Origin of the sequence: Pollutimonas nitritireducens (assembly GCF_002849615.1) — a bacterium.
Taxonomy (GTDB): Bacteria; Pseudomonadota; Gammaproteobacteria; order Burkholderiales; family Burkholderiaceae_B; genus Pollutimonas; species Pollutimonas nitritireducens.
The window spans coordinates 1-353,467 of sequence record NZ_PDNV01000006.1 but is presented as its reverse complement, the minus strand read 5'-3'; the positions used below and the strand labels follow the sequence as shown (position 1 = coordinate 353,467).

Annotated in this window: 332 protein-coding genes, 3 tRNA genes and 5 pseudogenes; 180 read left to right on the top strand and 160 right to left on the bottom strand. The window is 56.9% G+C overall.

Going from position 1 to position 353,467, the window contains the following annotated elements:
* Nucleotides 1-157 precede the first annotated feature (157 nt).
* Entirely contained in the window at nucleotides 158-511 is a 354-nt protein-coding gene (locus CR155_RS11440; protein ID WP_102070140.1) for an AtuA-related protein, read from the bottom strand.
* A 2-nt stretch (nucleotides 512-513) separates the two neighbouring features.
* Nucleotides 514-1,869 carry an acyclic terpene utilization AtuA family protein gene (locus tag CR155_RS11435; RefSeq protein ID WP_102070139.1) on the bottom strand — a complete coding sequence of 452 codons (1,356 nt, stop codon included), beginning with the start codon at nucleotides 1,867-1,869 and terminating at the stop codon, nucleotides 514-516.
* Between the two features lie 116 nt (nucleotides 1,870-1,985).
* Between CR155_RS11435 and CR155_RS11430 the strand changes: the two genes are divergently transcribed.
* The 17 genes from CR155_RS11430 (at nucleotide 1,986) to pssA (ending at nucleotide 18,959) form a co-directional block, all read left to right on the top strand.
* Nucleotides 1,986-2,873: a LysR family transcriptional regulator gene (locus CR155_RS11430; protein WP_102070138.1), complete on the top strand. Its 888-nt coding sequence runs from the start codon at nucleotides 1,986-1,988 to the stop codon at nucleotides 2,871-2,873.
* A gap of 87 nt (nucleotides 2,874-2,960) precedes the next feature.
* Nucleotides 2,961-3,728, top strand: a complete 768-nt coding sequence (locus CR155_RS11425; protein ID WP_102070137.1) for an SDR family NAD(P)-dependent oxidoreductase — start codon at nucleotides 2,961-2,963, stop codon at nucleotides 3,726-3,728.
* A 15-nt stretch (nucleotides 3,729-3,743) separates the two neighbouring features.
* Entirely contained in the window at nucleotides 3,744-4,940 is a 1,197-nt protein-coding gene (locus CR155_RS11420) for an acyl-CoA dehydrogenase family protein (RefSeq protein WP_102070136.1), read from the top strand.
* A gap of 1 nt (nucleotide 4,941) precedes the next feature.
* Nucleotides 4,942-5,970, top strand: a complete 1,029-nt coding sequence (locus CR155_RS11415; RefSeq protein ID WP_102070135.1) for a phosphotransferase family protein — start codon at nucleotides 4,942-4,944, stop codon at nucleotides 5,968-5,970.
* On the top strand, nucleotides 5,963-6,337 hold the full coding sequence (locus CR155_RS11410; RefSeq protein ID WP_102070134.1) for a DUF6285 domain-containing protein: 375 nt from the start codon (nucleotides 5,963-5,965) through the stop codon (nucleotides 6,335-6,337). Before CR155_RS11415 ends, CR155_RS11410 begins: the two co-directional genes overlap by 8 nt.
* On the top strand, nucleotides 6,334-7,965 hold the full coding sequence (locus tag CR155_RS11405) for an AMP-binding protein (protein ID WP_102070133.1): 1,632 nt from the start codon (nucleotides 6,334-6,336) through the stop codon (nucleotides 7,963-7,965). The genes CR155_RS11410 and CR155_RS11405 overlap by 4 nt, the downstream gene beginning before the upstream one ends.
* A 105-nt stretch (nucleotides 7,966-8,070) precedes the next feature.
* On the top strand, nucleotides 8,071-9,291 hold the full coding sequence (locus CR155_RS11400; protein ID WP_102070132.1) for an ABC transporter substrate-binding protein: 1,221 nt from the start codon (nucleotides 8,071-8,073) through the stop codon (nucleotides 9,289-9,291).
* A gap of 81 nt (nucleotides 9,292-9,372) precedes the next feature.
* Nucleotides 9,373-10,245 (top strand): branched-chain amino acid ABC transporter permease, encoded by an 873-nt coding sequence (locus CR155_RS11395; protein ID WP_102070131.1) that lies wholly within the window; start codon nucleotides 9,373-9,375, stop codon nucleotides 10,243-10,245.
* The gene (locus CR155_RS11390) at nucleotides 10,242-11,186 is read left to right on the top strand and encodes a branched-chain amino acid ABC transporter permease (protein ID WP_102070130.1); all 945 of its coding nucleotides are present in this window, start codon (nucleotides 10,242-10,244) and stop codon (nucleotides 11,184-11,186) included. The genes CR155_RS11395 and CR155_RS11390 overlap by 4 nt, the downstream gene beginning before the upstream one ends.
* Nucleotides 11,183-11,953 carry an ABC transporter ATP-binding protein gene (locus tag CR155_RS11385; protein WP_102070129.1) on the top strand — a complete coding sequence of 257 codons (771 nt, stop codon included), beginning with the start codon at nucleotides 11,183-11,185 and terminating at the stop codon, nucleotides 11,951-11,953. Before CR155_RS11390 ends, CR155_RS11385 begins: the two co-directional genes overlap by 4 nt.
* Entirely contained in the window at nucleotides 11,950-12,654 is a 705-nt protein-coding gene (locus CR155_RS11380; RefSeq protein ID WP_102070128.1) for an ABC transporter ATP-binding protein, read from the top strand. The genes CR155_RS11385 and CR155_RS11380 overlap by 4 nt, the downstream gene beginning before the upstream one ends.
* A 25-nt stretch (nucleotides 12,655-12,679) precedes the next feature.
* Nucleotides 12,680-13,372, top strand: coding sequence for a TetR/AcrR family transcriptional regulator (locus tag CR155_RS11375; protein ID WP_102070127.1), 693 nt, complete (start codon nucleotides 12,680-12,682; stop codon nucleotides 13,370-13,372).
* A 347-nt stretch (nucleotides 13,373-13,719) separates the two neighbouring features.
* A complete protein-coding gene (locus CR155_RS11370) occupies nucleotides 13,720-15,441 on the top strand; it encodes an acetolactate synthase 3 catalytic subunit (protein WP_102070126.1) in 1,722 nt (573 codons plus the stop codon).
* Nucleotides 15,442-15,451: 10 nt separating this feature from the next.
* The gene (gene ilvN, locus CR155_RS11365; protein WP_102070125.1) at nucleotides 15,452-15,943 is read left to right on the top strand and encodes an acetolactate synthase small subunit; all 492 of its coding nucleotides are present in this window, start codon (nucleotides 15,452-15,454) and stop codon (nucleotides 15,941-15,943) included.
* A gap of 37 nt (nucleotides 15,944-15,980) precedes the next feature.
* Nucleotides 15,981-16,997 carry a ketol-acid reductoisomerase gene (gene ilvC / locus CR155_RS11360; protein WP_102070124.1) on the top strand — a complete coding sequence of 339 codons (1,017 nt, stop codon included), beginning with the start codon at nucleotides 15,981-15,983 and terminating at the stop codon, nucleotides 16,995-16,997.
* Nucleotides 16,998-17,377: 380 nt separating this feature from the next.
* Nucleotides 17,378-18,049, top strand: coding sequence for a phosphatidylserine decarboxylase (locus CR155_RS11355; protein ID WP_102070182.1), 672 nt, complete (start codon nucleotides 17,378-17,380; stop codon nucleotides 18,047-18,049).
* Between the two features lie 4 nt (nucleotides 18,050-18,053).
* Nucleotides 18,054-18,959, top strand: coding sequence for a CDP-diacylglycerol--serine O-phosphatidyltransferase (gene pssA / locus CR155_RS11350; protein WP_102070123.1), 906 nt, complete (start codon nucleotides 18,054-18,056; stop codon nucleotides 18,957-18,959).
* Nucleotides 18,960-18,990: 31 nt separating this feature from the next.
* Here pssA and CR155_RS11345 read toward each other — a convergent pair whose 3' ends face one another.
* Entirely contained in the window at nucleotides 18,991-19,515 is a 525-nt protein-coding gene (locus tag CR155_RS11345) for a hypothetical protein (protein ID WP_439650436.1), read from the bottom strand.
* A 239-nt stretch (nucleotides 19,516-19,754) separates the two neighbouring features.
* Here CR155_RS11345 and rpsO point away from each other — a divergent pair, with 239 nt between their 5' ends.
* Both rpsO and pnp read left to right on the top strand, forming a co-directional pair.
* Nucleotides 19,755-20,024 carry a 30S ribosomal protein S15 gene (rpsO, locus tag CR155_RS11340; RefSeq protein WP_102070122.1) on the top strand — a complete coding sequence of 90 codons (270 nt, stop codon included), beginning with the start codon at nucleotides 19,755-19,757 and terminating at the stop codon, nucleotides 20,022-20,024.
* Between the two features lie 91 nt (nucleotides 20,025-20,115).
* Complete coding sequence (gene pnp, locus CR155_RS11335; protein WP_102070121.1) at nucleotides 20,116-22,293, top strand: polyribonucleotide nucleotidyltransferase; 2,178 nt, start codon at nucleotides 20,116-20,118, stop codon at nucleotides 22,291-22,293.
* A gap of 191 nt (nucleotides 22,294-22,484) precedes the next feature.
* On the opposite strand, the gene CR155_RS11330 is transcribed toward pnp, so the two are convergent.
* Nucleotides 22,485-22,570 (bottom strand) — tRNA-Leu (locus tag CR155_RS11330).
* Between the two features lie 73 nt (nucleotides 22,571-22,643).
* Nucleotides 22,644-22,733, bottom strand: a tRNA-Ser gene (locus CR155_RS11325).
* 236 nt (nucleotides 22,734-22,969) lie between these two features.
* On the opposite strand from CR155_RS11325, the gene CR155_RS11320 reads away from it, so the two are divergent.
* The 6 genes from CR155_RS11320 to CR155_RS11295 all read left to right on the top strand — a co-directional run bounded on the left by CR155_RS11320 (nucleotide 22,970) and on the right by CR155_RS11295 (nucleotide 27,278).
* Entirely contained in the window at nucleotides 22,970-23,290 is a 321-nt protein-coding gene (locus CR155_RS11320; protein ID WP_158238261.1) for a DUF1330 domain-containing protein, read from the top strand.
* Nucleotides 23,291-23,333: 43 nt separating this feature from the next.
* Nucleotides 23,334-24,311 carry an NAD(P)H-quinone oxidoreductase gene (locus CR155_RS11315; protein WP_102070119.1) on the top strand — a complete coding sequence of 326 codons (978 nt, stop codon included), beginning with the start codon at nucleotides 23,334-23,336 and terminating at the stop codon, nucleotides 24,309-24,311.
* 83 nt (nucleotides 24,312-24,394) lie between these two features.
* Entirely contained in the window at nucleotides 24,395-25,144 is a 750-nt protein-coding gene (tpiA, locus tag CR155_RS11310; protein ID WP_102070118.1) for a triose-phosphate isomerase, read from the top strand.
* A gap of 17 nt (nucleotides 25,145-25,161) precedes the next feature.
* On the top strand, nucleotides 25,162-25,662 hold the full coding sequence (secG, locus tag CR155_RS11305) for a preprotein translocase subunit SecG (protein WP_102070117.1): 501 nt from the start codon (nucleotides 25,162-25,164) through the stop codon (nucleotides 25,660-25,662).
* Nucleotides 25,663-25,740: 78 nt separating this feature from the next.
* A tRNA-Leu gene (locus CR155_RS11300) sits at nucleotides 25,741-25,825 on the top strand.
* 187 nt (nucleotides 25,826-26,012) lie between these two features.
* Nucleotides 26,013-27,278 (top strand): tyrosine-type recombinase/integrase, encoded by a 1,266-nt coding sequence (locus CR155_RS11295; protein ID WP_102070116.1) that lies wholly within the window; start codon nucleotides 26,013-26,015, stop codon nucleotides 27,276-27,278.
* Nucleotides 27,279-28,244: 966 nt separating this feature from the next.
* Here the strand turns inward: CR155_RS11295 and CR155_RS11285 are convergent.
* From CR155_RS11285 to CR155_RS11270, 4 genes and pseudogenes are all read right to left on the bottom strand, one after another.
* Nucleotides 28,245-28,607 (bottom strand): helix-turn-helix domain-containing protein, encoded by a 363-nt coding sequence (locus CR155_RS11285; RefSeq protein WP_102070115.1) that lies wholly within the window; start codon nucleotides 28,605-28,607, stop codon nucleotides 28,245-28,247.
* A 168-nt stretch (nucleotides 28,608-28,775) separates the two neighbouring features.
* Nucleotides 28,776-28,982: pseudogene (locus CR155_RS11280) on the bottom strand (ATP-binding protein); the annotation flags it as partial.
* Between the two features lie 104 nt (nucleotides 28,983-29,086).
* Nucleotides 29,087-31,009 carry a recombinase family protein gene (locus CR155_RS11275; protein WP_233214176.1) on the bottom strand — a complete coding sequence of 641 codons (1,923 nt, stop codon included), beginning with the start codon at nucleotides 31,007-31,009 and terminating at the stop codon, nucleotides 29,087-29,089.
* Nucleotides 30,996-31,199: a hypothetical protein gene (locus CR155_RS11270; protein WP_102070114.1), complete on the bottom strand. Its 204-nt coding sequence runs from the start codon at nucleotides 31,197-31,199 to the stop codon at nucleotides 30,996-30,998. Before CR155_RS11270 ends, CR155_RS11275 begins: the two co-directional genes overlap by 14 nt.
* A 479-nt stretch (nucleotides 31,200-31,678) precedes the next feature.
* On the opposite strand from CR155_RS11270, the gene CR155_RS11265 reads away from it, so the two are divergent.
* From CR155_RS11265 to CR155_RS11240, 6 genes and pseudogenes are all read left to right on the top strand, one after another.
* Nucleotides 31,679-32,923, top strand: a complete 1,245-nt coding sequence (locus CR155_RS11265) for a tyrosine-type recombinase/integrase (protein ID WP_102070113.1) — start codon at nucleotides 31,679-31,681, stop codon at nucleotides 32,921-32,923.
* Nucleotides 32,920-33,864: a tyrosine-type recombinase/integrase gene (locus CR155_RS11260; RefSeq protein ID WP_102070112.1), complete on the top strand. Its 945-nt coding sequence runs from the start codon at nucleotides 32,920-32,922 to the stop codon at nucleotides 33,862-33,864. Before CR155_RS11265 ends, CR155_RS11260 begins: the two co-directional genes overlap by 4 nt.
* Nucleotides 33,861-34,871: a site-specific integrase gene (locus tag CR155_RS11255; RefSeq protein ID WP_102070111.1), complete on the top strand. Its 1,011-nt coding sequence runs from the start codon at nucleotides 33,861-33,863 to the stop codon at nucleotides 34,869-34,871. Before CR155_RS11260 ends, CR155_RS11255 begins: the two co-directional genes overlap by 4 nt.
* A gap of 101 nt (nucleotides 34,872-34,972) precedes the next feature.
* A pseudogene (locus tag CR155_RS11250) lies at nucleotides 34,973-35,170 on the top strand (transposase domain-containing protein); the annotation flags it as partial.
* Between the two features lie 100 nt (nucleotides 35,171-35,270).
* Nucleotides 35,271-35,477, top strand: a complete 207-nt coding sequence (locus CR155_RS11245; protein WP_233214174.1) for a hypothetical protein — start codon at nucleotides 35,271-35,273, stop codon at nucleotides 35,475-35,477.
* 57 nt (nucleotides 35,478-35,534) lie between these two features.
* The gene (locus tag CR155_RS11240) at nucleotides 35,535-35,954 is read left to right on the top strand and encodes a CBS domain-containing protein (RefSeq protein WP_102070110.1); all 420 of its coding nucleotides are present in this window, start codon (nucleotides 35,535-35,537) and stop codon (nucleotides 35,952-35,954) included.
* Between the two features lie 511 nt (nucleotides 35,955-36,465).
* Here CR155_RS11240 and CR155_RS11235 read toward each other — a convergent pair.
* The 4 genes from CR155_RS11235 to CR155_RS11220 form a co-directional block, all read right to left on the bottom strand.
* Nucleotides 36,466-37,275: an enoyl-CoA hydratase/isomerase family protein gene (locus tag CR155_RS11235; protein WP_102070109.1), complete on the bottom strand. Its 810-nt coding sequence runs from the start codon at nucleotides 37,273-37,275 to the stop codon at nucleotides 36,466-36,468.
* A 105-nt stretch (nucleotides 37,276-37,380) separates the two neighbouring features.
* A complete protein-coding gene (locus tag CR155_RS11230) occupies nucleotides 37,381-38,310 on the bottom strand; it encodes an electron transfer flavoprotein subunit alpha/FixB family protein (protein WP_102070108.1) in 930 nt (309 codons plus the stop codon).
* Nucleotides 38,311-38,312: 2 nt separating this feature from the next.
* Complete coding sequence (locus CR155_RS11225) at nucleotides 38,313-39,062, bottom strand: electron transfer flavoprotein subunit beta/FixA family protein (protein WP_102070107.1); 750 nt, start codon at nucleotides 39,060-39,062, stop codon at nucleotides 38,313-38,315.
* Nucleotides 39,063-39,143: 81 nt separating this feature from the next.
* Nucleotides 39,144-40,295 carry an acyl-CoA dehydrogenase family protein gene (locus CR155_RS11220; protein WP_102070106.1) on the bottom strand — a complete coding sequence of 384 codons (1,152 nt, stop codon included), beginning with the start codon at nucleotides 40,293-40,295 and terminating at the stop codon, nucleotides 39,144-39,146.
* 247 nt (nucleotides 40,296-40,542) lie between these two features.
* Between CR155_RS11220 and CR155_RS11215 the strand changes: the two genes are divergently transcribed.
* The 7 genes from CR155_RS11215 to CR155_RS11185 all read left to right on the top strand — a co-directional run bounded on the left by CR155_RS11215 (nucleotide 40,543) and on the right by CR155_RS11185 (nucleotide 48,329).
* Complete coding sequence (locus tag CR155_RS11215; RefSeq protein ID WP_102070105.1) at nucleotides 40,543-41,424, top strand: MaoC/PaaZ C-terminal domain-containing protein; 882 nt, start codon at nucleotides 40,543-40,545, stop codon at nucleotides 41,422-41,424.
* A gap of 20 nt (nucleotides 41,425-41,444) precedes the next feature.
* Nucleotides 41,445-42,194 carry an SDR family NAD(P)-dependent oxidoreductase gene (locus CR155_RS11210; protein WP_102070104.1) on the top strand — a complete coding sequence of 250 codons (750 nt, stop codon included), beginning with the start codon at nucleotides 41,445-41,447 and terminating at the stop codon, nucleotides 42,192-42,194.
* A 71-nt stretch (nucleotides 42,195-42,265) separates the two neighbouring features.
* Nucleotides 42,266-43,471, top strand: a complete 1,206-nt coding sequence (locus CR155_RS11205; RefSeq protein ID WP_102070103.1) for an acetyl-CoA C-acetyltransferase — start codon at nucleotides 42,266-42,268, stop codon at nucleotides 43,469-43,471.
* A 396-nt stretch (nucleotides 43,472-43,867) separates the two neighbouring features.
* On the top strand, nucleotides 43,868-44,656 hold the full coding sequence (locus CR155_RS11200) for an IclR family transcriptional regulator (RefSeq protein WP_102070102.1): 789 nt from the start codon (nucleotides 43,868-43,870) through the stop codon (nucleotides 44,654-44,656).
* The gene (locus CR155_RS11195; protein ID WP_102070101.1) at nucleotides 44,653-45,447 is read left to right on the top strand and encodes an IclR family transcriptional regulator; all 795 of its coding nucleotides are present in this window, start codon (nucleotides 44,653-44,655) and stop codon (nucleotides 45,445-45,447) included. Before CR155_RS11200 ends, CR155_RS11195 begins: the two co-directional genes overlap by 4 nt.
* Before the next feature lie 140 nt (nucleotides 45,448-45,587).
* Complete coding sequence (locus CR155_RS11190) at nucleotides 45,588-46,868, top strand: acetyl-CoA hydrolase/transferase family protein (protein WP_102070100.1); 1,281 nt, start codon at nucleotides 45,588-45,590, stop codon at nucleotides 46,866-46,868.
* A 396-nt stretch (nucleotides 46,869-47,264) separates the two neighbouring features.
* Nucleotides 47,265-48,329, top strand: a complete 1,065-nt coding sequence (locus tag CR155_RS11185; protein ID WP_102070099.1) for a Bug family tripartite tricarboxylate transporter substrate binding protein — start codon at nucleotides 47,265-47,267, stop codon at nucleotides 48,327-48,329.
* 628 nt (nucleotides 48,330-48,957) lie between these two features.
* On the opposite strand, the gene CR155_RS11175 is transcribed toward CR155_RS11185, so the two are convergent.
* The 12 genes from CR155_RS11175 to CR155_RS11110 all read right to left on the bottom strand — a co-directional run bounded on the left by CR155_RS11175 (nucleotide 48,958) and on the right by CR155_RS11110 (nucleotide 62,148).
* Entirely contained in the window at nucleotides 48,958-50,136 is a 1,179-nt protein-coding gene (locus CR155_RS11175) for a thiolase C-terminal domain-containing protein (RefSeq protein ID WP_102070098.1), read from the bottom strand.
* Between the two features lie 10 nt (nucleotides 50,137-50,146).
* Nucleotides 50,147-50,557: a Zn-ribbon domain-containing OB-fold protein gene (locus CR155_RS11170; protein WP_233214171.1), complete on the bottom strand. Its 411-nt coding sequence runs from the start codon at nucleotides 50,555-50,557 to the stop codon at nucleotides 50,147-50,149.
* Between the two features lie 808 nt (nucleotides 50,558-51,365).
* Nucleotides 51,366-52,631, bottom strand: a complete 1,266-nt coding sequence (locus tag CR155_RS11160; protein ID WP_102070095.1) for a CaiB/BaiF CoA transferase family protein — start codon at nucleotides 52,629-52,631, stop codon at nucleotides 51,366-51,368.
* A 1,068-nt stretch (nucleotides 52,632-53,699) separates the two neighbouring features.
* Nucleotides 53,700-54,257, bottom strand: coding sequence for a DUF2889 domain-containing protein (locus CR155_RS11150; protein ID WP_102070094.1), 558 nt, complete (start codon nucleotides 54,255-54,257; stop codon nucleotides 53,700-53,702).
* Between the two features lie 75 nt (nucleotides 54,258-54,332).
* A complete protein-coding gene (locus tag CR155_RS11145) occupies nucleotides 54,333-55,307 on the bottom strand; it encodes a Bug family tripartite tricarboxylate transporter substrate binding protein (protein WP_102070093.1) in 975 nt (324 codons plus the stop codon).
* A gap of 84 nt (nucleotides 55,308-55,391) precedes the next feature.
* Nucleotides 55,392-56,489, bottom strand: coding sequence for a nitronate monooxygenase (locus CR155_RS11140; RefSeq protein WP_233214169.1), 1,098 nt, complete (start codon nucleotides 56,487-56,489; stop codon nucleotides 55,392-55,394).
* A 218-nt stretch (nucleotides 56,490-56,707) separates the two neighbouring features.
* Nucleotides 56,708-57,193 carry a MaoC/PaaZ C-terminal domain-containing protein gene (locus CR155_RS11135; protein ID WP_233214162.1) on the bottom strand — a complete coding sequence of 162 codons (486 nt, stop codon included), beginning with the start codon at nucleotides 57,191-57,193 and terminating at the stop codon, nucleotides 56,708-56,710.
* A 304-nt stretch (nucleotides 57,194-57,497) separates the two neighbouring features.
* Nucleotides 57,498-58,298 (bottom strand): SDR family oxidoreductase, encoded by an 801-nt coding sequence (locus CR155_RS11130; RefSeq protein ID WP_102070091.1) that lies wholly within the window; start codon nucleotides 58,296-58,298, stop codon nucleotides 57,498-57,500.
* Nucleotides 58,299-58,397: 99 nt separating this feature from the next.
* On the bottom strand, nucleotides 58,398-59,243 hold the full coding sequence (locus CR155_RS11125; protein ID WP_102070090.1) for an enoyl-CoA hydratase/isomerase family protein: 846 nt from the start codon (nucleotides 59,241-59,243) through the stop codon (nucleotides 58,398-58,400).
* Nucleotides 59,240-59,431, bottom strand: coding sequence for a hypothetical protein (locus CR155_RS11120; protein WP_102070089.1), 192 nt, complete (start codon nucleotides 59,429-59,431; stop codon nucleotides 59,240-59,242). Before CR155_RS11120 ends, CR155_RS11125 begins: the two co-directional genes overlap by 4 nt.
* Nucleotides 59,424-60,413 (bottom strand): Bug family tripartite tricarboxylate transporter substrate binding protein, encoded by a 990-nt coding sequence (locus CR155_RS11115; RefSeq protein WP_158238260.1) that lies wholly within the window; start codon nucleotides 60,411-60,413, stop codon nucleotides 59,424-59,426. The genes CR155_RS11120 and CR155_RS11115 overlap by 8 nt, the downstream gene beginning before the upstream one ends.
* Nucleotides 60,414-60,960: 547 nt before the next feature.
* Nucleotides 60,961-62,148, bottom strand: coding sequence for a CaiB/BaiF CoA transferase family protein (locus CR155_RS11110; RefSeq protein ID WP_102070087.1), 1,188 nt, complete (start codon nucleotides 62,146-62,148; stop codon nucleotides 60,961-60,963).
* Between the two features lie 642 nt (nucleotides 62,149-62,790).
* Between CR155_RS11110 and CR155_RS11105 the strand changes: the two genes are divergently transcribed.
* From CR155_RS11105 to CR155_RS11065, 9 genes are all read left to right on the top strand, one after another.
* Nucleotides 62,791-64,119, top strand: a complete 1,329-nt coding sequence (locus CR155_RS11105; protein WP_102070086.1) for an IS5 family transposase — start codon at nucleotides 62,791-62,793, stop codon at nucleotides 64,117-64,119.
* A gap of 202 nt (nucleotides 64,120-64,321) precedes the next feature.
* Nucleotides 64,322-64,963, top strand: coding sequence for a DUF4286 family protein (locus CR155_RS11100; protein ID WP_233214160.1), 642 nt, complete (start codon nucleotides 64,322-64,324; stop codon nucleotides 64,961-64,963).
* Between the two features lie 84 nt (nucleotides 64,964-65,047).
* Complete coding sequence (locus tag CR155_RS11095) at nucleotides 65,048-66,709, top strand: AMP-binding protein (protein ID WP_102070085.1); 1,662 nt, start codon at nucleotides 65,048-65,050, stop codon at nucleotides 66,707-66,709.
* A 2-nt stretch (nucleotides 66,710-66,711) separates the two neighbouring features.
* Nucleotides 66,712-67,488, top strand: a complete 777-nt coding sequence (locus tag CR155_RS11090; RefSeq protein WP_233214158.1) for an SDR family NAD(P)-dependent oxidoreductase — start codon at nucleotides 66,712-66,714, stop codon at nucleotides 67,486-67,488.
* 34 nt (nucleotides 67,489-67,522) lie between these two features.
* Complete coding sequence (locus tag CR155_RS11085) at nucleotides 67,523-68,656, top strand: acyl-CoA dehydrogenase family protein (protein ID WP_102070177.1); 1,134 nt, start codon at nucleotides 67,523-67,525, stop codon at nucleotides 68,654-68,656.
* Nucleotides 68,657-68,707: 51 nt separating this feature from the next.
* The gene (locus CR155_RS11080) at nucleotides 68,708-69,475 is read left to right on the top strand and encodes an SDR family NAD(P)-dependent oxidoreductase (RefSeq protein ID WP_102070083.1); all 768 of its coding nucleotides are present in this window, start codon (nucleotides 68,708-68,710) and stop codon (nucleotides 69,473-69,475) included.
* A gap of 5 nt (nucleotides 69,476-69,480) precedes the next feature.
* Nucleotides 69,481-70,275, top strand: coding sequence for a maleate cis-trans isomerase family protein (locus CR155_RS11075; protein WP_233214156.1), 795 nt, complete (start codon nucleotides 69,481-69,483; stop codon nucleotides 70,273-70,275).
* A 38-nt stretch (nucleotides 70,276-70,313) separates the two neighbouring features.
* The gene (locus CR155_RS11070; protein ID WP_102070081.1) at nucleotides 70,314-71,513 is read left to right on the top strand and encodes a thiolase family protein; all 1,200 of its coding nucleotides are present in this window, start codon (nucleotides 70,314-70,316) and stop codon (nucleotides 71,511-71,513) included.
* Nucleotides 71,510-71,950 (top strand): zinc ribbon domain-containing protein, encoded by a 441-nt coding sequence (locus tag CR155_RS11065; protein ID WP_102070080.1) that lies wholly within the window; start codon nucleotides 71,510-71,512, stop codon nucleotides 71,948-71,950. Before CR155_RS11070 ends, CR155_RS11065 begins: the two co-directional genes overlap by 4 nt.
* A gap of 80 nt (nucleotides 71,951-72,030) precedes the next feature.
* On the opposite strand, the gene CR155_RS11060 is transcribed toward CR155_RS11065, so the two are convergent.
* Nucleotides 72,031-72,774 (bottom strand): TetR/AcrR family transcriptional regulator, encoded by a 744-nt coding sequence (locus CR155_RS11060; RefSeq protein WP_102070079.1) that lies wholly within the window; start codon nucleotides 72,772-72,774, stop codon nucleotides 72,031-72,033.
* A gap of 243 nt (nucleotides 72,775-73,017) precedes the next feature.
* Between CR155_RS11060 and CR155_RS11055 the strand changes: the two genes are divergently transcribed.
* The 12 genes from CR155_RS11055 to CR155_RS11000 all read left to right on the top strand — a co-directional run bounded on the left by CR155_RS11055 (nucleotide 73,018) and on the right by CR155_RS11000 (nucleotide 84,334).
* Nucleotides 73,018-74,307, top strand: coding sequence for an ABC transporter substrate-binding protein (locus tag CR155_RS11055; protein ID WP_102070078.1), 1,290 nt, complete (start codon nucleotides 73,018-73,020; stop codon nucleotides 74,305-74,307).
* The gene (locus CR155_RS11050; protein WP_233214154.1) at nucleotides 74,274-75,194 is read left to right on the top strand and encodes a branched-chain amino acid ABC transporter permease; all 921 of its coding nucleotides are present in this window, start codon (nucleotides 74,274-74,276) and stop codon (nucleotides 75,192-75,194) included. Before CR155_RS11055 ends, CR155_RS11050 begins: the two co-directional genes overlap by 34 nt.
* Before the next feature lie 15 nt (nucleotides 75,195-75,209).
* Nucleotides 75,210-76,247, top strand: a complete 1,038-nt coding sequence (locus tag CR155_RS11045; RefSeq protein WP_102070077.1) for a branched-chain amino acid ABC transporter permease — start codon at nucleotides 75,210-75,212, stop codon at nucleotides 76,245-76,247.
* A 1-nt stretch (nucleotide 76,248) separates the two neighbouring features.
* Nucleotides 76,249-76,962 (top strand): ABC transporter ATP-binding protein, encoded by a 714-nt coding sequence (locus tag CR155_RS11040; protein WP_102070076.1) that lies wholly within the window; start codon nucleotides 76,249-76,251, stop codon nucleotides 76,960-76,962.
* A complete protein-coding gene (locus tag CR155_RS11035; RefSeq protein ID WP_102070075.1) occupies nucleotides 76,955-77,689 on the top strand; it encodes an ABC transporter ATP-binding protein in 735 nt (244 codons plus the stop codon). Before CR155_RS11040 ends, CR155_RS11035 begins: the two co-directional genes overlap by 8 nt.
* A gap of 2 nt (nucleotides 77,690-77,691) precedes the next feature.
* The gene (locus CR155_RS11030) at nucleotides 77,692-78,516 is read left to right on the top strand and encodes an alpha/beta fold hydrolase (RefSeq protein WP_102070074.1); all 825 of its coding nucleotides are present in this window, start codon (nucleotides 77,692-77,694) and stop codon (nucleotides 78,514-78,516) included.
* The gene (locus CR155_RS11025) at nucleotides 78,516-78,758 is read left to right on the top strand and encodes a hypothetical protein (protein WP_102070073.1); all 243 of its coding nucleotides are present in this window, start codon (nucleotides 78,516-78,518) and stop codon (nucleotides 78,756-78,758) included. Before CR155_RS11030 ends, CR155_RS11025 begins: the two co-directional genes overlap by 1 nt.
* Entirely contained in the window at nucleotides 78,755-80,179 is a 1,425-nt protein-coding gene (locus CR155_RS11020) for an FAD-dependent oxidoreductase (protein ID WP_102070072.1), read from the top strand. Before CR155_RS11025 ends, CR155_RS11020 begins: the two co-directional genes overlap by 4 nt.
* A 377-nt stretch (nucleotides 80,180-80,556) precedes the next feature.
* A complete protein-coding gene (locus CR155_RS21380; protein WP_102070071.1) occupies nucleotides 80,557-80,895 on the top strand; it encodes a tripartite tricarboxylate transporter substrate-binding protein in 339 nt (112 codons plus the stop codon).
* A gap of 130 nt (nucleotides 80,896-81,025) precedes the next feature.
* Entirely contained in the window at nucleotides 81,026-81,799 is a 774-nt protein-coding gene (locus CR155_RS11010) for an enoyl-CoA hydratase/isomerase family protein (protein ID WP_102070070.1), read from the top strand.
* 308 nt (nucleotides 81,800-82,107) lie between these two features.
* A complete protein-coding gene (locus CR155_RS11005; protein WP_233214152.1) occupies nucleotides 82,108-83,310 on the top strand; it encodes a CaiB/BaiF CoA transferase family protein in 1,203 nt (400 codons plus the stop codon).
* Nucleotides 83,311-83,341: 31 nt separating this feature from the next.
* Complete coding sequence (locus CR155_RS11000; protein WP_158238258.1) at nucleotides 83,342-84,334, top strand: Bug family tripartite tricarboxylate transporter substrate binding protein; 993 nt, start codon at nucleotides 83,342-83,344, stop codon at nucleotides 84,332-84,334.
* 36 nt (nucleotides 84,335-84,370) lie between these two features.
* Here the strand turns inward: CR155_RS11000 and CR155_RS20675 are convergent, their stop codons facing one another.
* Both CR155_RS20675 and CR155_RS10995 read right to left on the bottom strand, forming a co-directional pair.
* Nucleotides 84,371-84,712: a hypothetical protein gene (locus CR155_RS20675; RefSeq protein WP_143705196.1), complete on the bottom strand. Its 342-nt coding sequence runs from the start codon at nucleotides 84,710-84,712 to the stop codon at nucleotides 84,371-84,373.
* Between the two features lie 50 nt (nucleotides 84,713-84,762).
* Nucleotides 84,763-85,332, bottom strand: a pseudogene (locus CR155_RS10995) (DDE-type integrase/transposase/recombinase); the annotation flags it as partial.
* 441 nt (nucleotides 85,333-85,773) lie between these two features.
* On the opposite strand from CR155_RS10995, the pseudogene CR155_RS10985 reads away from it, so the two are divergent.
* The 3 genes and pseudogenes from CR155_RS10985 (at nucleotide 85,774) to ssb (ending at nucleotide 88,219) form a co-directional block, all read left to right on the top strand.
* Nucleotides 85,774-86,306, top strand: a pseudogene (locus tag CR155_RS10985) (JAB domain-containing protein).
* Between the two features lie 559 nt (nucleotides 86,307-86,865).
* Nucleotides 86,866-87,666, top strand: a complete 801-nt coding sequence (locus CR155_RS10980; RefSeq protein WP_102070066.1) for a DUF3560 domain-containing protein — start codon at nucleotides 86,866-86,868, stop codon at nucleotides 87,664-87,666.
* Nucleotides 87,667-87,739: 73 nt separating this feature from the next.
* Entirely contained in the window at nucleotides 87,740-88,219 is a 480-nt protein-coding gene (ssb, locus tag CR155_RS10975) for a single-stranded DNA-binding protein (RefSeq protein WP_102070065.1), read from the top strand.
* A 1,247-nt stretch (nucleotides 88,220-89,466) separates the two neighbouring features.
* On the opposite strand, the gene mobF is transcribed toward ssb, so the two are convergent.
* Nucleotides 89,467-92,364, bottom strand: a complete 2,898-nt coding sequence (gene mobF, locus CR155_RS10965; RefSeq protein ID WP_102070064.1) for a MobF family relaxase — start codon at nucleotides 92,362-92,364, stop codon at nucleotides 89,467-89,469.
* A gap of 296 nt (nucleotides 92,365-92,660) precedes the next feature.
* On the opposite strand from mobF, the gene CR155_RS10960 reads away from it, so the two are divergent.
* Entirely contained in the window at nucleotides 92,661-94,652 is a 1,992-nt protein-coding gene (locus CR155_RS10960) for an ATP-binding protein (protein ID WP_102070063.1), read from the top strand.
* 115 nt (nucleotides 94,653-94,767) lie between these two features.
* Here the strand turns inward: CR155_RS10960 and CR155_RS10955 are convergent, their stop codons facing one another.
* From CR155_RS10955 to CR155_RS10890, 14 genes are all read right to left on the bottom strand, one after another.
* Nucleotides 94,768-96,414: a type IV secretion system DNA-binding domain-containing protein gene (locus CR155_RS10955; RefSeq protein WP_102070062.1), complete on the bottom strand. Its 1,647-nt coding sequence runs from the start codon at nucleotides 96,412-96,414 to the stop codon at nucleotides 94,768-94,770.
* A 12-nt stretch (nucleotides 96,415-96,426) separates the two neighbouring features.
* Entirely contained in the window at nucleotides 96,427-96,861 is a 435-nt protein-coding gene (locus CR155_RS10950; RefSeq protein WP_102070061.1) for a hypothetical protein, read from the bottom strand.
* Nucleotides 96,862-96,872: 11 nt separating this feature from the next.
* Nucleotides 96,873-97,580 (bottom strand): StbB family protein, encoded by a 708-nt coding sequence (gene stbB, locus CR155_RS10945; RefSeq protein WP_102070060.1) that lies wholly within the window; start codon nucleotides 97,578-97,580, stop codon nucleotides 96,873-96,875.
* Nucleotides 97,577-98,014: a hypothetical protein gene (locus CR155_RS10940; protein WP_102070059.1), complete on the bottom strand. Its 438-nt coding sequence runs from the start codon at nucleotides 98,012-98,014 to the stop codon at nucleotides 97,577-97,579. Before CR155_RS10940 ends, stbB begins: the two co-directional genes overlap by 4 nt.
* A 34-nt stretch (nucleotides 98,015-98,048) precedes the next feature.
* Nucleotides 98,049-98,507, bottom strand: coding sequence for a hypothetical protein (locus CR155_RS10935; protein ID WP_102070058.1), 459 nt, complete (start codon nucleotides 98,505-98,507; stop codon nucleotides 98,049-98,051).
* Nucleotides 98,508-98,959: 452 nt separating this feature from the next.
* Complete coding sequence (locus tag CR155_RS10930) at nucleotides 98,960-99,877, bottom strand: TrfA (protein WP_102070057.1); 918 nt, start codon at nucleotides 99,875-99,877, stop codon at nucleotides 98,960-98,962.
* A gap of 145 nt (nucleotides 99,878-100,022) precedes the next feature.
* Nucleotides 100,023-101,042 carry a P-type DNA transfer ATPase VirB11 gene (virB11, locus tag CR155_RS10925; protein ID WP_102070056.1) on the bottom strand — a complete coding sequence of 340 codons (1,020 nt, stop codon included), beginning with the start codon at nucleotides 101,040-101,042 and terminating at the stop codon, nucleotides 100,023-100,025.
* On the bottom strand, nucleotides 101,020-102,153 hold the full coding sequence (gene virB10, locus CR155_RS10920; protein ID WP_102070055.1) for a type IV secretion system protein VirB10: 1,134 nt from the start codon (nucleotides 102,151-102,153) through the stop codon (nucleotides 101,020-101,022). The genes virB11 and virB10 overlap by 23 nt, the downstream gene beginning before the upstream one ends.
* 11 nt (nucleotides 102,154-102,164) lie before the next feature.
* On the bottom strand, nucleotides 102,165-103,037 hold the full coding sequence (locus CR155_RS10915; RefSeq protein ID WP_102070054.1) for a TrbG/VirB9 family P-type conjugative transfer protein: 873 nt from the start codon (nucleotides 103,035-103,037) through the stop codon (nucleotides 102,165-102,167).
* A gap of 27 nt (nucleotides 103,038-103,064) precedes the next feature.
* The gene (locus CR155_RS10910) at nucleotides 103,065-103,751 is read right to left on the bottom strand and encodes a VirB8 family type IV secretion system protein (protein ID WP_102070053.1); all 687 of its coding nucleotides are present in this window, start codon (nucleotides 103,749-103,751) and stop codon (nucleotides 103,065-103,067) included.
* A gap of 3 nt (nucleotides 103,752-103,754) precedes the next feature.
* Nucleotides 103,755-103,892 carry a conjugal transfer protein gene (locus tag CR155_RS10905; protein WP_102070052.1) on the bottom strand — a complete coding sequence of 46 codons (138 nt, stop codon included), beginning with the start codon at nucleotides 103,890-103,892 and terminating at the stop codon, nucleotides 103,755-103,757.
* 88 nt (nucleotides 103,893-103,980) lie between these two features.
* Complete coding sequence (locus CR155_RS10900; RefSeq protein ID WP_102070051.1) at nucleotides 103,981-104,931, bottom strand: TrbL/VirB6 family protein; 951 nt, start codon at nucleotides 104,929-104,931, stop codon at nucleotides 103,981-103,983.
* Between the two features lie 11 nt (nucleotides 104,932-104,942).
* Complete coding sequence (locus CR155_RS10895) at nucleotides 104,943-105,647, bottom strand: TrbJ/VirB5 family protein (protein ID WP_102070050.1); 705 nt, start codon at nucleotides 105,645-105,647, stop codon at nucleotides 104,943-104,945.
* A 79-nt stretch (nucleotides 105,648-105,726) separates the two neighbouring features.
* Entirely contained in the window at nucleotides 105,727-106,104 is a 378-nt protein-coding gene (locus CR155_RS10890) for a hypothetical protein (RefSeq protein ID WP_102070049.1), read from the bottom strand.
* On the opposite strand from CR155_RS10890, the gene CR155_RS10885 reads away from it, so the two are divergent.
* Nucleotides 106,090-106,293, top strand: coding sequence for a hypothetical protein (locus CR155_RS10885; RefSeq protein ID WP_102070048.1), 204 nt, complete (start codon nucleotides 106,090-106,092; stop codon nucleotides 106,291-106,293). The genes CR155_RS10890 and CR155_RS10885 overlap by 15 nt on opposite strands.
* Nucleotides 106,294-106,299: 6 nt before the next feature.
* Here the strand turns inward: CR155_RS10885 and CR155_RS10880 are convergent, their stop codons facing one another.
* From CR155_RS10880 to CR155_RS10835, 10 genes are all read right to left on the bottom strand, one after another.
* Complete coding sequence (locus CR155_RS10880; protein WP_102070047.1) at nucleotides 106,300-106,851, bottom strand: hypothetical protein; 552 nt, start codon at nucleotides 106,849-106,851, stop codon at nucleotides 106,300-106,302.
* Between the two features lie 11 nt (nucleotides 106,852-106,862).
* The gene (locus tag CR155_RS10875) at nucleotides 106,863-109,307 is read right to left on the bottom strand and encodes a VirB4 family type IV secretion/conjugal transfer ATPase (RefSeq protein WP_102070046.1); all 2,445 of its coding nucleotides are present in this window, start codon (nucleotides 109,305-109,307) and stop codon (nucleotides 106,863-106,865) included.
* Between the two features lie 11 nt (nucleotides 109,308-109,318).
* Nucleotides 109,319-109,639 carry a VirB3 family type IV secretion system protein gene (locus CR155_RS10870; protein ID WP_102070045.1) on the bottom strand — a complete coding sequence of 107 codons (321 nt, stop codon included), beginning with the start codon at nucleotides 109,637-109,639 and terminating at the stop codon, nucleotides 109,319-109,321.
* 3 nt (nucleotides 109,640-109,642) lie between these two features.
* On the bottom strand, nucleotides 109,643-109,963 hold the full coding sequence (locus CR155_RS10865) for a TrbC/VirB2 family protein (protein WP_102070044.1): 321 nt from the start codon (nucleotides 109,961-109,963) through the stop codon (nucleotides 109,643-109,645).
* Between the two features lie 90 nt (nucleotides 109,964-110,053).
* Nucleotides 110,054-110,719: a lytic transglycosylase domain-containing protein gene (locus CR155_RS10860; protein ID WP_102070043.1), complete on the bottom strand. Its 666-nt coding sequence runs from the start codon at nucleotides 110,717-110,719 to the stop codon at nucleotides 110,054-110,056.
* A 10-nt stretch (nucleotides 110,720-110,729) separates the two neighbouring features.
* Nucleotides 110,730-111,404 (bottom strand): TrbM/KikA/MpfK family conjugal transfer protein, encoded by a 675-nt coding sequence (locus CR155_RS10855; protein WP_102070042.1) that lies wholly within the window; start codon nucleotides 111,402-111,404, stop codon nucleotides 110,730-110,732.
* A gap of 49 nt (nucleotides 111,405-111,453) precedes the next feature.
* On the bottom strand, nucleotides 111,454-111,747 hold the full coding sequence (locus CR155_RS10850) for a plasmid mobilization protein (protein WP_102070041.1): 294 nt from the start codon (nucleotides 111,745-111,747) through the stop codon (nucleotides 111,454-111,456).
* Between the two features lie 297 nt (nucleotides 111,748-112,044).
* Entirely contained in the window at nucleotides 112,045-113,481 is a 1,437-nt protein-coding gene (locus CR155_RS10845; protein WP_102070040.1) for a sensor histidine kinase, read from the bottom strand.
* Nucleotides 113,478-114,143, bottom strand: coding sequence for a response regulator transcription factor (locus CR155_RS10840; protein ID WP_102070039.1), 666 nt, complete (start codon nucleotides 114,141-114,143; stop codon nucleotides 113,478-113,480). The genes CR155_RS10845 and CR155_RS10840 overlap by 4 nt, the downstream gene beginning before the upstream one ends.
* Nucleotides 114,143-114,526 (bottom strand): PepSY domain-containing protein, encoded by a 384-nt coding sequence (locus CR155_RS10835; protein WP_233214149.1) that lies wholly within the window; start codon nucleotides 114,524-114,526, stop codon nucleotides 114,143-114,145. The genes CR155_RS10840 and CR155_RS10835 overlap by 1 nt, the downstream gene beginning before the upstream one ends.
* A gap of 204 nt (nucleotides 114,527-114,730) precedes the next feature.
* Here CR155_RS10835 and CR155_RS10830 point away from each other — a divergent pair, with 204 nt between their 5' ends.
* Nucleotides 114,731-115,132 (top strand): PepSY domain-containing protein, encoded by a 402-nt coding sequence (locus CR155_RS10830; protein ID WP_102070038.1) that lies wholly within the window; start codon nucleotides 114,731-114,733, stop codon nucleotides 115,130-115,132.
* 126 nt (nucleotides 115,133-115,258) lie between these two features.
* Nucleotides 115,259-116,584, top strand: coding sequence for a ferredoxin reductase family protein (locus CR155_RS10825; RefSeq protein ID WP_102070037.1), 1,326 nt, complete (start codon nucleotides 115,259-115,261; stop codon nucleotides 116,582-116,584).
* A 48-nt stretch (nucleotides 116,585-116,632) separates the two neighbouring features.
* Here the strand turns inward: CR155_RS10825 and pqqE are convergent, their stop codons facing one another.
* From pqqE to pqqA, 5 genes are all read right to left on the bottom strand, one after another.
* On the bottom strand, nucleotides 116,633-117,799 hold the full coding sequence (gene pqqE, locus CR155_RS10820) for a pyrroloquinoline quinone biosynthesis protein PqqE (protein ID WP_102070173.1): 1,167 nt from the start codon (nucleotides 117,797-117,799) through the stop codon (nucleotides 116,633-116,635).
* Nucleotides 117,800-117,810: 11 nt separating this feature from the next.
* Nucleotides 117,811-118,074, bottom strand: coding sequence for a pyrroloquinoline quinone biosynthesis peptide chaperone PqqD (gene pqqD, locus CR155_RS10815; protein ID WP_102070036.1), 264 nt, complete (start codon nucleotides 118,072-118,074; stop codon nucleotides 117,811-117,813).
* Nucleotides 118,075-118,088: 14 nt separating this feature from the next.
* Nucleotides 118,089-118,805: a pyrroloquinoline-quinone synthase PqqC gene (gene pqqC / locus CR155_RS10810; RefSeq protein WP_199171733.1), complete on the bottom strand. Its 717-nt coding sequence runs from the start codon at nucleotides 118,803-118,805 to the stop codon at nucleotides 118,089-118,091.
* Nucleotides 118,802-119,722: a pyrroloquinoline quinone biosynthesis protein PqqB gene (pqqB, locus tag CR155_RS10805; RefSeq protein WP_102070035.1), complete on the bottom strand. Its 921-nt coding sequence runs from the start codon at nucleotides 119,720-119,722 to the stop codon at nucleotides 118,802-118,804. The genes pqqC and pqqB overlap by 4 nt, the downstream gene beginning before the upstream one ends.
* A gap of 70 nt (nucleotides 119,723-119,792) precedes the next feature.
* Nucleotides 119,793-119,867 carry a pyrroloquinoline quinone precursor peptide PqqA gene (gene pqqA / locus CR155_RS10800; protein WP_102070171.1) on the bottom strand — a complete coding sequence of 25 codons (75 nt, stop codon included), beginning with the start codon at nucleotides 119,865-119,867 and terminating at the stop codon, nucleotides 119,793-119,795.
* A 271-nt stretch (nucleotides 119,868-120,138) separates the two neighbouring features.
* On the opposite strand from pqqA, the gene CR155_RS20775 reads away from it, so the two are divergent.
* The 3 genes from CR155_RS20775 to CR155_RS10790 are packed head-to-tail and all read left to right on the top strand — an operon-like array spanning nucleotide 120,139 to nucleotide 122,634.
* Nucleotides 120,139-121,056, top strand: a complete 918-nt coding sequence (locus CR155_RS20775) for an alpha/beta fold hydrolase (protein WP_158238256.1) — start codon at nucleotides 120,139-120,141, stop codon at nucleotides 121,054-121,056.
* 51 nt (nucleotides 121,057-121,107) lie between these two features.
* Entirely contained in the window at nucleotides 121,108-121,653 is a 546-nt protein-coding gene (locus CR155_RS10795) for a cytochrome b (protein WP_233214147.1), read from the top strand.
* 36 nt (nucleotides 121,654-121,689) lie between these two features.
* Complete coding sequence (locus CR155_RS10790) at nucleotides 121,690-122,634, top strand: beta-propeller fold lactonase family protein (protein ID WP_233214145.1); 945 nt, start codon at nucleotides 121,690-121,692, stop codon at nucleotides 122,632-122,634.
* A 96-nt stretch (nucleotides 122,635-122,730) separates the two neighbouring features.
* On the opposite strand, the gene CR155_RS10785 is transcribed toward CR155_RS10790, so the two are convergent.
* From CR155_RS10785 to thdT, 6 genes are all read right to left on the bottom strand, one after another.
* Nucleotides 122,731-124,698 (bottom strand): sigma-54-dependent Fis family transcriptional regulator, encoded by a 1,968-nt coding sequence (locus CR155_RS10785; RefSeq protein WP_102070032.1) that lies wholly within the window; start codon nucleotides 124,696-124,698, stop codon nucleotides 122,731-122,733.
* A 172-nt stretch (nucleotides 124,699-124,870) separates the two neighbouring features.
* On the bottom strand, nucleotides 124,871-125,905 hold the full coding sequence (locus tag CR155_RS10780; RefSeq protein WP_102070031.1) for an ATP-grasp domain-containing protein: 1,035 nt from the start codon (nucleotides 125,903-125,905) through the stop codon (nucleotides 124,871-124,873).
* A gap of 60 nt (nucleotides 125,906-125,965) precedes the next feature.
* A complete protein-coding gene (locus tag CR155_RS10775) occupies nucleotides 125,966-126,661 on the bottom strand; it encodes a hypothetical protein (protein ID WP_102070030.1) in 696 nt (231 codons plus the stop codon).
* 53 nt (nucleotides 126,662-126,714) lie between these two features.
* Nucleotides 126,715-127,614: a quinoprotein dehydrogenase-associated putative ABC transporter substrate-binding protein gene (locus CR155_RS10770; protein WP_102070029.1), complete on the bottom strand. Its 900-nt coding sequence runs from the start codon at nucleotides 127,612-127,614 to the stop codon at nucleotides 126,715-126,717.
* Nucleotides 127,615-127,668: 54 nt separating this feature from the next.
* Nucleotides 127,669-128,136 (bottom strand): c-type cytochrome, encoded by a 468-nt coding sequence (locus CR155_RS10765; protein ID WP_233214143.1) that lies wholly within the window; start codon nucleotides 128,134-128,136, stop codon nucleotides 127,669-127,671.
* A 118-nt stretch (nucleotides 128,137-128,254) separates the two neighbouring features.
* A complete protein-coding gene (gene thdT, locus CR155_RS10760; RefSeq protein ID WP_102070028.1) occupies nucleotides 128,255-130,093 on the bottom strand; it encodes a thiol dehydrotransferase in 1,839 nt (612 codons plus the stop codon).
* 83 nt (nucleotides 130,094-130,176) lie between these two features.
* Between thdT and CR155_RS20770 the strand changes: the two genes are divergently transcribed.
* The 3 genes from CR155_RS20770 to CR155_RS10750 all read left to right on the top strand — a co-directional run bounded on the left by CR155_RS20770 (nucleotide 130,177) and on the right by CR155_RS10750 (nucleotide 132,323).
* Nucleotides 130,177-130,317 carry a hypothetical protein gene (locus CR155_RS20770; RefSeq protein ID WP_158238255.1) on the top strand — a complete coding sequence of 47 codons (141 nt, stop codon included), beginning with the start codon at nucleotides 130,177-130,179 and terminating at the stop codon, nucleotides 130,315-130,317.
* A gap of 126 nt (nucleotides 130,318-130,443) precedes the next feature.
* Nucleotides 130,444-131,445: a quinoprotein relay system zinc metallohydrolase 2 gene (locus tag CR155_RS10755; RefSeq protein WP_199171732.1), complete on the top strand. Its 1,002-nt coding sequence runs from the start codon at nucleotides 130,444-130,446 to the stop codon at nucleotides 131,443-131,445.
* Nucleotides 131,446-131,501: 56 nt separating this feature from the next.
* On the top strand, nucleotides 131,502-132,323 hold the full coding sequence (locus CR155_RS10750) for a quinoprotein dehydrogenase-associated SoxYZ-like carrier (RefSeq protein ID WP_199171731.1): 822 nt from the start codon (nucleotides 131,502-131,504) through the stop codon (nucleotides 132,321-132,323).
* A 13-nt stretch (nucleotides 132,324-132,336) separates the two neighbouring features.
* Here the strand turns inward: CR155_RS10750 and CR155_RS10745 are convergent, their stop codons facing one another.
* Both CR155_RS10745 and CR155_RS10740 read right to left on the bottom strand, forming a co-directional pair.
* Nucleotides 132,337-132,891, bottom strand: coding sequence for a DUF3280 domain-containing protein (locus CR155_RS10745; protein WP_102070026.1), 555 nt, complete (start codon nucleotides 132,889-132,891; stop codon nucleotides 132,337-132,339).
* Nucleotides 132,872-133,186 (bottom strand): hypothetical protein, encoded by a 315-nt coding sequence (locus tag CR155_RS10740; RefSeq protein WP_102070168.1) that lies wholly within the window; start codon nucleotides 133,184-133,186, stop codon nucleotides 132,872-132,874. The genes CR155_RS10745 and CR155_RS10740 overlap by 20 nt, the downstream gene beginning before the upstream one ends.
* A gap of 74 nt (nucleotides 133,187-133,260) precedes the next feature.
* Here CR155_RS10740 and CR155_RS10735 point away from each other — a divergent pair, with 74 nt between their 5' ends.
* The 4 genes from CR155_RS10735 (at nucleotide 133,261) to fghA (ending at nucleotide 137,158) form a co-directional block, all read left to right on the top strand.
* Nucleotides 133,261-134,307, top strand: coding sequence for an MBL fold metallo-hydrolase (locus CR155_RS10735; RefSeq protein WP_158238254.1), 1,047 nt, complete (start codon nucleotides 133,261-133,263; stop codon nucleotides 134,305-134,307).
* Nucleotides 134,308-134,495: 188 nt separating this feature from the next.
* Complete coding sequence (gfa, locus tag CR155_RS10730) at nucleotides 134,496-135,053, top strand: S-(hydroxymethyl)glutathione synthase (protein ID WP_102070024.1); 558 nt, start codon at nucleotides 134,496-134,498, stop codon at nucleotides 135,051-135,053.
* A gap of 71 nt (nucleotides 135,054-135,124) precedes the next feature.
* A complete protein-coding gene (locus CR155_RS10725) occupies nucleotides 135,125-136,234 on the top strand; it encodes an S-(hydroxymethyl)glutathione dehydrogenase/class III alcohol dehydrogenase (protein ID WP_102070167.1) in 1,110 nt (369 codons plus the stop codon).
* A 90-nt stretch (nucleotides 136,235-136,324) separates the two neighbouring features.
* Nucleotides 136,325-137,158: an S-formylglutathione hydrolase gene (gene fghA / locus CR155_RS10720; protein WP_199171730.1), complete on the top strand. Its 834-nt coding sequence runs from the start codon at nucleotides 136,325-136,327 to the stop codon at nucleotides 137,156-137,158.
* A gap of 20 nt (nucleotides 137,159-137,178) precedes the next feature.
* Here fghA and CR155_RS10715 read toward each other — a convergent pair whose 3' ends face one another.
* The 5 genes from CR155_RS10715 to CR155_RS10695 are packed head-to-tail and all read right to left on the bottom strand — an operon-like array spanning nucleotide 137,179 to nucleotide 142,056.
* Nucleotides 137,179-138,072, bottom strand: coding sequence for a phosphoribulokinase (locus tag CR155_RS10715; protein WP_102070022.1), 894 nt, complete (start codon nucleotides 138,070-138,072; stop codon nucleotides 137,179-137,181).
* Between the two features lie 53 nt (nucleotides 138,073-138,125).
* Entirely contained in the window at nucleotides 138,126-139,208 is a 1,083-nt protein-coding gene (locus CR155_RS10710) for a class 1 fructose-bisphosphatase (RefSeq protein ID WP_102070021.1), read from the bottom strand.
* Between the two features lie 22 nt (nucleotides 139,209-139,230).
* Nucleotides 139,231-140,145: a CbbX protein gene (gene cbbX, locus CR155_RS10705; protein ID WP_102070020.1), complete on the bottom strand. Its 915-nt coding sequence runs from the start codon at nucleotides 140,143-140,145 to the stop codon at nucleotides 139,231-139,233.
* Nucleotides 140,118-140,537, bottom strand: a complete 420-nt coding sequence (locus CR155_RS10700; RefSeq protein WP_102070019.1) for a ribulose bisphosphate carboxylase small subunit — start codon at nucleotides 140,535-140,537, stop codon at nucleotides 140,118-140,120. Before CR155_RS10700 ends, cbbX begins: the two co-directional genes overlap by 28 nt.
* 55 nt (nucleotides 140,538-140,592) lie before the next feature.
* Complete coding sequence (locus CR155_RS10695) at nucleotides 140,593-142,056, bottom strand: form I ribulose bisphosphate carboxylase large subunit (protein WP_102070018.1); 1,464 nt, start codon at nucleotides 142,054-142,056, stop codon at nucleotides 140,593-140,595.
* Between the two features lie 138 nt (nucleotides 142,057-142,194).
* On the opposite strand from CR155_RS10695, the gene CR155_RS10690 reads away from it, so the two are divergent.
* Entirely contained in the window at nucleotides 142,195-143,106 is a 912-nt protein-coding gene (locus CR155_RS10690; RefSeq protein ID WP_102070017.1) for a LysR family transcriptional regulator, read from the top strand.
* 17 nt (nucleotides 143,107-143,123) lie between these two features.
* Here the strand turns inward: CR155_RS10690 and ligD are convergent, their stop codons facing one another.
* Together ligD and ku are read right to left on the bottom strand one after the other, a co-directional pair.
* Nucleotides 143,124-145,604 carry a DNA ligase D gene (gene ligD / locus CR155_RS10685; RefSeq protein WP_102070016.1) on the bottom strand — a complete coding sequence of 827 codons (2,481 nt, stop codon included), beginning with the start codon at nucleotides 145,602-145,604 and terminating at the stop codon, nucleotides 143,124-143,126.
* A gap of 3 nt (nucleotides 145,605-145,607) precedes the next feature.
* Nucleotides 145,608-146,639, bottom strand: a complete 1,032-nt coding sequence (ku, locus tag CR155_RS10680) for a non-homologous end joining protein Ku (RefSeq protein ID WP_102070015.1) — start codon at nucleotides 146,637-146,639, stop codon at nucleotides 145,608-145,610.
* Between the two features lie 203 nt (nucleotides 146,640-146,842).
* Here ku and CR155_RS10675 point away from each other — a divergent pair, with 203 nt between their 5' ends.
* The 21 genes and pseudogenes from CR155_RS10675 to CR155_RS21370 all read left to right on the top strand — a co-directional run bounded on the left by CR155_RS10675 (nucleotide 146,843) and on the right by CR155_RS21370 (nucleotide 169,157).
* Nucleotides 146,843-148,138 (top strand): imelysin family protein, encoded by a 1,296-nt coding sequence (locus CR155_RS10675; protein WP_102070014.1) that lies wholly within the window; start codon nucleotides 146,843-146,845, stop codon nucleotides 148,136-148,138.
* 36 nt (nucleotides 148,139-148,174) lie between these two features.
* Nucleotides 148,175-149,656, top strand: a complete 1,482-nt coding sequence (locus CR155_RS10670) for a di-heme oxidoreductase family protein (protein WP_102070166.1) — start codon at nucleotides 148,175-148,177, stop codon at nucleotides 149,654-149,656.
* Nucleotides 149,657-149,661: 5 nt separating this feature from the next.
* Complete coding sequence (locus tag CR155_RS10665; RefSeq protein ID WP_102070013.1) at nucleotides 149,662-150,795, top strand: imelysin family protein; 1,134 nt, start codon at nucleotides 149,662-149,664, stop codon at nucleotides 150,793-150,795.
* Nucleotides 150,785-151,936, top strand: coding sequence for a DUF1513 domain-containing protein (locus CR155_RS10660; RefSeq protein ID WP_199171729.1), 1,152 nt, complete (start codon nucleotides 150,785-150,787; stop codon nucleotides 151,934-151,936). Before CR155_RS10665 ends, CR155_RS10660 begins: the two co-directional genes overlap by 11 nt.
* Nucleotides 151,937-152,342: 406 nt before the next feature.
* Nucleotides 152,343-153,500 carry a porin gene (locus CR155_RS10655; protein ID WP_102070011.1) on the top strand — a complete coding sequence of 386 codons (1,158 nt, stop codon included), beginning with the start codon at nucleotides 152,343-152,345 and terminating at the stop codon, nucleotides 153,498-153,500.
* A 392-nt stretch (nucleotides 153,501-153,892) separates the two neighbouring features.
* Nucleotides 153,893-154,252, top strand: a complete 360-nt coding sequence (locus CR155_RS10650; protein ID WP_102070010.1) for an NADH-quinone oxidoreductase subunit A — start codon at nucleotides 153,893-153,895, stop codon at nucleotides 154,250-154,252.
* A 39-nt stretch (nucleotides 154,253-154,291) separates the two neighbouring features.
* Entirely contained in the window at nucleotides 154,292-154,768 is a 477-nt protein-coding gene (locus CR155_RS10645; protein ID WP_102070009.1) for a NuoB/complex I 20 kDa subunit family protein, read from the top strand.
* Nucleotides 154,769-154,809: 41 nt separating this feature from the next.
* Entirely contained in the window at nucleotides 154,810-155,421 is a 612-nt protein-coding gene (locus tag CR155_RS10640; protein WP_102070008.1) for an NADH-quinone oxidoreductase subunit C, read from the top strand.
* 3 nt (nucleotides 155,422-155,424) lie between these two features.
* Complete coding sequence (locus CR155_RS10635) at nucleotides 155,425-156,681, top strand: NADH-quinone oxidoreductase subunit D (protein WP_102070007.1); 1,257 nt, start codon at nucleotides 155,425-155,427, stop codon at nucleotides 156,679-156,681.
* Nucleotides 156,682-156,716: 35 nt separating this feature from the next.
* Nucleotides 156,717-157,211: an NADH-quinone oxidoreductase subunit NuoE gene (nuoE, locus tag CR155_RS10630; RefSeq protein WP_102070006.1), complete on the top strand. Its 495-nt coding sequence runs from the start codon at nucleotides 156,717-156,719 to the stop codon at nucleotides 157,209-157,211.
* Nucleotides 157,208-158,575: an NADH-quinone oxidoreductase subunit NuoF gene (gene nuoF, locus CR155_RS10625; RefSeq protein ID WP_102070005.1), complete on the top strand. Its 1,368-nt coding sequence runs from the start codon at nucleotides 157,208-157,210 to the stop codon at nucleotides 158,573-158,575. The genes nuoE and nuoF overlap by 4 nt, the downstream gene beginning before the upstream one ends.
* A 15-nt stretch (nucleotides 158,576-158,590) precedes the next feature.
* Nucleotides 158,591-160,918, top strand: a complete 2,328-nt coding sequence (nuoG, locus tag CR155_RS10620; RefSeq protein WP_102070004.1) for an NADH-quinone oxidoreductase subunit NuoG — start codon at nucleotides 158,591-158,593, stop codon at nucleotides 160,916-160,918.
* Nucleotides 160,918-161,991 carry an NADH-quinone oxidoreductase subunit NuoH gene (gene nuoH, locus CR155_RS10615; protein WP_102070003.1) on the top strand — a complete coding sequence of 358 codons (1,074 nt, stop codon included), beginning with the start codon at nucleotides 160,918-160,920 and terminating at the stop codon, nucleotides 161,989-161,991. Before nuoG ends, nuoH begins: the two co-directional genes overlap by 1 nt.
* A 17-nt stretch (nucleotides 161,992-162,008) precedes the next feature.
* Nucleotides 162,009-162,497 (top strand): NADH-quinone oxidoreductase subunit NuoI, encoded by a 489-nt coding sequence (gene nuoI / locus CR155_RS10610; protein WP_102070002.1) that lies wholly within the window; start codon nucleotides 162,009-162,011, stop codon nucleotides 162,495-162,497.
* Between the two features lie 18 nt (nucleotides 162,498-162,515).
* Nucleotides 162,516-163,157, top strand: coding sequence for an NADH-quinone oxidoreductase subunit J (locus CR155_RS10605; RefSeq protein ID WP_102070001.1), 642 nt, complete (start codon nucleotides 162,516-162,518; stop codon nucleotides 163,155-163,157).
* Nucleotides 163,154-163,462, top strand: a complete 309-nt coding sequence (gene nuoK / locus CR155_RS10600) for an NADH-quinone oxidoreductase subunit NuoK (RefSeq protein WP_102070000.1) — start codon at nucleotides 163,154-163,156, stop codon at nucleotides 163,460-163,462. The genes CR155_RS10605 and nuoK overlap by 4 nt, the downstream gene beginning before the upstream one ends.
* Before the next feature lie 16 nt (nucleotides 163,463-163,478).
* Nucleotides 163,479-165,479, top strand: a complete 2,001-nt coding sequence (gene nuoL / locus CR155_RS10595; RefSeq protein ID WP_102069999.1) for an NADH-quinone oxidoreductase subunit L — start codon at nucleotides 163,479-163,481, stop codon at nucleotides 165,477-165,479.
* Nucleotides 165,476-166,978 (top strand): NADH-quinone oxidoreductase subunit M, encoded by a 1,503-nt coding sequence (locus CR155_RS10590; RefSeq protein WP_199171738.1) that lies wholly within the window; start codon nucleotides 165,476-165,478, stop codon nucleotides 166,976-166,978. Before nuoL ends, CR155_RS10590 begins: the two co-directional genes overlap by 4 nt.
* Nucleotides 166,979-166,987: 9 nt before the next feature.
* Entirely contained in the window at nucleotides 166,988-168,475 is a 1,488-nt protein-coding gene (gene nuoN / locus CR155_RS10585) for an NADH-quinone oxidoreductase subunit NuoN (RefSeq protein WP_199171737.1), read from the top strand.
* Nucleotides 168,476-168,602: 127 nt separating this feature from the next.
* Nucleotides 168,603-168,767: pseudogene (locus CR155_RS21375) on the top strand (DUF2818 family protein); the annotation flags it as partial.
* Nucleotides 168,768-168,821: 54 nt separating this feature from the next.
* Nucleotides 168,822-169,157 (top strand): DUF2818 family protein, encoded by a 336-nt coding sequence (locus CR155_RS21370; RefSeq protein WP_369406180.1) that lies wholly within the window; start codon nucleotides 168,822-168,824, stop codon nucleotides 169,155-169,157.
* A gap of 15 nt (nucleotides 169,158-169,172) precedes the next feature.
* Here the strand turns inward: CR155_RS21370 and CR155_RS10575 are convergent, their stop codons facing one another.
* The gene (locus tag CR155_RS10575) at nucleotides 169,173-171,590 is read right to left on the bottom strand and encodes a DUF3772 domain-containing protein (protein WP_102069995.1); all 2,418 of its coding nucleotides are present in this window, start codon (nucleotides 171,588-171,590) and stop codon (nucleotides 169,173-169,175) included.
* 205 nt (nucleotides 171,591-171,795) lie between these two features.
* Between CR155_RS10575 and serB the strand changes: the two genes are divergently transcribed.
* On the top strand, nucleotides 171,796-172,647 hold the full coding sequence (gene serB / locus CR155_RS10570; protein WP_102069994.1) for a phosphoserine phosphatase SerB: 852 nt from the start codon (nucleotides 171,796-171,798) through the stop codon (nucleotides 172,645-172,647).
* A gap of 64 nt (nucleotides 172,648-172,711) precedes the next feature.
* On the opposite strand, the gene mfd is transcribed toward serB, so the two are convergent.
* Complete coding sequence (gene mfd / locus CR155_RS10565) at nucleotides 172,712-176,170, bottom strand: transcription-repair coupling factor (RefSeq protein ID WP_102070165.1); 3,459 nt, start codon at nucleotides 176,168-176,170, stop codon at nucleotides 172,712-172,714.
* A gap of 29 nt (nucleotides 176,171-176,199) precedes the next feature.
* Here mfd and CR155_RS10560 point away from each other — a divergent pair, with 29 nt between their 5' ends.
* Both CR155_RS10560 and ispF read left to right on the top strand, forming a co-directional pair.
* Nucleotides 176,200-176,994, top strand: a complete 795-nt coding sequence (locus tag CR155_RS10560) for an IspD/TarI family cytidylyltransferase (RefSeq protein ID WP_102069993.1) — start codon at nucleotides 176,200-176,202, stop codon at nucleotides 176,992-176,994.
* Between the two features lie 40 nt (nucleotides 176,995-177,034).
* Nucleotides 177,035-177,520, top strand: coding sequence for a 2-C-methyl-D-erythritol 2,4-cyclodiphosphate synthase (gene ispF, locus CR155_RS10555; RefSeq protein ID WP_102069992.1), 486 nt, complete (start codon nucleotides 177,035-177,037; stop codon nucleotides 177,518-177,520).
* Nucleotides 177,521-177,550: 30 nt separating this feature from the next.
* Here ispF and CR155_RS10550 read toward each other — a convergent pair whose 3' ends face one another.
* From CR155_RS10550 to ompR, 4 genes are all read right to left on the bottom strand, one after another.
* Complete coding sequence (locus CR155_RS10550; RefSeq protein ID WP_102069991.1) at nucleotides 177,551-178,066, bottom strand: carboxymuconolactone decarboxylase family protein; 516 nt, start codon at nucleotides 178,064-178,066, stop codon at nucleotides 177,551-177,553.
* A gap of 5 nt (nucleotides 178,067-178,071) precedes the next feature.
* Nucleotides 178,072-178,620 (bottom strand): peroxiredoxin, encoded by a 549-nt coding sequence (locus CR155_RS10545; RefSeq protein ID WP_102069990.1) that lies wholly within the window; start codon nucleotides 178,618-178,620, stop codon nucleotides 178,072-178,074.
* A 71-nt stretch (nucleotides 178,621-178,691) separates the two neighbouring features.
* Entirely contained in the window at nucleotides 178,692-180,104 is a 1,413-nt protein-coding gene (locus CR155_RS10540; protein ID WP_233214140.1) for a sensor histidine kinase family protein, read from the bottom strand.
* Nucleotides 180,105-180,122: 18 nt separating this feature from the next.
* A complete protein-coding gene (gene ompR, locus CR155_RS10535; protein ID WP_073106027.1) occupies nucleotides 180,123-180,857 on the bottom strand; it encodes an osmolarity response regulator transcription factor OmpR in 735 nt (244 codons plus the stop codon).
* A gap of 257 nt (nucleotides 180,858-181,114) precedes the next feature.
* On the opposite strand from ompR, the gene tsaB reads away from it, so the two are divergent.
* Nucleotides 181,115-182,359, top strand: a complete 1,245-nt coding sequence (gene tsaB / locus CR155_RS10530) for a tRNA (adenosine(37)-N6)-threonylcarbamoyltransferase complex dimerization subunit type 1 TsaB (RefSeq protein WP_102069989.1) — start codon at nucleotides 181,115-181,117, stop codon at nucleotides 182,357-182,359.
* The gene (locus CR155_RS10525; protein WP_233214131.1) at nucleotides 182,356-183,219 is read left to right on the top strand and encodes a uracil-DNA glycosylase; all 864 of its coding nucleotides are present in this window, start codon (nucleotides 182,356-182,358) and stop codon (nucleotides 183,217-183,219) included. Before tsaB ends, CR155_RS10525 begins: the two co-directional genes overlap by 4 nt.
* On the opposite strand, the gene lplT is transcribed toward CR155_RS10525, so the two are convergent.
* Nucleotides 183,216-184,523 (bottom strand): lysophospholipid transporter LplT, encoded by a 1,308-nt coding sequence (gene lplT, locus CR155_RS10520; RefSeq protein ID WP_102069988.1) that lies wholly within the window; start codon nucleotides 184,521-184,523, stop codon nucleotides 183,216-183,218. The two genes, CR155_RS10525 and lplT, sit on opposite strands and share 4 nt — an antisense overlap.
* Before the next feature lie 254 nt (nucleotides 184,524-184,777).
* Between lplT and smc the strand changes: the two genes are divergently transcribed.
* Genes smc through ligA form a run of 3 tightly spaced genes read left to right on the top strand, consistent with a single transcriptional unit; the run spans nucleotide 184,778 to nucleotide 191,463 of the window.
* On the top strand, nucleotides 184,778-188,302 hold the full coding sequence (smc, locus tag CR155_RS10515) for a chromosome segregation protein SMC (RefSeq protein ID WP_102069987.1): 3,525 nt from the start codon (nucleotides 184,778-184,780) through the stop codon (nucleotides 188,300-188,302).
* Nucleotides 188,303-188,353: 51 nt separating this feature from the next.
* Nucleotides 188,354-189,379, top strand: a complete 1,026-nt coding sequence (locus tag CR155_RS10510) for a cell division protein ZipA C-terminal FtsZ-binding domain-containing protein (protein WP_102069986.1) — start codon at nucleotides 188,354-188,356, stop codon at nucleotides 189,377-189,379.
* The gene (ligA, locus tag CR155_RS10505) at nucleotides 189,376-191,463 is read left to right on the top strand and encodes an NAD-dependent DNA ligase LigA (RefSeq protein ID WP_233214128.1); all 2,088 of its coding nucleotides are present in this window, start codon (nucleotides 189,376-189,378) and stop codon (nucleotides 191,461-191,463) included. The genes CR155_RS10510 and ligA overlap by 4 nt, the downstream gene beginning before the upstream one ends.
* A 110-nt stretch (nucleotides 191,464-191,573) precedes the next feature.
* Here ligA and CR155_RS10500 read toward each other — a convergent pair whose 3' ends face one another.
* Genes CR155_RS10500 through msrB form a run of 4 tightly spaced genes read right to left on the bottom strand, consistent with a single transcriptional unit; the run spans nucleotide 191,574 to nucleotide 193,603 of the window.
* Nucleotides 191,574-192,350: a peptidylprolyl isomerase gene (locus tag CR155_RS10500; protein WP_102069985.1), complete on the bottom strand. Its 777-nt coding sequence runs from the start codon at nucleotides 192,348-192,350 to the stop codon at nucleotides 191,574-191,576.
* A gap of 10 nt (nucleotides 192,351-192,360) precedes the next feature.
* Nucleotides 192,361-192,624, bottom strand: coding sequence for a BolA family protein (locus CR155_RS10495; RefSeq protein ID WP_102069984.1), 264 nt, complete (start codon nucleotides 192,622-192,624; stop codon nucleotides 192,361-192,363).
* Entirely contained in the window at nucleotides 192,624-193,211 is a 588-nt protein-coding gene (locus CR155_RS10490) for a septation protein A (RefSeq protein WP_102069983.1), read from the bottom strand. The genes CR155_RS10495 and CR155_RS10490 overlap by 1 nt, the downstream gene beginning before the upstream one ends.
* A complete protein-coding gene (msrB, locus tag CR155_RS10485) occupies nucleotides 193,208-193,603 on the bottom strand; it encodes a peptide-methionine (R)-S-oxide reductase MsrB (protein WP_102069982.1) in 396 nt (131 codons plus the stop codon). Before msrB ends, CR155_RS10490 begins: the two co-directional genes overlap by 4 nt.
* Before the next feature lie 310 nt (nucleotides 193,604-193,913).
* Between msrB and CR155_RS10480 the strand changes: the two genes are divergently transcribed.
* From CR155_RS10480 to CR155_RS10465, 4 genes are all read left to right on the top strand, one after another.
* Nucleotides 193,914-195,083, top strand: coding sequence for an ABC transporter substrate-binding protein (locus CR155_RS10480; protein ID WP_102069981.1), 1,170 nt, complete (start codon nucleotides 193,914-193,916; stop codon nucleotides 195,081-195,083).
* A gap of 165 nt (nucleotides 195,084-195,248) precedes the next feature.
* Nucleotides 195,249-196,286: a branched-chain amino acid ABC transporter permease gene (locus CR155_RS10475; RefSeq protein ID WP_102070161.1), complete on the top strand. Its 1,038-nt coding sequence runs from the start codon at nucleotides 195,249-195,251 to the stop codon at nucleotides 196,284-196,286.
* Between the two features lie 3 nt (nucleotides 196,287-196,289).
* Nucleotides 196,290-198,125, top strand: a complete 1,836-nt coding sequence (locus CR155_RS10470) for a branched-chain amino acid ABC transporter ATP-binding protein/permease (protein ID WP_102069980.1) — start codon at nucleotides 196,290-196,292, stop codon at nucleotides 198,123-198,125.
* Nucleotides 198,122-198,916 carry an ABC transporter ATP-binding protein gene (locus CR155_RS10465; RefSeq protein ID WP_102069979.1) on the top strand — a complete coding sequence of 265 codons (795 nt, stop codon included), beginning with the start codon at nucleotides 198,122-198,124 and terminating at the stop codon, nucleotides 198,914-198,916. The genes CR155_RS10470 and CR155_RS10465 overlap by 4 nt, the downstream gene beginning before the upstream one ends.
* Nucleotides 198,917-198,989: 73 nt before the next feature.
* Here CR155_RS10465 and CR155_RS10460 read toward each other — a convergent pair whose 3' ends face one another.
* From CR155_RS10460 to fdxA, 9 genes are all read right to left on the bottom strand, one after another.
* Complete coding sequence (locus CR155_RS10460; protein WP_102069978.1) at nucleotides 198,990-199,961, bottom strand: branched-chain amino acid ABC transporter permease; 972 nt, start codon at nucleotides 199,959-199,961, stop codon at nucleotides 198,990-198,992.
* Entirely contained in the window at nucleotides 199,958-200,845 is an 888-nt protein-coding gene (locus tag CR155_RS10455) for a branched-chain amino acid ABC transporter permease (protein WP_102070160.1), read from the bottom strand. Before CR155_RS10455 ends, CR155_RS10460 begins: the two co-directional genes overlap by 4 nt.
* A 97-nt stretch (nucleotides 200,846-200,942) precedes the next feature.
* Entirely contained in the window at nucleotides 200,943-202,154 is a 1,212-nt protein-coding gene (locus CR155_RS10450; RefSeq protein ID WP_102069977.1) for an ABC transporter substrate-binding protein, read from the bottom strand.
* A 49-nt stretch (nucleotides 202,155-202,203) separates the two neighbouring features.
* On the bottom strand, nucleotides 202,204-202,917 hold the full coding sequence (locus CR155_RS10445; protein ID WP_102069976.1) for an ABC transporter ATP-binding protein: 714 nt from the start codon (nucleotides 202,915-202,917) through the stop codon (nucleotides 202,204-202,206).
* Complete coding sequence (locus CR155_RS10440; protein WP_102069975.1) at nucleotides 202,914-203,687, bottom strand: ABC transporter ATP-binding protein; 774 nt, start codon at nucleotides 203,685-203,687, stop codon at nucleotides 202,914-202,916. Before CR155_RS10440 ends, CR155_RS10445 begins: the two co-directional genes overlap by 4 nt.
* A 103-nt stretch (nucleotides 203,688-203,790) precedes the next feature.
* The gene (gene nth / locus CR155_RS10435) at nucleotides 203,791-204,429 is read right to left on the bottom strand and encodes an endonuclease III (RefSeq protein WP_102069974.1); all 639 of its coding nucleotides are present in this window, start codon (nucleotides 204,427-204,429) and stop codon (nucleotides 203,791-203,793) included.
* A complete protein-coding gene (locus tag CR155_RS10430; RefSeq protein WP_102069973.1) occupies nucleotides 204,422-205,054 on the bottom strand; it encodes an electron transport complex subunit RsxB in 633 nt (210 codons plus the stop codon). The genes nth and CR155_RS10430 overlap by 8 nt, the downstream gene beginning before the upstream one ends.
* A gap of 56 nt (nucleotides 205,055-205,110) precedes the next feature.
* Nucleotides 205,111-206,340, bottom strand: coding sequence for a polyhydroxyalkanoate depolymerase (locus CR155_RS10425; protein ID WP_102069972.1), 1,230 nt, complete (start codon nucleotides 206,338-206,340; stop codon nucleotides 205,111-205,113).
* Nucleotides 206,341-206,659: 319 nt separating this feature from the next.
* Nucleotides 206,660-206,983 (bottom strand): ferredoxin FdxA, encoded by a 324-nt coding sequence (gene fdxA, locus CR155_RS10420; protein ID WP_102069971.1) that lies wholly within the window; start codon nucleotides 206,981-206,983, stop codon nucleotides 206,660-206,662.
* Nucleotides 206,984-207,141: 158 nt separating this feature from the next.
* Here fdxA and pncB point away from each other — a divergent pair, with 158 nt between their 5' ends.
* Complete coding sequence (gene pncB / locus CR155_RS10415; protein WP_102069970.1) at nucleotides 207,142-208,317, top strand: nicotinate phosphoribosyltransferase; 1,176 nt, start codon at nucleotides 207,142-207,144, stop codon at nucleotides 208,315-208,317.
* A 68-nt stretch (nucleotides 208,318-208,385) separates the two neighbouring features.
* Nucleotides 208,386-208,739, top strand: a complete 354-nt coding sequence (locus CR155_RS10410) for a RidA family protein (protein WP_102069969.1) — start codon at nucleotides 208,386-208,388, stop codon at nucleotides 208,737-208,739.
* Nucleotides 208,740-208,754: 15 nt separating this feature from the next.
* Here CR155_RS10410 and CR155_RS10405 read toward each other — a convergent pair whose 3' ends face one another.
* Nucleotides 208,755-209,270 (bottom strand): flavodoxin family protein, encoded by a 516-nt coding sequence (locus CR155_RS10405; protein ID WP_102069968.1) that lies wholly within the window; start codon nucleotides 209,268-209,270, stop codon nucleotides 208,755-208,757.
* Nucleotides 209,271-209,357: 87 nt separating this feature from the next.
* Here CR155_RS10405 and CR155_RS10400 point away from each other — a divergent pair, with 87 nt between their 5' ends.
* The 4 genes from CR155_RS10400 to accD all read left to right on the top strand — a co-directional run bounded on the left by CR155_RS10400 (nucleotide 209,358) and on the right by accD (nucleotide 214,796).
* On the top strand, nucleotides 209,358-211,643 hold the full coding sequence (locus CR155_RS10400; RefSeq protein ID WP_102069967.1) for a RelA/SpoT family protein: 2,286 nt from the start codon (nucleotides 209,358-209,360) through the stop codon (nucleotides 211,641-211,643).
* 106 nt (nucleotides 211,644-211,749) lie between these two features.
* On the top strand, nucleotides 211,750-212,949 hold the full coding sequence (gene trpB / locus CR155_RS10395) for a tryptophan synthase subunit beta (protein ID WP_102069966.1): 1,200 nt from the start codon (nucleotides 211,750-211,752) through the stop codon (nucleotides 212,947-212,949).
* Nucleotides 212,950-212,969: 20 nt separating this feature from the next.
* Nucleotides 212,970-213,818 (top strand): tryptophan synthase subunit alpha, encoded by an 849-nt coding sequence (gene trpA, locus CR155_RS10390; RefSeq protein WP_102070159.1) that lies wholly within the window; start codon nucleotides 212,970-212,972, stop codon nucleotides 213,816-213,818.
* A gap of 99 nt (nucleotides 213,819-213,917) precedes the next feature.
* The gene (gene accD, locus CR155_RS10385; protein ID WP_102069965.1) at nucleotides 213,918-214,796 is read left to right on the top strand and encodes an acetyl-CoA carboxylase, carboxyltransferase subunit beta; all 879 of its coding nucleotides are present in this window, start codon (nucleotides 213,918-213,920) and stop codon (nucleotides 214,794-214,796) included.
* Nucleotides 214,797-214,908: 112 nt separating this feature from the next.
* Here the strand turns inward: accD and CR155_RS10380 are convergent, their stop codons facing one another.
* The gene (locus tag CR155_RS10380) at nucleotides 214,909-218,016 is read right to left on the bottom strand and encodes a ribonuclease E/G (protein ID WP_102069964.1); all 3,108 of its coding nucleotides are present in this window, start codon (nucleotides 218,014-218,016) and stop codon (nucleotides 214,909-214,911) included.
* Nucleotides 218,017-218,516: 500 nt separating this feature from the next.
* Here CR155_RS10380 and CR155_RS10375 point away from each other — a divergent pair, with 500 nt between their 5' ends.
* The 4 genes from CR155_RS10375 to msrQ all read left to right on the top strand — a co-directional run bounded on the left by CR155_RS10375 (nucleotide 218,517) and on the right by msrQ (nucleotide 221,902).
* The gene (locus CR155_RS10375; protein ID WP_233214127.1) at nucleotides 218,517-219,470 is read left to right on the top strand and encodes an RluA family pseudouridine synthase; all 954 of its coding nucleotides are present in this window, start codon (nucleotides 218,517-218,519) and stop codon (nucleotides 219,468-219,470) included.
* Nucleotides 219,467-220,147, top strand: a complete 681-nt coding sequence (locus tag CR155_RS10370; RefSeq protein ID WP_102069962.1) for an HAD-IA family hydrolase — start codon at nucleotides 219,467-219,469, stop codon at nucleotides 220,145-220,147. The genes CR155_RS10375 and CR155_RS10370 overlap by 4 nt, the downstream gene beginning before the upstream one ends.
* Nucleotides 220,148-220,289: 142 nt before the next feature.
* On the top strand, nucleotides 220,290-221,249 hold the full coding sequence (msrP, locus tag CR155_RS10365) for a protein-methionine-sulfoxide reductase catalytic subunit MsrP (protein ID WP_102069961.1): 960 nt from the start codon (nucleotides 220,290-220,292) through the stop codon (nucleotides 221,247-221,249).
* 11 nt (nucleotides 221,250-221,260) lie between these two features.
* Nucleotides 221,261-221,902, top strand: a complete 642-nt coding sequence (gene msrQ / locus CR155_RS10360) for a protein-methionine-sulfoxide reductase heme-binding subunit MsrQ (protein ID WP_102069960.1) — start codon at nucleotides 221,261-221,263, stop codon at nucleotides 221,900-221,902.
* Nucleotides 221,903-221,920: 18 nt separating this feature from the next.
* On the opposite strand, the gene CR155_RS10355 is transcribed toward msrQ, so the two are convergent.
* From CR155_RS10355 to CR155_RS10345, 3 genes are all read right to left on the bottom strand, one after another.
* On the bottom strand, nucleotides 221,921-222,700 hold the full coding sequence (locus CR155_RS10355; RefSeq protein ID WP_102069959.1) for an N-acetylmuramoyl-L-alanine amidase: 780 nt from the start codon (nucleotides 222,698-222,700) through the stop codon (nucleotides 221,921-221,923).
* A 10-nt stretch (nucleotides 222,701-222,710) separates the two neighbouring features.
* Nucleotides 222,711-223,385 (bottom strand): SAM-dependent methyltransferase, encoded by a 675-nt coding sequence (locus CR155_RS10350; RefSeq protein ID WP_102069958.1) that lies wholly within the window; start codon nucleotides 223,383-223,385, stop codon nucleotides 222,711-222,713.
* A gap of 67 nt (nucleotides 223,386-223,452) precedes the next feature.
* The gene (locus CR155_RS10345) at nucleotides 223,453-224,046 is read right to left on the bottom strand and encodes a Maf family nucleotide pyrophosphatase (protein WP_102069957.1); all 594 of its coding nucleotides are present in this window, start codon (nucleotides 224,044-224,046) and stop codon (nucleotides 223,453-223,455) included.
* 245 nt (nucleotides 224,047-224,291) lie between these two features.
* Between CR155_RS10345 and CR155_RS10340 the strand changes: the two genes are divergently transcribed.
* The 20 genes from CR155_RS10340 (at nucleotide 224,292) to rarD (ending at nucleotide 241,463) form a co-directional block, all read left to right on the top strand.
* The gene (locus CR155_RS10340) at nucleotides 224,292-224,810 is read left to right on the top strand and encodes a YceD family protein (RefSeq protein WP_102069956.1); all 519 of its coding nucleotides are present in this window, start codon (nucleotides 224,292-224,294) and stop codon (nucleotides 224,808-224,810) included.
* 63 nt (nucleotides 224,811-224,873) lie between these two features.
* A complete protein-coding gene (rpmF, locus tag CR155_RS10335) occupies nucleotides 224,874-225,056 on the top strand; it encodes a 50S ribosomal protein L32 (RefSeq protein WP_102069955.1) in 183 nt (60 codons plus the stop codon).
* 38 nt (nucleotides 225,057-225,094) lie between these two features.
* Complete coding sequence (plsX, locus tag CR155_RS10330) at nucleotides 225,095-226,177, top strand: phosphate acyltransferase PlsX (RefSeq protein WP_102069954.1); 1,083 nt, start codon at nucleotides 225,095-225,097, stop codon at nucleotides 226,175-226,177.
* 21 nt (nucleotides 226,178-226,198) lie between these two features.
* Entirely contained in the window at nucleotides 226,199-227,173 is a 975-nt protein-coding gene (locus tag CR155_RS10325; protein ID WP_102069953.1) for a beta-ketoacyl-ACP synthase III, read from the top strand.
* A 55-nt stretch (nucleotides 227,174-227,228) separates the two neighbouring features.
* A complete protein-coding gene (fabD, locus tag CR155_RS10320; protein WP_102069952.1) occupies nucleotides 227,229-228,161 on the top strand; it encodes an ACP S-malonyltransferase in 933 nt (310 codons plus the stop codon).
* A gap of 5 nt (nucleotides 228,162-228,166) precedes the next feature.
* Nucleotides 228,167-228,910, top strand: a complete 744-nt coding sequence (gene fabG, locus CR155_RS10315; protein ID WP_102070158.1) for a 3-oxoacyl-ACP reductase FabG — start codon at nucleotides 228,167-228,169, stop codon at nucleotides 228,908-228,910.
* 187 nt (nucleotides 228,911-229,097) lie between these two features.
* Nucleotides 229,098-229,337 carry an acyl carrier protein gene (gene acpP, locus CR155_RS10310; protein ID WP_013742768.1) on the top strand — a complete coding sequence of 80 codons (240 nt, stop codon included), beginning with the start codon at nucleotides 229,098-229,100 and terminating at the stop codon, nucleotides 229,335-229,337.
* A 150-nt stretch (nucleotides 229,338-229,487) separates the two neighbouring features.
* Nucleotides 229,488-230,717 carry a beta-ketoacyl-ACP synthase II gene (gene fabF, locus CR155_RS10305; protein ID WP_102069951.1) on the top strand — a complete coding sequence of 410 codons (1,230 nt, stop codon included), beginning with the start codon at nucleotides 229,488-229,490 and terminating at the stop codon, nucleotides 230,715-230,717.
* Between the two features lie 19 nt (nucleotides 230,718-230,736).
* Nucleotides 230,737-231,201 carry a hypothetical protein gene (locus tag CR155_RS10300; RefSeq protein ID WP_143705195.1) on the top strand — a complete coding sequence of 155 codons (465 nt, stop codon included), beginning with the start codon at nucleotides 230,737-230,739 and terminating at the stop codon, nucleotides 231,199-231,201.
* A complete protein-coding gene (gene rpoE / locus CR155_RS10295; protein WP_102069949.1) occupies nucleotides 231,198-231,797 on the top strand; it encodes an RNA polymerase sigma factor RpoE in 600 nt (199 codons plus the stop codon). The genes CR155_RS10300 and rpoE overlap by 4 nt, the downstream gene beginning before the upstream one ends.
* Before the next feature lie 12 nt (nucleotides 231,798-231,809).
* Nucleotides 231,810-232,313 (top strand): sigma-E factor negative regulatory protein, encoded by a 504-nt coding sequence (locus CR155_RS10290; protein ID WP_102069948.1) that lies wholly within the window; start codon nucleotides 231,810-231,812, stop codon nucleotides 232,311-232,313.
* Nucleotides 232,313-233,371: a MucB/RseB C-terminal domain-containing protein gene (locus CR155_RS10285; RefSeq protein WP_102069947.1), complete on the top strand. Its 1,059-nt coding sequence runs from the start codon at nucleotides 232,313-232,315 to the stop codon at nucleotides 233,369-233,371. The genes CR155_RS10290 and CR155_RS10285 overlap by 1 nt, the downstream gene beginning before the upstream one ends.
* A gap of 27 nt (nucleotides 233,372-233,398) precedes the next feature.
* Nucleotides 233,399-234,889, top strand: coding sequence for a Do family serine endopeptidase (locus CR155_RS10280; RefSeq protein ID WP_102069946.1), 1,491 nt, complete (start codon nucleotides 233,399-233,401; stop codon nucleotides 234,887-234,889).
* A 117-nt stretch (nucleotides 234,890-235,006) separates the two neighbouring features.
* Complete coding sequence (gene lepA, locus CR155_RS10275) at nucleotides 235,007-236,800, top strand: translation elongation factor 4 (protein ID WP_102069945.1); 1,794 nt, start codon at nucleotides 235,007-235,009, stop codon at nucleotides 236,798-236,800.
* Nucleotides 236,801-236,826: 26 nt separating this feature from the next.
* Nucleotides 236,827-237,714 carry a signal peptidase I gene (gene lepB, locus CR155_RS10270; protein ID WP_102069944.1) on the top strand — a complete coding sequence of 296 codons (888 nt, stop codon included), beginning with the start codon at nucleotides 236,827-236,829 and terminating at the stop codon, nucleotides 237,712-237,714.
* A complete protein-coding gene (gene rnc / locus CR155_RS10265; RefSeq protein WP_102069943.1) occupies nucleotides 237,714-238,472 on the top strand; it encodes a ribonuclease III in 759 nt (252 codons plus the stop codon). Before lepB ends, rnc begins: the two co-directional genes overlap by 1 nt.
* Entirely contained in the window at nucleotides 238,469-239,359 is an 891-nt protein-coding gene (era, locus tag CR155_RS10260) for a GTPase Era (protein ID WP_102069942.1), read from the top strand. The genes rnc and era overlap by 4 nt, the downstream gene beginning before the upstream one ends.
* Nucleotides 239,352-239,957, top strand: coding sequence for a DNA repair protein RecO (recO, locus tag CR155_RS10255; RefSeq protein ID WP_102069941.1), 606 nt, complete (start codon nucleotides 239,352-239,354; stop codon nucleotides 239,955-239,957). Before era ends, recO begins: the two co-directional genes overlap by 8 nt.
* A gap of 1 nt (nucleotide 239,958) precedes the next feature.
* Nucleotides 239,959-240,579 (top strand): PIN domain-containing protein, encoded by a 621-nt coding sequence (locus CR155_RS10250; protein ID WP_102069940.1) that lies wholly within the window; start codon nucleotides 239,959-239,961, stop codon nucleotides 240,577-240,579.
* The gene (gene rarD / locus CR155_RS10245) at nucleotides 240,567-241,463 is read left to right on the top strand and encodes an EamA family transporter RarD (protein ID WP_369406178.1); all 897 of its coding nucleotides are present in this window, start codon (nucleotides 240,567-240,569) and stop codon (nucleotides 241,461-241,463) included. Before CR155_RS10250 ends, rarD begins: the two co-directional genes overlap by 13 nt.
* A 72-nt stretch (nucleotides 241,464-241,535) precedes the next feature.
* Here rarD and CR155_RS10240 read toward each other — a convergent pair whose 3' ends face one another.
* The 3 genes from CR155_RS10240 to CR155_RS10230 all read right to left on the bottom strand — a co-directional run bounded on the left by CR155_RS10240 (nucleotide 241,536) and on the right by CR155_RS10230 (nucleotide 244,316).
* On the bottom strand, nucleotides 241,536-242,243 hold the full coding sequence (locus CR155_RS10240) for a Bax inhibitor-1/YccA family protein (RefSeq protein WP_102069939.1): 708 nt from the start codon (nucleotides 242,241-242,243) through the stop codon (nucleotides 241,536-241,538).
* Between the two features lie 113 nt (nucleotides 242,244-242,356).
* Nucleotides 242,357-242,803, bottom strand: a complete 447-nt coding sequence (locus CR155_RS10235; protein WP_102069938.1) for a DNA polymerase III subunit chi — start codon at nucleotides 242,801-242,803, stop codon at nucleotides 242,357-242,359.
* Nucleotides 242,804-242,807: 4 nt separating this feature from the next.
* On the bottom strand, nucleotides 242,808-244,316 hold the full coding sequence (locus tag CR155_RS10230; RefSeq protein ID WP_102069937.1) for a leucyl aminopeptidase: 1,509 nt from the start codon (nucleotides 244,314-244,316) through the stop codon (nucleotides 242,808-242,810).
* Between the two features lie 55 nt (nucleotides 244,317-244,371).
* Here CR155_RS10230 and lptF point away from each other — a divergent pair, with 55 nt between their 5' ends.
* Entirely contained in the window at nucleotides 244,372-245,499 is a 1,128-nt protein-coding gene (gene lptF / locus CR155_RS10225; protein ID WP_102069936.1) for an LPS export ABC transporter permease LptF, read from the top strand.
* Nucleotides 245,500-245,530: 31 nt separating this feature from the next.
* Here the strand turns inward: lptF and CR155_RS10220 are convergent, their stop codons facing one another.
* A complete protein-coding gene (locus CR155_RS10220) occupies nucleotides 245,531-246,475 on the bottom strand; it encodes a LysR family transcriptional regulator (protein WP_233214126.1) in 945 nt (314 codons plus the stop codon).
* Nucleotides 246,476-246,630: 155 nt separating this feature from the next.
* Here CR155_RS10220 and CR155_RS10215 point away from each other — a divergent pair, with 155 nt between their 5' ends.
* The 4 genes from CR155_RS10215 to CR155_RS10200 all read left to right on the top strand — a co-directional run bounded on the left by CR155_RS10215 (nucleotide 246,631) and on the right by CR155_RS10200 (nucleotide 250,876).
* Nucleotides 246,631-247,842: an ABC transporter substrate-binding protein gene (locus CR155_RS10215; RefSeq protein ID WP_102069935.1), complete on the top strand. Its 1,212-nt coding sequence runs from the start codon at nucleotides 246,631-246,633 to the stop codon at nucleotides 247,840-247,842.
* 37 nt (nucleotides 247,843-247,879) lie between these two features.
* Nucleotides 247,880-249,373: a CoA-acylating methylmalonate-semialdehyde dehydrogenase gene (locus CR155_RS10210; protein WP_102069934.1), complete on the top strand. Its 1,494-nt coding sequence runs from the start codon at nucleotides 247,880-247,882 to the stop codon at nucleotides 249,371-249,373.
* A gap of 72 nt (nucleotides 249,374-249,445) precedes the next feature.
* Nucleotides 249,446-250,396 carry a CysB family HTH-type transcriptional regulator gene (locus CR155_RS10205; RefSeq protein WP_102069933.1) on the top strand — a complete coding sequence of 317 codons (951 nt, stop codon included), beginning with the start codon at nucleotides 249,446-249,448 and terminating at the stop codon, nucleotides 250,394-250,396.
* 126 nt (nucleotides 250,397-250,522) lie between these two features.
* Nucleotides 250,523-250,876: a DUF2325 domain-containing protein gene (locus tag CR155_RS10200; RefSeq protein WP_102069932.1), complete on the top strand. Its 354-nt coding sequence runs from the start codon at nucleotides 250,523-250,525 to the stop codon at nucleotides 250,874-250,876.
* 97 nt (nucleotides 250,877-250,973) lie between these two features.
* Here the strand turns inward: CR155_RS10200 and CR155_RS10195 are convergent, their stop codons facing one another.
* The gene (locus tag CR155_RS10195; protein ID WP_439650434.1) at nucleotides 250,974-251,708 is read right to left on the bottom strand and encodes a C40 family peptidase; all 735 of its coding nucleotides are present in this window, start codon (nucleotides 251,706-251,708) and stop codon (nucleotides 250,974-250,976) included.
* A gap of 214 nt (nucleotides 251,709-251,922) precedes the next feature.
* Between CR155_RS10195 and CR155_RS10190 the strand changes: the two genes are divergently transcribed.
* The 4 genes from CR155_RS10190 to CR155_RS10175 all read left to right on the top strand — a co-directional run bounded on the left by CR155_RS10190 (nucleotide 251,923) and on the right by CR155_RS10175 (nucleotide 256,675).
* A complete protein-coding gene (locus CR155_RS10190; RefSeq protein ID WP_102070155.1) occupies nucleotides 251,923-252,330 on the top strand; it encodes a GlcG/HbpS family heme-binding protein in 408 nt (135 codons plus the stop codon).
* Nucleotides 252,327-253,673, top strand: coding sequence for an MFS transporter (locus tag CR155_RS10185; RefSeq protein ID WP_102069930.1), 1,347 nt, complete (start codon nucleotides 252,327-252,329; stop codon nucleotides 253,671-253,673). The genes CR155_RS10190 and CR155_RS10185 overlap by 4 nt, the downstream gene beginning before the upstream one ends.
* Before the next feature lie 102 nt (nucleotides 253,674-253,775).
* Nucleotides 253,776-255,755: an acetate--CoA ligase gene (gene acs / locus CR155_RS10180; RefSeq protein ID WP_102069929.1), complete on the top strand. Its 1,980-nt coding sequence runs from the start codon at nucleotides 253,776-253,778 to the stop codon at nucleotides 255,753-255,755.
* An 11-nt stretch (nucleotides 255,756-255,766) separates the two neighbouring features.
* The gene (locus CR155_RS10175; RefSeq protein ID WP_102070154.1) at nucleotides 255,767-256,675 is read left to right on the top strand and encodes a DMT family transporter; all 909 of its coding nucleotides are present in this window, start codon (nucleotides 255,767-255,769) and stop codon (nucleotides 256,673-256,675) included.
* A 9-nt stretch (nucleotides 256,676-256,684) separates the two neighbouring features.
* Here CR155_RS10175 and CR155_RS10170 read toward each other — a convergent pair whose 3' ends face one another.
* Nucleotides 256,685-258,331 carry an electron transfer flavoprotein-ubiquinone oxidoreductase gene (locus CR155_RS10170; RefSeq protein ID WP_199171727.1) on the bottom strand — a complete coding sequence of 549 codons (1,647 nt, stop codon included), beginning with the start codon at nucleotides 258,329-258,331 and terminating at the stop codon, nucleotides 256,685-256,687.
* 227 nt (nucleotides 258,332-258,558) lie between these two features.
* On the opposite strand from CR155_RS10170, the gene CR155_RS10165 reads away from it, so the two are divergent.
* From CR155_RS10165 to ftsB, 9 genes are all read left to right on the top strand, one after another.
* Nucleotides 258,559-258,999 (top strand): acyl-CoA thioesterase, encoded by a 441-nt coding sequence (locus CR155_RS10165; RefSeq protein WP_102069928.1) that lies wholly within the window; start codon nucleotides 258,559-258,561, stop codon nucleotides 258,997-258,999.
* A 72-nt stretch (nucleotides 259,000-259,071) separates the two neighbouring features.
* Nucleotides 259,072-259,779: a CoA transferase subunit A gene (locus CR155_RS10160; RefSeq protein WP_102069927.1), complete on the top strand. Its 708-nt coding sequence runs from the start codon at nucleotides 259,072-259,074 to the stop codon at nucleotides 259,777-259,779.
* Nucleotides 259,780-259,781: 2 nt separating this feature from the next.
* Nucleotides 259,782-260,435 (top strand): CoA transferase subunit B, encoded by a 654-nt coding sequence (locus CR155_RS10155; protein WP_102069926.1) that lies wholly within the window; start codon nucleotides 259,782-259,784, stop codon nucleotides 260,433-260,435.
* Nucleotides 260,436-260,477: 42 nt separating this feature from the next.
* Nucleotides 260,478-262,271: an aminopeptidase P family protein gene (locus CR155_RS10150; RefSeq protein WP_102069925.1), complete on the top strand. Its 1,794-nt coding sequence runs from the start codon at nucleotides 260,478-260,480 to the stop codon at nucleotides 262,269-262,271.
* Between the two features lie 100 nt (nucleotides 262,272-262,371).
* Nucleotides 262,372-264,051: a CTP synthase gene (pyrG, locus tag CR155_RS10145; protein ID WP_102069924.1), complete on the top strand. Its 1,680-nt coding sequence runs from the start codon at nucleotides 262,372-262,374 to the stop codon at nucleotides 264,049-264,051.
* Between the two features lie 132 nt (nucleotides 264,052-264,183).
* Nucleotides 264,184-265,800 carry an MFS transporter gene (locus CR155_RS10140; RefSeq protein ID WP_233214125.1) on the top strand — a complete coding sequence of 539 codons (1,617 nt, stop codon included), beginning with the start codon at nucleotides 264,184-264,186 and terminating at the stop codon, nucleotides 265,798-265,800.
* On the top strand, nucleotides 265,797-266,246 hold the full coding sequence (locus CR155_RS10135) for a MarR family winged helix-turn-helix transcriptional regulator (RefSeq protein WP_102069923.1): 450 nt from the start codon (nucleotides 265,797-265,799) through the stop codon (nucleotides 266,244-266,246). The genes CR155_RS10140 and CR155_RS10135 overlap by 4 nt, the downstream gene beginning before the upstream one ends.
* A 211-nt stretch (nucleotides 266,247-266,457) precedes the next feature.
* Nucleotides 266,458-267,744, top strand: a complete 1,287-nt coding sequence (gene eno, locus CR155_RS10130; protein WP_102069922.1) for a phosphopyruvate hydratase — start codon at nucleotides 266,458-266,460, stop codon at nucleotides 267,742-267,744.
* Between the two features lie 47 nt (nucleotides 267,745-267,791).
* Complete coding sequence (gene ftsB, locus CR155_RS10125; protein ID WP_102069921.1) at nucleotides 267,792-268,118, top strand: cell division protein FtsB; 327 nt, start codon at nucleotides 267,792-267,794, stop codon at nucleotides 268,116-268,118.
* Here ftsB and CR155_RS10120 read toward each other — a convergent pair.
* From CR155_RS10120 to CR155_RS10055, 14 genes are all read right to left on the bottom strand, one after another.
* Nucleotides 268,115-269,257, bottom strand: coding sequence for a TadE/TadG family type IV pilus assembly protein (locus CR155_RS10120; RefSeq protein ID WP_102069920.1), 1,143 nt, complete (start codon nucleotides 269,255-269,257; stop codon nucleotides 268,115-268,117). The genes ftsB and CR155_RS10120 overlap by 4 nt on opposite strands.
* Nucleotides 269,258-269,336: 79 nt before the next feature.
* Nucleotides 269,337-270,272: an Hsp33 family molecular chaperone HslO gene (gene hslO, locus CR155_RS10115; RefSeq protein WP_102069919.1), complete on the bottom strand. Its 936-nt coding sequence runs from the start codon at nucleotides 270,270-270,272 to the stop codon at nucleotides 269,337-269,339.
* A 54-nt stretch (nucleotides 270,273-270,326) separates the two neighbouring features.
* Complete coding sequence (locus CR155_RS10110) at nucleotides 270,327-272,000, bottom strand: acetate--CoA ligase (RefSeq protein ID WP_102069918.1); 1,674 nt, start codon at nucleotides 271,998-272,000, stop codon at nucleotides 270,327-270,329.
* A gap of 114 nt (nucleotides 272,001-272,114) precedes the next feature.
* Entirely contained in the window at nucleotides 272,115-272,645 is a 531-nt protein-coding gene (locus CR155_RS10105) for an RDD family protein (protein ID WP_102069917.1), read from the bottom strand.
* Between the two features lie 129 nt (nucleotides 272,646-272,774).
* Nucleotides 272,775-272,960 carry a hypothetical protein gene (locus CR155_RS10100; RefSeq protein WP_102069916.1) on the bottom strand — a complete coding sequence of 62 codons (186 nt, stop codon included), beginning with the start codon at nucleotides 272,958-272,960 and terminating at the stop codon, nucleotides 272,775-272,777.
* Nucleotides 272,961-273,066: 106 nt separating this feature from the next.
* A complete protein-coding gene (locus tag CR155_RS10095; protein ID WP_102069915.1) occupies nucleotides 273,067-274,614 on the bottom strand; it encodes a THUMP domain-containing protein in 1,548 nt (515 codons plus the stop codon).
* Between the two features lie 12 nt (nucleotides 274,615-274,626).
* Nucleotides 274,627-275,043, bottom strand: coding sequence for a CopD family protein (locus tag CR155_RS10090; protein ID WP_102069914.1), 417 nt, complete (start codon nucleotides 275,041-275,043; stop codon nucleotides 274,627-274,629).
* Between the two features lie 10 nt (nucleotides 275,044-275,053).
* Nucleotides 275,054-276,352, bottom strand: coding sequence for a glutamate-5-semialdehyde dehydrogenase (locus CR155_RS10085; RefSeq protein ID WP_439650432.1), 1,299 nt, complete (start codon nucleotides 276,350-276,352; stop codon nucleotides 275,054-275,056).
* 57 nt (nucleotides 276,353-276,409) lie between these two features.
* Nucleotides 276,410-277,471, bottom strand: coding sequence for a DNA polymerase III subunit delta (gene holA, locus CR155_RS10080; RefSeq protein WP_102069913.1), 1,062 nt, complete (start codon nucleotides 277,469-277,471; stop codon nucleotides 276,410-276,412).
* An 11-nt stretch (nucleotides 277,472-277,482) separates the two neighbouring features.
* A complete protein-coding gene (locus CR155_RS10075) occupies nucleotides 277,483-278,157 on the bottom strand; it encodes an LPS-assembly lipoprotein LptE (RefSeq protein ID WP_102070150.1) in 675 nt (224 codons plus the stop codon).
* Nucleotides 278,158-278,165: 8 nt separating this feature from the next.
* A complete protein-coding gene (gene leuS / locus CR155_RS10070) occupies nucleotides 278,166-280,820 on the bottom strand; it encodes a leucine--tRNA ligase (protein ID WP_102069912.1) in 2,655 nt (884 codons plus the stop codon).
* 204 nt (nucleotides 280,821-281,024) lie between these two features.
* Nucleotides 281,025-281,192: a 50S ribosomal protein L33 gene (gene rpmG / locus CR155_RS10065; RefSeq protein ID WP_102069911.1), complete on the bottom strand. Its 168-nt coding sequence runs from the start codon at nucleotides 281,190-281,192 to the stop codon at nucleotides 281,025-281,027.
* Between the two features lie 31 nt (nucleotides 281,193-281,223).
* The gene (gene rpmB / locus CR155_RS10060) at nucleotides 281,224-281,460 is read right to left on the bottom strand and encodes a 50S ribosomal protein L28 (RefSeq protein ID WP_073108873.1); all 237 of its coding nucleotides are present in this window, start codon (nucleotides 281,458-281,460) and stop codon (nucleotides 281,224-281,226) included.
* A gap of 112 nt (nucleotides 281,461-281,572) precedes the next feature.
* Complete coding sequence (locus CR155_RS10055; protein ID WP_233214121.1) at nucleotides 281,573-282,769, bottom strand: Bcr/CflA family multidrug efflux MFS transporter; 1,197 nt, start codon at nucleotides 282,767-282,769, stop codon at nucleotides 281,573-281,575.
* A gap of 176 nt (nucleotides 282,770-282,945) precedes the next feature.
* On the opposite strand from CR155_RS10055, the gene CR155_RS10050 reads away from it, so the two are divergent.
* Nucleotides 282,946-284,139, top strand: a complete 1,194-nt coding sequence (locus CR155_RS10050; protein WP_439650437.1) for a class I SAM-dependent methyltransferase — start codon at nucleotides 282,946-282,948, stop codon at nucleotides 284,137-284,139.
* On the opposite strand, the gene CR155_RS10045 is transcribed toward CR155_RS10050, so the two are convergent.
* The 14 genes from CR155_RS10045 to radC all read right to left on the bottom strand — a co-directional run bounded on the left by CR155_RS10045 (nucleotide 284,136) and on the right by radC (nucleotide 298,385).
* Nucleotides 284,136-285,545: an MATE family efflux transporter gene (locus tag CR155_RS10045; RefSeq protein ID WP_102069909.1), complete on the bottom strand. Its 1,410-nt coding sequence runs from the start codon at nucleotides 285,543-285,545 to the stop codon at nucleotides 284,136-284,138. The two genes, CR155_RS10050 and CR155_RS10045, sit on opposite strands and share 4 nt — an antisense overlap.
* Nucleotides 285,542-287,302, bottom strand: coding sequence for a glycosyltransferase family protein (locus CR155_RS10040; protein ID WP_102069908.1), 1,761 nt, complete (start codon nucleotides 287,300-287,302; stop codon nucleotides 285,542-285,544). The genes CR155_RS10045 and CR155_RS10040 overlap by 4 nt, the downstream gene beginning before the upstream one ends.
* A 93-nt stretch (nucleotides 287,303-287,395) precedes the next feature.
* The gene (locus CR155_RS10035; RefSeq protein ID WP_073108198.1) at nucleotides 287,396-287,665 is read right to left on the bottom strand and encodes a type B 50S ribosomal protein L31; all 270 of its coding nucleotides are present in this window, start codon (nucleotides 287,663-287,665) and stop codon (nucleotides 287,396-287,398) included.
* Nucleotides 287,666-287,815: 150 nt separating this feature from the next.
* On the bottom strand, nucleotides 287,816-288,673 hold the full coding sequence (kynA, locus tag CR155_RS10030) for a tryptophan 2,3-dioxygenase (RefSeq protein WP_102069907.1): 858 nt from the start codon (nucleotides 288,671-288,673) through the stop codon (nucleotides 287,816-287,818).
* The gene (gene kynB / locus CR155_RS10025) at nucleotides 288,670-289,326 is read right to left on the bottom strand and encodes an arylformamidase (protein ID WP_102069906.1); all 657 of its coding nucleotides are present in this window, start codon (nucleotides 289,324-289,326) and stop codon (nucleotides 288,670-288,672) included. Before kynB ends, kynA begins: the two co-directional genes overlap by 4 nt.
* Nucleotides 289,327-289,501: 175 nt before the next feature.
* The gene (locus CR155_RS10020) at nucleotides 289,502-290,797 is read right to left on the bottom strand and encodes an ABC transporter substrate-binding protein (protein ID WP_439650431.1); all 1,296 of its coding nucleotides are present in this window, start codon (nucleotides 290,795-290,797) and stop codon (nucleotides 289,502-289,504) included.
* A gap of 25 nt (nucleotides 290,798-290,822) precedes the next feature.
* Nucleotides 290,823-291,947: a zinc-dependent alcohol dehydrogenase family protein gene (locus CR155_RS10015; RefSeq protein ID WP_102069904.1), complete on the bottom strand. Its 1,125-nt coding sequence runs from the start codon at nucleotides 291,945-291,947 to the stop codon at nucleotides 290,823-290,825.
* Between the two features lie 24 nt (nucleotides 291,948-291,971).
* Nucleotides 291,972-292,724 (bottom strand): SDR family oxidoreductase, encoded by a 753-nt coding sequence (locus tag CR155_RS10010; protein ID WP_102069903.1) that lies wholly within the window; start codon nucleotides 292,722-292,724, stop codon nucleotides 291,972-291,974.
* A gap of 16 nt (nucleotides 292,725-292,740) precedes the next feature.
* Entirely contained in the window at nucleotides 292,741-294,177 is a 1,437-nt protein-coding gene (locus tag CR155_RS10005) for an aldehyde dehydrogenase family protein (RefSeq protein ID WP_102069902.1), read from the bottom strand.
* 16 nt (nucleotides 294,178-294,193) lie between these two features.
* Nucleotides 294,194-294,859: an ABC transporter ATP-binding protein gene (locus CR155_RS10000; protein ID WP_102069901.1), complete on the bottom strand. Its 666-nt coding sequence runs from the start codon at nucleotides 294,857-294,859 to the stop codon at nucleotides 294,194-294,196.
* A 3-nt stretch (nucleotides 294,860-294,862) separates the two neighbouring features.
* The gene (locus CR155_RS09995) at nucleotides 294,863-295,603 is read right to left on the bottom strand and encodes an ABC transporter ATP-binding protein (RefSeq protein WP_102069900.1); all 741 of its coding nucleotides are present in this window, start codon (nucleotides 295,601-295,603) and stop codon (nucleotides 294,863-294,865) included.
* An 18-nt stretch (nucleotides 295,604-295,621) separates the two neighbouring features.
* Nucleotides 295,622-296,545: a branched-chain amino acid ABC transporter permease gene (locus CR155_RS09990; RefSeq protein ID WP_102069899.1), complete on the bottom strand. Its 924-nt coding sequence runs from the start codon at nucleotides 296,543-296,545 to the stop codon at nucleotides 295,622-295,624.
* The gene (locus tag CR155_RS09985; RefSeq protein ID WP_102069898.1) at nucleotides 296,545-297,450 is read right to left on the bottom strand and encodes a branched-chain amino acid ABC transporter permease; all 906 of its coding nucleotides are present in this window, start codon (nucleotides 297,448-297,450) and stop codon (nucleotides 296,545-296,547) included. The genes CR155_RS09990 and CR155_RS09985 overlap by 1 nt, the downstream gene beginning before the upstream one ends.
* A 257-nt stretch (nucleotides 297,451-297,707) precedes the next feature.
* The gene (gene radC / locus CR155_RS09980) at nucleotides 297,708-298,385 is read right to left on the bottom strand and encodes a RadC family protein (RefSeq protein ID WP_102069897.1); all 678 of its coding nucleotides are present in this window, start codon (nucleotides 298,383-298,385) and stop codon (nucleotides 297,708-297,710) included.
* Between the two features lie 206 nt (nucleotides 298,386-298,591).
* Between radC and CR155_RS09975 the strand changes: the two genes are divergently transcribed.
* The 8 genes from CR155_RS09975 (at nucleotide 298,592) to CR155_RS09940 (ending at nucleotide 308,035) form a co-directional block, all read left to right on the top strand.
* On the top strand, nucleotides 298,592-299,656 hold the full coding sequence (locus tag CR155_RS09975) for a serine hydrolase domain-containing protein (protein WP_233214118.1): 1,065 nt from the start codon (nucleotides 298,592-298,594) through the stop codon (nucleotides 299,654-299,656).
* An 87-nt stretch (nucleotides 299,657-299,743) separates the two neighbouring features.
* Complete coding sequence (locus CR155_RS09970) at nucleotides 299,744-300,220, top strand: FKBP-type peptidyl-prolyl cis-trans isomerase (RefSeq protein WP_102069896.1); 477 nt, start codon at nucleotides 299,744-299,746, stop codon at nucleotides 300,218-300,220.
* A complete protein-coding gene (gene ispH, locus CR155_RS09965) occupies nucleotides 300,220-301,188 on the top strand; it encodes a 4-hydroxy-3-methylbut-2-enyl diphosphate reductase (RefSeq protein ID WP_102069895.1) in 969 nt (322 codons plus the stop codon). The genes CR155_RS09970 and ispH overlap by 1 nt, the downstream gene beginning before the upstream one ends.
* Nucleotides 301,188-301,835, top strand: coding sequence for a maleylacetoacetate isomerase (maiA, locus tag CR155_RS09960; RefSeq protein ID WP_102069894.1), 648 nt, complete (start codon nucleotides 301,188-301,190; stop codon nucleotides 301,833-301,835). Before ispH ends, maiA begins: the two co-directional genes overlap by 1 nt.
* A gap of 126 nt (nucleotides 301,836-301,961) precedes the next feature.
* Nucleotides 301,962-303,401, top strand: coding sequence for a YdgA family protein (locus CR155_RS09955; protein WP_102069893.1), 1,440 nt, complete (start codon nucleotides 301,962-301,964; stop codon nucleotides 303,399-303,401).
* 111 nt (nucleotides 303,402-303,512) lie between these two features.
* Nucleotides 303,513-305,591: a methyl-accepting chemotaxis protein gene (locus tag CR155_RS21270; RefSeq protein WP_304528516.1), complete on the top strand. Its 2,079-nt coding sequence runs from the start codon at nucleotides 303,513-303,515 to the stop codon at nucleotides 305,589-305,591.
* 159 nt (nucleotides 305,592-305,750) lie between these two features.
* Nucleotides 305,751-307,082 carry an APC family permease gene (locus CR155_RS09945; RefSeq protein ID WP_102069892.1) on the top strand — a complete coding sequence of 444 codons (1,332 nt, stop codon included), beginning with the start codon at nucleotides 305,751-305,753 and terminating at the stop codon, nucleotides 307,080-307,082.
* Between the two features lie 17 nt (nucleotides 307,083-307,099).
* Nucleotides 307,100-308,035: an SAM-dependent methyltransferase gene (locus CR155_RS09940; protein WP_102069891.1), complete on the top strand. Its 936-nt coding sequence runs from the start codon at nucleotides 307,100-307,102 to the stop codon at nucleotides 308,033-308,035.
* Here CR155_RS09940 and CR155_RS09935 read toward each other — a convergent pair whose 3' ends face one another.
* Nucleotides 308,036-308,419: a DUF4168 domain-containing protein gene (locus CR155_RS09935; protein ID WP_102069890.1), complete on the bottom strand. Its 384-nt coding sequence runs from the start codon at nucleotides 308,417-308,419 to the stop codon at nucleotides 308,036-308,038.
* A gap of 232 nt (nucleotides 308,420-308,651) precedes the next feature.
* On the opposite strand from CR155_RS09935, the gene CR155_RS20890 reads away from it, so the two are divergent.
* On the top strand, nucleotides 308,652-308,789 hold the full coding sequence (locus CR155_RS20890; protein ID WP_199171726.1) for a hypothetical protein: 138 nt from the start codon (nucleotides 308,652-308,654) through the stop codon (nucleotides 308,787-308,789).
* A 121-nt stretch (nucleotides 308,790-308,910) separates the two neighbouring features.
* Nucleotides 308,911-310,080 carry an aminotransferase class V-fold PLP-dependent enzyme gene (locus tag CR155_RS09930; protein ID WP_102069889.1) on the top strand — a complete coding sequence of 390 codons (1,170 nt, stop codon included), beginning with the start codon at nucleotides 308,911-308,913 and terminating at the stop codon, nucleotides 310,078-310,080.
* A 24-nt stretch (nucleotides 310,081-310,104) separates the two neighbouring features.
* On the opposite strand, the gene ycaO is transcribed toward CR155_RS09930, so the two are convergent.
* The 15 genes from ycaO to urtA all read right to left on the bottom strand — a co-directional run bounded on the left by ycaO (nucleotide 310,105) and on the right by urtA (nucleotide 323,987).
* The gene (gene ycaO / locus CR155_RS09925) at nucleotides 310,105-311,817 is read right to left on the bottom strand and encodes a 30S ribosomal protein S12 methylthiotransferase accessory factor YcaO (RefSeq protein WP_102069888.1); all 1,713 of its coding nucleotides are present in this window, start codon (nucleotides 311,815-311,817) and stop codon (nucleotides 310,105-310,107) included.
* A 61-nt stretch (nucleotides 311,818-311,878) separates the two neighbouring features.
* A complete protein-coding gene (locus CR155_RS09920; protein WP_102069887.1) occupies nucleotides 311,879-312,409 on the bottom strand; it encodes a hypothetical protein in 531 nt (176 codons plus the stop codon).
* A 117-nt stretch (nucleotides 312,410-312,526) separates the two neighbouring features.
* Nucleotides 312,527-313,189: an urease accessory protein UreG gene (ureG, locus tag CR155_RS09915; protein ID WP_102069886.1), complete on the bottom strand. Its 663-nt coding sequence runs from the start codon at nucleotides 313,187-313,189 to the stop codon at nucleotides 312,527-312,529.
* 15 nt (nucleotides 313,190-313,204) lie between these two features.
* Complete coding sequence (locus CR155_RS09910) at nucleotides 313,205-313,921, bottom strand: urease accessory protein UreF (RefSeq protein ID WP_102069885.1); 717 nt, start codon at nucleotides 313,919-313,921, stop codon at nucleotides 313,205-313,207.
* On the bottom strand, nucleotides 313,902-314,465 hold the full coding sequence (gene ureE / locus CR155_RS09905) for an urease accessory protein UreE (protein WP_102069884.1): 564 nt from the start codon (nucleotides 314,463-314,465) through the stop codon (nucleotides 313,902-313,904). Before ureE ends, CR155_RS09910 begins: the two co-directional genes overlap by 20 nt.
* Before the next feature lie 2 nt (nucleotides 314,466-314,467).
* Complete coding sequence (ureC, locus tag CR155_RS09900) at nucleotides 314,468-316,183, bottom strand: urease subunit alpha (protein WP_102069883.1); 1,716 nt, start codon at nucleotides 316,181-316,183, stop codon at nucleotides 314,468-314,470.
* Nucleotides 316,183-316,488 (bottom strand): urease subunit beta, encoded by a 306-nt coding sequence (locus CR155_RS09895; protein ID WP_102069882.1) that lies wholly within the window; start codon nucleotides 316,486-316,488, stop codon nucleotides 316,183-316,185. Before CR155_RS09895 ends, ureC begins: the two co-directional genes overlap by 1 nt.
* Before the next feature lie 43 nt (nucleotides 316,489-316,531).
* Nucleotides 316,532-317,152: a HupE/UreJ family protein gene (locus CR155_RS09890; RefSeq protein WP_102069881.1), complete on the bottom strand. Its 621-nt coding sequence runs from the start codon at nucleotides 317,150-317,152 to the stop codon at nucleotides 316,532-316,534.
* A gap of 49 nt (nucleotides 317,153-317,201) precedes the next feature.
* Nucleotides 317,202-317,504, bottom strand: coding sequence for an urease subunit gamma (locus tag CR155_RS09885; RefSeq protein ID WP_102069880.1), 303 nt, complete (start codon nucleotides 317,502-317,504; stop codon nucleotides 317,202-317,204).
* 20 nt (nucleotides 317,505-317,524) lie between these two features.
* On the bottom strand, nucleotides 317,525-318,394 hold the full coding sequence (locus tag CR155_RS09880; RefSeq protein ID WP_102070146.1) for an urease accessory protein UreD: 870 nt from the start codon (nucleotides 318,392-318,394) through the stop codon (nucleotides 317,525-317,527).
* A 5-nt stretch (nucleotides 318,395-318,399) separates the two neighbouring features.
* Nucleotides 318,400-319,098: an urea ABC transporter ATP-binding subunit UrtE gene (gene urtE, locus CR155_RS09875; RefSeq protein ID WP_102069879.1), complete on the bottom strand. Its 699-nt coding sequence runs from the start codon at nucleotides 319,096-319,098 to the stop codon at nucleotides 318,400-318,402.
* 1 nt (nucleotide 319,099) lies between these two features.
* Nucleotides 319,100-319,912, bottom strand: coding sequence for an urea ABC transporter ATP-binding protein UrtD (urtD, locus tag CR155_RS09870; RefSeq protein ID WP_233214180.1), 813 nt, complete (start codon nucleotides 319,910-319,912; stop codon nucleotides 319,100-319,102).
* 41 nt (nucleotides 319,913-319,953) lie between these two features.
* A complete protein-coding gene (gene urtC, locus CR155_RS09865) occupies nucleotides 319,954-321,087 on the bottom strand; it encodes an urea ABC transporter permease subunit UrtC (protein WP_102069878.1) in 1,134 nt (377 codons plus the stop codon).
* The gene (gene urtB / locus CR155_RS09860; protein WP_102070144.1) at nucleotides 321,084-322,721 is read right to left on the bottom strand and encodes an urea ABC transporter permease subunit UrtB; all 1,638 of its coding nucleotides are present in this window, start codon (nucleotides 322,719-322,721) and stop codon (nucleotides 321,084-321,086) included. The genes urtC and urtB overlap by 4 nt, the downstream gene beginning before the upstream one ends.
* Nucleotides 322,722-322,736: 15 nt before the next feature.
* Complete coding sequence (gene urtA / locus CR155_RS09855; protein ID WP_102069877.1) at nucleotides 322,737-323,987, bottom strand: urea ABC transporter substrate-binding protein; 1,251 nt, start codon at nucleotides 323,985-323,987, stop codon at nucleotides 322,737-322,739.
* 113 nt (nucleotides 323,988-324,100) lie between these two features.
* Here urtA and CR155_RS09850 point away from each other — a divergent pair, with 113 nt between their 5' ends.
* Nucleotides 324,101-324,394: a hypothetical protein gene (locus tag CR155_RS09850; protein WP_102069876.1), complete on the top strand. Its 294-nt coding sequence runs from the start codon at nucleotides 324,101-324,103 to the stop codon at nucleotides 324,392-324,394.
* Nucleotides 324,387-332,903, top strand: a complete 8,517-nt coding sequence (locus CR155_RS09845) for a GH36-type glycosyl hydrolase domain-containing protein (protein WP_102069875.1) — start codon at nucleotides 324,387-324,389, stop codon at nucleotides 332,901-332,903. Before CR155_RS09850 ends, CR155_RS09845 begins: the two co-directional genes overlap by 8 nt.
* On the opposite strand, the gene CR155_RS09840 is transcribed toward CR155_RS09845, so the two are convergent.
* Nucleotides 332,900-334,453 carry a phospholipase D family protein gene (locus CR155_RS09840; RefSeq protein ID WP_102069874.1) on the bottom strand — a complete coding sequence of 518 codons (1,554 nt, stop codon included), beginning with the start codon at nucleotides 334,451-334,453 and terminating at the stop codon, nucleotides 332,900-332,902. The two genes, CR155_RS09845 and CR155_RS09840, sit on opposite strands and share 4 nt — an antisense overlap.
* Nucleotides 334,454-334,492: 39 nt before the next feature.
* Between CR155_RS09840 and CR155_RS09835 the strand changes: the two genes are divergently transcribed.
* The gene (locus CR155_RS09835; protein WP_102069873.1) at nucleotides 334,493-335,206 is read left to right on the top strand and encodes an alpha/beta fold hydrolase; all 714 of its coding nucleotides are present in this window, start codon (nucleotides 334,493-334,495) and stop codon (nucleotides 335,204-335,206) included.
* Nucleotides 335,207-335,219: 13 nt separating this feature from the next.
* On the opposite strand, the gene CR155_RS09830 is transcribed toward CR155_RS09835, so the two are convergent.
* The 3 genes from CR155_RS09830 to CR155_RS09820 all read right to left on the bottom strand — a co-directional run bounded on the left by CR155_RS09830 (nucleotide 335,220) and on the right by CR155_RS09820 (nucleotide 338,790).
* Nucleotides 335,220-336,278: an alcohol dehydrogenase gene (locus CR155_RS09830; protein ID WP_102069872.1), complete on the bottom strand. Its 1,059-nt coding sequence runs from the start codon at nucleotides 336,276-336,278 to the stop codon at nucleotides 335,220-335,222.
* A gap of 16 nt (nucleotides 336,279-336,294) precedes the next feature.
* The gene (locus CR155_RS09825) at nucleotides 336,295-337,506 is read right to left on the bottom strand and encodes an ABC transporter substrate-binding protein (RefSeq protein WP_102069871.1); all 1,212 of its coding nucleotides are present in this window, start codon (nucleotides 337,504-337,506) and stop codon (nucleotides 336,295-336,297) included.
* A gap of 63 nt (nucleotides 337,507-337,569) precedes the next feature.
* Nucleotides 337,570-338,790, bottom strand: a complete 1,221-nt coding sequence (locus CR155_RS09820) for a CaiB/BaiF CoA transferase family protein (RefSeq protein ID WP_102069870.1) — start codon at nucleotides 338,788-338,790, stop codon at nucleotides 337,570-337,572.
* A 73-nt stretch (nucleotides 338,791-338,863) separates the two neighbouring features.
* Between CR155_RS09820 and CR155_RS09815 the strand changes: the two genes are divergently transcribed.
* Entirely contained in the window at nucleotides 338,864-339,763 is a 900-nt protein-coding gene (locus CR155_RS09815) for a LysR family transcriptional regulator (RefSeq protein WP_102069869.1), read from the top strand.
* 15 nt (nucleotides 339,764-339,778) lie between these two features.
* Here CR155_RS09815 and CR155_RS09810 read toward each other — a convergent pair whose 3' ends face one another.
* Nucleotides 339,779-340,579, bottom strand: a complete 801-nt coding sequence (locus CR155_RS09810; protein ID WP_102069868.1) for a crotonase/enoyl-CoA hydratase family protein — start codon at nucleotides 340,577-340,579, stop codon at nucleotides 339,779-339,781.
* Nucleotides 340,580-340,833: 254 nt separating this feature from the next.
* Between CR155_RS09810 and CR155_RS09805 the strand changes: the two genes are divergently transcribed.
* Together CR155_RS09805 and CR155_RS09800 are read left to right on the top strand one after the other, a co-directional pair.
* Nucleotides 340,834-341,985: an acyl-CoA dehydrogenase family protein gene (locus CR155_RS09805; RefSeq protein ID WP_102069867.1), complete on the top strand. Its 1,152-nt coding sequence runs from the start codon at nucleotides 340,834-340,836 to the stop codon at nucleotides 341,983-341,985.
* Between the two features lie 5 nt (nucleotides 341,986-341,990).
* Nucleotides 341,991-343,016, top strand: coding sequence for an acyl-CoA dehydrogenase family protein (locus CR155_RS09800; protein ID WP_233214117.1), 1,026 nt, complete (start codon nucleotides 341,991-341,993; stop codon nucleotides 343,014-343,016).
* 12 nt (nucleotides 343,017-343,028) lie between these two features.
* Here CR155_RS09800 and CR155_RS09795 read toward each other — a convergent pair whose 3' ends face one another.
* The 5 genes from CR155_RS09795 to CR155_RS09775 form a co-directional block, all read right to left on the bottom strand.
* Nucleotides 343,029-343,274 carry a hypothetical protein gene (locus tag CR155_RS09795; protein WP_102069865.1) on the bottom strand — a complete coding sequence of 82 codons (246 nt, stop codon included), beginning with the start codon at nucleotides 343,272-343,274 and terminating at the stop codon, nucleotides 343,029-343,031.
* Between the two features lie 191 nt (nucleotides 343,275-343,465).
* Nucleotides 343,466-344,986 carry a SulP family inorganic anion transporter gene (locus CR155_RS09790; protein ID WP_233214115.1) on the bottom strand — a complete coding sequence of 507 codons (1,521 nt, stop codon included), beginning with the start codon at nucleotides 344,984-344,986 and terminating at the stop codon, nucleotides 343,466-343,468.
* A 299-nt stretch (nucleotides 344,987-345,285) separates the two neighbouring features.
* Nucleotides 345,286-346,011 (bottom strand): SDR family NAD(P)-dependent oxidoreductase, encoded by a 726-nt coding sequence (locus CR155_RS09785; RefSeq protein WP_102070143.1) that lies wholly within the window; start codon nucleotides 346,009-346,011, stop codon nucleotides 345,286-345,288.
* Between the two features lie 4 nt (nucleotides 346,012-346,015).
* The gene (locus tag CR155_RS09780) at nucleotides 346,016-346,528 is read right to left on the bottom strand and encodes a 2,4'-dihydroxyacetophenone dioxygenase family protein (RefSeq protein ID WP_102069863.1); all 513 of its coding nucleotides are present in this window, start codon (nucleotides 346,526-346,528) and stop codon (nucleotides 346,016-346,018) included.
* A gap of 206 nt (nucleotides 346,529-346,734) precedes the next feature.
* Nucleotides 346,735-347,229, bottom strand: a complete 495-nt coding sequence (locus tag CR155_RS09775; protein WP_102069862.1) for a magnesium transporter CorA family protein — start codon at nucleotides 347,227-347,229, stop codon at nucleotides 346,735-346,737.
* A 205-nt stretch (nucleotides 347,230-347,434) separates the two neighbouring features.
* Here CR155_RS09775 and CR155_RS09770 point away from each other — a divergent pair, with 205 nt between their 5' ends.
* A complete protein-coding gene (locus CR155_RS09770; protein ID WP_102070142.1) occupies nucleotides 347,435-348,160 on the top strand; it encodes an RNA pseudouridine synthase in 726 nt (241 codons plus the stop codon).
* Here the strand turns inward: CR155_RS09770 and CR155_RS09765 are convergent.
* Entirely contained in the window at nucleotides 348,157-348,837 is a 681-nt protein-coding gene (locus tag CR155_RS09765; RefSeq protein WP_102069861.1) for a thiopurine S-methyltransferase, read from the bottom strand. The two genes, CR155_RS09770 and CR155_RS09765, sit on opposite strands and share 4 nt — an antisense overlap.
* Before the next feature lie 151 nt (nucleotides 348,838-348,988).
* Here CR155_RS09765 and CR155_RS09760 point away from each other — a divergent pair, with 151 nt between their 5' ends.
* From CR155_RS09760 to CR155_RS09745, 4 genes are all read left to right on the top strand, one after another.
* Nucleotides 348,989-349,261 (top strand): hypothetical protein, encoded by a 273-nt coding sequence (locus tag CR155_RS09760; protein WP_102069860.1) that lies wholly within the window; start codon nucleotides 348,989-348,991, stop codon nucleotides 349,259-349,261.
* Between the two features lie 277 nt (nucleotides 349,262-349,538).
* Nucleotides 349,539-349,772 carry a hypothetical protein gene (locus CR155_RS09755; protein WP_102069859.1) on the top strand — a complete coding sequence of 78 codons (234 nt, stop codon included), beginning with the start codon at nucleotides 349,539-349,541 and terminating at the stop codon, nucleotides 349,770-349,772.
* A 133-nt stretch (nucleotides 349,773-349,905) separates the two neighbouring features.
* The gene (locus CR155_RS09750; protein ID WP_233214113.1) at nucleotides 349,906-350,223 is read left to right on the top strand and encodes a MatE family transporter; all 318 of its coding nucleotides are present in this window, start codon (nucleotides 349,906-349,908) and stop codon (nucleotides 350,221-350,223) included.
* 82 nt (nucleotides 350,224-350,305) lie between these two features.
* Entirely contained in the window at nucleotides 350,306-352,126 is a 1,821-nt protein-coding gene (locus CR155_RS09745; protein WP_102069858.1) for a sensor domain-containing diguanylate cyclase, read from the top strand.
* A 71-nt stretch (nucleotides 352,127-352,197) separates the two neighbouring features.
* On the opposite strand, the gene CR155_RS09740 is transcribed toward CR155_RS09745, so the two are convergent.
* Nucleotides 352,198-352,953, bottom strand: a complete 756-nt coding sequence (locus CR155_RS09740; RefSeq protein ID WP_102069857.1) for a TerC family protein — start codon at nucleotides 352,951-352,953, stop codon at nucleotides 352,198-352,200.
* Nucleotides 352,954-353,467 lie beyond the last annotated feature (514 nt).

Below are 353,467 nucleotides of genomic sequence, written 5' to 3'. Positions count from 1 at the left end.
TCTCTAAGTGGTTGATTACAAACTCCACTTTGGCACATTGATGCCGTTGATGCGAGGCCCTCTTTACGTCTGCTTTCCTTCTTAGGCCTCGTCACTCACTTGAGGTGGGAGGCGTCCATACCATCTCCTTGTGTCGTTTTTTTTAAGGAATGAAGGCTCAAAGCAGGTGCTGGCCGTGCAGCTTGTCCCGCAATGACTCCGGTACATCGATTTCGAACCCAAGAATGGCGGCTGACAGCGCTTTGCCATAATTGTCCAGGCAAAGGCTGCGCGAAACACCTCCGCCCAGCGCGCCATGTGCAACAAAATTCATGGCGTGTATGTTGTCGACCTCGTAGCGCAATACTTGACCCTTGATCACGCCGCGATAGAAATCTTTAAAGCGATCCGCGGTAAGCTGGGTTTTGAGCAAATCGTAGAATTCTGGTTCGTAGGCGAATACTGAAATGTTGGACGTGTTGCCTTTGTCGCCGGAACGCGTATGGGCCAGGTGCTGCAGTAGTATTCGCATGATCAGCTCTCAAAGTAAGTCACGGTGGCGGGAACGTGTTCCCGCGCCACCAATGAGGACCAAACGCCGATAATTTCGCGCGTGCGGTCCTGATGCGGCACCCGCTTGCCGGTATGCGCGATGCCCGAAACGGCCATGCCGTCGACCTCGCGCCCGATCTTTACAGCCTCTTCACGGGTACGTGTGCGCGCCGCCACTCGAACTGCAATCTCATAAGGTTCTGGAGCGTCAGCGGGGGTCGCTTCGCCATGGATCGCATTAATGCCCAAGAAGTCGATGCGTAACTCCTCAGCATCGAGCTTTACGATCTTGAAGCGCTCTTCCAGAATGCGCTTAGCCAATGTGGCGCGCCGCAGGGCCCCCGGTCCTGCATAGAAGAACATGTCCTCGCCGATGTATCCCTCGGTGCAACCTATTGATACCTTGAGAGTCGGTGTGCGCGGTTTGCCGCTGATGTTGCTGACTCGCACTCGGTCAGGACCGACCTGCTCGAGAGTCACAGTTGTGAAGTCGACCACTACGTCGGGGGTGAGGTAATTGCCGGGGTCATGCACTTCGTACAAGAGCTGCTCCTTGACTGTCTGTATCGTAATGGCACCGCCTGTACCCTCAACCTTGGTAAGAACTGCGCTGCCGTCGGATTCGACTTCGGCGATGGGAAAGCCGAAATTCCACGGTTCGGGCACATCTTTGAATCCCGGATCGGGAAAATAGCCGCCAGTCACCTGCGCGCCGCATTCCAGCAAATGCCCTATACCGTTGCCCGGACCCAGGCGCGCATGATCCAAGGGGTCCCATCCGAACTCATACATCATGGGCGCCATGAAAATCGAGGGATCGGCCACCCGGCCTGTTATAACGATTTGGGCTCCGTTATGCAGCGCATCCACAATGGGTTCAGCACCCAGATACGCCTCTGCGGAGATCAAGTTTGGCGCCAGCGTACTGGTGGCTTCGTCGTTCTCGAGAATACGGTCGGTAAGTTCAAGCACCCGTTCGGTAATCAGGCTGCCGGTAACCGCCGCGACCTTGACGCCTGTTATGCCAAGCTCGCGAAGGAGTTCGACGACACGCTCGGCGGCAGCCTTCGGATTGATCCAACCCTGATTGGATACGATGCGCGTACCCTGACGCATACAAGCCGGTAGAACGGCACGCATGCGCTCCTCGAGATAGGTGTCATAACCGGGAAAGCTCGGGTCGCGTCGACTACGAACCTGAGCAGCGGAAACGGTGGCCTCAGCCATGGTTTCGAAGCAGAGGTAGTCGAGCTTGCCTTGTTCTGCATTAAGGGCTGCGGGTTCGACTCGGTCTCCCCACCATGCCGCCCCGGATCCGATCCGGATCGTTTTGCTCATACCTTGATCTCCTTGTCTTTCCATAAATGATTATGGAAAGTCTATAGACGCCCGCGTGGTACAACCACCACCAGTCAGGAATAGGCCCTATGAATTCAATTCACAAGTAGACAGGTATGGATAAATTTTCCGAGATACAGGTTTTTCTTAGTGTGGTTGAAGAGCGCAGTTTCTCTGCTGCAGGCAGAAAGCTGCTCCGTTCGCCCTCGGCGGTCAGCAAAATCATCGCGCGGCTGGAGCAGCGCCTGGCGGTGAGATTGTTCGACCGTATTGCCGGAACCATACGACTGACGCAAGAAGGGCATAACTTCCGTCTGCATAGCCAAATGGTCGTCGATGCCATGGCGCAGGCTGAAAACGCGGTGACGCCCAGCGAGACGGAAATGACGGGTGTCTTGCATATACACACCAGCCTGACCTTCGCGAAATATCAGTTGGCACCTTTGCTTCCCTTGTTGCTGGAACGGCACCCGGGCTTGCGTCTTGAATTCATTATCGGAACCGACCGGGGTGATTTTCTGAAGAAAAACATAGACGTGGCCATACACAGCGGTAGCCCGCCCGAGCTTTCCCTGGTGGGTAAGCCGCTATTCCTGAGACGATGGATCATCGCTGCGGCGCCGTCTTATCTTAAACAATATGGGGCTCCTGCCGTTCCGGATGAACTGCATGGCCATCGTTGCCTGAATTTCACAGTGCGTACGCATTGGAACGCCTGGGCATCCAACGATGGCGGTACTGCCACGACGATCAATGTGCATGGAGCGATGGGCGCCGATCAAGGAGAACTTTTGCGCACGTTTGCCTTGGAGGGCCTGGGTATTGTCCGTTTGGCCGAATTTCATATCTCGAAGGATATCGCCGAAGGAAGGCTTATTCGTTTACTGACCGATTATGAGCCCAAGACGCAAGACATGATGTACGTTTTGTACCCGCACGGCAGGGCGCAGGCTCCCCGGGTGAAGGCTTTCCTGCAATTTCTCGGCGAACATTTTTCCGTTTAAGGTGGATTCAAGGAAAATCGATCGATCGTTCTATAAAACATTGACTTTATCGAGCGATCGTTCTATGATTTTTTCGAGGAGACGGCTATGCACAATCAATTCGACTTGACCGGGAAGGTAGCGTTGGTGACAGGTGCTTCGGGCGGCCTGGGTCGGCATTTCGCCCAGACGTTGGGACTCGCCGGAGCCAAAGTCGTCGTGGCCGGGCGGCGCGCCGAATCCCTGAACGCGTTGGTGGTCGACTTGCAGCAACAAGGAGTCAAGGCTCACGCCGTGGTGGGTGATGTGACCGATGAGTCCGCCATCAGGGCCTGTTTCGACGAAGCGCAAGCGCTGTATGGCCTGGTAAACGTAGTGGTGTGCACGGCAGGCGGCACGGTCCAGAAAAGTTCGCTTTCAATGTCGGCACAAGACTGGGACCAGGTCCTCGACGTCAACTTGAAAGGATGCTGGCTGGTGGCCAATGAGGCGGCACGCCGACTGGTCAAGGCGCAACGTCCTGGTTCAATCATTACTATTTCTTCCATCCTGGGCTATCGCGTTGCAGGCAATGTACTTCCCTATACCGTGTCCAAAGCCGGCCTGGAACAAATGACCCGTGCGTTGGCGTTCGAGTGGGCGCGATACGGCATTCGGGTCAACGCCATGGCGCCCGGCTATATCGAAACAGACCTGAACCGGGAATTCTTCGCATCCGAGGCAGGCCAGGCGATGATCAAGCGTATTCCGCAACGGCGCCTCGGCCAGGTATCCGATCTCGATGGCGCGTTGCTGCTGTTGGCCTCGGACGCGTCTCTATACATGACTGGCAGTTCCATCGTGGTCGATGGAGGCCATTTGCAATCCACTCTTTGAAGAAGGCGCACCCTCATGGACTTCACGTTATCGCCGCAGGTAGACGAATTCCGTCAACAGATCCGCACATTTGTTGATCGGGAGTTGATCCCGCTGGAAAGCGATCCGGCTTCATTCGACGAGCATGAAAACATCGCAGAATCAGTATTGCAGCGTATGCGCGCCAAAGCAAAACAGCACAGTCTCTGGAGCCTGCAGATGCCAAAAAAGCGTGGTGGCCAGGGCTTGTCCATGTCTGAAATGGCGGCGTGCTACGAGGAGATGAATCGATCCATCTTTGGCCCGGTGGTTTTCAATTCTGCGGCACCCGATGACGGCAATATGATGGTGCTCAACAAGGTGGCAACCGAAAGCCAGAAAGAACGCTGGCTGCAGCCCATCATCAATGGCGACGTCCGTTCTTCGTTCGTCATGACCGAACCCGCACCTGGTTCCGGCTCCGACCCCGGCATGATGCTGACTACCGCAACACGCAAGGGCAATGACTGGATCATCAACGGTACCAAGCATTTCATCACTGGCGCCGGGGTAGCTTCGCACTTCATTCTTATTGCGCGCACGTCTGACGACGTACGCAAGGGTTTGTCGGCCTTCCTCTTTCATAAAGACGATCCAGGTTGGGAAATCGTGCGCCGCATACCTATAATGGGCCCGGAGGAGCATGGGGGCCATTGCGAACTGCGTTTCACCGATATGGTCATCCCAGATGAAAACCGGCTCATGGAGGTCGGCGATGGACTTAAGCTCACCCAGATCCGACTGGGGCCAGCCCGATTGACTCACTGCATGCGTTGGCTGGGCCTATCCAAGCGGTCGCTGGAAATTGCTTCGGCTTATGTATCAGAGCGTGAATCGTTCGGAATTCGCCTCGCCGACAGAGAGGGGGTACAGTGGCTATTGGGTGAGGCGGCAATGGGAATACAAATCGGACGCCTGCTTACCATGCATGCTGCCTGGAAGCTCGATCAGGGCGACTTTGCCCGTAAAGAGGTTTCGATGGCCAAAGTGGCGGTGTCCAATACACTGCAGCAGGCGGTCGATACGGGGATCCAGCTTTGCGGCGCGCGTGGGTACTCGAAAGATACTCCTCTGGAATGGATATATCGCTATGCGCGCCAGGCGCGTTTGGTCGATGGTGCGTCCGAAGTCCATAAAATGGTGCTGTCGAAATATTTGCTCAAAGAGAGCAACGACTTCTGGTCCTGGGGCTGACATGGACCTGGATGACATAAGCCGTGCTTTGGCGCTGTATGTCAGGGATCGGAATAGTGCCCAAGATGCCAGAGTCATCAAATTCTGCCGCTTATCCGGCGGTGCGATTCAAAGCAATTATGGGCTTAGCGTGCACTGCACCGGCGGCCAGCGTCCTGGTCGACTCGACCTCGTTGTGCGCAGCGATTCGCCATCGACCATTGATGCGAGCCTCAGCCGGGAGCTGGAGTTTCATATCCTGAATGTGGCCTGGGAGGCTGGTGTGACGGTGCCGCAGCCTTTATGGCTATGCACCGACACAGAAATAATTGGAAATGTGTTTTGCGTGATGGCTCGTGTTGAAGGCACGGCTGCGGGACATAAGCTGGTGCGCGGCGGACTCACATCCGAGCAAGCGCAAAGCCTCACTCATCAGTTGGGCATCGAGCTCGCTCGACTGCATCGGATACGTCCACCGATTGCGCGCCTTGATGCATTACCGGTACCGCAGTCATCTCCGGCCACAGCGCGTATCCGGCAATACCGCGTAGCGCTCGACGCAATATCCGAGCCGCATCCGGTACTCGAATGGTCGTTGAATTGGCTCCAGGACAATGTCCCCCTGGACACCGATGTGGTGCTGTGCCATGGCGACTTCCGTACGGGCAATTACATGGTCGACCAGGGACGCCTGACAGGAATCCTGGACTGGGAATTTGCGGCGTGGAGCGATCCATATGAAGACCTGGGCTGGTTGTGCTCACGAAGCTGGCGTTTTGGCGCCAGCCATAAAGAGGTGGGCGGTGTCGGCGATAAGAAGGATTTGTTCGCGGCCTATTCCGGCACCTCTGGTCACCCCGTTGATCCAGCAAGGGTCTTCTATTGGGAGATCATGGCAATGACACGATGGGCCATCATTGCCCTGCAACAGGCACAACGTCACCTTTCAGGGGAACAGTCTTCGCTCGAGCTTGCGCTGACCGGGCGCCTGCTTCCGGAAATCGAATTCGATATCCTGACGCAGCTTGCGCAAGGGAGCCCACATGAATAATCGTCCAAATGGAGCCGAGCTACTGACAGTGGCAAGGCGTACCCTGCTCGACCAGCTATTGCCCTTGCTGCCAGTAAGTAAGTCCTACGAGGCATTGATGATTGCCAACGCCATGGCGATTGCTGCGCGTGAGCTCGACGTAAAAGGGGAGGATGAATGTGAAAAACAGATTCTCGCGTTCTACCGTCAGATTGCGTTGGAGGGGACGCACGAAGCCACCGAGCAAGCACTTGCTGAATTGATCCGAAAACGGGCCATCGATCCGTCCCGGTCTGGGCTATTGCGCTCATTGCTTTTGAACATTACCCGGTGCAAGCTCGCCATCACCAACCCGAAGCTACTGAATAAACAGGGGAATAGTGCATGAGCAACCCGTATGAACATGGATTGGACAAACAACCGGCAAATTATTCCAGCCTGACGCCTGTCAGTTTCCTCGAACGATCGGCCCATGTTTATCCCGACAAGGTGGCGGTCATAGACGACGACATGATCCTGACCTACCAGCATTTTTATCGCCGCTGCCGCAGGATGGCTTCGGCGCTGACCAAGATTGGGATCAAGGCCGATGATACCGTCACAGTCTTGTGTTTCAACTCGCATGAGCTGCTGGAGAGCCACTATTCCATTCCCATGGTCGGCGCGGTGCTGAATGCTGTGAACACTCGTGTCGATGCGGCGACGCTCGCCTTTATCATCCAACACGGTGAGTCCCGGGTGTTGCTCTATGACACGGAATTCGAACCCTTGATCCGCCAGGCGCTCGCCATCATCGAGTCGCCCCCTTTATTGGTGGCTATTGTGCGGGATGGCGGCGCTCGGCAGGCGCCCGAAGTTCTCCTGTACGAGGACATGGTTGCCGCCGGAGATCCTGATTTCCACTGGGATAAGGTCGACGACGAGTGGAATGCCATCACGCTTAACTACACATCCGGTACCACTGGCAACCCCAAGGGAGCCGTCTACCATCACCGTGGCGCTTATCTGGCGGCAATGAGCAACGCCATGGCGTTCAACCTGAGCGCCGGCGCGGTGTATTTATGGACCTTGCCGATGTTTCATTGCAATGGGTGGTGCTACACCTGGGCAGTGACGGCTGTTGGCGGTACGCATGTCTGTCTGCGCAAGGTCCAGGCGGACGCAGTCATCGGCCGAATTCGCAAGCATGGCGTCACCCATATGTGCGGCGCACCCATTGTGTTGAACCTGTTATTGAACGACTTCCACACCGGTGGCCAGGTGTTGCACCAGCCTGTGCAATTCGGCTTGGGCGGCGCCGCTCCGCCCAGCCCCGTTATTGGCCGGGCACGACAGGTGGGTTTTCATATCACGCATTTATACGGTTTGACCGAGTCTTATGGGCCGTCGGCGCTCTGTGTCTGGCATGATGAATGGAACACTCTCCCGCCGGACGAACTTGCCCGAAAAATGGCCAGACAGGGGGTGGGTCTATTGGCCATCGATGCACTGAGCGTGGCCCGGCTGGACGATGGCACCCCGGCGCCGGCGGATGGACAGACACTGGGTGAATTGCTCCTCCGTGGCAATACCTTGATGAAAGGCTATTTGAAGAATGCGTCGGGTACACAGGAGGCGTTCCAGGGCGGCTGGTTCCACACGGGCGATATTGCCGTAATGCATCCGGATGGTTATGTCGAAATCAAGGATCGCGCCAAGGACATCATCATTTCAGGCGGCGAGAATATTTCAAGCCAGGAAATCGAAGAGGTCCTGTACAGCCACCCCAGAGTATTCGAAGCGGCGGTCGTGGCGATGGCTGACGAGAAATGGGGCGAGGTGCCTTGCGCCTTTGTTGCCCTGAAAGACGAGGCCCAGCCAAACGACGAAATGGAATTCATCGCATTTTGCAGGGCGCGCATGGCTTCATTCAAGGCTCCCAAGCATGTTGTTTTCGGGGAGCTGCCCAAGACGTCCACGGGAAAAATACGAAAGAACATTCTCAGGGACACGCTCGCGGCCAAAGTCCCACGTTAAACGGAATAGAACCATCAAGGAGATGCTCGATCACCAGTGCAGGTAGTAGTACAGCAGTAAAGAATTGGAAATGTACTAAATAATTATTCCTCAAGGAGACAATACATGTTCAAGATTCTTGCGACCCGTTCCCTTTTATCTGTGGTGCTTGCCGGCTCGATGAGTCTGGGTGCCGTCCATGCAGCCGAAGATCCCATCAAGATAGGCGCCATCTACATTATGTCCGGTAGTGCGGCTACTTATGGGAAGTTTGCGCAGCAAGGTATTCAGTTGGCCATGGACGAAATCAACGCCTCGGGCGGCGTCCTCGGGCGTCAGCTGGCATTACAGCTCGAAGATGGCCAAGGCAAGGCTGCCGTGGCCATCCAGGCAGCCCGTAAGCTGGTCTACCAGGACAAGGCCGACGTGCTGATGGGGCTGGATAGCTCTGGCGTGGCGCAGGGTCTGGTCCCCGTACTACCCGAGCTCGGCAAGCCCTTCATCATTACCCACGCCGCCACGCCCGATGTGACCGGTAAATTGTGCAATGCCTTTACTTACCGGATTAGTGTCAATGTGCACCAGAACATGCAGGGCGCTGCCGCAGTCGCGGCCAAGACCGGGGCCAAGAAATGGACCACCATAGGGCCGGATTACGCGTTCGGGCATCAGTCCTGGGAATTCTTTGGCAAGTATCTGAAAGAAAAATCCCCGGATGTCGTCCTGATGCCGGAAACGGCGTTTCCCCGTTTCGGGGCCGAGGACTTCACGCCATTTATCAATGGTGTCATGGAATCCAAGCCCGATGGCGTGGTGATCTCGCTCTGGGGTGGCGACCTGGTCAACTTCGTACGTCAGGCCAATAATCGTGGCTTCTTCAAGCAAGGGTTTGAGGTGTTGTTCACGGTGGGCGCCGCCACCGAGGTGCTTGCTGCGCTGGGCGATCAAATGCCCGAAGGGGTATGGCTGGGTACGCGTTACTGGTACGGTTCCCATGATAATGATCTCAATAAAAAATTCGTTGCCTCGTACCAGAAGAACTATGGCACCCCCCCCAGCTATAACGCGGAGGGCGCCTATGTTGCCGTGTACGCCTTCAAGGCGGCGATCGAAAAAGCTGGCAGCACCGACGGCAAAGCGGTGGCTCAAGCGCTATCGGGCTTGAGCATTCCGGCCCCCACTGGCACCGTGACCTTCCGCAAAGGCGATAACCAGGCGCTTATCGGCCCCACTTGGGGACGTGCGGCCGCCATGAACACACAAGACAAAATCCGCTCCCTGGCCGATGCGCAATTTTTCGACGGTGAAAAAATCACGCCGCCGGTCGATCCAGCCTGCAAGCTGTAGCAGATTCAGGAATTGCCAAGTGCATCAATTCCGCCCGGCGCTTCGGCACCGGGCGGTGTGTGTAAATAAGGGGGAAATACCATGAGCAGTTTAGGCATGGCTTTGCTCAACAGCCTTGATATCGGCCTGCTGCTGTTTGTCATCGCGGTTGGATTGAATATTGTCTTTGGAGTGTTGAATGTCATCAACTTTGCCCATGGCGCGTTGTATATGCTGGGCGCGTATCTTGCCTATACCTGCATGACGCTGTTGGGCATGTCATTCTGGCTTACGTTGTTGGTTGCTCCCTTGTGTGTCGCTGCATTGGCAGTGCTCATCGACCGGATCATGTTGCGTTTCATTTACCAGCGCGAAATTTCCGACAGCCTGCTGCTCACCTTTGCCTTGCTGTTGATACTGAACGAATCGGTGCGCCTGGTGTGGGGCACCGGTATACACGTGATCGATCCACCCCCATTGCTGCAGGGCACGGCCGCACTTCCCGGGGGAGTCACCTACCCGATTTACAGCCTGTTCGTCGTGGCGGTAGGACTAATTTTCGTTTGCGCGCTATGGTTCTTGTTCAATCGCACCCGGGTCGGCAAGATCATGCGCGCGGCGGCGCTCGACCGCGACATGGCACAGGTGCTCTGCATCAACACCAAGCTTGTCATCACAGGGGTGTTTGCCTTTGGCGCCTGGCTGGCAGCGGTGGGTGGCGTCGTTGCGGCACCCATGCGTGCCATTGATCCGGGGATGGGCGACAAGATCATCATCGAGAGCTTTATTGTCGTGGTCATCGGTGGCCTTGGCAGTTTCCCGGGCACGCTGCTGGGCGCGATCATCCTGGGCCTGATCTATGGCTTCGGCGGCCGTTTCTTTCCCGACGTCAACCTGATCCTGCCTTTCGTGGGTATGGCTATTGTACTGTTGCTTAAGCCGCATGGACTGATGGGCAAAGGGGCGTCCACATGAGGAACCGACCGCTACCCTTCGTCCTGGCATTGCTGTTGCTCGTGTTGGCCGCCTTGCCCTGGATTACGCCTTACTTCTATATTTTTATTGTTACCGAGATCCTGATACTGGGCCTGTTCGCCGCTAGCTTCAACTTGATCTTCGGTTATACGGGCATGCTCAGTTTCGGGCATGCCGCCTTTTTTGGTGTCGGTTCCTATGCCACGGCCCTGCTATTGCAAGGAGCACAATGGCCGCTGTTGGCCTGCTTGCTGGTGGCCATAATGGCCGGTGCCGTCCTGGCCCTGATCATCGGCTTTTTCAGCGTCCGGCTTAATGAAGTCTATTTTTCCATGTTAACCCTCGCCTTTGGCATGATGGTATTTGCCGTAGTGCATCAGTGGCGGTCGGTGACCAATGGCAGCGATGGAATAGCGGGATTCCGCGTAAACTCGCTGGGGCTGGGTTTCGATCTTGCGCTGGCCAATCCCAGCGTGTACTACCATGTCGTTCTGGTCATTGTGGTGCTCGCCACCGCATTCCTGTACTTGATCTGCCGCTCATCCTTCGGTCTTATTCTGCGAGCCATTCGACAAAATCCGGAGCGTGTGGCATTTTGCGGACTCAACGTCAAGAGCTATCGCCTGGCGGCGTTCACGATTTCTGGCGCGTTTGCAGGCCTGGCTGGCGGACTGATGGCGCCATTCCTACGAATTGCCAGTCCTGAACTTGTGCATTGGTCCATGTCGGCTGAGCCCGTGCTCATGTCCATACTGGGCGGAACCGGTTATTTCCTCGGGCCGTACTTTGGCGCCGCCATGTTCGTGTTGCTGGAAACCTGGATTACCAGCATGACCCATGCATGGATGCTGGTGCTGGGTATTATCCTGGCACTGATGGTGATGTTTTTCAGAAGAGGGGTGCTGGGCACATTTCTCGACTGGCTGCAGGAGCGAAAATGACTCAACCTATCCTGCAAGTCAGCCATCTAACCAAACGTTTCGGTGGCGTGGCAGCCGTACTCGACGTATCGGTGGATGTTCTGCCCCACGAAACCCTGGCCATCATCGGCCCAAATGGCGCCGGTAAGACTACGTTTTACAACATGTTGTCGGGCCGCATGACGCCCAGTTCGGGCAAAGTAACATTTGAAGCCCAGGACATCACCGGCTTGCCTCCCCACCGTATCAGTCGCATGGGCGTATCGCGTTCTTTTCAGATCAATAATATCTTCAACGAAATGACCGTACGCGAGAACATCGAGGTTGCGCTCACGGCCTACCACGGCGACAGCCGGCGCTGGTACAACATTGCATCACGCAATCGGCCCATCCAACAAGAGGCAGATATGTTGCTGGAACGTCTTTCACTCACGGACTTGGCTGTGAGGCGTGCCGGCGTCATCAGCTATGGCGACAAGCGACTGGTGGAAATTGCAATGGTGCTGGCAACTCGGCCGCATTTGGTGTTGTTGGATGAGCCCACTGCCGGAATGACGCCCGATGAAACGCATCGGGTTACGGCTTTGGTCAAGTCATTGGCGGCCACCGGAGATTACACATTTCTCATCACCGAGCACGATATGGGGGTGGTGTTCGACGTGGCGGATCGGGTTCTGGTCATGCACCGCGGCCAGTCGCTGGTCCTGGGTACGCCTCAGGAAGTCAAGATGCATCCGGAAGTCAGGCGGGCCTACCTGGGTGACGCAGAAGAGGAAATCGCACCATGATTCTTGAAGTCGACAACATTCATACCTACTATGGTGAAAGCCACGCCCTACAGGGTATTTCATTAAATCTTGAAGAGGGTGAAACGGTCTGCCTGCTGGGCCGCAACGGCGCCGGCAAAAGCACCACCTTGCGCAGCATCATCGGCTTGTCGGCGCCGCGCAGGGGCCGGGTAACGTTCAAGGGCCGCGACATCACGGGTCAGCCGGCTTACCGGAATGCCCGCGCGGGCATAGGGCTGGTTCCGGAAGACCGTCGAATTTTTCCTGGCCTCAGCGTCCGCGAAAACCTGGAAATTGCCGAGTACAGCAGACCGGGTGTCACGCGCCAGTGGACCATCGAGCGCATTTTCGACGAATATCCCATGCTCGGCGAACTTGCCGGTCAGGACGGTAGCACCTTGTCAGGCGGCCAGCAGCAGATGCTGGCCGTGGCGAGGTCCTTGATGAGCGAACCCTTGCTGCTTTTGCTGGATGAGCCCAATGAAGGTCTGGCCCCTGTCATCGTCAAGCAAATCGGCGCACTGATAGACCAGTTATCCAGGACCACCACAATTCTGTTCACCGATCAAAGCGTACACTTTGCCCTCAAGCATGCACAGCGAGCTTATATTCTCGAAAAGGGCATGATTGTCCATGAGGCCAGCAGCCAGGCGCTGATCAACGATATCGAGACGCAGCATCGCTACTTGTCGGTGGCGTGAACGACCTATGGGGGTGGAGTAGTACATGATTGCTGATTTTGAATCGTTCAAGATCGAGCTTAGCTTGTCTAAAGTCGAAATTTGCCGCGAGCTGTATCACAAGAACAGAGAGCTGATCCGCATAAAGAAAGAGCATGTCGCCGTAAGCAATCTGGTGCGGATCATTGATTCCACCCTGCGGCTGACGGGCAGGAAGGGCTTCCATGCGATGTCCCTGCGCGACCTGTGCGCGGATTCTGGCTTCAGCATAGGCGGGCTGTATGCGTATATTAAAAGCAAAGACGACCTGATCTATTTGATTCAGAGCCATGGGTTTCTGCTGACCCGACGCACCATGCTTGCCTATACACAAGAGGTCACTTCACCGCGGGACAAATTGCTTGCCGCGGTGAAGGCGCATGTGTACCTTAGCGAGTTGATGCAGCCATGGTTTTATTTTTCTTTCATGGAAACCAAGAGCCTCCCTGAAAAGCACAAGAAAGAAGCCATATCCGTCGAGCTTGAAGTAGAGGACATTATTTTCGGAATTATTCAAGAAGGCATCAAAGCCGATGTCTTTCGCAGTGTAAACGCCAAGCTATTGGCGTCTCTGTGCAAAGCCATGATGCAGGACTGGTATCTGAAACGGCGCAAATACAACAACCAGGGCACGGATGTCACCCAATATGCCGAATTTGTCGGCGATATATTGGAAAACTATCTCACTCGGCCTGCATGATTTGCCTCGGCTGCGCCAACGCGGTAAAGTGGCACGTTGATCTGCCTTGCTATCCGTGGCAGATCACAAAAGGCTACGTTGTTCCGGGTTATCCGCCCGGTTTTTTGCGCCTGTAATACTTTGCTGTTGGCCGCGCCACAAGCGTGTGTTGCCAAAGCTTCCGTTCTACCTCCCGCGTTCACAGAACGCTCGTGCTGCGTTTCGACGAGTTCAAGTCGGTTCGGCAAGGTGTCTGGGTGGCATGGCTCCGTGAGCCATAAAGCGCCAGGTCATGTTGCTGTAAACGATACAGGCTCGGGTCTTATGGCCAGTCGGAATTCCAGTACCGGTTACGAAAGGAATACATAATGGAACTCAATGGCGCCGATATCGTCGTGCGTTGCCTTGCCGAACAGGGCGTTGACCACGTGTTTGGTTATCCCGGCGGCGCGGTACTGTACATCTACGACGCAATCTACAAGCAAGAAAATTTCAAGCACATTCTCGTCCGTCACGAGCAAGCCGCCGTGCACGCGGCCGATGCCTATTCGCGCTCGTCGGACAAGATCGGTGTGGCGCTGGTCACCAGTGGCCCCGGACTGACCAATGCGGTAACGGGCATCGCCACCGCATACATGGACTCCATTCCCATGGTGATCATCAGCGGTCAGGTACCCAGCCATGCCATCGGCGAGGATGCTTTCCAGGAATGCGATACGGTTGGCATCACCCGGCCTTGCGTCAAGCACAACTTCCTGGTGCGCGACGTCAAGGATCTGGCTGAAACCATGCGTCGCGCCTTCTACATCGCCAAGACCGGTCGTCCCGGACCCGTGCTGGTGGATATCCCCAAAGACATCACCATTGCCACCTGCAAGTACGCGCCGCCACGCGGTGAAGTAAAAATGCGTTCGTACGCACCGGTGGTGAAGGGACATCAGGGTCAGATCAAGAAAGCTGTACAAATGCTTTTGACAGCTGAACGCCCCATGATCTACTCCGGCGGTGGCGTGGTGTTGTCAGATGCCGCGACTGAACTGCGCCAATTGGTGCAGTTAACAGGCGCGCCTTGCACCAATACGCTCATGGGTTTGGGGGCATATCCGGCCAGCGACGATAAATTCGTTGGAATGCCGGGCATGCACGGTACCTACGAAGCCAATATGGCCATGCAGCACTGTGATGTGCTGATAGCCGTGGGCGCTCGTTTCGACGACCGGGTAATCGGCAATCCCAAGCATTTTTCGCAGAACCCCCGGAAGATCGTGCATATCGATATCGATCCTTCATCCATTTCCAAGCGCGTGCGTGTCGATGTGCCGATAGTCGGCAACGTCAAGGATGTATTGCAGGAACTCAATGCACTGTATGTCCAGGCGGCTGCCGAGACGACGCCCAACAAGGCGGGCGTGGCCAAGTGGTGGCAACAGATCAACGAATGGCGCGGCAAGCAGTGCCTCGTCTATCAGAATTCCGACACACTCATCAAGCCGCAGTATGTGGTCGAAAAGCTGTGGGAAGTCACTCACGGCGATGCATTCGTTACGTCGGACGTCGGCCAGCACCAAATGTGGGCTGCCCAGTATTATCGCTTCGACCAGCCGAGACGCTGGATCAATTCGGGCGGTCTGGGCACCATGGGCGTAGGCCTGCCATATGCCATGGGCGTGCAGATGGCCAATCCAGATAGCCAGATCGCCGTGATCACGGGAGAGGCGTCGATACAGATGAACATCCAGGAGCTTTCCACCTGCAAGCAATACCACCTCACACCCAAGGTACTTTGCCTGAACAACCGGTACCTGGGCATGGTGCGCCAGTGGCAGCAGATTGAATACGGTTCGCGCTACTCTGAGTCCTACGTAGATGCCTTGCCTGACTTCGTGAAGCTTGTCGAAAGCTATGGTCACGTGGGTATGCGGATCGACAAGCCAGCCGACGTCGAGCCGGCCATCCGCGAGGCGTTCACCCAGTACAAAGACAGGCTCGTGTTCATGGACTTCATCACGGACCAGACTGAAAACGTGTGGCCCATGGTAAAAGCCGGCCGCGGCCTGACCGAAATGTTGCTCGGTTCTGAAGACTTATAAGGAAAGAAACATGAAACACGTAATTTCTATCCTTCTGGAAAATGAACCGGGAGCATTGTCACGGGTCGTGGGGCTTTTCTCGGCGCGTGGCTACAACATTGAAACGCTGACCGTGGCCCCTACCGAAGACTCGACACTGTCGCGCATGACCATCGTCACCGCCGGTTCCGACGAAGTCATCGAGCAGATCACCAAGCACTTGAACCGCCTGGTGGATGTAGTCAAGGTCGTGGACTTGTCCGAAGGACCGCACATCGAACGCGAGCTTATGCTCATCAAGGTGCGTGCCGTAGGCAAAGAGCGCGAAGAAATGAAACGCATGGCCGATATCTTTCGCGGCCGCATCATCGATGTGACCGATAAGGTCTACACCATCGAGCTTACCGGCGATCAAGGTAAGATCGAGGCTTTTATCGGGGCCCTGGACCGCAGCGCCATACTGGAAACCGTGCGTACCGGCGTATCCGGCATCGGCCGCGGAGAACGGGTCCTGAAGCTTTAAATCAAACAACAATTCCTCAAGTATTGGAGCACCTTAAATGAAAGTTTTTTACGATAAAGATAGTGACCTGTCCCTCATCAAAGGCAAGACCGTTGCCATCATCGGTTATGGTTCCCAGGGCCACGCGCATGCACTGAACCTACATGAGTCCGGTGTCAATGTAATCGTCGGGCTTCGCAAGGGCGGTGCTTCCTGGAGCAAGGCCGAGAATGCGGGCTTGAAGGTGCAGGAAGTCGCCGAGGCGGTGAAGGCGGCCGATTTGGTCATGATCCTGCTTCCCGATGAAAATATTGCCGAAGTCTATCGTTCGCAGGTTGCGGAAAATATCAAGGCAGGCGCCGCACTGGCATTTGCCCACGGCTTCAACGTGCATTATGGCCAGGTCCAGCCGCGCAGCGATATCGACGTCATCATGATCGCCCCCAAGGCTCCAGGCCATACTGTTCGCGGCACCTATAGCCAGGGTGGTGGCGTGCCATCGTTGATCGCCGTCCATCAAGACACCACAGGATCGGCCCGCGATGTTGCCTTGTCCTATGCTTGCGCCATTGGCAGTGGCCGCGCCGGCATCATCGAGACCAATTTCCGCGAAGAAACCGAAACCGATTTGTTCGGTGAGCAAGCCGTCCTGTGCGGCGGTGCGGTCGAGCTCATCAAGGCAGGATTCGAAACCCTGACTGAAGCCGGCTACGCGCCTGAGATGGCCTATTTCGAGTGCCTGCACGAACTCAAGCTTATTGTCGACCTGATCTACGAGGGCGGCATCGCCAACATGAACTACTCCATCTCGAACAATGCCGAATATGGTGAGTACGAGACCGGTCCAAAGATTGTCACCGAAGAAACCAGGAAAGCCATGCGTCAATGCCTGGCCGACATCCAGAATGGTGTGTACGCCAAGAATTTCATTCTGGAAAATGCTGCAGGCGCTCCTACACTCACTTCGCGCCGCCGCATCAATGCTGAATCTCAGATTGAACAGGTCGGCGGAAAATTGCGCGCCATGATGCCCTGGATTGCTGCAAACAAGCTGGTCGATCAGACCAAAAACTAATCACGACTCACATCGTGCGCTGTTCAGAAAACGCCCGCAAGGGCGTTTTTTTCAAATGAACACCGCGGTCGTTTAACGCGACGCGGCCGCGACTGACCAATTATTGTCGTCTTCAGTTGAAAGCTGGGAAGACTTCCCCACGCGCGGCGAGACGAGTGTGAGTTTCAATGCGCGGAACAATGATCGGCGAGAACACCCCAGCTAGGCGAATTTCGTGTCAGCGTGGGCGTAACGCTTGGCTATCAATGCTGGACGGCACGCCACTTGCTTGTTCCTGGACAGCATGCCTCGTTCCATATTCCAGGCCAAGGCAACATTGATCGCTTCCAATCGAAATGCGGCATACCTGGGGACGCATTTCGGTTATTCTCCCACTTACGATGAATAAACCACCTTACCCCCATCCTATTATTGCGCGTGAAGGCTGGCCTTTCCTGGCCGGTATCGTGCTGGTGTCGATTCTTGTCAGCTTCTGGTCGGGCGCTGCCTCGATTCCGTTCTGGATAGTATCGATTTTTGTGTTGCAGTTTTTTCGCGACCCGGCTCGCATCGCCCCCGAGGGCGAACTCAATGTACTCTCGCCCGCAGATGGCCGTGTTGTAGCGGTCGAAGAAATCCGCGACCCATACGCCGAACGCGATGCCATCAAGATCAGCGTATTCATGAACGTGTTCAATGTCCACTCCAACCGCTCGCCGGTGAAAGGCAGCGTCACTTCCGTCAACTATTTTGCTGGCCAGTTTTTTAATGCGTCGCTGGACAAAGCTTCTCTTGAAAACGAACGCAATGCCACTGTATTGCTTACCCCTCACGGCCATGTCGTGACTGCTGTCCAGGTGGCTGGCCTGGTAGCCAAACGCATACTTTGTTATATCAAGCCGGGCGACCAGCTTTATGCTGGGCAACGCTACGGTTTCATCCGTTTCGGATCACGGGTCGATGTCTATTTACCGCTGGGGTCGCGACCTCGCGTTGCAATAGGCGACAAGGTGCAAGCCACCAGCACCGTACTGGCTGAGTTGCCCGATCGTCCCGTTGACACACAAGGTTAAGCCTATGACCAATCTATCGCCGGACGAGACCCGTCGTCGTCGCAGCATTTATCTGCTCCCCAACGCATTCACCACGGCGAATCTTTTCGCCGGGTTCTATGCCGTCGTCCAGGCCATGAACGGCAAGTTCGAAATGGCCGCCATTGCCATCTTCCTGGCCATGGTGTTTGACGGCATGGATGGGCGGGTGGCCCGCCTGACCAATACGCAGTCCGCCTTTGGCGAGCAATACGATTCCTTGTCTGACATGACCTCCTTTGGCATAGCGCCCGCGCTGGTGATGTACGAATGGTCCCTGCAAGGCCTGGGTCGCTGGGGCTGGCTGGCCGCGTTCATCTACGTCGTGGGCGCGGCCCTGCGCTTGGCACGTTTCAATACGAATATTGGTGTCGTTGACAAGCGCTTCTTTCAAGGCCTGCCAAGTCCCGCCGCAGCGGCGTTGGTGGCCGGTTTCCTGTGGCTGGCCGTCGACAACAAACTCGCCCTCGAAACCGCCACGATCGCATGGATGTCTTTTGGATTTACCGTCTATGCCGGCATTGCGATGGTTACCAATGCACCGTTTTACAGTGGCAAGAGCTTTGCACTCGGCCGTAGTGTGCCGTTCTGGGTATTGCTCGTCCTGGTCGGGGTTTTCGTGTTTGTGTCCAGCGACCCGCCTATCGTCCTGTTCAGCCTATTTGTCGTCTATGGCCTATCGGGTTGGGTAATCATGGGGTGGCGCTGGCGGCGAGCCCGTGAACTGACGCGCATGCGGCACGCGAACGTTGATGATCACGACCTTGCCGTGCCGCCCTCTGCGTTCAGTGCAACACATACTTTCGATTCTCGGCAAAGCCCTTCGTTGAAACAGCCCGATCAAGCGCCCGACAGCACACCGAAGCCACCTGACAGGCACGACCCCTTCTGATTCCAGGCACGGCGACTCAAGCGATTCGTCGTCAGTCGAACCAGAAATTTTCCCGTTCGTATAAGGGATCGGGGCCGGGGTGAAAGCGCGTGACCCTGGCTCCGTCGCTGCCAAAATAGACGTACATCAGCGAGTTCCAGGCGCCCGCCTGCCTGTAGCGGTAGCTCCAGATGATGGACGTGGAAGAGGGCAGGCCGACGCTATCGATCTCGGCGGGTGGCCCGAATTCGCATCGCACCTGCTCCGGTGTCCATGTGCCTGAAGCGAGCACGCGGAAATGTTCATCGTTCAGCAATTGCTCAACGCGGTCGGTGTTGCCGGCGGGATCCACGTTGGTGCCCCAGGCATATTGACCCATGGGTTGCATGGTCCAGATCAGTCGTTTGCGACCATTCGCAGCAGGACAGGAAAAGTTGGGTTCGCCGTATTCCGATACCACCTGATGCAAAGGCGCGCCAGCGGGCAGGTCGGCCATGCTGGTGCACGCCGCGAGCAATACTGTCGTCAAGGCGTACGTGGCGGACTTGCCCATCCGCATATATTTAATCGCATTCATGCCGGGACTCCGCTAGGGTTCGTTGCGCTTATTTTACGGCCATCCATGACTAATTGATAAGCCGCTGTCGCACTGCAGGGGAGGTCGGCCACGCGTCGGCTTGCAATCCGCTATAATGCTTGCTTCCCGGATTGCCATGTGGGTTGTTGCTACGAATGCATCCGGGCTACTACTGTTATTTTTTTAATCACTGCACGTCAGAGCACCTCGGCTCTGTCGCTCGTTCAAGAGGCTAAATAATGTCTGTTGCTGACATCAAAAAATCCGACATCGTCACACAATATCAACGTGCCCAAGGCGATACCGGTTCGCCGGAAGTCCAGGTCGCGCTGCTTACTGCGCGCATCAACGAACTCACCGGCCACTTCAAGGCACACATGAAAGACCACCACTCGCGTCGTGGTCTGTTGCGCATGGTTAGCCGTCGCCGGAAATTGCTAGATTACCTCAAGGGCCGCAATCCCGATTCGTATCGTTCGCTTATCGAAAAGCTCGGTCTGCGTAAGTGATACTCGGGGCTGGCTCCCCATGATGCAACCGTGCACATTGCGATACGAATCGTGGTGTGCACGGTTTTTTCTATTGTAAGGATATTCCCCAATGTTTAATAAAGTGAGCAAGTCGTTTCAGTACGGTCAGCACACGGTGGTCCTCGAAACTGGCGAGATTGCTCGTCAGGCCTCCGGCTCCGTACTGGTTTCGATTGACGACACCGTGGTCCTGGCCACTGTAGTTGCTTCCAAGACTGCCAAGCCCGGCCAGGATTTTTTCCCGCTGACGGTGGACTATGTCGAGAAGACATACGCCGCAGGCCGTATTCCAGGCGGATTCTTCAAGCGCGAAGGTCGTCCTTCCGAAAAGGAAATCCTTACTTCCCGCCTGATCGACCGCCCGTTGCGCCCCTTGTTCCCTGAGGGCTTCTACAATGAAGTGCAGGTGATCATTCATACCGTGTCGGTCAATCCTGAAGTCGATCCCGATATGGCAGCCATGATTGGTGCATCCGCCGCGCTGGCCATATCTGGTATCCCTTTCGATGGTCCTATTGGTGGCGCCCGCGTTGGCTATATCAACGGACAGTACGTACTCAACCCCACCACCAGTCAGCTCAAAGACTCTTCCATGGATCTGGTCGTTGCCGGCACTGAAGCCGCGGTCCTGATGGTCGAATCGGAAGCCAGGCAATTGTCTGAAGAAGTGATGCTGGGCGGCGTCATGTTCGGTCACGAGCAGATGCAGGCCTGCATAAATGCCATTCACGATCTGGTTTCCGAAGCCGGCAAACCGGAATGGGACTGGCAACCTGCTCCAAAAAATGAAGCACTGGTTACTGCCGTGACCGCGGCAGCCCAGGAAGACCTGCAAGCCGCCTATCAAATTCGCGAGAAGCAGGCGCGTACCGCTCAGTTGCGTACCGTCTATGCCAACGTAAAGGCCAAGCTCCAGGAACACGCGGCCGCCAAGGGTGACCCCGCTCCCGACAACGTCGTCGTGGAGAACATGCTGTTCGATCTCGAATCCACCATCGTGCGCAGCCAGGTATTGAATGGCGAGCCGCGTATCGATGGCCGCGATACCCGCACGGTCCGCCCGATCAGCATCCGTCTGGGCGTATTGCCACGCGCCCACGGTAGTGCATTGTTCACCCGTGGCGAAACGCAGGCGCTGGTCGTTGCCACCTTGGGCACGCGTCAAGACGAACAAATCATCGATTCGATCATGGGCGAGTCGCGCGATCGCTTCATGCTGCATTACAACTTCCCGCCTTTCGCCACCGGCGAAACAGGCCGTTTCGGTTCGCCCAAGCGTCGCGAAATCGGTCATGGGCGGCTCGCCAAGCGCTCCTTGGTCTCATCGCTGCCAGAACCTCAAGACTTCCAGTACACAATACGCGTCGTGTCTGAAATCACCGAGTCCAATGGGTCCTCTTCCATGGCATCGGTGTGTGGCGGTTCCCTTGCGATGATGGACGCGGGCGTGCCCGTCAAGGATCACGTTGCCGGCGTAGCGATGGGCCTTATCAAGGACGGCGGGAAGTTTGCCGTGCTTACCGACATTCTTGGCGATGAAGATCACCTTGGCGACATGGATTTCAAGGTGGCCGGTACTGTCCAGGGCATTACCGCACTGCAAATGGATATCAAGATCCAGGGCATCACCAAGGAAATCATGCAGGTCGCTTTGGCGCAAGCCAAGGAAGGCCGCCTGCATATCCTCGGCGAAATGACTGCTGCGATTGACGGTTCACGCACCGAGCTTTCGGAATTTGCCCCACGCATGCTCAGCGTGAAGATCAATCCTGAAAAAATTCGCGACGTGATCGGCAAGGGCGGCGCCACTATCCGCGCACTGACCGAGGAAACTGGAACTCAGATCGATATCGGTGACGACGGCACAATCACGATTTCCAGCGCCGACCTGGATAAAGCCCGTGAAGCCGAGCGTCGAATCAGGGAATTGACAGCCGATGTGGAAGTGGGCCAGGAATACGAAGGCCCGGTGCTGCGCTTGCTGGACTTCGGTGCCATTGTTCAGGTTCTGCCTGGCCGCGATGGTTTGCTGCACATCTCCGAAATCGCCAACTATCGCATTGCCAATATTAACGACGTCCTCAAGGTGGGTCAGTTGGTGCGCATCAAGGTCATCGAAGCCGACGACAAGGGTCGCCTGCGTTTGTCGATGAAAGCAATTGGCGGCATTGAAGCCCAGGGCGGCCCGCAACAGGCTCCCGTGGCAGTGTCCGTACCGGCGCCTGTCACCGCGCCCGAGGCTGAATAGCAAGGACAGGTATGGAAGTTTCCCGCAGGTCGGGAGGCTTCCAGCCGTTGCTGTTTCGCAGACCGAAGGGGCATATGCTCCTGCGGTCTTGGCACCTGAAGAAGAACCACTGCATAAATGGCCCTCGACGCTTGCTGTAAACGTGTCGGGGGCTTTTTAACAGCGGTGGCAAGCGTAGGAAATTGAGTTCTTGGTGCACCCAGCCGGAATCGAACCGGCACGACCAGTGGTCGAGAGATTTTAAGTCTCTTGCGTCTACCAATTCCGCCATGGGTGCAAGAACACAAATCAGCATGTCGTGGTGATCATGCCTGCTTCGTTGCGCATTGGAAAAGCGATGCGCGAAGAAGTGGCGGAAGGTCAGGGATTCGAACCCTGGAGGAACTTGCGCCCCTGCCGGTTTTCAAGACCGGTGCATTCGACCACTCTGCCAACCTTCCGTTGCGCTGAATTGTACCTTATCTCGACTGGCGCATTTTTGGCCCGCAGGACAGCGACCACAGCTGTTTTCCAGGTGCTTGTCGGCGGCAATTTTTGGAGTTTGGACTACGCGATCTTTTACTTGTGGAATTAATCTGATGTAATGGTCGTGGCGGCTCCGGATGTCGTCTTACGGATGCGTCAATTTTTCTGGTTGCCGGTTTCTCATAACATAATCGCAAATAAAGGGGGAAGTATGACTGCATACGTCATAGCAACGATGGTGATTCATGATCCGCAAACTTATCTGCAATACACCGAGCTTACCCCGCCGCTGGTAGCGAGGCATGGAGGAAAATTTCTCACACGCGGCGATAAAGTAGATACGTATGAAGGCGACACCTTCACCGAGCGCATGGTGCTGCTCGAGTTCCCCGATCGGGACAAAGTTTATGCCTGGCTGAAAGACCCCGAGTACGTCGCGGCGTCGGAATTCCGCAAGGCCGCCTCGGTTTGTCGCATCCTGATCCAGGAAGGGGCGTCCAATACGGGCGACCCTGATCCCAAGGTTGGTTAGACAAGCGATAATAGAATTTTGCGTAACATCCAAGGGAGTCAGTATGAAGGCAGTTGAAATTTCGCAACCAGGTGGTCCTGAAGTCCTGGTGCTGGTTGATCGTCCCATACCCGAGCCGAAAGCGGGCGAAGTGCTTATCAAGGTCTCGGCCGCGGGTATTAACCGACCAGATGTTTTTCAACGCAAGGGCAACTATCCCGCGCCCCCCGGAGCCTCGGATTTACCCGGACTCGAGGTCGTGGGAGAGATCGTGGGTGGCGATGCCGCCGCCGGAGGGCTGTCCATAGGCGATAAAGTGTGCGCCTTGCTGGCCGGCGGTGGCTATGCGGAATACTGCGTCGCACCGGCGCAGCAATGCCTGCCTGTGCCCAAGGGCTTGTCGGATGTCGAGGCGGCCGGTTTACCGGAAACCTATTACACCGTCTGGAGCAATGTTTTCGATCGCGGCCGGCTTTCGATCGGCGAGTCCTTGCTGGTGCACGGTGGCGCCAGCGGTATCGGTACGACTGCAATCCAGCTGGCCAGGGCCATGGGTCATGAGGTCTATGCAACCGTGGGGAGCGATGAACGCGTCCGCGCCGTCGAAGACCTTGGCGCCACGCTGGGTATCAATTACCGTACTCAGGACTATGTGGAAGAAGTCAAGAAAGCCACTGGTGGCAAAGGCGTGGACGTCGTGCTGGATATGGTGGCTGGCGAGTACATCAACCGCAATTTAAATTGCCTTGCGGACGACGGACGTGTTGTGATCATTGCATTGCTGGGTGGTGCCAAAGCAACGATAGACTGCAACCAAGTCCTGCGTCGTCGTCTGACCATTACGGGTTCCACGCTGCGGCCAAGGCCAGTGGCATTCAAGGCTGAAATCGCCCGGGCTCTCAAGCAACATGTCTGGCCCTTACTCGAGGCCGGCAAGATCCGTCCTATCGTGCATGCAACTTTTCCCTTGGCCCAGGCGTGCGATGCGCACGCCATGATGGAAGCCGGAGAGCAGATCGGAAAGATCGTCCTGACGGTTTAGTAAGGTACAGGTCATCGTAACGTGCGGATTTCTGGCTTACAGGCTACAATGCTGGGTTATTCAATTTTTTCATCCTGGGCTTAATGAATACTGCTCTGATTCGTAAGCGCCTTGTAATAGGCAACTGGAAAATGCACGGCGCTCGTCCCACCAATGCTACGCTCCTTACGGGATTGTGCGCGGGGGTGGGTGTCGCTCATAATTGCGAAATGGTCGTGTGCGCTCCCTTTCCCTATTTGGGACAGGTAAGCGGCTGCCTGCACGGTAGCGGCATTGGTTGGGGCTCGCAAGATATCAGCAAGCACCAGCAAGGCGCTTATACAGGTGAAGTCTCTGCAAGCATGCTCTCTGATTTTGGTTGCCAGTGGGCGCTGGTTGGGCATTCTGAACGACGTTCGTTTCACTGCGAAACTGATCAACTGGTTGCGGAAAAGGCGGCGGCGGCACTAGGCGCGGGTATAACGCCGGTGGTGTGCGTAGGCGAAACGCAGGCCGAGCAAGAGGCGGGACTTACCCAGGAAGTAATCCGCCGCCAATTGCAGCCTGTCCTGGCACTAGGCGCCGAATCGGTCGCCAAGCTGGTGATTGCCTATGAGCCAGTCTGGGCCATCGGTACTGGCCTTACAGCCACGCCGCAGCAAGCGCAGGACGTGCACGCCTTCATTCGCGCGCAGTTGACCGAACTGAATGTTCCTCAAGTTCGAATTTTGTATGGCGGCAGCGTCAAAGCGTCCAATGCCAGCAGTTTGTTTGCCATGTCTGATATCGACGGCGCCCTCGTAGGTGGCGCGTCGCTGGTGGCAGAAGAATTTTTACGTATAGCGGCCTCATAGGCCTCGGAGTTTTTTTCATGCAATGGTTGTCACCTGTTCTTCTGGCGATCCAGGTCGTATCTTCGTTGAGTATTATTTTGCTGGTCTTGCTGCAGCAGGGCAAGGGCGCCGACATGGGTTCATCCTTTGGTGGCGGTTCCGCAGGCAGTCTGTTCGGTGCCACGGGCGCCGCGAATTTTCTGTCGCGAGCCACCAAATGGGCCGCAGTCATCTTTTTCGTATCGACGGGTGGTCTGGCCTATATGGCTCACCATCCTGGTGGCAAATCGCCACTTGACGCCGGCGTGATGCAAGGGTTCCAGTCGCCTGTTCCTTCCAGCGGCTCAGCTGTTCCTGTTGCACCGGGTGCGGCAGTGCCCGCAGCGCCGGCTGCCGTGCCGTCCAAGCCCGCCGCACCTGCTCCCGCACAGCCGACGCTGGCGTCAGAGATCACGCCTTCAAAAGAACCCGCTCCGGCACCACAGCCGGCACCTGCACAAGAGCCAGCAACTCCAGTCGAATCAAGCAAGAGCAACTAGTATTTGTGGTGAATTTCGCGGTATGCGAAGATCAAAAAAGGCGAATCGAAATCCGTGCTAGAATACCGCTCTTTACCGGCCGACGTGGTGGAATTGGTAGACACGCTATCTTGAGGGGGTAGTGGCGAAAGCTGTGCGAGTTCGAGTCTCGCCGTCGGCACCAAGACATAAAATCAGAGCGTTTCATAACGACTGATGAAGTACCCGAAACCCGCACGAACATTAGTGTTCTGCGGGTTTTTTGCTTTTCAGAGCGTCTCATAGGGTTTCGGTAAATTCCAACCCTTTGGGTATGCGTTTGGGTATGTTAAAACCTACATACCCAAATCATGCCCACTCGAAGACCCGACATGCCCAAACTAGCTCAGCAACTATCAGAATTGGCGATCAGCAAGGCCAAACCGCGAAAGGCCGCTTATTCTTTGTCTTCCGGCCAGGGTTTGTCCCTGGTGGTACAGCCAACTGGCTTGAAGCAATGGGTAGTCAGATTCCGTACTCCTGCGGGAGTGCGGGGTAATCGAATCATTGGTGTGTACCCGGAAATGGGCATTGCAATGGCACACAGGGCGACTGCGGATTTGCACCAGCGTGTTCGTATGGGAGAGCAACCCGAAGGCGTGAGAGAGCATAGTATGGCGGCTCGGGAGAACAGGGTGCAGGCGGAAAAGCAGGCTGAACTCAGCGCAGCAGACGCCCGATCTCATTCGTTTACCGTTCTGTCCGATGCTTGGTTGGAAGATCGAAAACTAGGTTGGGCACCTGCGACTTATAGTAAATCTACTTTCATCGTTCAAAAACGTCTGCAGCCGTTGTTGGGTAGTGCCGACATGCGAACACTAGCCAGTAAGGATGTTGTGCCCGTTCTCGTCAGCCTGGCGACGGCAACACCGTCTATTGCAATCAAGGCTCGCCAATGCCTGAACGGCATTATCGACTATTGCATCGTGCGGGGTATTCGCGGTGACGACCAGCTCTTGAGACTTCAGCGCGCCTTGCCCAGACACCGAGGTAGCCATATTCCGGCCATTACGAAAATACAGGGTGTTGGACGGCTTATTCGGACAGTCCTGGGGTACGAGGGCAGGGTGGTGCGTGGAGGCCTGCTGTTGGCCGCGTATACCGCTTGCCGGCCAGGCGTAGTGGCGTCGGCCCGATGGGTTGAAATGGACTTGGAGCGAGCCGAGTGGTGTATTCCCGCTAACAAAATGAAAACTCGTATCGAGCACGTGGTTAGCTTGCCGAAGCAGTCTATGGAAATGTTGACGGAGATGCGCCAGTATGGCGGCGGCGAGTATGTCTTTCCTGGTGTTGGAAAGCGGGGTAATCCGCACTTGCACCGGGATGCATTGAGCAAAGCGCTCCGCGACATGGGGTTTCAGGGGCAGCATGCGACCCATGGCTTCAGGGCAATGTTGCGCACAGTGGCACGCGAGCGTCTGAAAATTGATATTGATGTATTGGAGGCCCAGTTGGCACATGCCAAAGCAGATGTGATTCAAGCTGCCTACGACCGGGCCCGGTTCGAAGATGAAAGGCGTGTTGTTATGCAGGTTTGGGCAGATTTTCTGCATGAGCAGGCTGACTCTGCCACGGTTCTGCAAATGAAACGCGCATAGGATCACAGGCTCAGCAGGCTCGAGCCATATTGCGTTCGATGAGGGCATGAACACTTGCAGCAGTGATGCCACTTGATCGTTTCCCGATCTTGATTAGTACCAGTTGGCCTTCGTTCACGAGTCGATAGATCGTGGACCTAGAAACTCCAAGCTTGGCTTCGGCAGTATGTATTCGGTAAAGAAGTGCTTGGTCGGACGGCTGCGAGACTTCGTTTCTGCCTGCTGAGTGGTCAGAAGGCTGTTGCTGGGACTGTTGCTGCATTGTTTCCTCCGTTAAACCTTGGGAAGCACCCTGGATGGTATGACCCAAGCTGCTTTCCAAAGCAGGCGCAGCCAGCGCCTTCGTGACTAGCTCTCCAAGATGCCGCGATGGGGGCCAGGTGCTTGGATCATTTTCGGTAGAGCCCGCCGCTGGTCCACTAAGGTGGTTCGTCGGGATGCTGAAAACTGCGGTCTTTGCCGCTGTCATCAATGGATTATGCGCCATCCATCGAATGTGGTCTGCCTTTGGCAGTACCGGCGTCCGTTGTCACGGATCGTCATCTGTTTCCCCGGGTTAATGCCAGTCGCTACCGGCCCAAGAGAGAAATGATTTTTCACCTGCTTTACTCCTACCCAGGTGCTTGTCGCCCCGCATAATGCTGACGACACGGGTAGCCGCGCACTCGCACCGCCCGTTGTCGGGCAGGGCGCGGTATTTATCGGTATTGTGTTGTTAAAGAGCAGATTTGTTGTAATCATTACGTATCTACTGAGGAGAGTCAATACATAAGTACTAATAAAAGCTCATATAGAGGAGTAAAAACATGATGGAAGCTGAACGCATGGATCGAGTCGAGACGAAAAGAAGCGCCCTGATCCACTATGGACTATGGAATTCAGGGCGCCGCGGGTATTTCTGTTGTTTTTATGTAGTGTCTTAGACGGTGCTGGTGGCTGTAATCCTGCAGACTAGCCGTTTGATGCTTAGTCGTGGCTTTTGGTGTTCTTGGCTTGCTGGCCGATCTTCATCTTTATGTAGTCACCGATATCTTCCAACACCGGGGCAGGCAACTCAACCACGGTATACCTGGGAGTTTCTGGCCATGGCCATTCGACCTCGAACATTTCTCCTTTCCCAGTAACAAGCCATTCCGCACGGACGTGAAGGGCTGCTGCGATCCAAACGAGATGGCGTGAGGACTCGTTGCGGCCATTTTCAATATGGGCAATAGCGCTTTGGCTCAGGGAAGGGTCAAGCAGGTTGGCTAGCGCTTCTTGAGACAGTCCGCGTTTTTTACGTGCGGTAAGTAAGCGTTCGCCAATGCTGTTTACAGGGCTCGGCGTCATGGAATTCTTCAATTGATGGATACGTCATGTGTAGATTGTAAGTATATATGTAACGGTTAAACATTACTTATCTAATCGAGGTCGCGGCGAAAGGTCAACAGATAAATAATTATAATGCGCCGTTGTGGCGTTTAATGATACGGTGTGATCGTAAATAATTGGCAAGCACAGCCATTTGCCGAACACCCCGCTGCCGTGGCGGATGCGAAGTTCTTCCTGCAAGCGAGGCACACGTTGGTAGAGCGCCGAGTGCCCACGCCGGCAGGCATACTGCGCCAGGGCACACGCCAACCACGATTTACCGGCTCCGGTAGGGTCGGTGATCAGGGCGCTGTGGCCGGCGGTTACCCAGTCGCCCAGGGCGAGGCTCATCAACTTCGTTGCGACACGGGCGTTGTTTGCGCGTCAACGCGGTCGTAACCGCGTCACTGCACAAGTCGTTCGCGCGAATCTGCCACGGCGCATCCGGCATCACCTGCTCAGCAGGCAGGATCCGCGCCTTGATAAGGCGACGGATTGCATGGCTGGGTGACACCCAATTGCTTTGCTGCCTCGAACATCGTCAACCATTCTCCATCCTTCTGGGCTGATCGGTAGGCGTGGATGTCGCGCACCCGCCGTATGAAGCTAACACGGTGTGCAGTCCAAGTCTTGCTCTGGCCGGTTCGCATTCCCATCTGATTTAGTGAGGCAGCGATGTCCTGATCTGACCAACGGGTCGCCATGCTTCGAATGATCGTGAGTGCTTCGTCAGACGTACTGCATGCATGCTCTCCCGATCTGGGCTTGCGCACGCACAACTGTGAGTGTTGGCCGCCTTGCCAGTGGATCGTCAAGCTAACTACACGTGCCGATTCATCGACATCGGCAACAATATCGACGATCAGTGCACGAACCAATTGTTGGCGCACGCGCATGATAACGCCCGGCGCATTCCAGGCCGCAGAGAGGTCTTCGGCGAACGCCGAAAAGTCAGGTGTGGGGAAATCCGTAGCCGGTGTATCTACCGCTTTCAGTCGGGTCTGGCAAGACTGTACACGACGTAATGCAGCCTCCCAGTTGTTCTCCAGTTGCGCGGCAATCAGACGGTTATCTGGGTCGCAGGCAGCGTAGCGCCGCTCGGCCAGCGTGGCGTCATACTGCGCTTGCTGTAGTTCGAGCTCCACGATCCGTCGCTGCTCGTTTAGGGTGCCCATATGCATTTGTTCGGCTTGCCGGGCTGCTTCGATTGCCATTGGTTCGACGACACGCAACAGCTCCTTCCCGATAGCGGCGTCGATGCGGGAGCCACCGAGGCTCATGCATTTCGGTGGCATGTCAAAGCGGGCACAGCGGTAGACGGGTTGCGGTATGCGCCCAGTATAGGCCACGGACAGACGGCGTCCACAGTGTGCACAGGAAAGGATACCGGCGAGCAATGCCCGGCCGCCGCGGCCGGACTTTACGTCACCGGCCTTGCCGTAAGCATTGGCCACGAGCTGCTTCTGGTTGCGCTCGAAACCCGTCCAGTCGATGTAGGCCTCATGATGATCCCTGAGTAGGACATCCCATTCGTCAAACGGCTTGGGATGCTTGTAGCTCTTGCGCGCGCGCCCATCGACTATCGTCATCTGCTTGCCGCTTTTGCCATATGCGTAGGCTCCGGCATAGAACGGATTCTTGAGCACCGAGATTACGTTCCGGTAACGCACGGGTACCCAGTCGAAGTGGGCCAGCGTCCTGCCGTCAGAAGGCCGCGGGAAGTGGACCTGTTCTGCGCGCAGGGACAGCAAAACCTGCCGGGCGCTACCAAGTTCGCGGAAACGCGAGAAGATCAGGCGGATGACCTCCTGTAATCGCAGGTTCGGATCGAGACCTAGGCCAACTTCGCGATGCCAGGTGTAGCCGATCGGTACGCTGATACGCAGGTCGCCACGGTGAGCCTTCTCACGCTTAGCATCAAGCATGCACGTACGAAGTACATTGAGTTCAAACTCACTGATACTTCCCGTCATGCCGAGCAACAACCGGTCGTTTGCCCGGCAGGGATCGTAAGCACCGTCGAGGTCGATGACCCTCGCTTCGACAAGCCCGCAGAGTTCAAGCAGATGGTGCCAGTCGCGCCCATTGCGTGCAAGGCGCGATGCGTCCACACACAGCACAGCTCCGACCTCGCCTGCGCACAACAAGGCGACCAGACGCTCGAAGCCCGGTCTGGCCACCGCGCCGCTTGCCGAGCGCCCAAGGTCGTCGTCAATAACTACAACGTCGCGGAATCCGCGAAGCTTTGCTTCATTCACGAGGTCGTATTGACGACGCTTGCTTTCGAGGTTCGTCTGGACCTGAGTCTGCGTCGACTGCCGGACGTAAACCACCGCCCTGCGTTTAAGAATATCTGCTGGTAAACGATTAGCGTTCGTCATCGCCACGCCCCTTTGCCGAGACGATGCCGGCAGCCTGCATCAGCAGACTCGCCAGTTGCGTGATCGCCCTTGTGCGCTGTGCCGCGCTCATTCCCCGAAGCTCGATGGCGTCGAACGTCATGTTCATCTGGTATGGTTTCGATGGCGGCGACTGCAGGCTTGCTGGAACGGCGTTTGGGACCTTGTCCATTGCGTTTCTCCCGGACGATGGTCGAATCATCCTGCCAGTGTCCTCGCAAATGTCGATCAATGAGCAACTGATGCAGATTGCGTAGTGCCGTCACAGTGACTCTCGGGTCACCGAGCGCCATGGATGAGCACGTGGGCGCATCCAGCATCCACCCGGCAATCGTCTTGACAGTGCCACAGCCCGCATCGATATGGACTACCCAGCTCTTCCTTCGCGCTGTTCAATATCTTTTACCTTGACTCGGTGCCCATACAGCGGGTGCCATCGATAATGGACTACAACTTCTTGCCCAATATGGGCAGAATGAACGGGACATTGCCATTGACCGCAGTTATGTTCAGCCTGCGATTATGTTGAGCCTCAATCAACAGCACGCGTATCTTACACACCGACAGGCTTAGGGCTCAACGAGAACCTATTCTCACTTCGCATAATCGGTGTTCTTCTGTGGGTTCCTACACTCGCATCAGGAGACCACCATGCCCATCGATCTTTGTTTGGCACGCCTTGTCCGTCGAGACTGGCTGATCGACGGACCATTGAGCGGATACTTAACCTCTTATATCGAATCATTGAAGACTCGGCGTTACGCACAAGGCACGATTGGCGCCTATCTACGCTGTCTTGCACATTTCAGCTTTTGGATGACAGCAGAAGGGCTGACTATCGCGAACATCGACCTGCCCCTGATCGAGCGGTTTATTCGACATCACCTTCCGGCCTGCACCTGTCCTGCACCGTGTCGATCCGATATCAATGAAGTACGGGCCGCTCTACATCACTTACAGACCCTGCTGCCCGTGGTGAATGATGAGACCGCATCTCCGTTGACTTTGGAAATCGAGCGATTCAACGGCTATCTGCGAGATATCTGTGGCCTGGCGCCATTGACTTGCTCCTATCGGATCCAGCATGTAAAGGCGTTTCTCGTTGGGCGGTTCGGGAATGACGCTCCAGAGATTGGATTGCTGGTCTCCGATGACATCGATGCATTCTTGAATGAATTGGCATCCACTTGGAGTCCGACCTCCCGCAAGCTAATCTGCACCAGCTTACGCAGCTATTTGCGTTTTCATGCCATGTTGGGCGACGACACACGGATTTTGTCCGCCGCCTTGCCGACCATTGCAAACTGGCGGCGGCGACACCCACCGGAGGTGCTCTCCGAAGTACAGCTTGAGCAGTTCCTGCGAGCCTTCGATCAGACCCATCCGGTCGAGTTGCGCGACTACGTCATCGCCCGCTTCTTGCTGGATTTGGGCCTGCGCGCAGACGAGGTCGCACACCTGACGCTGGACTGTGTAGATTGGCGAAACGGGATCGTGTCGCTTTGTCACACCAAGAGCCAGCGTGTGCAACAGTTGCCACTGCCGACACAGACCGGCGAAGCGCTGGGACGTTACCTGAGGCTAGGACGTCCGCAGACAACCAACCGCGCTCTGTTCTCGCGCCACCGTGCCCCATTCGGAGTTGCACTCAGTGTGGACGCCATCCGCAACACGATGAATCGTGCGTTTGTCCGCAGCGGCCTTGCGGACCGGTTCTGTAATACCCATGTGCTTCGACGTTCAATGGCCACCAGACTACAGAAGAGCGGTGTGTCGATCAAGGAGATCGCCGACATGCTTAGACATCGGGATCTAAACACGGCACGGGCCTATGCTCGAGTCGACCTGGAACATCTGCGGGCTGTCGCCATACCTTGGCCGGGGAGCAAGTCATGAATGCCAGCACTACCTGGGCGGCTCAAGTTCAAGCGTACCTTATCTATCGGCGTAGATTAGGTTTCGATCTCCTTATTGATGAAGGCCAGCTCAATTCGTTTGCGCGCTTTGCCGACCAATGCGGAGCAGCGTGGCTTACGTTAGAACTGGCTACTGACTGGGCGCGTGCCTCACGCCATCCCCGCCGGATCAGTTGGGCGCGTCGCATTGAGGTGCTGCGTGGCTTTGCCGCTTTCTGCCCGCGCACTGAACCTCGAACTGTCGTACCCCCGCGCAATCTCTTCGGTTCGGCCCACCGGCGCCTTGTCCCGCATATTTACACGGATGAAGAACTGAGAACCCTCCTAGAGGCAGCCAGGCGCATGGAACCCCCGGGACGTTTGCGTCCTGCTACTTGCCAAACCCTCTTTGGTCTGCTTGCGGCATCTGGCTTGCGCATCTCCGAAGCGATCAGACTAACCCAGGCCGACGTAGATCTTGATGCTGGTGTGCTCGATGTCCGAGACACCAAGTGTCACCAGCATCGCTTCGTTCCCCTGCACCCAAGCGTCCCTCCATACCTACAGGCGTATGCGAAGCTACGGGATCAGCTTGTTCGCCATCCCTGCTGCGATCATTTCTTTCTTCGAGATGACGGCCGACCGATCAATCAGCGCGGGATGCTGTACGCACTGCACTCACTTTGCAGCCAGCTCAACCTGTCAGTACGGGGAGACCATTCACGTCATCGACTTCACGACCTGCGCCATACCTTCATTGTGCACAGCGCACTGCGTCTGTATGAACGGGATGGCAATATTGAGCAAGGTCAATCAGCGCTATCGATCTACGTGGGCCATGCCAAGGTGGTCGATACCTATTGGTACCTTACTGGCATTCCGGAACTGATGGCCATCGCCGCAGAGCGTTTCCGTCGCTATGCTCAGGGAGCACCAACATGAACTCACTCCTTACCGATCCGGCCGAGTTCGCCTCTTTGCTTCAACGCTTCTTCGCCGAGAGACTACTCCAACAGCAGGCGGTTAGCCCCCGAACCGTGGCCGCATATAGAGATGCCTTCCGGCTGCTACTGGAGTACGCTGATAGCAGGCTTGGCAAGCCACCCGTAAAACTCACTCTGGAGGATTTTGATGCAAAGCTGATTCTCGATTTCCTGGCGCATCTTGAAGGCGAGCGCCATAACGCCGTACGCAGCCGCAATGCGCGACTTGCTGCCGTACGGGCCTTCGCCCGGTACGTCGCAGTGCAGTGTCCGCCTGCGCTGCTGCTCGCCCAGCAGATCCTAGCCATTCCGATGAAACGCTTCAATAAACCTCTGCTAGGATTCCTCTCGCGAGAGGAGGTCCGTGCGATCTTAGCTGCTCCTGACGACACGACTTGGTGCGGCCGCCGCGACCAAGTGCTGCTCAGGCTGCTTTACAACACCGGTGCCAGGGTCTCCGAGTTGATCGGCATCTGCGTTGATGATCTGGAGCTGTACGTCACGCCTTCGGTTCGCTTGCACGGCAAGGGGCGTAAGCAGCGCACCGTTCCGCTCTGGAAGGAAACTGTCGGGGAAATTCGTCGCTGGATTGATGTTTCTGGCCTACAGAACAACCAGCCACTGCTACCCAACCGTTGGGGAAAGCCAATGACCCGTTCAAACGTCGCTGAGCGGCTCGAACGAGCCGTGAGCATCGCAATATCGCAGTGCCCCTCTCTTGAGGGACGGACCGTCTCTCCCCATACGTTGCGTCATACGACTGCCATGCATCTGTTGCAGGCTGGCGTTGACATCACCGTCATCGCCCTGTGGCTTGGGCACGAGAGTCCGGTAACAACCCATGGCTACATTGAAGCGGACCTCGCCATGAAGGAGCGAGCATTGGCCGCAATTGCACCCTCAGGAACACACCATAGCCGCTACCGACCTCCGGATGAACTCCTGAACTTCTTGCAGACGCTTTGATTATGCGCAGTTGGGAAGCGCGGCCTGTGGCCTGGCCTCAGCTACGACTCAACATAATTGCAGGCTGAACATAAGCGCGGTTATGCCCAATTGAACATAATCGCAACAACTGGCTGTTCGCCGGTTCCTTGCGTGCCGGGCAACGGGCCGCCGCCGTCATGAGCTTGATCCAGTCGGCCAAGCTCAACGGCCATGATCCGTATGCCTACTTGAAAGACGTACTCACGCGCCTGCCGACGCAACCGGCCAGCCGGATCGACGAGCTGCTCCCGCATAACTGGCAACCGACTGCGTGCTGACGAAAACGCCCGCTTCATTATGCGGGCGTGTCAACGTGGGATAGCCGAACGCTTACGACTTGCCGGCCTCAACGCACGCTGAACAACCAAGGAGACCTCCATGGGGAAATGCGATTCTTGCGGCAATAGCTATGACAAATCGTTTAAAGTCACCATTTCAGGCAAGACCTACACGTTCCATAGCTTTGAATGCGCGATTCGGGCCGTCCGCTGTGTCACCACTGCGGTGTACCGATTATTGGGCATGGGCTGGAAAAAAACTGAAGAATGTTTTGTTGTGGTCATTGCGTCGCTGGTGAAGGCGTAACACAGCTGCGTGATCGTTCTGACTAAGCCGTCCGGTTCAAACAATGAGGAGTTAACCATGCAACAGCTTAAAGATGTAATGACTCAAAACGTAAAGATTTTGAGTCCCGACGCGACCATCAAGGATGCCGCGAGGCAGATGCGCGATGGTGATTTTGGACTTATGCCGGTGGGTGAAAATGATCGCTTGGTGGGCACGTTGTCGGATCGCGACATCGTGGTTCGGGCAGTGGCCGACGGGAGAGACGCCAATACGAAAGTGCGCGACCTTATGTCGACCGACGTGAAATGGGCTTTCGAGGACGATTCGGTGGAGCAGGCCCATCAAATCATGAGCGACAACCAGATCAGGCGTTTGCCTATCGTCAACGCGGAGAAGCGCTTGGTGAGCATCGTCGCCTTGGGAGACCTCGCCGTAGACGGTACCGATACGCAGGCTGCGGGCGAAGCGTTATCAGAAATTTCAAAACCTGGGTAACGCATCTCCGCTGGAGGCGGACAGACCCGCCTCCATGTCACAACTTAATTCACGCACAGTGCTATTCGGCGGAAACTCCGGCCTTGCAGTCCTACCTATGCCGGCCGCTATGTGAAACGAAGGACTACGCGGCCTCTCGTGTCACCAGGGCGACACTAAGGCGGTCAATGCCAGTGGGCAATGGCCATTCGACAGGGCGGTTCTCGCCCTGCCCAGCGGTCTTAAACTAAGCCGCTCACCTTGGCTCTCTGTAGAGGACTTCACCGCCGAACGCTTCGACGGCGGCCTGGACGGCCTTGACGTACGCGGAATACACACCACCCATGCTGATAATAGCTCCGATGCGAACGGGCCTATGTACTACGCTCGGATAAGGCCGTCGCACCTAACGCGCTGAGGCTGAAAGTTGTCAGATTTTCTCATGATTCACTGGGTGGGAAGGCGTTCATTTCATTCTCCTTCTGGTGCTGTGATTTCTGCGTCGGGTAAGCTATTCTGAAACAGCCAATAATCAGAACGGGCAGTCTTGGTCGAAGTTGGGGCTACGCTTCTCAAGAAACGCATCAATCCCCTCGATGCCCTCAGGGCCTGCAAAACCGGTAAACTCGAATGCCAGTGAAGCATCGAAAATGGGTTGGGCCTGTTTTATCCAGTGGTTCAGCATCATTTTGGTCCATCGCTGGGCGGCTGGCGCACCCTCGGCCAAGCGGTTGGCAATCTCTACTGCCCGAGCCTCGACTTCATCGTCCGGCAACGCGAGCGAAACGAGATTCATGCGTTCGGCTTCTTCGCCCGTGAAATTTTCGGCTGTCAGCAGATAATACTTTGCCTTCGCCATGCCGCACAAAATCGGCCAGATAATGGCTGCGTGGTCGCCTGCGGCTACGCCGATCTTGAGGTGCCCGTCGGAGAACTTGGCATCCATCGCGACGATGGATACATCTGCCAGCAGTACGGTAGCGAGGCCCGCGCCTACCGCCCACCCTCTGGCGGCCGTCACGATGGGCTTGCGACAATCCAGCATATTGGTGACGAGATCGCGCGACTCTTTCATGGCGCGCATCCGCGCTGCATAGTCATCGCATATGGTGCGCTCGTGCTTCAAGTCGCCGCCCGCAGAAAACGTTCGTCCCTCGCCGGTGAAAATGACAACGTTTACGCTGTCATCGGCGTCTACATCGCGCCAGATTTGCGAAACTTCGCGGTGCATCGTCGCATCCATGGCGCCCATTTTGAGGGGCGAGCGCATTGTGATGCGCAGCACGCGAGGGCTAGGGCGGTCAAAGGTAAGTCTTTCGTAACGTGCGTAGCGGTCGATCATGGTGTCCTTCTGTAAAAAATATGCGCGAGGGCTGCGCGGCTCCTGGATGGGAGACATTGAAAAGAGGTGGTTAAAGTCTTCTAGGTACCGTCAAGGGTACAGGGCTTAAAGCTGGCTGGCCAGTTCGGGCACCGCCGTGAACAGGTCGGCCACCAGGCCATAATCAGCCACACCAAATATAGGGGCTTCGGTGTCCTTATTGATGGCCACGATGGCCTTAGAATCCTTCATGCCTGCCAGATGCTGGATTGCACCCGAAATGCCGATAGCAACATACAACTGCGGCGCAACGATCTTACCCGTTTGGCCAACCTGCCAGTCATTGGGCGCATAGCCGGCGTCTACCGCAGCGCGCGAAGCGCCCAGGGCAGCGCCTAGCTTGTCAGCCAGGGGTTCAAGAAGCTTGAAGTTCTCGGCGCTGCCTATGCCGCGGCCTCCGGATACTACCACCGCCGCGCCGGCCAGCTCGGGGCGGTCACTCTTGGCGACCTCGCGCCCGACAAAGGAGGACAGACCTGAATCGGCGACAGCCGTAATGGACTCTACGGCTGCGCTACCACCTTCAGCTGCTACGGCGTCAAAACCGGTCGTGCGTACAGTGATGACCTTGATTGCGTCCGCTGACTGCACCGTAGCGATCGCATTGCCCGCATAGATCGGCCGGTGGAAGATATCGGGCGACTCAACACCGATGATGTCGGAGATTTGTGCAACATCGAGCTTGGCCGCCACGCGCGGCGCAACATTCTTACCCGAGGCCGTGGCCGGAAAAAGAATGTGGCTGTAAGCGTTGGCGATCTGCAACACTTGCGCGCTCACGTTTTCAGCCAAGCTATCTGCCATCTGCAATGCATCGGCAAGCAGCACCTTGGCCACGCCAGCGGCCTTTGCAGCCTGCTCGGCCACGGCGTGGGCGCTGCTGCCAGCGACCAGCACGTGGATTTCGCCGCCGATCTTTTGGGCCGCAGCGATCGTATTGAGCGTAGCGGCCTTCAGGTTGGCATTATCATGTTCAGCGATTACAAGTATCGTCATTTCTAAATCACCTTGGCTTCATTCTTAAGTTTGTCGACCAGCGTTGCAACATCCGGCACAAAAATGCCCGCCGAGCGTGCCGGGGGTTCTGAAACGTTCAGCGTCTTTAGGCGCGGCGCGACGTCAACGCCCAGGTCCTCAGGCGTCAAGGTGTCCAGCTGCTTTTTCTTGGCTTTCATGATGTTGGGCAGTGTCACGTAGCGCGGCTCGTTCAGGCGCAGGTCGGTGGTGACTATGGCCGGCAGCGTCAGCGACAGGGTTTCCAGGCCGCCGTCCACTTCACGCGTCACCTTAGCCTTGCCGTCTTCCAGTTCGACTTTGCTGGCAAATGTAGCCTGTGGCCAGCCGAGCAAGGCGGCAAGCATCTGGCCGGTTTGATTGGCGTCGTCGTCGATGGCCTGTTTGCCAAGGATAACGAGCTGAGGTTGCTCCTTATCGACCAGCGCCTTAAGCAGCTTCGCTACTGCCAGCGGCTGAAGATCGGCATCGGTTTGGACCAGGGCGGCACGGTCAGCGCCGATCGCCATGGCTGTGCGCAATGTTTCCTGGCATTGCGCCACGCCGCAAGAAACCGCGATGACTTCAGCGGCGACACCTTTCTCTTTCAGTCGCGTTGCTTCTTCCACTGCGATTTCATCGAAGGGATTCATGGACATTTTGACATTGGCGATATCCACGCCGCTTTGGTCGGATTTCACGCGCACTTTGACGTTGTAGTCTACGACGCGCTTGACGGGCACAAGAATCTTCATCTACTGTTGTCCTCCCGTATGGGGGTAAACGTCGTTAGACGTTAGATATTGGAAAAATGGAACTCTGACTAGCCCTTAGAGTTACTGAAGCTCCCTGAGCATGTTCCGGGCAATCACCAGTTGTTGGATTTGCGTCGTTCCTTCGTAGATGCGAAACAGGCGTACATCCCGGTAGAAGCGTTCAATACCGTATTCGCTCATGTAACCAGCACCACCAAAAATCTGCACGGCGCGATCAGCGACCCTACCGCACATCTCCGACGCGAATAATTTGGCGCATGATGCTTCGGTGCTGACAGGCAGTCCGTCGTCTCGGCGCCGCGCGGCGTCCACCACCATGCTGCGGGCGGCGTAGATTTCCGCCTTGCTGTCGGCGAGCATGGCCTGGACGAGTTGGAATTCTCCAATCGCCTGGTCGAATTGACGCCGCTGTGAGGCATAGCGAAGGGCATCGGATAACATGCGCTCTGCGACTGCCACACAAATTGATGCGATATGGATGCGGCCTTTGTCCAGCACCTTCATCGCCGTTTTGAATCCACGACCTTCCACGCCGCCGATCAGGTTCTCTGCGGGCACCCGACAATTCTCAAAGATGACGTCGCAAGTATGCGAGCCCCGTTGGCCCATCTTCTTGTCGCGCTTGCCCAATGTAATTCCCGGGGTATTGGTCTCGACAATGAAGGCTGAGATGCCAGCTGCTCCCTTCTTGCCTGGATCGGTCCTGGCCATCAAGGTAAAAATGCCTGCCTGTGGCGCATTCGTGATAAATCGCTTTGTTCCGTTGACCACGTAATGATCGCCGTCCAGGATCGCCGTTGTTTTGAGGGAAGCGGCATCGGAGCCGGAGCCCGGTTCGGTGAGGGCAAAAGAGGCGATCACCTCGCCTGTTGCCATGCGCGGCAAATACTTGTCTTTTTGCTGTTGAGTGCCGTCGAACAGAATGCCCTGAGAGCCTATTCCCACGGTGGTTCCCAGCAATGATCTAAATGCCGGCGATGCCCGTCCAAGTTCGAACATGGACAGCACTTCTTCTTCCATGGTCAGTTGCAGACCGCCGTACTCCTCGGGGATGGTCAAGCCGAATAGTCCCATCGTCTTCATATCCTGAACGATATCGACAGGGATTTCATCGGTCTCGGCAACGATCTCTTCGTTGGGAATGAGCCGTTCCCGCACGAAGCGGGAGATGTTGCTAAGGAGTATGTTGAGGGTTTCTTGGTCTCGAATCATGATGACTCAGTTCAAATTTTTAATGCCTCATACTGCGGCCCGACTGCGAGTCCGTCAAGACAGGAATTCTTTTGTCCCGTGCATTGGAATACCCGTAAAGGGGTTTCCGGCTTCATAGATGCTAAGCGATACTGGTTCCGCGTCAAGAAGCGATTCCAATGTACGGAACTGGTTAGTTTGGGCAATTGACTGGCTAAGTCTAAATAGCCAATAATTCAACTAACCTACACGGAAACGACTCGATCAGATGGCCACAAATCTTAAACCTCAACAATTGCTGACACGGCAGTTCCCCGCGATCGACCATGATTATGCACTGCGAGATACAGCGTTATATGCGTTGGCGCTTGGTCTGGGGGATGATCCCGTCGACGATAAGCAACTGCGCTACGTTTATGAAGGCATTGACGGAGGGGCGCTGTGTACGATCCCCACGATGGCGAATGTTCTGGCGTATCCGGGATTCTGGGCGCGCGAGCCCGACACCGGCATAGACTGGAAACGCTTAGTTCATGCCGAGCAGGAAATCATCTTGCACGCACCGATTCCTGCCAGCGGTTCAGTGGTGGGGCGTAATCGGGTGTCAGCTATATGGGACAAGGGCGAGGGAAAGGGGGCCTTGCTGCAGCAGCAACGGCAAATTTACGATGCATCCGACGACAGGCTGCTAGCTACCGTTATCCAATTGAGCCTCTTGCGCGGCGACGGCAACTTTGGGCCTGGCGGCAGTGAGGGCGCTCCCCCGGCCCCTCATCAAATTCCGGAACGTGTCCCCGATGCGGTTTGTGATCTGCCAACTTTGTCGCAAACAGCACTGATCTACCGGCTCTGTGGCGACATGAATCCACTACATGCCGATCCCGGTGTTGCGAAAGCTGCGGGGTTTGACCGGCCCATTCTGCATGGCATGGCTACCATGGGAATTGCGGCCCATGCCGTGATGAGGCGGCTGCTGGATTATGACGCCGGGCGAATCGCAAGGATGAGAGTGCGCTTCACGGCCGCCGCTTACCCAGGAGACACGCTTCGTACTGAAATCTGGGCGGAAGGCAATTGCCTTACGCTTCGAACCATAGCGCTCGAACGGCAGGTAGTCGTTCTGAACAATTGTCTTATCGAACTCGGTTGACTTTAAAATACGGAAAAAAAATGGATCTAGGACTTAAAGGAAAAGTAGCTATCGTAACCGGTTCGGCGCGTGGTCTTGGTGCGGCGACGGCCCGTCGGCTAGCGCGGGAAGGCGCAAGCGTGGTTATTACAGACATCACCGAAGGCTCTGCGCAGGAGGTGGCGGCGTCGTTGCGAGACGAGGGCCTGAGCGCTCACTGCGTTGCGGGCGATATAACGCGGGCGCAGGATGTAGAGCGCTTGGTGGAAGAAACCGTGAGCACATTCGGAAACGTTCATATTCTTGTCAACAACGCCGGCTTCCCGCGTGATAAATACTTGGTCAAGATGTCGGAAGACGACTGGGATCAAGTTATGAACGTCATGCTAAAGGGCGCGTTCCTCGCGACACGGGCGGTGATGCCATCAATGATAGAACAGGGTTGGGGACGCATCATTAATATAAGTTCACGTGCCCATTTCGGCAACCCTACGCAGGCAAACTACTCCGCGGCAAAGGCGGGACTGATTGGCATGGCAAAGGCGCTATCACTTGAAGAGGGCCGCTACGGCATTACGGCCAACTGCGTCGCGCCCGGCTTCATGGATACCGAGATGGTGCAGGCCCTGCCCACATACGAAACCATCAAGGAACGGGCAATACAGTCTCAGCCGGTCAAACGGGCCGGCCATCCGGACGATGTGGCCAACGCGGTTGCGTTTCTGGCCAGCGAGTGCGCCGCCTTCATTAGCGGTGAAGTACTGCACGTGACAGGGGGCCGCTACGGTTAACTTGGGCAGCGCCACAAGCTGACCCTTTTGTAAACACATGAACGCGGCGCGAGGCCGCCAAGGAAGTTTTGATGAAGCGAGCCGCTATTGTCTCTCCGCTGCGAACGCCCGTAGGCAAGTTCGGAGGAGGGCTGAAGAGTATGCCTGTTGAGGAATTAGGCGCTATTGTCGCGCGTGCCGTTGTCGAGCGCGCCGGCCTGGATCCTGCGCGCATTGACGACGTGATATTTGCGCAGAGCTACATGAATGGAGAGACACCCTGCACGGGTCGCTGGGTGGCTTTGCAGGCCGGTTTTCCGATAGAAGTCCCTGGCATGCAGCTAGACCGCCGGTGTGGCGGCGGATTGCAGGCCGTGGCCACTGCGGCGATGATGGTACAGACCGGCGCGGCGGATGTTGTCATGGCAGGCGGGGTGGAAAGCATGAGTAATGTCGAGTACTACACTACCGGGATGCGGTGGGGTACGCGCGCGGGCTCGGCAAATCTGTATGATCGGCTGGATAGGGGTAGGGAGCGCTCGCAGCCGGAAGCTCGCTTTGGCAGTATCAGCGGCATGATCGAAACAGCGGAAAACTTGGCGCGAGACTACGACATCACACGCGAGGACTCTGATGCTTTCGCGGTGCGCAGTCATATACGCGCTGCAGCTGGCTGGAAGAAGGGCTTGTTTTCCGATGAGATAGTGGCCGTCAAGGTTCCACAGCGCCGGGGAGACCCCGTCGTTGTTGACTGTGACGAAGGCGTACGCGGAGATGCCACTATCGAGGGTTTTGCCGGCTTCAATTCAATAGTCCGCGATGGTGTCGTGACAGCGGCTAATGCATGCCAGCAGAACGATGCCGCCTCTGCATGTCTGGTGGTTGCCGAAGACAAGCTGCATGAACTCGGGCTGGAGCCTTCTGCATGGCTGGTCGGGTGGGCCGCGGCAGGATGCGAGCCCTCGCATATGGGGATAGGCCCGGTTCCGGCGGTTCAGAAACTGCTGGCTCGTACAGGCCTGAAGTTTGACCAGATGGATTTGATCGAGTTGAATGAGGCTTTTGCCTGCCAGGCGCTTGCGTGCGTTAAGGGCTGGGGCAGTTCTATGGACGAGCTTGAAGACCGCCTCAATGTCAATGGCTCTGGGATATCCTTAGGACATCCCGTGGGCGCCACAGGAGTGCGGATTATGACGACATTGTTGCACGAGCTCAAACGCCGCAGAGCGCGCTATGGGCTCGAAACAATGTGCATTGGCGGAGGGCAGGGGATCGCCGCGATTTTCGAACGAGTCTAGACCTCCACCGCCGCGATGCGCCAGCCGGCTGATCCATCCTTGCATTAAGCCAGGTAGGACGGCCGGTTCTCGTCCGCAATGAGACACGTTGTGACGTGCGATTACGGTGGCAGAGACTAACACGCCGGATAACCCGGGGCGCCGTCGCAGCAAAATATCCGACACAGAGCTGGCGAGAAAAAACCTGTGCTTGGCTTGGGCCATACAGATGCGAACCGCCGTCATTGCCGTGCGCGCCATGCAGCACGTGGACAAAGAATCAGCGCGATCCTGTCATCGCGGAACAGCCCTCATTTTATCGGCGAATTGGTTGGCGGGCGGTTAGACTTGGGCTATAGCAGCCTCGGTAGCCGGGCACTTCCGTGCGCACGCGGCGGCACATCACTAGAGTGGATCATGTTAACAACTAGCTCGCCTAAGTCAAGTTCGTCGCGAGGCGTCGTGGTGCCTTTTGCCCGTGCCCTCGAGCTTTTGGCAGCGTTCACACCTGACAAGAAGTGGCTGGGCAATAGCGATCTGGCCATGCGGACCAAGTTGCCAGCCTCTACGGTTACCCGGATTGTGCAGACACTGGTGACGCTAGGTTACCTGCGCCATGATGCAAAGAACCGCAAGTATCGGCTGGCTCCGTCTGCCCTGACGCTCGGGTATGGTGCAACTGCCAATTCTGAAGTACAGCAAGTGGCCTACGTATGCATGCAATCATTCGCGGAACGTCATAAAGTACATGTGAGTTTAAGCTCGCGTGAGCGGCTTGACATGATCGTACTTGAGAATTATAGAAGTGTAGAGTCAACGCTTACATTCAACCTGCACGTCGGCGTTAGGCTCAGTATTGCGTCTTCTCCCGTGGGGTGGGCGCTGTTGGCTGGATTGCCGGAACTTGAGCGCTATTACCTTTTGGAAAATATCGAACGGCGAATGCCGCTGGACTGGCCGCGGCTGCGCCGCAGGGCTCTCGAAGGGCTTGCACAAGTAAGCCAGATGGGATTTTGTACCTCGCTCGGCGAATGGGATAGTGAGATTGGTATTGTCGCCGCGCCGATGCTGGTGAAAGATTACGCCCCGTTGGTATTGACGTGCATAGGATCCAGCCAGACGATGACGCGCTCAAGGGTGGAGCGGGAGATTGGCCCGCAACTAGTCGCGATGGCTGCGTCCATCCGTCAAAAGGTGTCTCAATGATGATCAACAAGGCGGACCCCGTTAGGGAAACGGTCCTGACTGTGCGGCGTGGTATGCAAGTGTTGCGCGCGTTTCGCTCCGATCGCGCACCGCTCTCAAATGCCGAACTCGTGCGGCGCACGGGGCTGCCGAAGTCGACCATTTCGCGCCTGACCACCACGCTGCTTAATCAGGGGTTCCTCAGGCACGTTCCTGGCGGGCGGGAGTTTGAACTAGGCCCCGCGCCAGCGGGTATCGGACACGCGTATATTGCGGGGAACGAGCTGTTGCAGATTGCCAGCCCTTTTCTGCAAAAGCTCGCTGATGAGCTCGATGTCTCAGTAGCCCTCAGTATCCGCGACGAGCTTGAGATGCTTTACGTTGGCTACCAGGCAAGCCACAAAGTAGGGACCCTACGGCTGGGCGTGGGGTCGCTTTTGCCGCTAGGCAGCACGTCGATAGGTCGGGCCTATATGTGGGGTCTACCGGTACATGAGCGCGAGCATCTGCTTGAACTGTTGCGCCGTAACGCGGGATCTACCGCTGATTCGTTGATGTGTGAAATTGAGGCCAGCTTCGTCGAGTTGGAGCAGACCGGCATATGTTCCGTGCTTGCCGGCTTCCAGCGCGATGCGTATGGCATCGCGCTGCCTGTAGTTATTGGCCGAAAAGGCATTGTTATGAGCATGAGTTGCGGCAGAGCCCGCATTCAGCCAGACCTTGCCGCGGAAAGAAAGTTGATTACGCCTAAGCTGGTCAAAGCTGCGGAACAGTTTCAAGATCTGCTGGCGGATTTCAATGGCGAGTTGTGAGTGCAACATAGGAAGATACACCATGAGCAAGGACATAACCAAAGATCGGATCCCGAAGCACGGAACGAGGTCAAGGAAAAATTGACGGGCCCTCGGCAAGCACGCATGCTGACTATCATCACTTTGGGACTGCTCGCAATATGTGTCCAGCATCAACGCCTAACCTAGCGCAGTACATTCGGCCCGGCGATACAATCACATTCGGGCAAGCGGACGCCCAGCCTCTGACTCTGCTTCGCGCACTCGCTGCCCAGCGTCACGCCATTGGCAGAGTTCGTCTTTTTCTTGGGATGGGACAGGGCCTCCAAGATATTCTGCGGCCCGAGTATGCCGATACGTTCGACTACCTTGCCTATTGTGGCACCGGCTCAAACCGCGAACTGTCCAAGGCAGGCGTGTTGGACATCATTACGGAGAACTATTCCGCGATACCCTCGCTACTCGAGAACGGCTCGCTGCGAGCCGATATTGTCATGCTCCAGTTATCCCTCCCCGATAAGCAGGGGCGATATAGCCTCGGCATGGCACGCGAGTATCTTGTGTCGGCGCTCCACAACGCTCGCGCTATTCTCGCCGAGGTAAACCCGTCAACGCCATGGACTTATGGTGGCCCCTATTTGCACGAACACGAGATAGATCTCCTAATTGAAAGTGAAACCGAGGACTGCAGCACTAACCTTGAAATCGATGAACCTGGGCCTATAGCTATAGCGATCGGGCGTAACGTAGCATCTATCGTGCAAGATTGCGCAACACTGCAAACTGGCATCGGATCCATGCCAGACGCCATTCTGGCCGCACTGGTCAATCATCGAGACCTCGGCCTGCACTCGGGTAGTCTCGGGGAAGGTATCATCAGGATTGCCGAGTGCGGCGCATTAACGAATGCACGAAAAGGAGTGGACGTAGGCTTGACGATCGGCGGCATACTGATGGGCGGTCCACGGCTAAGGCGCTTTGCGCATCGCAATCCGCAATTAGAATTGCGCAGTACGGCTTACACACACAACGCCGACGTGCTTGCGAGGCTTAATCGCTTTACCGCCGTCAATTCGGCAATAGAAGTAGATCTCACCGGACAGGTCAATGCAGAAACAGCAGGCGGCAATTACCTAGGCGCTGTGGGCGGCGTGGTAGATTTTCTGCGGGGTGCCAATGCAAGTAAAGGCGGCGTGCCCATCATTGCGCTGCCGTCAATGGCTTATGACAAGAGCCGTATTGTCACATCATTGAATGGGCCGGTTACGGTGCCCCGCAACTGCCCCTGTGTAATCGTGACCGAGCATGGCATTGCCGACCTTAGGGGCTTGACGCTTTCGCAGCGTATCGACCGCATGATAAGCATCGCCCATCCCGCGCAACGGGATGACCTTGAAAGCGCGATAAGTGCGCAATCCCCTCAAGGTTGGAAAACCCGATGAATTAACTGGGGCGCATTCATACTCGACTCGCCACGGCTGGTTATAGCTGGCCCCCACGCTACGGCGGTTCACCTACACAACCCCGCAGTCGCGAAATTGCGTAATATCACTTTGCCGTGCTTGATGCAGTGCAGGTTTTCCCCATAACATTGCCGCCGCCTATGCATTGACAGCAAGTAAGCAGTCCACAACAATGAATGAACGTCCATTTAATATAATCACACACTATGATGAGCGTGTGATACTGAGTCCAAGGATCATGATGAACGACGTGGTATCACTGCACTAGGTAGGTCTCGAGGAAAGCGAGCGATCGCGGCGTAATGCGATGAAATTGGTGTGTGAGCACAAAATGCCGTAGATGAAATACATGTTTGAGCCGTAGAAGGCAGCCAAATGAAATACCGCAACTATCGAACGCGATTTTGCACTTCGACATTCGCATTCATCGTGCGCGAACTTATCAACGACAAACGGGAGACAAATATGCAGCAAACTGGAAAATTTTTATTAGCGGCTTTAGCATTGAACCTGTGCTTGCATGGGGGTGTTGCGCGCGCGGAGAGTTACCCATCTAGAACGATCACGACTGTCAGTGGTTATGCCGTGGGGGGGCTTAGCGATACCATGACTCGCTTGATAAATGAAAAAATAAGCGCGGAACTGGGCCAAAGTGTCGTGATTGAAGTCAAGCCCGGCGCAGCGACTTCAATTGCGTCAGTTCATGTGATACGAGCGAAGCCAGACGGTTACACAATGCTTATGGGCACGAGCAGTCTTGTCATCAATCCAATTCTCCAGCCCAACCTTGAGCCGCGTGAACCTTTGAAGGTATTAGAACCAGTAGGCACTGCGTATTTCACACCGTTTGCGCTTCTTGTTCGCGACGGCCTTCCTGTTAGCTCCCTGGAGCAATTTGTCGAGTATGCGAAGGAAAATCCAGCAAAATTGACGGTGGGTATCTCCGGCATTGGTGCTGTCAATCATTTGCTGCTCGAACTCTTCAAGCGAGAAGCGAATATTAACGTCGTTCAGGTGGCCTACAAAGGCGCCTCGCCGACGCTCGTTGACCTACAAGGTGGGCACATTGACGCGACGTTTGCCACACCGGCTGACGCCGCTGCGGTTGTCAGCTCGGGAAAGGGGCGCATTCTTGCCGTGACGTCCGAGAACCCCCTCGATATGCTTCCGGGCGTGCCGGCTCTGGCGGAGACTTATCCCGGAGTGGTTGGTGTATTTTGGCAAGGCGTATTCGCACCTAAAGGAACGGATCCAGCAGTCCTTCGACGGTTCGGGGATGCATTATATAAGGCGACGACGGATCCTGAGCTGCGCGCTGCGGTGGCTCAGCGCGGTGTGGTCCTGCAGCCGGGCAATGCGGAAGCGCTGCGCACGCTGCTTCACACGGAAACTGAGAGATGGGGACGCATTATTCGGGACGGGCAGATCACCCTCGAGTAATTGCGAAACACTAGATGTATTTTCCCTATCGTGTTCTATCACATGTTCATGGTGCTTGCGATAGAGAAACAATGTCGGTGCGCAAAGTAATAATGAGCGAAGATGGCAGGTCCCCAAGCGCTTGCTTGATGGCTGGCGGGCGAGTACTTGATGGTCGACGGCTGTTAATGGCCAATTAAAAGGGTCAAAAGTAATGGCCATTGACAACGGCTAGGGCGGCTACAACGAAATTGGCCGCTGATCGGTCACGCTGCTCGGGTGCTAGGCACACGTGCGACGCAAGTACGCTGATGCTCAGCGAGTCAAAGGCAAGGGCGCGTGGACAAGAGCCATTTGGCGCAAGCGCACTACTATCGGGCCGCGATGGCGGGCATCAGGTCACGCCTTCTCACCGCCGCCGGTTTGATGCTGTAACTGGCCACCGCACGCAAGCAAGAATGATTCGCTGCGTTGGGCGAAACGGTTCGCATAGTCGAGGTGATGCCGGCTTCGGGCCTATTCAAAAACCGGGAAACGTTGCAGAAAAATGAGCGTTAGTTATCTCGAATCCTGCAGTTTCTCACTAAGGGAATTGCCCCGAAGCACGTATAAAAACGCGCTTTCGGGTTAACAACATCGACTAGCGTAGTTAGATCCGCTGGTTGGCGAAGATCATGGTGCAGTGGGAAGACAGGATACCGCCTTCGTTATGCACTAAAGCGATCTCCGCACTCTCGACCTGACGTTCGCCCAGCCCGCCACGAAGCTGTCGCACGGCCTCGACAATACCGAATAGGCCACCTGCTGCACCTGCGTGCGCATGAGACAGCATGCCGCCGTGAGTATTCACAGGCAGGCTGCCACCGAGGCGCGTGTGTCCGTCAGCAAAAAAGGCTCCGCCTTCACCCAACCCGCAGAACCCAAGCTCCTCAAGCTCAATCACCGGCACAATGGTGAAGCAATCATAAAGTTCCGCAACATCGATATCCTTAGGAGTTACACCAGCCATGTCGTACGCGACGCGGCCGGATTCGGTTGCCCCGAACTCTGACAGACTGGGCGCGCACATAAGGTGCTCATGCGTGTGATATTCTCCAATGCCCGCAAGAAAGACAGGCTTTGCCTTCAAATCCATTGCCCGTTCAGCAGAGGTCACTATAAAAGCGCCGCCGGCGTCAGAAATAAGGCAGCAGTCGAGCATGGTCAAGGGATCTGCGATCGGCTTGGACGACAGCACCTGCTCAACGGTCAACGGCGTACGCATGTGCGCGTTGGGGTGCCTGCAGGCGTGCTCGCGCGTGCCGACCGCTACGTGTGCAAGTTGCTCGCGGGTCGTTCCATAAGTATGCATATGCCTTTGGGCGACCATGGCGTAGAAACCGGGAATGGACGGCCCATACGGTTGCTCAAAGTATGGATGGCCGACTGCAAGCAGCGAGGCGACTGCCGCGTCACGTGAGATTCCCGTTGCACGGTTCTCCCCAGCGCATACGAGAACAATTTCAGCCTGCCCGGAGACAATCGCTTCCGCAGCGTGTTTCAGCATGATGCCCGGGCTTGCCCCGCCGACAACCATCGACGCAGTAAATCGAGGTTTCAATCCCAGATACTCGCACATCACCGATCCCAACATGAAGTAAGGCTCGGTAAAAGAGTAGGCGGTCAGCAGTCCATCGATGTCAGATGGGCGTAATCCTGCTTCCGCGATAGCACGGCGGGCCGCCTGAGCATTAAGCCCGAGGCCGGACATATTCGGGACCTTTCCGATATCCGACTCACCGACCCCGACGATCGCAACTTTGTTTTTCAATGACTTTACGCTTTTCATCTTCAACCTCTTAACGGACCGCAAGCTGGAATTGCGGAACCACAGTCTCGTCGCCACGCTCTTCGAAAGTAACTCTTACTTCATCACCGATTCGCACGGAAAGCGCATTGTCGCCGACGATATTCGTCAACATGCGAACGCCCTCTTCCAGCTCGATCAGTGCGACAACATACGGAACAAGCGAAACAAAGGCCGGAAGCGGCGCGCGCCGGATGATGGTATAGCTGTATACGCTTCCGGCTCCGGAAGCTTCTACCCACTCAAGCGAATCAGACCAGCATGTCGGACAGATATACCTGGGCATGAAGTGAAGCGTATTGCAGTCCTTGCAACGACGGATTAGGAGTTGTCGCCTTTTAGCGCCGTCCCAGTAGGGCGCAGAATCAGCGTTGGATATAGCCATGGGAAGTGGGTTGTCCACGATTCCTCCAAGTGGTATCAGTGAAATGCCGGTTAAGCTGGGCAAACGACCGCGTGCCAAGCATGCCGGCATCGCTTCGGGCCGAAAGCTAGGACTGGCAGCTTATCGGCCGGCAGCCCAGCGTGTCAACATCGGTTCTACATAGTTCCGTACATTGGCATTCTCGTACGGGTCGGGAGGAATCTGCGCAGGTCAAGCGGCTTACTTTAATTTCAGCCGGCGACCATGCTGCTTTGACCGACTGCTCTGGGCTATCGCTCCGCGGTCAATTTTGCATTCTTCCGGTTCTCGTTTCGTGCGGTTTAGCACGACGACATCGGCGTCAAAATTGGCAAGCGGTATCCTACAGAACGGGCCAGTACTTGGCGTGCGACATTGCCAGTATGCTGCAGACGCCGAAGTTGGTCAGATCTATTCACCAGTGAATCTCCACTTTTTTATTCCAATTCTTGTAGCCCGCATCGGATCATTCCAGGGCCTGTTGAGTTCTGTCTCCAGCGTTCAACACTGGGTGCCGGCGTATTAGCAGGGAAGAACAGAATTCGGCTTCCGGATAGCCGATTCCGCAAGAGTCGGAATCTCGGGCAATAACGGACAGCGATTGGCATCCAGCTCCCGAATCTTTCTGCTCCGCATAATTTCTGCAAGCATCGGGAGGATCCTGTTATCAGTCATTATCTCTTCGTCAGGAAGTCCGAACCCAGTGTTGCTGATCGTTATCATTTCATGTCTCCATAGGTGCAATTCGCGATTTTTGATGAATTTCACGGCACGCGGTATGTGGCGGGCGAGCCTCGTAGGCGAAAGGTCAAACATTAGCTTGCATAGGTAATGCACCAATGACTCCGGCGCGCCTTAAATCCTGAAGACGCTTCTCGTCGTATCCGAGTAACTCCCGCAGCACGTCGTCCGTGTGTGCCCCCAAAGCTGGAGCGCATACGGGATCCGCTAGAGGCGTAGCTGACAATGTTATTGGCAGAGCCACGTTTGGGACTGCACCGCCGGTGTCACTGGAAACCTTGCTGATTAGATCGAGAGCTGATACCTCCGGCGATAGTAAGGCTTGTTCCACAGTGCGAATCGCACCAGCAGGAACACCCGAGCTATGCATGAGATCAAGCCACTCTGAACGTGAACGGCTCTTGAGTACTGTGGCTATCAGCGACAGAAGTGTCTCCCGGTTCTCCCGGCGCAAGGTGTTGGAGCTATACCGTGGATCTGTCGCGAGATCGGGCATTTGTAGCACTTTGGTCATTAAACATTGGTATGTTTTGTCGTTCGCGCATGCAAGATAGATTGGTTCATCCGCCGTGTGAAAGAGGCCAACCGGGCAAGCGGTTGGCTGAGCATTTCCGAACCGATCGGGATTATCTCCGGTCGCCAGAAAAGCCGACGAGAAGTTACCGAGCAGATTAATGCCCGTACCGATCATGGTCGTTTCGACGTACTGTCCTTTGCCCGTGTGGTGGCGGGCAATCACTGCGGCAAGAATGGCGCTGCACGCCATGAGAGCGGTTGTTACGTCCACTACTGAGGGTCCAGCGCGTAACGGCTCCTGGTCGGGCAAGCCGTTCATGGACATGAAGCCGCTTTCAGCTTGAACAATAGGGTCGAAGCCCGTTTTGTGGGCATAGGGGCCTTCTCGGCCGTAAGCAGATATAGAGCAGTAAATAATCGCGTCCTTATATTGCAGCGACTCATAATCCAACCCAAGTCGCTTCATCACTCCGGTCGAAAAGTTTTCGATAACAATGTCTGCAGTGTTAATTAGACCAAGGGCGATATCGCGGCCTTGTGAAGACTTCAAGTTCAAGGCGAGGCTTCGCTTATTCCGATTCGCCCACAGGTAAGGCACTCCCTCTCCTTCGAGGAGCGGTGGATAGTTGCGAAAGGCATCGCCCCCATCACCATTCTCGATCTTAATTACCTCAGCACCGAAGTCCGCTAGCATCATGGCGCAGTAGGGGCCCGCAATGAAATGTGAAAAATCAATGACTCGCAGCCCTTGCAGGGGCAGGGGCGCATTAGCAGGTCGTAATCGAGGTGAAGGTAATTCGGTATGGCAGAATTTCATAACACATTTCTTCAAGAAAATAGGGGAGGGGACGATCTGATGCTCCGCTCTCGCATAAAAGCGACGCGAGGATGACACATGTTACGTTGTGCCGAATCAGTATGCTTCCCCGGGAGTTGCATATGGCAAGGGAGTCTCGAATCCATCCATGCGAGCCGTCGGCCTGCTTGTCGTTCCAGGTGATTCAATATGACGAAGTGACTATACCTCGAAATAAATGGATGATCATTCGATTTTGATGTTATCTACCAGCATGACCAAAGTCAAGTGTTTTGCAGATCTGGCGGTGTACAGGAGAAATAGCCAGCGTGGCATTGTCGATTCAGTTTTTTTGTGTTCTTACCTAAGATTTAATGATAGTAATGAGATCTGAATCAGTTAAAATTGATTGGATAACCATTCGTTTCAGGCGTCGCGCGGCGGAGCACGAAGAGAACATGGCGTTTCTAGTCATATGAGAGCCTGACGAGCGCTATTGCATTACACCCGTGGTTGACCGTAGGAGCACGCCCATCGATCGGGGGGCGATAGAGTACCGTATCAGGTTCTCACTGGACTCCCTCAGCCCCATGGAGTCGGCGGCACATGGGAATTGCAACATAGAACCAGTCCAGGACAACGTCCGCACCTCCCTTCGTCGGAAGTTCTGACCCATCTGGGCAATGATGGTGGCTTTCTTGCTACCGCATACCGACAATGTTCACTCAGGAGCAAGCATTGGAGATCAAGGTAATGGCACGTCGAGGTCTCGGCATTCGGTAGAGAGCGAAGGTGGCTTGTCCCGCAACACCATCAGGCGATATCTGCACAAGGCCGATGCGCAGCAGTACAAGGCGCGGGACGCAAGAATAACGAAGTCAGATCCGTTCTAGGGCTATCTGCATGGAAGGATCGAAGCGGCTCGGCCTCACTGGATTCTGGCAGCTGTGTTGTTGCGAGAGATTCAGGAATGCGGTTATCCGGGTGGCCTCACCCAGCTTAAGGAATTTTTGGACGGCTACAAGCATCGGGAGGCTGAGGCCGATCGTTCGTTTTGAGACGATACCGGGTAAGCAGATGCAGGGTGATTTAACCCATATCCGTCGTCGCCGCGTTCTGCTCTTCATCCGCGCTTTTGAGCTTACGGGATATGATGCCGCCCGCGCGATGAGCGTAGCAAGTATCGGCGAGTTGCGTTGTCTGAGCAGCTGCACTGCTCGTCGCACGGCGATGCGTAAAAGCAGTTTGATAGGCTGTTGTGGCCATGTGCTTAAGCAGTTCTGTGAGATGGGTGCAACCGCATGCGATTGGTATGCGTTCGCCGACCGCACGAAAAAAACCTGGGCCGATTTGAAGCCCTTCCAACTTTTCGTATACGGCAGCGGCTCGCGGACATTCGGGAGACGGGGCGGCCGTGGTGACAGCCGAGACTTTTCGTATGACGAGGTCTTGCCCCAGCACCATGATAATCAGCATGTCGTGCATCAACTCGCCCGCGCTTAGGCTCTTAAGCAACAAGTGCGTTCCTTCACCGCTGATATCCTGCAAGGAGGCCTCGATTTCAAAGTCGCCGTCATCACGAAGAAATCCCTGGCATGTGACATTGCGAGTATGCAGCAGACGCCGAGGTTCGTCAGATCTATTCATAAGTGAATCTCCACTTTTTTATTCCAATGCTTGTAGCCCGCGTCCGATCATTCCAGGGCCTCTCGCTATACTTGATTACTCAACCTTGGCGCCGGTGCTTAGCACCAGTTCCCGCGCCTTGATGCGCTCGGCCTTTACATAGGCCGCGAACTCCCCGCCCGATTGGAACGGTTCGCCACCGATCCGTAGCGCAGCCTCAGCATACGATGGCTCCTGCACGATACTGTCGAGTTCTGTCCTCCAGCGGTCGACAATGGGTGCCGGCGTGTTAGCAGGGAAGAACAATCCAAACCAAGTGGTGAATTCGGCTTCCGGATAGCCCGATTCCGCCAGAGTCGGAACATCGGGCAATAACGGAAAGCGATTGGCCCCTGCCACTGCAAGCGCACGGAGCTTGCCCGAATGTATCAGTTGCAACGCACCCACCGGGTAATCGAAAGCGAAGTCTACCCGTCCGCCCACCAAGTCGGTGATTACAAACGAACTGCCCTTATAGGGGACATGCATGGTTTCAGTTCCCGCGACCTTATTGAAAAGAGCTAGAGCAAGGTGCGTTCCGGTTCCCATTCCGGCGGAAGCAGATGCTATTTTGTTAGGATTCTTTTTCGCGTAATCGACAAGTTCCTTGACGCTCGTATATGGAGTGGAAGGATTGGCTACAAGAACACTGGGCAGCGAGAGCACGCCTCGAACGGGTACAAAGTCCTTCGCCGGATCGAAACGAAGGTCTTTGTAGAGATACTGGTTGAATGCATGAGTTCCCTGAGTACCCAGCATAATGGTATAGCCGTCAGGGTTGGACCGTGCCACGTACTCCGAGGCGATATTGCCCCCGGCGCCCGGTTTGTTATTGACGACCACAGGTTTGCCGAGTCGCTCCGACATACGATTCGCCACGAGCCGAGCAGCCTGATCGGTGGCGCCGCCGGGAGGACCAATTACGACCATAGTGATTTCGCGAGTCGGGTACGTTTCGGCTTGCGCAGAGAATGCGACTGTTGATGCGGCCAAGGCCATAACCGCACGGAGTGAAAAGTTACCAAGTGTCATATTGTTTCCTCAGTTTCTTTGATTTTTATGGTTGTAGCGCTTGGGCAGTTGCGGATTCAACCAGATCTTCGCAAAGCATTGATATTACGATTCAAGCAACCTCGTCATGCCCTCAACGGCATCGATAAATTCGCTGATCATCTCTGCATAGACCTGCTTGACAGTCAGCTCGTGCCGAAACTGCCCCACCACTTGACCTACGGGCGTGGATATTAAGGTTTTGGACCGAGCCCGTTCAATACGCTTTGTCGCCGGCCGTGACAGCAAATGCTGCAATGGACGCATCAACGGCTTCGGAGCACCTTCAGCTTCCCAGGCATCGCTCCACCCGCTTTTCAGTACTCGTGCGGGCTTACCCGTGTAGGCACGGGTGCGCAACGTATCTTGAGATTTCGCAGCCAGCAGCTTAGCCTTCACCTCAGGCAACAAATCGCTTTCAACGGTGGGCAACCAGACGGAACCACACCAAACTCCTTGAGCCCCCATCGCCATGGCCGCTGCCATCTGACGTCCGGATGCGATCCCCCCGGCCGCCAAAACCGGGAAATCACCCATTGCCTGGACCACCGACGGAGTCAACACCATTGTGCCGATCTCCCCGGTGTGGCCTCCCGCCTCATAACCCTGCGCGACGACGAAATCGACTCCGGCGTCGCGCTGGCGCTGTGCATGCTCCACCGCTCCAACCATCCCACCCACTTTGATTCCAGCACGATGCGCCCTTTCGACAGCCTCTCGTGGGGGCGCTCCGACAGCACTCACCAGGAGTTTCACCCCAGCAAATTTGAATGCGACCTCAAGCATTGATGCCGCTTCCACAGGTGTCCCCCGACCTCTGCTGAGCCGCTCGCGCACCATATCTTCTTCTTCGTCCTCAGGTAGGTGCGCAACGCTATGCTTATTCAAGAGATCCTCGACGAAATCCCGGTGTGTAGCAGGAATGACTTCCTCAAGCGAGGCGTCCTTCCAGGCAGACATATCCTGATATGTGGTCGGAAATATCACATCGATACCATACGGCCGCCCATCGATATTCTCTTCGATCCATTTCAACTCGAGTTCGAATTGCTCCGGCGTAAACATTTCTGCGCCGAACACCCCAATACCGCCGGCCTTGGATGCCGCCACCACCACATCACGGCAATGGGAGAACGCAAAGACCGGAATTTCAATACCGAGCATTTCGCAAATCTTGGTTCGCATATCTTGATCTCTGTAAAAAACGGCAAAAAATAAAAGACTTATTGCTATGCAGGAGTGATTTGTACCCTTGCATGTTAAAAGGCAATACGGTGGCCTTGCATTAACAAGGGACCGGGTCCTCCTTGAAGTCGACGTGACCAAGCCGACCGCCTACCGCTCAGCGGTCGCACTCAAGTGCATCACAGCGCAATCGTGTTTTATGCAGTTGGCCTACGGCGATACAGCAGGGTCGCCTTCATTTGCTGAACGATCGACCCGTCCTGTTTGATGCATTCCCGTTCGAAGCTGATTACACCGCGGTCGGGCTTACTCGATTCCTTCTTCTCTACAACGCGAGCCCGCAAACGGATTGTGTCGCCATGCTTAACCGGTGCCAGCATCTTCCAGCCATCGATCTGTAGCAGCGCCAACAGCGTGCCATCATTAATACCGCTGGCATATTGCAGGCCGCCCATAATCCCATAAACCAGTGGACCGTGTGCAATGGGTTCGCCAAATTGGGTTTGACGGCAGTATTCGAAATTTGTATGGACCTCATTGAAATCGCCGGTCAGACAGGCGAAGTTAACGATGTCCGTCGAAGTGATTGTTCGGGCGGGTGTGAGAAATTCTTGGCCAATCTCGAAATCTTCGAAGTAATGGCCGCGCCTGGATTCTTGAGTCAAAATCGTTTCTCCATTCAAATTAAATTAGTCTGTCGCGTAAAAAATTGAGCCCTACTCGGTCCTGTTTCCGAGAGCCAGATTGCTTGGGGCCACACGATACGTCAACCAGAACCCTGTGAGCGTTCCGTACTTCAAACAGCCTGCCATCGTCAGTGCTGGCGCTAACAGATCGGGCAGCTCATGCATTATTCGTCGGAGAGCCCGAACGTGTTGTGTGACATGGCGAGCTCACGGATGAAGGCCTGAGGCTCGATGGGGTTTGGTCAAGCCGACCGATGGGTCGCACAGACACTTCCGATGCGGTGGCTTGTTCAAAGATTTTTTAAGCTTTTGCGCCTAGCGTGCTGGGGGCGATCTGCTTGAGCCACCTCCCACCATCGACGATCAGGTTTTCGCCAGTGATATATTCACCAAGGCCCGACGCCAAAAATACAGCGGCATTGGCGATATCGATCGTTTTGCCGAAGCGGCCTAGCGCCGTTTTTTGCGCCTCCATTTCGCCGCGGCCAACATCGATATACATGCGCTTCACTCCTTCGGTATCGCCGATCGGTCCAGGCGAGATAGTGTTCACGCGAATGTTGTCAGCGCCCCATTCCACAGCGAGCGTCCTGGAAAGCGAGAGAATTCCCCCTTTTGCCGCCGATGCATGCGCCGCTTGCGGCCACCCAGTCACGCCGAGCATCGTGATGATGCTGATGATGGAACCGCCGAAGGGGGATTTCTGTAGATGAGGATACGCCGCATGACAGCCGTAAAACGTACCGTTCAGGTCGATATCAATGACGGTGCGCCAACCATTGGGCGAAAGTTCCGAGGTAGGGCAGATGAAGTTGCCCGCCGCGTTGTTGACCATGATGTCTAACTGCCCGAAACGGGATACCGTCGCTTCCACGGCCGCCTTGACCTCGTCGTAGTTCCGCACATCGCACTTCATGCTTGCGACAGAGCCGCCGCTTTTCTTCAGGTGTTCAATGGCCGACTCCAGGCGCTCTTCATTGCGGCCGACAATCATGACGTTCGCTCCAAGCTGTGCATAGGCGGTGGCAATGCCTAGTCCCAGCCCGCTCCCACCGCCCGTAACCAGAGCGCTCCGACCTTTCAGGGTGTCATTGGTAAACATGCTTCGTATCCTTTCTTGAGTGCTATTTGGACATGACGGTCCTGGCCGCCACACAGCATATACGGGGCTGCGCAGTCGCTGAACCGCCTCATTCATCCATTACGATTCGGTTCGAGAGGCGTCGCCCCCCAATGCTGCTTTGGCTGATGCACGGGCGAATTCCGGGATACGCCGCTCGAGTATGGCGCTGATGCCTTCGTGGAACTCTGGACTGGATTGGGCAAGAACCTGACCATAGCCCTCTAGATCCAACATAGTTGCCAGACTGGTTTCAAAGCTGCGCGCCATCATTTTCTTGGCGAGGCCCATGACTTCGGCAGGCCCCTCGGCCAGACGCATCGCTTCGGCGAGGCCAGCCTCCTCCACCTCGTCGTCGGGAACAACTTTGGCGAACAACCCGAGTTCCAGGGCCTCCTGCGCCGACAGGGTGCCGCCGCTGTAGATGAAGTTCTTTGCGCGTGCCATGCCGATCAATCGCGGCAGGTGGTACATCGCGGCGACATCGGGAATCACACCGACGCGGAAGAAGCCCGCGACCAGCTTGGCACTCTCGCCCCCGATGATGATGTCGCCGGTCAATGCCAAACCCATGCCGCCACCTACAGCCGCTCCGCGCATGCCTACAACGACCGGCTTGTCCAGATTAATCAGTGGTGCAAGCCACCGGCTGAGGCTGCGGAAACGCCTGTGGACCGTCCAAGGATCGCATTGCTTGGTCAGCATCTTAAGATCGCCCCCCGAGCAGAAGGTGGGCCCGTCTGCAGTTAGAAACACGGCTCTCACCGTTGTATCGCGCTCGGCGATCTCGATCGCGCGTCCCAGTTGCTCGCGAAGTTCGATTGAAATGGCGTTCCGGGTGTCAGGGCTGGAAAGGCGGATAGTCAGAACAGAGCCGTGTCTCGACAGCTTGACGAGGTCCGGTTCGTCTCCATCGTGAAGTTTCATTTTTCACTCCAAAATTCATCGTTAAGAGCTCCGGCCTTGCGACCTGAGGCTTCATCAATCTCGCGGCCTACATGCCGCTCGGCATGGAACAATGGACGTTCCATGTCCGGCTCCTTCACCACGATGCAAAATGCCTCCGGCATCGCATCGGGATTACCTCGCTTGACCTCACCGAGCGATTCAATCAAGCCTGATGTTGGCATCCTTGACGAGGTTCTGAACCCGGACCTGCTCCGAATGGACAAAGGCCGTGAGCTGTTCCGGCGTGCTGGACTGGGGATCCACACCCAATTGTTTGTAGACGTTCTTGAGCTCGTCGGTTTGTGTGACGACCTGAAGCTCACGTCCAAGTTTCTCGACAACATCGGAGGGTGTACCGGCTGGCGCCCAGATACCCCACCATAGGGCAGCGTTGAAGCCTGGAAAGCCCTGCTCCGCTATTGTCGGTACGTCAGGCTTTATCGCCGACCGGTTCAACGTGGCAACGCCCAGGTAGCGGAGTTTTCCGCTCTGCACGTTGGGTATCGACGAGTTCCAGCCATCAAGCAGCATGTCGATTCGTCCGGAGATCAAGTCCGGTGTTGCCGCCGCCTGGCCCTTGTAGGGCACATGGACAATGTCCAGCCCCGCCTCGTGCTTAAGCATCTCCATGCCGATATGGGTCGTGGCGCCGTAACCTCCCGACCCATACGTCAGCTTCCCGGGATTCGCCTTGGCAAACACGACCATTTCCTGCAGATTCTTGAAGGGAGAGCCTGCTGGAACCACTAGGGCGAGTGGCATGTCGGCCACCCGGCCTATGGCGCTGAGCTTGGACAGTGGATCGCCCTGGGGCTTAACGATGAGCGGTCCCGGGTTACTGAGCAGAAGCGTGTAACCGTCCGGTGGGGCATTGACTACCGAACCCACCGCGATTGTTCCGCCGGCGCCAGGCTTGTGCTCGAGCACTATCGTCTGGCCCAAGCGTTCGCCCAGCATCCGCGTGATGGTACGGGCCATAGGGTCGACGGAGCCCCCGGCCGCGAAGCCCATGACCAGGCGCAGCGGCTTATCGGGATACGATGGCTGGGCACCTGCCACCGCAGAGGCAGCGGCCAACGTTGCAGCAACAGCTGCCATTGCCAGTGGTCGGCCCAGGGTCGTTTCAAGAACATTTTGCAGCAATCTCATGTGTCGCATATGGAGGCCTCCCGTGTAGCAATCGAGTTTTTAGGATGTGTGGCTCGGCAAGCGGGTTGTAGTCTTATATCCCGCCTGCTCATTGCTGGCCTTTATGGGTCCCTGCAGCGGTCGGAACTCGTATGCTACGCGGACTCGGCTCCGTGCCAGTCCCATACAGCGTTCCAACTCGACCCAGCCGGCACCAACCGCGCTTGCCATCACTTCTCGACTCGATTTGCATATCCTTTCCGGCATCCTCTCCTTTCTATAAAGTGGATAAATGTGTATTGGGTGAAACCGGCTTAGCGGTTCCATCCCCCCTGACACTCACGCCCATGGGCCACCAGTGCCCAGGTCGTGTGTGCTATCTTGTTGGCCAGCGTAGGCCCCACAACATTCGTGGGTCGGCTGGCGGCTCGATAACCGTCGCCACACCGCGCCTTAGATCTTCAAATGTAGAATCGCCGTTTGCACGCCAGGCAGTCGGGGCATCTGGAGGTCTCCTTACTTCCAGTCAAGTGCCTCGTTTTTTCGACACATGAGCGTGGATGGGGCGTCAGACTGTGGCGCCGGAGTTCACGAGTCCATTTACTTCTTCCTGACTCAGGCCAGCCTCTACAAGGACGTCTCGGCTGTGCTCGCCAAGCCGGGGAGCTGGGCGGCGCACCTCGCTCGGGGTACGGCCGAAGTTCACTGGCGGCTTTACTTGCGTGATGACGCCAAGATGCGGATGCTCAGCCTTGAAGAACATTCCAACCTCATTCAAATGGGGATCGTCGAGCAGGTCCTCGAGGCTGTTCACTCGTGCAACGGGAATGCTCAGTGGCCGACATTGGTCAAGCCACCATTCAGTCGAATGCCCCGCAATGAGGCCGCCTAGGTCCTTGTAAAGGCTATCGAAGTTGACACTGCGTGCCGTTGCGGTTGTATAACGTGGATCAGTGGCTAGCTCGGGCCGCCCGGCCAGTTCGAAGAAGTCAACCCAGTTGCGATCTGTGTACGGTAGCAGGCAGATGTACCCATCCGTAGTACGGTGCGGCTTGCGCAATTGCGTCAAGACGCGCGGATAGCCAAGCGATCCATGTTCGGGATCGTAAGTACGTTGCCACAGATGCTCGACCATTATGAAAGATACAAGCGACTCAAACATCGGCACTTCGAGTTCCTGCCCTTCCCCGGTTCGGGCGCGGTGAACCAGGGCTCCCATGACGGCATAGGCGATCGTCAAACCCGAGACTTTGTCCCCTATGATAGTGGGGGTATATCGAGGCTCTCCAGCCAATTCGGTATTGAGCGCAGCCAGACCGGACATGCCCTGGATCATGTCGTCATACGCTGGCTCATTGCTGTATGGGCCCGCCTTGCCGTAGCCATAAGCGTTGCAGTAGACGATATCGGGCCGTACTTCGCTTATCGCTTCGTAGCCCAGGCCCAGGCGATTGATGGCGTCAGCACGCATCGAATGCACAAAAACGTCGGCGCTGCGTACGATGCGCAGCAACGCTTCGCGTGCAGCAGGCTGTTGCAGATCCAGCATCACACTTCTTTTGTTGCGATTTAGGGTTACGTGAATCGGCCCCATTAGAGGATGCTCAGTCGCACCCATATGACGCATGATATCGCCATATGGACTCTCGACTTTGATGACCTCCGCCCCCATGTCACCGAAAATTTGGGTCGCATAAGGACCCATGACTACCGAGGTTAGATCGACAACCTTAATTCCTGATAATGAGCCAGACATATGCTTCACGCCAACAGTGGTCTAAAACTGTGATGATACTTATGAATGAACGTCCAGTCAATGGCCGAAGCGAGACTTATTATATCTGTAGCCACGGCATTTCATCGTTAAGGCTGCAACAATCGGCCCGATGCGTCGACAATGTTGGAAGCTAATCGGAAAGCACGAGCACTGTGTGGATCAATATCTGGGCAGCCTCTAGTGCTTAAGGCGCTGCATCCGACCAAGCTCGCTTAATGGGTTTTCGGCTGAATAGGGTAGCCGCTACCGGTGCCGGTGTTGCGAAGTCAGTTCGCATGGCAATCGTCCTGCAGGTCGAAGAAGTGGATAAGACGGCGGAGTTTCCGTCTGACCTTTGGAAAAAGTTCGGAGACCTACCAGGCTTGGCCTGAGGGAGCCGATACGAAGGAATTATTTTTCGACGATTGCGTGTACCGCTCGTCACCAATTTAGACGGTGAAAACTCGGGCGAAACCAATTCTGTGGGCTATTATTTTAGGCGGCGTAACCTTGTTTAGTCGGCCCTGAACAATTACTTCAAGCCAGTATCCATGCGGATCTAGGGGTAATTTCCGCTATGAGAATTTGCAGGATTTGAGATAATAGAGGCTCGTTTTCCTGCAAATATCTCCGGGTTTTTCTATGGGTCCGACGCCTTTAACGCCGCAAAGCGGCCAGTTGTTTGGTTATCCGCTACGCGAACACCTCAAGCTGAACCACCCTTTGATTCAATTGGCCGACCTGATCGATTGGGATCGCATCACGGCGGTGTGCATCCAGGGCTTTACCTCCCCGCGTGGACGCCCAGCCACTTCCCCGCGCTTGATTGCCGGCTTGCTGTACTTGCAACACGCCTTTGATCTGTCGAATGAGGATGTGGTGTGGGGCTGGGTGGAGAACCCGTATTGGCAGGTGTTCATCGGAGAGACGTACCTGCAAACCGAGGCGCCGATTGATCCGTCAAGTCTGACGCGTTGGCGTCAACGCTTGGGTGAGGCCGGCCTGGAAGAACTCTTGGCGGCGACGATTGCGGCGGGTCAGCGTAGCGGTGCACTGCGTCAGAGCAGCCTAAAAAACGTCATCGTGGACACTACTGTCATGCCCAAAGCGGTGGCGCATCCGACCGATTCCCGCTTGCTTGAGCGCAGCCGCGAGCACCTGGTCAAGGCGGCCAGCGACTGCGGTATCCAACTGCGCCAGAACTACAACCGCGAGGCGCCGCGCCTGGCGCTACAGGTTGGCCGTTATGCCCACGCTCGCCAATTCAAACGCATGAATAAAGCCTTGCGTACCCTGCGCTCCCGGGTGGGGCGCGTCTGGCGCGATATCGATCGGCAAAAGGATGCCGTGACTGGCCTCGCGCGCGCCAAACTGGAGGACCTGTTGGCCCGTACGCAACGGATTCTGGCGCAACGCACCAAAGACAAGAACAAGCTGTATGCGCTGCACGCACCGGAAGTTGAATGTATCAGCAAGGGCAAAGCCCGCACGCCTTACGAGTTTGGCGTCAAGGTGTCCATCACTACGACCTTGAAAGAAGGCTTTGTGCTGGGCGCGCGCTCCATGCCTGGCAACCCCTACGATGGCCACACCTTGCCCGAGGCGCTGGAGCAGGCGGCAATCCTGGCCGATGCATCGATTCATACGGCTATTGTTGACAAGGGCTATCGCGGCGTGGAGGTGCCGGACATTCGAATCCTGCGCTCCGGCCAGCGCCGAGGGATGACTAAAGGCTTAAAGGCCATGATCAAACGGCGTAGTGCGATTGAACCAACCATCGGACACATGAAATCTGAAGGAAAGCTGGACCGCAATTGGCTCAAAGGCGCGTTAGGCGATGCGCTGCACGCCATCTTGTGCGGTGCGGGCCACAACATCCGCCTGTTGCTGCGCCGCTTGCGGCTTTTTTATGCCTTGATATTGGCACTGTTGTTTGGCTGGGGTGGTGAGCAACAATGCCTAGCACGGTAGTCATCGCGTTGCCCGTTTCAAAAAACTGATTTGTTCAGGGCCGACTGTTTATGTGGGTTATCGCCAAAGCTTGGCTGTGCCGAGGCTTAGCCATCCGCTGCAGGTATTGACTGATAGGGCGATGCGTCGTAATATATGAATGGGCATTCATTCAATATCCGGGGCTGGTCCCGGAGCGCGCTGCTTAGTGGGGTAGGGAATCATGACGCAAAAGGGCTTTCTGATGGTGACGATGGCGCCGCCGCCAGATATGGACGAGGAGTTCAACGACTGGTACGACACTGAACATGTGCCAGAGCGTACTGCCGTTGACGGATTCGAGACGGCGCAGCGGTACGTCTGCCTCGCCGGGTTTCCGCGCTATATGGCAGCTTACGATTTAACATCGCCGTTGGTGCTGGCCGGTCAGCAATATCAGAATATATCTGGCGAGAAGTACAGCCCGTGGACCAAGCGCATATTGCGTAAAGTGCGGGGCCTTTGGCGTATAAGCGGTACGCAAGTTTATCCGGGCGAGGCGCCTGTCATGCAGGCACCTCGGCTACTGCTGTTGCATTATGGTGGCTTGCGGGAAACACGCGTAGACGAGCTCGTCAGCCAATTGCGCGCCACATACGACAACCATGGTCAGGTCTGGCAGCTAAGGCTAATACGCAACGAGCCTAGCGTCAACGAGTTATCGGATTATGTTGCGATAGTCGAGGGCGGTGAGGGACTTGCAGCCATACGTGGACCTGCATTGGAAGGAGAATTTGGCCGCCATGTCGGCGTAGTCAATGAGTATGCACGCTACTGGGCTAATAGGTCGGATCACGCCCTTAGCAAGGTAGTGGATGAACGTTGATCAAGCAAGTGGAGGACAGTGCCTTCGCTACCATCGAACCAGTATGAACTGCCTAGTAAAAAATCTCGACCCGGAACTAATCCCATGAATGACCAATCAGCTCAGCCTCTGCATTTTGGATTCCCTCCAGGTGCCGGTTTGGCGGCGCCTTCCGCCGACCCGCTGCCGCTCGCAGAGCGGGTGGCAGCAAAAATCCTCGCTCGCCAGGCAAAGGCTGCTCCCGACAGGCCGTTTCTCTACTTTGGCGGACAGTGGGTTAGCTACTCCGATGCCGACCGGCGCGCTAACCGCTGTGCAAACGCTTTGGCCGCGGCCGGTGTAAAAAGGGGGGACCGCGTCGCCATCGTTCTGCACAACTGCCTGGAGTATTTTGATCTCTGGTTTGGGCTATCACGCTTGGGGGCCATACAGGTTCCTATCAACGTCGATTATAGGGCGCCGCAAATTGCCCATACATTCAGGCGCTCCACCATCGACGCCGTGGTGGTGGAAGGCGGGCTTTTAGCTCAGTTGGAAGTGGCACTCAAGGAAGTATGTCCCAGACCGCTAATGCTGGTGTTGGGTGGAGGAGAATCCGAGGTCTGGCCTTCTGACGCACTTCACTATGCGGATTTTATAGCCGGAGTGTCCGACTCTCCGCCACCCGATTGCGAAGCGGTGAGCGGCGCGGACGTCGGTGCAGTCATGAACACATCTGGCACGACGGGCCCTTCAAAGGGGGTGCTGGTAACTCATGCGCAGCAGTACATCTTGGGACGGATGCTCGCCGCCGACATGCGGCTCGGCCCGGAAGACGTCTACTACAATTTTTTCCCGCTTTTTCACAATACGGCGCAGGCCATGCTGACTATTCCTGTGCTCTTGACAGGGGCGCGGATGGTTTTGACAGACCGTTTCAGTGCCTCGCGATTTTGGCTCGACGTAAGAGAACATCGTTGCACGGCATTCTATTACATAGGCGAAATTATGCGCATACTGCTGAGATCCTCCACGCAGGCGGATGAGCGAGGCTCGACGCTCAGGGTAGCGTGGGGAATCGGTGCGGCGGCGGACGACTTCATTGAGTTTCAGCGGCGATTCGACGTTGAGTTGCGTTCAGGGTACGGATCCACTGAGGCCAATGTGCCTTGCTATCTCCCGCATGGTTCTACGAAGGCGGGCAGTGCCGGGCGTGTAGCCCCAGGCTTTGAAGTGCGCATCGCTGACGAGCACAGCCAGCCTCTGCCGGCCGGAACAGAAGGGGAGATATTAGTGCGTGCCTCCGAGTCTTGCGCGTTAATGGTGGGCTACGACGGCGACGCGGCCGCAACCGTGGAGTCCTGGAAGCATCTTTGGTTCCACACTGGTGACACTGGTCGATTCGACACAGATGGTGAACTCTATTTCACCGGTCGCATTAAAGACGCCATCCGGGTGCGGGGCGAGAATGTATCCGCATTCGAGGTCGAGCTTGCCTTTGGCGAAGCGCCAGCAGTACTGGAAGTAGCGGCTATTGCAGTCCCTTGCGAGTTGGGGGGCGACGACCTGAAAATCGTTGTTGTGACTCGCGAAGGCGTACAACTGGCGCCTGAGGAGCTGGTGGAGTTTGTCCGCGAGCGTCTTCCCAGATACGCCATACCACGTTACGTAGAGTTTGTTGATGCACTTCCCAAGACGCCGACCAATAAAGTCATGAAGCACGAATTGCGCGCGAAGCCCTTTACCTCCGGCACGTGGGATCGGCTCACCGCGACGAGGGGTTCCTGATCATGACACTTTCAACGGAGATAAATTTGTTCGACTTGGCCGGAAAAACGGCACTCGTAACCGGGGCAAGCCGTGGTATTGGCCGAAACGTCGCTACGTGCCTTGCGCGGGCCGGTGCCGACATCGTCCTTTGGGGGCGCGATTTGGCGGGACTGGAGCAAACCCGGGCAGAAATTGAGCCGTACGGCGTCCAGGTGGCGATCGACGCTTTCGACATTACGGAGGCCGAATCAGTGACGCGAGCCAGTGTCGAAGCGATTGAACGTTTCGTCCATATTGACATCCTTGTTGTAAATGCCGGCGTCAACATACTGCGCCCATTCCTCGAGTGGACGCCTGATCAATGGAACCACATGATCGACGTGAACTTGATAGGTGCGATTCACACCCTGCAGGCGATCGGGCGCCACATGACGGAGCGCAAGCAGGGCAGCATCATCACCATGGCCTCGATATACAGCCACGTCGGAGCACCCGACAACTCCATCTATTGTCTTACGAAGGGGGGCATGATGCAGTTGACCAAGAGCCTCGCAATGGAGTGGTCGCGTTACAAGGTGCGAGTCAATGCTATATGTCCGGGGTGGATAGAAACCGATCTGACGGCGCCCTATATGCAGGACGAGAATGCTTGCGCAGCGGGCTTACGGCAAATTCCTTTGCGCCGCTTCGGGCGGCCAAGCGACATCGGTCCGATGGCAGTCTATCTGGCGAGTGACGAGGCGCAATGGACCACGGGGCAGGGTTTCGTTGTGGACGGCGGCCAAATTGCACGTTAAGGATATATTCGTGAATGACAACAATTGCAATTTAATGGGTGTGAGCGAAGAGCACGAAGCGTTGCGTACCCAGGTGCGGCGCTTTGTGGAACGCGAGGTCATCCCCTATGCAGAAGCTTGGGAGCGCGACGGCCAAATGCCGCGCTCGGTGATACGCAGGATGGGGGAGCTTGGAATGCTCGGTCTGCGATTTTCGTCGCAGTACGGTGGCGCCGACGCCGATACGATTGCATCTGTGGTGTTCGCAGAGGAGTTGGGGCGAAGCACATTTGGGGGGTTCGCGATCACTATTCTGACGCAGACCGACACGGCCTCGCCGCCGCTCGCAGCGGTAGGAACACCCGAGCAAAAAGAGCGTTTCTTACCTGCTATCGTCCGCGGCGATTGCGTTGTCGCGATTGCAATGACCGAGCCGGACGTGGGATCGGACATTGGCGCGCTGCAAATGCGCGCTGCGCGTGACGGGGAGAGTTGGGTATTGGATGGTGCCAAGACTTTTGTCACCAATGGCGTAAATGCAGATCTATATGTAGTGGCCGCACGTACTGATAGTTCTGTAAAGCCGTCGCAAGGAGTCTCTCTATTTCTTGTCGAGAAAGGCACGCAAGGCTTGCGGGTGGAGCGTCGCCTGGAAAAAATGGGTTGGCGCAGTTCCGATACCGCTCAACTGTCATTCGATGCCTGCCGAGTACCCGCGTCCGCCCTGCTCGGTGAGCGGAATCGCGGGTTCGCAGCTTTGATGAAGAACGTGCAGAACGAGCGACTCGTGCTGGCTGCGCAGGCTATTGGCGAGTCGCAGGCAGCGATCGCCTTGACGTTGAACTATGTGCGGCTGCGTAAGGCCTTCGGAGCAACTCTGTGGGATAAGCAGGCTATCCGCCAAAGGCTGGCGATGCTTGCTGCCAGGGTTGAAAGCGCGCGATATTTCCTTTATGGGGTTGCCGGTCTGGATGCTCGGGGTGTCAACTGTGTTAAGGAAGTGTCCATGATCAAGGCGTTATGTGGAGAGCTAGCTAATGAAGTCGTGGACGACTGTGTTCAGTTCCATGGAGGCTCTGGGTATATGAATGGGACGCCAATCGAACGGATGTACCGGGATGCCCGTGTCCATGCCATTGGCGGTGGTGCCACTGAGGTCATGCTCGAAGAAGTAGCCAAGCGTATGTAACTGGATGGTTGGCGTCATCAAGAAAATAACATTACAAAGGAGTAGGTGCAAATGTCACAGGATTTGAAAGAAAAAGTTATTTTAGTGGGCGGAGCGTCGGGGGGCATTGGCCTGGCCGCAGCCAAGATGCTATTGGAACGCGGTGCCAGCGTAGCGCTTCATTACCGTTCAAACGCCGATGGCCTGAAACAGCTTGCCGCGGACTATGGCAATGATCGGGTGCTGCTCGTAAAGGGAGACCTGACGCGCCGGGACGATATATCTGCCATTGTCTCAGCCACTGTAGAGCAATACGGCAAACTTGATGCCTTCATGAGCACAGTCGGCACTGCACTGCGTATCTTGCCTTTTCTCGAAACGTCCGAGGATACGGTTGACACGACGATCGCGGTGGAACTACGCAGCGTTATCGATTCAGTGCGGGCGGTTTTGCCAGAGCTTATTCGCAATGGCGGTGGTCGTATCGTGTTCGTCGGCTCGGACTCGGGCAAAGTCGGTACCAGCGGCGAGTCGGTTTCAGCTGCATGCCGCGGCGGCGCTATCGCCTTCGCTAAGTCTATTGCTCGCGAGTACGCCCGCCACAATGTGTTGGTCAATGTCGTTTGTCCGGGCCCCACCGATACGGGTCTGTGGGACGATCTGGTCAAGAATGACGAGTTCGGCGGCAAAATTGGCAACGCAATGGTGCGCGCCATTCCTATGCGCCGCCTCGCGCAACCTGAAGAGGTAGCAGCCGCGGCGGTATTCCTGATGTCTGACGGCGCGTCGTTTATTACGGGACAAGCCATCAGCGTCAGCGGTGGTTTGACGATGTGCTGACCGTCATGGCTATCGACTCCCATACTTGGCCGCCGTTCGACGAAGCTACAAAGACCGGTTCCGCCTCATTGCTACGTGAAAGGCCCCCTGTTCGTGCGCGCTTGGGCATAATACTGCCAGGCGTCAACACCGTGGTCGAACCATGGTTTGGGCGTGTTGTCGGGGCCGATATCTCCGTGCACGCTTCTCGCATGCTGCTAACCAGCCAAGTCACTGCAGAGGCATTGCAGCGGATGGACCACGAAGAAGGCATGGATGCGGCCGCTTGTATTGCAAGCTGCCGGCCTGATGTTATTGCATACGGTTGCACTGCGTCGAGTATCGTGCAGGGGCTGGACTATGACAAGCGCTTGCAGCAGGCGCTCGAAGCAGAGACGGGCAAGCCATGCTTTACCGCGGTCGGCGCGATCATTGATGCACTGCGCGTGCTGGGTATCCACAAAATTTCGATCGCCTCTCCTTATACCGATGCAATCGACCACGCCGAGAAACAGCTATTCGAGACAGCCGGGTTTCGGGTGCTGGGAACTGCGAACCTGAACATCAGGGATTCGTTCGAACTAGCTTCGCCGGACGCGCGGCAGATCTATGAATTGGCGAGGCGTGCTTGGCATCCCGATGCAGACGCGTTGCTCATTAGCTGCCTGAATATGAATTCGCAGGAAATCGTCGAGCTGTTGGAAAATCGTATGGGACGCCCGGTTATCACTTCTCCTACGGCGGTGCTTTGGAAGCTGCTGCGCACTGCCGGCTTGCAGGATCGAATAACGGGCTACGGTAGCCTGCTGGCGATACATTGATCGCTTGCAGTTTGAGAAAAAATTAAAGGGGTGAAGATTTGAAAGTAGGTATCGTAGGAGTCGGTTTGATTCCGTGGCGGGTCCGCTACGCCGACAAGACATATTACGAATTGGCTCTCGATGTGACCAAAGCGGCGCTTGCGGACGCGCGCATTTCGGCCAGCGACGTTGATCATGTGGTATGGGGGCTTTCAGACTTGATGGTTGCATGGGTCAGGCAGTGCTGTCCCAGCACCACGATGCAGGATTACATTGGCATGGCCGGTAAGTCGTCTGTGCACGTAACTGCAGGAGCCGTCACCGGTGCTATGGCTGTTCGTCAAGGCATGATCGAGATATTGTCCGGCATGTCCGACGTTACGCTAGTAGTTGGTTCGGGCAAGGGCATGGATTTATGGGATCCTGAGCGGAATAAGCGCTCATCAGCCTTCCTGAAGGCCATCATGCTGGATCTGGACACCAATTGGGAAGTGCCTGTCGAGCCGCTCGCCGCAGCCAACTTCGCTTTTACGGTCCAAGCGCATATCGATCGATACGGCGCGCCTACAGAAGAACAAATGGCAAAGGTCTCGGTGAAGAACCATGGCAATGCCCTTGCCAACCCCTTGGCCCAAAGTGGGCTCGCACTCACAGTTGACCAAGTGATGGCTTCACGGCGTATCGCGGGACCAATCAAGATGTTTGATTGCTGCCTCTACAGCGAGGGAGCGGCCGCTTTGATCCTCGCTTCCGAGGATAAAGCCCGTGAGATGTGCTCGAACCCGATCTGGATAGAGGGTGTTGGCGCATCAAATCAGCGCAGCTACATGCCCGATTTCCATCAGCTGGGGCGTTTGCCTTGTCAGCAGCAATCTGCGGAGCGGGCCTACGCCATGGCCGGCGTTACTGATCCTCTTAAACAGCTGGATTTCATCGAAACGCATGACTTGCTCACCGGCGTCGAGCTTATGAGCTATGCCGAACTGGGACTGTGTGAACCCGGGCAGGGCGGAAGGCTGATCGACGAAGGGGTCACCGAACGGTCCGGCGCCATGCCGGTCAATCCTTCGGGCGGAATGATAGGTTGCGGCCACGTAGCCGGCTGTTCAGGCATTTCGCGTGTCGGGGAAATCGTTCAGCAACTAAGAGGTCGTGCCGGTGGAACCCAAGTCCCCATCAATCATGGGCGGGCAATCTTTTCAGCTATTGGCGGGCCGGGTATTTCTCAAAGCTGCACAATCGTATTGGGGAAATCATGAGTGAATTCGAAATTTTCGAGGTGGAGCTCGAGGACGTATACAGATATCGGCTCAGTTATGGTGGCCAGTCAGCCTATTTCCACGGCTTGCAGAACAAGACACTGGTCGCCAGTCGCTGCAGCGGCTGTGGCTTTGTCTGGCTGCCGCTGCGTCCGATTTGTTCGAAGTGCTATGAGCCGGCGCACGAATATCCGCTGGACGGCAAGGGCGAGGTGCTGACTGTGGTGATGTTGCCGGAGACCCCTGAGCACCTGAAGCACTTGGGAGGGCGTGTTGCATCGGCGCTGGTACGACCAGACGGCGCGGATACCTGCATCAAGGCATTTGTCGTTACAGATACGGAAGAGCTGGCGTACGGTACCCGCGTCGATGCGCGTTATCTGTCAGAGATCCGCACGATTGGAGATTTTTACTTTGTGCCTGATGGGCGAACCTGAGACACTCGCCGCGGCCGCGTTCATAAGCAGGTGGCCGTGGTGTCAGTGGCGTAAGGGGTGAGAAGTCAGGCGCCGGGCAACTACATTGTGCGGCTGCCCTTGGAGGGTTTTACCCGAGATTCCACCGGTGTATGTTCAGTCTCATCGTGCTCATGTTGGGCGGCAAGAGTGGCAGAAGATAGTTCACCGGCGTGGCGAAGCGCCTCATAGCGGCTCGTACCGCGAGGCAACAGCAAGTCTTTCCATGGTGCATGGACCGCCTGGTCGATATATTCGTCCAGCGTCACGATGTGACGTAATCGCCAGTGTTTCAACGGCCAGGCATGCGCGGCGCATATAACGCGGTAAACAAGCAATTCGACGTTCGTTGGTGCTAAATAGCCGGCCCGTATGCATTCTTCGATGCATTCTGCTATTAGCGCATTGGTTTCGATTTCGAGCGTCTTCATTTGCGCGATGTATTCAGGCTTGAGAGATTTAGTTTCTCGATAGGTTAGTAGTACCGCCTCTTGGTTAGCAGCTATTACACGGGAGTAGGCATCGATGGCCTTATGTAGTCGCGCGATAGGATCTTCGACTCCTTCGAGCGCACGTGGAACTTCTTCTTTATTGCGCTTGACGATGTGCTGTAGCGCAAGAAACAGTAGGTCTTGCTTGTCTGCAACATACTGGTAAATGAGTCCGGCGCTTACGTTGGCCTCGGCAGCAATCTCTTTAATGGTGGTAACGTGATATCCCACGTCCGAAAAGCGCATGATTGCAGCTTTAATAAGTTGCGCCCGGCGGCGCGCCATGAGAGGCGTTTCATCGGCTGTATTTTTCATTTGCAAGTGAACTCCGTGGGCGGCTTTGTTTGCGCGCCGTGTTAACGAACGCTGCAATTTGCGTGTAGCGCCGGTATCTATTATGAACTATTGTTCATTTTATATCCAGAACCGCGCTCGGAATTTTGATCCGTGGACTGGGGTATCTCCCTAGAAACGAACTCGTTTCTAGTAATTGACAAAGCGGATCCAACCCGCAATAATGAATGAATAACCATTCATTAGAAAGCACTGGAGACCTCAATGGAAGACAGAGCAAAAGATAGCCGCCAGCCGCAAAGCACGGGAATCGACCATACGCGGCGAAGCCTAACGTTGGGTGCGGGCGGGGCGGCCGTCGCCTTAGCGTTTCCAGGCATACTTCGGGCGCAGCCCAAGCGCATTCCTATCGGCGTAGTCGTAGGGCTTACTGGTCGTGCTGGGCCGTGGGGGGCCCCGGTCAATAACGCGGTGCGTTTAGCTGTCGAGCAAATCAATGCGTCGGGCGGCATCAAGTCCAAAGGTGGTGCGCAGATCGACCTTATCTCGGTCGACCATCAGAGCAACCCACAAATGGCGGGTACGCAGACAGAACGGGTAATACAGGTCAATAACGTCCTGGCGGTAATTGGCAACGCAACGAGCGGTGCTACGATGGTTGGCAGTGCAGTGTCTGAAAAAGCCGGCGTTCCAATGATCAGCACGGACTTAGGCGACTCCCTGACAAACCGTGGCATGAAGTATTTCTTTCGCATTGGGGCGCGCGCCAGCCATTTGGCTGCTACTGGCGTTGATTTTGCAGAACAAATGGTTAAGGTCACAGGCACAGTGCCCCGTAAAGTCGCTACCATGGCAGACGACTCTACCTTCAGTCAGGATGCAATACAAGGTGCGATTAGCCGGGTTCGGCAGACCGGTTGGAATTTCCAGGAGAACGTTTCGTTTCCGGCCGGCAAGGTCAGCGATTTTCTGCCAATTCTCCAACGCCTCAAGTTATCTGGTGTCGATCTAATTTTTCACGCGCTTTTTGCTCCCGACGGTATTCAGGTCATGCGCGGGATGAAAGCGCTTAATTACGACTTGATGGCTTCGGTGCACATCGCTGGTGCTCCGTACACACCCGAGTATGTGGAAAACCTTAAGGCGGATGCCGATTTCGTAACCGATGTAGTCGGTTTTGTGCCTGAGTTGACGGGAAAGAATCCCCTGCTAGCGAACTACGCTGATGCGTACAAAGCCAAGTATCGCCGAGATCTAGACGATCAAGCATCGCTGGCGGTGACGTGTGTGGGAGCTCTATACGACGCGCTGGAGCGCGCGACTGACCTTAGCAGCGGAGCGTTAGCGGAAGCGCTACGTACCACTGACCTCGAGCTCGGCAGCAACCCGTACGTGCTACGCGATGGTATTAAATTCGACGAAAAGGGCGACAACATCAAGGCGAAAGGGCTGGTTATGCAGTTGCGAAAAGGGCAGCAACGCATCGTTTACCCAAGTGAGATGGCTACGATCGAAGCGGTATGGCCCATGCCTGCCTGGTCGAAGCGGACCTGACACGGCCGGATATGATGCTTCTTACTCTGTTAATGGTCGGTGTCACAAGCGGTATCCTCGGCGGACTGACGTTGGCCCTACTCTCCGCTGGCTTCAACCTGAGCCTCGGCGTGTCACGAGTGGTGAACTTCCAGCATGGTGCGGTGGTGCTGTGGTCGATGTACGCCGCTTACACGTTATGGGATGCGACTGGAATTAATCCATATCTTGGGATTTTCCTCCTCGCGCCAGTCGCGTTTGTTATTGGGTACTTTTTGCATCGCTGGTTGATCGTCCGCTCGCTAGAGACCCCGGAAGACAGCCAAATTTTATTCTCTATCGGCCTACTCATCGCATTACAGTACTTGGCGCAGTTTTTCTTTTCAGCGGATGCTCGCTCCTTGGTGCCAGAGGGTATGCAGCAGTCGATAATCATGGGGCCACTTTTTTTGCAGTACACGCAAATCGCAGCGGCGGCCGTGTCCTTGCTGGTACTGGTTCTGCTTCACCTGATGCTTACGCGCACCGACCTTGGACGAAAGTTGCACGCCTGCGCTCAGAACCCGACGGGTGCGCGTGTTTCGGGGCTCAATGTTGAACACTTGTCGGCCGTTGCACTGGGCATTGCCGCAGCGTGCGCAGCAGTGAGTGGTACCGCATTGGCCACAATCGCTCCGATATTTCCGGAACGGGCGTTCGAGTATTCCATTGTCGCCGTGGTCGTATCTGTGTTGGGCGGCTTGGGCAGTATGAGCGGCAGCATTCTTGGGGGCCTTATCGTTGGCATCATCATCGCCGTATCCCAGGTTATGGGCCACGGTGATCTCGCGCTCGCTATTGTCTACGCCTTGGTTTTTCTTATCTTTCTGGTTAGGCCGACGGGTCTGATCAGTGCCATCAGACGCTGAGCGACTGGATAAGCTATGTTTTCAAAATTGACCGACTCGTTCCGCCAGCAGGGCGCTGCGCTGTGGTTGTCCGCGGCAGTAGTGGTGATCGTAGCCGCAGTAGCGGCACCCTGGATCAATCCGTATTACACACGGGTAATGATTATGGGGCTGATGTGCGGATACCTCGCAGCCAGTTGGAATTTAATTGGAGGTTACGCTGGCCAGATGTCGTTGGGTCACGCTCTATTTTTTGCTATCGGTTCCTACTCTGTTGCGTTATTGGCGCGGCTGCCTGACGTGCCTTTGATTGCGGCGTTGCCGCTTGCCGTGCTTGTGTCAGTTATATTGGCGTGGATCATCGCTGCGATTTGCTTTCGCTATGCCTTGCGCGGAATTTACTTCGCGGTCGGCACACTACTGCTGGCGGAGATAGCTCGTATTTTGGTCATCAACAGCGATACGCTTGGGCGTTCGCAGGGATTGCAGATCCCTAATACGCCCGGTATGCAGAATCTCAGTTTCTCCTCGAACCTGCCGTTCTTTTACATCTTTTTGGCAATGTCCGTGGCATTGGCGTTGGCTAGCCTGGCGGTGGAACGCTCCAAATTGGGATATGACCTCGTAGCGCTGCGGGAGCAGGAAGAAGGAGCGGCGGCCCTAGGGGTAGACGTGAGCGGCATTAAACGGTTCGCATTCGTCATAAGTGCGGGCCTTACATGTATTGGCGGCGTGGTGTATGCCGGCCTCGTGCGTTATGTGGAGCCGGGCTATGACCTTTCATTGTCTATAACGCTAATCATGGTGATGGGAGCAGTATTGGGTGGACGGGGGACCGCACTCGGTCCATTTCTGGGGGGCATCGTAGTGGTGTTAATACAAGAAGCCCTGATTCTGCTGGGCAGCACGGTTGGCACGACTTCCGTATCGGCGCTCGCGCAAATGATTTACGGTCTTTTCTTCGTCGTGATTCTGCTGGTATTCCCGCGCGGTATTGTCGGTCAAGTGCTGTATCGGCGTATAAATCGAAAGGCAACGCAGTTATCCGTCCGCACGATTCAAAAGGCATCATGACATGTTGAGAGCGGAAAATGTGAGCGTTCGTTTTGGTGGACTTCGTGCCGTTGATGACCTTTCCTTTCAAACGCAGACCGATCAAATATTGTGCATTATCGGCCCCAATGGTGCGGGAAAAACGACCTTATTCAGTGTATTGTCGGGGTTCCTGAAGCCGACGGAGGGGCGAGTCAGGTTCAATGATCTGGATGTCTCCGCCATGCGCGCTGATCGTGTCGCACTCGCCGGCATTGCTCGCACCTTCCAGATTGTCAAGCCGTTTCGGGATATGACTGTGCTTGATAATGTGATGGTCGGGGCCTATGCGCACGCCACCAGCTACAAAGAGGCACGGGCGCATGCCCTGAGTATTATTGATGAGGTCGACTTGCATAGAAAGCGGGATTTTCTTGCCTCCTATCTTACGTTGCCGGATCTGAAGCGGCTGGAAGTTGCCAGGGCGCTGGCCACCCGGCCGACATATCTATTGCTCGACGAGGTCATGGCAGGCCTTAACTTAAGGGAACAACACGAGGTGGCCGATATGATCGAGAAGGTGCATCAACGTGGCGTCGGCGTGCTGCTAGTGGAGCATTCTTTGGCCATCGTGCAACGACTGGGACAGCATGTGTTATGCATGGACTCTGGGCGACTTATTGCCGAAGGTACGGCCGCCGATGTAATACAGTGCGAAGCAGTGCAGGTCGCTTATATGGGGATCGTCAATGCCTAGTTTGCTTGAAGTAAACGGCCTGCATGCTGGCTACGGTTTATTCTCGGTGCTTCACGGCCTTGCTTTCGACGTTAAGGAGCGAGAAATCGTGGCCCTGGTCGGGTCGAATGGCGCGGGAAAGACCACCACCATGCGAGCCATTTCGGGCTTGATCCAGTCAACTGGCGGGTCGATACATTTTAATGGCGAGGAAACGACAAACCTCACGCCTAGCCAGATGGTCGCGCGAGGCTTGGTTTGTGTGCCGGAAGGGCGCCAACTATTTCCGGAAATGACTGTCCGAGATACGCTACTAGTGGGCGTTTCAACGCCGCGCGCGCGGGATAGACGCGATCAAAGCCTGAAAACAGTCTACAAGCTGTTTCCTAAATTAAACGAGCGTAGCGGTCAGCTTTGCGGCACGCTTTCCGGCGGGGAGCAGCAAATGGTGGCAATTGGGCGTGGGCTGATGTCTGCACCGCAATTGCTCTTGCTGGATGAGCCGTCGCTCGGTCTTGCACCGACTATTGTCAAACAGCTTTTCCAGGCCATCACCGACATCCGCGACCAGGGTGTGACCGTGCTAATCGTCGAGCAGAATGTCCGTTCAGTGTTGTCGTTCGTCGATCGTGCCTACGTCATAGAAAATGGTTCGGTAGAGTTATCAGGGTCTGCCGAAGAACTAATTAATAATCCCGATGTCGTCAATGCTTATTTCGGCATCGGTTCCAAAGAAAGCGTGAGCTAGCAATGCCTTATCTGACTCTTCCCGAACTCGAACTCCACCCTTCGCTGTGTTTGTATTACAGGCACTTTCCTGGCCCTGCCGGCGCTCCAAAATTGGTGCTTCTGCATGAGCTGGGCGGAACGCTAGAAAGCTGGTTGCCGCTCGCCGAGCGCCTGCGTGATACGTACGACATTTATGCGTTCGACCAGCGCTGCGCGGGTCGCTCCGAGCATACATCCCAGCCGTTCGCTGTCTGGGACCTGGCGCGTGACGCTGTCCGTTTTGCTGACGCAGTAGGCATCCAGGGTCGCTTTGTACTAATGGGCTTGGCCATGGGCGCCGTCACCGCCACGCATGTCGCGACTCGTTATGGAAGCCGGCTAAGTGCTTTGGTGCTATGCGACGGCACGCCGTCAATCGATGTGAATAGCAGCAACTACCTCCTTAACCGTGCCGGTAAAGTGCGTGCCGATGGCATGCGTGTGGTGGCTGAAGCAAGTTTTCGCAATGCCTTTAAAGGGTTGACTGATGGTAGTGTCGGTGCTTCATGGGATCAGTATCTAGAACGGTTCACCTGTAACACGCCGACTTCATATGCTCTACATTCCGAGGCGTTAGCCGCTTTCAAGCTTGAGAAGGCTGATTTTGCCCGTATCGCGATGCCGGCTTTGGTGCTGACCGGGGAGCATGATTTCATTTGGCCGCCCGAGACGGGAGTTGCGTTGGCTGCGCACATTACGGGTGCTCGGTTTGAAATGGTGGCCGGTGCTGCGCATTTCCCGCCGATTCAGCGGCCGGATACGGTTGCAGCGCGCGTCCGAGAATTTTTAGAAAAGGAAGATTTGTAATGGAAACAATGTCCCTAAACATCCCGCGCTACCCGATGTTGAGATTCGTGGCGCGGCATGGACGTAATTTGATGCTCGCAGTGGCGGTCATGTTGGCGGTTGTGGGGCTTGCTATCGGGTGGCAAGCGGCCTCCGTAATATTCGCCAGTGCTGCTGTGATATTGAGCGTGGTGGTGTTTGTCATTGGCCGTGCCTTGGTCGAAATGGTGGAACTCATCGCAGATATGTTGCTTCCCAAATGAAAGAGCAGATTCCAGTTCGGCGTGAGCCGTTGCGTATTGCGGTGGTGGGCGGGGGGATTGCCGGCATGGTGTTCGCGGCGCGTGCATCGGAGCTCGGTTGTCAGGTCGTCGTACTAGAGCAGGGTGAAGAGGATCTGTACAAATGCAACACCCGCTATACCGGTGGCGCTTTTCACTTGTGCTTTCATGATATCGACGAGCCTGCCGAGACGTTGGAAGCGGCAATCAAGGCGGCGACTACGGGCTTTGCCACGGATGGGCTGACCCGGGCTATCGCGACCGATGCAAGGCATGTCGTGCGCTGGCTACGGGACAAGGGCATCCGCCTGATGAAAGGAGGCCCCGACAGTTGGCGCCAGCATTTCCTTGCACCACCCAGTTTGTTGCAGCCTGGTTTAAATTGGCAAGGGCGGGGAGGTGACATGCTGTTGCGAACGCTTCGCCAGCTTGTAACGGCCCACGGCGGAGATATGCTGCTCGGGGCACGCGCGGTCGGACTGCATATGAACGATGGACGCTGCTCTGGCGTACATTACACCCGCGGAGGGCAGACTGGTACGCTTGAGGCTGACTTGGTAATGCTGGCTGACGGCGGTTTTCAAGCCAACCTGGATATGTTGCGTCAATATGTGAGCCCAGCGCCTGAACGCCTCAAGCAGCGAGGCGCCGCCGTGAGCCGCGGCGACGCTATCCGTCTCGCAGCCGACGTCGGTGCAGCCTTGGTAGGTATGGAAAATATCTATGGGCATCTGTTGAGCCAGGACGCCATGCATAATGAAAAGCTATGGCCTTATCCCATCATGGACTTACTGGCTGGCGCGGCGATTGTGGTAGACCGCGGCGGGCGGCGAGTCGTAGATGAGGGTTTGGGCGGCGTATATATGACTAACGTGCTGGCGCGTTTGGACGATCCGCAGAGCACGATGGTGGTGTTCGACCGTTCTATCTGGGAAGGTCCAGCTACTGAGTTCATACTTCCCGCCAACCCGTATTTGGTTTTGTCGGGCGGGACGATCGAGTCGGCGGATTCGTTGCAGGACCTAGCCATTAAGATGGGTGTTGACCCAAGTGGCCTTCTGCAAACCGTTGATCGTTACAACGCAGCGCTGGCCCAAGGAGCCACGGCGGGGCTCGTGCCCCCCCGCACTATGGGGGCTGCGCGGCCCATCGCGCATGCTCCTTTTTACGCGGTGAAATTGGTACCCGGGATTACGTTTACTATGGGAGGAATTTCAATCGACGCTGATGGTCGTGTGCTACGCGAGGACGGTGAGGCGATTCAAGGTTTGTACGCGTCAGGATGTTGCACGGGCGGCTTCGAGGGCGGAGCCCGTTCCGGCTATGTGGGCGGACTGACCAAGTCGGCCACTATTAGCTGGCGGGCTGCTGCCTATGTGGCTCAGCACGAATTAGCTATATAGATGCGCGGTTTGAAGGAGCTCTAGGTGATTTATCGCCGCGCAGAATAAAAAGCCTGGGCCAACCGCCGAATTGCATTGGCTCGCGTCATCGTTCTTCCGTCTCGCGTATCGGTGGCCCATTGGCTTGACTCTGGCGGCTGCCCGCTCTTCATCAAGCAAGCGCGCTTTTTTGTATCTGGATTTTCGCGACGCGTCAGTGTCATTCCGTTGCGTAGCAGACTTTATTCGCTACGCAGGGACTACTTTTATGAAACGAAAGAAGTCATTCCATCGTAAAGTGGAAGGGCCACCATGATGAAGTCGCATTTTGTAGCCGAACCATTAGCTACTTTTGACGACCGCTACAGTCCATAAGCTGCTCCTTGATACTCGCAGCAATGCTCGCGGTATTCGCGTCGAGTTTGGCGCATGCCGACGATTCCTTCCGGTCGCGCCCAATAACATTGATTGCCCCGCTGGCACCGGGAAGTGCTGGGGACGCTGCGATGCGGGAGCTAGCGAACGAGATGTCAATAGATCTGGGGCAACTGGTAGCTGTTAAGAATATGGCTGGTGTCGTTGGCAATATTGGGACCGCTGCTATCGCTCGGTCAAAGCCTGACGAATATACAGTTGGTATGGGCGGTCCGGGCGCCATGGGTAGTCAACCAGTTTACTTCGCGCGACCACGGATTCGACTCGTCAAAGGATATTGCCCCAATCACGCTTCCAGTTAACCCTTAGTACGTTATGACGGTTTCCGCAGCAGGGTCGTCCCGAGGCCGTTTCGCGGACTCTACGTGGTTCGTCCGACACATCAATTTCGATTCCTTTGACCAGACAGAAACAGGAGAGAGCACGGTGGTGATGCAGACAACAGAGAAGGTGAGATTCGAGATAAGCGACGGTCTGGGTGTTATTACGCTCGCCCGGCCCGACAAGCTCAACGCACTTGATAAGGATATGCGGCGAGAGTTTGGTGCGATTTTGGCAGCGGCTGCCGAAGACGCGCAGATCCGTGTTGTGTTGCTACGTGCCGACGGTCGCGCGTTTTGTACGGGCGCCGACATGTCTGCAGCACCGCAGAGCCCACTGGCTTGGCGCGAGAGAGTGTTGCTTGCACAATCTCATCATATGCAAATAGTGCGGATGCAAAAGCCGGTCATCGCCGCCGTGCAGGGTATCGCTCTCGGTGGAGGGGCCTCATTAGCGCTTGCAGCAGACATACTGGTAATGGCCGACGACGCGAAGTTGATATTTCCCTTCACCCGACTGGGCCTTGTGCCTGACGGCGGCGCGGCGGCGCTTTTGCAGGCGAAGAGTTCTCCGGCGATTGCGCTCGACGTGCTTCTGAGCGGCGGTGAACTGACAGCGCACGAAGCAGCTGCCGTAGGATTGACCAGGCGCGTGGTACCAGCAGCGTCGCTTGATGAGGATGCGCTCGCGCTAGCCCGACAGCTTCTCGAGCTTCCCGCCGAGGGACTTGTGCTCACCAAGGCACTGATATCGCATGGCTGGACAACGAACTTGCCAAATGCTCTGGCTCACGAAGCCGATGCTTTGGCGCTTGCAGCCACAACGACCGGTCATCGGGATGCGATCGCGCGACTCCGGGGAAAAATCGAGCTTAGGAAAAAGTGATGCGCGCATGAATCATTCGGAAGACCATACTGGCTGAGCCTACGTAACAAGCTGCAGTTTTACCGGTTCCTGATTGACACTTTCCAGTACTTCTTTATACTATAAAATGAACGTTCATTCATTTTGATTGGATTCCAAGCTGACGATGTGACGCTGCTTTCGGACGCATCAATAGGTCTGGACCTTCCGTGAGAAGTTCGCAGCGGAGCAGGGGCATACCCAGCATTGAACTGCAGTGGCATCTCAGCCGTAGCGATCACAGTGACGCTTCGAAAACGCGTGTTGTATTCAGTTAGGAGTCGTTGTCCATGAGCATTGTTATGTCGGGCGCTTACGCAGGACTAAAGGTGGTTGATCTCAGTCAGGGTGTTGCCGGCCCGTACTGCGCACGAATGCTACGGGAAAACGGCGCAGAAGTGACCAAGGTAGAGCCGTTGGATGGGGATTGGGGACGCGGCATTGGGTTCGCTTCGGACGGCCTAAGCGCGTTGGCTATCGTTAACAATTTAGGCAAGCGTTCGATTGCAATTGATGCGAGTACTTCGAATGGTCGCATGCTTCTACGCCGGCTTTGCAAAAATGCTGACGTTCTAATTGAAAGCTTTCGCCCTGGGGTGATGGAGCGGCTTGGATTGTCCTGGAACACTATGTTCGAGGAAAACCCAAGGCTGATTTATGTATCGGTTACGGCGTTTGGACCGACTGGGCCGTACGCTGCACGTCCCGGCTCCGATTCGACGCTGCAGGCAATGAGCGGTTTGATGCAGGCGAATGCCGACAAAGATGGCACGCCGAAGAAAGTAGGCACAGTTGTTGTCGATGCTGTTACCGGTGTCTATGCGGCTCATGCAACGGCCGCCGCACTTTACAAGAAATCCATAACTGGGCAAGGGTCTCGAGTCGAGGTATCGCTCCTTGAATGTGCCTTGGCAATGCAGGGAAACTCGATCGTTGACGCCGACTTAACGAAGGATCGATCACGCGTTCCGCTCAGTGTCCCAGCCGGCACGTTTATGACATCTGATGGATTCATCAACGTCAGCTCTCTCCATGACAGGATGTTCGCCGGCCTTTGTCGCGCTATTGGTCGAGATGACTGGGTAACGGACAGTCGGTTCAACTCTGCCGAGACGCGCGCCGAAAACGCTTCGGCGATCAACTCAATGCTTGAGAGTATTTTTGCTAGCCGTCCGAGCGCATATTGGGAGGAAACTCTTTCGCGTGAGGGAGTCGTGTGCGGTGTTGTAAAGGACTATGCGTCGATGCAGGCGGATCCGCAGGTGCGGGCGCTCGACCTATTGTGCGAAATAGAGCATTGTTCAGGGGTGTGCGAGGTTCCTCGGGTACCCGGGTCTCCTCGAAATTTTCCTGTGGACCCTGCTCCGCGAGTGGGGGAGAACACTGTGGAGATTCTGGAAGAGCTAGGTTTCGGAGAACAGGAAATACAAGTTTTTTTTGAAGAGGGTGTTGTGGTGCACACACCGTCACCTAGAGGCTATGTTGCTAACTAGAAGTCTATTTCTACTGTGGAGGAGTTCTCAAATGAAAAATTTATTGAGTCGTTATTTGACCCCGGTTCTCGCCGGGCTGATGTTCGCCGGCACGGCGCTAGCTGCAAACCAAGTTGCTCCGCATGAAAATTATCCTGAAAAGCCCATCCGTGTGATCTTGCCATTTTCACCTGGAAGTGGAACGGATATCATCACTCGGATTCTCGGGGAGGAAATGCGCAAGTCCCTAGGGCAACCAATAATCGTCGAAAGTCGTGCCGGAGCCAATGGATTCATTGCTGCAGAGGCTGCAGCAAGAGCGCCCGCCGATGGGTACACGCTATTCATCACCACGAATACGACGCATTCGACGAACCCGAGCCTGTTCAAGACGCTGCCTTATGACCCTGTGAAGGATTTTGAACCTATTGGAGCGATAGTACGTCCTTACTACACTTTTATTGTCAACAACGACGTACCCGCAACAACGTTGTCGGAACTCATCACATATCTGAAGAAATCAGAGGGCAAGACAAACTTTGGTTGGTCTGCCACTGTCAGCCAACTGTCTACGATGGCATTTCTTGACAGGATAGGCGCGGAATCCAACGGTATTCCTTATAAGAGCAGTCCGCAAGTAATGACTGATCTGATAGGAGGAAGACTTCAATTTACGATACAAGACATCGCAACAGCAATGCCAAACGTAACGGCAGGACGCGTTCGTGCGCTGGCGGTCACGTCCCCGGCTCGGAGTGCCAAAATGCCCGACGTCCCGACACTGGCAGAGGCAGGAATTCCTGAATTTGCAGTGGAAGCATGGGTAGGCATGTTCGCGCCAGCCGGCGTGCCAAAGCCGGTGATTGATCGTTTGAGCAAGTCACTTCAAGCTGCGTTGGCCGATCCAAAGGTGGCAGCGCAGATGGAAGCCTGCTGCATGTTCCCGGTGTTCAAGACGACGCCTGAAGAATTTTCAGATTACTTAAAAAAAGACCGTGCTCTGTGGGCGGGACGAATCAAGGAGGCTGGAATCGAACCGCAATAACAACACAGTATTGGGTGTGATATTTACTGAGGCGCCCTATCGCAACAGATAGTGCATCTGCAAGGATGCGGCACCGATATTTTTGACCAAGGGCCAAAGTGTAAGCCTCGTCGTTCGCAGCGCGGTCATACGAAGCAATACCAATACGGCGTTGAAGATGCCTATGTGGGGTGGTGGATGGGCACCGGCGACGTAAGTTTGCAGTACGACGCCTACTGATGCTGCGTTCGAATTATTATTGCAACGATGAGAGGGCAGAATCCTGGATATTGGAATGTGGGAACGCAGGCGACATGGTGAATTGTCCAGACGGGCGATCTGCTCGTGCGAGAACTTGGCGTCCAGCTTTAAACGCAATACGTCTTTAATTTTACGCATAGTGATCCTTGATACGGCACGCTCTCTCCAGACAAAAACTGGCAGGGTACCCGGTTATAGCGCTCGGCGTACGCGTTTTGCTGCGGATTCCCGGGCTGGGTATGGATGATCGTGATACGCCGCTTGAGGGTCCATTCCAGCATCGTTTTGCCGATGTATTCGGGGCCATTGTCGCACCGCAGACATGCAGGCTTGCCGCGCCATTCGATGATCTGGTCCAGTGCTCGCGTCACGCGCTCGGCCGGCAAGGAGAAGTCCAGCTCAATGCCTAAACCTTCGCGGTTAAAGTCATCGACCACGTTAAAGAGCCGGATACTGTGACCGTCGGCCAGTTGATCATGCATAAAGTCCATCGACCAGATTTGATTGATCTCGGTGGCGGTGCCTAGCGGCTCGGGTCGCTCGCGTACCAAGCGTTTGCGTGGTTTGATACGCAGGTTCAGCTCCAACTCGCGATAGATCCGGTAAATTCTTTTGTCGTTCCACGTGAAGCCCTTGATGTTGCGTAAGTATAGGAAACATAAGCCAAAGCCTCAGTTACGTTGGGCGGTGGTCAGCCGGATCAACCAGTCGGCGACGACCTCGTTTTCGTCAGCGTGTTTGGCCTGGTAGTGGTAGCCGCCTTGGCTGATACGGTATTCCCCCCATTTTCAGCAGCGAGCGGCGGTAGCGAATCGTTGAAACACTTCTAGTCGGACCGCCCCAGGCGGTAGAGGCGCTCGCCGCGCGAGCCAGCATTCGCAATCAGTGCATATCGACCATCGATGCCATCCAATGAGTGCGCCGCCCAAAACGCCGACTGTACCGCCATCCGTGTCCGCTGCCCTGGCTTTCGCGGCATAAACGGCTTCCACCCCGCCAGGCGGGTCCCCTCCATATATTCCACGGTCCTGTTCATCAGCTCCGGCCAGCAGTTCAGCACGGCAAGGCGACGAACTCACGGCAACGGCGGCAACTCCGCAGGAACCGTATTACTGCGAACGCCGAAAACCTACGACCAGGCTCGGAATCTTCGACTCCGGTCAGCAGGAAAACCAACGGGCTTTTGAAGGAACAGGAAAATGGAACACGTTAACGACAATCCAGCTTTGGGCTATGACAACATGAACGCAGGGCAGACGCTGTATGTGCGCAGCCCGTCGGGCCGGTATCGTGCCGCGACCGATACGCACGTATTGGCCGCGGCACGGATCGCCGCCGAAAGCTTGATTTCTGATCGGGCTGACATGGGGAACCCGAACGCCGTCAAACGGTATTTTCAGGCCAAACTGTCGGGCATGGGACATGAAGTCGCCGCTGTGCTGTATCTGAATAGCCAGTTTAAGGTGATCCGTTACATGGAAATGAGCCATGGCACGCTGACCCGGCCAGCGTATACCCACGTGAAATCGTTAAAACGGCGCTACGCCTCGATGCTGCTGCAATCATCATGTCACATAACCACCCAAGCGGCGTACCAGAGCCCAGCGAGGCCGATTTGGCACTGACGCGGCACTTAAAGCATGCCTTGGCGCTGGTTGATGTTCGTTTACTGGATCACATCATCGTTACAGGGCAGAACACGACTTCGTTAGCGGAACGAGGTCAGGTGTAAGCCTGGAGCAGGGCGGGTGAGGGCCCGCCTGCACAGGTAGACGCCGCGCACTGCGGCGCAGGTTGGACTTGTGCTGTCGCACAAGTAGTTATCCGCTTTCTTCCTTCTCAACAAAAGTAGCCCGTCCCGGTGTACCAGGACGGGCATAGCGGCTTGCTGGCGCAAGCTGGATACGGGCGCGTAACTACCTTCAATTTAGATCACCGGTTCGGTGATGGTGGCGCTCACCGCGCGGGCTGCTGTCGGGTTGTGTGTGGTGACACCGCAAGCCTGGTCCTGAGCATCCCATCGCCCTAAAACGCCGACTGTATCACTTCGCTCCGGCGCTGCGAGGGGCATTCATAAAAGCCGCGCTGCGACTTTTACAAAGCTTCCCCTTTTCCGCTAGTCGCTGCGTAATTCAGCACGGCAAGGGCGATGGAACTCACAGGACTGGCGGCAGAGCACAATGGGTACAGCGCACAACCCGGCAACCGGAATCTACAAACGGGCTCAAGAATCTTCAGGCCCGGTCAGCAATCACAACCGCACCACCGCGTATTTTTGAAGGAGCAGAAAATTGAACCATTACGAGCAAAAGCAGGCAGAGCGCAAAGCCAAGCTAGAGGCAAAGGCGGAACAGGCCGAGGCCCAAGCTGCAGCCACCTATGGCGGGGCACGGCAGATGGGCGAGGCGATTCCCTTCGGCCAGCCGGTCTTGATTGGTCATCATAGCGAAGAGCGCGACCGTAACTATAGGCAGCGGATTCATAACACCTTCGGCAAAGCCTTCGACCTGCAAAAAAAGGCCAATCACTACACGAAAAAAGCGGCTTCAGTAGGTGAGCGCGGCATATCCAGCGACGACCCGGACGCAATAGAAAAGCTTATGCGCCAGGTGGATCAGCTGACAGCGAAACAGGAACGCATGAAGAAAATCAATCAGGTAATCCGTAAACATGGGCGTGATCCAGAGGGCCAGCGCCATGCTTTGCTTGAACTTGGATACTCCGAAGGCAGCGCACAGAAGTTAATCACGCCGGACTATGCCGGGCGTGTGGGCTTCCCGTCTTATGCCTTGTCCAACAATAATGCGAATATTCGCCGTATGCAGCAGAGGATCAAACAACTGCAGGCTAACCAGGAGCATGAGCCGGTCAACGTGCCGGGGACAGGGTATGCATACGCGGAAGACGTAGAAGAGAACCGTGTGATGTTCATGTTCGAAGGTAAACCGGAAAAAGCCACCCGAGAAATATTAAAACGTCACGGTTTTCGGTGGAGCCCGACACGCGGCGCGTGGGTGCGGCAACTGAATAACGCCGCCATTTGGCAGGCAAAAGCCGTCATGCAGCTTTTGAACGGCTCGACCGATAACTAAACCGAAGCCCCAGGCTGCCTTATCGGCCTGGGAAATTTGTCGGCTTACGCCAACCACTATCAGGAGCAACAAAATGGCAGCAGTGAACAAAGTCATCATTATCGGCAACTTGGGCCGTGATCCAGAGATCCGCTATAGCGCGGATGGCGCCGGGATCTGCACCATTTCCGTTGCCACATCGACAAACTGGAAAGTCAAGGCGACAGGCGAGAAACGAGAAGAAACCGAATGGCATCGGATTGTGTTCTACAACCGCTTGGCAGAAATCGCCGGCGAGTACCTGCGCCAGGGTAGTGCGGTCTATGTAGAAGGGCGCTTGAAAACCAGGAAATGGCAGGATAAGGAAACCGGTGCTGACCGTTACAGTACGGAGATCGTAGCCGAGCAGATGCAGATGCTCGGGGGCCGTGGTGCAGATGGTCAGGCGCCGTCAGCTAAGCCCGCTGCGCGTAAGACCGTACCCGTACCTGCGCCCACAAATGGCGGTGCTGTCGTGGCCGACGATATTCCGTTTAATCCGGCCGGTGCAGGACGCGCCTGGATGTGTATTTAAGGAATTTGCCCCGGCATAGCCGGGGTGTTAAATGGTGCGGGAGAACAGAATGGAGGCCAGAAACGAACCGAACCACGGACCGATTGGGAAAACGCTGCTTATGACGCGCTGTGCGAGCAGTGCCTCTATCATGGTCAGATGCTCAGGCCATGATAGAGGCACTGGAAATGCAGGGTAATGACGTGTTGGCGTTTGCTTGGACTGACGGGCTGACAGTGTCTCAGACGGTTAGACTATTGTCGGATATGCCGTAGTAGCTACCACAGCGGCTGCTGTGTGGTGGCGCTGGCACCGTCCTGCGATGCTGCCTGTAAAGGCGCGGCATCGAAAGTATGTTCTGGTGCCAAGCGCAGAAGGCTGCTAGCTTCCTCAATCGAGCCGGACAGCCAGCAATCCGAGCTATCCGCCTCAATAGGAATGACTGAGCGCGCTTGTCTTGGGCACTGGCGGGCTTCCTTGGGTCAGGCTTGTGCATGCGACTCATCAACGGGTGTGTGTCGGCGTTGATCGTGAGCATTGTGTAGCGTTCTACGACTTCGCCCGTTGCCGGATCAGTCCAGGTATCGCCATCTTGGCAAAGTGAGGAATCAGCGCCCACTGGCCGATCACCAGCTCGCGCTCGCTGTCGTGTGCCCGAACAAACGGGCCGACGGCGCGCGGGTGGATGGCCGCTTCCCACCATCGAGGTTGGTTCCGGTTTCCAATTTGCCAAAACCTCTCGATCTCAGCTTGGCTCAGTGTCACATAACGATTGCACATAGTTTATTGTGACAGAACCGCATTCTCGTACATGGATGAGTTTTGATGGCAGCTATTCCCATCTTTGATGGGACCCTGTCATGAGACGTTGCCAGCTCTTCGATCTGGCTGGCACTTCCAAAAACCCCAAATTGGCTTTCGCTCATTTGTGGCCTTAAAAGTGCCACACAAGACGCACCCCTAGCGGGGTGGAAAAAGCGCTTTCTTTTCAATTGCTTGCGGGCAAGCCGTTGTATGCCTTGCTGTAGGACATACAGGGCAACAAAGAAGAGCAAGACGTTGATTTTTTGGGAAGATATTCGGCCACAGTCGTGGCCTAGTTAGGTGTAGACGCTGTGGCCGCGCTACATCCTCAACGTGATGACTGCACGCCGACTGCTTTGCGTTTGCATTTTTACTGCGTAAAGGCAGCATGGACGCCGCGTGCTGACTGCATCCAGGCTGCTCTGGATATACAGGATTGCTGCAATGCGCCTACTAACACTGGATCATCCTATTTCCATTTCGGATTCCGTGTGTCGGGGAAGCGGCCCCAGTTCGTTCCGACCATGTTCCAGGTGTTTGGCTGCCATCGGCTGCAGGTCATGTGCCAGCCCCTTGTATGTCAGCCGATCCACCCGTTCAGGAAGTTTCTTCGCATCATCGGTAAACACAATGACCTCGTGCCGTTCGCGCGAGATGCTGACATAGTAGGTGTCCTGGGCGGTCGTGCGACTGAAGCTTTCGGCGTTGTATAGCACTCGGTCGCAGGTCAGCCCTTGGGCGCTATGCGCGGTGGTAGCGTAAGCATAGTCCATGTTTAGCGGGCGATCTGTGGGCAGCTGCACGCGGCGACCGTTGGTTTCGATGGTAACGCTGGCTGCATCAATCGCAGCGACCTTCGCCAGCTGGCCGTTGACCAGGTCATTATGCGCATCGTTGCGTGTGATGCGGACATGGTCACCGACAGACAGCTCTGCCCGGCTCAGGTGGTAGACCGATAGTTTGCTCATGGTTTTCGGGATGATTTCCATGGGCTGCATAGGTGAGGGGCCTGGCTGGATCGGCTCGACGGTGATACGGTCATGGCGTTTGCTACCGGTTACGCGGTACTGCTCCCCGCGTTTTAGGCCGCACTGGTAGTCCCGTTCAGGAACAACGATGTCGCCCACGGTGTAATACCGAGCAACGCTGCGCTCTGCACGGGTGGTGTCATGGCGAGCCAGCAACTGGCATTGACGCCCTTTGCCTTCCAAGCCGAGCAGGACGTGGACTCGTTCATTGATGGCTATGCGAGACGCGTTGGTGCCGGTGACAACGATGGTGCCCGCTTGGTCTGCCGCTGAAAGCTGCGTATAGCCTTGGGCGATGGCTTCATACCGAGCAGAACTGTCCCGGCTTTTGAGACCATGCTCGTCGGTAGTGAACTGATCCGGTATGGTGAGCACCTGATCCAGGAGCGGTAGAGATCGGCTGGCTTGGCCTTCGGCGGCCAATTGCACAGCTTGGCGTAGCCGTTCAGAGCGTTGGCGCTGGATGTCCGCCATCAATACGGTTTTCATGCCGCTTTCCTGCAGCATGGCAAACGCGCGGCCAGCTTCGATGGCCTTGGTTTGTGCGGTGTCGCCCAGCAAGACCACTTTGGCGCCTGTCGGCTGAATGAGTGCCAGCAGCTTGTCCATCTGCCGGACAGGCACGACCCCGGCTTCGTCAATTACTACGACGGTTCTCGGCCCTAGGGTATCGGTGAAGTGGCGTTTGTCGGAGGCAGTAAGTACCGATGCAATCGTGTTGGCCGGTATATCGTCTTCACGCAAGTTGCGAACCATGTTTCCGTAGGGAGCCAGGGACATCATGGTGTGCCCCTGCTGTTGCAGGATGGCCTGGGCGTTCTGCAGCGCGAAGGATTTCCCGGTGCCAGCTAGCCCCTGAATGCCGGCGATCTGATCGGAGCCGGTCGTGATCAACATGACGGCCTCGCGCTGACCTGGTGTCAGGCGTGTGTCCAGGCTGCTTTCGGCATTGGTAGCGGGAATTGTGCCGTGCCAGGCACTGCGGCCAGTTTGTTCGGCGGCCAGTATTCTCGACTCAGCCTCAAAGGATTTCCGGGTCGCATAGCGTGGGCTTTCCATCAAAAGGCGTCCCTCGTCAATGGCCTGGTCAACTAGTTTCAGGGCGGTGTCCCGAGGCAGGCCGCGCAGGCGTATGACCTCTGTGGCCCAGCCTTCGCGCGTCATGGGAAGGGCCAGCCGGTCCTGGGTACTGCGGTAGTGCGGTGCTTCCCGGATTAGTGCGCCAGACTCCACACGGCCCTGGATCGCTGCCTGAATAGCAGTGATGTCCGTATGGCCACCGGCATGGCGAACGGCATTTTGCAGTAAATCTGCCATAGGCATGACCGATTCTCTTTCTGCTAGATGTTGGATCGCCCAGCTCAGTGAGGCTTCAGCCACCAAATCAGATCGATGCTCCAATTCCTGTGTCGGCTGGATATCCGCTTGTTGCCTGGCATGGTCAAACTGCATCCCGATAGCTGTAGCGGCATCACGCCATTGCCGATGCAGTTCCGTGCGACTAAGTTTCTGAGTCTTCGCTTGGCGGTGGGCCAGGGTGATGTCTTGGCGCAGGGCGTGAGGGGCTTCTTCCCGACTGGTTCCGCGTGCAGACAGCTCAGCCGTGATGCCGGCGCTGCGCTTACTGAAAAACTCGATCTGCTCACGGCTGATATGGGCCAGTTCGATATGACTCTTTTCATGTCGAACTGCGTACCCCAGCGCCCGAACATTGCGTTCCAGTTCTGCCTGGTAAATCGAGTCCGTCACGCGCAGCAGCTTGAAGATCTCTTCATTGGACAACGCCACCCAGCTGCCGTCGGCCCGCTGGGTCAGATTCATCAGCAGGGCGTGGACGTGTAGGTGAGGGTCGGGGGCAGAGCCTTCGGTAGGGCGTGCTGTCTCATGGCGGAATTTGGCAATGATGAGGTTGCCTGTGTGTTCTACCCGTGACTTGCCGTTTTCCTTGTGGCGCCCCATGGTCAGATGCTGCTCGACATAAGCAAGGGCAGCAGCGACCGCTTTATCATTGGCGTGTATTAGGCGTTCATCGCCACCGACCAAGGCCTGCAGGGTGATGCTTTTCGGTGCGCCGAAGGTGAGGTCAAGGGCGGCGCGAGCTTTCGCATCCTTGCGGATCGACCGGCTCGCTGCGACGCCACGGCCAAAATCGCCCTGCAACATCGCTTTGAAGCGTGCAGGGTCGATTTCACCGACTGCACCAAGGCGCCGGGCGCCTTCGCCCTGCCAAGTGGCGGCACCACCGTCACGGCTGTAGTAGTCATCGGCTTGATCGGCGTAGTAAGGGGTGGCGAAGGCCGCGCGGGCGCGGTAGATCTGGCTGTGCGAGATCATGGGTACTCCGGTTTAAGGTGGTGGTGAGCGATTAGCCAGCGGCGCGCTACCCCTATTTAATGCTAGCTCTCGCGGGCAGGTTGGATGGGCTTACCCGGCTAACAATTGTTGCTGGTTGCGTTGCGGCAAGCTTAAGGCATGTACCGAATGGGGCTAGTCATCCACGTCAGCTTCTTATGCATCAGTACTGCTAGAGATCAGCTACTATTTGCGGGGCAGTTATCAGCAAATGGCTCGCAGAGCTTCGTTATCCCGAAAGGGTAAGTAACGCAGTATCGAAAAAAAAAAGGGACGGCATGAGCGAACAGGATATTTCAGGAACGACAGAAATTAACGACGAAGGCATCAAAAAGCACTTTGATCGTATCGAGCCCTGGGAAGCCATATCTGAGCTGGTATGGAATGGTTTTGATGCAGGCGCAACAGACGTTCGCGTTTCTGTCGAGCAGGATGAAATGGATACAGCCAAAAAGGTATTTGTCCTTGACGACGGTGAAGGGATTGACTACTTAAGCATCAAGGATAATTTCGGTAGATTCAATGACTCCTCGAAGAAGGGTGATTTGTCTCAACATGGTCGGCACGGTAGAGGTCGTCTCGCCTTCTATCGCCTATGTCATAGAGCAGTTTGGTATACCAAGAATGTCCACGGCTGCGCCTCCATAACCGTTTTAGGAAGCAATATAAAAAAATACGAAGGAAAGGCGGGGATCAATCACAATGCCATTCCTTCTGCGTTGCGTGCATTACCCAGCGGTACTAGTGTCATGCTTGAGTCGTTTTCGGAGAATCTTCCTGAAAACGCGAGGCTGAGAGATTTGCTAAGTCGAGAGCTCGGCTGGTATCTTGCGCTCAACCCCAAAAAGAGTCTTCACGTCAATGGTGTCCGTGTTAGCGGCCCGGCGAACACTGTTACTGACGAAACAGTATCGGTTGGCGGCTACGATTTTCTAATAAGCATAATCCGCTGGCATGAAAAACCGAACTCCGAAAAATCCTATTTTTACCTTTTAAATTCGGAAGGAAGGGTTGAGCACAAGAGACTAAGCACGTTCAATCAAAAGCCGAATTTTTACACCAGCATTTACATAAAATCTGACTGGGCAAATACCATTAAGGGTGAAACTGCTGACTTGCTGACGGATCGGGATAGCACGTTGGATTCGGATCTTTGGAAAAAGGTTGTTAAGTGCGTCTCTGATATGGCTGAAGAAATATATCAGGACTTCCTGAGGGAGTTTATTGATCGAGAGATGGACTCCTATGAGGAAGGTGGGATATTTCCGTCCTATCAAGGGATTAGTAAGCCTTACGCCGACTGGCGTCTGGAGCATACCAAAAAGATTGTCCGCACACTCTATACAGCCGACCCATCCATTCTCCAGTCTCTAAACAAAAAACAGAAGAAAATTGTTGTGAGGCTGATCGACAGGCTTGCCATTTCCAATGAGAATGACGCTCTCTTTGAAATAATTAGCGGTGTTCTCGATCTTAATTCTGAATCGTTGGAGCAGTTGGGGGTGCAGTTAAAAAACACTCAACTTGATCACGTAATCAGCACAATCGAAGCCATCCAGCAGCGGACAAGCACGGTATCGATGCTACGGGAGATAATGAACAAGCACTATAAGGAAGTGCTCGAGACCCCGGATCTCCAAAAGGTCATTGAGGCGAATACTTGGCTTTTTGGGCATCAGTACGAAACAATTGGTGCGGAAGAAGATACTTTTACCAAGATTGCGAAGGAGCTTCGGGCAAGGGTTAAAGGCATTGACGGTCTGGACTCGGACGATTTCGACCCCTCGGAGTCCATGGAGATAGCGGGCGCTCAGCGCCAAACTGACCTTTTTCTCGCCCGTAAACGTCCGCACATCGACGATGCGGGTCGGAGAATTTATAAATGCACCATCATCGAAATTAAGCGTCCCGGCGTGTCGTTGAATATCAAGCATCTCAGGCAGCTAGATGATTACGCCGCAATCATTAGCAAGCACCCGGAGTACTCGAGCGGGTCCATACACTTTGATTTGATATTGGTCGGCCGAAAAATTTCTGCAGAGGATATTGAGATCCCAAGCCGACTCAATGCTCACAGAGGGAAAGGGCGTCCCGGCTTGGTAAGTGATGATGGTAAGGTGAAACGATACGTGCTCAATTGGTACACGCTACTTGATGACCTTGAGCTTGCGCAGCAGTATTTGCTGGAGAAGTTGCAAATCAAGCGAGACTCATTTGAGTTGGAAGACAAAGAAACTCTACTCAGTGCTCTACAGACGGAGTTCGTGTAATCAGCCCGATGTGCGGAGTTGCACGGGTTCGTTCAGGAACACTGCCGTCATCCTGATGGCTAGATTATGGCTCGCCGAGCGGCAGATCTTGGCCGCTTACAGCCTTCCGGGTATTCTATCCGTTTGGTGGTGTGGTTGTAGACGCTGTGACATTCAGCACTTTTCCAGACTCCTGAAACGCCATCGCTGACGATCCAAACTGTCTGAACGGTAAGCTCACTCTCGCAACCGGGAAATCCCCAGCCAAAGCCACATATCCGCCCAGCGCTGGCAGCGCCTGTATCTGTGCAGCGGTCACCACGTCTTCCGTCGTGCGATCCATGTTATCTGACGTATTCCGATGATCCACACTGCGGCTGATGCTGTATTTGGGCCGTTCCACTTCGTGTTTTCCCAGGCTTTCACTCATATCCTTCGCCGTCTGCGGGTCGGTGCGTGAACCTCCCAGCACTGCCAGGTTGCGGAAGCTCGCCCGGATGGTGGTGGCCATCGTGCGTCCGTAGATGTGTTCCAGTTGGGATGTGCTCTGCAATCCAGCGATGATGCGCAGGCCGTTCTTGCGCCCTTTGGTCAAACCGGCTTCTAGTGAGGGCAGAGCTTCCAGGCTGGCCAGTTCATCAATGAACAGCCACCAGCGCCGGTGGATGCTTTCGGGCATGGACAAAATAGAAGTGATGAATACGTCCGCCCACGACGACACCAGCGGCTTCATGGAACTCATCATGTCTTCGCGCCAGTTGATGTACAAGTTGCCGCCGTCTGGTTTGCCGAGCCAATCCCGGATGGAAAATTCTCCCGGTTTCATGCCTGTGTGTTCCGACAGCTTGTTCGATAGAACAAAACGGGCGGAGGACAGAGCTTTGCTCGCTTCGCTGGAACCAACAAACAGGGATTCGGCCAGGGTGCCTTCCAGGAATTGCTTCAGGACCTTGGGGTCTTCGATGGTGCAGAGGCGAAACAAATCCATAATGTTGGCTTGCTCACCTTGTAGTTGATAGAGTTTCCTGGCCGTCTCGCGCAGCAGCAGGCGGCCGAAGTCGTTCCATTCTTCAGCGTTCTTATCCTGGCTCATTGGAACTATGGAGCGGGCCAGGCGCTTCCAGTCGTAGTCGGCACGAACTTCATTGAAGAACGACCAACCCTGGCTGCGAGCATCGTAAGGGTTCAGGATCACATCGTTAGGCTGCCACAATTTACTGAGCAGATCGCCGTTAGGGTCGATCACGATCATGCGGTCGTTGCCGTCTGGCGTTTGCCCCAGCAAACGAGTGGTCATGTCATGCTTTGAGCGATTCAGCACTGAAGCGGCCATGTTGCGCAACAGCACCGATTTACCGGAACCCGTAGCGCCGCTGATGAGCAAGTGCAAGTTCTCATTGGCAGTCGGCATGGGGATGCCGCCTAAGTCGATCTGTTTTTTGCCGCGTTCTTCACACTGAAGTGCCAAGCTTTTTGCCGAGGTAGTGCGGGTGCCGCGCACGAAGCGCTTATAGCCTGCTCCCTCAAATCCTTCAGTCCTGGCCGTGCGCCCGATAAGAAGTATGAGCATGAGTGCCAGGACCAGACCGATGCCCAGTGCGCCGTAGAGCAACGGATACTGTGGTGTCAGTATCATGAAATGCCGGAAGGTTCGGGCATTCCAGTCTCGCCACTGCATGTGGCTGCCCCAGGTGGCAGCAGCCATCCAGGCACCAGCAGGGAATAGGGCCAAAGAGAAGGCGGCGATGCGCCGCCGGGTAATGGGCGAGATCAGGGTAGACATAAGTGCCGATCCTCAATAGATCAAAATCTGGCCCAGGGCCAGGCCAGCCAGCAAGCCCCCTAAAATGCCTGCTGCGCCGCCCACGACCAAGGCAATGAGTGCCATGCGACGCGCGGATCGGAGGGCAATGCTGGCGTACTGCGCGGCATTCCTGGCCAACTGATCCAGCCGGGTGCTGGTGTCGTCCAGCATGGTTTGGATGGCGTGTTGAGCGTGCTGGTTAATGGGCTTCGCTGCCGTTTCTATAGTGGTAGTCAGATGGCGGCTGAGTTGCTGAGGCAAGGCTTGCTGCGCCTCGTTCATGGTCTGCATCTGCTTCTGCGCCGCATCTAGGATTTGCGTAGCGCTTTCCAATCTGCCCACGAGCCCAGCTACTTCACCCAGTACCTCGTGGTAAAGCAAATCCAGCTTGGTCCGAGCGCCACCGGAATTCGAGTGTGATTCCATGCTCGCCGAGCTCAGGAAAACAGCGCGGTGAAAGCCGCGTTCATTTGCCGATCCACTGGCTTGGCCAGCGCACGCAGGGCGTGCCGGTTGCTCAACTGCGAAATGCGAACATGGTCTTCAGGATCGGCAGCGCGAAGCAGAGCGCGGTAGTCCGTCTGGTCAGCCAGTACGTCGGCAATCGTGGTGCGTTGGTCGGCGAGTAGCTCGAAGACTTCGTTTTCGTAAATGGCGGCATGGGGGTTGGCCTGCACTTCACCTGTTTTGGCGGCATAGGCCAGGATCGAGGGAAACTCATCGTGCACGCTGGTATCGACACGATTGAAAAGGATCCGTACTCGCTCTGGATCAACGCCCAGTTCCGCTAGTGCAGCCACGGTCTTGATGGTTTCGCGCTGGGCCTTGCCGGTATTGATGACCGGCAGTACGAAGTAGTTCATTTCTTCGTGGGCGTCTTCATAGCGCATCATGTGCGTCAGAAAATCCTCGATGTTGCTGGCGCCCACATCGACAATCGCATCTTCGCGGGTGAGTAGCTCCCGGAACAGTCGGCCAAAGTGTTCTCCGCGTAGCTGATCGACATTCAGGCCCAGGTCAGCGCCCGTTTCGTTGGTGGATTCCACTGCAAAAATCTGTGCGCTGTTCATGCGTGGCGCCAGAAGGTGGGAGGCGGCAACTGTCTTGCCAACGGAGCCGGTGTAGTTGAGGACGGCGACTTTCATGGTTCATTCCTTTTGGTGGGGTTGCTGTCAGCAGGTTGAGTACGATTGGCCAGGCCCTCACGGCGCAAAGCCTCCAGGTCTATCTGCATGTCGCGAATCTTGCGCAAATCGCCGGGTGTCTGGATGTTGCGCGGTCGGCCCTGGATAGCATCAAGTGCCGGTGGGGGTGAGGACGGCTTCGCTGATGAAGCTGGTGGGCTGGCTGCTGGTCGCTGGGCCTTGCGCCAGCGGTACAGCGTGATGGCGTAGGTGCTGCGTTGTACCGTCAGACCTGCTGCAGCCAGATCGTCCAGCACGGCAGCATGTGGAACGCCGGCAGCCAGGTCAGTCTCGATCAAGGGAAACAGCGCGCGCAGCTGCGCAGCGATGCTGATGCGAGGATCCAGGGCCGCAAGTGTTGTTCGGTAGCGCGTTACGGATGGAGATTCACTCATAGGTTTCCATGGGTTGGGGTGAACACGGTGTCGCTCAGTGCGACAGCTCGGGAAAGACCTCAGTCTGCTTGCCTGCCAGCCAGGAGCAGCCTACGGCTAGCGCTTCGTCATAGGCAGACTGTTCGTCAGCGAACCGGACCGACTTGCCTTGTGCGGAGAGCTGTCCGCCGCCGACCTCCCGACCGCCATCGAGCAGGCGCAGGGTGTAGCCGCCGATTTCGGAGTGGCGAGGGATGATCTCGAAGGAGAACCGCCGCGTAGCCTGAGTCGCCTCAGTGTGAAATCTCCTGGCCACATTGGAGAGGCGGGCAGCCCAGTCAGGGCCGATGCGATCCAAGGCTTCCGCGATGCTGTAGCCTCGCTCATGGAGCCAATCGCTGCGATCCAGCACAAGGGCGGCGGTAAGGGCTTCTCCAAGGCTCATGGCGCCAATGCCGTATTGGGCAGCTTGTTGGGCTATGTCGAGCATGCGGGTGTCGATAGTCGAGTGCATGAAGTCTCCTTTGCCCTGTGGTTTGAAGGGCATTGATAGGGAATGAGAGAGGGAAGTGCCCGAAAGAGCGGATGTGGTCCGTTGCTGACCAATGCAGCCGCTGTGCGGCTGCCCAGCGTGACGATTCAAGACAACCTGAGTTGTACAGGCGGGGTGGTGCGTATTAGGCAGGCCGACAGCCAAACTTATTCACAGGCTTGGTTGGTAGAAGTAAGGTAGAAGTAAGGTAGAAGGCGTTTAGATGGCTGGAAAGGACCTGTTCATCCGGGTTTCCGGAAATGGTGCGCGATGCTATGACGAGAAAGCGCGATGCTATGACGAAAAGCCGCGATCTTATGACGACGTCGGCGCGATGCTATGACGACAGTAAAACGCACTTATCCACAGCCTGTAAAAGACCCTGGAATCGGCTGCTTTTGGAAGCCGAGCGCGATGTTATGACGATGGAGAATCTAGCGGTCCAGACGTGTCCAGACAGCTTGTTCGTGGCCACGCTTGGCGGTTTCTATGCGTGGTTCTGCGATCACTTTCAGGCCTTCCAACTCCGTCAGACTGCGCTCCAGACTAGTCCGAAAATCACGCATGCGACCGGTGTATTGGGCGCGTTGCTTGAGGATGTCTAGGCTGTATTTCTGCTGGATATCGGCCGATGTGCCGATCAGGCGTTGCAGGCTTTTCGACAGGTCGTGTCGCATTTGCAGGCGCTTGGCCCAGTCCACCAGGGCATATTCCCGATTGCCGAAGATTTGCGCCCAGCGAGGATCGGCGTACAGGGTATAGCTGCCGGTGGGTTCGTGGTAATCAAAGCCGCCAAGCATGGCGAGGACTCGGGCAGAAGGATGTCTGCCGTAGCTGTATTTGACTGTGCCATCCTTTCTGCGGGCCTCAATGCACAGGGTGAAGCGGGCCAGGTCTTTCATGCCTTCATGCAGCCATTCATAGGCGCTGCCACCTGTGGGCCTGCCCATGCCGCGCAGGAAATCCGCTCGGTTGATAACTGGCGCTTCGCCCAACAGGGCCGTGGTCTGCAAGTACATGGCGTGCATCCAGATGTCGGCGTGGTCTTCGCTCAACTGTTTGCCGGAGCCTTTGAGCAGGATGCTGCTGCCTTCCAGAAAAACGGTGTCATCGTGCAGGGCGCGCCAGCCCCGACGAACCGGCGCAAAGATGGCGCTTCGGGCAATGTAGTTGGGGATGGCTCTGGCCGTTTCATTGATACCCGGCAGCATGAATGGGGTCGGTGTTGAGGCCTGCTTTTCTGCAGCGGCGGCCAGGGCCTCGGTAGCCTTTTGCTGAGCCCGTTGCATGGCTGCTGACAGGCGCAGTAGATTAGTGGCCTGGTGAAAGGGCAGGCGTGTGGATGAGGTCATGGGTAAGGCTCCAGACGAACCCATACAAGGCCTGCCCGGAACGTGTGCAGCGCCTCACACGGGTTCAGGGGTAGATGCGACCGGGCACAGCGATCTGGCCGCGAGGATGAATATGGATGCCCGTCAGGGCGTCGTTAGCTGCGGTTCAGCCGTTGACTTGTCGCCTGGGTTCAAACCAGAGTTCTTTCAGCCGAAACCGCTCGAAATGCAGCACGATATCTACGGTCTGACGCAGAAAGGCCTGAATGGTTGGCAGATCGAGGTTGCCGCCCGTGGGCGATTGCTTGATGAGCATCGCGAGGCGGCCAAAGGTATCGGCGGCCCCATTGGCGTGCGTGGTGGTGACTGATCCTGGATGGCCGGTATTCAACGCCGCCAAGTAATCCCAGGTTTCAGGGCCGCGCAGTTCGGCAAGGAATATCCGGTCTGGCGACAAGCGCATGCAGGCGGCCAGGCTTTCGGTTGCCGAAACCCGGCCGCGTGTACCGCCGTACATTAGATGAATACGGTTTCTGTGCCGGGGCAGAATCAATTCATGAACGTCCTCGATGGTGACCAGGCGTTCATTGACGGGCACCCGGTCGATCAGCGATCTCGCAAAGGTGGTTTTGCCGGATCCTGTTGCGCCGGAGATGACCAGATTCTTGCGGGCCTGAATGGCTGCGAGAAGAAATCCGGGAATGTCACCGGCATCCTTCAGAGCCATCAGCTCTTGATCGGTTTTCGAAAGGCCGTCCGACGTATATTGGGCGGCGACGTCGTGGGTGGCCTCAAACGCGCCTTGTGCCTGCAGTTCCTCCAGGGAGAGTGCCACTTGGGCGTGCTTGCGGATATTGATGGCCAGGGTGCCGTCAATGCAGGCCGGAGGCAGCACGATCTGGCCGCGCTCACCGTCCGGTAGGACAACAGATTGAATGGGGCTGCGCGCCATGTGGTTGTACGCAGCCAGTGCGGTGGCCAGGGCTTCCAGGTGAGGGTAGGAAAGTTGGGGGCATTCGTGAAGCTGCCACGCGCCGCGTGTGCGCGTGTAAAGCTCACCCGCTCGCACAATGGCGATTTCAGTAACCTTGGGATCTTCCTGGTGTCTGGACAAAGGCCGCAGAAACGTGCGAACGGCAATGGATCGATCAAAGGGGATCGGTTCAGGGGATGGGTTCAAGCTCATAGACGTGACTGAAGTCCAGATCGCGGGCGACCATGATGCCGATACGTTCGCCCTGGTTCTTGTAAAGAGTGGGGGGAATGTCCAGAGACTTTTCCAATATCTTTGAGACCGCTTCCTGACCACCCTCGGCGGTGTTGTCAAAGCGAATGTTGTTGCTGCCGGATTGCCCCTGATTAGAGGCCCAGTTGCCGAAGTCGCCCACCAGAGAAAGCAGGATGGCGTTGCCAAAGCGCTCCCAGAAATGGTTGTCGATATGGCCGTCTAGTCCAGCTTCGCCCAGCGGGCCTGTGCCGGGTGAACTGATGTTCACGATGACGCCGGTAGGCGTTTCCAGTCGGTTCCATGTCACAAAGGCGCGGGCCTGACCCTGCTGTATGCCCCCGGACTGATAGCCTGTGAATTTGGTGCCGGCATCAATTAGCTTTACCTGTCCGTTGGCGCTCATGACATCGTGTGTAGCCAGGCATGTCAGAAGCCCGGGCTGGGTGCTGACGAGTTTCGTCTGCAGGGTGCAGTCGATCATGGTGCCTTGCGTCAGCAGGAAGTTTCGGTCGCCCAGTTGCCCGGCTACAGACGGGGCCAGCTCCAGCGGGCGCAACTTGTCGGCTAGGGGGCCAGCATCGCTATAAGGGCCTTGGGTGCCGTTTGACTGGCTAGTAGCCGTGCCGCTTCCGTCTGTACCACCTGCCTGTAGCGGGCTGGCCAGCCGACGTTGGGTAAGCTCATTGACCGGAGGCGGTGCTGCGGGCATGGGTGGCGGCACGCTATAACTGGACACCGGCCTTGGCTCGGGAGCCGCAGGCGGCAGTGCCGGGGGTGGCACGGGGCGTTCTACCTTGGGGGCTTTGAGGCGATTGGTAATTCCACTATGATCGGCTTCCAGGCCGCTACCGGTTTTTGCTCCAGGTTCGCGGCTCCAGACCTTCATGAGCACACCGACCGCAACCGCCACAGCGACCAGTATGGTGAGCCAGAGAAAAGCGCGGGCACCGCGGGGTGCGCTGCGCCCGGTTGCTTCCAGGTTTAGCGTTTCCCGCTCAAGGTTGGCGTCTTTATGGCTCACCTCTGGCGAGGCTACTGTTTGCGCCTTGTCTTGTTCTTTTTCCGTCATGGGGAGTTCCTTCATTGCGTGGCTTCGCGTATGCGGAGGGCGGGCGTAGGTGCCGCAGCGGACGCTTTAGGCCTAGCAGTGCCCTTGATGCTGCGTCTGACTACTGGTGATGCCGTTCCGGTATGTGCTGGCACGGGCGTGGTGCCGTAGGCGTCGTTATGGATGGCCAGCACTTGATCGCCCAGGCGTAGATGCCATACGGCAGAAGTGCGATGAAGCACCATGGTGCGTTCATCTGCCATGTGATGATTGGTGATGACTTCCTGGCCGTCTGGCGTGACGCGGTATACGGCCGGGATGTCGGCCTCCGGCGCAAACTGCAGCCAGGTCTGACGGCCATCGTCCCAGGCGTGTACCGGCGCGATGCCTGCATCGCCGCTGCGTGTGTAGGCCTGCCAGTTCATGTCAGCGCTGGCGGCCTGTAAGGATCGTTCAATCGCAGCCTTTTTTGCAGCTTGGGTTCGTTGCCTGGCTTCAACCTCTGGATAGCGGATCACGAGTTTGTACAAGGCGGATGAATTGCGGTTGTCGCTGTACGAGAGCCTGAAGCTGTAATCGCGCCGGTCGGTGACGACGATGAGGTTGGTGTCGGCGTCCTCTGCCGTCGGCTTGAAGAATAGATGATTGTTCTTGTACGTAAACGCATAGGCCTGGCTGTCGCCAAAGACGTGGTAGACGTAGTTTTCTCCGGGCTCCAGCACGATATGGGTGGCCACGCCGATGACGGCATCCAACTGGATGACATTGGACTCGTTGTAATTCACGTAGCGCACGCGGTGGTCGAGCCGCGAGGAACGAGGGGTCTCCAGCGCCAGGGCGCTGGCAGGTACGGCCAAGCAGAGAAACAGCGCCAGCGTCTGCCGACTGGGGAAGTGTTTAAACATAAGAATTCCTTCAGATCCTTGTCGGTGTCAGCGCGACAGGTCGGCAGCGAGGTCGTAACGCATCACCTGAAAGCCCAGCGGATTCAGGCGGGCGACCTCTTCGGTGAGCGGGACGTCGGTGTACTGGTACGCCATGGTGGCAATCAGGTGCTGAACCTTGGTGATGTTGCCCGTGGTGACTTCCCGCTCTGTCTTGGTGAAGCGCACGATGGCAGCCTGGTTGGCACCCAGTGTGATCGAGTGAACTTGCACATCGACTGTGCCCTGAGTGCCGAGGCGCGTCGTGACGGCTTCCTGCCCTTCGAATCGTGTCCCGTATTGCGTCTGGATGGGTGCGGAAGACAACAATGCGCAAGTGTCGAATTGCTCCTGAATCGTTTGCCAGCTGTAGCCTTCGCAGTTCAGCACGTAAGTGTTCAGAAAATATTTGGCGATGCGCTGGCCGTAGTCTTCAAGCGGCTGGCCGAGACTGCTGACATGCTCGATGGTGCCGGTGGCGCTATCCACGCGGACCACATACATTTCGGGCGGCTGCTTCAGGGGGGTGAGGCCCGCTACAGCGGCGACGGAAGCTAAGGCGATGAGACCAGCGCCGATGGCCACCTGCCAGGCGCGTTTGCGGCTGCTGACGAGCTCGCTGAGATGATCACGCTCCAGGCCGCGCGACTGCTCCAGGTAGGCGGCAACGTCTTCGGATTTGAGGGGTGCGGACACGAGTCAGACTCCTTTGGAAAGAGGCGGCGTGGCATTGACTGGCACGCGGGGAGTGTCGGCGGGTTGCGGCGGCTGAGGCGCATGAAAGGCGCAGCCAGCCAGCAGCCCGGCCAGCGCCAAGGCGGCAAAGAGGTTATTCATGGAAGGACTCCTCTTCTGCCGGAGTGGCAGAGGGATTGGGGATGGAAAGCAGTTCGATTGGCCCTGCATGGGCCGACAGGCAGATTGCCTATTTGGCGCGCGGACGCATCATGCTGCGCAGTCGCATGATGGAAAACACCCCTCTGGCAGCGGTACCCACACCGAGCTGCGCGCCGAAGCCATTGGATAGCCCGGCTGCGAGGCCTGGGATCATGACCATGATTACAAGGCTTGCTGCGCCAACCAGCACTTGGGCTCCGAACAGCGAGAGAACGTCAGAAACACCCGTTTCTATCTGATCGGCGATCATGCGGATCAGCTGAATATTGAGTTGCAGGATGAGGCCAAAGACAAGGCCCGCGAGCAGGGCCAAGAATATGAAGTTCAGTGCCTGAGACACCCAACTGTTGAAAAGCTGCTTGGTTGGTTCAAACAACGTGGCGGCAATGAAGATTGGGCCTGCGGCCACGACTAGGGCCATTCCTACTTTGCAGACCACGACAATCACCATGATGATGCTGCCTACCACGGCGGCATTAATGCGCAACAGTGTCGCCAGGATGCTGACCAGGACTTCCTTCGTTGAAGGCATGAAGTTGTACCAGGGACGGTCACTCGCACCGAGCATGGCATTGGAGGCTTCACTGGTTTCATTCTGCAGTCTGTCTACTTCCAAGGCCACGTTACCTGTGCCGAGTGCCAGCTGTGTAACATCATCCGGTAGTGCAATCATGGCCTTGGCGATGCCGGCCTGATACAGACCACCAGCTCCAAAAATCATCGAAATGATGACCACGAGAATTGCTTTGCGAAAGAACTCTGTGACCGTCATATTGCTCTGTCCGTGCATAAGGGCAAATGCGTACACGACAAACTGGAGTGTGAGTCCCACCACAATAACTGGCATGAGTGCTTCGAACAGCGCCTGCATGGGGCCGTTGACGGCATCGCTCAGGATGCTTTCAGTTTGAGTTGTCACCCATTGTGCGATGTCGCTAGGGGCTGACGGAGGTGCGACGGGAGGATTGAGACTGGCCATAATGTTCAGGCCTACTCTGTGGCGTCGGTGGCGTCACCCGATCCTGATCTGTTTCCAAACCAGCCGCCATATACCCGTTCTGCTCTTGCCTGCAGCAGGTGACGCTCTGCTTCCAGTTGCTGGGAAGCCAGTTGCATACGCGTCTGCTCTGCGGTGATATTAGCCTGCTCAATCTGTATACGAGCTTGTAATTCGGCGATTTCCTTGGGGTTGGTGGTCTGGTTGATTTTGTCTTGTAGGGTATCCACATTGGCCAGACGCCGGGTCATGGAGTCATAAGCACGTTCGCTCATCGCCTTCGCGGTGGCTTCAATGTTCAGTGCGCGTTTTGAGAGCTGTTGGCGATCTTCTCCGAAGTCCACCGGTGCCATGACATCATCAGTAATACGGGAGACATCACCGTTCAGGCCTGAACTGCCGGAACGATCCAGCAGATCTTGGGCGCTGGATGGCAGCGCAGCCCGTAGTTGGTTGCGGATATCGGGATCGCCAGCGAGATTACCGTAACCGCTCGACTGGGTGAAAGCCGCCAGTTGGCTTTTTGCCGTTTGTAGTTGTTCGGTGAGGTTCTGCAACTGGTCTCGGGCAGTCAGTAGTTGTTCCTGCAATTGGGCGATGGTGGCTGCATCGACCGTGGGAATACCACTGGCGTGGGCTGGACTCAGGAAGGCGACGGACAAGGTGATGCCCGCCGCAAGGAATTTGCAGCGTATCATGAGGACTCCAGGGGAAAAATGATGACGGCCAACGGGGTCGCCGCTTTTGATGTCGTGCTCGGAGAAGAGCAGTAAACGTCTACTTTTTGGAAACGGCGGCCTGGTATTCGGCTTCTGTGATGCGCCGAGCCTTCAGGCTGTCGGAAACAATCTCATCACCTGCTTCTTTGTAGGCGACCTGAGCCGCGTCGGCCACCACGAGTATATTCTCTGAGCCCTTGATCGTCGCGGGTACAGTATTGGACTGGTAGCCAACTTTGCCCAAATTATTCCAGGCGGTTTCTGTGAACAGAAAGCTTTCGCCATTGCGTTCGATATGAACCAGATTTGGGGGATAACGACCATTGTCCGAGAACCAGTACCCAATGAATTTTTCGCCCGAAGGTTCGGTCTTGCAGCCCGCGAGAATTACTAGGGCGCTGATACTAGCGGCAGTGATGAAATGTCGTCGATTCATTGGGTTTCCTATGGTGAACGGTTGTTTGGGGTGGGCCTGGCTGCATTTGAAAGCTGCCCAGGCGTCGGTCACGCTGCAGACGTGCCCGGCCTTTGTAAGCCAGTCGAGCCCTTGTTCATGTTTCAGGATGTACCGGCAAATCACGTGCTTGGCGTCATTGGGGGCAAGGAAGGACGCGTTGCAGGCTGAATGGGTTTATGGGCATAGGTCTGGCCCTTCTGGTTCGTGCCCCTGTTCCTGCCGTTGCAGAGCTTGATCGAAGCGCACGCCGATCAAGTCAGCCACCCTTTGATAATCGGTAGGGCCAGGTGGGTGGCCATTCACTTCGTGGATGTGCAGGCTGTAATATTTCTGTACACCTTGCTCAAAATAAGCACGATCTTCGGGCGGATACGTGGAGCGGAACCAGATGTCCGCGGTCATGCTGGGATCGGTGCACGAGGATCCAGAAATTCCGTAATCCCGGCCATGGCGCAACAGATCATCGGCATCGACGATGACGCGGTCGAGTTCGATATCGTGGGTACTGGCTCCACCTGCTTCCAGGCCTTGAAGAGTCCAGCGTTCACAATGGATGGAAATGACAAACGCATCATCTGGGGTGCCGGTGTCCGGGCCAGCAAGGCCCAGGCGGGTATAGAAGTCATGATCCTTCAATGTCTGCAGATCGTCACGGGCCTGTGCCTGGCGCTGGTGGTGCTCAAGCGCTGCCCGCTGCTTTTCCTGGTCATGAGTGTCTTGTTTCATAGGCTACCTTTCTATGGGATGGTAGTTATCTGACGGTTTCGTCTGACGGCGTCCAGGTACACAGGTAGCCAAGCGACCGGGTCATGCCCGGCCTGTGCTACGGCCTGTTCGGCTATCTCAGCCATGTCGGGACTACCGGAGAACACCAGCAGTTCGTCTTCGCAGCCGGACAAGTCCAGTTGGGCGACCGTGACGCTTGAACCTTGCTTGACGAGGAACTTGCGGCTGGCCTCGCCCAAAGACTTCAACAGCTCGAATTCAGTGGGCGACAGACCGAAGCCCTCGATGTAGTCGCGGGCCTTGGCCCTGGGATTAGGCAGCAGAATCAAAGTGGCCGTCTGCTGTACCAAAGAGGGGCCGACTGGATTTTCCGTGATGGCGCCCGGCTCCTGGGTGGCGAAGGCCAGCACTCCGTTTTTCTTGCGAATGGTGCGGCTGGCATCTTGCATGTCTTCCTGAAAGTGTTTGTCCTTCAGAGGGTGCTGGCATTCGTCGTACAGGTTGATAATGCGTCGGCCATCGTGCAGCGCATCAATGCGGTGCTTCAGATACATTGTTGCTGCGCCCCGTACCGCGTCATCGTCCAGCAGTTCGGTCAGATCAAATCCGAAGATGGCGGGCTTGCCCGTGTCGCTGGCTAGGCTCAGGTCATCTGCTGGGTTATCGAACACCCAGCCGTACTCCCCGCCTTGGCACCACGGCGCCAGGCGAGCATGGACAGTGCTTGTAGTCTCATCCTCACTAAATGGGTTGGGCAGCAGCGTATTCAGAGTCGATAGGGTGCGGGCCTCCCGGTCGATCAGGGTGGTCAGCTGCTGCACGGCTTGCGTGATCTCGGCCTGTTGACGTGTGGTGACTGCTTCGCCTCGGCGCTCGGCCAGGAATACGACCAGGCGCACCATGAAGGCGACGTTTCCTTTGGTGGGCTTCATCTGGAACGGATTCCAGCCTGTTGCTTCCCCAAGGCGGATGTTGAAGTAGCGGCCCCCGAGTGCCATGACGAGCACTTGCATGCCCTGATCCTTGTCCCAGACAACACAGGTTGCACCAAATTTCTGCGCCTGGGTAAGTAACATGCCCTGCAATACGGTCTTACCCGTGCCTGTCATCCCAATAATCATGGTATTGCCCGGACGACGTTTCCCGGTTTCATCCAAGTCCTCGGTAGAGGCATGGAAGTTGAAGAAAAACGGGCTGCCTGTCTGGGTTTTGAGCAGGGTGACCGCTGGCCCCCAGGGGTTGCCGACCGGTTTGCCGGTCAGTTGGTTATGCAGGCTGGAGAAGCACAGGAAGTTTAGCGATGTGATGGGCACCGGGCGTGGCCGCCAGTGCCAGTTACCGGGCAGTTGCGCCCAGAACCCGGCTTCCAGCGCCCGATCCAGTGGCCGGAAGCCGATCGCATCTTCGGCCAGTGCCGTGGCGGTCTGGGCCAATGCCTGGCGCACCGCTTCCGCAGTGTCGCCATAAATCAGCATCGTGGCGTGATGGTCGCCCAGACCCAGGCGAGCTGATGTCAGGTCGTCCATGGCCTCAGTCAGTTGGATGACCTGGCTGGTCGAATCGTCGCCGGAATCCACCAACAGCTTGTGATGCATCTTGACCAACTTCTTTGCTGCGGCTCCAGTATGGCTGCCCCACGACTGGGTGAGTACGAATTCATGTGGCAGGCCCAGCAGCCGATCCATGTGTCCGGCTTTTGTCGCTTCAGGGTAGTCGCGTAGCTCCATCATGCCGAAGATGCGGGAGCTGGCGACGGTACGCAGTTCGCCCAATTCCCCATGACGGCCAAAGATCGGCCTGGCGTAGGGTAGGGTGTCTCGTAAGCGTTCCCGACTGATTGGTACGGGCCGGTGCGTACCGGAAAGCAGGAATCCCAGGAACTCGGCGGCTTCGCTAAAAGCAAAGCCTTTACGATCAACGATTCCCAAGGTTTGCGGATCGTAGCGGTAAAGGCCCGCGCTCAAGGCACGTATGATGCCGTTCAGGCGATCGATGGATTCGGCCTGCCAGTGCGCAATGCGTTGCGCGTCGGCTTTTTCCAGGCTGGCGAATGTGCCCAGTATCGGATCCTGTACCGGATGAATAAGCACTGTTAGGTATAGATCGTTGATCATTAGGCCCGAGGCATCGAATGTGGCACGGTAGGCGGCATCGAACCGGGAGGCAAAAGGCTGGTTGAACGTGCTGTCGGGGTATTCCGTGACGCGGCGGCGCACGATGTGGGAGTACAGGCCAAGCGATCCCATGGGCAGGCCGCGTAGCACGTTATGCAGGGCTTCGATCCAGTCTTTAAGTTCATCTGGTGCATAGGCGTCCGGAGCGCGGCCCGTAACTTTAATGACAGCCAGGTATTCATGGTTGTCGCAGGAAATGATCTGGTCGGTGACATGGTGGGAATAGGGCAGGTAGCGCGAGACGCGCCGTTCGTCCACGGCCAGGGTGGTAGCAGCAGTCATGGAAACATCCTTTACTTGATGAGCGCGCGCCAGGGCCGACGCCGGTGATAGCCTTGCAGGGCGTAGCTTGAGCCGCGCCAGAAGCGTTGATTGCGGTTGCGCCGTCGCGTTTTCAGTTCGAGCCAGAGCACATCCAGGGCCTTATCGTCATCGCGGGTGAGAATGGCAAGCGTGGGTATGACTACGAAGAGCAAGCCCCACCAAGCCAGGCCTGCTGTCATGGCGATCATGGCCACGCAGGTAAAGGCGCCAAGTAACAGCTTGGTTGGAATGCCCATGAATGTGGCCTTGCGGCCCAGTCCCTTGAAGACTGGATAAGTGTTGGCAGCCATGGCTTACTTCCAAAGCAGTACAACCAGTTCGGCAGCGGAACCTGCCAGAAGCACGCCGATCCCCCAACGGATGGCATCGTCTTTGCGCATGACCTCTGCGGAATACAGTACAAAAATGATGATGCCGATGATGATGGCAGCAATGGGCAGGATGACGTCCAGATTGTCTCTGAGCGTCTGTAATGTGGTTTGCGCTCGGGAAAGCCCGCCGATGGATTGGGCAAATGCAGCCTGATGGATGCCGAACAGCAGTGCGGCTGTAGTCAGTTTGTTGGTGATGTGCATGAAAGGCGTAGCGTTTTGGATGTGTTTCAGTAGAGACATGCAAAGACTCCTGCCCCTAGGCACCAAGTGGCGCAGGGGTGGTGGTTGATAAGAAAAGGAATAATCGTGGCCGGGCCGGCCAGGGGTGCGTCAGGCGTCTGCGTCCGGGTTGATCTCTGGTTCGCCGTCACGCGCTTGTGAAAAGCCGTCGGTCGCCGGGTTGGCGCTGAAGCCGTCCGGTGTACCTTCAGGTTGTGCAGGTGGTTCTTGATCAGTTTTTTGCGCCGACTCTGCCGGCGTGGCCTTTGTCGTGGGCGCAGTCGTTTCATTTTTCAGGGGTGCCAACGCAGGAACCTTGATCTTGGCTTGGGCCAGCACTTTGCCTACGTAGCCGTTGGCGAAGCCGCGCTTGAAATTGCCGGTGTTGTAGCAGGACAGTGCGGCACGTAAGGCATGCTGCGGATCCGTCTTTCGGGGCAACGCTCTGGCATAGCACTCTGCTAGTACTGTCTGAGCGGCCGCCAGATTGCGGCAGGGATCAAAGACGGTCGTGCTATCCAGGTTCAACCAAGCCCAGTTCCGAACATTGATCTGTCCCAGTCCGGCATCGAAGTCGATGCTCTGGTCAATGAGGCGGTCAGCGGCTGCGGTCGCTTCGGCCAAGGATCGAGGTTGCTGGCGCAGGTGCTGGCCCTTGCGGTTTACGCCGATGGCAAACTGACGGGCTCGGGACTCATGGCGGATCAGTGCATTCAGCGTGACCGGGTGGACGTTGGGTGCGCAGCTCAGGGCCAGGGCTGCAAGTTCTGCGATCATGGCTGGCTCCTCAGCTTCCGCCCCGGTGCCTGGGGTCCCTCAGGGAAAAACTCCAGCCTTTAGCCCATAGCCCACTATGCTCGGCATTCCATTTGGCCTGCGCCGCCTCGTACTCTTCGGTTTTGACCCAGTGCCCGCCCATGGTTGGTCTGCCGACGTAGCGTACGGACAGCTCATAAGTCCAGGCATGATCGTTGTACGCGACACAATAGGTGGGCAGTTGGTCGAGGGTGACAGTAGGTAGCGGATGGACCTCGTAGACGGTCTGCACGCTGTCGTCGCCGTAATCGCGCTTGCGCCATTTGTACGCAGTATCGGCATAGGTTTGGTTCAAAAACTCGGCATCACATTTCCCGGCTCCGCGCGAAATGGCGTCGATGCGATATGACATGCCTGGGTCGTCGGACGCGGGGCACTGGGATAGAAAGGAACGTCTCGCTGAGACGGTTGCCGACCAGTCCAGGCCGTGCTTGTTGTATTTCCTGATGTCGAAGTAGTGGTCCAGGGATGGACTGCATTCGCCAGGCCGCAAGCTGGAAGACAGGCATAGCGTTGCTTCGCAGGCCAGGCGGGGGATGCCGGTTAGGACGTTGCTTCCAGAAGTGGTTGTCTGCTGGGCATGTGCAGGCAAAGTCGTCACGCAGGCGAAAACCAGCGCGACCACCCAGGGGGTGTGCGATTTCATGAATACTCCGTGGAGAGAGAAGTGGGTGGCCGTGAGAAGGCCAAGGAAATCAGATCTGACGTTGCAGACTGTGATGGGCGATAGCGATCTGCTCGGGTTTGGCGATAGCGCGAACCAAGTGGACCGTTTCAATCGCCGCCTTACGGGTGTCTCGTAGATTGGTCAGTTCCGCCACGATTTGTCGTAACAGCGAAAGTTCTTCCTGCAGCGTGTCGTCTGCACTTAGCCGACGCCTTATATAGTTAGAGAGGGACAGCCCGGAAAGGGCGGCCGCCTCGCCCAAGCGGGCAGCATGTGATGAGGTCACTCGGATGCGGATGACCTCGGAGAGAGGTTCGTTCATGGTATTTACCAGTAGGTTGGGTGGTTCAGTGACCTTGTGTTAGCGCTGTTCGCAGGCGACAATACATCAGGCTGGTTTGTGCAAGCCTGACATTTTGGGTATGCGTTTGGGTATTTTCACGACTGTCAGTCTTTGAAAGCCGCATAAACATTGACTGTTCGAGTCTCGCCGTCGCACCAATAATTTTAGAATACAGTTCAAAGTAAACGCTAAACCCATGATTCTTACAGGAACATGGGTTTTTTGTCGTCCGTCGATCGAGCGCTTTCTTGCCGGAGCCCGCTACCTGAGATGCGCTCAAACCTTAGGATTGCATGCGGATCTTTGTGGCAGCGTAGGTAAAAGGGATTCGCCGGGCAGATACAGATTAATGCCCAGGCCGCCGAGGGACGAGGCGCATGCCTGTACGGACCCGCCGTAGGCCGTGGCAAGATCTCTTACGATGGCCAAGCCCAGTCCTGATCCGGGCATGCGTTCGTCCATGCGAACCCCTCGCTGGAAGATCGTTTCCCGCTGTGCTTCAGGCAGGCCGGGCCCGTCGTCCTCGACGTGGAATACGATCATGCCCGGTGTGTCCCCGTCGTGGACAGCAACGGACACCTGCACATTCCTGTCGGCCCACTTGCACGCGTTTTCCATGAGGTTGCCCAGCATTTCCTGGAGATCCTGTTGCTCCCCCTTGAAGATGAAGCTGTCCGCAACCGCATCCGTGTTCAGTTGCACGCCTTTGTCCGAATAAAGCTTGATCAGCACCCGGGCCAGTCCCCGGATGACGGGTTGGACCTCACTGCGCATGCCCGGTGTTCGTACAGCGGCCGCCGCGCGAGCTCGCGCCAAGTGGTGCTCGACCTGCCGCGTGGCCAAGTCGACCTGTTCGGCGACGAGGTGACCGAAGGGCGTCTGTTCCCGCGCCGCGGCGTTGGCCAGAATGGATAAGGGGGTTTTGATCGCATGGGCCAGGTTGCCTGCCTGGGTCCGCGCGTGTTGCACGATCTCACCGTTTCTGTGCAATACGGCGTTGAACTCGTCAACCAGCGGCTGGACTTCGTTGGGGAAGCGGCCTTCAATGCGGCTTGCGGGTCCGCTACGTACGTCCGCCAACCGTTGCCGCAGCAAAGCCAGGGGCCTAAGCCCGACGACAACCTGCACGATGGCAACCGTCGTCAGCCCCAGCGCCAGCAAGCCTAGAAAGCCGACCAACAGCATGCGGAACTCGGCCAAAGGCTCGTCGAGGATGTGCCTATCGGCGGCGATGATCAGGCGATAGGCAGCGGTGCCTTCCGGTGGCGTGACCACACGCAACAGGGCAAGCATGCTGCCATTACGCGGACCGGGAAGTGGTACAAGCCCGGCGTATGTTGTCTCAGGCGTTGCTGGTGGCAGACGCAGGGTCTGGTCCCACAGGGACCTCGAATGATAGAGGGCTTCGGACGGTGGGCCCTCCGGGGGCAACCGGTCGATCTGCCAGTACAGCCCCGAATACGGTTGTTGCAGCCTCGTATCGGACAATTCGAAGGCTAGGCTCGCCTGACCTTGCTCGTCGACAGATAGGGCTGCAACAAGCTGATTCATGTGCACGGATAGCTCCGATGCCAGTTGCCGTGCCATGTGCTGTCCGAAAAGGTCGGAAAGGGCCCAGCCAGCCACGAGAATCGATACCAGTATCCATGTCAGGGTGCCGGCCAGCAGTCGGCCCCGCAGAGAGTGATGCAGTTCGCCCAGCACGCGTTTCATACGTCGGTTCCACGCATCCGATAGCCCAGGCCGCGCACGGTCTCGATCGCCCCTTTCGGCAATTTCTTGCGCAACCGGCCGATGAAGACGTCTATGGTGTTGGAGTCGCGCTCAAAGTCCTGCGCATAGATGTGCTCGACGAGTTCACTGCGCGACACTACGTCGCCGGCACGCTGCATGAGTATCGCCAGGACGCGGTATTCATGGCCCGTCAGGTTGAGCGCCTGGCCATCGACAGTGGCGCGCGCCTGGCGCGTATCGAGCACGATATTGCCGCTAGCCCAGTGGGCGCTGGCATGCTTGCCGTTGCGCCGGATGAGGGCGCGCAGTCGGGCCAGCAGTTCTTCCATGTGGAACGGCTTGGTGAGGTAGTCATCCGCCCCCGCGTCCATGCCATTGACTTTCTCGTGCCAGTTATCGCGTGCGGTGAGTATGAGCACGGGCATGACGCGCGCCGCGTCACGCCATTTGCGCAGCACGGTGATGCCGTCCATGATCGGCAACCCGAGATCAAGGACGACGGCGTCGTAGGTTTCTATTTCGCCCTTGTAATGCGCCTCGGCGCCATCCGCAGCGCTATCCACGACATAGCCAGCATCGGCCAGTGCGCGGCTAAGCTGCCCGGAAAGCGCGGGGTCGTCCTCTACCACCAGGATACGCATCAGTCATTGCTCCTTCGTTCGATGCCGCGCCCCTTGATTTTGATGATCGTGCCGGTCGCGGCGTCGACCTTCATCTTCACAATGGTGCCGCCAGGCTGGAGGAGCTTGATTTCATACACGTAGAGACCATCATCATGTTCGAATTCTATCTCGACCGGCTCACCGGGATATTCACGTCCGACCAGATCGAGCACCTGTCGCAGCGACAGTACCTCGCCTGATATCAGCGCCTGCCGCGCCCGATCGTGATCCAGATGTTCGTGCGCATGGGCCGTCCCGGGAATACCCGCCAACGACACCAGCATGACAGCCGCCAGCACGAGCTGGAGGGAGGCGCGTCGCCGCGAGGGTAGTGCGCGTATGCAATTGGGTGTCATTTTCATGGCTTGATTCCTGGTCCGACCTTTGCAGAGTGTCGTGTGCACCCCGTCTTCCGCCTTTCTTTTACCGTTATGAGCATGAACGGAACATGAACGGCGGCTTCATGGGGGATTCATGCATCGAGCAGCAGAATGGCGGCAAGCGTTACCGGCACAGCCCCAAATCCAGGGGCGCGGCCGTTTCTCACAACCAAGAAGGAGTATGTCATGTCCAACCGCTACACGAAAGCCGCAATTGTTCTCGCACTGAGCGCCGCCACAGCCACGGCCGGCCTTGCCTATGGGCAGTCGCAAGGTCCCATCAGTCAAGCCGGGGGGGCGGTTGTTGCCCCTGCTGGCCAGCCCAATACGTCCGGCCAGCAGGACACATGGCTCAACCTGGGGCAAATTTATGACAGGCTGGAAGCCGCCGGCTATACCGACGTGCGCGAAATCGAGCGCGAGAATGATGGTTATGAGGCCAAGGCGCGGGACAGTAAAGGGCGTACGGTCAAGCTTTACATTGAACCGCTGGAAGGCAGGATTGTTGGCGAAAAGCTGCGCGATCGGAAACGGGAAAGCGACCCGGATCAGCGGGGTGATCGTGAAAGAGCAGGCGAACTTCGTTGAGCTTGGATCTGAACCCTGTCCATAAGGTCCTGGACGTCTAACACGGGGATCGTCTCCGGAATCCGAAGGCACCCCGCGGGTTTGAATTGGTGCCGCCCGGCAAGACTGCGGCGGCAGGAGTTTTTCATGAAAACCAGAACTTTGCTTGTCGGATTTCTCGGCATTCTGACGGCTGCCTGGGCCTGGGATGCGCTCTACGTTAACCCGATGTATGGGGATTGGCCCTGGTTGCTGCGGCAGCACGGTCTTTACCTCACTGGCATCTGGTCCATCAGCCTGATGTCCCTGGTCATGGTGCTGGCCACGCGCCCCGCTTGGCTCGAGGGCCCGCTCGGGGGCATGGATAAAATTTATCATCTGCACAAGTGGGGCGGCATTCTTTCAATTCTGTTTGCTGCTGCCCATTGGCTGATAGAGATGGCCGGCGACTTGCTGCGCGACCTGATCGGCAAGTCAGGCCGTCCGGCAAAAGAGGCCGTCTTCTATCTCTTCCAGCCCTTGCGCTCCGAAGCCAAGGACGTGGGCGAAATCGCAATATATCTGCTTCTTGGCCTGCTCGTACTCGCCTTGTGGAGGCGTTTTCCCTATCGCCCCTGGCGCTTGCTGCACAAGGCCATGCCTGTGCTCTATCTGATGCTTGTGATGCATGTGGTGGCGCTGATGCCTCTTGCGTATTGGTCCGGCCAGACCGGCTTGCTGCAAGCTGTATTGCTGGCGGGAGGAACGGTGGCTGCAGCGATTGCACTGGCCCAGCGCATCGGTCGTCATCACCAGCATGCGGGCCGTATTGACTCCTTCAATCAGCATGGCGACGTGTTGGAAGTTGTTTGTGATCCCGGGACTGGCTGGACCGTCCATCGCCCCGGCCAGTTCGCGTTTGTGAGATTCGATCGTCTTGAGGGCGCTCATCCCTTCACGATCGCCAGCGCCCCAAAACGGGATTCACGCCTTATTACCTTCCAGATCAAGGCGCTGGGCGACTATACCCGCAAGCTGTCCGGCCGCCTTTATGCGGGCCAGCCCGTGATGCTGGAAGGCCCATACGGCCGGCTGGACTGGCGTCGTGGCCGCAAGGACGCCGCCCAGGTGTGGGTTGCCGGCGGTATCGGGGTGACGCCGTTCCTGGCATGGCTGGAAAGCATGCAGGACACTCCTTCGGCAGTCCCCGTGCAGATGCACTACTGCGTGCGTGACGCGAAGACCGACCCCTTCGTGAAACATATCCGCAACTTGTGCGCCACCTTGCCCAACGTGAGCCTGCACCTGCATGATGCGAGCCATTCTGAACGTCTGGGCGCCAGTAGGCTGTTAGCCGCCGGCTCGCCGCGTAATGGCAAGATGGACGTCTGGTTCTGCGGTCCGGCCGGCTTTGCGCGGAGTCTGGATGAAAGCCTGCGACGGCTGCTCGGTCGAGGCCTGCGGATGCATCGGGAAGCGTTCGAGATGCGTTGACCGGGCCGACCCAGCCGGTCCGCGCAACGCCGCAACACTATGGAAAAGCTATTCCGGGTCGAATTGGCCAGTTGCGGCGAGGCCGCTTAACGCTCTTGAGTTCGCGTCGGTGCGAAAGACGATGGGTTTGTCGGATGAGGTGACTGTCGGCTTGCTTTGCGCCGCCGCGACGATGTCCTGCAAGGTTTGATGGAATGGCGATTTATCGCAGACCGGGTCAGCGTTACTGGCATCGCCAGTCAATGCCAGGGCCTGGCAGCGGCAACCACCGAAATCTTTGTCCTTCTCCGGGCACGACCTGCAAGGTTCTTTCATCCAGCCGTCGCCACGGTATTTGTTGAAAGCGTCGCTGTCGTACCAGATATGCTGCAGGCTATGTTCAGTCACGTTGGGGAATTCGATGCCGGGCAGCGTCTTGGCCGCATGGCAAGGCAGTGCGGAACCGTCAGGCGCAATCCCCAGAAATACCGAGGCCCATCCGTTCATGCACGCCTTGGGCCGCGTTTCGAAATAGTCCGGTACGACGAAGAATATACGCATCTTGTGTCCGAATTTTTCGCGGTAGTCGTTCACAACGGCTTCTGCTCGCACGAGCTGTTCGCGATCGGGAAGAAGCTGGGCGCGGTTGACAAGTCCCCAGCCATAATACTGGGTGTTGGCCAGTTCCAGGTATTCCACACCCATGTCGTCGGCCATCTGGATGATGCGGCCGACGTGGTCCAGATTATGGCGATGCAGCACGACGTTCAGGACCATGGGGTAGTCATACTGTTTGATCAGTTTGGCTACGCGCATTTTCAAGTCGAACGTCTTGGTGCTGGACAGGAAATCGTTCATTTCTTTGGTGGAGTCCTGGAACGATAGCTGTATGTGATCCAGCCCTGCTTCCTTCATGCGCGCAATGCGCGGTTCGGTAAGGCCCACACCCGAGGTGATTAGATTGGTGTAATAGCCTAGCCGGCTTCCTTCTTCGACAAGTTCTTCGAGATCAGGGCGTTGCAAGGGTTCACCGCCAGAAAAGCCCAGTTGCGCAGCGCCCAGCTTGCGCGCCTGCTGCATTACGTCGACCCATTGGGCCGTGGTCAGTTCGTGCGAGTTTTGTGCATAGTTCAGCGGGTTATAGCAAAACACGCAGTGCAGAGGACATTTGTAAGTCAGTTCAGCCAAGAGCCAAAGCGGGGGTGTGATCGACTGTGGGGCGTAATTGGCATTCATCTTGGCACCCTTTAGCGTATCCACCCGCGCTCGTGAGCGGTTTGCATGAAATCTTCAACGTCAGCCTGCAGACCAGTGGCGGAAAACGTAATTTCAAGATCATTGACAATGGCGGCGATGTCACGCTCGCCATTACACCGTTTCAGAATTTCGGCGGCGCTGGTATTGAGCTTGACCATTCCTTCGGGATACAGGAGCACATAGTTGTCTTGCGTTTCCTCCCACTGGAGTCGGAACAGTCTGGACAACTTGGGCCTTTCGGGAATCTCGCTCATGATTGATAGCCTGGTCAGGGATTGGCTTTCTCGATGGCGTCCATCATGGACCATAATACATCGAGTTTGAACTGCAGGATTTCAAGCGCGCGCTCTTGCTGTTCACGACGTGTGAAATGATCCAGCGTCACTTGCAAGCCATGTTCGACATCCCGTTCCGCAAGCGAAATACGGCTGCGGAAGTATTGCAGGCCGTCGGCATTTATCCAGGGGTAATGCTGCGGCCAGTTGGCCAGACGGTCCTTGTGTATCTTGGGTGCAAACATTTCCGTGAGCGATGAACAGACTGCTTCCTGCCAGGGCGCCTGCCGGGCGAAATTGACATAGGCGTCAACGGCGAAGCGTACCCCCGGCGCCAGGTGCTTCAAAGACCAAAGTTCGGCGGATTCGATTCCAACCGCCTCGCCAAGGCGCGCCCATGCTTCGATGCCGCCCGGATTGCCGTTGTGGCCGTCGTGATCGAGTATGCGCTCGACCCATTTTCGGCGTGTCTCGCGGTCTGGACAATTGGCGATGACGGCCGCGTCTTTGCGAGGAATGCTGATCTGATAGTAAAAGCGGTTTGCGACCCAGGTACGAATTTGGTCCGGGCGGAGTTCGCCATTGTTCATCTTGACGTTGAACGGATGATTGATGTGATAACCCACACCTTTCGCACGTAGTTGCGCTTCAAATTCTATGCGGTCCCAGGCGGGGCTGGTTGTGGTATGCAAGGGGGGCGGGGCGTTCACAGGTTTATCTCCATGCCATCGAATGCGACCTCGATCTCGTGACTTTTCAGTATGGCTGCCTGTTCCGAATTTTCGTTGAGTATCGGGTTGCTGTTGTTGATATGAATAAGAATCTTGCGCTGGGAGCCGAGCGTATCGAGTATTTCTATCATGCCGCCAGGGCCGGATTGGGGCAGGTGCCCCATATCGGCGGATGTTTTCTTCGACAGTCCCAGGCGTATCATTTCGTCTTCGGTCCAGAGCGTACCGTCTACTAGCACACAGTCCGCCTCTCGCATTGCGTTCTTGATGTGAGGTTCGATTTCGCCCAAGCCGGGTGCATAGAACAGTTTTTTTCCTGTTATGGTGTTTTCAATGAGCAGTCCTACGTTATCGCCCGGCTCGGGTGAGTTTCGCCGTGGTGAATAGGGCGGAGCCTTGCTCTTGAGCGGCAGGGCGGTAAAGCTGATATTGGCCACGCCGGGCACTTGTATTGCCTGTGCCTGATCCGTGTCGGTCAACAGGTTTTTCCATTCAACGCCGCAATAGTGCGATAGCACGTTGGTCAGAGGCAGCCCGGTGGAAAGGTCGTCCCAGACGGATGCGGTGCAATACAGAGGTATGGGCTTTCCCTCACGCAGCATGAGCAAGCCAGTGACGTGGTCGATTTGCGCATCCATGAGCATTACGGCGACTATTCCTGTATCACGGATGCTGCGGCCTGGCTGCAGTGCCGGTGTGGCCCGAATTTGAGCCAGGATGTCGGGGGACGCATTGATCAGTACCCATTCTTTGCCGTTGTCGGAGACGGCGATGGACGATTGCGTCCGGGCTTTGGCCTGAATGGCTCCTTTGCGCATGCCATCGCAGTTGGGGCAGTTGCAGTTCCATTGAGGAAATCCACCGCCGGCAGCGGAGCCGAGAACAATAACTTTCATAGTCCATCCGACAAAAAAGCGCGGCGCCGGTTTTTACTAGCGCCGCGCTGTTCGCGATATTAAGATCGTATCAACGATTGGCAATGTACATGGTGATTTCAAAGCCAAAGCGTAGGTCGGAAAACTCCGGTTTACTCCATTTCATGGCATCTCCTGGCGAAAGTTTGCGTCACTTTTCTAAAGATCGGCGACCGCTTGGACTAATGCTGTATTGCTCTAATCGCTGCAGTCGATTTGATAATATCACGCACGACCCGGTTGTCAAGCAACCCGGACACGCAAATAGGGTTATCGTTAAAAAAGGCGCTTTTAGCATCAGGATGTTGGAAGTTAGTCAACGTAGCAGCTTGTTGCATATATGGAGCACGTGTGCCAAAGCTGACACAAGTCCAAAAAATATAAGGAAAACATCCCTCATGACCGTCCCGTTTTCGCAAGGTGTCCTTGATGTAGGCGATGGCCATCAACTGTATTACGCCGAGTTTGGAACCCCGAAGGCACCCGCTGTAGTGGTCTTGCACGGAGGGCCCGGAAGCTCCTGCCATAGCGGAATGTTGGAATGGTTCGACCTGACCCGGCATCGGGTAGTGCTGTTTGATCAGCGAGGCTGCGGCCGCAGCACTCCAAAAGGAAGCCTCGCCGCCAATACCACACATCACCTCATCCAGGATTTGGAACAGCTGCGACGGCATCTGGACATCTCAACCTGGCTGGTTGTCGGCGGATCCTGGGGGGCCTTGCTTGGTCTGCTTTATGCTGGCACGCATCCTGCTTCCGTAGATGGAATGGTGCTGCGTGGCGTATTCATTCCTTGTGATGAACAGCTGGAATGGTTCTTCCAGGATCTGAAAGCTTTGGCGCCCCTGGCATGGAGCAATCTGACCGAGGGGATGAGCGTTAATGAAAACAGGGCGGTTCTGCCAACATTGGCAGAGCGCTTGCTAATTGGAGCGCCCGACATCGCGTTGGATGCGGCAGCGCGCTGGGGACGCTACGAGGAAGAAATCATGGCGGCGATGCTGGGCAGGCGTGTAAGGTCGAACGGGCGGCAAATAACGGAGTTGGACAAATATCGTGTTCAGTCTCACTACCTTTCGCAGGGCTGTTTCGTTAACGAAGAAGAGCTCCATTCTGCATTGCGTCGTATGACGGTCGTTCCTGTCTTTGTCCATGGGACTCATGACTGGATTTGTCCACCGGGTAACGTGGTCAGGTTGTTGGAAGTTTTGCCGAAGGCGGAGGTCAGATGGGTCCTCCGGGGCACGCATACTACGGAAGACCCATTGATCCGCGACGCTTTGCGGCTGGCCGTGAAAGACTGCGAGCGTACGTAGTGATTTGGCACAACAATAAGAATGCTCGAGTAACAAAAGGGGGATGGTGTGATGGTTCAACAGTACACGCGTACGGCAATAGTGCTGCATTGGCTTATTGCAGTTCTTTTGCTAGGCCAGTTCGCGTTTGGATGGTACTTGCAGGAGATTCCGCGCGGAGTGCCCGAGCGTAGCTTTTTCGTCAATCTCCACAAGAGCAGCGGTATCCTGATTGGTTTATTGATACTGGTTCGTGTGGGTTGGCGGCTTACGCACAAGCCCCCTCCGCTACCAGACACCATTCCTCGCGTCCAGCAGCGTATCGCTTCAGCCACCCATATTCTCCTGTATGTCCTCATGGTCGTCATGCCCTTGTCGGGTTATATCGCATCCAATTACAGCAAATGGGGCGTCAAGTTTTTCAATGTGGTCACCTTTCCTCCCTGGGGTGTTGAAAGCAAACTTATCTATGCAATCTTCAACCAGACCCACAAGGTGGCTTCCTGGTTGCTGCTTGCACTGGTTATTTTGCATGTGTTCGCAGGGCTCAAGCACTTGCTTGTCGATCGCGATCGAGTTTTTTCGCGAATGTTGCCGCGTTGTTTCCCGGAACGGTAATAGCGCATTTTCTAAAAATAGATTGGAGACAAACTGATGAGACGTCCACACTTCCAGCACCTTGCAGCAATAGGATTGATGTCATTTTCCGTGCTGGCGCTCGCCGCACCATTTGCCTATGTTCCGAACGAGGGGTCGGGCACTATCTCGATCATCGATACTGCGACCGATAAGGTGGTCGGCGATATGCCGGCGGGGAAGAAGCCGCGAGGGCTGGCGTTCAGTGGCAATTGGCTATATGTCAGTGACCAGCCCAATAACAGTGTCCAGCTGATCGATATCGAAACCCGCAAGATGGGTCCGGCTGTCGATTTGGGCAAGTCTCCCGAGGGCGTCTATGCTTCTTCCGATGGTCGCTGGATTGCTGCCGCCGTTGAAGAAAACGATGAGGTGACAATTATCGACACCAAGACCAACAAGCTGGATTCCAATATCAAGGTGCAGGGAGAAAACCCCGAGCACGCGGTCTTCAGTCCCGACGGCAAGACATTGCTTGTCAGCGCGGAGGACGGCGGCGCGCTGGATATCATTGATTTTGCGACACGCAAGCAGGTTGCACAACTGAAGATTGGTGATCGCCCGCGCGGCATCGGTTTTCTACCCGATGGCAGCCGGGCCTATGTGGCGGCGGAAAACAGCAGTGAGATCTATGTCATCGATATGGCGACTCATAAGGTGCTTACCCATCTGAAAGGTGGAACACGATCCAATGGCGTCACCGTCCATCCAGATGGTAAACGTGTCTATATATCCAATGGTGGCGATGGCACAGTGTCGGTACTTGATACGGCTAGCAACAAGATCATCGCGACAGTGCCGGTTGGACAGCGCCCATGGAATATGGCAATTACTCCGGATGGCAAGAAGTTGTACGTGGCAAATGGCCGATCTGACAGTGTGTCGGTGATCGATACCGAGAAAAACGTCAAGCTACAGGACATCACCGTTGGCGTGCGCCCGTGGGGGGTGGTGATCAAGTAATCGCGGGCTCACGAAAACCACATGGTCCTGGATTGCCCGGGTCATGTAAGCGAAAGGTCCGCGGCATGTCGCGGACCTTTCGCTTGATGTACACCTCTAACAGGCCTCGCGTGAGGCAACGTTGATATCCAGGCGCTCAAGCTTTCTATAAAGCGTGTTGCGGCTTACTTTAAGTTGACGCGCCAGTTTGCTCAGATTCCAGTGTGAAATTCGTAGTTCCTGAATCAACGCTTCACGCTCGGCCAGTTCCAATGGATTGAGCAAACTGGACGTTATTGGCGCTGAAGCTGCCGAATTTTCCTTAGGCCCGGTAAGGAAATCAGCCGGTAGGCAGTCCCGAGTCAGCACATTTCCGTCACGCAATGCCATCATGACGCGCAAGACGTTGCGCAGTTGCCGGATATTGCCTGGCCATTGATGGCGTTCCAGGAGATCCATCAACTCGTCGCTTATGGTGACGATGCCATCGTCTGGCGATTCCTGCTCAAGCACGAACTGAATCAATTCTTTGCGGTCCGCGCGTTCGCGTAAGGGAGGAAGCGTGAGTGTGACGCCCTGAATACGATAATAGAGGTCTTCACGAAACAGGTTGTTCGCAATCTTTTCCGGCAAATCGCAGTGCGTTGCACTGATAAGGCGTATATCCAGCTTGGTCGGCGTCTTTCCGCCTAATGGAGCGATCTCTCGTTCTTCGAGTACGCGCAGTAGACGCGTTTGTAGTGCCAGTGGCATATCGCCGATTTCGTCGAGAAATAATGTGCCACCATTGGCCTGGCATATTTTGCCTATCTGGCCTTCTTTATTGGCACCGGTAAAGGCACCCGGCTTGTAACCGAATAACTCGCTTTCAATCAACTGTTCCGGGATGGAGGCGCAATTGATTGCCACGTAGGGCTGATCGGCCCGATTGCTGGACAGATGTATGGCCTTCGCGAAGAGTTCTTTGCCAGTTCCCGTTTCGCCGCAGAGCAAAATGGCGACATCTCGGTCAAATACGCGCATGGCGGTCTGGATGTTGTGTTCCATACGGGCATCATGGCCCCGTTGGAGCTCGTAAAGCGGTGTCAGCCTGTCGGATGCCGGCACGTTGCTGAGTGTCGGTGCCGACGCTTGTGTGGCGAAGACTTGCAACGGCGACTTGCCATCGGATTGTCCGGACGTAGCGGTTGCGAAGAAGCGGCGACCATGGTGAGCATCAAACACAATGAATGGGGCAGGCCCGTGCTTTTGACTCTCGCGCAGCAGCGACTTGAATGATACGTTAAAGAGCGCGTCCAGGGGCTGGCCGATGATTTCGTTCGAAGTGACGCCGAGCTGTGCCAGGCAATTACGACTGGCGGCAAGCACACAGCTGTCGGAATCCAGCGCAATAATACCTTTGTTCAAGGTGCCCACGAACTCTGGACGACTATGGAATACAAATAGTGGACGGCCGGAGAATTCGTTGACGAATACCTTATTTTCGATCTCCTGGACTGTCATGTTGACCAGATCCAGTACATGGCTTGGAACTCTGTGGGTTTCTCCGGAAGCATCGAGTACAGCCAGAATCTGGCCGCGCCAGTCGAAAATGGGTGCGGCCGCACAGGTGAGGCCGGTATTGCGGAACAGGAAATGATCGTCCTGGTGGATCATCATCGGACGTTGTTCCGCCAGGCATGTGCCCATGCCGTTGGTTCCCTGGAAGCGCTCGGACCAGACGGCGCCAGGCATAAGACCAGACTTTGATGCTGCATGGGTAAATCCCGGGTCGCCAAAGAAGTTCAACAGGACCCCTTCGGTATCCGTCAGCATGATGGCGTAATCGGATTTGGCGATTTGCTGGAACAAAACAGTCATTTCGCTTTTGGCTGCCCGCATGACAGGCGCGACCTGCTCTTGCCGCTCTAGTAGTTCGTGGCTTTCGACCACGTAGAGTTCATGAGGTATCGTGGGATCGAGCTGATACTCGCTGATACACCGGATCCAGGACTCGGTAATATGAGGCGGTACGCGCGAATAGGGGGCTGGCGACGACTCTACTACCTCGCGTACGCGGGCGCCATGACTGTGCACGCTGACCATTTTTGTCTCCTTACTCTTTGATCGAACCGTCCGGAGTTCTATAAAATGCAGCCCCGGTATGGATGATGAGCTTGAAAGCAATACGGTATACGATTTCGCTGCCGAAAGCCACAGCTTAGAGCGCTATCTGTGTTACAGGTGAAGATCCATGGCGTTTCGTAAATTTCTCAAGCTATTCAACGACATGGCGGTTGCTTTGCCGCGCGCCGATATCGACACTGATCTTCCTGGTTCTGCTACGGATCGGAACGCTGCGTTTATTTTCATTTATGCTATCGAGCATTATCTGGATGGGATTAACCCCGACCGAGGCATGCAGACCGACATGTGAAACAGTCATGCGCGGATTGACTTCGAGCACTACCGGACCGTGCTCTGTTACGATGAAATCTATGCCGACGTAGCCCCACAATCCGGGAATCGTAGCGAGAACGCGAAGAGCCAGGCGCTTGAGCTCCCCATTGGCGTCCTCAAAGCTGTTTACGATGCTCCCCATGTAGTGAAATTGATTGTCGGACACGGCCACGCGCTGATCGTTGCATGCCATAAGCAACACTTCTCCGTCTCGGCATAGCAACGACAAATTGCAGGGGCGGCCGGTTATATAGGGCTGCATTACATAGCCGCCTTGCTCGCGCGCAGCTACCCACTCGACGGCCGCCTTCGAGTGCAAAAAAATGTGGGTGTCGGAGCATCCAGCCCCGTCGTCAGGCTTGACGACCCACCCCTGCGAATCTGGCGGTAGCGGCATCTGGGCTTTATAGGTAGGAACCACTGGAATATCGTTGGCTTGTAGTGCCAGTGCGTTATTGTATTTACTCGCGGTCGCCCGCACCGCAGCACCAGTGCTGCCAAGTAGTATCTTGTTGTGCTGGATTGTTTTTTTTGAAATGGCTTCCAGCAGGCCATTCGACTCGGGCGCAAGCGGCCAGACCGCATCGGCTTGCTCAATGCAGTCGTCTATGGCATCAATGACTTCTTCGGATTGCACGCTTTGGAGGGTGCTACGACTTGAAAGTCGAGGTATTCGTGGAGCCGTGTCCTGCAGCGTCAGCACGTCGACGGCGTCAATACTTGCGATGTCGGCCAACAGGGAACGCAGCATGATATCGCCACGAAACCCTGATGAGGACGAGGCGCCATTACCGACCGAAGCCATTGCGTTGGGCGCCACTGCGTGGGTATGTTCAAAAATGAAGATTTTCACGATGCAGTCCCGATTTGCGGTCCGATACTACAGTTGCCATAAAACGATTGCTTGATGTTCTTATTTACATTGCTTCGGATCGCCACCGGCAATCGTTATGCTGGAGTCGACAGTCTGATCAGGTGTTCCGCTCATCTTCGTATAAATGCAGTACACCACGCCCGGTATGTCGGCACTTGTGACGAAAACATATGCCTTGTCGGTGTACCGGCCCAAACGGTTATTTTGAGATTCTCCTGAATAGGGGACTATGGTGATTTCCTGCGCCTGGACAGTATTGCTGTTGTAATCAATATGGGTTTGCCGGATACGCACATCCGCCGCCGCGAGTGCCATCCGGATGTGCTTACGAAAATAGTTGGTCGAACCGCCCGTCAAGCGCTTCATCTTTGCGATATCGCTTTCCAGAAAGCCGAGGATTACGGGATTGCCCGTTGCGCGTTCAAGAGGCGGGATGGGAAAGGCATGTTCGTCTGACAGGAATTGGGTAGTGACCGAGGCCGTTCCGTCTGGGCCAAGTTCGTGCACCTCTACCGTCGCCGTGTCGTTGAATGCCGGGACATCACTTGTTTCCTGATGGAATAGATAAGTGAGTTTCTGCTTCCCGGTAACACTGAAGTGCTTGTCCAGAAATAGCGTGCGTTCTGCAATAGTGATTTCTTGTGCTGCCACGGTCGACATGTTCATGCCAGCGCTCGCAGCTGCCAGCGCAAGCAGTATCGTGCCGCTGCGATCTTTTAGTTTCAGGCGCATCATTGGCATTACGCTCCTTGCTCTGCGTGCGTTGCACGCAGAGCAATGGTTGCACATCAGGAAGAAGCAGCTTTGCTTGACGACGGTGCCGGCGACACTATCGGTACGCTGTACTCTTGAAGAATCGCATCGATTGCCGGTCGGTTCGTATCAATGAGCGTATTGATCTGATCACGGAATTCCTGCTCTCCATGACGCACTCCCATAGCGATGCTGAAGCCGTATCTGATCCCATCAGCCTCGGCGGGAAAAGGAACAACTTCGATCGGTACGCCGTGCGCGTTCTTGGCGAAGTAGCCCGTGATAGGACCCCAGGCAATTGCTATATCCAGCTTACCGGAGGCGAGGTCGTTCTCGATGATCTGGCCTGGATATTGATCGCGATCACCGGTCTGTAACTGATACGACACCATTTGCTTGGTAAGTTTGTTCTTGACCAACCAGTCGGCCGCCGGCGTACCAGTAAAGATACCGATCTTGAGCCTTTCGAGCGTTGCTTTGTCTAGTTTGTGAATGTCTTGCGGTGTGCGAATGGAATCCAGTCCCTTTCCTTTTACGTAAGCCATGGCATAGGTTGAACTGAAATACGGCTTGGTAGCAATGCCCATTTCGAAGCCGGGTGATACGCTGGTCACCAGGTCACATTTGTAGGTATCGGTATCAGGAATCTTTGCTCGCAAGGTGTTGCGAATGAATCCAACGCGCTGTGGCGACCAGGTATGTTCGAGCTTCCAGCCCAGCTTCTTGGCGAACAGGGCGGCTATCTTGTTCTCGAATCCGCGTTCCTGTTCGTCCGACATAGGCAGGTTCTTCGGATCTTGACAGACCCGTAGTACCTTTTCTTGAGTATCAACGGGCGCTTTTTGCTGCGCATTCGCGGAACAGGCGACGAATATGGCTACCATGGCGCCCGCGCTGCGCAGGATAGCGGTTGCATATGATTTTCTTGAAAACATGGATGACTTCCTTTACATGGCCGATGCCACACGTCCGGGCTGCGCCGGTGGCGGTTACTCGATTGCTTCAAGTCGGCCGGGTGCTATATCGCCTTCTGAGCGTCCCTTCAGGTACGCATAAAGATTGTCGATATTCTCCACGACGCGAGGTACGCCGCCGAATGGTGGCATGCCTTTTTCGATTCGCCCCTCTTTTATCGTATGCTCGAAATCTGATTTGCTCATTGTCTTGAGGCTTTCTATCAAGGAAGGTCCTACCATTCCTTCTTGTTGCGCACCATGGCATCGGGCGCAGGCAAGCGCACGCCAGGTTTTCCAACCCTCGAGTGTGTTCCCGTCGACGTGACTCTTATCGACGACGGTGTACAGCTTTTTGTCTGCGGACGCCTCGCTTTGCGCGGGCGGAGACTCGGTGGCTGGCTTGGCCTTGGCACCGTCGTTATTTGCGATGGCGTGAGCTGACATTGAGCAAGCAACAGCGATCAGCAGGCTTGCGTTAATTAGGGTGAAGCGTGACAACATACCGACATATCCTTAATAAAGAATTGGCGTGGCGGCGAGCCGCGACGCCAATTTCCAGCATTATGAACGGGCATCGAAAGCAGCCGGGTCGGGGTGGACTCCGGCTGCGATGCTGCGCTTACTTGGCTGCGACCGTGGTCTTTTTGATGACGCTGTCCGGCAGTGCAAAGACCATCAGCACACCACCGAGTTCGGTGTAGCGTGCCAGCTCTTTGTAGCCCCCGACAGCGCCCAGGCCGTCTGTGGATTTTTCAAGAGCAGCGGCAAGGCCAATACCTGCCCAACCGCCAATTCCCGACAGTACGCCGATGTACTGCTTGCCCTTGCGTTCCCATGTGGTTACATTGCCAATCACGCCGGATGGGGTTTTGAACTTCCATAGTTCCTTGCCATCGTTGTCGACCGCTTTGATGAATCCTTCAAGTGTTCCGTAGAAGTTGACATCGCCTGCGGTAGCCAGGGCGCCGCTCCAGACCGAGAATTTCTCGGGCTTTGACCAGACGATCTTGCCAGTACCAGCATCCCAGGCAATGAAGTTGCCCATACCGCCATGGCTTCCGGGAGTTGGATACATGGACAGGGTTGCGCCGACATAAGGCTGCCCGGCGATGTATTCGACCTGGTACGGCTCATAATCCATACACACGTGGTTGGTCGGTACATAGAACAAGCCGGTTTTGGGCGAAAAGGCGGCAGGCTGCTGGTCTTTGGTGCCAAGAGCGGCAGGGCAGATGCCTTTGGTATTGACGTCTTCACCATTTTGCAAGGTGCTGTACTTGGGATCGACTTGTGGCCGGCCGGTTTTCATGTCGACATGGGTCGCCCAGTTGACGGTCGGGTCGAATTTCTCGGCCACCAGCAGTTCGCCGGTTACGCGGTCCAGTGTGTAGCCGAAGCCGTTGCGATCCAGGTGCACCAGCGCCTTGCGATCCTGGCCCTTGACTTTGATATCGGCCAGTATCATTTCGTTGACACCGTCGTAATCCCATTCGTCATGAGGAGTCATTTGATAGACCCATTTTGCTACACCGGTATCAAGATCGCGCGCAATGATGGACATCGTCCATTTATTGTCGCCGGGACGCTGTTTGGGATTCCAGGTGCTGGGATTTGCCGAGCCGTAGTAGACGAGGTTGGTTTCCGGATCGTAGCTGAACCAGCCCCATGTCGTGCCGCCGCCTATCTTCCATTGGTCGCCTTCCCAAGTCTTGAGCGAGGAGTCCTTGCCGACTGGCGCCATTTTGCCGTCCGTCCAGGTCATTGTTTTCTCTGGGTCAAACAGCATTTCGTCATCAGGTCCAACCGAATAACCCTTCCAGACCTCTTTGCCGGTTTTTAGGTCGTAAGCGGTTAAATGGCCACGCACCCCGAACTCGCCGCCGCTGATGCCGGTGATGACTTTATCTTTGAAGATATGAGGGGCATTGGTGTTGGTCTCGCCGATTTTGGGATTGCCGTTAACGATTTTCCAGACTTCCTCGCCTGTTTTTGCATCGAGCGCGACGAGCGTTGTGTCCGCCTGCCCCAGGATGATCTTGCCATCGCCATAAGCCAGTCCGCGATTGACCGTGTCGCAACACATGACGGCGATCACGGATGGGTCCTGCTTAGGTTCGTACTTCCAGATCATGGAGTGGTCTTCGAGATTGATGGCAAAGACTTTGTTGGGGAATGGGCTGTGCACATACATCGTGTCGCCAATGACCAAAGGACCGCCTTCATGCCCTCGCAACACGCCCGTCGAGAATGTCCAGGCCACCTGAAGATCTTTGACGTTATCGCTAGTGATCTGCTTTAGTTCGCTATAGCGATGATTCTGGATATTTCCGGCTTGCATAGCCCAATTGGCGGGGTCGGCTGCGGCTTTGTCGAGCATAGGGTCTGCTTGTGCGTGGCCGGTTGCCATAATGACCCCGGCGATGCATAACGCGGTTTTCAGAGTTACCTTAAATGACATGTCTTCCTCCGGTGTGGTTATACGGCGAGGCATCCAAGAGATGAAACTCAGTTCAGCGCTATAGCACCCCGACGACTTGTTGCATGATCAATCAAGCACTTATCGTGCCAATTTTGATGATCGAGCAATGTCAGGCGGGAACTGACGACAGTCGCTGGAGCGTTGACGTCTGTCTGGACGACATCTGTTTCAAGAATGTCCTGCCACCTGAACAATCCGGCTGATCTTGTGTTCCGTTTAGTCAACACATTTCTCAGCGTCTGGCACGTCTCTGTTCGTATGGTAAGCATCGGTTGTATTGGCACGGCTATTGCGGTGGCCACACTATCCGACGATGAAGCAGGGATGAAATGGAAAGAATGAACCAGTGCGGCGTGCACGCGTCATCGCCTATTGCGCCATGGGCGGCGCAGGCGTTCACCGGCGTTGCAAAGTGGCTATGTGCGCCGCTGTTGTGCTGCGCGATCCCGTCCGTGGTATTGGGTGCCGACGATCCCTTGCCCGTACAAGAGGTGGCTGCTGGCGTTTTTGTGCATCAAGGTGTGCATCAGGACGCCATGCCCGGCAATTATGGAGCAATCGCCAATGTGGGCTTCATCGTAGGTGGCGAATGCGTGGCGGTCATTGACACAGGCGGAAGTTTTGCGCAGGGTAAAGCCTTGCGCGCCGCAATAAGCAGACAAACCTCATTGCCGGTTTGTTATGTGATCAATACCCATGTTCATCCCGATCATGTATATGGAAATGCGGCGTTTACCGCCGACCAAGCCGAATTTGTCGGCCACCACAATCTTGCCGCGTCGATGCGTTCGCGGGACGGCTACTATGCCGCGTACCTGGAACGCACGATCGGTCCGGACCTGGCGCGGCAAAGTATTCTCGTTCCCCCCAACGTGCCGGTAAAGGAAGTGCACCAGCTTGACCTGGGTGAACGCACGCTTACCATCCAGGCCTGGCCCACTTCTCATACGGACAATGATTTAACGGTCCTGGACGAAACGACGGCCACGCTCTGGACAGGCGACCTGGTGTTCCGCGAGCGTATTCCATCGCTTGATGGCAAGCTTTCGGGCTGGCTGTCCACCATGGAAAGCCTGGCCGGGATCCCGGCCAGGCTTGTCGTGCCAGGCCATGGTTCCGTCAGCACGGATTGGCCCGCGGTAATGAAGCCGCAGCAGCAGTATCTACAACAATTGCAGGCAGACGTGCGCGCCGCGCTAAAGGCCAAGCGTTCCATACAGCAGGCCATGTCCGAGATCGGCGCCTTGAATCCGTCGCAATGGCAGCTATTTGACGGCTCTCATCGACAAAACGTGACAGCGGCATTCACGGAACTGGAATGGGAAGATTGATGTACTTGATAGGTTTGGATAAGCGCAGTACAACGATAAAGTGTCAGGAGACTCTTATGCATAGCATGTACCGCAAGTTCCGGTTTCGCATCGCCGCTATTATCGTGCTGGTTCCCATGCTGTCGTTTGCGGCCGAACCGGACTTGCCGCCCGACAGCCCAATGTGGCCGAAACTGCGTGCGGGCTTGTTCCAGGAACGAGCCATCAGCAATGATGGTGATCAACTGATCGCCCTGACGGTCCCAAAACGAGCTCAAGATGCGGCTGTTGTGCCGGTATCGATCAAAGCCCTCATACCCCAGACGCAGCAAGGCTATATCAAGACCATACACCTTATTGTCGACGACAACCCCGCACCGGTCGCTGCGGTATTTCACCTGACGCCCGCAAGCGGTCTTGCGGATATTGAAACGAGGGTGAGGGTCGAGCAGTACACCTATGTGCGCGCAATCGTCGAAACCAGTGACGGCAAACTGACCATGGCCAAGGCATATGTAAAAGCCTCAGGCGGCTGTTCGGCTCCTGCCAACAGGGCACCTGGTGGCGATGATAATCTGGGCAAGATGAAACTGATGACCCAGGACAATCCGCGGTTGAACCAGCCCGTGATGGCCCAGCTCATGATCCGCCACCCGAACGCGTCGGGCATGGTCATGGATCAGGCGACCCGGCTATACGAACCGCCCCATTACGTGCGCCGGCTGGAAGTGGCTTACGCCGGCGAGCCGGTCATGACCGCTGACGTGGATTTCGGGATCAGTGAGAATCCCAATTTCAGGTTCTACTTCACGCCGCAAGCGGAAGGCGTGTTAACGGCACGAGCCCAGGACTCCAACGACCTTGTCTTCGACACGTCATTAAAGGTCACTCCTGAATAAGGACTTAAGGCCGCTAAAGTCCGGCCTGGTTTTTCTCGACCATGCTACGGACCATATAGCGAATGCCGCGACTCCACGTTTGATCGGTATTGCCCCGGATATCCACCGATTTGTTCAGGACGATATTGCCGCCTTCCACGTCGCGGACCTGGAAGTTGATGTTCAGAATCAGGTTGCTGACTTTCTGCACCCATCCGGTCAGGACACGGTTGGTGTGCAGCGCCCGCCCGATTTCCACATCGCAGCCGTTGCAGCTATACAAGTTGAAACGCTTTTGTAGATCTTTGATGAGAGTTGCAGCCGGCGCGTTGTCAATCACCGCGTACAGTTCCTTGTCGGCAATGTCGTGGCGTAATTGCTGGGTGATCTTGGCCAGGCGCAGCTTCTGTTCGGCATCTTTGTCGGTTTCACCCGTGTTGTCGATCAGCTCGAAATCCATTATTGCAATAGACTGTACCGCGCTCTCGGCAGCGCAAACCGCAAACGGGGCCAGGATGACAAGGGCGGCGAGACACTGGCCGCCCTTAAGCAAAAGCGTTGCGAGCCCGCTATTTAAGGAAACAGGCATTAGCGGCCCTCGTTTCGATGTCTTTGTACTTCTTGGCCATGACCTTTACCTGCGCGGGGTCACGGAACTCGGCTCCGCGCTCGCCCCCTAGTCGCAGGTACTTGGATGCTGTCGATATTTCGGCGTATTCGTTGAATGCAGCCTGCTTGGCGATTTCGTCGATGGCGCACGAACATTTATAGAAGGATTCATAATTTTTGCCCGGATGTGCCTGCATGCATTCCAGTACGTATTCCACGCGCGTGGTAGTGGGGAAATCGCTAACGTGCGCGGCGGCGTTTGCGGTAACTGGCATAACGCTTGCTAAAAGCAGTGACAAGATGGCAGACGGTAAAAGCTTCATGTTTTTCCCTATAAGCGATGTATCTCATGACAGACCCATTCGCGGCCCGGCGCTACGGGACAGACGGACCGTTACTTATTTTCTTAGCAATAGTCATGCCATTGTTGCAAGCTGTCGCAATAGGGGGCGTGCTTGCCTGCAGTATGTCAGTACAAGCGCAGACGTCGCGGGTTACTTCGTTGCAGCAGGTGGCGCCCGGCATCTATGCGGCACTAGGGCAAATTAGCGTGGCAACACCGCAAAACCGAGGCGTAGTCGCCAATCAGGGCATTATCGTCGGAGAGGACGGCGTTATCCTCATCGGCACAGGTACTAGCGCGCGTCATATGACTGACATTCTCGCCGCGGTCCGAGGTTTAACTCCCAAACCCATCATGCTGGCGATCAATACGCACCAGAACCCTGCGTTTGTATTTGGAAACGGCACACTGGCGCTACAGGGTGTTCCGATTCTTGCACACGAGGATGTGGCCGCGCTGATCAGCCAGCGTTGCGAAAAATGCCTGCAGAAACTCAATCATATCCTGGGACCCGAGGAGATGGAGGGAACACGGGTCGTAGTTCCTACCCGGACCGTGGATGGCGCCATGAGTATTGACATTGCAGGGCGTCACCTGGACATACTCTATTACGGACATAGTTCGTCGCCCGGTTCTATCGCCGTGGTCGACCGCAAGTCTGGTGTCCTGTTTGCTGGAGGCCTCGCATCAATTGGCCGGATCCCTGATGCCAAAGATGCGCGCATTTACGCCTGGCTAGTGGCGCTCGAAGATTTCAAGAAACGCAGGCCTTCCAGGATAGTTCCTGGTGAGGGACCCATTTCTTCAGTGGCGGAGTTGGATAACCTAGTCGATTACCTGAATGCACTGCAAGAGGTGGTCGAGCAAACCTTCCAGGCTGGAATCGGTCTGGGAAGCGTTGCTGAATCGTCGCAGCTGCCGCAATATGAGCATTGGCCGTTGTACGACAATGTGCATGATATAAATGTGGAACACCAATATCTCGAGGTGGAGCGACGCATTCTCGATGGTGAGCTAAAAGGGAAACCTGAGATCCCGCCCCATGTTCAATAAATGAGCATGAGGCGGCGCAATCGTTTCGAGAACGATACCGAAACCGCGGTTGCATTTATATTTTCACCAAGTCTCCAAACCGGCTCGGTTTTTGCTAGGTAACCCAGGGATGGCAAAAAACAGCCATTTACCCACGGTTCAATCCAGTAGCGAGCCGTACGGTCCAAGACGCCTATCAGGAGACATTAATGAGTATAAACATCCATCCCGCTGTTGATAATGGCATTCGGCCTGCAACACCCGGATTTTCAGGTGGCACCTTGCTGTGCGACTGCCCAGAGGACAAAGTGGAAGTGACCATCAAGTCGCAGACGGCGCACAATCACGTATGCGGATGTTCAAAATGCTGGAAACCTGCTGGAGCCCTGTTTTCCCAGGTCGCAGTGGTTTCCAAAGACGCCGTCAGCGTGACAGCCAATGGCCACAAGCTCAAGGTCGTCGATCCGACGGCCACGATCCAGCGCCATGCGTGTTCCGGGTGCGGAGTACATATGTTCGGTCGCATCGAGAACCAGAATCATCCATTCTACGGGCTGGATTTCGTCCATACCGAGCGGTCTCCCCAAACTGGGTGGGCTGCTCCGGAATTCGCGGCTTTTGTCTCGTCAATTATCGAAACCGGTACGCCGCCTGAACAGATGGGAGCCATCCGGGCTCGTCTCAACGAACTCGGTCTGCCCCCCTACGACTGCCTCTCGCCACCGCTTATGGATGCAATCGCCACTCACGTAGCGAAATCCAGATAAGCTCATGCTTTATGCTCGAAGGAGCGGCTATGCCGCTTCGCAAGGCCAATTCAACAAAAGGATCTATACACATGGACGTACGTGCAGCAGTAGCCACCAAGGCCGGCGCTCCGCTTACTATCGAAACCGTACAGCTTGAGGGACCGCGTGCCGGCGAAGTCCTCGTCGAGATCAAGGCGTCGGGGGTATGCCACACCGATTTGTTCACGCTTTCGGGCGATGATCCGGAAGGGTTGTTTCCAGCCATACTGGGTCACGAAGGAGCCGGCGTGGTCGTAGAGGTAGGCGCCGGAGTTACTACGCTGAAACCGGGCGACCACGTGATCCCCTTGTATACGCCCGAATGCCGGACATGCTCCTACTGCCTATCGCGCAAGACCAATCTGTGCCAGGCCATACGTGAAACGCAGGGGCGCGGCGTGATGCCGGACGGTACCAGTCGTTTCAAGATGGGAGGCAAGGAGGTGCTCCATTACATGGGTACATCGACCTTCTCCAACTATACGGTCGTACCCGAGATCGCGCTTGCTAAAATCCGCGAAGATGCGCCATTTGAAAAAGTTTGCTATATCGGCTGCGGTGTTACCACGGGCATTGGGGCTGTCATCAATACGGCGAAGGTCCAGCCGGGCGACAATGTCATTGTTTTCGGTCTCGGCGGCATCGGCTTGAATGTGATCCAGGGTGCGCGCATCGCGGGCGCCGACATGATCGTAGGGGTCGACATTAATCCGGCCCGCGAAGCGCTTGCCCGCAAGTTCGGCCTTACCCATTTCGTGAACTCGAAAGAAGTGGAAGGGGATCTCGTTCAGTATCTGGTCGGACTCACAAAAGGCGGCGCCGACCATACATTCGAATGCATCGGCAACGTCAAGCTCATGCGGCAGGCCCTTGAGTGCGCCCATAAAGGCTGGGGCAAAAGCACGATTATTGGCGTCGCTGGAGCCGGACAGGAGATCGCAACGCGGCCATTCCAATTGGTGACCGGCCGCGTGTGGCAAGGGTCGGCCTTTGGCGGTGCTCGTGGTCGCACGGATGTGCCCAAGATCGTTGACTGGTACATGGAGGGAAAGATCAATATCGATGATCTCATTACGCACGTTATGCCGATCGACAAGATCAACGATGCTTTCCAGTTGATGAAAGACGGTACGTCCATTCGATCCGTCGTCACCTTCTGACCTGACATCTCCATGGGGCCCATATGCCGCGTTGCCGCGTCATATGGGCTATTTTCTTATTGGCCACAAAAACGGAACGAAAAAATGACCATGAAAACCCTAACGCAAAACAAAAGCTTTGGTGGAACGCAGGGTGTGTACAGCCATGAATCCACCGAGACCAGCTGCACCATGCGCTTTGGCGTGTACCTGCCTCCAGCAGCAGAAAAAGCCCCTGTGCCTGTCGTGTTCTGGTTGTCGGGCCTTACTTGCACCGAAGAAAATTTCATCGTCAAGGCCGGCGCGCAACGCGTGGCCGCTGAGCTCGGTATTGCGATCGTGACGCCCGACACGAGTCCGCGCGGGCTGAATTACCCCGGAGAGTCCGAAAGCTACGACTTTGGTGTCGGAGCCGGCTTCTATGTCGACGCGACAGAAGCCCCGTGGTCCAAAGGCTATCGCATGTATTCGTATATCACCAAGGAATTTTTCGACCTTATTGCGGACGAATTTGCAGTCGATGCCACGCGTGCGGGTATCTTCGGACATTCCATGGGCGGGCACGGCGCACTGACAATCGGTCTGAAAAATCCAGACCAGTTCAAGACCATCTCTGCCTTTTCACCCATCGTATCGCCTACACGGTGTCCGTGGGGTGAGAAGGCGCTGACCGGGTACCTTGGCAGCGATCGTGCTTCGTGGGCGGATTACGATGCCACGTTGTTGATCCAGAAGCAGGGGTGGGCTGGTCCTGAGTTGCTGGTCGACCAGGGTACGGCCGACCAGTTTCTCCAGGAGCAACTGAAGCCCGAACTGCTGACAGCCGCCTGCAACGAGGCGAATGTCCGATTGAACCTGCGCATGCAGCCAGGTTACGACCATAGCTACTTCTTCATTGCCACCTTCATCGAGGATCACCTGCGGCATCATTCCGCCCACCTGTAGTCCGGCATCTGAAGGCCGCGTCAGTTCATTTCCAGCGCGGCCTGGCTTACGCGCTTCTTGCGCTCCATCATGCGCCACACGAAGGGCGTGAAGATCAGTTGCATCGCCAATTCCATTTTCCCTCCGGGAACCACTATGGTATTGGCGCGCGACATGAACGAGTCATTGATCATGTTCAGCAAATATTGAAAGTCGATTCCTTTAGGATTTGCAAATCGGATCACGACAAAGCTCTCGTCCGGCGCGGGAATGTCCCGGGCGATGAACGGATTTGATGTGTCCACGCACGGCACTCGTTGGAAATTGACATGGGTGAGGGCAAATTGGGGGCAAATGTAGTTCACGTAGTCGGGCATGCGCCGCAGGATAGTGTCAGTTACGGCTTCCGTGGAGTAGCCCCGCTTTGACTTGTCGCGCCACAGTTTCTGTATCCATTCCAGGTTGATGACCGGCACGACGCCGATAAGCAGATCGGGATGGCGGGCGATATTGATATCGCCGTACACCACCGCCCCATGCAGTCCTTCGTAGAACAGCAGATCGGTATCGGGGGCAAGCGATTCCCAAGGTGTAAAGGTTCCCGGCGGCTGCTGGTAAGGTGCCGCTTCGTCCGGATCGTGCAGGTATTTACGCCGCATGCCTGTTCCCGTTTCACCATAAGTGCTGAATAGATCTTCCAGTTCGGCGAACAGATTGGTGGTAGGACCGAAGTGGCTGAAATTCGTGTGTTCCTTCTCTGCCGCGGCAAGGCGCTCACTCATTTCATTTCGATCGTAGCGGTGAAAACTGTCACCCTCGATCATTGCAGCGCTTATTTTCTCGCGTCGGAATATGTTTTCGAACGTCCGGGTCACTGATGTCGTGCCCGCTCCGGATGATCCGGTTATGGCAATAATGGGAAATCGTTCTGACATGAAGATGCCTCAGAAATGAAAAGATGGAGGTGCTCCTGAGCTCGGCACCGAGGTCAGGCCTGGCTTTCCGCGACCCGGAACAGGCTGCTGGCATGGAATAGTGGATTGCTGGATGCCTCTTCACGCGGATGGGCGTGATAATCCTCTATCCGTTCAACTTCTTTCTTCGACCCAAATACCAAGCCTATGCGCTGATGTATGTCAGTGGGCTTCACTTCAAGTACGGGATGGCCGCCGCAACTTGCCCTTCCGCCTGCCTGTTCGATCAGGTAGCCGATGGGATTGGCTTCGTACAGCAGGCGCAATCGGCCCGCCTTGGCCGGGTCTTTGGTATCGCGCGGGTAAAGGAATACCCCGCCGCGCATGAGAATGCGGTGGGCATCCGCCACCATCGAGGCGATCCAGCGCATATTGAAGTCTTTACCCCGTATTCCGCTTTTTCCGGCGATGCATTCATCCACATAACGGCGCACGGGATCCTCCCAGAAACGGCCGTTGGATGCATTGATCGCAAATTCCTGCGTTTCGGGTGGTATTTTCATATTCGGGTGGGTCAACATAAACTCACCGAGCTGGGGACATAAGGTGAAGCCATGGACGCCCGATCCGACCGACAGCACGAACATGGTGCAGGGGCCATAAAGCGCATAACCCGCTGCCACCTGGTTCTTTCCAGGTTGCAGGAAATCCTGTTCGGTCGGCGGGCGGTCCGTTGCCGCTGCGCGCAATACCGAGAAGATGCTGCCGACCGAAATGTTTATATCAATATTGGAAGACCCGTCAAGCGGGTCGAAGAGCAGGAGGTAGGGCCCCCGGTCATAGTGGTCCGGGATGTGGTAGGGGAGGTCCATTTCCTCGGACACCATGCCGGCAAGATAGCCGCCCCAGTTATTACCCTGGACGAATAGGTCGTTGCTGACGACGTCGAGCTTTTTCTGTTCTTCTCCTTGAACATTGGTGGCCGATGCACTGCCCATCATACCGCCCAGTTCCCCCGCCGCGACGTGACCAGCGATGCGTTTGCACACTAGGGCGACGTTCAGGATGAGACTGTTGAAATCGCCCGCGGCCTGAGGAAAGCGGCGTCTTTCCTCAATCAGGAACTGAGTCAAGGTCATACGGTTATCGTTTTTCATTTGCCTGCCTCCAGAATCAATATCATTCGGCCGGCTGGCCGGTATCCGTGTCGAAGACTCGGCTTGCCAATAGATCAGCGGCAACGATGGTCTGCAAGGCTTCGTCGCTGAGCGTGCTGTCTGTCTGCATCAGGCGGGAGGCGTGTCGCAGCCGCGCGCGATCTAACGCATTGCGCACGCTACGTGCATTAGCAAAGTGGGGCTGAGCCATTCGCCGCCCGATATAGTCCGCGAAAACGTTCCTGGCCTCGGCATCAAACCGATATTGCATCGTATCGAGCATCAAGGTGGCAATCTGCTGCAATTCGTCCGGTTGATAATCAGGAAAGTCAATGTGGTGTGCCACCCTGGACGACATTCCCGGATTTGAACTGAAGAACGTGTCCATACGATTTTTATAACCTGCAAATATCACCACGAGGTCGTCGCGATTGTTCTCCATGACTTGCAGCAGAATTTCGATGGCCTCCTGTCCATAGTCGCGCTCGTTCTCTGGGCGGTAAAGGTAATACGCTTCATCGATGAACAGGACGCCGCCCATTGCTTTCTTAAGGACTTCCCGCGTCTTTGGTGCGGTGTGTCCGATGTACTGACCAACGAGATCGTCGCGTGTCACCGCCACCAAATGACCTCTACGCAGGTGTCCGAGGCGATGCAGGATTTCCGCCATGCGCAGCGCAACAGTGGTTTTTCCTGTACCAGGGTTGCCGGTGAAGCTCATATGCAAGCTCGGTGCGCCGGTGTTGTAGCCACGCTGGGCGCGCAACTTGTCAACCAGCAGCAGCGCAGCAATGTCGCGAATGCGCGCCTTGACCGGTGCCAAGCCGATCAGTTCCTCATCGAGCTGTGCCAGCAAATCGAGTATGCCGGAATCCCGCAACGGCGAGGCGGCGTCGTTGTCTTCCAATGTCAATGTGGCGTCGAAGGTGTCTGGCATGTCAGGCTCCCCGGTTCGATGCTGTAGCGGATTCTCCGGCCGTCGGCTTCCTGGCGCACCATCCGGAAGCTCGCTTCGACGGATGGCCGGTTCACCATGAACGATATCACCACCGACTCTACTGTATGGGTCGAGTCGAACGCCGTGACACGGATGTAATGTCCTGGAAAGGTCTGGCGCGCGTTTTCGATTTCTTGCATGATGGCGACCGCGTCCCTAATGTCGAACATGGGCATGCCGAACATTTCCCAATACGTGTTGCGTGGGTGAGGGTCGTCCGTGTATTCAATTCCTACAGCCCAGCCGTTGTCGAGGCAGTACTGGATTTGACTGCTGATCTGGACATTGGTCAGGTCCGGCAGGAATGAGAAAGTACCTTGTGTAATACGCATGTTGTCCCCTTGTGTATCGGATGATGGCCGTAGCCGCAGGTGGTACGGACCTTGCTCAGGCCACTGAAGGCATGGGGGTAAAGTCCGACGTGTCGGTCGACTGATAGTTGAAACTGATTTCGCCCCAGGTATCCAAAGCCGCTCGCAGAGGGCCGCAATGCCTGGCGGCATCCCGGAGTATTTGCGGTCCGTCATTGGCGATGTCGCGCCCCTCGTTGCGCGCCAGAACCATGGATTCCAGCGCCACCCGATTTGCTGTTGCACCAGCCTGTATCCCTTCGGGGTGGCCGATTGTGCCGCCTCCGAACTGCAGGATGGCATCGTCACCGAACAGATGCAGCAGCTGGTGCATCTGCCCGGCGTGGATGCCTCCCGAGGCCACCGGCATGACCTTGCGTAGTGCACCCCAGTCCTGGTCGAAGAAAATTCCTCGCGGAAGGTCCACCACCGTTTGTGCATCGCGGCAGACGTTGTAGTAGCCTTGGACGGTCATGGGGTCGCCCTCCAGTTTGCCGACCGCCGTCCCGGCGTGCAGATGGTCCACCCCGCAGAGACGCAGCCACTTGGCGATCACGCGGAATGAAATGCCATGATTCTTCTGGCGCGTGTAGGTACCATGGCCAGCGCGGTGCATATGCAAGATCATGTCATTCTGTCGACACCAGAACGACATGGATTGAATGGCGGTCCATCCGACGACCAGATCAACCATAATCACCACCGACCCCAGCTCCTTGGCAAACTCCGCGCGTCGGTACATCTCTTCCATCGTACCTGCCGTGACGTTCAGATAGCTGCCCTTGACTTCGCCGGTCGCCGCCGATGCCTTATTGACCGCGTCCATGACAAACAGGAAGCGGTCGCGCCAATGCATGAAAGGCTGCGAATTGATATTTTCGTCATCCTTCATGAAGTCCAGTCCGCCTTTGAGACCTTCGTAGACCACCCGCCCATAGTTCCGGCCGGAAAGACCCAGCTTGGGCTTGGTCGTGGCGCCCAGCAACGGCCGTCCAAATTTGTCCAACCGCTCGCGCTCCACGATGATGCCGGTGGGAGGGCCCGGGAACGTCTTGACATAGGCAATGGGAAAACGCATGTCCTCGAGGCGCGCTGCTTTCAACGGCTTGAAACTGAACACATTTCCGATCAGCGAGGCCGCCACGTTGGCAATCGAGCCTTCTTCAAATAAAGAAAGGTCGTAGGCGATATAGCAAAAATACTGGCCAGGAATATTGGGGACGGGGTCGACCCGGTAGGCCTTGGCACGATACATATCGCATGCCGTCAGGCGATCGGTCCACACGACGGTCCAGGTTGCCGTGGAAGATTCGCCAGCAACGGCCGCGGCTGCCTCAATGGCATCGACACCGTTTTGGGGCGTGATCCGGAACAAGGCGAGGATGTCGGTGTCCTTGGGCTCATAGTCTGCTTCCCAGTAACCCATCTGCGCGTACTTGAGTACCCCCGGAGAATAACGCTGCTTCTGCTCGGTGATTGCGGTGGTATTGATATCGTTCATATGACGGTCTCCTTGTGCCTCGCACTGATGCCGGTTGCCACGGATGCTTCTCGGCGATGTGGAAACTATACAAACGTGCATGGATAAGATCTAATAAGAATTCATGCTGAATAGATCAGCTATTGCTTATGGAATGCCATGCGTCGATATACCGTTCGTCAGCTGGACACCTTCCTGGCCATCGCGCGGGCCGAGTCCGTGTCCAAGGCGGCTGCTACGCTTCATGTCACACAGCCGGCGGTCTCCATGCAGCTTCGGCAACTCGAAGACGCTCTGGGGGTTGCACTGGTCGAATCGGTGGGGCGAAATATCCGTTTGACGCCGGCAGGTCGCGAGGTAGAGCAATTCGCCATCGCAGCCATTACGCAATTGCGTCAACTCGACGATACGGTTGCCGATCTGCGGGGTCTGCGCCGCGGGAAAATTGACCTGGGCATCGTGGGCACCGCGAAGTATTTTGTGCCGATGTTGCTGGTCCACTTTCGCCGGCTCTATCCGGGTGTCGACGTCACGCTTCAGATCCACAACCGTGAACACATCCTGGACCTGCTGCAGCGCAATGAACTTGACCTGGTAATCATGGGTAGTGTGCCAGCGGTACTCGATTGTTCATCGTCGGCATTTGCAACCAATCCCTTGGGCGTAGTCAGCGCGCCTGGCCACTCCCTGTCCAGACGGAACAAGGCACCGCTCGATATCCTCAATGACGTGGATTTTGTCGTCCGCGAGAAAGGGTCGGGGACACGCGTGGCCATGGAGCGTATGTTCAAGGATAATGCGATCACTCCCCGCATCGTGATGGAAATGCCCAGCAACGAATCCATTAAGCAATCGGTCATGGCTGGCATGGGCTTGACATTCCTGTCGCTGCGCACCGTTCGCCGCGAATTGGCCGGTGGCCATCTGGCGCTGCTGGATATCCAGGGCTTGCCACTGGTGCGCCACTGGCACGTCGCGCATCTGCGCTCCAAGCGGCTCGCGCCGGCGGCATTAATGTTCAAGGAGTTCCTGTTGACAAGTGCCGCGCCTCTCATCAATACCTGGGCCTGAGCCGGAAGACCGGGCGGCTATTTGAACCCTAGCGTTTTCATTGCCGCGGTCAGCGTCTTCGCACTCGCCTGATATTCGTTCCAGGGTGTGTTGCCGGCATCCAGGCGTTCATGAATGTTTCGCACGTGCCAGTGTGCGGAACTTTTTATTTTTTCCACCTCGTCCCAGGAAATTGGAACCGAAACGCCCATGCCGGGGCGCGCGCGCGCCGACCATGCTGCCGCGGTCGTGGCGCCGAAACCGTTGCGCAGATAATCAATAAAGATCTTTCCCACGCGGTTACGGGGGCCGCTCTTGGCGACATAGCGTTTTGGCAGTGTTTGGGCAAGGTGCTCCACAATGGCATGCGAGAAATCCTTGACGGTGTCCCAGTCGTGCCGTCGCTTGACAGGTACCACCACATGCAGACCTTTCCCGCCGCTGGTCTTTACAAAAGAGGACAAGCCAAGTTCATTCAAGAAGGCCCGCAACACTAAAGCGGCTTCTTGCATGGCGGGCCATTCAACACCCGTGCCGGGGTCCAGGTCAAATGTCATGCGATCAGGTTTATCTATGCGGGTCTTGACGGCGTTCCAGGTGTGAAACTCGATAACGTTCATCTGGGCGGCGCTGGCCAGGCCTTGCTCCGTGGCCACCTCCATCAAGGGTTCGTGGTCGGGATCGAGTTCTTTCGGCAAAAGCCGGATACCCGTCATCTTGTTGGTCTCTAAATGTTTTTGAAAGAATATCTCTCCCTTGACTCCATCTGGCGCGCGTACCAGCGATACCGGCCGGCCCTTCAGGTGTTCCATCATAAGAGGCGCCACCAGTGCGTAGTACCGGATCAGATCGATTTTTGTAATTCCCGTTGAATCGTCGATGACCCGTTCGGGACTGGTGATTTTAAGGTTTCCCAACTTCGAAGGCGTCGTCGACATGCTGTCCTCGCGTGTAATCGCTTCAGCGGGTTTGTCGGTGCGCAGTCCGTGAAACACAGAATGGCGGATGCGCCCAGTATTTGTCCATTGGCCGAAAGAGACTTCAGCCAGCAATACGGGCTCGACCCACTGGGCTTTCCTGTCTATTCCTGTGGAGGTGGAGAACGGGTTGATCTCGCTCTGCAGGGTGTCGAGTTTCTTACGGATGTCAGTCAGCGTCTTTGCATTGAAACCGGTGCCGACATTGCCAGCATAGCGCAGCGCGCCGGTATCGTCGTGCACGCCCAGCAGCAGGGAGCCTATGCCTGAACGCGACCCCTGCGGCTTGGTATAACCGCCAATCACGAACTCCTGGCGCAAGCTGCATTTGAGCTTGATCCAATCGGCGGATCGCCGGCACACATACGGCGAGTCTTTTCGTTTGCCGATAACCCCTTCGAGTCCGAGTTTGCAGGCCGATGCGATAATGTCGCGCGCCGCCACGTCGAATGTGTCGCTGAACCGGATGGTCTCTGGATTCTGCACCTTGCGCTGTCCCGACCCTTTCGAATCATCTTCCGCGAGTAGCGCTCGCAGCTTTTCGCGGCGCTCGACCAGGGGCAGTTCGCGCAGGTCGTAGCCATTGCAGAAAGGCAGGTCGAACAGGTAGTACACGATGGTTTCGGTCTTATTGCTGTCAAACGCGCCTTGCAGAAGTTGGAAGTCGGGCAATCCCTTGTCGTTGTTGACAGCGATCTCACCGTCATACCACCCATCCGGCAGTTTCATCGCCGCCAGGTCCTTGGCCAGGCGCGACAGCTTGGAAGTCCAATCGTGACCATTGCGCGTGAACAGCTGGATACTGTTCTTCTCTATCCGTGCCAGTATGCGATAGCCGTCAAACTTGATTTCATAAAGCCAGTCCTGTGCATTGCCCGGAGGACCGTCGGCCAGGGTTGCAAGCTGCGGTCTGAACGTGGCAGGCATAGGCGCCTTATTGCCGGCGCCCGCTGCTTTCTTTCGCGGCAGAGCAGCCTTCCTGGACACATCATCCAGTGCGGCCACGCTCTCGGGCCTTTCATCGACCACACTGAATTCGGATGCGTCCCGTGCGAACTCGTCCTTTTCCTTGATAAGCAGCCAGGGTTCCTGTTTTCCGGACTTTCCGTGCATGCGGACCAGTGTCCAGCGTCCGTGCAGTTTCTGGCCATGCAACGCGAATTTGAGCTTGCCGTCGCGATAGCCCCTGGCGGCGTCGTCCAAAGGCTCCCAAATGCCTCTATCCCAAATGATGACCTTGCCCGCCCCATATTGCTTGGGCGGGATGGTGCCTTCAAAAGTGTTGTAGGAAATTGGGTGATCCTCGACATGGACGGCCATCCGCTTGTCGGAAGGATCGAAGCTCGGCCCCTTGGGCACCGCCCAGCTTTTCATGGTGCCTTCAAGTTCCAGTCGAAAATCGTAGTGCAGGCGGGACGCCCAGTGTTTCTGAACCACAAAGGAGGGCGCTGCATCGTTAGCAGCCCCGCCGTCGGATGGTTCGCTGGTCAGTGAAAAGTCGCGTTTGGCTTTATAGCGCTCGAGGGAGTCGGATTTGGCCATGGGTCAAGCCGCTTTTCGTCCGGAAGGTTTCGATTTCGTATCTTTTTTTGCCGCTGCAGCTTTCTTTTCAGGCTTCTTGGCGGGGGCAGGTGCTTTCTTTGGCGCAGGCGCTGTCGCCTTACTTGCAGCGGATTTGCCGGTCGCCTTCAATGCCGCTTTTGAGGCGCGCTTCGCCGGGGCCTTTGTTGAGGCTTTCGATGCGTCGGTGTCTTTCGCCGGCGTCCGTGTTCCCTTGTTCAAACTTCGCTGCAGCATTTCGGTCAAGTCCAGAATCTTAGCACCGCCACCTTCGCTTTCCTCTGTATCGGGCTGGGTCACGGATTCGGTTTCTCCCGCTTCGACTTTCTCTTTCACCAACTGCAGGATTTGTTCCTTGAACGAATCCGTGAATGAATCGGGTTTCCATTTGGCGCTCATGTCGGCAACCAGCTGTTCACCCATGGTCATTTCCTTATCCGTCAAGCCGGCGGCTTTTACACCTTGTGGCGGAAGGTTCAAGTCTTCCCAGGACCGGATTTCGTCTTCCCATCGCAATAGATTCAGAATGAGCGCTGGTCCGCAAGGCATCAGTATGGCCAGATGCTGCTTTGTCTGGATGACCACTTTTGCCACCCCGACTTTCTTGGTCTTGTGCAGCACTTCGCGCAACAAGGCGTAGACCTTGGCTCCCTTATTGATCGGCGAGATGTAATAGGGGCGTTCTAGGTAAACGAAAGGGATCTCGCTAATGGGAACAAATGCTTCTATCTCCACCGTCTGCGTCGTCTTGGGATAGGCGGCCTGTATCTCGTCGGCAGAAAGGACGACGTACTGCCCGTCTTCGTATTCGATGCCTTTGACAATGTTTTCCTTGGTGATCTCTTTGCCTGTCGCCTTGTTGATGCGCTTGTAGCCGACCGGATCCATGCTGCGTTTGTCCAGCCAGTCAAAGTCCAAGCCTTGCTCGGCAGTCGCCGAGTGCAGGGCAATAGGGATATGCACAAGTCCGAATGAAATCGCGCCCTTCCACAGGGCTCTTTTGCTGGTGGTTGCCACATCATCCCCTTGCTGCGTAGAAGTCTCTAAGGACGGCTGAATAGCAAAGCAATTAACGTGCCCATCAGACCGGTTGCGCTACGACCTATTGCATCCGACGTTTGTCTGCGTAAATGCAAATCGTTTACACTTCCAATCTGCTGAACCTGGGGAAAGGTTCAATAATTTCAGGAATCGGGCGTGGCCCGGGGGGATCGATATATATGCATAAATTCTTGCTGGCAGCCACAATGGCGGCCCTGATAAGCACGGGGGCGTATGCCGCTGTGGAACCCAAGGCGGTCGTCAAGACGTATGCCGATGTCGCGCAGGCCAGTTATGAAGACGCACTCCGCACCGCACGCGATTTGCAAAAGTCCATTGCGGGTCTGCTTGCCAAGCCGAGTCCCGCCACGTTGGAAGCAGCCCGCGATGCCTGGATACTGGCACGTGTTCCTTACCAGCAGACAGAAGCGTACCGCTTCGGCAATCCGATAGTCGACGACTGGGAAGGTCGCGTCAATGCGTGGCCACTTGACGAAGGCATGATCGATTATGTGGACGCCTCGTACGGCACCGATTCCGACGCCAACGCCTATTATGTTGTCAACGTCATCGCCAACAAAAACTTGAGCGTTGGCGGGAAGAAGATGGATGCCAGCAACATTAGCACCGCGTTGTTGCGAGACGTGCTGCATGAAGCCGATGGCAACGAAGCCAACGTATCTTCCGGCTATCACGCCATCGAGTTTTTGCTGTGGGGTCAGGATGTCAACGGTACCGGACCGGCCCCGGTCGATCGCAGCGGTACACCGCAACAGCGGCATGCGGGCAACCGTCCGCACACTGACTACGACACGGCCAACTGCACCGGTGGAAACTGCGAGCGCCGCGGCCAGTACCTGAAGGTCGCCACAGAACTGCTTATTGCCGACCTGGAAGAAATGGTAGCTAACTGGCAGGCGCAGGGTGAAGCGCGCAAGGCTGTGCAAGAGAACCCGAAGGCCGGGTTGACGGCCATGCTTACCGGACTGGGTAGCCTGTCGTATGGTGAACTTGCCGGCGAGCGTATCAAGCTTGGCCTGATGCTGCACGATCCAGAAGAAGAGCACGACTGCTTTTCCGATAATACTCACAACTCTCATTTCTACGATCAGGTAGGAATGATGAATGTGTACCAAGGACACTACAAGCGCGTGGACGGGTCCGTGGTCCAAGGCGCAAGTCTTTCCGGGCTCGTCAAGGAGCGTGATCCAAAGCTGGATGCAGAAATGCACGAGAAGCTCAATGCCACGCTCAAGGCGATGCAGGCGATGAAGCATCATGCTGAAACTGTTGAAACCTACGACCAGATGATCGCGCAGGGCAATGAGAAGGGCAATGCCGTCGTACAGGCCGTGGTGGATGGCCTGGTAGCGCAGACACGCAGCATCGAGCGCGTCATAGCGGCGCTTGAGCTTGGTGCTATCGAACTGGAAGGCTCCGACAGTCTGGATCAACCTGACGCCATTTTCAAATAGTGTGAAACAGTGAAATTCGTAATTGGTATTGTTTTCATGGCAACGGCGACGGCAGCGTTCGCGGCTGTCCCTGTGCTGCGCTCCGATCTGAATGCAGAAGATCGCGCGCGGGTCCTGGAGATCACTCGTCCCACGGCGGATTTTTCGCAAGCCGAACAGTTTGAAACAATGCAAGGCGGCGCGGGCACGGTCAAGAAGCTGATCAATCCGGATATTTTTTCGCATCCAGCCGCCAATCTGACCTTCGAAGGCCGGCAGGAATTCATGGTGGGAAATGGCTTGTTCAGGAAAGATTGGGTGTCTTCGCCATCGTCTACCCAGGCGTCGGATGGGCTCGGACCCTTGTCGAATGCACGATCCTGCCAGGCGTGTCACGTGAAGGACGGTAGGGGTACCGTCCCTGGGTTCGATCCGCTGGAGCGTAGCGATGTGGTTGCTTTATTACTGAGGCTCTCCATACCGGGCAGCAGCGAGGAGGCGCGCAAACGCCTGCACCAGGGCGAAGTAGCCTCATTACCCGATCCGGTTTACGGGCACCAGCTGCAGCCCTTTGCCGTACCCGGAATGGCTGCTGAAGGCAGCATACAGATTGATTATCGCGAAGTTCCCGTCAAGCTCAACGGAGGCGAAACAGTGGCACTGATGGAGCCGACCTATCGTGTTAATGATCTGGGTTATGGCCCCTTGCATCCCGATGTGCGCTTCTCGCCACGGCTGGCACCCCCCATGCTAGGCCTTGGACTGCTTGAGTCCATACACCAAGATGACATCCTGGCCCATGCTGCCGTCGCTAAACCTGACGGTATATCCGGACGGCCGAACTGGATAACCGACGTGCGCACAGGCAAGCAGGTGCTGGGCCGCTTCAACTGGAAGGCGGGTCAGCCGACGGTCGAACATCAGTCCGCCAACGCATTTTCTGGCGACATGGGCCTGTCCACGCCCATGTTTCCGAGCCACTACGGCGATTGTATGCCGGCGCAGACCTCCTGTTTTGAGTTCCCTCATGGAGCACAAGAGCATTTGGGTGAGCATGAGGTGCCGGGACGGCTCATGGAGTTCGTGACGACGTACTCTCAAAATCTTGCCTTGCCACAGCGACGCAACGTGAACGATGAGCGGGTGCTGGCCGGGAAGCGCTTGTTCTACGAGTCCAATTGCGTAGCCTGTCATGTACCTAAATATGTGACGAGCCGCGACGCCAAACGCGCCGAACATCGTTTTCAATTGATCTGGCCTTATACCGACTTACTGTTGCATGATATGGGCTCCGGCCTGGCCGACGGCCAGGACGAGGGCGACGCCGGCGGGCGCGAATGGCGCACTCCGCCATTGTGGGGTATAGGGCTGACTAAAACGGTGAACCCCAATGCAACCTGGCTGCACGATGGACGGGCGCGCTCCCTGCTGGAAGCCATTTTGTGGCATGGCGGCGAGGCGCAGGTTGCGCGTGATCGTGTTGTGGCCATGACCCCTGCACAGCGCGCAGACCTGATATTGTTCCTGGAATCCTTGTAGGCCTAATGACTAGAACGTTCTCGATTTCCCGCTTGTGCTTCGTGTGGCTGCGCCCCGTGTTGTGCGCTGCCGCACTTCTTCCAGCCATGTCATCGGCTGCGGGCGAGCTTCCCGCCGATTTTGGAAAACGGCTTACTACTGGCTACATCAGCCCCGCCATGCAGGGCTTCCACTTGGCTGCCGATCACCTGAATGCCACCTTGCAGGGCTGGTGTGTCGCACCCGACAAAAATGGCGCTCGACGTATCGATAAGGACTTCGCCAGGCTGGTCAAGGCCTGGGCCGGTATTGAGTTTCTGCGCTTCGGGCCGTTGGTAAAAGCCAACCGCTATGAAAAGCTCAATTTCTGGCCCGATCCGCGCGGCATCACCCTGCGTCAGGTGCAAGGCGTGTTGACGAAGCCCGAGGCGATCCCGAATGCGTCCGAGCTCTCTACTCATAGCGTGGCCATACAAGGCCTGCCTGCGCTCGAATACATACTGTATCGCGAAGATGGTCTGCTGGCCGGCATGGCGACCGGCGCCACCCCCGTCAAGGTGAGTCCGGAGGCGTGCTCGTATGCGATGTCGATCGCCGGCAATCTGGAAAAATTGGGCTCTGAATTGGCCAGCGAGTGGCGGCCTGGGGGAATTTACGCCCAGCAATTTGCGCGGCCGTCACAAGGCAACTCCTTATATCGTACCGAGCAGGAAGTTGCGGCAGAGGCCATCAAGGCCCTATCCACTGGTTTGCAATTTGCGCGCGACGTCAAGCTTTTGCCGGTGTTGGGCGACGGTATTGGCTCGGTGAAGCCGAAGCGCGCTCCGTTTTGGCGCAGCGGGCAGTCCATGGCATCGATGGCCGCTTCCGCGCAAGGTATGCTGCGCTTCTACCGGGCCGGTGGATACCGATATGGCAGCGACGAAGCTTGGATAAATGACAGCGTACTTGCGGAGTTGCGTCGCATCGATGACACCTTCAAGGCAATGCCTGACAGCGGTGGTGCAGTTGAATTTGTCGAGTTCATCAGTAGCGAAGATGGGTACCGTCAGTTGACGCTGGCTGCTTTATTGACTAAGAACGCCAAGGTCCTGGTCGACGAGCACGTTGCGACGGCGTTCGACGTCAGAATGGGTTTCAATGCGCTCGATGGAGATTAGCCGTCGACGCTTCCTGGCGCTATTGGCGGCGTATGGGGCAGGGCCGACTGCGATCGGCGCGGCGCGTGCGCAACCGTCGCCTGTCGGCACCGACTCCCGCTCCTTATATCTGTCGGCACGCAAGAATGACGGTCGCTATGAGGCGGCCGTTTTCGATGAAAAGGGCAACGACCGGCTGGTCATCCCCATGCCGGACCGGGGGCACAGCTTTGCCCTGGATCCCGTCCGTGGCCGAGCCACCGTCTTCGAGCGGCAACCTGGTTTTTTCGCGATCACGTTCGATGTTGCCGGCAAGAGTCCCCCGCAGACCATGCAGGCATCACCCGGCCGTCATTTCTACGGTCACGGCGTGTATTCGCCGAACGGCGACATCATGGTGGCCACAGAGAACGTGTACGAAGCGGGGCAGGGCGTACTGGGTATATACGACAGCAGCGGAAAAGGGCAATACCGACGTCTCGGCGAGTGGTCGAGCGGCGGAATCGGCCCACACGAAATCGTGCTGATGCCCGATGGACGCACCGTGTGCGTCGCAAATGGCGGCATCCTGACGCATCCCGACTACGGAAAGCTGCAGCTGAATGGCGACACCATGCACCCTTCGCTTGCCTACGTCGATATGCATAGCGGTGAATTATTGGAGCAAGTGTTTCTGGAGCCCTCCTTGCGTAAGCTGTCCATTCGCCATCTGGTTGTCGATGCCGCTGGCGCAGTGTGGTTTGGATGCCAGTACACCGGTACTGCGCAGGATCGTCCTCCATTGGTAGGGCGCCATCGTCGCGGGATGCCTCTACAGTTGTTCACTGGCCCTGATGAAGCCTTGCGCAGCATGAACAATTATGTGGGTTCCATGGCAGCGAACCTGGCGGGCACTGTTATTGCTACGTCAAGCCCGGTTGGCGGAAAAGTGTTGTTCTGGGATGCCCAAAGCGGTAAGTTTCTGGAAAGCCGCGATATTTCCGACGGCTGCGGCGTCGCCTCGGCGCAGGAATATCAGTTCATCGTTAGTAGTGGCAGAGGCACACTCCAGAGGCTGACTGTACCGGGTGGCGACGAAACGATCCAACAGTCCCCCGGAATTTCCTGGGACAACCACCTTCGCCGGTTGCGGTATTCTGCTGCAGCAACCACACAAGGCTGACTTCAATCGCCCCAAGGTTGCAGATAGAACGCGTCCAAAGGGTCGCAAATCATTGAAAAGAAAGCGTTTAGACACGGTCGGTGAATGCGAGCAAACAGTAATGAAAACAGATGCTTGTGCGGGCTAATTAAAATAAATATTAATATGGGGCTGCAACGCAATTTGTGTCTGAGAGGCCACACCCAAACCTAGGGTAAACCCTTGCTGGTTCGAGTGAAAATTGACTGTTTGTTGCTGTCACCCAACACAAACAAAGAAAACAAGCGCTTTTGCTAACGTCACCATAGCCAGCGCCCCGGAATTTTGATGCAATAGCTTCAACTTCCCATCGCGGAGTTAGAAAGAGCAGCAGCACTCGTTTTGGAAGTCGCTGCTCTGTTTACTCAAATCTACGGAGATTTCTTACATGAAAAAGACTCTGCTCGCTGCTGCTCTAATTGCTGGCTTCGCTGGCGTTGCTCAGGCAGAAACATCGGTTACCTTGTACGGTATCCTGGACGGTGGTATCGGTTACAACAAAGTTGACGGCACAGTCGTTAACCGCACAACCGGTGTTCGTACCGACTATTCGGCCAAGAAAACCGGAATGATCAATGGCGTTCAGTCTGGCAATCGTTGGGGCCTGAAAGGTTCCGAAGATCTGGGTAATGGCCTGCGCGCTGTGTTCCAATTGGAAAGCGGCTTTGACCTCGGCACTGGCAACAGCGCCCAAGGTGGCCGTCTGTTCGGTCGTCAAGCCACATTGGGCTTGGCTGGCGATTCCTGGGGTCAGTTGGACGTTGGTCGTCAAACCAATATTGCCTCCAAGTACCTGCCAGGCGTGGCTGATCCTTTCGGCGCCGGTTTTGGCCAAGCCAACATCGGTACATCGTTCAGCGCAGCCAACACAATGCGTTGGGACAACTTGGTTATGTATCAAACGCCTAACTTCTCCGGCTTCCAGTTCGGTGTTGGTTACTCGTTTAACGTAAGCGGCAACCAGGGTTGGGATATCGACCGTCCCGGTTTGGTCAACAATCCTGACGAAGCCAACGGTAAAGGCATCACTACCGGATTGCGTTATGCAAACGGCCCTATCGGTGTAGCGGCTACTTATGACCGTATCGAATTTGACGCAGACGATGCGAAGTTCACTCAGTGGAACTTGGGTGCAAGCTACGATTTCGAAGTTGTGAAAGCCATGGTTGCCTTCGGTCAGACGCGTGATGGCTGGTTCCAGGGTACTGACTTCGGTCCCGCTGTTAACGCTGGTGGCGTTGCAGATACAAGCACTGGTACTTTCCGCTCGCTTGACGGCCTGAAGGTTAACTCTTACCTGGTTGGTCTGACTGCCCCTATTGGTAACGGCAAGCTGTTGGCTTCGTGGCAAATGGCTGATCCTTCCAACTCGCCTGACGGCGCTCTTGGTGAGTTCGAAAAGCAGCACACATACAGCTTGGGCTACACATACGCCCTGTCGAAGCGCACCAACGTTTACGCGATTGGTTCGTACGCCAAGAACGTAGTATTCCAAGACGACCTGGATTCGACTCTGGTCGGTGTTGGTCTGCGTCACCAGTTCTAATCGGATTGCATAGCTAGTCTATGCGCCGAGGCGACCCGGTTCGCCGGGTTGCCGAGCTAAGTGAAGCAAGCGCAATCTTGCAACAAAAAGCCACTCTTCGGAGTGGCTTTTTGTATGGCCGGGCCGTTGTTATAGGGTTGGATCAACGTATTGATTCAGGGCCTTGGAGCGGCCTTCTGTGCGGAAAAAAATGTGCCATGGCGGCAGGTCTGGCAGTTGTGAAGAATGGTCGCCTGCCTTTTGATTGCAAAAATTTGGAAGCGCCTGCGTATCATCCCTCAAGCGCCTTTGATTTATATCATCAACATGTTTCAGTTCGGCCGTCTTCGCCCGAATGCCGATATCAAAATGCTACAATCCGAGGGTTTACTTATCGTGATTGGTTGCTTGGCATGAATCTGCAAGAGTACTTTCCCGTTCTACTGTTTATTATCGTTGCGACCGTCATCGGGTTCGCCTTGCTGGGCGCTGGGCGCCTGCTAGGGCCGCATCGTCCCTATGCTGAAAAACTTTCTCCCTACGAGTGCGGTTTCGACGCATTCAGCGATTCGCGCATGAAGTTCGATGTGCGCTATTACCTGGTCGCCATCCTCTTCATCATGTTCGACCTGGAGATCGCTTTCCTGTTCCCATGGGCAATTGCCAATGGCACTATCGGCATGGTTGGGTTCTGGACGGTGCTCGTGTTTTTGAGCCTGCTCACCGTAGGATTCATCTACGAGTGGAAGAAAGGTGCGCTGGATTGGGAATAGTAGCCCCGCTCCTGTATTGAATGGTAAATAGGCAATATTATGGCTATCGACGGCATTATGAAAGAAGGTTTTGTAACCACCAGCGCAGACAAGTTTCTGAACTGGGCGAAGACGGGTTCCCTGTGGCCCATGAGCTTCGGACTTGCCTGTTGCGCGGTCGAGATGATGCACGCCGGCGCGGCACGCTACGACCTGGATCAATTCGGCATTATATTTCGCCCAAGTCCCCGGCAATCCGATCTCATGATCGTTGCAGGCACCTTGTGCAATAAAATGGCGCCGGCCTTGCGCAAAGTTTACGACCAGATGGCCGAGCCCCGTTGGGTGGTGTCCATGGGCTCCTGTGCCAACGGGGGTGGCTATTATCACTACTCGTACTCGGTGGTTCGCGGCTGTGATCGCATCGTTCCAGTGGACGTCTACGTGCCCGGGTGTCCTCCGACGGCAGAAGCACTGGTGTACGCGCTGTTGCAGTTGCAGAACAAGATCCGTTTGACAAACACCATTGCGCGCTAAGCCGATTTGGCTGTCACCCTTAACGTTGAACTGCTTGAATTATGACTCGGCTTGAAACGCTACAAACTAACCTGTTGGCTGCCTTTGGCGAATCCGCCATGCTTAAGCTGGCCCTGAACGAGCTGACGCTCGAGGTTCCCGCCAAAGACTGGATCGATACCTGTACTGCCCTGCGCGATAATGCGTCGCTGGGCTTTGATACCTGTATCGACGTCTGCGGTGTCGATTACTCCGGTTGGGGTGCGCCTACCTTGGTGGTGGACCCCGGTTTGCATCCCCAGCGGTTCGCGGTGGTGACCCATTTGCTGTCCGTCAAGCATAACTGGCGCCTGCGCGTCCGTGCCTTTGTTCCCAACGACGAGTTCCCTGTTTTGCCCTCGTTGATCGACGTCTGGCCATCTGTGAACTGGTTCGAGCGCGAAGCCTTCGATCTTTACGGCATTGTGTTTGAAGGCCACCCCGATCTGCGCCGCATACTTACCGACTACGGATTCATCGGACATCCCTTCCGCAAGGATTTTCCTTTGTCAGGCACAGTGGAAATGCGCTACGACACCGAACAGCAACGGGTCATATACCAACCCGTTACGATCGAACCGCGTGAGATCACTCCGCGTGTCGTGCGTGAAGAAGGCTACGGAGCAGGGCGCTAAAACATGGCTGAAATTAAAAACTACACACTGAACTTTGGTCCCCAGCATCCCGCCGCTCACGGCGTGTTGCGGCTGGTTCTTGAACTGGACGGCGAAGTCATCCAGCGGGCCGATCCGCATATTGGCTTGCTGCACAGGGCTACTGAAAAGCTGGCCGAGCATAAAACCTATTTGCAGGCGCTTCCTTACATGGATCGCCTGGACTACGTGTCCATGATGTGCAATGAACATGCTTATGTCATGGCCGTCGAGAATCTGCTGGGGATTGAGGTGCCGCTGCGCGCGCAGTACATACGCGTCATGTTCGACGAAATCACCCGCGTGCTGAACCACCTCATGTCGATAGGTTCGCATGCGCTCGACGTCGGTGCCATGGCAGTGTTTCTGTATGCGTTCCGCGAACGCGAAGACCTGATGGATTGCTACGAAGCGGTGTCCGGCGCCCGCATGCATGCGGCCTATTATCGTCCGGGCGGCGTATACCGCGACCTTCCTGGCGCCATGCCGCAGTATGGCGATTCCAGCAAATATCGTGGCGCCAAGGAAATGCGTGCCATGAACGACGCGCGCTCGGGATCGCTGCTGGATTTCATCGAAGATTTCACCAATCGGTTCCCGGCCTGTGTCGACGAATACGAATCCCTGCTCACCGATAACCGCATCTGGAAACAGCGTCTTGTGGGTATTGGCGTGGTTGACCCCGAGCGCGCCAAGGCGCTGGGCATGACCGGGCCCATGCTGCGCGGTTCCGGCGTGGAATGGGATTTGCGCAAGATGCAGCCCTACGAAGTCTACGACCGCCTCGATTTCGACATTCCCGTAGGGACCAACGGTGATTGCTATGATCGCTACCTGGTGCGTATTGCCGAAATGCGCGAAAGCAACCGCATCATCCGCCAATGCGTCGAGTGGTTGCGCAACAATCCCGGCCCGGTCATTGTGGAGAATCACAAGGTTGCGCCGCCCAAGCGCGAACGCATGAAAACCGGCATGGAAGACCTGATTCACCATTTCAAACTTTTTACCGAAGGCATGCATGTGCCTGCCGGCGAAACTTACGCCGCGGTAGAACATCCCAAGGGCGAGTTCGGCATCTATATGGTGTCCGATGGCGCCAACAAGCCGTATCGCATGAAAATTCGCGCGCCCGGCTTCGCCCATTTGCAGTCTCTCGATGAAATGTCGCGCGGCCACATGATTGCCGACGCGGTGACCATTATCGGCACCCTGGACATTGTGTTTGGCGAAATCGACCGTTAACCGGCACCAGCCAAGGTAAAAACCGGATTCAAACTATGCTGCTTTCCGAACAAGCGTACCAAAAGATCGACCAGGAGCTCACCAAGTTCCCTGGCGACAGGCAACAGTCGGCCATCATGGCCGCCTTGGCCGTCGCCCAGGACGAGAAAGGGTGGGTTTCGGCCGACGTCATCACCGACATCGCCGCGTATCTGCATGTGCCCCCCATCGCCGTGCAAGAGGTCGCCACTTTCTACAATATGTTCAATACGCATCCCACGGGTCGGTTCAAGATCACGGTATGCACGAACCTGCCCTGTGCGCTGCGCGATGGCGTCAAGGCGGCCGACTACCTCAAGCAAAAGCTCGGCATTGGTTTTCACGAAACCACGCCCGACGGTCTCTTTACCTTGATGGAAGGCGAATGCATGGGTGCTTGCGGCGATTCGCCTGTCATGACCATGAACAACAAGCATATGTGTGTACGCATGTCGCATGAAAAAATAGACGCGATGATCCAGGAACTCAAACAGCACGGGGAGTCGGCATGAGCGCGTCGGGTCTACTGCAGCAGTTTTCCCAAGGGCTAGTTCCAGACCCTGCCGGAAACCTGGAAAACAGCATGATATTCCACAACCGCCACCTCAGCCCGCAAATCATTGCCGGACTGGATGGCGCGAACTGGGGTCTTGAAGATTACGTTAAGCGCGGTGGTTATGAAGCACTGCGCAAGATACTGTCCACAGGAATGACGCCCGATGACGTTATCGCCACGGTCAAGGCATCCGGTTTACGCGGCCGCGGCGGTGCGGGTTTCCCGACCGGCCTGAAGTGGAGCTTCATGCCGCGAACGTTGCCTGGCCAGAAGTATTTGGTTTGCAACTCCGATGAAGGCGAGCCTGGCACCTTCAAAGATCGCGATATTCTGCGTTTCAATCCGCATATCGTGATCGAGGGGATGGCCATCGCGGCTTACGCGATGGGCATCACAGTGGGCTACAACTACATACACGGCGAAATTTTCGAGATTTACCAGCGTTTCGAACAGGCATTGGAAGAGGCCCGAGCAGCCGGTTTCCTGGGCGATAAAATCCTGAGTTCGGAATTCAGCTTCCAGTTGCATGCATTCCACGGCTACGGCGCCTATATATGCGGCGAAGAAACAGCCTTGCTGGAATCGCTGGAAGGCAAGAAAGGACAGCCGCGCTTCAAGCCGCCTTTCCCTGCCAGTTTTGGTCTCTATGGTAAGCCGACCACGATCAATAACACTGAAACGTTCGCCGCCGTGCCATGGATTTTCCGCAATAGTGCACAAGAGTACCTCGAGATCGGTCTGCCCAATAATGGCGGAACCAAGCTGTTCTCGGTATCGGGCGATGTCGAGCTGCCTGGCAACTATGAAATTCCGTTGGGAACGCCGTTCAGCAAGCTGCTCGAGCTGGCCGGCGGCATGCGCGGTGGTCGCAAGCTCAAGGCGGTGATTCCTGGCGGATCCAGTGCCCCGGTGTTGCCGGCCGACATCATGATGCAGACCACGATGGACTACGATTCCATTGCAAAGGCAGGATCCATGCTGGGGTCGGGCGCCGTCATTGTCATGGATGAAACACGTTGCATGGTCAAGTCGTTGATGCGCCTTTCGTACTTCTACTTCGAAGAAAGCTGCGGTCAGTGCACACCGTGCCGGGAAGGGACGGGTTGGTTGTACCGCATGGTCGAGCGCATTGAAAACGGCCAGGGTCGTCCCGAAGACCTCGATGTCCTCGATTCAGTGGCCCATAACATCATGGGGCGCACAATCTGTGCGCTGGGCGACGCCGCCGCCATGCCGGTACGCAGCTTTATCAAGCATTTCCGCGACGAGTTCGCACACCACATCGAGCATAAAAGCTGTGTGGTGCCAAAATATTTGTAGGTTCAGGATACGCTAATGGTTGAACTCACCATCGACGGCATTAAAGTAGAAGCGCCCGAGGGCAGCATGGTCATACAGGCCGCGCACAAACTCGGCGTCTATGTGCCGCACTTCTGCTATCACAAGAAACTGTCCATTGCTGCCAATTGCCGCATGTGCCTGGTCGACGTCGAGAAAGCGCCCAAGGCGCTGCCGGCCTGTGCCACGCCCGTGACCAACGGCATGATCGTGCACACGCGTTCGGAAAAAGCCATTGCGGCCCAGAAAAGCGTCATGGAATTCCTGCTCATCAATCACCCGCTGGATTGCCCGGTGTGCGACCAGGGCGGTGAGTGCCAGCTTCAGGATCTTGCCGTGGGCTATGGCGCATCGGCATCGCGCTACCGCGAGGAGAAGCGCGTGGTCGTCGCCAAATCCATGGGCCCGCTCATTTCGACCGACGGCATGCAACGCTGCATCCATTGCACGCGTTGCGTGCGCTTTGGTCAGGAGATCGGCGGCATCATGGAAGTGGGCATGATCAATCGGGGCGAGTTCTCCGAGATCACGACTTTCGTCGGCGAGGCGGTGGAGTCCGAGCTTTCCGGAAACATGATCGACATCTGCCCGGTTGGCGCCTTGCTGTCCAAACCGTTCAAATTCACGGCCCGCACCTGGGAAATGGGGCGGCGCCGTTCAGTAAGTCCGCATGACAGCCTGGGCGCGAATCTGGTCGTGCAGGCGAAGCTTGACCGCGTCCTGCGCGTCGTACCGTTCGAAAATGAGGACGTGAACGAATGCTGGATCAGCGATCGCGATCGTTTTTCGTACGAAGGGCTGTATACCGAAGATCGGTTGGCTCATCCCATGCTCAAGGGCGAAGATGGCCAGTGGCGGGAAGCATCCTGGAGCGATGCCTTGCAGGTGGTCGTGCATGGCTTCAATACTGTGCGCGATCAGTTTGGTGCCGAACAGATTGGCGGAATAGGAAACCATAACGCAACGACTGAAGAACTCGCCTTGCTGGCGCGGCTCATGCGTGCGCTCGGATCCGAAAACGTGGACTTCCGCCTGCGCGGCATCGACCCCACATTCGAACAGGCTGTGGCCGGTGTGCCGTGGCTGGGCATGCCTATTGCGGAACTCGGCCAACTGGACCGGGTGCTGATTGTTGGTTCTTTCCTGCGCAAGGACCATCCACTGATGGCGCAGCGCTTGCGCCAGGCCGTCAAGCACGGTACCCAGGTATCGTTTATCGACTCCGCTGCAGACGATCCGCTTTTCCCCGTAAGCGGCCGCATGACGGTGGCGCCCAGCCTGTTGCCGAATGCACTTGCGGAAGTGCTCGTTGCTTTGGCGCAAGCCAAAGATCAACCTGTTCCCGAGGCGTTTGCCAAGGTAGAGCCATCGCCTGCCGCGCAGCTCATCGCGGCCAGCCTTTCGTCGGGCCAACGCGTGGCCGTGCTGCTTGGTAACATGGCGGTCGGTTCCGATAAGGCCGGCCTTATCGCCGCCAACGCCTACGCCGTGGCTCGGTCCGCCAGCGCCAAATTCGGATTCCTTACCCCTGGCGCTAATACCGTGGGCGGCTATCTTGCCGGCGCGACTCCGGGCAAAGGAGGACTGACCGCCGAGCAAATGCTCGCTCAGCCGCTTAAAGCGTATCTGGTCCTGCATGCCGAACCTGCCTTCGACAGCGACAATGGCGCCCGCGCGCTCGAAGTCCTGAAGGCGGCGGGCTTCGCCGTTGCACTGACTTCCTTCAAATCGGCGGCGCAAGAGTGGGCCGATGTGATGTTGCCAATTTCGCCGTTCACCGAAACATCTGGCACGTTCGTCAATGCGGAAGGGCGGGTCCAAAGCTTCAAGGGTGCCGCGGCGCCGTTTGCCGACACACGTCCGGCCTGGAAGGTCTTGCGCGTTCTGGGCAACCTGTTCCAGTTGCAGGGATTCGATGACGAGACCTCTGAATCCGTCCGCGAGACCGTACTGGTCAGCGGCATCGATGGGCGTCTGTCCAATGACGTGACTGCCAGCGCGGGTTTGTCCAGCAAGCGCGAAGGCCTCGAACGGGTTGCTGATGTACCGATTTACCGCAGCGACGCTCTGGTGCGTCGTTCGCAGCCCTTGCAGGATACGACTGCATCCCAGGCACCCCACGCCCGCATGGCATCCAGTACGCTGGCCGGCCTGGGCATCGAAGCGGGTACAGCTGTGCGCATCGGCTCGGCGCAAGGACAAGTGGTTCTTGCGGCTTTCCTGGACGATACGGTAGCGCCGGGATGTGTGCGGGTCGCCACAGCGTTCAATGAAACGCTGGCGCTGGGTAGCGGTTTCGGCCAACTGACGGTGGAGCGTGCCTAATGGAGTGGCTTACTCTTCTCAATAATTACGGTACAGGTCTCATCGGCCCCACCGCCTGGCTGGTGGTCTGGACGATCGTCAAAATCGTCGTCATCGCCGTGCCCATCATTTTGTCCGTTGCCTACCTGACATACTGGGAACGCAAGATGATAGGCGCCATGCACGTGCGCCGGGGCCCCAACCGGGTGGGTTATCGCGGTCTGTTGCAACCGTTCGCCGACGTATTCAAGCTTCTTACCAAAGAAGTGATCATGCCCGCCAAGGCCAATAAGGTCTTGTATGTCCTGGCACCCGTGGTCACGCTTATGCCGGCGCTGGCAGCATGGGCCGTCATTCCGTTTGGCCCGGAAATCGTCCTCGCCAACGTGAATGCGGGACTGCTCTATGTTATGGCCATTACCTCGATAGGCGTATATGGGGTCATCGTGGCGGGTTGGGCGTCCAATTCCAAGTATGCCTTTCTGGGTGCCTTGCGCGCCGCGGCGCAAATGGTTTCTTACGAACTTGCTATCGGTTTCGTGTTGATCACCGTCCTGCTGGTGTCGGGTACGCTGAATTTAAGCGGGATCGTCAATGGCCAGGGGCAGGGCTGGTTTGCCGATAAGGGCGTGAACTTCATGTCCTGGAACTGGTTGCCCTTGTTGCCTTTGTTCGTAATCTACGTCGTGTCCGCGGTGGCCGAAACCAATCGGCATCCCTTCGACGTTGTAGAGGGCGAGTCGGAAATTGTGGCGGGTCACATGGTTGAGTATTCGGGCATGGGCTTCGCGTTGTTCTTCCTTGGCGAATACGCCAACATGATCTTGCTTTCGGCCTTGGCTTCCATCATGTTTCTGGGCGGTTGGATGCCTCCCCTGGAAATTGCGCCGCTGACCTGGATACCGGGGTGGCTGTGGTTGGGACTCAAGACCTTTGTAGTGGTTTCGATGTTTGTGTGGTTCCGTGCGACGTTCCCTCGTTATCGCTACGATCAGATCATGCGTCTGGGCTGGAAAGTGTTCATTCCGTTCACCGGCATATGGTTGCTGGTGGTCGCGATCTGGATGCAAACGCCATGGAATATATGGCAATAGGACACAGGGGCTAGATTATGGAAGCAATTAAAGATTTCTTCGGCAGCTTGATGCTGTCCGAGATGTTGAAGGGTATGCGCCTGACGGGCAAGTATTTCTTCAAGCGCAAGGTTACCTTGCGCTATCCGCAGGAGAAAACGCCTGCATCGCCACGTTTTCGGGGGCTGCATGCGCTGCGCCGATATCCCAACGGGGAAGAGCGCTGCATTGCCTGCAAGCTGTGCGAAGCGGTGTGCCCGGCCCTGGCCATCTCCATCGAATCGGAAGAACGCGACGACGGTACGCGGCGCACGACGCGTTACGACATCGATCTGGCCAAATGCATTTTCTGTGGCTTCTGCGAAGAAAGCTGTCCGGTGGATTCCATCGTTGAAACGCACATCTCCGAATATCACGGCGAAAAGCGTGGCGACCTGTACTACACCAAAGACATGCTGCTGGCGATCGGTGATCGTTACGAGCCCGAGATTGCACGCCGTCGTTCCGAAGACGCCCCTTATCGTTGATGCCCGGACCCGACACTCATGATTTTTTCTACAGTCCTGTTTTATATATTGGCGTTGGTGCTGGTAGTGGCCGCGTTTCGCGTTATCACCGCAACCAGCCCGGTCACCGGTGTCCTGCACCTTATTCTGACGTTTTTCACGGCATCCATGATCTGGATGTTGCTGGGTGCCGAATTTCTCGCCCTGCTGCTGGTCGTGGTCTATGTCGGCGCCGTCATGGTCCTGTTCCTGTTCGTCGTCATGATGATGGACGTGCGCCTGGAAGCGTTGCGTACCGGCCTCAAGACTTACCTGCCGCTCGGCCTGGTCATTGGGTTGATCATGGTGTTGGAAATGGCCTTCGTGCTGGCCAAGACCTGGTTCGATGCCGGCCCACAGGCCGCTGTGGCCGACGACTACGATAATACCTACGCGTTGGGCGTGGCAATGTATACCGACTACGTGTTTGCCGTGCAGGTTGGAGGTGTCATTCTGCTGGTCGGCATGGTGTCGGCGATTGCGCTTACCTTGCGTCGCCGCACTGATGTCAAGCGGACACGTCCATCCGAACAGGTGAAAGTGCGTGCCAGTGATCGCCTGCGCATGGTCAGCATTCCTTCGCAAACCGAATTGCCTTCCGCGGTACCCGGCGCCAATCAAGACCATGGGGACAAGAAATGACACTGACGCTCGCTCATTACCTGATACTTGGCGCTATCCTGTTTGCGACCGGTATCTTTGGATTCTTCCTGAACCGTCGCAATATCATCATTCTTTTGATGTCCATCGAGCTCATGTTGCTCGCGGTCAATATGAACTTCGTGGCGTTTTCTACCTGGTTCGGAGACACCGCCGGCCAGGTGTTCGTTTTCTTTATTCTTACGGTGGCGGCCGCTGAAGCGGCCATCGGATTGGCGATTTTGGTGCTGCTGTTCCGCAACCTGAATACGATCAACGTTGAAGAACTTGACCAGCTCAAGGGTTGATGGGATTGCACATACTATGAATTCACCAAATCTATATTTATTGATTGCGCTGGCTCCCTTGGTGGGAGCCATATTGGCCGGATTTTTCGGTACGGGGTTTCTAGGCCGCTTCGTCAGCCGGCGCGGCTCTCATCTTATTACCATTCTGGGCGTACTGATCTCCTTCATTGGTTCCGTCATTGTCTTGCTGCAGGTGCTGGACGGGCAGACCTTCGACGGCGCGCTCTACACCTGGAGTGTCATCGGCACGACCAAGCTTGAACTGGGGTTTCTCATAGATTCCCTCTCAGCGCTGATGATGGTGGTGGTTACATCGGTGTCGCTCATGGTGCATATCTATACCATCGGATACATGGCCGACGATCCGGGCTACCAGCGTTTCTTTTCCTATATTTCGCTGTTCACCTTTTCCATGTTGATGCTGGTCATGTCCAACAACATGGTTCAGTTGTTCTTCGGCTGGGAAGCCGTGGGTCTGGTGTCCTACTTGTTGATTGGTTTCTGGTACACGCGTCCAACTGCCATTTTTGCCAACATGAAGGCTTTCTTGATGAATCGCGTAGGCGATTTCGGGTTCTTGCTCGGTATTGCGCTGTTGTTTGCCTACACAGGCAGCATGCACTACGGTGACGTGTTCGCCCAGACCGAAAAGCTGGCAGGCATGACTTTCCCGGGTACCGACTGGCAACTGCTTACCGTGGCCTGCATAGCCTTGTTCGTTGGAGCCATGGGTAAGTCGGCACAAGTTCCATTGCACTCCTGGCTTCCCGATTCGATGGAAGGCCCGACGCCGATTTCGGCACTGATCCACGCGGCAACCATGGTTACAGCCGGCATCTTCATGGTGGCCCGGTTTTCACCCGTGTTCGAGTACTCCGACACCGCGCTGTCGGTGATGATAGTCATTGGCGCGATCGGAGCCTTGTTCCTGGGCATACTGGGCATCGTCCAGACCGATATCAAGCGGGTCATTGCGTACTCTACTTTGTCGCAACTGGGCTACATGACTGTCGCGCTTGGCGCGTCGGCCTATTCAGGCGCCATTTTCCACCTGATGACGCACGCATTCTTCAAGGCATTGCTGTTCCTGGGCGCAGGCTCGGTGATCATCGGCATGCACCATGACCAGGATATCCGCAACATGGGTGGCCTGCGCAAGTACATGCCGATTACATGGATTACCTTCCTGGTGGGAACGCTGGCCTTGGTTGGTACACCCTTTTTCTCAGGGTTCTACTCCAAGGAGCACATCATCGAAGCGGCGGGCGCTGCTAATGTCTGGGGTGCAAACTTTGCCTATTACGCGACATTGATCGGCGTGTTCGTCACTTCCCTGTACTCCTTCCGTGTGTACTTCCTGGTGTTCCATGGCAAAGAGCGGTTCCATGCTCATGATCATGCCGCACATGGGCACGACGAACACGGCCATCATGGCGGTACGCCTCATGAATCGCCGTGGGTCGTGACCCTGCCTTTGGTGCTGTTGGCCATTCCGTCCGTCATCGCTGGCATTTGCTTCATCGATCCGCTCCTGTTCGACGGCTTCTTCGATGGCGTAATCAAGGTGTTGCCGGCGCATCCCGCCATGGCCGAACTGGCCGGGCATTGGCATGGCTGGGTCGCCTACGCGCTGCATGGCTTTGTGACGCTGCCTTTCTGGCTCATGATCGCGGGTCTGGTCGTGGCCTGGTATTGCTACCTCATTAATCCGAAGGTTCCGGCCGCCATACATAAGAAGCTGTCGTTCATCAACCGCGTGCTGGACAACAAATACTATGCCGACTGGTTCAACGAGCAAGTTATTGCACGCGCCGTGCGCGGCTTGGGTAGAGGGTTCTGGCAGGCGGGTGATCGCGGCCTGATAGACGGCATCATGATCAATGGAAGTGCGCGATTCATAGGCCTGTTGGCAGCCGCCAGCCGCCACTTGCAATCCGGCTATATCTATCACTATGCCTTCGCGATGATCATCGGGATCATGGCTTTATTAACCTTTTTTGTACTGACGGTTCTCTGATGGCTAGCGATATGGCGTCTTCTACTCTCCCTTGGTTAACGCTTGCGATCTTCGTACCGATTATTGCTGGCCTGATCGTACTAATGGTTGGTCGCGACGACCGGCCGGGACTCACGCGTATGCTGGCACTAGTGGGCTCCGTGGCGGGCTTCCTGGTAACCTTGCCCTTGTACTTCGGCTTCAATTCCAATACGGCCGACATGCAGTTCGTCGAGAAGACATCGTGGATAGAGACTTTCGCAGTCAACTATCACGTCGGCATCGATGGGATTTCCATCTGGTTCGTCCTGCTCACCGCCTTTATCACGATCATCGTAGTATTGTCCGGCTGGAAAGTCATCACCAGCCGGGTCGGGCAGTACATGGCGTCCTTCCTGATCCTGTCGGGCCTGATGGTGGGCGTGTTTGCCTCGCTCGATGGCATGCTGTTTTACGTCTTTTTTGAAGCCACCCTGATTCCGATGTACCTGATTATCGGGGTGTGGGGCGGTCCTAACCGCGTATACGCCGCATTCAAGTTCTTCCTGTACACGTTGATGGGTTCGTTGCTGACCCTGATTGCATTCATCTACCTCTGGCATGCATCCGGCGGCTCCTTCGACATTCTGACCTGGCATCAATTGAAGTTGGGGTATACGCCACAAATCATGGTTTTCCTTGCGCTACTGGCTGCTTTTGCCGTCAAAGTGCCGATGTGGCCGGTCCATACCTGGTTGCCGGACGCACACGTCGAGGCGCCGACAGGCGGCTCCGTCGTGCTGGCAGCCATCATGCTCAAGTTGGGCGCATACGGATTTCTTCGGTTTTCTCTGCCTATCACCCCTGATGCATCGCAAAGCCTCGCAGGCATGATGATCGCCTTGTCGCTGATTGCCGTCATTTATATCGGACTGGTCGCCATCGTTCAGGATGATATGAAGAAGCTGGTTGCTTATTCATCGGTGGCCCACATGGGCTTCGTGACGCTGGGTTTCTTCTTGTTCAATACGGCTGGCCTCGAAGGCGCGATCATCCAGATGATCTCGCACGGTTTCGTGTCGGGCGCAATGTTCCTGTGTATCGGCGTGTTGTACGACCGTATGCACACGCGGCGTATTGATGATTACGGCGGCGTAGTCAATGTCATGCCGCGGTTTGTGACCTTTTTCGTGCTGTTTTCGATGGCCAACAGTGGATTGCCGGCGACCAGCGGCTTCGTGGGCGAATTCACGGTGATTCTGGGCGCCGTCCAATATAACTTCTGGATAGGGCTTCTTGCTGCGCTGGCGCTGATACTGGGCGCTTCCTATTCCTTGTGGATGCTCAAGCGCGTGGCGTTCGGCGATATCGCCAACGACAACGTACGGGCCATGACCGATCTGAGCTCGCGCGAGTTCTTCATCCTCGGTGTCATGGCAATCGCGGTGTTATATATGGGTATCTATCCCAAGCCGTTTACAGATGTCATGCACGTGTCGGTGGAAGCCTTGTTGCAGCACGTCTCTATCTCGAAACTGTAGACCCGAACTATTATGCAAAATCCTTATGACTTCGCCTTGGCTCTGCCCGAGATTCTGCTTCTGATTCTGGCTGCCGTCACACTGCTCGTCGACGCGATGAACAAAGCCGAATCGCGTCATGTCACTTTTACGCTCAGCATTATCACACTGCTGTCCCTGACTGGTCTGTCTTTCTGGCAGTGGAGCGAAGGCGTGCAGGGCAGTTCGTTCGGCGGACTGTATGTGGTCGACTCGCTGGCGCACTTCCTGAAGATATTGTCTTATTTGGCGGTTGGCGCCACCTTGATCTACGGACGCGGGTACGCCGAAGCGCGCAGCATGATGAAGAACGGCGGCGAAATGTATTCGCTGACATTGTTCGCTTTATTGGGCCAGATGGTGATGATCTCGGCCGGCAGCATGCTCACCGTGTATCTGGGTGTCGAATTGATGTCGTTCGCCTTGTACGCCCTGGTGGCATTGCGTCGCGACGATCTGAAGGCGACGGAAGCCGCCATGAAGTATTTCATGCTGGGCTCGATGGCTTCAGGAGTGCTGTTGTACGGCATGTCCATGATCTATGGTGCAACCGGCCAGCTCGACCTGACCCTTATTGCCGAAGTCATCGGTAGCGGACAGGCGGAGCGCCTGCCGCTCATATTCGGTGTGGTGTTCATCGTATCGGGATTGGCGTTCAAGCTCGCTGCCGCACCCTTTCATATGTGGACACCCGATGTCTACGAAGGCTCGCCGACCTCGGTCACTCTGTTGTTGGGGGCGGCACCGAAGCTGGCGGCTTTTGCCATTACTCTGCGCTTGCTGATAGAAGGCCTGCACGGTATCGCCGTCGACTGGCAGCCGATGTTGCTTATCTTGGCCGTCCTTTCTCTGGCCATCGGCAATATCGCGGCAATTGCGCAAACCAACTTCAAGCGCATGCTGGCCTATTCGACCATTTCTCACATGGGTTTCGTGTTCCTGGGCCTGCTCTCTGGCGTGGTACAGGACCAGGCCGCCGCCACCGGTGCTGCCTATGGCGCTTCATTGTTTTACATGATCATCTATGTATTGACCACGCTGGGTACCTTCGGACTGATACTCCTGCTCAGCCGCAAGGGCTTTGAATGCGAGAACATTTCCGACCTGAAGGGGCTCAACCGTCGTAATCCCATCCTGGCTGGCGTGCTATTGCTTTCCATGTTCTCGCTGACGGGTATTCCCCCCATGGCCGGCTTCTATGCGAAGCTCGCCGTACTGCAGGCGCTGGTCGGTGCCGGCCACATTGCGATTGCCGTGGTTGCCGTACTGTTTTCGCTGATCGGCGCATTCTATTACCTGCGCGTTGTGAAGATGGCCTATTTCGACGAACCCGAGGGCGAACCGGTGCTTATCGATAACGGCATCATCACCAGCGGGCTTATGTCCGTTAACGGGCTGTTGATCATCATTCTGGGCGTCCTGCCTGGCGGATTGATGGCCTTGTGTGTCAGCGTCATCGAAGGCTCGCTCAAATTCTAGGCGGTAGCAGCCCAGCCCCGCATGGGTTGCGGCGGCCCAGCCAGGTTCCGCCCTCTTCGGCGGAACGGACGTCCCAGTCTATCGATCAGTCAGGTCCTGGCAATGCCAGGGCCAGAGGAAGTTATTGATGAATCAGTCATTTGCCGTTTGGATTCTTATCGGTTTGTCTTTGATAACGGCTAATCTTCCTTTTCTCGCGGAACGACCTTTCCTGATATTGCCGTGGACACAGAAAGGCGAGCCTGCCGCTCCCGCATGGATGCAGTGGATTTTTTCCCTGATATTCCTTGCCTTGCTTGCAACCTTGGCTTATGGAGCATTTGGACTGATCGGGGGCGCGCTGGTGATGGCATCCGATTTGGCGTCGGTTTCCCTGTTTCTCGCCAAGATCGGCGGCCTTGCCGTTGTCATTGCGGCGTTGCTGGCCTACCCAGGCTGGCGCAGCCGCGCTTACGTAATCGAGAAGTCTTTTTTCGTGCGCCTGCTGGAAATGCTGATGTTCTACCTCTTGGTCGGCATTCTGGGCTTTGCCTTCGAAGTCAACTTGGGCAACCGGTTTACTCAAGGCTGGGAATTTTATGCAGTGACGTTCAGCCTGTTTCTGGTGTTGGGATATCCCGGCTTCGTGTACCGCTATTTGCTTCGCCGCCCCAAGCCCCGCCAGGCTCGAACAACTGGCTGATCGTTGTCTGGCGGATCAGGCCTCTTGGCCGGACTCCTTCAACACCATGGTGGGTGGGCTGATCAACGGCAATTTCGCGTCGCGCAAACGTTTCAGTATTTCGAACAGCAGCGCGCTGCGTATCCGGTAAGCCGAACGTGGCGATCCTACATAGCCGGTCGCGTTGAAGACCAGCCCTGTCGCGTCTACGCCATCGAGCATGACGTCGGGTTCCGGCTCATCCAGCACCTCCGTATTTTCCTGGAACACAAGGAGCATGAGGTCGTGGACTTGCTCGGCATGGGTGTTCACTGGCAGCGAGAGCTTTATCTGGACTCGCCCTAAGGGATTGGCGTGCGTGACGTTTCGTACGACTTTCGTGATGAATTCCGAGTTGGGCACAATCACGGTGGAGCGATCACCCATCTGGATTTCGGTGGCGCGCACATTGATACGTCGAATGTCGCCTTCGATGCCGCCGAGAGACACCCAATCGCCTACCTTCACCGGCTGCTCGGCCAGCAGTATCAGTCCGGATATGAAGTTTTGCACGACTGCCTGTAGTCCGAAGCCTATGCCGACCGATAGTGCGCTGGCTATCCAGGCCACCCGGTCCAGGCTGATGCCGACGGCAGATAAAGAAAGTGCAATGGCGACGACATAACCCGCGTACCCGAACAATGTGGCTGTGGAAAGCCGCATGCCGGAGTCCAGGCTCGTGGTCGGCAGATACTGATCAGCCAGCCATCGTTGCAGCAATTTGACGGCGCCAAAGCTGAGAAGCAGGACGAATATGGCCGTCAGAACGGAGGTAGGGCGGATCTGCACTTCGCCGATGGCAATGCCGGCGTGCAGGTGATCGATCTGGCGTATCCACTCGCCGGGCCCACCGCCAAATGGCGACAGCAATAGCATCAAGGCGAACAGAACCAGCAGCAGGCGCATTACGCCGGATACCAGTACGGTTGCCTGGCTGCGTGCGCGGAACCACGGACGGCTGTGCCCTTCGTCACCGCCATTGCGTTTGGTAGACGCGAGCAGGCTGCCGCAGATGTCGTCGATCAGACCCGTCAGCAGATACGTCGAACCGAGCACCAGGCTGATCCAGACCAGTTGTTTGATAATAAAGCTGCCCAGCGCGACATAGCCGCTGAGCAGGCACACAATGCTGGATGCCACCGCAATCCAGACGGCGCCTCGCAACAACGAAAGCGCCATCGGTAAAGGCGGCCTGGCCTGATGTTCTTCGCCCGGCACCAGGCGGCTCAGGCTATGGATGCGCTGCATCGCCAGACCCAGGGTGATGCTGAGAGTCAGGGCCATGAAGCAGTCCAGGGCGACGGTGGCAACCAGGCTGGCGTTGATCAGGACGGCAAGCCGCTGAGCCGCCCAGCCGAACGAGAGGACGATGGACAGCGCAAGGGGAAACCAGCGCAGCCCCGACGCAACGGCGTCGCTGATCGGCGGAAGGCGCCATGTGGGACGACCCGGCAAGAGTAGCGCGTTGCCCAATCCGGTGACGAAGCCGCCAAAGCAGGCTATGCCGATAGCTTGATTCAACAGGGATTCCACCAAGTCCGGGATGTCGCTGTTTAGGCGCAAGCCCAAGAGCGCAACCCCGCCGATTAGGCCGGGAGTCGCCGTCGTCAATAAGACGAGTATCGTGGCGTGCAATGACCTGCGCAAGCGTCCAGGGGCCACCCGTGTAATGCTCATCCGCAACAGGGCGCGGCCAGCCTGGATCCGCAGGCCAACGATCAATAGGATGGCCGCCAGCACGATGACATGGGTACCTGCCGACACGGCATTGAACAGTGCCGCGAGGTCCACGAGCATGGGTTTGAGCCTGCCGAGGTCTTGAGGCCATTCAGCCAGCAATCCGCTCCAGAACTTGGGTGCTGCAATAGACGACGTGCGCTGGCCCAGCTGCGCCTGGAATTGCGTCCGCCTCAGTTTCAGAATCTGCTCCGATGCTTGCCCCGCTTCCACGGCAATAAGCCTGGCGAGTTTTATCTGGGCGTCCAGCGAACTGCTGTTCTTGGCCAGCTGTTTTCGTTGTTCGGCAACGTCCGGCGCCTCGGGTGTGCCTTCGGTAGGTGCGCCGAGTTCGGCCATACGCGCTTTTACGCTGGTGAACAGCGGCTCAATGGCGCCTGCGGCCGCTTCTGCCTGGGCCTGCGCGCCCAGTGCGGTACTTCGGAGCTCCGCAAGCTGTGCGTCGTCCAGAGGCTTGTCGCCGTGGGTTTCGAGCTTTTTCTGCACCATGTCGATTTGGGCACGTGCCGCGTCCAGCACTTTCTCGGGCTCGATCTTTGCGTCGGAATCGGCGGCATGAGCCACTACGAATGTGAACGCCGTGCAAAGGCACAGCAGACAGAAGAATAGCGCTTTCGTGATTGAAAAGGGGCGGATTCGGCTTGCTACGGGGCGCGCCGGAAAATGATGCACTGGCATTGACTTTGTCGAAGGAGAACAGGAAGGCTTTGTCCTGTACACAACCCGGCGAGAGCCGGGAAACGGCGTTAATAGTAACGCCGTTTCCTGCCCAAACCAGGCTTGATTGGTAAGCAGTTAAAATGGCTCGCAACATTTTCATCTTCATGATGCTACAGCCGGTTTACCGGTGCAATATCGCGGCGTTTTTTATGACTTATTCACTATGACTCACCTTATCCTGCAAGCTCCCAACCTTGTTGCCGCCAATATCGAGAAAATAGCGGCCATCGCCAGCGCCGGCGGGGTACAGGAATTGGGCAGCACGGCCGTACGCCTACTTGATGTCGACAAAGGCGAACGTGTCGCGATCGAAGAATGTTGCGCTGAATTCGGCATCGATTATGCGTTTTTCGAGCAAATCGCGCGATTGCGCGATTGTCGGATATTGGCCATGGATATGGACTCCACACTAGTGAATATCGAGTGCATCGACGAGATCGCCGATATGGTCGGTCGCAAGGCTGAAGTGGCCGCGATCACCGAAGCCGTCATGCGCGGCGAGATCACCGATTTTTCCGAAAGCCTGAAGCGGCGTGTGGCTTTGCTGGAAGGGGTCCCAGTGAGCGCGCTGGAACAGGTATACGAACAGCGCCTTCGCCTTAACCCCGGTGCCGAGAAACTGATTTCCACAGCCAGGAAGACAGGGCTGAAGTCGCTTTTGGTTTCGGGTGGTTTTACGTTTTTTACCGAGCGTCTGAAAGCGCGTCTTTCGCTCGATGCCTGCCACGCCAACCTTCTTGATACGAACGAGGGAAAGCTTACCGGTAAAGTCGTGGGTACTATTGTGGACGCACAGGGTAAGGCGGATCACTTGAAACGGCTGGCCGACGAATTGGGGGCCGCCCCGGAACAGATCATTGCCGTGGGCGATGGTGCCAACGACCTGAAAATGCTGGCGTTGGCGCAGTACTCGGTGGCGTATCGCGCCAAGCCAGTGGTGCGGCGGCAAGCCAACTATGCGTTGAACGTAAGCCCCCTTGACGCAATATTGAACTGGTTCCGCCTGAGCCATTGACAAGCACTGCTCTGAAGCGTCGGATCGCGTAACCCGACCTGTCGCGCTGCGCTTTTCCCGGATGCTAAGCCAGGGATCGCAGCACTTTGCGTATTGTTTCAATGCGGGCACTGACCAGCTGGCCTTGCTTGATTTCAATCTTCAACTTGTCTTGTCCCGCAAGGCGCACATCGCGCTGCTTCTGTATGAGCTCGATGATGCGCATCGGTTCGATATTCGGCTTGGCGGAGAACTGGATCATGGCCTGGGTATCGCTGGCATCGATCTTGATAATGCCCAGAGGTTCGGCATGGAGGCGCAATCGATGGGTGGCAAGCAAGGTCTGCGCGGCCTCGGGCAGCTTGCCGTAGCGATCTATCAGTTCCTCCTGAATCATGATCAGATCATCTTCATGCTTGGCATGCGACAGTTTTTTGTAGAACCCCAATCGTGCATGCACGTCCGGACAAAAGTCCGAGGGAAGCAGGGCGGAGGCGTGCAAGTTCACTTCGCAAAGCGAGGCAAAAGGCGAATCCAGGTCAGGCTCTTCGCCTGACTTAAGTGCCCGGACGGCCGCGTTCAGCATATCGGAATACATGGAGAAGCCAATTTCCTGGATGTTTCCCGACTGCGATTCGCCCAGCACTTCGCCGGTCCCTCGTATTTCAAGATCGTGCATGGCCAGGAAAAAGCCGGCGCCCAGCTCTTCCATGGCTTGTATGGCCTCCAGGCGCTTTTTGGCGTTTGACGTGATGGCATCTTCGCCGGGCGTCATCAAATAGGCATAAGCCTGATGATGTGAGCGGCCCACGCGCCCCCGCAACTGGTGCAGTTGAGCAAGCCCCAATCTGTCGGCGCGATGTATGACGATGGTATTGGCGGTTGGCACGTCTATACCTGTCTCGATGATGGTCGTGCAAAGCAATACGTTATAACGCTGCTGGTAGAAGCCCTTCATGACTTCTTCGAGTTCGCGTTCCGCCATCTGTCCGTGGGCAACCGCAATACGCGCTTCAGGCACCAGTTCTTCCAGGCTGGCCCGTCGGTTCTGGATGGTGTCGACCTCGTTATGAAGGAAGTATATCTGGCCGCCGCGTTTGAGTTCGCGCAGCAGGGCTTCGCGTATTGTGCTTTTGTCTTCCCGTCGTACGAAGGTCTTGATGGCGAGCCGTTTCTGGGGTGCGGTCGCGATCACGGAGAAGTCGCGTATGCCTTCCAGTGACATACCCAGCGTGCGCGGAATGGGCGTTGCGGTAAGGGTCAGCACATCGACTTCCGCACGCAAAGTTTTCAGCGCTTCTTTCTGGCGGACACCGAATCGATGCTCCTCGTCGATGATGACCAGACCGAGGCGTTTGAACACGACGTCTTTCGACAAAATCTTGTGGGTACCGATCACGATATCGACGCGGCCATCGTTGAGTCCCTGGATGGCGGCCGCTACTTCCTTACCGGACCGGAAGCGCGACAGCTCCACGATCTTCACGGGCCAGTCGGCAAAGCGATCGGAAAAGGTCTGTGCGTGCTGTTCAGCCAGTAGAGTGGTCGGGCACAACAGTGCGACTTGCTTGCCGTTGAGCACCGCCAGGAACGCCGCACGAAGCGCCACTTCGGTCTTGCCAAAACCAACGTCACCGCACACCAGTCGGTCCATGGGGCGACCCGACGTCATGTCGCCGATGACAGCTTCGATGGCGGCTGCCTGGTCCGGGGTTTCCTCGAAGCCGAAGCCTTCCGCGAACGCGTGGTAGTCATTGACTGGAAGCTTGAAACGATATCCTTCGCGGGCCGCGCGCTGGGCATACAGCGCCAGCAGTTCGGCAGCGGCGTCGCGCACCTGTTTGGCGGCTTTGCGCCGCGCTTTGTCCCACTGGCCGGAGCCCAATTGATGCAGTGGCGCATGATCGGGGTCGGAGCCGCTGTAGCGGGCGATGACGTGCAGTTGTGCTACTGGTACATACAACGTGCTGCCGTTGGCATACGCCAGGTGCAGGAGTTCCATCAGTCCTTCACCGAGATCCATTTCGATCAGCCCGCAGTAGCGACCAATGCCATGTTGAGCATGCACGACGGGATCGCCTTCGCGCAACTCCGATAGGTCGCGCACCATTGCTTCCACGTCGCTCGCGTGTTCCTGCGCGCGCTTACCGCGTCGAGTAGGGCGGGCCTGGCTTGGATAGAGATCGTTTTCGGTGAGCAGCGTGAGCACCTGATCGACCAGCACAAAGCCGCTGGAGACGGGTGCGATCACCAACGCAAAACGGCTTTCCGACGCCAGGAAGTCCTGCAGCGTTTCGCTCGCGAAGTCCGGCTTTATTCCGAATTCCTCGAGCATTTGCAGTAGCGTCTCACGTCGTCCGGCGGAGTCCGCGCACAAGGCGATGCGGCCGTGATTCCGATCCAGCAAAGCACGCAGGCTTGCGACGGGATCTTCGGCGCGCCGTACGATGGCGGCGGTGGGGGCCGGCTGGAAATCGGGATGCAGTCCGTCTTCGCCCAAGGCCAGCCTGGCAAACGCCTTCAGGTGCGTGAATAGCTCTTCTTCGCTGAGAAAGAGTTGTTCGGGTGGCAAGACGGGTCGTTCGCGATCGGATTTCAGGAATTGATACCGGCCTTGTGTGTCGTGCCCGAATCGTTGCACAGCCTGGTTGATATCACCCAGCGTCACCGTCAGCGACTGGGCGGGCAGATAATCGAACAGTGTGGCCGTATGGGTAAAAAACAGCGGCAGGTAGTATTCGATGCCCGCAAATGCAATGCCATTGCCAATGTCTTTGTAGGGGAGGGCACGGGACGGATCGCCCTCGAAGATTTCCCGAAAGCGTGCACGAAACTGGTTGCGCGCGGTTTCGTCCATCGGAAACTCGCGGCCCGGCAGCAATTGGACTTCCTTGACGGGATACAGGCTGCGCTGGGTGTCGATATCGAAGCTTCGAATTGATTCAATTTCGTTGTCGAACAGATCGAGGCGGTAGGGCAGGACTGATCCCATGGGGAACAGGTCGATCAGGCCGCCGCGTATGCAGAACTCGCCGGGCGCTGTCACCTGGGTGACATGGGTGTAGTTGGCCAGGGTCAACTGGCGGCGCAGTCCGTCTTCGTCAAGTGCGTCTCCTTGCTTGAAGGAGAAGGTATAGGCAGCAAGGAACTCGGGTGGCGCAAGACGGTATAGGGCAGTCGTGACCGGAACCGTAAGGATATCGACGCTTTCCTGCATCAGAGCATGCAATGTGCGCAAGCGCTCTGAGATCAAATCCTGGTGCGGAGAAAAACTATCATAGGGCAGGGTTTCCCAATCGGGAAGTTGCCGCAAGCGCAATTCTGGCGCGAACAGCAGGATCTCCTCGGCCAGTCGTTGGGCGGCCAACGGCTCGGCGCATAACACGACCAGCGTGTGTCGGGATGCACGTGCCAGGTCGGCAAGCATCCATGCGTCGCCTGAACCCGGCGGGATGGGTTGTGCATTCCGCTGCCCCGGCTTCAAGCCGGCGAGCACGGATTTAGTGGAGGGAAGCGACGGGGGAGGGGTTATTTCTATATTCATGTAGATAGTCATTATAAAATGCCTTTCCTATGTATAAGAAACTGATTGCAATTGTCCCGGCGGCGGGCATCGGCACGCGCGCCCAGTCCGCAGGCGCGGCACCCTCCCAATATGGTCCCGGCAGCCAAGAGGGCGGACCCGCCATGGGATTGAGCGCAGCGGCTCTGCCCAAACAGTACCGGCTATTGAACGGCGAGCCCATGTTGCGTTGGGCGGTGAAGGCATTGCTGGCCGACGCGCGCATAGCACAGGTGAGGGTGGCGGTAGCCCCACACGACATTTGGGTGGAGCAGGCATTGCTGGGACTCGAACGGACTGTCTGGCGGCGCTGCGGTGGCCCCAGTCGCGCACAAACCGTGTTGGCTGCAATGCGGGACGCAAGTATGGGCGTCGATGACTGGGTATTGGTTCATGATGCTGCCCGTCCCGGTCTGCCGGCCGATGCCTTGGCCCGTCTTATTGATAGCTGTCTTCAGTTGAATACGGGCGGCCTGCTTGCTCTGCCGGTGGGCGATACGGTGAAGCAGGCGTGCCCGCTGATCAAGCTCCGTGGTGGGCGGGCGTCCGCAACGGGCAGTACCTTGGCGACTGTGGAACGGACCCTGGAGCGCGATGGCTTATGGCTGGCCCAGACTCCTCAAATGTTTCCCGCCTTGCATTTGCTGAATGCGCTGCAACGGGTCGACCTTGCCGGTAGTGAAATCACCGACGAAGCCTCAGCCATGGAAATGGCTGGGAGTGCTCCGTGTTTGATTCCTGGGTCGTCGCGTAATTTCAAGGTAACCTGGCCGGAAGATTTCGAATTGATGGAAAAATGGTTGTAAGTACTGAATCCCGCAAAATCAAGCGCTTTATGGAGCACATATGAATTTTCCCGTACGCGTCGGACAGGGCTTCGATGTACATGCCCTGGTAGAGGGTCGCCCCTTGATTATCGGGGGTGTCACGATCCCGCATACCCATGGTTTGCTGGGCCACTCTGACGCCGACGTGCTTCTGCACGCTGTTACGGATGCCATCCTTGGGGCCGCCGGCCTGGGTGACATCGGTCGGCATTTTCCCGACACCGACCCGACCTACAAGGGCGCGGACAGCAGGGTTCTGTTGCGCGCAGCCATGGACAAGGTAAGGGAAAAGGGGTGGGCTGTTGTAAACATAGATGCGACGGTGCACGCGCAAGCGCCTAAGATCGGTCCGCATGCTCCAATTATGGTGTCCAATATCGCCGCAGACCTTGCTGTGTCGATAGACGATGTCAATATAAAAGCCAAGACTAATGAAAGCCTTGGCTATCTGGGCCGCAAGGAAGGCATAGCGGCCACGGCCGTAGCGTTATTGGCCAGCATCTGATTGCCGCTACGCAGGGTGACCGCCTTTTTATTATGCCTCAGCGGTAATTACCAGCGCTGCCGCGTTTACCACTGATGCAATACGCCCTACATCGCGCAGCTGTTCGGCCGTGTATCCGGCCTTCTTCAGATTGGCATAGTGCGAATTGACGCAGAAGTGGCATTTCCCCACGATGGACGCCGCCAGGGCGAAGAGTTCGAATCGGGCCTGATCTATTCCTCCGTGGGTGGCGTATGCATTCATGCGCAATTGAGCAGGCAGCGTCTTGAGCCGCTCATCACCCGACATTTCCACATAAGGGTAGTAGGTATTGTTCATCCCCATGAGGGCGGCTGCTGTCAGTACGCCGGTGGCGTCCGCCTCTGATAGACCGCTTTTGAACGCTTGCAGCAAGGTATTGCTGCGAGCCGCGTAGGCAGCCGCCAGGGCGACTCCTGTCGCGTCATCCGCCTTGAGCGAGGAACGGGCGATGGTGGCGTCAAGGTTGAGGCGTATGTCCTTGGCCCAATCCGGGATCATGGCCTTGATGGTCGACAGGAATTCCATGGGGATCAGAGTGTATCGCCGCCGAGCGCCCGGTTGCACGGGCAAAGCTCGTCAGTTTGCAGGCCGTCGAGCAGGCGCAGGATTTCTTCCGGATTGCGGCCCACATTCAAGTTATTCACCGAAACGTGCTGGATGATGTTGTCGGGATCGACGATGAATGTGGCACGCAGGGCGACGCCTTCATTTTTTTCACGGATGCCAAGCTGATCGACCAGTGCCCCTGTGGTATCGCCAAACTGATAGTGGCCCAGCTTGCTCAGGTCGGGGTGTTCACGTCGCCATGCCAGCTTGACGAATTCGTTATCGACCGATCCCCCCATCAGGATGGCGTCGCGATCTTCGAAGTCTTGGACAAGCGCATTGAAGCCCACGATTTCAGTGGGACACACAAAGGTGAAATCCTTGGGATAGAAATAGATGATTTTCCACTTGCCCGGAAATGAACTTTCGGTGATTTCTTCGAACGCGGAGACGCCGTTCTCTTCGTGCATATTGAAGCCCGGCTTGACGCCCGCGACTTTGAAGGGTTCGAGTTTATCGCCTACTGTTTTCATGTGAGCTCCTGATAGTAAGTAAGTGGATGATGTTGAACGTACACGATACGTCCGATCATTGAAATTCTACGCTATTGGGTATCAGTGTCTAACTGATAATTCCTGACTCGAACCTTAGGAATTTCGATGCGCGCAACCAGCCCGCCTTTGGGATGTGAGATCAACTCCAGTTGCCCGCCTACCTGTCCTAGAAGCCGCTCGACGATGGCAAGACCGAGTCCAGCCCCGCTGACTCCGGTGCGCGCCGACTCCCCGCGGGAGAATGGCCTCAACAGACGTTGGATATCGGTAGGGGCGATACCGGTACCCTGGTCTTTGACTTCAATGGCAAGTATGTTGCCCTGCTGTCTTGCGACCAGTTCGATGTGAGCGCGGCCGTCAGACGGTGTACGTCCGTAGCGACGTGCATTTTCGATGAGATTGCTGATAATGCGCTTGAGGTCGTGGGCATTGATCTTGGCGTAGAGGTTCGGCTCGATCGATGCGGCCAGCGCGCCTCCCAGCGATTCAGTGTGGCTGCGTTCGCGTTCATACAGATCGCGCAACACGGAGGATACATCGATTCCTTGATCAGGCACCACGCCGGCCGGGCGAGCGTATTCCATGAGTTGACCGATACTGTGGTCAATTTGCCCGAGGTCTTCGTCGATGGCCTGGCGTGCTTCGTCGGTGACGTCGCTCATCTCGATTTCAAGGCGCATACGCGCCAGTGGCGTCCTCAGGTCATGTGAAATGCCCGCCAGCATTATTTCGCGATCTGCCTCGGTTTGGCGGATGTCGCGCGCCATCCGGTTGAATGCCATATTCAAGTCGCGAATTTCAGCCGGCCCTTTTTCGGGCAGCGGCGAAGGTGTTTCGCCACGAGCCAGTTGCCTTGCGACCTTGGCCAGTTGAGCCAAAGGACGATTCACGAAGCGTACGCTGATCGCCGCTCCGACCAGCGCCAGCACTAGGGCCGTCGCGCCCCATCCCAGCCATTCGGCGCCTGCTGTAAGCCCGAGTTGTTCGCGGTCGAAAACCAGCCAGTACCGATCCGTATTGATCTCGAAACTGACCCATACACCCGGTGTCTGGTTGACCGACCACATGACCTGGGTCTCTGGACCCAGCCGTTCCTTGATGTTACCCGCGACGTGGTTCCAGTAATTGGAGTTGGGCAATGGCTCGTGGACGTCGGTGCTTTCGCGTGGTTGCACACGCAGGCTCTCCTTCGTTGCCAAGTCAAGGAGCAGCGCTGGCCTTACGCTGCGTGGCGCATAGATCAGGGCAGAGCGCGTGATACTGACGGCCGTCGTCACACGTTGGGCCATCTGGGCCGCGCGCGGCCCTTCCTCCATGCTGAAGAAGACCTGGAGCCAGGCTCCAAGGCTGACCAGCATGAGTCCCGCCAACAACAGGAAAGAACGGCTGAACAGGCCAAGGCGCACGCGCGTCTTGGCCTTCTTATGCTGCTTGGGGGCTGCGGCCAGAACCTGTTGCTGCAAGGTTATGCCCGCTCGCTGTTAGTGCCCGCCATCTGGTACGAAAACATACCCCAGGCCCCAGACCGTTTGGATGAATACCGGCTTGGAGGGATTAGGTTCCACCAATTTACGCAGACGGGATATCTGGACATCGAGGCTACGGTCGAATGCTTCGTATTCACGCCCGCGAGCCAATTCCATAAGCTTGTCGCGGGAAAGCGGGATCTTTGGGTGCCGTGCAAACACCTTCAATACCGAGAATTCGCCGGTCGTGATAGGGACCTGCTCGTTATTGCGGGTCAGGGTGCGCGTGGACAAATTCAGTACATACGGACCGAATTCAATGGATTCGTTTTCCTGGCTGGGTGCACCAGGATGCTCTTCGGTGCCGCGGCGCCGCAGAATGGCATTGACGCGGGCGAGAAGTTCTCGTGGATTGAAAGGCTTGGAGAGGTAGTCGTCAGCGCCCATTTCCAATCCTACGATGCGATCTATTTCCTCGGCTTTCGCGGTCAGGATGATAATGGGTGTATTGTCGTGCCCGCCTCGCAGGCGGCGGCAAATCGATAGTCCATCCTCACCAGGCAACATCAGATCCAGAACGAGCAGGTCGAAGTGTTCGCGCTGCCATAATTTGCCCATTTCCTTGGCATCTTCGGCTACGAAAACATTGAAACCCTGTTCCGACAAATACCGGCGCAGCAGATCGCGGAGCCGGGGGTCGTCGTCGACGACGAGAATTTTGCGAGATAGAGATTGGTTTTGTGTATTCATAGGGAAAATGTAACAGGGCTGAGTTGACCCGTACAGGGCTCGTTGCAAGATATTACATAATAAGTATCTGGATATAAAGGAGGTAGTACTTACTACAAATTTGCCTGGTCCTATTACGTATCGGTGACGACATATGACTTGAGAGAGGGCCTTGACGGTGCTAGTTTAGAGTGGCGATGCGGGGCCGTCTGTCGGCTGAACGTCTTACGCTCTGTCCTCCTTGTCAAGGATATCCCTGCGGCGTTTAAAATGCACTCATGACTTTACATATTTTAGCGCTTGAGACATCCTCCAGCCAATGCGGAGTTGCCCTCTTGACACAGGCAGACGGGCGTTTACAACTTCACTCCCTGAACCATGACGGCACTGGCGAGCATGCCGAACGCTTGCTGCCCATGGCAGACGACTTGCTGGCAAAGGCGGGCGTCTTTCGCAGCGACTTGAGCGCTGTGGCCTTTGGCCAGGGACCAGGCGGTTTCACCGGTTTGCGCGTGGCTTGCGGAGTTGCCCAGGGAATTGCATTCGCGCTCGGTATCCCCGTTTTGCCGATTTCGTCTCTGCAAGCCGTTGCGGCACGCAATTTCGATCCGGCGGCGGCATTGTGTCCCATATCGGTCGTGCTGCAGGATGCGCGTATGGGGGAGGTCTATCTGGCCGTCTACCAGGCCGACGGGGATGCGGCGAGCGGGTGGCGCGAGCTTCAGGAGCCTATCCTGCTGAACGCCGCAGACGTAGGCCCATGGCTCGAGCTTTCACGGCCAGCCTGGCAGGCTAAAAATTCGGAAGTTCTGCCTGTTCGACTGGTCGGCGATGCGCTCACCGCCTTCCCCGCGCTTGCGCAATTGCAAGTCGAGCAGCCCGATGTGCAGCTAGGGCGGCCTTTACGGCCCGATGCCGAAACCATCGCCCGGCTTGCCCTCATTGCATGGCACACCGTGGGCGGTGTCGAACCGGAGTTCGCAGCCCCTCTTTATGTTAGGGATAAAGTGGCCTACACGACACTTGAACGTCAAGAAGGCAAGGGCGGCAACCCCAAGGCGGCACAGCATCTGGCCGCGATACGGCCCATGGCAGCCGGTGATCTTGAGCAGGTTGCCGCCATCGAGCAATCCGTGCAATCGTTCCCCTGGACCCGCGGCAACTTTGCCGATGGTCTTGAAGCTGGCTACGGAGCTTGGGTTGCCGAGCAGGGAAGCCGCATCGCCGGCTTTTGCATGGCCATGTTCGCCCCTGATGTGGCCCATCTGCTCGTCATAGCCGTGTCGCCGTCATCGCAGAAGACAGGCATAGGGGCTGCCCTGATCAGGCGATGTGAGCGCGAGGCCGTGGCACGCGGTCTGCCAGCCGTTGTCCTGGAGGTGCGCCCATCCAACGCCGGTGCTCTGGAATTTTATCGACATCATGGATACGAGCAGATTGCAGTTCGTAAAGACTATTATCCCGCAGGGTATGGTCGGCGAGAGGACGCTTGTGTGATGCAAAAACGGCTTAATGAAGCATGAACAATTCTGATATCCATGGCGCACCGGCGCTCAATGCATTGCAGCTTGCCTGGCTTCAGGAAATCGGCCTCGATAAGCGCATGCTTGCCCGGTACGCGGCAAACATCGGGCGCGTGGACGCCGAATCGACGCCTGCAGTGGTCGCCGCGGGACCCGTGCCCACCTCTCGGCGCGGCCCTGACGTAATTGAATCCATGCCGCCTGGCACTGTGGATGCTTCCGATACGACGCCTGGCTTGCGACACATCGCCGAAGTGCAAATCATTCCCCAGGTCTGGGAGGACTTGCAGAATTTTATCGCCGTTTGCTCGGCGTGCGGCCTGCAGGCTGGGCGTAGCCAGACCGTATTTGGCACTGGCGCCGTCGACGCGCCGGAATGGCTGCTGGTCGGCGAGGCGCCCGGCGAACATGATGACAAGATGGGGCTGCCGTTCCAGGGAAGACCGGGCGTTTTGCTCCAGGCTATGCTCTCATCGATCGGGGTTCAGGAGTCCCAAGTGTTTTTCACGAACCTGATCAAATGTCGCCCTTTGGGCAATCGCACGCCCAGACCAGAAGAGATCGAAGCTTGCCTGCCTTATTTGCGGCGCCAGATATCGCTCTTGAAGCCGCGCCGTGTGCTGGCGCTGGGCAAGCTGGCTGCGCAGGCCCTGTTAGGCACTGACAGTGAACTCGAAGCATTGCGTGGGCGGGTTCACCATCTAAGCAGTCAAGATGGCCAGATTATCCCGTTGGTGGTGACGTATCATCCGGCGGCGCTGCTGGTACGGCCACAACATAAGGCTGATGCATGGCAGGACCTGAACCTGGCTCGCGCCATAGTCTGCGGCCATACAACGCAGGACCGGCCAACGCATTAATGCCTTAGCGCCTGGCCATGTCCGTGTTGGCCGATCGTGTTTTCCAGGCGCGGATCGGCACGGTGATTGCATCGATTCCAGTGGATAAACAGCAACATGAGCGATGCGACCAGCAAGCCGAATATGATGATGATCACGTTGATCGGAAGGTTCAGCCACAACATAAGGCTATAGAGAGCCAGCATCAGCAAGATATTCAATTGTTCATTGAAATTCTGCACGGCGATGGAATGACCCGCTGAAAGCAGGACATGTCCACGATGTTGCAATAGCGCGTTCAAGGGCACCACAAAAAATCCGGATAGCCCACCTATGATCAACAACACGGTGTATACCGCCCAGCGCTCGTGCACGATGGGCATGAACATTACCGCAAATCCCATTATTACGCCCACCGGCAAGACCGACAGGGCACGCTTCAACGGAACACGGCCGGCAAGAATCGACCCACCAACTGTTCCGATGGCGGCGACGCCCATCAGCACGGATGCCTGATCCAGGCGGTAGCCCAGGTGTCTTGCGCCCCATTCGATGACAATGAATTGGAGCGTGGCGCCTGCGCCCCAGAACAGCGTCGTCACGGCAAGCGATATTTGCCCTATCTTGTCTCGCCAGAGGATACGGACGTAGCCGCCGAAGTCGCTGATCAGCGTAAAGGGATTCCTGTGCTGTTTGGGATAGCGCACATTGGTGGAAGGAATCAGCAGATTGGTGGCGGCAGCCAGCAGGTACACCACGCCGATACACAAAATGGCAGCTTCGGTTCGAGTCTGCACCAGCGCATTGATCCAGGGCTGGGCGAGCAATACCTGGGAGACGGCCGGGTTGATGAGTACGCCGCCCAGAACCGTGCCGGCGATGATAGACAGGACGGTCAGCCCTTCGATCCAGCTGTTTCCCTTCACCAGAAGTTCCGGTGGCAGCATCTCTGTAACGATGCCGTATTTTGCTGGCGAGTACGCCGCAGCTCCGATGCCCACCAGGGTGTAAGCGCAAAATACCAGGAATAATTGTTCGTCATTGGCCAGGCCCAAGCTTTGACAGTAGAACATCAGCAGACATCCGCCCACTTTGATCGCATTTGTGATGAACATCACCTTTCCTTTGGGAAAGGCATCGGCGAATGCGCCAACAAACGCGGCCAGCGCTACATAGGCTAGTGCGAACCACCATTTCATCATGGGCGCCATCCAGTCGGGACCTTGCAAATCAGCAATTAACGCGATGGCGGCGATGAGCAATGCATTGTCTGCCACGGACGAAAACGCCTGCGCTATCATGACCAGATAAAAGCCTTTTTTCAATGGAAAGTCTCGATTGAGGGGTTAGTAAAGCAACGGACGACACTGAAGAGAAAAATGTTAGTGAGTATAACTTTGGTGCGATGAGTTGACGGAAAATCATAGCGTAGTTTCTTTTCGGACGTCGTTGCGCTCCCGGTGCGTTATCATACGAGACGATCTCAGCCAGGCATTCCACGTTGTTTATTCGCAGGTCTTTCGATCGCCGGGATCGCGCATCCGGCGTGTCGCTTCATTCCTTCTAATGCTCGCTTATTGTGCGTCTGACCCAAATAAAACTTGCCGGTTTCAAATCATTTGTCGAGCCGACGGTCATTCCCACGCCCAGCCAGTTGGTCGGAGTGGTCGGTCCTAACGGTTGCGGCAAGTCCAACATCATCGATGCTGTCCGCTGGGTACTTGGGGAGACCAAGGCATCGGAGTTGCGCGGCGAGTCCATGCAGGACGTCATTTTCAACGGGTCGGGTCACCGCAAGCCGGCCGCCCGCGCATCGGTAGAGCTGGTATTCGACAATACAGAAGGACGTGCGGTCGGCCAATGGAGCACCTATGCGGAAATCGCCGTAAGACGCGTGCTCACGCGTGACGGTGCGAGCAGCTACTACGTCAACAACCAGCAGGTGCGCCGTCGCGACATTCATGACATATTCCTGGGCACGGGGCTGGGTTCACGGGGTTACGCAATTATTGGGCAGGGGATGATCAATCGCCTGATCGAAGCGCGACCCGAAGAGCTCAGGGTTTTCCTGGAAGAAGCGGCGGGTGTGTCGCGCTACAAAGAGAGGCGCCGGGAAACAGGCAGTCGCCTGGCAGACACCCGGGAAAATCTCATTCGGGTTGAAGACATACTGCGCGAACTCGAAAGTCAGCTACAAAAACTCGAGGCACAAGCCGAGGTCGCACAGCGGTATCGTGCCTTGCAGGAGGACGGCGAACAGAAACAACATGCGCTGTGGTTGTTGAAGGAAAGTAACGCCCGCCAGGACCAGCAAGATAAATTCCTGGCGATCGAACATGCGCAAACTGAACTTGAAGCGGCTACCGCTAGTCTGCGCGCTGGCGAGTCGGCGCTTGAAACCAGGCGCCAGGCGCATTACTCAGCTGGTGACACGGTTCATGCGGCACAAGGACTGCTTTTCGAAGCGGGTGCCCAGGTAAGCCGGCTCGAGGCGGAAATTCGGCATGTGGTGGATTCGCGTAACCGGGTGCAGGCCCGCCGCGATCAGCTTCAAGTGCAGTTGCAAGAGTGGGCTGACCAACAATCGCATTGCACCGAGCAAATCGCAGAGGCCGAAGCCGATCTCGAAACAGCAGCGGGTCGGACGGAAGAATTTCGTGCGCGCGCTGAAGAGGCCCAGACGCATTTGCCCGATATCGAGAGCAGACTGCGTCTTGCGGCCACTGCAAGGGATCAGATGCGCGGCGTGCTGGCGCGCGTTCAACAGGATCTGGCGCTGGTCGCCCAGACCCAACGCGATGCCGACCGGCAGTTGCAGGCGCTCGAGATGCGCAAGGAGCGCCTTGAGCAGGATCTGCGCAACCTTAATGCACCCGACCCGGACAACATAGTGCGGCTGGCTGGTGATATTTCCGCCATGCAGGCGCAACTCCAGGAAACCCAAGGCCAACTGCTGGAACTCGAGGACCGGCTGCCAGCGCTGGAGGAACAACGTCGTGACGCACAGGCAGTCTCGCAAGAGGCATCACAGGTCGTAGCCCGTCTGGACGCACGTCTCGCGGCTCTGACCGCCTTGCAGGACGATGTGCAAAAGCAGGGCGCCCTCGAGCCTTGGCTGGCGCGTCATGAACTGGCTGGCCTGGGGCGTTTATGGCAAAAGCTCCATATCGAAGCAGGTTGGGAAACGGCATTAGAGGCCGTGCTTCGCGAGCGCATGAGTGGACTGGAGATTCGCCATCTGGAGCATGCGCGTGCCTTTGCCGATGACGCGCCTCCCGCGCGGCTGGCTTTCTATCAGGTTCCGCCCGCATCCGCGACAACGTTGTCCGCCAATGGCCCGAAGCCGCTAAGTACCCTGCTGCGCCTTACGGACCTCGATCTGCAGACCTTGATGGGACAATGGCTGGATGGAGTCTTTGTTTGCGCCGACCTTGCCCAGGCGCTTGCTTTGCGGGCCGAGTTGCCGGCGGGCGGGGTGTATGTGGTCAAGGAAGGCCACCTGGTCGATATGCATAGCGTCCGCTTCTATGCGCCTGATTCGGAGCAGGCGGGCATGTTGGCCAGGCAGCAGGAGATCGAGAATTTGCGGCGTGACCTGAAGGCGCGCCAATTGGTGGCCGATCAGGCGCTCGTCGTCGTGAGCCAGGCCGAGAGCGCCTGGCAACAGGGTTCGCAGGCGCTGGCGCCGGCGCGTCAGCGCCTGTCCGAGCTGACACGTCGTCTCCACGATGTGCAACTCGAACACTCGCGATTGCAGCAACAAGCCGAGCAGTCGGAAGAGCGCGCGACCCGCATCAGGGAAGACCTGGCCGAGATCGCCATGCAAACTGAAGAATTGCTGGCTGGCAAGGAAGAAGCCGAGGCGCGTTTCGACGTACTCGACGCTCAGCTGGCAGAGCATCAGGAGCGCTATTCTGGCGCCGAAATATCGGGGGAGGAACTCGCCCTGCAGGCAGAGAATGCGCGTGTGCATTTACGCGACCTGGAACGCGCGGTGCAGGAATCCGAGTTCGCCGAGCGCGCCTTGCAGACGCGTATTGCGGACCTGAATCGCAATTTGCAATTGGCGGTCGATCAGGCGCGGCGTGCAGGTACCGAACTGGACGGGCTGCAGGGCGAGCTATTCGAACTCGATGCGTCGGCATCACAGGCGGGCCTGCAGGACGCGCTGGAATTGCGTGCGGAACGTGAAGAAGCACTAAGCCTCGCACGCATTCAGCTGGACAACCTGGCGGCGGCGCTACGCAGTGCCGATGAAGAGCGTTTGACGCTGGAGCGCTCGCTGGAACCGCGACGTGCCCGCATCATGGAGCTGCAGCTGCAGGAGCAGGCGGCGCGCCTTGCTGTTGAACAATTTGCAGAGCAACTGGACGCGCACCAGGTCGACCGGCAAGCGCTGCGCGAGCTCATCGAACAGCGTCCCGAAGAGTGGCAGCGTACAGGCTGGCTTCAGTCGGAAGTTCAACGAATTTCACGCGTAGTGGATGCGCTCGGCCCGGTCAACCTGGCCGCTCTCGATGAATTGAATTCGGCCAGCGAGCGCAAAGGTTTCCTGGATGCGCAGCATCAGGACCTGACCTCGGCCATCGAGACCCTGGAAGATGCGATTCGTAGAATCGACCGCGAAACACGTGAACTGCTCCAAGATACCTTCGACAAGGTCAATTTCCACTTCGGCGAGTTGTTTCCGCGTCTTTTCGGGGGCGGCGAGGCGCGCCTGTCGATAACCGGCGATGAGATTCTCGACGCTGGCGTGCAGGTCATGGCCCAGCCGCCAGGAAAACGCAACAGCACCATACACTTGCTGTCGGGGGGTGAAAAGGCACTGACCGCCACCGCGCTGGTCTTCGCGCTGTTCAAGTTGAATCCGGCGCCGTTCTGTCTGCTGGACGAGGTGGACGCGCCGCTGGATGACGCCAATACCGAGCGTTATGCGAATCTGGTCAGCAGCATGAGCGAACAGACGCAGTTTCTCTTTATTTCGCATAATAAAATTGCAATGCAGATGGCCAAGCAACTGGTTGGCGTTACCATGCAGGAACAAGGTGTATCGCGTATTGTGGCGGTAGATATCGACTCGGCCCTGCAACTTGCTGAGGTCTGATTACGAGCATGCATAAATGCATAAATATTTGGTGATACGGCGGACTGACATATGAGTGATTTGCAAATCGGGTTGATTCTCCTGGGCGTTGTACTGATCCTGGTCGTGCTCCTGTTCAATTGGTGGCAAGACAGGCGTATACGCCAAAAAATGCAGGAACATTTCCCCGAGCGTGAGCATGACCCCCTGATGGGCAGCAGCGTACCGAGCGCCGCGGGAAGGCGCGAGCCTGGCTTTGGGCTGCGTGATCCGGTCGAAGAACTCGCTGCCGACGACCCGGCCGAGGTAGACCCGGCTTGCGAAGTCGTCATCGACATCAACTTTGCGCAGCCGGTCGGCACGGCCCAATTGCAGGCGGCAGTCCAGTCCATGCACAAGGCTGGCAACAAGCCGGTGCGTATCTTCGCCGAGCGCGAAGGCGGCGGCCATCGGGCAAAGCTGCGGCCCAACGAGAACTATGTGTCAATGCAGCTCTCGATACTGCTGGCCAATCGCAGTGGACCGTTGACCGATATCGAATGGTCGCATCTTTGGTCCATGGCTCAACGCCTGGCTGAACGATTCGATGGGGCTATCGAGGCGCCGGAACAAGAGCAGGTCATGCAGCGTGCTGCACAATTGGATGAACTCTGCGCGCGCCTGGATGCTCAGGTCGGCCTGGCCTTGCGCTTGCCGGGCACACAGGCGGTAAGCCATGTCAGCCAAGTGCTTAAGGATGTGGGATTCTTACCTTACGGTTCCCAGCTGGCATGGATGGCCGACACCGGCCTACCGCGATTTACGGTTCTGTTCGATGGCGTGCATGCCAGGGAAGTGCAATCTGCTGGGGTGGACCGCATCGACCTGCTGCTGGATCTGCCCAACAGTCCGCCCGACGAGCAGGCATTCAGCCGCATGGCCAGCGTGGGACGCGACTTGGCCGGCCGTCTGGATGCCGTATTGCTCGACGATCAGGGCAACCCCCTACCCAATGAGACCGACCGTGCCATCGACAAGCAGCTCCTCGGCCTGTATACACGTCTTCACGAAGCAGGGTTCGAGGCCGGTACCGAGCGCACGGCAAGGGTTTTTTCGTGAGTACTGGCCCCAGGATTCCGGTTGCGCAAAGGCTGGACGAATTGCGCGCCGAGATCGCACGGCATAATCGCCTTTATCATGTGCACGACGCGCCCATCATCTCCGACGCCGACTATGACAGGCTGATGAAAGAGCTGGTGGCGCTGGAAGAGGCGCATCCAGATCTCATTACGCCGGATTCACCGACGCAACGGGTGGGTGCCGCTCCGCTGGCCGCCTTCGGCAGCGTACGGCATGCCGTGCCCATGCGCTCGTTGGGCAATGCCTTCGCAACGGAAGATGTGGTGTCTTTTGACAAGCGGGTGTCCGAGACACTGAAAGGAGCCGGCATGCTTGGCGGCGATGCGCAGGTCGAGTATGTCGTCGAGCTGAAGTTCGATGGCCTGGCCATCAGCTTGCGCTACGAGCAGGGCCGTCTCGTTCAGGCAGCCACGCGTGGCGACGGGCAGACCGGTGAAGATGTCACCGGCAACATTAGAACCTTGCGCTCCGTGCCGTTGAAGCTCTCCGGCGACTTCCCTGAGGTGCTGGAAGTGCGTGGCGAAGTGCTCATGCACCGGCATGACTTCGAAGCGCTGAATCAGGCGCAACAACGTCGTCGCGAGAAAATATTTGTAAACCCGCGCAATGCTGCGGCGGGGAGCCTGCGCCAGCTGGATCCCCGCATCACTGCAACCAGGCCCTTGCGATTTTTTGCCTATGGTTGGGGCGAAATCCGCATCCGTCACGATGGACACATCGATCTGTTCCAGCAAGAGGCCGGTGAGTCTTCCATGCCGCGCACCACCCATGCTGGAATGCTGGATTGGTTCGAGCAGCTGGGGCTTCCGGTCAACGACGCCCGCCAGGTTGTCAAAGGCGCAGATGGCCTCTTGGCATTTTATGATCAGACGGGCAGCGTCCGCGCGCAACTTCCATTTGATATCGATGGAGTGGTCTACAAGGTGAACTCCCTGGCTGCCCAGGGTGTGCTGGGATACGTGGCCCGAGCGCCGCGCTTCGCCATCGCGCACAAGTTTCCCGCCGAGGAAGAAACGACAACCCTCGTCGGCATCGATGTGCAAGTGGGGCGTACGGGGGCCATTACACCGGTCGCCCGCCTGAAGCCGGTTTTTGTCGGCGGTGTGACCGTCACCAATGCGACCTTGCACAACGAGGACGAGATCCGCCGTAAAGATGTACGTATCGGCGACACCGTCATTGTGCGACGGGCTGGCGATGTCATCCCGGAAGTGGTCGGGCCGGTGCTGGAATTGCGTCCGAAGGGCACTGTGCTGTATCAGACGCCGAAGACTTGTCCGGTATGCGGCTCGGCCGTCGAACGCCTTGAAGATGAAGCCATTTCGCGTTGTACCGGCGGCTTGTTCTGTGCTGCCCAGCGCAAGCAAAGCATCATTCATGCGGTGAGCCGCAAGGCGCTTGACATCGAGGGACTCGGCGAAAAACTGGTGGACCAGTTGGTGGACAGTGGGCGGGTGAAGTCCTTGGCCGATCTATTCACGCTGACTGTGCTTGAACTGGCATCCTACGAACGCATGGGCCGCAAGTCGGCCGAGAAGCTGGTGGGGGCGCTGAAGCAGGCATGCACGCCCGAGCTTGGGCGACTACTGTACGCCCTGGGCATACGACATGTGGGAGAAACCACAGCGCGAGACCTGGCTAGGCATTTCGGCTCTATCGACGCACTGATGAACGCCGATGAATCACAGTTGCTTGCCGTGAACGATGTCGGGCCGGTGGTGGCCGCGTCGATTACCCGGTTCTTCGCCGAGGCGCACAACCGCGAAGTGATTGCGGCGCTTGCCAGCGCAGGGGTACACCCCAAGTTGGAGGTGGCGCCCGCCGGTCAGCAACGCCTTGCAGGGAAAACGTTCGTGCTAACGGGAACCATGCCCACCTGGACGCGCGACGACGCGACGCGTCATATTCTGGCCGCGGGTGGAAAGGTCAGTGGGTCGGTGTCAAAGAAGACCGCATACGTGGTCGCGGGGGAGGACGCAGGCGGCAAACTTGCGAGAGCCCGGGAACTTGGCGTACCGGTACTGGATGAAGACGCTCTGAAAGCGCTGCTGGATCTGGGGTAAACCGACAAGGAAAATGTTCGCGTCTGGCTGCAATACGGCATGTTGCATATGGACCGACGCTTCGCCGTCATTCCTGGTTCGAGGGGAATGACGGCTGTGTATAGCAGTTTTTACTTGATGGTAGCGTTCTTGATCAGGCCTTGTTGGAATTCGGCCAGCTGCTGCTGATGCAGCATTTCTTCAATTTGCGGCTTGACCTCTTTCAGCTCGGGGAACTTGACTTCACGACTGTCCTCGACCTGGATGATGTGCCAGCCGAACTGAGTCTTCACGGGTTTGGTCGTCATTTCGCCTTTCTTCAGTCCTTCGACGGCTTCAGCGAATTCAGGCACATAGTTGCTTGCGGGCCCCCAGCCTAGATCGCCACCGTTCTTGCCGCTGCCTGGATCCAGTGAATCTTTCTTGGCGGCCGCATCGAATGTGGTTTTCTTGCTGTTGATTGCCGCTGTCAGGTCTTCAGCTTGCTTCTGTTCTTTGACCAGGATATGACGCAGCTTGTATTCTTGTTTACCGGCTTGCTCTTTCTTGATTTTTTCGTATTCAGCCTGGATCTTGGCGTCGGTGACCGGATTTTTCTTCAGGTAGTCGGCCATCAGTGCACGAACCAATATGCCTTGGCGGGCCAATTCGATTTCCTGGGTGACGGCGGGTTGTTTGTCGATGCCGGCCTTTTCTGCGGCCTGGACTGCAACAAGGCGATTGACCATTTCCTGCTTGACTTGTGTGCGGAGTTCGGGCGTGTCGGGGGCCCCTTGGCTGACCAGCAGGGCAACGAATTGATCCAGCTTCGCTTGCGTAATGGCCTGGCCATTAACGGTGGCGACGGTTTGCGCATAGGCTGGGACGGCAATCGCGCAGGCTGCTGCGAATACGGCGAGACGTTTCATGTAGATCCTTTTACTGGTTGGCTTTGGCATCGATTGCCAGGGCGTGAATGGGATAAGGCATTAGATCGTGAACGCGATCATACACAAGTCGGTGGCGGGCCACGGTGGAGAGCCCGGAAAATTGTTCCGACCGGATCACGACACGGAAGTGGCTTGCGCCGTTTTTACTGCCCTCATGGCCAGCGTGAAAATGTGATTCATCAATGATGTCAAGTTGCGTGGGCACCAGTGATTGCAGGCGCTCCCGAAGCAGGTCCATACGTTCTGTAGACATCAGGACCTCTCTTCTTTTCGGGGTGTCGGCACGGCGGTCAGTGGTTCGTTCTCGTCTTTCATGTGCTTGCCAAGCCATACTGACTGTGCAATCACAAACAGGAGCAGCAGAGCCATAAGGCCAAATACTTTGAAATTGACCCACTGGGCTTCGGTAAATGCACCGGAAAATGCAACATACAGGTTGAGCGCGCCCGACAGAATGAAGAAACTGGCCCAGCTGTAATTCAGTTTGTCCCAGACGGCCGGCGCCATGCTTACCTTATCGCCCATGAGCTTCTGCATCAGGTTGCGTCCGAAAAACCACTTTCCGCCCAACAAGATGCATGCAAACAGCCAGTACAGCACAGTAGGTTTCCATTTGATGAACACATCGTTATGGAAAAACAGCGTAGCCCCGCCGAAGACGATGATGACCGTAAGGTTGATCCAGTGGGTGGCTTCGATGGCCTTGCCGGTCGCCTTCAGCCAGATAAACTGGCCTATACCTGCTGCGATGGCGACGGCAGTTGCCGTGAAGATATCGGAGAACTTGAACGCCACGAAAAAAAGAATCAGCGGGAAAAGGTCGAAAAGGAATTTCTTCATTTAACGGGTTCAAACTTCAAGGATACCGAGTTGATGCAATAGCGCCTGCCGGTTGGCGGGGGGCCGTCGGGAAATACGTGACCCAGATGCGAATCACAGATGTTGCAAAGCACTTCGGTGCGTTCCATGCCATGGCTTCTATCGGTTTCTTCGCGGACATTGGCAGGGTCTAGCGGTTCGAAATAGCTTGGCCAGCCGCAGCCCGCATCGAACTTGGTATCGGAGGCGAACAGTGCCGTGCCGCAACCTATGCACCGGTAGATCCCGGATTCGCTCGTATCCCAGTACCGGCCGGTGAAGGGCCGTTCCGTGCCTTTGCCGCGAGCGACGGCGTATTCTTCGGGACCAAGTTGTTCTCGCCATTCGGCGTCGGTTTTGTGGATCTTGTTCACGTGACTACCTATAAAAAGCTGCGCATATATCAATTGTCATGTTAATCGACTTTGCAGGCAGGCAGAAGTTCAACCCCATGGTACTTTTTATGTGCAGTCTATGCAGGGAATCCCCTAAAAGACTTTGTTTCTATTTTTGTCCATAATCGCGAATCCGCCCTAAAATTGCTAGAACCTTAAACCATAAATGGAAAACACCTATGTTTTCTGCCGTTTTCACGTGATACGCTAAATCAAAGAACGGGCTATTTTTTGTATAACTTCCCCGCTGCCATTTCCGGCCGGACACTGCCCCCATGGAGACAAAACAATGAAACTTAAACAGTCACTTCGGCTTTCGATGCTGGCAGGCGCCGTCGCGTTTGCCTTGCCGATGCTTGCTTCGGCGCAGATCAAAGTCGGTATTACCGTTGCCAGCACCGGACCCGCTGCGTCGTTGGGCATTCCCGAACGCAATACCGTCGCCTTGCTGCCTACAGAAATTGCAGGCCAGAAAATTGAATATATTGTCCTCGACGATGGCACGGATACAACTGTTGCGGTCAAGAACATGCGCAAGCTCATCACGGATGACAAGGTGGATGTCGTTATCGGCACGTCGGTTACGCCTGGGTCGCTGGCCATGGTCGACGTGGCGGGTGAAACCAGTACGCCCATGATCAGCGTGGCTGCGAATGCCAAAATCGTCGAGCCCGTGGAAGGCGCGCGCAAATGGGTCTTCAAGACGCCCCAGAATGACCAGCTGATGGCTGGCGCATTGGCTGACGCCATGGCAAAGCAAGGTGTAAAAACCCTGGGTTTCATTGGTTATAGTGACGCCTATGGCGAAGGCTGGCTCAATGTCATGACCGAAGCCGCAAAGGCCAAGGGTATCAAGATGGTCGCCGTCGAGCGCTACGGTCGTACCGATACCAGCGTAACCGGCCAGGCTCTCAAGCTTGTCGCCGCCAGGCCTGACGGCATCCTGGTGGCTGGCTCCGGCACACCGGTTGCCTTGCCCCAGCGAGAGCTGAAAAGCCGCAGCTATAAGGGCATCATGTACCAAACACATGGTGCGGCCAATAATGATGTGCTGCGTGTCTGCGGCAAAGATTGTAACGACATGATCCTGCCCGCCGGCCCTCTGCTGGTGGCCGATCAACTGCCCGACAGTAATCCAGTCAAAAAGAGCGCGCTCGAATATAAAACCAAATACGAAGCAAAGTACGGCGAGGGCACCATCAATACCTTTGGCGGGCATATGTGGGATGCGGGTCTTCTGGTCGCCACCGCGATTCCCCAGGCGCTCAAGGGCGGGGCCAAGCCCGGAACACCGCAGTTCCGCCAGGCATTGCGCGATGCCATCGAACAAATCAAAGACCTGCCCGCCTCGCAAGGCGTGTTCAACATGAGCGCCACCGATCATGCCGGATTGGACCAGCGCGCCCGGGTCATGGTCAAGGTGGTCGACGGCAAGTGGACATACCAGCCTGATCTTTGATAGGTACTGTTCAGGACCGGTCGTACAATGCGGCCGGGCCTGTTCGCGCAGAGCAGGCGAGAACGCTCACGCGCATACGGATACCGGCCGCGCGGGCCGGTATTTATTGCCTCCTGAAGTAGGGCGCCGGGCTCGCCGGTACCCGTTGTTATGGTGCTGTCCGACATGGATTCAACGATATTACTGATACTGCTGCAAGACGGCATCATGAACGGGGCGATCTATGCGCTACTGGGCCTGGCGCTGGTGCTTGTATTTGTCGTGACGCGCGTCATTTTTATACCGCAGGGTGAGTTCGTGGCCTTCGGGGCGCTGACCCTGGCGTTTATGGTCAATGGCCGCATACCCGGCACCGTCAACCTCCTGCTCATCATCGGCGCGGTCGTGTTCGCGGTAGAGTTTTTTACCGCGTTACGCAGCAATAATTGGACGGGTATGGGCAAGACCGCCGCCTGGACACTATTGCTTCCCGTCATCATGTATCTGCTGGCTCCCTATATCGTCAGCAAAGACACCTCGCTATGGATCAACGTGCTGTTCTCCATGGCCTTGGTCGTTCCCCTCGGGCCCATGCTGTACCGACTGGTGTACCAGCCAGTTGCCGAAGCTAGCGTGCTGGTCTTGCTCATTATCTCAGTGGCCGTGCATTTCGCCCTTACCGGCCTGGCGCTTGTCTTTTTCGGCGCCGAGGGCTGGCGCACGCCTCCCTTCATGGAAGGAGAGGTTCAAATGGGGCCCGTAAGCTGGTCGGCCCAGACTTTCTTCGTGTTGGGTACGTGTGCCCTGCTCATCATCGGCCTATGGGTGTTTTTTGGCAAAACTTTGTATGGCCGCGCCCTGCGGGCCACCGCAGTCAACCGGCGAGGCGCCCGCCTAGTGGGAATAAGTACCAATATGTCGGGCAGCCTTACCTTCACGTTGGCGGCTGCCATCGGGGCACTGTCAGGCATGCTCATTGCGCCCGTCACCACCATCTACTACGACACGGGATTTCTTATCGGCCTTAAAGGCTTCGTAGCGGCTATTTTCGGGGGACTGATCAGCTATCCCATAGCAGCGGCCGGCGCCTTGTTCGTCGGCATCCTGGAAGCCTTTTCTTCATTCTGGGCCAGTGCCTACAAAGAGGTTATTGTGTTTACGCTCATTATTCCTGTGTTGTTGTGGCGCTCTTTTGGCGCTCATCATAGCGACGACGAGGAGTAAATCATGAATCGTATATTGCTGGTCGTTGTCGTTCTGGTGTTGGCCGGTTTGCCATTGGCATCAAGCACACCTGAATTCTGGATCACTCATCTAAATTATGTCGGCCTGGCCAGCCTGGTCGTGCTCGGCCTGCTGCTGTTGACCGGTGTCGGCGGTCTTACTTCATTTGGACAGGCGGCGTTCGTCGGAATTGGCGCCTACACCACCGCTTGGCTTACGACCTCGATAGGATGGTCACCCTGGGTCGCGTTGTTTATAGGTCTTGCCGTGACTTTCCTGGTGGCCTACGTGCTGGGAGCCATTACCTTGCGTTTGTCGGGGCATTACCTGCCCTTGGGCACGCTGGCATGGTCGCTTTCTTTGTACTATCTCTTTGGAAATCTCCAGTTTCTCGGCCAGTATGACGGCATCGCCGGTATTGCGCCGATCCGGATTTTCGGACTTTCCATGGGTAACGGACGCTATATTTATTACTTGATCTGGGTGGCTGTATTGCTGGCCATGTGGGCCACCCGAAATCTGCTTGACTCCCGCCCGGGTCGTGCCATACGGGCGCTGAAAAGCGGTGGCGGGATGGCGGAATCGTTTGGCATCAACATGGCGAATTACAAGGTGATCATCTTTGTCTATGCCGCCTTGCTGGCTTGCGTATCAGGTTGGCTATACGCCCATATGCAGCGCGCAGTCAGCCCGAGCCCATTCGGGCTGAACTATGGCATCGAGTATCTGTTCATGGCGGTTGTCGGCGGTGCGGGCAGCGTGTGGGGCGCTGTGCTGGGATCGACCCTGATCCTGACCCTTAAAGACCAGCTGCAAAACGTATTACCCAAGATACTGGATACAACGTCCAATTTCGAGCTCATCGTATTCGGCGTTTTGATGATACTTGTACTGCAGTACGCGCGCGATGGCGTCTGGCCCATTCTTGCCTCGTGGTGGAACATTCTGACTGGGCGCACCGAACGCCGCCGCGTTGCCCCACCGCCATCGGCTCCCGCCTTAACAAAACGCCCCCGCCCCGAGAAAGGTTCTTTAGTGCTGGACGTCCAGGAAATCCGCAAGGAATTCGGCGGGCTCGTGGCTGTCAATGACATCAGCTTCTCGCTGAAAGCGGGTGAAATCATGGGCCTGATCGGACCTAACGGCGCGGGAAAGAGCACGACGTTCAACCTGATTACCGGCGTGCTGCCCGCCACCAGCGGCAAAGTCCAGTTCCTGGGAGAGCGCCTTGATATCCTGCCTTCTCGTGAAATCGCCCGGCTGGGCGTCGGTCGTACCTTTCAGCATGTGCAACTGCTGCCAACCATGACAGTGCTCGAGAATGTGGCGTTGGGTGCACATTTGCGCAGCAGGGTCGGCGTGTTGTCTGCTGCCTTGCGCGTCGATCGGAGTGAGGAAGCAAAGCTTTTACATGAAGCGACAAAGCAGCTTCAGCGAGTGGGCCTGGGTGATTACCTGTACGAACAGGCCGGGAATCTGGCGCTGGGCCAGCAACGGATTCTCGAGATCGCGCGCGCCCTGGCGGCCGATCCCGTGTTACTGCTGCTGGACGAGCCGGCCGCGGGATTGCGCTACAAGGAAAAACAGGAGTTGGCGAAAGTGCTCGACCAACTGAGGCTGGAAGGCATGAGCATTCTGCTTGTCGAACACGATATGGATTTCGTTATGAATCTTACCGATCATTTGGTGGTCATGGATTTCGGCACCAAGTTGGCAGAGGGCAAGCCCGCTGATGTACAGCAGAACCCGGCGGTACTTGCCGCGTATCTGGGCGGCATAGATGATGATTTCGACTTTGATGTTCCGGCCACTGGTACCGCACAAGGGGGTCTGGCATGAGCAAGAGCGACAACAAGCCCAAACACCCCATCCTGAAGGTTACGGACCTGTCGGCCAGGTATGGCAAGGTCAACGCGGTGACCGGAGCCAGTATCCTTGTCACCCGCGGCAGCATTGTGACCGTCATCGGCGGCAACGGGGCCGGAAAGTCCACCCTGCTAAATTCCATCATGGGGTGCCTTCCCGCGTCCGGGAGCAGTGTCGGCTCGGTCCAGTACCTGGGCGCCGAGATTGGCTCATGGCAGGTGGAACGCCGGGTGTCCGACGGAATTTCCCTTGTTCCCGAAAAGCGCGAACTGTTTGCCAGCATGTCGGTCGAAGATAATCTTCTGCTGGGCGGCTTCAGGCTCTATCGCGCTGGCAAGCATGGCTGGAAAGAGACCATCCACGAGGTCTACGATCTGTTCCCGCGACTGCAAGAGCGACGTAGCCAGGAGGCCGGCACGCTGTCTGGCGGCGAACGCCAGATGCTGGCGGTAGGCCGGGCGCTGATGGCTCAACCTCAGTTGTTAATGTTGGACGAGCCCAGCCTGGGCCTGGCGCCAAAGATCGTAAGGGAAATCTTCCAGATCATCTCGCGCTTGCGAAGCACTGGCGTCGCAATCCTGCTGGTCGAGCAGAATGCCCGTGCTGCCTTGCAGGTGGCTGACTATGGATATGTGCTTGAGACAGGCGAAGTTGTACTCGAGGGCCGGGCCAGCGAGCTCAGCGGCAATCCACGGGTGATAGAAAGTTATCTTGGACTGGGAAATGCCAAGAAGGCGGCTTCCGCCGAAGTCGCTGGGGCGTAGTGGGGGGTGTTCGGCCGGCAATAAAAAAACGGACGCATTCAGCGTCCGTTTCTTCCTTCACTGGCAGAGGCGTTTACGCCTTTCTCGTCTTGGAAAGATGAATCAGCTCACCCACGATCCCGCGGCGGAAAGCCATAACGCAGATGATGAAGATCAGCCCGATCACAATCGTTACCGACTCACCCAGCACCTGGAACCACTGGATGCCAGTCGCGTGGCTCAAGAACCGTCCGAACTCGCCGACTTTGTTTTCGAGCATCACCACGATAATCGCGCCCAGCACAGGACCTGTGAACGTACCGAGTCCGCCGATCAGCGTCATTAGAATGACCATGCCCGACATCTGCCACGTTGCATCCGACAGCGTTGCGGATACGAACACGAGCGCTTTCGTTGCGCCAGCCAGGCCTGCAAGCGTCGCGGACAGCACAAACACCAGCAACTTGAAATTGTCGACGTTATAGCCCAAAGAAATTGCTCGAGGTTCATTTTCCCGGATGGCTTTGAGAACCTGGCCGAAAGGCGAGTTGATGGTGCGCCAGCATATGGCAAAGCCCAGGATGAAGATGACCATGACCACGTAATACAGGTTCAGGTCGTTGCTGAGATCCAGCCCGAAAATGTTGCCGCGTGGTATGCCTTGCAATCCATCTTCACCGTGGGTGAACGGTGCCTGAAGAAAGTAGAAGAACACCATTTGCGCCATGGCCAATGTGATCATGGCGAAATAGATGCCACTGCGCCGTATGGCCAGGGCGCCCATCAGCAGGCCCAGTACCGCTGCCACGCCGGTACCAAAGAGCAACCCCGCCAAGGTTGGAAGACCCCATACGGCAAGAGAGTGTCCCGTAGCGTAAGCGGCTCCACCCAGGAACGCGGCGTGACCGAATGACAGAAGACCTGTGTAGCCCAGCAAGAGATTGAAAGCACATGCAAAAAGGGCGTAGCACATTACCTTCATGACAAAAATAGGGTAGGCGCCTATTGCCGGCAGGAAGGCAATTATGATCGCAACCAGTAAATAACCTATCAATTGACGATTCATTTTTCTTTCCCGAATAGACCTGCAGGGCGCAGCAGCAAGACAATGACCATAATGATGAATACAACAGTATTGGAGGCTTCGGGCCAGAACACCTTGGTCAGGCCTTCGATGATGCCCAGACCCAATCCTGTGACGATGGACCCCAGGATAGAGCCCATGCCGCCAATCACGACAACCGCAAAGACCACGATGATGAGGTTCGAGCCCATCAGCGGCGATACCTGCATGACGGGCGCGGCAAGCACGCCGGCAAAACCGGCCAGCCCTACACCGAAGCCGTAGGTCAGCGTGACAACTAGCGGGACATTCACACCGAAGGCTTCGACGAGCTTGGGATTTTCGGTGCCGGCACGCAATAATGCGCCGAGACGTGTCTTCTCGATGACGAACCACGTGGCAAAGCACACGACGAGTGACGCAACGACGACCCAGCCGCGGTAAATGGGCAGGTACATGAAGCCCAGGTTCACGCCGCCAGCAAGGAGGGCGGGTGTCGCATAGGGTTGCCCCGACACGCCGTACATACTGCGAAACAGGCCTTCCAGGAGCAGCGTAATGCCGAAGGTAAGCAGCAGGCCGTACAGGTGATCGAGCTTGTACAAGTGGCGGATCAGCGTGCGTTCAAGAAGGATGCCGAATGCCCCGACGACCAGCGGCGTGACCACGAGCATGACCCAGTAGTTCAAGCCCAGGTATGCAAGTCCCATCCAGGCCAGGAAAGCACCCAGCATGTAGAGGGCGCCGTGTGCAAAATTGATGATGTTCAGCAGACCGAATATCACAGCCAGGCCGAGCGATAGTACTGCGTAAAATGATCCATTCACCAAGCCCAGCAGTAGCTGGCCGAGTAGAGCTTGGATAGGTATGCCGAATAGTTCAGTCATATGTATGGGAAATCCTGACAAGCCGGGTATGTTCAGAGCAATAACGGCAATGCTCCCGCATGCAGCCTGGAGCATTGCCTTTCATGGGAAACAGACTTTATTTCTTGATGAATTTGCAGGTGGACTCTTCAAGGGATGCATAGACTTTATCGCCTGGCAGGGTCTCGACGATGTTGTAGTAGTCCCAAGGCTTTTTGGACTCGGATGGCTTCTTGACTTGCATGAGGTACATGTCGTGGATCATGCGGCCGTCTTCACGGACATAACCGTCCTTGGCGAAGAAGTCGTTGACCTTGTTTGATTTCATCCATTTCATCAATGCATCGCCGTCGTCGGTACCGCTGGCCTTGACGCCTTGCAGATAGAAATTAACGGCGGAATAGTCGCCAGCTTGCAGGAATGACGGCATGCGCTTGTGCTTCTCGAAGAAACGTTCGCCCCATTTACGGGAAGCGTCGTCCTTGTCCCAATACCAGCCGCTGGTCAGGTACATGCCCTGAGTGTTTTCCAGTCCAAGGGCGTGTATGTCGTTGATGAACACCAACAGGCCGGCCAGGTTCATGGTGTTGGTTACGCCGAACTCTTTGGCAGCCTTGACGGAATTGATGGTGTCGCCGCCCGCGTTGGCCAAGCCCAGAATTTTTGCGCCCGAGGACTGAGCCTGGAGCATGAATGACGAGAAGTCGGATGTTGACAGCGGCGCCCTGACCGCACCTTTGACCTCGCCGCCCGAAGCTTTGACCACGGCGGCGGTATCACGCTCGAGCGCGTGGCCGAAAGCGTAGTCGGCCGTCAGGAAGAACCATGACTTTCCGCCATTCTTTACGACTGCAGATCCGGTGCCGCGCGCCAGCGCAATCGTGTCGTAGGCGTAGTGAACGGTATAAGGCGAGCATTGAGCATTGGTGAGGTCGGACGCACCAGGACCTATGGCAATGAACGGTTTCTTTTTTTCCGCTGCTACGCCGGCCATGGCCAGCGCCGTACCTGAACTGGTGCCGCCTATGAGTACGTCGAGCTTGTTTTCGTCGAACCATTCGCGCGCGCGGGCCGAGGCGATGTCGGCCTTGTTTTGATGGTCGGCAACCAGCAATTCGATTTTCTTGCCATCGATACTGCCGCCGGCGTCGGCGATCGCCATGCGGATCGACTCTGCGCCGGCTGGGCCGTCGATGTCGGAATACAGGCCGGACATATCGGTAATGAAGCCAATGCGAATGACGTCATCGGATATGCCTGCTGCCTGTCCGGGCGCGGCCATCGTGAGGCCGGCAAGAGCAAATGCAGCAGTTAGGGTATGCAATTTCATGAAAGAGTCTCCTGATTTTGTGGTGCCGGTGGTCCGGCGTTTGTAAGTGTTAGACGCCTAATAGCGTGTTGAGCACATCTTGTTTGGCTTGAAGTTCATCTGAATGAAATTGTTCCACGATCTGGCCATGTTCCATGACATAGAAACGATCGGCCAGAGGCGCGGCAAAATGGAAGTTCTGTTCGACCATGATGATGGTGTAGCCCTTGGCCTTCAAGGCAGTGATCATGCGGGCCAGCGCCTGCACGATGACGGGGGCAAGGCCTTCGGATATCTCGTCCAGAAGCAACAGATTGGCACCGGTACGCAGAATTCGTGCGACCGCAAGCATTTGTTGTTCACCGCCGGAGAGACGGGTGCCCGGCGAATGCTTGCGTTCTTCGAGGTTGGGAAACATCTCGTAGATTTCCGCGAGCGACATACCACCACCAAGCGTTTCGCCGACGGTAGGGGGCAGGAGCAAGTTTTCTTCGCAGGACAGGCCGGCGAAAATACCTCGCTCTTCGGGACAGTATCCGATGCCCAGATGCGCAATGCGATAGGTGGGCAGGTTGATGGTTTCAGTACCTTGTACACGTATGGAGCCTTTGCGTGTGCCGGTAAGGCCCAGTATGGCTCGAAGCGTGGTGGTTCTTCCGGCGCCGTTGCGGCCCAGCAGAGTGACCACTTCGCCCGGCGCGACAGTGAGGTTGACGCCATGCAGAACGTGAGATTCGCCATACCAGGCGTGCAGATTGGATATTTCGAGAGCGGCGGTATTCATCCGTGAGCCCCTTCTAGTTCACCGGTCGTAGTGCCCATGTAGGCCTCCATAACGCCGGCGTTGCTTGATACTTCTTGGTAGGTGCCTTCGGCCAGCACGGCGCCACGCGCCAGAACGGTGATTTTGTCGGCAATTTGTGAGACAACCTTCATATTATGTTCAACCATGAGTATTGTGCGCCCTACACTGACTTTCTTGATAAGGTCAGTGACCCGGCTTACGTCTTCATGACCCATGCCCTGCGTGGGTTCGTCCAGCAGCATGAGTTCGGGTTCCATGGCCAGTGTCGTAGCGATTTCCAGTGCCCGCTTGCGTCCGTAGGGCAGATTTACTGTCAATTCGTTGGCATATTCGCCCAAGTCGACTTGCTTCAGCAAATCGAGTGCTTTGCCGTTGAGATTTCGGAGTATCTTATCGCTGCGCCAGAAGTGGTAGGAGAGCCCAGTGGCTCGCTGCAAGCCGATGCGCACATTTTCCAACACGGTAAGCTGCGGAAATACCGCGGAGATCTGAAATGAACGGATGACGCCGCGACGCGCAATTTGCGTCGGCTTTTCATGAGTTATTTCATGGTCGTTGAGAAAAATCTTGCCCGACGTGGGCGTAAGGAATTTGGTGAGCAGGTTGAAGCAGGTCGTCTTGCCGGCGCCGTTCGGTCCGATCAGTGCATGGATGGTACCGCGCTTGACCTGGAGATTGACGTCCTTCACGGCAATGAAGCCGCGGAACTCCTTTACCAGGTTCTTGGTTTCTAGAATGTATTCGCTCATAGCCAGCCAGTCGGTGTGAAAAACGAGAGAGGATAGGGCCGAAGTATGAGGACTTGTATTCGAGAACACCATGGGGGTTTTTCATAGGTAAACCCGAAATGTTTCAGTTGGCGGGTGTTTTTTCCTTGTACTCGCAAAGATCCGCGATTCCGCACTGTGGGCACTTGGGTTTGCGTGCGACGCATATGTAGCGCCCATGCAGGATCAGCCAGTGATGTGCGTCCAGCAGGAACTCCTTGGGTATGACGCGCAGCAGCTTCTTTTCCACGTCGACGACATTTCTGCCCGGAGCAATACGCGTACGGTTGGCAACCCGGAAAATATGCGTATCGACGGCAATGGTGGGGTGGCCGAAAGCGGTGTTCAGCACCACATTGGCCGTCTTGCGTCCGACACCGGGCAAAGACTCCAGTGCTTCGCGGTCATCGGGCACTTCACTGTGGTGATGATCGACAAGAACCTGGCAGGTTCTTATGACGTTGCTGGCCTTGGTCTTGTACAGGCCTATCGTTTTGATGTGATCGCTCAAGCCTTCCACGCCCAAGGCCAGCAGTCCTTCAGGCGTCCCGTGAGCAGGAAAAAATTTCCGCGTTGCCAGATTTACGCTGCGGTCCGTGGCCTGGGCTGAAAGGATCACGGCAATCAGGAGCTGAAATATGCTTGCGTACTCCAACTCCGTGGTGGGTGAGGGATTGGCCGCTTTGAGGCGCCGGAAGATCTCGGCACGCTTTCCGTTATTCATTGTTTTTACGGCGCGCCCGAGCCCGTGCAAGCGCATCGGCAATAACCTGCTGTCGGCTCGCCGCATCAGTGCTGGCTGCCAGTGACAAGGGCGCCTTGTTGGCCAGTGTGCGCGCTGCGAGCCCGAAGCTCTCGTTATGCGAGGCGTCCAGGCGACGCTGCCGTTGCTGATGATGTTCTCTTGCTGCATTGGCCAGTGCCAGCGTCCATTCGCCGGCGGCTGGCACCATATCGATGCAGTCGACCGGACAGGAGGCCACGCATAAGTCGCAGCCGGTGCAGCGGTCAGGCAGGACAGTGTGCATCAGTTTGTTTGCGCCCACGATGGCGTCAACGGGACACGCCTGAATACATAGTGTGCAACCTATGCAGTGCGGTTCATCGATGACGGCTACGGTCAGGGGCAGGTGTTCGCCGCAATCGGCATCGAGCTCCAATACGGGGCGACGCACCACTAGGGCAAGCGCCTCGATGCCCGCCTGACCGCCTGGTGGGCAGCGGTTTATGGCTTCACCGTTGGTGGCGATAGCTTGAGCATAAGGTCTGCACCCGTCATAGCCGCATTTGGTGCATTGGGTTTGGGGCAGGACCGCATCGATGTGATCGATAAGTGACAAGGAGGACATAGGGACAATGAAAATCGGGGCCGTAGGCCCCGATTCGTGTAAAGAGCCACAGGACCTTACGCGGCAGGGCGGCGTATGAATTCGGCTATTTTAGGACATATCGTTTCGCGCCAGCGGCGACCCGAGAAAATACCGTAGTGTCCGCAGCCAACGGCGGTGTAGTGTTCTTTGCGACTATTGTGAATGCCGATGCACAAGTCCTGAGCAGCGCGTGTCTGGCCTTCGCCCGAGATGTCATCAAACTCGCCCTCGATTGTAAGGAGGGAAACCGAGGTAATGGCGGACGGATCGACTTTCTGTCCTTTGACTTCCCAGGTGCCCGAGGGCAGCTGGTGCTCCTGGAAAACCATTTTAATGGTATCCAGGTAGAACTCGGCCGGCATGTCCAGCACGGCGTTGTACTCGTCGTAGAACTTGCGGTGGGATTCCGCATCGTCGTTATCGCCCTTCAGCAGGTCGTGGTAGAAATCGTAATGCGAACGCAAGTGGCGATCAGGATTCATGGCGACAAAGCCCGCGTGTTGCAGAAAACCGGGGTACACAGGCCGTCCGCCACCAGGAAACCTGGCAGGCACCCGATGTATCAGGTTATCCTCGAACCAGGAATAAGGCTTGGTCGTGGCCAATCGGTTGACCTGCGTCGGCGATTTGCGGGTGTCGATAGGGCCGCCCATCATTACCATGCTGCGGGGCAAGGATGGGTCGTTGTTGGAGGCCATCAGTGAGATGGCGGCCAGCACAGGTACGGTTGGCTGACAGACCGATATTACGTGAACGTCCGGTCCCAGGAAGCGGATAAAATCCTGTATGTATTCCACGTAGTCGTTCAAGTGGAATGGTCCAGCCACGGCTGGCACCATGCGGGCGTCGACCCAGTCGGTGACATAGACATCGTGGTTGGGCAGCAAGGCCTTTACGGTGTCCCGCAACAAGGTGGCATGGTGGCCGGAGAGTGGTGCGGCCAACAACACGCGTGGGTCAGACGCGGCGCCGCCAGCGTTCTCGCGCTTGAAATGAACGAGATTACAGAAAGGTTTCTGTACTACTGCATGTTCGGTAATGGCGACGTCTTTGCCGCCGATTTTAGTAGTGGGAAGATCCCATGCCGGTTTCTGGTAGTCTTTTCCCAAACGATGAACGAGTTCGTAGGTAGCAGCAATTTGCCGGGATACTGGCGTGTACGCGAAAGGGCTGTACGGGTGCGAGAATATCTGCGAACCAGTATCGGTAAATGCGGCGAGCGGCGTTAAAAAAGCGCGCTGAAGTTCATGGAGGTCATACAGCATGTAGTAGCCTTGAGTAAGCGTTTCCGGATCAGCGATCTGTTACAGTTCGAATAAGCTGTTAACAGGCTCTTCTACATAAGCTAATCACAAAGTAATGGATTTTGCCAGTAATTTCCTCGGCCAGATTGCCGGCCTATACATTAGGCTTATTGCACGCAGTAGGAGAGGTGCCGACCGTGCATCGTAATAATGCGCAAATAAATGACTTGATTGTTGGGGCTAAGCAACAAAACTGGCCCGGCAATGTCCAGTCGTCTGGCGCTTGGAAAGGTGGCCACGTTCGCCCGCGCAGATGTGCAGGTATTGCACTCGAAACGCGTCAACGTTCAAGGTATTTGAGTTTGTCGTCGACGCCATTCCAATCGTCGGCACCGGGCAAGGGTTGCCTGGACCGATTGATCATGCCGAACTCGGGTGACAGTTCGGCATTCAGTGCGATGAACTGTACCTGATCCTGAGGCACGTCTTCTTCCGCGAATATGGCGTTGGCGGGGCATTCGGGCACGCAGACCGCGCAATCGATGCATTCATCGGGATCGATGACGAGGAAATTTGCTCCTTCGCGGAAACAGTCTACCGGACATACATCGACGCAGTCAGTAAATTTGCATTTGATACAGTTCTCGGTAACCACATGTGTCATTTCAAGGCTCCAACATCAGATGTTGCATTTTACCCAATAAATCGAGGTAAGCCCGAATTGACCTTCAGCCAAAGGAGTCTTTCCGAATTCAATCGTGCTGCCAGCGCCGCTGGCGTCGTGCTCTGTGCTATGGTAATCAAAACACTCTATGTGATGCGATGATAATTACTTCGTTACTCGACACCGATCTTTATAAATTCACCATGATGCAGGTTGTACTGCATCACTTTCCCGCCGCCCAGGTAGAGTACCGGTACAAGTGCCGCACGCCGAACGTGAATTTGCAGCCGTATCTTGATGAAATACGCAGCGAAATTCATGCGCTCTGTCAATTGCAGTTCACGGAAGAGGAATTGCATTATCTGCGGAGTCTGCGTTTTTTGAAAAGCGACTTTGTCGATTTTCTCGGTTTATTTCACATGCCGGAAAAATGCATTACGGTGTCGGCGGGTGCGGTCAAAGGCGAAATTGACATCTCCGTGAAAGGTCCATGGCTGCATACCATCCTTTTCGAGATCCCCGTCCTCGCCATCGTCAACGAAGTCTATTTCCGCAACGTATGCCGCGAGCCCGCATGGGAGGAAGGCCGCAAGCGTCTGCAGTCCAAGATGCAGCTGGTCAGCGATGACCCGGCGCTGGCCGATTTCCGCGTTGCGGAATACGGTACGCGCCGGCGCTTCTCGAAGAAGTGGCACGAAGAGGTCGTCCTTACCATGAAGTCGCAGATGTCTCCGCACTTTGCGGGAACCAGCAATGTGCGACTGGCGATGAAGCACGGGGTGACGCCCTTGGGCACGATGGGCCATGAGTATTTACAGGCATGTCAGGCCTTGGGGCCGCGCTTGCGCGATTCCCAAGTGTTTGCCCTTGAAGTGTGGGCGAAGGAATACCGCGGCGACCTCGGAATCGCCTTGTCCGACGTCTATGGTATGGATGCGTTCCTGCGCGACTTCGACATGTACTTCTGCAAGCTGTTCGACGGCGCCCGTCACGATTCCGGAGATCCATTTATTTGGGGCGAGCGACTATTGGCTCACTATGCGGCCAACCGGGCCGACCCGCGTACCAAGACGTTGGTGTTTTCCGATGCATTGACTATTCCGCGCGCCATCGAGCTTGCCAAGCATTTTGCGGGGCGTTGCAAGATTTCGTTTGGAATAGGCACCAATTTGACCAACGACCTCGGCCATGAGCCTTTACAGATCGTCATGAAGATGGTTCGGTGCAATGGTCAGCCTGTCGCAAAGGTATCTGATGCGCCGGAGAAAACCATGTGTGACGATCCTGCCTACCTGGCCTATCTGCGGCAAGTCTTCCAGCTTCCACCGCCTTGATGTCGGCCGGCTGGAAGTGCACATATAATCATTCCTGATTTGGGTTTCTAATAAACAGGAGTATGGATATGAGCGAAGTGGAACGGGTCAACGTCGAGAAGCGGCTTTCGGATATGGCGATTTACAACGGGGTCGCTTATCTGGCCGGGCAGGTTCCAGACGACGGTTCGCTGGATATCCAGGGGCAGACTGCCCAGGTTTTGGCGACTATTGACAAGCTGTTGGCGACCGCGGGTACCGATAAGTCCCGCATCCTGATGGCCCAGATTTTCATCACCAATATGAAAGAGTTCGACGGCATGAACAAGGCGTGGGATGCATGGGTTGCGCCCGGCAATGCACCCCCGCGCGCAACCGTCGAAGCACGGCTTGCCAATCCGGATTTCAAAGTTGAGATCGTCGTAACGGCAGCCTTGGCCTGAGCTTCCCGCATACGATCAAAGCAATAGAGCGGCCAGCGTTGCGCCCAGTGTTTCGCATGCCGCCGAATCGTTGTCGGTAATGGTTTTCGCTGCGGTGATGGCTTGCGGACTCTGGGCATCGGTGTTCACGATAAGTGCTGGCGCAATCAGGCGCAAGCGCCAGCCGGTGCAGATACGCTCTGTTTGTCGTGCTGCGCCACTGCCATCCGAACCCGCGCTGATCATGATTGCGTAAGGCCTGCCATTCAGTTGGTCTAGTGCGCAATAGTAATTGCGGTCGAAGAACTCCTTCATGGCTCCGCTCAGCGATGCGAGATTTTCGGGTGCGCAGAAGACGAAACCATCGGCACCCAGCAAATCTTGCGCATCGACCTGGGCTGCCTGTTTTACTACAATATCCAGTCGATGCTCGGCCTGGAGTTCGGCCGCGATGGCCTGGGCGCCACTCTCCGCGGCAAGAGCCATTTGGTGCGCAGCGCCCGTGCGCGAATGCCACACGATCAGTAGTCGTTTCTTGGCTATTGTATTCATGACATCAATTCGCAGTTGTTCTCCAGACACGTTAGTATAGAGTCGCTGGAAGAAGGTTTCATTTCTTCGCACTCTGCATCTTGAACTATGCCCTCCTACGCAACACCCGTTTCCGATCCTGCACCGTTCAACGACGAATGGTTCGTACATGCCAACAAGGGTCTGGATGACGCAGGCAGCGCGCTGCTGGCGCAGGCGGTTCAATGGGTGAAAGAGCCGCTGGCAGGCGTCTTGGCCCATACCGGCGAACCCTTGGATCTGCACAGTGCCGGAGTGGTGCGAATACTGGCCGACCTGGGTACCGACGCCGCCACCCGCGCCAGTGCGTTAATCACTGTTTTACCCGCCGACGCCGGGAACGCTGACGCCGCCAATAGCCAGGACGCAATGCGCAAGCAATTCGGAGCCGAAGTGGTCACCCTCGTGCAGGGTACCCGGGCCCTCTTGCGACTCGGCAACCTCACTGGCCAAGCCAACGATAGCGCTGCGCCTGGCAGCGACCAAAAAGAGATGCAACGCAAGATGCTGCTTGCAATGGCGGCCGACCTTCGCATTGTGCTGTTGCGCCTGGCATCGCGTCTGCAGTCGTTGCGATGGCATGCCGTTGCCAAGATTCCCTACCCGCCCGCGCTTGCTCGCGAGACGATGGAGCTCTACACACCTTTGGCCAACCGCCTTGGCATCTGGCAGTTGAAATGGGAAATGGAGGATCTGGCATTCCGGTTCCAGGACCCCGAAACCTATAAAATCATAGCCCGGCAACTGGAGGAAAAACGGATAGAGCGCGAGGCGTTCATCGTCCAGGCGGTAAAGGCCCTGCAAGACGCCCTGGCGGAAGCGCATATTCGTGCCGAGGTGACCGGCAGGCCTAAGCATATCTATAGCATCTGGAATAAGATGCGCATGAAGAATCTCGAGTTTCATCAGCTTTTCGACCTACGGGCGCTACGGGTCATAGTCGATGACGAACGCGCCTGCTACGCGGTATTGGCCTTGGCGCATTCCCTTTGGACCCCGGTGTCCGACGAATTCGACGACTATATCTCACGTCCAAAGCCCAATGGGTATCGGTCCTTGCATACGGTGGTGATCGATGAGGAAGGCCATACCTTCGAGATACAGATCCGTACCGAGGAAATGCACCGGTTTGCGGAATACGGCATGGCGGCCCATTGGCTCTACAAGGAATCCGGCCAGAAGGGCGGCAAAGTTGCAGCAGGTGGCGGGTACGACCAGAAACTTGCCTGGATGCGCCAGCTGCTTGCCTGGGACCGAGCCGGTGGAAAGGCGAAGACGAGCGCTGCGGGTCAGGATGAGCCGGACGTGCCGGCCCCAGACTCGCCGCAGGCGCCGCCAGCAGCGTCGAACGAGCATATCTATGTCCTGACCCCACAGGCGCGGGTCATCGAGTTGCCGGTAGGCGCAACCCCGGTGGATTTCGCCTATTACCTGCATACCGATTTGGGACATCGTTGCCGCGGCGCGCGCGTGGACGGTCAGATGGTCCCATTGCTGACGCGCCTCGCAACCGGACAGACTGTTGAAATCATTGCGACGAAGTCGGGCGGCCCGTCGCGCGACTGGCTCAACCCACAACTGGGCTTTTTGGCCAGCCCGCGATCACGGGCCAAAGTGCGTGCCTGGTTTAATGCCATCGAACTGCAGCAGCGCATATCCCAAGGCCAGGCAATGGTGGAGAAAGAGCTGCAGCGTCTGGGCAAGACGGCGGTCAATCTCGAGCAACTGGCTCAGCAACTCGAGTTTGCACATGCCGATGATTTTTACGTCGCCGTTGCCAAGGAAGAATTCAGCCTGCGCCAAATCGACTATCTGCTCAGCCCGCAAAAGGCCAGGCCAAACGACCCATCGGCGCTCGGCACCCAGGGCGAGGCGAGGGTGTATCAAAGCGGCGTTGCAAACGTCGTAAGGACGGGCAAGAGCGGCGTACTGGTGGTTGGGGTGGATTCGCTGATGACTCAGCTTGCCCGCTGCTGTCGGCCGGCGCCTCCGGATCAAATTGTCGGTTTCGTCACACGGGGCCGCGGGGTTTCGATACATCGACACGACTGTGCGTCCTATGCGGCCTTGGCCAAACGCCAGCCAGAGCGTGTGATCGACGTTGACTGGGGCCAAACCGGCGACGCGCTGTACCCGGTAGATATCAGCATTCATGCTCCCGAACGAACCGACTTGCTGCGCGACGTCTCCGAGGTCTTTGCCAAGCTCCGGCTGAACGTAGTCAGCGTCAACACCCATAGTCGCCGATCCCTGGCCCACATGGTGTTCACCATCGAGGTCAGGAACGGTGAGCAGATCAGCCGCGTGCTGGGCGCGCTGAATGAGCTTTCCGGGGTGTCGGCTGCCCGCCACTGAGCGGGGTCGGTATTTGCTTGTGCCACACTGTTAAAATGATGGCTTGCCTTTCAATCGGTCCGCGGCGGATCGATGCAACGATGTTGCGTAACCAGAGAGTGATAATTTGAAATCCTACACATTGCCTGACCCACAAGGGCATTTTGGTCAGTATGGTGGTTCGTTTGTTGCCGAAACCCTGGTGCATGCGCTCGACGAGCTTCGCGCGGCTTACGAAAAATACAAGACCGATCCTGAATTCCTGCGTGAATTCCACTACGAACTCAAGCACTTTGTGGGCCGTCCCAGCCCCGTGTACCACGCCAAGCGCTGGTCGGAAAAAATGGGCGGTGCCCAGATCTGGTTCAAGCGCGAAGACCTCAACCATACGGGTGCGCACAAAATCAATAACTGCATAGGCCAGATCCTGCTTGCTCGTCGCATGGGCAAGCCCAGGATTATCGCCGAGACAGGCGCAGGGCAGCATGGCGTTGCAACAGCGACCGTGGCGGCGCGATATGGCCTGGAATGCGTGGTCTATATGGGCAGCGAAGACGTTCGCCGCCAGGCATCCAACGTCTACCGCATGAAGTTGCTGGGTGCCACCGTGGTGCCAGTGGATTCGGGTTCACGTACGCTCAAGGATGCATTGAACGAAGCCATGCGCGACTGGGTCACCAACGTCGAGAACACCTTCTATATCATCGGTACTGTCGCGGGCCCTCACCCTTATCCCATGATGGTCCGTGATTTCCAGTCGGTGATCGGTACTGAATGCATCGAACAGATGCCCGTGGATGCCGGCCGCCAGCCCGATTATGTTGTCGCGTCGGTCGGCGGCGGATCGAATGCCATGGGCATTTTCCATCCGTATATTGACTACCCGGATGTACAGCTGGTTGGCGTTGAAGCCGCCGGCGAGGGTCTCGATACAGGGCGCCACTCGGCTTCGCTGAATGCCGGGTCTGTCGGTGTGCTGCACGGCAACCGGACCTACGTGATGCAGGACGAAAACGGACAGGTCCTGGAGACACACTCAATATCCGCAGGATTGGATTACCCTGGCGTGGGCCCGGAGCATGCATGGTTGAAAGACCTTGGTCGTGCGCAGTATGTGTGTGTCGATGACCAGGAAGCGCTGGCGGCTTTCCATGATTGTTGCCGCACCGAAGGCATTATGCCTGCGCTGGAATCGTCCCATGCCATCGCCCACGCGCTCAAGCTGGCGTCCACCTTGTCCAAAGACAAAATTATCCTGGTGAATTTATCAGGTCGCGGCGACAAAGATATGCATACTGTGGCTGATTTCAGCGGCATCAGTCTATAAGAATAAGGGTAATGCTCACAATGAATTCCTCCAACCCAAGAATCAAGGCGGCATTTGCCAGGACGGCGGGTCGCACTGCTTTGATTCCCTATGTCACTGCGGGCGATCCCTCGGTATTGGCCACACCCTTGCTGATGCATGCGTTGGTGAAGGCGGGTGCCGATGTCCTGGAACTGGGTATTCCGTTTTCCGACCCCATGGCCGATGGTCCGGTCATACAGCGCGCCGCCGAGCGCGCTATCAAGCGTGGCGTTGGCCTGCGCAACGTTCTCGAAATGGTGGCGCAGTTTCGCCAGGACGACACAACCACCCCGGTGGTGCTCATGGGCTATGCCAACCCCATCGAACGCATGGGCCAGGAAGCATTCGTCCAGCAGGCGTCCAAGGCGGGCGTTGACGGTGTGCTGGTGGTCGATTATCCACCCGAAGAAATCGTCAATTTCGCCGCTCAGTTGGGTGTTGCGCAGATCGACCCCATTTTCCTGTTGGCTCCTACGTCGACGCAGGCCCGTATCCAGCAGGTGGCACGGGTGGCAAAAGGATATGTTTATTATGTGTCGCTCAAGGGCGTGACCGGTGCCGGAAATATCGATACCGTCGATGTGGCTCAGCGCTTGGCACAGATTCGCAAACACGTGACGATTCCTGTCGGCGTCGGTTTTGGCATCCGGGATGCCGACAGTGCGAAGCGACTGGGCGAGCATGCCGACGCGGTCGTCATAGGCAGCAAGCTTATAGAGACCATGGAGCAGTCGGTGGCACGTTCGGAACAGGCCGGGCTATCGGCTGCTGACACCGACGCCGCAGCCATCAAGGCGGCAGCCGATTGGCTGGACGGCATTCATCAGGTATTGCGCAAGCAGGCATAACACACGCTTTTCCATCGAGGCGGGGTCGCTACACCAGGCGGTCCGCCGCAGAAGAACAATAGGTCTGATCCGGAATCGGGCTTTTATCGGAAAAAAATCATGAGCTGGATCGAAAAAATTCTGCCACCACGCATCAATCGCAACAACGACGTGGCGGCCCGCAGGGTGCCGGAAGGCATTTGGGTCAAGTGTCCGGCATGCGAGACGGTCCTCTATAAAGAGGACTTAAGGGCGACTCTGAATGTCTGTCCCAAGTGCAGTCACCATATGCGTATTGGAGCCCGGGCCCGTATCGACGCACTGCTCGATGCGGATAATCGTGTCGAAATCGGACAGAACACACGCCCCATGGACCCGCTCAAGTTCAAGGACAGTCGCAAATATACCGAGCGTGTAACCGAGGCAGTCAAGCAAACCGGCGAAAGCGAAGCCATGGTTGTGATGAGTGGAGCGATCTTGTCGGTACCTGTCGTTTTGGCCTGCTTTGAATTTGAATTCATGGGCGGATCCATGGGATCCGTGGTGGGCGAACGCTTCGCCCGGGGTGCGCGCGAGGCGCTTGCCAATCGGACGCCCTTCATTTGCGTAGCGGCGTCCGGCGGGGCCCGCATGCAGGAAAGCCTGTTTTCATTGATGCAGATGGCCAAGACCAACGCCATGTTGACCCGCCTGGCTGCTGAACGGCTGCCCTTTATCAGCATCCTGACGGATCCCACCATGGGCGGCGTCTCGGCGAGTTTCGCCTTCATGGGCGATGTGGTTATTGCAGAACCCAAGGCGCTTATCGGGTTTGCCGGCCCGCGAGTGATCGAACAGACGGTGCGTGAAAAACTGCCAGAAGGTTTTCAGCGCTCCGAGTTCCTGCTTGAGAAAGGGGCGATCGACATGGTGGTGGATAGACGCCAGATGCGGGTCGAATTGGCCAACCTGCTCGCTCTGTTGATGCGTCAACCGGCGGATGTGGTGGCCAAAGCCTGAAGCTGGCCGCAAAAACCAACGCAAGGCCGGCTTGCACGCCAGAATGATGGGACAAAGAAAAACACCATTCAGATTACTGAATGGTGTTTTTTTCAAGCTTGGGGCATAAAGCCTAGTGCGTTTCGACCTGTTTCAAAGGGTCGTTGGCAACTTTGACGGCCGGCTTGCGTGCCCGACCGAGGCGCACAGGCGTAGCGGTTACTTCAACGGGCGCTGACTTGGTTTCCACGAGTTCCATGCCGGCGGCCACAAGGCTTTCTTCCAGTGCCTTTCCTATCACCTTGCTTGATACCGGCTCAGCGGCGGGCGCCGCTTCGTTCGGACGCAGGGTTTCTTCCTCAGGGCGCGCAGGTGCACCAGGCACGGTCGCGCCAATGGCTGCAGGCTGGGCGTCTGCTGGTTTGGCCGCGGCCGTGTCAGTTGCGATCACATCGGCAGGTTCCGATTCAAGTAGCGCCGGTACGGCAGGAGCAGCCGGGACCAGTACTGGCTCGATCGCTGCGGTGTCGACCGCTGCAGTTTGTACGGCCGCTTCGTCAGCAACCTCGGGCTTACTGGCGACCGAGTCGACTTGCACGGGTTCCGCAGCAGTTGGCTTCACGATCTCCCGGGCTGCCGGTGAGGCGACGACCACCGCTGTTTCAACGGGCGCTGCGGGAGGCAAGTCAGCCGGGACGATTGTTTCCGAAGCCGACGGCTCTATAGGAGGTGCTGTTTTGCCCGCTTCGGCGTCGACAGGGGAGGGCTGGGCCGCTACGGCTGCGGCAGGAGACGCAACGGCGTTGGCTGGGGCCTGGGTAAAGCCACCTTGCGCCGTGGCGATGGCGGGTAGCACCTGGGGATTGAAAGCAGGTGTTTCGTGCCGTATAAACGCCTGATCATCGCTGGGTTCTCCATTGGCGGCATCGTGGGCAAGTGGCGTTTCGTTTTCGGCTTCTGGACTGCGGCGGCCGCGACGGCTGCGGCGACGACGCCGCTTGCGTTCCGGATCGAGCTGGTCGTTGTCCGAGCCAGAATCATTGCTGCCCTCGATATCGCCAGCTACCTTCTGTTGATCGTCGGTCGAGTCTGCAAGGGATCCAGCGGGAGAGGTTTCCGCGGCTGCCGTCAGGGGCAGGTCGTCATTATCGAGCTGGTCAGCTGTGTCGTTCTGACTTTCGTCACGGCGATTGCGTCCACGGCCACGACGGCTGCGTCCGCGTCCCCCGGTGTTCGTTTCGCTGCTTTCGGCGGATGGCAATGCTGCAGTCGACACGGTGACGTCGGTAACGCGTTGTTCACTGGCGGCGGTTCCGGCTTCTTGTGCAGGAGCCTGGCGTCGTGATCGCTGGGCTGGCGCCTGGGTATCTTCGGACTTGCCTTCGACGCCGTCCGGACGGCGCTCGCCGCGGCGGGAACGATTGCGATCACCTTGACCACGTTCGCGTCGCTCGTTGGGGCGCCCGTTCTTGTTGCGGGAGCTACTGGTTTTGGGTGCTTCAACGACAACTGCGGGCGTGGCGACAGGAGTGGTGCCAGTCAGCCAGTTGATCAGGCGTTTGATGATGCTGTTGCCCGACGAAGCAGACGGCGTAGCGCTGGGACGCACAACAGGAGCCGTCGGGACCGGAGCAGGCTGGGAGCGCGGGAGGCTTTTGACCAGTGCTTCAGGACGGGCCTGGGTTTCCAGCGCCTTGTTCGGCGCCCAGGTAAGCTGCTCTTCCGGCTGCGTGACCAGGTCGAAGCTGGTCTTGATTTCTTCGAGGCGCGGGTCATCATGACGCAGGCGCTCGATATGGTGGTGTGGCGTTTCGAGGTTCTTATTGGGGATAAGCACCAAGTTGACCTTGAGGCGCGACTCGATCTTGGTGATATCGCCGCGTTTCTCGTTGAGCAGGAAAGTGGCGACATCTACCGGAACCTGTGCATGCAGGGCGGCTGTGCCTTCTTTCATGGCTTCTTCCTGCAACAGGCGCAGGACATGCAGTGCGCTGGATTCGGCATCACGGACCACGCCGGTGCCGTTGCAGCGAGGGCAGGTTATGTGTGAACCTTCATTCAAGGCTGGGCGCAGGCGCTGGCGCGATAATTCCATCAGGCCAAAGCGGGAAATCTTGCCCATCTGCACACGGGCACGGTCGAAATGCAGTGCATCACGCAGGCGCTGTTCGACGGCGCGCTGGTTTTTGCTTTCTTCCATGTCGATAAAATCAATGACGATAAGTCCGCCCAGGTCGCGGAGTCGCAGTTGACGTGCGACCTCCTCGGCGGCTTCCAGATTGGTACGCATGGCGGTTTCTTCGATGTCGGCGCCGCGGGTCGAGCGGGCAGAGTTGACATCAACCGCGACCAGGGCTTCAGTGTGGTCAATGACCACCGATCCGCCGGACGGCAGCTGTACCGTGCGCGAATACGCGGTTTCGATCTGGTGTTCGATCTGGAAACGGGAAAACAGCGGGACATCGTCGCGATACATTTTTACACGCTGCACGTTGTCCGGCATGACCACGCTCATGAAAGCGGTGGCTTGTTCGTAGATGTCGTCGGTGTCGATCAGGATCTCGCCGATTTCGGGCGAGTAGTAATCGCGGATGGCGCGGATGACAAGGCTGGACTCGAGATAGATCAGGATCGGAGCCTTGTTGTCGCGGGCAGCGGCATCGATGGCATTCCAGAGCTGCATCAGATAGGAGAGATCCCACTGCAGTTCTTCGACATTGCGGCCAATGCCAGCGGTGCGGGCAATGATGCTCATGCCTGTCGGAATATCCAGCTGATCCATGGTCTCGCGCAATTCCTGGCGGTCTTCACCCTCTACGCGACGTGAGACGCCACCACCGCGCGGATTGTTGGGCATGAGAACCAGATAGCGGCCAGCCAGTGAAATGAAGGTCGTGAGGGCCGCGCCCTTGTTGCCGCGTTCTTCTTTTTCGACCTGGATGATGAGTTCCTGACCTTCGACGAGAGCGTCCTGGATACGCGCAGTGCGTACATCGACGCCTTCCTTGAAGTAGGAACGGGCAACTTCCTTGAATGGAAGAAAGCCGTGCCGGTCTTCGCCGTAACTGACAAAGCAGGCTTCGAGACCGGGCTCGATGCGGGTAATGACGCCCTTGTAGATATTGCCTTTGCGCTGTTCGCGGCCGGCGGTCTCGATATCGAGGTCGATGAGTTTCTGGCCATCGACAATGGCAACACGTAGTTCTTCTTGATGCGTTGCATTGAACAACATTCGTTTCATGAGTGTATTTCTCCGTAGTCATGGCGCGCCGATAATCGGCGCACGACCGCGGGCCACTCGGTGTGAGGCGCTAAATCTGCAGTGGGGGCTTTGCTGACTGCGTCCGCAATGCCCACCTTATGTCAGGAAGGCACAGCGGACCTGTAGGTGCGCAGTTCAGTCAGCAGGGAGGTCAGATTCACTATAGTGGTTGACAAAAAATTGCTGGGAACGGCAGACGCGTGTGTGAATTCGCGGCTGGTGCATTTAAACGTTGACAAACTTCGCAAAGATTCAGAGCCGCACGCGGTTGACAGTAGATCCGGGCAAACAGCGGGCACTATGCCACACCACTATTTTTAGGATCGGGCTTGCCCCGGCGACCAAATGACCCAGAAGCTGAAAGGCAGGCAGTACAATATGGCCCTTGTTCGCCGGACGGAGACGCACCCTTGCATCTCTACGTTTGGCGGTTTTTTTCAGCTTCTACAGGCTGACGCGATTATATGCCGCTTTTCCCTATGCGCAAAACTGTTATTACCGAAACTGGCGCCCCTAGCGTACGTTTCATCGAAATTGGTTCCGAGCAGGCCGGCCAGCGCGTCGACAATTTCCTGATACGTCTGTGCAAGGGGGTGCCCAAGAGCCATGTTTACAAGGCTATACGGGGGGGCGAAGTCCGGGTCAACAAAGGGCGGGTGACGGCGGACTATCGACTCGATGAGGGGGACACGTTGCGGATTCCGCCCATGCGCCTGCCGGCGCCGGATCAGGCCAGAGTCGTACCGCCGGCGGTATTTCCCATTGTTTTCGAAGACGATGCGCTGCTGGTCATCGACAAACCCGCTGGCGTGGCCGTACACGGGGGCAGCGGGGTGTCGTTCGGCGTCATCGAGCAATTACGCGCAGCGCGTCCCGATGCCGCCTTCCTCGAACTGGCGCACCGGTTGGATCGCGAGACTTCAGGTCTTTTACTGATTGCAAAACGGCGCAAGGCACTGCTAGCCTTGCACGATATGATGCGCGAGGGGGCGGGCCGCAAGCATTACCAGGCTCTTGTCGTGGGCGATTGGGTGAACGACAAGCAACATTTGCGCCAGCCGCTGCTTAAGTGGCTCACCGCCTCAGGCGAGCGCCGGGTAAAGGTGGACGCACTGGGCAAGGCGGCGCACACCATCATCACCTTGAAGCAGCGCTATGGCGCCTATAGCCTGCTGGGTGCAGAACTGCGTACGGGGCGGACGCACCAAATACGCGTGCATCTTGCGGCCAGCGGGCATCCCATCGTGGGGGATGACAAATACGGACGGGACGAAGTTCGGGCCAGGTTTGCCAGTCTGGGCTTCGGCCGCATGTTTCTGCACGCCTGCCGCCTGGAACTGCCGCATCCCCTGACAGGCGAGCCCATGGTATTCGAAGCCGAGCTGCCGCCGGCATGTACGCAAATTCTTCATCATCTGGAGCGCAATTCGTGAAACGCTATGAAGCTGTGATTTTCGATTGGGATGGCACCGTCATGGATTCTACCCATTCCATCGTGAATGCCATTCAATGCGCATGCGCGGATATCGACTTGCCGGTGCCCAGTGCCAGTGAGGCAAGCTGGGTGATCGGCCTTTCTCTGGAAAGTGCCTTATATCGCTGCGTACCTACCCTCACCGCGGACAAGCTGCCCTTGTTCCTCGATCGCTATCGGTTTCACTTCTTGTGCAGGGATCCGGAGATCAAGTTGTTCGATGGCATCGTAGAGCTGCTCGATCTACTGCATGGTCGCCAAGTGTTGCTTGGCGTTGCCACCGGAAAAAGCCGCGTCGGCCTGGATAGGGTGTTGGGCAACATGCAGTTGCACACGCGATTCCACGCCACCCGTTGCGCGGATGAGTCCTTCGGTAAGCCAAATCCGGCCATGCTGCTGGAACTCATGGACGAACTGGACTTGCGTCCCGAGCAGTTGCTCATGGTGGGCGATACGTCGCACGACATTCTCATGGCATCGAACGCGGGGGTCGACAGCATGGCCGTCACCTACGGTGCACACGATCGCCAGACGCTGATCGATGCGAAACCAACGGCGCTGGTGTCCAGTGTGGCCGAGATGCAGGCATGGCTGCTTGACCGGGTAGGGCCGATCGAGGCCGCCTCCGTCCGCTAACATCATCGAAACCTTCGCGCCCATTACCGCTACCGGGGAACTTACTGGAGAAATCGGCCGTCTTATGTCCAGGGTAGTCAATAAGGCGGCCCCATTCGGCGCAGTTCTCATCAACACAACTCCAGCAAGAAAGGGGCCGGCCATGTCCAGATTCACGATTCCTCCCATCGCGTCCTCCGAGATTACGCCGGAAGCGGTCTGGCTCTCGCGCCGGAAATGGTTGCAGCAGGTGGGCGCGGGTGCTGTGGCCCTCGGGGCGGGTGGTTTCTTGCCTGCGGGCGCCGCAGGCGAGGCGACTGAGCCTTTGCCGGCCACTCCGAATCCCGACTACTGGCTTAGCAACAGACAGACGTCCGAAAAGGACGTTACTTCGTACAATAATTTTTATGAGTTTGGTACCGGCAAGACCGACCCACTGCGTCATGCCGGCAGTATGCAGACTCGGCCATGGACGGTCACTATCGAGGGCGAGGTCGTGAAGCCCCGCAGTTTCGACATCGACGACCTGCTCAAGCTCGCCAGCATCGAAGAGCGTATCTACCGGCTGCGCTGCGTGGAAGCGTGGTCCATGGTCATACCCTGGAGCGGATATTCCTTATCGACGCTGTTAAAGCAGGTCGAGCCGACCAGCAAGGCGAAATACGTCGAGTTTGTCACGGTAGTGCAGCCCGAGGCCATGCCCGGGCTGAATGACCGGATTATCGAATGGCCTTATGTCGAAGGATTGCGCATCGATGAAGCCATGCACCCGTTGACCATGCTGGTGTTTGGCGTTTACGGCAAAATGCTGCCAAATCAGAACGGCGCGCCCATGCGTGTGGCGATACCCTGGAAGTACGGCTTCAAATCCGGTAAGTCCATCGTGAAGATCCGTCTGCGCGAAACCATGCCGGTCACCAGTTGGGTAGGAATTGCGCCAAATGAATACGGGTTCTATGCCAATGTGAATCCCACCGTGCCGCACCCTCGCTGGAGTCAGGCGTCCGAGCGCCGGATTGGCGATGGCTTTTTTGCGCCGCGCGTCGATACGTTGATGTACAACGGTTATGGCGATCAAGTGGCATCGCTCTATGCCGGTATGGACCTGGCCAAGTATTATTGAATCCGATCAGCATGTCATTTTCGGACCCTAGGCCAGCCAAGTGGTCTGCCAAACAGTTGGGGCGCATCAAGCCGCTGGTTTTTGTTGTCGCGCTTTATCCGCTGTTGCGCTGGATATGGCTGGGATTCAACGACGGGCTTGGTGCCAATCCGCCTGAATTTCTTATTCGCTCATCGGGCATTTGGGCTTTGGTGGCATTGTGTCTTACCCTGGCCATCACGCCCTTGCGTCGCCTTATTCAACAACCGGCCCTGGTGCGCCTGCGAAGGATGCTGGGTTTGTTCGCATTCTTTTATACAGTCCTGCATCTGCTGGGCTGGGCCATGTGGGAACGAGGATGGTCACTGGCTTCGATGTGGGATGACGTGGTTCAGCGTACTTTCATCACGATCGGCATGCTTGCTTTTGTCCCCATGGTGGCCCTCGCCATCACGTCGACCACGGGGTGGATGCGCCGCCTTGGGCGCTATTGGCAAGCCCTGCACCGCAGCGTGTATGCCGTTGCCGCATTGTCGGTGTGGCATTTTTGGCTGGTCAGAGCGGGCAAGAACGATTTCTTCGAACCCTATGCCTATGGAATCGCCCTTGGTGCACTTTTGTTGTTCAGACTGGTGCATTCCATGAGGCAAGGTACCGTTTCTGGGCGTCAATAATCGCACAGTGCGGTCGTTTCAAGGCAAGGCTTTTAGTATCGCCAATGTTTCGGCGTCGGGAATGCCGTCGTGACGACTGGGACGGTAATGCATCTGGAACGCAGCAATCACATTCTTCATGGCTTTCCCGCTTAGCCCAATGCGCGGGATGGCATACCCGGTGCGCTGCAATTGAGCCTGCATCCAACTCATATCGGGAAGGCCGGAGCGCAGGAACTCCTGTTCGTATTCTCTGGCCCTGGTTTCGTCGAACCAGCGTCCTAGGCCTTGCTCCGCGAGTTGCTTCCAAGGAAATAACGGGCCCGGATCGACCTTGCGCTGGGGGGCTATATCGCTATGTCCGACGATATTGAATGGTTTGATCTGGTGGCGCCGTACGATATCCCTCAGCAGCGCGCCGACCATTATCGTCTGCGCCTTGGTATAGGGTTCCCAGTTGCCCCCTTCGGGGCCATGGTTGACAATTTCGATGCCGATGGAGCCGGAATTCATATCGGTGCGGCCAAACCACTCGCTATCGCCCGCATGCCAGGCGCGGCGGTTTTCATCCACCAGTTGATACACGAGCGGCTCGGGATGATTGGTGATCAGGTAATGGCTGCTAACGTTTTGTTCGGATAATATTTTCAGCGATGCTTCATTGCCCGTGGCGGTGTAATGCAGCACGATGAACTCCACGCGGCTATTCTGGCTCTTGGCCTGGATACTGCGGTCTATGTTGAGTTCACCTGGTCTATATGTACTGCAGGCAGTCAGCAGGAGCAGCGCCACCGCGCTGGCGAGATGCTTCAGGTGCATAGGAAGCTCGTCAGGCCAGAAACAGGAACAGAGTGGGCTTCTTGACCAAATCGGGGGCTGGCATTGTTTTCCATTGAGAGACAGTGCGAGTCTGGACGAGTTCGTCGCTCGTGGTCAGTGACCGTGCGATGCACAGGCGTGTGGTGCCCTTGAGTGCCTGTTTCAGGGCATCGAACATGGCTTCGTTCCGGTAGGGCGTTTCTATGAGCAGTTGCGTCTGTTGATGCTTTTGCGACTCTATTTCCCAGGCTTTCAGTTGTTTGATCCGCGCCCCGGGTTCGACGGGGGCATAGCCGTGGAACGCGAAATGTTGTCCATCAAGGCCGCTGGCCATCAGGCCAAGCAATATCGAAGAGGGGCCAACCCACGGCACCACGCGTATACCCATCGTGTGTGCAACCGCCACCACCTTGGCGCCGGGATCGGCCACCGCAGGGCAACCGGCCTCTGAAACCAGACCGATTTCTCCGCCTTCGAGCAGGGGCTGCAACCAGGTTCGCATCTGCTCCGCATCGACTTTATTATCGAGCGTATGAATAACGATGTCCTGCAGCGGCCCTTGGGTACCAATGAGTTTCAAGAAAGCGCGCGCCGTCTTGGCATTTTCTGCGATATAAGTGGTAAGACGCGATGCGAGTTCTTGTACGGCCTGGGGCAGCCAGACCGCAGGCGCTGCGACCCCCATGCCGACAGGGATCAAATGTAGGGTTCCAGCTGTTTTCACTGCTTCTCCAGTTCAAGACTATGCGGGGTCAATGGGATTCGGAACTTGGGTGCGTCAATGGGTTCATCCCGAACGAGCGCAGCATCCGACACAGGGCAATAAGGGGCAGCCCGATGATGGCGGTAGGGTCGTCGGACCGCATGCTGTCCATCAGCGCAATACCGAGGCTTTCGGCCTTGGCGCTGCCTGCGGTATCGAAGGGCTGTTCACGATGCAGGTATGAGACGATTTCGTCCGTGCTTAGTCGGCGAAACCGGCATAACGTTATGACATCGGCGGTCTCGTGACGTTGTCCATCGCTGACGCACAACGCGCTATGGAATTCTACCGTCTGGCCGCTGAGGTATTCAAGTTGCCTCAGGGCCCGTTCAAAATTGCCCGGCTTGCCGATTGGAGAACCATCCATGGTGGCCACCTGGTCGGAGCCTATCACCAATGCGCCAGGATAGGATGGCGCCACGGCCAGTGCCTTTGCCAGTGAAAGCCTCAGTGCAAGGGCGGCAGGTGTTTCGTCTTTCAGCGGTGTTTCATCGACATCGGGTGACACGATGCGGAAAGGGATGCCCAGCCTTTCCAGCATTTCTTGTCGGTATCGCGAGCTAGACGCAAGTATGAGCTGCATAGTGTTGTATTTGCTTTCCAGGTTTGACTGAGAGGGGTCGAACGCGCTATTATCTAATGTTTTCCCGGTGGGCGGTACCCGGTGCGGCAAGAAATTGCACGGGCGGCGGCAAGGCCGGGATGGCAACACAGAAGTGGCGGTTTTTGCATGGCACCTGGTTTGTTAAAAATCAAGGTGGGCAAATGACCAAGTCGGCTAATATGGCCGGCCGAACTAATCATTGAATCTCGGGATGGGAACTTCGCGTGGATATACAGTATGTTGACACGTACGAGCTTACCCGTGCGGGCCACGAAATACGAGGCCAGGCACCAATCGATCAATTCGAACGCCTGATAGAAGACTTGCCCGACCAGACCGACACCATGGTGTCCTGGACGATAAAGGGCGAAATGGATTCCTTTGGTCAGCGGTTTTTGCATGTGCATGTAGTAGCGGCTCCTTTGCTGGAATGTCAGCGTTGTCTGAAGCCGCTTGAATGGGCGGTGGATAGCCAGAATCGTCTGCAGGTGGTGAATTCTGAAGCCGCCCTCAATGTGGACGACGGTACGGACGCCGACCCCGATGACGCCATCGAGCGTATTCTGGGGTCGCAGCGTCTCGATGTTCTGGCGCTTGTTGAAGATGAAATCATCCTCAGCCTGCCGTATGTGCCTAAGCACGATGTTTGTCCGTCGCTGCCGGAGCCTCTTGAAGAAGAGCCCGAATCCGACGCGGTTAGACCTTCGCCGTTCGCGGTGCTGGATCAACTAAAAAAGAATTGATTTAACCAAATTTAACTTACGGGAATCATCGCGTACAATAGCGACCCGTTTACAGGAGTCATCATGGCCGTTCAGCAAAACAAAAAAAGCCCGTCTAAACGCGGTATGCATCGTTCGCACGATTTCATCGTGGCACCGTCCACGGCAGTGGAACCCACTACCGGCGAACTGCACCTGCGCCACCACATCAGCCCCAACGGCGTTTACCGCGGCCGTAAAGTACTCAAATCCAAGAACGACGAATAAATCATTTATTGGCGATCGGTAAATAGATTGCTTACTTGATGTCGAAATCCGAGATTCGAATCGCCATCGACTGTATGGGCGGTGACGCTGGTTTGCCAGTCACTATTCCAGCAGCCTGTCAATTTGCGAAACAACACCCCGATACGCGATTGCTGCTTGCGGGTGACGCGACGGCCATCGAAGCTGCTCTGCGAGAGCATGGTGGGCACGGCAGTCCGTGGTACGAAATTCTGCAAGCCTCCGAGGTTGTCCTGATGGACGACTCCATCGAGGTCGCGTTGCGGCGCAAGAAAGATTCGTCCATGCGCGTAGCGATACAAGCGGTCAAGGACGGTCGCGCAGATGCCTGCATTTCGGCCGGCAATACCGGCGCCTGGATGGCAATCAGCCGCTACATACTGAAAACGCTTGACGGTATAGACCGGCCGGCTATCGCTACGTCCATCCCTAACCAAAAGGGCGGGGCGACCACGATGTTGGATCTCGGCGCAAACGTCGATTGTTCCGCAGAGCATTTACTGCAGTTCGCCATCATGGGCTCGGCCCTGGCTTCGGCCGTCGATCGCCATGAGCGACCTACCGTAGGCCTGCTTAATATCGGCGAAGAAATCATCAAGGGCAACGAGATCGTGAAACGCGCGGCAGATTTGCTGCGTACCAGCGGACTCAATTTCTACGGGAACGTCGAGGGCGACGATATCTGCAAAGGTACTGTCGATGTGGTCGTATGCGACGGTTTCGTGGGCAATGTCGTACTCAAGTCCATGGAAGGACTGGCCAGGATGGTGGGCAACATGATGCGGGCCGAGTTCACGCGCAATCCATGGTCCATGGCTGCCGGCGTGCTGGCTAAGCCGGTGCTCAATCGTTTTCGCGATCGCGTCGACAACCGCCGGTACAATGGTGCGGCATTGCTGGGTTTACGCGGAATTGTCATAAAAAGTCATGGCTCCGCCGACTCCTATGCTTTTGTCTGCGCGCTCCAGCGTGCTCGTGAAGCTGTGCACAACGACCTGCTTGCTGGTACAACAGATGCCATAGATCGCCTTCGTCAGAGTTTGCAAGCCGCAGCGGCGCAATCTGCGAAGATTCCCAACGAATTGTCTGATCCTGCGCCATAGCTCAGGTATCTGGAAGCTATTATGCCTTATGCCAAAATAATAGGGTCAGGCGGCTATCTGCCGCCCCGTGTCGTTTCCAACGACCAACTAGCCGCCGACTTGGCGACTCGACAGATCGAAACATCTGACACTTGGATTGTCGATCGTACTGGTATTCGCCAGCGCCATATCGCCGATGAGGGTATGACGACGAGTCACCTCGCCACCAAGGCGGCGCAGGCGGCGCTGGACGACGCCAACGTAACGGCCGACCAGATCGACTTGATCATCGTCGCCACCTCTACCCCGGATTTCGTATTTCCCAGCACGGCATGCCTGGTCCAGGCCAATCTGGGCGCCAAGGGCGGTGCCGCATTTGACGTCCAGGCGGTGTGCAGCGGCTTTGTATATGCCCTAACAATCGCCGATGCCTTCATCCAGGCCGGTCGAGCCAAGACGGCATTGGTCATCGGCGCGGAAGTCTTTTCGGGCATTCTCGACTGGAACGATCGTGCAACCTGCGTATTGTTCGGCGATGGTGCAGGTGCAGTGGTCGTTCAAGCCTCTGCCGAGCCTGGCATCATCGGCGCGCAACTCAACGCAGACGGCAGCCAGACAAAAATACTGTGCGCTGCTGGAAATGTGTCTCACGGCAAGGTGATCGGTGATCCCTTCCTGCGCATGGACGGACAGGCCGTGTTCAAGCTTGCGGTGAATTGCCTGGCCAAGTCGGCACACGAAGTCTGCGAACAAGCCGGTATCTCTTTGGCGGATGTCGATTGGTTGGTCCCTCACCAAGCGAACATACGCATCATCAACTTCCTCAGCCGGAAGTTGCAGATACCCGAGCAGAAAGTGGTCATCACGGTGGATAGCCATGCCAATACATCGGCGGCCAGCGTACCGCTTGCATTCGATGTGGCCCGGCGCGATGGTCGTATAAAGGCCGGCGATACCGTCATGATGCAAGGGGTTGGCGGTGGGTTCACCTGGGGTTCGGTGCTGGTAAAAATGTAGAAGGCTGCCCGCGCAAGTCGGCATAAATCTTCCGAATCACTCAAAATTTATCTCAATGAAAATTGCTTTTGTCTTTCCGGGACAGGGATCGCAATCTGTCGGCATGCTTGACGCATGGTCGGGACATGCGGTGGTCAACGATACACTCGCTCAGGCATCTGACGCATTGGGCCAGGATCTGGCAGCCCTCATCGCCTCAGGTCCCGCTGACGAGCTGAATCTTACAACCAATACCCAGCCCGCTATGCTGACGGCCGCCGTGGCGATTTATCGTGCATGGATCGATGCCGGTGGAACCGAGCCACTGCTTGTGGCGGGCCATAGCCTGGGCGAGTATTCCGCGCTTACGGCGGCGAGGGCCTTGACGCTGGAAGACGCCGTACGTACGGTCCGAATTCGCGCCGACGCCATGCAGCATGCCGTGCCTGTCGGCAGCGGCGGCATGGCTGCGATTCTTGGGCTTGAAGACGATCTGGTCAGATCCCTGTGCGCACAAGCGGCACAAGGGGAGGTCGTTGAAGCGGTCAATTTCAATGCTCCCGCGCAAGTCGTGATTGCGGGACACAAGGCAGCGGTTGACCGGGCGTGCATGCTGGCCAGGCAGGCTGGCGCCAAGCGCGCCCTGGAGCTTGCCGTATCCGCACCTTTCCATTCCAGCTTGTTGAGGCCGGCATCAGAAGTGCTGCAGGCGGCGCTGGCAAACCTTCCTCTGGCGAGTCCGGGGATTTCGTTGATCAATAACGTGGATGTCGCCATCGTCGACGACCCCGCCGCAATCAAGGATGCACTGGTGAGGCAGGCCTGGCACGCTGTGCGCTGGGTCGAGACCATACAATCGATGAAGTCTCAAGGTGTGACTCATGTCGTAGAATGCGGTCCGGGAAAGGTGCTGAACGGACTGACCAAGCGGATTGATCGTGACCTCGTTGGTTTGGCCATCACCGACCCGGCATCTTTACAGCTGGCCCTGGAAACTTTACAAGGATGACATCCATGCACGACAAAGAACTCGACGGCAAGGTGGCGCTGGTTACCGGAGCAACGCGCGGCATAGGCCAGGCCATTGCCCTTGAACTCGCTTCGCGTGGTGCAATGGTGGTGGGCACGGCAACGTCTGAATCCGGAGCAGAGGCTATTTCGGGGATGCTTTCGGCATCGGGTGGGCGCGGCGTGGTATTGAACGTGGATGATGCCGCCGCTTGCGACCACCTGATCGCAGAACTGGGCAAACAAGATGGTGGCCCCCATATACTGGTCAACAATGCGGGCATCACACGTGATAACCTCGCCATGCGCATGAAAGACGATGAATGGGACGCCGTCATTGCCACAAATCTGTCAGCGGTATTTCGGCTTTCTCGCGCCGTGACCCGGAACATGATGAAGGCACGGTCAGGCCGGATTATCAATATCACCTCCGTGATCGGCTCCAGCGGGAATCCCGGCCAAGCCAATTATGCGGCGGCCAAGGCTGGCGTTGCGGGCATGGCTCGCGCGCTGGCACGTGAGCTTGGCAGCCGCAACATTACCGTCAACTGTGTTGCGCCAGGTTTCATCGACACCGATATGACACGTGCGCTCAATGAGACGCAATCTGCCGCCATTCTCGCCCAGATACCACTGGGTCGACTAGGTGCTGCGGCCGATGTCGCCAATGCCGTGGGGTTCCTCGCCGGGCCGCAGGCTGCCTACATTACAGGCACGACGCTGCACGTCAATGGCGGGATGTACATGTAACAACCTCAACAGACCAACCCCCGTAGGGTAAAATCTGTTGATCCAGAGGTATTCCGACCAGGCATTTTGTCTCTAGCAAGCAAAATATCGTTGTATTCGGTAATGCCGTTTTTTTTATCATAGCCAACCCCAATAATTCTTTTGTTTGGCTATAATTCGCGGGAATTTTCCCAACTTGGAGATCTGCATGGAAAGCATCGAACAGCGCGTCAAGAAGATCGTCGCTGAACAACTTGGCGTTAACGAAGCCGAGATCAAGAACGAATCTTCCTTCCTTGACGACCTCGGTGCCGATTCGCTCGATATGGTCGAGCTCGTGATGGCACTCGAAGACGAATTCGAAACCGAAATTCCGGACGAAGAGGCCGAGAAAATCACGACGGTTCAGCAAGCTGTTGACTATATCTCGTCGCACAGCAAACAATAATTTAACTAATTTCGGTGCAGATCCGGAGTTCCGGATCATCGCCTTGAGGCGGTTTCTAGGGATTAGTCCACTGTTGGCCAAATCTGCAAGGGTCTGGCGAAACGGCGGGTCTATTCGCTTTAAGCCGCCTTTTCATTTTAGGAGTCATCCGTGAAACGACGTGTCGTCATTACCGGTCTGGGTATTGTTTCGCCGGTCGGCAGCAATATCGACAGCGCATGGGACAATATCGTTAATGGGCGTTCGGGTATCGGGCGCATCTCGCGTTTCGACCCGTCGACGTTTAACGCCCAGATAGCGGGTGAGGTCAAAGATTTCGATGTCACGCACTACATGAGCGCCAAGGAAGCCAAGCAGATGGATACCTTTATCCATTATGGCGTGGCGGCAGGCGCACAGGCGTGGCGCGACTCAGGACTCGAGGTCACCGAGGCCAATGCCGTGCGCATTGGCAGCATCATCGGGTCCGGCATCGGCGGTCTGCCTCGCATCGAAGAACAACAGATCGAATATCTCGAGCGTGGCGCCCGCCGAATCTCTCCGTACTTCGTGCCTGCTTCGCTCATCAATCTCATTTCGGGCCAGTTATCCATCATGCTGGGTCTGAAGGGCCCCAGCTATGCGGTTGTTTCCGCGTGCACGACTGGGCTGCACTCCATCGGCGACGCGGCACGCCTCATCGAATACGGTGATGCCGATGTCATGGTGGCAGGCGGCGCTGAATCAACGGTTTCTCCCTTGGGAGTTGGCGGCTTTGCGGCAATGCGCGCCTTATCCACCCGCAACGACGACCCCACCACCGCATCACGTCCATGGGATCGTGATCGCGATGGCTTCGTACTGGGCGAAGGGGCAGGCGCCCTGGTGCTCGAAGAATACGAACACGCCCGTAAGCGGGGCGCCCGTATATACGGCGAATTCGCTGGTTATGGCATGAGCTCCGATGCCTATCACATCACGTCCCCCGACCGCGACGGCCCCAGGCGCGGCGTTGTGAACGCATTGCGTAATGGTGGCATCAATGCCGACGAAGTCAATTACGTCAACGCGCATGGCACGTCCACGCCTTTGGGCGACAAGAACGAAACAGAAGCCCTCAAGCTGGCATTCGGCGATCACGCCAAGAAGCTGGTGGTGAATTCCACTAAATCCATGACAGGGCATCTCTTGGGCGCGGCGGGCGGAATCGAGGCCGTTTTCACCACGCTGGCCGTCCACCATCAAGTATCGCCTCCTACCATCAATATCTTCAACCAGGATCCAGAATGCGATCTTGACTATTGCGCCAACCAGGCACGCGACATGAAGATCGACATTGCATTGTCGAATTCGTTCGGTTTCGGTGGCACCAACGGATCCATGATAGTGCGGAGGCTCTAAGCTGGGGCGGCCCGTCGTCTTGACCACTCAATGGCCGATCCGGCGCCCGCGCTGGGTCAGTCTGCTTGGCATGGCGACATGCTTCAGCGGTCTTGCTGTACTGGCTCATGTCGGATGGCCCCTGGTCAGCGACAATTGGGCGGCTTGCAGCCTCGCTCTCATCGCTTTGGCTCTCGCCGGAAAATTGACGATTCATCGCTTGGCCGGTTTTTCAGCTCAAGCGGGTACACTGTCCCTGCTTGATTCCGGACTTTGGCAGGTCACGTTATATGGGACAACGAACACCATGTGCCTCTTCCATGCCTGGCCCGCGTATGCCTGGATGACTCTCGGGTTTGTTGACGCTGCAGATGCTGGCGGCAAGCCGACCGAGATCACAGTCTGGAGATCGAAGATGTCCAGGCACGCCTGGAACCAACTGTGCGTACACGTTGCCCGGCAAATCGCCATGCCCGGCCGGGTCCTGCAAAAGGAAGGCCTATGAGCGAACGTGACGTTGATGCCGAATTGGTTGCACGCGTGCAGCGTGGCGACAAGCGTGCATTCGACCTGCTGGTCCTCAAATACCAGCGCAAGATCATGCGACTTCTGTCGCGCATGGTGCGGGACCCCTCTGAAGTCGAGGACGTCGCCCAGGAATCGTTCATCAAGGCGTACAGGGCCTTGCCGCAATTTCGCGGCGATAGTGCATTCTATACGTGGCTTTATCGCATCGCCATCAACACTGCGCGCAACTGGCAGGTAGCCAACGGACGTCGTCCCAGCACGCCAAACGCAACAGAAACAGAAGATGGTGAAACTTTTAGCCCGATTGACAACCTAACAGACATTAGCACCCCGGAATCATTGTTGGCCAGTCGGCAAATCGTTGAAACGGTGAATGCCGCCATCCATACGTTACCCGAGGATCTGCGCACTGCGATCGTCTTGCGTGAGATTGAAGGCATGAGCTACGAAGATATCGCATTGAGCATGGGCTGCCCCATAGGTACGGTGCGTTCGCGTATTTTTCGCGCCCGGGAAGCTATCGCGGCGCAGTTGCGTCCTGTGCTGGGCAATGATCCCGAGCGTCGCTGGTAAGGAGTTTTGAAAATGCAAGCAGGTAATCAAGCCAGGCAAGATCACGATCAGGCATCGTGGGAGACCTCCGTATCTTCCTGGATCGACGGGGAGGCCGACATTCGGCCGGAAGACCTTGACAGCCCATATGGGCGCCAAGTCTGGGACACCTACCATCTTATTGGTGATGTGCTGCGCAACCAAGACCTCGCCATCAAGCCCAGCGATTTCTTCTATGCCCGGGTGTCCAAGGCGCTCGACGCCGAACCTTCCATTGTTGCCCCGCGCAACCTGCATGGCCGCCATCCCGTACGCCTGGGGCTATCCAGCTTGGCGGTCGCGGCGGCGGTTGCCACGGTGGTGTGGGTCGCATTGCCTTATTTTTCTGGGCCTGAATCGTCCGGGCCGGGATCGGTCCAAATAATGGCCAGCGCCAACGAGGATCCCGGGCTTCGAGACTACCTCGATGCTCATCGTGAAATTTCCGGATCCAGCGCTGTACGACAGGTGTCCTTTGGTTCGGGAGCTTCCAGGTAATGGCTGTAGTGGGGCAAATAACAACTCGCTTTCCTCTTAACGGTATTCCGCAACGGGTGGCAGGCAACCTGGTCTGCTACTTGCTGGTCCTCACCGCCACCGTAGTCTTGGCTCGAACCGGGCAGGCGGCGGAAACCACCCAGACTTCTCCGGATCCAGGCATTGTGCTGTTGCAGAAGGTGCAGGCAGCGGCGCGCGGCCTGGATTATTCCGGTGTCTATACCTACCAGCAGGGCACGATGATGGTGTCATCCCGTGTCGTCCATATCGTCGATGGTACGGGAGAGCGCGAACGCATCGAGATGCTTGACGGTCCGGCACGCGAATATGTCCGCCATAACGACGTCACGCAGTGCCTGATCCCGGAAAAGAAACTGATCGTTCTGGAACGCCGTCGCGGCGACCGGTTTCCGGGCATGTTGCTGGATGATGGCAAGAATATCCCCGCCAACTACATCGTCAAGATCAGTGAGTCACATAATCGGATCGCAGGTCGGGAATGCACCATAGTCGAACTGGTACCCAAAGATCAGCAACGGTATGGCTATCGAATATGCACTGATAGCAAGACGAACCTGTTGCTCAAGGCTCAAACGCTGGACAGCGATCGTGCTGTCATCGACCAGATTTCATTCAACAGTTTGCAGGTCGGCGACACTGTTGCTTCCCAGGATCTGACCAGCAGTTGGAATACCCGTGGCTGGGAAGTGATCGAAACCCCCATGGACCCGGTGAATCTCGCCAAGGACGGCTGGCGTATTCCATTTCCCTCCGGCTTTCATGCGCTCACGCAGGTATCGCGGCCGATGAAAGCCGGCCGGAAGGTCAAACAATTGGTGGTATCCGATGGTGTCGCTGCCATTTCGGTATTCATCGAACCTTTCGACGATGCGCACGATAACCCCTTGGCCAAAGGCGCCATGCGCAAGGGAGCCATGAACGTCTTTCGTACCCGGATCGACGATTATTGGCTGACGGCATTGGGCGAGGTGCCGGCACAGACCTTGCGCGATATTGCAGAGCGCACCGAATATGTTCCCGCAGCCGGGAACAAATAACTTCAATCCCGAAACAGGAGTCTCATGATGCTTTTTACCCAAGTAGGCAATAGCAAAATCACGCAGATGATCGCCTGCGCGTCGGCAAGTGTGCTAGTGGCCTTGGCGCCGCTCGGAAACGCGGCCACGGCACAGACAACTTCAGCGCCTACGTTGTCGGTGCCCGATTTCACGTCGGTCGTTGCCAAGACCGAAGGTTCGGTCGTGAATATTCGCACCACCGAGTCCGTGCCAACGCGCGGTCCCGGAATGGGTCCCAATAGCAACGATCCTTACGAGATGTTCCGCTGGTTTTTCGGACCTGATTTCCAGCCCCCAGGCATGCCAGGCCCTGGCCAGCGCGGTAAACCTTCGCCTGCGCCACAAGAACGAGAGCGCACTATTCCGCGCGGCGTGGGATCGGGCTTTATTATTTCGGCCGATGGCTACGTACTGACGAATAATCATGTCGTGGCAAAGGCCAACGGCATTTTCGTCACCATGACCTCCGGCAAAGAGTACACGGCAAAGGTCATCGGTACCGACGCAAGAACTGATGTGGCTCTGCTGAAGATCGATGCCACCAATCTGCCGCCTCTTCCAATTGGCGACTCGACCACGCTCAAGAAAGGGCAGTGGGTATTGGCCATAGGCTCCCCCTTTGGTCTGGACTCCACCGTTACGTCGGGCATCGTGAGCGCCATCAACCGTGATACGGGCGATTACCTTCCTTTCATCCAGACCGATGTGGCCGTGAATCCTGGCAACTCCGGTGGTCCGTTGATCGACTTGGCGGGACGGGTTGTAGGCGTGAATTCCCAGATCATTTCCCAGAGCGGAGGCTTCATGGGAATTTCCCTGGCGATCCCGATCGACGAAGTGATGCGAGTGGTTGAACAGCTCAAGGCGCACGGCAAGGTGACGCGTGGCCGCATTGGCGTTCAGATCGGACCTGTCTCCGACGATGTCGGCAAGGCCATAGGCTTGCCTGACGCCAAGGGCGCCATGGTCAGTAATGTCGAAGCGGGTGGGCCGGCTGACGAGGCTGGCATCCGCGCCGGTGATGTCATCACCAAATTCGATGGCAAGGATATCACCCATATGACCGACCTGCCACGCATTGTGGGTTCGACCAAACCGGGTGTCCGCGTCCCGATGGAGGTATGGCGCAAGGGCAAGACCGTAACGCTGAAGGTCAAGGTGGGCGAAATGCCGTCGGCCGAAGGCGAAACGACCAGCGGACAACCGGAAGCGCCCAAAGCGGCTCCGACCGATGTACTGGGTCTGAAGGTAAGCGCCGTGCCCGAGGCGATCAGCCAGAAGATCAAGGGCGGCGTCCAGGTTGTGGAAGCGGAAGGGCAGGCAGCGGCTGCCGGCCTGACAGCGGGCGACATCATCCTGACCATCAATGACACCGATATCACCAGTCCGGAACAGTATTCGAAGCTGGTCGCGGGACTCGACAAATCCCGTGCGGCGGCCTTGCTGGTGATGCGAGGTGACCAAACCCAGTGGGTGACGATCACGCCCGGAAAATAATCTCCAGAAACGGCTAAAATGGCCCGATAGCAAAAGGGGCGCGCCCTGGGCGCGTCCCTTTTGCTTGTTTCCTTTAATATCGCTCATGTCTTTCGGTGGGCTTCTTTTTTCCGGTTTATGGATCACATCCGCAACTTTTCCATCATTGCTCATATTGACCACGGCAAGTCCACATTGGCCGATCGCCTGATCCATCGTTGCGGAGGATTGGCCGATCGTGAAATGTCCACGCAAGTCCTCGACTCGATGGATATCGAGCGCGAGCGGGGCATTACCATCAAGGCCCAAACGGCCGCCCTGAGCTACAAGGCTAAAAATGGCAAGGTGTACGCGTTCAACCTGATCGATACCCCCGGCCACGTCGATTTCTCATACGAGGTCAGCCGGTCATTGTCTGCCTGCGAGGGCGCGCTGCTCGTCGTGGATGCAACGCAGGGCGTCGAGGCGCAGACGGTGGCCAACTGCTACACGGCCATCGAGCTGGGAGTGGAGGTGGTTCCGGTCCTGAATAAAATGGATCTGCCCTCCGCCGACCCCGAAGGCGCCCGTCAAGAGGTCGAGGATGTCATCGGTATCGACGCTAGCGACGCTATCTTGTGTAGCGCCAAGACCGGCATGGGCATCGACGATATACTGGAAACCATTGTTGCAAAGATTCCGCCTCCGGTTGGTGACCCCACAAAACCCCTACAGGCATTGATCGTCGACTCCTGGTTCGATAATTATGTGGGCGTGGTAATGCTGGTGCGCATTGTCAATGGGGTGCTCAAGCCCAAAGACAAAATCTTATTGATGGCCGAGGGCTACACCCACCTGTGCGAGCATATCGGCGTCTTCACGCCCAAGTCTGAACCCCGTCCCGAATTGTCGGCTGGCGAAGTGGGGTTCGTCATTGCCGGTATCAAGGAGCTCGAGCACGCCAAGGTTGGGGACACCATCACCCTGGCGGGCAGGCCGGCTGAATCGGCTTTGCCGGGTTTCAAAGAGGTCAAGCCGCAGGTGTTTGCCGGCTTGTATCCGGTGGAAAGCAGCGAATACGACCAACTGCGCGTATCACTGGAAAAACTCAAGCTGAACGACTCATCGCTCATGTTCGAACCCGAAGTCTCGCAGGCTCTGGGCTTCGGCTTCCGTTGCGGCTTCCTGGGGCTGCTGCACATGGAAATCGTGCAGGAGCGTCTTGAGCGCGAGTTCGATATGGACATCATCACTACGGCGCCGACGGTGGTGTACGAAGTCGAGACCCGGGATGGGTCGATGTTGATGATCGAAAGTCCCTCGCGTATGCCTGAAGTCGGCAACATTACAGAAATCCGCGAACCCATCGTGACCGTTACATTGTTCATGCCGCAAGAGTATGTGGGGCCGGTAATGTCGCTGTGCATGGTCAAACGCGGCGTGCAGCTGAACATGACGTACCACGGACGACAGGTCCACCTGATGTACGAAATGCCTTTGGCAGAAATCGTGCTCGATTTCTTCGACAAGCTGAAATCCGTTTCCCGAGGCTACGCGTCGATGGACTACGAGTTCAAAGAGTACCGGGCGGCGGATGTGGTTCGTGTTGACCTGTTGATAAACGGCGATCGCGTCGATGCACTGTCGATGATGGTGCACCGATCCAATGCCAGGTACCGAGGCCGCGAGGTCGTCTCCAAGATGCGTTCTCTCATCCCGCGGCAGATGTTCGATATCGCCATACAGTCGGCCATCGGCGCCGAAGTTATCGCGCGCGAAAACGTGAAGGCCCTGCGCAAGAACGTGCTTGCGAAATGTTACGGTGGCGATATTTCCCGCAAGAAAAAATTGCTCGAGAAGCAGAAGGCTGGTAAGAAACGCATGAAGCAGGTGGGCAACGTGGAAATTCCACAGGAAGCGTTCCTTGCCATCCTGCAGGTTGAAGACAAGTAACTGAAAAACAATAAGGTATATCGGGTATGAGCTGGGATTTTGCGCTGGTCTTGTTTTTGCTGCTGGTACTGACCGGAATAGTCTGGTGTCTGGATTTCTTCTACTTGCGTTCCCGGAGGCGCGCCGGTGCTGTCTCAGCTATGGCTGCTACAGCACCGGCCGTGGCCGGCCTGGAACAATCCGAAGCGTCGCGCATCCGCCAGGAAGCCTATGACAAGGCCAACCGTGCGCCGTGGTGGGTGGAGTACTGTGTCAGCTTCTTTCCGGTTATTCTCTTTGTGTTCGCCCTGCGCGCCTTCGTAGTGGAGCCGTTTCGTATTCCTTCGGGTTCCATGCTACCAACCTTGCAGGATGGTGATCTGATTCTCGTCAATAAATTCCAGTATGGCATCCGCCTGCCCGTGATCGACAAGAAAGTCGTTGATATCGGTTCGCCGGAACGTGGCGATGTGATGGTGTTTCGCTATCCCGTGGATCCAGGCGTAGACTACATCAAGCGAGTCGTAGGCTTGCCTGGCGACATAGTGCAATACCACAACAAGGTTTTGTCGATCAACGGCAAGGAAGTGCCGCTCGAGCGCGATGGTGACTTTTTCGAGCCGGACCGCTCGTCGTATGTCGGGCGCTATACCGAGCAGCTTGGCCCGGTCGCGCACAAAATCTTGCTCAACAAGCAAGCGGGACAAGACTACATGGCCATATCCGATTATCCGTACCGCGAGAATTGCGAATACTTTGGCAGCGGTGTGCGGTGTACCGTGCCGGCAGGTCATTACTTCATGATGGGCGATAACCGGGACAACAGCCTGGATAGCCGGTATTGGGGTTTCGTGCCCGACAAGTACATTGTGGGGCGTGCGTTCTTAATCTGGATGAACTTTAAAGAGCCTGGCCGGATAGGCCGGTTTCAGTGATGACTAGCGTCGACTCTCTGCAAGCGGCACTGAACTACCAGTTTGTTGACAAGACACTGCTGGATCAAGCTCTGACTCACCGCAGCCATAGTGCCCATCACAACGAGCGTCTGGAGTTCCTGGGCGACTCGGTGCTCAATTTCGTGGTTGCAGCCCTGCTGTTCAAGCGCTTCCCCAAGATCGATGAAGGCGATCTGTCACGGTTGCGCGCCAATTTGGTGAAGCAGTCATCGCTGGCCGACATCGCCACACGTTTATGCTTGTCGCAATATTTGCGATTGGGCGAAGGCGAGCTTAAAAGCGGCGGGTTCCGGCGCCCCTCGATTTTGGCGGATGCCCTTGAAGCTGTTCTTGGCGCCGTCTTCCTGGACGGTGGTTTCGATGCAGCACAAAAGGTCATAGCGGGGCAGTACGAATCCATATTGGTTCATGTAGACCCCAAGACCTTGGGAAAGGATCCCAAGACGCTGCTTCAGGAACTCCTCCAGGCGCGCAAGTTTGATCTTCCCGCCTACACGGTGATCGCCACACATGGTGCGGCGCACAACCAATTGTTTGAAGTGGAATGCCAGATTCCCAAACTCGAAATCAAGGTCAGCGCGCCGGGTTCCAGCCGCCGCGCTGCCGAACAGTCGGCCGCCGAACTTGCCATCGCGGCCATTCATGCGCTGGCCCCTGCCAAAGGGTCCCGCCCCGCTCGCGCGCGTAAATCAACACAGTTGTCATTGCCTGTGGCAGTGTCCCAGGAGAACAAATGACCCATCCATTTCGTTGCGGCTTCGTCGCCGTCGTAGGGCGCCCCAATGTGGGCAAATCAACGTTGGCCAATGCCCTGATAGGCAGCAAAATATCAATAGTCTCGCGCAAAGCGCAAACCACACGCCACCGCATCAATGGTGTCCTGACGCGTGAGCATGAACAGTTCGTGTTCGTCGATACGCCAGGCTTCCAGACGCGCCACGGCGGTACCATGAATCGCATGATGAACCGTGTCGTCACGCAGGCGCTTGCCGATGTCGACGTGATTCTGCATGTCGTCGAGGCGGGAAAATGGTCCGCCGGGGACGCACAGCTTTTACCCCTGCTGCCCAAGGACGGCCAGAAGACCATACTGGTCGTCAACAAGGTCGATGCCCTGAAAAGCAAGAACGAGATGTTCGCCTATGTCAACAAGATTATGGCGCAACACCCTTATTCCGCTGTCGTGCCTGTCAGCGCTCTGCGCGGTGTGCAGCTTGAAAATCTGCTCAGCGAGATTGCCCAGCGCTTGCCCGAAGGCGAGCCCATGTTCGAGGCTGACACACTCACGGACCGTCCCATGCGCTTTATCGTGGCCGAGCTTATACGGGAGAAGATCTTCCGTCTGGTCGGCGATGAGCTGCCGTATGGGTGCACGGTAGTCATCGAGGAATGGGAAGAAAACGAGGCCGGTGTACGCGTCGCGGCCTGCATTGTGGTCGAACGCGACACGCACCGGCCTATTCTGCTTGGAGCCGGCGGCGCACACATGAAGCGCATGGCGACTGAAGCGCGCCAGGACATGGTCAAGTTGCTCGACAAGACGGTGCACCTCGAGGTTTACATCAAGGTCCGCAAGGGCTGGTCCGATCGCGAGAGCACGCTGCGCGAACTGGGATATGACTAGACGGGTGTCACGCATCCAGGATGCAGTCGGCTATGTGCTGCATTCCGCCGCCTGGCGTGAAACTTCGCTGATCGTCCAGGTCTTTACGCGATCGCACGGGAACATGGCCCTGGTAGCCAAAGGCGCGAAGCGGCCTTATTCGGTATTGCGCCCTGTCCTGACGGCCTTCCAGCCGATCAGCCTTTCATGGAGCGGGGCGGGTGAGGTCAAGACACTTACACGCGCTGAATGCGTTGGCATACGGCCGCTTAATGGCCGTGCATTGATGTCCGCCTGGTATATGAATGAGTTGTTGCTGCGCCTTTTACCTCGCGAGGATCCGCATCCTGTCATTTACGATGCTTATGATGCCGCCCTGCAGCAATTGGCCGGCACAAGAACGGAAGGCCAGCCCTCGCGTTCGGCCGCAAGCGCTTTGCGGCGATTCGAATGGATGCTGCTGAATGAAACCGGCTACGGACTGGGCGAAGGCGCTCCCGACTTTGACGACCCGGCGCTGGAGCCCGGACTGCGTGTATCGCTCAGAGAGCGGCTCGACGAGCAATTGGGCCGTCCACTGCTTACCCGCAAGGTACTGATGGAATTGCAGCGCTACTGAAATGGATAAGCCTGTTCTTCCACAGATTCTGGTCATCGATACCTGCGTGCTCATCTCGAACGTGCTGCGCCGCTTGCTGCTGCGTCTGGCCGGGCAAGCGTGTTTCCAACCGGCCTGGAGCAGCATCATCGGCGATGAGTGGCAGCGCAACGCTTCCCGCCTGTGGGGCGTTTCCGCCTCTGACATACAACTTCAATGGCTTGAACTCCAGGCGGATTTTCCAGAGGCTGATCAAGGGGAAATCGCGCCATTCAAGGCTGGCCTGCGCCGCAGCGATCCCAAGGATTGGCACGTCATTGCGGCCGCGCGCGCCGCGAAGTCCAGGGCTGCGGCCGGGGGGGCGGTGGCCGGCACCCCGGTGGCCGGCGCGTCGGCCGGCATCGTCACGCGCAATATCAAGGACTTCAATCGTACGGAGTTACGCGGGTATGGATTGACGCTGCTTGATCCCGATGAAGTATTGGTACGTTGCCTGCAACAATTCCCCCAGCAGGCCGCGCGAGCTTTCGATGAAATCCCCGACTTTGCGCGTACCCCCGGAAAAGAGAGTGAGGCGCTCGACGTGATCTTGAAGCGGGAACGTTTGTTCCGACTGAACCGGCTTTATCCGTGTCGCCCCTGAAACAGGGCGTAGCGCTATCGGTCATTTCATCGATATTGTTCGCGACGCTTTATTACTATACGACCTTGTTATATCCGCTGGAAGGGGGCGCGATATTCGCGTGGCGTGTTCTTTTGGGCCTGCCTGCAGTGGCCTTGTTGGTCTCACGTGCGCGAGGATGGGGCGAGGTTGGCCATACAGCCCGTCGTTTACGCTACGAGCCACGTTTGTGGCTCCTGCTTGGGCTTAGCGCCGTCCTGATCGGTACACAATTGCTCTTGTTCATGTGGGCGCCCTTGCATGGACGGGCGCTGGATGTCTCGTTGGGTTATTTCCTGCTTCCCCTGGTCATGGTATTGGTGGGGCGCTTTCTTTATGGCGAGCGCCTGACTCGTATCCAGACCGTGGCTGTGTTCCTGGCGGCGTGTGGAGTGGGGCACGAGCTATTGAGGGCTGACGCGTTCTCATGGGCCACAGCGGTCGTGATGTTGGGCTATCCGCCTTATTTCATCTTACGCCGCATACTGCGTATGGGTGCCTTGAGCGCGCTATGGTTCGATATGCTGTTCATGCTCCCGGCTGCGCTCTGGTTGCTCTCTATCCAGGACGGCAACATTGTCGACCAGCTTCGCCAATATCCCGGCTTGTGGGGTCTGATTCCATTATTGGGTCTCATCAGCTCCGCAGCGCTCGTCTCCTATGTGTCCGCCAGTCGCAAATTGCCGATGGGACTGTTCGGCATCCTGGGATACATCGAACCCATGTTGCTGTTCTGGGTCGCGTTTCTTCTTCTGGATGAACCGATGGCAGCCGCGGCGTGGTTCACGTACCTGCCGATATGGATGGCGGTGTTGATGATGATCGGCGAAGGGCTTTACCGATGGATCGATTCGGCCGCTAAATAAAAAACCCGGTCAGCAATGAGCTGACCGGGTGGACTGCCCGCCGCCTGGCGCCGGGTCAGGACGGCTTGCCGTTTACTCGCGGTTGCCGCCAAAAATTCCCAGCAGCATCAACAAGTTGGCAAAGATGTTGTAGACGTCCAGGTAGATGGCCAAGGTAGCCGACACGTAGTTGGTTTCGCCGCCATTGATGACGCGTTGCAGATCAACCAGCAGCAATGCCGAGAAAATGGCAATGGCCATTACCGAGATGGTCAGCATCAGGGCCGGTAACTGCAGGAAAATATTGGCGATTGACGCCACGATGAGGATGACTACGCCAATAAGCAGGAACTTCTGCATGTTGGAGAAGTCGCGTTTGGTGGTGGTGGCAACTGTGGCCATGGTGCCGAAGACTGCCGCTGTGCCGCCAAATGCCATCATGATGAGCTGTGAGCCATTGGCCAGACCCATTACATGGCCCAGCAGTCGCGAGAGCATGATGCCCATGAAGAACGTGAAAGCCAGTAGCAGGGCGACTCCCAGCGAACTGTTCTTGTTGCGTTCAATAAGGTACATAAGCCCGAATGCGCCCACCAGGAAAATGATCGCGCTAGTACCAGGGCTGGCACCCATGACGCGGTTGATGCCGGTATTCAGGCCGACGAGCGCCCCCAGTACCGTTGGCACCAGGGAGAGCGCCAGCAGCCAGTAGGTGTTGCGCATGACGCGGTTGCGCGCAACCTCGGACGAGGCCGTGGCATAGCCGCGGTCAGGTAATGTGGTTTGACGAAGATCGCTCATGGTGGGTCCTTTAATAGGTGAGGCTAGGCTAAAGGGCTTTCCCCTTATATGTAGCATCAAGATTAACTTACAAGTAGCTGAATTTGCAAGTGGGCGAGTGTCGGGAGCCAGGATCAGGGCTTTTTCGACACATCGTGAGCGTGAAGATCATAGCCCGACGCCTTGTACTGTCGCCAGCGTTGCCGGGCAGCCGCCTTGTCGTCGGCATGGTCGCCCACAATTTCGAGGATGCGCGGGAATTTTTCGGGCGCTGGCGGACACTCCAGATCGAGATTGATAAGCCAGGCAGATGCCTGGCTCGCATCCGGTATGGCAAGGGCCGGAGAGTCAGAGGTAAACACTATGGCTGTTTGGGACGCCAGAGGGTCGGCGGACATGACGTGTGGTATGAAGGCGGTAGGATCAAAACCCCATAACAGCCGGTCGAAATGACTGAGTCGTTGTTTGTCGCGGGTATATACCACCAGCCGTCGCCCGGCCATGTAGTGCTTGTGCACGACTTCGCATGCCATCCCCAGGCGGTCCGGCGCGCCGAAGGCGAAATCGATGCGGGTCGACATGCTGTTATGACGCCTGGTCGACCAGGTACTGGACCAGCAGAGGTACCGGCCTGCCCGAGGCACCTTTGTCTTTTCCGCTGCGCCATGCCGTACCGGCAATGTCGAGATGCGCCCATGGATACTTGCCGGTGAAGCGTGACAAAAAGCACGCCGCGGTGACCGATCCGGCCGGCGGTCCACCGATATTGGCCATGTCGGCGAAGTTGGAACGCAGTTGTTCCTGGTAGGCTTCGTCCAGCGGCATGCGCCAGGCTGGGTCGTTGGTATCGCGGCCGGCTTGCAGCAGGCTGTGGGCCAGCGCGTCATCGGGACTGAAAAGCCCTGTGTTGATATGGCCCAGCGCCACGACGCAGGCTCCGGTCAGCGTGGCCACATCAATGACCGCAGCGGGTTTGAACCGTTCGGCGTACGTTAAGGCATCGCACAGGACCAACCGCCCTTCGGCATCGGTATTTAGTATTTCTATGGTCTGGCCGGACATGCTGGTGACGACGTCGCCAGGCTTGTTGGCGCGTCCGCTGGGCAGGTTCTCGCAAGAAGGAATCAATGCGATGACTTCCCGTTCGAGTTCCAGTTCGGCAATGGCGCGTAAGGTGCCCAGCACACTGGCCGCACCGCACATATCGTATTTCATCTCATCCATGTTCGCGGCGGGTTTGATGGAAATCCCGCCAGCGTCGAAGGTGATGCCTTTGCCAACCAGGACGATGGGCGCTTTCCGATTCTTGGGCGATGGCTTCGGACCTGCCGGAGTATGCTTCAATACGATAAAGACGGGCGCTTCATAAGAACCACGCGCCACCGACAGGAAAGACCCCATTTGCAGGGCTTCGATTTCCTTACGGCCTAGAATTTCGGCTTTAAGCGTCTTGAATTCCTTGGTCAGTTTCTTGGCCGTATTACCCAAATAGGTCGGCGTGCAGACATTGGGAGGCAAATCGCCCAGCAGGCGCGTAAGATTCATGCCGTTGGCAATGGCCCGGCCTTCACGCAGGCCATTTTGCGCTTCAGTGGCTTGCGTACGCGACACCCACACCGCAATCTTGCGGAGTCTTGGCGGCGTGTCTGTTTCGGGCTTCGTGACGGTTGCACTGTAACGATAGGTTGCGCGTCCGGCTGCCATGGCGGCAGCCCGGGCGCGGGCACGCAAGCTGGAGTTGGGGCATTCGATTGCCGCAAGCGTTGAGACGCCTTCAGCAAGATTGGCGCTTACAGTATAGTGAGCGAACGCAAGTTCGCCTGCAGCGTGGGCGGCGGCGTTGTAGCGCTCTTGTTTGCCCAGGCCCACCAGAACCACCCGTACCGCCGCAACGCCCGGGAGGTTTCTTAGCACCAGGTGGGTGTTGGGTTTCGCTTTGAACTCGGAATCCAGAACACTGCGCAGTGCCCCGTTGCTTGCATGGTCGATAATGTCGGCGGCGGGGCTCAGGATCCCGTCGGCAAATACCCCTACCGCAAGGGCGGCAGTCTTGATTTGATGCAAGGAAGCCGTAGTCTGTGTGCTAAATTCCATTCGAGTTTCCAGAAAGTGTCCATAGGATGCTGATGATTATCCCGCATATTCTCTCATGTCACTATTCAAACGTTCTGTTGTATCTGAAATCCTGAGTCACGCGGGTGTCGTGTTCTCGACATTGCTGGTCGTTTGGCTCAGTGTATTGCTGGTTCGCCTGTTGGGCGAGGCCGCGAACGGCGCCATCGGCGCCGATGTGGTCGTGGGGCTGGCGACGTTTTCCAGCATAACCGCCTTGCCAGTCATCCTGGCGGTTTCTTTGTTTATTGCCGTGTTGACCACGATTACACGGAACTTTCGTGAATCTGAAATGGTGGTCTGGTTTGCCAGCGGTCTCTCATTGAAAGACTGGGTCGGGCCCGTGTTGCGTTGCGCTGTTCCTGTCGCGGTGATGATCTCCATTCTTACGCTCCTGGCATCGCCTTGGGCATATCGCCAGATCAGCGAGTATCGTCAGCGCTACGAGCAACGCTCCGATCTTTCCAAGGTTACGGCCGGACAGTTCATCGAAACTCAGGACGGTGCGCGCGTGTTTTTTGCGGAGGAGCCTACCGGGCCGGATCAGGAGCTGGGCAATATCATTGCGCGGGTCATCGATCCCGAATGGCTCAGCGTCATTACCGCGGAAAGCGCCCGTATCCAGAACGAGCCCAACGGCGACCGGTTTCTTGTGCTCAACGAGGGCCACCGCTACGATTTAAAGCCTGGGCAGTCTGATTTCAGGCTGGTGGACTTCGAGCGTTATGGTTTCCGTCTTGAAAGCAGAAACGATGCCAGCTCGGCCGCCGCGGTCAGGGCGCAGGCTGAACAACAAATAAAGGCACGGCCCACAATGCAGCTCTTTGCCGACAACACCGATAACGCCCGCTCGCAGATCATGTGGCGTATTGCCTTGCCCCTGGCGGCGCTCAATCTTGCCTTGCTGGCGATTCCGCTGGGTGCTGTAAATCCAAGGCTGGGTCGATCGGGCGATCTTCTGATCGCCGGCCTGGTGGGCTTGCTCTATATGAACCTCATCAACCTGTCACGCGGTTGGATTGGAAACGGCCAGCTCAACTTCGGCATAGGAGTATGGCTCGTGCATGCCGTTTTCACTGCCCTGATGATGTATATGATGTGGCGCAAATTACGCGTCAAGGCGCCCAAGGATCCAGGGTCTGCGTCGAATCCCAAACCTGCGTAGCCGATGGGTGGATAGAATTCGCAGGCCGCGGTCAGGAGGGATCTTCCTCCAGGTATTGCAGAGCCGTTCCGGTGCCCTGCAGCAGGGGGCCGTTGAGCTGCACCGATTTCTTCAAGAAGTCCCATAACGCCATCACACGCCTGGATTGACGCAGGTCTTCGTGGCAATACATCCAGAAGCTGCGCGTCAGGACGATGTCGTCCTCGAGAACAGCACGAAGGCGGGAATCCTGCGCCGCCATGAAACACGGCAGTATGGTGAGCGAACGCCCTTGCAGTACTGCCTGGTATTGGGCAATCACGCTGGTACTCTTGAAAATCACCCTATCAGCAGGAACAATATCTTCCAGATAACGCAGCCGGTCGCTGAAAAGCAATTCCTCGACGTAGCCGATGAACGTGTGTCGGGCCAGGTCGGACTTGTTGTTTATGTGTGGCTGCTGGTCCAGGTATTTCGTCGCTCCATACAGTTTCAGCGAATAGTCCATCAACTTAGTGCATAGATAGGGACCGCGTTGCGGACGTTCCAGCGATATGGCGATATCGGCCTCGCGCTTGGACAGGCTGATGAATCGCGGGACCGGCATGATGTCGAGCGTAATGGCCGGAAAGCGGCGCTGGAAATCCGTCATGAGCGGTGCCAGCACATAGTTCCCGAAGCCTTCGGTGCAGCCAACGCGTAGATGCCCTGACAACGTTTGTGATTGCCCTGAGACGTCTTCGCGCGCGGACAAGAGGGTACTCTCGATCGCTTCAGCATACGAGAAAAACCGTGTGCCTTCTTCCGTCATGGTGAAGCCGCTGGACTTGGATTTGTTGAAGAGTACGGTTCCGAGCTCCTGTTCCAGGGCATGGATACGGCGCGATACCGTCGTGTGCTGCACGCCGAGTCGACGTGCAGCGGCGCTTACACGCTGCGTGCGTGCAACTTCCAGAAAATAACGCAGCCCATCCCAATCCATAAAAGCCTTGTGCATTGATTAGCATTGAATGTGCAAATATTTTGATGGAAATTAGTTTTTTACACAACTACACTGCATGAGTGGCCCAAAGTGCCCCGTGTTCAGCTGCAGAAAGGGCGGGCCGCGAAAATAAGCGCAAAACGACGCAAAAATAACGATCGGAGACAACCATGAACAACACCACAATCACGCTGGCTGCCAGCATATGTATGGGTCTTGCAGGCTTCGCTCATGCCAAGGCGCCCCCAGTGAAGATAGGCGTGCTTACCGATATGTCGGGTACATACGCATCTATGGGCGGGCCCGGCTCAGTGGCCGCGGCTCAGCTTGCCATTGACGACTGTCTTGCCGCCGAGTGCAAGGGCATGGAGATCTCGCTGGTATCGGCCGACAATCAAAACAAGGCAGACGTCGGTGCGGCCAAGGCACGCGAATGGTTTGATCGTGACGGCGTCAGCGCCATCGCCGACCTGACCAACTCAGCCGTCGCTCTGGCTGTGCAAGGCATTGCCAAGGAAAAAAACAAAGTCGTCATGTTTTCGGGACCCGCCACCACGGGACTCACCAACGACAGCTGTTCCCCCGTTGGCTTTCACTGGATGTTCGACGTCTATTCCCAGTCGGTGGGAGGCGTGAGGGCAATGATAGGTAAGGGCGGCAAGTCCTGGTATTTTGTCACGGTCGATTATGCGTTCGGGCATTCCCTGCAAAAGGGTGCCCAGGATATGGTCAAGGAACTGGGCGGAACGGTGGTAGGTTCGGTACTGCATCCGCTGAATGTGGCTGACTTTGCGTCTTATCTCCTTCAAGCACAAACCTCCAAGGCCCAGGTGGTCGCGCTGGCCAATGGCGGCGCCGACGTGGTCAATGCCATCAAGCAGGCGCGCGAATTCGGCATCGTTTCAGGCGGGCAGCGCCTGGCCTCGCTGCTGATATTCCTGTCAGACTTGCGTGCCCTGGGGCTGGAGACCGCCCAGGGACTCACCTACGTCGACGGATTCTATTGGGATTTCGACGAAGGCACCCGTGCCTGGTCGAACCACTTTGCCAAGGCATTCAAGAACCAGAAACCTACCATGACGCAGGCAGGTGTGTATTCCAGCGTGAGGCACTACCTGAAGGCCGTGGCCGCGTCGGAATCCACAAACGGTGATGTTGTCGCGGCCAAGATGCGGGAGCTACCCATCAAGGACCCGATCATGCACAACGCATCGATTCGTCCTGATGGGCGCGTCATACACGATATGTATTTGTACGAGGTGAAAACCCCGGCGGAATCGAAGAACGAGTGGGATCTGTCGAAGCTGGTCGCGACCATTCCTGCCAACGAAGCATTCCAGCCTTTGTCCCAGTCCACATGTCCGCTGGTCAAGAACAGCTGATTCACTTTTGCATCATGAATGCGCCAAGGAGACCTTAATGAGTGCAGTTCCCCGTATTCCACTACTTATCGGTGGTGAGCTTGTACAGTCCAAGACAACGCAGTGGCGTGATATCGTCAACCCTGCCACGCAGGAGGTCGTTGCCCAAGTACCGTTTGCAACCAAGGAAGAACTGGATCTGGCAGTGGCCAATTCCAAAGAAGCATTCAAGACTTGGCGCAACGCAAGCCAGGGCGCACGCATGCGCATCATGTTGAATCTGCAGAAACTGGTCCGCGACAATACCGAGGCGCTGGCAAAATCCATTTCGCTGGAACACGGCAAAACCCTGCCAGATGCCGAAGGCGAAGTGGGCCGAGGCCTCGAAGTGATCGAGCATGCATGCTCGATCACTTCGTTGCAACTGGGCGAGTACGCTGAAAATGCGGCGACCGGCATTGACGTCTACACGCTGATACAGCCTCTGGGTGTCGTGGCTGGCATCACCGCCTTCAACTTTCCCATCATGCTGCCATGCTTCATGTTCCCGTTGGCCGTAGCGGCAGGCAACACGTTCATCCTCAAACCCTCCGAACAGGATCCAAGCGCGTCGCTGATGCTGGCCAGGCTGGCACTCGAAGCCGGCTTGCCGCCAGGTGTGCTGAACGTCGTGCACGGTGGCCCGGAGATTGCCAACGCCCTGTGCGATCATCCCGACATCAAGGCCATATCGTTCATCGGTTCGACGCATGTCGGCACGGAAATCTACAACCGGGCTTCCAAGGCCGGCAAACGTTGCCAGGCCATGATGGGTGCCAAGAACCACTGCGTCATACTTCCGGACGCCGATCGCGAAGTGGCGCTTAATCAGCTTGTTGGGGCCGCATTCGGTGCTGCTGGACAACGTTGCATGGCCACATCCGTGGCTGTCCTGGTCGGGAAGGCCCGCGACTGGCTTCCTGACTTTGTCGAACGCGCGAAAAAACTGAAGGTCAGCATCGGTTCCGACCGCGATGCCGATCTGGGCCCGCTGGTATCGCCGAACGCCAAGAAACGCGTTGAAGGCCTGATCCAGCAAGGTGTGGATGAAGGAGCAGAGCTCTTGCTTGACGGACGCGGTCTGGAAGTCTTGAATTACGAAAAGGGCAATTTTGTCGGCCCAACGATATTCAATAACGTGACCGCCGATATGGCCATTTACCGCGAAGAAATATTCGGCCCGGTATTATCGGTCGTGAGTGTCGATACGCTCGAGGAAGCGGTCGAATTCATCAATCGCAACCCAAACGGTAACGGCGTCGCCGTATTCACACAGGATGGCGGCTCGGCACGCTACTTCCAGAATAATATCGACGTCGGCCAGATTGGCATCAATATTCCTATTCCTGTACCCGTTGCGTGGTTCAGTTTCACCGGCTCGCGCGGATCGAAGCTGGGAGACTCCGGTCCGAATGGCAAGCAGGCCATCAATTTCTGGACTCAGACCAAAACCGTCACGGCACGGTGGTCAGCGCATGCTTCAGGGGTCAATACGACCATTTCAATGAAGTAAGCTTATAACCATAAAGAATATATTTTTATTTCTTTATTACATATAATAGCCCTTTCCGAAAGGGCTATTTTTATGAATCTTCAGCAATTCCGCTTCGTTCGTGAAACGATCCGCCGTAATTTCAATCTTACCGAGGCGGCGCGCACGTTGTACACGTCACAACCCGGCGTATCCAAGGCCATTATCGAATTCGAAGACGAACTGGGGCTGAAGATTTTTGAGCGTCATGGCAAGCGCATCAAGGGGCTTACCAAACCCGGTCACGTAGTGGCCCAGGTCATTGATCGCATCATGCGCGAGGTCGATAACCTCAAGAAGGTCAGCGACGAGTTCGCCCGACGTGACGAGGGTGGCCTGGTGATAGCTTGCACGCATGCCCAGGCGCGCTACATCCTGCCCAAAGTCATCCCCGCCTTTCGGGAACGATTTCCCAAGGTGAGGGTGTCATTGGCCGAGGGCAGTCCTCCCAGCCTGGCACAGATGGTCCTGCATGAACAGGCTGACGTCGCCATAGCAACCGAGACGCTGGCTCTCACGCCGGGCCTGGCCGCCATGCCGCTGTACTCATGGGAACACATCATCGTGGTACGGCCCGATCATCCCCTGGCGGAACTGACTTCCAGCGAGGCTAAGGCCATAACCTTGGCGCAGCTTGCCAAGTACCCCATTGTGACTTACGACCACGCGTTTTCCGGGCGCGGCACGATCGACGAAGTGTTCGCCGCGAATGGCATACGCCCTGATATCGTGCTGGAAGCCATCGATGCCGACGTAATAAAAACCTATGTCGACGTCGGCCTGGGAATCGGGATCATCGCGGGCATGGCCTTTGATCCGCGCCGCGACAAGGCACTGGCAGGGCTCCCGGCGGGTCATCTTTTCGGTACTCACGTGACCCGGGTGGCCGTCAAGTCGGGCGTCTTCCTGCGCGACTACGTCTATATCTTGCTTGAGATGCTTCAACCCCTGCTGACGCGGGATGTGGTGCAGGAAGCCATCGACAAGAGCCCCAAGCTCGATTGATTTCGACGGCGCAACATGTTACGTATCGATCCAACCTGGGACGGACAAACAGTTGCAGAACTTTGTTGACATTGATAATAAGAATGATTATCGTTACGGAGCTGGTTTACTTGATCTGGAGTCATCATGTCCGAAATCGTCAACGCCGTCGTCGTAGGAGCCGATCGCCTGGGTAATATTCCTGATCTGCTCAAAGGGCACAACATCGCCATCAGGCAGCATATCAGTGGTCGCGATCCTTCTCATCAGAAGAAGACACTGCAGCTGCCTTCCGGCACCCAACTATTGATCTTGCTCACCGATTTTCTGGGGCATAACGTGATGAAAACGTTCCGCGCGGCAGCACAGCGCTCTGGAATACGTGTTCTTGCCTGCCGTCGTTCCGTTTGCAGCATGAAGCAGGCGTTGAATCAGTGTGGGTACTGTGAAGCGTGCCCTGTGGAGCGGCAACGATTGTCCGGTCAGGTTCGTTTAGTGTAAACAAAACGGCAGCCTGCATGGAGTAGAGCTGCCGTCCCCGGTTCTTGGCGATTAAACAGCACTTGAAAATCGGCGCTGCACACAGGACAGGGGGTTATCAGTTTGCCGTTGCCAGGGAACTGGACGTTGTATTGGCAGCCAGTCGGCGTGCACCGTTATAGCGTTTTTTCCAGTAAGCGATATCCATGCTTTCTATGCGGACCACGGCGCCTGAGCGCGGTGCGTGGACGAATTTCTTGTCGCCCAGATAGATTCCAACGTGCGAATACCGATGCCCACGAGTATTGAAAAACACCAGGTCGCCTTTTTTTAGCTCATTGGTTTTTATCGACTTACCTTCCCGTGCCATCTCCGCCGAACTACGAGGTAGTTTCAAGCCCAGCGATTTTTCCGCCGCATAACTGACAAGGCCACTGCAGTCAAATCCGGTATTGGGTGTTTCCCCGCCAAAACGATACTTGATGCCCAGCATATTGAGCGCGGCAGTTGCCAGTGTTTTGGTAGTTTTTGGACTGCTGCGGTAAGGCTGCGGCTTGCCCGCAAGGTAGGCGCCCAATGGATCGGATTGGGTATAAGAAAGGTAATTATCGCGTGCAGTATGCGCCGGGTCGGACAGCGCCTGCTGGTTTTGGGCGTTAGTCGCGCATCCCGCCAATGAGACAACTGTAACAAGCAAACAACATTTGGCGCCGCGCCAGAGATTTTCAGTAGAGTTGAACGTAGACAGTAGTGAAGTCAAAGAGGGCGGCATAGTCGTTTTTCGTTTTCGCTTAAACAGGGATTTTGCAGCATGTGTCGATTTGCTAGAGAATTTATGCGAAATCGACAACATAATGCATGAACACGCTTCTAAAAAGCATGTGCCCCACACGTGTTGTACTAGAATGAGGCCTCGAGTTTAACGAAACATCGCCGGTCGGTAAAGAAGTATTTCCGATTTTTTTGACTTTACTCGGTAGCGGCGGCGGGATAGTCTATGGGCTGTTTGTCGGTGTCGCTGACAAGGTCGTAGCACAATGTTTCAATTCAACCGGGGAATGTTTCTGATGTACACAAAACCAGTTTTAAGTATGACCGACGTGAAATCCATACTGGAAGCGGCTCAAGTGTTCGCCGCGCAGCATGGCTGGGCCGTCACCATATCGGTGGTGGACGACGGGGGGCACCTGTTGGGCCTGGTGCGCCTGGATGGCGCAGCACCGATTTCCGCACAGATATCGCCAGCCAAGGCACGTACGGCGGCATTGGGTCGGCGCGAATCCAAAGGGTATGAAGACAGCATCAACCAGGGCCGCTATTCGTTTCTGTCCGCTCCAGGCCTTGAAGGCATGCTTGAAGGCGGCATCCCCATTGTTGTCGATTCGGCCATCGTCGGCGCCGTAGGCGTCTCGGGCGTTAAATCCAGTGAAGATGTCGAGATTGCACGCGCCGGAATAGCCGCTCTGAATCAATGAGTCGTGAAAGCTCAAAGGCGTCGCCCGATGCAGGCCTGACTCTCGCGTTTCGTGACGCCGTCAATCCAGGCGTCACGAAGCGCGAAGTGTGGGCTTGGGCGATGTACGACTTCGCCAATTCGGGCTACACAACGGTTGTACTTACTACGGTATTCAGCGCGTATTTCGTCAGCGTCGTGGCCGACGGCAAAACATGGGGCACATTGGCGTTTACCGCAGCGATGTCTTTTTCCTATCTGATGATCATGCTGAGCATGCCGTCGCTGGGCGCCCGCGCGGACGCCCGGGCCGGCAAGCGTAAGCTGTTGTTCACCAGTACCTTGGGCTGCGTGGTAGCGACCTTGCTGCTCGCGTTCACTGGCCCGGGCGATATCGCCTGGGGCCTGCTCATCATCGCTTTATCCAATTACTTTTATTGTGTCGGTGAGTCCATCGTGGCCGCATTTCTTCCGGAAATCGCCCGACCACGCGCACTGGGCCGGGTCTCAGGCTGGGGATGGAGCTTCGGCTATTTTGGCGGCATGCTCACGCTGGGTTTGGCCTTGGCTCTGGTGTCGTGGGCAAGCGGGCGCAACATTCCGGCCAGTCAGTACGTTCCTTACATCATGGTCTTGACGGCCGTGATATTCATGGTGTCCGCCATTCCGTCCTTTTTGTATTTGCGCGAACGCACCCCGCCCAGCCATACGAAACCTCGGAAGATACTAGCCAATCTGTTGGCCGCCTGGTACGACACGCGACAGAATTTTCCCGACTTCCGACTTCTGCTATTGTGCGCAGCGTACTATCACGCCGGGATAGCGGTTGTCATCACCTTATCGGCCGTGTATGCAACACAGGCAATGGGCTTTACCATGGCACAGACGATGATGCTGGTGTTCACCGTCAATATCGCGGCGGCAACGGGAGCTTTTCTTTTTGGCTACGTGCAGGACAAGATCGGTCACAAGGTCGCCCTTGCGATCACACTCGTCGCCTGGATCATGATGATTCTGGTTGCCTATGCGGCCGTGCAGCTGTGGGTGTTCTGGGTGGCCGCTACGTTGGCCGGACTTTGCATGGGAACGAGCCAGAGCGCGGGCCGTGCAATGGTGGGCGCATTGGCACCACCAACACGATTGGCCGAGTTCTATTCACTATGGACATTTGCCACGCAGTTGGCTGCCGTGGTCGGACCCTTGTGCTACGGCCTTGTGACCTGGGTCACTGATGGCAATCATCGCCTCGCATTGCTATTTACCGGTGTCTTTTTCGTGGCCGGCCTGATTGTCCTTACGCGCCTGGACTTCCCGAGAGGGGCATTGGCTCGCGACGCGCGGCGACACGATATGATATCGGTCTGAGTCCTACCTTGAAAACCTGCTGGGTCGTATTGTCAGTCTTTTGTAAGCCTGACGCAGTACGGTGAGGCAATAATTCGAACAAATACTTCTAAGGAGCGCAACATGTCTAGTGGAATTGAGTCTGTACTCACCGAAACCCGGGTCTTCCCGCCTTTTCCCAATCTTGTCGAAGGTGCTGCTATTTCCGGAATGAAAGAGTACCAGGCGCTGTGCGATGAGGCACGACAATCGCCCGACGATTTCTGGGGGCGACTTGCACGGGAAAACCTGAATTGGACAAAGCCTTTCAGCCAGGTTCTGGATGAATCCGAAGCGCCGTTTTATCGTTGGTTCGCGGACGGCGAGATGAATGTGTCGGCGAATTGCCTCGACAAGCATCTTGCTACGCCAACCGCCAATAAAACGGCGCTTATTTTCGAAGCGGACGACGGGAAGGTTACTTCAGTGACCTATAAAGAGTTACATGCCCGAGTCTGCAAATTCGCCAATGGTCTGAAGTCACTGGGGCACCAGGCTGGCGAGCGGGCCATTATCTACCTGCCGATGTCCATTGAAGCGGTCGTCGCCATGCAAGCTTGCGCGCGCCTGGGCATCATTCACTCAGTCGTGTTCGGGGGGTTCTCATCGAAGAGCCTCCACGAGCGCACTGTCGATGTGGGTGCTACGCTGGTGATCACTGCTGACGAACAGGTGCGCGGCGGCAAGTCCATTCCATTGAAAAACGCGGTCGACGAAGCCCTGTCCATGGGCGGTTGCGAGGCCGTCTCACATGTGGTCGTCTACAAGCGCACCGGCGGACCGGTGCAATGGAACGAGGGCCGCGACATCTGGATGAACGCGCTGTCGGAAGGCCAGTCCGACCAATGCGAACCTGTCTCACTGAATGCCGAACATCCCCTGTTCATCCTCTACACATCGGGTTCGACAGGCAAGCCGAAGGGTGTGCAGCATGCCACGGCAGGTTTCCTGCTGTGGGCCTTGCTTACGGTCAAATGGACGTTCGATGCCAAGGACTCTGATGTTTTCTGGTGCACGGCCGATGTCGGCTGGGTAACAGGGCACACCTACATTACCTATGGGCCGTTGGCCGCTGGCTTGACGCAAGTGGTATTTGAAGGTATTCCCACCTATCCCAATGTTGGCCGTTTCTGGGAAATGATCCAGCGTCACAAGGTTACGGTGTTTTACACCGCTCCGACGGCAATCCGTTCGCTCAGCAAGGCCGCCGAGGGATCTCCCGATTACCACCCGCGCGAATATGACCTCAGCAGCCTTCGCATTATCGGATCGGTGGGCGAGCCCATCAATCCGGAAGCCTGGATGTGGTACTACACCAATGTGGGTCGCGAGCGCTGCCCAGTATTGGACACGTGGTGGCAGACCGAGACCGGTGCCCACATGATCACACCTTTGCCCGGCGTGACGCCGCTCAAGCCCGGCTCCTGCACCTTGCCCCTGCCCGGTATAGCGGCCGCGGTCGTTGACGAGGCAGGCGAACCGCTGGAAAGCGGCAAGGGTGGCTTCCTGGTGGTGCAGCGCCCATGGCCCGGAATGATACGCACGATATGGGGTGATCCTGAACGATTCAAGAAAAGCTATTTTCCCTCCGAGCTGAAAGGCGCCTATCTGGCTGGCGACGGCGCGCAGTGCGACGCGGATGGCTATTTCTGGATCATGGGCCGTATTGACGATGTTCTGAACGTGTCTGGCCATCGGCTGGGCACCATGGAGGTCGAATCGGCCCTGGTGTCGCATTCACTGGTCGCCGAAGCCGCCGTGGTGGGGCGTCCGGATGCCACGACCGGAGAAGCCGTGGTCGCCTTTGTCGTGCTCAATGGGCCGCTACCGGAAGGAGCTGAGGCCGCAAAGGTAGCGAAGCAACTGCGCGACTGGGTGGCGAAGGAAATCGGTCCCATCGCCAAGCCCAAGGACATACGCTTCGGTGAAAACCTTCCGAAGACGCGTTCTGGAAAAATCATGCGACGCCTTCTTCGGGTCGTAGCCCAAGGAGAATCCGTCACCCAGGACGTTTCCACGCTCGAGAATCCTGCAATTCTGGATCAGTTGTCGCAGGCTTGGTAGGGCGCATTCTGTTGAAAGAAAACCAGGCGGACCGCGGGGCCTTGTTCCTCATGGGCATTACCGTGGTGCTGTGGGGATTCAGCTGGATCGTCATGAAGCACCTGTCCGCCCTCATTGGGCCATTCGACCTGGTCGTTGGCCGATACGGCCTGGCCTTTCTTGTCTTGTTCTCGATACTCGTGGCGACCAGGAAATCCCTGCGTTTTCCGCCCTTCTGGTTGACAGTGGGTATTGCTGTCTTCCAGACCACGGCTTTCCAGTGTCTTTGTCAGATGGCGCTGACCAGCGGCGGAGCGGGCCACGTGGCATTGCTGGCCTATACGATGCCGTTCTGGGTGGTGGTGTTCGCCTGGCTACTGCTTAAGGAACGCCCGGCTCGGCGTCACATCTTGGCACTGGTGCTGGCAGCGCTCGGACTGATTGCCGTGATTGCACCTTGGAAAGGCGTGGGCAGCGTCCAGGGTTCCTTGCTGGCACTGGGCGGGGGTATGAGCTGGGCGCTGGGTGTGGTATTGACCAAGAAAATGTTTATCAGCCATCGGGTGGAGGTGCTGAACCTGAGCAGCTGGCAAATGCTGCTGGGCGCCTTGTTCGCCTTGCCGGTGGCACTGGTGTGGCCCCAGCGCAGCATAGTGTGGGGACCCGATCTGTTCTGGGGCATGGCCTATATGGCCATACTGGCCTCGGCGCTGGGCTGGTGGCTGTGGTTGTCCGTCGTGCGGAAGGTCAGCGCAACGATAGCGGGGATGTCCAGCCTGGGTGTTCCCGTGTTAACCATCATCCTCGCGTGGCTTCTGCTTGGAGAACGGCCCACCCTGCTCGAAGCATGGGGCGTGATGTTCATCATGGCAGGTCTGGTGGCAATCAATCTGCCGCCAGAGGCGCTACGCAGGCTGCGGCGGCGCAACCTGCGTACATAAGCGCTTGCGCTACATTCCGTTGTAAACCGGACCTTCACCACCTTGTGGAGCCACCCAAACAATGTTCTGCGTAGGATCCTTGATATCACACGTTTTGCAGTGGACGCAGTTCTGGGCGTTGATCTGCAGGCGATCTTCGCCGGCGTCGGTTTTCACGAACTCGTAGACGCCCGCGGGACAGTAGCGCGCTTCCGGACCGGCGTACTTGGCCAGGTTGACTGACACCGGTATTGACGGGTCTTTTAGCGTCAGGTGCACGGGTTCGTTCTCTTCGTGATTGGTGTTCGATATGAACACTGAACTCAGCTTGTCGAAAGTGATCTTGCCGTCGGGCTTGGGGTAGTCGATGCGGGCGCATTCGGCCGCGGGTTGCAGACATGCGTGATCTGGTTTGCTGTGGTGCAGCGTCCATGGCATCTTGCCCTTGAGCAGCCATTGTTCGACGCCTGTCATCAAGGTGGCGATGGTACGGCCCTTCTTGAACCATTGCTTGAAATTGCGGGACTTATTAAGTTCGGCATGCAGCCAGGAACTTTCGAATGCCGCTGGATAAGCCACGAGTTCGTCATGGCGGCGATCGGCAACGATGGCGTCGAATGCCGCTTCGGCAGCCAATGCACCGGTCTTGATGGCCGAATGGCTGCCCTTGATGCGCGACGCATTCAACACACCGGCTTCGCAGCCGACCAGGACACCGCCCGGGAAACAGAGCTTAGGCAATGACAGCAGCCCGCCGGCAGTAAGCGACCGGGCGCCATAGGCTATTCGCTTGCCGCCTTCGAACGTTTGTCGTATGGCGGGATGGGTCTTGTAGCGCTGGAACTCTTCGAATGGAGATAGCCAGGGGTTGGCGTAATCCAGTCCGACGACCAGTCCGACCACGACGATATTGTCGGCCATGTGATACAGGAAGGATCCGCCATAGGTGTCGGAATCAAGCGGCCAGCCCGCCGTGTGCATGACCAGCCCCGGTTGGGACTGTGACGGATCGACTTCCCACATTTCCTTGATGCCGATGCCATAGCTTTGCGGATCCCGGCCTGCGTCGAGTTTGTAGCGGCTGATGAGTTCGCGGCCCAGCTGGCCGCGTGAACCTTCGGCAAAGACGGTGTATCGGGCATGCAGTTCCATGCCGGGTTGGTAGTGCGGCGTGCGTGATCCATCGCGCGCCAGGCCCATGTCGCCCGTGGCAACACCTTTTATTGCGCCGGTATCGGTGTAGAGAATCTCGGTTGCCGCGAAACCGGGAAAGAGGTCCACGCCCAGGCTTTCGGCCTGTTCACCCATCCAGCGCACCACATTGCCCAGCCGAACAATGTAGTTGCCGTGGTTCTGGAAGCAGTCAGGCAGAAGCCAGTTTGGCGTCGCGCGCGAGCCTTTTTCGGTGAGAAACAGGAATTTGTCTTCGGAGACCACGGTATTCAGCGGTGCCCCTTTTTCTTTCCAGTCGGGGATCAGCTCATTCAGCGCGCGGGTGTCCATGACAGCGCCCGATAGTATGTGTGCGCCCACCTCGGAGCCTTTCTCGAGCACGCAAACGCTAATCTCGTGGTCTCGCTCGGCGGCCAGCTGCTTGAGACGAATGGCAGCCGCCAGGCCTGCCGGCCCGGCACCTACCACGACAACGTCGTATTCCATTGATTCGCGTTCAGCCATTTTTAGAGATCTCCCGTGTGTCTGATATGTTGTGGCATTGGCCGCTAGGGCCTGAATTTATGACCCGATTGTATTGCAGTCTGGGGTCATGTCCCATCATCGGGAGGTCTTCCGCCACGATTTTACGTGTGCGGCAGCCATCGTGGCGTAGCGCTGCGCAACCGTAAACCGGGCTTTTCTTGCCGTTATACTTGTTCATTCGAAAATAGTGAAAGGGGCTTTTTTTCATGCAGCTTACTGATCCGCCGTTCTCGCCTGCGATAGGCGGCGCCTTTCGTTGCGCCTTGCCGATACGCTGGGGTGACCAGGACGCCCAGAATCATGTAAACAATACCTTGTACTTCCGCTATTTTGAAGAGGCGCGGATGCAGCTGTTCCAGCGGGTGGGCATTACCTTGCCGTCCAGCAAGGTCGGCATTCTGGCCCATACCTCGTGCGATTTTATCAAGCCGCTTATGTACCCGGCTACCATCGTCGTAACCCAGATCCTCGCCAAAATCGGCAGGTCAAGCATGACGATCGATACGGTCATTGAGCGTGACGATGAGCCCGGCGTGGCATACGCCAAGGGTAATTACGTTATTGTCGGTGTAGACGCCGCCACGGGTAAATCGTCCCCCTGGAGCGAAGCGGAGCTCGCGCAGTTTGCCAGATTTTTTATTTCTTGATCACTGATTCACTCATCATGCGGGTCATTTGATCCGCTGCCCAGCATGCTATTTTGAAATAAGGATGGAGTAATGGATAAAGTCTATGCAAGTGCCGCAGAAGCACTTAATGGCGTGGTCGCCGACGGTCAAACCATCGCCGTGGGCGGGTTCGGGCTTTGTGGCATTCCCGAGGCCCTCATTGCGGCCTTGCGCGATACTAGGGTCCAGAACCTGACATGCATCAGCAATAACGCTGGCGTCGACGGTTTTGGACTGGGCCAGTTGCTCAACACCCGCCAGATCAAGAAGATGATCGCATCGTATGTCGGTGAAAACAAAGAGTTCGAACGTCAATACCTCGCTGGCGAACTCGAGCTCGAATTCACACCCCAAGGCACCTTGGCTGAAAAACTGCGCGCCGGGGGCGCTGGGATCCCAGCGTTTTTCACGCGTACCGGTGTAGGCACCCTTGTTGCGGATGGCAAGGAAGTGCGTGAATTCGACGGCGAGCAATATGTCATGGAACGCTCCCTGGTGCCCGATGTGTCGTTGGTCAAGGCCTACAAGGCCGATCGCAGCGGCAACCTTATTTTCAGAAAGACAGCGCGCAATTTCAATCCCAACGTTGCAATGGCCGGTAAGGTCACTATCGTGGAAGTCGAGGAAGTCGTCGATACCGGTACGTTTGATCCAGACGACGTCCATCTTCCGGGCATCTACGTTCACCGCATTGTAATCAATGCCCAACCCGAAAAACGAATTGAACAGCGCACTGTCCGCAACGCAAAAGGAGCTTGAGAATGGCCTGGAATCGTGAAGAAATGGCAGCCCGCGCTGCCCGTGAATTGCAAGATGGTTTCTATGTGAACCTCGGAATAGGCCTGCCCACGATGGTGGCCAATCATGTGCCGGAGGGTGTGGAAGTGTGGCTGCAATCCGAAAACGGCTTGCTCGGGATAGGCCCCTTTCCGACAGAAGATGAGATCGACCCTGACTTGATCAATGCCGGCAAGCAAACCATTACCACTTTGCCTGGTTCATCCATTTTTTCTTCGGCTGACTCTTTTGCCATGATCCGCGGCGGCAAGATAAATCTTGCCATACTGGGCGCCATGCAGGTGTCCGAGAAAGGCGATCTCGCCAACTGGATGATTCCTGGAAAAATGATCAAGGGCATGGGCGGCGCCATGGATCTGGTCGCGGGCGTGGGCCGGGTGGTGGTGCTCATGGAGCATGTGGCACGCAAGAAAGACGGCACCGAAGACATGAAGCTGCTGCCTGAGTGCACGCTGCCGTTGACCGGGGTAGGCGTTGTCGACCTCATTATTACCGACCTGGGCGTCCTGGAGGTGGGTGATAACGGCCTAAAGCTCATCGAGCTTGCACCAGGCGTAACTGTCGACGAGATTCAGTCCAAGACCGCAGCCCGGCTGGACGTGTCGGCCGTGGCCTAGACTTTTCGCAACCTTACTTTCGACCTTCCACCAAGGACAATCGTGAATCCCAATGTTTTTGCTGATCGCATCCGCGCCCTGCAAGCCGCCATGAGTGCCCGAGGCGTCAATGCATGCGTGGTGTTGTCGTCCGACCCACATTTGTCCGAATACTTGCCTGGCCACTGGCAGGGCAGGCAGTGGCTTACTGGATTCGACGGATCGGCCGGTACCTTGGTGGTGACCGAAAGCTTCGCCGGCTTATGGACAGATAGTCGGTATTGGGAACAGGCCGACAACGATCTGGCCGGCACAGGTATAGCCACCATGCGCGCTGGCGCGCCGGACGTGCCTGGACCGATCGAGTGGCTGGCCGGCACACTGTCGCGCGGCGCATGCGTGAGCGTCGACGGGCAGGTGTTGGCCATCCGTACGCATCGGCAGTGGCAGGAAGTCCTTGCAGCCAAAGGGATCAAGGTGTCGTGCGACCGTGACTTGCTGGACGACATCTGGCCGCAGCGTCCGGGCTTGCCTCAAGGCACTGTTTTCGAGCATTTGCCTCCGTTTGCATGCCGGTCGCGAAAAGATAATCTCGCGGCGGTACGGGCCGCCATGGAGCAAAACGGGGCAGATTGGCACTGGATCTCATCGCTTGACGATATAGCGTGGCTTTTCAATTTGCGCGGCAATGATGTTCCGTACAACCCCGTCTTTCTGGCGCACGCCCTGATTGGGAAAGACAGCGCGCGCTTGTTCGTGGCGCCCGGCAAGATCGATGCCCCGATTTCGGATGCCTTGTTGAAGGATGGTATAGGTATCGAACCCTATGATGCCGCCGCAGGCGCCTTGGCATGTCTGGCGGACACGGAAACACTGCTTTTCGACCCGGCGCGAACCACGGTGGGTGTGTTGGCATCTGCCGCATTCGTCGGCAAGCGCGAAGCCCTCAACCCGTCGCAGTTGTTTAAATCGTGCAAGAATGCCGCCGAGGTTGAACATGTGCGGCGCACCATGGAGCATGACGGCGCGGCTCTGTGTGAGTTCTTTGCGTGGTTCGAAGCGGCATTGGGTGCAACCCGTATCACCGAATTGACCATAGACGAAATAATTACAGAAGCGCGCAGCCGTCGCTCCAACTTCGTCACGCCGAGTTTCGGCACGATTGCTGCATTCAACGCCAATGGCGCCATGCCGCATTACCATGCGACCGAGCCGTCGCATGCCGAAATAGCAGGCGATGGCTTGTTGCTGATCGACTCCGGCGGGCAGTACCTGGGCGGGACGACCGATATCACCCGTGTCGTGCCGGTCGGACAGGTTGGCGACGCGCAGAAACGCGACTACACCGCTGTGCTCAAGGGACACATTGCCTTGGCGCTCGCCGTATTCCCGCGTGGCACCATGTCGCCCTTACTCGATACGATTGCGCGTATGCCTATCTGGCAGGCGGGGGCCGACTACGGGCACGGTACGGGCCATGGCGTGGGATATTTCCTGAACGTCCATGAGGGACCGCAGTCCATCGCCTATCGCGCCGCTGTCAATCCGGACATGGCGATGCAGCCCGGGATGATTACTTCCAACGAGCCCGGCTTGTATCGCCCTGGCATGTGGGGCATAAGAATCGAAAACCTGGTCCTCACGGTGCCGGCGGCCGAAACCGAATTCGGCGAGTTTTTGAAATTCGAAACACTCACCTTATGCCCGATCGATACGCGCTGCATTGCTCTCGATTTGCTGACACCTGCCGAGAGGGCATGGCTTAATGACTACCATGCCGAAGTTCGCCGGCGCCTGTTGCCCATGGTGGCCGGACCCGCCGAAACCTGGCTCCTGGAACGTACAGTCGATATTTGATCAAAACTTCTTTATTCGTCCGGAATGACCAACAAGAGGGTTGCGGCCGGCTATAATCCAAATTTCCCGCTCTGCCCGGCCACACCGGGCATGTATACCGATGACCAAATACGTCTTTGTTACGGGTGGAGTCGTCTCCTCCCTGGGTAAGGGCATAGCTGCTGCTTCCCTCGCGGCGATCCTTGAATCCCGCGGCTTGCGTGTCACCATGCTCAAGCTCGATCCTTATATCAACGTCGATCCTGGTACCATGAGCCCCTTTCAACACGGGGAAGTCTTTGTTACCGAAGACGGGGCCGAGACCGATCTCGACCTCGGGCACTACGAGCGCTTCATTTCCACGCGCATGCGCAAGGTCAACAATTTCACGACCGGGCAAATCTACGAGTCCGTGCTGCGAAAAGAACGCCGTGGCGACTATCTTGGCAAGACTGTCCAGGTGATTCCCCATATTACCAACGAGATCCAGGACTTCGTGGCGCGCGGCGCCAAGGCGGCCTGGGACGGTGCAGCCGACGTCGCCATTGTCGAGATCGGTGGGACCGTCGGCGATATCGAGTCCTTGCCTTTCCTGGAAGCCGTTCGGCAAATGAGCCTGAGGCTGGGGCGCAACAACGCGGCATTCATACACTTGACGCTGGTCCCGTTCATTGCTTCGGCCGGCGAACTCAAGACCAAGCCTACCCAGCATTCCGTGCAGAAACTGCGTGAAATCGGTATTTACCCAAATGCCTTGCTATGTCGTGCCGACCGTCCCGTTCCCGATGACGAGCGCGCTAAAATTTCGCTGTTTTCCAATGTGCCACTCGATGCCGTCATTTCGGTCTGGGACTCGGATTCCATCTACAAGATTCCGTCGATGCTGCATAAGCAAGGATTGGATACGCTTGTTTGCGATGCACTCGCGCTCAATCCACCGCCTGCCGACCTTACCGTGTGGGATCGCCTGGTCGATGCCATCGAACACCCACGGCACGAGGTGCGTATAGGCATGGTGGGCAAGTATGTCGACCTGACCGAGTCATACAAGTCGCTCAGCGAAGCCCTGGTCCATGCCGGCATCCACACGCATTCCCGTGTTTCCATCGAATACCTCGACTCCGAAGTCATCGAAGCGGAAGGTACTGATTGCCTTAAGGGGCTGGACGCCATCCTGGTGCCTGGCGGTTTCGGCAAGCGGGGCACCGAAGGCAAGATCAAGGCAATTCGGTACGCCCGCGAGAACGGTGTTCCCTATCTTGGGATCTGCCTGGGCATGCAGCTGGCAGTGGTTGAATTCGCACGTAATGTGGCCGGTTTTGGCGGTGCCAACAGCACCGAGTTCGATCCCTCCGCACCGCATCCCGTGGTAGCGCTGATTACCGAGTGGCAAGACCGCGAAGGCAAGATCGAAAAGCGCGATACCACTTCGGACCTGGGCGGTACCATGCGCAAGGGCGCACAACGTTGCCCGGTCAAATCTGGTACGCGTGCTTATTCCATCTATGGCGACGAAGTCAACGAGCGCCACCGCCATCGCTACGAGGTGAACAACGTCTATGTGCCTCGCCTGGAAGAGGCCGGTATGGTGATCAGTGCACGTACGCCTACTGAGAATCTTCCCGAGATCATGGAGTTGCCTCAGCATCCATGGTTCATGGGTGTCCAGTTCCATCCCGAATTCACCTCCACGCCCCGGGATGGGCACCCATTGTTCTCAAGCTACATTCAGGCGGCCATCGATCACCAGGCACGGCGCGCCGGTACGAAAGACACAGCTTCCGTGATCGAAATCGTGTAGTCCTGCGCAGTATCCAGGTTCAGGACTGGTCCTTCACGGTGTGTCGGACCCACATCCGATATTCTTTTGCCATCCGGCCTCGCCGCGCTAAAATGCTGGACGTAGCAATTATTGACTTATCAAGGGATTTACATGTCGCCACGGCCTTCGCTGGAGTCGCCCGACAACGGGCGTGTTCTTCCGGTGCGCCAGTCCTTGCTTGCGATGCTGGGCCTCTGTTTTGTTACGATGCTCGTTGCGGTCGACCAAACAGTCGTAGGCACTGCGCTGCCCACAATAGTCGCCGAGCTAAACGGGTTTGAATTGTATGCCTGGGTGGCGACTTCCTATCTGCTCACTTCCGTCATCACCATCCCGATCTTCGGTCGCCTGGGTGATTTCCATGGACGCAAGCCGTTTGTCATCGCATCAATTATCGTGTTCACCGTCGCTTCCGCCCTGTGCGGCATTGCCGAAACCATGTTGCAGCTGGTGCTTGGACGCGCATTGCAAGGCATAGGTGGCGGAATGCTGATCGGCACTGCGTTCGCTTGCGTTCCTGACCTGTTTACCGACACCCATGTCCGCCTGCGCTGGCAGGTGTTGCTGACGGCTTCCTTTGGCATCGCCAACGCTTTCGGCCCGTCTCTGGGGGGGTTCCTTACGCATTACATGGGCTGGCGTTCGGTGTTCTATGTCAATTTGCCAATAGGGGTCGTTGGACTGTATTTCATCTGGCGCTTCCTTCCTCATATCAAGCAAGCGCAGCGCGGCAGGATCCGACTGGATTGGCAGGGTGCGGGCTTGATTGCGCTTGGCCTGGGCAGCTTGCAGGTCTTCGTGGAACTGGTGCCCCTGCATGGCGCGAGCCTGTCCATGGTTTTGCTGGGCTTATTCTCGGTTGCCGCTTTCGCTGTACTGATCTATTGGGAGAAGCGCTGCGAAGAGCCCTTGCTGCCGCCCGATATGTTTCGCAACAAGAGTCTGGTTGCCTTGTTCTTTCTTTCACTGTTCACGGGTTTCGTGATGTTCACCTTGCTGTTCTATCTGCCGCTGTTGCTACAGGGCGGGTTCGGCTTGAGTCCGCAGCAGGTGGGCTTGCTTATCACTCCTTTGGTCGTGTTCATAACCGTCGGCAGTATCGCCAATAGCCGCATCGTTGTGCGTCTGAACTCTCCCAATCACATACTGTATCTCGGGTTTGGCCTTATGGTCCTCGCATGCGCCGGAATGGTGGTAACGCAAAAAACCACCTCGCATTGGGTCGTTGCCGTCTATATGATGCTCGGCGGTACAGGCCTGGGTTTCGTCATGCCCAACCTCACGGTCTTCGCCCAGGAGACTGCCGGCCGGGCGCTGCTGGGCATCTCTACTGCGCTTTTGCAATCGGTAAGGATGATAGGCGGCATGTTCGGCCTGGCTCTGGTTGGCACCGTGGTGGGACACTATCACGCCGGCTCGGTGCGTCAATCCATCCCGCAGGGGGACGGCACATCATGGATGGCCTTGCTGGAAGATCCGCAAGTGTTGGTCAGTCAGGCCGTCCAGAATGACTTTATCATCCAGATGCGAGATGCGGGACTACAAGGCGATGCCTTGATAGAGATCGCCCGCACGTCGCTGGTCTCGGCCGTTCATAGCGGGTTGACGCTGACCTTGTTGACTGCCCTGATCGCTCTTGCATGGGTGTATCGCGTGCCGCGGATAAGTTTCTCGCGCACCGTTGCCGCCAGCGACCAGCCCGCGCCGCCGACAAGGGGACGTTCATGAGCGATATCCCGCAACTGCATGTCATGCAGCAGCTCGGGCGCACCTATCGTGCAATGATGTCGGCCTTCGAGGCCAATATAGGGCACTCGATGCCGCGTTGGCGGATACTGCTGCATTTGCACCAGTGCGGTGAAACCTCCCAGAAGCAGCTCGCGCATGTGTTGCGGATCGATCCCGCAGCGCTCACGCGCCAGATCAAGGTCATCGAAAAAAAGGGGTGGATCGAACGACATAACGACACCCAGGACAACAGACTCACGAATGTCGCATTGACGGATGCAGGCAGGGTCGTCGTGACGCAGGCCATGCCCCGTCGGTCCGCGTTTATTGAACGGGCGTTGTCCGACTTGTCGGCCGATGACATGCAAGCGCTTGGAACGATGTTAAGCATTCTTGAACAGCGTCTGCGTCAGGAGGCGGCAAGCCCCGCCGACACGCAATCCTGATCCGGAATGTCTCCCCGGCGGGGGGGGTTGCATCAGTCCAGGGCGTGACAGAAAATAAAATTTCTAATCTTTTAAACTAAGGGAAGCCTCAGCATGCGAGGCACAGGTACAATCGGTCGTTTGCGTGTGGTGTCGCAGCGCTGGTCAATAGACCTACGCGCCGCCATGCAAAATTTTCAGCCAAACCCCATTTCAGGCAGGTAGTCAATATATGAGTGCAATCGTAGATATCATTGGACGCGAAATTCTAGACTCGCGCGGCAACCCGACCGTGGAGTGCGATGTACTGCTGGAGTCGGGCGCAATGGGTCGTGCGGCTGTACCATCAGGCGCCTCCACAGGCTCGCGGGAGGCCATCGAACTGCGCGATGAAGACGCATCACGCTACCTTGGCAAGGGCGTCCTACGTGCCGTCGAGAACCTGAACACCGAAATCTCCGAGGCACTCATGGGCCTGGATGCGCAAGAGCAGACTTTCCTGGATCGCACGCTCATCGACCTGGACGGCACCGAATCCAAAAGCCGGCTGGGTGCCAATGCCATATTGGCGGCCAGCATGGCAGTCGCCCGCGCAGCGGCCGACGATTCCGGCCTGTCCCTATATCGATATTTTGGCGGCAGCGGCCCAATGTCCATGCCTGTGCCAATGATGAACGTCATCAATGGCGGCGCACATGCGAACAATACACTGGATATGCAGGAGTTCATGATTCTGCCCATTGGCGCGACGAGCTTCCGTGAATCTTTGCGCATGGGCGCTGAAATCTTTCATGCACTCAAGAAACTGTTGAACAAGCAAGGCATGTCCACGGCGGTAGGCGACGAAGGCGGTTTTGCGCCCAACGTGGCCAATCATGAAGCAGCCATTCAGCTTATCTTGCAAGCCATTGCCGAAGCCGGCTACGAAGCCGGAACGCAAGTGGCGTTAGGGCTCGATTGTGCCAGCTCAGAATTCTATCGTGACGGTAAATACCATCTGGCTGGCGAAGGCGGCATAGCGCTGACCTCGCAGGATTTCTCGAATCTGCTTGCCACATGGTGCGACAAATACCCCATCATTTCGATCGAAGACGGCATGGCCGAGAACGACTGGGAAGGTTGGAAAGTGCTTTCCGACCAGTTGGGCAAAAGGGTTCAGTTGGTGGGCGACGACCTGTTCGTCACCAATACCAAGATTCTCAAGCAAGGTATCGATCAAGGCATCGCCAATTCCATCCTCATCAAAATTAACCAGATCGGCACCCTGACCGAGACCTTTGCGGCCATCGAAATGGCCAAACGTGCAGGCTATACGGCCGTTATTTCACATCGTTCGGGTGAAACCGAAGATACGACGATTGCCGATATCGCGGTAGCCACGAACGCCATGCAAATCAAGACTGGGTCTCTGTCGCGTTCAGACCGCATGGCAAAATATAATCAGTTGCTACGTATTGAAGAAGAGCTTGCCGAAGTGGCCTCATATCCTGGTCGCGACGCGTTCTACAATTTGCGCTGAGCCGGGTCGACAGCCGGGCTGCGGCCGGGCTGTTTCCTGTGTAGAGCATGCGACTGCTACTTATCGTTCTGGTCTTGTTGACCGCTATTACCCAATACCCGCTCTGGTGGGGGAAGGGCGGGTGGCTGCGCGTGCAGGAACTTGAACGAAAGGCAACGAGCCAGCAAGAGACCAATGAAGCGCTGGTTGCCCGCAATAATGCACTGCAGGCGGAAGTGCAGGATCTCAAATCGGGTAAAGCGGCCATCGAGGAACGCGCGCGGGCTGAACTGGGCATGATCAAGGAGGGCGAGGTATTCGTGCAGATACTTGCGCCGCATGAGAACGAGCCGGAGATCAGAACACCCCGGATTCCTGTGAAACCTGGAAACTAAACCGCACAACACAAGATGACTCCGCAAGCCGGATCATCGGCCGCTACGGCCGGGCCGGAAACAGTGGTGGCAGGCACCGGAGCATCTGCGGCATTGCCTGGCAAGACACCCGTGGCTGCCGTGTCGGCTGGCTGCGAATTTTCGACCGAAGGCCACCGAGGCAGCGCGCTTTCCGCAGAGGGCTGCGCTATTGCGCGGGTTGCGGCAATCGAAGGCACGTCCATGCACCATAAACCCCGGCAATCTTCCATGGCGGTCGGCAATCCTGACGGCGCCATCTGATGTTTGACGACCTTGCCATTGCTGAGCGATGGCCAGTCGACCGGATGAGATTGCATGACCAGGGCCATATCTTGCACGATTGGAAGGTAGCCCCCGCGAGCCATGGCGTTCTGGCCATATGAGCCGCCTTGCGAACCCAGGAGCCGCATCAGCCCCTTGATGCCAGGCAGGATGGGTTCATGCAAATAGGTCAGTCGCAATACCAGCGTATTGGCTTGCAGGATGTCCTGGCCCGATTCGGGGCCACGGGCAGCCGCCCAACCCTGTGCCATGGCGTGTTGCGACTGTTCGGCCAGATAGTTGTTGTTGATGGCATGCAACCCTGTTTCCTGCGCAATGGGCAGCGCGGGATCGGAAAAATCGAGAAAGGCCAGGCGCGTTGGCGAGAGAATCTCGATACGCCAGGGCGCAGCCCCGGTCAGCAGTCGGCGTTCTGCCAGGGCCTGCTCCAATCGTTGAACGGCATCATATTGTGATCGCGTCGCACCGGACCGGGTCGCGCTAGACCGGGTCGCGCTAGACCGGGTCGCGCCAGACCCGGATTCGGTAGACGGGGCCCCGGTGCTGAACAGGGGCAGCAATGCTTTTTCGAATGCCGATTCAATAATCCGGGGACTGGCATGTGCCGTGATGGCTGCGCGACCGGCCTCGAGCAGGGCAAGGCTGAGGGCCTGGCGCTTGAAGAACCATTGTGAAATTTCTATGCTGCCCATGCCGATCAGCAGGATAGGTATGGCCGCGACGAAGAATTCGATGAGGCTGGTACCAGCCTGGCGTTCTGGCGCCCGGGCGAAGTAGCGCCACGGGCGCGAAGTACCGCGTGGATCTGTTCGAAGTGGGGCATGGTTCGGGCGCATCGGGGCAGTATGGCGCCGGCCGAAAGACCAGTCGATTGTGGATAGTGCTTAAGAACGGCACATCTACCGGCGCGCCCCTTCAGTGGACCGACTTGTGCTCGCCGTGAGAGGTATCCAGGTTTTCGACGAACAGCCCGGCACAATCCACGGCGTCGAACTGATATGGCTTGCCGCAGAAGCTGCAGGAAATGTCAATCACCTCGCGTTCGGTGAGTATGTCCTCAATTTCTGCGCGACCCAGCATGCGCAGCATGTTGGCGACGCGTTCGCGCGTGCAGGGACAGTGCCATCGGACCTCTTGAGGTTCGAAGACGATAAGATCCTCTTCCCAGAACAGACGATGGATCAGGGTGTCAGTGTCGAGCGCCAGCAGCTCATCGTACTTTACAGTGCCGGCGAGGTGGCAGATACGTGTCCAGGTTTCCTCGCGCGCTTCATCAGCCGCTTCCTGGTCGTTTCCGGCCACACCACCGTGGTTGGGCAAACGCTGCAGCAACAAGCCGGCCGAATTCTGCGCGTCGGATGCCAGCCAGATACGGGTGTCGAGCTGTTCGGAATTGCGCATATAGAGTTCGAGCACCTGTGCAACCGATACGCCCTCCAAAGGGACGATACCCTGATAGGGCTCCAGATCGGTGGTGTCACGATTCGGGTCAAGCACTACAACGAAACGGCCCTTGCCTTGTGCATTCAGCAGCGACTGCAGTGTCCCGTCCGCCGGTATTTCATGGCCTTCGCGCAGCGTCACCGTGGCGCGTATGGACAAGTCCGCAGTGCATTCTACGACCACCAGCGCAATGGGGCCGTCGCCCTGCAATTGCAGCACCAGCGATCCATCGAACTTTATGTTCGTGGCCAGCAACACTGCGGCGGACACCAATTCGCCGAGCAGGCGCCGTACGCAGTCAGGATAGTGCTGGTGCACCAGGCCGGCTTGCCAGGCAGATGTGAGTTTTACGGCCTGGACCCGGGTGCTGTGGTCAGGTAAGAGATACTTTTTAAATTGATCAGTCATGGACGAAATTTTAGCCCATAAGCCAAACGTGCCGCCACGCGGATGTATACCCGTCTACTTGCGGGCTGCGGCAACGGTCGCGCTGCGTTGCTGCTCGCGCGCCCGCAAAATATGACGCCGTATGTTACCGGTATTGGTCAGCGGCAGGGTATCGACGAATTCAATTTCGCGCGGCGTCTGATAAGAAGCAAGGCGGGTCCTGACATGTTCTTGCAGCTCTTTCTGGAGAACCTGGGCGTCGAGGCCCTTGGCGCAGTTGCGCAACACCACATAGGCTTTAACCAGTGCACCTCGGTGGCTGTCCGGCTTGGGGACGACCGCGGCGCTTGACACGGCGGAATGGCCCAACAGGCAGTTTTCGATTTCTCCCGGTCCGATTCGGTGGCCGGAACTCCGGAAACTATCGTCGCTGCGCCCGGCATACCACAGGTAGCCGTCCTCATCGATTGAAGCAAGATCACCGGTCAGGCACCAATCTCCGGAAAATTTGCTTTGCGTTGCTGTCTCGTTGCGCCAATAGCCCAGGAACAAGGCGGGATCGGGGTGTTTGTGAATATCGTAACGATTGAGCGCGATTTCGCCCACCGCCCCCACTGCGCATCTTTCGCCACGCGAATCCAGGACGGTAACCTGATGTCCGGGATAAGGTCTGCCGATGCTGCCCGGCTTGGCGGGCCATTTTTTGTGGCTGTTGCCGATGACGGCGTTCATTTCGGTTTGTCCAAACACTTCGTTGGGCGTCACACCCAGCGCCTTTCGACACCATTCGAATGCTCCGGCATCCAGGCTTTCGCCGGATGCCATGATGGCGCGCAAGGCAAGCTGGTATCGGTCGCGTGGCGCCGGTATGTGGTGCATGATGAGTTTGATGGCCTTGGGAAGCAGGAAGGCGTTTGTCACGCGGTAGCGCTCCATGACCTCCAGGCAGCGGGTCGGTGAAAAATCGCCCAGTGTTCCAACCAGGCTCTGTCCGAAATAGAGAGGCGGCAACAAGGCATTCATCAGGCCGGTGCCGCGGGCCCATTCGGTGGGGCTCCAGAACACGTCGCCTTTCAGCGGATACCAGTTTTGTGCCGCGACAAAGCCAGGCAGGGTCCCGATAAGGGACCCATGGGCCAGAAGCGCGCCTTTCGGGGCGCCTGCTGTTCCGGCCGTGTAGAGCAACAATGCGGCGGTGTCGGATTTTGTTGCAATGCTTTTGAATTCGGAAGGCTGCCGCGCAAGCAAGCTACGCCAGGGTATGACGGTTTCGTGCTCAAACCCCAGTGCGACGATTTGCGATAGTGTGGCGCACTGAGCTTGCGCCTGCAGCAGGTCGGGGGCGGTCGTGGCATCGACGATGGCGACGCGCGCATCGGCGTCGCGCAGCCGTGTTGCCAGACCATCCGCGCCGATGAGCGTTTGCAGCGGAACTGCTATCGCCCCGACACTGAAAACAGCCATGTACGCCGCTACGGCTTCGGGGCGCTGTCCCATGATGACCGCCACACGAGCGCCTGGCTGGACACCCATTTTGACCAGGCCATTGGATAACTTGTTGGTGGTTTCTGAAAGCCGGGAATACGTCCAGATTTCACGCTGTCCGACTTCGGTTTCGTGATAGATGGCGATACGTCGGCCTTCCTGTGGGTTTTCAGCCCAGCGGTGTACGCACGCCTGTGCAATGTTGAATTGTGATGGGACAAACCAGTGGTAAGTCGGGTACAGCACCGAATATTGGTCGTTCATTGGCTTTGGGTTCAACTAAGGCATACGGAAGGCGCAAATTCCTTTATCGCAAGCATGAACGACAAGCAGGAACTGCGCAATCCCCATTACTTAGAAACCCTAGCACCCTAGGGTTTATACCGACTGTCGAGCCTTCTGTACATCGATCAAGCGGGTACCGAGGAGGCGGTCATGCAGGAATTGTTGCTCGGGATCGAACCACGTCCAGACAAAGATGCTGAATGGGGCGAAAACAATCAGGAGATCCGTCGAGCTATAGCCGGTCATTCGCGAGGCGAGCAGGACGAGGAGGGAAGCCAGCAGCGGCAGCGGCCACAGCAGCACGTATCGGACGATGAGGCGGCCAAGCGTCGGACTGAGTCCATTGCGGTCGATCAGACGGATATTCCATGTCTTCATTGGCAGCGTCTGGCCGCGCTTGCGCCAGCACATGATGAAGTACACGCCCACGGCTAGAAACACGATCGCCTGCCGGCCGTGCCGCAGCATCAGGGCATCGCGACTTTGCGTCAGCGTATCGAAGAGATAGCTGGCGAGGAAGATGACACCGAACAGCAACACAGCCTCGTACATCATGCAGGCGAAGCGCCGCAGGCGACTTGACACGATGGAAGTTGGGGTTGTCGGGGCAGGAGAGGTTTGCATGGCTACGATATCTAAAGCAGGCGATGGGCGCTATTATCACGCACTTATGCGTCATAATGAAAAAAAGCCGCTGACGCGGCTTTGATTGCGAGCGCTTGTCGCGCTGCATTGCTTCCTGTGTGCCAGTATTCAGCTTGCTGTATGAGCAGTCTGGGGACTTGCCTTCTTGCTGGCAGGAAATAGTGTCGCAACCTTGGCGACCAAGCCTTTCAATGCAACCATGGGCTTGAAGCGGAACTGTTCTTCGATGGCTTGCATCATTAGTTGACGTTCGAGTTCGTCGGTTAAACGGATGTCGTTGCCTGGGGTGTTCATGATAACCTCTTGCTAATGAGTGAACGTTTCGTTCAGGGTTAACCCTATTATAGGGTTAACCCGCAATCATGACAAGCCAATTGTTGCTTTTGTGCGGTTGACCCGCCTATTTCTGTCGATAGCCGGCGGCCACCATCTCGAAGCTGAACAGACGGCAGTCCAACGCCCCGTTGTACAAAGGATAGCGGCGGAGCGGTTTCAGGCGTAGTGCTTTGGGCAAGTCCATGTCGCTGGAAATAATGCTGACATTCCAGTTGCTATAGTTTTGCTTCAGATTCTGTGCCCACTCGCGCCACAAACCCGTATCGTGCTCGCTGGGCAGTCGCTCGCCATAGGGTGGATTAGTCACCAGCCACCCGGTGTCCGCAGGGGGCGGCACTGTGCGTGCATCACCGACTTCGAAACGTATGGTGTCGGTTGTCAGCCAGGCCCGATCCAGATTGGACTTTGCGGCCTCGATAGCGTGTGGGTCTAGATCGTACCCCACGATGGGGCTTTCAAGACGTGGGGCGATGCGTGAACGGGCTTCATCTTTGAGATCGCGCCAGTGGCGGGCGTCGTGATGGCGTAGCCGCTCGAACCCGAATGGGCGCCAGATGCCCGGGGGCACCCCCAAAGCGATCCATGCGCCTTCGATCAGTATCGTGCCGCTGCCGCAAAACGGATCCATCAACGCCTTGGATGGATCCCATCCGGATAAGGCCAGGATGCCGGCAGCCAGGTTCTCGCGCAGGGGCGCCTCGCCTTTTTCCAGACGCCATCCACGTTTGAACAGCGATTCGCCGGACGTGTCAAGATACAGTGTGCCACTGTCTTCAGTGAGAAACAGGTGCACGCGTGCATCGGGACGTACCGTGTCGATGCTGGGGCGTTCGCCCTCGCGCTCGCGTAGACGATCGCAGATGCCGTCTTTGACGCGCAGATTGCAATATTGCAGGCTTTGCATGGGGCTACGAATGGCGGACGTATCCACCCGCAAGGTTTGTTCCGCGCCAAACCAGCGTTCCCATGGCGTATCCAATGCAAGTTCCAGGATATCGTCTTCGTGGTGTACGGGACCGTACGCGACTTCAACCAGTACACGCGTCGCCAGGCGAGAATACAGATTGGCTCGCAGGATACCGGTCCAGTCCGTATGGAACCGGCATCCGGCGCGCGCGGGTACGGCGTCTTCGAAGCCCAGTGCCTGCATCTCTGCAACAAGCGCATCCTCCAACCCTTGCGGACACGGTGTGAACACGGGAAATATTTCTGCGCGCGACGGGACAGGCGCCCGCTCAGCCGGTTTTGGCGCGGGCGCGTCTTGTCGTGCGTAGTATTCAGGCGATTGATCCGGAACCGGTTCGCCAGGGTAGCGGTTGCGCCCAGCGGAGTGCCGCCCAGCGGGTTGCCGCCCAGCGGGATCGCGCTGGGCGGGTGCCCGCCCGGCTGATGGCTTGCGTGGTGCTGACGGTTTTTCGGATACGGCGTCGGGCCTGGGCGAGGGTGTGGGCGCTTGAGCGATGCTGCGTTTCTGTTCGCGTTGCCGATCAAGCTGGGCGACTTGCCGCGCGCGGCCTCCGGCACGTTTGCGGCGTTCGCCTTCGGCGGTATCGCCCGCGTCGACGGCTTTTTTCTTCAGGGTGAGAGTCTTGCCGGTTTTGGCGTCGGTCATGTCTTAGGAGGCTTAAAAGGGTTTTGCTACTACCAGGGCAATAACGATCAGCAGCAAAATAACCGGTATTTCGTTGAACCAGCGGTAGAACCGATGGCTGTATGTATTAGCGCCCACTTCGAATTTTTTCAGCATTTGTCCGCATGCCAGATGGTAGACCCCCAGCAGGGTCACCGCCGCCAGCTTGGCATGCATCCACCCCTGGCCGCTACCAATACCGTAGCCGAGAAAAAGCCATAGGCCAAGCAGGATTGAAAGGACCGCCAGCGGTGCCATGAAACGGTAAAGGCGCCGTGCCATGCCCAACAGGCACGCAAGCGTCGCATCATCGTGCGTCTGAGCCAGGTTCACGAAGATGCGGGGGAGGTAGAACAGGCCTGCAAACCAGGACGTGACAAAGAGGATGTGTAATGTTTTTATCCAAAGCATGCCAGCCCCATCATCCGCGCAACTGGCCGTCGCCGACCAGCACCCATTTCATGGTGGTGAGGCCGTCCAGGCCCACTGGTCCGCGTGCATGCATTCGGTTGGTCGAGATACCGATTTCGGCGCCCAGTCCGTATTCGAAACCGTCGGCGAAGCACGTGGGTAGATTGACGTAGACGGAACTGGAGTCGACCTCGCGCTGAAAACGGGTTGCCGCCGGCAAGCTTTCAGTGACGATCGATTCGGTATGTTCAGAACTGTAACGGGCGATATGGTCCATGGCGTCGTCCAGGCTGTTGACGATGCGTATGGCCAGGATTGGCGCCAGGTATTCGGTGCTCCAGTCTTCCTCCGTCGCAACCAGGGCCTGCGGCAGTAGGCGCCGTGTTTGCTCGCAGCCGCGCAGTTCGACTCCTTTGTCGGTCAAGGTTTTTCCGAGCCGCGGAAGTATCGAGGCAGCAATGTCGGCGTGAACCAGCAAAGTTTCCATGGCGCCGCAGATGCCATAACGATAGGTTTTTGCATTGACTGCGATGTCGTGCGCCTTGCCCAGGTCGGCGGCCGCGTCCAGGTATACATGACAGTTTCCCTCGAGGTGCTTGAGAAGAGGAACCTTGGCGTCTGCCGCGAGTCGGGTTATCAGGCTCTTGCCGCCCCGAGGCACGATTACGTCAATGTATTCGGTAAGCGTTATCAATTGTCCGACGGCGGCGCGGTCTGTCGTGCCTACGACCTGCACGGCATGGGCGGGCAGCCCGGCGTCGGCCAGGCCTTGCTGGATGACGAGGCCCAGGGCTACGTTGGAGTGGAACGCTTCGCTGCCGCCGCGCAGTATGGTTGCGTTGCCCGATTTCAGGCAAAGCGCCGCTGCATCGATCGTGACGTTGGGGCGCGACTCGTAGATGATGCCGATGACACCCAGCGGCACCCGCATCTGGGCAACACGCATTCCGTTGGGTCGGGTCGTAGAGGCGCTAAAGGCTCCTACCGGGTCGGGCATCTCAGCGATCTGTCGTAGCCCATTGGCCATGCTTTCTATCGTCTTTTCGGACAGCGCGAGCCGGTCGAGCATTGCTGGTTCGAGTCCGTTGGCGCGCGCCTTGGCCATATCTTTAGCATTCTCGGCCATTAACTGCACTTTTTGCTCGAGCAGGCGCTTGGCCATTGCAGACAGTGCGTCGGCCTTGGCCTTTCCGGTCGCCGTGCGCATTGCCCGCGCGGCGTTTCGTGCCTGTTTGCCGAGCAGGGTCATATCGAGCGCCGCGGAGGGCGTGGCATCCAATGCATTGCTGGAAAGCGTATTGTGAGTCATGGCAGCGGTACGGTGTTAGAAGTGTCAGGAGTATTGTGTGGTGCACGACGCGCGGGTTTAACGGGTGGGGGACGGCCTGCTGATGGCAATTCGCATGGCCAGCCGCCCCAGTTCTTCCCAGGGATCGTCGAGGCGCCCTGGTACCTTCAGGCCTTTGATCAGTCGGTCGATGTCATGCGCGTGTTGCACTGCCGCCGGCCAGGTGCGCGCAGGGACTCTGTCGAGGGTCTTGCGCACCAGGTGTTCGCGCGGACCGAAAATCCGGTGTCGGCGCATTTCGGTTGGCATGTCCTGACCTGCCGCTTGTGCGGCCGAAAGACGCGCCAGCACGCGGACCTCTTCGCCCACCGCCCAGAGCACCAGCGGCAGCGCCTCGCCTTCCGCACGCAAGCCCGCCAGCATTGTCATTGCCCTGGCGGCATTACCGGCCAGCATCGAGTCGCGCAAACCGAAGACATCGTAGCGCGCCACATTCAAGACCGCGCGCTCGACGTCGCTGGCACTGATCTTGCCTTCAGGATACAACAGTGCGAGTTTTTGCACTTCCTGAAAAGCTGCCAGAAGATTGCCTTCGACCTTATCGGCCATCCATTCAAGGGTGGCGGTGTCCAGTTGTTGTTCCTGGCGCGCCAGGCGTTGCCCGATCCAGCGAGGCAGCTCGGCGCGGCCGACGTTGTTGATATCGACCCAGGTGCCGGCCTGCGCCAGCCCCATCGCCCATTTTGCGCTGCGCGTGGCCTTGTCCAGGCGCGGCAGGCTGACCAGCACCAATGTATCCACCAGCGCGCCGCTTTCGACCATTGCACAAAGCTTTGCCAAGGTCTCGCCGCCGATGCGTCCGGGCTTGCCGGTAGGCAAGGCGACATCGACCAGGCGGCGGTCGCCGAACAAGGAAACGTTCTGTGTCGCACCAATGACTGCCGACCAGTCGCTGCGCGCATCCATGATCAGGCTGACGCGCTCGCCATAGCCGGCCCGCAGCGCCGCGGCCCGCAAGCCGTCGATGGTTTCGATAACCAGCAGTTGCTCGTCGCCAGATACGATGTACAGACCTTCAATGGCAGACGGCATCTTTTGCAGTTGAGACAATAGACTGTCGGATTCCAGGCGGCGTCCCATGATATTTGAGCCTACCGCATGCCTGCGCGAGGGTCCACATGTGGCGACGCCCATGGCGTTCGGGCTGGCGATGTCTGCGGCGGCGGCAAGGGCGTGGCGTCAGCGGGGGTATCGTCGGCGGCCAGGGACTGGGCGTTTTCGAACGCCTCGGCAACATCGGGCGAGGCAAGGCGCCGAACCACGCGATCGACCATACTCTGCTGCATTTGCTGAAACACAGTGGTAATCTCACCTTGCTTGGCTTGAACGACGCTGTCGTCGTAGGGAAGCTCGCGAGTGGAACGCAAGGTGGTTGGGGGAAGTATGACGTGGCCTTTCGCGTCGGTAAGCTGGAAGATGAACTCGAGGTTCAGTTCATATTCTTCGACACGTCCCTGGGCATCGAGCGAGAGTTCACGCAAGGACTGGTTGTTGGCCAGCTCTATGAGCCGTGCCTGTGCCTCGGCCGGCTCGCTGACAAAGCGGGTCTGGGGCGAACTGGCGATAATGGCCCGTCGAATATTGGCGCCGAAAGCAGAGTTTTCAGCGATATTGGTGTAAATCGTGGTGAAGGGCAGGGGCGAGACGCCCTTCATCTTGAAGCCGCAAGCTGCCAGGACCAGGCACAGCGTTACGCATACAAGTCCGCCCAGGCGGCGTAGCGAAACTGGATTGAATGGTGGGAGCAGGGGCTTGGAGCTATGCATGCCTGACATTATCCGACAATATTGACGAGTTTACCGGGTACGACAATAACCCGCTTCGGCAGGCGGCCTTCCAGGTATTTCACGGTAGCCTCGTGCGCTAGTGCCACTTGTTCTACCTGATCCTTGGTTGCACCGTGCGCCACCCGTAGTGAACCACGCAGTTTGCCATTGATTTGCAAGACGAATTCGGTTTCATCGGCAATCAGGGCCATCTCGTCCACGGCGGGCCATGCGGCGTCGAGCAAATCGCCGGCGCTCTTGTCGAAACCCAGCTCCTGCCACAATTTCCACGTGATGTGCGGAACCACGGGATACAGCACGCGCAATAATATGGACGTGGTTTCGGCCATTGCGCGGCGGGCAAGGGCGTTGTCGTCCAGCTTTGCCGACTCGAGCGCATTCAGCATTTTCATGCACGTGGAAACGACGGTGTTGTATTGGATGCGCTGGTAGTCGTAGTCGGCAAGTTTCAACAAGCTGTGGATTTCACGGCGCAGGGTCTTGGTCGATTCGGTGGCGCCGGTCCAGTCTGCGCCGGTGTTTCCCGCCAGTATGGCTTCGCGCTGGCTGTGGCAGAAACCCCATACCCGGCGCAAGAAGCGGTGGGCGCCATCGACGCCGGAATCCGACCATTCAAGAGTTTGCTCCGGCGGACTGGCGAACATGACGAACAAACGGGCGGTATCGGCGCCCATCGAGTCGATCAAGGACTGTGGGTCTACGCCGTTGTTCTTGGATTTGGACATCGTGCCGATGCCGCCATACTGTACCGGCGTGCCGTCTGCGATGCGCCGGGCCCCGGTGATGGCGCCTTTGGCATCGTATATGTTCTCGACCTCTTCGGGCCAGAAGTATTCAACGGCGCCTTGTTCGGTCTTGCGCGAATAGATGTGATTGAGCACCATGCCCTGGCACAGGAGACGCGTGAAAGGCTCGTCGAACTTGACCAGGCCAAGGTCGCGCATGACACGCGTCCAGAAACGCGCATACAGCAAGTGCAGGACTGCATGCTCGATTCCGCCGATATACTGATCCATGGGCATCCAGTAATCATTGCGTGCATCAACCATGGCTTCGTCATTTCCCGGCGATGTATAGCGCATGAAATACCAGGACGAGTCGACAAACGTGTCCATTGTGTCGGTTTCGCGCCGCGCGGCCGATCCACACTTGGGACATTGGCATGCCAGGAAAGCTTCGTGCTTGACCAGCGGGTTGCCGCTGCCGTCTGGAATCAGGTCGTCGGGAAGGATGACGGGAAGGTCTTTTTCGGGCACGGGCACTGGACCGCAGCCGGGACAATGAATGATAGGTATGGGTGTGCCCCAGTACCGTTGGCGCGAAACCCCCCAGTCGCGCAGGCGCCATGTAGTTTTCTTTTCGCCCTGGCCATTCTGAGCGAGGTCGGCTGCAACGGCATTGGCTGCCTCTGCCGGCGTCAGGCCATTGTATTTGCCGGAGTTGACCGTGGTGCCATGTTGCTTGTCGCCGTACCAGTCCTGCCATTGCCCGGTGGAAAAAACCTTCCCTTCAACCGCGATGACGTCCTTGATGGGCAGGGCGTATTTGTTGGCAAATGCAAAGTCACGTTCGTCGTGCGCGGGCACGCCCATGACGGCGCCATCGCCGTAAGTCATGAGGACATAGTTGCCCACCCAGACGGGAACAGATTCCCCAGTAATCGGGTGTGTGACGGCCAGGCCCGCGGGCATGCCTTCTTTCTCGCGTGTGGCCAGCTCGGCCTCGGTGGTTCCCCCCTGCTTGCAGGACTCGATGAAAGCGGCCAGCGCATGGTTGGACTGTGCGGCATGGGTAGCCAGCGGGTGTTCAGGGGCGACTGCGCAGAAGGTGACGCCCATGATGGTGTCGGCACGCGTCGTGAACACATGCATGCGGCCATCCTGGATCAGGGCGCCGGTGTTGTCCTTGATATCGTGCGTAAAGGCAAAGCGCACGCCTTCACTCTTGCCTATCCAGTTCTCCTGCATCAGGCGGACCCGTTCGGGCCAGCCGGGCAGTCCGTTCTTCACGTTTTCGAGCAGTTCTTCGGCATAGTCGGTGATCCGCAGATAATAGCCAGGAATTTCGCGTTTCTCGACCGGCGCGCCGGATCGCCAGCCCCGGCCGTCGATGACCTGTTCATTCGCTAGTACGGTCTGGTCGACGGGGTCCCAATTGACGACCTGAGTCTTGCGGTAGGCAATGCCTTTTTCGAGCATTTTCAGGAACAGCCATTGGTTCCACTTGTAGTACTTTGGATCGCAGGCGCACATCTCGCGCGACCAGTCGATAGCCAGACCCATCGCCTGCATCTGTTTTTTCATATAGGCGATATTGTCATAGGTCCATTTTGCCGGCGGTACGCGCGACTTGATGGCGGCGTTCTCGGCGGGCATGCCGAACGCATCCCAACCCATGGGCATTAAAACGTTATAGCCCCGCATGCGCAGCTGCCGCGTCATCATGTCGTTGATGGTGTAATTGCGCACGTGCCCCATATGCAATTTCCCGCTGGGATAAGGCAGCATGGAGCATGCATAAAACTTTGGCTTGGGCGTGCCGTCGGGCGCCAGGGCGTGTTCGATGACGCGATAGGCATCTCGTTCTTGCCAGTTTTGATGGGAAGCTTTCTCGACGGCGGTAGGGTTATAACGTTCCTGCATGAGATCCGGTAGTTGTTTTTGGTTGCGCAACCGCACATTATAGGATGCTTGGCGGGAAGGCATGGTATTGAACGAGGTGTGAGGCAAATAAAAAACCCCGCCGGAGCGGGGTTTTCACAAGGAGCCAGATAAATCAGCGCTTGCCAGAGAATACGGCCGGGCCAGGCCGGTTCCGAGCGCAGCGCGTGCGCAACCTGGAGCAGCTTATTTAAGCTTCATTTCCTTGTAATCGACGTGCTTGCGAGCAACGGGATCAAATTTTTTGATCAACATTTTCTCGGGCATGGTGCGCTTGTTCTTGGTGGTCGTGTAGAAGTGACCGGTGCCGGCGGTGGATTCGAGTTTGATTTTCTCGCGTATACCTTTTGCCATGTTTAGCTCCTTGAGTTAGTTCGCGAGCGGCTTAAGCACGCACGCCACGGGCACGCAAATCGGCCAGCACGGAGTCGATTCCGTTTTTGTCGATGGTGCGCAGCGCGTGAGCTGAAATACGCAGACGAACCCAGCGGTTTTCGCTCTCGACCCAGAAACGGCGCGATTGCAGGTTAGGTAGAAAGCGACGCTTGGTTTTATTGTTCGCGTGCGAAACATTGTTGCCCACCATTGGGCCTTTGCCGGTAACTTGGCATACGCGTGCCATGGTAATACCCCTTGATAATTTGCTTGATTCGGCCCCGCAACTAAAAAGCGGTAAAAGACAACGACCGTGTATCTGTAAAGCCTAGCATTCTAATACGAAAACGCTGGCTTGATCAAGTGGCTTTCATCGCCATGCGGCCGAATAACCACGAGAGAGCAGCGCAAAGCGCCAGGGTCCCTGTAAGCGGTAGAGCGGAAGGAGTCTGCCAGACGCTGACCACCATGCCGGCACTGGCGCCGCAAAGCATTTGCAATGTACCCATGAGTGCAGAGGCGACACCCAGGCGCTTGCCCTGATCGGTCAGGGCCAGGGCGGCCGCGTTGGGATTGACGAACCCCTGGCTGGCCATGAAGCCGGCCAAGCATACCATGAGCAGCACTATCGTAATGGCGCCAGCGAGCGTCAGGATCAGTGCCAGAGATGTCATGAAGACCAGCGATACCTGGGCCTTTCTCAGCAGGAATTCAGGTGTGTGGCGATTCAGCAGCCGCGCGCTGATCTGGGCGGCCATGATAAGCGCTGCCGCATTGATGCCGAACAGCAATCCGAAGTGCTGAGGATCCACATGAAATACTTCGATGAATACGCGTGGTGAACCCGCAATGTAGGCGAACATACCGGCTGAGCCGAAGCCGCCGGCCAATGCATAACAGAGAAATTTCTTGTCGCGCAGCATGGCCAGATAGTTGCGGCCTATGATTCCCACGCCCAGCGGAATGACACGATCGGGGTGCAGGGTCTCTTTCATGGTCACCAGCACGCCGACCAATAAGCCGGTGCCGCAAAGTGCCATGATGCCGAAGATCCAGCGCCAGTTGGCGTAAGCCAGGACCTGTCCGCCCAGTATCGGCGCGAGAATGGGGGTCACGCCCATGACGAGCATGAGTATGGAAAGTGCCTTCGAGGCGTCGCGCGTATTGAAGTTATCACGGATGACGGCCCGCGGTATGACGAGCCCGGCTGCGCCGCCGAAAGCCTGCGCAATACGCCAGGCCGTAAGATGCTCGATGTCTGTGGTGAAAGCGCAGCCAATGGCGGCCACAATGAATATGACGACACCGGCGACTAATGGTTTTTTGCGGCCGTAGCGGTCGGCAAAGGGACCGTAGAACAATTGCGCCATAGCCAGGCCGAGCAGGTAACTGGCCAGCGTGCGCTCCACATGACCTGGTGTGGTGTTCAAACCTTGTGCGATGGCCGGAAAGGCCGGCAGGTACATGTCGATGGCAAGAGGCCCCAGGGCCGTCAGCAACCCCATCAAGATCAGCCAGCGTGGAATGACGGTGAGTGCAGTGGTGGTATTCGCCATGTATCGACATTTGAAGTATCACTTGATCTTAACATGGGGCGAATGTACGTTTCTTTCTCACCGAATCTGTGGCACTATTTTCGCTCCTGGGTTTTCAATGGGAGTCGACCTTGAGCGCGGTCTTGTCTGCAGTTGAAAATAAGCTTTTCTCCCTTCCTCTGCCCGTGCGGATCATCATGCCCGACGGCCAGATGCTGGGGGTTCCAGGCGCCGATGTGTGCCTTGTCATCAAAGACCGGTCGACCCTGGCCAATCTCGTCGCCGGGCAGGTCGGGGTCCTGGGCGAAGACTACGTTGAAGGCAAGTTTGACGTCGACGGGTCCATGCGCGATCTCATGCGTCTGGCCTCTGCGATCTTGCCGGGATCTCCGATCGATGCGGCGCGCATAGGCCGGCTCACCGACCTCATACGCCGCCTGGTTTCGGTCTGGCGTCACTCGATCGAACGCGATGCGCGTCAGATCCAGTTTCATTACGATCTTTCCGATGATTTCTATTCCTTGTGGCTTGACCCCCGGCGAGTGTATTCCTGCGCCTATTTCCGTCGTCCGGATATGACAATTGCGCAGGCCCAGGAAGCCAAGCTCGAGCACATTTGCCGCAAGCTCAAGTTGACGTCGGGTGAACGATTTCTCGATGTGGGCGCCGGCTGGGGAGGGCTGCTATTGTGGGCAGCCGAGCACTACGGTGTCGACGCGACTGGCATTACGTTGTCAAAGAACCAGTACGCCTATGTGAATAGCCTGATCCAGGAAAAGGGATTGGCTGGGCGCGTACGCATGGAATTGCTGGATTACCGCAAGCTCGATGAAAGCCGGCCCTACGACAAGGTGGCGTCCATAGGTATGTTCGAGCATGTCGGACGGGCTTTGCTCGAAGGCTATTTCTCAAAACTGCGTCGGCTGGTTCGCCCTGGCGGCCTGGTGCTCAATCACGGCATCACGGCTGGCGGGGTCGACAACACCGAACTTGGCGCCGGTATGGGCGAGTTCATTGAAAAATACATATTCCCGGGTGGTGAACTGACGCATATCAGCCGCGTACTCGAGCGAATGACTGAAGGCGGGCTTGAGGACGTGGATATCGAGAACCTGCGTCCGCATTACGCCAGAACATTATGGGCATGGAGCGATGCGCTCGAAGCGCGCCTGCCGGAAGCGCGTCAGATTCTGACTGGACCCGAAGGTGAGCGATCCTTACGGGCTTATCGGATGTATCTGGCGGGTTGTGCCATGGGTTTCGAGCATGGCTGGCTGGGCTTGCATCAGGTGTTGGCGCAGCCCCGGACTCATGGTCGCCGCGACGAGCTTGATTCTCCGTCTGACCTGTCATATCCATGGCGCCGCGATTACATGTACGGCGACCGCTAGCCGATCGCGCGAGCATGCCGCCTGACGATATGGCCATACCAGGCAAATAGAAGTGTTGCCGATAGTGCCAGACCCATCAGCGCCATCATCCACATGCTGGCGGCGCCGATCGGCGCGTTGGGCATGATATAGGCCACGACTGGTTGCAGCGCGCCTGCGGCGGGCCCGAACCCCAGCCACCATCCGCCAATCAGGCCTATGCCGGTCAGAGCAACAATTTGCAGGAGCAATGGAACCACGGCGACTTTGTACGCACGCAGCAGGTACGAACCGATGCACTGCATGGCGTCGCATAGATGGAACCAGGGCAGCACCTGCATCAGGGTCACGGCGACGGCGGCCACCTGCAAGTCGTCCGTGTAGGCGCGTAGAATCGGCGATTTTCCAGCAATCAGCAGTATCGCAGTCAGGCAGGCGCCGGTCGCAACCACGGCCACGCCGGCCATGCCGGTACTTCGTGCCCGTGACATATCGCGTGCACCGATCGCCTGGGCCGTCAAGGAAGCTGTCGCTATGCCCACGGCCATCGGCATCATGTAGCACAGGGCCGCCAGATTGGACATGATTTGATGCCCGCCAGTCACGTACATGCCTTCTCGCGCCACCAGCAGGGCCATGAAAGTGAATGCGCAGACTTCGACCAGGTATGAGGCGCCCATGGGTATGCCTAGGCGCAGCAGTTCTTTCTGACTGGTCCAGTTCGGCACGCCCAGCGTGGGCTTGAACCGCTTGTAGAAGGGATCATGATAAATGGCCCACAGGCCCGCAGCAAGGGTCAGCCACGCAACCACTGCCGTCGACAAGCCAGCGCCTGCGGCACCCAATGCTGGCAGCCCCAGCTTGCCGAGCATGAAGATCCAATTGAAGAAGAGCTTGAACGCGATACTGGCCAGGTTTATGGCCATTACCACTTTGGGTCGCGACACGGCCGTGCCCAGGGCGTAGACGCTACGAAACACCAGCGATGCCGGCAGCGCCAGTATCAGTGCGCGCAGATACCAGGTGACATTGCTGCGCACGGCCGGATCCACATGCCCGGAAATTGCCAGCCAGGCGTCGGGGAACAGCATGGTCGCGGCACCGATTACAGACAGGCCAAACGCCAGCCATACTCCTTGTCCCCATGCGCGCCCGACTTCAATATAGCGCTGGCCGCCAAAGTGCTGGGCGATGATGGGGATCAACGCGTGGACGACTCCCATGAGGCCTACGAATATCGTGATGTAGATGGAAACCGCCAAGGCCATGGCTTGAAGGTCGGCGGCACTGACATGTCCCGCCATCGCGGTGTCGATGACGCCGAAGGCAATGCCAGCCCAGGAACTTATGAGCACCGGCCAGGCCTGGCGCAGGATTTCCTTGATGTAGAACCCGAAGCGCCTGGATTCGGGGGCATGCGTGGTCATTGTTTTTGGATACGCAGAAGTCGAAATAGCTCGTGGCGGTCTGCGCCGCGTTTGCCTTGCCATACTACTGTAACGGCGTCCGAGCCGGAATAGGCGGCGCTGCCCTGCGCGACGTTATCCGGGGAAGTTTGCTGCAGGATGAGCGTGCAATCGGACTCGTAGCTGAAATCGATGGCGTCGAACACCAGGAACGAAGCTCGCTGGCCAGTGCCGACGCCAAGGGCGCGCACGCACTCTTGTGGTTTTTTGTGGGTTTCGAGAGCCGAGGCTAACTGTGCCGAGACGCCGCGGTAGCTGCGAACATAGTCCAATACGGGCATCCACAGCGTAACGAGCATCAACCATGTGACGATAAGCCCCCCAGCCGATAACACAGTGCCGCGCCACAGCGCAACCGGCTTGCTGTGCAGGCGCCAACGGACCAGGGCGATCCAGGCCAGCGTGCCCAGTGCGGCAATCAGTAACGCGGGCCAGGATATGACAGCCTCGTAGCCGCGGGTCTGCCGGGCAATATTGTGAGCAATCTGACGCGGCCATCCTGTTTGAAGGGCAACCCATCCCAACCATACGGTTGCCGTGGAAAGCGAGAAGCACATGACGGCAAACCAGTCGAGTGAATTAACCACTCCGCGGCGCAGGGTTGGCAGCGCGAAGGCGGCCAATACGGCGGACGGCACCGCCATAAGACTGTATTCAGGTTCAAAGACATCCGCCAGAAACAGCATGACGATCAATGGCCAGACGACGAACATCAGGGGTATCCAGATGTGAGCTGCGGTCAACCATGATCTCCAGCGCCACAATGCCAGAATGGCGAACGGCCACGTGGGCCACAGGAACCACGGCAGATCGCGAAACAGGCTGAGCACGACGTCGTAGCGCGGCCATGTGAATGACTGCACATTCCATAGCCACCAGTTATGGGTCCAGTAACTGCCTTGCAGTTTGGCCGGAATCCACCACAGCAAGGCCATGACGACAAAAATACCTGCGGTCATGAACAGGTGCTTTCTTTGCGGCCATAAGGTGCCGCCCGGCCGGAAGCAGAACGGTACCGCAAGAATGATGGGTAGCGCGCCTATCCATCCCCGGGTGAGGAAGGCCGCGCCCAGCGCGACACCCAGTGCGATGGCCCCGGACAAAGGCTGATCTAGCATGCGAGCCACGGCATAGAAAGCCAGAGCCTGGAAGGCGATGAGCGCCGGCACTTCCGATGTTTCGTGCATGCGCCACAGAATGCCAACGGTGGCGACAATCAGCAGGAGTGCCGCATCCGCGATCATTCGGCCGTAATCCTGCACGGTGGGCTCGCCGCCGAAAGGCAAGGCCAGTGGCTGGGGTTCAGGTCGTCGGCCCAAGAGGTAACTGCCATACCAGACCGAGGCAGTCAGCACGCCGAACCACATTAAATTGGGCAGGCGCGACGCAATGATGGCGGCGTCCAGGGGGTTGGTGAAATACTCCAGCAGCGGTCCGAAAAGCCAGATGCTGAATACCCCCACCCACATGGTCAGCGGGCCATCCTGCGCGTGAGCCAGCACGCCGATCTGCGGCAGCAACATGGCGCCGCCGCCGTTGGTCAACGCCGTCATCATGGTTGCCAGCCCGACAACATCGTCGGTTTTCCAGGGGTCGCGAAAGAAGAGTCCGGCGAGTATGTAGACTACGCCTACGGTCAGCAGGAATAGCCGGGGCAGCTTGACGGTTGCGGTTGCTGTAAGGCGCGCGGGCGTGGAAGGGTGGTCGCTGGGAGACACTGGGCAGGCCCTAGGAGAGGGATAGAGGGACTATCTTAAATTAAAAAGGCAGCCCGAAGGCTGCCTTTGGCGGACACAATTGCAAGCCTGGGTTTAGGAAGCCTTGCGTGCGGTCGTGCCTGCAGTACGCGCGAAGCGGGCGCGGAATTTCTCGACGCGGCCGGTTTCGACAATGCGCGTTTGGGCGCCGGTGTAGAACGGATGCGATTCGGAGGTAACGTCACACTTGAACAAGGGGTAAGTCTTGCCATCGAGTTCGACGGTTTCGCGGCTGTGCAGCGTTGAGCGCGAAATGAATTTAGTGCCTGTCTGCTGGTCCAGAAACACCACTTCGCGGTATTCGGGGTGGATGCCTTCTTTCATGGTCTATTCCTGTTGTAACTGTAAGGGCGGGTCGCCAGCCGGTACACATACCAGCAACGTATCCAAAGTAACGCAGCATTCTAGCACGGGGAGGCTGCGCATCCAAGCAGATTGTGACGTGAATTCAAGGTTGCACTGTGCGACGACACCTTAAAGGTCTGTACGGAGTCGCCAGAGTTCGGGGAACAGCACGATGTCGAGCATTTTACGCAGGTAGGAAACGCCCGACGTCCCTCCCGTTCCCCGCTTGAATCCGATGATGCGTTCCACCGTTGTGACATGCCGGAAGCGCCAGAGCCGGAATGCGTCTTCGAGGTCGGTCAATTTTTCGCCCAGCTGATACATGTCCCAGTACTGATCCGGATCGCGATATACCGTGAGCCATGCCTGTTCAACCTCGGCACTGACGATATACGGCTGGGTCCAGTCACGATGGAGATAATTGTCGGGCACGGCCAGTCCCTGCCGATGCAGCGCCTTCAAGGCCTGGTCGTAAAGGGACGGGGCTTCGTAAGCGTGGCGTACCTGTGCAAGAAGCTCGGGCCGGTGTGAATGAGGCTTGAGCATGGCCGCGTTCTTGTTGCCCAACGAAAATTCGATTTGACGGTATTGGTAGCTCTGGAAACCGCTGGACTGCGCCAGATAGGGCCTTAGGGCGGAGTATTCCGGCGGCGTCATGGTGGCCAGGACGTCCCAGGCGTGTACCAATTGTTCCATTATCTTGCTGACCCGCGCCAGCATCTTGAAACAAGGCTGAAGACGATCGGCGGACAGGCTCTGCATGGCCGCCTTGAGCTCGTGCAGCATCAGTTTCATCCAGAGCTCGCTGGTCTGGTGCTGCACAATGAACAGCATCTCGTTGTGCTCGGGCGACAGCGGATGTTGCGACCCCAGCAGGGTGTCCAGGTGCAGGTAGTCGCTATAGCTCATGTCACTGGAGAAATCGAGCTTGGCCTTTTCATCGTGGACGATGGCGGAGCCGGCTGGCTGGGTGTCGCGAGTGTTCATGTTGTCTTGGTCGATGATGGATTTGCGCGCAGGGTGCGCAAGATGGCGCGAACTGGACTGGCGTCGGCGTCGGTGAGTGCGAGGGGCAAGGCGATCAGTTCATAATCGCCGGGGGGAACGTGGTCGAGGACCAGGTTTTCCAGTACGCGCATGTCGTGGCGCCAGATTGCCTGGTGGCTATCCAGTGTCTTGCTGGTCGCGGGATCGATGCTGGGTGTATCTATGCCTATGAGCACAGTGCCACGGAAGGCCAGGAAGTTGATGGTTTCGGGAGCGAACGCGGCGAATTCATTGCTCCAGCCATCCGTGTTCGCCCGTTCGCAGGTACGCAGGAGCAGCCGTGGCGGCGCCCCTTCCAGCCAGGGCAGGATGTCGTCGATGGTGATGAGGGGCCGACCGCTCAATGCATGGACGACCCGGCATGGCCCGAGAAATGGGACAAGGTCGAGCTTGCCGACAGCCAGGCCCTCGGGGTGATAGTGCAGCGGAGCATCGGCATGCGCCCCGATGTGGGGCGACATCGTGATTTCACTGACATTCACAGGACAGCCTGGGCCTATTGATGCGTTCCAGCGTTGCGTATAGGCCGTGTCGCCCGGGAATACGGGCGATTGCGCGCAGACGGGCGGGGAAATGTCCCACAATTGGCTCATGGCCTATCCTTTGCCGGGATGGTATTGAAAGCGGTGAATATTCGAAGCTTAAACGAATTAGTCTTTCCTATGTTGCTGTTGGCGTATGAATGACAGCTGCCCGGCGGACCGGGCAGCTGTCATTCGGCATGCGGATGGCTACCGGTGCGGCGCTCCAGACGAAGCCAGGCGAAGTTTAGAACGTAGCCAATTTATCGCTTTTCAACACGTCGGCAGTCAGATTTTTTTCGATCCATTCGAAAGTGTTCACGCCCGCGGGAGGTGTTACCAGTTCAGCCGGAATGATCATCATGTTTTTCAAAACTTTGAAAGAATGATCTTTGGATGAGGTGGTGATGCCGAACAGCTGGGCTTCCAGCCCCTGGCCATCCGGACGATTGATGGTGACTTCACGACCATAGCCCTTGAAGCTGATGTCGTGCATGGCGGCAGCGGCTTGCTCGGTAGTGGGCCATTCTCCCTTGTTGTCTGCAATGGCCTTTTCGAAGCCCGCTTTCAAGCCGGCAAGCGCCTGAGCCATGTGATACACAGAATAAATGGGATAAGCATTAGTCTTGTCGTGGAATTTCTTGATAAATTCTTTGTGAGCGGCGTCGTCCTTGGTCTCGGGATGCTGCCAGTAATGGTCGCCACGAGCGCCTACGATCACACCTTCGGGCAAGGCCTTACCCAGGCGCTCGAGCGAGCTTTCAGCCAGGGAAAGCACAAAAGTGGAGTTTTTGAACAGATTTCGTTGCGAAGCCTGGCGCACGAAGTTGTCCAAATCACCGCCCCACGAAGTCGAAACGATCACATCAGGGCGTAGCGCTTGCAACCGGCTGATCTCTGTGGAAAAGTCAGATGCCCCGAATTTAGGGAACATCTCAGCCACAACCTTGACGTCTGGCTTGAACTTTTTCAAGGCGGCAAGGAAGATATCGCGTGAATCGCGACCCCAGGCGTAATCCTGGTTGACAATGGCAAGGGTCTTGAAGTCAGGTTTAACTTTCATCAGGTAGATGACCTGAGCGATCATTTCCGTCGTCGCATTAGCCTGCGTACGGACTACGTACTTGAGCTTTTTCCCTTCAAGGGCATTCTGGGTACCGCAATCCCAGAGAATATTCAGAATTTTCAGGTCTTCGGCCACGGGAGCCACGATGCCGCAATGACCACTGGAAATGGCCGATAACATGACGTCTGTACCACTTTCCGCCAAGCGGCGATACTCGGACAGCAATTTCTCGCTGCCGCCGCCCTCGTCAATGTAGGTTACCTTGATTGGAATGCCGCCAATCCCGCCCTTGGCATTCATGTCTGCAATGATAATGTCAGCGCCTTCTTTGGCGGGGACACCAAAGACGGATGCCGAACCCGATAGATAAGTAGAAATGCCAACGTTCAATTCCGCCGGCTTGTCGGCGGCAATGGCCGCCGTGCTGCTGGCAGCCATCATCATGGCGATAACGACGCCAGCAATTTTATTTTTCATTAACATTTTTTGTCTCCAAAATGAACTACAGAACGATCGCGTCGCGCAGGCTGCTACCCGACGCCAGATGATCAAAGCCTTCATTGATTTCATCCAGGGTGAAGGTCTTACCCAGGAGCTTGTTGACCGGCAGGCGGCCGGCCTTGTAGAGGTCTATATAACGTGCAATATCCTCAGCCGGCGCACCCGAGCCTAGATAACTTCCTTTTATTTCGCGCTCTTCCCCGACCAATTGAGCGAGCGGCAGTTGAAAGCGTGCGCTGGGATTGGGCAGTCCGGAAGTTATGGTGGAACCACCACGCGCCGTCAACTTGAACGCGGTTTCAAAGGCCGGCACGGCGCCCGCCATGTCGAAGCCATAGTCTACGGGACCCCCAGCAGCATCCATGAGATCGGCATCGCTGGCGATGTCGCGCGGGTTGACCAAGTGAGTGGCACCCAGTTCCCTGGCAAGCTGCAATTTTTCATCCGACAGATCTACGGCCACGATACGGCGTGCGCCCGACGCGGCGGCGGCCAGCAGGGCACTTAAGCCCACGCCGCCCAAGCCAACCACTGCAGCGGTATCACCCGCTTTCATCCGGGCGCGATTGATCACAGCACCTGCGCCCGTAAGGACGGCGCAGCCGAACAACGCCGCATCTCGGTGGCTGATGTCGGTAGTTATCTTCACGCAAGAGCGACGTGACACAACCGCATATTCTGCGAAGCAGGACACGCCGGTGGCATGATTGAGGTATTCATCGCCGATGTGCAGGCGGCGCTCGCCAGAAAGGAGTGTGCCTTTGGCGTTGGCTGCTGCACCGGGTTCGCACAGCGCTGGACGGCCCTTCATGCATGGAAAGCAGCAGCCGCAACTGGGAACAAATACCATAACGACATGATCTCCGGGCTGCAGGTCGTTCACGCCTGCACCGGTTTCGACCACGTTCGCTGACGATTCATGGCCCAGCACGATGGGTAGCGCCCTGGGACGATCGCCATTTATAACCGATAGATCTGAGTGGCACAGGCCGGCCACCTTGATTTTGACGAGAACCTCGCCAGGTCCGGGAGGATCCAGTTCGACTTCCGTAATCACTATCGGCCTAGTCTGAGCATAGGGGGCGGCGGCCCCCATTTCACGCAGTAGTGCAGCCCGAGTTTTCATGTGCTTATCCGTTGTGGTCAGTGCTTAGATGGTGCGGCCGCCATCCACCGGGAATTCGACCCCAGTGATGAACTCAGCAGCGTCGCTTGCCAGGAATAGTGCGGCGGCGGCCACGTCTTCAGGCTTGCAGAAGCGGCCCAGCGGGATGGTGGACTGGAACTTTGCGCGGTTTTCGGGAGTGTCAGGCAGCCCCATGAATAACTCAAACATGCCTGTAACACCCATGACCGGGCAGATGGCGTTGACACGAATATTATCGGGGCCCAACTCGATTGCCATCGATTTGGACAGAAGGTTCACTGCGCCCTTTGTGGCGTTATACCAAGTCAGGCCGGGGCGCGGGCGGATGCCGGCCGTCGACCCGATGTTGATGATCACGCCTTTGCCTTGCTTGCGCATCAGGGGTACGACGGCGTTGGTCATGTAGTAAATGGACTTCACATTCACGTCAAACATACGGTCGAACATTGCTTCGTCCACGTCAAGCATGGGTTGGTTCTTATGCGTGATGGCAGCATTGTTGATCACGATGTCCAGCGAACCGAACTCGTGCATGGTTGCATCAACCATGCACTGTATGTCTTCGCGTTTTGAAACGTCTCCTTTGAGCGCCAACGCGCTGCTTCCGATTAGGGATGCGACGCGGTTGGCGCCTTGTTCATTGAGGTCGGCAATGACGACTTTCGCGCCCTCGCGGGCAAACACCTTGGCGATTCCTTCGCCGAAACCGCTGCCAGCGCCTGTAATCAGCGCGACTCTACCTTCAAGTTGATGCATTTGCTGGATTCCTCGATTATTCGCCGTGGTGGTGGACGATGGTTTTAGTTGTGCTCATTTCTTCGAGGGCGATAAAGCCTTTTTCACGACCGTGACCACTCTTCTTCACACCGCCGAAGGGCAGTTCCACGCCACCGCCGGCGCCGAAGCTGTTGATGTAAATCTGGCCGGCCTGCATGGCTCTGGCCACACGCTGCTGGCGTCCGCCGTTTTCCGTCCACACGGCAGCCATCAGGCCATATTCAGTGGCATTGGCCAGCTCGATGGCTTCGGCCTCAGTTTCGAAAGGAACGACAACCAGAACAGGGCCGAAAATTTCATGCATGAGCAAATCGCTGTCATGGTTTTTTGCGCCGAAAATCGTGGGCGTTACAAAGTATCCGCCTTCGGGAACGCCTTCGGCGATTCCGCCTCGGGCAACCACGGTCAATCCTTCGTCTATGCCCTTCTGAATATAACGGTTGATGCGCTCCCACTGGGTCTTGTTAACGACAGGACCGCAAGTGAGGTCCATCTCTGGCGTACCTGCGCGCGTCTTGGAGAATTCTTCGGCCAATACTCTGAGGAACTCGTCGTGAACACCTTTTTGCACAAGCAGGCGGCTCCCGGCGGTACATGTCTGTCCGGTGTTGTGTACGATCCCACGCACAATGGCAGGGATGGCTTGTTTGAAGTCGACATCGTCAAATACCACGTGGGCTGATTTTCCACCCAGTTCCAGTACACATTTCACGGCATTGAGCGCGGCCGCTTGCTGTATGAGGATGCCGACTTCATTGGATCCGGTGAAAGAGACAAAGTTGATGCCAGGGTGTCTGGAAAGGGCGGCACCCGCTTCTTCGCCCAAGCCCGTCACCACGTTAAGTGCGCCTGCGGGAAAACCTACCTCCAGAGCCAGCTCGGCAATGCGCAGTATGGACAGGCAAGCGTCCTCCGCCGGTTTAACTACCGCAGCGTTGCCCATGGCCAAGGCTGGCGCCACGCTCCGACCGAGCATTTGCGCCGGATAGTTCCACGGAATGATGTGAGCCGTCACGCCCAGTGGTTCGCGGACAACTTGTACGGAATAGCCGTTAAGGAAAGGAATGGTTTGTCCATGCACCTTATCGGCACCGCCACCGTAATACTCGAAATAACGCGCCAACACAGTGATATCGCCGCGGGCGGTGGAGATAGGCTTGCCGGTATCCTTGGCTTCGAGTTGGGCGAGCTCTTCGTGATGGTCGAGCACTGCTTGGCCCAACTTCACTAACAATCGACCGCGTTCGAAGGCGGGAGTCTTGCCCCAGTCGCTGTTCAACGCCCGGCGTGCGGCCTTGACAGCGCGATCGACATCGGTCGAATCGCCACGGGGAATAGTCGTAAACACCTTACCGTCGCTAGGGGAAACGACGTCTATGGTCTGCTTGCTGGCGGCGTACGTTTGTTGGCCGTCGATGATCATTTGAGTCATTGCGCGCTCCTGCCTTTTACATAGTTTGTTGAAGCTCGATCGAGCCTCGTTCGATGGTCCATATCCGATCAGGGATATTGCCGAGCAATTTGATGTTCGATTCGGTGATCACGACGCAAATGTCAGGCTGCAGGGTTTTCAGGCGGCTGAGCGCGTCGGTGTAAATAAGCCCCAGCTTCGGTGCAAGGCCTTGAAAGGGTTCATCCAGCAATAACAGACGTGTGCCGACCATGAGTGCACGGCCCAAGGCCACCATCTTGCCTTGTCCACCCGACAACGCAGAGCCGGAGCGTTTGAGCATCGGCACGAGGTCGGGGACGACTTCGAGTACGACTTCCAGGCGGTGGTCGATGGACTGCCTGGATTGCTTGATCGCATGGCAGGGTAGGCGCAGGTTCTCTTCGACCGACATTGTTGGGAAGATGATTCGGTCTTCCGGTGAATATCCGATTTGATAGCCTGCGCGTGCATGCCCCGGAAGGCTGCTGAGTATCACCTCATCGAGCCGGATCTCGCCGGCTTGCAGCTTGATCAGCCCCATGATGGTACGCAGCAAAGTCGTTTTCCCAGCCCCGTTGCGGCCCACGATCCCCACCGTGGTTCCTTTCTCGAATGTGCAGTTAACGTCGCGCAGAATACGATTGCCCGCGAGATCGACATTGACGCCGGTGAGCTTGAGCATATGTCAATTTCCCAATATTTCGCGCTTGATTTGTGGATTGTTCAAAACGTCATCGGGCGTGCCATCGGCCATGATCGCGCCGTTTATCCAGGCGGCCACGCGGGTGGCGTATTGCGCGACGATGTCTACATCGTGCTCGACGAACCAGCTCGTTACTTTTCTTTCTTCGAGCGCGCTCATAACGGTTCGCATGAGATCGTGTTTATCTTCCGATGCGACACCGCTGGTCGGCTCGTCCATGATGAGCAGCTTGGGTTGCAACGCCAACGCCATGGCCACATCCAGCAGCTTGCGCTTGCCTTCGGGCAAATCGCGGGAAAGCGCGCTGGCGTCCTCCCGAAGTCCGACTAGCTCCAGGGTGCTCTCTACCGCGTTGCCATCCACCGTGGCCGACAATGGTTTGAACGCACTGAGGCGGGCGTTTTGGCGGGCAGCCGCGATCTGTATGCATTCGCGCACGGTATGCTCGGTGAACAGCTGAGGCAACTGAAAAGAGCGTCCCAGGCCCAGGCGAACAATTTTGCGCGGAGCCATGGCAGTAATGTCGTGGCCGTCGAAGATAACCTTGCCGGAAGCCGGCTTCAGGTACCCAGTGCAGATGTTGATGAAGGTGGTCTTGCCCGCACCGTTCTGGCCGATCACGGCCAGGCGTTCGCCGGTATGCAGCTCAAAGTCGATATTGTTGGCGGCTACCACGCCGCCAAATGCCAGATACAGGCCGGTGGTCTTGATTAATGGCAGCATCGCTTCAGCTTCCTTCCGTTAGAGTTTGATGCGCTTGGAGAGCTGTCCGATGAACCCCGTAGGAAACAGGAATATCACGACGATTAGAGTCAAGCCCAAGATGAATTGCCACAGCCCGGGAAAATAGGCCGTGGAAGCCAGTTTGACAGCCTCGAAGACCAGCGCGCCCAGAAAGGCGCCAAGGGCATGGCCGGCCCCGCCCAGGATGGCAATGAATACATATTCGCCCGAGCGCAACCATAGACTGATGTCGGGGGTGACGAGCCCTTGCATGAGTGCGAGCAAACTGCCTGAAAAGCCCACCACGATGGCGGAAAGCAGGTAACCGCGCCACATAACTGCGTAAGCTGAAAACCCCAGGTATTCCAGACGTGTTTCGTTGGTTTTGATAGCGGCGAGCGCTTCGCCATTTCCGGAGCGGAAATAGCGTTGGATCCACCAGGCAAGCGCAAGAGCGATGACTACCGTGACGATAAGCAGCACGAATTCGTACGGCGCGCGCTCGAGATCCATACCGAGTATCGTGGGACGCTGGATGCGCAAGCCATCGGTGCCGCCCGTGATGTGGTAAAGCTTGCCCAGGAGCGCAAAGAGCACCATGCTCAGCGCAAGATTGAGCATACCGAAGAAAATCCCGCGATAGCGGACGACGAATACACCAATGATCGCGCTGGCCAGGATAGCGGCCAGCACACCGGCAAAGATCAGCACGATGGCATCCAGGCTGGGGTAAGCACGAGCCAGGAACGCTACGGTGTAGGCTGATATACAGGCATACATGGCGTGGCCGAAAGACACTTGGCCTGCACGCATCATTACTGACACGCCCAGTGCGGCAATGGCGTAAGTCATTCCGATAACAATTGGTGTGATCGTCCAGGGAATTGCGTATCCAACGAAAAGAGCAAGTGCTGCGCCAACTATGCTGATGACGTAAATCATTAGATCGTCCTCGCTTGTGCAACAGTGAACAGCCCATGCGGACGGACGAGCAATACCAGGCCCATGATGATGTAGGGCACGGCCACTTCGAACTCTGGCGCCATGTAAACGGATATTGAGCGGATGATGCCGATCAACAAGGCCGCCACAAGCGCGCCTGTGATCTGTCCCAGACCGGCAGTTGCTACTACGGCGAAGGACAACACAATCATGTCAGCGCCGGCTCCGGGCACCAGGGAGGTGGTGGGCGCAGCGAGAGCGCCCCCCAGCACGCCCAGGATGGCACCGACGATGAAAGTGATCAACCCGATTTTGCTGGCGTTGATGCCCTGCGATATGGCGACTTCCCGGTGGTGTGTAATGGCCACTATCTGTTTTCCAAGGTTTGTATGGCGCAGAAAGTACTCCAGGCCAACGTACGCTACGATCGCCGTTACAGGTACCACCACCAACTGATACGTGGTGTAAGTAATGCCGCCCAGTTCGATATTGCCCAGACGGTTCACCACTTCACTTGCGCTATAAGGCTGAGCACCCCAGATCATGCGCTGGATATCTTCCAGCATTAGTAGTGCGCCAAAGGTGAGCAATAACTTCAGTATGGGATCGTAGCCCTGGGCGCGGCGGATCAGCAGCACTTCCATCAGGCCACCTAATACGGTGCCGACCACAACGGCAACGACGAAGAGAGAGAGCAGAGGGATCCATGCGGATTCCGTGGACGGCGCGATCATCATGATGAACGAGGCCGCCGCATAGCCGCCAAAGGCGTAAAAAGCCCCGTGCGCAACGTTCAGTATGCCCATCACGCCGAATATGAGAGTCAGGCCCATGGACACTAGAAACAATAAGCAGGCGTATGCGACGCCATCGACCAGAGCAAGTGGCAGGATGTTAAGAAACACGAACTTTCCTCAGGAAGCTACGAGCTGGAATGGCGGCAACTGCGGACATCACGCTTTAACGGGTGGTCAAGCAAACCTACCGCTAAATCGGCCCAGTTTAAGAAGCGTAAACCTCAGGGGCAATTCGCCATTCGAAAACCGGGGGTTTCTCATAAACGTAAGCGCGGGAAAGTCCTAGGGCGATTTTTTGATTTCCGAGGGTAAATCCGCATGGTCTATTTTTTGTTCGTGTTGTATTGCCATGGGATCGTGACGCGTTACAGCTGCCCGCGTTCCGCCAGTGAGATCGCGCCGGCGGCCGTGACGATAAGGTGGTCGATGAGGCGGATATCCACCAAAGCCAGCGCATGCTTCAGATGGCGCGTGAGCGCCAGGTCGGCGTCGCTGGGTTCCGATACGCCTGATGGGTGGTTATGCGCAAGGATCAGGGCGGCGGCATGGTGCTTAAGGCCGGCCTTGATCACTTCTCTTGGATATATTGATGCCTGCGTCAACGTCCCACGGGATACCTCTTCACTGGTGATCAGGCGGAATTGACTGTCAAGATACAGGGCCATGCAATGCTCGATGGGAAGATGGCCGAGCGTGGCCGTGCAATAGTGCTTCACGCGCTGTGGTTGGTCCAGTGCCTGGCCGGCCTTCAGGTCTTCTTCCAGTGCCCTGCGGTTCAATTCATTGATGGCCAGAAGTTCGCAGGTTTTTGCGACACCCAGCCCAGTGATGCCCAGCAACGTCTGGGCGTCGGCCGACAGCAGGCCTCGCAAGCCGTTGAATCGTTCGATAAGTTGGTGCCCGAGGCCCACGGCATCGCAACCGCGGATTCCGGTGCGCAGCAGGATGGCCAGTAGTTCGGGGGACGTCAAGACCTGGGCGCCATGAGCAAGCAGGCGTTCGCGTGGACGTTCGGGCCGGGAGCGGGAGGCATGTAGGGTCATGAGGACTCGATAAGAAACCGTAACGATGCTCTACATTGACATGTCTCGGCTTCAGACAGGAGCCGGGTGCAAGGTTTTGTCCCTTCTGGTTTCCACCTGCTGCAGGGGATATCTACGGCTTGCACGTGTACTGATGTTTTGCTTATGATCGGTCGGGACCGTGCCTGCTTGCCGGGTACTCACACACGCTAATGAGGAAATGCCCCATGCAGAATTCGTCCATGCAGGAAGCCGTGCAGTTCGCCATCGACCACGAGACTACCTGGGACCGCGACGTAGACGGCGTATGGGGCGTACATGTGCAGGATCCTCCTCCATGGAATCGCCTATTGGGACCTGTCCACTCTCGGGGGCCGGTATCAGGCGTCATTACTCTAAAGGGCAAGACCCTGACGACCTGGGGCGAGCCGCAGCGTGCGGACCTTACGTTCAGCGTCGCAAAAACATATTTGGCATTATTGGCGGGTGTGGCGCACGACCAAGGTCTGTTGCCCGATGTGAATGAGCCGGTTCGTCTGCGCGTGCCGGGTATTGGCTTTGACGGCGGCAATAACGCCCTGATCACCTGGCAGCATTTGTTGCAGCAGACCAGCGAATGGGAAGGTGAGATATTCGGGGTGCCGGATCAGGTCGACCGCTATCGTGCTGTCACCTTTGGTGCTGCGCCGGCCGGCAAAAAAGGCGATCCCCGCCCCCTCCAAGCGGCCGGAACGTATTGGGAATATAACGACGTCCGCATAAACCAGCTTTCCTTGGCCCTTTTGCATCTGTTCCAGAAACCTTTGCCAGATGTCTTCCGTGAAACCATTGCGCGGCCGGCAGGAGTCTCCGAAAACTGGAAATGGGTGGGCTATGACAATGCCTGGGTAGAGATAGCCGGACAGAAGGTGCAGTCGGTACCGGGAGGTAGCCATTGGGGTGGCGGTATGTCCATCAGCGCCGAAGACCAGGCCTTGATAGGGCAGGTATTGCTCGACGAAGGTATGGCCAAAGGCAAGCGCGTGCTCTCATCGGACTGGGTACGGCGTATGCGCACTCCGTCTGAACTGGCGCCGTACTACGGCTACCTGGTATGGCTGAACCACGATCGCAAGGTGTTCGCCAACGTGCCGGAGAGCAGTTACTTCGCTATAGGTGCGGGCAGCTCGTTTACCTGGATCGAGCCCGAGCGCCAAATGGTGGTGGTAGTCCGTTGGCTGAATTCCGAACATGCCAACGATCTGTTCGGCAAGATCCTCGACGCAGTGGACCATGCTGGGATAGCGGCATGATTTACACTCTGGCGGCAGGGCGCGTGTGAAGTCCCATAAGACGCTTTAAAATAGAGCAACAGCAACGCTCTTCTACGGTGAAAGATTTTGACTTCTACTCCCGACTCAGCTTCGGTTCGTGTTCAACCCGATTCCTACCTGACACTGCACTATCGTATTGAACTTGTTTCAGGACCGGCGGCAGGTGCAGTGTTTGCCGATACATTCAGCGAACGTCCCGCCACCTTGCAAATGGGCACGGGTCAGTGGGCTCCCGGCATGGAGGAAGCCTTGCTCGATCACTCAGAGGGTGAACGGTTTTCCTTCGACTTGCCAGCAGCCCAGGCTTATGGCGACCGCAATCCCGAGCTTGTGCAACGTGTCACCCGTGCCATGATGGCTCAGAATGCCGACCCCGAGTCCCAGTTCGAAGCCGGCGACATGGTTGAATTTTCTGCTCCCAATGGCGGCCGTTATTCCGGTGTCCTGAAAGAGATCAACGACGACACGGCCTTGTTTGACTTCAATCACCCGTTGGCCGGCGCCGACCTCCACATTGAAGTGTCCTTGCTGGGGGTCCTGTAATGTCTGATCAGCGACCCGCCCAGGCCGATCTCGAGGTCGTCCTTGCGCAACCCCGGGGCTTTTGTGCCGGTGTAGATCGCGCCATCGATATCGTCGAGCGGGCATTGGAACTGCACGGCGCGCCCATATATGTACGCCACGAAATCGTCCACAATCGTTATGTGGTGCAGGACCTCAAGCAAAAAGGGGCGATTTTCATCGACGAACTCCACGAAGCGCCTGCCGGCTCCATCGTCGTATTTTCGGCCCATGGCGTGGCCAAGACTGTGCGTGCCGAGGCGGCGGAAATGGGATTGAAGGTTTTCGACGCAACATGTCCGTTGGTGACCAAAGTGCACATCGAAGTGGCGAAGATGCGCGCCGCCGGTCGTGAGATCATCATGATCGGTCACCGCGGGCATCCGGAAGTGGAAGGCACCTTGGGCCAGGCCGACGGCGGAATGTATTTGGTGGAAACCGCTGCCGACGTGGCTGCGTTGCACGTTCGCGATCCGGAGAACCTCGCCTTCGTGACCCAGACCACTTTGTCGGTTGATGACGCAGCCGAGGTTGCACAGGCTTTGCGAACTCGTTTCCCCACCATTCTTGAACCGAAGAAAAGCGATATCTGTTACGCCACGCAAAATCGTCAGGATGCCGTCAAGATCATGGCACCTGATTGTGATCTCGTTCTCGTGGTCGGTAGTCCCAACAGTTCCAATTCGAATCGCTTGCGCGAAGTGGCGGAACGCAAGGGAGCAGCTGCCTATCTTATTGACGGCCCCGAAATGATAGACCCGGCATGGCTGGAGCAGGCCAGGCGAGTCGGCGTGACGGCGGGCGCTTCGGCCCCCGAAATATTGGTCAATGAGGTTATCGTGCGTCTCAAGGAGCTCGGTGCCGCTTCCGTGCGGACCTTGGCCGGCACACCCGAAAATGTGTCGTTCCCACTGCCAAGGGAACTCTCGCGTAAAGTCAAGGAAAGCTGATGAAACTTTATGGTTACTTCCGCAGTTCGGCAGCGTATCGGGTCCGCATCGCACTGAATCTGAAGAACTTGCCCTACGAGACTGTGCCGGTGCACTTGCTGAAGGATGGTGGCCAACAACTGACCCAATCTTATCGCGAGCTGAATCCCACCGGCCTGGTGCCCACTCTCCAGGAAGACGACTGGACGCTTGGACAGTCCATGGCCATACTCGAATACCTGGAAGAAACGCATCCCAATCCGCCCCTGTTGCCGGTGGATGCGAGACAGCGCGCCAGGGTGAGATCCATTGCCCAGTTCATTGCCTGCGACATCCATCCGCTCAATAATCTGAGGGTCTTGAAATATCTTAAGCATGAACTCAAGGTCGATGAAGATGCCAGGAATGCCTGGTACCGTCATTGGGTTGAGCAAGGGCTGGCTGCCGTCGAGGGGATGCTGGCCGGACATTCGGCGACCGGTCGATACTGTCATGGTGACCAACCGACGTTCGCGGATCTGTGTCTGATTCCACAAATGGCCAATGCACGTCGTTTCAATTGCGACCTCAGTACGATGCCCACCATCGCAAGCATCGACGCTGCCTGTGCGCAGTTGCCTGCGTTTCAGCAAGCCGCCCCTGGCAGCCAGCCGGACAGCGAGGCTTGAATCATCTTTTGTGGTCTCCGGTGAAGGCGTTCCATCGTGGTTAAATGGATCCCGGCAAATCGGCCTTGTTTATCCAGCGCGCTGCATGCGCGCGGTCCCGCCGCAATGAAATAGAACAGGAACATAATGAAGAGAAGCACTGGCGTAATTGGGGTGGTTGTAGTCTTGGGCGTAGCATATATGGGCGCCACCTGGTATGTGGGGAAGCAGGCGCAAGTCACCGTGGAACGTGTCGTGGCGCAAGCCAATGAACGTGTGATCAAGATGCTGGGCGCCGACATGGGCGCCGACAATCTCAGGATAGAAATCAACGACTATCAACGCGGCTGGTTCGCCTCGGACGTCAGCTACACCCTGTTCATGAAAGATGAAGACGGTACACCGCTGGAACTGAAATTGCACGATAAGCTGCAACATGGACCGCTACCAGCCAGCGCGGTGGCTGCGGGCGATTTCATGCCGATGCTTGCCCATAGCCAGGCGCAGCTTCGTCCCACGCCGGCCACCCAGAAATGGTTCGATAGCCAGAATGGCAAATCGCCCCTCAATATTGAAACACGTGTCGGCTTCGGTGGTACTGGCCGGTCTGTCTGGACATTCTCCCCGGCCGAGCTGGTTGAAGACGGCGAGAAAATCTCCTTCAGCGGTGGCGTCGTTGAGATGAACTTCACCAACGACTTCAATGACAATACGGCAGCCGGGCAGGTCGCATCTTTTTCGGTGACCAATGAGCAAACGGGTGAAAACCTATTGATCAAGAATATCCAGGCCAATAGCAAAACCACGATGTCGAATCAGAGCGACGTGTCGACGCAAAGTAATGCGACGGTCCAGTCGCTGGCCATTGATAGTCCGGCAGGGCGCGCTGTGGTATTGGAAGAGCTGTCCATGGCCGTAGACAGTCAGCAAAAGGGCAAGTTGCTGGACGGTACGCTACGTTACGATTTTGGTCGTATTGCTATTGGGGAAATAGATCTGGGCAGCGTCTCCGTGGGTGCCAGCGCGCGCCAGCTGGATGTTGACGCGCTGACCGACCTGGCGACGACCTACGATAAGATCGTTGCCAGGGAAGGTATTTCGGCTGACGAGGAATTGGTATTGACCGACGCTGAGGAAGCTGTCATGCGTGAAAAGCTGGTTGCCATGCTGGCTTCCAGCCCATCGATTTCCATTGATCCCCTGGTATGGAAGAATGCCCACGGCGAAAGCAAGACCGGCTTGCAGGTTGATCTTGCCAGCCCGGACAATTCACAAGAGCAGCGCACCGATGTACTGCTCGCCGAAATACTGAAGCGTGTGAAACTTGACCTGTCCATATCCAAGCCTATGCTCATCCAGGCACTGGGTCAGGTACAAAACGATCCCCAGCAAGCGCAACAGATGCAAGTGCTGGGGGCGATGATTTACGACCAATATGTCGCGCGTCTGAGCGGGGCTGGACTCATCGTTGCAGAAGGCGACACGGCAAGCACGGCCATATTGTATGAAAACGACAAAGTCGATTTGAACGGCCAGGCGATGTCCGTGCCCGAATTTCTTCAGCGCGCCATGAGTGCAGTGATGTAACCCTCCGTGCAGGGAAATCCCTAGCGCCAGCGCGGTAAAGAACCTCATCACGGCGCCGTTAATTGGATACCAACCGTGTATTCCAACGGGAAGGCCATCATGGAGACAACCGTGGCGCGCACTAAAATAAAAAACAAAGTGGTAGGTAAAGGGTGGATGTCCAGGCAGTCATTGGCATTGCGGATGTTCCGGACAACATCGGTTGTGACAGCCATTGTCATGCTCGCCGTGACGGCTGCAATGGCCTGGCAAAGCCGGCTGGCTGCCATTGACAATGTGCAGCGCGAGTTGACGGCGGCCCTGGATGGTACGGACCAGTCCCTGCAAATCGTCTTTGCGAGCGCCAGCGCACGCGGCCAGGAACTCATTCCGGTAATGGAGCGCGAGTTGGGTGGCATCCCCGTCCTCGATGGAGGCACGATCGATACCGAGGAGGGCGGCGAAGTCCCCTTGCTGGTGGTTGACGATCGCATTGTCAACGGCGATATCGACACATTGCAGCGCATCAATATGAATACGGGTGCCGATCCCGCCATCATCGTGCGGTCGGGTGACAAGTGGGTGCGCGTGGCCACATTGTTGCGAGATGCCCAGGGCACGATACGCCTGGGCAGTACGGTGGACAGCAAGGACCTGCTGGCCCGTACGCTGGATAGCGGCAAGCCGTACAGTGGCCTGGTCCAGCGCAATGGCAAATGGTACGCCATGAGCATAAAGCCCTTGAAAGATGATGCCGGAAACGTATATGGTGGATTTTCTGTGCGTGTCGATGTCCATGCACAGGTCGATGCTGTACTGCGGACGGTGGCCATGGCCAAGGTTGCCGAGCATGGCACGCTTGGCATTCTGCAACGTTCCAACGACAACAAACAGTGGCTTCAGATCGCCGGATCCCAGGGCAAACCCGGTGAACCTCTGTCAGCGAGCATGCCGCTCGCCGATGTCGCCACACTCGAAAACATGTATCGACAGCCCAATGGTTTTGCCAGTGTGAGTCTGGGCGCCGAGAACACAGCCAGGTTCATGGCCTGGCGTACCGTGGATAACTGGAATTGGATTCTGTATGGGGTCGGAGACCAGAATGCCTTTTTGCTTAAAAGTTATCAGTATCTGGCCATTCAGCTGGCGCTTATGCTGATCGGCACATTGCTGATTTCACTATTGGTAGGCTTGGGGGTGGCCCGCATTCTCCGGCCGGTCCGGCAAGTGATCGAAGTGATGGAGAAGCTCGGGGCGGGCGACTTCAGCAATCGCATCGACGACGTTCCCGCCAACAGCAGGAATGAAGTCCATGCCTTGCTTGATAACCTCAAGCGCACCCAAGACAATTTACAACGCGCCATTTCCGCCGTGCGCGCGGGCGTGGACGAAATCAATGTGGGCGCCACCGAGATCGCCTCGGGCAACGCAGACCTGTCCAGCCGAACCGAGCAGCAGGCCGCCTCCTTGCAAGAGACGGCGGCCAGCATGGATGAATTGGCCGCGACCGTAAAGCAGAATACCGATCATGCCCGCCAGGCGACCGCATTGGCCGACACCGCTTCCGATGTGGCGCATCGGGGCGGCCAGGCCGTCACGGGTGTCGTGGAAACCATGCACCGAATTTCGGCGAGCTCCGGAAAAATAGGAGAAATCGTTAGCGTGATTGACAGCATCGCGTTTCAGACCAATATCCTGGCGCTGAATGCGGCGGTTGAAGCGGCGCGCGCCGGTGAACAGGGGCGGGGCTTTGCCGTGGTCGCATCGGAAGTGCGGTCGCTCGCCCAGCGCAGCGCCGATGCGGCAAAAGAAATCAAGGCGTTAATCGGCGCCTCGTTATCCGAAATCAATGATGGCGCGGCGAAGGTCGAGGGCGCGGGTTTGACCATGGAAGAATTGCTGTCATCAGTGCAGCGCGTAACCGAAATCATGAAGGAGATCGCCAGCGCTTCCGAAGAGCAGTCCATGGGCATCGACCAGGTCAATCTGGCTGTCTCGCAAATGGATGAAGTGACCCAGCAAAATGCCGCCCTCGTCGAACAGGCGGCCGCTGCCGCCAGTTCGCTCCAGGATCAGGCGCGTTATCTGGCCAACGCCGTGGCTGTATTCAAGATTTCCCCTGCCGTCGGGCAAGTGGATGTCGCGGAATTGGCGACCAGACAGTCAGAAGGCAGAAACCCCCTCAAGCCCCTGAGACCGGCCCTGCAGTAGCTTTCTCGTCTCTCACCATGCTGTAAAGAAAGGAAGGCACCTTACAATTGGCCGGCCTTGGTCTGCTGACCTTGTCTGGCAAGAATCTTGCTGCTGTCGCTGGCGCCCCGGGAATACTGTTACTAGCTGGGCGCCATCAAACTGCACGTGGGAGTTCACATGGCCGACCAGAACCGCGCTGGGCCTGAAGCATTGCTTTCGGTATTTGATGCAGTGACCATCGTGGTGGGGCTGGTGGTCGGAATCGGTATATTCCGGACGCCGTCCATCGTGGCTGCCAACGTCGGCAGTGGATTCATGTTTGTCATGGTGTGGGTACTGGGCGGCGCCATGACGCTGGTAGGTGCATTGTGCTATGCCGAACTGTCTGCCGCTCATCCGCACTCGGGTGGCGAATATCATTTTCTTTCCAAGGCGTATGGAAGATCGGTCGCTATGATGTTTGGATGGGCGCGTTGCACAGTGATCCAGACTGGCGCCATCGCGGGCGTGGCGTTTGTGCTGGGCGACTACGCCGCTCAGATTGCACCGTTAGGCCCCTATGGATCGGCAATTTATGCCGCTTTGTCGGTCATCATATTGAGCACCGTGAACATCATCGGCTCCACCGAAGGAAAGAACCTTCAGATCGTGGTGACGTTTATCGAGGTCCTTGCCATAGCCGGGATCATCATGTTCGGACTGTTCAGTCCTGCTGAACCTACGGCGCCTGTCTCGATGCTCCCCGAAACGGCTGGTGTGGGCATGGCAATGATCTTCGTCCTGCTCACCTATGGAGGATGGAATGAGGCTGCCTACCTGACCGGCGAATTGAAGAATGCGCCTCGCAATATTGCAAAAGTACTCACCATCGGTACGCTGATGGTGGCAGCTTTATACGTGCTTGCCAACGTCGCGCTGCTTTCCACTCTGGGGCTCGAGGGGCTGCGCAAGTCGGACGCCGTTGCTGCGGACATGATGCGCGTGGTCGCCGGGCCCTCGGCGGAGATTGTTGTAACTTTGACCATCGTGGTTGCGGCGATTTCGACCCTTAACGCCACCCTGTTCACGGGCTCCAGGGTATTCTACGCCATGGCTCGCGATATGACGGTGATGTCCTGGATCGGCATATGGGACGGCCGCGGCAAGACTCCTGCCAATGGTCAGATCGTACAGGCCCTGATCGCGCTTGCATTGATCACCCTTGGAGCGATTACGCGTGATGGCTTCAAGGCCATGGTGGACTATACGGCGCCGGTGTTCTGGGGCTTTCTACTGATGGTGGCCATCGCTCTTTTTGTCCTGCGCTGGCGGCATCCCGAGCGCGTTTTGCCGTACAAAGTACCGTTTTACCCTTGGACGCCGCTTATTTTCTGTTGCACCTGTCTGTACATGCTTTATGCCAGCATTGCATACACGGGGGTCGCGGGCTTGATTGGCCTTGCTGTGCTTGCTTCGGGCATACCGATACTCTTCTTCAAGAAAAAGCTGGAAGAAGAAATGGAGTACTAATCGTCAGGAGGCCCGTGATGTCCACACTTCGCAAATGCTTCATTGCCACAGCACTGTGCATGGTCGCACTGCATCAGCATGCCCCGGCGCAAACCGCCACCGCGCCGACCGTTACGGCGGACTCGTCGACGTTCAAGCCGAAGGTGGGGCAGTCCGGCAAGGACGTGATCTGGGTGCCCACTTCTCAGGTTCTGGTCGACCGCATGCTCGATGCCGTTCGACTGACGAGTTCAGATTACTTGGTGGACCTGGGATCGGGCGACGGCAGAACAGTCATCACAGCAGCCAAGCGGGGCGCCATGGCCCGCGGAATTGAATACGACCCGAAAATGGTCGAGTTGTCCAAACGAACGGCAAAACTGGAGGGTGTTGAAGATAGAGCGATTTTCGAACATGCCGACATTTTTGAGTCCGATTTCTCCGACGCGACGGTCGTGACGCTTTTCTTGCTGCCCAATCTGAATATCAAGTTGCGACCCTCGATACTTAATATGAAGCCGGGAACGCGCGTCCTATCGAATTCCTTCACCATGGGCGACTGGCAACCGGACGACACGATCGATGTGCAAGAGGGATGCACGCATTTTTGCACTGCCTACAAATGGATAGTGCCAGCCAACGTTGCAGGTACGTGGTGGCTGGGTGACAAGGAACTGGTGCTGAGCCAGTCTTATCAGGTTGTGGAAGGAACGCTGCGCGATGGTGGTGACACGCGGGCCATTCATGACGGTCGTCTGACTGGCGCCCAACTCGTCTTTAGCGTTGGCGACACCACCTATAGCGGCCAGGTTGACGGGAACACGATCAGCGGCACCATAAACGGGGTGAAGGGCTGGTACGCGACCCGGTCAGGAGCGACCCGGTCAGGAGCGACCCGGTCAGGAGCGACCCGGTCAGGAACGACCCGGTCAGGAACGGCCCCGGCGCCAGGCTCGCCAGGGTCCGGCTCGTGACTACTTGATCAGCTGTTGGACGCGCTGGACCAGCTGGGGATTGGACTGGATTGCCTGATTCATACCATTGAACTGGTCGACCGTCATCCCTTCCGCATGGACAGCTTGTACCATTTTATCGTCGGCTTCCTTGAATACCTTCTTGCGCTTGCCCTCGTCGGCGGACTCCTCAAGCTTGGGCGTGTATTCCTGGGAAATCATGGCGACTTTCTGGGATGCCGTAACGAATTTCTCAAGTTGAGCATCGGAAAAATTCGCGGATGGCGCAGTAACGGGCGCATTCGGCGATTGAGATGGAGCTGCCTGTTGTGCCATGGCGACGCCAGTGCTCAGACCGAAAGTCAAAAGGACAGCGGACAGGGTTCGGGTATAAGGTAATTGCATGCAGTCTCCTAGCGTGCGTGAATGATCTTACATGATGACAGTATCGAACGAGAGTTCAAGGGTTATCCCGTAGTGTTTCTTATCCAAGCGCAACGGCGGGTAACGCTCACAGTTGGGGTCTAGGCCTCACTCGTGGAGCGCGATTGTGCGCGACCTACCCGCTATAGCTCAATTACGCGTATGCTAATGGGGCCATTTGGCATGTCACTATCGTAGGTCAAGGAGTATTTTCATGGCAAAAGGTCAATTACGCGGCAACAAAGAGGCAAAAAAGCCTAAACAGGCCCCCAAGCCCGCAGCACCCGCTTCACCATTTGGGTCCACGGCGGCCAGGGGCGGTTCACAAGGCGCCGACGCCAAGAAAAAATAGCAAGGGTTTGATCGTCAGTATCAGCAACATGCAAGGGCGCTCCGGCGCCCATTTTCTCGCATGTACTACCTGGTTGTATCATGTCGGCACTCGCAAACAGCCGCTTCGTGCAGGAGAACTCATGCTTGATATCGGACGAATACGCGCTGATACACCTGCCACGCATGACAAGGTCTTCCTGGCAAGCGCTGGCGCGTCCTTGATGCCCATACCGGTGGTCAGGGCGATGCACGACTATCTTGATTTGGAGGCCCAGTTGGGCGGCTACGGCGCATACGAGTCCGAACAGGTTCGCCTCGCGTCTGCTTACGAGTTGGCCGCGCGATTGATCGGCGCTCTGCCGCAAGAGATCGCCTTCATGGAAAGCGCCACCGCGGCTTGGCAGATGGCTTTTTATTCCATGTCTCTCAAGAAAGACGACGTGGTATTGACCAGCGAGGCAGAATATGGAGCCAATTTCGTGGCGCTCCTGCAATTACGCCAGCGCCTCGGTATTGAGATTCAGGTGGTTCCCAGCGATGCAACCGGAACGATCGATCTGGATGCATTGCGTCACATGATCAGTCCTCGTGTAAAACTCATCTGCCTGACCTGGATTCCGACAAACGGCGGTCTGGTCAATCCCGCGGCAGAGGTGGGAAAGATCGCACGTACCCATGACGTGGCCTACCTGCTGGATGCATGCCAGGCACTGGGGCAGATGCCTGTGGACGTGCAGACGCTGCATTGCGATATGTTGACGGCGACCGGGCGAAAGTTCTTGCGCGGGCCGCGCGGAACGGGCTTTCTGTACGTACGCAGCGGCTTCATTCCGCAACTGGAACCCCACACTATTGATCACTTCTCCGCGCCATGGGTTGAACGCGACAGGTACGAGTTGCGCGACGGCGCGCGCCGTTATGAGACCTGGGAGTCCAACTATGTAGCGCGCATGGGACTGGTCACGGCGATGGACTATGCGTTGAATATAGGCATGAGTGCCATCCAGGAACGTTGTGTTGTCTTGGCCGCACGTTTGCGCTCGGGCTTGCATGTTCTGCCGGCGGCGACGGTGTGCGATCTGGGTCGCGATCTGTCCGCAATCGTTTCGTACACCATAGAGGGCGAACCGGCCGAACACGTGGTGGAACGGGCCGCCAAGGCAGGCATCACGATGGGGGTGACGCTGCCCTCCGGTACGCGTCTGGATGCGGAGCGCCGACGTTTACCGCCTATGGTCAGGGCATCGCCGCATTACTTCAATACCGAGCAGGAAATCGATACCTTGCTGGATTTCCTGCAGGACTTGTAAGCGAGCGGCCGTGTCCGCATATCGCTATGCGAAAAGCTTATCGTAGGCAGCCAATAAAGTCTGATGCATTGCGCTGCCTTCCATGTCGGGGCCGAGCGTATCCAGGCCAAAGTAGCGTTCACTGCGATCAAGCAGTGCTTCGGCCTGGCGAACCGTGGCGTCGCCATACATCAGCGTCAGCGAGCGGCGGTAGTCTGCGGGATTGTCCACGTTCAACATGCTTTCTATACATCGGTACACCAGTCGACGCCGAGGCTCCAGGTCATTGAAGTGATGAATCCAGTCGCAACCTTCACGTATGGCTTCTTCGTCACCGATCGCCAGCGCGAGCAAGGTCTTCAATTCGCCGACGCGCAATTGTTTCCATGGCGTGCCGACCGGAATTGCCAGGCCAAGTATCTCCCATAGCGGGCGTTCGTCGTTCAGGTTCATGGTCTGCAGGTCGGCGAGTAGTGCGGTGGCCTCGGTGTCAGTGAGATCGGCCAGCCGTACCAGCGCAGGTCGGATGGCATTGCCGATACTGTTGTTTTCCCAGTCCAGGTCTTCTACCGGGTAAATCTCCGACATGCCCGGAACCAGGATCCGGCAGCTGTAGGCGCCTTGCTCGCTGAAATCCGACACGTAGATGTCCTGGCCCTCCGCGTGTATGCAGTTGACCAGCCATTCGTAATCTTCCTGAGTACTGCTGCTGAAGTTCCAGTCAGAAAAAGGAAAGTCAGCAGTATCGCGCATGAAGTTCCAGCTGATCACACCGCTTGAATCGACAAAATGGATTTCCAGGTTGGACACGGCATTGATTTCGCTCATGTCGAAGCCGGGTTCGGGGAATCCTTCCAACGAATCCAGTGCGCGGCCTTGCAGCAGCTCGGTCATTGCTCGTTCCAGCGCAATTTCAAAACGCGGGTGGGCGCCATAGCTGGAGAATATCCCTTGATCCTTAGGGTGGACCAGTGTCACATTCATGACGGGGTAGCGTCCTCCCAGCGAGGCATCCTTGACCAGAATACCGAAGCCTGCCTTGCGCAGGCCCGCGATACCCGCCTGTATGGTCGGAAAGCGTGCGATGACATCGTCGGGGACTTCCGGCAGGCTCAGCCCTTCGCTGATGATGCGGTATTTGACACTGCGTTCGAAAATCTCCGACAGGGCCTGGGTCCGCGCTTCCATCATGGTATTGCCGGCCGCCATGCCGTTGCTTACGTAAAGATTACCAATGATATTGACCGGGATGAAGGCCTCTGCGCCATCGCGCAGGCGTGTGTAGGGCAGCGCACAGATGCCGCGTTGGACATTACCGGAATTCAGGTCAACCAGCACTTCCGCGTCGATATCGCTGTCGGGATTGTAGAACGCATGGAGTTCAGGATTCAGCATGTCCGTTGGCCAGCTTCCGTCCGTGCCAGGCGCGAACCAGCGTTCTTGCGGGTAGTGGACGAAAGGGCGGTTGGCGCGTGTTTCGCCAAGGTAGAAGTGCGTCCAGAAATAATGGGTGCCCAGGCGTTCAACGAATTCACCGTAGGCGCTGGCACGGGCAGCCAGTTCCGTTGCTCCCTTGCCATTGGAAAACAGCATGGGACAGTCTTTGTCTTTCATGTGAGTGGACCAGATGCCATCAACCTCATGCAGCAGCGACGATTCATTCAGATGAAAGCCGCGTGCCTCAAGCTTCTCCCGCATGGTCTTGATCGTCGATTCAAGGGAGGCGTCTTTGCCGGGGATAAAGCTTTCGATTGTCATGCAGGGGCGGTCTCGATGAGAGAGTAAAGAAGCCGGCTGTATATTGCCGGCTTTGAGTGGTCTAGAAATGCTGCTTGATGATTTCGCCAAAGGCCTCTTCAGCGGACATGCCGTTCTTCATCAGCGTGCTGATCTCAGCCGAGTGTTTCTGGATGCCTTCAGGCAGGGTTTCCCGATTCGCCTTGAAGTAGCCGTACTTGTCATGCTCGACCGTGTCGATGATTTGCGCGGCCGGTGCCGGGCCGCTGCGAGTACCGCCCGCTGTACTGGGCCGGCTTGTGCGAGCCCGCGCAACCGTTTTGGCGCCACCGCCCTTCATGGCGGTCTTGACGGCTTCAAGGGTAAAGACGGCCGACAGCGTGTTGCTTACATTGCCATCGGAGTTCAGGCTCATCAAAAGATTCTTTTTGTCGAATGCCATTTTCTTTCCGGCATTGTTGATGACTTGGTAATTCGGACGTTGCGCGTTTCCGGGCAATTCAAACTGTACGCTGGGGCCGTAGGACTCCATTTTTTCGATGACATCTTTCAGGAAATCCGTGCTTAATGAATCTAAATTACCGTTCCAGCGTTTGCTTCTTTTCGTGTTCAAGATGAGTTGCTTCCAATACTGTGGTCTAAATCCAAGGACGGAGTATTTTACGCTTTTTAGTGGAAAGCCCGCCCCACCGCTGAAACCATAGCGGCGGACAGGGCGTCGGGCCCTGTGTCATGCGCCGCCCGCCACCATGCCTTCGGTTTCGATGAATGCAACGATTTCATCAAGCCCCACGCCGTTTTTGATGGTGCCCATGACAAACGGACGGTTGCCGCGCATGCGCAGTGTGTCTTCTTTCATTATTTCCAATGATGCGCCAACGTAGGGGGCGAGATCGGTTTTGTTGATAATGAGAAGGTCGGATTTCGTAATACCCGGCCCCCCTTTTCGGGGTATCTTCTCACCGCCAGCGACATCAATGACGTAGAGCGTCAGGTCGGAGAGTTCGGGGCTGAAGGTGGCAGCGAGGTTGTCACCGCCCGATTCCACGAAGACGATGTCCGCATCGGGAAACCGGCCCAACATGCGGTCGATGGCCTCCAGGTTAATGGAGGCATCTTCACGGATGGCCGTATGGGGGCAGCCGCCGGTTTCCACGCCCATGATGCGCTCGGCCGGCAATGCGCCGGAAATCGTCAACAGGCGCTGGTCTTCCTTGGTGTAGATGTCGTTGGTAATGGCGATCAGGTCGTATTTTCTGGACATCCGCTTGCATAACATTTCCAGCAAGGTGGTTTTCCCCGATCCTACGGGCCCGCCCACGCCAATACGCAGCGGGGGCAGGGACTTGGTGCGCGATGGCGGTGTGGAGGCAAAGTGTCGTTGAGCGAGCATAATGCGGCCTTTCTGTCAGGATCGGAATAAGCGGGAGTACTGGGTTTCGTGCCGGGACGACAGGATGGCTAGTTGCGGCGCCAGCGTATGAATGCGGGGCGGCTGGTGTTCAGCACGGATCATCGCCTCACTGCAGATGGCGGGTATGCATAGACGCAACTGGTTCAGAATGCGCTGTCCCGACACTTGCCCGAGAGGCACGGTCTTTATGGCGGCCATCACCTGGTTTTCCAGCCACGTGAACAAATACGCAGCCAATCCCTTGGTCTTGTCTATGCCCAATGCATTCGCGCAATAGGCATGGGCGGCCGGCAGGGTGACGGTGGACAGCGCGGCCAGGCGATCGCGTGGCGCAGCCTGGCCCCACTCCAGGTCGGTGGCCAGCTTAACCAGCGACCAACCCATTTGTCCGGTTTCCTGGCGCATCTCGCGGCTTTCCCGCGAAGTGTGGAACCAATTGTTCCAATAGGCCAGTCCTTGCCAGTCTTCGTCGGCCCAGGCAGTGAACAATAGTATCCATACCGGTGCTTCACAGTGGGCGATAACCAGTTCCAGCTGTTGGCGTATCCATACGCGGGCGGTTGCTTCATCGCGTATCAATTGCCGGTCTACGGCTGCTTCGAAACCTTGAGAATAGCTGTAGCCGCCTATGGGCAATGCCGGCGATGACAGTTGCAGTAGCGCCGTAAGCTGGCTGGCGTCCATGACATCTTTATTTGTGGGGGTGTTCATGCTTATGCGGGTGCTCATCGTTGGGTCCGCCGCGCGCGGCATAAGCTGACTGAGCCAAGGCATAATCTTCGGCGAATGTCTCATCGTGTCCATGTTTGTGGCCGCCGCCGTAGGCGCCCGCATCAGGTTCGAAGGGTGCTTCCACCTGGTTTATCGTGATGCCGCCCAATTGACTCAGCATATCGACGAGCACCGGATCGTATTCGAGTTGCAGATAGTCCGGTCCTATCTCGACCAGGATATGGCGATTCCCCAAGTGGTAGGCAGCGCGGGTCAATTGTGGCGCGTGTTGGGCGCTGACGCGCACGACGGACTCGATGGCGGCGTGCACCACGATGAATTTTCCATCGTCAGCAACCAGGATATCGCCATGGCGCAGCACTGTGCCCCGCTCCAGTATGAGGCCCACCACTTCCCCGTTGTCGAGCTTGATGCGCTGGCGACTGCGGCGTCGCGATGAATACGCCAGGATCGCCTTGGGAACATTATTGATCAGTGTAGGTGCGATGTGCACGTTGCGCAGATGCTTTCGGATGATACGCATGGCTAAAAGAGAAAGTAGCGTTGCGCCATGGGCAAGACTTTGGCTGGCTCGCAGCTCAGCAGCCGGCCATCTGCCATGACTTGATAGGTTTGCGGGTCCACCGTGATGTGTGGCAACCAATTGTTATGCACCATGTCTTTCTTGCCGACATTGCGGCATCCGTAGACTGGCTCCAATGTTTTGGCAAGACCAAGTTCATGGACGGCAGGGTTGGCCATGCCGGCTTGGGACAGGAAAGTGATTGACGTTTTGAGTGCTTTGCCGAAGCTGCCGAACATGGGTCGAAAAAGCACCGGTTGCGGCGTGGAGATGGACGCGCCGGGATCGCCCATGCTGGCTGCCGCGATCATGCCTGCCTTGAGCACCATGCTTGCCTTGACGCCAAAGAAGGCGGGTCGCCAGAGCGCAATGTCGGCCAGCTTGCCGACTTCGATCGAGCCCACTTTATGGCTTATGCCGTGCGCCAGGGCCGGGTTGATGGTGTACTTGGCGATGTAGCGCTTGATGCGATGGTTATCGGCGCGTGCGCTATCGCCCTGCAGCGCACCTTGCTGTGTCTTCATCTTGTCCGCCGTCTGCCAAGTGCGCAATACGACCTCACCGATACGTCCCATTGCTTGCGAATCCGAACTCATGATGGAGAACGCACCCAGATCATGCAAGACATCTTCGGCGGCAATGGTCTCACGGCGTATGCGGCTTTCTGCGAATGCAAGATCTTCGGCTATGGAAGAGTCCAGGTGATGGCACACCATTAGCATATCCAGATGCTCTTCAATGGTGTTGACGGTGAAGGGCATGGTGGGGTTGGTGGAGGCCGGAAGGACATTGGGCAGGCCGGCCGCCCGGATGATATCGGGAGCATGGCCGCCTCCAGCTCCTTCGGTATGGAAGGAATGGATTGTGCGGCCCTTGAAGGCCTTGAACGTATCTTCGACAAAACCGGATTCGTTCAGTGTGTCGCTATGGATTGCAACCTGCACATCCGTCTGGTCCGCGACAGTCAGGCACGTATCGATGGCGGCCGGAGTGGTTCCCCAATCCTCATGCAGTTTCAGGCCTATGGCGCCGGCATTCACCTGCTCCAGCAGGGGTCCCTGCCGACTCGCGTTGCCTTTCCCCAGCAGACCAATGTTCATCGGGAACGCATCGAGCGCACACAGCATGGAGTGGATATGCCAGGGACCCGGGGTGCAGGTGGTTGCGAGTGTTCCGGTAGCGGGCCCTGTGCCGCCGCCTATCATCGTGGTAATGCCGCTGGACGTGGCTTCCTCGATTTGCTGTGGACAGATGAAGTGAATGTGGGAGTCGATAGCGCCCGCCGTGATGATCATACCTTCGCCGGCGATCACCTCAGTTGCCGGCCCGATCACAATGGTGACGCCGGGCTGGATGTCCGGATTGCCGGCCTTCCCTATGCCCGAAATCAGCCCGTTTTTTATGCCGATATCGGCCTTGATAATGCCTGTGATCGCGTCGATGATCAGCGCATTGGTAATCACAGTGTCGACACAGTCGGCGCTCATGCGTTGACTTTGTCCCATTCCGTCGCGTATGACTTTGCCCCCACCGAACTTCACTTCTTCACCGAAGATCGTATGATCCATTTCAACTTCCGCCAGCAATCCGGTATCGGCAAGGCGGACGCGATCGCCGACGCCGTTGACCGCGGTGGGGCCGAAAATCTCTGCATAGGCACGTCGCGAAATGGCTACCATCAGAGTGGCCCCATGACGGCGGCATTGAAGCCGTAGACAATACGGTCGCCGCCCAGTTGCACAAGTTCGACCGTGCGTTTTTGGCCCGGCTCGAAACGCACCGCAGTCCCGGAAGTGATGTTCAGCCGGTGTCCACGCGCCAGCGCTCGATCGAATTGCAGGCTGGCATTGACTTCGGCAAAATGAAAGTGAGACCCAATCTGCACGGGGCGATCGCCGACATTGATGACGTCGACCACACACGTGACGCGGCCGGTGTTCAGTTCAATACTGCCGGGCTCGGCAATGATTTCACCAGGTATCATTTTTAGCTTCCTGAAAATGGAATAAGCGGAGTTTCCTTCCGTATCATGTGGTCGCTGCGAGCAGGGACACACCGTAAGCGGCAATGCCGGCACCTGCAACGCGTGCCAGCCACGCGGCGTGTCGTTTAAGTGCAAAGCCACCCATCAGACCCAGTCCATGCAAGAACAGGGTGCTTAGCATGAAGGCGGCGATAAACGCCGAGGCGCCCGCGCCGGCGGGCAGTTCGGAACCATGCGCCATGCCATGGAACAAGGCAAAGAACCCCACCAGCAGTGCGCTCGCCGGGCCGGTCAATGTTGTGCGGCTCGCCAGCAATAGTCCGAGCACCAGCAGGGACGCCGCGATGACTGGCTCTACGCCTGGAAGGGGCAGACCCGCGATGCCTGCCAACGCGCCCGCCAGTAACAGACACAAGAATACGACTGGCGTCCAGATGGCCTGTCGGATAGTTTGGTAGCTTAACGCCGCCCATACTCCTACCGCCACCATGGCAAGCAGGTGGTCCAGGCCGGTCAGCGGATGAGACAGTCCCGCTTGAAACATGGAGTTGGACATGGCCTGTTCATGTCCAGGGTGCGCCATGGCGGCGCCAGAAATAAAGGCAAAGGCCATAGCGCCGGCGGCGACGGGGTACCGGCGACGTGAAAGTGGACGTGTGCGCATAAGAAAAATCCTGAATGGGAAGAAGTTCGTCGGTGTTGCGGGCGCCGCATCAGATAATGGGCTGATGGACAGTGATCAGCTTGGTGCCATCCGGGAAGGTGGCTTCCACTTGTATGTCGGCGATCATTTCGGGTATGCCCTCCATGACGTCTTGCCGGCTTAGTATGGTGGTGCCAAATTGCATGAGATCGGCGACGCTGCGGCCATCGCGCGCCCCTTCCATCAATGCGGCCGTGATAAAGGCGATCGATTCTGGGTAGTTCAGCTTGACGCCGCGCGCCTTGCGCCGCTCTGCGAGCAGGGCGGCGGTAAAGATAAACAGCTTGTCTCTTTCACGGGGGGTAAGATCCATTATTTGATTCCTTGTCGGCTTCAGGTGTTCCACAAGCGCAGGTAAGCGCCTTGCGTGTTCAGCACCAGTGGGCGCATGCGCATCCAGAGCGCGATCAGCAGACGCTTTACATCCTGTGCATGTATGCCCAGCACACGAACCAGGCTGAGGCCTTGTTCGCTCGCTTGGGGTATGTGGGTCAGGCCGGCGCGCAGGCTAGGACCCCAGGGCAGGTCTGCAGCCAGGTCGTCGACCTGCTCGGTGTTCAGTGCGGGGCCGAATGCCCAGACAGTCGCCAGCACGGGAAAGCCTGCCAGGCCATTGCCGCTATGACGCAGGGGACCGGCAGCACAGAGCTCGCCGGCCTCCCGCCATATGGTTTCGCCATCCAGCGTCAGTTCTGTGTCCATGCTCACACATCCTTCGTCCCAATGCGTCGCTTTACCGATGCTGCCCAATTGGTTGATCTCCCATCCGATGGCGCGCGCGCCGGTTTGCAAGTGCAGGCAGGTGCTCATGGACGCCTGCACCTGCTCGAAGAAGATGTTTTCCTGGGGAAGCCAGTCCAGGCATGCACCGGCCGCGAGCCGCATCCGTACATGCTGAGCGGCATGCCTGCCGTTGGCTTTATACCAGCGCGTAGCGCCGGGTGTGCCCAATACGGCATGGGCGCCGTCCTGGACAGCAATATCGATCTTCAGGATGTCGCCGCCGGCGATGCCGGAAGGGGGGTGAAGAATGGTGGCGTGGCAGATGCCCGGCCCTTCGGGATATAGGGTCTTCTGGACCAGTAACGGCCCTTCGTGCATGCGCCGAGCGAGTACGGTTTTTTCCGGCCCTTGCCGCGCGAACGTCAAGACGAGTTTCGCGTGCCATTGGTCGAGAGTGGGGGGATGGGCAAGGGTCAGCATGCGCGTCATACCGACAGATGGCTACGCACGTCGTCACCATCGATCTCCGTTTTATCGCCGGCTGCCACTACCTCGCCACGTGACAACACCACGAACTGGTCGGCCAGCTGGCGAGCAAAATCAAAGTACTGTTCGCAAAGCAAGATGCCGATGTCGCCGCGTTCCCTAAGCAGCTTTATCACGTTGGCAATATCCTTGATGATGGATGGCTGGATGCCTTCGGTGGGTTCGTCCAGTATGACCAGTTTCGGCTCGGCGACCAGGGCTCGCGCAATGGCCAGCTGTTGTTGCTGTCCCCCGGAAAGGTCGCCACCGCGACGCGCCAGCATGGATTTCAGCACGGGGAAAAGCTCGAAGATCTCACCCTTGATTCGCCGCGCCGCGGCTGCCGGCTTGGTGGCCATGCCCATGAGAATGTTCTCTTCCACGGTGAGTCGCGAGAAAATATCGCGTCCTTGCGGTACATAGGCAATGCCCCGCGCCGCACGCTGATGTGGTGCCAGGCGGCTGATGTCTTCGCCGTTGAAGACAACGCTGCCGGACGAGACCGGCAGCACGCCCATCAGACATTTAAGCAAGGTGGTCTTTCCCACACCGTTTCGGCCCAGCAAGGCAAGACAGTCGCCTTTTTGCAGGGACAAGGAAACGCCCCGCAGTGTATGGCTGCCGCCGTAATATTGGTTGATGGCCTGCACGTCGAGCATGTCAGCGTCCCAGATATACTTCGATTACGCGCTGATCCGCCTGGACCTGCGCCATGGAGCCTTCGGCAAGTACCGAACCTTCGTGCAATACCGTGACCTTGCCGCTCCCGGCGATGCTGGCCACGAAGTCCATGTCGTGTTCAACGACCATCAACGAGTGGCGGCCTTTCAATTCATTGAGCAGCTCGCCGGTGCGTTCGGTCTCGGCGTCGGTCATGCCGGCCACCGGCTCGTCCAGCAATAATAGCTTGGGTTCCTGCATGAGCAGCATGCCGATTTCCAGCCACTGCTTCTGCCCGTGGGATAGCAAGCCAGCGGGACCCCATGCTTCATGCGTGAGCCGTATCAATTCCAGGGTGGCGCTGATTGCATCGGCCTGTTCACCTGTCAGTTTTGCAAATAGGGTAGGCTTCACGCGCTTGTCGGTCTTCATGGCAAGTTCCAGGTTCTCGAAAACGCTGTGGTTCTCGAAGACAGTGGGCCGCTGGAATTTGCGTCCTATCCCGGCATGCGCAATCTCGGTCTCGCTGAGCTTGGTCAGGTCTACGTTCTGGCCGAAGAATGCGGTGCCGGATGTCGGCGCAGTTTTTCCAGTGATGACGTCCATCATGGTGGTCTTGCCGGCACCATTGGGACCAATGATGCAGCGCAATTCACCGACGCCGATGTCCAGGCTCAGCTTGTTCAGTGCCTTGAAGCCATCGAAGCTGACAGTGATATCTTCCAGGTAAAGAATCACGCCGTGGCGGGTGTCGACATCGCGAGTGGTGACATGGCCGTACGATGCGTCACTTCCCGAATCTGTGAGCAACACCGCCGCCTGGAGTTGTTGCAGCTGTCGTGCGCGTTCAGGTTTCAAAATGTTCTCCTTGCGTTGCGGGCAGTAAATCGTCGCAGCAGCCCCACGATGCCGTGAGGCAGGAATAGGGTGGTGAGCACGAAGATGAGACCGAGCGCATACAGCCAGAATTCCGGCAGGGCGCTGGTGAACCAGGTCTTGAGTCCATTGACGACGCCTGCACCGAGAACGGGACCAATCAGTGTGCCGCGTCCGCCGGTCGCCACCCAGATCACCATTTCTATCGACGTTTCCGTAGACATTTCGCTGGGATTGATGATGCCTACCTGCGGCACGTACAGTGCACCAGCAATACCGCACATGATCGCCGAGACGGTCCAGACAAACAGTTTGAAGCCCAGGGGGTCATAGCCGATGAAACGCAGGCGGCTTTCGGAATCACGCAGGGCGGTTAGTACACGTCCAAGCTTGGACTGCGTAATGGCGCGTGCGAAAACGAGTGCCAGCCCCAAAAAAATCAGAGTTGTCCAATAGAGCACGGCGCGCGTGTCGGGGGCGGTAATGTCAAAGCCGAGGATACGCTTGAAATCGGTGAAGCCATTATTTCCGCCAAAGCCTGTGTCGTTGCGGAAGAAGAGCAGCATGGCAGCGAAAGTCATGGCCTGCGTGATGATCGAGAAATACACGCCTTTGATGCGCGAGCGGAATGCAAAATAGCCGAAGATGAATGCCAGGACACCAGGTACGAGGACGACAAGCAGCATGGCATAGGCGAAGTGGTCGGTGAACGTCCAGTACCAGGGATATTCCCTCCAGTCCAGAAAGACCATGAAGTCCGGCAGGTGACTCTGGTAGACGCCATCTCGGCCGATGGAGCGCATGAGATACATGCCGTGTGCGTAGCCGCCCAGTGCAAAGAATATTCCATGGCCCAGCGACAGGATGCCGGCATAGCCCCACACCAGGTCCAGTGCCAGGGCGGCCATGGCATAGCACATGAATTTGCCCAACAAGGCGATTGCGTAGGACGATATGTGCAGGGGGTGGTCGACAGGCAGCACCAGATTGAGCAGCGGCAACAAGGCAAGCAAAACGATGGCTATCAGCAGGCCGGTCCAAGCCCTGGGTGAGAACAGGTGTTGCCGGCGAAACAGATGGTCTCGCGTAGTGACCAGAGTGGACGAAGTCATTCGACACTCCTCCCGCGCGGGGCGAAGAGGCCTTGCGGACGTTTCTGGACAAAGAGCACGATGAGCACCAGTATTGTGATTTTGGCCAGAACAGCGCCAGCCCAGGGTTCAAGAATTTTGTTGAGGCTGCCCAGGCCCATCGCCGCAATGACGGTTCCGGCCAACTGGCCCACGCCACCGAGGACGACCACCATGAATGAATCGACGATGTAAGCGCGTCCCAGATCCGGGCCCACATTTCCCAATTGGGACAGGGCGACACCGCCCAGCCCCGCAATGCCGGAACCCAGGCCGAAAGCCAGCATATCGATACGGCCGGTCGGCACGCCCACGCAATCGGCCATGCGGCGATTTTGGGTGATGGCGCGAACGAACAGGCCCAGACGCGTGTGGTTGAGCAGCAACCAGATGAAGAAGACCACCAGCAGCGCGAATACAATGATCGCAAGGCGGTTATAGCTGAGCACCAAACCATCAAGCAGCGTGACACCGCCGGACATCCAGGACGGATTACTGACCTCCACATTCTGGGCACCAAAGGTGGACCGCACGCCTTGCATGAGTATCAGGCTGATTCCCCAGGTCGCCAGCAGGGTTTCCAGGGGCCGGCCATACAGCCATCGAATAACAGTGCGCTCCAGTGCCATGCCGACACCGGCTGTCACCAGGAAAGCCATGGGCAGGGCTGCGATCACATACCAGTCTACCCAGGCCGGCGCGAACTGCCGAAAGAACAATTGCATCAGAAAGGTGACGTAGGCGCCTATCATCAGCAGCTCGCCATGCGCCATGTTGATGACGCCCATCAGGCCAAACGTGATGGCCAGTCCGAGTGCCGCCAGCAGCAGGACGCTGCCCAGGCTAATGCCGTAAAACAGATTGCCCGCCCATTCGATCTTGCTGAGATGCCGGTCAATGCTCCGAAGGGCAGCCACCGCGGCGGTACGTACTTCTTCGTCGGGTTCGGCGTAAATACCTTCGTTGTTCTGGGCAAGCAGGCTGGCCAGAGTGGGCCGGAACTCGCCTCGCTGAGTATGGCCCAGCCTCTCGACAGCGCGCAAGCGCGTGGCGGGGTCGGGGCTTTTCAACTCCAGGCTGGCCTGTGCGACGTCCAGTGCGCTTTGCACCTCTGCATTGGTTTCGCGGGATCGTGCTTGTGCGATCAAGCCGATGGACGAGGTATCCGTGCTTTGCTGCATGCGCTTTGCAGCAGACAGGCGCACTTGCGCATCGTCAGAGAAAAGTTGCGATATGGCTAGCGCGCCGGCAATGGCGCGCCGTAGCCGGTTGTTGATCATGATGTTGCCGGCGTCGGCCGGTACATCGAGTTGTTCTCCTGTGGCCGGGTCGATAGCGGGCTTGCCGTCATGAGCGATCAGGATTCGGCCTTCCGGGGTGGCATACAGCCTTGCGTTGGACAGGGCCTCGAGCACTTGTGCTGCCCGGGGATTGGCCAGCCGGCCAAGCTGCGAGATGACGCGCAGCTTGGCATCGGTGTCGTCGTCCGCCAATGGAGCAAGGAGCACCGCATCGATACTTGCCGGCTCCGCCGCCAGCGCGATCGGGGCGAGTGTCGCCAGCAATATCGCCAGAACAATCCGGCGCCAGGATTTCAGGAGTGCGGCATAGCCCATGGCGAATTTGTCCAATTAAAGACCTTGCTTGTTTTCATTACCCGCGATGTACGGGCTCCAGGGCTGCGCGCGGATGGGGCCTTTGGTTTTCCACACCACATCGAACTGGCCATCGGCATTGATCTCGCCGATGTAGACGGGCTTGTGCAAATGATGGTTGGTCGCGTCCATCTGGATGGTGAACCCATCCGGCGCGGTGAAGGTCTGGCCGCCCATTGCTTCGATCACCTTGTCAACGTCTGTTGTCTTGGCCTGTTCGACGGCTTGCTTCCACATATGGATGCCAATGTAGGTGGCTTCCATGGGATCGTTGGTCACGACGGTTGAAGCGTTGGGCAGGTTCTTGGCCTTGGCATAGGCCTTCCATTTGTCGATGAAGGCTGTGTTGACGGGATTCTTGATGGACTGGAAATAGTTCCATGCGGCCAGGTGGCCGACGAGTGGTTTGGCGTCGACACCACGCAACTCCTCTTCGCCGACCGAAAAGGCCACGACAGGGACGTCTGTTGCCTTCAAGCCCGCATTGCCCAATTCCTTGTAAAAGGGCACGTTCGAGTCACCGTTGATGGTCGAGATCACCGCTGTTCTGCCGCCCGTGGAAAACTTCTTGATGTTGGCGACGATGGTTTGATAGTCAGAATGACCGAAGGGCGTGTAGATCTCTTCGATGTCGCTATCCTTGACGCCTTTGGAATGCAGGAAGGCGCGCAGGATCTTATTGGTCGTGCGGGGGTAAACATAATCAGTGCCCAGCAATACAAAGCGCTTGGCGCCTCCGCCATCTTCGCTCATCAGATACTCGACGGCCGGTATGGCCTGCTGGTTGGGCGCCGCGCCGGTATAGAAAACATTTTTCTCGAGTTCTTCCCCTTCATATTGGACGGGATAGAACAGCAGGCCATTCAGTTCCTTGAACACGGGCAAGGCCGATTTTCGCGAGACCGACGTCCAGGCACCGAACACGACCGATACCTTGTCCTGTGCCAACAATTGGCGGGCTTTTTCCGCAAACAAAGGCCAGTTCGAGGCGGGATCGACAACCACTGGTTCCAGTTTCTTTCCCAGTACGCCCCCGTCGGCATTAATTTCCTCGATGGTCATCAAGGCCACATCCTTGAGTGACGTTTCGGAGATTGCCATCGTTCCGGACAGAGAGTGCAGGATACCGACCTTGATCGTGTCGGTCGCCAGGGCCTGGGGCATCCAGCCTGATAGCGCCAGAAAGCTCAGGGCGGTCAATTGTTTGAGAACCAGTCTACGTTTCATGATGACTCCAGAAGGAAAGGTACAGATCGCGTGGAACGGCGCGACCCGAATGGACAGCTCCTCCTTCGATACGCAATAGTCATGCCAGGTTTCAGCAAGCACTGAACAGGCTGATGGCCCATTCTGATCATGGAATCGTTCCCGGTTTTGGGGAGGCACGCAGCGGCATGGTGCATGGATGGCACGGCGCGGGCGAGTTCTATGCACTAAAACAGGGCGGGATACCGTATCCGCACAGCGCGGGATGCCGCATTCACGAAATTGGGCGTATGCTGGAAGATGCCTTTTGGCGAACCGAGCAGTCGTTTAAGGGGTTATTCATGACTAAAAAGCAGCCACGCTCTGGCAACTGGATTGAACGCGTCGTAGGTGCTTCACGCCGTCTCAAGGATTCGGCCCTTGTCTGATAACACCGTATTTCATTTTCTTTTCCGGAACCGCTCGATAGGCTCCCCTTGGAGCGACCGCGCCCCAGTCCGGGAAGAGCTGTTCGGCGTTGAACGCCTTGAGCACCATGCCCTCAGTCTGGCTGAGACTCAACCCATCACTCAAAAGCCGCCGCGAGTTCATTCCTTGCAAAAGCGGCTTGACGATAATGCGCGGGTGTTGCTCGCCGCCTATCGCGCCAGCGCCGCGGAGCTCGAAAGTGGCCATAGCGTGGTGCCCGCCGCCGAATGGCTGCTCGACAACTATCACCTGGTCGAAGAGCAGATCCGCGAAATCAGGGACGATTTGCCGCCAGGCTTCTATCGGCAGTTGCCTAAATTGGCCGAAGGACCATTTGCGGGCTATCCGAGGGTGTTCGGTATAGCCTGGGCTTTTGTCGCCCATACCGACAGCAATTTCGACCCCGATATATTGAGGCGCTTCATTTCTGCGTACCAACGCGTCCAGCCTTTGGCGATCGGTGAGCTATGGGCGGTTGCAATCACGCTGCGGATTGTGCTGATCGAGAACCTGCGCCGCCTGGCCGATCAAATCACATCAGGACAAAGAGCCAGGGCCGCCGCCGAAGCCCTGGCCAGCCAGCTGGTGGGGTCCCAGGCTCATCGGCTTGCGCTTGATACCGATGTTTTCTCACGCGCATCAGAACCCTTGTCCGAAGTGTTCGCGGCACACCTGGCAAAACGGCTAAGAGACCAGGACCCTCAGACTACGCCGGCGCTCGGATGGTTGGAAGAACGGCTTGGACGTCAAGGCACGTCTATCGAGGAAGTCGTCCTTCATGCCCAGCAACGGCAGGGTGCATCCAATGTCACGGTGCGCAATATCATTACGAGCATGCGGCTGATTTCCGATATTGATTGGGCAGAGCTGTTCGAGAAGGTAAGCCTGGTCGATGAACGTCTGCGCGAAGCAAGCGCTTTCGGTGAAATGGATTTTCCAACCCGGAACCTGTATCGCAACGCCATCGAACAGTTGGCGCGCGGCTCATCGTTGTCTGAGCTAGAGGTCACAACCCGTACGCTGGATGCCGTGTCCATCGCGCGGGCCGGGGCCGGCCATACCCGGTCATCAAAGCGCGTGGGCGATCCTGGGTATCACCTGATCGCCGAGGGTCGCCCTGCACTAGAGCAGGCCATAGGATTTCGGGCGCCGTTGCGGCTGCGCCTGAGCCGGATGAACGTGCGCCTTGGCATGCGAGGTTATATGGGGACGATCGTGGCTCTTACCATCGTCCTTGTCATCCTCGCTTTGTGGGCGATTTGGGTCCCGGAAATGGCTGCCGCCTGGCTTGCCGTGTTCGCGATCGCTGCATTCATTCCAGCGACCGAGCTGGCGACATCGCTCGTCAATCGTGCGGTTTCGTCGACGTTCGTTGCGGCGCCCCTGCCCGGTCTCGAGCTCAAGACCGGGGTACCGACCTCACTAAGGACATTGGTCGCCATACCGACATTGCTGACGAGTGAGGCAGATATTCGAGAACAAATTGAGCGGCTCGAAGTGCATTATCTGGGCGGTGCAACCGGCGACCTGGTTTTTGCCGTGCTGTTTGATGGTCTGGATGCAGACCAGGAAGTGATGCCAGGCGACGAGCCTCTGCTTCTCCAGGCCGCCGAAGCGATTGCCGAGCTGAATCGCCGTCACGGCCCCGGTCCCGCCGGCACGCGTTTCCTGGTGCTGCATCGTCGGCGTGTTTTCAATCAGGGGGAAAGCAAGTGGATGGGATGGGAACGCAAACGAGGCAAGCTGCACGAGCTGAACCGGCTTTTGCGCGGTGCGACCGATACCACCTACATTCCGGTCGGGGGTGCGCCTGTGGCGGTGCCGGCAGACGTGCGATATGTGATTACGCTCGATGCAGACACGAGGTTGCCCCGGGACGCCGCATTGCGCCTGGTAGGCAAGATGGCGCATCCTTTGAATCGGCCGCATTTCGATGACGCGCAGCAGCGTGTCATCAAGGGCTACGCGATTCTTCAGCCGCGCGTCACACCGTCCCTGCCTGTTGGAAGCGAAGGATCGATCTATCAACGGGTCTTCTCGAGTCCGGGAGGCATGGACCCGTATGCCGCCGCTATTTCCGACGTGTATCAGGATCTCTTCGGAGAGGGTTCTTATACGGGCAAAGGCATATACGAGGTGGACGCGTTCGAGGCTGCTTTGTCAGGCCGTATACCACCGAACACATTGCTCAGCCATGATCTGTTCGAAGGGGTCTTTGCACGTGCCGGGCTCGCCTCGGATGTCGAGGTAGTGGAAGAATTTCCTTCCCGCTACGATGTCGATGCATGGCGTCAGCACCGATGGGTCCGTGGTGACTGGCAACTGATTCCCTGGATATTCCGGCGTGCGGCGGGCCATGAGAAGTTGCCGTCCATGGGACGCGGAAAAATGCTGGACAACCTGCGCCGCTCCGTGCTGGCGCCGGCGACCCTAGTCGCATTCGTCTGCTCCTGGTTATTGCCCATGCCAGCCAGTGTACTGGCTACGTTGCTCGTCCTTGCCTGCGTCGCGATTCCACCGTGTTTACCTTCGGCTTTTTCCTTATTCGCGCGGCGTAGCAGTGTTCGGTTCGCAAGTCATATTGCTGCAGTTGTCAGTGAGCTGCGGCTAGCAGCTTTGCAGGTCCTGCTATCTGTGGCTTTTATTCCCGATCGGGCGTGGCGCATGGGCGACGCCATTTCAATCACCCTGTTTCGTCTATTCGGCACCCGTCGTCATCTTCTCGAATGGACCACGGCCGCTCAAACCGCCCAGCGTCCGCGCCTTGATCTTCGTGGTTTTTATCAGCAAATGGGTGGGGGTACCTTGCTGGCGGTGGCAATAGCCGTGGGTGTACTCATTTTTGCGCCGACCTCCTGGCCACTGGTCATGCCGTTTACCCTATTGTGGCTTGCAGCGCCCGCGCTTGCTTTGTGGGCCAGCCGGCCGCAAACCGTGTTGCCACGCAGTAAAGTTGCCGAATCCGACGCTCGCGTGCTGCGCCTGACGGCACGCCGCACGTGGCGTTTCTTTGAAACCTTCGTCACCCCGGCAGACAACATGCTGCCGCCGGATAATTTCCAGGAAGACCCCAAGCCCATACTCGCGCATCGTACGTCGCCGACCAATATCGGGCTGTACCTGCTATCGGCCATTGCCGCTCGTGATTTTGGCTGGGCCGGTACGGTCCAGACCGTGGAGCGGCTCGAAACGACCATGGCGACCATGCGCAAGCTTGCGCGTTTCAATGGGCATTTTTTCAACTGGTACGATACTCAGGATCTGCGCGCGCTCGAGCCGGCCTATGTGTCGTCCGTTGATAGCGGCAACCTTGCCGGCCACCTTATCGTTGTTGCCAACACATGCGAAGAGTGGTTGGACGGCCACTTCCTTGTGGAATCCAGGCTGGGCATGCTCGATAACCTGGACCTGGCCCGCCAGGTAATCGTCGCCATGCCGGTCGCCAGCGGCGAACGAGGTGCGCAACTCATCCTGCTTCTCGATGATCTTGCGGTAAAGCTTGGGGCTACTCAGCAAGCGGTTCAGGCGTCGCTCCCGCGGCTGAGCCGGCACGTCGAGAACGCAGCCAGGATGCTGCGCGGTCTTGTGCCTGCCGAGGTCGATGAGGATTCCAATGATGCACTGTTCTGGATACAGGCCCTCGCCGACTCGATGGCCGAGCACAGCCGTGATGAATCAGCCAGCGACATCGAGAAGCGGTCGCTGGAAGAACGAATCCGGGCGCTGGCCGACGAAGCTCGAGAAATGGCCCTCGCCATGGATTTTGCATTTCTTATGGATTCCGACAGGAATCTGTTGTCCATCGGCTATTCGCATGCCGACAATAGCCTGGACCCCAGCTGCTACGATCTGCTTGCATCCGAGGCCCGGCTTGCGAGCCTCTTTGCGATAGCAAAGGGGGACGCCGCAACCCGTCATTGGCTGCGTCTGGGCCGAACGGCTACGCCGCTAGGCAAGGGATCCGCACTTATCTCGTGGTCCGGCTCCATGTTCGAATACCTTATGCCTTCTTTGGTGATGAGGGCTCCTTATGGGAGCCTTCTGGAGCAGACCAATCGGCTCGTCGTGGCGCGCCAGCAAGACTATGCCAATTCCTTGAGTATTCCCTGGGGCATCTCTGAGTCTGCCTATAACGCCCGCGATATCGAATTCACCTATCAGTATTCCAACTTCGGCGTACCCGGGCTCGGCCTCAAGCGTGGCCTCTCTGAAAACAAGGTTGTCGCTCCCTATGCAACGGGTCTTGCCGCCATGGTCGACCCCGCAGGCGCCTGTAAAAACTATATTCGGCTTACCAGCATGGGGGCGCTTGGACGCTACGGGTTTTATGAAGCGCTGGATTTCACCACATCTCGCCTTCCAGAAGACAAGCACGTGGCCATTGTGCGCAATTTCATGGCACACCATCAGGGCATGACAATTGTCGCCATCGCCAATGCATTGTTGAACGCGCCAATGCGCGTGCGGTTTCATCGCGAACCCATGATCCAGGCCAGCGAGCTCTTGCTTCAGGAACGTATGCCACGAGACGTCGCCATCGCGCATCCGCGCGCTGAAGAGGTGAGTGTGGCCGCCATGAGCACCGGCGACAGCGGGGCGGTGCGTCGTGTTGCCGGGGCAGCTCTCGGGGCGCCAATCACCCACTTGCTATCGAACGGCCGCTACACCGTCATGCTGACGGATTCGGGTGCGGGATACAGCCGCTGGAGGGATATTGCCGTGACCCGGTGGCACGAGGATTCCACGCGGGACGATTACGGATCCTTCATTTTCATGCGGGATACGCAGAACGGCAAGGTTTGGTCTACAGGCATGCAACCGGTTGGCAGCATCGCCGAACAGGCGGACGTGATATTTGCGGAAGACTACGCCGAGTTCATTTGCCGCGAGGGGGCGTTGACGGCCACGACCGAGATTCTCGTCTCGGGTGAGGACGACGGCGAAGTGCGCCGCGTTTCGCTGGCCAATAGCGGTCGCCGTGCGCGCGAGATTGAAGTGACCTCTTACTCGGAGCTTGTCCTGACGCTGCCTGCCGCTGACAAAGCGCATCCTGCTTTCGCGAAGATGTTTGTGGTCACCAGCCGACTCCCCGAATTTGATGCGCTCGTTGCCACCAGGCGTAAACGTTCAGCTCAGGAACCTGAAGTGTGGGCGGCACATTTCGCGGTGGTCGAGGGCCAGGTCGTGGCGGAGCCGCAATACGAGTCCGACCGTGCGCAATTTGTGGGACGCGGGCATGAGACAGGGAACGCCAGCGCCATGTTGGGCGATGAGCCTCTTTCGAATACGGTCGGAACGGTGCTGGACCCTGTCTTCGCGCTGAGATACCGCGTGCTTATTCCGCCGGGAAAGGTTGCCCGGATCGCTTTCTGGACGATTGTCGCGTCATCACAGGCAGAACTGATAAATCTTATAGACAAACACCACGATCGCAGTGCGTTCGAGCGGGCCAAGACACTGGCATGGACACAAGCACAGGTTCAACTTCGACATCTGGATATCAGGTCGGAAGAGGCCGCGGATTTCCAGCGCCTCGCGGCGCCAGTCCTCTACGCGGATCCCGCCTTTCGTGCGCCTTCCAATACGATCATGCGTGGGGCTGCATCCCAATCGAACCTTTGGTCACTATCGATTTCCGGCGATTTGCCTATCGTGCTGCTTCGTATAGACGACATTGAAGACATCGGCCAACTCCGTCAATTGTTGCGGGCGCATGAGTATTGGCGCATGAAGCGCCTTGCGGTCGACCTGGTCATCATCAATGAGCGTGCCTCCTCTTATATCCAGGACCTTCAGATTGCGATTGAAACCGCAGTGCGCAGTAGTCAGTCGCGGCCACGCTTTGGCGGCGAGCACACGCAGGGTTCGATCTACGCGTTGCGCGCGGACCTGATGAGCGTGGACGCCAGGGGATTGCTCCAATCGGCGGCACGGATCGCACTGATTGCACGCTATGGCACTATCTCCGAACAGCTGGCGCGAATGCCGCAACCCACCATGCCGAAGCAGGCGCCGCGCCGCCCTGTACCTATATTACCCGGGACGCCATCGCCTATGCCTGAAGGACTTGAGTTTTTCAACGGCTTCGGAGGGTTTGATAAACAGGGGCGTGAGTATGTGACCATTTTGAATGACGGGCAGTCCACGCCTGCGCCCTGGCTCAACGTGATAGCCAATTCCCGGTTCGGGTTCCAGGTCTCAGCCGACGGCAGCGGCTATACCTGGGCGCAAAACAGCCGTGAAAACCAGCTTACGCCGTGGTCGAACGACCCGGTAGGAGATCCCTCCGGTGAAGCGATCTATATACGCGATGAAGTCACGGGTGCACTGTGGACGCCGACGGCGCAACCTATGCGCGACAATGGAACATACATCGCCAGGCATGGGCAAGGTTATAGTCGTTATGAACATGTGGATAATGATATCGGGCTTGAGTTGTTGCAATATGTGCCGCTTTCAGATCCCCTCAAGATTTCCCGACTGACCTTGCGCAATCTGTCCGATGCGCCGCGCCGTCTTTCGGTGACGGCATACGCGGAATGGGTGCTGGGAACATCCCGTGGCACTTCCGGCCCCTTTGTCGTGACAATGATGGACAAGGAAACCGGCGCCATGCTGGCACATAATCCATGGAGTATTGCATTCCCGGGCCGAACGGCTTTCGCCGATCTCGGCGGATCCCAATCCGCCTGGACGGCCGATCGCACCGAATTTCTTGGCCGCAATGGGTCCATGGCGGCACCTGCGGCACTGATGGGCCGCAATCCGCTATCGGGAAAAACAGGTGCCGGACTGGATCCGTGCTCAAGCCTGCAGACCATAGTCGAACTGGCGCCCGGACAGTCAACGGAAATTGTCTGGTTTCTCGGACAATGCGGGTCGGCAGACGAGGCCGCTGCACTGGTGGCTCGTTACCGCAGCACCAATCTCGACGAGGTTCTGCGGGAAGTGACCGATCACTGGGACTCACTGCTTGGCACGATCCAGGTCAGAACGCCCGACCGGGCTATGGACATCATGCTCAATGGATGGCTGCTGTATCAGACGCTTGCGTGCCGCATCTGGGCGCGTTCCGCGTTTTACCAGGCCAGCGGAGCTTACGGCTTTCGAGATCAGCTCCAGGACGGCATGGCGCTTACGTTTGCCCGGCCCGATGCGACACGCGAGCATATTTTGCGCGCCGCCGGCCGTCAGTTCGTGGAGGGCGATGTTCAGCACTGGTGGCTGCCGCATTCGGGACAGGGGGTGCGCACCCATATCTCGGACGATCGTGTGTGGCTGGCCTTTGCCGCTGCCACCTATGTCGCCAGCACTGGCGATGCCGCGATTCTGGAAGAAGTGGTGGCTTTTCTCGAGGGACCGCCGTTGCTGCCTGAAGAGCACGACGTGTTCTTTCAGCCTATGGCTGCCGATGAGTCGGCCTCGCTGTATGAGCACTGCGCGCGCGGACTGGACCAGTGCATCAAGCTGACGGGACCATTGGGCCTGCCGCTGATGGGCACAGGGGACTGGAACGACGGCATGAACCGGGTGGGCGAGGGCGGAAAAGGCGAAAGTGTGTGGCTGGGGTGGCTGCTGCTGCGAACGATAGAACTTTTTATACCCTACGCTCAGGAGCGGGACACTGAACGCGCCGAGCGCTGGTGCACGCACGCTGCCTCGTTGAAGGGCGCCCTGGAGCGGGAGGCCTGGGACGGACAGTGGTACCGCCGCGCGACTTTCGACGATGGGAGCTGGCTGGGATCGAAAGACAGCCAGGAATGCCGGATCGATTCGATTGCGCAGTCATGGGCAGTATTGTCGGGCGCCGCGGAACCGGCGCGCGCGGCCATGGCGATGGCCTCACTTGAGCAATACCTTGTCCGGCATGACGATGGAATTGCGCTCTTGTTCACCCCGCCATTCGATACCACGGTCCGCGACCCGGGATATATCAAGGGCTACCCGCCCGGCTTGCGGGAAAACGGCGGGCAGTACAGCCACGCGGCAATGTGGGCGATCCTCGCATTTGCAAAGCTTGGTGAAGGTGGGAAAGCCGCTGAATTATTCGGACTGATTAATCCGATCAATCATGCGCGTACGCGTGAAGAAACTGAACGCTACAAGGTGGAGCCCTATGTCGTGGCCGCCGATGTCTATTCGGTCGCGCCCCACGTTGGGCGCGGCGGTTGGACATGGTATACCGGTTCGGCAGCCTGGATGTATCGCGCCGGCATTGAAGGCATACTGGGCATTCGGCGCGAGGGCAGCTTTCTTGTGGTTGAACCGTGTATTCCGGATTCATGGCCCGGATTCGACGCCACGGTGAAGATGGGTTCGTCTGAGTACGATATCCGCGTCGATAAAGTCTCTGGCAGCAAGAACGACACCGCATCAGCACTGCTTGACGATGTACCTGTGGACTGCATCCGGGGCGGTGTACGGGTGCTGCTGTCCGAGGGAAAGCATAGCTTGACAGTGTCGATCTAGAGCAGCCAGTCGATGGGAAGCATGGAAAATACCTTGACGCAGATCCGTCGCCACAGGCTGGCATGCGGCTCGGTGTCGTAGCGCGTTTTTTCGCCATCCTTGCGTTCTATCCAATACATGTCGCCGTCGTCGGTGAGCTTGACTTCGTAGGCGATGATGGAAATTCTGTCATTGAACGAGGTATTGATTTGCATGGCCATCTCGGGGCTTTCTATAACGAATCCCAGTTCGGTGTTCAGTTTGGCCGACCGTGGGTCGAAGTTGAACGAGCCGACGAAAACCCGTTCGCTGTCGACCGTGAATGTCTTGGCATGGAGACTGGATCCCGAGCTGCCAAAACGACCGGTGCCTTTTTCCCTCGGTCCGTCAGACATCCGCTTCATTTCATAGAGCTCAACGCCGGCCTTCAATAGCGGCTCGCGTCGTTTGGCGTAGCCGGCATGAACAGCGGCGACATCGGTTGCGTCCAGCGAGTTGGTCAGGACCTGCAGCTTGACGCCGCGTTTTGCAAGTGCCGTGAAACTAAGCACACCTGCTTCAGCCGGGACGAAGTAGGGGGAAATCAGTTTGACGTCCGATTGCGGTTCACCAATAATCTGGCCCAACTCATGTGTCAGCAGTTTTTCTTTGGGCACTTGTCCCAGTCCTTTGCGCGGATCGTCGCTTACCATCCGGGTGTGAGCCCAATCCATGGCGATGGTTTCGTCGGCCAGCTGGCGAATCAGACCGGAATCGCGCAACGCTTTGATATAGGTCTCGGCTCGTGGGTCGCGTTCCAGGATGGAAGCTTCGGATGTCAGTTCCTTCAGGCGTTCTGGCCCGACCTTCGGCAATATCAGTGCTACGGGGTAGGAAGACTGGCTATTCCAGTAACGATCGAAATCGTCGGAGACGTCCTTGACGATGGGGCCGATTGCCGCCACATCCAGATCGGCGAACAAAACGCCGTCGGTAGCACCGAAGTATTCGTCGCCCATATTGCGACCGCCCACGATGGTGATCTGATTGTCGGCGGTGTAGGACTTATTGTGCATGCGACGATTGGCGCGTGAAAAATCCGTGATATAGCCCAGCCATTTCGGCGAGCGGACGACGAAAGGATTGAACAAACGCACTTCGATATTCGGGTGCGAATCCAGCGCGGAAAGTGTGGGATCGAGGTCGGAGGGGTTGTTATCATCCAGCAGTAGACGCACTCGCACGCCACGCTCGGCGGCGGCTCTCAAGGCTTCGAACATCAGCGTGCCGGTCAGGTCTTTGTGCCAGATATAGTATTGAACATCGAGGGTACGTTCGGCTGCTTTCGCCAGAAGTGCGCGCACGGCGAAGGCAGCCCTGGGGTCGGAGAGCATATGAATGCCTGACTTGCCAGGGTGCTGGCTTGCCATATGGGAGATTCCCTTACCCAGAGTGGTGCGATTGGCTTCCTCGAGTGGCAGCGCCGTCGTGTATGTCCGGTTTTCCAGTGAAGGAAGGGTCGTGCACCCGGCCACCACCGCCACCAGACAGGACAAAATAAAATAAAGCGATGCGCGTGCTGGTACGCTCATGGTTTCGGCTCCTACCTGTTGCACAAAAAAGGATACACGATGAACTATGTTCTGGCTCACGGATCGTGGCATGGCGGATGGTGCTGGCGTGCTGTCGCTGAGCGGCTGCGCAACGCCGGCCATCAAGTCTTCACGCCCAGCTTTACCGGCATGGGTGACCGCGCCCATTTGCTGCGCAACGATATCACGATTGACGTGTTCATCGACGACTTGGTGCAGGTGATTCTGGCAGAGGAACTGGACGATGTCATTCTGGTGGGCCATAGCTTTGCCGGCGTGCCCATTACGGGCGTCGCAGATCGCATCCCTGAGGCTATCGCCCGCCTGGTGTATTTTGATGCTGTTGTGCTGGAAAGCGGCAAGAACGCGTTTTCGAATTATCCCAAGGCCGATGCCGATGCCCGTATCGCTTCGGCCGCCAAGGCCACGTCTGGATTGGCGGTGCCGGTGCCAGAGCGACTTCCCCCGGTATGGGGATTGGAACCCGGTACAGAAGCGTATGACTGGGTCATGCGCAGGATGACACCCCATCCCCTGGCCAGCTATACCACGCCGCTTGTCCTCGACAGGCCCATCGGCAATGGCCTGCCGTGTACTTATTTGCATTGCAACAAGCCCTCGCATCCTCTTCTGGAAGAGTCGCGGCGACTGGTGAAATCGCTGCAGGGCTGGAACTGGATCGACGTTCCGGCCCCGCACGAGGCGCATATTACTCACCCGGAACGTATGAGCGAAATATTGCTGGAGGTTTGAGGTCCGGATCCGGTCAGTTAGTTAGTACGGCACGCCCGGTTATCTTGCCGCTGCGCAAGGCAGTCAGGGTGGCGTCGGCCTCGTCCAGTGCAAAGCGCTGTATCGGGATAGGTGATATTCGCCCTGTCCTCACGAGGTCGATAAGCTCGCGGAGTTCCGACAGATTGCCCACGTAGCTGCCGACGATGTTCATGGCTTTCATCGGAATCAGCGCGATGGGCCAGGACGATGCGCCGCCGAACAGGCCTATGATGATCAACTTGCCGCCTTTGGTCAGGCAGTCGAAGGCGATCCCCGTGGTGGATGGTGCGCCCACGAGATCGATGAACGCTTGTGCGGGCTTGCCGTCCAGGGCTTTCAGAATCTGTTGTGCCGCGTCGGGAGCAGCACCATCGACTGCCGCCAGCGCACCTGCGTCCAGTGCAGCCTGGCGTTTTGCGGGATCGATGTCCACGACGATGGCACCCACGCCACCGAGCGCCGAAAGCAGGCTCAGGCACATCAAGCCCAGGCCCCCGGCGCCGACGATCACGATGGGATGATTCTGGAAAATGGGCGCGCCGATCTTCTTCAATGCGGAATAGGTAGTCAGGCCTGAACAGGCGTATGGTGCAATCTGTGCGGCATCAAGGTCGCCGATATCAATCAGGTACTTGGCATCGGGTACCAGGATATGATCGGCGTAGCCACCACCCCGATGAATGCCCAGGCACCGGGGTGCCGAGCAGTGGTTTTCCATGCCGTCCAGGCAAGCGGGGCATTGCCCGCAGCCTATCCATGGGTATACCAGATAATTTCGGCTCAGTTCCACGCCGCTTGCATCAGGGCCCATGGCCGACAGTGTACCGACGGTTTCGTGGCCCATGATCAAAGGCAGCGACACGCCTCGGTCTTTCAATGCAAGGGTGCGGCCATTGCCAAGATCGTAGCCACCCTCCCAAAGGTGAATGTCGCTATGGCATACGCCCGCCGCGCGCACCTGCAGAAGCACCTCTTTACCTGAGGGTACGGGTGTGTCGACTTCCTGCTGCACTAGTGGTTCGCGAAAATTAATTACGCAATAACACTTCATGGAGAATCTCCTCTTGTCATTTTTTGACCAACGGACATTGGCTGTCTGCCAGCGGGACGAATAGCTTATCACCAGGAATGGTCGCCAGGATCGTGTAAACGTCGTTTGCGGACTTGGATTCGGAAGGTTTTTTCACCTCGACCTGATACATGTCCATGATGACGCGTCCATCCTCGGGGCGGACCCGCGCATTGCTGATCAATTTGGTCTGTACCGGGAGCTCGCGAATTTTTGCGTTGACTTTCAAGCTATCGAATGTACCGGCCGCTTTGACGGCTTCCAGATAATGCATGGTTGACACATACGAGAGTGCCTGGACCATGGACGGAGCGCGCTTGAATCCGGTTTTATCTTGCCAGCGTTTTGTCCACGCCCGTGTGTCGTCATTCGCGTCCCAATAGAACGGTGTCGGGAAACTGAGCCCCTGGGCATAGTCCAGCCCCATGCCGAATACGTCGTTGATGAACACGAGAAAGGTAAGCAGCTTTTGGTCCCCGCCCGCCAGGCCGAAATCCTGGGCCTGCTTGATAAGGTTGATCAGGTCGCCGCCTGCGCTGGCAAGGCCGATAACGTCAGCCTTCGATGATTGGGCTTGCAACAGATACGAGGCAAAATCGGACGAGCCGAGAGGGTGTTTGGTACTGCCCACCACTTTGCCCCCGGCTGCAGTGACGAAATTGCTTGCTGTTTCCTCCATCGTCTTGCCAAAGACATAATCGGTGGTAATGAAGAACCAGCTTTTCCCACCACTCTTGACTGTGTTGCCCACGACTGCATTGGCCAGGGCATAGGTATCGGGCGCCCATTGCGTACTTATCGGTGAGCACTGCTTGCCGCTGAAGTCGCCAGCGAAACCACCACTGATCAACGCCACACCCTTTTTCTCGGCGGCCACATGCATGGCGGCCAGCCCAGTTGAACTTGCGCCACCGTCCACAACGGCGACCAGGTTCTGGATGTCGAACCAGTTGCGCACCATGGTGGAGGCGACGTCGACCTTGTTCTGGCTGTCACCGCCTATGACTTCTATTTTCTTCCCCAGGACTGATCCGCCAAAGTCTTCGACGGCCATGCGGGCTGATATCTCGGAACCCAAGCCGCCCAGATCGGAGTAGATGCCGGAGCGGTCATTCGATACGCCAATACGCACGATATCGGTATTCTGTGCTGCCACATGGCCGGATAATAGCGCGCAGCTCAGCGCCAGTGCCAAAGATCGTAATTTCATTTGTATGTCTCCCTTTGTTCATGATGTATCGCAAAGTGGTGGTGCTGCAAAAGTTGGTGTGGTTCAACTGGTCGGTGGTTGCTTCATCGCGGCCTTGCTCGCCAACATGGCGTTAATTTGCAGATCCGACAATCCGGCTTCCAGCAGAATCTCGCAGGTATGTTGGCCCAGACGGGGTGGCATGGCTGGTGCAATGTAGCTGTTCTCCATGCGCACGGGGCTGCGGATATAACGGTAGGTGTTCTGCATCTCGTCGCGGAGATCGATGAAGAAGTCCACGCTTCTCAAATGCGGATCGTTCTCCAGCTCGTCCAGCGAATTGATGCGTGTCGCGGGTATTTCCACGTGTTGGCAGAACGCGAGCCACTCATCGGTGGAGCGTTGGCGCATGATGTCGCTCAACAGCTCATACAACTGGTCGATATGACTGGTGCGCCCCGCGATGCCCCGGAAGCGGGGATCCTGGGCCATGGATTCGTTGCCGGTGCCCATGAAAAAACGTTTCCAGTGGCCATCGGTATAGGGCATTATGCAGATATAGCCGTCGGCTGTCTGGTAGGGTTTGCGCCAGGGCGTCAACGTGCGCGGATAGCCTGCGGGTTGATTGGCGCCGACCAGATGGCGGCCATAAAAATGTTCGACCAGCATATACGACGTCATGGCTTCGAACATGGGTACTTCAACGAACTGGCCCCGGCCGGTGCGCTCCCGCTGGAATAGCGCGGCGAGAATGGCATGAGCGGCAATCAGGCCGCATGTCTTATCGGCGGCAATTGTCGGTAGATAGCGGGGTGTGCCGGTCTGGCGTTCAACGCTGTCTGCAACGCCGCTCAGGCCCTGAATCGTATCGTCGTAGGCGGGCTGGCCATCGTAAGCGCCGCCGCTTCCAAAGCCATGCAAGCCGGCGTAAATCAGTCGCGGGTTGCGTGCGCGCAGGGCATCGGTATCAAGGCCCAACAGCGCCATTTTCTGCGGACGGATGCTATGCATGAAAACATCTGCCTTGTCGACGAGCGCAAGCAGCGCTTCGCGCGCTGTGGCTTGCTTGAGGTCCAGGACAACGCTGCGCTTGTTCCGGTTGATCCCGAGGAATATCGCCGAAAGCCCCGCCTCGAACGCCGGTCCGGTATTGCGTGTGGAATCCCCCCCGGGCGCTTCGACTTTGATTACATCGGCGCCGTAGTCGGCAAGTATCTGCGAGGCATAGGGGCCAAAAACCACCGAGGTGAGGTCGATGATGCGTATGCTGCCCAGCGCAGCGGTAGAAATGGTATTTGTATTCATGGCTCGATGAGTCTATTCTGATGCTCCGATAACGGTCTAATATTGTTTATCTATCGAGTGATAACGCGAGCGCATGGGCATTACTCTCCGTCAATTCCAGCATTTCATCGCCGTGGCCGAACACGGCAACTACCGCTTGGCGGCCGAAAAGCTCTTTGTTGCGCAGCCAGCGTTGTCGGTATCGATTCAGAAACTGGAGGCCGAGGTCGGAGCGCAGTTGCTCGAGCGAGGATCCAAAGGCGTCACCCTGACGCCGGCAGGCCACGCCCTAATCAAAGACGCAAGAGCCGCCTTGTTCTACAGCGAACAGGCCTGCCGATCGGCGCGTTTGGTCGCGTTGGGCGAATGGGGCACGTTGCGATTGGGTTTTGTCGGATCGGCAACCTACACCTTACTTCCCTTATGCGTGCCGGCGTTTCGGGCTGACCATCCCAACGTGAAAGTGGAATTGCGCGAGGACAGCTCCATCGGACTGATAAACCTGGTGCGTAACCACGAGATTGACGCGGCAGTCGTTCGTGGTCCTATCGCCCAAGAAGACATGATCGAGGCGTGGGTGATCCAGCTCGATGATTTGATTCTCGCCGTGCCTGTCGATCATCCTTTGGCGGCGCGCAAGAAGGTGGCACTGGAAGAATGCCGACACGAGGGGTTTGTGCTGTACGCCTCAACATTGGTGCCGGGCCTGCACGGCGAGGCTGTGTCGCTTTGTCGCAAGGCGGGCTTTACGCCGTGCGTCAGCCAGGAAGCGATCCAAGTGCAGACTCAGCTCAGCTTGGTGGCCAGCGGAATGGGCATCGCCCTTGTGCCTGCCGTGACAAGGTCCTATTCGCCTCAACATGTTCGCTTTATCGATCTAATCGATGAAGGCGCACGCCGGTGCCTGTCCCTGTCGTTGGTCGCTCATCGCGACACACGTTCCCTGCTGGTGGATCGGCTCCGCGACAAAATGCTCGGGCTGTTCACGTCGTGACGGGCTTATTCGACGTCAGTGCGTGGTCTTCTTTATGGCACGCTGCTGAATGAAAGCATCTACTGCCTGTTCGTGATCCGCCGTCTTGTGGGCAATGGCCTGGAAGGCCGCCGACATTTCTAGCAGCGTATCCAGCCGACTGTGTTGACCCTCGCGCAGGAGGCGCTTACTCATTCGGACGGCTTCAGGCGGATTCGCCGCGATTCTTCTGGCCATCTTGCAGGACTCTTCGATCAATTGTTCCGGGGCGACGACTTTGGAAAGCAGGCCCCATTCCAGAGCCTGCTGTGTATCGATGGCATCGCCGGTAAACGTCATCTCGGCCGCGCGCGACATACCGATAAGCCGGGGAAGAAACCAGGCACCGCCGTCGCCCGGAATAATGCCCAGCTTGACGAAACTCTCTGCGAAAATTGCACGCTCGGACGCGATCCGGATGTCGCACATGCACGCCAGATCGAAACCCGCGCCGATTGCCGGGCCGTTTATGGCCGCGATCGTGGGAACTTCGAGTTTGTGCATGGCCAGGGGCAGGCGTTGAATGCCATGCTTGTATTCGTGACGCAAAGCGGCGCTGTCGTAGTCCGGCCCGAGCTGTCGCTCCATTTCATGAATACTTCCACCCGACGAAAACACTTTGCCGGCACCGGTGATGATGGCCACTCGCACGGAGGGGTCGGCTTCAATACGCTGGAAGGCGGCCAGAAAAGCATCCACGAGCCTGTTGCCGGTAAGGGCATTGCGAGTGTCTCCGTGGTTCATGGTCAGGATCACAACCCCGTGTTCATCCTGTTCAAAATGCAGTATTCGATCCATTCGTGCCTCTTAGGTGGGTGAAAGCGGACTTTATCGGTTTGACGCCAAGTAGAGCAGCTTAGGGGTGAAACCCGATTGAATCCAATACTATTTTGTTAACGAATAATAGTAAGGGCGCGCGGGATCACTGACGATGACCGCAGCGATAAGAAAGAGTTATTGCCACGGCCGAAAATAGTATTAGACATGTATAGGGCATCATGGCTAGTATCCATGCATCGATAAGAGAGCCGATAGCAACCTTGCACCAGATCATGATTGATACCTTAGCGCTTACTGAAATTCCGGCGGCAGACGAAGCGCTTCGTTCAGAAATACGGGCATTTCTGAGTTTGGCGACGGGGAATATGGCGCCTGATGTCCGTGCTCGTTCCTGGATGGGATTCGATCCCGGCTTCAGCCGGCAACTTGCCGCTCGCGGCTGGCTTGGCCTGACCTTGCCCGTCGAGTATGGCGGGGCGGGCAGGGGGCCGTTTTCCCGCTTTGTGATGTCGGAAGAGCTCTTATGCGCCGGAGCGCCTGTTTCAGCCCACTGGATTGCTGACAGGCAAAGCGGGCCGCTGATTCTTAAATACGGCACCGAAGCGCAGAAGCAATACTATCTGCCTCGCATCTGCAAAGCCGAGGCTTTTTTCTGCATCGGCATGAGCGAACCGAATTCTGGCTCCGACCTGGCCAGCATCAGGTGCCGCGCTACGGCGGTTCCAGGCGGTTGGCTATTGAACGGCAGCAAGATATGGACGACGAACGCCCAGCATTCGCACTACATGATCGCATTGATGCGTACTTCGGGAGAGGCCGCCGATCGGTACAAAGGCTTGTCGCAAATCATTGTCGACCTGAGCCTGCCGGGGGTGACGATACGACCCATCATGGATATGGCCGGCGACGAGCATTTTTGCGAGGTGTTCTTCGATAATGTGTTATGCACGGATGATGCGCTGATCGGTAAGGAAGGCAACGGCTGGCCGCAGGTCAATGCCGAACTCGCCTTCGAACGTAGCGGACCTGAGCGTTTGTATTCGAGCATGGTGTTGCTGGAAAGTTGGCTGCAACATTGCCGGCTGACCGGCACCAACGATGCGCGGACGATAGAAACAGTAGGGAAAGTCGTCTCGTGGCTGGCAGTGCTCAGGGCCATGTCGATTTCGTTGGCGGGCAAGCTGGCGCGCGGCGAAAGTCCTGCGATCGAAGCCAGTCTGGTCAAAGACCTGGGCACAGAAATCGAACAAGCCATTCCGCAGATTATCGGCGAGATGCTCGGTTCATGTCCGCGAACCCCTGTCCCGGCCCATCTGCGCCGGACACTCGTCTATCTGGAACAAATGGCGCCGTCGTTCTCACTGCGCGGTGGAACACGTGAAATTCTCAGGGGCATCATCGCACGCGGCCTCGGGCTTCGATAAGGACAATGATGGATACGCTGTATGCCGATTCTGTTGAGCGCTTGTTTTCGCAAATTTCCACTCCGGCGTCGATCCGCGCAATCGAGAGCGGCCAGAGTACGGACGCAATGTGGAAGGAAATCGAGCAGTCCGGATTTCTCGATGCGTTGCTTCCCGAGTCTCTGGAGGGTGCCGGCCTGAACCTTGCACAGGTTTTTCCCATGTTCCTGTCAGCTGGCCGATATGCTGTGCCAGTGCCATTTGCCCAAACCATGCTGGCGCGCGCCTGGCTGTTCGCTGCCGGCGTTACCCCTCCCAAAGGCCCGATCAGTATTGCTGGGCTGGGGGTTCGGGCGGACAAAGGCACCGTCGACGCTGACGCGCTCCCGTTCGGACGCGTGTCCGCGTGGGTATTGGCTGACATGGGCGGCGACATAGCCTTGTTGCCGACAGCAGAGGCCAGCAGCCTATTTTCAGGCGGCCCTGGCAGCCTGTCAGCGTCCTTGCAGTGGATTACGAGGCCGGGCGCCGGGATAGCGATAGCAGCCTCGAAATCAGCCAGGGTGGGATTGGACCAGTTGGCCGCCGCAAGCTATGCCGCCTTGATTGCCGGTGCTGCCGAGCGCGTTCTGGCAATGACGCTGGACTATGCGAACCAACGCAAGCAGTTCGGCAAACCCATAGGCAAGTTCCAGGCCATTCAGAATCAGATCAGTGTCATGGCCGAGCGCACATGGGCATCGCGTATGGCCGCAGAGCTGGCATGCCGGAGCGCAGACTGGTCACCGCGATTCTTGATGGCAGCGCTTGGAAAAGCCCGTTGCAGTGAAGCGGCGGGCCTTATTGCCGACATGGCACATGCCGTGCACGGGGCCATAGGCGTGACCGACGAATACGGCTTGCATCTGTATACCCGTCGCTTGCGTGAGTGGCGACTGTGTGCGGGCGCAGAAAGCTATTGGGCCAGCCGCATTGGTGCACAGTTGTTGAGCCAGCCGGAAACCACGGCGCTGGCGTTCATATGCGAGGAGTTATCGGCGCAGGCTGCATAACGAGCTGTGGTGTCAGTGCAGGCCGCCGCCGGTCGCCCAACTGGCGCCTTGCTGAATGAGAAGGTCGGCCAGCCCTTGCGCTTCGTCGGCGCTAAGCCCATGCTCCATCATGGTAAAGACCGCAAAATCCACGCCGGATGACTGCGTCATTTGCCAGCAGTCGCCGGTGTTTTCCAGTTCAAGTCCTGATCTGTGAAGCACATTTCCATTTGGCAGGATGGTCCAGATGGTGCGCTGAGCCTGTAATTCTTTCTCCACGGTTTTCTCTGAATGCTGTGGCAGGGGCGTGCGCGCCGCCTGCTTGTTATTGTTTATTACTCGGCGGTGGAGACCATTGCAGTGCAATAGTTATACATCGTCAAGACTGACTTGATATACGTGATATTTTAAATAGTTGGTTCGACGTATATCGCGGGAGCTACGGCCAATTCGCCGCCATATTAAACCCTTTAGCCTAGTTTGTCGTCTGCGACATGGTAATCGGGATCTTCATGTTTGTTGATTTCCACCCTTGATTTGGCACGATCCAGCAACTCAAGACAGTCGGGGCTGAGATGGCGCAGATGCAGTCGTTTGCCCAGTTGCTGGTAGCGGCTTGCGAGATTGTCGACCGCCTCGATGGCGGAATGATCAACCAGGCGTGCGTCCATAAAATCAATAATTACCACTGACGGATCATCGCGCGGGGAAAACAGGGCAGCGAAGTTGGCGGTGGAGGCGAAAAACAGGGTGCCGTTGATCGCGTAGATTTTTCGCCCGATCTCGTCCTCGCCTATCGTGGCGCGAATTTCCTTGGCATGTTGCCAGGCGAAGACTAGCGCGGCGAATATGACGCCCGCCAATACAGCAATTGCCAGGTCGGTCAATACAGTAATGACCGTTACACCAATGACGATAATGGCATCCTGACGCGGAATCTTGTGCAGCGCCTGCAGACTGCCCCAGGCGAAGGTCTTTTGCGATACGACGAACATTAGTCCAACCAGCGCCGCCAGCGGGATCATTTCTATCCACCGCGACAGGAACAGGATGAAACCCAGGAGGAACAGGGCTGCGACAATGCCCGACAAACGGTGGCGCGCCCCGTTTCCGATATTGATCATGCTCTGGCCTATCATCGCGCAGCCACCCATGGTGGCGAACAGGCCGCCCGCGAGGTTGGCCATCCCCTGCGCCAGGCATTCGCGATTCGGCTTGCCGCGGGTGTCGGTGATGGTGTCGATGAGGTTCAGCGTCAGCAATGTTTCGATCAAGCCTATGGCAGCCAGTATGAGCGCATACGGGAAGATGATGTACAGCGTTTCCAGATCCATCGGCACCTGCGGAACATGGAACCTGGGCAAGCCACCGGCGATCGATCCCATATCGGAGACGGTCTTGGTATCGATACCCAAGCCAGCCACCAGGCCTGAAATGATCAGGATAGCGGCCAGCGACGATGGAATCATCGTCGTAAATCGGGGCAGTATGTAGATGATCGCCATTGTCGATACGATCAGTACCAGCATCATCCACAGCTGTGCGCCGCTCATCCAGGCAGCGATGCCGTCCGCACCGATGGTTGTGAAATGGCTAAACTGTGCCAGGAAGATGACGATAGCCAAGCCATTGACGAAACCCAGCATGACCGAATGTGGAACCATGCGTATGAACTTGCCGAGCCTGCATGCGGCGAACATTATTTGCAGCATGCCCATCAGAACGACTGTGGCGAACAGGTATTCCGGGCCGTGGCTCACCACCAGGCTCACCATCACAACGGCAAGAGCCCCGGTGGCACCGGATATCATGCCAGGCCTGCCGCCGAATACCGATGTGATCAGGCAGACGATAAAGGCGGCATAAAGACCGGTCAGCGGGCTGACTTGGGCGACCAGGGCAAAGGCGATAGCCTCTGGCACCAGTGCGAGCGAAACAGTAATGCCGCTCAAGACGTTGGTCTTGATGTCGGCGGGTTCGAGGGTGAACAAGGATTTCCTTCGGACGGGCGGACGATGTGCCGGTTGGCCGCTAAAAACGAAAAACGGAATGTCGAACGACAAGAGTTTAAACCGAGTTTCGAAATCACTGCGGATGCCACGACGCTTCTTGCAGTGCCAGAGCGCACCGCTTCGAATAGAGGAATGGCACCAACATGTCGGCGTTATTTGATTTAAGCGGTCGCACGGCCTTGGGCAAGGGGTCTTCCAAAGCATCCGACTATGTGAATGGCCAGATTATCTACGTGGACGGTGGCATGCTGGCCGTCCTGTAGGTTAGTCAGACGCAATCAAGTGACCATATAGCCACCATCGACTGGCATGATGACGCCGGTCATGAACGCCGACGCACTGGAGCAAAGAAATATCGCCGCCTGGGCGACGTCGTCGGGCGTGCCCCAACGCTTTAACGGTGTCCGTTCGAGAATGGGCCTGGCCCGCAACTCGTCATTTTGAAGTGCCTCGGTCAGGGGAGTGGCGATCCACCCGGGCGCAATGGCATTCACACGGATACCATCAACCGCGTAGGCAATGGCCAGCGATTTGGTCAGTTGCGCAATGCCGCCTTTGCTGGCGCTGTAGGCCGGAACCAGTCCGCCACCAAAAAAGCTGAGCATGGATGCCGTGTTAACGATGCATCCCGCGGACTTGGCCAGCAAAGGTCGGAATTCTTCACAGAGCCGCATCGTTCCAGTGAGATTGATGTTCAGGACCCGCTCGAAAACGGATAGCTTGAATTCTTCGCCGCGACAGATGATTCCGGCGCAATTGATCAGAATGTCGGCGCTACCGATGGTCTGCGCGAACGCGCTGATATCGTCCTCTTGCGTGACGTCAAGAATGACTTCTGTGATGCTGTTTGACCGATATGGGCTGGCATCATTCGATGGGAGTCCGGTGGCATAGACCTTTGCACCCAGGCCGGCAAGAGCCTCGGCAATACCGCGGCCTATGCCCTGGGTGCCGCCAGTGACGATTGCCGTTTTACCGGCCAGGAGGTCAGGTTTGAAGCTCATGGTTTCAACGTATGAATTGATCGACATAGTCGGCGCCAAGGCCGACCCTTTCATAATGCTTGCGGCACATGTCGAGTTTGATGAATACGTCTTCAAACCCGGTGTGATTGCCTTCGCTATCGACGTAGTACATCACCCCGTTGACGTGGAACATAGTGATCATCTCCTCCACATCATCGGGAACATACAGCGTGTGTGTCTCGCCGGGCGGTTCGAATACATAGCTGCCTTGCGTTGCAATCCAGTCGTGTTCCAGATAGTGCCACGAGCCCTTGATGACATAGCCATGAACGGCTTGCGGATGCCGGTGACAACTGAGCACGCCTGATTTTCGTACCCGGAGCAAATTAGTCCAATAACCCTGCGAGACATTCAGGCAAAGGGGACGGAACCATACATTATCCGCTTGCGGAACCCAGACCCGCTCATCCAGTGGGACGGCGTGGGGCACAACGATTTCAGGCAATGCCTCTTTCGGATTGGGATGTCGATAAGGGGTGGCTGTGGAGGTGGACATCGTTGATCCTTTGCGACCGTGGGTGGGGCATCGTATTGCGCGAAGCCTCAAGCTTAGAGAAATAACGTGCCGCCGCCACTCAGTGAATACCCACGGTTTCGACGCAAAAAAAGCGATTCCGGACATTTCTGCCGGGAATCGCAAATGCTGGGGTGAACCGTTAAACCGATTCCAGTTGCTTGCCCTGAGCGGGCTTCTTCTTTTCTTTATCCGTTGACGAGATCCAGTACCGGCGCGCGAAAATCCTTGAACAGACCAATGAACTCACCGATACGGGGTGCGGAGCTCTTCAAGGGATCGAGGATGGTATCCAGCGTGGTGTCCAGCTCCTGTAGCATTTTGCCCACGCGCGGCCAGTAGGCCGATTCATCACCAGGCGATGTTTCAAGCTCCGCCAGCTTGCGCAGCTGTTGGTGCAGGGATTCGCCGGACAAGCCGAATTCAGCCAATCTGTCTTCGTCGAGCATTCGAATTTCGTGCTGCAGTTGCTCGAAGTGATCGTAGACATAGTCAAGAAATACGGCCAGGGCTTCCTGCCGCAGTTCCTTGTACAACAACGGAGCGACTTCGGGCTGTGGGTGCACAAGTTGTAATCGCTGAGTCAGCAGATCATGCAGAAATCGTCTTGCTCCGTCCATGAAGTTGTGAAGTACCTCGTCCTCCGGGTCGGTTCCTGCGCCCAATTGGGTGAAATATGGCATGTCGGCTTTCCCTCTATTGGCTGTTGAGTCCCACTCTGAATGCCATCGTAGATGCTGGGTGTGGAGATGCCCATTGGCCAATGGCCCGAAGGGGCGGGGTCCAATCGACCGTAGCCGCTACCGTCTTTCGGCGGGTCGTCTACAATGTTTTGCCGGGCTTCCAGCCTTTTTCCGCGTGCCGCAGCGCAACTCTCAATGGCTTGCCATGATCGAAACCATACGCTTGAGCAAGTATCTTGCTGATCATCTTTCCTGTTCTCGTCGCGAAGCCGAAAACTATGTCCAGGGGGGGTGGGTGCGCGTGGACGGACAGCTAATAGAGGAGCCCGGGTTCCGGCTCCAACCGCAACACTGCGTGGAGCTTGCCGAAGGTGCGAGTGCCCAGGATCATAAGCCTGCCACAATCCTGCTGCACAAACCCGTGGGTTATGGCAGTAAAGCCGGTGAACGCTCCATTTTCGATCTCATTGCATCTGCCAATCGCGCGTCCGACGATCGCAACGATCGGACCTTCGTCAAGCGGGATCTGAACGGACTCGAATTGATGACACCACTAGAAGCCGATGCGGCGGGGCTGGTGGTCTTCACTCAGGAATATGCAGTAGCCCGAAAATTGAATGCCGATGCGGCTACCATTGAACATGAGTATGTGGCGGAAGTCGCCGGGGAGATTGCAGTCGATGGTTTGAAGCGCCTGAATCATGGTCCGTCGTGGCGAGGCACGCGCCTGCCGCCAGTCAAGGTCAGTTGGCAGAACGAAACACACCTGCGCTTCGCGTTGAAAAATCCACCGGCCGGACTCATTCTGGACATGTGCCATCAGGTCGGCCTGAAGATAATAAGCTTGAAGCGCCTGCGTATAGGGCGGGTGTCCCTGTCGGGCCTGGTTGCAGGCCAGTGGCGCTACCTGATGGGCTACGAGCGCTTTTAGATTGGCGCCTGACTCCCCGCGGCAGGCCCGCTCAGCCGGAATACCACGGTGTCCAATTCAGTCAGGCCCCGTTCGACAAACTTCGGTTCCTTGTCCAGAATAGAGCGGCGGTCCAGTACAGAGATCTTCGAATGCGTGCTGAACAATTGCCTAACCTCGGCTTCGTTCACCGAAAACGGCGGCCCGGCCATTTGATGCTGCGGATAATCCAGCGTTATCAGAATGCCCTGGTAGTGCTTCGGCAGCTGCGCATAAACGTGATTGACGTAGCGCTGGCGCATGTCGGCGGGGAGCGCGATGAGCGCCGCGCGGTCATAAGCGCCCGAACAACTGGATAGTGTCGCGGCGTCCAGCGCAAAGATATCGCCACAAATTATCTCGATATTGCCCGCGATAAAATGCTGGCCTATCGCCGACACGTGGCTGCTGGGTTGCAGGTCGTTCTCGGAAAAGAACTGGTCTATGGCCAACGGCGAGAGTTCCACGCCCAGGATCTTATAACCCTGGTGCGCCAGCCAGAGCATGTCGAGCGACTTGCCACAAAGCGGAACCAGGACGCGCGACCCGGTTTCCAGCCCGAGGGCGGGCCAGTATTTTTGCAACAAGGGCGTGACCTTGCTCAAGTGGAAATTCGTTTGGCCGTCGCGCCATCGTTCCAGCCAGAAATCTGCCTTCATGTCGCTTCCTCGTTCATGGATTCGTCGCATATTGTAGAGATAATCGCGGTGAACTGATCGCAGGAAGCGAACAATAGTTTCCGGCGTGCCAGCGAAATCTTCAAACTCTGTATATACTATCGGGCGATACATTCAGATACGAGAAACAAGTATGGAAACCAGCAAAACATCGGGCTCCTTTCCATTCCCGGGAGAAGCCGGACTTTATCCTCAAAACGGGGTTTATCAAGCCGGGCCCTTCCAGGGCCGGCCTGTCGCCCATCCTTACAACACCGTGTTGCTGCGCCTGAGCAGAATGGGTGTAAGCGCACCTGAGCGCCAATTCGACGAAACCGACAAGGAATACATCGTTCGACTGGACCGCACTTACACGGGTCTATTCCAGGACGTTATTTCAAGCGGCATACTCGGCGCCGACGTTTGATAACTCCTTGACGGCTCGGGCATCGCGCCCGCCGTCCCACACTCCGTCAACCCGGCCAGAACAGACGATAGGCCATCTCGGTCGGATCGGATATGCCATGCGTCCACGGCCATTTCGATCCCGTGCCCCTGTCATCTGGCGTATTGGTGAGCGATGGCGGAAAGGCGACTATCTGTGAGCAGTTTTAAACAGGGACAGCACAGTCCAAGTTTGAATACTGTTCAGAGGTATTGCAGCGATCCAAAATCCCGAGTAAACGACCCCACAAGGAGATGATATGTCAGAGAATATCGATCAGGTAGCTCTTCCCGAAGATGACATCGTTGCCGATGTAACCCCAACCCAGGAAAGTGCAGACGTCGTTCAAGAGTCCGACACGGCCCTGGATGAAGCAGGCAGTCCTGGCGACGGGGAAGCTGCTCCTGACGAGGTTGACACCGTGCAGGAAAATTCCCGCGTAGCGGAGGACGAGGAAGCTGACGTGGGCAATGATGACCCGATTGCATCGTAGCAACTAAGAAAAAGCCCGGTCAGAGCAAGATCTGCTTTTTGCCTGACTGGTCCATCGTTACCGCCCTTTCTTCGATGAGTACTTCGGGTCCACGGCTTGCTGTACGTATCCCGGCAATTACTGGAGAATGACTATGGTTACCGATAGAGACCTGGAACGGGCACTGCAAGATCGTGATTTTTCCGAAGAGGCCAGTTTGACAGAAACAGGCCGTAGCGAGCCCGCCTTTGGGCCCAGCGACTCGTCAGACTCGGGCAGCGACATTGCGCCGAACATGCCCGACACGGACAGTGACCGCGAAAACACGGGTGAGCGGCCGCAAGCCGAAAACACGGGCGAAGAGCCGTTGGACGACGATATCGAACCGGACCGGATAGTTCAGGAGGATGACGCAGGCCTGGCGCGTACACCGCCCGATCCTGTGCGGAATGGCGGTGTGGACGAAGACTGAATTCCATCCCTGAGTTCGCCCACCCATGGCGGACTCGACCACAATCGTTGTAGTATGAAACATTGTCTTACTACACGAAACAATGGTCACAGCCCAAAAGTTCCCAGCAAGGCCTTTCCTGGCGCAGTGGCTTTGGTTGGGATGCGCATTGACGATCCTGCTGGCGATAATTACGGTCAATCTTTACAGAACCCATGGCCGAATCGCCCAAGCCGAAAACGAACGCCTGGCTGTTCAGGCCGCGGTAATCGCAGCCAATCTCGAAGACCGGTTGTCGACGATCAATTTGGTCCTTGATCGCGTCCTGATGGATATTCGCGAGAATAGTGAGGTCTTGCGGTCGCACGAGTCGGTGAAGGATTATTTTCTCGCATTGACGACGCCCGTGCCAGGGGCACGATCCATTTTCATTGTTGATGCGCACGGCACTACGATTGCTTCGGATCGTGGGCATGCGGCTCGCCAAAACATGCGAAGCGAATCGCCCTTCATGGAGGTCAAAGCGCATCCCGACGCAACCGCCTTGTACCTTTCTTCGCCGAGCAAAAGCCCGCTTCATCCCGATGCGATCCACATCAGTCGCATGATTCCTGATAGCGAAGGGAACTTCGCCGGAATGGTTTCCGTTATGCTCGAACCGTCTTATTTGAGCACGTTGTTGCCGTCGTTACTGTATTCCCCAGGCATGTGGGGTGCGATCTATCATTCTGACGGTCCAGCACTCACAATTGCGCCAACGAGGTCGGGCTACGGGCCCCTGAGCCAAGACGGACACTTAATTGCGCAGATTGCGTTCGATCCGGCTACGCCGAAGCTTGAAAAGCCACTGCTCATTGAGTTCGGCAGAATTCGGTCCCAAGTATTTTTGCAATGGCACCAGGATCTTATCTTTCGCGCCTCGGTATTCACCTTGATCTGCCTTGTCAGCTTTCTGGCCGTGCGGGCATTTCAGTTTGCCCAACGCAGGGCGGAACATCAGAAAGCAAGCGCTGAGGCGATCCTGCAGACGACCTGGGACAACTATCAGCTCATCGTTGAAAATACGACCGATCTGGTAGCAAGGCTGGACCCCCGCGGTTACTATATTTATTTGAATCAGGCGTTTTCGAGTATCTACGGGGAACCGGTCAAGGAATGCCTCGGCGAACATTTTGCAGCAAGAGTGGTGGAAGCCGACCGGGCGCTTGCCGAAATGTCGTTTGGCAAGCTGAACGAACCGCCTTACGTACTCAGTTTTACGCTACGTAAATTGACGATGGACGGCATTCGACATTTCCAATGGACGGCGAGGGCACTGCTCGATCCGCATGGAAAAACGATGGAGATTATCGCTATCGGCCGGGACATGACCGAGCATATGCGAAGGGTGGGGGTCTTGGAACATCAGGCCTATCAAGATTACCTTACCGGGGTGGCCAACCGTCGCCATTTCATGAACTTGGCCAGGGAAGAATTGACGCATGCTTCGACTTATTCGCAATCCGCCTGCCTGCTTATGATCGATGTAGATCATTTCAAGCATATCAACGATGTTTATGGGCATAGAGCGGGCGACCTGATGCTGCAGAGCTTCAGCAAGGTCCTGCTCGAGACGCTACGGTCTACGGATATCATCGCCAGGGTGGGTGGGGAGGAATTTGCCGCTCTGATGCCTGACACCACGCTTGAGATGGCAATAGAGACGGCGTCGCGTTTGAACAACGCTATCGCGGAAAACACGCTCTGCATCGAAAACGCAACCGCCCTGCGCGTAACGGCGTCGATCGGGGTGGCCGCGTGGCAAAGCGGTTTGGACCTGGACGATCTTATGGATATGGCCGATAGCGCTTTGTATCAGGCCAAACATTCCGGACGCAATAAATTCTGTGTTGCCGACGCGCCGGAATCCACGGTCAGACGCTAACGTCATGCAAAGAGATAGGTGGCCTGTTGGGAATGTCGACCACGTTGTATGAGTAACGTCTCATTTGCGGGCTAGTGTGGTCGTTGAAGTTTCCGCTTCCTTCGCGCCATCATATTCAGGCCTTCAACGGCGGCCGAGAACGCCATGGCGGCGTAGACATATCCTTTTGGTACATGCGCGCCGAAGCCCTCTGCGATCAAGGTCATGCCTATCATGATAAGAAAGCCCAGCGCCAGCATGACGACAGTTGGATTATGACTGATGAATTCGGCCAGGGGGTCAGCGGCGATCAGCATGACCACTACCGCCACCACGACGGCAATGATCATGATCGGGAGGTGTTCGGTCATACCCACCGCGGTAATGATGCTGTCGACGGAAAATACCAAATCGAGCAAAAGTATCTGTACGATGGCGGCCGTGAAGGACATCGATACGGCTTTGCCGGTGGTCTTTCCTTCAAACATGTCGCCTTCTGGCGACGGGTCGACATTATGATGGATTTCTTTGGTCGCCTTCCACAGCAAGAATAGCCCTCCGGCGATCAGGATCATATCCTTCCACGAAAAGTCCTGGCCAACCAGACTGATAACCGGTTCAGTAAGCTGTACGATCCAGGCAATGGTGCCCAGGAGGGCCAGACGTAAAATCAGCGCGAGAGCGATGCCTATGCGCCGGGCTTTCGTTCGTTGCTGATCGGGCAGTTTATTGGTAAGAATCGATATGAAAACGAGGTTGTCGATACCCAGAACGACCTCCATGGCGATAAGGGTCGCCAATGCGACCCATGCGGTCGGATTGACAGCAAGCTGTATGAGGTAGTCCATGTGACGTCATCCTTGTTCAACCAGCGTCTGTTTAATATATTTACTGAGTTCGAAGTGCAAGTATTGCATAGATTGTCCAGGACTTGACCATGGCGCAAAGGACGACATACCGTCGTTTACCCTGCATTATCCTGTGTTAAGCTGAATTCGGACTTCGTGTTTCTGTCTTTACCGGATCACTTCAACGCAAAGCGTCAAAGGGAGCAAATCATGCGTGGCGACTCACCGAGCCATTACGGCGGAATAACGCGTTTTTTGCATTGGTTTATGGGACTTCTGGTAGTGCTTCAGTTCCTGAAGCTCGGGGATCGGATCAAGGACGGCGAACATTGGGTTGGACAAACCATTGTTCCATGGCACGTTTCCATTGGCGCATCGATATTTGTGGGCTCTTCATCATTAACGGGGGACGCCGACATTCATTAGACTTGTTTTTGCGAAGAAACACGTTTAATGGAAGCAATGCCGATGTCCCCAGTAAATTCTATCTTAGGAATCAGAGATCTAGTCATCG

Excerpts from the sequence above, each read along its gene's own strand:
- CR155_RS11440 (WP_102070140.1), bottom strand. The coding sequence starts at position 511 with ATGCGAATACTACTGCAGCACCTGGCCCATACGCGTTCCGGCGACAAA.
- CR155_RS11435 (WP_102070139.1), bottom strand. The coding sequence starts at position 1,869 with ATGAGCAAAACGATCCGGATCGGATCCGGGGCGGCATGGTGGGGAGAC.
- CR155_RS11430 (WP_102070138.1), top strand. The coding sequence starts at position 1,986 with ATGGATAAATTTTCCGAGATACAGGTTTTTCTTAGTGTGGTTGAAGAG.
- CR155_RS11425 (WP_102070137.1), top strand. The coding sequence starts at position 2,961 with ATGCACAATCAATTCGACTTGACCGGGAAGGTAGCGTTGGTGACAGGT.
- CR155_RS11420 (WP_102070136.1), top strand. The coding sequence starts at position 3,744 with ATGGACTTCACGTTATCGCCGCAGGTAGACGAATTCCGTCAACAGATC.
- CR155_RS11415 (WP_102070135.1), top strand. The coding sequence starts at position 4,942 with ATGGACCTGGATGACATAAGCCGTGCTTTGGCGCTGTATGTCAGGGAT.
- CR155_RS11410 (WP_102070134.1), top strand. The coding sequence starts at position 5,963 with ATGAATAATCGTCCAAATGGAGCCGAGCTACTGACAGTGGCAAGGCGT.
- CR155_RS11405 (WP_102070133.1), top strand. The coding sequence starts at position 6,334 with ATGAGCAACCCGTATGAACATGGATTGGACAAACAACCGGCAAATTAT.
- CR155_RS11400 (WP_102070132.1), top strand. The coding sequence starts at position 8,071 with ATGTTCAAGATTCTTGCGACCCGTTCCCTTTTATCTGTGGTGCTTGCC.
- CR155_RS11395 (WP_102070131.1), top strand. The coding sequence starts at position 9,373 with ATGAGCAGTTTAGGCATGGCTTTGCTCAACAGCCTTGATATCGGCCTG.
- CR155_RS11390 (WP_102070130.1), top strand. The coding sequence starts at position 10,242 with ATGAGGAACCGACCGCTACCCTTCGTCCTGGCATTGCTGTTGCTCGTG.
- CR155_RS11385 (WP_102070129.1), top strand. The coding sequence starts at position 11,183 with ATGACTCAACCTATCCTGCAAGTCAGCCATCTAACCAAACGTTTCGGT.
- CR155_RS11380 (WP_102070128.1), top strand. The coding sequence starts at position 11,950 with ATGATTCTTGAAGTCGACAACATTCATACCTACTATGGTGAAAGCCAC.
- CR155_RS11375 (WP_102070127.1), top strand. The coding sequence starts at position 12,680 with ATGATTGCTGATTTTGAATCGTTCAAGATCGAGCTTAGCTTGTCTAAA.
- CR155_RS11370 (WP_102070126.1), top strand. The coding sequence starts at position 13,720 with ATGGAACTCAATGGCGCCGATATCGTCGTGCGTTGCCTTGCCGAACAG.
- ilvN (WP_102070125.1), top strand. The coding sequence starts at position 15,452 with ATGAAACACGTAATTTCTATCCTTCTGGAAAATGAACCGGGAGCATTG.
- ilvC (WP_102070124.1), top strand. The coding sequence starts at position 15,981 with ATGAAAGTTTTTTACGATAAAGATAGTGACCTGTCCCTCATCAAAGGC.
- CR155_RS11355 (WP_102070182.1), top strand. The coding sequence starts at position 17,378 with ATGAATAAACCACCTTACCCCCATCCTATTATTGCGCGTGAAGGCTGG.
- pssA (WP_102070123.1), top strand. The coding sequence starts at position 18,054 with ATGACCAATCTATCGCCGGACGAGACCCGTCGTCGTCGCAGCATTTAT.
- CR155_RS11345 (WP_439650436.1), bottom strand. The coding sequence starts at position 19,515 with ATGAATGCGATTAAATATATGCGGATGGGCAAGTCCGCCACGTACGCC.
- rpsO (WP_102070122.1), top strand. The coding sequence starts at position 19,755 with ATGTCTGTTGCTGACATCAAAAAATCCGACATCGTCACACAATATCAA.
- pnp (WP_102070121.1), top strand. The coding sequence starts at position 20,116 with ATGTTTAATAAAGTGAGCAAGTCGTTTCAGTACGGTCAGCACACGGTG.
- CR155_RS11320 (WP_158238261.1), top strand. The coding sequence starts at position 22,970 with ATGACTGCATACGTCATAGCAACGATGGTGATTCATGATCCGCAAACT.
- CR155_RS11315 (WP_102070119.1), top strand. The coding sequence starts at position 23,334 with ATGAAGGCAGTTGAAATTTCGCAACCAGGTGGTCCTGAAGTCCTGGTG.
- tpiA (WP_102070118.1), top strand. The coding sequence starts at position 24,395 with ATGAATACTGCTCTGATTCGTAAGCGCCTTGTAATAGGCAACTGGAAA.
- secG (WP_102070117.1), top strand. The coding sequence starts at position 25,162 with ATGCAATGGTTGTCACCTGTTCTTCTGGCGATCCAGGTCGTATCTTCG.
- CR155_RS11295 (WP_102070116.1), top strand. The coding sequence starts at position 26,013 with ATGCCCAAACTAGCTCAGCAACTATCAGAATTGGCGATCAGCAAGGCC.
- CR155_RS11285 (WP_102070115.1), bottom strand. The coding sequence starts at position 28,607 with ATGACGCCGAGCCCTGTAAACAGCATTGGCGAACGCTTACTTACCGCA.
- CR155_RS11275 (WP_233214176.1), bottom strand. The coding sequence starts at position 31,009 with ATGACGAACGCTAATCGTTTACCAGCAGATATTCTTAAACGCAGGGCG.
- CR155_RS11270 (WP_102070114.1), bottom strand. The coding sequence starts at position 31,199 with ATGGACAAGGTCCCAAACGCCGTTCCAGCAAGCCTGCAGTCGCCGCCA.
- CR155_RS11265 (WP_102070113.1), top strand. The coding sequence starts at position 31,679 with ATGCCCATCGATCTTTGTTTGGCACGCCTTGTCCGTCGAGACTGGCTG.
- CR155_RS11260 (WP_102070112.1), top strand. The coding sequence starts at position 32,920 with ATGAATGCCAGCACTACCTGGGCGGCTCAAGTTCAAGCGTACCTTATC.
- CR155_RS11255 (WP_102070111.1), top strand. The coding sequence starts at position 33,861 with ATGAACTCACTCCTTACCGATCCGGCCGAGTTCGCCTCTTTGCTTCAA.
- CR155_RS11245 (WP_233214174.1), top strand. The coding sequence starts at position 35,271 with ATGGGGAAATGCGATTCTTGCGGCAATAGCTATGACAAATCGTTTAAA.
- CR155_RS11240 (WP_102070110.1), top strand. The coding sequence starts at position 35,535 with ATGCAACAGCTTAAAGATGTAATGACTCAAAACGTAAAGATTTTGAGT.
- CR155_RS11235 (WP_102070109.1), bottom strand. The coding sequence starts at position 37,275 with ATGATCGACCGCTACGCACGTTACGAAAGACTTACCTTTGACCGCCCT.
- CR155_RS11230 (WP_102070108.1), bottom strand. The coding sequence starts at position 38,310 with ATGACGATACTTGTAATCGCTGAACATGATAATGCCAACCTGAAGGCC.
- CR155_RS11225 (WP_102070107.1), bottom strand. The coding sequence starts at position 39,062 with ATGAAGATTCTTGTGCCCGTCAAGCGCGTCGTAGACTACAACGTCAAA.
- CR155_RS11220 (WP_102070106.1), bottom strand. The coding sequence starts at position 40,295 with ATGATTCGAGACCAAGAAACCCTCAACATACTCCTTAGCAACATCTCC.
- CR155_RS11215 (WP_102070105.1), top strand. The coding sequence starts at position 40,543 with ATGGCCACAAATCTTAAACCTCAACAATTGCTGACACGGCAGTTCCCC.
- CR155_RS11210 (WP_102070104.1), top strand. The coding sequence starts at position 41,445 with ATGGATCTAGGACTTAAAGGAAAAGTAGCTATCGTAACCGGTTCGGCG.
- CR155_RS11205 (WP_102070103.1), top strand. The coding sequence starts at position 42,266 with ATGAAGCGAGCCGCTATTGTCTCTCCGCTGCGAACGCCCGTAGGCAAG.
- CR155_RS11200 (WP_102070102.1), top strand. The coding sequence starts at position 43,868 with ATGTTAACAACTAGCTCGCCTAAGTCAAGTTCGTCGCGAGGCGTCGTG.
- CR155_RS11195 (WP_102070101.1), top strand. The coding sequence starts at position 44,653 with ATGATGATCAACAAGGCGGACCCCGTTAGGGAAACGGTCCTGACTGTG.
- CR155_RS11190 (WP_102070100.1), top strand. The coding sequence starts at position 45,588 with ATGTGTCCAGCATCAACGCCTAACCTAGCGCAGTACATTCGGCCCGGC.
- CR155_RS11185 (WP_102070099.1), top strand. The coding sequence starts at position 47,265 with ATGAAATACCGCAACTATCGAACGCGATTTTGCACTTCGACATTCGCA.
- CR155_RS11175 (WP_102070098.1), bottom strand. The coding sequence starts at position 50,136 with ATGAAAAGCGTAAAGTCATTGAAAAACAAAGTTGCGATCGTCGGGGTC.
- CR155_RS11160 (WP_102070095.1), bottom strand. The coding sequence starts at position 52,631 with ATGAAATTCTGCCATACCGAATTACCTTCACCTCGATTACGACCTGCT.
- CR155_RS11150 (WP_102070094.1), bottom strand. The coding sequence starts at position 54,257 with ATGAATAGATCTGACGAACCTCGGCGTCTGCTGCATACTCGCAATGTC.
- CR155_RS11145 (WP_102070093.1), bottom strand. The coding sequence starts at position 55,307 with ATGACACTTGGTAACTTTTCACTCCGTGCGGTTATGGCCTTGGCCGCA.
- CR155_RS11140 (WP_233214169.1), bottom strand. The coding sequence starts at position 56,489 with ATGCTCGGTATTGAAATTCCGGTCTTTGCGTTCTCCCATTGCCGTGAT.
- CR155_RS11130 (WP_102070091.1), bottom strand. The coding sequence starts at position 58,298 with ATGTTTACCAATGACACCCTGAAAGGTCGGAGCGCTCTGGTTACGGGC.
- CR155_RS11125 (WP_102070090.1), bottom strand. The coding sequence starts at position 59,243 with ATGAAACTTCACGATGGAGACGAACCGGACCTCGTCAAGCTGTCGAGA.
- CR155_RS11115 (WP_158238260.1), bottom strand. The coding sequence starts at position 60,413 with ATGAGATTGCTGCAAAATGTTCTTGAAACGACCCTGGGCCGACCACTG.
- CR155_RS11110 (WP_102070087.1), bottom strand. The coding sequence starts at position 62,148 with ATGTCTGGCTCATTATCAGGAATTAAGGTTGTCGATCTAACCTCGGTA.
- CR155_RS11105 (WP_102070086.1), top strand. The coding sequence starts at position 62,791 with ATGGGTCCGACGCCTTTAACGCCGCAAAGCGGCCAGTTGTTTGGTTAT.
- CR155_RS11100 (WP_233214160.1), top strand. The coding sequence starts at position 64,322 with ATGACGCAAAAGGGCTTTCTGATGGTGACGATGGCGCCGCCGCCAGAT.
- CR155_RS11095 (WP_102070085.1), top strand. The coding sequence starts at position 65,048 with ATGAATGACCAATCAGCTCAGCCTCTGCATTTTGGATTCCCTCCAGGT.
- CR155_RS11090 (WP_233214158.1), top strand. The coding sequence starts at position 66,712 with ATGACACTTTCAACGGAGATAAATTTGTTCGACTTGGCCGGAAAAACG.
- CR155_RS11085 (WP_102070177.1), top strand. The coding sequence starts at position 67,523 with ATGGGTGTGAGCGAAGAGCACGAAGCGTTGCGTACCCAGGTGCGGCGC.
- CR155_RS11080 (WP_102070083.1), top strand. The coding sequence starts at position 68,708 with ATGTCACAGGATTTGAAAGAAAAAGTTATTTTAGTGGGCGGAGCGTCG.
- CR155_RS11075 (WP_233214156.1), top strand. The coding sequence starts at position 69,481 with ATGGCTATCGACTCCCATACTTGGCCGCCGTTCGACGAAGCTACAAAG.
- CR155_RS11065 (WP_102070080.1), top strand. The coding sequence starts at position 71,510 with ATGAGTGAATTCGAAATTTTCGAGGTGGAGCTCGAGGACGTATACAGA.
- CR155_RS11060 (WP_102070079.1), bottom strand. The coding sequence starts at position 72,774 with ATGAAAAATACAGCCGATGAAACGCCTCTCATGGCGCGCCGCCGGGCG.
- CR155_RS11055 (WP_102070078.1), top strand. The coding sequence starts at position 73,018 with ATGGAAGACAGAGCAAAAGATAGCCGCCAGCCGCAAAGCACGGGAATC.
- CR155_RS11050 (WP_233214154.1), top strand. The coding sequence starts at position 74,274 with ATGGCCCATGCCTGCCTGGTCGAAGCGGACCTGACACGGCCGGATATG.
- CR155_RS11045 (WP_102070077.1), top strand. The coding sequence starts at position 75,210 with ATGTTTTCAAAATTGACCGACTCGTTCCGCCAGCAGGGCGCTGCGCTG.
- CR155_RS11040 (WP_102070076.1), top strand. The coding sequence starts at position 76,249 with ATGTTGAGAGCGGAAAATGTGAGCGTTCGTTTTGGTGGACTTCGTGCC.
- CR155_RS11035 (WP_102070075.1), top strand. The coding sequence starts at position 76,955 with ATGCCTAGTTTGCTTGAAGTAAACGGCCTGCATGCTGGCTACGGTTTA.
- CR155_RS11030 (WP_102070074.1), top strand. The coding sequence starts at position 77,692 with ATGCCTTATCTGACTCTTCCCGAACTCGAACTCCACCCTTCGCTGTGT.
- CR155_RS11025 (WP_102070073.1), top strand. The coding sequence starts at position 78,516 with ATGGAAACAATGTCCCTAAACATCCCGCGCTACCCGATGTTGAGATTC.
- CR155_RS11020 (WP_102070072.1), top strand. The coding sequence starts at position 78,755 with ATGAAAGAGCAGATTCCAGTTCGGCGTGAGCCGTTGCGTATTGCGGTG.
- CR155_RS21380 (WP_102070071.1), top strand. The coding sequence starts at position 80,557 with ATGCTCGCGGTATTCGCGTCGAGTTTGGCGCATGCCGACGATTCCTTC.
- CR155_RS11010 (WP_102070070.1), top strand. The coding sequence starts at position 81,026 with ATGCAGACAACAGAGAAGGTGAGATTCGAGATAAGCGACGGTCTGGGT.
- CR155_RS11005 (WP_233214152.1), top strand. The coding sequence starts at position 82,108 with ATGAGCATTGTTATGTCGGGCGCTTACGCAGGACTAAAGGTGGTTGAT.
- CR155_RS11000 (WP_158238258.1), top strand. The coding sequence starts at position 83,342 with ATGAAAAATTTATTGAGTCGTTATTTGACCCCGGTTCTCGCCGGGCTG.
- CR155_RS20675 (WP_143705196.1), bottom strand. The coding sequence starts at position 84,712 with ATGCGTAAAATTAAAGACGTATTGCGTTTAAAGCTGGACGCCAAGTTC.
- ssb (WP_102070065.1), top strand. The coding sequence starts at position 87,740 with ATGGCAGCAGTGAACAAAGTCATCATTATCGGCAACTTGGGCCGTGAT.
- mobF (WP_102070064.1), bottom strand. The coding sequence starts at position 92,364 with ATGATCTCGCACAGCCAGATCTACCGCGCCCGCGCGGCCTTCGCCACC.
- CR155_RS10960 (WP_102070063.1), top strand. The coding sequence starts at position 92,661 with ATGAGCGAACAGGATATTTCAGGAACGACAGAAATTAACGACGAAGGC.
- CR155_RS10955 (WP_102070062.1), bottom strand. The coding sequence starts at position 96,414 with ATGTCTACCCTGATCTCGCCCATTACCCGGCGGCGCATCGCCGCCTTC.
- CR155_RS10950 (WP_102070061.1), bottom strand. The coding sequence starts at position 96,861 with ATGGAATCACACTCGAATTCCGGTGGCGCTCGGACCAAGCTGGATTTG.
- stbB (WP_102070060.1), bottom strand. The coding sequence starts at position 97,580 with ATGAAAGTCGCCGTCCTCAACTACACCGGCTCCGTTGGCAAGACAGTT.
- CR155_RS10940 (WP_102070059.1), bottom strand. The coding sequence starts at position 98,014 with ATGAGTGAATCTCCATCCGTAACGCGCTACCGAACAACACTTGCGGCC.
- CR155_RS10935 (WP_102070058.1), bottom strand. The coding sequence starts at position 98,507 with ATGCACTCGACTATCGACACCCGCATGCTCGACATAGCCCAACAAGCT.
- CR155_RS10930 (WP_102070057.1), bottom strand. The coding sequence starts at position 99,877 with ATGACCTCATCCACACGCCTGCCCTTTCACCAGGCCACTAATCTACTG.
- virB11 (WP_102070056.1), bottom strand. The coding sequence starts at position 101,042 with ATGAGCTTGAACCCATCCCCTGAACCGATCCCCTTTGATCGATCCATT.
- virB10 (WP_102070055.1), bottom strand. The coding sequence starts at position 102,153 with ATGACGGAAAAAGAACAAGACAAGGCGCAAACAGTAGCCTCGCCAGAG.
- CR155_RS10915 (WP_102070054.1), bottom strand. The coding sequence starts at position 103,037 with ATGTTTAAACACTTCCCCAGTCGGCAGACGCTGGCGCTGTTTCTCTGC.
- CR155_RS10905 (WP_102070052.1), bottom strand. The coding sequence starts at position 103,892 with ATGAATAACCTCTTTGCCGCCTTGGCGCTGGCCGGGCTGCTGGCTGGC.
- CR155_RS10900 (WP_102070051.1), bottom strand. The coding sequence starts at position 104,931 with ATGGCCAGTCTCAATCCTCCCGTCGCACCTCCGTCAGCCCCTAGCGAC.
- CR155_RS10895 (WP_102070050.1), bottom strand. The coding sequence starts at position 105,647 with ATGATACGCTGCAAATTCCTTGCGGCGGGCATCACCTTGTCCGTCGCC.
- CR155_RS10885 (WP_102070048.1), top strand. The coding sequence starts at position 106,090 with ATGTCGTCGATTCATTGGGTTTCCTATGGTGAACGGTTGTTTGGGGTG.
- CR155_RS10890 (WP_102070049.1), bottom strand. The coding sequence starts at position 106,104 with ATGAATCGACGACATTTCATCACTGCCGCTAGTATCAGCGCCCTAGTA.
- CR155_RS10880 (WP_102070047.1), bottom strand. The coding sequence starts at position 106,851 with ATGAAACAAGACACTCATGACCAGGAAAAGCAGCGGGCAGCGCTTGAG.
- CR155_RS10875 (WP_102070046.1), bottom strand. The coding sequence starts at position 109,307 with ATGACTGCTGCTACCACCCTGGCCGTGGACGAACGGCGCGTCTCGCGC.
- CR155_RS10870 (WP_102070045.1), bottom strand. The coding sequence starts at position 109,639 with ATGGCTGCCAACACTTATCCAGTCTTCAAGGGACTGGGCCGCAAGGCC.
- CR155_RS10865 (WP_102070044.1), bottom strand. The coding sequence starts at position 109,963 with ATGTCTCTACTGAAACACATCCAAAACGCTACGCCTTTCATGCACATC.
- CR155_RS10860 (WP_102070043.1), bottom strand. The coding sequence starts at position 110,719 with ATGATCGCAGAACTTGCAGCCCTGGCCCTGAGCTGCGCACCCAACGTC.
- CR155_RS10855 (WP_102070042.1), bottom strand. The coding sequence starts at position 111,404 with ATGAAATCGCACACCCCCTGGGTGGTCGCGCTGGTTTTCGCCTGCGTG.
- CR155_RS10850 (WP_102070041.1), bottom strand. The coding sequence starts at position 111,747 with ATGAACGAACCTCTCTCCGAGGTCATCCGCATCCGAGTGACCTCATCA.
- CR155_RS10845 (WP_102070040.1), bottom strand. The coding sequence starts at position 113,481 with ATGAAACGCGTGCTGGGCGAACTGCATCACTCTCTGCGGGGCCGACTG.
- CR155_RS10840 (WP_102070039.1), bottom strand. The coding sequence starts at position 114,143 with ATGCGTATCCTGGTGGTAGAGGACGACCCCGCGCTTTCCGGGCAGCTT.
- CR155_RS10835 (WP_233214149.1), bottom strand. The coding sequence starts at position 114,526 with ATGAAAATGACACCCAATTGCATACGCGCACTACCCTCGCGGCGACGC.
- CR155_RS10830 (WP_102070038.1), top strand. The coding sequence starts at position 114,731 with ATGTCCAACCGCTACACGAAAGCCGCAATTGTTCTCGCACTGAGCGCC.
- CR155_RS10825 (WP_102070037.1), top strand. The coding sequence starts at position 115,259 with ATGAAAACCAGAACTTTGCTTGTCGGATTTCTCGGCATTCTGACGGCT.
- pqqE (WP_102070173.1), bottom strand. The coding sequence starts at position 117,799 with ATGAATGCCAATTACGCCCCACAGTCGATCACACCCCCGCTTTGGCTC.
- pqqD (WP_102070036.1), bottom strand. The coding sequence starts at position 118,074 with ATGAGCGAGATTCCCGAAAGGCCCAAGTTGTCCAGACTGTTCCGACTC.
- pqqB (WP_102070035.1), bottom strand. The coding sequence starts at position 119,722 with ATGAAAGTTATTGTTCTCGGCTCCGCTGCCGGCGGTGGATTTCCTCAA.
- CR155_RS20775 (WP_158238256.1), top strand. The coding sequence starts at position 120,139 with ATGACCGTCCCGTTTTCGCAAGGTGTCCTTGATGTAGGCGATGGCCAT.
- CR155_RS10795 (WP_233214147.1), top strand. The coding sequence starts at position 121,108 with ATGGTTCAACAGTACACGCGTACGGCAATAGTGCTGCATTGGCTTATT.
- CR155_RS10790 (WP_233214145.1), top strand. The coding sequence starts at position 121,690 with ATGAGACGTCCACACTTCCAGCACCTTGCAGCAATAGGATTGATGTCA.
- CR155_RS10785 (WP_102070032.1), bottom strand. The coding sequence starts at position 124,698 with ATGGTCAGCGTGCACAGTCATGGCGCCCGCGTACGCGAGGTAGTAGAG.
- CR155_RS10775 (WP_102070030.1), bottom strand. The coding sequence starts at position 126,661 with ATGATGCGCCTGAAACTAAAAGATCGCAGCGGCACGATACTGCTTGCG.
- CR155_RS10770 (WP_102070029.1), bottom strand. The coding sequence starts at position 127,614 with ATGTTTTCAAGAAAATCATATGCAACCGCTATCCTGCGCAGCGCGGGC.
- CR155_RS10765 (WP_233214143.1), bottom strand. The coding sequence starts at position 128,136 with ATGTTGTCACGCTTCACCCTAATTAACGCAAGCCTGCTGATCGCTGTT.
- thdT (WP_102070028.1), bottom strand. The coding sequence starts at position 130,093 with ATGTCATTTAAGGTAACTCTGAAAACCGCGTTATGCATCGCCGGGGTC.
- CR155_RS20770 (WP_158238255.1), top strand. The coding sequence starts at position 130,177 with ATGATCAATCAAGCACTTATCGTGCCAATTTTGATGATCGAGCAATGT.
- CR155_RS10755 (WP_199171732.1), top strand. The coding sequence starts at position 130,444 with ATGGAAAGAATGAACCAGTGCGGCGTGCACGCGTCATCGCCTATTGCG.
- CR155_RS10750 (WP_199171731.1), top strand. The coding sequence starts at position 131,502 with ATGCATAGCATGTACCGCAAGTTCCGGTTTCGCATCGCCGCTATTATC.
- CR155_RS10745 (WP_102070026.1), bottom strand. The coding sequence starts at position 132,891 with ATGCCTGTTTCCTTAAATAGCGGGCTCGCAACGCTTTTGCTTAAGGGC.
- CR155_RS10740 (WP_102070168.1), bottom strand. The coding sequence starts at position 133,186 with ATGCCAGTTACCGCAAACGCCGCCGCGCACGTTAGCGATTTCCCCACT.
- CR155_RS10735 (WP_158238254.1), top strand. The coding sequence starts at position 133,261 with ATGACAGACCCATTCGCGGCCCGGCGCTACGGGACAGACGGACCGTTA.
- gfa (WP_102070024.1), top strand. The coding sequence starts at position 134,496 with ATGAGTATAAACATCCATCCCGCTGTTGATAATGGCATTCGGCCTGCA.
- CR155_RS10725 (WP_102070167.1), top strand. The coding sequence starts at position 135,125 with ATGGACGTACGTGCAGCAGTAGCCACCAAGGCCGGCGCTCCGCTTACT.
- fghA (WP_199171730.1), top strand. The coding sequence starts at position 136,325 with ATGAAAACCCTAACGCAAAACAAAAGCTTTGGTGGAACGCAGGGTGTG.
- CR155_RS10715 (WP_102070022.1), bottom strand. The coding sequence starts at position 138,072 with ATGTCAGAACGATTTCCCATTATTGCCATAACCGGATCATCCGGAGCG.
- CR155_RS10710 (WP_102070021.1), bottom strand. The coding sequence starts at position 139,208 with ATGAAAAACGATAACCGTATGACCTTGACTCAGTTCCTGATTGAGGAA.
- cbbX (WP_102070020.1), bottom strand. The coding sequence starts at position 140,145 with ATGCCAGACACCTTCGACGCCACATTGACATTGGAAGACAACGACGCC.
- CR155_RS10700 (WP_102070019.1), bottom strand. The coding sequence starts at position 140,537 with ATGCGTATTACACAAGGTACTTTCTCATTCCTGCCGGACCTGACCAAT.
- CR155_RS10695 (WP_102070018.1), bottom strand. The coding sequence starts at position 142,056 with ATGAACGATATCAATACCACCGCAATCACCGAGCAGAAGCAGCGTTAT.
- CR155_RS10690 (WP_102070017.1), top strand. The coding sequence starts at position 142,195 with ATGCGTCGATATACCGTTCGTCAGCTGGACACCTTCCTGGCCATCGCG.
- ligD (WP_102070016.1), bottom strand. The coding sequence starts at position 145,604 with ATGGCCAAATCCGACTCCCTCGAGCGCTATAAAGCCAAACGCGACTTT.
- CR155_RS10675 (WP_102070014.1), top strand. The coding sequence starts at position 146,843 with ATGCATAAATTCTTGCTGGCAGCCACAATGGCGGCCCTGATAAGCACG.
- CR155_RS10670 (WP_102070166.1), top strand. The coding sequence starts at position 148,175 with ATGGCAACGGCGACGGCAGCGTTCGCGGCTGTCCCTGTGCTGCGCTCC.
- CR155_RS10665 (WP_102070013.1), top strand. The coding sequence starts at position 149,662 with ATGACTAGAACGTTCTCGATTTCCCGCTTGTGCTTCGTGTGGCTGCGC.
- CR155_RS10660 (WP_199171729.1), top strand. The coding sequence starts at position 150,785 with ATGGAGATTAGCCGTCGACGCTTCCTGGCGCTATTGGCGGCGTATGGG.
- CR155_RS10655 (WP_102070011.1), top strand. The coding sequence starts at position 152,343 with ATGAAAAAGACTCTGCTCGCTGCTGCTCTAATTGCTGGCTTCGCTGGC.
- CR155_RS10650 (WP_102070010.1), top strand. The coding sequence starts at position 153,893 with ATGAATCTGCAAGAGTACTTTCCCGTTCTACTGTTTATTATCGTTGCG.
- CR155_RS10645 (WP_102070009.1), top strand. The coding sequence starts at position 154,292 with ATGGCTATCGACGGCATTATGAAAGAAGGTTTTGTAACCACCAGCGCA.
- CR155_RS10640 (WP_102070008.1), top strand. The coding sequence starts at position 154,810 with ATGACTCGGCTTGAAACGCTACAAACTAACCTGTTGGCTGCCTTTGGC.
- CR155_RS10635 (WP_102070007.1), top strand. The coding sequence starts at position 155,425 with ATGGCTGAAATTAAAAACTACACACTGAACTTTGGTCCCCAGCATCCC.
- nuoE (WP_102070006.1), top strand. The coding sequence starts at position 156,717 with ATGCTGCTTTCCGAACAAGCGTACCAAAAGATCGACCAGGAGCTCACC.
- nuoF (WP_102070005.1), top strand. The coding sequence starts at position 157,208 with ATGAGCGCGTCGGGTCTACTGCAGCAGTTTTCCCAAGGGCTAGTTCCA.
- nuoG (WP_102070004.1), top strand. The coding sequence starts at position 158,591 with ATGGTTGAACTCACCATCGACGGCATTAAAGTAGAAGCGCCCGAGGGC.
- nuoH (WP_102070003.1), top strand. The coding sequence starts at position 160,918 with ATGGAGTGGCTTACTCTTCTCAATAATTACGGTACAGGTCTCATCGGC.
- nuoI (WP_102070002.1), top strand. The coding sequence starts at position 162,009 with ATGGAAGCAATTAAAGATTTCTTCGGCAGCTTGATGCTGTCCGAGATG.
- CR155_RS10605 (WP_102070001.1), top strand. The coding sequence starts at position 162,516 with ATGATTTTTTCTACAGTCCTGTTTTATATATTGGCGTTGGTGCTGGTA.
- nuoK (WP_102070000.1), top strand. The coding sequence starts at position 163,154 with ATGACACTGACGCTCGCTCATTACCTGATACTTGGCGCTATCCTGTTT.
- nuoL (WP_102069999.1), top strand. The coding sequence starts at position 163,479 with ATGAATTCACCAAATCTATATTTATTGATTGCGCTGGCTCCCTTGGTG.
- CR155_RS21370 (WP_369406180.1), top strand. The coding sequence starts at position 168,822 with ATGGCATCCGATTTGGCGTCGGTTTCCCTGTTTCTCGCCAAGATCGGC.
- CR155_RS10575 (WP_102069995.1), bottom strand. The coding sequence starts at position 171,590 with ATGCCAGTGCATCATTTTCCGGCGCGCCCCGTAGCAAGCCGAATCCGC.
- serB (WP_102069994.1), top strand. The coding sequence starts at position 171,796 with ATGACTCACCTTATCCTGCAAGCTCCCAACCTTGTTGCCGCCAATATC.
- mfd (WP_102070165.1), bottom strand. The coding sequence starts at position 176,170 with ATGAATATAGAAATAACCCCTCCCCCGTCGCTTCCCTCCACTAAATCC.
- CR155_RS10560 (WP_102069993.1), top strand. The coding sequence starts at position 176,200 with ATGTATAAGAAACTGATTGCAATTGTCCCGGCGGCGGGCATCGGCACG.
- ispF (WP_102069992.1), top strand. The coding sequence starts at position 177,035 with ATGAATTTTCCCGTACGCGTCGGACAGGGCTTCGATGTACATGCCCTG.
- CR155_RS10550 (WP_102069991.1), bottom strand. The coding sequence starts at position 178,066 with ATGGAATTCCTGTCGACCATCAAGGCCATGATCCCGGATTGGGCCAAG.
- CR155_RS10545 (WP_102069990.1), bottom strand. The coding sequence starts at position 178,620 with ATGAAAACAGTAGGCGATAAACTCGAACCCTTCAAAGTCGCGGGCGTC.
- ompR (WP_073106027.1), bottom strand. The coding sequence starts at position 180,857 with ATGAATACACAAAACCAATCTCTATCTCGCAAAATTCTCGTCGTCGAC.
- tsaB (WP_102069989.1), top strand. The coding sequence starts at position 181,115 with ATGACTTTACATATTTTAGCGCTTGAGACATCCTCCAGCCAATGCGGA.
- CR155_RS10525 (WP_233214131.1), top strand. The coding sequence starts at position 182,356 with ATGAACAATTCTGATATCCATGGCGCACCGGCGCTCAATGCATTGCAG.
- CR155_RS10510 (WP_102069986.1), top strand. The coding sequence starts at position 188,354 with ATGAGTGATTTGCAAATCGGGTTGATTCTCCTGGGCGTTGTACTGATC.
- CR155_RS10500 (WP_102069985.1), bottom strand. The coding sequence starts at position 192,350 with ATGAAACGTCTCGCCGTATTCGCAGCAGCCTGCGCGATTGCCGTCCCA.
- CR155_RS10495 (WP_102069984.1), bottom strand. The coding sequence starts at position 192,624 with ATGTCTACAGAACGTATGGACCTGCTTCGGGAGCGCCTGCAATCACTG.
- CR155_RS10490 (WP_102069983.1), bottom strand. The coding sequence starts at position 193,211 with ATGAAGAAATTCCTTTTCGACCTTTTCCCGCTGATTCTTTTTTTCGTG.
- CR155_RS10480 (WP_102069981.1), top strand. The coding sequence starts at position 193,914 with ATGAAACTTAAACAGTCACTTCGGCTTTCGATGCTGGCAGGCGCCGTC.
- CR155_RS10475 (WP_102070161.1), top strand. The coding sequence starts at position 195,249 with ATGGATTCAACGATATTACTGATACTGCTGCAAGACGGCATCATGAAC.
- CR155_RS10470 (WP_102069980.1), top strand. The coding sequence starts at position 196,290 with ATGAATCGTATATTGCTGGTCGTTGTCGTTCTGGTGTTGGCCGGTTTG.
- CR155_RS10465 (WP_102069979.1), top strand. The coding sequence starts at position 198,122 with ATGAGCAAGAGCGACAACAAGCCCAAACACCCCATCCTGAAGGTTACG.
- CR155_RS10460 (WP_102069978.1), bottom strand. The coding sequence starts at position 199,961 with ATGAATCGTCAATTGATAGGTTATTTACTGGTTGCGATCATAATTGCC.
- CR155_RS10455 (WP_102070160.1), bottom strand. The coding sequence starts at position 200,845 with ATGACTGAACTATTCGGCATACCTATCCAAGCTCTACTCGGCCAGCTA.
- CR155_RS10450 (WP_102069977.1), bottom strand. The coding sequence starts at position 202,154 with ATGAAATTGCATACCCTAACTGCTGCATTTGCTCTTGCCGGCCTCACG.
- CR155_RS10445 (WP_102069976.1), bottom strand. The coding sequence starts at position 202,917 with ATGAATACCGCCGCTCTCGAAATATCCAATCTGCACGCCTGGTATGGC.
- CR155_RS10440 (WP_102069975.1), bottom strand. The coding sequence starts at position 203,687 with ATGAGCGAATACATTCTAGAAACCAAGAACCTGGTAAAGGAGTTCCGC.
- nth (WP_102069974.1), bottom strand. The coding sequence starts at position 204,429 with ATGAATAACGGAAAGCGTGCCGAGATCTTCCGGCGCCTCAAAGCGGCC.
- CR155_RS10430 (WP_102069973.1), bottom strand. The coding sequence starts at position 205,054 with ATGTCCTCCTTGTCACTTATCGATCACATCGATGCGGTCCTGCCCCAA.
- CR155_RS10425 (WP_102069972.1), bottom strand. The coding sequence starts at position 206,340 with ATGCTGTATGACCTCCATGAACTTCAGCGCGCTTTTTTAACGCCGCTC.
- fdxA (WP_102069971.1), bottom strand. The coding sequence starts at position 206,983 with ATGACACATGTGGTTACCGAGAACTGTATCAAATGCAAATTTACTGAC.
- pncB (WP_102069970.1), top strand. The coding sequence starts at position 207,142 with ATGATAATTACTTCGTTACTCGACACCGATCTTTATAAATTCACCATG.
- CR155_RS10410 (WP_102069969.1), top strand. The coding sequence starts at position 208,386 with ATGAGCGAAGTGGAACGGGTCAACGTCGAGAAGCGGCTTTCGGATATG.
- CR155_RS10405 (WP_102069968.1), bottom strand. The coding sequence starts at position 209,270 with ATGAATACAATAGCCAAGAAACGACTACTGATCGTGTGGCATTCGCGC.
- CR155_RS10400 (WP_102069967.1), top strand. The coding sequence starts at position 209,358 with ATGCCCTCCTACGCAACACCCGTTTCCGATCCTGCACCGTTCAACGAC.
- trpA (WP_102070159.1), top strand. The coding sequence starts at position 212,970 with ATGAATTCCTCCAACCCAAGAATCAAGGCGGCATTTGCCAGGACGGCG.
- accD (WP_102069965.1), top strand. The coding sequence starts at position 213,918 with ATGAGCTGGATCGAAAAAATTCTGCCACCACGCATCAATCGCAACAAC.
- CR155_RS10380 (WP_102069964.1), bottom strand. The coding sequence starts at position 218,016 with ATGAAACGAATGTTGTTCAATGCAACGCATCAAGAAGAACTACGTGTT.
- CR155_RS10375 (WP_233214127.1), top strand. The coding sequence starts at position 218,517 with ATGCGCAAAACTGTTATTACCGAAACTGGCGCCCCTAGCGTACGTTTC.
- msrP (WP_102069961.1), top strand. The coding sequence starts at position 220,290 with ATGTCCAGATTCACGATTCCTCCCATCGCGTCCTCCGAGATTACGCCG.
- msrQ (WP_102069960.1), top strand. The coding sequence starts at position 221,261 with ATGTCATTTTCGGACCCTAGGCCAGCCAAGTGGTCTGCCAAACAGTTG.
- CR155_RS10355 (WP_102069959.1), bottom strand. The coding sequence starts at position 222,700 with ATGCACCTGAAGCATCTCGCCAGCGCGGTGGCGCTGCTCCTGCTGACT.
- CR155_RS10350 (WP_102069958.1), bottom strand. The coding sequence starts at position 223,385 with ATGGGGGTCGCAGCGCCTGCGGTCTGGCTGCCCCAGGCCGTACAAGAA.
- CR155_RS10345 (WP_102069957.1), bottom strand. The coding sequence starts at position 224,046 with ATGCAGCTCATACTTGCGTCTAGCTCGCGATACCGACAAGAAATGCTG.
- rpmF (WP_102069955.1), top strand. The coding sequence starts at position 224,874 with ATGGCCGTTCAGCAAAACAAAAAAAGCCCGTCTAAACGCGGTATGCAT.
- plsX (WP_102069954.1), top strand. The coding sequence starts at position 225,095 with ATGTCGAAATCCGAGATTCGAATCGCCATCGACTGTATGGGCGGTGAC.
- CR155_RS10325 (WP_102069953.1), top strand. The coding sequence starts at position 226,199 with ATGCCTTATGCCAAAATAATAGGGTCAGGCGGCTATCTGCCGCCCCGT.
- fabD (WP_102069952.1), top strand. The coding sequence starts at position 227,229 with ATGAAAATTGCTTTTGTCTTTCCGGGACAGGGATCGCAATCTGTCGGC.
- fabG (WP_102070158.1), top strand. The coding sequence starts at position 228,167 with ATGCACGACAAAGAACTCGACGGCAAGGTGGCGCTGGTTACCGGAGCA.
- acpP (WP_013742768.1), top strand. The coding sequence starts at position 229,098 with ATGGAAAGCATCGAACAGCGCGTCAAGAAGATCGTCGCTGAACAACTT.
- rpoE (WP_102069949.1), top strand. The coding sequence starts at position 231,198 with ATGAGCGAACGTGACGTTGATGCCGAATTGGTTGCACGCGTGCAGCGT.
- CR155_RS10290 (WP_102069948.1), top strand. The coding sequence starts at position 231,810 with ATGCAAGCAGGTAATCAAGCCAGGCAAGATCACGATCAGGCATCGTGG.
- CR155_RS10285 (WP_102069947.1), top strand. The coding sequence starts at position 232,313 with ATGGCTGTAGTGGGGCAAATAACAACTCGCTTTCCTCTTAACGGTATT.
- CR155_RS10280 (WP_102069946.1), top strand. The coding sequence starts at position 233,399 with ATGCTTTTTACCCAAGTAGGCAATAGCAAAATCACGCAGATGATCGCC.
- lepA (WP_102069945.1), top strand. The coding sequence starts at position 235,007 with ATGGATCACATCCGCAACTTTTCCATCATTGCTCATATTGACCACGGC.
- lepB (WP_102069944.1), top strand. The coding sequence starts at position 236,827 with ATGAGCTGGGATTTTGCGCTGGTCTTGTTTTTGCTGCTGGTACTGACC.
- rnc (WP_102069943.1), top strand. The coding sequence starts at position 237,714 with ATGACTAGCGTCGACTCTCTGCAAGCGGCACTGAACTACCAGTTTGTT.
- era (WP_102069942.1), top strand. The coding sequence starts at position 238,469 with ATGACCCATCCATTTCGTTGCGGCTTCGTCGCCGTCGTAGGGCGCCCC.
- recO (WP_102069941.1), top strand. The coding sequence starts at position 239,352 with ATGACTAGACGGGTGTCACGCATCCAGGATGCAGTCGGCTATGTGCTG.
- CR155_RS10250 (WP_102069940.1), top strand. The coding sequence starts at position 239,959 with ATGGATAAGCCTGTTCTTCCACAGATTCTGGTCATCGATACCTGCGTG.
- CR155_RS10240 (WP_102069939.1), bottom strand. The coding sequence starts at position 242,243 with ATGAGCGATCTTCGTCAAACCACATTACCTGACCGCGGCTATGCCACG.
- CR155_RS10235 (WP_102069938.1), bottom strand. The coding sequence starts at position 242,803 with ATGTCGACCCGCATCGATTTCGCCTTCGGCGCGCCGGACCGCCTGGGG.
- CR155_RS10230 (WP_102069937.1), bottom strand. The coding sequence starts at position 244,316 with ATGGAATTTAGCACACAGACTACGGCTTCCTTGCATCAAATCAAGACT.
- lptF (WP_102069936.1), top strand. The coding sequence starts at position 244,372 with ATGTCACTATTCAAACGTTCTGTTGTATCTGAAATCCTGAGTCACGCG.
- CR155_RS10220 (WP_233214126.1), bottom strand. The coding sequence starts at position 246,475 with ATGCACAAGGCTTTTATGGATTGGGATGGGCTGCGTTATTTTCTGGAA.
- CR155_RS10215 (WP_102069935.1), top strand. The coding sequence starts at position 246,631 with ATGAACAACACCACAATCACGCTGGCTGCCAGCATATGTATGGGTCTT.
- CR155_RS10210 (WP_102069934.1), top strand. The coding sequence starts at position 247,880 with ATGAGTGCAGTTCCCCGTATTCCACTACTTATCGGTGGTGAGCTTGTA.
- CR155_RS10205 (WP_102069933.1), top strand. The coding sequence starts at position 249,446 with ATGAATCTTCAGCAATTCCGCTTCGTTCGTGAAACGATCCGCCGTAAT.
- CR155_RS10200 (WP_102069932.1), top strand. The coding sequence starts at position 250,523 with ATGTCCGAAATCGTCAACGCCGTCGTCGTAGGAGCCGATCGCCTGGGT.
- CR155_RS10195 (WP_439650434.1), bottom strand. The coding sequence starts at position 251,708 with ATGTTGTCGATTTCGCATAAATTCTCTAGCAAATCGACACATGCTGCA.
- CR155_RS10190 (WP_102070155.1), top strand. The coding sequence starts at position 251,923 with ATGTACACAAAACCAGTTTTAAGTATGACCGACGTGAAATCCATACTG.
- CR155_RS10185 (WP_102069930.1), top strand. The coding sequence starts at position 252,327 with ATGAGTCGTGAAAGCTCAAAGGCGTCGCCCGATGCAGGCCTGACTCTC.
- acs (WP_102069929.1), top strand. The coding sequence starts at position 253,776 with ATGTCTAGTGGAATTGAGTCTGTACTCACCGAAACCCGGGTCTTCCCG.
- CR155_RS10170 (WP_199171727.1), bottom strand. The coding sequence starts at position 258,331 with ATGGCTGAACGCGAATCAATGGAATACGACGTTGTCGTGGTAGGTGCC.
- CR155_RS10165 (WP_102069928.1), top strand. The coding sequence starts at position 258,559 with ATGCAGCTTACTGATCCGCCGTTCTCGCCTGCGATAGGCGGCGCCTTT.
- CR155_RS10160 (WP_102069927.1), top strand. The coding sequence starts at position 259,072 with ATGGATAAAGTCTATGCAAGTGCCGCAGAAGCACTTAATGGCGTGGTC.
- CR155_RS10155 (WP_102069926.1), top strand. The coding sequence starts at position 259,782 with ATGGCCTGGAATCGTGAAGAAATGGCAGCCCGCGCTGCCCGTGAATTG.
- pyrG (WP_102069924.1), top strand. The coding sequence starts at position 262,372 with ATGACCAAATACGTCTTTGTTACGGGTGGAGTCGTCTCCTCCCTGGGT.
- CR155_RS10140 (WP_233214125.1), top strand. The coding sequence starts at position 264,184 with ATGTCGCCACGGCCTTCGCTGGAGTCGCCCGACAACGGGCGTGTTCTT.
- CR155_RS10135 (WP_102069923.1), top strand. The coding sequence starts at position 265,797 with ATGAGCGATATCCCGCAACTGCATGTCATGCAGCAGCTCGGGCGCACC.
- eno (WP_102069922.1), top strand. The coding sequence starts at position 266,458 with ATGAGTGCAATCGTAGATATCATTGGACGCGAAATTCTAGACTCGCGC.
- ftsB (WP_102069921.1), top strand. The coding sequence starts at position 267,792 with ATGCGACTGCTACTTATCGTTCTGGTCTTGTTGACCGCTATTACCCAA.
- CR155_RS10120 (WP_102069920.1), bottom strand. The coding sequence starts at position 269,257 with ATGCGCCCGAACCATGCCCCACTTCGAACAGATCCACGCGGTACTTCG.
- hslO (WP_102069919.1), bottom strand. The coding sequence starts at position 270,272 with ATGACTGATCAATTTAAAAAGTATCTCTTACCTGACCACAGCACCCGG.
- CR155_RS10110 (WP_102069918.1), bottom strand. The coding sequence starts at position 272,000 with ATGAACGACCAATATTCGGTGCTGTACCCGACTTACCACTGGTTTGTC.
- CR155_RS10105 (WP_102069917.1), bottom strand. The coding sequence starts at position 272,645 with ATGCAAACCTCTCCTGCCCCGACAACCCCAACTTCCATCGTGTCAAGT.
- CR155_RS10100 (WP_102069916.1), bottom strand. The coding sequence starts at position 272,960 with ATGAACACCCCAGGCAACGACATCCGTTTAACCGACGAACTCGAACGT.
- CR155_RS10095 (WP_102069915.1), bottom strand. The coding sequence starts at position 274,614 with ATGACCGACGCCAAAACCGGCAAGACTCTCACCCTGAAGAAAAAAGCC.
- CR155_RS10090 (WP_102069914.1), bottom strand. The coding sequence starts at position 275,043 with ATGCTTTGGATAAAAACATTACACATCCTCTTTGTCACGTCCTGGTTT.
- CR155_RS10085 (WP_439650432.1), bottom strand. The coding sequence starts at position 276,352 with ATGACTCACAATACGCTTTCCAGCAATGCATTGGATGCCACGCCCTCC.
- holA (WP_102069913.1), bottom strand. The coding sequence starts at position 277,471 with ATGGGACGCCGCCTGGAATCCGACAGTCTATTGTCTCAACTGCAAAAG.
- CR155_RS10075 (WP_102070150.1), bottom strand. The coding sequence starts at position 278,157 with ATGCATAGCTCCAAGCCCCTGCTCCCACCATTCAATCCAGTTTCGCTA.
- leuS (WP_102069912.1), bottom strand. The coding sequence starts at position 280,820 with ATGCAGGAACGTTATAACCCTACCGCCGTCGAGAAAGCTTCCCATCAA.
- rpmG (WP_102069911.1), bottom strand. The coding sequence starts at position 281,192 with ATGGCAAAAGGTATACGCGAGAAAATCAAACTCGAATCCACCGCCGGC.
- rpmB (WP_073108873.1), bottom strand. The coding sequence starts at position 281,460 with ATGGCACGCGTATGCCAAGTTACCGGCAAAGGCCCAATGGTGGGCAAC.
- CR155_RS10055 (WP_233214121.1), bottom strand. The coding sequence starts at position 282,769 with ATGGCGAATACCACCACTGCACTCACCGTCATTCCACGCTGGCTGATC.
- CR155_RS10050 (WP_439650437.1), top strand. The coding sequence starts at position 282,946 with ATGCCCGACGGCCAGATGCTGGGGGTTCCAGGCGCCGATGTGTGCCTT.
- CR155_RS10045 (WP_102069909.1), bottom strand. The coding sequence starts at position 285,545 with ATGACCACGCATGCCCCCGAATCCAGGCGCTTCGGGTTCTACATCAAG.
- CR155_RS10035 (WP_073108198.1), bottom strand. The coding sequence starts at position 287,665 with ATGAAAGAAGGCATCCACCCCGAATACCGCGAAGTGGTGTTTCTGGAC.
- kynA (WP_102069907.1), bottom strand. The coding sequence starts at position 288,673 with ATGAACACTCGCGACACCCAGCCAGCCGGCTCCGCCATCGTCCACGAT.
- kynB (WP_102069906.1), bottom strand. The coding sequence starts at position 289,326 with ATGAGCCAATTGTGGGACATTTCCCCGCCCGTCTGCGCGCAATCGCCC.
- CR155_RS10020 (WP_439650431.1), bottom strand. The coding sequence starts at position 290,797 with ATGAAAAATAAAATTGCTGGCGTCGTTATCGCCATGATGATGGCTGCC.
- CR155_RS10015 (WP_102069904.1), bottom strand. The coding sequence starts at position 291,947 with ATGAAAACTCGGGCTGCACTACTGCGTGAAATGGGGGCCGCCGCCCCC.
- CR155_RS10010 (WP_102069903.1), bottom strand. The coding sequence starts at position 292,724 with ATGCATCAACTTGAAGGTAGAGTCGCGCTGATTACAGGCGCTGGCAGC.
- CR155_RS10005 (WP_102069902.1), bottom strand. The coding sequence starts at position 294,177 with ATGACTCAAATGATCATCGACGGCCAACAAACGTACGCCGCCAGCAAG.
- CR155_RS10000 (WP_102069901.1), bottom strand. The coding sequence starts at position 294,859 with ATGCTCAAGCTCACCGGCGTCAATGTCGATCTCGCGGGCAATCGTATT.
- CR155_RS09995 (WP_102069900.1), bottom strand. The coding sequence starts at position 295,603 with ATGCTGCCATTAATCAAGACCACCGGCCTGTATCTGGCATTTGGCGGC.
- CR155_RS09990 (WP_102069899.1), bottom strand. The coding sequence starts at position 296,545 with ATGATTTACGTCATCAGCATAGTTGGCGCAGCACTTGCTCTTTTCGTT.
- radC (WP_102069897.1), bottom strand. The coding sequence starts at position 298,385 with ATGACCCTACATGCCTCCCGCTCCCGGCCCGAACGTCCACGCGAACGC.
- CR155_RS09975 (WP_233214118.1), top strand. The coding sequence starts at position 298,592 with ATGCAGAATTCGTCCATGCAGGAAGCCGTGCAGTTCGCCATCGACCAC.
- ispH (WP_102069895.1), top strand. The coding sequence starts at position 300,220 with ATGTCTGATCAGCGACCCGCCCAGGCCGATCTCGAGGTCGTCCTTGCG.
- maiA (WP_102069894.1), top strand. The coding sequence starts at position 301,188 with ATGAAACTTTATGGTTACTTCCGCAGTTCGGCAGCGTATCGGGTCCGC.
- CR155_RS09955 (WP_102069893.1), top strand. The coding sequence starts at position 301,962 with ATGAAGAGAAGCACTGGCGTAATTGGGGTGGTTGTAGTCTTGGGCGTA.
- CR155_RS09945 (WP_102069892.1), top strand. The coding sequence starts at position 305,751 with ATGGCCGACCAGAACCGCGCTGGGCCTGAAGCATTGCTTTCGGTATTT.
- CR155_RS09940 (WP_102069891.1), top strand. The coding sequence starts at position 307,100 with ATGTCCACACTTCGCAAATGCTTCATTGCCACAGCACTGTGCATGGTC.
- CR155_RS09935 (WP_102069890.1), bottom strand. The coding sequence starts at position 308,419 with ATGCAATTACCTTATACCCGAACCCTGTCCGCTGTCCTTTTGACTTTC.
- CR155_RS20890 (WP_199171726.1), top strand. The coding sequence starts at position 308,652 with ATGGCAAAAGGTCAATTACGCGGCAACAAAGAGGCAAAAAAGCCTAAA.
- CR155_RS09930 (WP_102069889.1), top strand. The coding sequence starts at position 308,911 with ATGCTTGATATCGGACGAATACGCGCTGATACACCTGCCACGCATGAC.
- ycaO (WP_102069888.1), bottom strand. The coding sequence starts at position 311,817 with ATGACAATCGAAAGCTTTATCCCCGGCAAAGACGCCTCCCTTGAATCG.
- ureG (WP_102069886.1), bottom strand. The coding sequence starts at position 313,189 with ATGCTCGCTCAACGACACTTTGCCTCCACACCGCCATCGCGCACCAAG.
- CR155_RS09910 (WP_102069885.1), bottom strand. The coding sequence starts at position 313,921 with ATGAACACCCCCACAAATAAAGATGTCATGGACGCCAGCCAGCTTACG.
- ureE (WP_102069884.1), bottom strand. The coding sequence starts at position 314,465 with ATGCGTATCATCCGAAAGCATCTGCGCAACGTGCACATCGCACCTACA.
- ureC (WP_102069883.1), bottom strand. The coding sequence starts at position 316,183 with ATGGTAGCCATTTCGCGACGTGCCTATGCAGAGATTTTCGGCCCCACC.
- CR155_RS09895 (WP_102069882.1), bottom strand. The coding sequence starts at position 316,488 with ATGATACCTGGTGAAATCATTGCCGAGCCCGGCAGTATTGAACTGAAC.
- CR155_RS09890 (WP_102069881.1), bottom strand. The coding sequence starts at position 317,152 with ATGCGCACACGTCCACTTTCACGTCGCCGGTACCCCGTCGCCGCCGGC.
- CR155_RS09885 (WP_102069880.1), bottom strand. The coding sequence starts at position 317,504 with ATGGATCTTACCCCCCGTGAAAGAGACAAGCTGTTTATCTTTACCGCC.
- CR155_RS09880 (WP_102070146.1), bottom strand. The coding sequence starts at position 318,394 with ATGCTGACCCTTGCCCATCCCCCCACTCTCGACCAATGGCACGCGAAA.
- urtE (WP_102069879.1), bottom strand. The coding sequence starts at position 319,098 with ATGCTCGACGTGCAGGCCATCAACCAATATTACGGCGGCAGCCATACA.
- urtC (WP_102069878.1), bottom strand. The coding sequence starts at position 321,087 with ATGACTTCGTCCACTCTGGTCACTACGCGAGACCATCTGTTTCGCCGG.
- urtB (WP_102070144.1), bottom strand. The coding sequence starts at position 322,721 with ATGGGCTATGCCGCACTCCTGAAATCCTGGCGCCGGATTGTTCTGGCG.
- urtA (WP_102069877.1), bottom strand. The coding sequence starts at position 323,987 with ATGAAACGTAGACTGGTTCTCAAACAATTGACCGCCCTGAGCTTTCTG.
- CR155_RS09850 (WP_102069876.1), top strand. The coding sequence starts at position 324,101 with ATGGCCCATTCTGATCATGGAATCGTTCCCGGTTTTGGGGAGGCACGC.
- CR155_RS09840 (WP_102069874.1), bottom strand. The coding sequence starts at position 334,453 with ATGAGCGTACCAGCACGCGCATCGCTTTATTTTATTTTGTCCTGTCTG.
- CR155_RS09835 (WP_102069873.1), top strand. The coding sequence starts at position 334,493 with ATGAACTATGTTCTGGCTCACGGATCGTGGCATGGCGGATGGTGCTGG.
- CR155_RS09830 (WP_102069872.1), bottom strand. The coding sequence starts at position 336,278 with ATGAAGTGTTATTGCGTAATTAATTTTCGCGAACCACTAGTGCAGCAG.
- CR155_RS09825 (WP_102069871.1), bottom strand. The coding sequence starts at position 337,506 with ATGAAATTACGATCTTTGGCACTGGCGCTGAGCTGCGCGCTATTATCC.
- CR155_RS09820 (WP_102069870.1), bottom strand. The coding sequence starts at position 338,790 with ATGAATACAAATACCATTTCTACCGCTGCGCTGGGCAGCATACGCATC.
- CR155_RS09815 (WP_102069869.1), top strand. The coding sequence starts at position 338,864 with ATGGGCATTACTCTCCGTCAATTCCAGCATTTCATCGCCGTGGCCGAA.
- CR155_RS09810 (WP_102069868.1), bottom strand. The coding sequence starts at position 340,579 with ATGGATCGAATACTGCATTTTGAACAGGATGAACACGGGGTTGTGATC.
- CR155_RS09805 (WP_102069867.1), top strand. The coding sequence starts at position 340,834 with ATGATTGATACCTTAGCGCTTACTGAAATTCCGGCGGCAGACGAAGCG.
- CR155_RS09800 (WP_233214117.1), top strand. The coding sequence starts at position 341,991 with ATGATGGATACGCTGTATGCCGATTCTGTTGAGCGCTTGTTTTCGCAA.
- CR155_RS09785 (WP_102070143.1), bottom strand. The coding sequence starts at position 346,011 with ATGAGCTTCAAACCTGACCTCCTGGCCGGTAAAACGGCAATCGTCACT.
- CR155_RS09780 (WP_102069863.1), bottom strand. The coding sequence starts at position 346,528 with ATGTCCACCTCCACAGCCACCCCTTATCGACATCCCAATCCGAAAGAG.
- CR155_RS09775 (WP_102069862.1), bottom strand. The coding sequence starts at position 347,229 with ATGCCATATTTCACCCAATTGGGCGCAGGAACCGACCCGGAGGACGAG.
- CR155_RS09770 (WP_102070142.1), top strand. The coding sequence starts at position 347,435 with ATGATCGAAACCATACGCTTGAGCAAGTATCTTGCTGATCATCTTTCC.
- CR155_RS09765 (WP_102069861.1), bottom strand. The coding sequence starts at position 348,837 with ATGAAGGCAGATTTCTGGCTGGAACGATGGCGCGACGGCCAAACGAAT.
- CR155_RS09760 (WP_102069860.1), top strand. The coding sequence starts at position 348,989 with ATGGAAACCAGCAAAACATCGGGCTCCTTTCCATTCCCGGGAGAAGCC.
- CR155_RS09755 (WP_102069859.1), top strand. The coding sequence starts at position 349,539 with ATGTCAGAGAATATCGATCAGGTAGCTCTTCCCGAAGATGACATCGTT.
- CR155_RS09750 (WP_233214113.1), top strand. The coding sequence starts at position 349,906 with ATGGTTACCGATAGAGACCTGGAACGGGCACTGCAAGATCGTGATTTT.
- CR155_RS09745 (WP_102069858.1), top strand. The coding sequence starts at position 350,306 with ATGGTCACAGCCCAAAAGTTCCCAGCAAGGCCTTTCCTGGCGCAGTGG.
- CR155_RS09740 (WP_102069857.1), bottom strand. The coding sequence starts at position 352,953 with ATGGACTACCTCATACAGCTTGCTGTCAATCCGACCGCATGGGTCGCA.